400 protein-coding genes and 2 tRNA genes (2 of these 402 cut by a window edge) are annotated in these 454312 nt (G+C 72.3%); 215 read left to right on the top strand and 187 right to left on the bottom strand.

What is annotated here, in order from left to right:
• Positions 1–480 carry the 5' portion of a styrene monooxygenase/indole monooxygenase family protein gene (locus HD597_RS38590; protein ID WP_253749002.1) on the bottom strand. The gene continues 795 nt to the left of window position 1, outside the view, so 480 of the gene's 1275 nt are visible here — the first part of the coding sequence; the start codon lies at positions 478–480; its stop codon lies beyond the left edge, outside the window.
• 94 nt (positions 481–574) lie between these two features.
• Here HD597_RS38590 and hemW point away from each other — a divergent pair, with 94 nt between their 5' ends.
• On the top strand, positions 575–1795 hold the full coding sequence (gene hemW, locus HD597_RS38585; RefSeq protein WP_253749000.1) for a radical SAM family heme chaperone HemW: 1221 nt from the start codon (positions 575–577) through the stop codon (positions 1793–1795).
• Here the strand turns inward: hemW and HD597_RS38580 are convergent.
• The 3 genes from HD597_RS38580 to HD597_RS38570 are packed head-to-tail and all read right to left on the bottom strand — an operon-like array spanning position 1792 to position 3931.
• Positions 1792–2574: a DUF4870 domain-containing protein gene (locus HD597_RS38580; RefSeq protein WP_253748998.1), complete on the bottom strand. Its 783-nt coding sequence runs from the start codon at positions 2572–2574 to the stop codon at positions 1792–1794. The genes hemW and HD597_RS38580 overlap by 4 nt on opposite strands.
• A complete protein-coding gene (locus HD597_RS38575) occupies positions 2571–3380 on the bottom strand; it encodes a DUF3097 domain-containing protein (protein ID WP_253748996.1) in 810 nt (269 codons plus the stop codon). Before HD597_RS38575 ends, HD597_RS38580 begins: the two co-directional genes overlap by 4 nt.
• Before the next feature lie 17 nt (positions 3381–3397).
• Entirely contained in the window at positions 3398–3931 is a 534-nt protein-coding gene (locus tag HD597_RS38570) for a hypothetical protein (protein ID WP_253748994.1), read from the bottom strand.
• Between the two features lie 429 nt (positions 3932–4360).
• Here HD597_RS38570 and hrcA point away from each other — a divergent pair, with 429 nt between their 5' ends.
• From hrcA to HD597_RS38555, 3 genes are read left to right on the top strand one after another with little or no spacing between them, the layout of a single operon-like run.
• Positions 4361–5371: a heat-inducible transcriptional repressor HrcA gene (gene hrcA, locus HD597_RS38565; RefSeq protein ID WP_253748992.1), complete on the top strand. Its 1011-nt coding sequence runs from the start codon at positions 4361–4363 to the stop codon at positions 5369–5371.
• A gap of 11 nt (positions 5372–5382) precedes the next feature.
• Positions 5383–6522, top strand: a complete 1140-nt coding sequence (gene dnaJ, locus HD597_RS38560) for a molecular chaperone DnaJ (protein WP_253748990.1) — start codon at positions 5383–5385, stop codon at positions 6520–6522.
• Positions 6519–7244 carry a 16S rRNA (uracil(1498)-N(3))-methyltransferase gene (locus HD597_RS38555; RefSeq protein ID WP_253748988.1) on the top strand — a complete coding sequence of 242 codons (726 nt, stop codon included), beginning with the start codon at positions 6519–6521 and terminating at the stop codon, positions 7242–7244. Before dnaJ ends, HD597_RS38555 begins: the two co-directional genes overlap by 4 nt.
• A gap of 31 nt (positions 7245–7275) precedes the next feature.
• Here the strand turns inward: HD597_RS38555 and HD597_RS38550 are convergent, their stop codons facing one another.
• A complete protein-coding gene (locus HD597_RS38550; RefSeq protein WP_253748986.1) occupies positions 7276–7929 on the bottom strand; it encodes a hypothetical protein in 654 nt (217 codons plus the stop codon).
• Entirely contained in the window at positions 7926–8438 is a 513-nt protein-coding gene (locus HD597_RS38545) for a SigE family RNA polymerase sigma factor (protein ID WP_185112522.1), read from the bottom strand. The genes HD597_RS38550 and HD597_RS38545 overlap by 4 nt, the downstream gene beginning before the upstream one ends.
• Before the next feature lie 277 nt (positions 8439–8715).
• Here HD597_RS38545 and HD597_RS38540 point away from each other — a divergent pair, with 277 nt between their 5' ends.
• The 9 genes from HD597_RS38540 (at position 8716) to HD597_RS38500 (ending at position 16433) form a co-directional block, all read left to right on the top strand.
• Complete coding sequence (locus tag HD597_RS38540) at positions 8716–9060, top strand: histidine triad nucleotide-binding protein (protein WP_253748984.1); 345 nt, start codon at positions 8716–8718, stop codon at positions 9058–9060.
• A gap of 117 nt (positions 9061–9177) precedes the next feature.
• The gene (locus HD597_RS38535; protein WP_253748982.1) at positions 9178–10221 is read left to right on the top strand and encodes a PhoH family protein; all 1044 of its coding nucleotides are present in this window, start codon (positions 9178–9180) and stop codon (positions 10219–10221) included.
• Positions 10218–10694: an rRNA maturation RNase YbeY gene (gene ybeY, locus HD597_RS38530; protein ID WP_253748980.1), complete on the top strand. Its 477-nt coding sequence runs from the start codon at positions 10218–10220 to the stop codon at positions 10692–10694. The genes HD597_RS38535 and ybeY overlap by 4 nt, the downstream gene beginning before the upstream one ends.
• Positions 10691–11986 carry a hemolysin family protein gene (locus HD597_RS38525; protein WP_253748978.1) on the top strand — a complete coding sequence of 432 codons (1296 nt, stop codon included), beginning with the start codon at positions 10691–10693 and terminating at the stop codon, positions 11984–11986. Before ybeY ends, HD597_RS38525 begins: the two co-directional genes overlap by 4 nt.
• A gap of 318 nt (positions 11987–12304) precedes the next feature.
• Positions 12305–12937, top strand: coding sequence for a hypothetical protein (locus tag HD597_RS38520; RefSeq protein WP_253748976.1), 633 nt, complete (start codon positions 12305–12307; stop codon positions 12935–12937).
• Positions 12938–12946: 9 nt separating this feature from the next.
• Complete coding sequence (locus HD597_RS38515) at positions 12947–13258, top strand: cytidine deaminase-like protein (protein WP_253748974.1); 312 nt, start codon at positions 12947–12949, stop codon at positions 13256–13258.
• An 8-nt stretch (positions 13259–13266) separates the two neighbouring features.
• A complete protein-coding gene (locus tag HD597_RS38510; RefSeq protein WP_253748972.1) occupies positions 13267–13743 on the top strand; it encodes an NUDIX domain-containing protein in 477 nt (158 codons plus the stop codon).
• A gap of 17 nt (positions 13744–13760) precedes the next feature.
• A complete protein-coding gene (era, locus tag HD597_RS38505) occupies positions 13761–14669 on the top strand; it encodes a GTPase Era (RefSeq protein ID WP_253748969.1) in 909 nt (302 codons plus the stop codon).
• Between the two features lie 63 nt (positions 14670–14732).
• Positions 14733–16433: a protein kinase domain-containing protein gene (locus HD597_RS38500; RefSeq protein WP_253748967.1), complete on the top strand. Its 1701-nt coding sequence runs from the start codon at positions 14733–14735 to the stop codon at positions 16431–16433.
• 6 nt (positions 16434–16439) lie between these two features.
• Here the strand turns inward: HD597_RS38500 and HD597_RS38495 are convergent, their stop codons facing one another.
• From HD597_RS38495 to HD597_RS38465, 7 genes are all read right to left on the bottom strand, one after another.
• Positions 16440–16913 carry a hypothetical protein gene (locus HD597_RS38495; RefSeq protein WP_253748966.1) on the bottom strand — a complete coding sequence of 158 codons (474 nt, stop codon included), beginning with the start codon at positions 16911–16913 and terminating at the stop codon, positions 16440–16442.
• 90 nt (positions 16914–17003) lie between these two features.
• Positions 17004–17810 carry an urease accessory protein UreD gene (locus tag HD597_RS38490; protein ID WP_253748964.1) on the bottom strand — a complete coding sequence of 269 codons (807 nt, stop codon included), beginning with the start codon at positions 17808–17810 and terminating at the stop codon, positions 17004–17006.
• Complete coding sequence (gene ureG / locus HD597_RS38485) at positions 17810–18484, bottom strand: urease accessory protein UreG (protein WP_253748962.1); 675 nt, start codon at positions 18482–18484, stop codon at positions 17810–17812. The genes HD597_RS38490 and ureG overlap by 1 nt, the downstream gene beginning before the upstream one ends.
• A gap of 16 nt (positions 18485–18500) precedes the next feature.
• Positions 18501–19373 carry an urease accessory protein UreF gene (locus tag HD597_RS38480; RefSeq protein WP_253748960.1) on the bottom strand — a complete coding sequence of 291 codons (873 nt, stop codon included), beginning with the start codon at positions 19371–19373 and terminating at the stop codon, positions 18501–18503.
• Positions 19373–21091: an urease subunit alpha gene (locus tag HD597_RS38475; protein WP_253748958.1), complete on the bottom strand. Its 1719-nt coding sequence runs from the start codon at positions 21089–21091 to the stop codon at positions 19373–19375. Before HD597_RS38475 ends, HD597_RS38480 begins: the two co-directional genes overlap by 1 nt.
• The gene (locus HD597_RS38470; RefSeq protein ID WP_253748956.1) at positions 21084–21395 is read right to left on the bottom strand and encodes an urease subunit beta; all 312 of its coding nucleotides are present in this window, start codon (positions 21393–21395) and stop codon (positions 21084–21086) included. Before HD597_RS38470 ends, HD597_RS38475 begins: the two co-directional genes overlap by 8 nt.
• Positions 21392–21694 (bottom strand): urease subunit gamma, encoded by a 303-nt coding sequence (locus HD597_RS38465; RefSeq protein ID WP_253748954.1) that lies wholly within the window; start codon positions 21692–21694, stop codon positions 21392–21394. Before HD597_RS38465 ends, HD597_RS38470 begins: the two co-directional genes overlap by 4 nt.
• Positions 21695–21882: 188 nt before the next feature.
• Here HD597_RS38465 and urtA point away from each other — a divergent pair, with 188 nt between their 5' ends.
• From urtA to urtE, 5 genes are read left to right on the top strand one after another with little or no spacing between them, the layout of a single operon-like run.
• Entirely contained in the window at positions 21883–23091 is a 1209-nt protein-coding gene (gene urtA / locus HD597_RS38460; protein WP_253748952.1) for an urea ABC transporter substrate-binding protein, read from the top strand.
• Positions 23091–23939 (top strand): urea ABC transporter permease subunit UrtB, encoded by an 849-nt coding sequence (gene urtB / locus HD597_RS38455; RefSeq protein ID WP_253748950.1) that lies wholly within the window; start codon positions 23091–23093, stop codon positions 23937–23939. The genes urtA and urtB overlap by 1 nt, the downstream gene beginning before the upstream one ends.
• Positions 23936–24958, top strand: coding sequence for an urea ABC transporter permease subunit UrtC (gene urtC / locus HD597_RS38450; RefSeq protein WP_253748948.1), 1023 nt, complete (start codon positions 23936–23938; stop codon positions 24956–24958). The genes urtB and urtC overlap by 4 nt, the downstream gene beginning before the upstream one ends.
• Entirely contained in the window at positions 24942–25694 is a 753-nt protein-coding gene (gene urtD / locus HD597_RS38445; protein WP_253748946.1) for an urea ABC transporter ATP-binding protein UrtD, read from the top strand. The genes urtC and urtD overlap by 17 nt, the downstream gene beginning before the upstream one ends.
• Positions 25672–26361, top strand: coding sequence for an urea ABC transporter ATP-binding subunit UrtE (gene urtE / locus HD597_RS38440; RefSeq protein ID WP_253748944.1), 690 nt, complete (start codon positions 25672–25674; stop codon positions 26359–26361). Before urtD ends, urtE begins: the two co-directional genes overlap by 23 nt.
• On the opposite strand, the gene HD597_RS38435 is transcribed toward urtE, so the two are convergent.
• The gene (locus HD597_RS38435) at positions 26340–27077 is read right to left on the bottom strand and encodes a Mut7-C RNAse domain-containing protein (RefSeq protein ID WP_253748942.1); all 738 of its coding nucleotides are present in this window, start codon (positions 27075–27077) and stop codon (positions 26340–26342) included. The genes urtE and HD597_RS38435 overlap by 22 nt on opposite strands.
• Positions 27078–27103: 26 nt before the next feature.
• Here HD597_RS38435 and HD597_RS38430 point away from each other — a divergent pair, with 26 nt between their 5' ends.
• Complete coding sequence (locus HD597_RS38430; RefSeq protein WP_253748940.1) at positions 27104–28012, top strand: TAXI family TRAP transporter solute-binding subunit; 909 nt, start codon at positions 27104–27106, stop codon at positions 28010–28012.
• A 28-nt stretch (positions 28013–28040) separates the two neighbouring features.
• On the opposite strand, the gene HD597_RS38425 is transcribed toward HD597_RS38430, so the two are convergent.
• The 6 genes from HD597_RS38425 to HD597_RS38400 form a co-directional block, all read right to left on the bottom strand.
• Positions 28041–29369 (bottom strand): sensor histidine kinase, encoded by a 1329-nt coding sequence (locus tag HD597_RS38425; RefSeq protein ID WP_253748937.1) that lies wholly within the window; start codon positions 29367–29369, stop codon positions 28041–28043.
• A complete protein-coding gene (locus HD597_RS38420) occupies positions 29366–30031 on the bottom strand; it encodes a response regulator transcription factor (protein ID WP_253748935.1) in 666 nt (221 codons plus the stop codon). Before HD597_RS38420 ends, HD597_RS38425 begins: the two co-directional genes overlap by 4 nt.
• A 9-nt stretch (positions 30032–30040) precedes the next feature.
• A complete protein-coding gene (locus tag HD597_RS38415; protein WP_253748933.1) occupies positions 30041–31351 on the bottom strand; it encodes an MFS transporter in 1311 nt (436 codons plus the stop codon).
• Positions 31352–31496: 145 nt separating this feature from the next.
• Positions 31497–33803, bottom strand: a complete 2307-nt coding sequence (locus HD597_RS38410) for a glycoside hydrolase family 6 protein (RefSeq protein ID WP_253748931.1) — start codon at positions 33801–33803, stop codon at positions 31497–31499.
• A 34-nt stretch (positions 33804–33837) separates the two neighbouring features.
• Entirely contained in the window at positions 33838–34830 is a 993-nt protein-coding gene (locus HD597_RS38405; RefSeq protein ID WP_253748929.1) for a GNAT family N-acetyltransferase, read from the bottom strand.
• 44 nt (positions 34831–34874) lie between these two features.
• Entirely contained in the window at positions 34875–35120 is a 246-nt protein-coding gene (locus HD597_RS38400; RefSeq protein WP_253748927.1) for a DUF2630 family protein, read from the bottom strand.
• Positions 35121–35167: 47 nt separating this feature from the next.
• Here HD597_RS38400 and ddaH (HD597_RS38395) point away from each other — a divergent pair, with 47 nt between their 5' ends.
• A complete protein-coding gene (gene ddaH, locus HD597_RS38395) occupies positions 35168–35905 on the top strand; it encodes a dimethylargininase (protein WP_308210776.1) in 738 nt (245 codons plus the stop codon).
• Between the two features lie 181 nt (positions 35906–36086).
• On the top strand, positions 36087–37793 hold the full coding sequence (gene leuA, locus HD597_RS38390; RefSeq protein WP_253748923.1) for a 2-isopropylmalate synthase: 1707 nt from the start codon (positions 36087–36089) through the stop codon (positions 37791–37793).
• A 60-nt stretch (positions 37794–37853) separates the two neighbouring features.
• Here leuA and HD597_RS38385 read toward each other — a convergent pair whose 3' ends face one another.
• Genes HD597_RS38385 through HD597_RS38375 form a run of 3 tightly spaced genes read right to left on the bottom strand, consistent with a single transcriptional unit; the run spans position 37854 to position 40056 of the window.
• Positions 37854–38816 (bottom strand): ABC transporter permease, encoded by a 963-nt coding sequence (locus HD597_RS38385; protein WP_253748921.1) that lies wholly within the window; start codon positions 38814–38816, stop codon positions 37854–37856.
• Positions 38813–39658 carry an ABC transporter ATP-binding protein gene (locus tag HD597_RS38380; RefSeq protein WP_253748919.1) on the bottom strand — a complete coding sequence of 282 codons (846 nt, stop codon included), beginning with the start codon at positions 39656–39658 and terminating at the stop codon, positions 38813–38815. The genes HD597_RS38385 and HD597_RS38380 overlap by 4 nt, the downstream gene beginning before the upstream one ends.
• Positions 39655–40056, bottom strand: coding sequence for a GntR family transcriptional regulator (locus HD597_RS38375; protein WP_308210775.1), 402 nt, complete (start codon positions 40054–40056; stop codon positions 39655–39657). Before HD597_RS38375 ends, HD597_RS38380 begins: the two co-directional genes overlap by 4 nt.
• A 150-nt stretch (positions 40057–40206) precedes the next feature.
• Here HD597_RS38375 and HD597_RS38370 point away from each other — a divergent pair, with 150 nt between their 5' ends.
• Genes HD597_RS38370 through HD597_RS38360 form a run of 3 tightly spaced genes read left to right on the top strand, consistent with a single transcriptional unit; the run spans position 40207 to position 44829 of the window.
• Positions 40207–41601: an MFS transporter gene (locus HD597_RS38370; RefSeq protein WP_253748915.1), complete on the top strand. Its 1395-nt coding sequence runs from the start codon at positions 40207–40209 to the stop codon at positions 41599–41601.
• Positions 41580–44219 carry a PEP/pyruvate-binding domain-containing protein gene (locus tag HD597_RS38365; RefSeq protein ID WP_253748913.1) on the top strand — a complete coding sequence of 880 codons (2640 nt, stop codon included), beginning with the start codon at positions 41580–41582 and terminating at the stop codon, positions 44217–44219. Before HD597_RS38370 ends, HD597_RS38365 begins: the two co-directional genes overlap by 22 nt.
• 10 nt (positions 44220–44229) lie before the next feature.
• Positions 44230–44829 (top strand): TetR/AcrR family transcriptional regulator, encoded by a 600-nt coding sequence (locus tag HD597_RS38360; protein WP_253748911.1) that lies wholly within the window; start codon positions 44230–44232, stop codon positions 44827–44829.
• A gap of 156 nt (positions 44830–44985) precedes the next feature.
• On the opposite strand, the gene HD597_RS38355 is transcribed toward HD597_RS38360, so the two are convergent.
• Genes HD597_RS38355 through HD597_RS38345 form a run of 3 tightly spaced genes read right to left on the bottom strand, consistent with a single transcriptional unit; the run spans position 44986 to position 46910 of the window.
• On the bottom strand, positions 44986–45873 hold the full coding sequence (locus tag HD597_RS38355) for a hypothetical protein (protein ID WP_253748909.1): 888 nt from the start codon (positions 45871–45873) through the stop codon (positions 44986–44988).
• The gene (locus tag HD597_RS38350; protein ID WP_253748907.1) at positions 45870–46193 is read right to left on the bottom strand and encodes a PadR family transcriptional regulator; all 324 of its coding nucleotides are present in this window, start codon (positions 46191–46193) and stop codon (positions 45870–45872) included. Before HD597_RS38350 ends, HD597_RS38355 begins: the two co-directional genes overlap by 4 nt.
• Positions 46194–46217: 24 nt before the next feature.
• Positions 46218–46910: a TetR/AcrR family transcriptional regulator gene (locus HD597_RS38345; RefSeq protein ID WP_253748905.1), complete on the bottom strand. Its 693-nt coding sequence runs from the start codon at positions 46908–46910 to the stop codon at positions 46218–46220.
• A 116-nt stretch (positions 46911–47026) separates the two neighbouring features.
• Between HD597_RS38345 and HD597_RS38340 the strand changes: the two genes are divergently transcribed.
• The 3 genes from HD597_RS38340 to HD597_RS38330 are packed head-to-tail and all read left to right on the top strand — an operon-like array spanning position 47027 to position 49205.
• Positions 47027–47380 carry a YrdB family protein gene (locus HD597_RS38340; RefSeq protein WP_253748903.1) on the top strand — a complete coding sequence of 118 codons (354 nt, stop codon included), beginning with the start codon at positions 47027–47029 and terminating at the stop codon, positions 47378–47380.
• Positions 47381–47382: 2 nt separating this feature from the next.
• On the top strand, positions 47383–48294 hold the full coding sequence (locus HD597_RS38335) for an NAD-dependent epimerase/dehydratase family protein (protein WP_253748901.1): 912 nt from the start codon (positions 47383–47385) through the stop codon (positions 48292–48294).
• Entirely contained in the window at positions 48291–49205 is a 915-nt protein-coding gene (locus HD597_RS38330; RefSeq protein WP_253748899.1) for a Gfo/Idh/MocA family protein, read from the top strand. Before HD597_RS38335 ends, HD597_RS38330 begins: the two co-directional genes overlap by 4 nt.
• Positions 49206–49217: 12 nt before the next feature.
• On the opposite strand, the gene HD597_RS38325 is transcribed toward HD597_RS38330, so the two are convergent.
• From HD597_RS38325 to HD597_RS38310, 4 genes are read right to left on the bottom strand one after another with little or no spacing between them, the layout of a single operon-like run.
• Positions 49218–50042 (bottom strand): trypsin-like serine peptidase, encoded by an 825-nt coding sequence (locus HD597_RS38325; RefSeq protein ID WP_253748897.1) that lies wholly within the window; start codon positions 50040–50042, stop codon positions 49218–49220.
• 55 nt (positions 50043–50097) lie between these two features.
• Positions 50098–51105 carry an acetamidase/formamidase family protein gene (locus tag HD597_RS38320; protein WP_253748894.1) on the bottom strand — a complete coding sequence of 336 codons (1008 nt, stop codon included), beginning with the start codon at positions 51103–51105 and terminating at the stop codon, positions 50098–50100.
• Entirely contained in the window at positions 51102–52469 is a 1368-nt protein-coding gene (locus HD597_RS38315) for an APC family permease (protein ID WP_253748892.1), read from the bottom strand. The genes HD597_RS38320 and HD597_RS38315 overlap by 4 nt, the downstream gene beginning before the upstream one ends.
• A 51-nt stretch (positions 52470–52520) precedes the next feature.
• Positions 52521–53600, bottom strand: coding sequence for a substrate-binding domain-containing protein (locus tag HD597_RS38310; protein WP_253748889.1), 1080 nt, complete (start codon positions 53598–53600; stop codon positions 52521–52523).
• A gap of 47 nt (positions 53601–53647) precedes the next feature.
• Here HD597_RS38310 and HD597_RS38305 point away from each other — a divergent pair, with 47 nt between their 5' ends.
• Positions 53648–54094: a MarR family winged helix-turn-helix transcriptional regulator gene (locus HD597_RS38305; protein ID WP_253748887.1), complete on the top strand. Its 447-nt coding sequence runs from the start codon at positions 53648–53650 to the stop codon at positions 54092–54094.
• Positions 54095–54140: 46 nt separating this feature from the next.
• Here the strand turns inward: HD597_RS38305 and HD597_RS38300 are convergent, their stop codons facing one another.
• Positions 54141–54344 (bottom strand): hypothetical protein, encoded by a 204-nt coding sequence (locus HD597_RS38300; RefSeq protein WP_253748885.1) that lies wholly within the window; start codon positions 54342–54344, stop codon positions 54141–54143.
• Positions 54345–54417: 73 nt separating this feature from the next.
• Positions 54418–55695, bottom strand: a complete 1278-nt coding sequence (locus HD597_RS38295; protein WP_253748883.1) for a Glu/Leu/Phe/Val family dehydrogenase — start codon at positions 55693–55695, stop codon at positions 54418–54420.
• Positions 55696–55911: 216 nt separating this feature from the next.
• Here HD597_RS38295 and HD597_RS38290 point away from each other — a divergent pair, with 216 nt between their 5' ends.
• The 4 genes from HD597_RS38290 (at position 55912) to HD597_RS38275 (ending at position 60128) form a co-directional block, all read left to right on the top strand.
• The gene (locus HD597_RS38290; protein WP_253748881.1) at positions 55912–57459 is read left to right on the top strand and encodes an alkaline phosphatase D family protein; all 1548 of its coding nucleotides are present in this window, start codon (positions 55912–55914) and stop codon (positions 57457–57459) included.
• Positions 57460–57464: 5 nt separating this feature from the next.
• Positions 57465–58181, top strand: coding sequence for a class I SAM-dependent methyltransferase (locus HD597_RS38285; protein WP_253748879.1), 717 nt, complete (start codon positions 57465–57467; stop codon positions 58179–58181).
• A gap of 80 nt (positions 58182–58261) precedes the next feature.
• Entirely contained in the window at positions 58262–58837 is a 576-nt protein-coding gene (locus HD597_RS38280) for an RNA polymerase sigma factor (RefSeq protein ID WP_253748877.1), read from the top strand.
• Positions 58830–60128, top strand: coding sequence for a CU044_5270 family protein (locus HD597_RS38275; RefSeq protein ID WP_253748875.1), 1299 nt, complete (start codon positions 58830–58832; stop codon positions 60126–60128). Before HD597_RS38280 ends, HD597_RS38275 begins: the two co-directional genes overlap by 8 nt.
• 120 nt (positions 60129–60248) lie before the next feature.
• Here the strand turns inward: HD597_RS38275 and rocD are convergent, their stop codons facing one another.
• From rocD to HD597_RS38260, 3 genes are all read right to left on the bottom strand, one after another.
• Positions 60249–61463 carry an ornithine--oxo-acid transaminase gene (rocD, locus tag HD597_RS38270; RefSeq protein WP_253748873.1) on the bottom strand — a complete coding sequence of 405 codons (1215 nt, stop codon included), beginning with the start codon at positions 61461–61463 and terminating at the stop codon, positions 60249–60251.
• Between the two features lie 2 nt (positions 61464–61465).
• Positions 61466–62263, bottom strand: coding sequence for a dimethylargininase (ddaH, locus tag HD597_RS38265; RefSeq protein WP_253748872.1), 798 nt, complete (start codon positions 62261–62263; stop codon positions 61466–61468).
• A 124-nt stretch (positions 62264–62387) separates the two neighbouring features.
• Positions 62388–62873: an Lrp/AsnC family transcriptional regulator gene (locus tag HD597_RS38260; protein WP_253748870.1), complete on the bottom strand. Its 486-nt coding sequence runs from the start codon at positions 62871–62873 to the stop codon at positions 62388–62390.
• A gap of 92 nt (positions 62874–62965) precedes the next feature.
• Here HD597_RS38260 and HD597_RS66160 point away from each other — a divergent pair, with 92 nt between their 5' ends.
• Positions 62966–65317, top strand: a complete 2352-nt coding sequence (locus HD597_RS66160) for a GH1 family beta-glucosidase (RefSeq protein ID WP_308210771.1) — start codon at positions 62966–62968, stop codon at positions 65315–65317.
• Here the strand turns inward: HD597_RS66160 and HD597_RS38245 are convergent.
• The 4 genes from HD597_RS38245 to HD597_RS38230 form a co-directional block, all read right to left on the bottom strand.
• Complete coding sequence (locus tag HD597_RS38245) at positions 65314–66258, bottom strand: isopenicillin N synthase family dioxygenase (RefSeq protein ID WP_253748868.1); 945 nt, start codon at positions 66256–66258, stop codon at positions 65314–65316. The genes HD597_RS66160 and HD597_RS38245 overlap by 4 nt on opposite strands.
• Before the next feature lie 78 nt (positions 66259–66336).
• The gene (locus HD597_RS38240) at positions 66337–67728 is read right to left on the bottom strand and encodes a glycoside hydrolase family 16 protein (protein WP_253748866.1); all 1392 of its coding nucleotides are present in this window, start codon (positions 67726–67728) and stop codon (positions 66337–66339) included.
• Positions 67729–67905: 177 nt separating this feature from the next.
• Entirely contained in the window at positions 67906–68628 is a 723-nt protein-coding gene (locus HD597_RS38235) for a DUF5941 domain-containing protein (RefSeq protein WP_253748863.1), read from the bottom strand.
• A complete protein-coding gene (locus HD597_RS38230; RefSeq protein ID WP_253748861.1) occupies positions 68625–70166 on the bottom strand; it encodes a CDP-alcohol phosphatidyltransferase family protein in 1542 nt (513 codons plus the stop codon). The genes HD597_RS38235 and HD597_RS38230 overlap by 4 nt, the downstream gene beginning before the upstream one ends.
• 151 nt (positions 70167–70317) lie before the next feature.
• Here HD597_RS38230 and recO point away from each other — a divergent pair, with 151 nt between their 5' ends.
• Both recO and HD597_RS38220 read left to right on the top strand, forming a co-directional pair.
• Positions 70318–71052, top strand: a complete 735-nt coding sequence (recO, locus tag HD597_RS38225; protein ID WP_253748859.1) for a DNA repair protein RecO — start codon at positions 70318–70320, stop codon at positions 71050–71052.
• A complete protein-coding gene (locus tag HD597_RS38220; RefSeq protein ID WP_253748857.1) occupies positions 71049–71843 on the top strand; it encodes an isoprenyl transferase in 795 nt (264 codons plus the stop codon). The genes recO and HD597_RS38220 overlap by 4 nt, the downstream gene beginning before the upstream one ends.
• Here the strand turns inward: HD597_RS38220 and HD597_RS38215 are convergent.
• The 7 genes from HD597_RS38215 to HD597_RS38185 form a co-directional block, all read right to left on the bottom strand.
• Positions 71840–72622 carry a bestrophin-like domain gene (locus HD597_RS38215; RefSeq protein ID WP_253748854.1) on the bottom strand — a complete coding sequence of 261 codons (783 nt, stop codon included), beginning with the start codon at positions 72620–72622 and terminating at the stop codon, positions 71840–71842. The genes HD597_RS38220 and HD597_RS38215 overlap by 4 nt on opposite strands.
• An 8-nt stretch (positions 72623–72630) precedes the next feature.
• Entirely contained in the window at positions 72631–72822 is a 192-nt protein-coding gene (locus tag HD597_RS67015) for a hypothetical protein (RefSeq protein WP_372513453.1), read from the bottom strand.
• A gap of 309 nt (positions 72823–73131) precedes the next feature.
• The gene (locus HD597_RS38205) at positions 73132–73752 is read right to left on the bottom strand and encodes a response regulator (RefSeq protein WP_253748852.1); all 621 of its coding nucleotides are present in this window, start codon (positions 73750–73752) and stop codon (positions 73132–73134) included.
• The gene (locus tag HD597_RS38200; RefSeq protein ID WP_253748850.1) at positions 73749–75095 is read right to left on the bottom strand and encodes a sensor histidine kinase; all 1347 of its coding nucleotides are present in this window, start codon (positions 75093–75095) and stop codon (positions 73749–73751) included. Before HD597_RS38200 ends, HD597_RS38205 begins: the two co-directional genes overlap by 4 nt.
• A gap of 6 nt (positions 75096–75101) precedes the next feature.
• The gene (locus HD597_RS38195; protein ID WP_253748849.1) at positions 75102–75848 is read right to left on the bottom strand and encodes an ABC transporter permease; all 747 of its coding nucleotides are present in this window, start codon (positions 75846–75848) and stop codon (positions 75102–75104) included.
• Between the two features lie 17 nt (positions 75849–75865).
• Positions 75866–76801 (bottom strand): ABC transporter ATP-binding protein, encoded by a 936-nt coding sequence (locus HD597_RS38190; RefSeq protein WP_253748847.1) that lies wholly within the window; start codon positions 76799–76801, stop codon positions 75866–75868.
• 168 nt (positions 76802–76969) lie between these two features.
• On the bottom strand, positions 76970–77518 hold the full coding sequence (locus HD597_RS38185) for a CGNR zinc finger domain-containing protein (protein WP_253748845.1): 549 nt from the start codon (positions 77516–77518) through the stop codon (positions 76970–76972).
• 92 nt (positions 77519–77610) lie between these two features.
• Here HD597_RS38185 and HD597_RS38180 point away from each other — a divergent pair, with 92 nt between their 5' ends.
• Complete coding sequence (locus tag HD597_RS38180) at positions 77611–78498, top strand: DMT family transporter (protein ID WP_253748843.1); 888 nt, start codon at positions 77611–77613, stop codon at positions 78496–78498.
• A 48-nt stretch (positions 78499–78546) separates the two neighbouring features.
• Here the strand turns inward: HD597_RS38180 and HD597_RS38175 are convergent, their stop codons facing one another.
• The 5 genes from HD597_RS38175 to HD597_RS38155 form a co-directional block, all read right to left on the bottom strand.
• Positions 78547–78939 carry a Fur family transcriptional regulator gene (locus HD597_RS38175; RefSeq protein WP_185109010.1) on the bottom strand — a complete coding sequence of 131 codons (393 nt, stop codon included), beginning with the start codon at positions 78937–78939 and terminating at the stop codon, positions 78547–78549.
• Entirely contained in the window at positions 78936–79808 is an 873-nt protein-coding gene (locus HD597_RS38170; protein ID WP_253759631.1) for a metal ABC transporter permease, read from the bottom strand. Before HD597_RS38170 ends, HD597_RS38175 begins: the two co-directional genes overlap by 4 nt.
• On the bottom strand, positions 79808–80587 hold the full coding sequence (locus HD597_RS38165) for a metal ABC transporter ATP-binding protein (protein WP_253748841.1): 780 nt from the start codon (positions 80585–80587) through the stop codon (positions 79808–79810). Before HD597_RS38165 ends, HD597_RS38170 begins: the two co-directional genes overlap by 1 nt.
• Positions 80584–81546 (bottom strand): metal ABC transporter substrate-binding protein, encoded by a 963-nt coding sequence (locus tag HD597_RS38160; protein ID WP_253748839.1) that lies wholly within the window; start codon positions 81544–81546, stop codon positions 80584–80586. The genes HD597_RS38165 and HD597_RS38160 overlap by 4 nt, the downstream gene beginning before the upstream one ends.
• Positions 81547–81992: 446 nt before the next feature.
• A complete protein-coding gene (locus HD597_RS38155) occupies positions 81993–82970 on the bottom strand; it encodes a 2-dehydropantoate 2-reductase (protein ID WP_253748837.1) in 978 nt (325 codons plus the stop codon).
• 208 nt (positions 82971–83178) lie between these two features.
• Here HD597_RS38155 and HD597_RS38150 point away from each other — a divergent pair, with 208 nt between their 5' ends.
• The 6 genes from HD597_RS38150 to HD597_RS38125 all read left to right on the top strand — a co-directional run bounded on the left by HD597_RS38150 (position 83179) and on the right by HD597_RS38125 (position 91332).
• On the top strand, positions 83179–84852 hold the full coding sequence (locus HD597_RS38150; protein ID WP_253748835.1) for a thiamine pyrophosphate-binding protein: 1674 nt from the start codon (positions 83179–83181) through the stop codon (positions 84850–84852).
• A gap of 13 nt (positions 84853–84865) precedes the next feature.
• On the top strand, positions 84866–86089 hold the full coding sequence (frc, locus tag HD597_RS38145) for a formyl-CoA transferase (RefSeq protein WP_253748833.1): 1224 nt from the start codon (positions 84866–84868) through the stop codon (positions 86087–86089).
• A 68-nt stretch (positions 86090–86157) separates the two neighbouring features.
• A complete protein-coding gene (locus HD597_RS38140) occupies positions 86158–88281 on the top strand; it encodes an acetate--CoA ligase family protein (protein ID WP_253748831.1) in 2124 nt (707 codons plus the stop codon).
• A 79-nt stretch (positions 88282–88360) separates the two neighbouring features.
• Complete coding sequence (locus HD597_RS38135; RefSeq protein WP_253748829.1) at positions 88361–89851, top strand: Nramp family divalent metal transporter; 1491 nt, start codon at positions 88361–88363, stop codon at positions 89849–89851.
• Between the two features lie 53 nt (positions 89852–89904).
• The gene (locus tag HD597_RS38130) at positions 89905–90351 is read left to right on the top strand and encodes a hypothetical protein (protein WP_253748827.1); all 447 of its coding nucleotides are present in this window, start codon (positions 89905–89907) and stop codon (positions 90349–90351) included.
• Positions 90352–90363: 12 nt separating this feature from the next.
• Complete coding sequence (locus HD597_RS38125) at positions 90364–91332, top strand: TerC family protein (RefSeq protein WP_253748825.1); 969 nt, start codon at positions 90364–90366, stop codon at positions 91330–91332.
• A 57-nt stretch (positions 91333–91389) separates the two neighbouring features.
• Here the strand turns inward: HD597_RS38125 and HD597_RS38120 are convergent, their stop codons facing one another.
• From HD597_RS38120 to HD597_RS38110, 3 genes are all read right to left on the bottom strand, one after another.
• Positions 91390–91572, bottom strand: a complete 183-nt coding sequence (locus HD597_RS38120; RefSeq protein WP_253748823.1) for a hypothetical protein — start codon at positions 91570–91572, stop codon at positions 91390–91392.
• A gap of 80 nt (positions 91573–91652) precedes the next feature.
• A complete protein-coding gene (locus tag HD597_RS38115) occupies positions 91653–92390 on the bottom strand; it encodes a GntR family transcriptional regulator (RefSeq protein WP_253748821.1) in 738 nt (245 codons plus the stop codon).
• A 152-nt stretch (positions 92391–92542) separates the two neighbouring features.
• Positions 92543–93949 carry an MFS transporter gene (locus tag HD597_RS38110; protein ID WP_253748819.1) on the bottom strand — a complete coding sequence of 469 codons (1407 nt, stop codon included), beginning with the start codon at positions 93947–93949 and terminating at the stop codon, positions 92543–92545.
• A gap of 90 nt (positions 93950–94039) precedes the next feature.
• On the opposite strand from HD597_RS38110, the gene sucC reads away from it, so the two are divergent.
• The 6 genes from sucC to HD597_RS38080 all read left to right on the top strand — a co-directional run bounded on the left by sucC (position 94040) and on the right by HD597_RS38080 (position 100977).
• Positions 94040–95173, top strand: coding sequence for an ADP-forming succinate--CoA ligase subunit beta (gene sucC / locus HD597_RS38105; RefSeq protein ID WP_253748817.1), 1134 nt, complete (start codon positions 94040–94042; stop codon positions 95171–95173).
• Positions 95174–96046, top strand: coding sequence for a succinate--CoA ligase subunit alpha (gene sucD / locus HD597_RS38100; protein WP_253748815.1), 873 nt, complete (start codon positions 95174–95176; stop codon positions 96044–96046).
• Complete coding sequence (locus HD597_RS38095) at positions 96043–96807, top strand: hydroxypyruvate isomerase family protein (RefSeq protein ID WP_253748813.1); 765 nt, start codon at positions 96043–96045, stop codon at positions 96805–96807. Before sucD ends, HD597_RS38095 begins: the two co-directional genes overlap by 4 nt.
• Positions 96804–97664, top strand: a complete 861-nt coding sequence (locus HD597_RS38090; RefSeq protein WP_253748811.1) for a 2-hydroxy-3-oxopropionate reductase — start codon at positions 96804–96806, stop codon at positions 97662–97664. Before HD597_RS38095 ends, HD597_RS38090 begins: the two co-directional genes overlap by 4 nt.
• Positions 97661–99382: a glyoxylate carboligase gene (gene gcl, locus HD597_RS38085; RefSeq protein WP_253748809.1), complete on the top strand. Its 1722-nt coding sequence runs from the start codon at positions 97661–97663 to the stop codon at positions 99380–99382. The genes HD597_RS38090 and gcl overlap by 4 nt, the downstream gene beginning before the upstream one ends.
• A gap of 65 nt (positions 99383–99447) precedes the next feature.
• Positions 99448–100977: an aldehyde dehydrogenase family protein gene (locus HD597_RS38080; protein ID WP_253748807.1), complete on the top strand. Its 1530-nt coding sequence runs from the start codon at positions 99448–99450 to the stop codon at positions 100975–100977.
• Positions 100978–100985: 8 nt separating this feature from the next.
• On the opposite strand, the gene HD597_RS38075 is transcribed toward HD597_RS38080, so the two are convergent.
• Positions 100986–101324 carry a DUF6703 family protein gene (locus HD597_RS38075; protein WP_253748805.1) on the bottom strand — a complete coding sequence of 113 codons (339 nt, stop codon included), beginning with the start codon at positions 101322–101324 and terminating at the stop codon, positions 100986–100988.
• Between the two features lie 90 nt (positions 101325–101414).
• Here HD597_RS38075 and HD597_RS38070 point away from each other — a divergent pair, with 90 nt between their 5' ends.
• From HD597_RS38070 to HD597_RS38060, 3 genes are all read left to right on the top strand, one after another.
• Entirely contained in the window at positions 101415–101702 is a 288-nt protein-coding gene (locus tag HD597_RS38070) for an antibiotic biosynthesis monooxygenase family protein (RefSeq protein ID WP_253748803.1), read from the top strand.
• Positions 101703–101796: 94 nt separating this feature from the next.
• On the top strand, positions 101797–103182 hold the full coding sequence (locus HD597_RS38065; protein ID WP_253748801.1) for a glycine--tRNA ligase: 1386 nt from the start codon (positions 101797–101799) through the stop codon (positions 103180–103182).
• Positions 103183–103471: 289 nt separating this feature from the next.
• A complete protein-coding gene (locus tag HD597_RS38060) occupies positions 103472–106585 on the top strand; it encodes a M14 family metallopeptidase (protein ID WP_253748799.1) in 3114 nt (1037 codons plus the stop codon).
• Between the two features lie 58 nt (positions 106586–106643).
• Here HD597_RS38060 and HD597_RS38055 read toward each other — a convergent pair whose 3' ends face one another.
• A complete protein-coding gene (locus HD597_RS38055) occupies positions 106644–107567 on the bottom strand; it encodes a dienelactone hydrolase family protein (protein ID WP_253748797.1) in 924 nt (307 codons plus the stop codon).
• A gap of 112 nt (positions 107568–107679) precedes the next feature.
• Here HD597_RS38055 and HD597_RS38050 point away from each other — a divergent pair, with 112 nt between their 5' ends.
• The 7 genes from HD597_RS38050 to HD597_RS38020 are packed head-to-tail and all read left to right on the top strand — an operon-like array spanning position 107680 to position 113564.
• Complete coding sequence (locus HD597_RS38050; protein WP_253748795.1) at positions 107680–107826, top strand: hypothetical protein; 147 nt, start codon at positions 107680–107682, stop codon at positions 107824–107826.
• Complete coding sequence (locus tag HD597_RS38045; protein ID WP_253748793.1) at positions 107823–108830, top strand: AAA family ATPase; 1008 nt, start codon at positions 107823–107825, stop codon at positions 108828–108830. The genes HD597_RS38050 and HD597_RS38045 overlap by 4 nt, the downstream gene beginning before the upstream one ends.
• On the top strand, positions 108827–109834 hold the full coding sequence (locus HD597_RS38040; RefSeq protein WP_253748791.1) for a DUF58 domain-containing protein: 1008 nt from the start codon (positions 108827–108829) through the stop codon (positions 109832–109834). Before HD597_RS38045 ends, HD597_RS38040 begins: the two co-directional genes overlap by 4 nt.
• Positions 109831–110775, top strand: a complete 945-nt coding sequence (locus HD597_RS38035; protein ID WP_253748789.1) for a VWA domain-containing protein — start codon at positions 109831–109833, stop codon at positions 110773–110775. Before HD597_RS38040 ends, HD597_RS38035 begins: the two co-directional genes overlap by 4 nt.
• On the top strand, positions 110772–111719 hold the full coding sequence (locus HD597_RS38030) for a S1C family serine protease (protein ID WP_253748787.1): 948 nt from the start codon (positions 110772–110774) through the stop codon (positions 111717–111719). The genes HD597_RS38035 and HD597_RS38030 overlap by 4 nt, the downstream gene beginning before the upstream one ends.
• Before the next feature lie 10 nt (positions 111720–111729).
• Positions 111730–112398 carry a response regulator transcription factor gene (locus HD597_RS38025; RefSeq protein WP_253748785.1) on the top strand — a complete coding sequence of 223 codons (669 nt, stop codon included), beginning with the start codon at positions 111730–111732 and terminating at the stop codon, positions 112396–112398.
• Entirely contained in the window at positions 112395–113564 is a 1170-nt protein-coding gene (locus HD597_RS38020) for a sensor histidine kinase (protein ID WP_253748783.1), read from the top strand. The genes HD597_RS38025 and HD597_RS38020 overlap by 4 nt, the downstream gene beginning before the upstream one ends.
• 22 nt (positions 113565–113586) lie before the next feature.
• Here the strand turns inward: HD597_RS38020 and HD597_RS38015 are convergent, their stop codons facing one another.
• Positions 113587–114939: a cytochrome b gene (locus tag HD597_RS38015; RefSeq protein WP_253748781.1), complete on the bottom strand. Its 1353-nt coding sequence runs from the start codon at positions 114937–114939 to the stop codon at positions 113587–113589.
• 229 nt (positions 114940–115168) lie between these two features.
• On the opposite strand from HD597_RS38015, the gene ppdK reads away from it, so the two are divergent.
• Entirely contained in the window at positions 115169–117805 is a 2637-nt protein-coding gene (gene ppdK, locus HD597_RS38010) for a pyruvate, phosphate dikinase (protein WP_253748779.1), read from the top strand.
• 519 nt (positions 117806–118324) lie between these two features.
• Here the strand turns inward: ppdK and HD597_RS38005 are convergent.
• Positions 118325–119101 (bottom strand): alpha/beta fold hydrolase, encoded by a 777-nt coding sequence (locus HD597_RS38005; protein WP_253748777.1) that lies wholly within the window; start codon positions 119099–119101, stop codon positions 118325–118327.
• A gap of 57 nt (positions 119102–119158) precedes the next feature.
• On the opposite strand from HD597_RS38005, the gene HD597_RS38000 reads away from it, so the two are divergent.
• Positions 119159–119632, top strand: a complete 474-nt coding sequence (locus tag HD597_RS38000; RefSeq protein ID WP_253748775.1) for a MarR family winged helix-turn-helix transcriptional regulator — start codon at positions 119159–119161, stop codon at positions 119630–119632.
• 358 nt (positions 119633–119990) lie between these two features.
• Positions 119991–120224 carry an ATP synthase F0 subunit C gene (gene atpE, locus HD597_RS37995; protein ID WP_253748773.1) on the top strand — a complete coding sequence of 78 codons (234 nt, stop codon included), beginning with the start codon at positions 119991–119993 and terminating at the stop codon, positions 120222–120224.
• Here the strand turns inward: atpE and HD597_RS37990 are convergent.
• Positions 120217–120759 carry a GNAT family N-acetyltransferase gene (locus HD597_RS37990; protein ID WP_253748771.1) on the bottom strand — a complete coding sequence of 181 codons (543 nt, stop codon included), beginning with the start codon at positions 120757–120759 and terminating at the stop codon, positions 120217–120219. The genes atpE and HD597_RS37990 overlap by 8 nt on opposite strands.
• A gap of 336 nt (positions 120760–121095) precedes the next feature.
• Here HD597_RS37990 and HD597_RS37985 point away from each other — a divergent pair, with 336 nt between their 5' ends.
• The gene (locus HD597_RS37985) at positions 121096–121584 is read left to right on the top strand and encodes an SRPBCC family protein (RefSeq protein ID WP_253748769.1); all 489 of its coding nucleotides are present in this window, start codon (positions 121096–121098) and stop codon (positions 121582–121584) included.
• 22 nt (positions 121585–121606) lie between these two features.
• Here the strand turns inward: HD597_RS37985 and HD597_RS37980 are convergent, their stop codons facing one another.
• Together HD597_RS37980 and HD597_RS37975 are read right to left on the bottom strand one after the other, a co-directional pair.
• Positions 121607–122425 (bottom strand): NmrA family NAD(P)-binding protein, encoded by an 819-nt coding sequence (locus HD597_RS37980; RefSeq protein ID WP_253748767.1) that lies wholly within the window; start codon positions 122423–122425, stop codon positions 121607–121609.
• Positions 122426–122550: 125 nt separating this feature from the next.
• Positions 122551–124290: a DUF4832 domain-containing protein gene (locus tag HD597_RS37975; protein WP_253748765.1), complete on the bottom strand. Its 1740-nt coding sequence runs from the start codon at positions 124288–124290 to the stop codon at positions 122551–122553.
• Between the two features lie 268 nt (positions 124291–124558).
• On the opposite strand from HD597_RS37975, the gene HD597_RS37970 reads away from it, so the two are divergent.
• Positions 124559–125203, top strand: a complete 645-nt coding sequence (locus tag HD597_RS37970; protein ID WP_253748764.1) for a dihydrofolate reductase family protein — start codon at positions 124559–124561, stop codon at positions 125201–125203.
• Positions 125204–125213: 10 nt separating this feature from the next.
• Here HD597_RS37970 and HD597_RS37965 read toward each other — a convergent pair whose 3' ends face one another.
• Together HD597_RS37965 and HD597_RS37960 are read right to left on the bottom strand one after the other, a co-directional pair.
• Positions 125214–125912, bottom strand: a complete 699-nt coding sequence (locus HD597_RS37965) for a protein-L-isoaspartate O-methyltransferase family protein (RefSeq protein WP_253748762.1) — start codon at positions 125910–125912, stop codon at positions 125214–125216.
• Positions 125913–126034: 122 nt separating this feature from the next.
• Positions 126035–126523, bottom strand: a complete 489-nt coding sequence (locus tag HD597_RS37960; RefSeq protein WP_253748760.1) for a DUF6194 family protein — start codon at positions 126521–126523, stop codon at positions 126035–126037.
• Positions 126524–126648: 125 nt separating this feature from the next.
• Between HD597_RS37960 and HD597_RS37955 the strand changes: the two genes are divergently transcribed.
• Positions 126649–127380: a phosphotransferase gene (locus HD597_RS37955; protein WP_253748758.1), complete on the top strand. Its 732-nt coding sequence runs from the start codon at positions 126649–126651 to the stop codon at positions 127378–127380.
• Positions 127381–127507: 127 nt separating this feature from the next.
• On the opposite strand, the gene HD597_RS37950 is transcribed toward HD597_RS37955, so the two are convergent.
• Positions 127508–129007, bottom strand: coding sequence for a M48 family metallopeptidase (locus HD597_RS37950; RefSeq protein WP_253748756.1), 1500 nt, complete (start codon positions 129005–129007; stop codon positions 127508–127510).
• Between the two features lie 80 nt (positions 129008–129087).
• Here HD597_RS37950 and HD597_RS37945 point away from each other — a divergent pair, with 80 nt between their 5' ends.
• A complete protein-coding gene (locus tag HD597_RS37945; protein WP_253748754.1) occupies positions 129088–130308 on the top strand; it encodes a deoxyguanosinetriphosphate triphosphohydrolase in 1221 nt (406 codons plus the stop codon).
• A gap of 101 nt (positions 130309–130409) precedes the next feature.
• Positions 130410–131567 (top strand): NAD(P)/FAD-dependent oxidoreductase, encoded by a 1158-nt coding sequence (locus tag HD597_RS37940; protein WP_253748752.1) that lies wholly within the window; start codon positions 130410–130412, stop codon positions 131565–131567.
• Here the strand turns inward: HD597_RS37940 and HD597_RS37935 are convergent.
• A complete protein-coding gene (locus HD597_RS37935; protein WP_253748750.1) occupies positions 131533–132384 on the bottom strand; it encodes a M23 family metallopeptidase in 852 nt (283 codons plus the stop codon). The two genes, HD597_RS37940 and HD597_RS37935, sit on opposite strands and share 35 nt — an antisense overlap.
• Before the next feature lie 228 nt (positions 132385–132612).
• On the opposite strand from HD597_RS37935, the gene dnaG reads away from it, so the two are divergent.
• Positions 132613–134457 carry a DNA primase gene (dnaG, locus tag HD597_RS37930; protein WP_253748748.1) on the top strand — a complete coding sequence of 615 codons (1845 nt, stop codon included), beginning with the start codon at positions 132613–132615 and terminating at the stop codon, positions 134455–134457.
• Between the two features lie 551 nt (positions 134458–135008).
• A complete protein-coding gene (gene rpoD, locus HD597_RS37925; protein ID WP_372513451.1) occupies positions 135009–136112 on the top strand; it encodes an RNA polymerase sigma factor RpoD in 1104 nt (367 codons plus the stop codon).
• Between the two features lie 46 nt (positions 136113–136158).
• On the opposite strand, the gene HD597_RS37920 is transcribed toward rpoD, so the two are convergent.
• The 7 genes from HD597_RS37920 to HD597_RS37890 all read right to left on the bottom strand — a co-directional run bounded on the left by HD597_RS37920 (position 136159) and on the right by HD597_RS37890 (position 144598).
• A complete protein-coding gene (locus HD597_RS37920) occupies positions 136159–136983 on the bottom strand; it encodes a glutamate ABC transporter substrate-binding protein (protein WP_253748746.1) in 825 nt (274 codons plus the stop codon).
• Entirely contained in the window at positions 136980–138350 is a 1371-nt protein-coding gene (locus HD597_RS37915) for a GlnX family signal transduction membrane protein (protein WP_372513639.1), read from the bottom strand. The genes HD597_RS37920 and HD597_RS37915 overlap by 4 nt, the downstream gene beginning before the upstream one ends.
• Positions 138351–138352: 2 nt before the next feature.
• On the bottom strand, positions 138353–139006 hold the full coding sequence (locus HD597_RS37910) for an FHA domain-containing protein (RefSeq protein WP_253748742.1): 654 nt from the start codon (positions 139004–139006) through the stop codon (positions 138353–138355).
• Positions 139006–140292: a vWA domain-containing protein gene (locus tag HD597_RS37905; RefSeq protein WP_253748740.1), complete on the bottom strand. Its 1287-nt coding sequence runs from the start codon at positions 140290–140292 to the stop codon at positions 139006–139008. Before HD597_RS37905 ends, HD597_RS37910 begins: the two co-directional genes overlap by 1 nt.
• Positions 140285–141211 (bottom strand): PP2C family protein-serine/threonine phosphatase, encoded by a 927-nt coding sequence (locus tag HD597_RS37900; protein ID WP_253748738.1) that lies wholly within the window; start codon positions 141209–141211, stop codon positions 140285–140287. Before HD597_RS37900 ends, HD597_RS37905 begins: the two co-directional genes overlap by 8 nt.
• Positions 141212–141284: 73 nt before the next feature.
• The gene (locus HD597_RS37895; protein WP_253748736.1) at positions 141285–143435 is read right to left on the bottom strand and encodes a serine/threonine-protein kinase; all 2151 of its coding nucleotides are present in this window, start codon (positions 143433–143435) and stop codon (positions 141285–141287) included.
• Positions 143432–144598 carry a coiled-coil domain-containing protein gene (locus HD597_RS37890; protein ID WP_253748735.1) on the bottom strand — a complete coding sequence of 389 codons (1167 nt, stop codon included), beginning with the start codon at positions 144596–144598 and terminating at the stop codon, positions 143432–143434. Before HD597_RS37890 ends, HD597_RS37895 begins: the two co-directional genes overlap by 4 nt.
• Positions 144599–144775: 177 nt before the next feature.
• On the opposite strand from HD597_RS37890, the gene HD597_RS37885 reads away from it, so the two are divergent.
• The 3 genes from HD597_RS37885 to HD597_RS37875 are packed head-to-tail and all read left to right on the top strand — an operon-like array spanning position 144776 to position 146711.
• On the top strand, positions 144776–144934 hold the full coding sequence (locus tag HD597_RS37885) for a hypothetical protein (protein WP_253748733.1): 159 nt from the start codon (positions 144776–144778) through the stop codon (positions 144932–144934).
• Between the two features lie 32 nt (positions 144935–144966).
• Complete coding sequence (locus HD597_RS37880; RefSeq protein ID WP_253748730.1) at positions 144967–146241, top strand: amylo-alpha-1,6-glucosidase; 1275 nt, start codon at positions 144967–144969, stop codon at positions 146239–146241.
• On the top strand, positions 146238–146711 hold the full coding sequence (locus tag HD597_RS37875) for a hypothetical protein (protein ID WP_253748728.1): 474 nt from the start codon (positions 146238–146240) through the stop codon (positions 146709–146711). The genes HD597_RS37880 and HD597_RS37875 overlap by 4 nt, the downstream gene beginning before the upstream one ends.
• A 152-nt stretch (positions 146712–146863) precedes the next feature.
• Here the strand turns inward: HD597_RS37875 and HD597_RS37870 are convergent, their stop codons facing one another.
• Positions 146864–147181, bottom strand: coding sequence for a YtxH domain-containing protein (locus HD597_RS37870; protein ID WP_253748726.1), 318 nt, complete (start codon positions 147179–147181; stop codon positions 146864–146866).
• Positions 147182–147308: 127 nt separating this feature from the next.
• Here HD597_RS37870 and HD597_RS37865 point away from each other — a divergent pair.
• Positions 147309–147380 (top strand) — tRNA-Asn (locus HD597_RS37865).
• A gap of 130 nt (positions 147381–147510) precedes the next feature.
• Here HD597_RS37865 and HD597_RS37860 read toward each other — a convergent pair.
• Positions 147511–147675 carry a hypothetical protein gene (locus HD597_RS37860; RefSeq protein WP_253748724.1) on the bottom strand — a complete coding sequence of 55 codons (165 nt, stop codon included), beginning with the start codon at positions 147673–147675 and terminating at the stop codon, positions 147511–147513.
• Between HD597_RS37860 and HD597_RS67010 the strand changes: the two genes are divergently transcribed.
• The 4 genes from HD597_RS67010 (at position 147604) to HD597_RS37845 (ending at position 150731) form a co-directional block, all read left to right on the top strand.
• Positions 147604–148098, top strand: a complete 495-nt coding sequence (locus tag HD597_RS67010; protein WP_372513638.1) for a PAS domain-containing protein — start codon at positions 147604–147606, stop codon at positions 148096–148098. The genes HD597_RS37860 and HD597_RS67010 overlap by 72 nt on opposite strands.
• Positions 148079–148798, top strand: a complete 720-nt coding sequence (locus HD597_RS37855; RefSeq protein ID WP_276084555.1) for a sensor histidine kinase — start codon at positions 148079–148081, stop codon at positions 148796–148798. The genes HD597_RS67010 and HD597_RS37855 overlap by 20 nt, the downstream gene beginning before the upstream one ends.
• Positions 148799–148905: 107 nt before the next feature.
• Positions 148906–149349: a hypothetical protein gene (locus tag HD597_RS37850; protein ID WP_253748720.1), complete on the top strand. Its 444-nt coding sequence runs from the start codon at positions 148906–148908 to the stop codon at positions 149347–149349.
• 239 nt (positions 149350–149588) lie between these two features.
• Complete coding sequence (locus HD597_RS37845; protein ID WP_253748718.1) at positions 149589–150731, top strand: nitric oxide synthase oxygenase; 1143 nt, start codon at positions 149589–149591, stop codon at positions 150729–150731.
• Here HD597_RS37845 and HD597_RS37840 read toward each other — a convergent pair.
• Entirely contained in the window at positions 150639–151403 is a 765-nt protein-coding gene (locus HD597_RS37840) for a tyrosine-protein phosphatase (RefSeq protein ID WP_253748712.1), read from the bottom strand. The genes HD597_RS37845 and HD597_RS37840 overlap by 93 nt on opposite strands.
• A 60-nt stretch (positions 151404–151463) precedes the next feature.
• On the opposite strand from HD597_RS37840, the gene HD597_RS37835 reads away from it, so the two are divergent.
• Positions 151464–152231: an enoyl-CoA hydratase-related protein gene (locus HD597_RS37835; protein ID WP_253748710.1), complete on the top strand. Its 768-nt coding sequence runs from the start codon at positions 151464–151466 to the stop codon at positions 152229–152231.
• Positions 152232–152255: 24 nt separating this feature from the next.
• On the opposite strand, the gene galK is transcribed toward HD597_RS37835, so the two are convergent.
• Positions 152256–153371 carry a galactokinase gene (galK, locus tag HD597_RS37830; RefSeq protein WP_253748708.1) on the bottom strand — a complete coding sequence of 372 codons (1116 nt, stop codon included), beginning with the start codon at positions 153369–153371 and terminating at the stop codon, positions 152256–152258.
• Positions 153372–153414: 43 nt separating this feature from the next.
• Between galK and HD597_RS37825 the strand changes: the two genes are divergently transcribed.
• Complete coding sequence (locus HD597_RS37825) at positions 153415–154212, top strand: 1-aminocyclopropane-1-carboxylate deaminase/D-cysteine desulfhydrase (RefSeq protein WP_253748705.1); 798 nt, start codon at positions 153415–153417, stop codon at positions 154210–154212.
• Here HD597_RS37825 and HD597_RS37820 read toward each other — a convergent pair.
• Complete coding sequence (locus tag HD597_RS37820; RefSeq protein WP_253748704.1) at positions 154185–154856, bottom strand: DUF6766 family protein; 672 nt, start codon at positions 154854–154856, stop codon at positions 154185–154187. The two genes, HD597_RS37825 and HD597_RS37820, sit on opposite strands and share 28 nt — an antisense overlap.
• 79 nt (positions 154857–154935) lie before the next feature.
• The gene (locus HD597_RS37815) at positions 154936–155316 is read right to left on the bottom strand and encodes a hypothetical protein (RefSeq protein WP_253748702.1); all 381 of its coding nucleotides are present in this window, start codon (positions 155314–155316) and stop codon (positions 154936–154938) included.
• Between the two features lie 41 nt (positions 155317–155357).
• On the opposite strand from HD597_RS37815, the gene HD597_RS37810 reads away from it, so the two are divergent.
• Entirely contained in the window at positions 155358–155861 is a 504-nt protein-coding gene (locus tag HD597_RS37810; protein WP_253748700.1) for a DinB family protein, read from the top strand.
• Here the strand turns inward: HD597_RS37810 and HD597_RS37805 are convergent.
• Positions 155858–156403 carry a hypothetical protein gene (locus HD597_RS37805; protein ID WP_253748698.1) on the bottom strand — a complete coding sequence of 182 codons (546 nt, stop codon included), beginning with the start codon at positions 156401–156403 and terminating at the stop codon, positions 155858–155860. The genes HD597_RS37810 and HD597_RS37805 overlap by 4 nt on opposite strands.
• 122 nt (positions 156404–156525) lie before the next feature.
• Here HD597_RS37805 and HD597_RS37800 point away from each other — a divergent pair, with 122 nt between their 5' ends.
• The 6 genes from HD597_RS37800 to HD597_RS37775 all read left to right on the top strand — a co-directional run bounded on the left by HD597_RS37800 (position 156526) and on the right by HD597_RS37775 (position 165747).
• On the top strand, positions 156526–161541 hold the full coding sequence (locus tag HD597_RS37800; RefSeq protein ID WP_253748696.1) for a tetratricopeptide repeat protein: 5016 nt from the start codon (positions 156526–156528) through the stop codon (positions 161539–161541).
• A gap of 93 nt (positions 161542–161634) precedes the next feature.
• Complete coding sequence (locus HD597_RS37795) at positions 161635–162342, top strand: TetR/AcrR family transcriptional regulator (protein WP_253748694.1); 708 nt, start codon at positions 161635–161637, stop codon at positions 162340–162342.
• A gap of 12 nt (positions 162343–162354) precedes the next feature.
• Positions 162355–164844 carry a PEP/pyruvate-binding domain-containing protein gene (locus HD597_RS66155; RefSeq protein WP_253748692.1) on the top strand — a complete coding sequence of 830 codons (2490 nt, stop codon included), beginning with the start codon at positions 162355–162357 and terminating at the stop codon, positions 164842–164844.
• Between the two features lie 50 nt (positions 164845–164894).
• The gene (locus tag HD597_RS37785; protein ID WP_253748689.1) at positions 164895–165035 is read left to right on the top strand and encodes a hypothetical protein; all 141 of its coding nucleotides are present in this window, start codon (positions 164895–164897) and stop codon (positions 165033–165035) included.
• Complete coding sequence (locus HD597_RS37780) at positions 165013–165432, top strand: hypothetical protein (protein ID WP_253748687.1); 420 nt, start codon at positions 165013–165015, stop codon at positions 165430–165432. Before HD597_RS37785 ends, HD597_RS37780 begins: the two co-directional genes overlap by 23 nt.
• A gap of 171 nt (positions 165433–165603) precedes the next feature.
• A complete protein-coding gene (locus HD597_RS37775) occupies positions 165604–165747 on the top strand; it encodes a hypothetical protein (RefSeq protein ID WP_253748685.1) in 144 nt (47 codons plus the stop codon).
• Here the strand turns inward: HD597_RS37775 and HD597_RS37770 are convergent, their stop codons facing one another.
• Genes HD597_RS37770 through HD597_RS37760 form a run of 3 tightly spaced genes read right to left on the bottom strand, consistent with a single transcriptional unit; the run spans position 165748 to position 169641 of the window.
• Positions 165748–166995 carry an FAD-dependent oxidoreductase gene (locus HD597_RS37770; RefSeq protein WP_253748683.1) on the bottom strand — a complete coding sequence of 416 codons (1248 nt, stop codon included), beginning with the start codon at positions 166993–166995 and terminating at the stop codon, positions 165748–165750.
• Positions 166992–167597, bottom strand: coding sequence for a TetR/AcrR family transcriptional regulator (locus tag HD597_RS37765; RefSeq protein ID WP_253748681.1), 606 nt, complete (start codon positions 167595–167597; stop codon positions 166992–166994). Before HD597_RS37765 ends, HD597_RS37770 begins: the two co-directional genes overlap by 4 nt.
• A 58-nt stretch (positions 167598–167655) precedes the next feature.
• A complete protein-coding gene (locus HD597_RS37760) occupies positions 167656–169641 on the bottom strand; it encodes an APC family permease (protein ID WP_253748679.1) in 1986 nt (661 codons plus the stop codon).
• A gap of 187 nt (positions 169642–169828) precedes the next feature.
• Here HD597_RS37760 and HD597_RS37755 point away from each other — a divergent pair, with 187 nt between their 5' ends.
• Positions 169829–171826: a GTP-binding protein gene (locus HD597_RS37755; protein WP_253748677.1), complete on the top strand. Its 1998-nt coding sequence runs from the start codon at positions 169829–169831 to the stop codon at positions 171824–171826.
• Here the strand turns inward: HD597_RS37755 and HD597_RS37750 are convergent.
• Together HD597_RS37750 and HD597_RS37745 are read right to left on the bottom strand one after the other, a co-directional pair.
• On the bottom strand, positions 171823–172689 hold the full coding sequence (locus HD597_RS37750; RefSeq protein WP_253748675.1) for a peptidase associated/transthyretin-like domain-containing protein: 867 nt from the start codon (positions 172687–172689) through the stop codon (positions 171823–171825). The two genes, HD597_RS37755 and HD597_RS37750, sit on opposite strands and share 4 nt — an antisense overlap.
• Positions 172690–172798: 109 nt before the next feature.
• On the bottom strand, positions 172799–173587 hold the full coding sequence (locus HD597_RS37745; protein ID WP_253748673.1) for a dioxygenase family protein: 789 nt from the start codon (positions 173585–173587) through the stop codon (positions 172799–172801).
• 300 nt (positions 173588–173887) lie between these two features.
• Between HD597_RS37745 and HD597_RS37740 the strand changes: the two genes are divergently transcribed.
• From HD597_RS37740 to HD597_RS37730, 3 genes are all read left to right on the top strand, one after another.
• A complete protein-coding gene (locus tag HD597_RS37740) occupies positions 173888–175276 on the top strand; it encodes a glycoside hydrolase family 43 protein (RefSeq protein WP_253748671.1) in 1389 nt (462 codons plus the stop codon).
• On the top strand, positions 175273–178503 hold the full coding sequence (locus HD597_RS37735; RefSeq protein ID WP_253748669.1) for an MGH1-like glycoside hydrolase domain-containing protein: 3231 nt from the start codon (positions 175273–175275) through the stop codon (positions 178501–178503). Before HD597_RS37740 ends, HD597_RS37735 begins: the two co-directional genes overlap by 4 nt.
• Positions 178504–178646: 143 nt before the next feature.
• Positions 178647–180764, top strand: coding sequence for an ATP-binding protein (locus tag HD597_RS37730; protein WP_253748667.1), 2118 nt, complete (start codon positions 178647–178649; stop codon positions 180762–180764).
• 2 nt (positions 180765–180766) lie between these two features.
• Here HD597_RS37730 and HD597_RS37725 read toward each other — a convergent pair whose 3' ends face one another.
• From HD597_RS37725 to HD597_RS37710, 4 genes are all read right to left on the bottom strand, one after another.
• Entirely contained in the window at positions 180767–181492 is a 726-nt protein-coding gene (locus HD597_RS37725; RefSeq protein WP_253748666.1) for an SDR family oxidoreductase, read from the bottom strand.
• Positions 181493–181503: 11 nt separating this feature from the next.
• Positions 181504–181914, bottom strand: coding sequence for an SDR family NAD(P)-dependent oxidoreductase (locus HD597_RS37720; protein WP_253748665.1), 411 nt, complete (start codon positions 181912–181914; stop codon positions 181504–181506).
• 68 nt (positions 181915–181982) lie between these two features.
• Positions 181983–182801 (bottom strand): helix-turn-helix domain-containing protein, encoded by an 819-nt coding sequence (locus HD597_RS37715; RefSeq protein WP_253748664.1) that lies wholly within the window; start codon positions 182799–182801, stop codon positions 181983–181985.
• 186 nt (positions 182802–182987) lie between these two features.
• Complete coding sequence (locus HD597_RS37710; RefSeq protein ID WP_253748663.1) at positions 182988–185246, bottom strand: pectinesterase family protein; 2259 nt, start codon at positions 185244–185246, stop codon at positions 182988–182990.
• Positions 185247–185463: 217 nt separating this feature from the next.
• On the opposite strand from HD597_RS37710, the gene HD597_RS37705 reads away from it, so the two are divergent.
• Positions 185464–188370 carry an endo-1,4-beta-xylanase gene (locus HD597_RS37705; protein WP_253748661.1) on the top strand — a complete coding sequence of 969 codons (2907 nt, stop codon included), beginning with the start codon at positions 185464–185466 and terminating at the stop codon, positions 188368–188370.
• Positions 188371–188425: 55 nt separating this feature from the next.
• On the opposite strand, the gene HD597_RS37700 is transcribed toward HD597_RS37705, so the two are convergent.
• Positions 188426–189376: a DNRLRE domain-containing protein gene (locus HD597_RS37700; RefSeq protein ID WP_253748659.1), complete on the bottom strand. Its 951-nt coding sequence runs from the start codon at positions 189374–189376 to the stop codon at positions 188426–188428.
• 305 nt (positions 189377–189681) lie between these two features.
• Between HD597_RS37700 and HD597_RS37695 the strand changes: the two genes are divergently transcribed.
• Positions 189682–191193: a glycoside hydrolase family 43 protein gene (locus tag HD597_RS37695; RefSeq protein WP_253748657.1), complete on the top strand. Its 1512-nt coding sequence runs from the start codon at positions 189682–189684 to the stop codon at positions 191191–191193.
• Here the strand turns inward: HD597_RS37695 and HD597_RS37690 are convergent.
• Both HD597_RS37690 and HD597_RS37685 read right to left on the bottom strand, forming a co-directional pair.
• Positions 191145–195632 (bottom strand): caspase, EACC1-associated type, encoded by a 4488-nt coding sequence (locus tag HD597_RS37690; RefSeq protein ID WP_253748655.1) that lies wholly within the window; start codon positions 195630–195632, stop codon positions 191145–191147. The two genes, HD597_RS37695 and HD597_RS37690, sit on opposite strands and share 49 nt — an antisense overlap.
• 164 nt (positions 195633–195796) lie before the next feature.
• Positions 195797–196681: an SDR family oxidoreductase gene (locus HD597_RS37685; protein ID WP_253748652.1), complete on the bottom strand. Its 885-nt coding sequence runs from the start codon at positions 196679–196681 to the stop codon at positions 195797–195799.
• A 115-nt stretch (positions 196682–196796) separates the two neighbouring features.
• Here HD597_RS37685 and HD597_RS37680 point away from each other — a divergent pair, with 115 nt between their 5' ends.
• Positions 196797–197732 (top strand): LysR family transcriptional regulator, encoded by a 936-nt coding sequence (locus HD597_RS37680; RefSeq protein WP_253748650.1) that lies wholly within the window; start codon positions 196797–196799, stop codon positions 197730–197732.
• On the opposite strand, the gene HD597_RS37675 is transcribed toward HD597_RS37680, so the two are convergent.
• Entirely contained in the window at positions 197671–198921 is a 1251-nt protein-coding gene (locus HD597_RS37675) for a C39 family peptidase (RefSeq protein WP_253748648.1), read from the bottom strand. The two genes, HD597_RS37680 and HD597_RS37675, sit on opposite strands and share 62 nt — an antisense overlap.
• 142 nt (positions 198922–199063) lie before the next feature.
• Between HD597_RS37675 and HD597_RS37670 the strand changes: the two genes are divergently transcribed.
• Positions 199064–199732, top strand: a complete 669-nt coding sequence (locus HD597_RS37670; protein WP_253748646.1) for an adenylate kinase family protein — start codon at positions 199064–199066, stop codon at positions 199730–199732.
• Positions 199733–199859: 127 nt separating this feature from the next.
• Here the strand turns inward: HD597_RS37670 and HD597_RS37665 are convergent, their stop codons facing one another.
• Positions 199860–200513 carry an HNH endonuclease family protein gene (locus HD597_RS37665; protein ID WP_253748644.1) on the bottom strand — a complete coding sequence of 218 codons (654 nt, stop codon included), beginning with the start codon at positions 200511–200513 and terminating at the stop codon, positions 199860–199862.
• A 253-nt stretch (positions 200514–200766) separates the two neighbouring features.
• Here HD597_RS37665 and HD597_RS37660 point away from each other — a divergent pair, with 253 nt between their 5' ends.
• Together HD597_RS37660 and HD597_RS37655 are read left to right on the top strand one after the other, a co-directional pair.
• On the top strand, positions 200767–201483 hold the full coding sequence (locus HD597_RS37660; protein ID WP_253748642.1) for a hypothetical protein: 717 nt from the start codon (positions 200767–200769) through the stop codon (positions 201481–201483).
• A gap of 397 nt (positions 201484–201880) precedes the next feature.
• Complete coding sequence (locus HD597_RS37655; protein ID WP_253748640.1) at positions 201881–202399, top strand: hypothetical protein; 519 nt, start codon at positions 201881–201883, stop codon at positions 202397–202399.
• 10 nt (positions 202400–202409) lie between these two features.
• Here the strand turns inward: HD597_RS37655 and HD597_RS37650 are convergent, their stop codons facing one another.
• The 4 genes from HD597_RS37650 to HD597_RS37635 form a co-directional block, all read right to left on the bottom strand.
• Positions 202410–202577 (bottom strand): hypothetical protein, encoded by a 168-nt coding sequence (locus tag HD597_RS37650; protein ID WP_253748638.1) that lies wholly within the window; start codon positions 202575–202577, stop codon positions 202410–202412.
• 70 nt (positions 202578–202647) lie between these two features.
• Entirely contained in the window at positions 202648–204741 is a 2094-nt protein-coding gene (locus HD597_RS37645; RefSeq protein ID WP_253748636.1) for an NACHT domain-containing protein, read from the bottom strand.
• 135 nt (positions 204742–204876) lie between these two features.
• Positions 204877–206016: an acyl-CoA dehydrogenase family protein gene (locus HD597_RS37640; protein WP_253748634.1), complete on the bottom strand. Its 1140-nt coding sequence runs from the start codon at positions 206014–206016 to the stop codon at positions 204877–204879.
• Between the two features lie 10 nt (positions 206017–206026).
• Positions 206027–209371 carry an indolepyruvate ferredoxin oxidoreductase family protein gene (locus tag HD597_RS37635; RefSeq protein ID WP_253748632.1) on the bottom strand — a complete coding sequence of 1115 codons (3345 nt, stop codon included), beginning with the start codon at positions 209369–209371 and terminating at the stop codon, positions 206027–206029.
• 164 nt (positions 209372–209535) lie between these two features.
• Here HD597_RS37635 and HD597_RS37630 point away from each other — a divergent pair, with 164 nt between their 5' ends.
• The gene (locus HD597_RS37630; protein ID WP_253748630.1) at positions 209536–209985 is read left to right on the top strand and encodes an Lrp/AsnC family transcriptional regulator; all 450 of its coding nucleotides are present in this window, start codon (positions 209536–209538) and stop codon (positions 209983–209985) included.
• A gap of 8 nt (positions 209986–209993) precedes the next feature.
• Here HD597_RS37630 and HD597_RS37625 read toward each other — a convergent pair whose 3' ends face one another.
• Together HD597_RS37625 and HD597_RS37620 are read right to left on the bottom strand one after the other, a co-directional pair.
• Positions 209994–211178: a CLIPPER-2 domain-containing protein gene (locus HD597_RS37625; RefSeq protein ID WP_253748628.1), complete on the bottom strand. Its 1185-nt coding sequence runs from the start codon at positions 211176–211178 to the stop codon at positions 209994–209996.
• Positions 211179–211303: 125 nt separating this feature from the next.
• Positions 211304–211894 (bottom strand): TetR/AcrR family transcriptional regulator, encoded by a 591-nt coding sequence (locus tag HD597_RS37620; RefSeq protein ID WP_253748626.1) that lies wholly within the window; start codon positions 211892–211894, stop codon positions 211304–211306.
• 82 nt (positions 211895–211976) lie between these two features.
• On the opposite strand from HD597_RS37620, the gene HD597_RS37615 reads away from it, so the two are divergent.
• Positions 211977–213158 (top strand): MFS transporter, encoded by a 1182-nt coding sequence (locus HD597_RS37615; protein ID WP_253748624.1) that lies wholly within the window; start codon positions 211977–211979, stop codon positions 213156–213158.
• Positions 213159–213325: 167 nt separating this feature from the next.
• On the opposite strand, the gene HD597_RS37610 is transcribed toward HD597_RS37615, so the two are convergent.
• The gene (locus HD597_RS37610; protein WP_253748622.1) at positions 213326–213748 is read right to left on the bottom strand and encodes a hypothetical protein; all 423 of its coding nucleotides are present in this window, start codon (positions 213746–213748) and stop codon (positions 213326–213328) included.
• Between the two features lie 99 nt (positions 213749–213847).
• Between HD597_RS37610 and HD597_RS37605 the strand changes: the two genes are divergently transcribed.
• Positions 213848–214603 (top strand): DUF899 domain-containing protein, encoded by a 756-nt coding sequence (locus HD597_RS37605; protein WP_253748620.1) that lies wholly within the window; start codon positions 213848–213850, stop codon positions 214601–214603.
• A gap of 80 nt (positions 214604–214683) precedes the next feature.
• On the top strand, positions 214684–215502 hold the full coding sequence (locus tag HD597_RS37600) for a class I SAM-dependent methyltransferase (RefSeq protein ID WP_253748618.1): 819 nt from the start codon (positions 214684–214686) through the stop codon (positions 215500–215502).
• Here the strand turns inward: HD597_RS37600 and HD597_RS37595 are convergent.
• Positions 215499–216254, bottom strand: coding sequence for a TetR/AcrR family transcriptional regulator (locus HD597_RS37595; protein WP_253748616.1), 756 nt, complete (start codon positions 216252–216254; stop codon positions 215499–215501). The genes HD597_RS37600 and HD597_RS37595 overlap by 4 nt on opposite strands.
• A 159-nt stretch (positions 216255–216413) precedes the next feature.
• Here HD597_RS37595 and HD597_RS37590 point away from each other — a divergent pair, with 159 nt between their 5' ends.
• Positions 216414–217082, top strand: a complete 669-nt coding sequence (locus tag HD597_RS37590; protein WP_253748614.1) for a DNA alkylation repair protein — start codon at positions 216414–216416, stop codon at positions 217080–217082.
• A gap of 70 nt (positions 217083–217152) precedes the next feature.
• Here the strand turns inward: HD597_RS37590 and HD597_RS37585 are convergent, their stop codons facing one another.
• Positions 217153–217920, bottom strand: a complete 768-nt coding sequence (locus HD597_RS37585) for a helix-turn-helix domain-containing protein (protein WP_253748612.1) — start codon at positions 217918–217920, stop codon at positions 217153–217155.
• Positions 217921–218049: 129 nt separating this feature from the next.
• Here HD597_RS37585 and HD597_RS37580 point away from each other — a divergent pair, with 129 nt between their 5' ends.
• Entirely contained in the window at positions 218050–218607 is a 558-nt protein-coding gene (locus HD597_RS37580; RefSeq protein ID WP_253748610.1) for a carboxymuconolactone decarboxylase family protein, read from the top strand.
• 75 nt (positions 218608–218682) lie between these two features.
• Here HD597_RS37580 and HD597_RS37575 read toward each other — a convergent pair whose 3' ends face one another.
• The 7 genes from HD597_RS37575 to HD597_RS37545 form a co-directional block, all read right to left on the bottom strand.
• Positions 218683–219594 carry an alpha/beta hydrolase family protein gene (locus HD597_RS37575; protein WP_372513450.1) on the bottom strand — a complete coding sequence of 304 codons (912 nt, stop codon included), beginning with the start codon at positions 219592–219594 and terminating at the stop codon, positions 218683–218685.
• A gap of 76 nt (positions 219595–219670) precedes the next feature.
• Positions 219671–222538, bottom strand: a complete 2868-nt coding sequence (locus HD597_RS37570) for a helix-turn-helix transcriptional regulator (RefSeq protein ID WP_253748608.1) — start codon at positions 222536–222538, stop codon at positions 219671–219673.
• Between the two features lie 51 nt (positions 222539–222589).
• Entirely contained in the window at positions 222590–223570 is a 981-nt protein-coding gene (locus HD597_RS37565; protein WP_253748606.1) for a branched-chain amino acid ABC transporter permease, read from the bottom strand.
• Positions 223567–224427 (bottom strand): branched-chain amino acid ABC transporter permease, encoded by an 861-nt coding sequence (locus HD597_RS37560; protein ID WP_253748604.1) that lies wholly within the window; start codon positions 224425–224427, stop codon positions 223567–223569. Before HD597_RS37560 ends, HD597_RS37565 begins: the two co-directional genes overlap by 4 nt.
• Positions 224424–225083, bottom strand: coding sequence for an ABC transporter ATP-binding protein (locus HD597_RS37555; RefSeq protein ID WP_253748602.1), 660 nt, complete (start codon positions 225081–225083; stop codon positions 224424–224426). Before HD597_RS37555 ends, HD597_RS37560 begins: the two co-directional genes overlap by 4 nt.
• Entirely contained in the window at positions 225080–225835 is a 756-nt protein-coding gene (locus HD597_RS37550) for an ABC transporter ATP-binding protein (protein ID WP_253748600.1), read from the bottom strand. Before HD597_RS37550 ends, HD597_RS37555 begins: the two co-directional genes overlap by 4 nt.
• Before the next feature lie 6 nt (positions 225836–225841).
• A complete protein-coding gene (locus tag HD597_RS37545) occupies positions 225842–227032 on the bottom strand; it encodes an ABC transporter substrate-binding protein (protein ID WP_253748598.1) in 1191 nt (396 codons plus the stop codon).
• 102 nt (positions 227033–227134) lie between these two features.
• On the opposite strand from HD597_RS37545, the gene HD597_RS65045 reads away from it, so the two are divergent.
• The 3 genes from HD597_RS65045 to HD597_RS37525 all read left to right on the top strand — a co-directional run bounded on the left by HD597_RS65045 (position 227135) and on the right by HD597_RS37525 (position 230551).
• Positions 227135–227926, top strand: a complete 792-nt coding sequence (locus HD597_RS65045; RefSeq protein WP_308210764.1) for a PaaX family transcriptional regulator — start codon at positions 227135–227137, stop codon at positions 227924–227926.
• Positions 227927–228013: 87 nt separating this feature from the next.
• Positions 228014–229441 (top strand): acyl-CoA synthetase, encoded by a 1428-nt coding sequence (locus HD597_RS37530; protein ID WP_253748596.1) that lies wholly within the window; start codon positions 228014–228016, stop codon positions 229439–229441.
• A gap of 3 nt (positions 229442–229444) precedes the next feature.
• Entirely contained in the window at positions 229445–230551 is a 1107-nt protein-coding gene (locus tag HD597_RS37525) for a 5-methyltetrahydropteroyltriglutamate--homocysteine S-methyltransferase (RefSeq protein ID WP_253748594.1), read from the top strand.
• A gap of 1 nt (position 230552) precedes the next feature.
• On the opposite strand, the gene HD597_RS37520 is transcribed toward HD597_RS37525, so the two are convergent.
• Positions 230553–231320 carry an alpha/beta hydrolase family protein gene (locus tag HD597_RS37520; RefSeq protein ID WP_253748592.1) on the bottom strand — a complete coding sequence of 256 codons (768 nt, stop codon included), beginning with the start codon at positions 231318–231320 and terminating at the stop codon, positions 230553–230555.
• A gap of 68 nt (positions 231321–231388) precedes the next feature.
• Here HD597_RS37520 and HD597_RS37515 point away from each other — a divergent pair, with 68 nt between their 5' ends.
• Positions 231389–231982 carry a TetR/AcrR family transcriptional regulator gene (locus tag HD597_RS37515; RefSeq protein ID WP_253748590.1) on the top strand — a complete coding sequence of 198 codons (594 nt, stop codon included), beginning with the start codon at positions 231389–231391 and terminating at the stop codon, positions 231980–231982.
• A gap of 112 nt (positions 231983–232094) precedes the next feature.
• Here HD597_RS37515 and HD597_RS37510 read toward each other — a convergent pair whose 3' ends face one another.
• A complete protein-coding gene (locus tag HD597_RS37510) occupies positions 232095–233303 on the bottom strand; it encodes an epoxide hydrolase family protein (RefSeq protein WP_253748588.1) in 1209 nt (402 codons plus the stop codon).
• 229 nt (positions 233304–233532) lie between these two features.
• Here HD597_RS37510 and HD597_RS37505 point away from each other — a divergent pair, with 229 nt between their 5' ends.
• Positions 233533–236358 carry an AAA family ATPase gene (locus HD597_RS37505; protein ID WP_253748586.1) on the top strand — a complete coding sequence of 942 codons (2826 nt, stop codon included), beginning with the start codon at positions 233533–233535 and terminating at the stop codon, positions 236356–236358.
• A 26-nt stretch (positions 236359–236384) separates the two neighbouring features.
• Here the strand turns inward: HD597_RS37505 and HD597_RS37500 are convergent, their stop codons facing one another.
• Positions 236385–237632, bottom strand: coding sequence for a Gfo/Idh/MocA family protein (locus tag HD597_RS37500; RefSeq protein ID WP_253748583.1), 1248 nt, complete (start codon positions 237630–237632; stop codon positions 236385–236387).
• A gap of 73 nt (positions 237633–237705) precedes the next feature.
• Here HD597_RS37500 and HD597_RS37495 point away from each other — a divergent pair, with 73 nt between their 5' ends.
• The 4 genes from HD597_RS37495 (at position 237706) to HD597_RS37480 (ending at position 241967) form a co-directional block, all read left to right on the top strand.
• Entirely contained in the window at positions 237706–238824 is a 1119-nt protein-coding gene (locus HD597_RS37495) for an ROK family transcriptional regulator (protein ID WP_253748581.1), read from the top strand.
• A gap of 164 nt (positions 238825–238988) precedes the next feature.
• On the top strand, positions 238989–240242 hold the full coding sequence (locus HD597_RS37490; protein ID WP_253748579.1) for an ABC transporter substrate-binding protein: 1254 nt from the start codon (positions 238989–238991) through the stop codon (positions 240240–240242).
• Between the two features lie 14 nt (positions 240243–240256).
• Complete coding sequence (locus HD597_RS37485) at positions 240257–241159, top strand: carbohydrate ABC transporter permease (protein WP_253748577.1); 903 nt, start codon at positions 240257–240259, stop codon at positions 241157–241159.
• Positions 241152–241967 (top strand): carbohydrate ABC transporter permease, encoded by an 816-nt coding sequence (locus tag HD597_RS37480; RefSeq protein WP_253748575.1) that lies wholly within the window; start codon positions 241152–241154, stop codon positions 241965–241967. Before HD597_RS37485 ends, HD597_RS37480 begins: the two co-directional genes overlap by 8 nt.
• Before the next feature lie 38 nt (positions 241968–242005).
• On the opposite strand, the gene HD597_RS37475 is transcribed toward HD597_RS37480, so the two are convergent.
• The 6 genes from HD597_RS37475 to HD597_RS37450 all read right to left on the bottom strand — a co-directional run bounded on the left by HD597_RS37475 (position 242006) and on the right by HD597_RS37450 (position 248553).
• On the bottom strand, positions 242006–243337 hold the full coding sequence (locus tag HD597_RS37475) for a glycoside hydrolase family 30 protein (RefSeq protein ID WP_253748572.1): 1332 nt from the start codon (positions 243335–243337) through the stop codon (positions 242006–242008).
• Between the two features lie 145 nt (positions 243338–243482).
• On the bottom strand, positions 243483–244076 hold the full coding sequence (locus tag HD597_RS37470; RefSeq protein WP_253748570.1) for a hypothetical protein: 594 nt from the start codon (positions 244074–244076) through the stop codon (positions 243483–243485).
• A 46-nt stretch (positions 244077–244122) separates the two neighbouring features.
• On the bottom strand, positions 244123–245064 hold the full coding sequence (locus HD597_RS37465) for a hypothetical protein (protein WP_253748568.1): 942 nt from the start codon (positions 245062–245064) through the stop codon (positions 244123–244125).
• A gap of 186 nt (positions 245065–245250) precedes the next feature.
• Entirely contained in the window at positions 245251–246504 is a 1254-nt protein-coding gene (locus HD597_RS37460) for a lamin tail domain-containing protein (protein WP_253748566.1), read from the bottom strand.
• 97 nt (positions 246505–246601) lie between these two features.
• Complete coding sequence (locus HD597_RS37455; protein ID WP_253748564.1) at positions 246602–247150, bottom strand: GOLPH3/VPS74 family protein; 549 nt, start codon at positions 247148–247150, stop codon at positions 246602–246604.
• A complete protein-coding gene (locus tag HD597_RS37450) occupies positions 247150–248553 on the bottom strand; it encodes an APC family permease (RefSeq protein WP_253748562.1) in 1404 nt (467 codons plus the stop codon). Before HD597_RS37450 ends, HD597_RS37455 begins: the two co-directional genes overlap by 1 nt.
• 117 nt (positions 248554–248670) lie before the next feature.
• On the opposite strand from HD597_RS37450, the gene HD597_RS37445 reads away from it, so the two are divergent.
• On the top strand, positions 248671–249315 hold the full coding sequence (locus HD597_RS37445; RefSeq protein ID WP_253748560.1) for a GOLPH3/VPS74 family protein: 645 nt from the start codon (positions 248671–248673) through the stop codon (positions 249313–249315).
• Between the two features lie 3 nt (positions 249316–249318).
• Here the strand turns inward: HD597_RS37445 and HD597_RS37440 are convergent, their stop codons facing one another.
• Positions 249319–250035, bottom strand: coding sequence for a TetR/AcrR family transcriptional regulator (locus HD597_RS37440; RefSeq protein WP_253748558.1), 717 nt, complete (start codon positions 250033–250035; stop codon positions 249319–249321).
• 124 nt (positions 250036–250159) lie between these two features.
• Between HD597_RS37440 and HD597_RS37435 the strand changes: the two genes are divergently transcribed.
• A complete protein-coding gene (locus tag HD597_RS37435) occupies positions 250160–250441 on the top strand; it encodes an FmdB family zinc ribbon protein (protein WP_253748556.1) in 282 nt (93 codons plus the stop codon).
• Between the two features lie 21 nt (positions 250442–250462).
• Positions 250463–251710, top strand: a complete 1248-nt coding sequence (gene fmdA, locus HD597_RS37430; RefSeq protein ID WP_253748554.1) for a formamidase — start codon at positions 250463–250465, stop codon at positions 251708–251710.
• Position 251711: 1 nt separating this feature from the next.
• Here the strand turns inward: fmdA and HD597_RS37425 are convergent, their stop codons facing one another.
• From HD597_RS37425 to HD597_RS37415, 3 genes are all read right to left on the bottom strand, one after another.
• Positions 251712–253136: a multicopper oxidase family protein gene (locus HD597_RS37425; RefSeq protein WP_253748552.1), complete on the bottom strand. Its 1425-nt coding sequence runs from the start codon at positions 253134–253136 to the stop codon at positions 251712–251714.
• 69 nt (positions 253137–253205) lie between these two features.
• Positions 253206–254240 carry a LacI family DNA-binding transcriptional regulator gene (locus tag HD597_RS37420; RefSeq protein WP_253748550.1) on the bottom strand — a complete coding sequence of 345 codons (1035 nt, stop codon included), beginning with the start codon at positions 254238–254240 and terminating at the stop codon, positions 253206–253208.
• Positions 254237–255241 carry a substrate-binding domain-containing protein gene (locus HD597_RS37415; RefSeq protein WP_253748548.1) on the bottom strand — a complete coding sequence of 335 codons (1005 nt, stop codon included), beginning with the start codon at positions 255239–255241 and terminating at the stop codon, positions 254237–254239. Before HD597_RS37415 ends, HD597_RS37420 begins: the two co-directional genes overlap by 4 nt.
• A gap of 120 nt (positions 255242–255361) precedes the next feature.
• On the opposite strand from HD597_RS37415, the gene HD597_RS37410 reads away from it, so the two are divergent.
• From HD597_RS37410 to HD597_RS37380, 7 genes are read left to right on the top strand one after another with little or no spacing between them, the layout of a single operon-like run.
• On the top strand, positions 255362–256588 hold the full coding sequence (locus tag HD597_RS37410; protein WP_253748546.1) for an amino acid ABC transporter substrate-binding protein: 1227 nt from the start codon (positions 255362–255364) through the stop codon (positions 256586–256588).
• Positions 256589–256593: 5 nt separating this feature from the next.
• Entirely contained in the window at positions 256594–257472 is an 879-nt protein-coding gene (locus tag HD597_RS37405) for a branched-chain amino acid ABC transporter permease (protein WP_253748544.1), read from the top strand.
• A complete protein-coding gene (locus HD597_RS37400) occupies positions 257469–259232 on the top strand; it encodes a branched-chain amino acid ABC transporter ATP-binding protein/permease (RefSeq protein ID WP_253748542.1) in 1764 nt (587 codons plus the stop codon). Before HD597_RS37405 ends, HD597_RS37400 begins: the two co-directional genes overlap by 4 nt.
• Positions 259233–260009, top strand: a complete 777-nt coding sequence (locus HD597_RS37395; protein ID WP_253748540.1) for an ABC transporter ATP-binding protein — start codon at positions 259233–259235, stop codon at positions 260007–260009.
• The gene (locus tag HD597_RS37390) at positions 259946–261016 is read left to right on the top strand and encodes an alpha/beta hydrolase family protein (protein WP_253748538.1); all 1071 of its coding nucleotides are present in this window, start codon (positions 259946–259948) and stop codon (positions 261014–261016) included. Before HD597_RS37395 ends, HD597_RS37390 begins: the two co-directional genes overlap by 64 nt.
• Entirely contained in the window at positions 261013–261924 is a 912-nt protein-coding gene (locus HD597_RS37385) for an NAD(P)-dependent oxidoreductase (RefSeq protein ID WP_253748535.1), read from the top strand. The genes HD597_RS37390 and HD597_RS37385 overlap by 4 nt, the downstream gene beginning before the upstream one ends.
• Entirely contained in the window at positions 261921–263159 is a 1239-nt protein-coding gene (locus HD597_RS37380; protein ID WP_253748533.1) for a M24 family metallopeptidase, read from the top strand. The genes HD597_RS37385 and HD597_RS37380 overlap by 4 nt, the downstream gene beginning before the upstream one ends.
• A 6-nt stretch (positions 263160–263165) precedes the next feature.
• Here the strand turns inward: HD597_RS37380 and HD597_RS37365 are convergent, their stop codons facing one another.
• The 4 genes from HD597_RS37365 to HD597_RS37350 are packed head-to-tail and all read right to left on the bottom strand — an operon-like array spanning position 263166 to position 266926.
• Positions 263166–265322, bottom strand: coding sequence for a xanthine dehydrogenase family protein molybdopterin-binding subunit (locus HD597_RS37365; protein ID WP_276083119.1), 2157 nt, complete (start codon positions 265320–265322; stop codon positions 263166–263168).
• Between the two features lie 38 nt (positions 265323–265360).
• Complete coding sequence (locus HD597_RS37360) at positions 265361–265810, bottom strand: (2Fe-2S)-binding protein (RefSeq protein ID WP_253748531.1); 450 nt, start codon at positions 265808–265810, stop codon at positions 265361–265363.
• A complete protein-coding gene (locus tag HD597_RS66150) occupies positions 265807–266448 on the bottom strand; it encodes a GntR family transcriptional regulator (protein ID WP_253748529.1) in 642 nt (213 codons plus the stop codon). The genes HD597_RS37360 and HD597_RS66150 overlap by 4 nt, the downstream gene beginning before the upstream one ends.
• Complete coding sequence (locus HD597_RS37350; RefSeq protein WP_253748527.1) at positions 266435–266926, bottom strand: VOC family protein; 492 nt, start codon at positions 266924–266926, stop codon at positions 266435–266437. Before HD597_RS37350 ends, HD597_RS66150 begins: the two co-directional genes overlap by 14 nt.
• Before the next feature lie 90 nt (positions 266927–267016).
• Between HD597_RS37350 and HD597_RS37345 the strand changes: the two genes are divergently transcribed.
• From HD597_RS37345 to HD597_RS37320, 6 genes are all read left to right on the top strand, one after another.
• Positions 267017–269191 carry an alpha-ketoacid dehydrogenase subunit alpha/beta gene (locus tag HD597_RS37345; RefSeq protein ID WP_253748525.1) on the top strand — a complete coding sequence of 725 codons (2175 nt, stop codon included), beginning with the start codon at positions 267017–267019 and terminating at the stop codon, positions 269189–269191.
• A gap of 165 nt (positions 269192–269356) precedes the next feature.
• Entirely contained in the window at positions 269357–270358 is a 1002-nt protein-coding gene (locus HD597_RS37340) for a LacI family DNA-binding transcriptional regulator (RefSeq protein ID WP_253748523.1), read from the top strand.
• A gap of 15 nt (positions 270359–270373) precedes the next feature.
• Complete coding sequence (locus HD597_RS37335; protein ID WP_253748521.1) at positions 270374–271639, top strand: sugar ABC transporter substrate-binding protein; 1266 nt, start codon at positions 270374–270376, stop codon at positions 271637–271639.
• Positions 271636–272508 (top strand): carbohydrate ABC transporter permease, encoded by an 873-nt coding sequence (locus HD597_RS37330; RefSeq protein WP_253748519.1) that lies wholly within the window; start codon positions 271636–271638, stop codon positions 272506–272508. The genes HD597_RS37335 and HD597_RS37330 overlap by 4 nt, the downstream gene beginning before the upstream one ends.
• Positions 272508–273317 (top strand): carbohydrate ABC transporter permease, encoded by an 810-nt coding sequence (locus HD597_RS37325; protein WP_253748517.1) that lies wholly within the window; start codon positions 272508–272510, stop codon positions 273315–273317. Before HD597_RS37330 ends, HD597_RS37325 begins: the two co-directional genes overlap by 1 nt.
• Positions 273318–273330: 13 nt before the next feature.
• Positions 273331–274701, top strand: a complete 1371-nt coding sequence (locus tag HD597_RS37320) for a sulfatase family protein (RefSeq protein ID WP_253748515.1) — start codon at positions 273331–273333, stop codon at positions 274699–274701.
• A gap of 90 nt (positions 274702–274791) precedes the next feature.
• Here the strand turns inward: HD597_RS37320 and HD597_RS37315 are convergent, their stop codons facing one another.
• Entirely contained in the window at positions 274792–276291 is a 1500-nt protein-coding gene (locus HD597_RS37315; protein WP_253748512.1) for a M28 family metallopeptidase, read from the bottom strand.
• Between the two features lie 186 nt (positions 276292–276477).
• Between HD597_RS37315 and HD597_RS37310 the strand changes: the two genes are divergently transcribed.
• Positions 276478–277323, top strand: coding sequence for an aldo/keto reductase (locus tag HD597_RS37310; protein ID WP_253748510.1), 846 nt, complete (start codon positions 276478–276480; stop codon positions 277321–277323).
• A gap of 52 nt (positions 277324–277375) precedes the next feature.
• Here the strand turns inward: HD597_RS37310 and HD597_RS37305 are convergent, their stop codons facing one another.
• From HD597_RS37305 to HD597_RS37295, 3 genes are all read right to left on the bottom strand, one after another.
• Positions 277376–279337 carry a glycosyl hydrolase family 18 protein gene (locus tag HD597_RS37305; RefSeq protein ID WP_253748508.1) on the bottom strand — a complete coding sequence of 654 codons (1962 nt, stop codon included), beginning with the start codon at positions 279335–279337 and terminating at the stop codon, positions 277376–277378.
• A gap of 124 nt (positions 279338–279461) precedes the next feature.
• Positions 279462–280190, bottom strand: a complete 729-nt coding sequence (locus tag HD597_RS37300; protein ID WP_253748506.1) for an aspartate/glutamate racemase family protein — start codon at positions 280188–280190, stop codon at positions 279462–279464.
• Positions 280187–281647: an NCS1 family nucleobase:cation symporter-1 gene (locus HD597_RS37295; protein ID WP_253748505.1), complete on the bottom strand. Its 1461-nt coding sequence runs from the start codon at positions 281645–281647 to the stop codon at positions 280187–280189. Before HD597_RS37295 ends, HD597_RS37300 begins: the two co-directional genes overlap by 4 nt.
• Before the next feature lie 109 nt (positions 281648–281756).
• On the opposite strand from HD597_RS37295, the gene HD597_RS37290 reads away from it, so the two are divergent.
• The 5 genes from HD597_RS37290 to HD597_RS37270 all read left to right on the top strand — a co-directional run bounded on the left by HD597_RS37290 (position 281757) and on the right by HD597_RS37270 (position 285370).
• Positions 281757–282341, top strand: a complete 585-nt coding sequence (locus HD597_RS37290; RefSeq protein WP_253748503.1) for a helix-turn-helix domain-containing protein — start codon at positions 281757–281759, stop codon at positions 282339–282341.
• A gap of 61 nt (positions 282342–282402) precedes the next feature.
• On the top strand, positions 282403–282741 hold the full coding sequence (locus tag HD597_RS37285; RefSeq protein ID WP_253759616.1) for a luciferase domain-containing protein: 339 nt from the start codon (positions 282403–282405) through the stop codon (positions 282739–282741).
• A gap of 66 nt (positions 282742–282807) precedes the next feature.
• Entirely contained in the window at positions 282808–284133 is a 1326-nt protein-coding gene (locus tag HD597_RS37280; RefSeq protein WP_253748501.1) for a Tm-1-like ATP-binding domain-containing protein, read from the top strand.
• Entirely contained in the window at positions 284130–284945 is an 816-nt protein-coding gene (locus HD597_RS37275; protein WP_253748499.1) for a phosphoenolpyruvate hydrolase family protein, read from the top strand. Before HD597_RS37280 ends, HD597_RS37275 begins: the two co-directional genes overlap by 4 nt.
• A gap of 8 nt (positions 284946–284953) precedes the next feature.
• On the top strand, positions 284954–285370 hold the full coding sequence (locus tag HD597_RS37270; protein ID WP_253748497.1) for a cupin domain-containing protein: 417 nt from the start codon (positions 284954–284956) through the stop codon (positions 285368–285370).
• On the opposite strand, the gene HD597_RS37265 is transcribed toward HD597_RS37270, so the two are convergent.
• The 4 genes from HD597_RS37265 to HD597_RS37250 are packed head-to-tail and all read right to left on the bottom strand — an operon-like array spanning position 285357 to position 288796.
• Complete coding sequence (locus HD597_RS37265) at positions 285357–286313, bottom strand: catechol 2,3-dioxygenase (RefSeq protein ID WP_253748495.1); 957 nt, start codon at positions 286311–286313, stop codon at positions 285357–285359. The genes HD597_RS37270 and HD597_RS37265 overlap by 14 nt on opposite strands.
• Complete coding sequence (locus HD597_RS37260; RefSeq protein WP_253748493.1) at positions 286310–287386, bottom strand: 4-oxalomesaconate tautomerase; 1077 nt, start codon at positions 287384–287386, stop codon at positions 286310–286312. Before HD597_RS37260 ends, HD597_RS37265 begins: the two co-directional genes overlap by 4 nt.
• Positions 287376–288068, bottom strand: coding sequence for a 4-carboxy-4-hydroxy-2-oxoadipate aldolase/oxaloacetate decarboxylase (locus HD597_RS37255; RefSeq protein WP_253748491.1), 693 nt, complete (start codon positions 288066–288068; stop codon positions 287376–287378). Before HD597_RS37255 ends, HD597_RS37260 begins: the two co-directional genes overlap by 11 nt.
• Positions 288065–288796 carry a PIG-L deacetylase family protein gene (locus tag HD597_RS37250; RefSeq protein WP_253748489.1) on the bottom strand — a complete coding sequence of 244 codons (732 nt, stop codon included), beginning with the start codon at positions 288794–288796 and terminating at the stop codon, positions 288065–288067. Before HD597_RS37250 ends, HD597_RS37255 begins: the two co-directional genes overlap by 4 nt.
• A 140-nt stretch (positions 288797–288936) precedes the next feature.
• On the opposite strand from HD597_RS37250, the gene HD597_RS37245 reads away from it, so the two are divergent.
• On the top strand, positions 288937–289809 hold the full coding sequence (locus HD597_RS37245) for an NAD(P)-dependent oxidoreductase (protein ID WP_253748487.1): 873 nt from the start codon (positions 288937–288939) through the stop codon (positions 289807–289809).
• Positions 289810–289863: 54 nt separating this feature from the next.
• On the opposite strand, the gene HD597_RS37240 is transcribed toward HD597_RS37245, so the two are convergent.
• Entirely contained in the window at positions 289864–290505 is a 642-nt protein-coding gene (locus HD597_RS37240; RefSeq protein ID WP_253748485.1) for a GntR family transcriptional regulator, read from the bottom strand.
• A gap of 207 nt (positions 290506–290712) precedes the next feature.
• Between HD597_RS37240 and HD597_RS37235 the strand changes: the two genes are divergently transcribed.
• From HD597_RS37235 to HD597_RS37210, 6 genes are all read left to right on the top strand, one after another.
• Positions 290713–291204, top strand: a complete 492-nt coding sequence (locus HD597_RS37235; protein ID WP_253748483.1) for a hypothetical protein — start codon at positions 290713–290715, stop codon at positions 291202–291204.
• Positions 291205–291241: 37 nt separating this feature from the next.
• Positions 291242–292630, top strand: a complete 1389-nt coding sequence (locus tag HD597_RS37230) for a hypothetical protein (RefSeq protein ID WP_253748481.1) — start codon at positions 291242–291244, stop codon at positions 292628–292630.
• Entirely contained in the window at positions 292627–293994 is a 1368-nt protein-coding gene (locus tag HD597_RS37225; RefSeq protein WP_372513448.1) for a VWA domain-containing protein, read from the top strand. Before HD597_RS37230 ends, HD597_RS37225 begins: the two co-directional genes overlap by 4 nt.
• 11 nt (positions 293995–294005) lie before the next feature.
• Positions 294006–295121: an ATP-binding protein gene (locus tag HD597_RS37220; protein WP_253748477.1), complete on the top strand. Its 1116-nt coding sequence runs from the start codon at positions 294006–294008 to the stop codon at positions 295119–295121.
• Entirely contained in the window at positions 295118–297883 is a 2766-nt protein-coding gene (locus HD597_RS37215; protein ID WP_253748475.1) for a DUF5682 family protein, read from the top strand. The genes HD597_RS37220 and HD597_RS37215 overlap by 4 nt, the downstream gene beginning before the upstream one ends.
• Positions 297884–298107: 224 nt before the next feature.
• Entirely contained in the window at positions 298108–300063 is a 1956-nt protein-coding gene (locus tag HD597_RS37210; protein ID WP_253748472.1) for a glycoside hydrolase family 71 protein, read from the top strand.
• A 128-nt stretch (positions 300064–300191) separates the two neighbouring features.
• Here the strand turns inward: HD597_RS37210 and HD597_RS37205 are convergent, their stop codons facing one another.
• Positions 300192–301613: an alpha/beta fold hydrolase gene (locus tag HD597_RS37205; RefSeq protein WP_253748470.1), complete on the bottom strand. Its 1422-nt coding sequence runs from the start codon at positions 301611–301613 to the stop codon at positions 300192–300194.
• Positions 301614–301855: 242 nt separating this feature from the next.
• Here HD597_RS37205 and HD597_RS37200 point away from each other — a divergent pair, with 242 nt between their 5' ends.
• The gene (locus HD597_RS37200; RefSeq protein WP_253748468.1) at positions 301856–304045 is read left to right on the top strand and encodes a serine/threonine-protein kinase; all 2190 of its coding nucleotides are present in this window, start codon (positions 301856–301858) and stop codon (positions 304043–304045) included.
• 411 nt (positions 304046–304456) lie between these two features.
• Here HD597_RS37200 and HD597_RS37195 read toward each other — a convergent pair whose 3' ends face one another.
• Positions 304457–305971 (bottom strand): PepSY-associated TM helix domain-containing protein, encoded by a 1515-nt coding sequence (locus HD597_RS37195; protein WP_253748466.1) that lies wholly within the window; start codon positions 305969–305971, stop codon positions 304457–304459.
• A 560-nt stretch (positions 305972–306531) separates the two neighbouring features.
• Here HD597_RS37195 and HD597_RS37190 point away from each other — a divergent pair.
• Positions 306532–306897, top strand: a complete 366-nt coding sequence (locus HD597_RS37190) for a hypothetical protein (protein WP_253748464.1) — start codon at positions 306532–306534, stop codon at positions 306895–306897.
• Here HD597_RS37190 and HD597_RS37185 read toward each other — a convergent pair.
• Together HD597_RS37185 and HD597_RS37180 are read right to left on the bottom strand one after the other, a co-directional pair.
• Positions 306894–307772, bottom strand: a complete 879-nt coding sequence (locus HD597_RS37185; protein WP_253748462.1) for a polysaccharide deacetylase family protein — start codon at positions 307770–307772, stop codon at positions 306894–306896. The genes HD597_RS37190 and HD597_RS37185 overlap by 4 nt on opposite strands.
• A 138-nt stretch (positions 307773–307910) precedes the next feature.
• Positions 307911–308804 (bottom strand): LysR substrate-binding domain-containing protein, encoded by an 894-nt coding sequence (locus HD597_RS37180; protein WP_253748461.1) that lies wholly within the window; start codon positions 308802–308804, stop codon positions 307911–307913.
• Positions 308805–308915: 111 nt separating this feature from the next.
• Between HD597_RS37180 and HD597_RS37175 the strand changes: the two genes are divergently transcribed.
• Genes HD597_RS37175 through HD597_RS37160 form a run of 4 tightly spaced genes read left to right on the top strand, consistent with a single transcriptional unit; the run spans position 308916 to position 315866 of the window.
• On the top strand, positions 308916–309677 hold the full coding sequence (locus tag HD597_RS37175) for an enoyl-CoA hydratase/isomerase family protein (protein WP_253748459.1): 762 nt from the start codon (positions 308916–308918) through the stop codon (positions 309675–309677).
• Positions 309674–311218, top strand: a complete 1545-nt coding sequence (locus tag HD597_RS37170) for an acetate--CoA ligase (RefSeq protein ID WP_253748457.1) — start codon at positions 309674–309676, stop codon at positions 311216–311218. The genes HD597_RS37175 and HD597_RS37170 overlap by 4 nt, the downstream gene beginning before the upstream one ends.
• A 10-nt stretch (positions 311219–311228) precedes the next feature.
• Positions 311229–312557: an MFS transporter gene (locus HD597_RS37165; RefSeq protein ID WP_253748455.1), complete on the top strand. Its 1329-nt coding sequence runs from the start codon at positions 311229–311231 to the stop codon at positions 312555–312557.
• A gap of 57 nt (positions 312558–312614) precedes the next feature.
• The gene (locus HD597_RS37160; RefSeq protein WP_253748453.1) at positions 312615–315866 is read left to right on the top strand and encodes a glucodextranase DOMON-like domain-containing protein; all 3252 of its coding nucleotides are present in this window, start codon (positions 312615–312617) and stop codon (positions 315864–315866) included.
• Between the two features lie 7 nt (positions 315867–315873).
• Here the strand turns inward: HD597_RS37160 and qcrB (HD597_RS37155) are convergent, their stop codons facing one another.
• From qcrB (HD597_RS37155) to HD597_RS37145, 3 genes are all read right to left on the bottom strand, one after another.
• Positions 315874–317385, bottom strand: coding sequence for a cytochrome bc1 complex cytochrome b subunit (gene qcrB, locus HD597_RS37155; protein ID WP_253748451.1), 1512 nt, complete (start codon positions 317383–317385; stop codon positions 315874–315876).
• A gap of 68 nt (positions 317386–317453) precedes the next feature.
• On the bottom strand, positions 317454–318893 hold the full coding sequence (gene qcrB, locus HD597_RS37150) for a cytochrome bc1 complex cytochrome b subunit (RefSeq protein ID WP_253748449.1): 1440 nt from the start codon (positions 318891–318893) through the stop codon (positions 317454–317456).
• 86 nt (positions 318894–318979) lie between these two features.
• Positions 318980–319675 (bottom strand): hypothetical protein, encoded by a 696-nt coding sequence (locus HD597_RS37145; RefSeq protein ID WP_253748446.1) that lies wholly within the window; start codon positions 319673–319675, stop codon positions 318980–318982.
• A 123-nt stretch (positions 319676–319798) separates the two neighbouring features.
• On the opposite strand from HD597_RS37145, the gene HD597_RS37140 reads away from it, so the two are divergent.
• A complete protein-coding gene (locus HD597_RS37140) occupies positions 319799–320995 on the top strand; it encodes a L,D-transpeptidase (protein WP_253748444.1) in 1197 nt (398 codons plus the stop codon).
• A gap of 3 nt (positions 320996–320998) precedes the next feature.
• Here HD597_RS37140 and HD597_RS37135 read toward each other — a convergent pair whose 3' ends face one another.
• The gene (locus tag HD597_RS37135) at positions 320999–321157 is read right to left on the bottom strand and encodes a hypothetical protein (protein WP_253748442.1); all 159 of its coding nucleotides are present in this window, start codon (positions 321155–321157) and stop codon (positions 320999–321001) included.
• A 193-nt stretch (positions 321158–321350) separates the two neighbouring features.
• On the opposite strand from HD597_RS37135, the gene HD597_RS37130 reads away from it, so the two are divergent.
• Both HD597_RS37130 and HD597_RS37125 read left to right on the top strand, forming a co-directional pair.
• Positions 321351–321635 carry a hypothetical protein gene (locus HD597_RS37130; RefSeq protein ID WP_253748440.1) on the top strand — a complete coding sequence of 95 codons (285 nt, stop codon included), beginning with the start codon at positions 321351–321353 and terminating at the stop codon, positions 321633–321635.
• A complete protein-coding gene (locus HD597_RS37125; protein WP_253748438.1) occupies positions 321632–321889 on the top strand; it encodes a hypothetical protein in 258 nt (85 codons plus the stop codon). The genes HD597_RS37130 and HD597_RS37125 overlap by 4 nt, the downstream gene beginning before the upstream one ends.
• 349 nt (positions 321890–322238) lie before the next feature.
• On the opposite strand, the gene HD597_RS37120 is transcribed toward HD597_RS37125, so the two are convergent.
• Together HD597_RS37120 and HD597_RS37115 are read right to left on the bottom strand one after the other, a co-directional pair.
• Complete coding sequence (locus tag HD597_RS37120; RefSeq protein WP_253748436.1) at positions 322239–322916, bottom strand: response regulator; 678 nt, start codon at positions 322914–322916, stop codon at positions 322239–322241.
• A complete protein-coding gene (locus tag HD597_RS37115) occupies positions 322913–324124 on the bottom strand; it encodes a sensor histidine kinase (protein ID WP_253748434.1) in 1212 nt (403 codons plus the stop codon). The genes HD597_RS37120 and HD597_RS37115 overlap by 4 nt, the downstream gene beginning before the upstream one ends.
• Positions 324125–324276: 152 nt before the next feature.
• On the opposite strand from HD597_RS37115, the gene HD597_RS37110 reads away from it, so the two are divergent.
• The 4 genes from HD597_RS37110 to HD597_RS37095 all read left to right on the top strand — a co-directional run bounded on the left by HD597_RS37110 (position 324277) and on the right by HD597_RS37095 (position 328109).
• Positions 324277–324684 (top strand): hypothetical protein, encoded by a 408-nt coding sequence (locus tag HD597_RS37110; RefSeq protein ID WP_253748433.1) that lies wholly within the window; start codon positions 324277–324279, stop codon positions 324682–324684.
• Positions 324681–326228, top strand: coding sequence for a multicopper oxidase family protein (locus HD597_RS37105; RefSeq protein WP_253748431.1), 1548 nt, complete (start codon positions 324681–324683; stop codon positions 326226–326228). Before HD597_RS37110 ends, HD597_RS37105 begins: the two co-directional genes overlap by 4 nt.
• 97 nt (positions 326229–326325) lie before the next feature.
• The gene (locus HD597_RS37100) at positions 326326–327192 is read left to right on the top strand and encodes a fumarylacetoacetate hydrolase family protein (protein ID WP_253748429.1); all 867 of its coding nucleotides are present in this window, start codon (positions 326326–326328) and stop codon (positions 327190–327192) included.
• A gap of 32 nt (positions 327193–327224) precedes the next feature.
• A complete protein-coding gene (locus HD597_RS37095; protein ID WP_253748427.1) occupies positions 327225–328109 on the top strand; it encodes a LysR family transcriptional regulator in 885 nt (294 codons plus the stop codon).
• A 134-nt stretch (positions 328110–328243) separates the two neighbouring features.
• On the opposite strand, the gene HD597_RS37090 is transcribed toward HD597_RS37095, so the two are convergent.
• The 3 genes from HD597_RS37090 to HD597_RS65030 all read right to left on the bottom strand — a co-directional run bounded on the left by HD597_RS37090 (position 328244) and on the right by HD597_RS65030 (position 331900).
• Positions 328244–330238, bottom strand: coding sequence for a glycosyl hydrolase family 28-related protein (locus HD597_RS37090; RefSeq protein ID WP_253748425.1), 1995 nt, complete (start codon positions 330236–330238; stop codon positions 328244–328246).
• Between the two features lie 101 nt (positions 330239–330339).
• Complete coding sequence (locus tag HD597_RS37085; RefSeq protein WP_253748423.1) at positions 330340–331062, bottom strand: cache domain-containing protein; 723 nt, start codon at positions 331060–331062, stop codon at positions 330340–330342.
• 67 nt (positions 331063–331129) lie between these two features.
• Positions 331130–331900: a FadR/GntR family transcriptional regulator gene (locus HD597_RS65030; protein ID WP_276083117.1), complete on the bottom strand. Its 771-nt coding sequence runs from the start codon at positions 331898–331900 to the stop codon at positions 331130–331132.
• An 81-nt stretch (positions 331901–331981) separates the two neighbouring features.
• Between HD597_RS65030 and HD597_RS37070 the strand changes: the two genes are divergently transcribed.
• From HD597_RS37070 to HD597_RS37055, 4 genes are all read left to right on the top strand, one after another.
• Positions 331982–333040: an ABC transporter ATP-binding protein gene (locus tag HD597_RS37070; RefSeq protein WP_253748421.1), complete on the top strand. Its 1059-nt coding sequence runs from the start codon at positions 331982–331984 to the stop codon at positions 333038–333040.
• Between the two features lie 64 nt (positions 333041–333104).
• A complete protein-coding gene (locus HD597_RS37065) occupies positions 333105–334307 on the top strand; it encodes an ABC transporter substrate-binding protein (RefSeq protein ID WP_253748407.1) in 1203 nt (400 codons plus the stop codon).
• Positions 334304–335134, top strand: a complete 831-nt coding sequence (locus HD597_RS37060; RefSeq protein ID WP_253748405.1) for an ABC transporter permease — start codon at positions 334304–334306, stop codon at positions 335132–335134. Before HD597_RS37065 ends, HD597_RS37060 begins: the two co-directional genes overlap by 4 nt.
• Positions 335131–335937, top strand: coding sequence for an ABC transporter permease (locus HD597_RS37055; protein ID WP_253748403.1), 807 nt, complete (start codon positions 335131–335133; stop codon positions 335935–335937). The genes HD597_RS37060 and HD597_RS37055 overlap by 4 nt, the downstream gene beginning before the upstream one ends.
• 69 nt (positions 335938–336006) lie before the next feature.
• Here the strand turns inward: HD597_RS37055 and HD597_RS37050 are convergent, their stop codons facing one another.
• The 8 genes from HD597_RS37050 to HD597_RS37015 form a co-directional block, all read right to left on the bottom strand.
• Positions 336007–336336, bottom strand: a complete 330-nt coding sequence (locus HD597_RS37050) for a hypothetical protein (protein WP_253748401.1) — start codon at positions 336334–336336, stop codon at positions 336007–336009.
• On the bottom strand, positions 336303–337328 hold the full coding sequence (locus tag HD597_RS37045) for a hypothetical protein (RefSeq protein WP_253748399.1): 1026 nt from the start codon (positions 337326–337328) through the stop codon (positions 336303–336305). Before HD597_RS37045 ends, HD597_RS37050 begins: the two co-directional genes overlap by 34 nt.
• 114 nt (positions 337329–337442) lie before the next feature.
• On the bottom strand, positions 337443–339707 hold the full coding sequence (locus HD597_RS37040; RefSeq protein WP_253748397.1) for a family 43 glycosylhydrolase: 2265 nt from the start codon (positions 339705–339707) through the stop codon (positions 337443–337445).
• Positions 339704–341170: a sulfatase family protein gene (locus HD597_RS37035; RefSeq protein WP_253748395.1), complete on the bottom strand. Its 1467-nt coding sequence runs from the start codon at positions 341168–341170 to the stop codon at positions 339704–339706. Before HD597_RS37035 ends, HD597_RS37040 begins: the two co-directional genes overlap by 4 nt.
• Positions 341167–342135, bottom strand: coding sequence for an aliphatic sulfonate ABC transporter substrate-binding protein (locus HD597_RS37030; protein WP_253748393.1), 969 nt, complete (start codon positions 342133–342135; stop codon positions 341167–341169). Before HD597_RS37030 ends, HD597_RS37035 begins: the two co-directional genes overlap by 4 nt.
• 32 nt (positions 342136–342167) lie before the next feature.
• The gene (locus HD597_RS37025; protein ID WP_253748391.1) at positions 342168–342947 is read right to left on the bottom strand and encodes an ABC transporter ATP-binding protein; all 780 of its coding nucleotides are present in this window, start codon (positions 342945–342947) and stop codon (positions 342168–342170) included.
• Positions 342944–343753, bottom strand: coding sequence for an ABC transporter permease (locus HD597_RS37020; RefSeq protein ID WP_253748390.1), 810 nt, complete (start codon positions 343751–343753; stop codon positions 342944–342946). Before HD597_RS37020 ends, HD597_RS37025 begins: the two co-directional genes overlap by 4 nt.
• The gene (locus HD597_RS37015; protein ID WP_253748388.1) at positions 343750–344985 is read right to left on the bottom strand and encodes an ROK family transcriptional regulator; all 1236 of its coding nucleotides are present in this window, start codon (positions 344983–344985) and stop codon (positions 343750–343752) included. Before HD597_RS37015 ends, HD597_RS37020 begins: the two co-directional genes overlap by 4 nt.
• A gap of 340 nt (positions 344986–345325) precedes the next feature.
• On the opposite strand from HD597_RS37015, the gene HD597_RS37010 reads away from it, so the two are divergent.
• Positions 345326–346348, top strand: coding sequence for a BtrH N-terminal domain-containing protein (locus tag HD597_RS37010; RefSeq protein ID WP_253748386.1), 1023 nt, complete (start codon positions 345326–345328; stop codon positions 346346–346348).
• A 69-nt stretch (positions 346349–346417) separates the two neighbouring features.
• Positions 346418–349294, top strand: coding sequence for a beta-galactosidase (locus HD597_RS37005; protein WP_253748384.1), 2877 nt, complete (start codon positions 346418–346420; stop codon positions 349292–349294).
• Between the two features lie 10 nt (positions 349295–349304).
• On the opposite strand, the gene HD597_RS37000 is transcribed toward HD597_RS37005, so the two are convergent.
• Positions 349305–349634, bottom strand: coding sequence for a putative quinol monooxygenase (locus HD597_RS37000; RefSeq protein ID WP_253748382.1), 330 nt, complete (start codon positions 349632–349634; stop codon positions 349305–349307).
• A gap of 114 nt (positions 349635–349748) precedes the next feature.
• Between HD597_RS37000 and HD597_RS36995 the strand changes: the two genes are divergently transcribed.
• From HD597_RS36995 to HD597_RS36985, 4 genes are all read left to right on the top strand, one after another.
• The gene (locus HD597_RS36995; protein ID WP_253748380.1) at positions 349749–350498 is read left to right on the top strand and encodes an ABC transporter ATP-binding protein; all 750 of its coding nucleotides are present in this window, start codon (positions 349749–349751) and stop codon (positions 350496–350498) included.
• A 1-nt stretch (position 350499) separates the two neighbouring features.
• Complete coding sequence (locus HD597_RS65025; RefSeq protein ID WP_276083116.1) at positions 350500–350634, top strand: hypothetical protein; 135 nt, start codon at positions 350500–350502, stop codon at positions 350632–350634.
• Positions 350631–351152: an NADPH-dependent FMN reductase gene (locus HD597_RS36990; protein ID WP_253748378.1), complete on the top strand. Its 522-nt coding sequence runs from the start codon at positions 350631–350633 to the stop codon at positions 351150–351152. The genes HD597_RS65025 and HD597_RS36990 overlap by 4 nt, the downstream gene beginning before the upstream one ends.
• An 82-nt stretch (positions 351153–351234) precedes the next feature.
• Positions 351235–352428, top strand: coding sequence for an endonuclease/exonuclease/phosphatase family protein (locus tag HD597_RS36985; RefSeq protein ID WP_253748376.1), 1194 nt, complete (start codon positions 351235–351237; stop codon positions 352426–352428).
• 74 nt (positions 352429–352502) lie between these two features.
• On the opposite strand, the gene HD597_RS36980 is transcribed toward HD597_RS36985, so the two are convergent.
• On the bottom strand, positions 352503–353690 hold the full coding sequence (locus HD597_RS36980) for an MFS transporter (RefSeq protein ID WP_253748374.1): 1188 nt from the start codon (positions 353688–353690) through the stop codon (positions 352503–352505).
• Positions 353691–353783: 93 nt separating this feature from the next.
• On the opposite strand from HD597_RS36980, the gene HD597_RS36975 reads away from it, so the two are divergent.
• The 6 genes from HD597_RS36975 (at position 353784) to HD597_RS36950 (ending at position 362406) form a co-directional block, all read left to right on the top strand.
• Positions 353784–354359 carry a TetR/AcrR family transcriptional regulator gene (locus HD597_RS36975; protein ID WP_253748372.1) on the top strand — a complete coding sequence of 192 codons (576 nt, stop codon included), beginning with the start codon at positions 353784–353786 and terminating at the stop codon, positions 354357–354359.
• A 94-nt stretch (positions 354360–354453) separates the two neighbouring features.
• The gene (locus tag HD597_RS36970) at positions 354454–355782 is read left to right on the top strand and encodes a vWA domain-containing protein (RefSeq protein ID WP_253748370.1); all 1329 of its coding nucleotides are present in this window, start codon (positions 354454–354456) and stop codon (positions 355780–355782) included.
• A gap of 22 nt (positions 355783–355804) precedes the next feature.
• Entirely contained in the window at positions 355805–356755 is a 951-nt protein-coding gene (locus HD597_RS36965) for an ARPP-1 family domain-containing protein (protein WP_253748368.1), read from the top strand.
• Positions 356756–357027: 272 nt separating this feature from the next.
• Positions 357028–359922: a M36 family metallopeptidase gene (locus tag HD597_RS36960; RefSeq protein WP_253748366.1), complete on the top strand. Its 2895-nt coding sequence runs from the start codon at positions 357028–357030 to the stop codon at positions 359920–359922.
• 134 nt (positions 359923–360056) lie between these two features.
• On the top strand, positions 360057–361271 hold the full coding sequence (locus tag HD597_RS36955) for an amidohydrolase family protein (RefSeq protein WP_253748364.1): 1215 nt from the start codon (positions 360057–360059) through the stop codon (positions 361269–361271).
• A 106-nt stretch (positions 361272–361377) separates the two neighbouring features.
• Entirely contained in the window at positions 361378–362406 is a 1029-nt protein-coding gene (locus tag HD597_RS36950; RefSeq protein WP_253748362.1) for a phosphotransferase enzyme family protein, read from the top strand.
• Positions 362407–362436: 30 nt separating this feature from the next.
• Here the strand turns inward: HD597_RS36950 and HD597_RS36945 are convergent, their stop codons facing one another.
• Together HD597_RS36945 and HD597_RS36940 are read right to left on the bottom strand one after the other, a co-directional pair.
• Positions 362437–362856: a hypothetical protein gene (locus tag HD597_RS36945; RefSeq protein ID WP_253748360.1), complete on the bottom strand. Its 420-nt coding sequence runs from the start codon at positions 362854–362856 to the stop codon at positions 362437–362439.
• Between the two features lie 122 nt (positions 362857–362978).
• Positions 362979–364247: a serine hydrolase domain-containing protein gene (locus HD597_RS36940; protein WP_253748358.1), complete on the bottom strand. Its 1269-nt coding sequence runs from the start codon at positions 364245–364247 to the stop codon at positions 362979–362981.
• Positions 364248–364413: 166 nt separating this feature from the next.
• Between HD597_RS36940 and HD597_RS36935 the strand changes: the two genes are divergently transcribed.
• The 9 genes from HD597_RS36935 (at position 364414) to HD597_RS36895 (ending at position 374879) form a co-directional block, all read left to right on the top strand.
• Positions 364414–365436 (top strand): LacI family DNA-binding transcriptional regulator, encoded by a 1023-nt coding sequence (locus tag HD597_RS36935; RefSeq protein ID WP_253748356.1) that lies wholly within the window; start codon positions 364414–364416, stop codon positions 365434–365436.
• Positions 365437–365632: 196 nt separating this feature from the next.
• Entirely contained in the window at positions 365633–366727 is a 1095-nt protein-coding gene (locus HD597_RS36930; protein ID WP_253748354.1) for a Gfo/Idh/MocA family protein, read from the top strand.
• The gene (locus HD597_RS36925) at positions 366724–367626 is read left to right on the top strand and encodes a DUF6807 domain-containing protein (protein ID WP_253748352.1); all 903 of its coding nucleotides are present in this window, start codon (positions 366724–366726) and stop codon (positions 367624–367626) included. The genes HD597_RS36930 and HD597_RS36925 overlap by 4 nt, the downstream gene beginning before the upstream one ends.
• Positions 367623–368327 (top strand): cupin domain-containing protein, encoded by a 705-nt coding sequence (locus HD597_RS36920; RefSeq protein WP_253748350.1) that lies wholly within the window; start codon positions 367623–367625, stop codon positions 368325–368327. The genes HD597_RS36925 and HD597_RS36920 overlap by 4 nt, the downstream gene beginning before the upstream one ends.
• A gap of 59 nt (positions 368328–368386) precedes the next feature.
• A complete protein-coding gene (locus tag HD597_RS36915) occupies positions 368387–369409 on the top strand; it encodes a LacI family DNA-binding transcriptional regulator (RefSeq protein WP_253748348.1) in 1023 nt (340 codons plus the stop codon).
• Positions 369410–369566: 157 nt separating this feature from the next.
• A complete protein-coding gene (locus HD597_RS36910) occupies positions 369567–370307 on the top strand; it encodes a class I SAM-dependent methyltransferase (RefSeq protein WP_253748346.1) in 741 nt (246 codons plus the stop codon).
• Between the two features lie 256 nt (positions 370308–370563).
• Positions 370564–370755, top strand: coding sequence for a hypothetical protein (locus HD597_RS36905; protein ID WP_185108538.1), 192 nt, complete (start codon positions 370564–370566; stop codon positions 370753–370755).
• 243 nt (positions 370756–370998) lie between these two features.
• A complete protein-coding gene (locus HD597_RS36900; protein WP_253748344.1) occupies positions 370999–373377 on the top strand; it encodes a glycoside hydrolase family 3 N-terminal domain-containing protein in 2379 nt (792 codons plus the stop codon).
• Positions 373378–373379: 2 nt separating this feature from the next.
• Positions 373380–374879, top strand: a complete 1500-nt coding sequence (locus HD597_RS36895; protein ID WP_253748342.1) for a glycoside hydrolase family 43 protein — start codon at positions 373380–373382, stop codon at positions 374877–374879.
• Between the two features lie 48 nt (positions 374880–374927).
• Here HD597_RS36895 and HD597_RS36890 read toward each other — a convergent pair whose 3' ends face one another.
• From HD597_RS36890 to HD597_RS36880, 3 genes are all read right to left on the bottom strand, one after another.
• Entirely contained in the window at positions 374928–375914 is a 987-nt protein-coding gene (locus tag HD597_RS36890) for an endonuclease/exonuclease/phosphatase family protein (RefSeq protein WP_253748340.1), read from the bottom strand.
• A gap of 100 nt (positions 375915–376014) precedes the next feature.
• Complete coding sequence (locus tag HD597_RS36885) at positions 376015–376806, bottom strand: SAM-dependent methyltransferase (RefSeq protein ID WP_253748338.1); 792 nt, start codon at positions 376804–376806, stop codon at positions 376015–376017.
• Between the two features lie 25 nt (positions 376807–376831).
• Positions 376832–377587: a SpoIIE family protein phosphatase gene (locus HD597_RS36880; protein WP_253748335.1), complete on the bottom strand. Its 756-nt coding sequence runs from the start codon at positions 377585–377587 to the stop codon at positions 376832–376834.
• Between the two features lie 314 nt (positions 377588–377901).
• On the opposite strand from HD597_RS36880, the gene HD597_RS36875 reads away from it, so the two are divergent.
• Genes HD597_RS36875 through HD597_RS36865 form a run of 3 tightly spaced genes read left to right on the top strand, consistent with a single transcriptional unit; the run spans position 377902 to position 380854 of the window.
• Positions 377902–379068, top strand: a complete 1167-nt coding sequence (locus HD597_RS36875; protein WP_253748333.1) for a sensor histidine kinase — start codon at positions 377902–377904, stop codon at positions 379066–379068.
• Positions 379065–380183 carry a hypothetical protein gene (locus tag HD597_RS36870; RefSeq protein ID WP_253748331.1) on the top strand — a complete coding sequence of 373 codons (1119 nt, stop codon included), beginning with the start codon at positions 379065–379067 and terminating at the stop codon, positions 380181–380183. Before HD597_RS36875 ends, HD597_RS36870 begins: the two co-directional genes overlap by 4 nt.
• Complete coding sequence (locus HD597_RS36865; RefSeq protein ID WP_253748329.1) at positions 380153–380854, top strand: response regulator; 702 nt, start codon at positions 380153–380155, stop codon at positions 380852–380854. The genes HD597_RS36870 and HD597_RS36865 overlap by 31 nt, the downstream gene beginning before the upstream one ends.
• Before the next feature lie 57 nt (positions 380855–380911).
• Here the strand turns inward: HD597_RS36865 and HD597_RS36860 are convergent, their stop codons facing one another.
• Positions 380912–381487: a Uma2 family endonuclease gene (locus HD597_RS36860; protein WP_253748327.1), complete on the bottom strand. Its 576-nt coding sequence runs from the start codon at positions 381485–381487 to the stop codon at positions 380912–380914.
• 298 nt (positions 381488–381785) lie between these two features.
• Here HD597_RS36860 and HD597_RS36855 point away from each other — a divergent pair, with 298 nt between their 5' ends.
• Positions 381786–382451: a lytic polysaccharide monooxygenase auxiliary activity family 9 protein gene (locus HD597_RS36855; RefSeq protein ID WP_253748325.1), complete on the top strand. Its 666-nt coding sequence runs from the start codon at positions 381786–381788 to the stop codon at positions 382449–382451.
• A 166-nt stretch (positions 382452–382617) separates the two neighbouring features.
• On the opposite strand, the gene sigJ is transcribed toward HD597_RS36855, so the two are convergent.
• Positions 382618–383529, bottom strand: coding sequence for an RNA polymerase sigma factor SigJ (sigJ, locus tag HD597_RS36850; RefSeq protein WP_253748323.1), 912 nt, complete (start codon positions 383527–383529; stop codon positions 382618–382620).
• 160 nt (positions 383530–383689) lie between these two features.
• On the opposite strand from sigJ, the gene HD597_RS36845 reads away from it, so the two are divergent.
• A complete protein-coding gene (locus HD597_RS36845) occupies positions 383690–384067 on the top strand; it encodes a hypothetical protein (RefSeq protein WP_253748321.1) in 378 nt (125 codons plus the stop codon).
• 29 nt (positions 384068–384096) lie between these two features.
• Positions 384097–385254, top strand: coding sequence for an NAD(P)/FAD-dependent oxidoreductase (locus tag HD597_RS36840; protein ID WP_253748319.1), 1158 nt, complete (start codon positions 384097–384099; stop codon positions 385252–385254).
• 29 nt (positions 385255–385283) lie between these two features.
• Here HD597_RS36840 and HD597_RS36835 read toward each other — a convergent pair whose 3' ends face one another.
• A complete protein-coding gene (locus HD597_RS36835; protein ID WP_253748317.1) occupies positions 385284–386363 on the bottom strand; it encodes a LacI family DNA-binding transcriptional regulator in 1080 nt (359 codons plus the stop codon).
• A gap of 156 nt (positions 386364–386519) precedes the next feature.
• Between HD597_RS36835 and HD597_RS36830 the strand changes: the two genes are divergently transcribed.
• Genes HD597_RS36830 through HD597_RS36790 form a run of 9 tightly spaced genes read left to right on the top strand, consistent with a single transcriptional unit; the run spans position 386520 to position 396155 of the window.
• Complete coding sequence (locus HD597_RS36830) at positions 386520–388424, top strand: primary-amine oxidase (RefSeq protein ID WP_253748315.1); 1905 nt, start codon at positions 386520–386522, stop codon at positions 388422–388424.
• Between the two features lie 14 nt (positions 388425–388438).
• Positions 388439–390055: an ABC transporter substrate-binding protein gene (locus HD597_RS36825; RefSeq protein ID WP_253748313.1), complete on the top strand. Its 1617-nt coding sequence runs from the start codon at positions 388439–388441 to the stop codon at positions 390053–390055.
• A 2-nt stretch (positions 390056–390057) separates the two neighbouring features.
• Positions 390058–391026 (top strand): ABC transporter permease, encoded by a 969-nt coding sequence (locus tag HD597_RS36820; protein WP_253748311.1) that lies wholly within the window; start codon positions 390058–390060, stop codon positions 391024–391026.
• Entirely contained in the window at positions 391023–391841 is an 819-nt protein-coding gene (locus HD597_RS36815; protein ID WP_253748309.1) for an ABC transporter permease, read from the top strand. Before HD597_RS36820 ends, HD597_RS36815 begins: the two co-directional genes overlap by 4 nt.
• Positions 391838–392794 (top strand): ABC transporter ATP-binding protein, encoded by a 957-nt coding sequence (locus tag HD597_RS36810; RefSeq protein ID WP_253748307.1) that lies wholly within the window; start codon positions 391838–391840, stop codon positions 392792–392794. Before HD597_RS36815 ends, HD597_RS36810 begins: the two co-directional genes overlap by 4 nt.
• On the top strand, positions 392791–393528 hold the full coding sequence (locus tag HD597_RS36805) for an ABC transporter ATP-binding protein (RefSeq protein ID WP_253748305.1): 738 nt from the start codon (positions 392791–392793) through the stop codon (positions 393526–393528). Before HD597_RS36810 ends, HD597_RS36805 begins: the two co-directional genes overlap by 4 nt.
• Complete coding sequence (locus HD597_RS36800) at positions 393525–394505, top strand: P1 family peptidase (protein ID WP_253748303.1); 981 nt, start codon at positions 393525–393527, stop codon at positions 394503–394505. Before HD597_RS36805 ends, HD597_RS36800 begins: the two co-directional genes overlap by 4 nt.
• 4 nt (positions 394506–394509) lie before the next feature.
• Entirely contained in the window at positions 394510–395094 is a 585-nt protein-coding gene (locus HD597_RS36795) for an FMN-binding negative transcriptional regulator (RefSeq protein WP_253748301.1), read from the top strand.
• Positions 395091–396155: a C45 family autoproteolytic acyltransferase/hydrolase gene (locus tag HD597_RS36790; RefSeq protein WP_253748299.1), complete on the top strand. Its 1065-nt coding sequence runs from the start codon at positions 395091–395093 to the stop codon at positions 396153–396155. The genes HD597_RS36795 and HD597_RS36790 overlap by 4 nt, the downstream gene beginning before the upstream one ends.
• A 5-nt stretch (positions 396156–396160) precedes the next feature.
• On the opposite strand, the gene HD597_RS36785 is transcribed toward HD597_RS36790, so the two are convergent.
• Positions 396161–397324 carry an acyl-CoA dehydrogenase family protein gene (locus HD597_RS36785; RefSeq protein WP_253748297.1) on the bottom strand — a complete coding sequence of 388 codons (1164 nt, stop codon included), beginning with the start codon at positions 397322–397324 and terminating at the stop codon, positions 396161–396163.
• A gap of 65 nt (positions 397325–397389) precedes the next feature.
• Between HD597_RS36785 and HD597_RS36780 the strand changes: the two genes are divergently transcribed.
• The 4 genes from HD597_RS36780 to HD597_RS36765 are packed head-to-tail and all read left to right on the top strand — an operon-like array spanning position 397390 to position 401180.
• A complete protein-coding gene (locus HD597_RS36780; RefSeq protein WP_253748295.1) occupies positions 397390–398823 on the top strand; it encodes an aldehyde dehydrogenase family protein in 1434 nt (477 codons plus the stop codon).
• Positions 398820–399944 carry a CaiB/BaiF CoA transferase family protein gene (locus HD597_RS36775; protein WP_253748293.1) on the top strand — a complete coding sequence of 375 codons (1125 nt, stop codon included), beginning with the start codon at positions 398820–398822 and terminating at the stop codon, positions 399942–399944. The genes HD597_RS36780 and HD597_RS36775 overlap by 4 nt, the downstream gene beginning before the upstream one ends.
• Positions 399941–400603 (top strand): GntR family transcriptional regulator, encoded by a 663-nt coding sequence (locus HD597_RS36770; protein WP_253748292.1) that lies wholly within the window; start codon positions 399941–399943, stop codon positions 400601–400603. Before HD597_RS36775 ends, HD597_RS36770 begins: the two co-directional genes overlap by 4 nt.
• On the top strand, positions 400596–401180 hold the full coding sequence (locus HD597_RS36765) for a TetR/AcrR family transcriptional regulator (protein ID WP_253748290.1): 585 nt from the start codon (positions 400596–400598) through the stop codon (positions 401178–401180). Before HD597_RS36770 ends, HD597_RS36765 begins: the two co-directional genes overlap by 8 nt.
• A gap of 97 nt (positions 401181–401277) precedes the next feature.
• Here HD597_RS36765 and HD597_RS36760 read toward each other — a convergent pair whose 3' ends face one another.
• Complete coding sequence (locus HD597_RS36760) at positions 401278–401856, bottom strand: hypothetical protein (protein WP_253748288.1); 579 nt, start codon at positions 401854–401856, stop codon at positions 401278–401280.
• A gap of 290 nt (positions 401857–402146) precedes the next feature.
• Here HD597_RS36760 and HD597_RS36755 point away from each other — a divergent pair, with 290 nt between their 5' ends.
• Entirely contained in the window at positions 402147–402851 is a 705-nt protein-coding gene (locus HD597_RS36755) for a thioesterase II family protein (protein ID WP_253748286.1), read from the top strand.
• On the opposite strand, the gene HD597_RS36750 is transcribed toward HD597_RS36755, so the two are convergent.
• The gene (locus HD597_RS36750) at positions 402848–403720 is read right to left on the bottom strand and encodes a MurR/RpiR family transcriptional regulator (RefSeq protein WP_253748284.1); all 873 of its coding nucleotides are present in this window, start codon (positions 403718–403720) and stop codon (positions 402848–402850) included. The two genes, HD597_RS36755 and HD597_RS36750, sit on opposite strands and share 4 nt — an antisense overlap.
• A gap of 147 nt (positions 403721–403867) precedes the next feature.
• Between HD597_RS36750 and HD597_RS36745 the strand changes: the two genes are divergently transcribed.
• From HD597_RS36745 to HD597_RS36730, 4 genes are all read left to right on the top strand, one after another.
• Positions 403868–405244: an MFS transporter gene (locus tag HD597_RS36745; RefSeq protein WP_253748282.1), complete on the top strand. Its 1377-nt coding sequence runs from the start codon at positions 403868–403870 to the stop codon at positions 405242–405244.
• Positions 405241–405660 (top strand): GAF domain-containing protein, encoded by a 420-nt coding sequence (locus HD597_RS36740; protein ID WP_253748280.1) that lies wholly within the window; start codon positions 405241–405243, stop codon positions 405658–405660. The genes HD597_RS36745 and HD597_RS36740 overlap by 4 nt, the downstream gene beginning before the upstream one ends.
• Positions 405657–406862, top strand: coding sequence for a metal-dependent hydrolase family protein (locus HD597_RS36735; RefSeq protein ID WP_253748278.1), 1206 nt, complete (start codon positions 405657–405659; stop codon positions 406860–406862). Before HD597_RS36740 ends, HD597_RS36735 begins: the two co-directional genes overlap by 4 nt.
• A gap of 117 nt (positions 406863–406979) precedes the next feature.
• Positions 406980–407777: an alpha/beta hydrolase gene (locus tag HD597_RS36730; protein WP_253748276.1), complete on the top strand. Its 798-nt coding sequence runs from the start codon at positions 406980–406982 to the stop codon at positions 407775–407777.
• Between the two features lie 179 nt (positions 407778–407956).
• Here the strand turns inward: HD597_RS36730 and HD597_RS36725 are convergent, their stop codons facing one another.
• Positions 407957–408529 (bottom strand): hypothetical protein, encoded by a 573-nt coding sequence (locus HD597_RS36725; RefSeq protein ID WP_253748274.1) that lies wholly within the window; start codon positions 408527–408529, stop codon positions 407957–407959.
• A 169-nt stretch (positions 408530–408698) separates the two neighbouring features.
• Between HD597_RS36725 and HD597_RS36720 the strand changes: the two genes are divergently transcribed.
• From HD597_RS36720 to nrfD, 8 genes are all read left to right on the top strand, one after another.
• Positions 408699–408792 (top strand) — tRNA-Sec (locus HD597_RS36720).
• A gap of 55 nt (positions 408793–408847) precedes the next feature.
• Positions 408848–410719: a selenocysteine-specific translation elongation factor gene (gene selB, locus HD597_RS36715; protein ID WP_253748272.1), complete on the top strand. Its 1872-nt coding sequence runs from the start codon at positions 408848–408850 to the stop codon at positions 410717–410719.
• Positions 410716–411435 carry an LLM class flavin-dependent oxidoreductase gene (locus tag HD597_RS36710; protein WP_253748269.1) on the top strand — a complete coding sequence of 240 codons (720 nt, stop codon included), beginning with the start codon at positions 410716–410718 and terminating at the stop codon, positions 411433–411435. The genes selB and HD597_RS36710 overlap by 4 nt, the downstream gene beginning before the upstream one ends.
• Before the next feature lie 71 nt (positions 411436–411506).
• Positions 411507–412082 carry a hypothetical protein gene (locus HD597_RS67370; RefSeq protein WP_253748267.1) on the top strand — a complete coding sequence of 192 codons (576 nt, stop codon included), beginning with the start codon at positions 411507–411509 and terminating at the stop codon, positions 412080–412082.
• Positions 412083–412094: 12 nt separating this feature from the next.
• Positions 412095–414518 carry a formate dehydrogenase-N subunit alpha gene (gene fdnG, locus HD597_RS36700; RefSeq protein ID WP_308210761.1) on the top strand — a complete coding sequence of 808 codons (2424 nt, stop codon included), beginning with the start codon at positions 412095–412097 and terminating at the stop codon, positions 414516–414518.
• Positions 414518–415312, top strand: coding sequence for a formate dehydrogenase accessory protein FdhE domain-containing protein (locus tag HD597_RS36695; RefSeq protein ID WP_253748263.1), 795 nt, complete (start codon positions 414518–414520; stop codon positions 415310–415312). The genes fdnG and HD597_RS36695 overlap by 1 nt, the downstream gene beginning before the upstream one ends.
• Position 415313: 1 nt before the next feature.
• The gene (locus tag HD597_RS36690) at positions 415314–416132 is read left to right on the top strand and encodes a 4Fe-4S dicluster domain-containing protein (RefSeq protein ID WP_253748261.1); all 819 of its coding nucleotides are present in this window, start codon (positions 415314–415316) and stop codon (positions 416130–416132) included.
• Positions 416125–417027: an NrfD/PsrC family molybdoenzyme membrane anchor subunit gene (gene nrfD, locus HD597_RS36685; RefSeq protein ID WP_253748259.1), complete on the top strand. Its 903-nt coding sequence runs from the start codon at positions 416125–416127 to the stop codon at positions 417025–417027. The genes HD597_RS36690 and nrfD overlap by 8 nt, the downstream gene beginning before the upstream one ends.
• On the opposite strand, the gene HD597_RS36680 is transcribed toward nrfD, so the two are convergent.
• Together HD597_RS36680 and HD597_RS36675 are read right to left on the bottom strand one after the other, a co-directional pair.
• Entirely contained in the window at positions 417028–417678 is a 651-nt protein-coding gene (locus HD597_RS36680) for a response regulator (protein ID WP_253748257.1), read from the bottom strand.
• Positions 417675–418721, bottom strand: coding sequence for a HAMP domain-containing sensor histidine kinase (locus HD597_RS36675; RefSeq protein ID WP_253748255.1), 1047 nt, complete (start codon positions 418719–418721; stop codon positions 417675–417677). The genes HD597_RS36680 and HD597_RS36675 overlap by 4 nt, the downstream gene beginning before the upstream one ends.
• Positions 418722–418886: 165 nt before the next feature.
• On the opposite strand from HD597_RS36675, the gene HD597_RS36670 reads away from it, so the two are divergent.
• From HD597_RS36670 to HD597_RS36660, 3 genes are all read left to right on the top strand, one after another.
• Positions 418887–419345, top strand: coding sequence for a CBS domain-containing protein (locus HD597_RS36670; RefSeq protein ID WP_253748253.1), 459 nt, complete (start codon positions 418887–418889; stop codon positions 419343–419345).
• Positions 419346–419490: 145 nt separating this feature from the next.
• Positions 419491–420777, top strand: coding sequence for an ArsB/NhaD family transporter (locus HD597_RS36665; protein WP_253748251.1), 1287 nt, complete (start codon positions 419491–419493; stop codon positions 420775–420777).
• Between the two features lie 91 nt (positions 420778–420868).
• On the top strand, positions 420869–421531 hold the full coding sequence (locus HD597_RS36660; protein ID WP_253748249.1) for a hypothetical protein: 663 nt from the start codon (positions 420869–420871) through the stop codon (positions 421529–421531).
• Here HD597_RS36660 and HD597_RS36655 read toward each other — a convergent pair.
• Genes HD597_RS36655 through HD597_RS36630 form a run of 6 tightly spaced genes read right to left on the bottom strand, consistent with a single transcriptional unit; the run spans position 421528 to position 433512 of the window.
• Positions 421528–424965: a WD40 repeat domain-containing serine/threonine protein kinase gene (locus HD597_RS36655; RefSeq protein ID WP_253748247.1), complete on the bottom strand. Its 3438-nt coding sequence runs from the start codon at positions 424963–424965 to the stop codon at positions 421528–421530. The genes HD597_RS36660 and HD597_RS36655 overlap by 4 nt on opposite strands.
• A 40-nt stretch (positions 424966–425005) precedes the next feature.
• Positions 425006–426418: a glycoside hydrolase family 28 protein gene (locus tag HD597_RS36650; protein ID WP_253748245.1), complete on the bottom strand. Its 1413-nt coding sequence runs from the start codon at positions 426416–426418 to the stop codon at positions 425006–425008.
• A gap of 29 nt (positions 426419–426447) precedes the next feature.
• A complete protein-coding gene (locus tag HD597_RS66145) occupies positions 426448–427440 on the bottom strand; it encodes a glycoside hydrolase family protein (RefSeq protein ID WP_253748243.1) in 993 nt (330 codons plus the stop codon).
• On the bottom strand, positions 427437–429980 hold the full coding sequence (locus HD597_RS36640; RefSeq protein ID WP_253748241.1) for a family 78 glycoside hydrolase catalytic domain: 2544 nt from the start codon (positions 429978–429980) through the stop codon (positions 427437–427439). Before HD597_RS36640 ends, HD597_RS66145 begins: the two co-directional genes overlap by 4 nt.
• Entirely contained in the window at positions 429974–431479 is a 1506-nt protein-coding gene (locus tag HD597_RS36635) for an alpha-L-fucosidase (RefSeq protein ID WP_253748239.1), read from the bottom strand. The genes HD597_RS36640 and HD597_RS36635 overlap by 7 nt, the downstream gene beginning before the upstream one ends.
• Positions 431476–433512, bottom strand: a complete 2037-nt coding sequence (locus HD597_RS36630; protein ID WP_253748237.1) for a beta-galactosidase — start codon at positions 433510–433512, stop codon at positions 431476–431478. Before HD597_RS36630 ends, HD597_RS36635 begins: the two co-directional genes overlap by 4 nt.
• A 147-nt stretch (positions 433513–433659) precedes the next feature.
• Here HD597_RS36630 and HD597_RS36625 point away from each other — a divergent pair, with 147 nt between their 5' ends.
• On the top strand, positions 433660–436659 hold the full coding sequence (locus HD597_RS36625) for a glycoside hydrolase family 2 TIM barrel-domain containing protein (protein WP_253748235.1): 3000 nt from the start codon (positions 433660–433662) through the stop codon (positions 436657–436659).
• 4 nt (positions 436660–436663) lie between these two features.
• The gene (locus tag HD597_RS36615; RefSeq protein WP_276083114.1) at positions 436664–438331 is read left to right on the top strand and encodes an acyltransferase; all 1668 of its coding nucleotides are present in this window, start codon (positions 436664–436666) and stop codon (positions 438329–438331) included.
• A 140-nt stretch (positions 438332–438471) separates the two neighbouring features.
• Here HD597_RS36615 and HD597_RS66140 read toward each other — a convergent pair whose 3' ends face one another.
• Genes HD597_RS66140 through HD597_RS36600 form a run of 3 tightly spaced genes read right to left on the bottom strand, consistent with a single transcriptional unit; the run spans position 438472 to position 444118 of the window.
• Positions 438472–439749 (bottom strand): GDSL-type esterase/lipase family protein, encoded by a 1278-nt coding sequence (locus HD597_RS66140; protein WP_253748233.1) that lies wholly within the window; start codon positions 439747–439749, stop codon positions 438472–438474.
• On the bottom strand, positions 439746–442430 hold the full coding sequence (locus HD597_RS36605) for an alpha-L-rhamnosidase (protein WP_253748231.1): 2685 nt from the start codon (positions 442428–442430) through the stop codon (positions 439746–439748). The genes HD597_RS66140 and HD597_RS36605 overlap by 4 nt, the downstream gene beginning before the upstream one ends.
• Positions 442424–444118: a glycoside hydrolase family 127 protein gene (locus HD597_RS36600; protein ID WP_253748229.1), complete on the bottom strand. Its 1695-nt coding sequence runs from the start codon at positions 444116–444118 to the stop codon at positions 442424–442426. Before HD597_RS36600 ends, HD597_RS36605 begins: the two co-directional genes overlap by 7 nt.
• Positions 444119–444249: 131 nt before the next feature.
• On the opposite strand from HD597_RS36600, the gene HD597_RS36595 reads away from it, so the two are divergent.
• Positions 444250–446124: a glycoside hydrolase family 127 protein gene (locus HD597_RS36595; RefSeq protein WP_253748227.1), complete on the top strand. Its 1875-nt coding sequence runs from the start codon at positions 444250–444252 to the stop codon at positions 446122–446124.
• A 28-nt stretch (positions 446125–446152) separates the two neighbouring features.
• On the opposite strand, the gene HD597_RS36590 is transcribed toward HD597_RS36595, so the two are convergent.
• The 6 genes in view from HD597_RS36590 to HD597_RS36565 are tightly spaced (at most 44 nt apart) and all read right to left on the bottom strand, a layout consistent with a single transcriptional unit that may run on beyond the window.
• The gene (locus HD597_RS36590) at positions 446153–447748 is read right to left on the bottom strand and encodes an AAA family ATPase (RefSeq protein ID WP_253748226.1); all 1596 of its coding nucleotides are present in this window, start codon (positions 447746–447748) and stop codon (positions 446153–446155) included.
• 44 nt (positions 447749–447792) lie between these two features.
• Complete coding sequence (locus tag HD597_RS36585; protein ID WP_253748224.1) at positions 447793–449097, bottom strand: glycoside hydrolase family 28 protein; 1305 nt, start codon at positions 449095–449097, stop codon at positions 447793–447795.
• Positions 449085–451172, bottom strand: a complete 2088-nt coding sequence (locus tag HD597_RS36580) for a hypothetical protein (protein WP_253748223.1) — start codon at positions 451170–451172, stop codon at positions 449085–449087. The genes HD597_RS36585 and HD597_RS36580 overlap by 13 nt, the downstream gene beginning before the upstream one ends.
• Complete coding sequence (locus tag HD597_RS36575) at positions 451169–452170, bottom strand: DUF5605 domain-containing protein (RefSeq protein WP_253748221.1); 1002 nt, start codon at positions 452168–452170, stop codon at positions 451169–451171. Before HD597_RS36575 ends, HD597_RS36580 begins: the two co-directional genes overlap by 4 nt.
• Positions 452167–453549, bottom strand: a complete 1383-nt coding sequence (locus HD597_RS36570; protein WP_253748219.1) for a DUF5060 domain-containing protein — start codon at positions 453547–453549, stop codon at positions 452167–452169. Before HD597_RS36570 ends, HD597_RS36575 begins: the two co-directional genes overlap by 4 nt.
• 14 nt (positions 453550–453563) lie before the next feature.
• Positions 453564–454312 carry the 3' portion of an ABC transporter substrate-binding protein gene (locus HD597_RS36565; protein WP_253748217.1) on the bottom strand. It continues 682 nt past the right edge of the window, so only the last 749 of its 1431 coding nucleotides appear in the window; its start codon lies beyond the right edge, outside the window — the gene reads right to left on this strand; its stop codon occupies positions 453564–453566.

Below are 454312 nucleotides of genomic sequence, written 5' to 3'. Positions count from 1 at the left end.
CGCTGCCACCACCATCAGCTCGTGCCGCTCCGACCAGCGATCCACCTGCGCGGCGTCCGGAGCCGAGCCGGACACGACGAGCTCGCCGCCGCGCCGGACGTAGTCGTCCATGAACGCGGGCAGCAGCAGCCGGAGGTCCACCGCGTGGAACGGCTCGGCGATGGTGGCCGCGAACTCCAGCGGCGGCTCCCCCTTGATCGAGAGCTTGGCCGTGCTCATGAGACAGGCCGGATCCCGGTAGTGCTCGCTGCCCAGCTCCCGCTCCCGTGCCTGCGTGTGCCCCATGCGTACCACCGTGGCCGGTAACCGCCCCTTGCGCAGGGCGTCGGCGTCGCCCTCGCAGTAGAGCGTCGTCCCGACGCCGAGCTGCTGCAGCCGCAGCGCGAGGGTGAGCCCCGAGATCCCCGCCCCGACGATGCCGATCCCCATGCCGATCCCCGTGCCGATCCCCGTGCCGGTACCGGTGCCGATGCCTGCCATGACGTCCCCTTCCGTGGCTGATAGGGCTTCAGTGCAACGCGCCGGGCTTGTAGCCGGATTGGAGCACTCTTGGGAGCCGGGCAAACTGGAAGGCGTGCCATCCACTTTGCCTGACGGCGATCCCGCGCCCACCTCGGGCGAGCTGCCCGACACCGCCCTGCGCGGCCTCGGCGAGCGCCCGTTCGGCTTCTACGTGCACGTGCCGTTCTGCGTGACGCGCTGCGGCTACTGCGACTTCAACACCTACACCGCCGCCGAGCTGGGGCCCGGCGCCTCCCACCGCGACTACGCCGACACGGTGGTGGAGGAGGTGCGCCTCGCGCGCCGCGTCCTGGGCGAGGCCGACCTGCCGGTGGAGACGGTGTTCTTCGGGGGTGGCACGCCCACGCTGCTGCCGCCCGAAGACCTGGCCAGGATCCTGGCCGCGATCGGCTCCGAGTTCGGGCTGAGGCCGGGGGCCGAGGTCACCACGGAGGCCAACCCCGAGTCCGTCGACCCCTCCTACCTGGAGAAGCTGCGTCACGGCGGCTTCAACAGGGTCAGCTTCGGCATGCAGAGCGCCCGCGAGCACGTGCTGCGGGTGCTCGACCGCCGGCACACGCCCGGGCGGGCCGCGGCGGCCGTGCGCGAGGCCAGGCAGGCCGGGTTCGAGCACGTCAACCTCGACCTGATCTACAGCACGCCGGGCGAGACCGACGACGACTGGCGGGCCTCCCTGAGCGCGGCGATCGAGGCGGGGCCCGACCACGTGTCGGCGTACTCGCTGATCGTCGAGGACGGCACCAGGCTGGCCGCCCGCATCCGGCGCGGCGAGCTGCCCATGCCCGACGACGACGTGGCCGCCGACCGCTACCTGATCGCCGACGAACTGCTCGCGGAGGCCGGGTTCCGCTGGTACGAGGTGTCCAACTGGGCCGTCTCCGACGAGGCCCGCTGCCGGCACAACCTGCTCTACTGGACCGGCGGCGACTGGTGGGCGGCCGGCCCAGGCGCCCACAGCCACGTCGGCGGCACCCGCTGGTGGAACGTCAAGCACCCCGCCGCCTACGCCCAGCGGCTGGCCGCCGGCGCCTCGCCCGCCCACGCCCGCGAGGTCCTCGCCCAGGACGACCGCGACGCCGAGCGGCTGATGCTGGAGCTCCGGCTCGACTCCGGCTACCCGCTGGCCGACGTGGCGCCGGCCGCGCGCACCACCGTGGCGAGCGCGCTGGCCCGCGGGCTGCTGCAGCCCGAGGCGTTCAAGCGGGGGCGGCTGGTGCTGACCCTGCAGGGGCGGCTCCTGGCGGACGCCCTGATCCGGGACCTGCTGGTCTAGGTGATCATCCGGATGGAGAACGGGTAGCGGTAGCGCGCGCCCTTGTTGGTGGCCATCGCCGCCTGGATGTGGAAGATCAGCGACAGGATCCAGACGACCGGCAGCAGCGCGAAGCCGACCACCACGATCATCAGGATGCTCGAGATGAGGTAGCCGATGAACATCGTGATCTGGAAGTTGAGCGCCTCGGCCGCCTGGTCCCTCACGTACGGGGACTCGTCCTTCTTCATCAGGTAGATGATCAGCGGACCGATCCACGAGACCAGCAGGCCCAGCAGGTGGGACAGCATGGCCATCTGGGTGTCGTCGGTGCCGGGACGGGGGCCGAACCTGCCCGGGATGTACGGCTCGCCCCTGCCGGGCGCGTAACCGTAGCCGGGCGGCGCGGCGTGCCCCCCGGGCGGGACGTGACCTCCCGGCGCGCCGTAACCCCCAGGAGGAGGGTAGCCGCCGGGCGGAGGGTAGCCGCCGGGCTGACCGAAGCCGGGGGCGGAGCCGGGCTGCTGCCCGTAGGGGGCCTGCGGGCCGAAGTCGGGCGCCGAGCCGGGCTGCTGCCCGTAAGGGGCCGACGGCCCGTAGGGGGCCTGCTGCCCGAAGGAAGGGCCCTGCGGTCCGAAGGAAGGGCCCTGCGGCCCGTGACCCGGCTGCGAGGCGGGGCCGGACGGCCGGCCGTGACCCGGGTACTGGGGCCCGGAGCCCCGCGCCGGCGGAAGGTCCTCGGGGGTGACCCTGCGTGTGGCGTCGTCGTCGGGCGGCGGCTGGGTCGGGTCCTGGCTCATGGTGCCTCCGTAACGAAGTCGATCAGTTCCTCGACCCGGCCGAGCAGCTCCGGCTCCAGGTCCGTGTACGTCGAGACGGCGCCGAGGATCCGCCGCCACGCCTGCGCCGGCTCCATCCGCCAGCCGAGCGCGGCGATGACGCCCTCCTTCCACGGCACTCCGCGCGGCACGTCGGGCCAGGCGGGGATGCGCAGCACGGACGGCTTGACCGCCTGCCAGATGTCGATGTACGGGTGCCCCACCACGAGCACGTCCGGCGAGGTGATCTCGGCGGCGATCCTGCTCTCCTTGGACCCGGGCACCAGGTGGTCGACCAGCACGCCCAGCCGGCGCCCCGGCTCGGGGCCGAACTCCGCCACGATGGCGGGCAGGTCGTCCACGCCCTCCAGGTACTCGACCACGACCCCTTCGACCCGCAGGTCATGGCCCCAGATCTTCTCCACGAGGGCGGCGTCGTGCACGCCCTCCACGTAGATCCGGCTCTGCCTGGCGACCCTGGCGCGCAGCCCCTCCACGGCGATCGAGCCCGACGCGCTGCGCCTGGGCCCGGCGGCGGGGGCCGCGGCGGGGCGTACCAGCGTCACGGGCCTGCCCTCCAGCAGGAAGGCGGCCGGCGCGAGCGGGAACAGTCGGCGCTTGCCGAACCGGTCCTCCAGCGTGACGGCCTCCTTGTCGCAGGCCACCACGGCGCCGCAGAAGCCGCTGTCGGCGTCCTCGACGACGAGGTCCAGCTCGGCGGGCACTTTCGGGATCTTCCCCTTGCCCGGCCGCCGCCAATTTCCCGCCAGCACATCGCCCTCGTACACACGGGGACCGTAGCAAATCACCCGCCGACCGCAAGGCGCTTGCGGGCGCCGCTGCGCCGGACCAGGACGGTGATGGTGCCGCCGATCGCGACGAGCAGCCCGGCTCCCGGGATCAGGAACAGGGCGGCGAGCCCACCGGTGATGCCGCCCACGGCGGAGAAGGCGTCGCGGCCCACGCCGTACCGGACGGCGGCCTGCTCCTGGTTGGTGCAGGTGAGCTGGTAGTCGCCCTTGGCGGGCGCGTTGATCACGAGGAACTGCTCCCAGACGGTGCCCCCCGCCGTGACCTTCTGGGAGCCCGTGGTCCTGGCGAGCCTGGCCTGCCCGGGGCCGCCGGTGATGGCGCAGTCGTAGCTGACCTGAGTGTCGCTGGCGATGTACACGCCGGGCTTCTGGGCCGGGTCGATCGGCACCGTGACGCTCTCACCGGACGCGAACGTCCTGGTCGGGGCCAGATCCGACACGCTGCTCACGATGCCGCCGGTGAACAGGAGCGCCCCGGCCACGCAGCACACCAGGAAGACGCCCCAGACCGCCGCGAGCCACCACAAGCGGGGCTTTATGTCTTTGGAGTTGATTCGTGGCGGAAATTGTGCTTGTTGGCCGTATTGTCCGTACTGAGGTGGCGGGCCGAACGGCGGCGGGGCCATTCCGGGCTGCGCCTGCCCTGACGGCGGTTGCCAGTACGGAGACGGCGGCGCCTGGCCGGGATTCGGCTGGGACCCCGGCTGCGGGCCGTACTGAGGAGGCTGCGGCTGACCGTGGTAGGGACCCTGCCCAGGCGGGGGGCCGTACGACGGGGGCCGGGAATCGTCGGTCATAGGGGCAAGTGTGGGGCCAGTCGCTTCCAAGAAGCTAGAAGCAGGATGTGGGACGCGGTGTTATCGCACCTTGTGGGCGAGAGCCGTACACTTGGCACTCGGGAACACAGAGTGCTAGACCTCGCGTTCCTGATATGGACAGAGGCAGGAGGTGAGCACGTGCTCGACGATAGGAAGCTGGCGGTGCTCCGCGCCATTGTCGAAGACTACGTGTCCACCAACGAACCGGTGGGCTCCAAGGCGCTCGCCGAGCGCCACAACCTGAAGGTCTCCCCGGCGACGGTCAGGAACGACATGGCCGCGCTGGAGGAGGAGGGCTACATCACCCAGCCGCACACCAGCGCGGGCCGCGTGCCGACGGACAAGGGCTACCGCCTGTTCGTCGACCGGCTCTCGCAGGTCAAGCCGCTGTCGGGAGCCGAGCGCAGGGCGATCGAGACCTTCCTGGCCGGCGCGGTCGACCTCGACGACGTGGTGACCCGCACGGTCCGGCTGCTCGCGCAGCTGACCAGGCAGGTGGCGGTGGTGCAGTATCCGACGCTGACCCGTTCGACCGTCAGGCACGTCGAGCTGGTCCCGCTGAACGACCGGCGGGTCATGTTCGTGCTCATCACCAACACCGGCCGCGTCGAGCAGCGCGTGGTGGAGCTGCCCGAGGCGATCGAAGACGCCCGGATCGCGCACCTGCGCGCCGTGCTCAACGCCTGCCTCGACGGGTGCGGCCTGAGCACCGTGCCCGAGCTGGTCGCCGACCTGCCCGAGCGGCTGGCTCCAGAAGACCGGCCCGCCGCGGCGACGATCCTTTCGGTGCTGCTGGAGACGCTGGTCGAGCGGCACGACGAGAAGATCGTGTTCGCCGGCGCGGCCAATCTCGCCGGCGCCGACTTCACCACCGGCCTGCGCGACGTGCTGGAGGCACTGGAGGAGCAGGTCGTCCTCATCCGGCTGCTCGGCGAGACTTCCGATACCCCGTCCGCGCTCACCGTGCGCATCGGCGCGGAAAACCCGTACCTGCGGGGGACATCCGTCGTCGCGACCGGATACGGTTCTGGCGACAACCAACTGGCCCGGCTCGGTGTGCTGGGGCCCACCAGGATGGACTATCCCGTGACGATGGGCGCCGTACGCGCGGTGGCACGCTACGTCAGCCAGATCCTGGCTGCATCATAAGAGGTCGATAAGTGGCAAACAGCGACTACTACGCCACCCTCGGGGTGCGCCGTGACGCAAGTCAGGATGAGATCAAGAAGGCTTACCGCCGACTCGCCCGCGAGCTGCACCCCGACGTGAACCCCGATCCCGAGACCCAGGAGCGGTTCAAGGAGATCACGCAGGCCTACGAGGTGCTGTCCGACCCGAACAAGCGCCAGATGTACGACCTGGGCGGCGACCCCTTCGGCGGCGCGGGCGCGGCGGCGGGCGCCGGCGGCTTCGGCGCGGGCTTCCCGTTCAGCGACATCATGGACGCCTTCTTCGGCACCGCGACCGGCGCCAGGGGCCCGCGCTCGCGTGCCCGCAGGGGCCGCAACGCCACCATCCGGGTGGAGCTCGACCTGCGCGAGACCGCGTTCGGCACCACCCGCGAGCTGGTCGTCGACACGGCCGTGCTGTGCGAGGTGTGCCACGGGGCCGGCGCCGCGCCCGGCACCCACCCCGACACCTGCGACATGTGCAACGGTCGCGGCGAGATCTCCCAGGTCACCCGCTCGTTCCTGGGCCAGGTCATGACCTCGCGCCCCTGCCCGCAGTGCGGCGGCTTCGGCTCGATCATCCGCCACCCCTGCCAGGAGTGCTCCGGCGACGGCCGCGTGCGCACCCGCCGCACCATCAAGGTCCGCATCCCGGCGGGCGTCGAGGACGGCACCCACATCCAGCTCGCCGGCGAGGGCGAGGTCGGCCCCGGCGGCGGCCCGCCCGGAGACCTGTTCCTCGAGATCGTCGAGCGGCCCCACGAGATCTTCGAACGGCGCGGCGACGACCTCCACTGCACCGTCCAGATCCCGATGACGGCCGCCGCGCTCGGCACCATCCTCGCGGTCGAGACGCTTGACGGCTCCGAAGAGGTGGACGTCCGCCCCGGCACGCAGTCCGGGCAGGTCATCACCATGTACGGCCGCGGCGTCCAGCGGCTCAACGAGTCCGGCAGGGGCGACCTGCTGATCCACGTCAACGTCGAGACCCCGACCCGCCTCGACACCGCGCAGGAGGACCTGCTGCGCGAGCTGGCCAAGCAGCGGGGCGAGGAGCGCCCGCCGGGCAAGTTCGCGCCGGGCCAGCAGGGCTTCTTCTCCCGGCTGCGCGACGCCTTCAACGGCCGGTGACGGTCCCGGTCTTCCTCGCTCAGGGCCTCGACGGCCCTGAGCTGACGCTCGGCGGCCCCGAGGGGCGGCACGCGGCCTCCGTGCGCCGCCTGCGGCCCGGCGAGCGGGTCGACCTGACCGACGGGGCCGGCGCGGTCGCCGAGTGTGTCGTGCGCGAGACGCTGAAGGACGCGCTCCGCCTCGACGTGCTGCGCCGCTACGACGTCGAGGCGCCCCGGCCCAGGCTCGTCGTCGTCCAGGGGCTGCCCAAGGGCGACAGGGGCGAGCTGGCGGTCGAGATGATGACCGAGGCCGGCGTGGACGTCATCGTCCCGTGGGCCGCCTCGCGCAGCATCACGCAGTGGAAGGGCGACAAGGTCGCCAAGGCGCTGGGCCGCTGGCGCGCCACCGCCCGCGAGGCGGGCAAGCAGGCCCGCCGCTTCCACCTGCCCGAGGTGGCCGACCTGGCCTCCACCAGGCAGGTCGAGCGGCTCCTGTCGGAGGCCGCGCTGGGGCTGGTGCTGCACGAGGAGGCGGCCGAGCCGCTGTCGGGCGTGCCGTTGCCCGCGGGCGGCGACATCGTGGTGGTCGTGGGGCCGGAGGGCGGCGTCTCGGAGGAGGAGCTGGCCGGGTTCCGCGCCGCCGGGGCGACGTCGGTGCTGCTCGGGCCGACGGTCCTGCGGACGTCCACGGCCGGGGTCGCCGCGGCGGCCGTGCTGCTCAGCCGTACGGGACGCTGGTAGGAGCTCGGCTGGAGCGGTACGGGAGCCCCCGCTAGGGCGTGGTCTGGGAGTTGTCCAGCAGGGGGCTGGCCAGCTCGGTGGGCGTCTCCGTCGCCTCGTCGGGCGGCGGGCACTCCTCGGGCGGGCACGCCGAGGGCTGCCCCGTCGCCGGCTCCTCCGCGGTCGGCGTGGGCGTGGGCGAGGCCTCGGGGCAGTCGGCGGGCGGCTCGGCCTGCTCGGCGAGCGGCGAGGGGCAGTCGGTCGGCGTCGGGCTTGGAGAGGGCGACGGCCTGCTGGTCGACTCGGCCTTGCGCGTGGGCTTGGGGGAGGGCGGTGCCGACGATTCGGGCACCACGACGGCCGGCTGCGACTGCTGGGGAGCCGGGTCCTCCGGCGGCGGCTGGTGGGAGCGCGTGGTGGAGGAGTTGGACGGGACCTCGGAAGAGGTCTCGACGCCTGCGGGGGCGACGGTCTGCTGGATGATCTGGGAGCGCAGGTTGGGGACCGCCATCACGATCGCGCCGGCCACCAGGACCGCGCCGACGCCGGCCGCGCCCGCCCGCCACCAGAACAGGTTACGGACACCGCGCCGCGAGATGCGGGCGCGGATGATCTCCAGTCCTTCCGGCGAGGGCACGACCGCGTCCGCCTCCGCTCGGAGCGCACGGCGCAGGAGATCGCCGTACTCGTCGGGGGGCTGGGTCATGACATCTTCTCCAGGACCGATCGCAGGGCGGCCATGCCACGTGCGGTGTGGCTCTTGACCGCGCCCTTGCTGATCCCCATGGCGTGGGCGATCTCAGCTTCGGACAAGTCACCGTAGTAGCGTAGAACCAGTGCTTCTCTCTGTCGGGTCGGCAGGGCGCGTAACGCCTCGATCACGGCGGAGCGTTCCAGCTCGCCGATGGCGCCGTTCTCGGCGCTCGGGGCGTCGGGCAAGCCCTTGGGGGCGTACTTCTCGACGACTGCGCGGTGACGCAGCACGGACCGGGACCTGTTGACGACAGATTGACGCAGGTAGGCAAGTGCCTTGTCGGGGTCACGCAGCCTGCGCCAGGCACCATGGATGGCGACGAACGCATCCTGCACGACTTCCTCGGCTGTTGCAATGTCGCGCACCAGCAACACGGCGAGACGCACCAACGACCGAAAGTGCGCGCTGTACAGCGCGGTCACGGCCATGTCGGCATCCCACCCGACCGGCACCCCGCCCATCGACCTGTCGGCCAGAAGGGTTTCGGTGGTCACATCAGTGGGACGCGCGGCCTTCCCAGAGGGTTTACGCTCTTCCGGTTCTTGAGGTTTCCCCGGTTCGTTAGGGTGCATTACCCAGTCGTGTCCTCGCCAGGTGGCGCTCGCCCGACCCTGAATCGTCTTTTCAGCTGAAGTGTCGCACACTCACCCTAACTGTGTGGATCATCCTTCGCACGACACAGCTGATTACCGATTCGCAACGGACTTGCTAACGGCAGGGGGTCGATAGGGTGATCGGGTGAGCGATTGTCTCTTCTGCAAAATCGTCGCCAACGAGATTCCCGCCGAGATCGTTTACGAAACCGGCCGGACCCTGGCGTTCCGCGACATCAACCCGCAGGCGCCCACGCACGTGCTCGTCATCCCGAAGGAGCACCATGCCGACGCCGCGGCTCTCGCGCAGGCCGACGACGGTCTCGCCGACGAGGTGCTCAAGTCCGCCCACGAGGTGGCGGTCCTCGACGGCGTGTCCGAGGGCGGCTACCGGATCGTCTTCAACACCGGCGCCGGCGCCGGGCAGACCGTCTTCCACGTGCACGCCCACATCCTCGGCGGGCGCGACCTGACCTGGCCGCCCGGTTAGAACAGGGGGGCGAGGGACGCGGGTGATATTGACGAGAGCAATCGGCCTGCTCCCGGATACGATGGGCGGAGACGAACTCCGAAAGAGACCGGGAGGCATCAGGCCGCTGGCCTGCCCATGTCCGAACTACACGAATCCCGACGCACGGCACCTCCCTCGCGGACCCAAGCGAAGGTGCTGATACCGGACGAATACCCGATGGTCAGCCTCCTGGGCTCCCGCGACGAGCTGTTGCGTGTCATCGAGGGCGCCTTCAGGGCCGACATCCACGTGCGCGGCAACGAGATCACCGTCACCGGCAGCCCCGACGAGAGCGGCACCGTCGTGCGGCTCTTCGAAGAGCTCGTCGAGGTCCTGCGCAGCGGCGGCGAGCTCACCCCCGACGCGATCGAGCGCAGCATCGCCATGCTCCGCATGACCTCCGACCGCCCGGCCGAGGTGCTGTCGCTCGACATCCTGTCCTCACGGGGCCGGACCATCCGGCCGAAGACCGTCAACCAGAAGCGTTACGTCGACGCGATCGACAAGCACACGGTCGTGTTCGGCATCGGCCCGGCGGGCACCGGCAAGACGTACCTCGCGATGGCCAAGGCCGTGCGCGCGCTGCAGGAGAAGCGGGTCAACCGCATCATCCTGACCCGCCCGGCGGTCGAGGCGGGCGAGCGGCTCGGCTTCCTGCCCGGCACGCTGTACGAGAAGATCGACCCCTACCTGCGGCCGCTCTACGACGCGCTGCACGACATGGTCGACCCCGACTCGATCCCCAAGCTCATGGCGGCGGGCACGATCGAGGTCGCGCCCCTGGCGTACATGCGCGGGCGCACGCTGAACGACGCCTTCATCATCCTCGACGAGGCCCAGAACTCCTCGGCCGAGCAGATGAAGATGTTCCTGACCAGGCTCGGCTTCAACTCCAAGATCGTGGTGACCGGTGACGTCACGCAGGTGGACCTGCCGTCCGGCACGGTGAGCGGGCTGAGGGTGGTGCAGGAGATCCTCGACGGCATCCCCGACATCCACTTCTCCCGGCTGACCAGCTCCGACGTCGTGCGTCACAAGCTGGTCAGCGAGATCGTCGACGCCTACGGCCGCTACGACGCCACGCAGCAGGCCGGTCAGGAGCCGAAGGCCATTCAGCAGCGGGGGAAGCGGCGGCCATGAGCATCGAGATCAACAACGAGTCCGGCGTGGGGGTCGACGAGGAGAGCATCGTCGCCCTGGCCGCTCACGTGCTCGGCGAGATGGGCATCAACCCGCTCGCCGAGCTGTCCATCGTGGTGGTCGACGAGGACGCCATGGCGGAGCTGCACGAAAAGTGGATGGGTGAGCCCGGCCCGACCGACGTGCTGGCGTTCCCGATGGACGAGCTGCGGCCCGGCGGCGGCGCGCGCGGCGAGTCCGACGGGCCCGCCGACCCGGCGCTGCTCGGCGACGTCGTGCTCTGCCCGCAGGTCGCGGCCAGGCAGGCGGAGGAGGCGGGCCACAGCACGGCCGACGAGCTGGAGCTGCTGTGCACGCACGGCATCCTGCACCTGCTCGGCTACGATCATGCCGAGCCGGAGGAGCACAAGGAGATGTTCGGCTTGCAGGCCCGGCTCCTCGAGTCGTGGCAGGAGGTGCGCAACCCGCGGTGAACGCCTGGTTGCTGTCGGCCATCGTGCTCGTCGTCATCGGTGGCCTGATCGCCAGTGCGGAAACGGCACTGACGCGCATCTCCAGGGTGCGTGCCGAGGAGTACGCACGCGAGGGCCGGCGGGGCTCGGCGCGGCTGCAGGCGATCGTGATCGACCCGCCGCGCTACCTGAACCTGCTCCTGCTGCTGCGGCTGAGCTGCGAGCTGGTCGCCACGGTGATCGCGACGCTGCTGTTCATCGATCTCCTGCACGACCAGGGCTGGGCCTACGTGTGGGCGGCGGTCGTGATGATCCTGATCAGCTACGTGGTGGTCGGGGTCATGCCGCGTACGCTGGGCCGCCAGCACGCCGAGCCGGTGGCGCTGGCCAGCGCCCCCATCGTGTACGGCCTGACGCGCATCTTCGGCCCCCTGCCCAAGCTGCTCATCCTCCTCGGCAACGCGCTCACGCCGGGCAAGGGCTTCCGCGACGGCCCGTTCACCTCCGAGGCCGAACTGCGTGACCTGGTGGACCTGGCCGAGGAGCGCCGGGTGATCGAGCCGGACGAGCGCGAGATGATCCACTCGGTGTTCGAGCTGGGTGACACGCTGGTGCGCGAGGTCATGGTGCCGCGTACGGACATGGTCTACATCGAGCGCGGCAAGACGATGAGCCAGGCGCTGTCGCTCGCGCTGCGCAGCGGCTTCTCCCGCATCCCGGTCGTGGGCGAGAACGAGGACGACGTCATCGGCATCGCCTACCTCAAGGACATCGCCCGCAAGATCCACGAGTCGGGTGAGGGCGGCGGCAAGGAGATGGTCGAGTCGATCATGCGGCCGGCCGCGTACGTGCCGGAGAGCAAGCCCATCGACCAGCTCATGCGGGAGATGCAGGCCCGCCAGATCCACATGGCCATCGTCATCGACGAGTACGGCGGCACCGCCGGCCTGGTCACGATCGAGGACGTCCTGGAGGAGATCGTCGGCGAGATCACCGACGAGTACGACCAGGAGGCGCCCCGCGTGGAGCCGGTGCCCGACGGCGGGCTCCGGGTGACGGCGCGCATGCCGGTGGACGAGCTGGGCGAGCTGTTCGAGACCGAGATCGAGGTGGACGACGTCGAGACCGTGGGCGGGCTGCTGGCGCACGCGCTCGGGCGGGTGCCGATCGCCGGGTCGCAGGCGGAGGTGGCCGGGCTGTCGCTGACGGCGGAGACGCTGGCGGGGCGGCGCAACCGCATCAGCACGGTGGTGGTGCGGCGGGTCACGCCTCCCGAGGACGAGGTGGTCCCGGCCGCCGCCGAACGCGACTGATCCCCCCTCGGGGGCGAAGGCCGCAAGCGTTCTACAAGTCTTCTGCAAGCCCCGTCCGGCACTCTCTCATCACGACATCCAGTGCGGTGGGTGTCACAAAGGGGAGGCATCCGAAGGCCGGGTGGGGTTCGCGGCCGGAGGATGGCGTTCCTGGGGGGACGACAGCGTCCCGGCCTGCTAGCCGGTCGCGACGCGCGTCGGCGTAAAGGGTGTTCTCGTCCGGAAAACCGGATGGGGGCACCCTTTTTGCGTGTTGGTGGTCACTCCCGTGGATTGCCGCATTCGTCGGTTGGGGAGGCATTGCGCTAAGGGGGGATCATGAAACGAAAACCATGGATCATCGCTTCCGTGCTGGTGACGGGCCTCCTGGCGGGATGCGGCGGAGAGGGAGCCGAGAGCTTCATCGACGCGCAGGCGATGGCACAGTTGCGCGAGGTGCTCAGCAAGGAGCCGCCCTTGCCCGACGGCTTCACGGTCAGGCCGGAGCAGGCCTGGCGGATGCCGTTCGGGCAGGCGGACAGGAACTGCAGGGCCGTGCTGGAGCCGGCCGGCGGGCGGGCACCCGGGCAGGCGCTGACCGCGCAGGCCGCCGTCAGCTACCACGGCGACGGGCTCGGGGAGCAGGCCGGAGTGGGTCTGGCCCGGTACGCGAACGAGGGGGCCGAGGGGCATCTCGACGCCCTGGCGGAGGCGATGGGGGCGTGCCGCTCCGTACGCACCTCCAGCGGCACCGACCTGCGGCTGCAGGAGCTGCCCGTACGGGACGCCGGGGACGAGGCCGTGGGCGCGACACTGCGCGGGCGGCTCAACGGCTACCCCTACGCCATGGACGTCGTGCTGTCGCGCGTCGGGGACACACTGGTGTCCGTGGTGCACACGGGCATGAACGACGTGGACCCCGCCCGTACCAGGAAGGTGGTCGAGGCGGCGATCTCCATGGTCAGCGCCTAACCTGGTTGGGTGAACCCTGAAGACAGCAAGATCATCACCCTGGCCCGTGCCGCCAGGGCGCGCAACGGCTCCGCCGAGGGGGCGGCCGTGCGCGACGAGACCGGCCGCACCTACTCCGCGACGAACGTGAGCCTGTCCGCGCTGACCCTGTCGGCCGTGCAGGTGGCCGTGGCCATGGCCGTCTCCAGCGGCGCGCAGTCCCTGGAGGCCGTGGCGCTGGTGAGCGAGGGCGACCCGAGCCCCGGAGACGAGGCCGTGGCGGCCGAGCTCGGCGCCGGCAAGCTGCTCGTGGCCGGTCCCGACGGCACCCTGCGAGGCTGACCATGCCGATGTCGCCGTTTCTGGCGAAGCTGCGGGAGAAGGTCGGCGGCGACCTGATCATGCTGCCGTCCGTGTCGGGGTTCGTGTTCGACGACGAGGGCCGGCTGCTGCTGGCCCAGCACGGCGACCGGGGGCTGTGGGCGGCCCCCGGCGGCGGCGTGGACCCTGACGAGCGGCCCGAGGACGCCGTGGCCAGGGAGCTGCAGGAGGAGCTCGGCATCGACATCGAGGTGCGCGGCCTGCTCGGGGTCTACGGCGGCCCCGAGTTCCGCACCCTCTACCCCAACGGGCACGAGGTCGGCTACGTCATCGCGGCCTACATCTGCGCGCTGGCCCCGGGCTCCGCCGTGCCGCAGCCCGACGGCGTGGAGATCCACGACTTCCGCTGGGTGTCGGAGCAGGAGCTGCCCGGCCTGAGCACGACCGCCTGGACGCCCGGCGTGGCGCCCCTGGCGTTCGCGTGGTGGCGTGAACACGCTCGATGATGGGACACAATGCACATGTGACTTCGCCAGACAACCATCGCGCCGGATTCGCCTGTTTCGTGGGGAGGCCGAACGTCGGCAAGTCCACGCTGATGAACGCCCTGGTCGGCATGAAGGTGGCGATCACCTCGTCCAAGCCGCAGACGACCAGGCGCGTCATCAGGGGCATCGTGCACCGGCCCGACGCCCAGCTCATCATCGTCGACACGCCGGGCCTGCACCGCCCGCGCACGCTGCTGGGCGAGCGGCTCGACAGCCTCGTGCTGTCCACGCTGACCGAGGTCGACGCGATCGGCTTCTGCGTGCCGGCCAACGAGCCCATCGGCAAGGGCGACCGGTTCATCGCCGACAAGCTGTCGGCGGTGAAGAAGACGCCCGTCGTCGCCGTGGTGACCAAGTGCGACCTGGCGAGCAAGGAGCAGGTCGCCGAGCAGTTGCTGGCGGTGTCGCAGGTGGCGGAGTTCGCCGCGATCGTGCCGGTGTCGGCGCAGTCGGGCGACCGGCTCGACGTGCTGACCGACGTGCTGATCGAGCACCTGCCCGAGTCGCCGCCGCTCTACGAGGGCGGGCAGCTCACCGACGAGCCCGAGCAGGTGCTGGTGGGCGAGCTGATCAGGGAGGCGGCGCTGGAGGGCGTACGCGACGAGCTGCCCCACTCCATCGCCGTGGTCGTCGACGAGATGCTGCCCCGCGAGGGGCGCGACGACCTGCTCGACATCTACGCCCACATGTTCGTGGAGCGGCCGTCGCAGAAGGCGATCGTCATCGGGCACAAGGGCGAGCGGCTGCGCGAGGTGGGCACCAAGGCCCGCAAGCAGATCGAGGCGCTGATGGGCACGCGGGTCTACCTCGACCTGCGCATCAGCGTGGCCAAGGACTGGCAGCGCGACCCCAAGCAGCTGCGGCGGCTCGGATTCTACGACTGATCCTCGCCGATCTTTGAGATCATCGACACCGACCGGCGAAGACCCCCAGGCGGAAGCGGTGCCATGGCCAACCTCCTACGCGACGGCGACCCCACCCAGCTCGGCCCCTACCGGCTGCACGCCCGGCTGGGCGAGGGCGGCATGGGGCAGGTGTTCCTGGGCCGCTCCCCGGGCGGGCGCCTGGTCGCGGTGAAGGTGGTGCGGCCCCAGCTCGCCGACGACGCGCACTTCCGCCGCCGCTTCGCCGCCGAGGTGGACGCCGCGCGCAAGGTCGGCGGGTTCTACACCGCGCAGGTCGTGGACGCCGACACCGACGCCACCCCGCCGTGGCTGGCCAGCGCCTACATCCCCGGGCCCTCCCTGCACCAGGCCGTCCACGACCACGGGCCGCTCCCCCTGGCGTCGGTCGCGGTGCTGGGGGCCGGGCTGGCCGAAGGGCTCGCCGCCGTGCACGCCTGCGAGGTCGTGCACCGCGATCTCAAACCCGCCAACGTCATCCTCGCCGAGGACGGCCCCCGCCTGATCGACTTCGGCATCGCCCGCGCCCTGGACGCCACCAGCCACACCCAGACCTCCGCCGTGCTCGGCACCGCCGCGTACATGTCGCCGGAGCAGGCCGCGGGGCAGCAGGTCGGCCCGGCCTCGGACGTGTTCTCGCTCGGCTGCGTGCTGGCCTTCGCCGCCAGCGGCCGCAGCCCGTTCGGCGAGGGGCCCGTCCACGCGGTCGTCTTCCGCGTCGTGCACACCGAGCCCGACCTGAGCGGGCTGCCGGCCCCGCTGGCCGGCCTGGTGGCCGCCTGCCTGGCCAAGGACCCCGCCGCGCGGCCCGGCCTGGAGCAGGTGCTCGGCCACCTCACCGCGCTCGCCTCGCCCGGCGGCGGCCCCGGCCACGGGGCGTGGCTGCCCGAGGCGCTCACCCACGTCATCGCCCAGCGCCGCACCCTCGCGCTGACCGCCTTCGAACAGCCGGCGGCGGGCGCCGACGGCGGCGCTCCGCGCACGACTGCGCCGTCACAACTCCGGGCCGCGCAACCCCGGGCAGCGCAGCCCCTGCTGGCCGACGAACGCCGCCGCATGCGGGGCGCGGGCCCGCTGCACCCGGCCGCCGCCTACCAGATCGCCGTCTACGTGATGCTCGCCCTCTTAGGGCTGATCTCCGTGAGCGTCGTGATCCACCAGCTCGTGGCCTTCGACGACGCGGGGCGGATGCGGCTGAGCGAGATCTACTGGGACATCGACGACTCCAACGAGGAAATCAGCCTCATCATGCTGGTGGCCCAGATCGTCTCAGGTGTGGGGCTGGTGGCGTGCTGGCTGCTCTGGTTCCATCGCGTGCGGGCCGTCGCCGAACAGCTCGCGCCCGGCCGGCTGCGATACCGCCCCTCCATGGCCGTGTTCGGCTGGTTCATCCCGATCGCCAACTTCTGGCTGCCCAAGCAGATCGCCGACGACGTCTGGCACGCCTCCAGCCCACCCGGACGCGGCGGCGGGATGGCCCCGGCCGGTCTGCTGCACACGTGGTGGGCACTGTGGCTGGTCACCCTCCTGACCTGGCCCCTCTTCTGGCTCGACTGGACGGACTTCCTCAGTACGGACAGCGACGAGATCGACGGGGAGACGTACCGGGCGTACGAGTTCGCGCAGGAGACCTGGGCCATCCTGGCCGTGCACGTCCTGGCCGTGCCGGCGGTGATCGTCACGGCCTGGTACGTACGGCGGCTGAGCGTCATGCAGGCGGCCAAGCTCAGCGGCGCGAACCGCTGAGTGCCGTCACGACCTGCGCAGCAGCGCCAGGACCGACAGCACGACGACCGCCAGCGCGCAGCCCAGCGCGGCGAACCAGCCGAACCTGATCACGGGCGCGATCGAGATCATGTCGCCGAGCTCGAACGCGAACAGGTCGTGCAGGCCACCGCCGCCCGGCGGGTAGCGCAGCACCAGCGGCAGTGCCACTCCGCCGGGCACGACGGCCAGGGCGGCGAGCCTGGGACGGGACGACAGCAGCCCGGCCAGACCGCAGCCCAGCGCCACCAGGCCCGCCATCAGCGTGTAGACGCCGAACGCGTGGTCGATGCCGCGCATGTCGGTGGCCACCCCGGCGTCGATGAGGTTGCTCGTGGCCTGCCAGCCGCTCCACGGCAGGACGGCGCAGAACATGAGCAGGGCGCCGGTGGCGGCGATGGCCAGCGGGTAACCGCGGCGGACTCTCGGGCGGGCGGGCGTGGGCTTGAGGTCGTCGGCCACACGATCACTGTATGCCGGGTAGGTCCGGCTCACCACCGTACGCAACGGAGTCGTCACCAAGGTGCGGCAAGGAGTGGCGTGGCCGGGTGCTCACCCGCTCCAGCCGTCACCCGGGAGCGGCGCTACCGTGCGCTCGCCCCACTCCAGGCGGGCGCGGAGCTGGACGGCGTCGGCGGCCAGCGCGGACACCAGCGTGCCCGGGGCGGCCAGCGGGAGCACCGCGACGCCCTCGGCCACCGCCGCCTCCTTCGCCGCCGCGGTCAGGAACGTGGTGCCGACGCAGCGGGCCGAGCCGTGCACAGCGGGGGAGGCGTCGAGGGCCGGGTCGCCGACGGTGAACTCCTGCCTGAGCAGCGGCAGGCCGTCGCGGGTGGCGTCGAAGCGGGCGTGGCAGCGGCCCGGAGCCTCGCTGTGACGGCCGAGGACGATCTCCTCGCGCCAGAGCACGTTCGCGTCCGATTCCAGTGCGAGCCGTACCAGGAGGCGATGGTCGCAGCCGGTGGCCAGCACCGTGGGCTCCGGGGCGAAGCGCAGCGTGGCGCCCGCGCCGACGCGGGCGGTGACCAGCAGCTCGGACACGCCGTCACCGGGCAGGACCAGTGTGGCGGCCACCGAGCCCAGCTCCAGCCTGGTGCCCGGGGCGAGGTCCAGGTCGAGGGCCAGGCGGTCGCCGCCGAGCGGGCCCGCGGCGGTGGAGACGAGGTGGACGGTGTGCGGGCCCGTCTGGCGCAGGGTCAGCGGGGGAGCCGAGGCCAGGCGGCTGATCACGGTACGGCCGTCCGGGGCGAGGGTGGTCGCCACGGCGGCGCTCGCCCGCATGGCCCGGCGGCCGTTCGTTCCCGCCGCGTCGGCGCGGTCCGGCGGTGCCGTGCTGGGGCCGCTCGGTCGGACGGGCATCAGGAGACGGGGGCCGCGTGGGTGTGGGACCAGGCGTGCACCTGCTCGGAGACCCAGGTCGCGACCGTGGTGGCGGTGGGTTCCTGGCGGATCGAGGTGAACAGGACCGGGCGATCGCCCCGTACGGCCGCCGCGTCGCGTGCCATCACGTCGAGGTCGGCGCCCACCATCGGGGCCAGATCGGTCTTGTTGATCACCAGCAGGTCGGCCGTGGTGACGCCGGGGCCGCCCTTGCGGGGCACCTTGTCGCCGCCCGACACGTCCAGCACGAAGATCTGCCGGTCCGCCAGCCCCCGGCTGAACGTGGCCGTCAGGTTGTCGCCGCCGCTCTCCACGATCACCAGGTCCAGCGGGCCGAACCGGTGCTCCAGGGTCTCCACGGCGTCGAGGTTCGCGGCGATGTCGTCGCGGATGGCGGTGTGCGGGCAGCAGCCGGTCTCGACGGCCAGGATGCGCTCCTGGTCGAGCACGCCCGCGCGGCGCAGGAAGTCGGCGTCCTCGGTGGTGTAGATGTCGTTCGTCACCACGCCCAGGGACAACGACGGGCCCAGCGTGCGGCACAGGGCGGCCACCAGGGCCGTCTTGCCGCTGCCCACCGGGCCGCCCACGCCCAGGCGCAGCGCCCGGCCACGGCCGTCGGGGGCGTGGTGGTGGTCGTCGTGATTGGCTCCCATGTCGGGGTCCCTTCTTCTATGAGATGAACAGCCGGACCTTGGCCTGTGCGTGCTGCTCGGCCAGGAGGTCGAGGGCCGGTGACGAATGCGCGGGCAGGGTCTCCCAGCCCGAGGCCGCAGTCGCGGTGGCGGTCGCGGTCGTGGTGGAGGGGCAGGCTTGTGCGGCTGCGGCTGCGGCTGCGACGGTGAGGCCGGGGGTGAGGTCGGCGAGCAGGGCGTGCACGGCCACCGGGTCGAGGCCCAGGAGCCTGACCGCCGCGGTGGCCGGGCCGGTGACCGCGTGGTACGCCGCCGCCAGCGCTGCCTCCTCGGGGGTGGCGCCGGCCGCGCGTGCCGCCGCGCCGAGGGCCACCGGGTGGTGCGGGCTCGGCGTGATGGTGACGAGGTCGTCCAGGACGGGGGACGGCCACACGCGGCGGGCGACCCGGAGGAGCAGCCGTCCCTGCGTCCGGGAGGCGTCGCGCTGGGCGGGCGAGGCGGTTCTGGCGTCCACCTCGGCGTCCAGCACCAGCCACGGATGCGGCACCGCCGTCGCCTCGGCCGGCTGGGCGCCGTCCAGGCGCGCCGGCCCGCCCCGCACGACGTCTCGCCGACGCGGCGCGGATAGATGTGCTGGGCCGGGCGGCGGCGAAGGCGCAGGGGTGGGGTGGGGGGTGAGGTGGGGCGCTTGCGCGTGGGGCGCTCCCAGGCGGGTCGCCTCCATGCAGGCCGCTGCCGTGAGGGCTGCTGCCAGGGTGCCGGCCGTGTGGAGGCGGCCGTGGAGGAAGGAGGCCAGGGACGGCACGTCGTGCACCGCCCCCGACGCGACGGCGCGTTCGATGCCGCCCGAGTGGGCGTGGCCGCCGGCCGGGAGGCGGGAGTCGGTGAGGAGGAGCAGGGACGGGTGCATCAGAAGAGGAAGTACCGCTGGGCGAGGGGAAGGGCGGTGGCGGGGGCGGGCTCGACGAGGTCGCCGTCGACCCGGACCTCGAAGGTGTCGGGGGACACCTCGATCCGCGGCAGCGCGTCGTTGAGCGGCATCGACGACTTGCCCCGCCGCCGCACGTCGGCCACGGGCGCGAGCCGGCGGCGTACGGACAGCCGCCCGGCCAGCCCCGACTCCAGGGCGAGTGACGAGACGAAGTGCAGCGAGGTGGCCGCGGCCGTGACCGGTGAGGCGCCGAACATGGGGCGGGGCAGCACCGGCTGCGGGGTCGGGATGGAGGCGTTGGCGTCGCCCATCTGCGCCCAGGCCACCACGCCGCCCTTGAGCACCAGGTCGGGCTTGACGCCGAAGAAGGCCGGGTCCCACAGGACGAGGTCGGCGAGCTTGCCGCGTTCGACGGAGCCGACGTCGGCGTCCAGGCCGTGGGCGATAGCGGGACAGATCGTATATTTCGCGATGTAGCGGCGGGCGCGGAGGTTGTCCGCGGGGCCGGGGCCCAGCTCGCCGCGTCGGGCCTTCATGACGTGCGCCGTCTGCCACGTACGGATGATCGTCTCCCCGATCCGCCCCATGGCCTGCGAGTCCGAGCCGATCATGGAGATCGCCCCCATGTCGTGCAGCACGTCCTCGGCCGCCATGGTGGACGGCCGGATGCGCGACTCGGCGAAGGCCAGGTCCTCGGGGATCGAGGGGTTGAGGTGGTGGCAGACCATCAGCATGTCGAGGTGCTCGTCGAGCGTGTTGACGGTGTGCGGCCTGGTCGGGTTGGTGGAGGAGGGCAGCACGTTGGGGTAGGCGGCCACGCGGATGATGTCGGGCGCGTGCCCGCCGCCCGCCCCCTCCGTGTGGTACGCGTGGATCATCCGGTCGCCGATGGCCTTGAGCGTCGACTCGACGAACCCGGCCTCGTTCAGCGTGTCGGTGTGGATCGTGACCTGCACGCCGGAGGCGTCGGCCACGCTGAGGCAGGCGTCGATGGCGGCGGGGGTGGTGCCCCAGTCCTCGTGCAGCTTGAAGCCGGAGGCCCCGGCGCGAAGCTGCTCCAGGAGCCCTTCGGTGCTGACCGTGTTGCCCTTGCCGAGCAGGGCGAAGTTCAGCGGGTAGGCGTCGAGCGACTCCAGCATCCGACCGAGGTACCAGGCGCCGGTGACGGTGGTGGCCTTGGTGCCCTCGACGGGCCCGGTGCCGCCCCCGACGATCGTGGTGACACCGGACCCGATGGCCTCGTCGAGGAGTTGCGGGCAGATCAGGTGGACGTGCGAGTCGACCGCCCCGGCGGTGAGGATCTTGCCGTTGCCGGCGAGCACCTCGGTGGACGGGCCGATGACGATGTCCACGCCGTCCATCGTGTCGGGGTTGCCCGCCTTGCCGATGGTGTGGATGCGGCCGTCGCGGATGCCGACGTCGGCCTTGACCACGCCCCAGTGGTCGAGGATCACGGCGCCGGTGATGACCAGGTCGGCGGCCCCTTCCGCGCGGGTGGTCCTGGCCTGGCCCATGGACTCGCGGATGACCTTGCCGCCGCCGAAGACGGCCTCGTCGCCGGGGCCCGCCGGGCCCATGGACAGGTCCTCGGTGACCTCCACGAACAGGTCGGTGTCGGCCAGGCGGATCCGGTCGCCGGTCGTGGGCCCGTACAGCGCCGCGTAGCGGGCGCGCGAGATCCGAGCTCCGTCAGCCATCGAGCGGCCCCGCCCACTCCGGCCGCAGGCCGGGCACCACGCGCAGGCCGGCCAGCGGCACCAGCGTGACGTCGCGCTCGACCCCCGGCTCGAACCTGATCGCGGTCCCCGCGGGCACGTCCAGCCGCATCCCCCAGGCCGCCTTCCTGTCGAAGTCCAGCCCCGGGTTGGCCGCGGCGAAGTGGTAGTGCGAGCCCACCTGCACCGGCCGGTCGGCCGTGTTGACCACGCGCACGGTGACCCGCTCACGCCCGGGGTTGAGCGCGATCGTGCCCTCGGGGTGCGCGTACTCGCCGGGGATCACGGGATGGGCCTGTGGACGGTGACCAGCTTCGTGCCGTCGGGGAACGTGGCCTCGATCTGCACGCTCTGCAGCATCTCCGGCACGCCCTCCATGACGTCGGCCCGGCCGAGCACCGATCGTCCCGCCTCCATCAGGTCGGAGACGCTGCGCCCGTCCCTCGCCCCCTCCATGAGGAACGAGGCGATGATGGCGGTAGCCTCGGGGTGGTTGAGCCGCAGGCCCCTGGCCTGCCGCTCGCGCGCCACACCGGCGGCGACGTGGATGAGCAGCCGCTCCTGCTCGTGTGGGGTAAGCCGCATGGCCGGACCATAGGAACCGGCCGTTTCCACGCTGTTGCGGGCGCATGTCGTGTTGGTTTCGCGCCGCGCGGATGAATTTCCCGTGTCCCTGTGAACGTTCGGCAATCGCCAATTAACAAACGGGATCTTCAAGTGAAATGTCCCGGAGTCACCTTTCTCGCAGAACCGGTCGGCAGGAAGGAACTCCTGTGCGCATCTCCCGCCCACTCCTCTCCGCGATGCTCGTCCTGGCCCTGTCGGCCTGCGGATCCGACGCCGAACCCGCCGCCTCCTCCAACGAGATCAAGGTCGGCCTCCTGCACTCGCTCAGCGGCACGATGGCGATCAGCGAGGTCACCGTGCGCGACGCCGAACTGCTCGCCATCGACGAGATCAACAAGGCCGGGGGCGTGCTCGGCAAGAAGCTCGTGCCGGTCGTGGAGGACGGGGCCTCCGACTGGCCCACGTTCGCCGAGAAGGCCACGAAGCTGATCAGGCAGGACAAGGTCGCCACCGTCTTCGGCGGCTGGACCTCGGCCAGCAGGAAGGCGATGCTGCCGGTCTTCGAACGCTACAAGTCGCTGCTCTGGTATCCGGTGCAGTACGAGGGGCTGGAGAGCTCGCCGTACATCTTCTACACCGGCGCCACCACCAACCAGCAGATCATCCCCGGGCTCGACTACCTCAAGGAGCAGGGCAAGAAGCGGCTGTTCCTGGTGGGCAGCGACTACGTCTTCCCGCGCACCGCGAACAAGATCATCAAGGCGTACGCGGCGGCGAACGGCATGGAGATCCTCGGTGAGGAGTACACCCCGCTGGGTCACACCGAGTACTCCACGCTGGTCAACAAGGTCGTGCAGGCCAAGCCGGACGCGGTGTTCAACACCCTCAACGGGGATTCCAACGTGGCCTTCTTCAAGCAGCTCAAGAGCGCCGGAGCCTCGGCCGAGGCCATGCCCGTGCTGTCGGTGAGCGTCGCCGAGGAGGAGGTCACCGGCATCGGCGTGGACAACATCGCCGGTCACCCGGTCGCCTGGAACTACTACCAGACCACCGAGACGCCGGCCAACGAGGCGTTCGTGAAGGCGTACAAGGCCAAGTACGGCGCGAACAAGGTCACCTCCGACCCCATGGAGGCCGGCTACAACGCCGTCTACCTGTGGGCCGAGGCGGTCAAGAAGGCGGGCACGACCGAGGTCGAGGCGGTCAAGAAGGCCGCGCCGGGCATCGCGCTCGAACGCCCCGAGGGCCTGGTCACCATCGACGGCGAGAACCAGCACATGTACAAGACCGCCCGCATCGGCATCATCCAGCCGGACGGCCTGATCAAGCAGGTGTGGGACTCGGGGCAGCCGATCAAGCCGGACCCGTACCTCAAGGGGTACCCGTGGGCGGCCGGCCTGGCGACGGGACAGTGATGTCGGCCTTCGTCAACCAGCTTCCCATCGGCCTGTCGATCGGGGCGGTGCTGCTGCTGATCGCGCTCGGGCTGACGTTCACGTTCGGGCAGATGGGCGTGATCAACATGGCGCACGGCGAGTTCATCATGGCCGGCGCGTACACCGCGTTCCTGCTGCAGGACCTGGTGCTGGCCCTGCCGGTGGCGTTCCTGGTCGCCGGGGTGATGGGGCTGATCCTGGAGCGGGCCGCGATCCGGCACTTCTACGGCCGGCCGCTGGACACGCTGCTGCTCACCTGGGGCGTCAGCCTGGTGCTGCAGCAGCTCGCCCGCGACCTGTTCGGGGCGCCCAACGTGCAGGTGCCCGCGCCGTCCTGGCTGTCGGGAGGGGTGGGCATCCTGCCCTACAACCGGCTGTTCATCATGGCGCTCGCGGTGGCGGGCGTGGTGGCGGTCTGGGCGTACCTCACGCGGACCGGGCTGGGGCGCAGGACGCAGGCCGTGGTGCAGAACCGGCAGCTCGCCGCCACCAGCGGGATCGACACCGGGCGGGTGGACATGCTGACGTTCTTCATCGGCTCGGGGCTCGCGGGCGTGGCCGGGGTGGCGCTGACGCTCATCGGGCCCGTCGGGCCGGCGCTCGGGACGTACTACATCGTGGACGCCTTCCTCGTGGTCGTGGCCGGCGGGCTCGGGCAGCTGCGCGGGGCGGTGCTCGCGGCCGCCGGGCTGGGGCTGCTGAACTCCTACGCCGAGTTCTGGTCGGACGCCTCGCTGGCCAAGGTGATCGTCTTCGCCGTCGTCATCGCGTTCCTCCAGGTGCGGCCGCAGGGCATGTTCGTGCTGAGGTCGAGGGTGCTGACGTGATCAGACGGAATCTGCCCTTCGCGACCGTGGCGGTGATCGCGCTGGTCGCGGCGCCGCTGCTGCTGGAGCCGTTCCGGCTGGGACTGCTCGCCAAGTACCTCTGCTACGCGATCGTCGCGCTCGGGATCGGGCTGGCCTGGGGGAAGGGCGGCATGCTCACCCTCGGCCAGGGCGTCTTCTTCGGGCTCGGCGGCTACTCCATGGCCATGTACCTCAAGCTCAACGAGGCCGGCTCCGGCGGGCTGCCCGACTTCATGGTGTGGAGCGGGGTGGAGCACCTGCCCGCCCTGTGGGTGCCGTTCGCCAACCCCGTATTCGCGGTGGGCATGGCGGTGCTCGGGCCCGTGCTGCTCGCGGTGATCCTCGGCACGCTGGTGTTCCGGCAGCGCGTGCGCGGGGCGTACTTCGCGATCCTCACCCAGGCGCTGGCCGCCGCGATGGTCATCCTGCTGGTCGGCCAGCAGGGGCTGACAGGCGGCACCAACGGCATGACGAACTTCTTCGAGCTGTTCGGCCAGGACCTCGCCGACGACTCCACGCAGCGCGGGCTCTACCTCGTGGTGGCGTCCGTGCTCGGGATCCTCTACCTGGCCACCCGCCAGCTCGTCGGCAGCCGGTACGGCCGCCTGCTCGTCGCCGTCCGGGACGGCGAGGACCGGGTGCGCTTCCTCGGCTACGACCCGGCCCTGGTCAAGACCGTCACCTTCGCCGCCTCGGCGGGCATGGCCGGGCTGGCGGGAGCGCTGTTCGTGCCGGTCGTCGGCATCATCTCGCCCGCCCTGCTCGGCGTCGTGCCCTCGCTGGAGCTCGTCGTCGCGGTGGCCGTCGGCGGGCGGCACGCGCTGGCGGGGGCCGTGCTCGGCGCGGTCGTCATGGGGTACGCCAGGACGGCGTTCAGCGAGCAGTTCGCCGACGGCTGGCTCTACCTGCAAGGAGCCCTGTTCATCCTGGTCATGACGCTGGCCCCGAAGGGGATCGTCGGGATCGTCGGGAGGTTGCGCCGTGCTCGAACTGCGTGACGTACAGGTGGTGTTCGACGGCTTCCGCGCGCTCGGCGGCGTGGACCTGACCGTGCCCGAGGGGGAGCTGCGCTTCCTCATCGGGCCCAACGGCGCGGGCAAGACCACACTCATCGACGTGATCACCGGCCTGACCAGGCCCGCCGCGGGCAGCGTGCGCTTCGGCGGCCTCGACCTGGTCGGCAGGAAGGAGCACCAGATCGTCCGGCTGGGCGTGGGGCGCACGTTCCAGACGTCGGTGGTGTTCGAGGAGCTCACCGTGATCGAGAACCTCGACCTGGCCGCCAGCTTCCGCAAGCCGCTGTGGTCGCTGGCCAGGCGGCGCAAGGGCGTCTCGGAGGCCGTCGCGCAGGCCCTGGAGAGGACGGGGCTCGAAGAGCTCGCCGAGCGTTCAGCGGGCGTTCTCTCGCACGGCCAGCGCCAGTGGCTGGAGATCGGCATGCTGCTGGCGCAGCGGCCCCGGCTGCTGCTCCTGGACGAGCCGGTGGCGGGGATGTCCAAGGACGAACGCGAGCGCACGGGCGAGCTGCTCACCCAGATCGCCGACGACCACACGGTGATCGTGGTCGAGCACGACATGGAGTTCCTGCGGCGGCACGCCTCGGTGGTGACCGTGCTGCACGAGGGCAAGGTGCTCGTGGAGGGGTCGGTCGACCAGGTCAGCGCCGATCCGCGGGTGCAAGAGGTCTACCTGGGGAGGAGGAAGGCCGAGGATGCTGTCGGTAACCGGCCTTGAGTCAGGGTACGGGCGGGCGCGCGTGCTGTTCGGGGTCTCGCTGGAGGTCGGGCCCGGGCAGCTCGTGTGCGTCATGGGACGCAACGGGGTCGGCAAGACCACGCTGCTCAACACCGTCATGGGGGTGCTGCCGGCCACGGCCGGCACCGTGACCTTCGACGGCCGGGACGTCACCCGGCTCAAGCCGCACGAGCGGGTGCGGCTCGGCATGGGCTACGTCCCCCAGGGCCACCAGTGCTTCCCGCAGCTCTCGGTCCTGGGCAACCTGCTGGTGACCGTGGAGGCCGCCAAGCAGCCCAGGCAGGCCATCGACGAGGCGCTCGACCTGTTCCCGGCGCTCAAGCCGCTGCTCAAGCGGAGCGCCGGGCACCTGTCGGGCGGCCAGCAGCAGCAGCTCGCCATGGCGCGTGCCCTGGTGACCCGGCCCAGGATGCTCATCCTGGACGAGCCGACCGAGGGCATCCAGCCGTCGATCATCCTGGAGATCGAGGCGGCCATCGAGCGGCTGCACGCCGCGGGGCTGGCCGTGCTGCTGGTCGAGCAGTACCTGGACATCGCGCTGCGGCTGGCCGACACGTTCGTCATCCTGGACGGCGGTCACGTCGTACGGACCGGGACCGCCGAGGAACTGCACCGCGAGGACGTTCAGCGGCTGCTGGCCGTCTGACCCGTCCAGCCCCGGGCGGTCCTGACGATCTCCTCCAGATGGCCGCTGTGCGCGCCGTGCCAGTAGACCTGGCCGCAGGACGCGCAGCGGCCGTAGGCGTCGTAGCTGCGCCGCGTGCCGGCCTCCAGCACCTGCTCGACCTCGTCCTTCGTCACGGCCACCAGCACGCCGTTGCACGCCGTGCAGCGCGTCCACGGGCGCAGCGGCGGCGCGAAGCGTTCGAGCAGGTCGCGGAGCTGGTCGGCGGGGGCGGAGCCGCGGACGTACGCGCCGAGCCACAGCGCGCGGCGGCGCAGCAGGCCGCGGTCCTGCGTGAGCAGCACCCGCCGCTCCTCGTTGGCCTGCGCCACCAGCGCGGGGTCGTCCATGTCGTTGTGGTAGGCGGCGTCGATGCCGAGCAGCCGCAGCCGCCGCGCCAGCGTGCCCAGGTGCACGTCCAGCAGGAAGCGGGGCTCCTCGGGGAGCTGCTGCGGGCGGGGGACCGGGTGCACGTCCACCACGTCGCCCGCCGCGAGCTGGTGCGAGGGCGGCACGCCCCGGCCGTCGAGCAGCATGGGGCCCACCTCCGTCAGCGGGACGCCGACCGACTCGACGTGGTGGCCGAGCGTGGAGGTGTCGTCGGGGGTCACCTCCTGCCACTCGTGGCGGCGGCTCGCGGGCAGGAACATCCTCAGCTCTGGGGAGATGCGCAGGCGTGCGATGGTCACACCGTCCATTCTGTTCCACCGGCTAACGTGAATTCATGCCGATATCCCGCCGCACCCTGCTGGGGCTCGCCGTGCTCGCGGCGGCCGGATGCTCGGGCTCCGGGGACGACTCCTTCGAGCTGCGGCTGGCCACGGGGCTGGCGGGCGGGCCGTACCGGCCGCTCGGCGACCGGCTCGCGCAGGAGCTGCGCGACGGCGGGATGAGGGTGAAGGTGATGCCGACCGCCGCGAGCGTGCAGAACCTCACGATGATGGCCGACGGGCTGGCCGACGCGGGGTTCGCGCTGGCCGACAGCGCAGACGACGCGGTACGCGTACACCGCCGGCCCGTCGCCGCGCTGGCCAGGATGTACATGAACTACGCGCACCTGGTCGTGCTGAAGGACTCGGCGATCACCACCGTGCAGCAGCTCGCGGGCAAGGCCGTGTCCATCGGCGTCGAGGGGTCGGGGACCGCGGTGACCGCCGCCCGGGTGCTGGCCGCCGCCGGGCTGACCCGGGTCCCGGAGCTCGCCAGGCTCGACCTGGACGCCTCCATCGAGGCGCTGCTCGGCGGGAGGGTCGAGGCGTTCTTCTGGTCCGGCGGCGTGCCCACGCCCGCGCTGGCCACGCGCGACGACGTGCGGCTGGTGTCGCTGGAGGCGCTGGTGCCGGTGCTGCGGCGGCGGTTCGGGCCCGTGTACGAGGACGCGTCCGTGCCCGCGGGCACCTACGGCGGCACCCGGTCCGTCCGGACGGTGGGCACGCCCAGCTACCTGATGTGCCGCAGCTCGCTCTCCGCCGACCTGGCGTACACGATCACCGGGACCCTGTTCAGCTCCCGCGACCGCCTCCAGGCCCCGTCGGCTCCCGGAGGGCGGCTGGACGAGCGGTACGCGATCGGCACCGGCGTCGTGCCGCTGCACCCGGGCGCCGCCCGCTACTACCGCTCCGTCTACGGCTGAGGCGTGGCGGCCGGAGCTCCGCCGCCGGCTACGGCCGAGGCGGCAGCCGGAGCTCGACCACCAGCCCGTGCGGCGCGGCGGGCAGCAGCCGCAGCGTGGCCCCGCACGCCCTGGCCAGCTCGGCGGCGATGGCCAGGCCCAGGCCGCTGCCCGGCAGGTTGGCGTGTGCGCCGGAGCGCCAGAAGCGGCCCAGCGCCTCCGCGCGCTCCTCCTCGCCCAGCCCCGGGCCGTCGTCGGCCACGCGCAGCACTCCGTTCTCCAGGGTGACGGTGACCGTGCCGCCCGCGGGGACGAACTTCTGGGCGTTGTCGAGGGCGATGTCGGCGATCCTGGCCGCCGCCTCGGGAACGAGCGATATTTCGGAAATGTCGGTCACCAGCCGTACGCCGGCAGCCGCGTACACCTCCCGCCAGGCCGCCAGCCGCGCCGCCAGCTCGACCTCCTTGCCCTCCACGCCCGCGCCCGCCTCCACCTTCGCCAGCGCCAGCAGGTCCTCCACCAGCAGCGCCAGCCGGTCGAGCTCCGCCATCGCCTCCTCGAACTCGGCCGTCCCCTCGCCGCGCAGGTGCGGCTCCAGGTTCTCCAGCCGCAGCCCGAGCACCGTGAGCGGGGTGCGCAGCTCGTGCGAGGCGTCGGCCACGAACGCCCGCTGCCGCTCCATCGCCCCCGCGACCGCGTCGGCCATCGCGTTGAACCGCTCCTCCAGCCGCCGCAGCTCCGACGGGCCGGCCCCGGGATGCGCCCGCGCGTCCAGCCGCCCCTGCGCGATGGCCCGCGTGGTGCGGTCGAGCTCCGTGACAGGGCGCAGGATCCAGCGGGCCAGCCGCCTGGCCACCAGCGCCGAGTACGCCAGCGCGACCAGCGCGCCCAGCGCCAGCGCGCCCCACACCAGCGACACGTCCAGCCGGGCCTGGTCGGCGGGCGCCTGCAGCAGCACCACGCCGGAGATCGCCGCGTCCCGGCCCGCCGGCTCGGCCAGCAGCACCGTGGCCGGGCCGAACGGGGTGATCGTGGGCAGGTCCTCGGTCGTGCGGCCCGACAGGGCCAGACGCAGCGCGTCGCGGTCGTCGGCCTCGAACCGGCCGGCGGACAGGCGCAGGGAGCCGTCGCGGTCGCGTACGCGGACGGCGGCGCCGTACAGGTCGGCGTACCGGTTGATCTCGGCGATCAGGCCCGTGTGGTCGTCGTCGCGGGTCGCCTGGTCGGCGAGCTCGGCGAAGCGGGTGGCGTCGGCGCGGCGGTCGAGCAGCAGGCGGTTGGTGCGGTGGGAGGCGTACGCCAGCCCCAGCGGTACCGCCAGCGCCGCCACCAGGAACACGATCAGCGTCGTGAACGTGACCACGAGCCGCGAGTTCACGCCGGGCAGCCCAGCCGGTAGCCGGTGCCGCGCAGCGTCTCCACCAGCCCGGGGCGGCCGGTCTTCGAGCGCAGGTTGGCCACGTGCACGTCCAGCGAGCGCGAGGCCGACAGCAGCGGGTCGCCCCAGATCTCGTCCAGGATCTCCTCCCTGCCGCGCACCACGCCCGGCTCGCGCGCCAGCATCGCCAGCAGGTCGAACTCCCGCCGCGTCAGCGTCACCGGCTCCCCGGCCACCGTGACCTGCCGCGACTCCAGGTCGATGCGCACGTCGCCGACGTTCACCACGTCGTCGCGCTGCGGGCGCGGGCGCGTGCCGCGCCGCACCACCGCCTCCATGCGAGCCATCAGCTCCACCGTGCGGAACGGCTTGACCAGGTAGTCGTCGGCGCCCGAACGCAGGCCGCGCAGCACCTCCCGCTCCTCGGTGCGGGCGGTCACCACGATCAGCGGCACCGCCGACACCCGGCGCAGGCGGCGCAGCGCGTCCAGCCCGTCCATGTCGGGCAGCCCCAGGTCCAGCAGGACGAAGTCGACGCCCCCCGCCAGGCGGAGGGCGTCCACGGCCAGACCCGCCCGGATGACCTGATGGCCGTGCCGGGCCAGGGCCTTGGTGAGGGCGGCGGCGAGCCGATCGTCGTCCTCGACCAGCAGAACTCGCATAACGCCAGGTTAGACGCGCGTGGGGACCGATTCCTGCATGGCCTGCTCGGTACGGGACAGCGCGACGTCCCTGGTCTCCCGCATGGTGAGGTACACGATGAGGGACACCGCCGCGCAACCCGAGACGTACCAGAAGAAGCCGGACTCGATGCCGCTGTCCTTGAACCACAGCGCCACGTACTCGGCGGTGCCGCCGAACAGGGCGTTCGCGATGGCGTACGGCAGCGCCACACCGAGGGCGCGCACGTTCGTCGGGAACAGCTCCGCCTTCACCACCGCGTTGATCGAGGTGTAACCCGTCACGATCACCAGGCCGATCAGCGACAGCACCAGCCCGCCGCCAAAGCCCTGCACCCCGCCGAGCGCCGTCATCAGCGGCACCGTGCCCAGCATCGACCCGATCCCGAACGTGATCAGCAACGGCCTGCGCCCGATCCGGTCCGACAGGCCGCCCGCGAGAGGCTGCAGGCACATGAAGATGAACAGGGCGCAGAAGCTCACCAGCGTGGCCGTCTCCTTGGGCAGGCCCGCGCTGTTCGACAGGTACTTGGTGAGGTACGTCGTGTAGGTGTAGTACGCGACCGTGCCGCCCATCGTCAGCGCGATGACCAGCAGCGCCTCCTTCTTGTGGGCGAGCAGCGCCTTGATCGTGCCGCGGCTCTGCGCGCTCTCGCGCTCCTCCTCGTCGTACGCCTCCGTCTCCAGGAGGTTGCGGCGCAGGTAGAACACCACCGCTGCGGCGGCCGCGCCGACGATGAAGGGGATGCGCCAGCCGTAGGAGTGCAGGGCCTCGGTGGACATCGTGTTCTGCAGGATGATCTGCAGGCCGAGGCCGACGAGCTGGCCGGCGGTCATGGAGACGTACTGGAAGCTGGAGGCGAAGCCGCGGCGGCCGCGCGGGGTGGCCTCGGTCAGGTACGTGGCGCTGGCCGCGTACTCGCCGCCCACCGACAGGCCCTGCAGCAGCCGCGCCACCACCAGGACCAGGGCGCCGAAGTAGCCGACCGCCTCGTACGTCGGGGCGATGGCGATCAGCAGGGCGCTGGCCGACATGAGCGTGACCGTGAGCGTGAGCGCCGCCTTGCGGCCCCGCCTGTCGGCGTAGCGGCCCAGCAGCCAGCCGCCGAGCGGGCGCATGAAGAAGCCGACGGCGAAGATGGCCGCGGTGTTCAGCAGCTTCGCGGTGTCGTTGCCCTCCGGGAAGAAGGAGGCGGCGAAGTAGACGGCGAAACTGCTGTAGACGAACCAGTCGTACCACTCGACCATGTTGCCGATGGAGCCGCCGATGACGGCCTTCCACGGCACGCGTGCCTTGCTCACGAAACAACCTCCTGGGGGGAGTACCTGCTGGTCAGAGCCTCGTGGCGGAAGGTTGTCCGGGCAAGGGAGGAGGGGTGATATCTAACGTCCGCTTAACATGACCTCTTACGCGGCATTAACGTCGGCGCAACATCGGGGTGGCAGGTCAGCTCAGCGGCGGGTCGGCGTTCCTCGCCCGCTCCAGCGCCAGGTCCGCCCACCACTCGCCGCTCGGCGGGGACACCACGCCGCGCTCGGGATCCCGCTCGCCGTCCGTGCCCCGCCTGCACCGGCCGCTGGAGGTGCCCGCGCGGGCGATCCACAGGTACGCGTCCACCAGCTCCTCGCCCGTCTCGGTCGTGGGCCGGTCGCCGACGCCTCTGCCGGGCGGGTTGCACCAGGTCTGCGGGTCCTCGTAGTGCTTCTTCGGCGCCCAGGAGCCCTGGCCGTTCCTACTGGTGTCCACCACGAAGTGCGGCATGGCCGCCGGGTCCACGTCGGCGTCCTGCGGGCAGGTCGTGCCGCCCGACTTCAGCCGTACGCCGATGCAGGCGGACAGGGCCTTGCCGTACTCGACGCTCTTGTCCGTGCGCTGGTGACCGCCCGTGTTGACGAAGAACCCGTCCGCCCGGTCGATGCCGGCGCCGATCAGGCGCTCGGCCATGATCTCCGTGCCCGGCCAGAAGTCCTGGCTGCCGTCCAGGTAGACGGCCGTGCCGGGGTTCGCCTTGAGGGTCTGCACGGCCTGGCGCAGGTCCTGGTAGCGCTGCTCCGGCGTGCCCTCCTGCTCCGGGCACTGCTCGGTGCCCGGGACCCTGACGAGGCTGCCCGGCTCCAGGATGACCACCGCCTTGGCGTCGCCTATCCGGCGGGCGATGCCGGTGAGCCACTCCTGGTAGGCGGGCATGGCCGAGGCGGTCGCGGGGTGGCACTCGTTGCCCGGCATGTAGCTGATCAGGAACACGGGGACGCCGCCTGCCTGCTCGGCCCCGGTGATCGTGGCGTCCACCTTCGACCTGACCTCCGGCTGGTTGAGGCGGATGGCGTGGGGGACGCGGGCCAGCCTGCGCATGAGCTCGGCGTCCGCCGGGCGGTCGTCCTTCCACAGGGCCGCCTGGCGGGCGGCGCCCGGCTCCTCGGGGGCGTAGAAGGTGACCGGTTCTGTTGATCTGAGCGGGTTCCGGGAGGCGGGCGGCGGGGTGCCGGTGGCCGATGGGCTGGTGCCGGCCGGGGGCTTGCCGGTGACGGTGACCGGGTCCTCGCGCATGGCCAGGGCCGCCGAGACCCCGGCCACCGCCACCACCAGGGCGGCTGCGGCGGCCAGGAGCTTGCGCCGGCCCACCCGCGCCTCACGGACCGCGCCGCCCGGGCCGTGCGTGCCCGCGCTCCCCGGGCCGTGCGCGCCTGCGCCGCCTGCGCCGCCCGTGTTGCCTGCGCCGTGTGTGCCCACGCCGTGCGTGCCCGCGGCGGCTGCGCCGTGCGTGCCTGCGCCTCCGCCGCCCGTGCTGCCGTCCGCTCCGCCGGGGACTGCGGGGCCGGTGCCGGGTGTGGGCATGGCCGCCGCACGCATCGCGCCGGGCTCCGCCGTGCCGCCGCTCGCCGCACCGGCGCGGGGAAGGCCGCCGGGTGAGGGCGCATTCGTGCCGCGCGGGCCCGTGGCCGTTGTGCCGTGCGGGATGCCGGTGCTGAGGTGGTCCATGAGGGTCTGGGCCGTGGGGCGGGAGGCCGGGTTCTTGGAGAGGGAGGCCAGGACCAGGTCGCGGAGCGGGCCCGCGAGGCCGTTCAGGCTCGGAGGGTCGTGCACGATGCGCAGGAGGAGGGCCGGGACGGAGCCCGAGCCGAACGGCGGCGCGCCCGCGGCGGCGAAGGCGACCGTGCAGCCCCAGGAGAAGATGTCGGAGGCCGGGCCGACCGCATCCCCCGACACCTGCTCGGGCGACATGTACGCGGGCGTCCCCAGCACCGTGCTGCTCGCCTCGGAGTCGGCGAGCCAGGCGATGCCGAAGTCGATGACCTTGGGCCCCACCTGGGAGAGCAGCACGTTGGAGGGCTTCAGGTCGCGATGCACCACCCCGGCCCCGTGAATGGCGCGCAGGGCCATCGCCATCGAGGCCGCCAGGCCGTCGAGCGCGGAGCCGCGTAACGGCCCCGAGACGTCGACGGCCTCCTTGAGGCTGGGGCCCTCGACGTACTCCGTGACCAGGTACGCCAGCCGCCCCTCCACGTCGGCGTCGAGGACGGGCGCGGTGCAGAAGCGGGCGACGCGCTGGGCGGCGGCCACCTCCCGGGCGAAGCGCCGCCTGAAGTCGGGGTGCGCGTCCATCCTGGCGTGCAGGAGCTTGACGGCCACCCGTGTGCCCGCGGGGTCGCGGGCGAGGTAGACGACGCCCATGCCGCCCTCGCCCAGCCGGCCGAGCAGGGTGTACGGGCCCACCTGCCCCGGATCGCCGTCGCGCAGCACCTCCAAGGTCATAGAGGCTCAGGTTAGCCCGGATGATCCATTCGCTCTACAGGGTCAGGCGCCACTCGCTCCACTCGTCGAAGAGCTCGAAGCCCATGGCCTCGTTGATGGCGACCATGTGGCTGTTGCTGGTGGCGTTCCAGGTGATGATGCGTTCGAGGTGCGGCTCGTGCTCGCGCAGCCAGAGCAGGTTGGCGAGCTTGAGCAGCAGGCCGAGCCGGTGGCCGCGGTGGGGGCGCAGCACCGCGGTGTCGCTCTGGTGCCCCCAGCCGTCGGCGCGGTCGGAGTCGAGGAAGACGCGCGTGAAGCCGGCGGGGGCGCCGTCGGAGTCGCGGCGGGCGATCATGGTGTAGCAGGTCTGGCGGAGGTCCGGCATGTTCTCCTCACGGGAGCGCATGCGTTCGAGGCTGTAGTTCTGGTCCTCGACGCCGCTGTCGCGCGGGGCGTCGTTCATGCCGTTCATGAGGGTGGCGAGATCGGCAAGCAGCTCGGGGGCGGTCGGGCCGGTCCAGCGCTCCAGACTGTAGCCGTCGACCCGGGGGATCATGCGCTCCAGAGCGGGCCAGTCGGCCTTGCGCAGGTCGAGCGTGCGGCGCGCCTCCGCCAGCGCCACGCTCATGCCGTGTGCGCGGGCGAAACGGGCGCCCGTGCCGGTGGCGAGGGTTTCGGTGAGCAGGAGGGTGCGGCCGTGTGCCCGCATGCGGCCGAGGGCATGCTCGAACAGGGCGGAGCCGAGCCCGCGCCCGCGGTGCGCGGGGTGCACGACGAGGGGGAAGATCCACCCCATGTGCTGGTTGTCGAGCTGCGGGAACCCGAGCGCGTAGCCGCCGATGACCCGGTCGTCCTCGATCAGCGCCCACGGCTCCACCCGCCCTCCGAAGGAGTGCGTGCAGAATTCGTGGCGGAAGCGCGGAAGCGGGATCACCGGGCCCGCGTCCTCGTCGTAGCCGGCCACGTAGGCGGCGTGCAGGCCCGCGACCAGGGCGGTGCCGGCGGGCTCGCCCGGCCGGTCGGCGATCGGGATGGGCTGGATCCGCATGCTCACAGCCAAGCGCACCCCCACCCGCGGGGGCCAATGGTTTTCTACTGGCGGTAGTTCTCCACCTCGCCGGCCGGGCGGGCGGCGGCGCCGTCGGGGTCGTCGCCGGCGCTGCGCCTGGCCCGGCGCTGCCTGAGCAGGTCCCAGCACTGGTCGAGGGCCGTCTCCAGCTCCTTGATGCGCGCGTGCTCCCGGTCGGAGGTCACCTCGCCGGCGGACATCCTGTCGCGCAGCTCGTGCTCCTCGGTGACCAGCGCGCTGATCCTGGTGAGAATCTCGTCGTCCCGCATGTCCAAGACTCTAATCACCGCGTGATAGAACACGCCCTATGGGTGGTATGGCGCTGGTAAGGAAGCCTGGTCCGAAAATCTCCGAGGGCATCGTCACGCACATCGAGCGGGAGCCGGTGGATCACGAGCGGGCCGCCGCCCAGCACGACGCCTACGTCGAGGCGCTGTCCCGGGCGGGCTGGCGGCCGGTGTACGTGCCACGCGCCGACGACCTGCCCGACGCGCCGTTCGTGGAGGACACGATGGTGGTGTCGGGCCGGCTGGCCGTGCTGACCAGGCCGGGGGCGCCGGAGCGGCGGCCGGAGGTGGAGTCGGTCGCGCGAGCCGTGCACGAGCTGGGCATGAAGTCGGTCAGGATCGTGCCGCCCGGCACGCTCGACGGCGGCGACGTGCTGCAGGTGGGCTCCACCGTGTACGTGGGCAGGTCGGCCAGGTCCAACGACGAGGGCATCTCCCAGTTGACGGCCCTGCTGCCCGAGCGCCGGGTCATGCCCGTGGAGCTGCGCGGCGTGCTGCACCTGAAGTCGGCGGTGACCGCGCTGCCCGACGGCACGCTCATCGGGGATCCGGCCTGTGTGGACCTGCCCGGGGTGCTCGCGCCGGAGGAGGAGGCGGGCGCGCACGTGGTGGTGCTGGGCGAGGACCGCGTGCTGATGGCCGCGTCGGCCCCGCAGACCGCCGTAATGCTCGAAAAACGCGGATATTTCGTGACGAAGGTAGATATCTCGGAATACGAGAAGCTCGAAGGTTGTGTGACCTGTTTGAGTGTTCTCGTGGGCGACTGACGGTTCTCAGAATCTGAGATCCTGGGCGGTGCATCCCGAGACGTCTGGTAGCGTGCATGACATGCTGCGCGGGCTCCTTCTTAGCTGCCGCGGCGGGGGCCTGTAAGGCCGGCTCCCTCGCCGCGGAGCGAGTCATGCGCGTCGGCCGCTTTCTTCCTGAGACCGACGAGGAGCATCAGACATGACCGCTCAGCAGCCCAGCCGTATGCCCGTCCAGCGTTACCAGCCGTTCGAGCCGATCCGGCTGACCGACCGCACCTGGCCCGACAAGGTGATCACCGAGGCGCCGCGATGGTGCGCCGTGGACCTGCGCGACGGCAACCAGGCCCTGATCGACCCGATGGACTCGCACCGCAAGCTCCAGATGTTCGAGCTGCTGGTACGCATGGGCTACAAGGAGATCGAGGTAGGCTTCCCCGCCGCCTCGCAGACCGACTTCGACTTCATCCGGCAGATCATCGAAGAGGGCCGCATCCCCGACGACGTGGTCATCCAGGTGCTGACGCAGGCCCGTCCCGAGCTGATCGAGCGCACCTTCGAGTCCATCGAGGGCGCCAAGCAGGCCATCGTGCACCTGTACAACTCGACCTCCACCCTCCAGCGCCGCGTCGTCTTCGGCCAGGACAAGGACGGCATCACCGCCATCGCGGTCGAGGGCGCCAAGCTGGTCAGGAAGCTCGCCGACGCCACCGACGTGGACGTCTACTTCCAGTACTCCCCGGAGTCGTTCACCGGCACCGAGCTGGAGTACGCCGTCGAGGTGTGCGACGCGGTCAACGAGGTGTGGCAGCCCACGCCCGACCGCAAGGTGATCATCAACCTGCCCGCCACCGTCGAGATGGCCACCCCCAACATCTACGCCGACCAGATCGAGTGGATGCACCGCAACCTCAAGCGGCGCGACTCGATCGTCCTGTCGCTGCACCCGCACAACGACCGCGGCAGCGCCGTGGCCGCCGCCGAGCTGGGCTACATGGCCGGCGCCGACCGCATCGAGGGCTGCCTGTTCGGCAACGGCGAGCGCACCGGCAACGTCTGCCTGGTCACCCTGGGCATGAATTTGTTCTCCCAGGGCGTCGACCCCGAGATCGACTTCAGTGACATCGACGAGATCCGCCGGGTCACCGAATACTGCAACCAGCTGCCCGTGCACCCGCGTCACCCGTGGGGCGGCGAGCTGGTCTACACCGCCTTCTCCGGCTCCCACCAGGACGCCATCAAGAAGGGCTTCGAGCACCTGGAGCGCGACGCGGCCGTGGCCGGGGTGCCGGTGGACGAGTTCACCTGGGCGGTGCCGTACCTGCCGATCGACCCGAAGGACATCGGGCGCAGCTACGAGGCCGTCATCCGGGTCAACAGCCAGTCGGGCAAGGGCGGCGTCGCGTACATCATGAAGGCCGACCACCAGCTCGACCTGCCGCGCCGGCTGCAGATCGAGTTCTCCAAGGTCGTGCAGGCGCGCACCGACAGCGAGGGCGGCGAGATCAGCCCGGCCGCGATGTTCGAGATCTTCCGCGACGAGTACCTGCCCAACCCGGCCAACCGCTGGGGCCGCCTGAGCCTCATGGCGCACCGTCACGAGTCCACGGTCGACGACCGGGACCTCATCAGCGCCGACGTGCGCCTCGACGGGGAGATCCGCGAGATCGAAGGCAAGGGCAACGGCCCGATCTCGGCGTTCATCGACGCGATCGCGCGCGTCGGCCTGCAGGTGCGGGTGCTCGACTACGTGGAGCACGCGATGAGCGCGGGCACCGACGCCAAGGCGGCCTCCTACCTGGAGTGCGAGGTCAACGGCAAGGTGCTGTGGGGGGTCGGCATCGACGCCAACACCACCACGGCCTCGCTGAAGGCCGTCATCTCCGCGGTCAACCGCGCCTCCCGCTGACCCGTCGCCGCCGGGGCGAGGGGTACGACGCCGTACCCCTCGCGACGGCCGGGTGGACCGTCAGCCGGGGCGGCGGAGCGTGCGGTGTACGGCCAGGCCGCCGAGGGCCGCGGACGCCAGCGCCAGGATTCCCGCCTCGGTCCACTGGAAGCGCCAGAACCTGGACGGCGGGTGGAAGTACACCGCGTAACGGTAGCCCTTGCCGAACAGGCAGGCCTGCCACGCCTCGGCGTTCCTGCTGCTCTGCCCCGCGTCCACGCGGCGCGGGCAGCCGCTGCCCGACGGCTCGGCGACCTCCCTGCCCGACGGCTCGACCCAGGCGGCGCTCACCAGCCGGACGTCGGGATCGTCCGGCAACACGGTGCCGGACAGCTCGGCCCGCGCGGGCTCGGCGTAGTGGTCGCTCAACTGGAACAGCGTGAACATCGTCACCGCCACCCCGGCCACGGCCAGCGCCATCGCGGGCAGCGTACGCCGGAACAGGGTGCCGGCCGCCGTGCCCAGCGCGAAGGCGTACAGCCACCACGCGGCCGGCGCCAGCCCGACCATGTTGAACACGCCGATGTTGCCGAACGTGGAGTCCAGCCCCGTCCTGAACACCGGCCGCCACAGGCTCACCATGAGCGAGAGCAGCAGCCCGCCCGCCACCACCGCCGCGCCCAGGACCGACAGCTTGACCGCCAGCCACCGCCACACGGGCACGGCCTGGGTCCAGGCCAGCCGGTGGGTGCCGCGCTCGTACTCCCGCCCGAGCAGCGGCGCTCCCCAGAACGCCCCGATCAGCGCCGGCGCCACCAGCGGCATCCAGCCGAACACCGAGTAGACCGCGTCGTAGCGCTGCCCGAGCGCCACCGCCAGATCGCCGCACGCCACGCCGGGGCCCGGGCAGCCCGGCGGGGCGTGCTCGGCCACGTACCGGCTCGCCTCCACCGCCGAGCCCAGCAGCAGGGCTCCCAGCAGAGCCAGGAAGCCCGCCGTCACGAGGATCTGCGCCCGGTGCTGGCGCCACGTCACCCAGATCACGCGCCCACCCCCGTCAGCCCCGGCAGCGCCGACGACCCGGGGCTGCGCAGGTAACCCATGACGAGCTCCTCCAGCCCGGGGCGCCGCGCCTGCCAGCGCGGGTCGAGCGGGAGCGCGCCCCTGACCAGCATGCTGACCTGCCTGCCGGTACGGCTCGCGCCCACCACCCGGGCCCCCGCCGCCGACGCCCCGTCGGGCCCGGTGAGCACGTGGTGCCCGTCGAGCAGCTCCTCGACGTCGCCGCTGACCTGCAGGCCCCCTCCATTCAGCACGATCAGCCAGTCGCAGGTCTCCTCCAGGTCGGAGACGACGTGCGAGGACAGCAGGACGGTCAGCTCCCGATCGGCGACCTCCGCCATGATCACGCGTATCACGTCGTGGCGCGCGAGGGGGTCGAGGTTGGCCAGCGGCTCGTCCAGCACGAGCAGGTCGGGCCGGGAGGCCAGCGCCAGCGTGACCGCCACCTGCGCCTGCTGCCCGCCCGACAGCGCGCTCACCTTCCGCTCCGGCGGGATGCCCAGCCCGGCGAGCCGGACGGCTGCCGCGGCGCCGTCCCAGCGGGTGTTCATGCGGCGCCCGAAGGCGAGCATCTCGGCGACGGTGAAGCTCTCGTACAGGGGTTTGTCCTGCGCCACGAACGCCGCCGCGCCGGCCACGCGGACGGTGCCCCGCGACGGCCGCAGCAGGCCGACGGCCACGTGCATGAGCGTGGTCTTGCCCGCGCCGTTGGGGCCGACGAGCGCCGCCACGCGTCCCGCGGGCACGGACAGCGAGCAGTCGCGCAGGGCCCAGGTGCGGCGATAGCGCACTCCCAGCCCGGTCACCTCCAGCGCGGGGCTCATGCCACCCCCTTCTTGGCGGCGTCGGCCAGGACCGCGGCGAACAGCGTCCGCAGGTCCTCCTGATCGAGCCCGGCCGCGACGGCGTCGCGCATCCACGCCTCCAGGCCGCGCCGCAGCCGCGTGTGCTCGGCGAGCGTCGCGCCCGCGATGCCCTGCCGGACGAACGTCCCCATCCCCGGCCGGCCCTCGACCAGCCCCTCGCGCTCCAGCTCCCGATACGCCTTGAGCACGGTGTTCGGGTTGATGGCCAGGGTGTCCACCACCTCGCGGGCGGTCGGCAACTGGTCACCGGGCCGGAGCGTGCCGAGCCTGAGGGCCTGTTTGACCTGGTGGACGAGCTGCAGGTACGTCGAGACCCCCGAGCCGCGGTCCAGGCTGAATTCGATCAACCGAAGCACCCTTTCACTATTTAAGTAGTGAAAGGGTGTTGGATGCGAGGGGAGTTGTCAATGCGTGGCCGGGCGGCCGCCGTGTAGTGAACGTTGCGTTTCTATGTGCCGAACTCTATGCTCCTTAGAGAACGCTCCGTTCACTAAGGAGGTGGTGTCGTGGGTGTCGTGCTGGCCGGGTTGATGCTGGCGATGCTGCTCGGCGCGCTGGACCAGACGATCATGACGCCCGCGCTGCCCGCCGTCGCCGGCGCGCTGGGCGGGCTCGATCGGATGCCCGCCGTCGTCACCGCCTACCTCGTCGCCGCCACCGTCGTCATGCCCGTCTACGGCAAGCTCGGCGACCGGTACGGCCGCAAGCCCCTCATGCAGGCCGCGATCGTGATCTTCGTGACCGGAGCCGTGCTGTGCGGGCTGGCCACGTCGATGCCGCAGTTCATCGCCTTCCGCGCGATCCAGGGGCTGGGCGGCGGCGGGCTCATGATCGGGTCCCAGGCGATCATCGGCGAGATCGTGAGCCCGCGCGAGCGGGGGCGTTACCTCGGCCTGTTCGGGGCCGCGTACATCGTGGCCGCCGTGGGCGGGCCGCTGGTCGGCGGGTTCTTCGTCGACGGGCCGGGATGGCGGTGGATCTTCGCCGTCCACCCGCCGCTCGGGCTGCTGGCGCTGGTGCTGCTGAGCGTGGCGCTCAAGCTTCCCCGGCCCCGTACGCGGGCGCCGCTCGACGTGGCCGGGGCCGTCACGCTGGGCGTCGCCGTGGTCGGGGTGGTCATGGTGGGGGAGAGCGGGAACCCCGCCTATTTGGCCCTGGCCGCCGCCGGCGCGGTGGCGTGGCTGGTCAGCGCCCGGTTCGCGCGGGATCCGATCCTGCCGCCGCGGCTGTTCCGCGACCGGGCGTTCGCGGTGCCCGTGGTGATCAGCCTGCTCATCGGGTTCGCGCTGTTCGGGACGATCACGTACCTGCCGGCGTACGCGCAGATCGCCCTGGACACCAGCGCCACGCAGGCAGGGCTGCTGGTGACCGCGCTCATGGGCGGCGTGCTGCTCACCGCCGTCGTCTCCGGCCGGCTCATCACCAGGACGGGGGCGTACAAGCCGTACCCCGTCGCGGGCACGGCCCTGGCGGCGGCCGGGCTCGCGCTGATGGGCCTGGCGGGGGCCGGGCCGGTCGTGCTCGTCCTCGCCCTGCTGCTGACCGGGCTCGGGGTCGGGCTGGTCATGCAGGTCATGGTGCTGGCCGCGCAGAACGCCGTGGACCACGCCGACCTCGGCACCGCCACCTCCTCGGTGACGTTCCTGCGCCAGGTCGGCGCGTCGGCCGGGGTCGCGCTGGTGGGGGCGCTGATCACGCTGCGCACGGGCCTGGCCGGCGCCTCGCCGTCGAGCCTGCCGGAAGGGGTGCGCGGCGCGTTCGCCGAGGCCGCGCCGCCGGTGTTCGCGGCCATGGCGCCGCTGCTGGTCGTGGCGTTCCTCCTGGCGCTGGCGCTGCCCGTGCGCCCGCTCCGTACCACCGCTCATGTCGAGGAGAATCAGTGGAACTCGTCGCACCCCTGAACGCCTTCGGACGCGCCGACCTGGCCGTCGCCGGTGGGAAGGGCGCCAATTTGGGCGAGCTGGTCAGGAACGGCTTTCCGGTGCCCGGCGGCTTCGTCGTCACCACGCACGCGTACGAGCCGGCCGTCCAGGGCCGGGACCCGCGGGCCTGCCCCGAGCCGTCCGAAGACGTGCGGCAGGCGATCATCGGCGCGTACGCGCGGCTCGGCGGCGGTCCCGTGGCCGTGCGGTCGAGCGCCACGGCCGAGGACCTGCCGGGCGCCGCGTTCGCCGGCCAGCAGGACACCTACCTCAACGTCGTCGGCGAACGGGCCCTGCTCGACGCCGTACGCCGCTGCTGGGGGTCGCTCTGGACCGAGCGCGCCGTCGCCTACCGCGCCAGGCTGGGCATCGACGACGCCGGCGTGCGGATCGCGGTGGTCGTGCAGAGCATGGTGGAGGCGGAGGTGGCGGGCGTCATGTTCACCGCCGACCCGGTCACCGGCGACCGCGCGCACCTCGTCATCGACGCCAGCAGCGGGCTCGGCGAGGCCGTCGTCTCCGGGCTCGTCACGCCGGACCACTACGTGCTGGACGGGCGCGGGCGCATCGCCTTCACGCCCGGCCGCCGGGAGGTGGTCATCCGCGCCGCGGCCGGCGGCGGGGTCGTCCGCGAGCGCGGAGAGCAGGCGCGAGCCCGGCGGCAGGCGGGCGGCGAGGCTGGGGAGCGTGGCGGGCGGCTGCCGGATGACGTGGTGGCGGAGCTGGGGCGGCTGGGCCGCGAGGTGGCCGCGCATTTCGGGCGGCCGCAGGACATCGAGTGGGCGTACGCGGGCGGGCGGCTCCATCTGCTGCAGGCGCGCCCGATGACCGCGCTGCCGCCGCCCCCGGTGGGCACACTCAACCCGATCCAGCGCCGCCTGGCCACGGTCCTGCTGGAGTACCTGCCCGAGCGGCCGTACCCGATCGACATGTCCACCTGGATCCCCTACGGCCCGGTGGGGCTGATGCGCAACGTCCTGAGCAGCTTCGGGGTACGGCGCGCGTTCGAGAACTTCCTTCAGGAGGAGGACGAGGTCGTCTACCGGCTGCTGCCCTCGGCGCCGAAACCGGGCCCGAAGGCGCTCGTGGCGCCGTTCCTGGTGGCGGCCAAGGCCGCCCGGTACGACCCTGCTCGCTGGACCGGCGACCGGCGCTTCCGCGACTACCTCGCGGCGATCGAGGCGCTGCGTGCCCGCGACCTGCGGGCCATGCCGTGGGCCGAGCTGCTGCGCGTGCCCCGGCAGGCGCTCGCCCTGGTCTCGCCCGTGGCCGACCTGCGCGTCGACTACCTGCCGGGCACCGGGCTGGCGTTGCTGCGGCTGCTGGTGGCGGTCCGGCTGCTGGGGCGGCGGGAGCTGTTCGCCGAGCTGCTGCACGGGGCGCGTACCCGGACCACGGACACCAACCGGGCCCTGGAACGCCTGGCCGAGGTGGCCAGGCGCACGGGGGCACTGGAGCCGGGCCCGCCGCCCGCCGAGTTCGCGGACGCGCTGGCGGCGTTCCTGGACGAGTACGGCCATCGCGAGACCGCCAGCCCCATCCTCGTCACCCCTCCCACCTGGGAGGATGCTCCCGAGGTGGTGCTTGACTTGGTAAAGGTGCTGGCCGCGGGCTCTCCCGCGCCGGAGGGACCCGGAGCGGCGGAGGCACGGCCAGGACCGGGGGAGCGGCGAGCAGCGGAGGTACGACCGGGACCGCAGGGGTCGCCTGCGCGGGAGGAGCCGGATGGCGCGCTTGAGCGGCTGCTCGCCCACCCCCTGCTGCGCCGCTCCAAGGGCGGTCGCGCCCGGATCACGCGCTGGGTGGAGGCGGCGCGCGCCGGCGTCGCGTTCAGGGAGGACAGCCACTTCTCCTTCATGATGCCGCAGCCCGTCCTGCGCAGGTCGCTGCTGGAGCTGGGCCGCCGCCTGCGCGACGCGGGCGTGCTGACCGCCCCGGAGGACGTCTTCCACCTGCGGCTGGAGGAGCTGGAGGAGATCGGGGACGTGGCCACCCTGCGCGGCGCGGAGGCCGAGCGGCTGCGCGAGACGGTCGGCCGGCGGGCGCTCAAACGGGAGGAGCTGTCCGGCGTGCGGCTCATCGACCCGGCCGCGGTCTTCCCGCCCGCCGAGACCGGCGACGCACTGCTCACCGGCGCTCCGGCCGGCGGCGGCACCGCGACGGGGCCGGTGAAGGTGATCGCCAAGCCCGCCGAGTTCGGCCGGCTCGCCCCCGGTGACGTGCTCGTCTGCCCGTACACGAACCCGTCGTGGACGCCGCTGTTCCAGCACGCGGCGGCCGTGGTCGTGGACACCGGCGGCGCGGCCTCGCACGCCGCGATCGTGGCCAGGGAGTACGGCATCCCGGCCGTCATGGGCACCGGCACGGGCACCTCGGTGCTGGCGGACGGGCAGCTCGTCACGGTCAACGGCGACGCCGGCACCGTCCGCGACGCCGCCCCCGGCGCCGGCGCCGCCCCCGGCGCCGGCGCCGGTCGAGCCGCCCGCGCCGGCACAGTCACCGGCACAGTCACCGGCACAGTCACCGGCACAGTCACCGGCACAGTCACCGGCACAGTCACCGGCACAGTCACCGGCACAGTCACCGGCGCTTCCTAGAATGCTTGCCATGGTCACCGACCACCGCAAGCTGCCACGACGCCGGGGCGAGGCGCTCAGCGCCGCGATCTACCAGGCCACGCTCGACGAGCTGGCCGAGGTCGGCTACGCCGGGCTGACCATGGAGCGCGTCGCCGAGCGCGCCAAGGCCAGCAAGGCCTCGCTCTACCGGCGCTGGCCCACCCGCATCGAGCTGGTGATGGAGGCGGTCTACCAGTCGCTGCCCAGCCCGGAGAGCTCGCCCGACACCGGCAGCCTGCGCGGCGACCTGCTCGCCATGCTGACCCGCACGGCGCAGGCCCTGTCCGGCCCGGCCGGTGAGGCGATGCGCGGGCTGCTGGGCGAGGCGCTGCGGGGCGAGTCGCCGCTGGGCACCATGCGGCGCAACTCGCAGGGCACGGCCAGGAAGCTGATGGAGGAGGTCGTGCGCCGGGCGGTCGAGCGGGGCGAGGTGGATCCGGCGGACGTCACGCCGCGCCGCCTCGACTCCGGGCACGCGCTGCTGCGCCACCACTTCCTCTTCGAGGGCCCGCCGATCCCGGAGCGGCTGGTGGTCGAGATCGTGGACGAGGTGCTGGTGCCCCTGCTCAAACCGCACGCCACCGGCTGACCCCGCCACGCAGTCAGAGGAGCGATCGCGCGACGACGCTCGGCCGGGACGCCCGGCTGACGGCGCTCGGCCGGGCGACCGGGCTGACGGCGCGCAACCAGGACGCCCGGCTGAGGGCGCCGGGCTCTGGCGGGTGCCGGCTCTGGCGGGTGCCGCTCAGATGCGGACCGGGCCGAGCACGGTGTGCTCGGGCAGGCCCTGGTCGTGCGGGGCCCGCTTGAGCGCGGTCCGCGCGACGAGCGCCGTCAGGCCGCTGCTGATCAGCGCGCAGGCCGCCACCGCCGCCACGTGCCACGGCGAGCCGTCCCGGGCCCCCACCGCCATCAGCCCCGCCACGGCCAGCCAGCCGATCGCGTTCAGCATGGCGGCCACCGCCAGCGACTTGCCGGCGGCCCGCGCCGCCCCCGCCATCAGCGGGGACGCCGCCGCGGCCAGCGGCAGCGGCAGGACCAGCGCCATGAGGGCCGGGACGAAGAAGCCGCCGGCCATGGCATCGCCGAGCGCGGTGATGGGGTGACCCCAGCCCAGGGCGAGGCTGACGTACAGGAGCAGGACGAGCCCGATCGGGAAGGCCACGACCAGCGCCGTCAGCAGCACCCGCCGCCCCGTCGCCCGCGCCGCCACCCCGTAGGGCGCGCGCTTGCCCGCGGCGCGCGCGGCGATGCCGAGCTGCCACGGCGCCAGCAGCGCCATCGCGCCCGCCGCGACGAAGCACCAGGTGGCCGTCCTGAACAGCCAGCCGGCCTGCGCGGCGTGCTCCCAGGTGAACCGGAGCCCGGACGCCTGGCGCACGGCCGGGTCCCACAGCAGCCACAGGGCGTAGACGCCGGCGGCGAGGACGGCGGTGAGCGGCACGCGCAGCGGCCGGGCGCCGGGGATGCGGCGGCGGTGCAGCCACGCGTCGGCCGCGCCGGCGGCAAGGTCGGCCACCGTGCGCAGCCGCACCGGCCGCGAGGCGACCAGGTCGGCCACCTCCTCGCCGTAGCGCTCCCGCCACACCTTCGGGTAGAGCCTCAGCACGGCTCCCGCCACGACGCGCATCATGCCTGCCCCCAAGCCACTCGCCGAACCCCCGCCTGCTCCACCCGGCGCAGCGTGGCGAGCTGCTCGCGCAGCGCGGCACGCCCGCTCCCGGTGATCCGGTACGGCTTGCGCCGCTCCGACGACTCGACCGGTTCGATCCAGCCGCGCTCCTCCAGCCGCATCAGCGCTCCGTAGAGCGTGCCCGGCTCCAGCGACGTGCCCGAGAACTCCTCGATGTCGCCGATCATGCGATATCCGTGTTTCTGCCCCTCTGCGAGGCTGATGAGCACCAGCAGCGCCACGTCCGTGAAGCGGCCGAGCTCCTGTGACTTGCGAGCCATGTATTCAGTAAAACTTAGTAAGTCTTACTGAGCAAGTCCGATCGTGCCCGCGGCCAGCCGCATGCTGTGCGCGAAGGCGCCGCGCCGGTCCTCGATCGTGTTGTTGAACTGGCCGAACACCTCGAAGCTGACCCATCCGTACAGCGTCGTCCACCCCGTGAGCGCCCGCCAGATCACGTTGTCGGGCACCCCGGGCATGAGATCGCGGAACCCGGTCACGTCCGGCTCCAGCTCGCGCGGCGCCTCCTCCTCCGGCGCGCGCACCGCGCCCGCCTTCCAGGCGTCGGACATGAGGCGGCCCAGCACGGCCACGTCGCGGATGCGGGCCTCGACCGTGTCCTGCGGCGCCTGGTAGCCGGGGACGGGGGAGCCGTAGATCAGCGCGTACTCGTGGGGGTGCGCCACCCCCCACTCGCGTACGGCGTGACAGACCGCCAGCCATCGCCCGAGGTGGTCCTCGCGGGCGGCCTCGGCCTCGGTGCGTTCGACGGCCTCGCCGAGCGCGTTGTAGCCGTCGATGATCAGTGCGGTGAGCAGGTCGTCGCGGCTCGGGAAGTAGCGGTAGATGGCCGAGGAGACCATGCCCATCTCCCGTGCCACCGCCCGCAGCGACAGGCCGCCGGCCCCGTCGGTGGCGAGCTGGCGTCGCGCGATGTCGGTGATCTCTTTGGTGAGCTCGGCCCTGACGCGTTCTCTGGCTGTGCGGCTGGCTGTCATGGACAACAGATTACCAGAGCGGTGCAAAGAAACGAGAGCACTGCTCTTGACGACTGGTGCTCTTTTGAGAGAGCATTGCTCTCGTAAGCGGAACACCCCTCACCCGGAGGCCCCCGATGCTCGCCCTTGCCAAGAACGCCAACGCGTTGCTGATGTTCCTCCTGGAGCTCGGCGTGCTGGCCTCGGTCGCCTACTGGGGCTTCACGGTCAGCCCCAACTGGGGCGTCAAGCTGCTGGCGGGGCTCGGCGGCCCGGCGCTGTTCATCGCGGCGTGGGCCCTGTTCGGAGCGGGCGGCGGCGCGAACGCCACGTACCCGCTCACCGGCCTGGCCCGTGCCGCGCTGGAGATCCTCTGGTTCGGCGGCGGCGCCCTGGCGCTCCACGCCTCGGGGCTGATCACTTCCGCCGTCGTCTTCTCCGCACTCTTCATCCTCAATGCGGTTCTCCGCATCGTCTGGAACGAGGTCTGATCATGGGTAAGCATGTCGTCGTGGGTTCGGGTCAGGTCGGCGCGCATCTGGCCGGCAAGCTCCTCACCCAGGGACACGAGGTCGTCGTCGTGACCCGGTCGGGGGGCGGCCCGGCGGGCGCGGTCAAGGTGGCCGCCGACGTCGCGGACCAGGCCCGGCTGATCGAGGTCACCCGGGGCGCCGACGTCCTGTACAACTGCGTCAACCCCAAGTACCACCGCTGGCTCACCGACTGGCCGCCGATGGCCGCGTCGTTCCTGGCCGCCGCGCAGGCGAGCGGCGCCGTGTACGTGATGCTCGGCAACCTCTACCCGTACGGGCCCGTCACGGGCCCGATGACCGAGGACCTGCCGCTCTCCTCCCCGAATCCCAAGTTCCGGGTACGCGCCCAGATGTGGGCCGACGCGCTGGCCGCGCACGAGGCCGGCCGGATCAGGGCCACCGAGATCCGCGGCTCCGACTACTACGGGCCCGGCGCCAGCGACCAGTCCTACCTGGGCGACCGCTTCACCGTGCCGCTCAGGGCGGGCAAGCCGATCATGTCGCCCTGGCCGGTCGACATGCCGCACAGCTTCACGTACCTGCCGGACGTGGCCGACACCATGATCACAGCCGGTGCGGACGAGCGGGCCTGGGGCAGGCCGTGGCACGTGCCCACCGCCGAGCCGCTGACCTTCCGCCAGATGGCGCAGCGCATGGCGGCCGTCGTGGGCGCGCCCGCGCCCCGGGTGCGGGCGATGCCGTGGCCGCTGGTGCGGGCGGCCGGGCTGTTCTCGCCCATGCTGGGCGAGCTGCGGCACGTCCGCTACCAGTTCACCGCGCCGTACGTGCTCGACTCCTCGGCCTTCCAGCGTACGTTCGGCGCCGCGCCTACCCCGGTCGACACGGCGCTCAAGGCTACGCTCGACGGATGAAGATAGCCATGATCGGTCTGGGTGACATCGCGGAGAAGGCCTACCTTCCCGTGCTGGCCGCCCAGCCCGCTCTCGACCTGCACCTCTGCACCCGCAACGAGGCCCGGCTGCACCGGCTCGGCGACGCCTACCGCATCGCCACCCGGTCCACGACCGTGGACGAGGTGATCAAGGCGGGGGTGGACGCGGCGTTCGTGCACGCGGCCACCGAAGCCCATCCCGAGATCGTCGAGCCGCTGCTCAGCGCCGGGATCCACGTCTACGTCGACAAGCCGATCGCCTACACCCTGGCGGAGTCCGAGCAGCTCGTCCGCCTCGCGGAGGCGGAGGGCAGGTCCCTGATGGTCGGCTTCAACCGCCGCCACGCCCCCGGGTACGCCGAGCTGGCAGCCCTTCCCCGGCACCTCGTCCTCATGGAGAAGCACCGGCACAACCTGCCCGACCACCCGCGCCGGGCGATCTTCGACGACTTCATCCACGTGGCCGACACGCTCAGGTTCCTCGCGCCCGGCCCGGTCACCGGCACCACCATCAGGACGCGCGTCAGGGACGGCCTCGTCGAGCACATCGTCCTGGAGCTGTCGGGCGACGGCTTCACCGCCATCGGCATCATGAACCGGATGAGCGGCGCCGCCGAGGAGAGCTGCGCGGCCATGGGCGACGGCGTCAAGCGGCGGGTGGTCAACCTCGGCGACGTCCTCGACTACCAGGGCGGCGAGACCCTCTCCCGGCGGCCCGACTGGGTGCCGGTGGCCGCCCAGCGCGGGATCGAGCAGATCTGCCTGGAGTTCCTGTCCGCGGTGCGCGACGGGCGCCGCCTCGACGCCGCCGACGCGCTGGCCACCCACGCCCTGTGCGAGGAGATCGTCCGCCACGCGACCGAGACCGGGCAGCCGCAGGTGAGCGGCTGAGAAGGGACGGCGTCAGCCGGTCGGCCTGAGCCGCATCTCCCGGTCGGCCCTGGCGAACATCCGGTCGAAGGGCCTTCCCCCCAGCCGGGTCAGCACGGTGTAGCCCTTGTCGTCGCTCAGCGGGCTGGACGACGACACGACGCCCGCCACCGCCCCGCCGTACAGGGCGGGGCCGCCGCTGCCACCAGCCGCGGCGTGGCAGTTGCGCGTGACCATCAGCCCGGGCCCCTCGGAGATCCCCTCGACCGCGTCCCCCACGCAGCGGTACATCCTCGTGCCCGGATACCCCCGGCCGGCCGGGTAGCCGAGCAGTTCGAGCCCGCGCAGCCCGGTGCCCCTGCTGGTGCGCACCGCCGACAACCCCCGCCCGGTGACCGACTCCAGCGGCCGCCTGCCGCCGGCGACGCCGACCAGCCCCACGTCGTACGGCAGCAGCTCCGACGAGTACGGCTCGTTGCGCCACCGGGCCGGCACCCACGCCCGCACGACCGGCCAGACCCCCAGCGGCGGCCGCCCCCGGTCGAACCCCGGCAGGAAAGCCAGATGCTTGAGCAGCCGCCCGTTGTGATAGAGGCAGTGCGCGGCCGTCAGCACCAGGCTGCGGCTGCGCGAGCCGATCACCGTGCCACCGCACAGCACGTCCGTCTTGGCGACAGGATCGCGGCCGAGCAGCACCCCGGTCAGCCGCCGCGCCCCCGTGTAGGGGCGCGGGACCGGCGCGTAGCCCAGGCGGTCGCCGTCGGGGGTGAGCACACGGGGAACGGGGACGTTACGTTGGGACACCTCGGCGACGGCGGCTGGATCGAGCAGGACGAGAGACAGGGCCAACCTGAGCACCCTGCCACTGTAGGCCGAAGATGATCAGTCCTCTGACCTGCGACATGAGGGTTTACTAACTCGTGTACTGGGAACCCAGCGCCCGTAGCCGGGCGTGCGCCGACTCGTAGACGCCCGCCGCCTCGCCGAGATACGCCTTGGGCAGCTTGGCGACCATCGTGTAGTTGGTGTCGCACACGTTCCCGACGGGCGCCTGGCCGGCCTGGCTCACGAGCTGGTAGGCGTCCAGCGTGTCCAGCCCGGTCAGCTCGGAGGTCCAGGTGACCAGGTCGTGCTGGCTGATCCGGTACGCGTCCTCCAGCGGCCTGGCCGACCCCGTGGACATCAGGTGCAGGTCGTCCTCCAGGCGCGGCCACGGCGTGGCCACCCCCTTGATCAGCTCGACCGCGACCACGGTGTTCATGGCCGACTCCACCGCCGTCCCGCACACCTCGCCGTGCCCCTGCAGCCCGTGGCCGTCGCCGATCGAGAACATCCCGCCCTCGACGTTGACGCCCAGGTAGACGGTGACGCCGGCGCGCAGCTCGGGGGTGTCCATGTTGCCGCCGTGCGCGTCGGGCGTGATCGTCATGCGGGCCTCGTTCGCGGCGGGGGCCACGCCGACCGTGCCGTGCATGGGGTCGAGGGGCAGCGCGACGCTGAAGTCGCTGTTGCGGGCGTGGTAGACGGCGACGTTCTTGTCGAGGTCGATGTCGTAGCGCCAGACCCGCTCCTCCAGCGGCGGCTGCAGCATGGCCGTGGTGTGCGTGCCGGTCAGCGCGCCGAAGTGCGGGAACGTCGTGGAGACCGCCCAGTCCCTGGCCGGGGTGATGGTGATGAAGTGCAGGGCCAGCGTGTCGCCCGGCTCGGCGCCCTCGACGTGGAAGGGCCCGGTCACGGGGTTCAGGTAGGGGAACTCGCACACCCGCGACGGCAGGTCGTCCACGGTCCGGACACGCCCGCCGAAGCAGTCCTCGGTGTAGAGCTCCAGGATCGTGCCCGGGCGCACCTTGCCGACGGCCGCCCGGCCGCCGAAGGTGTAGCTCAGCTCCTCCGGCTCGGGACGGAAGGAGACGACGTTCATTTGACCTCCGTGGGAAGGACGGGCCTGCGGCCCATCAGGTACGAGCCGCCGAGGACGAGCAGGCCGAGGGCCAGCCAGATGCCGCCGACCCACTGGGCCGCGACGTTCTGGTTGATCACGACGGCCACCAGGACGGCGAAGCCGATCACGGGCGCGACCAGGTGCGCCCAGTAGTTGCGGCTGCGCTGCCTGATCAGATAGTGGACGACCACGGCGACGTGCAGCAACAGGAAGGCGCTCATGGCGCCGAAGTTGACCAGCGAGGCCAGTTCGCCGATGCCGTTCTCCCTGGTGCTCATGTAGATGCCGAGGATCAGCGAGATGGCGGCGACGGCGAAGGTGGCGTTGACCGGCACCCGGTGCTTGGGGTCCACGGCCGCCAGGAAGCGCGGCAGTTGCCGGTCCCTGGCCATCGCGAACAGCAGGCGCGAGGTGGCGGCCTGTGCGACCAGCGAGTTGGCGAAGCCCCAGGCGATGGCGGTGGCCACGGCGGTGAGCACCGACAGCCACTGTCCGCCGGCGAACGCGGCGGTGTCGTAGAACGCGCTGCCCGCCGCGTCACCCTCGGCGATCAGCTTGGCGCGGTTGGGCGTGAGCAGCGCCGCCACCCACGTCTGCACCACGAACAGCACGGCCGCCACCGCCAGCGCGGCCACCATGGAGCGGCCGAGCCGCCGGGCGTCCTCGCGGTTCTCCTCGGCCAGGGTGGAGATGCCGTCGAAGCCGAGGAAGGACAGCACGGCCACCGACGCGGCGGCGAGCACCAGGCTCCATGTGAAGGAGGAGGAGTCGAAGAGCGGGGTGAGGAAGCCCGCCTGGGCCTTGCCCTGGGCCAGCGCGACGCCGCCGACCACGAGGAAGATCGCCAGCACGGCCAGCTCGGCGACCAGCATGATGCGGGTGATCCTGGCCGTCATCTGGATGCCCAGGTAGTTGACGATCGTGTTGAGCAACACGAAGATCACCAGCCAGCCCCATACGGGGATCAGCGGCACGAACGAGTTCATGGCCGCGCTGGCCACCAGGTAGAGCAGCGACGGCACCAGCACGTAGTCCAGCAGGATCGCCCAGCCGGCGATGAAACCCACAGGGGCGGCGATGCCGCGTCCCGCATAGGTGTAGACCGACCCGGCCATCGGGAACGCCCGGGCCATCTGCGCGTACGACAGCGCGGTGAACGCCATCGCCACCAGGCCGATCACGTAGGCGAGTGCCACCATCCCGTGGGAGACGGCGAAGACGTTGCCGAAGATCCCGAACGGTGCGATCGGCACCATGAAGATCAAGCCATAGATCATCAGATCGGCGAAGCCGAGGGAGCGCTTTAGCTCCTGGCGGTAGCCGAACTGCTCGACGCTGCTCATGTACGGCTCCTAGTGCTTGGGGGGCGATTGGCACCTTAGAGCCAAAGCTTTCTACTGAAAAGGTTTCTCCAGAAAGAAGTCCAGGCCATCGGCCCTGCCGAGGTGCACGGGCTGGCGCACCTGCCGGCCGAGCAGCGTGAGCGTGCCGCGGGCGCTGGTGATCGTGGTGCCGTCGGCGACGGCGTCGAGCTCGGGCACCGCCAGCGACCCGGCCCGCGCGCACAGGGCCGCCAGCATCGCCACGGCCTCGTAGCAGCCGTGGCCGTGGGCGTTCAGCATGGGGGCGTCGTCGCCGAACCTGGCGGCGTACCGCTGGGAGAAGTCGAGGCTGGCCGGGGTGGGCAGGTCGCGGAAGTAGCCCATGGACGCGTACAGCTCGCCGGTCGCGTCGCCGCCGATGCCCAGCAGGCCGTGCTCCTCCAGCGCCCCGCACAGCCGGGCCGCCCGCAGCCCCGACGAGGCGAACGCCCGGTTGAAGGCCACCAGGTCGCTGCCGATCAGCGTCAGCAGGATGGCGTCGGGGCGGGCGTCGGCCACCCGGCCCAGCCAGCTCACGGCCTCGCCGTACCGGACGAAACGCTCGCCCACCACCGTGGCGCCGGCCGCGCGCAGCCGCCTTCGGGCGCTGGCGTGCACCAGGCGCGGCCAGATGTAGTCGTTGCCCAGCAGGTACCAGCGGCGGGCCCGGCGCGGGCCCGCCAGCCGCTCGATGCCGGGCGCGAGCTGACGGTCGGGGGTCTCGCCGAGGAAGTAGACGCCCGGCGCCCGGCCGCCGCCCTCGTACGGCGGCGCGTACACGAACGGCACCCGCCCCGCGATCGCCGCCACCACCGCCACCCGGACGTCGCTCGTGTGCGCGCCCGCCACGGCCTGCACCGTGCCCGACCCGACGAGCCCGGCCACCTCGGCCGCGACCTGCGCGGCGGGCCGCCCGCCGTCGATCAGCACCAGCTCGACCGGCCGGCCCAGCACCCCGCCCCTGGCGTTGGCCTCCTCGGCCGCCAGCACGGCGCAGTTGATCGCACACGGGCCCATCAGGCCGAGCACCCCGGACACGGGGACGATCAGGGCGATCCTGATCGAGCCGGAAGGGAGGAGCCGCGCTTCGAGAGGATCGACGGTCGCCGCCACGCCGACGAGTATCCTCCCTTCTAGCTCCCCGTCGAAAGGACCTCACCATGACGACCTCTGGGCTCGGGTCCTCACTCGCCTACCTGCTCAGCCGTGCGGAGCGCGACGTCAACCGGGGGCTGGCGGCGGTGCTCGCCGGGGAGGACGTGACGGTCGAGCAGTGGCGGATCATGCGGGCGCTGGCCGACGGGCGGGGCGAGTCGATGGGCGAGCTGGCCGAGGCCGTGCTGATGCCGCATCCGACGCTGACCAAGGCGGTGGACCGGCTGATCGACCGGGCGCTGGTGTACCGGGGGCCGGCGAAGGGGGATCGGCGCAGGGTGGCCGTCTTCGTCTCGGGGCGGGGCGCCGAGCTGCTGGCCCGGGTGGACGGGGCCGTGGCGGAGCAGCAGGCGGTGATCGCGCTGGCGTTCGGGCGGGAGCGGACCGAGCGGTTGATGCGCGACCTGGAGAGCCTGGTGGAGGCCCTCGACTACGCCGAGCTGCGCCTGTGAGCCGCGCGCCTGTAGGCCGCTCGTGCCTCGTGGGCCGCTCGCCGGCTCAGCCCCGGTCGCGCTTCTTGGCGGTGTCCGCCCAGACCAGCGCCACCACCCCGGCCAGCGCCACCCCCAGGTAGGCGGGCAGGGGCAGCTCCACGAGCCGGTGCAGGAACCCCCACTCGCGGTCGAACCACATCCGGCCGATGAACCCGCCGAGCCCCTGGATGATGGCGATCACGGCGACGACGTTGATGATCCCTCTCATGCGTCCACGATCGCGCGGCGGGGCCCGCCCCGGCATCGAACCTTGGGCGAGCCCCGTGCTACTTAAGTCGCGCTCACGGGTAGAGGCCACGCATCTGGTGCGCCTCGGCCACCCGGCCCACGCCGAGCACGTGCGCGGCCTGCCGCAGCGTCAGGCCGCGCTCCGCGGCCAGCGACGTGACCTCGGAGAAGGCGCCGAGCATGAGGTCGCGCAGCTTGAGCTCGATCTCGCCCGAGCTCCACGCGTACGCCTGCATGTTCTGCACCCACTCCAGGTACGACACGATCACCCCGCCCGCGTTGGCCAGGATGTCGGGCACCACCGTGGTCCCGTTCGCGGCGAGGATCGTGTCCGCCTCGGGCGTGGTGGGGCCGTTGGCGCCCTCGACGATCAGGCGGGCGCGGATCCTGGGCGCGTTGGCCTCGGTGATCACGCCTTCGAGCGCGGCCGGGACGAGCACGTCCACGTCCAGCTCGAACAGGTCGTCGTGGGACAGCGCGTCGGCGTGGTGGAAGCCCCGCACGCCGCCGGTCTCGGCCGCGTACGCGCGCAGCCGCGCCACGTCCAGGCCGCCGGCGGAGTACACCGCCCCCGTGACGTCGGACACCGCCACGACCTTGCACCCGGCGTCGGACAGGTACTGCGCGGCCAGCGCGCCCACCTTCCCGAAGCCCTGCACGGCGACGGTCACGCCCTCGGGCGAGCGGCCGAGCGCGGCCAGCGCCGCGATCTGCACGCCGCGCGAGGTGGCGCCGGTGCGGCCGAGCGAGCCGCCCAGCGTCGTCGGCTTGCCGGTGACGACCCCGGGCACCGAGTAGCCGGCGCTGACGCTGTAGGTGTCCATGACCCAGGCCATGGTCTGCTCGTCGGTGCCGACGTCGGGCGCCGGGATGTCCTTCTCCGGGCCGATGAGCGGCAGGATCTCGCTGACGTAGCGGCGGGTCAGCCGCTCCAGCTCCCGGGTGGTGAGCCCGGCCGGGTCCACGGCCACGCCGCCCTTGGCGCCGCCGTACGGGATGCCGACCAGCGCGCACTTCCACGTCATCCACATGGCCAGGGCGGTGACCTCGTGGATGTCGGTGCCGGGATGAAAGCGCAGGCCGCCCTTGGCGGGGCCGCGCGAGACGTTGTGCTGGACGCGGAAGCCCTGGACGACGTCCAGGCGGCCGTCCTCGCGCCGCACCGGGACCGAGACGGTCAGTGAGCGGCGGGGCGTGGCCAGCATCGTGCGGAGCCCGTCGTCGAGCCCGAGATGCGCGGCGGCCTGGTCGAGTTGGTGGAGAGCGGAGTCGAGGGCCTGGCGGCCCGGGGTGATCAGGGCCGGCGTCGTTGACGGCACCATGATGCTCATGGAAGAAGTTCCTCCCGGTATGTACGCCCTATTTGTGGAGAAAGCGCCGTTGCCTTCCCCTTTTGGGCGTTGTTGTCACGATCATCCTAGAGCGAGGGGTTTGACGTTGCCTAGATTTGGTAGAAATCCAAGCCGTTGATCGGGGTGCTGTGGACCGTGCCACTCTGGCAGGCTTGCGGAGCGAGAGTGTGACGGTCCGACGAATTGAGGAGTGGAATGCCCGCACTGGTGGTGGGGCCGATGCTGAGATATGTCGACTCGGACAGCGCCTCGATCTGGGTGGAGACCGCCGAGCCCTGCACGGTCACCGTGGAGGCGGACGGCAGGTCTTACCGGTCGCCTACCTTCACCGTGCACGGACACCACTACGCGATCGTGGATCTCGTCGAGTTGTCCCAGGATATCGCGTCGTACTCGGTCACGCTCGACGGGGAGCAGGTATGGCCCATGGCGGGTCGCCCGCCGAGCCGGATCCGGCTGCTGCCGCCCGAGGGGGTGCGCAAGCTCGCGTTCGGCTCGTGCCGCACCAGCGTGCCCCACGACGCCGCCACCGTGCGCACGCACGGCGACGACGTCCTGCGCGCCTTCGGCGAGCACCTGCCGGAGGCGGGCGAGGAGGAGTGGCCGGACCTGCTGCTGCTCCTCGGCGACCAGGTCTACGCCGACAACCCCTCGTCCGACATGCTCGCCTACATCCGCTCCCGCAGGAGCACCGAGCCGCAGGGCGAGATCGCCGACTTCGAGGAGTACGCCGAGCTCTACCGCCAGGCGTGGACCGAGACGGAGATCCGCTGGCTGCTGTCCACCGTGCCGACCGCGATGATCTTCGACGACCACGACCTGCGCGACGACTGGAACACCTCCCAGCCCTGGCGCGAGCAGATGGCCAGAACACCGTGGTGGCGGCACCGGGTGGTGTCGGGCCTCGGGGCGTACTGGGTCTACCAGCACCTGGGCAACCTCTCGCCCGCCGAGCGGGCCGAGGACGAGCTCCTGGCCAAGCTGATGGCCGGAGACGGCGGGGCGGCGCTCGACGAGTTCGCCGAGCGGGCCGACGTCGAGCCGAGCAGCAACCGCTGGAGCTACGCCCGCGACCTCGGCCCCGCCCGCCTGATCATGGTCGACACCCGCTGCGCCAGGCAGCTCACGCCCGGCGACCGGCGCATGCTCGACCCGGGGGAGTGGGCGTGGCTGGAGGAGCAGGTGCGCCGGCCCGCCGAGCGGCTGATCATCGGCTCGTCGATCCCGTTCATGCTCCCCGAGGGCGTCCACGGCGTGCAGAACTGGAACGAGGCCCTGTGCGACGGCAAGTGGGGCCCGTTCGTGCGCCGGTGGTCCGAGACGTTGCGCCAGGCCATCGACCTGGAGCACTGGGCGGCGTTCCGGCGCTCGTTCGACGACCTGGCCAAGCTGCTGATCGGGCTGGGCAAGCCGGTGCTGATCCTGTCGGGCGACGTGCACTACTCCTACCTGGCCAGGGCCGACAGGGGCCCGGTCTTCCAGATCGTCTGCTCGCCCATCCGCAACCCGCTCAGCCGGCTGCTGCGCTGGGCCAACGTCTTCACCCAGTTCTCGATCGCCACCCTGGTCGGCAGCCTGCTGGCACGGCTGGCGGGCGTCCCGCGCCCGCCGTTCCGCTGGAAGATCACCAAGGGGCCCCTGTTCCAGAACGCGCTGGCCACGCTCACCCTGCCCGACGAGGTCACCTGGTACGGCTCCACCGGCGAAGTGGTCAAACCGCTCGACACCACCCGCCTACGCTGAACCGCATGCACGACGACACCTACGCCCCGGCCGTCCCCTTCTACGACCTCTGGCACGCGGACGGCCACGTGCCCGTGGTCCGCGAGCTCCTGCCGCCGCTGCTGGCGGGCGTGCGGCGCAGCGTCGTCGAGATCGGCGCGGGCACCGGCCTGATCACCGAGCTGCTCGTCCGCGTGACCCCCGCCGAGATCCACGCCGTCGAGCCGTCGCTCGGCATGCGCTCCGTGCTCGTCTCCCGCCTGGCCACCGACCCGGAGGCGCTGCGCCGGGTGACGGTGCTGCCGTGCGGGGCGCTGGACGTCGAGCTGGACGAGCCGGCCGAGGCCGTCGTGATGATCTCGGTGCTGCAGAGCTTCGCCGCCGCCGAGCGGGCCGCGCTGTGGCGGGTGCTGGGCGGGCAGCTGGAGCCGGGCGGGCGGCTGGTGTTCAACTGGCGCGACCGCGCCCCGGCCGTGCCGGGAGAGCTCCGGGTCATGGGCTCCTACCAGGTCGGCAGGCACGCGTACGAGGTCGCCGGGCAGGTGCTGGAGGCCGAGGGGGAGCGTGTCACCTCGCGGTTCCGGTACCGGATCAGGCGGCGCGGCGAGGTGATCGGCCAGGACGAGCTGGTCACCACCGCTCACTGGCCCGCGGGCGACGTGCTGGTGGCGGAGCTGAAGGAGGCCGGGTTCGAGCCGGGACAGGCCCCGGACGGCATGCAGGTGTGGCGGATGCCGAAATAGTGGGAACCGGCCTCTGACGTGCGGCCAACAACAGGGTGACCGCACGAGAGAGGACCGGCCACGTGGTGGGAGTTCAGGATGTGCCTGACACGCTCGACGACTCGACGCTGATCGCCCGTTCGATCGGCGCGCCCGAGAGCTTCGCGGCGCTGTTCGACCGGCACGCCGACGAGATCCACAGGTACGCCGCCCGGCGGCTCGGGGCCGAGCTGGCCGACGACGTGACCGGCGAGGTGTTCCTGGTGGCCTTCCGCGGCCGGGCCCGCTACGACCGCTCGTGGCCCGACGCCCGCCCCTGGCTGTACGGGATCGCGACCAGGGTCGTCTCCCAGCACCGCAGGGCGGAGCGGCGGCGTACCGCGGCCATGGCCAGGGTGAGCGCGGAGCGCCCGGGCACGTTCGACGACCGCAGCGCCGACCGGGTCACCGCCGAGCAGCTCCAGCCCCGCCTGGCCAGGGCGCTGACCCGGCTCAGCGCGGCGGAGCGCGATCTGCTGCTGCTGGTGGCCTGGGCGGACCTGACCTACGAGGAGGCGGCGCTCGCGCTCGGCGTGCCCGTCGGCACCGTCCGGTCCCGGTTGCACAGGCTCCGCGTCAAGGTACGCAGGGCGCTCGGCGGCACCGACCCCTTCGCAGAGGAGCCCCAGCATGGATGACGAGATTCGCGCGTTCGCAGAGGGACGGCCGGAGGCGCCGCCGTACGGGGCCGAGGCCAGGGCCCGGGCACGGGAGCGGCTGCTGGCGGAGGCGCGGGGCGGCCGCCGCTTTCGCCTGCCGGGCCTGGGCCGGCAGGCGGCGGCCGCGTTCGGGGTGACGGTGGTGCTGGTGGGCGGCGTCGCCGTGGCCCTGTCGGACCAGGGGGCGGGCCCCGGCCCGGCCGCCTCGGCGACGCAGTCGGCCCAGGTGGCGCCCGGCGAGCTCGATCCGCGCCCCGGCCAGTTCATCGTGGTCGAGTCCGAGACGATGTACGGGTCCTTCACCCTGGGCGCCGACGGCAAGGAGGCGTCGCGGCACCTCTACCGCTCGCACAGGAAGATCTGGCAGTCGGTGGACGGGAGCGCGAACGGCCTGCTGATGAGGCAGGCCCGCGAGCCGCGGCCGTGGCCCGGCGAGGAGCTGCCCGAGGCCGAGCAGACGGGCTGGCAGGGCACCTCCTGGGACACGCTCGCCGCCTGCCCCGGCAGCCTGGGCGAGCACCGCACCGACTACGCCTACCTGAGCACCCTCCCCGCGGACCCCGCCGCCCTGCGCGAGCGCCTCTACCGGCTGGGCGGCAAGGGCCAGGACCCGGACCACTCGGCGCTCGACCGCGCCCGCGGCCTGCTCACCGAGACCTACCTGCCCAGAGCGCAGCGTCAGGCGCTGTTCGAGGCGGTCAAGACGATCCCCGGCGTCCGGGTCCGGCAGGGGGTCGAGGACGCGGCCGGACGCGAGGGCGTGGCGCTGGCCAGGCGAGGAGGCGCGCTGGGGACCGAGACGCAGCTCATCTTCGACCCGGAGACGTTCATGTACCTGGGTGAGCGGGAGGAGGTCGTCGAGGAGGGCAAGGGCGCGGCGGCGCCGAAGGGCGGGATCCTGGCGTTGACGGCGCAGCTCAGCGTGTCGGTGGTGGACCGGCTGCCGGCGGAGGCCGCCCGGGCGCACGGGGAGGCCACCTGCATGCCGGAATCCAGCGCGCCACCGCGGTCCCCGGCCCCCGCGACCCCGACGGCCACCGCCTCCCCTGCACCGGACGCGCCCGCGGAGATCGCCTCCCCTGCACCGGACGCGCCGACGGAGATGGCCTCACCGGCGCCCGGCGCGCCGACGGAGAGCATGTCACCGGCGCCCGGCGCCCCGGCGGAGACGGCGTCACCGGTGCCCGGGGCCCCGACGGCCAGCGCGGTGCCGGAGTCGCCCGTCGCGGACCTGCCGGCGGCCGGCCCCGTGCCGGCGGTTACGGATTGACCACGCGGACGGTCAAGTGAGCGCCGTAACGGCGCGCGACCCCGTGAACCGGAGGAGCGTCTCCCTGGACAGGGCCCAGCCACGCGCGGTGGGTGGGCCCTGCTCCGCGGAGCCGTGAGATCATGCGGATCTGAGCTCGTACAGGGCGTCGGCGAGCTGCGAGATCGCCCAGAGGAGATCCTCCTCGGAGACCACGATCGGCGGCGCCAGCCGGATCGTGGAGCCGTGCGTGTCCTTCGCCAGCACGCCGCGCTTCAGCAGCGCCTTCGACACCTCACGCCCCGTCCCGATCGACGGGTCGATGTCCACCCCGGCCCACAGGCCGCGCCCGCGCACCTCCAGCACGCCCTGGCCGATCAGCTCGCGCAGCTTGCCGTGCAGCACCTCGCCGAGCTTCGTGGCGCGGGCCTGGAACTCGCCGGTGTTGAGGATCTCGATGACCGCGTTCGCCACCGCGCAGGCCAGCGGGTTCCCGCCGAACGTGGACCCGTGCTGCCCCGGGTGGATGATCCCGAGGACGTCGCGGTCGGCGGCGATGGCCGACACCGGCACCACCCCGCCGCCCAGCGCCTTGCCCAGCACGTAGATGTCCGGCACGACCCCTTCGTAGTCGCACGCGAACGTCTGCCCCGTGCGCCCGAGCCCCGACTGCACCTCGTCGGCGATCATCAGGATGCCCTCGGCGGAGCACAGCGCCCGCAGCTCGCTCAGGTACCCGTCCGGCGGCACCAGCACCCCGGCCTCGCCCTGGATCGGCTCGACCAGCACGGCCACCGTGTTCGCGTCCACGGCCGCCCGCACCGCCTCGATCGAGGCGTACGGGACGATCCGGAAGCCCGGCGTGTACGGCCCGAAGTTGTCATGCGCCTCCGGGTCGGTGGAGAAGCTGACGATCGTCGTGGTGCGGCCGTGGAAGTTGCCCTCCATCACGATGATGTTGGCCTGCTCGGGCTCGACGCCCTTGACCTCGTAGCCCCACTTGCGCGCCACCTTGACGGCGGTCTCGACGGCCTCGGCGCCGGTGTTCATGGGCAGGATCATGTCCTTGCCCGTGAGGTCGCCGAGCCCGGTGCAGAACTGCGCGAACTGGTCGTGGTAGAAGGCGCGGCTGGTCAGCGTGAGGCGTTCGAGCTGCTCCTTCGCCGCTTCGATGATCTTCGGATGGCCGTGGCCGAAGTTGAGCGAGGAGTAGCCGGACAGGCAGTCCAGGTATCTCTTGCCGTCGACGTCGGTGACCCAGGCGCCGTGCGCCTCGTGGATCACCACCGGCAGCGGATGGTAGTTGTGCGCACTGCGGCGCTCGCTCACTTCGATCAGCTCTGCGCTGGTGGTCATGATCAGTTCTCCCCCCTGATCTCCAGTGTGCAGCACTTGGGCCCGCCGCCCGCCTTACGCAGCTCCGACAGATCGACCGGGATGACCTCGTACCCGCGACGCTTGAGCTCCAACTGCAGGTCGGACGCCTCGGCGTTGATGATCACGTTCTTGCCGTCGCTGACCGCGTTGAGCCCGAGCACCTCGGCGTCGCGCGCGTTCGCGATGACCGCGTCCGGGAACATGCGGCGCAGCACCGCGAGGCTGCCCGGCGAGAACGCCTCCGGGTAGTAGGCGACGTTGCGGCCGTCGAGCGGGAACAGCGCCGTGTCCAGGTGGTAGAAGCGCGGGTCCACCAGCGTCAGCGAGATCACCGGCCGGCCCAGGTACTCCTGCGCCTCCTGGTGGGCGACCACGTCCGTGCGGAAGCCGGTGCCGGCCAGGATGACGTCGTCGAGCGTGAGGAAGTCGCCCTCGCCCTCGTTCACGTGCGCCGGCTCCAGCGTCGGGTAGCCGCGCTCGGCGAACCAGCGCAGGTAGGCGGGGCCCTCGGGGCCGCGCTGCGGGTAGGCGAAGCGGGCGCCGTACGCGCGGCCGCCCACGACGAGGGCGCCGTTCGCGGCGAAGACCATGTCGGGCAGGCCGTCGATCGGGTCGATCAGGCTGACCTGGTGACCGAGCTCCTCGTACGCCGCCTTCAGGCCCTCCCACTGCCGGACCGCCAGGTCGCGGTCCGCGCCGGCCTCGGGATGCATCCACGGATTGATCGCGTACTCGACCGTGAAGTACTCAGGGCGGCACATGAGGAAGTGTTTGGGCATGCAGCACTCCATCGGCTGTTAAGCAGGGAAAACCCCCATCTCAGGGGCTGAGGACAGCCTAGGAATGTGTGTTTGCGCAGGCCAGGGGTTGACATTGCGTGTTCGCGCGGGTCTGTTGCGTCTTTCAGCTCGGGGTGGCGGATGTGTTGCGCGCCTCCGGCACGGCGGCGCCCGGAGGTGTGTCCACCAGCCTCGACAGCACGATGGAGCTCTTGGTCCGCACCACGAACGCCATCGCCGCGATGCGCTCGATCACCCGCTCCACGTGCCGCACGTCCGTCGCCCTGATGTGCAGCAGCGCGTCCGCCTCGCCCGTGATCGTGGCCGCCGCCACCACTTCGGGGAACCTGGTCACGGCCAGCGCGATGTCCGACGGCTTGGTCTTGCCCTGGCAGAACAGCTCGACGTAGGCCTCGGTCGTCCAGCCGAGCGCCTGCGGCGACACCCGCGCGCTGAACCCCGTGATCGCCCCCGTCTCGCGGAGCCGGTCCACCCGCCGCTTCACCGCCGACGCGCTCAGCCCCACCTGGTGCCCGATGTCGGCGTAGGTCTGGCGGGCGTCGTCGACGAGGGCGGCGATGATGTCACGATCGAGCTGGTCCAGTTCCACGGGCTCTGTATACCGCCTGGCCAGTCTGGCGCGCGACGAGCGGCGCGCGGGAGACTGGGCCGGACAGCAGTTACCGAAAGGCATTCGCCAGCATGAGCATCACGAGCTTCCCCGAGGGTTTCGTGTGGGGAGTTTCGACGTCGGCTTTCCAGATCGAGGGGGCCACGACCGCCGACGGTCGTCTCCCGTCCATCTGGGACACCTTTTCCGCCGACCGCGCGGAGGCGTGCGACCATTACCACCGGTATCCCGAAGACGTGCGGCTGATGAAAGAGCTGGGAATGGCCGCCTACCGGTTCTCGGTGAGCTGGGCGCGGATCTTTCCCGAGGGGCGGGGCAAGCCCAACGCGGCCGGCCTCGACTTCTACGACCGGCTGCTCGACGAGGTGGCCGGCGCGGGCATCACCCCCTATGCCACGCTCTATCACTGGGACCTGCCGCAGGCGCTGGAGGACGACGGCGGCTGGCCGTCCCGCGACACCGCCGCGCGTTTCGCCGAGTACGCCGCCGCCGTGCACGAGCGGCTCGGCGACCGGGTGGACACCTGGTTCACGCTGAACGAGCCGTGGGTGGCGGCGTTCCTCGGCTACGGCTCCGGCGTCCACGCGCCCGGCCGCAAGTCGGCCGCCGACGCCTTCCGCAGCGCCCACCACATGCTGCTCGGCCACGGCCTGGCCGCCCAGGCGCTGCGCGCGGGCGGGGCCGCGAAGGTCGGCATCGTGCTCAACATCTCGCCCGTCATGACGCCCGCGCAGGTGAGCGACTTCGGCAGGGAGCTGTCGGAGGAGGACACCGCGGCCGTGGCCAGGATCGACGCGCTGGCCAACCGGCAGTTCCTGGAGCCGGCGCTGCGCGGCGCGTACCCGGCCGAGCTGCTGCCCGTCATCGAGCGCCACGCCGGGCTCGATCACGTCCACGACGGCGATCTGGAGACCATCGCCCAGCCCGTCGATCTGCTCGGCGTCAACTACTACACCCCGCTGGTCGTCCAGGCGCAGCCCAGCGAGCCCGCCGACCCGGCGTATCCCGGCAGCGAGGGCATCCTCTTCTGCACCATTCCGACGGCGGTCACCGCCATGGGCTGGCCGATCGTGCCGAATTGCCTCGCCCTGCTCCTCGGGCGCATTTCCCGGGACTATCCCGGCCTCGATCTGATGGTCACCGAGAACGGCGCCGACTTCGTGGACGTGGTGACCGGCGACGGCATTCACGACGTCGACCGGATCAGTTTCATCGAGGAGCACCTGCGCGCCCTGCGCGCGGCCATCGACGACGGCGCCCCGGTGCGCGGATATCTCGTCTGGACGTTGCTCGACAATCTCGAATGGTCCGACGGCTACCAGCGCAAGTTCGGCCTCGTGCACGTGGACTTCGCCACCCAGCGGCGGCGGATGAAGGACAGCGCGCTGTGGTACCGCGACGTCATCCGGCGCAACGGGCTGGCCGAGACGCGGACCCGCAGGCCGACGCTGGAGACGGTGGCCGCCCGCGCGGGCGTCTCCAGGGCGACGGTCTCCCGGGTCGTCAACGGCGAGTCGTCCGTGAGCCCCGAGGTCAGGGCCGCGGTCATGCGGGCCGTCAAGGAGCTCGGCTACGTGCCCAACCTGGCCGCGCGCAGCCTCGTCACCCGCCGCACCAACGCGGTCGCCCTGGTCCTGTCCGTCCCCCGGCAGGGCGGCGACGCGCTCACCTCCGCCGTCGTCCAGTACGTGACGAGCCTGCTGGAGGGCGCAGGCAAGCAGATCACGCTCATGCTCGCCGACACGGCCGAGAGCCACCGGCGCATCGCCGCGCACGTCGAGGCCCGGCTGGCCGACGGGGTCGTGCTGCTGCCGCCCGACCGGGGCGACACGCTGGCCGAGCGCCTGTCCCGCACGGAGGTGCCGCTCGTGCTGCTGGGCAAGCCGCCGATCGCGTCGCTGGTGCCGTACGTGGACGTGGACAACACGGGCGGCGCCGCGGCGGCCACCGAGCACCTGCTCGCCCGCGGGCGGCGCCGCATCGGCATGGTGTGCGGCCCCATGGACCTGGTCACCGTCCAGGACCGGCTGGCCGGCCACCGGGCGGCGCTCCAGCGGGCGGGCCTGACGCCGCACCTCGCGCCCGCCGACGACCTCACCCGCGCCGCGGGCGCCGCCGCCGCTCATCGGCTCCTGACGGACACGCCGTCGCTCGACGCCGTCTTCGCCGCCACCGACCAGCTCGCCATCGGCGCCCTGGAGGCGGCCCGCGAGCTCGGCCGGCGGGTGCCCGAGGACCTGGCGATCGTCGGCTTCGACGACGTGGACGCCGCCTCGGCCACCACCCCGGCGCTCACCACCGTGCGGGTCCCCGTCGCCGAGCAGGCGCTGGCGCTGGCCCGGCTGCTGCTGTCCCGCCTGGAGGGCCGCCACACGACGTCCGTGGTGCTGCCCACCCGGCTCGTCGTGCGCGACTCGACCTAGAGCTGCTGCTGCTCGAACAGGTGCGGGAAGACCTTGGAGACCTTGGAGAGCAGGTACTCGCCGTAGGTGCCGGTGAAGTCCACCTGGCCGTCCCAGCGGCGCCCGGGGGCGTAGGGGAGGGGCGGGACCTCGCTGTCCCAGCCGGGGTCGAAGAAGAACGGGTAGCTGAGGCGCTCGTTGCCGCTGCGGTTGCGTACGCGGTGCGGGGTGGAGCGGTACCGGCCGCCGGTGAGCTTGTCGAGCATGTCGCCGATGTTGCACACGAACGTGCCCGGCACCGGGGGCGCCTCGATCCAGCCCGTGCCCGTACGGACCTGGAGGCCGCCGTTGTCGTCCTGGAGGAGCAGGGTCAGCAGCCCGTAGTCGGTGTGCTCGCCGACGCCCCAGGTGTCGGGGTCGTCGGCAGGCCCGGGCGGATAGTGAAATATCCGGAAGAGGATGGTGGGGTTGGCCGTGTAGCCCGTGCGGAAGTAGTCCTCCGCCAGCCCCAGGCTCAGCGCGATGCCGCCCATCACGGCCTGCCCGACGCCCGTCATCGCGCGCAGGTACTCCAGCACCGCCTCGCGCAGCTCGGGCACCTGGGCCGGGAACAGGTTCGGCCCGTGCAGCGGCACGGCGCCCGGCGGCTCCTCGGCCCCGAAGTAGACGCCCTCCTTCAGGTCGGGCCGCCCCGAGGTCAGCTCGCCGCCCACGGGGAAGAACCCGCGCCAGGCCCGCCCGCCCCGCGCCATCGCGATCTCGTTCTTGACGGGCTCGGGCAGCGCGAAGAAGCGCCTGCTCGCCGCGTCGAGCCGGTCGACGAGCGCCGGCGGCACGCCGTGGCCCGAGACGTAGAAGAAGCCGTGCTCCCGGCAGGCGGCGCCGATCGCGTCGGCGACGGCCCGCCTTCCCTGGCCCGCGGTGAGGAGCGGGGCGATGTCGATCACCGGCAATTCGCTCATCGCACCATTGTTCCCCCGAAACGCCCGGGCGAGGGGTTCCGCGCCCGGGCGTGCCGCTGATCAAGCTGATCAGGCTGATCAGGAGGTGGAGAAGGTGAACCAGTTGACGTTGACGAAGTCGGCCGGCTGCCCCGAGGAGAAGGTCAGGTACACCGTGTGCGTGCCCGTCACCCCGGAGACGTTCGCCGGGATCGTGCGCCAGCTCTGCCAGCCGCCCGTGCTCGCCAGGGCGAAGTCGCCGATCGGCGGGGCCGTCGGGCTGTCGAGGCGGACCTGCACCAGCCCGCTCACCCCGGCCGCCGCGCCGGAGGCCACTCTGGCCCTGAACTGCGTGGCGGGCGTGGAGCCGAAGTCGACCCCGTCGTAGCGCAGCCAGTCGCCGTTGGTGATCGCTCCGACGTTCTGGCCGCCGCCCGAGTCGGTGGTGGTCTCGACGATGGTGCCCGACTGGCCCTGGTAGCGCTCGGCCTGGATGGTGGAGCGGGCGTCGACGCCGCCCGGCGGGTCGGTGGGGGGCGGCGTGGTGCCGGTGCCACTCTGCCAGACGGCCACGTAGTCGACCATCATCGGCCGTCCGGGAACGGTGGCCGCGGTCGGCGTCTGGCCGGCCAGGGCGTTCGGGAAGGCGCCGCCCATGGCCACGTTGAGCAGCAGGAAGTAGCCTGCGTGCCCGGTCATGTTGTTCCAGGTCGTGGCGTCGAACTGCGACTGGTTGACGCCGTGGAACTGCTGCCCGTCCACGTACCAGCGCAGCTGGTTGGGGCTGACGCTGCGGTCCCACTCGAAGCGGTAGGTGTGGTAGGCCGACTGGCAGGTCGAGCCGGGGCAGGCGCGGCTGGCGCCGAGGCCGGTGGTCTCGTTGCAGGGGCCGCCCGGGTTGACGCCGCAGTGCAGCACGCCCCAGACGGAGTTGATGCCGTTGACGTTCTCCATGATGTCGAACTCGCCGATCGCCGGCCAGTTCCAGTAGTTGCCCCGGTAGGGCGCCCCGAGCGCCCAGAACGCCGGCCAGTAGCCGAGCGCGGCGTTGCCGGTCACGTTCGGCATCTGCAGGCGGCTCTCGATGCGCAGGATGCGCCCGTCGGCGGGCTTGAAGTCGGCGCGCCTGGTCTCGATGCGCGCCGAGGTCCACTCGCCGGACGAGCTGCGCAGCGGCGTGATGCGCAGGTTGCCGGAGCCGTCGAGGCTCAGGTTGGCGGTGCTGGAGGTGTAGTTCTGGACCTCGCCGGTGCCCCAGTTGGCCGGGCCGCCGGGGTACGAGTGGCCGGTGTCGATGATCCAGTTGCTCGACGAGGGCAGGGTGTTGGCGGAGCCGTTGAAGTCGTCGGACCAGACGAGGGACCAGCCCGAAGGAGTGGGCGGGACGCTGGCCGAGGCGCTGACGGCCAGGTTGACGAGCAGGCCGCTGAGCGCGACTAGTGCCGCGGCCACGGCCGCCAGGCGGCGCCGGTGCCGGATCGCTGTTGTCATGACTCTCTCCCGGGGGTGCCTGAGCGCTGGAGAGAGCGCTCTCTCACGATCTGAGCACAGCGTTTACCGCCTGTCAAGGAAGGTTACAAGCGTGCTGGAGAGCGCTCTCGAACCGGGTTCCGGCGAAAAAACACGGCGCCGCACGGATGTGCGGCGCCGTACGGGGAGAGGGAGAACTCAGCCCTTCTCCGCCTCTCCCGTCGCCTGCTCCAGGGCGTCCTCGGGGGAGGCTTCCAGGTCCTGCTCGGCGTCGGCGCCCGCCTGGGCGGAAGCCTTGTCCAGGCGCACCCAGCTCGTCACGCTCTCCACCGCGAACAGCACGAACAGGTACGCCGTCAGCACCGCCAGCACCGGCGTCAGCACGCCGAGCGCCGCGCCGACGCCGATGACCAGCAGCCGCAGCTCCCAGCCGAGCCCGGCCCGGAACACCCAGGCGGGCGGCCAGATGCTCTGCCGCGTGCGGTAGACGGTGTCGTAGGTGTGGTAGCCGACGACGTACACCAGCACGAACAGCAGCCACTTCGGCGCCTCGGCCGCCAGGCCGATCGCGATGATGGTGAAGAACTCGGCCGCGCGCAGCAGCGGCGGGGTGAGCCAGTCGAAGCGGCCCAGGTGGTCGCGCGGCGTCGTGGGCAGCACCAGCAGCAGCACGATCGCCACGGGCAGGAGGAGGATGGGGCCGCCGGAGTCGAGCAGCCCCGCGACCGTGACACCGACCACGGCGAGCAGGGCCACGAGCGTGGCGGGCACGGGGGGCAGGCCGGCGCCGATCCTGCCGGACAGGGCGTGGCCGAGCGGGCCGTCGTCGCGGTAGGCGACGAGGCGGGCGGTCTGGATGCGGCGGCGCTCCTCGTCGGGGTCCGGCGTGGGGGTGGCCATGGCCTGCGGCTGGGTGATCATACGAGCGACCTCATGAGGCGTCCGGTGAGGGTGTAGGCGGCGGCGACGGAGCCCCAGATCACGAGGGTGATGAAGGTGATCCGGGCGTCGAAGAGGGCGGCGGTGATCGCGATGGCCGCGAAACGCTCGCCGATGGGGAAGACGATCATCTTACGCGCCCAGTGGACCGCACGGTACTTTCCGGCCTTCGTCCACATCTTCAGCACGCCGCGCAGGCCCTGGCTGCGCTCCGCCTTGCGGGCGGTCAGCTTCTGGCGCAGGTCGCGGTCGTCGGGGGCGTCCAGCGGGGTGGTGGGCAGCGGGGCGGGGGGTTTGCGGCGGTTGGCGACGCCGAAGGAGAAGTCGAGCAGGTGGCGTACGGACTGCAGGCCGAGCGCGGCCAGCGCCAGGATCCAGATCTCGTCGCCGTTGCCGGAGACCACCCAGCCGACGGCCAGGCCCGCGAAGACGACGTACTCCTTGAACCGGTCGAACGTCGCGTCCAGCCATGCCCCCAGCACGCCGAACTTGCGGGCGTAACGGGCGACCTGCCCGTCCACGCAGTCGAAGACGAAGGCGAAGTAGATCAGCACGCCGCCCAGCACCATCCAGGGCCGCTCGCCGGTGGCGAAGCAGGCGGCCGCGGCCACGCCGAGCACGATCGAGATCAGCGTCACCTGGTTGGGCGTCAGCCCGCGGCGGGCGGCCCAGCGGGCGATGTAGCGCGAGTAGGTGGAGACGAAGAACGTGGTGAAGAAGCCGTCGGCGCCCTTGACGGCGTTGTTGAGCCGGGCGCGGTCCTCGTTCATCCCGGCCATCTCGGCGCCGGCCTCGTTGATCTCCTCCTGGGTGGTGACCCGGCGGTAGAACAGGTCGCGGCGGCCGCGGATGCCGACCGACACGCCGTTGCGCACCAGGCCGAACACCATGAGCTGGACGAGGTCGTCGTCGGCGCCGAACCGGTCGGCCATGGCCGCGAGCTCGCGGCAGGTCTCCGCGAGCCTCGGCGCGTTGCGCGCGCTGATGTGCAACGGGCCGAGCACCACGGCGTTGGGCCTGGTCACGGCGTGGCTCGCGGTGCCCACCGAGACCACGCGCGACTTGCCGATGCGGACGCGCACGGGCAGGCCCTCGACGCGGTTCATGCCGATCTCGGGGTCGGCCTCGTCGATGGGGATGCGGTCCTCGACGGCGTTGTCCTCGGGACCGTTCTCCTCCAGGCCGTTGTCCTCCGTCACCCCCACCCGCGGCTCTTTCGCGACGAGCGCCAGCGCACCGCGCTTGGACTTGGTGATCTGGTAGATCAGCTCGTCGTGGACGACAGAGTTCTCAGGGATGATGAACAGGCTCTCCGTTGCTTGCTCGGCGACGTCGGCCAGGGCGCGCAGGGCGGTCGCGACGTCGTCCGTCGGGATCGTGGCGAAGCGCGGATCCATGGAGGCGAGCTGGCTGCGCAGCCGTTCGGACACAGTGGGATTGCCGGAAAGCGCGGCCAGCCTCAGGCCGGTCGGAGAGATGTCGGGGCCGGGCGAGGCGCCCAGCAGGACCACGCGGGTCATGACTCCCTTTCGAGGCGGTAGCGGGGGGTTGAACAACGGGTAATGCGGGGACAGACGTCAAAGTCTAGTGAGAGTGACGCAAAGTCGCGTCACAAGAGCATGCCCGTAACGTCCCGTCCGCCGGTATACAGGTCGGCCGTAAGATGTCCGAGTGAGTCTCTACCGTGACGAAGGCGTGGTCCTGCGCACCCAGAAACTCGGTGAGGCGGACCGCATCGTCACCATCCTGGCCAAGCGTACGGGCAAGATCCGGGCGGTGGCGCGCGGCGTCCGCCGCACGAAGTCGCGCTTCGGGGCCAGGCTGGAGCCGTTCACGCACGTCGACCTGCAGTTGCACACCGGCCGCACGCTCGACGTCGTCACCCAGGCGGAGACGATCAGACCCTACGGAGAGGCGCTGGCCGCCGACTACCCCCGCTACACCGCGGGCAGCGCGATGCTGGAGACCGCCGACCGGCTCACGCACGGGGAGAAGGAGCCGGCGCTGCGGCAGTTCCTGCTGCTGGTGGGCGGGCTGCGCACGCTGGCCGACCGCGGTCACGAGGCCAGGCTGGTCCTCGACGCCTACTTCCTGCGCTCCCTGGCCGTGGCGGGCTACGCCCCCGCGCTGGAGGCGTGCGCGAAGTGCCAGGCGCCGGCGATCAGGGCGTTCGCCATCGTGGCCGGCGGCGTGGTGTGCGGGGCGTGCAAGCCGTCCGGCTCGGCCGTGCCCGCGGGCGAGACGATCGGGCTCATGACGGCGCTGCTGCGCGGCGACTGGGCCACCGCGGACGCCTCCGAGTCACGCCACCGCAGCGAGTGCAGCGGCCTGGTCGCCGCATACCTGCAATGGCACCTCGAACACGGAATACGCTCTCTCCGACACGTCGAAAGGGAGCCCGCGTGAACGTACGACCTCCGTCCCCGCACCCGTCGGGGGCGACCCCGCCGCCCATCCCGCGCGAGCTGGTGCCCCAGCATGTCGCCATCGTCATGGACGGCAACGGCCGCTGGGCCAAGGCCCGCGGCCTGCCCCGCACGGAGGGGCACAAGGCGGGCGAGTCCTCGCTGTTCGACGTCATCGAAGGGGCCATCGAGCTGGGCGTCCCCTACCTGAGCGCGTACGCGTTCTCGACGGAGAACTGGAAGCGCTCGCCCGACGAGGTGCGCTTCCTCATGGGCTTCAACCGCGACGTGATCCGGCGGCGGCGCGACGAGCTCAACGCCATGGGCGTGCGCGTGCGCTGGGCGGGCCGGCCGGGGCGGCTGTGGAAGAGCGTCATCTCCGAGCTGCAGACGGCCGAGGAGATGACCACGTCCAACCGGACGCTCACATTGCAGTTCTGCGTCAATTACGGCGGGCAGGCCGAGATCGTCGACGCCGCGCTCAAGCTGGCGCAGGATCTCGCGGCCGGGCGGGTCAAGCCCTCCAAGGTGAACGAGAAGGTCTTCGCCCGGTATCTGGACGAGCCGGAGATCCCGCCGGTCGACCTGTTCCTGCGCTCGTCGGGGGAGCAGCGTTTCTCCAACTTCCTGCTGTGGCAGTCGGCCTACGCCGAGATGGTCTTCCTCGACCGGTTGTGGCCCGACTTCGACCGGCGCGACCTGTGGGACGCGTGCGAGATCTTCGCCAAGCGCGACCGGCGCTACGGCGGAGCGATCCCCAACCAGGTCCAGCCGGGCCCGCACCGGCTCTAGCCGGCTCCCAGCGCCCGGATGCTGTCGAAGCGGCTGAGCGCCTGCTCGAAGGCGGCGGGGGAGACCGAGATGCCGCCGCTGAACGGGAAGTCGAGCTGGTAGACCAGGAACAGCACCAGCCCCACCATGCCGCCCACGGCCGCCGCCATGGTGATGTGCACCCTGCGGTTGGAGCTGCCGCACAGGACCGCGGGCAGCAGCGCCACCAGCCCGCAGCCGGCCAGCGCCACCCACAGCAGCGGCGGCACGCCGGTGTCGGCCATCTGGGCGCGGGCGCGGCGGGCGTCCAGGACGGCCTGCATGCGGCTCATGGCCTGCCCGTAGCGGGCGGACGGGCCGCTGCCCTCGGGCTGGACGGTCTGGAAGAAGGCGCGGATCCGGTCGGAGCCCCTCCAGGCGTTGGGCGACAGGCGGTGCTGACCGGCCATGAGGGGCCATTCCTCGCGGACCACCGTGGTGACGTAGCCGGTGGCGAGGGTCTGCAGGGTGGCGCGCTGGGGGGCGGGGAGCGCGCGGGAGTACCAGAAGACGTCCGTCAGGTTGCTGGCCTCGGTCGCGCTGGTCTCGGTGGCGGTGTTGACCTGGTTCCAGGCGGCGACGACGACCAGGCCGATGCTGACGGCGAAGAGGGTGCCGACGATGCCGGTGATCACACCGCTGCTGTCGCGGTAGTCCTGGCGGGTCTGTGCGGGGATGACGCGGTTGGCGACGTAGGCGGCCAGGCCGGCGAGGGCGGCGACCGTCATGGCGACGAGCAGGCCGATGGTGGCGATGAGCAAAGGTTACCTCACTTTCTGTGCATGAATGATTGCGCAGAGTGATTACCTGTCGCCAGAGGGTGATCGGAGTTCTTCTTCAGTACGAGGCGGGGCGCACCAGCCCCCTCTCGTAGGCGTGCACGGCGGCCTGGGTCCGGTCGCAGCCCCAGCTTGACCAGAATGCGGCTGACGTGGCTCTTGACGGTCTGCTCCGCCAGCACCAGCCGCTCGGCGATCTCCGCGTTCGACAGGAGGCGGCCCGGCTGGCCGCGCGCTGGCTGATGCCGGCCGAGGCGACCGGCGAGGACGGCAAGCGGGCGCGGGGCTGGGTGACGGGCCTCGACCCGTACGGGATGACGGCGGTGATCGCCGTCGAGGGCGCGCGCCGCCTCGTCTCGGACGGCGCGCCGGCGGGGGCGCTGACGCCCGCGCAGGGCCCGGCGCAGTTCGCCGGGATCGCTGCCGGAGGAGGCGGGTGCGCCTTCGTCCTCCGCCTCCAGCAGCCCCGGCCACCCACGGCAGCGGGGGCGTCACGTGAGCAGGCGGCGGCGGTAGCCCTCGGCCACCGCCGAGGCTCGATCACGAACGCCGAGTTTGTCGTAGATGTGTTGCAGATGGGTCTTGATGCTCGCTTCGCCGATGAACAACGCTGTCGCGGCCTCTCGATTCGAGCTGCCGTTCGCGACCAGTTGCAGGACCTGCTTCTCCCGATCGGTCAGTGTGCCGGCGCCGGGCCTTCGAACCTGCCCCATGAGGTGCTGCGTCACCGACGGCGCGAGCACCGACTCTCCGCGCGCGGCTGCCCGGACGGCTCGCGTCAGTTCGTCGGGCAGGGCATCCTTCAGGAGATATCCGATCGCCCCCGCTTCGATCGCCGGCAGTACGTCGCTCTCACTGTCGAAGGTGGTCAGGATCAGCACCCGGGCACTCGGGGCCCGCTCGCGCAGGGCCGCGGTCGCGGCGACGCCGTCCATCCCGGGCATCCGGAGGTCCATGAGCACGACATCCGCTGCGAGCAGCTGCGCGCGTTCGATGCCCTCGGCGCCGTCCGCGGCCTCACCGACCACGACGATGTCCTCGGCGTCGGCGAAGGTGTCGCGAAGACCGCTCCTCACGATCGGATGGTCGTCGACGATCACGAGCCGAATCATCGGCCGGTCTCCCCCTCTGCTCTCGTGCCCCCGGGGGCGATCGCGGGAACGCGCGCGCTGACGGATGTCCCTTCACCCGGTGTGCTCTGCACCTCGACGTGACCGCCGACCCCTCTGATGCGCTGGCGCATGCTCGTCAGGCCGAAGCCGGTGCCGCCCCCTTTCGCGAACCCGCGTCCATCATCCCGCACGTCCAGCAGCACCTCGGTGCCCGCGTACGACAGCGTGACACCGACGCGCGAGGCCTCAGCGTGCTTGGCCACGTTGGTCAGCGACTCCTGCGCGACCCGGAAGAGCGACACCTCGATCGCCGGGCTCAGCGGCTCCCGGGTGCCGGTGACCTCCATCTGCGCGTTGATGCCCTGGTCCCGCGACCATCGCTCGGTCAACGCGCGCAGCGCGTCGGGCAGGTGCGCTCGCCCCAGTTCCTGGGGAGCGAGCGCCTGCACGGACCGCCTGGCCTCGGTCAGACTGCTGCGCGCGAGCCGAAGTGCACGCGCGACGTGCTCTTCCGTCTCGCCCCGCATGCTCGCGGAACGCTGCGCCGCCTGGAGCTGTGTGATGATGCCGGCCAGCCCCTGGGCCAGGGTGTCGTGGATTTCGCCGGCCAGTCGCTGCCGCTCGTCCTGCGCCCCGGACTCACGGGCCTGGGCGACCAGTTGCGCGTGGAGCCCGGCGTTCTCGTGCAGTGCCGCCTCGAGCCGCTCGACGAGTTCCTCCCGCTTGCGTTCCTCTGGCTCGCTGCGCGCCGTCAGCAGGATGCCCACCCCGATGGCCGCGGTCTGCACGGCGACGATCAGGGCGAACTCGGCGAGCATGCCAGGGGTCGGGTCAGCCCACGCGAGCATCGCCGAGCCGTTGAGGGCCACGGAGGTGGCCAGGACTCCGAGCACCCCCAACGGCCACGGCCTGAGCAGGTACGCGTGGAAGAAACCCGCGACGGTGAAGACGAGGAAGATGTCGGAGTACGTCATGAGGGCGACGCACAGCGCCAGCAGCCCGACGAAGAAGACGCCCGCCGGCACGGGCCGGAGCGTCCTCCTCCTGATGGGCAGCGTGTGACCGAACAGCACCCACAGCACCGAGACCGCGACCAGCCCGAGGACGGATGCGCCCCCGGGCCAGAAGCGTTCGCCGGAGCCCGGAAGCACCCACGAGAAGTAGACCGCCGTCGAGATCGTCAGCAGCAGCCACGGTGTGATCAACTGCAGCAGGTCCCAGATCCGTAGCTGCTCCTGTTTCCAGGCCAACCGGGAGCGATTCGCGATCTCCGCCTCTTCCGCGATCGCGGCTTCGTGCGTCCCGGAGCTCGGGCGCTCACCGGCCCCGGCATCCCGCGTCATCGACATCTACTCCCAGCGGAAGAGCTTTGCGGCGATCGCGCTCGCGGTCACTGCGATACCCGCCATTATGGCAATCTGCAGCCAGAAGGGCTGCCCGCCGGCGGTGGCGGTGATCTCGCCCGCCTCGGTGGACCACGCCGCGGTGAGAGCCTGCAGCCCGGGCGGGATGAATTCGCCGGCCTCGCGCAGCACGTCGGGCATGAGGACCCGGGGCAGGAAGGCTCCGCCGAAGAACATCAGCGCGATGAACAGGAGGGTGCCGATCTGGTTCGCGGCACTGCTCGTGCGGGCCACGGCCGCGGAGATCATGCCGAGCCCGAGCAGCGCCGCATAGCCGACGATGAAGGCGACGGCGAACTCCAGGGGCCGCTCGGGCGGCGCGATGTCCAGCACCGCCCACGCGAGGAACGTCATGAGCGCCGCGGAGACGACCACGGAGGCGAACGCGACCATCATCTGCGCGAGCAGGACACTGCGCGGATGCACAGGAGTGGTCGACAGCCTGCGCAGGATGCCGCGCTCACGATACGTCGCGATCGCCGCCGGGATGTGCTGCACGGCGATCATCACCATCCCGAACACCAGCGCGGTCGGCGCCCAGATGTCGATGGACCGCAGCCCGCCGGTTTCCGGCGACGACTCGCTGAGCGCCGGGATGGAACCCAGCCCGAGCAGGAGTCCCGTCGGGAACAGCACGCCGAAGACGACGGTGGCGGAGTCTCGAAGGAAGAGTCTCGTCTCGACCTTGACCATCTTCAGGAGAGCACGCATCAGTCAGCCCTCCTCTCGGAGGGTTCCGGGGAGTGCGGGGCGCGTCCCGTGAAGGCCACGAACGCGTCGTCGAGGTTGCGCTGGTCGACGCGGAGATCCTCCGCCACGACCTGCGCCCTGGCCAGAGCCCCCGCGACGCTGCTCAGAAGCTGTCCCCTGCCGGTGACCAGCCAGCGGCCCTCGTTGATCTCGACACTGCTCACGTCGGGAAGCTCGGTCAGGACACTCTTGTCCAGCGGCTGACTCACGCGGAACCGGACCTGCTGCACCGCGCTCGACCGCGCGATCAGCCCTGCGGGCGTGTCCACCGCGGCGACCCGGCCGCCGTCGATGACGGCGATCCGGTCGCTGAGGCGCTCCGCCTCCTCCATGAAGTGCGTGACGAGGAGGATCGTGACGCCCGTGTCACGGACCTGCTCGATGAGGCTCCAGGTGTCACGCCTCGCCTGCGGGTCCAGTCCCGTCGTGAGCTCGTCGAGAATCGCGACCCTCGGATTGCCGACCAGGGCGATCGCGATCGAGAGCCGCTGCTTCTGCCCGCCTGAGAGCGCCTTGTACCGCGTGTTGCGCTTCCCCGCGAGGCCGAGGAGCTCCATGAGCTCGCGCCAGTCGGCGGGGTTCCGGTAGAAGGAGCTGTAGAGCTCGAGCGCTTCGGCGACCTTGATCGCGTCCGGGAAGCTGCTCTCCTGCAGTTGCACGCCGAGTCGCTCCCGTACCTCCGCCCGGTCCTTGATCGGGTCGAGCCCCAGCACGGAGATCGAGCCCGAGTCGGGCGTTCGCAGGCCGGCGATGCTCTCGACGGTCGTCGTCTTGCCGGCGCCGTTGGGCCCGATGATGCCGAAGATCTCCCCCTCCTCGACGGTGAAGGAGACGTCGTGGACGGCGACGTGCTCTCCGTAGCGCTTGTGCAGGTTTCGTACTTCCAACGCGGTCATGCTGCGACGTTACGGACGGACCACACCCCGCCACATCGACCGTGGCGTCTGCGCTCGGGTTGATACGCGCCTCCACCGTTCGGTGGATGCCCGGCACAACTGCGGAGCGCCCGGAGCCACCCTCGGCTCGCACGCCGGCCGGGCGAACGAGGCCCTCGGGGGTGAGGGTCAGGCGCGGCGGCGGGCGCGATAGGCGGCGACGTGCATGCGGTTGCCGCACGTGCGGCTGTCGCAGTACACCCGGGACCGGTTGCGGGACTCGTCCACGAAGACGCGGTCGCAGTCGGGGGCCGAGCAGGTGCGCAGGCGTTCGGCCTCGCCTTCCACCAGCAGGTGGGCGAGGGCGACGCCGCAGTCGGCCGCCACGTGCTCCGCCAGGGTGGCGTCGGCGGCGAAGTAGTGCACGTGCAGCGGGTGGCCGTCGTGCTCCGTCAGGCGGGGGGTGATGCGGGTCTCGGCCAGCAGCGCGTTGAGGGTGCGGACGGCCGTGGGCTGGTCGGGGGCGGTGAAGACGCGGTGGAAGGCCTCCCGGACCATGCGGACCTGGCCCAGGTCGCGGGCCGTGAGCGTGCTGACGCCGCTGACCTTGCGGGACTCCACGAACGCCTGCAGTTCGGCCAGCCCGGCCAGGCCCTCGTCGCCTCCGGTGGAGGGCGAGGTGTTGACCAGTTCGACAACGGTGGCCAGAGAATGCACCATGTCATGGCCAAACGGCATGTTGACTCCTGTCCGCGCCGGGTTCTAGCGTGGTCGCAGCGTATCTCCTGTACGGGGTTCGGGGGGTTTCTGTGAGTGCACATCGCCGTATCGTGCTGATCGCGATAGCCGGTGCGCTCATCATCTCCACCTCCGCTCCTCTCGTGCGCTTATCAGGTGTATCGCCGGCCACCTCGGCGTTGTTCCGGTGCGCGTACGCGGTGCCGCCCATGCTGCTGCTGGCCTGGCTGGAGAGGCGCAGGCTCGGGCCGCTGCCGCGCCGGGCTGTCCTGATGTCCTGGGCGGCGGGGGTGGTGTTCGCGCTCGACCTGCTGTTCTGGCATCACGCGATCGAGTACGTCGGCGCGGGGCTGGCGACCGTGCTGGGGAACCTCCAGGTGTTCATCGTGGCGTTCGCCGCCTGGGCGCTGTTCGGGGAGCGGCCGTCCTCGCCGTTGATGGTCGGGACGCCGGTCGTGTTCGCCGGGGTCGTGCTGATCTCCGGGGTGTTCGACAGCGCCGCCTACGGGAGCGATCCGTTGCTGGGGGTGGCCGCCGGGGTGGCGACCTCGCTGGCGTACGCGGCTTACCTGCTGCTGCTCAAGGGCGGGTCCGACAGGGCCGCGGGGCCGCTCGCCCATGCGACGGTGGTGGCGACCGCGGCCATCGCCCTGCTCAGCCCGCTGTTCGGAGGCGCCGGGCTCGCGCCGAGCTGGCCGGCGCACGGATGGCTGCTGCTGCTCGCGCTGGGGCCGCAGTTGCTGGGGTGGTCGCTGATCACGTACTCGCTGCCGCGCCAGCCTGCCGCGCTCACCTCGCTGCTGCTGCTCGTGCAGCCCATGTCCACGGTCGCCATTTCCACGCTGGCGCTCGGCGAGCGGCCGTCGGTGCTGCAGCTCGCCGGATGCGCTGTGGTCGTGCTGGGGGTGCTGTACGGCTCTCGCCGCTCTCCCTCTCCCCGCCCGGCGGAGGCGCGGGAGAAGGTCGGGGAAGCCCGCTGAGGGCGGCCTCAGCCCGTCGGGGCCGGAGCGGGCAGGGGAAGCCCGGCCTCAGCCCGTCCGGGCCGGGGCCGTGGAGCAGGACGAGCAGGTGCCGAAGACCTCGACCGTGTGGGTGATCTCGGTGAAGCCGTGCTCGCTGCCCACCGCCTCGGCCCACCGCTCGACGGCCGGCCCCGCCACCTCCACGGTGCGGCCGCACCGGCGGCACACCAGATGGTGGTGATGGGTGTCGGTCGCGCACGCGCGGTAGACGGACTCGCCGTCGTCGGTGCGCAGCACGTCGACCTGGCCCTTGTCGGCCAGCGCCTGCAACGCCCGGTAGACGGTGGTCAGCCCGATCTTCGCCCCGTGCAGGCGCATCTCGGCATAGACGTCCTGCGCGCTACGGAAACCCTCGCTCTGGCGGAGGGTGTCGTGCACTGCATCGCGCCTCGTCGTCATGCGACCTCCTCGACGCGCAGCTTTGGTCGCTCGCTCAATGTCGACTCCTGGGTACGGCTTCGGCGTACGAATTTACCGACACCGAGGGCCAGGACGAAGCCGGCGAGCGCAAGAAGCACGATCGCGGCCCCCGGAGGGACCTTGGCGGAGTAGGTGGAGGCGAGCAGCCCGCCCACGGAGGCGATCACGCCGAACAGCATGGCCAGCCCCATCGTGGTGCGGAAGCCGCGGGTGAGCTGCTGGCTGGTGGCCACCGGGATCACCATCAGCGCGCTGACGAGCAGCAGGCCGACCACCCGCATGGCGATGACGACGGTGAGGGCGGCGGTGACGGCGATGAGCAGGCTCAGGAAACGCACCGGCAGGCCGCTGGCCTTGGCCATCTCCTCGTCCTGGCAGAGGACGAACAGCTCCCTGCCGAAGATCACCACGACCGCGATCACGGCGGCGGCCAGCGCGGCGATGATCCAGATGTCCTCGACGGTGACGCTGGCGATGGCGCCGAACAGGTAGGAGTTCAGCTTGGCGTTGCTGCCGCCGGGCGCGATGCCCATGAGCATGACGCCGCCCGCGATCCCCCCGTAGAACAGCAGCGCGAGCGCCACGTCGCCGCTGGTGCGGCCGCGGGCCCTGACCAGCTCGATGGCCACGGCGCCGGCGATGGACACCAGCACGGCGGTGAGCACGGGCGCGGTGCCGGTCAGGAAGCCGAGCGCCACGCCGGTCAGCGCCACGTGCCCGATGCCGTCGCCCAGCAGCGACAGCCGCCGCTGCACGATGAACGTGCCGACGGCGGGCGCGCAGAGGCCCACCAGCAGCGCCGCGATGAGCGCGAGCTGGAAGAGCTCCTCCTGGAGAAGTTCGAAGATCACCTTGGTTCCCCCTGCCACCCGGTGAGCGGGCCCCCCACGGGCTCCTCGGCGTGCGGGTGCTGGTGCTCGTGCCCAGGCCTGGCGCAGTCGCCCTCCGGGCGGGGCGGCCGGCCGTCGTGGGCGATGCGGCCCTCGCGGATCACCACGCCGCGCGTGATGATCGGCTCCAGCGGGCCCAGCTCGTGCGCCACCAGCACCACGGTCCTGCCGGCCTCGACCAGGCCGGCCAGCGTGTCGGCGAGCAACTGCTGGGTCTCGGCGTCCACGCCCGCGGTGGGCTCGTCCATCACGTACGTGTCGGGCTCCCCGGCCAGGGCCCTGGCGATGAGCACCCGCTGCTGCTGCCCCCCTGACAGCGACTGCACGGGGTCACCCGCCCTGTCGGCGAGCCTGACGGCCTCCAGCGCGCTCGCCACGGCCGCCCTGTCGGCCGCGCTGGTCCTGCGGAGCCTGCTCTGCCTGGCGATCCGGCCCGAGGCGACGACCTCGCGCACGGTCGCGGGCACGCCGCCGCCGACCTGGAGCCGCTGCGGCACGTAGCCGATGCGCCACCAGTCGCGGAACCTGCCGGGCGGGGCGCCGTACACCAGGGTCTGGCCGCTGGTCAGCGGCGTGAGGCCGAGCAGCGTACGCACCAGCGTCGACTTGCCCGAGCCGTTGGCGCCCAGGAGGGCGACGACCTCCCCGGGACAGACGGTCAGGTCGATCCCCCGGAGGACGGGCTTGCCATCGAAGGAGACCCGGCCGTCGGTCATCGCGAAGGCCGTTTCGCTCATGCCGTACACCCCAGTGCTGTTTGTAGTGTTTTGAGGTTATCGCGCATGGCGGACAGGTAATCCCCCGAGGGCTTGCTCTCCAGCGGGTCCAGGACGGCCGTCTTGGCTCCGACCTGGCTCGCGAGCACCTCGGCGACCTTCGGGCTGACCAGGGACTCGGTGAAGATCGTGGTGACGCCCTCGGCCTTGGCCAGCTTGGCCACCTCCGACAGGCGGGTGGGCGACGGCTCGGTCTCGGGGTCGAGCGTGATGCCGACCTGCTTGAGCTTGTAGCGGTCGGCCAGGTAGCCGAAGGCCTCGTGCGCGGTGACCAGCGTCTTGGTCGTGCACGTGCTGAGCCCCTGGGTGAACTCCTGGTCGAGCGTGCCCAGCGTGGCGGCGGTCGTGGCGGCGCGGTCCTTGTAGCCCTGGGCGTGCGCGGGGTCGGCCGTGGCCAGGCGCTCGCCGAGCTCGGTGGCGACGGTGGCCAGGCGGGAGGGGTCGAGCCAGAGGTGCGGGTCGTAGGAGAGCTCCTCGTGCCCGTGCTCCTCCTCGGCGTGACCCTCCTCCTCCGCGTGGCCCTCCTCCGCGTGCTCGCCCGCGGGGATCGTGGTGACGGCGGTGGCGGCGTCGAAGCTCTTCTCGGCCTCCACGGCGTCGTCCACGGCCGGCTGGATGCCCTTGATGTAGACGGTCAGCGCGGCGCCCTTGAGCTCGGTGACCTGCTGGATGCTCAGCTCCAGGTCATGCGGCTCGACGCCGGGCGCGGTCAGGCCGGTCACGGTCGCGTCGGATCCCCCGACCTGCTCGGTCAGCCACTGCAGCGGGTAGAACGCCGCCACCACCTCGGGCTTCCCCGCGGAAGCGGCGGTGGTGGACTCCGCGGAGCCGGAGTCGGAGCCGCAGGCTGCAGTGGCGGTGAGCAGGGCGGCTGCGGCCAGCACGCCGACAGCCCTCGACCGGGAAAATCCTGACATCATGTGAGTCAGTATGCGTCGGAATGAAAATGGTTGTCAAAATCTGGATGTGACTAGTGGGATGCCGGGCGGCGGCTGGGGGCCAGGCGCGCCGCACGGCATCCCGTCATCACCCCGGTGATCGTGCGCCGGCAGAGCCGTTGCCGGCGCCCGAGGTGACGCCTGTGGGGCCCGGCCGTCGCTCGCCCGCCGCGCGGCGCCCGGCCGGGGAGCTCGTCCCCGGCGTCGTGGCGGCCCGCGCGTGCGCACAGTGGCTCGCACCGTACGTCGATGACCTTGCAGGTGATCTGGTCCCGGTCATGCCCTCCGGTACGGGAACGGTGCCGATGGCCGCGTGAACCTCGTCCGACGGCGCCTGGCGCGGCATGCCGGGCTCGCGCACCGGTGGATGCGTCAGGCTGTCGTCGTTCATGGCCCTCCATTCGGTATGCAATCTACGGTATTCCGGACTAGACCGCACGAACAAGATTCTCGTTCAGCAGGTCGCTCACCGCGTGGATCGCCCGCAGTGTGGGCACCTCCGCGCCGGTCAGGTCGGCCAGCTCGACCACCGCGGCCAGCAGCACGTCGAGCTCCAGCGGCTTGCCCTTCTCCAGGTCCTGGAGTGTTGAGGTCTTGTGCTCGCCCGCCTTCTCCGCGCCGCGCAGGCGGCGCTCGATGGAGATCCCCGGATCGCAGCCCACCCGCCTGGCCACGTCCACCGTCTCCCGCATCATGGCCACGACCAGCTCCCTGGCGCCGTCATGGCGGCAGATGCCCGCCATGGTGGCTCTGGCCAGCGCGCTGATCGGGTTGAAGGCGATGTTTCCCATGAGTTTGATCCAGACGTCCCGGCGCAGGTCGCGCTCCACCGGGCATTTCAGGCCGCCCTCCACAGCGGCCTGGCTGAAGGCGGCACACCGCTCCGTCAGCGTGCCGTCAGGCTCGCCGATGGAGAAGCGGGTGCCTTCGAGGTGGCGGATGACGCCCGGCTCCTCGATCTCGGTGGCGGCGTACACGACGCAGCCGATGGCACGATGCAGGGGCAGCGCGGTCGTCACCGCGCCGCCAGGGTCGACGCTCTCGATGCGGTAGCCCTCGTAGGGGCCCTTGAGCCCGTGGAAGTACCACCACGGGATGCCGTTCTGCGCGGCGATGATGCTCGTGGTCTCGTGCAGAAGCGGCTGGATCATGGGGCCCGCCGAGGCGTAGCTGTTCGCCTTGAGGCCCAGGAAGATGTGGTCCACCGGACCGACCTGGGTGGGGTCGTCGGTGGCATGGGGATGGGCGACGAAGTCGCCCCTGGGGGTGAGCACCCGCACACCGGCGCGACGAATCGCCTGGAGGTGCGCGCCTCTCGCGATGAGGTGCACCTCGGCTCCCGCCCTGTGGAGGGCGGCCCCCACGTATGCGCCGATGGCGCCGGCGCCAAGAACAGCGACCTTCATGCTGCGCTCCCGTTCTCGCGTCGGATCGTGTATCCCGTATACAGTATGGAAAAACAGGGGTCAAGGATCGTGCCGGGCGCCGGTGTGCCCGACGAACCGATCGAGTTGTCCCCTGGGGCTAGACACACCGTTCGCAAGGGAGTAACCATTGCGTTCATACGGTATGCAGTATGCGGAAGACAGCATTTCGTCGCCGGGAAAGGGTGGCATGATGTCGGAAACGATCTCTGGCGGTCATCTCGTAGCCAAGGCACTCAAAGCCGAGGGCGTGGACGTGATCTACACGCTCTGCGGTGGCCACATCATCGATATCTACGACGGCTGCGTCGATGAGGGCATCGAGGTCATCGACGTACGCCACGAGCAGGTAGCCGCGCACGCCGCGGACGGGTACGCGCGCATCACCGGCAAGCCCGGCTGCGCCGTGGTCACCGCCGGCCCGGGCACGACCGACGCGGTGACCGGCGTGGCCAACGCCTTCCGCGCGGAGAGCCCGATGTTGCTCATCGGCGGGCAGGGCGCGCTGAGCCAGCACAAGATGGGCTCGCTGCAGGACCTGCCCCACGTGGACATGATGACCCCGATCACCAAGTTCGCGGCCACGGTGCCGAGCACGGAACGGGTGGCCGACATCGTGTCGATGGCCTTCCGCGAGTGCTACCACGGCGCGCCGGGGCCGTCGTTCCTGGAGATCCCGCGTGACGTGCTCGACGCGAAGGTGCCGATCGAGAAGGCGCGCATCCCCACGGCCGGCCAGTACCGCGCCTCCACCCGCCAGGCGGGCGACCCCGAGGCCGTCGAGCGGCTGGCCGACATGCTGGCGCACGCCGAGAAGCCGTGCATCCTGCTCGGCAGCCAGGTCTGGACGTGCCGGGCGACCGACGCGGCCATCGACTTCGTGCGCTCGCTGAACGTGCCCGCGTACATGAACGGCTCCGGCCGCGGCACGCTCCCGCCCGGCGACCCGCACCACTTCCAGCTCAGCCGCAGGTACGCCTTCACCGAGGCCGACCTGATCATCATCGTCGGCACCCCGTTCGACTTCCGGATGGGCTACGGCAAGCGCCTGTCGCCGACCGCGAAGGTCGTCCAGATCGACCTCGACTACCGCACCGTCGGCAAGAACCGCGACATCGACCTCGGCATCGTCGGCGACGCCGGCCTCATCCTCTCCGCCGCCGCCCAGGCCGCCACCGGCCGCATCGAGAACGGCGCGGCCCGCCGCAAGGAGTGGCTGGAGGAGCTGCGCAACGTCGAGACCCAGGCCTACGAGAAGCGGCTGCCCCGCCAGCTCTCCGGCGCCCAGCCCATCGACCCCTACCGCCTGGTCCACGAGATCAACGAGTTCCTCACCGAGGACACCATCTACATCGGCGACGGCGGCGACATCGTCACCTTCTCCGGCCAGGTCGTGCAGCCCAAGTCCCCCGGCCACTGGATGGACCCGGGCCCGCTCGGCACGCTCGGCGTCGGCATGGCCTTCGCGATGGCCGCCAAGCAGGCGCGGCGCGACAAGGAGGTGCTCTGCCTGTTCGGCGACGGCGCCTTCAGCCTGACCGGCTGGGACTTCGAGACGATGGTCCGCTTCGACCTGCCGTTCATCGGCGTCATCGGCAACAACTCCTCGATGAACCAGATCAGGTACGGCCAGGCCGCCAAGTACGGCGAGGACCGCGCCCGCGTCGGCAACACCCTCGGCGACATCCGCTACGGCGAGTTCGCCAAGCTGCTGGGCGGCTACGGCGAGGAGGTCCGCGACCCGGCCGAGATCCGCCCCGCGCTGGAGCGGGCCCGCCAGTCGGGCAAGCCCTCACTGATCAACGTCTGGGTCGACCCAGAGGTGTACGCCCCCGGAACCATGAACCAGACCATGTACAAGTAGGGGAAACGCTGAGATGAAGGCTCTCGAAGGTGTCCGCGTCCTCGACATGACCCATGTCCAGTCCGGCCCGTCGGCCACCCAGATGCTCGCGTGGCTGGGCGCCGACGTGGTCAAGCTGGAGGCCCCCACCGGTGACATCACCCGGCAGCAACTGCGCGACCTGCCCGACGTCGACAGCCTCTACTTCACGATGCTGAACTGCAACAAGCGCAGCATCACCCTCAACATGAAGAGCGAGCGCGGCAAGGAGATCTTCACCGAGCTCGTGAAGAGCGCCGACATCCTGGTGGAGAACTTCGGTCCCGGCGCGGTGGACCGGATGGGCTTCTCCTGGGAGCGCCTCCAGGAGCTCAACCCCCGCCTCATCTACGCCTCGATCAAGGGCTTCGGCCAGGGCAGGTACGCCAAGTTCAAGGCGTACGAGGTGATCGCCCAGGCCATGGGCGGCTCGATGAGCACGACGGGCTTCGAGGAGGGCCCGCCGCTGGCCACGGGCGCGCAGATCGGCGACTCGGGCACCGGCATCCACGCGGTCGCCGGCATCCTGGCCGCCCTCTACCAGCGTGAGCAGTCGGGGCGCGGGCAGCGCGTACAGGTGGCCATGCAGCACGCCGTGCTGAACCTGTGCCGCGTCAAGCTGCGCGACCAGCAGCGCCTGGCCCACGGGCCGCTGCGCGAGTACCCGAACAAGACGTTCGGCGACGAGGTGCCGCGCTCGGGCAACGCCAGCGGCGGCGGCCAGCCGGGCTGGGCGGTGCGCTGCGCGCCCGGCGGCCCGAACGACTACATCTACGTCATCGTGCAGCCGGTCGGCTGGAAGCCGATCTCGGGCATCATCGGTCGCCCCGAGCTGGCCGAGGACCCCGAGTGGTCGACGCCGGAGGCGCGGCTGTCGAAGCTGGACAAGATGTTCCAGCTCATCGAGGAGTGGACCATCCGCCACGACAAGTGGACGGTGCTGGACCGGCTCAACGCCGAGAACATCCCGTGCGGGCCGATCCTGTCCACCAAGGAGCTGGTGGAGGACGAGAGCCTCCAGGACGAGGGCATCGTCGTCAAGGTGGAGCACCCGACGCGCGGCGAGTTCGTGACGGTGGGCAGCCCGCTGCAGCTGTCGGACTCGCCGGTGGACGTACGGACGCCGCCCCTGCTGGGCGAGCACAACCAGGAGATCTACGGCGAGCTCGGCGTGAGCGCGGACGAGCTGGCCGAACTCAAGTCGAACGGAGTCATCTGATGGAGCGGCGAGTAGGGCCCGACAGCGGCAGCTCGCGTAACCAGGGCGGGTCCGTAGGGAGCGCGACCATGAGCACAGTGGCTGCCAGGCAGGTCATCGAGAAGGCGCTCGCCGAAGGGCGTAACGCTCTGACGGCCCCGGAGGGCCGCGAGCTGTGCCAGGAGTACGGCATCGCCACCCCGGGCGAAGGGCTGGCCACCTCGGCCGACGAGGCGGCGCGGCTGGCGGGGGAGATCGGGCTCCCGGTCGTCCTCAAGATCGTCTCACCCGACATCCTGCACAAGACCGACGCCGGCGGCGTGCTGGTCGGCCTGAAGAGCGAGGAGGAGGTGCGGCAGGGCTACGAGACGATCCTGGCCAACGCCCGCGCCTACAACCCCGACGCGAAGATCGACGGCATCCAGGTGCAGCAGCTCGTCGGCGGCGGCCACGAGGTCATCGTGGGCGCGGTCACCGACCCCACCTTCGGCAAGGTGATCGCGTTCGGTCTCGGCGGCGTCCTAGTTGAAGTACTTAAGGACGTGACCTTCCGGCTTGCCCCGGTTTCGGGTGATGATGCGCTGAGGATGCTGGACGACATCAGGGCGGCCGAGGTGCTGCGTGGTGCCCGTGGAGCCGAGCCCGCGAACAGGGAGGCGCTGGCGGCGCTGATCGAGCGCGTCGGCAGGCTCGTCACGGACATCCCCGAGATCGTCGAGGTGGACCTCAACCCCGTCTTCGCCGACGCCGACGGCGCGGTCGCCGCCGACGTGCGGATCCTCATCGGCGAGCCGCAGCCCGAGGTCGAGCGGCTGCCGCGCGAGGAGATCCTGCGGCAGATGAGCCGCATCTTCAAGCCGCGCTCGGTCGCCGTGATCGGCGCCTCCGCCGAGACCGGCAAGATCGGCAACTCGGTCATGAAGAACCTCATCAACGGCGGCTACCAGGGGCAGATCTACCCGATCAACCCGAAGGCCGACGAGATCATGGGGCTCACGGCGTACAAGAGCGTCGCGGACGTGCCCGGCGACGTGGACGTGGCCGTGTTCGCGATCCCCGCCAAGTTCGTCGCGGCCTCGCTGGAGGAGGTCGGCGAGAAGGGCATCGCGGGCGCGGTGATGATCCCGTCCGGCTTCGCCGAGACCGGGAACGTCGAGGGCCAGAAGGAGATCGTCGAGATCGCCCGCAGGCACGGCGTGCGCATGCTCGGCCCCAACATCTACGGCTACTACTACACGCCCGAGAACCTCTGCGCGACCTTCTGCACCCCGTACGACGTGCGCGGCAGCGTGGCGCTGACCTCCCAGAGCGGCGGCATCGGCATGGCCATCCTGGGCTTCAGCCGGACCACCAAGATGGGCGTCTCGGCCATCGTCGGCGTCGGCAACAAGGCCGACGTGGACGAGGACGACCTGCTGACCTTCTTCGAGCAGGACGACAACACCAAGGCCGTGGCCATGCACCTGGAGGACCTCAAGGACGGGCGCGGCTTCGTCGAGGCCGCCCGCCGCGTGGTCAAGGAGAAGCCGGTCATCGTGCTCAAGGCCGGGCGCACCGCGATGGGCGCGCGGGCCGCGGGCTCGCACACCGGGGCGCTGGCCGGCGACGACAAGGTCTACGACGACATCCTGCGCCAGGCCGGCGTGGTGCGCGCCCCCGGCCTCAACGACATGCTGGAGTACGCCCGCGCGCTGCCGATCCTGCCGGCGCCCAAGGGCGAGAACGTCGTCATCATCACCGGCGCGGGCGGCTCGGGCGTGCTGCTGTCCGACGCCATCGTGGACGCGGGGCTGACCCTCATGGACATCCCCGACGACCTGGACAAGGCGTTCCGCGCCTACATCCCGCCGTTCGGCGCGGCGGGCAATCCCATCGACATCACCGGCGGCGAGCCACCCTCGACCTACGAGAACACGGTCCGCCTGGGCCTGGCCGACGAGCGCATCCACGCGCTCGTGCTGGGCTACTGGCACACGATCGTGACGCCGCCGATGGTCTTCGCCGAGCTCATCGCGCGCGTCGTCGCGGAGGAGCGGGCGAAGGGCAACGTCAAGCCGGTCGTGGCGTCACTGGCCGGCGACACCGAGGTTGAGGAGGCCAGCGAGTACCTGTTCGAGCACGGCGTGGTCGCGTACCCGTACACGACGGAAAAGCCCGTGGCGGTCCTCGGTGCGAAGTACCGCTGGGCCAGGGCGGCCGGGCTGCTGGGCTAAGAGCCGAGTTCCAGCAGCACCAGGCGAGGGGGCATTTCGGGGCGCAGAGGAAGGCAACAACCCCCCAGGAGGTCCGTAGGTGGACACATCTAACACACCACCGGCGACGGCCACGCCGCCGGTCGAGGATCAACGAGTATGGAAAGCGGGCCGGCTCGAGCCGATGCCCATCAGGAAGCTCCCCGACGCGCCTCCCTCGGTGCACATTCTGGGGCCGACGGTGTTCCTCGTCGCCCTGGGTGTGGGCATGGGCGAGTCGTACATGTGGCCCCGGCTGGTGCTGCTGTTCGGGCCGGAGATCAGGTGGCTGTTCCTGATCGGCGTCACCCTGCAGGCCGTGGTGATGCTGGAGATGGCCCGTTACGCCATGGCCACGGGGGAGAGCATCTTCTCCGGCGCGGCCAGGGTGTTCAAGCCGCTGATGTGGTTCTTCTTCATCGTGGCGATCGCCGTCTACATCTGGCCGGGACACCTGTCGGCCGGAGCGGCGGCGTTCGAGGAGATCACCGGAATACCCTGGGTGGTGACCGCGATCGCCGGGTTGATCCTCGTCGGCGTGGTCTTCACCCTGGCCAAGGTGATCTACAACCTGCTCGAGAACGTGCTCTCCCTGCTGATCGGGGCGCTCGTGCTCGGCACGGCCGTGGTCGCCGCCATGGTCGGCTCCTGGGGAGACGTCGTCACCACGATCTCCGGCATGTTCTCCTTCGGCTACCTGCCGGCGGAGGCGCTGACGGCCACGTGGTTCCCCGTCATCGTCGGCGCCTGCGCCTTCGCCGGCCCCTCGGGCATGCAGCAGATGTGGTACACGCTGCACCTGCGTGACTCCGGGGCGGGCATGGGCGTGCACCAGCCGAAGATCCGCGGGTTGCGCCACGCGGGCGAGGAGGAGGAGCGGCCGTCCCGCGGGTTCATGTTCGACACCGAGGACCCGGCCGAGATGGCCAAGTGGAAGGGCTGGCGGCGCTGGGTCACCTTCGACGCGTTGCTGCTCTTCTGGGGCATCACCATGCTGGTCACGGTCTCCTTCACGGTGATCGCGCAGGCGGCGGTGCGGCTCGACCCGGCCGTGCGCACGGCCATTCAGGGCGACGACCGGGAAGTGGCGCTGTCGGCGATGTCGAACGCCGTCTCCTCGGCGGGCAGCTCGGTTCTCGGGGTCGTGTTCCTCGGGTTCATCGCGCTGATCGGCCTGAACGCGACGCTCGGCCTGTTCGACTCGTTCTCGCGCGGCCAGGCGGACATGACCTACAACTTCATCCCCGGGACGAAGAAGCTGGGCATGTCGAAGCTGTACGCGATCTTCCTCTGGGGCGTGATCATCTTCGGGATCCTGATCCTGCTGTTCGGCCCCGCCGACGGTCCCAGCGGGATCCTGGACACGCTGGCGTTCCTGTCGACGTTCGCGATGGGCGCGTACTGCGTGACCCTGCTCCTGGTGAACAACCGCATGCTGCCCAAGCCGATCAGGCCCAAGTGGTGGTCGAACGCCATCATCGGCTTCGGCGCGGTGTTCTACCTGGGGATGCTGTTCTACAGCCTGTTCGCCTACGGCGTGGTCGTGGGCTGATGATCGGACGGCACAGCCTCGAACTCGCCCTCCCCGGGGCGTCTGTCGGAGCCGTGGCCGGAGCCATAGCCGGTGGGCTGACCCTGCTCGCGGGGCAGTCCACCGGCATGGCGGGGCTCGCGGCGCTGGCTCTGGCCACGCCGCTGGCCCTCTTCGGCGGCCTCTACAGCATGCTGCTCGGCCACGGCGTCTTCCGCCCCGGCACCTTCGGCCCCGTCGGCCTGTACTGGATGGCCGCCTTCCCGGTGTCCCGGCTGGCGCAGGAGATCCTGGCCCCGACGGGCGCGCTGCTCGAAGGAGTGGGGCCGTTCCTGGCGTACCAGGCCATGATCGCCCTCGGCTTCGCGATCGGCTTCCTGTGGGTGCACGAGCGGCTCATGCCGCACTGGCTCCTGCGCAGGGCCGGCGACAACCCGGTCGCGCAGGAACTGCTGGAGAAGTACCTGCGCTTCGCCAGGGTCGTCCGCGCGCGCAAGAGCACGAGGAAGGGAGGCAGGTAGATGGTTCCGGCCATGGAACTGCCGTTCTGGATCTGGGCCGCCACCATCGGCGGGTTCTGCCTGGTGCTCGCGCTCGACTTCTGGCTCGTGGCCCGCAACCCGCACGAGCCCAGCTTCAAGGAGTGCGTGGGCTGGGTCTCGTTCTACGTGGGCCTGGCTGTGGCCTTCGGCGTGGGCCTGCTCCTGCTGTCAGGGCCGGCGCACGGAGGGGAGTTCTTCGCCGGCTGGATCACCGAGTACTCGCTCAGCGTCGACAACCTCTTCGTCTTCCTGCTGATCATGAGCCGGTTCCAGGTGCCGCGGCAGTACCGGCAGAAGGTGCTGCTCATCGGCATCATCCTGGCGCTGGTCATGCGCGGCGGCTTCATCGCCGCCGGCGCCGAGGCCGTCACCAGGTTCGACTGGCTCTTCTACGTCTTCGGCGCCTTCCTCGTCTACACGGCGTGGAAGCTGATCGGGCACGAGGAGGAGGCGGAGTTCTCCGAGAACATCGCCCTGCGCACGGTGCGCCGGGTGCTGCCGACGACGGACACCTACCACGGCGCCCGGCTGACCGTGCACCACGGGCGCAGGATGGTCACCCCGATGCTGATCGTGATGGTCGCGATCGGGACCACCGACCTGCTGTTCGCGCTGGACTCGATCCCGGCCATCTTCGGGCTCACCAAGGAGCCGTACCTGGTGTTCACCGCCAACGCCTTCGCCCTCATGGGGCTGCGGCAGCTCTTCTTCCTCATCGGGGGCCTGCTCGACCGGCTGGTCTACCTGAGCAAGGGGCTGTCGGTGGTGCTGGCGTTCATCGGCGTGAAGCTGATCCTGGAAGCCCTGCACCACGACGGGGTGTCCTGGGCGCCGGAGATCCCGATCCTGGTCTCTCTCGGGGTCATCCTCGGAACTCTCGCAGTCACCACGGTGCTCAGCCTGATGAAGTCGTCCCGCGACGCCAAGAAGGTGGTGGAGCCGGAAACCGCCGATCGCTGAACCGGCCGCGCGCGGGGGCCGGTGGCTGCTTGTGGGTGGCCGCCCCCCTGCCGCGGCTCAGTGGCGCGGTTGCTCGCGGACGTCGTGCTCCTGCTGCGTGCTCCACTGACGCAGGTAGTGGTCCGCCTCGTCTGCCGAATAGTGCTTCCTGAGCGCTGCGCTCAGGCCGAGGCCGATGGCTCGGCCGTCCGCTGCCTGGCCCAGAGGATCACCAAGGAGAAAGCGCCAGAACGCCTTCACGGTCATACACCTCCGTTCTGTATGGCTCCCACCCTCTACCCGAGGTGTTTCGGAGCATGTGGACTTCTGTGAACGTCACGTCAACCGAGCTGACGGGGCCTGCGCCGGCGCACCGGCTTGGGCGCCGGCTCCGCGGGCTCGCTCTCCCGCTGCTCCATGTACGAGGCGCGGGTGTGCTCCGTGTGCTCCCGCATGATCTTCGCGGCCCTGCGCTCGTCGCCGGCCTCGATGGCGTCGATGAGCGCCTTGTGCTCCTCCCACGACGCCATGCCGCGCTGGCGGGCCACCGGCGTGTGGTACCACCGCACCCGCCTGGCCACCTGGGCGGCCAGCTCGGCCAGCACCCTGTTGCCCGACAGCGCCGTCACCAGCGTGTGCAGCTCGGAGTTGGTCGCCACGGCGCCGTCCACGTCGTCGGACTGCACGGCGGCGATGCCGCGGGCGCACAGGGCGCGCAGGCGTTGCACGCCGTCCTCGCCGGCGTGCAGCGCGGCGAGCCGGGCGGACTCGGTCTCCAGCAGCGTGCGCACCGCGAGGAGCTGGTCGGCCTCCTCCACGGTGGGCACGTGCACGAACGCGCCCTGGCCCGGGTGGAGATCGACCCAGCCCTCGCCGCTGAGCTGCTGGAGCGCCTCGCGTACGGGCTGCCTGGAGACGCCGAGCAGCTCGGCCAGCTCGCTCTCGACCAGATGCTGGCCGGGCTTGAGCTGGCCGGAGACGATGAGCTCCTGGATGGCCTCGATCACGCTCTCCCTGAGCGTGGCCGGGCGCGGAATCTTGGGGGCCGCCGTCTGACCGGCCTGATCCGACAGCAACATGGTGACGTCTCCAGGTATGGGTGCTTTACGGTTTTTGGTCGACTGCCTACAGCATACCGTCTGGGGGTTATCCGCGGTCGTGAGTCTCGTCACAGAGCGTCGCGTCACAGCCCGTTGTGTTACAGGGTGTCGTGCCCTGAATCGGCGTGGTGTCACAGGGGAATCGTGGCGGGCAGGCCCGGGATGCGCAGGCGCGGGGTGGCCAGGGCGGGCAGGGCCGCCAGCGCGGCCGCGGCCAGCAGGGCGCCGCCGGGGGCGGTCAGCGCGGTGAGGGCCAGGGTCACGGCCACCACGCCCGCCACGGCCTTGGCGCTGTAGACGACCGCGTGGATCTCGGTGGCGCCCTCGGTGCCGAACAGCTCGCGTACGAGGCTGGCGAGCAGGGGGTAGAACGCCCCGCCGCCCAGCCCGGCCGCCACCGCCCCGAGCCACAGCAGGGGAGTGCCCACCGTCGCCTCCGGCACCACCATGCCCGGTCCCGTGCCGCCCGCCGTGCCGCCCGCGGTGCCGCCCGCGGTGCCGGCCGCCGCGTTCTGGACGGCCACGGCCAGGAGGACCTGGCCGAGCGCGAGCGAGCCGAAGACCGCCGCCAGGACCCGGCGGCGGCCGAAGAGCTCGGCGGCGCGCATGGCCACCGACCTGCCCGCGCCGTTCAGCGCCACGAGCAGGGCCAGCGCGCCCCACGCGCCGGTGGCCGCCACCACGATCACGTCGAACACGGACACCGCTCCCGCGCACACCAGCATCAGCGCGAGAGCCGGCAGCGTGCGCGTGCGCAGCGCCTGCGCGAGCCCGAACTGCTTGACCGCCTCCGGGGAGGTGCGCAGCCGGGCCGCGTCCAGGGCGTGGGTGCGCGGGTCCACGTCGTCGGGCCACCACTGGGCCGGCGGCAGCCGGAGGTGGCGGGCGGTGGTGGCGATGACGGCCGTGGCCAGGACGGCGCAGGCCAGGAAGCCGGCCGAGGTCAGGCCGGGCGCGATCCCGGCCCAGAGCAGCAGGGGCACCGCGCCGTACCCGAAGGCGCCGGTGATGAGGCCGACGCGGGCGGCCGGGCGCTCCGGGTACCAGGACGAGACGACCTCGCCGCAGACCCCGTAGACCAGCCCCGCGCCCAGCCCGCCGAGCACGGCGTACCCGGCGAGGGTGAGCAGCCCGCCGCCGGAGAGCAGCGCCGCCAGGTCGCCTGCGCCCGGCACCGGGGAGCCGCTGCCCGGCGCGGACAGGCCGCCGCCTGTCGTCAGGACGCCGGGCGCCAGGGCCGCGGTGAGCAGGCCGAGGCCGCTGAGGGCCGCGCCGGCCGACAGGCAGGCGCGCACGCCGAGCCGCCGCCGTCGCACGAGATGGAGCGCGGGCAGGGCGCCCGCGGCCTGGCAGGCGATCCAGATCGCCAGCAGGGTCAGCCCGGAGGCCTGGCCGGCGTGCAGCGCGGCGTAGCCGTACTGGAGCGGGCTGATGGCGGCCATCGCGGCCAGGGCCAGCCGGAACATGCGGGTGCGGTCGGCGGGGACCGGCCCTGGACGGTACGACCGCCCCCGCCAGTCCTTTATTGCATTCTCCATACTGTATGGAATATCCCGCTGCATGGACCCCTGTCGAGACCCTAGACGGAGGATACTCCATACGGTATACCGTCTACAAAGGAGGCTCGAATGGACCTGTACGAGTACCAGGCGAAGGAGCTCTTCGGGCGTCACGGGATCCCCGTTCCCGCAGGCCGGACCGCGGCCACCCCGGCCGAGGCCCGCGAGATCGCGGCGGGACTGGGCACGCCCGTTGTCATCAAGGCCCAGGTGAAGACCGGTGGACGGGGCAAGGCAGGCGGGATCAGACCGGCGGCGGGGCCGGTCGCGGCCGAGGCGGAGGCCGATCGCGTCATCGGAATGGACATCAAGGGGCACATCGCGCGCCGCGTGCTGGTGGAGTCCGCGACGGTGCCGTTCGAGGAGTACTACGCGGCCTTCCTGGTGGACCGCGCCGAGGGCGGGTTCCTGGCGATGGTGTCGGGGCAGGGCGGCATGGAGATCGAGGAGCTGGCGGCCACCGACCCCGACGCCCTCGTGAAGCTGCCGATCGACCCCGAGGCGGGTGTGGACGCCGACACCGCCAGGCTGCTTGCGGCCAAGGCCGGCCTGCCCGAGCAGGCGGCCCCGGTGCTGGAGAAGCTGTGGCGGGTGCTGGTCGAGGAGGACGCGCTGCTCGTCGAGGTGAATCCGCTGATCTGCACCACCGACCAGCGGATCGTGGCGCTCGACGGCAAGGTCACCCTCGACGACAACTCGGCCTTCCGCCACTCGTGGGAGGGCTACGCCGAGAGTGCGGACAGCTTGGAGGACCGCGCCAAGGCCAAGGGGCTCAACTACGTCAAGCTGGACGGCACGGTCGGCGTGATCGGCAACGGCGCCGGGCTGGTCATGAGCACGCTCGACGTGGTGGCCGGGGCGGGGGCCGATCCCGCGAACTTCCTCGACATCGGCGGCGGCGCGTCCGCCCAGGTCATGGCGGACGGGCTGGAGATCATCCTGGCCGACCCCGACGTCCGCTCGGTGCTGGTCAACGTCTTCGGCGGCATCACGGCCTGCGACGCGGTGGCGAACGGCATCGTCACCGCGCTGGAGCTGCTCGGCGAGCGCGGCCACGGCACGCCCATCGTCGTACGGCTCGACGGCAACAACGCCGAGGTGGGCCGGCGCATCCTCAGCGACGCCCGCCACCCGGCGGTCCGCCAGGTCGCAACCATGGACGGCGCCGCCGAGATGGCGGCCAGACTCGCGGCAGGTGCGTAGATGGCCATCTTTCTGACCAAGGACAGCCGGGTACTCGTCCAGGGCATGACGGGCGCGGAGGGCACTCGCCACACCGCCCGCATGCTCGCCGCCGGCACCGACATCGTGGCCGGGGTGACGCCCGGCAAGGGCGGCCGCTCGGTGGACTTCGGGGAGCGGAACGTGCCGGTGTTCGGCTCGGTCGCCGAGGCGGCGGCGGAGACGGGGGCCGACGTGTCGGTGATCTTCGTGCCGCCGCGCTTCACCGCCTCGGCCGTGGAGGAGGCCGTGACGGCGGAGGTGCCGCTCTGCGTGGTGATCACGGAGGGCGTGCCGGTGCACGACGCCGTGCGCTTCCGGGCCCTGGCGGGCGGCAGGACCAGGATCATCGGCCCCAACTGCCCCGGCCTGATCAGCCCCGGCCAGTCCTCGGCCGGCATCATCCCCGCCGACATCACCTCCGCCGGCCGCATCGGGCTGGTCTCGAAGTCGGGGACGCTGACCTACCAGCTCATGTACGAGCTGCGCGACCTCGGCTTCTCCACCGCCGTCGGCATCGGCGGCGACCCGGTCATCGGCACCACGCACATCGACTGCCTCCAGGCGTTCCAGGACGACCCGGGCACCGACGCCATCGTGATGATCGGCGAGATCGGCGGCGACGCCGAGGAGCGCGCCGCCGCCTACATCGAGCAGCACGTCACCAAGCCGGTCGTGGCCTACGTGGCGGGCTTCACCGCTCCCGAAGGCAAGACGATGGGCCACGCGGGCGCGATCGTGTCCGGCTCGTCCGGCACCGCCCAGGCCAAGAAGGAGGCCCTGGAGGCGGTCGGCGTGCGCGTCGGCAGGACGCCCTCCGAGACCGCCCGCCTCATGCGGTCGGTGCTGTCATGAGATTCGACGTCAACCTCTCCATCCTCTTCACCGACCTGCCGCTGCTGGAGCGCCCGGCGGCGGCGGCCAAGTGCGGCTTCGACGCGGTCGAGCTGTGGTGGCCGTTCGACGGCCCGGACCCCGGCGGCGCGGCGCTGGCCGAGCTGCGGCAGGCCATCGAGGAGGCCGGGGTGCGCCTGGTCGGGCTCAACTTCGACGCCGGTGACATGGCGGCGGGCGAGCGCGGCCTGCTGGCCAGGCCGGAGTCCTCGGCCCGCTTCCAGGCCAACATCGAGGTCGCCGTCCGGCTCGCCGGCGAGCTGGGCTGCCCGGTGCTGAACGCCCTGTACGGCAACGGCCCCGGCACCGACAGGGAGCTGGCCGTGGCGAACCTGCGCAGGGCGGCGGACGCGGCCAGGGGCATCGGTGCGACCGTGGTCGTCGAGGCGCTCAACTCCCACGAGAACCCGCTCTACCCGATCACCTCGGCGGGTGCGGCGTTCGAGCTCATCGACGAGGTGGACAGGGACAACGTGGCCTTCCTGGCCGACCTCTACCACCTGCACCGGATGGGCGAGAACGTGCTCGCGCTCATCGACCGGCACGCGGGCCGGTTCGGGCACGTGCAGATCGCCGACGATCCCGGCAGGGGGCGGCCGGGAAGCGGCGCGATGCCGTACGAGGAGATCTTCGCGCACCTGGAGGCGGCGGGGTACCGCGGCCACGTCGGCCTGGAGTACCGGCACGAGGGGCCGGGCGCGTTCGACTGGAGGCAAGGATGAACATCGGGTTCGTCGGTCTGGGGATCATGGGCAGCCCGATGGCCGCCAACCTCCTCAAGGCCGGATATGTCGTGACCGGTTATGACGTGAGTGCCGAGCGCGTCGAGCAGCTCGTCGCCCTGGGCGGCAAGGGCGCCGCGGGCGTGGTGGACGCGGTCGCCGGCGCGGACGTCGTCATCTCCATGCTGCCCGACTCGCCGCAGGTCGAGGCGGTCGCGCCGCTCGTCATCGAGTACGCCAAGCCGAACCTGCTCTACGTGGACATGAGCACGATCAAGCCGGAGACCTCCCGATGGGTGGCCAGGGAGGCCGCGAAGGTCGGCGTGCGGGCCCTGGACGCGCCGGTCAGCGGCGGCGAGCGCGGCGCGGTCGACGGCACCCTGTCCATCATGGTCGGCGGCGCGCCCGACGACTTCGAGGCGGCCAGGCCCGTCCTGGAGCGCCTCGGCGTCACCATCGTGCACGTCGGCCCGGCAGGCGCGGGCCAGACCGTCAAGGCGGCCAACCAGCTCGTGGTGGGCGGCATCTACGGGCTCGTCTCGGAGGCCATCGTGCTGCTGGAGGCGTCCGGCGTGGACCCGGCCCCCGGGCTCGACGTGCTGGCCGGCGGCCTGGCGGGCTCGCGGATCCTGGAGCTCAAGCGGCACACCATGGTCAAGCGGGAGTTCGCCCCCGGCTTCCGCATCGACCTGCACCACAAGGACATGGGCATCGCCCTGGCCGCGGCCCGCGAGGCCGGAGTCAGCCTGCCGCTCACCGGGCAGGTCGCCCAGCTCGTGGCCGCGGCCAGGGCGCAGGGCCACGGCTCGCTCGACCACTCCGCCCTGCTCAAGGTGATCGAAAGGCTCAACGCATGAACCGAATGCCCTGCATGGAGGCCGTGGTCCAGGTGCTGGAGTCGGAGGGGGTGGACACCGTCTTCGGCATCCCCGGCGCGGCCATCCTGCCCCTGTACGCCGCGCTCCAGAACAGCTCGATCCGGCACATCACCGTACGGCACGAGGAGGGCGGCACCCACGCGGCCGACGGCTGGGCCAGGGTCACCGGGAACGTCGGCGTCTGCATCGGCACCAGCGGCCCCGCCGGCACGAACATGATCACCGGTCTCTACACCGCGCTGGCCGACTCGATCCCGATGATCTGCGTCACCGGGCAGGCCGTGACCTCCAAGCTGCACCAGGAGGCGTTCCAGGCGGTGGACATCGTGGAGATCGCCAAGCCGGTGACCAAGTGGGCGGTGCAGCTCAAGGAGCCCGCCCAGGCGCCGTGGCTGTTCAGGGAGGCGTTCAGGATCGCCCGGTCGGGACGTCCCGGGCCGGTGCTCATCGACCTCCCGCTCGACGTCCAGCGCGGTTCCTGCCGGTACGACCGCGCGCTGGACGCGCCGCTGCCCGTCGAGGTCCCCCGGCCGCTGCCCAAGGCCGTCCGGGCGGCCATGGACCTGCTGGAGGAGGCCAGGCGGCCGATCATCCTGGCGGGCGGCGGCGTGATCATCGGTGACGCGACCGAGGAACTGCGGGCGCTGGCCGAGCACCTTCAGGTCCCGGTGCAGGTCACGCTCATGGGCAAGGGGGCCTTCCCCGAGGACCACCCGCTGTTCGCCGGGATGGCGGGCATACAGACGCAGACGCGGTGGGGCAACGCCGCGTTCCTGGAGAGCGACCTGGTGCTGGCCGTGGGCGCCCGCTTCGGCGACCGGCACACCGGCGATCTCGACGTCTACCGCCGGGGGCGCAAGTTCGTGCACGTGGACATCGACCCCATGCAGATCGGGCGGGTCTTCGAGCCGGACCTGGGCGTCCTCGGGCACGCCCGCCCGGTGCTGGCCGACCTGCGCGACGAGGCGCGCCGCCGCGGCGAGCGCAGGGAGGCGGGCAAGTGGCCGCGCAGGGTGGCCGAGCTGCGCGGCACGATGGGCCGCAGGGACGACTTCGAGGACGTGCCGATCAAGCCGCCCAGGGTGTTCAAGGAGATCAACGAGTACTTCCCGCGGGACACCACGTTCGTCACCGCGATCGGGCTCTACCAGATCTGGTCGGGCCAGTTCCAGACCACCTACCTGCCGCGCCGCTACCTGGTCTGCGGGCAGGCCGGGCCGCTGGGCTGGGAGGTGCCCGCCGCCATGGGGGTCAAGCTCGCCCATCCCGAGCGGCAGGTCGTGGCGGTGGTCGGTGACTACTCCTTCCAGTTCCTGATGGAGGAGGTGGCGGTGGCGGCGCAGTACCGGGTGCCGTTCGTCATCGTCATGATCAACAACGAGTACCTGGGGCTGATCCGGCAGGCCGAGCTCCCGTACGGCATGAACTACGCCGTCGACCTGCACTACGGGGAGGGCGGCATCGACCATGTCAAGGCCATGGAGGCGTTCGGCTGCCCGGCACGGCGGGTGGAGCTGCCCGGCGACATCCGCGACGCGCTGGCCTGGGCCACCGCCGAGGCGGCGGACAAGAGGCTGCCGGTCCTGGTGGAGGTGATGGTGGAGCGCGAGGCGAACGCCGCCATGGGCCCGTCGCTGGAGGCCGTCAAGGAGTTCGAGCCGCTGCCCGAGCTCATCACCGCCGACTGGTCCGACTGAGATCCGACCGGGATGCGACCGCGATCTGATCGAATCCGACCGAGATGCGACTGAGGAGGACGGACATGCGGCTCAAGCCGGGCACATCCTGGCGGGACGCCTACGAACGTTGCTGTTCGGCGGCTCCCGAAGCCTTCCACGACGACCGTGTGCTGAACCACTGGGGCGGCATCTGGCACCGCGACGGGCGGCCGGTGCCGGGCTTCTCGCCGCTCGACGGCACCGCCATCGCCGGCCTGCCCAGGCTCGACCGGGCCGGCGCCGGCCGGGCGGTGGCGGGCGCGGTCGAGGAGCACCGGCGCTGGCGCCACCTGCCGCTCGCCGAGCGCAAGGCCATGGTCCTGGCGGCCGTGGACTCCATGGCCGCGCACCGCGACCTGCTCGCCCTGCTGCTGGTCTGGGAGATCGGCAAGCCGTGGAAGACGGCCTGCGCCGACGTGGACCGCTGCCTGGACGGCGTGCGCTGGTACGCCGAGGAGATCGAGCGCATGGTGGCGGGCCGCACGCCGCTGCCGGGCCCGGTCAGCAACATCGCGAGCTGGAACTATCCGATGAGCGTGCTCATGCACGCCATGCTCGTGCAGGCGCTGGCCGGCAACGCGGTGATCGCCAAGACGCCCACCGACGGCGGCCTGTGCTGCCTCACCCTGGCCTGCGCGCTCGCGGTGCGGGAGGGGTTGCCGTTCACGCTGGTCAGCGGGGGAGGGGCGGAGCTGTCGCCGGTGCTCGTCGGCTCGGGCTCGCTGGGCTGCGTGTCGTTCGTGGGCGGCAGGGACGCCGGGGCCAAGGTGGCCACCTCGCTGGCCGACCTCGGGCGGCGCCACGTGCTGGAGCAGGAGGGGCTGAACTGCTGGGGCGTCTGGGAGTACGGCGACTGGGACCTGCTCGCCCGGCAGATCCGCGGCTCCTTCGACTACGCCAAGCAGCGCTGCACCGCCTACCCGCGCTTCGTCGTGCAGCGCTCGCTCTTCCCCGAGTTCCTGAGGGCCTACCTGGAGGCGGTCGGCTCGCTGCGGTTCGGTCACCCGCTGGCCGTGGCTGACCCTGACGACGACCTGCCCTCGCTCGACTTCGGCCCGCTGATCAACGCCTCGAAGGCCAAGGAACTGGCCGACCAGGTGGACGAGGCGGTCACGAGGGGCGGCGTGCCGATCCACCGCGCGTCCCTCGACTCCGGACACTTCCTCCCCGGTCAAGATATTTCCGCTTACTTCGCGCCGACGGCGCTGCTCAACCCGCCGCCCTCCTCACCCCTCCACCACGCGGAGCCGTTCGGCCCCGTGGACACGATCGTGCTGGTGGACACGGAGGCCGAGCTGCTGGCCGCGATGAACGCCAGCAACGGCGCCCTGGTGGCCACCCTTTCCTGCGAGTCGGAGGACACCTTCGCCCGGCTCGCGCCCGAGGTGCGCGCCTTCAAGGTCGGTCACAACCGGCCGCGCTCGCGCGGGGACCGCGAGGAGCTGTTCGGCGGGCTCGGCGCGTCGTGGCGCGGCGCGTTCGTCGGCGGCGACCTGCTCGTCCGCGCCGCCACCAGCGGCCCGGACGCCGAACGCCTCCCGGGCAACTTCCCCAGCTACACGCTGCTGCCCTAGACAGGCCGCTAGATAGCCCCGAAGCGGGTCGCCACCAGGAGCACCAGGAAGGTGAGCATGGCGACCCGCAACAGCTTCCCGCCGGCGCTCAGGGACGGCCACGACAGGTAGGCCAGCCACCCCACGAAGGCGAGCACCGGCAGCACGGCCACCCCGCCCAGCGGGTTGGTCACGGCGAACCCCGCCAGCAGCAGGATCACCAGCATGGCCGGCGCCACCCACCGCGGCACCTGCGTGAACAGGAACGTCATCGGCACCGCGCTGCGCTGCTCGACCGCCTTGCGGAAACCGCTCGCGCCCGGCGTGAAGAACCGCTCGCCCTGGGGCTGCTTGTTGTCAGGGGCCACGCCCCGAAGCCTACGGGAGATCGGGCCCCGGGCGCGGGCCGCGCGCATGTTCGGGGTCACACGCGAGGCGAGCGCCTTTAGGCTGGTCGCGTGCTCGCCGTGATCCGATACACCGTTCCAGAGTCCCAGTCCCAAGACTTCGTCAAGCAGGGCCACGCCATCCTCGACACGTTCGCCGACCAGCCCGGCTACCAGCGGGGCCGGCTGGCCCGCTCGGTGGACGAGCCCAATCTGTGGGCTCTGGTGACGGAATGGGAGGGCGCCGGCTTCTACCGCAGGGCGCTGTCCGCCGCCCGAATGGTGATGTATCCCCTGATGATTCTGATGCTGAACGAGCCCAGCGCGTTCGAGGACGTCTACACCCGGGACGGGGCGTAGCATTACTCCCGCGCGAGAGCGGGTGCCCGTCCCCTAAGCTGGGATCTCACCAATTTCCCTCGCCGACCTCCAGCCGGAAAGAGAATCAACCAAAATGGCACGACGCACCGACGTCATGGACACCATCGTCAGCCTCGCCAAGCGCCGCGGGCTCGTATACCCGTCGAGCGAGATCTACGGCGGACTGCGCGCGTCGTGGGACTACGGTCCACTGGGCGTCGAGCTGAAGAACAACGTCAAGCGGCAGTGGTGGCTGTCGATGGTCCAGTCGCGCGACGACGTGGTGGGCCTCGACTCCTGCGTCATCCTGGCGCCCGAGGTCTGGCGGGCCAGCGGCCACGTCGACACCTTCACCGACCCGCTGACCGAGTGCCTGTCCTGCCACAAGCGCTTCCGCGCCGATCACCTGATCGAGGCGTACGAGGAGAAGAACGGCAAGGCGCCCGAGGCCGGCCTGCCCGACATCACCTGCCCCAACTGCGGCAACAAGGGCACCTTCACCGAGCCCAGGCAGTTCAGCGGCCTGCTCAAGACCTTTCTCGGCCCGGTCGAGGACGAGTCGGGCCTGGCCTACCTGCGGCCCGAGACCGCGCAGGGCATCTTCATCAACTATCTCAACGTGCAGCAGTCGGCGCGCAAGAAGATCCCGTTCGGCATCGGCCAGCAGGGCAAGTCGTTCCGCAACGAGATCACGCCGGGCAACTTCATCTTCCGCACCCGCGAGTTCGAGCAGATGGAGATGGAGTTCTTCGTCAAGCCCGGCACCGACGAGGAGTGGCACCAGTACTGGATCGACGAGCGTTACCGCTGGTACTCCGACCTGGGCATCAACAAGGACAACCTGCGCCTGTACGAGCACCCCAAGGACAAGCTGTCCCACTACAGCAAGCGCACCGTCGACATCGAGTACCGCTTCAACTTCACCGGCTCGGAGTGGGGCGAGCTCGAGGGCATCGCCAACCGCACCGACTTCGACCTGACGGCCCACTCCAAGGCGTCGGGCGTCGACCTGAGCTTCTTCGAGCAGGAGAGCGGGGAGCGTTACGTCCCCTACGTCATCGAGCCCGCGGCCGGTGTCGACCGGGCCACGCTGACGTTCCTGCTCGACGCGTACACCGAGGACGAGGCGCCCAACGCCAAGGGCGTCATGGAGAAGCGCACGGTCATGCGGCTCGACCACCGGCTCGCGCCGGTCAAGGCCGCGGTGCTGCCGCTCTCCCGCAACGCCGACCTGTCGCCGAAGGCGCGTGACCTGGCGGCCCAGCTCCGGCGGCGGTGGAACGTCGAGTTCGACGACGCGGGCGCGATCGGCCGCCGGTACCGCCGGCAGGACGAGATCGGCACGCCGTTCTGCATCACGGTCGACTTCGACACGCTGGAAGACCAGGCGGTGACGATCCGCGAGCGCGACACGATGGCCCAGGAGCGCATCTCGATCGAGGGCGTCGACTCCTACCTGCGCCAGCACCTCAACGACTAGGCTCCGGTGACGGGCTGCTCCTTGGGAGCAGCCCGTTTTTTCTTTACGGCAAGCCCGCGGCACCCCACCCGCCGTCCCGCGCCGGCGGCCTTCCAGGGGCACGCTTCGCCGCCTCACCGCCACCTCGCCGTGACGCGCGCATTCCTGGCCGTTCGCGTGGTCATACGAATGCGATCGCCTTTTGGTTGAACATTGACCGGATGTGGCCGCGTGGATTGACAAGCCCTCCGCATACGCGGACATTGCGGGCATCCTTAGCGGCATTCGGGGGCTTCTTCTCGGAGGCGCGATGAAGCGCATTCTGCTCATGCTCACGAGCACACTCCTGTTACTCGGCTCGTTCACGATCCCGCCCGCCTCGGCGGTGCCGAAGCCCCCGGCGGGCCCGGACGGGGTCTTCGTCTATACCGGCGAGCTCACCGCGGACCAGATGGCCACGCTCGTGGCCGCGGGCGTGGACCGCGAGGAGATGCGGATCGTCAAGCGGGCGGACGGCAAGGTCACCGTCGAGGTCATCCTCGCCTCGGCGCTGGCCGGCACGCTCGCCGAGCGGGGCGTCACCCTCAGGACCCAGGCGTCGAGCGCCAGGGCGGCGCAGCAGGCCGACGGGGTGTTCAAGAGGTACGCCGGCGCGGGCGGCATCCGCGAGGAGATCATCGCCGCCGCCGAGGCCGAGCCCGCCATCGCCAAGGTCGTCAACCTCGGCAACAGCCTCAACGGCACGCCGATCACCGCGATCAAGGTGACCAAGGACGCCCGCAAGCTGCGTGACGGCAGCCGCCGCGCCATCCTCTACTCGGCCGCCCAGCACGCCCGCGAGTGGATCACGCCCGAGATGGTGCGGCGGCTGCTGCACCACTTCCTCGACGGCTACGGGAGCAACGCCGAGCTGACCCAGCTCGTCAACACCACCGAGCTGTGGTTCCTGCCGGTCGCCAACCCCGACGGCTACGACCACACCTTCACCGCCGGCAACCGCCTGTGGCGCAAGAACCTGCGCGACAACGACGGCGACGGGCAGATCACCAGCAACGACGGCGTCGACCCGAACCGCAACTTCGCCTACAAGTGGCGCTACGACGACGAGGGCTCGTCCAGCGTGTTCTCCAGCCAGACCTACCGCGGCGCGGCGCCGCAGTCGGAGCCGGAGACCGTGGCCTACGACAACCTGACCAGGCGGGTGAAGTTCACCTACCTGATCAACTACCACTCGGCCGCCATGCTGCTCCTGTACGGGATCAGCTGGCAGCAGGCCACCCCCGCGCCCGACGACCTGATCTTCGAGGCGCTGCTGGGCGACGACGCCGACCCGGCCGTGCCGACGTACGACCCGGACATCGGGGCCGAGCTCTACACCACCAACGGCGACACCGACGGGCACACGACGAACGTGCGCGGCGCCCTGTCCATCACGCCCGAGATGTCCACGTGCGAGGCGGCGGCCGCGAAGTACCCGGACGACGAGTGGACGGTGGAGACCTGCGCCGGCGGCCTCGGCTTCACCTTCCCCGACGACGAGCGGCTGATCCAGGAGGAGTTCCTGATGAACGTCCCCCTGGCCGTCGCCACCGCCAAGTCCGTGCACACGCCGGACAGGCCGGTCTCCGTGCTCGGGCGCACGGTCCCGGACTTCAGGCCGGACTCCTTCAGCGTCTCCTACGGCGACCCGCAGCCGGTGGCGGTCACCGCGCGCCGGTCGCTGGGCGCCAAGGCGCTGCGTTACCGCATCAACGGCGGCCCCACGCAGACCAGGTCCGTGAGCGAGTGGCAGGGCGGCGAGCGGTACGGCGACGAGAACGACCTGTACTTCGCCGAGTACCGCGGCACCGTGAGCGGCGCGAGACCCGGTGACAGGGTCGAGGTCTGGTTCACCGGCTTCAAGCCGGGCGCCGGCACCGTCTCCAGCAGCCGCTTCACCTACACGCTGGCCAAGGACTCCTCGGCCAAGGTGCTGGTGGTGGCCAACGAGGACTACACGGGCCTCAACCCCGACTACCCGCCGTCGGTGACCGCGCCCAAGCACGCCGCCACCTACCAGCAGGCGCTGAAGGCGGCCGGGTACGGCTCCGAGACGTGGGACGTGGACGCCCAGGGCGTGCCGCACCACCTCGGCGTGCTGTCGCACTTCAAGGGCCTGGTGTGGGAGCTGGGCGACAACCGGCTGTCCATGGACCAGCAGGACGTGGTCACGGTCACGCCGCTCGGCGACCTGCCCGACGCCGACGTCAAGCGGTCGCAGCAGGACCTGACCATCTCCGTCCGCGACTACCTGAACGAGGGCGGCAAGCTCCTCTACACCGGCGAGACGGCCGCGTACTACGGCATCCTCGACACCATCGTCGGCGGCATCTACTACGGCCTCGACGGCAACCCGGACGGCGACTGCGTGGTCACCACCATCGAGGGCCTGTTCGACGAGTGCCTGCTGCTGGCCGACGACTTCACCCAGTACTACCTGGGCGTCGCCGGGCGCATCCCGCGCGCCGCCCCCAGCGGCTTCACCGGCGCCGGCCCGCTGGCCGGGCTCAGCGGCACGTTCGGCGGTCCCGCCACGGTGGACAACCCGCTGGACGAGGCCGGGGTCCTGCTTCCCATGGGCGCCGACTTCCCGAGGTTCACCGGCACGCCGGCGGCCGACTACCGGCTCGGCACCCCGGGGCCGTTCGATCCGGCCGAGGGCGAGTGGTACATCGCCGGGCCGCACGCCGACGACTCGTACATGCGGCTGACCAGGACGATCGACCTGGGCTCTGTGACGGCGGCGCAGCAGCCGCAGCTCGCCTTCCAGCTCTCCTTCGACACCGAGGAGAGCTACGACAACGTCATCGTCGAGGCCCACACCGTCGGCCAGGACAACTGGACGACGCTGCCGGACCTCAACGGCGGCACCGACACCGGCGTGCCGGCCGAGTGCGAGGCCGGGTTCCTCCTGGAGGAGCACCCGTGGCTGCTGCACTACCTGACGCCCGGCAACCCCTGCGCGCCGACCGGCACCACGGGCTCGTGGAACCGCTTCACCACCGGCCCTGACACCGGCGGCTGGCACCAGGTGGCCTTCGACCTGTCCGCCTACGCCGGGCAGCAGGTCGAGGTGTCGATCAGCTACGTGACCGACCCCGGCACCGGCGGGGTGGGCGCGTTCGTGGACGACACCCGCGTCGTCGTGGGCGGCACCGCAGTCGAGTCCGAGGGCTTCGAGACCGGGCTCGGGCCGTGGGCCATCCCCGGCCCGCCGCCCGGCAGCCCGACCGGCGCCGGCGACTTCGCCCGCGACCAGGCCGACACCACGGCGGCCGTGACCACCAGGGACACGGTGCTGCTCGGGTTCGGGGTGGAGCAGCTCGCCGGCGCGGCCGAGCGGGCCGCGGCGCTGAGGAAGGTGATGCGGTACCTGATCGGCTGAGCACCAGGCAGGACAGGGCGGCCACTCCGTACGGGGTGGCCGCCCCTTCCGCGGATGATCAGGCCAGGTGGCGGCCGAACCAGTCCAGGACGCGCTCGTACGCCTGCGCCGCCGCATCGGCGTTGTACCGCTGCCCGGTGTCGTTGAAGAAGGCGTGCCCCACCCCGGGGAACGTCACCAGCTCGTGCGTCAGCTTCGCCTCGGTCAGCGCGGCCTCGGCGGCGTCCCTGGTGGCGTTGACCCGGTCGTCCTGCTCGGCGTACACGCCGAGCACGGCCGCCTTGGTCCCGGCCATGTCGGCGTTCTCCGGCAGCGGCCCGTAGAAGGGCACGGCGGCCGACAGCCGCGGCTCGGCCGACGACAGCAGCAGCCAGGTCATGCCGCCGCCGAAGCAGAAGCCCATCATGCCGAGCTTCAGCCCGTCCGCCCGCCTGGCGAGCTCGCCCACCGCCGCCTTCATGTCGGCCACGAACCTGGCGTCGTCGATCTCGCCGAGCTTGGCCGTGGCCTGGGCGCTGTCGGTGAACGTCGCGGTGCCGCCCTCGCGGGAGAGCAGGTCGAGCGCCAGGGCCGAGTAGCCGCTGGCGGCCAGCCGGCCGGCGACCGAGCGGACGTGGTCGGTCAGTCCGCGGTTCTCGTGGATCACCAGCACCCCGCCCTTCGGCTCCTCGGCGGCGGCCCAGGCGGCCTGCAGCGTGGTGCCCTCGGGCCCGGCGAACGTGATCGCCTCCGTGGGCAGCGGCGAGGGCCCGGCCGGGCTGCCCGAAGGGGACGGCGTGCCGCCCTGGAGCGAGGTGGGCGCGGACGGGCTCTGCGGAGCCGCGGACTCGGGGGGTGCGCCGCAGGCCGTGAGCAGGGCCGTGGCGGCTGGCAGACCCAGGCCGAGCAGGGCGAGCCGCCGCAGCGCTTCGCGGCGGGGGATCAGGCCGTCCACGTGGTCGAGGGCGACCTCTTCTGCGAGGTAGCGCTGGATGGGCGTCATGTCGGAGGTCTAACCCTCTCCACCGAAAAACCGTGTAAAGGCGGCGGTTACGCGGGTTTTCGCGGTCGCTTGATGACATGTGGCGTAAGCCGATACGAGGGACGAGGAATCCATGCGTACATCACGTTTCGCTCTTGTGTTGCTCGCCGCCGGCGCGCTGCTCATGACCGCGAGCGCCGCGTTCGCCGAACCCGAACCGACCGCCCTGGAGCTGCGCGTGGTCGTGGACGACTGCGACAAGGGGAGCGTGCAGCCGTGACCGACCCCGCACTGCTCGAGCGGGCCCTGTTCGAGGTCAAGCGAGTGATCGTCGGGCAGGACCAGATGGTCGAGCGGCTGCTCGTGGCGGTGCTCGCCAAGGGGCACTGCCTGCTCGAAGGCGTCCCCGGGATCGCCAAGACGCTGGCCGCCGAGACCATGGCCACCGTGGTCGGAGGGACGTTCGCCCGCATCCAGTTCACCCCCGACCTGGTGCCCTCCGACATCGTGGGCACCAGGATCTACCGGCCCTCCACCGAGTCGTTCGACGTGGAGCTCGGGCCCGTCATGGTGAACCTGCTGCTCGCCGACGAGATCAACAGGGCGCCCGCGAAGGTGCAGTCGGCGCTGCTGGAGATCATGGCCGAGCGCCAGGTCAGCATCGGCGGCGTCACCTACGAGGTGCCGGCGCCGTTCCTGGTGCTGGCCACCCAGAACCCGATCGAGTCGGAAGGCGTCTACCACCTGCCGGAGGCGCAGCGCGACCGCTTCCTCATGAAGATCGACGTCGACTATCCCAGCGAATCGGAGGAGCTGGCGATCGTCTACCGCATGAGCGTGGACCCGCCGTCGCCCCATCCCGTCCTCGACCCGGCGCAGGTCGTCGCGTTGCAGCGCCGGGCCCAGGAGGTCTTCGTGCACCACGCGGTCGCCGAGTACGCCGTCCGCCTCGTCTACGCCACCCGCGACCCGGAGCGGTACGGGGTGCGGGACGTCGGGCGGCTGCTGGCCTTCGGCGCCAGCCCCAGGGCCACGCTGGGCCTGCTGGCCGCCGGCCGGGCGCTGGCGCTGCTGCGGGGGCGCGACTACGTGCTGCCGGAGGACGTACGGGACCTCGCGCACGACGTCATGGCGCACCGGCTCGTGCTCTCCTTCGACGCGCTGGCCGACGGGGTGATGCCCCGGCAGATCGTGGACCGGGTGCTGGCGGCCGTGCCGCTGCCGGTCATCGCGCCGAGCCAGGAGACCCAGCAGTACGACACCCGTCAGGACGCGGTGGCATGAAGCCGTACCTGATCGCCGAGCCCGCGCTGCGCAGGCTCGAACTGACCATCACCAGGAGGCTGGATGGACTGCTCCAGGGCGAACACCTCGGCCTGGTGCCAGGTCCGGGCAGCGAACCGGCGGAGTCGCGGCCGTACACGGCGGGCGACGACGTGCGGCGGATGGACTGGAACGTCACCGCGCGCACGAACGAGCCGCACGTCCGCGACCTGGTCGCCGACCGGGAGCTGGAGATCTGGGCGCTGCTCGACGCCACCGCCAGCATGGACTTCGGGACCGCGGCGATGGAGAAGCGGGAGCTGGCCCTGTCCGCCCTGGCCGCGGTCGGCTTCCTCACCCAGCGGACGGGCAACCGCATCGGCACCCACCTGCTGCACGGCGGCGGCGTCAGGACGCTGCCCGCCAGGACGGGCCGGCCGCACCTGATGGCGCTGCTGCAGGCGGCGTTCGCACTGCCCCGCACCCCGCCGGGGGTGGCCGAGCCGCTGCTCGGCGTGGCGGCCGAGCAGCTCGGCCGGGTGGTACGGCGCCGCGGCCTGGTCGTGGTCGTGTCGGACTTCCTCGACACGCCCGAGACCTGGGAGCTGCCGCTGCGCCGGCTCACCGCCCGGCACCAGGTGCTGGCCGTGGAGGTGCTCGACCCGCGCGAGCTGACGCTGCCTGACGTGGGCATCCTCACGCTGATCGACCCGGAGACGGGGCGGCGGCGCGAGGTGGCCACCGGCAACGCCCGGCTGCGCCGCCGCTACGCCGAGGCCGCGGCCGGGCAGCGCGACGCCATCTCGCAGGCGCTGCGCCGGGCCGGGGCCACCCACCTGCGGCTGCGTACGGACCGGGACTGGGTGCGCGACCTGGTCAAGCACGTCATGCGCCAGCGCCGCTTCGCCTCGCTCGCGGCCGGCCCGATCGGCCCCGGCGGCCCGTCCGGCCAGGCAGGGCCACCCCTGGACGGGCCGCCGTCCGTCAGGCGACGACCACCAGAGGGAGGAGGTGACGCGGCGTGACCCTTCTCGCGCCCGTCTGGCTGCTGCTGCTCATCCCGGTGGCCCTGCTCGCGCTCACCTACGTGATCATGGCGCTGCGCGGCAGGACCGCCTACGCCGTCCGCTTCACCAACCTCGACCTGCTCGACAAGGTGGCGCCGAAGCGGCCGGGATGGCGCAGGCACGTGCCCGCGGCGGCACTGCTGCTCATGTTCGCCTTGCTCGTGGTGGGCTTCGCCCGGCCGACCGCCGAGGTGCAGGTGCCACGGGAACGGGCGACGATCATGGTGGCGTTCGACGTGTCGGCGTCCATGGGCGCCACCGACGTCGCACCCAACCGGTTCGAGGCGGCCAAGCAGGCGGCCAGGCAGTTCGTCCAGGGGCTGCCCGAGCGGTTCAACCTGGGGCTGGTGTCGTTCTCCTCCGCGGCGTCCGTCGCCGTGCCGCCCACCCTGGACCGGCCGGCGGTGCTCAGCGCGCTCGACCGGCTCAGCATGGACTCGGGCACGGCCATCGGCGAGGCCGTCTTCTCCTCGCTGGAGGCCATCGCCTCGCTCGACTCGGAGGAGGAGGCGCCGCCCGCGCACATCGTGCTGCTGTCCGACGGCGCCAACACCAGCGGCCGCACCGTGAACGACGCGGCCACCGAGGCGACCTCGCGCGGCATCCCGGTCACCACCATCGCGTACGGCACGCAGGACGGCACCATCAGCCTGTCGGGCCGCGAGGTCCCGGTGCCGGTGGACGGGCCCGCGCTGCGCGGCCTGGCCGAGTCGGCGGGCGGCGGCTTCTACGAGGCGGCCAGCGGCGACGAGTTGCAGGCGGTCTACGAGGACATCGGCACGTCGGTCGGCTACCGCACCGAGCAGCAGGAGGTCTGGCAGTGGTTCGTGGGGGCGGGGCTGGTCTTCGCGCTGATCGCGGCGGCGGCGTCGATGTTGTGGTTCTCGAGGCTGCCATGAGAGGTCTGGGCAGCCCGCGCGGGCCGGAGTTCCGCACGGTGGCGATGGACGTACGCGAGCAGGCGCCGCAGCACGGCGCACCCGCCTCGCCCCCATCCGCGCCTCCGCCCGTGCCCCAGCCCGTGCCTCCGCCCGTGCCCCCGCTCATCGGGCCGCCGATCGGGCCGCCGCCGCGGCCTCCCGTACCGCCGGCTTCCGTGACGTCGCCGCCCAGGGGTGGTCGCATCCTGGTGGCCGCCGCGCTCGTCGCGGCGCTCACCGGGGCGGCGGCGGGCGCGGCGGGGGCCAGGCTCTTCGAAGGGTCCGAGCCTGCCCCCGCCGCCGCCCTGCCGAGGGTGGCCCCCGCGCCGCCGGCGAGCCTGACCGGGCTGAGCGCGACGGCGGCCCGCGTGCTGCCCAGCGTGGTCTCGGTGGAGACGCGCAGCTCGGGCGGCTCCGGCTTCGTGATCGACGACCGCGGCCACATCCTCACCAACGCCCACGTCGTCAGCGGCAACAGCACGGTGACGGTGGTGCTGCACGACGGCAGCCGGCTGACCGCCCGCGTGGCCGGCGCGGACGACGACGAGGACCTGGCCGTGCTGGAGGTGGACTATCCGGAGGAGCTCACCCCGGCCACGCTCGGCCGCTCGGCGGACCTGGCCGTCGGCGACCAGGTGCTGGCCATCGGCTCCCCGCTGGGCCTGTCCGGCACGGTCACCTCGGGCATCGTCAGCGCCCGGGACAGGGAGGTACGGCTGGGCGGCTCCCGCCGCACGGCCGTGCAGACCGACGCCTCCATCAACCCCGGCAACTCGGGCGGCCCGCTGGTGAACGCCCGGGGCGAGGTGGTGGGGGTGAACACCGCGATCGCGGCCTCCCGGGGAGGCGGGAACATCGGCATCGGTTTCGCCATCCCCATCGACAGGGCGGCGCCCATCGCGGAACGCATCATCCGAAACTAGGGTCCAGGGCATGCGACTGCTTGTGGTTGAGGACGAGGAGGACCTGGTCGACGCGCTGCGCGTCGGCCTGGTCCGGGCGGGCTACGCGGTGGACGTCGCCTACGACGCGCCCGCCGCGCACGAGAAGTTGCAGGTCAACATGTACGACCTGGTCCTGCTCGACCTGAACCTGCCGGGCGGCGACGGCTTCCAGCTCTGCCGGACCGTGCGTGCGGCGGGCCAGGGGGCGCGGATCATCATGGTGACCGCCCGCGACCGGCTCGACGACCGCGTCCGGGGCCTCGACGAGGGCGCCGACGACTACCTGGTCAAGCCGTTCGCCTTCCCCGAGCTGCTGGCCCGGGTACGGGCGCTGCTGCGCAGGGACTCCGGCGGCGGCACCTCCGTGCTGGAGGTGGGCGGGCTGCGGATCGACACGGCCCGGCTGGAGGTGTCGCTGGACGGCAGGTCCCTGGCGCTCACCCCCAAGGAGTACGGCGTGCTGCACTACCTGATGACCCGCCCCGGTCACGTCGTGTCCACCGAGGAGCTGCTGGAGCACGTCTGGGACGAGCACGCCGACCCGTTCACCAGCACCGTCCGCGTCACGGTCGGCAACCTGCGCCGCAAGCTGCAGGAGGACGGCCTGATCGAAACCGTGATCAGCCGGGGTTACCGGCTCAGGGAGCCGTCATCGTGATCCACACCATCCGCTTCCGGATCACGGTCCTGTACTCGGGGCTGCTGTTCGTGCTGGCCACGGTGGTGCTGGGGGGCATCTACTACGCCGTGTCCAAGACCACCGAGCAGCGCCCGATCACGACCGAGTACGCCAAGACCTACAGCGGCAACACCTACCTCGGCAAGCGCGAGGTGGTCTTCGTGGAGGAGGTCGAGAACGCGGTCAACGTGCGCACGATGACCACGTTGCGCGACTTCTCGCTGCTCACGCTGGCCGGTCTGTACGTGTCCAGCCTCGGCATCGGCTGGGTGCTCTCGGGCCGGGTGCTGCGGCCGGTGCGGTCGATCACCCGTACGACGGAGGAGATCCAGGCCACCGACCTGAAGCGGCGCATCAAGCTGCACGGCCCGCGCGACGAGCTGAAGGACCTCGCCGACACCATCGACACCATGCTCGACCGGCTGGAGGAGGCGTTCAGCGCGCAGCGGCAGCTCATCGACGACGCCTCGCACGAGCTGCGCAGCCCGCTGACCATCATCAGGGCCAACGTGGACGCCGTGCTGGCCGCCCCCGACGCCAGCGAGGAGGAGCGGGTCAGGGCCGTGGCCATCGTGGACCGGGCGACCACGCGCATGACCAGGCTGGTGGAGGACCTGCTGGCCACGGCCAGGCGGCAGGGCACCGCGTTCGCCGACGCCGATCTGGACCTGGCCAGGGTGGTGGGGGAGGCGTGCGAGGAGTACGCCACCCCGGCCGCCGAGCGCGACATCACGATCACCCGCGAGCTCGGCACGGGGCTGGAGACGACGGGTGACTCCGACGCGCTGCGCCGGGCCGTGTCCAACCTGCTGTCCAACGCCGTGCGCCTGTCGCCGCCCGGGGGCCGGATCAGGGCAGGGGCGGGCAGGAGGGACGGCTGGTTGTGGGTGGCGGTCCGCGACGACGGGCCGGGCCTGCGGGAGTCGGACCAGGCGCGGGTGTTCGACCGCTTCTGGCGCGGCGAGGCCAGCCGCAGGGATCGCCACACGGGCCTGGGGCTGGCGATCGTCCGGCAGATCGTGGAGTCGCACGGGGGGCGCGTGGCGGTGTTCTCGCGGCTGGGGGAGGGGGCGACGTTCGTGTTGTGGCTGCAGCCCCGCGACGGCGTGCCGGGCACCCCACCCGACGACAACCCCCTGCGCTGACCGCGGCCGCCCCGCGTGGCTCCTACGCCGAGCGCCTGCGGCAGATCGACCGGGTGACGACGAAGGCCACGACGGGCAGCACGAACACGGCCGCCCGCAGCCCGCCGACGATGAGCGCGTACGTGTCGGGCGGCACGGTGAGCAGCGCCGGTGGCGCGGCCGGTGGCGGCGGCAGCCCGGGCGCGGAGTGCATCGCGGGCGGCGCCGCCGACACCCACGTGCCCGCCCAGAGCGTGGCGAAGAAGGTGATCACCGCGACGCCCAGCGCCGTGCGCACCGGCGCCTGCGACGGCCGGTCCAGCAGGTGGTGGACACCGCCGTCGCCGGTGTAACGGCGCTCGACGAACGGGTAGACGAGCAGCACGCCGAAGAAGGCCAGCAGGATCAGCGGCGGGATCCAGAGCCCGATTTGCAGCACGAAGCCGCCGACCGGGATCTCCCAGGCGGGCACCAGCCGCTGCGCGCCGTCGAGCACCCCCGCGTACCAGAACGGCTGCGCCGAGGGCGGATGCGCGCCCGGCCGGTACGCGCCGTGCTCCCACACCGGGTTGACCCGTACGAACGTGGCCAGCAACGAGATGGCGGCGATCGTGAACAGCGCCGTGGCGCCGTTCTTGACCGCGAAGTACGGGAAGAACGGCCCGCCGGTGACCTGGTGCTCGCCGGCCGCCGTGGCGCGGCGCTCGGTGTGCTTCTGCCGCCAGGTGAGGATGAGCGCGTGCAGCGGCACCACGGCCAGCAGGATGCCGGGGACCAGCAGCACGTGCAGCGCGAACAGGCGCGGGATCACCTGTCCGGGGAACTCCCCGTCGAACACGAACGCCGACAGGTACGTCCCCACCAGCGGCACCGACAGCAGCACCCCCTGAGCCTGCCGCAGCCCCGTCAGCGCGAGCTGGTCGGCGGGCAGCGTGACCCCCAGGAACGACTCGAACAGCGCCAGCCCGAACAGCAGCACGCCGAGCATCCACGTCAGCTCCCGAGGCCGCCTGAACGCGCCGGTGAAGAACACCCGGCACATGTGGGCCACGATCGCCAGCACGAACACCGTCGCCGACCAGTGGTGCAACTGCCGCATGAGCAGCCCGCCACGCACCTCCAGGCTGATCTCCACGACCGACTCGTAGGCCACGTCCGGGTTGGGCTTGTAGAACAGCGTCAGGAACGTCCCGGTGAGCACGAGCAGCACGAACGCGTACAGCGCCAGCTCGCCCAGCAGGAACGACCAGTGGCTGGGGAACAGCTTGCGGAGCTGGGGCCGCAGCCAGCGCCCGAACGGCAGCCGATCGTCGAGGTAGATCGCGGAATCGACCGCGGCCTTGGCGGAGCCGACGATGATTCTGGGCCGCCTCTTGGGCTTGGTAGGAGTGGCCATGGGGGCCTCCTGGTGGGGGTGTGATCCGATTCTGCACCTACCGCCCGCCTTTCTCAAGAATTGGTGTAAACCAATTGGTCTAATCCAATTTTCGGCACATGGGTCGTATAATTGGATTAGACCTGTTATGTGGCTTTGACCAGCACAAACGCTGACTTATACGAGGAGTGCAGTTTCATCATCAATTTCACCGGTAGAGTCCGGGACAGAGGCGTTCGAAGGAGCTGTGGTGGCCAAGTACGTTTACGACTTCACCGAGGGCAACAGGAATCTCAAGGATCTTCTCGGCGGTAAGGGTGCGAACCTTGCCGAAATGACCAATCTCGGGCTGCCTGTTCCGCATGGATTCACGATCACCACCGAGGCATGCCGCCACTACCTGGCGGAAGGCTCCGTACCGAGCGGGCTGGACCAGGAGGTCGCCGAGCAGCTTGAGGCCCTGGAAGCCAAGATGGGCAGGAAGCTCGGGCAGGCCGACGACCCGCTGCTCGTGAGCGTGCGCTCCGGGGCGAAGTTCTCCATGCCGGGCATGATGGAGACCGTTCTCAACATCGGGCTGAACGACGAGTCGGTGCACGGCCTGGCCAAGCAGTCGGGCGGCAACGACCGGTTCGCGTGGGACTCCTACCGCAGGCTCATCCAGATGTTCGGCAAGACCGTGCTCGACATCGACGGCGACCTGTTCGAGCACGCGCTCGACGAGCTCAAGGGCCGCCGCCAGGACACCGACCTCGACTCGGGCGAGCTGCAGCAGCTCGTGGAGACGTACAAGGGCATCGTGCGCGACCAGACCGGCAAGGACTTCCCCGCAGACCCGCGCGAGCAGATGCGGCTGGCCGTCATGGCCGTCTTCGACTCGTGGAACGCGCCGCGCGCCATCCTCTACCGCCGCCAGGAGCGCATCCCCGCCGACCTCGGCACCGCCGTGAACATCATGGCCATGGTCTTCGGCAACTACGGCAACGACTCCGGCACCGGCGTCGCCTTCACCCGCGACCCCGGCTCGGGCCAGCAGGGCATCTACGGCGACTACCTCCAGAACGCCCAGGGCGAGGACGTGGTGGCCGGCATCCGCAACACCATCCCCCTGGAAGACCTCGAACACCTCGACAAGCACTCGTACGACGAGCTCGTCGGCATCATGGAGACCCTGGAGAACCACTACCGGGACCTGTGCGACATCGAGTTCACGATCGAGCGCGGCAAGCTGTGGATGTTGCAGACCCGCGTGGGCAAGCGCACGGCCGGGGCGGCCTTCTGCATCGCCACCCAGCTCGCCGACCAGGGCCTCATCACCATGGACGAGGCCGTCACCCGGGTCACCGGCGACCAGCTCGCCCAGCTCATGTTCCCCCGCTTCGACGGCGGCGCGCGGAAGAAGAAGATCGCCAAGGGCATGAACGCCTCGCCGGGCGCCGCCGTCGGCAAGGCCGTCTTCTCCTCCGAGCGCGCCGTCGAGCTGGCGCAGCAGGGCCAGGACGTCATCCTCGTCCGCCGCGAGACCAACCCCGACGACCTGGCCGGCATGATCGCCGCCAGAGGCATCCTGACCAGCCGCGGCGGCAAGACCTCACACGCCGCCGTGGTGGCCCGCGGCATGGGCAAGACGTGCGTGTGCGGGGCCGAGGAGCTGGAGGTGCTCACGGCCGAGCAGCGCTTCGTCGCGCCCGGGGACGTGGTGGTCTCCGAAGGGGACGTCATCTCCATCGACGGCACGACCGGCGAGGTCTTCCTCGGCGAGGTGCCGGTCGTGGACTCGGCCGTGGTCGAGTACTTCGAGGGCGCCACGGAGCCGCGGGACGACCTGGTCAAGGCGGTGGACCGGATCATGCGCCACGCGGACGAGGCCCGGAGGCTGGGCGTCCGCGCCAACGCCGACACCCCCGAGGACGCGGCCCGCGCCCGCCGCTTCGGCGCGCAGGGCATCGGGCTGTGCCGTACGGAGCACATGTTCCTGGGCGAGCGCCGCCAGCTCGTGGAGGACCTCGTCCTGGCCTCGACCGACGCGGAACGCCAGACGGCCCTGGACGCGCTGGAGCCCCTCCAGAAGTCCGACTTCATCGGCATCTTCCAGGCCATGGACGGGGCCCCCGTCACGATCCGCCTCATCGACCCGCCCCTGCACGAGTTCCTGCCGGACATCGTCGACCTGTCCGTCAAGATCGCCGCGGGCAAGGCCACGGACAAGGACCGCAAGCTCCTGACGGCGGTCAAGCGCCTGCATGAGCAGAACCCGATGCTCGGCCTGCGTGGCGTCCGCCTCGGCCTGGTCATCCCCGGCCTGTTCGCCATGCAGGTCCGCGCCATCGCCCAGGCGGCCGCCGAGGTCCCCGGAGCGCGGCCGGAGATCATGATCCCGCTGGTGGCGGCCGTGCAGGAGCTGGAGTCGGTACGCGAGGAAGCCGCCAGGATCCTCGCGGAGGCCGGGGTGCAGGCGCTGATCGGCACCATGATCGAGGTCCCCAGGGCGGCACTCACCGCGGGCCAGATCGCCGAGGCCGCCGAGTTCTTCTCCTTCGGCACCAACGACCTCACCCAGATGGCCTGGGGCTTCTCCCGCGACGACGTGGAAGCCGCCTTCTTCTCCCACTACCTCGACGCCGGCATCTTCGGCGTCTCCCCGTTCGAGACCATCGACAGGGAGGGCGTCGGCCGCCTGATGGAGATCGCGGTCCGCGAGGGCCGCGAGGCCAGGCCGGACCTGCACCTGGGCATCTGCGGCGAGCACGGCGGCGACCCGGACTCGGTCCGCTTCTGCCACGAGATCGGCCTCGACTACGTCTCCTGCTCCCCCTTCCGCATCCCGGTGGCCAGGCTCGAAGCCGGCCGAGCCGCCCTCACCCAATCCGACTCCGACACCCGCTGACCCGGCCGTCCTGTACGGGGTGGGCCGCCGCAGCCCGCCCCGATGGACCCCGCCTTCGGCTCGGGCTGTGTCCATCGGGGCTCGCGGCTTCGCCACGACCTCCGCGCGGGGGGGCTTCCAGCCCCCTCGCGCACCCCCGGACGTGACCCTGGAAGGGCCCAGCAACCCTCGCCCGTGAGACCTGAGACCTGAGACCTGAGACCTGAGACCTGAGACCTGAGCCCTGAGACTCACCCTCGCCGTCGATGACGAGAGGGAGCCAGGGGTTCACCGAGAAGAAATGCCTGGCACTCCTCCGCCACGTCCTCGTCCACAGAAACGGGAACGTTGCCGTAGCGCCGATCGCTCCGATCCCGCTTCGGCCCGGAGACCCAGAACGTCTCTCCCGTTTCCACATCGACGTGATTGGCATCGAACGACCGCTGGTGCGCCGGAGTCCGCCCCTTGAAGTAGATCGTCCGGCCGGACTTGGAGAAGCTCACCCGGCTGATCCAGGCGGGACCTCTGTCGGTAGCCGGCTCAGAGACCTTCGAGAAACTCCTGAAGGACCTGGTTGTAGACATCAGGCCGCTCCATGTTCGGATAGTGCGCGGCCTCCTCGATCGAGACCGACCGCCCGTCGGCCACGCCGCGCACGAGCCGCTCCGCCATCCCGATGTGATCGTCGGAGTCCTCGTTCCCATGAACGGCCAGCACCGGAACACCGATCGACGCGATCCGCTCCCACGCGTCGGTCACCATCACGAGGTGGTTCGGCTCACCGGCGGAGTGTTTGGACATGGTGCTCCTGGCCATCCTCATGAGCCGGCTCACCACGATCGGATCCAGATCGCCGAGCGCGCGGCGCGGCCCTGTCCCGAGCATCGTGAACGCCTCCACCGACGCGTCCAGATCACCGGTGGCCATCGCCGCGTGCCAGGCGGCCATGGTCTTCGTGGTCCACGGATCCTCGAAGTACGGCAGGCTCGTCCCCGCCCCGGTCACGACCACGGCACTGACGAGCTCCGGATGCTCCAGCGCGGTGTCGACCGCGATCCCCGCCCCCATGGAGACCCCGACCAGAACGGCGGGCCCCGTGCCGAGGTGCCGCAGCAGGGCGGCGAGGTCGTCGGTGAGCCGGTAGGGCGCGGTGCCGTTGGCGGAGCGGCCGTGGCCTCGGGCGTCGGGGGCGATCACGCGATAGCGGGAGGCGAGGACCGGGATCTGGTCCTCCCACATGCCGTGATCCAGGAAGCCGCCGTGCAGCAGGACAAGGGGACGGCCGGTGCCGCGATCGATCCAGAACAGATCCTTCATGACAACCAAGGTGTCATATTGGCCATAGGATGACAACCTGGGTGTCATCATGGACGGATGAGAGAGACGGATCCGAGCCCGGCGGGCGGCGCGGTGACCGACCGGCTGGCCGAGGTGTTCGACCTGGTGGGGCCGCTGTACCGGCGTGCCCAGCGCAAGGTGGAGCAGGACGCGCCCATCGAGGGGCTGTCGGTGGGGGTGCGGGCCGTGCTCAACATGGTGCGCGAGAACGGCCCCATGACCGTCCCCCAGATGGGCCGGGCGCAGGCGTTGAGCCGGCAGTTCGTCCAGCGCATGACCAACGACGCGGCAGGGCTGGGGCTGGTGGAGTTCGTGCCCAATCCGGCGCACAAGCGGTCCTCGCTCGTCCGGCTGACGGGTGAGGGGGAGCGGGCCATCGGGGCGGTGATCGATCGCGAGCGGCGGGTGCTCCGCCGGATCGGCGGCGACCTGACCGAGGGCGAGATCGACGCCTGCCTGCGCGTTCTGTCGCGCTTGCTCCACCTTCTCGACGACATCGACATGGATTGAGAGCTTCACCGGCCCGCCCGGCGCCTCTGCGGGCGAGGAATTCATGGGAGGCGTGCCGCGACAAGGGCCCGGCCGGGCCGGTCGTGAATGCCGGAGAGGCGGCCGGACGATTCGTGGTCCTGGTCGTCATGGAGCTAATAGGGAGGCCCGCGCATCACCTTCGTTCCGGTTCCCGCCGACGTGCGGTCGCGTCGCATCCGGTCATTGATCAAATGCAGATCAATTTGTCCATCAACTTTATCGACAAGCATGTTCGATTGTTTTCGTGCGACTGGGCATTTCGCGGCGGAGTGCCGATATGGCGGAATGGTGGTGACGGCGACACTTCGCTTCACCAGACACTCAGAAGGGAACCTTTGTGGACGTTCTCGCTGCGGTATCCGGCAATGTCACCGCCATCGGCTACGGCCTCGCCGCAATCGGCCCGGGCATCGGCGTCGGCATCATCTTCGGCCAGGGGGTTCAGGCCATCGCGCGTCAGCCGGAAGCGTACGGGCTGATTCGCCAGAACATGCTTCTCGGTTTCGTCCTCACCGAGGCGCTGGCCCTCATCGGCCTGGTCGCGCCCTTCCTTTTCCGGATCATCACCTAGCGCCGGGCTCGTCATTCCAGTCGGGCGGTGTCACCGTTCCCGACTCCCAGTCGCGCCGCAGTATCGCGTACCCCGCCGAGTCGTACACGGTCCCGTCCGGGGCCGGCCACGCCTCGCGGTAATGCGACTCCTTGACATATCCGCACTTACGAAAGACGGCCCGCATCGGGTGGTTGTCCTGCCGCGTATTGCCCTCGATGCGCCTGATTCCGGGGAATTCCGTGAAGAGATGGGAGGTGAGCCACCTGAGCGCCGCCGTTCCCAGGCCGCGGCCGCGCCAGGCCTCGCGGATCCGGAGGTCGAACATGGGGGTGAAGTCGGTGAGCTCCTGCAGGCGTACCAGCCCGGCCCGTTCCCCGTCCGCCAGCAGCCAGAACGTGCGGTTCTCCGCGTCGTCGTAGAGGCCGGCGGCGGCCCGCTGCCTGATCGCGGGGGCCTCCTGGACGATCGCGTGGAAGGGCCAGCTCTCGCCGGTCAGGAAGTCGACCAGAGCCTCTGTCTGGTGGGGGGAGAAACGCGAGAATTCGATGTCCACGTGGCAGATCGTCCCGAGGGCCCGAATGCCCCGTCAAACGGTTTGGCGCCGCAGGGCGTCGTGGACGGGCCGGGTGGTCGTCCACGGCCGGAGATGCGCGTCTTGACATGCAGCCGCCCGGCTGCCTAAGTTACAGGCAGCCGGACGGCTGCATATTGCTGGGTGGCGGGAAGCCGGGCCTGACGGGGCCGGGAGAAGCACACCGCCCCCATGCGTGTGAGAGCGCCTTCCGGCCGGGCCGGGGTCCAAGCCCTGGCCGACCAGAAACACGACCGGAAAGATGGCCGGTAACACGGCCGGAAACGCGACCTGGAACACGCCCTGGAGGAGACCTCGATGGACGCGCCGACCTTCGTCTACACCACCTACATCCGCACCACCCCGCAGCAGCTCTGGCAGGCGCTGACCGAGCCCGCCTTCACCCGCCGCTACTGGGCCACGGAGTTCGCCACGGACTGGTCCGCCGGCTCGCCGATGACCTGGGACAACCACGGCGTGCAGATCAGCGACCCGGAGCAGGTCGTGCTGGAGGCCGACCCCTACAGCCGGCTCTCCTACACCTGGCACGCCATGACCCCGGAGCTCGCCAAGCGCTTCGGCTGGGACGAGGAGCTGCTCACCCGGCTGTCCGGCGAGGCCCGCTCGAAGGTCACCTTCACGATCGAGGAGGCCGACGCCGCGCAGGTCGTGAAGCTCACCGTCGTGCACGACGGCTTCGAGTCCGGGTCGAGCCTGGCCGAGATGGTCAGCCACGGCTGGCCGAGCGTGGTGTCCAGCCTGAAGTCGCTGCTGGAGACCGGCGAACCGCTCCCGGCCGACGCGTGACCTTCAAGATCGGGTCGCGAGGTCATCCCCGGCCGAGGAAACGTGCCGCGTGCTCGTCCGCCCACTGGGCGAACGTGCGCGCGGCACGGCCGGTCACCCGTTCGACGGTGTCGTCCACGGTCGTGGCGGAGTCGTCGGGCGCGGCGTACCAGCCGATGACGTACTCGGCGTCCGCCCGGGACACTCCCGTGGCCATCAGCCTGCCGACGGCCTGCTCGTGCGTGATCGGCTCGAAGGCGAGGTCGCGGTGGATCGCCCGGGACAGGATCGCGATCCGCTCACGCGGGGTCAGCGACTCGGGCCCGGTGAGGTTGTAGGCGCGCCCGGCATGGCCGTCGTCGAGCAGCGCGACGGCCGCCACGGCCGCGATGTCGGCCTCGTGCACGAGCGCGCTGGGATGGTCGTACGGCTCCCGGACCACGCCCTCGGCTCGGATGGACTCGGCCCAGGTCAAGGTGTTCGACATGAACTCCTGGGCCTCCAGGCGGGTCCACTCCGCCCCCGAGTCCGCCACCGCCTGCTCGACCGGGCCCACCTGGCCGCCCCACAACACGGTGATGCGCCGCACCCCCGCGGCGACCGCCCGCCGGACCAGCTCGGGCCCCGCCTCGGTGAGCCCGGCCGTCACCGTGACGTGCAACCGGCTCACACCGTCGAGGGCGCCGTCGAGTTCGTCCGGCGCCGTGTGGGTGCCGCCCACCACCTCCACCCCGGCCGGAAAACGTCCCGCCCACGCCGCCGGGTCCCGCGTCAGCGCCCGTACGTGCTCGCCGCGGCGGGCCAGCTCCGCCACCACGTGCCGGCCGGTGTTCCCGGTGGCGCCTGTCACCAGTGTCGTCACGGTCAAGCTCCTCAAGGTCGTTCTGCAGGAAGTGACTCGTCGACGACCCTAGGAGCTCAACCAAGCTTGAGGTCAACCGGCCCGCCTCCCCGCGAGCCGGGGCGGCGGGCCGATGGGAGCCGGGGTCAGCTCACGGTGACGGTGTGCAGAAGGCGGTTGAGGCCGGTCGCCGGCTCCCAGGTGCCCTCGTTGGCGAGGCGGATCGAGTACTCGGGCCGCGCCCTGAGCAGCGGGTCGGGCAGGTCGAGGAGCAGCGCGTAGGAGCCTGCGGGGATGGACGCGGGCAGGGTGACGGTCTGGGTGATCGTGCTGGTGGCTCCGGCCGCCCACTTGCGGGGGTCGGCGCCGAGCGGGAAGCGGTGCAGCGCCCCGGTCGAGGTGTTGCGGAGGACCAGCTCCAGGCCGCGCGGGTTGAACGGGGCGGCGTACCCGTCGTTCCTCAGCGTGATGGCGACCGGCAGGCCGCCGCCGCGCGAGGCGGTGCTCGGGTACGTGCCGCTCTGCAGGGCGAAGCGGTAGCCGAGGCTGCGGGTGATCTCGGCCAGGCAGCCGCCGGTGCTCCAGCTTCCCAGCACGCCGGTGTGGTAGTCGGTGTTCAGGTACGACCAGTGGAAGCGCGACAGCTCGTCCTTGGCGGTCGGGCAGTCGGAGCGCGGCGGGTTGGGGTTGCAGGTCTCCCCGCCCATGGCCACGTACGTCGTCTCCGCCTCCAGGTAGGGGTATTCGACGGCCGCGTTCTCGTAGGTGCCGTAGTCGTCCGGGCTGGCCAGGAAGCAGTCGTTGTGGTGCCCGAGCCGCGCCACGGCCGAGCCGCCGTACGCCTGGCCGGAGGTGACCGGCGTGGTGGTGTACATCGTGCGCTTGAACTTGGGCGTGCGAAGCTGCACCATCCGCGTCGAGGGCAGCACGCTGAGCAGCTTGTCCACGACGGCCTTGCGGTTGGCCCAGTCGGCGGGCGTGACCGTGCCGGCGTTGCCGAAGTTCTGGGTGTAGTACCACTCGCCCCACGCCCCGATGAACCCGGCCTGCATGAGGTAGATGACGTCCTTGTTCGCGTTCAGGTACGGCCTGAGCTGGTCGAGGTGAGCCAGCACGCGGTCCTTGGCGGCGTCGGCGCCGTCCGTGGAGGTGGTGTAGGCGAAGCGCAGGACCGTCTTCAGCCCCGCCGCGCGCACGGTGTCGAGCTGCTGCTGCAACTGGTCGAGCGCGGCCTGGCTGATCGCGCCGGTCGTGAACTCGGCCAGGTAGAACACGCACATCACCAGCGAGATGTGCTGCCCGGTGCGGTAGCTCTGCAGGGTGGCGAGGGAGAAGTCGTTCTTGTCGCAGTCGCCGGTGTGGTGGTAGAGGCCGCGCTCGGGGTTGGCGAAGTCGGCGGTCGTGGGCGTGTACGTGACCGAGCCGCCCCCTCCGCCGCCACCGGAGTAAACGTGCGTGTACTTGGCGGAGGTCTCCAGCGGGGACTCGACCTGGAAGACGAGGTCGGCGTCGTTCGGCGTGGCGCTCTCGCCGAGGTCCGCCCGCGACACCGTCCACCTGGCCGTCCCGCCCGAGGCCGTGTACGTCACCGGGCCCACGAGCGTCCAGCTCCAGCCGCCGCCGTTGTGCCGGTACAGAGAGGCGTTCTCGAGCAAGAAGTCGGCGCCCAGGCCACCCTGGGCGAAGCCGGTCGCGGTGCTGCGGTCGGTGTCGACGTAGGTGCGGGCGTAGGCGGGGCTGCCGGTGAACGTGAACTGGTACGTCACGGTGGTGGCCGTGTTCGTGGCCGACTGGCCGGTGATGGCGGCCAGGGCCGCCGAGGGCGCGACGAGGACGGACGCGCAGAGGAAGGCGAGGAGGGTGAGGCTGCGTACGAGCTTGCGCATGGGGCTCCTAGGCAAGGCCGGCGGGGGATGTCGGACTTGCGACTAATCATGGAGTCCATGCAAATTAAGTCAAGAGGTTGCAGGCAAATCCAGCAGCAGAAGGGCGGCTCTGCCGAGCGATAATGAGGGACTCCTCAGTAATCGTGACCAGGGCGAAAAGGTCGCGCGGGAAGAAGTCCGGCATCGCACGGCAAGAACGGGCCCTCCGCTCCGACCACCTCCCGGACGGGGCGCCCGGCCTGGGCGTCCCCCGGATCGAGGAGGAGATGTGTCGCAGTTGTTGAGGGTGCACTGCTTCAACGTGTCGCAGGACGGGTTCGGCGCCGGTGAGGGGCAGAGCCTGGAACGGCCCTTCGGTCACGCGGACCCCGCCCCGCTCTGGTCCTGGGCGGGCGCCACCGCGAGCTGGGTGAACCGCACCGACCCGGGCGGCACGCGCGGCCTGGACGACTACCTGACGCGCGAGCACACCCACGGCATCGGAGCCGAGATCATGGGGCGCAACAAGTTCGGCCCTCAGCGCGGCCCGTGGGAGAACCACGAGTGGCAGGGGTGGTGGGGCGACACCCCGCCGTTCCGCACGCCGGTCTTCGTGCTCACCCACCACGTACGCCCGTCCTTCACCCTGGCCGACACCACCTTCCACTTCCTCGACGCGACCCCGGCCGAGGCGCTGGCGCGGGCGAAGGAGGCCGCCGGGGGGCTGGACGTGCGGCTCGGCGGCGGAGTCGCCACGATCCGCCAGTTCGTCGAGGCCGACCTGGTCGACACGATGCACATCGCCGTCGCGCCCGTCGAGCTCGGCCGGGGCGAGCGGCTGTGGGAGAGCCACACCGACCTGCTCGACCGCTTCCACCTGGACACCGTGCCGAGCCCCAGCGGGATCACCCACCTGCTGTTCTGGAGGCGATGACCGGCACGCGTCAGGGCCTGTGCGGCTCGTCCTCGGCCGCCATCAGCCGCACGACGTGACCGTTCCCGCCGACGATCACCGCTCCGGGCGCCGCCTGCGCCGTCCACGGCCCCGGAGCGGTGGACGGCACGAGCATCCGGTCGTACGGCCCCCGCTCCGGGCAGCCGCGCGCGCAGTCGCCCATGACGAGGTGCGGGCGGACCCCGGCGGCGATCAGGTTGCGGCGGGCCGCCTCCGCCACCCCGGAGTCCTCCTCGACGGACGTCACGCGCCCCGACTCGCCCGTCAGCCGGCACAGCAGCGCCGTGACCCACCCGCTGCCCGTCCCCACCTCCAGCACCCGCTGGCCGGCGCGGAGGTCGAGCAGCTCCAGCGCGTCGACGACGGCGCTGGGCGAGGGGTTGACGCAGGTGTAGGAGGCGCCGCCCGCGGCCAGCGGCGTGGCGATCGGCCGGTCGGAGTAGACGGCGTCCCACCACGCGGTCGGGTCGATGTCGCGATCGATCGGCGCGGCCCCGCCGTCGTCGTCGAGCACCAGGCCGAGAGAGGGGACGAACCAGTGGCGCGGCACCTTCCGCAGCGCCTGCGCGATCACGCCGGTGGCGGGCGAGCGCCGCTCGGCGATGCCGGCGATCATGGCCTCGACTCGCCAGGCGAGGTGGGGAAGCATTGTCGAGCCTCGCTGGGGTCCGCCGTCGTTCCTGCTCACAGCGCCTCCTTCGGCTGGCGAATGCTAAGGGTGACCGTACGGTCACCGGCCGCGGTGTGGCAAGGCCGTCCAGGAAACTCGCGGACCGATCCCCTCGGCCGTCCGCGGAGGGCGCTCCGCGATCACACGGGGCGCCTGCCCGACGGCGGGCGGTGGCGCTTGGCGGCGCGGGCGTGCGCGTCACGCAGGATCGCCTGGGCGCGCCCGGCGTCCCCGGGGTTCAGGATGGAGACCCACGACTGGGTGGCGTACAGCGGATGCGGGATCACCTGGTCGAGGGCCGCGTAGTCGACGCCGTCATGGTGCGCGGCGTGCGCGGCGGGCGGATATCCGACGAGCCGCTCGAACTCGACCCGGCCGACCGCCACGTTCAGCCGGAAGACCCCCGGCCGGTCGAGGCCGGAGGCGGTGTCGAAGCCCGCGTAGTCCTTGGTCACGATCGTCGCGTACGGCAGGCGGCCGTCGGCCGGGACGGCGTCCAAACCGTCCGGCTCGTAGAAGAAGAACGAGTCTCCCCATGCCACCTCCGGCGACCCGTCGCCGGGCCCTGCGGTGAACACGACGGTCCCTGGCAGACCGCTCACGAACGTGATGATGTCGTCCTCTGTCACGTCGAGGCTCCTTTCGCTCCCCTCAATCGTCTCACCGCACTACCCAGTGAGACTTCGAACGCGGTCTCTCGGGAAATCAGCCGGAAAAGTCTCAAAGCACGTTCGGGCCGGGCAAGCTGGAGGGCATGTCTGAGACACCTCTGCCCGGCGGCTTCGTCAACGCCGTCGTCCGCGTCGGAGACACCGTCCGCCGCGTCCCCGGCGAGCGGGCCGCGTACGTGCACGAGCTGCTGCGCCTGTTCGAGCGGCACGGCTGGGCGGGCGCGCCGCGCTTCGTCGGCCTCGACGAGCGGGGCCGCGAGATCCTCGGCTTCGTCGACGGCCACGTGGCGTGGGAGGAGGACCAGCCGGACGGCGTCACGTCGGACGAGAGCCTGGCGCGGGTGGCGGGGCTCGTCCGCGAGTTCCACGACCTCACGGCGGGCACGCCGCCGGCCGGGGACGGCGAGGTCGTCTGCCACAACGACCTGTCACCCAAGAACACCGTCTACCGGGACGGCGGCGCGGGGCTGCGGCCCGTGGCCTTCATCGACTGGGACCTCGCCGGGCCCGGCAGGCGGATCCACGACGTGGCGCATGTCTGCTGGCAGTACGCCGGCCTGGCGCCGGGCGCGCGGCCGCAGGAGGCGGCGCGGCGGGTGCGGGTGATCTGCGACGGCTACGGGCTGGCGGATCGCGGCGAGGTGGTGGACGCCGTGCTGTGGTGGCAGAACCGCTGCCGGCGCGGCATCGAGGCGGACGCCCGGGCCGGGCTGCCGCACGCGGTCAGGCTGCGCGCGGACGGCGTCGTGGAGCAGGTCGGGGCCGCCCACGACTGGGTCGCGGAGCACCGCGGCGTGCTGGAACGGGCCCTGTGAGCCGACGACAGGGCTGACCGTGCGCGACCGGCCTGACCCGGTGTCACCGGCCTGCCCCAGTGTCACCGGCCTGCCCCAGTGTCACCGGCCTGCCCCAGTGTGACGGGGCTGACCCGGTGCGGCCGGGCTAGCCGAGCGCGGCCGGGCTGGGCTCCTCCAGCGGCACGTAGTCGTGGCGCATGCCGTGATCGCCCAGCCACTGCCGCAGCCCCGCCACGGCCGCGGGGTTGGCCGCCACCTGGGCCGCGTACTCCGACAGGGCCACCTCCTCGCCGTCGTCGAACAGCAGCCGGGCCGGCCCGGACCACGACAGGGTCCACCTGGCCTCGCCGAGCTGGATCAGCACCGCCTCCAGCGCCTGCCCCAGCACCCCGGCCAGCAGCGTGGGGGACGGGTTCCAGCCCTGCTCCAGCAGCTTGGCCTCCAGCTTGGCCTGCCGCCCCCGCGCGATGGCCTCGAACGCCGCGTCCAGGTACGGCCGCGACGCCCCCATCACCTGCTGCCCGGCGATGGCCAGGTCGCGTACGGCGTCGGCGTTGCGGCCCGCGTACATGCCCTGCGAGACCAGCTCCTCCCACGACACCGCCCGCAGCGTCGACAGGGCCTCCTGGCTCCACATGGACTGCTCCACCGCCTGCACCGCCACGTTGGCGTCCGCCAGCAGCGTCAGGGCCGAGCGCGGATCCGGCACGTGCTGCGGCTCGGGCAGGCGATCGACGGCGGCCAGGCGCTCGGCCAGGCTCGGGTGCGAGTCGTACGGGGAGACCTCCTCGGGCTGCTCGCCCAGCTTGGCGATCTCGGCCTGCCGGTCGGGGTCGCTCATGAGGGAGTGGAAGCCGCCGAACACGGACGCGGGCCGGGCGCCTCCCGCGCCGGTGAGCGACAGGTAGTTGCTGACGTACAGGTCCCAGCCGGTCGCGGTGGCGTGGATCTTGCGCAGCGCGCCGGCCATCGCCTGCCGGCCGCCGATGGCGACGGCCAGCTGGTCGGCCTCCAGCTCCTGACGGCGCGAGACGGCCTGCGAGACGCGCAGGTAGAGCTTGGCGTACCAGGTGAACAGGCGCTGGACGAACGGGTGGTTGTGCAGGCCCTGCACGGTGGCGATGAGCGAGACCCGGCCCCGGTAGACGGGTGCGCCCAGGCGGGTGTGCGCGCCGCTGTAGTGGCCGAGCTCGTGCCCGAGCACCGCGCGCATCTCGTCCACGGTGAGCGTCTGCAGCAGCGGCAGCCCGATGAACATGCGCCGCCGCGTGGCCCGCAGGCCGAGGAGGCGGGTGTCCTCGGACACGGCCGCGTTCACCTCCGCGACCAGGCGGATCTCGTCCGGCGGCGCGGTGCGTACGCGCTGTGAGAGCTCCTCGACCGTCTGCCACAGCACCGGCTCGTGTTCGCGCCCGACCGGCACCCCCGGCTGCTCGCCGCCGCGGCGGCGGCTGACCATGATCAGCGCGCGGAGCAGCGCGCCCGCCGCCAGGGTGAGCACGACCGCGAACTTGATCGTGTTGGCGTGGAAGTCGACGACGAGCATGACGTCGATGAGGACGGCGGCCGCCAGGATGAGGCCGACCAGCACGTAGAAGCCGGCGAGCAGGGTAAAGGCCAGCACTGCTCGGAACGCTGTCGTCATGGAGGAGGGCTCCCGGGGAAGGGTTTCTCGCGAGGCTTGACACTAGCGGAGACGGGAAACTGGATAAAATCACTTCACTGATGCCGTACTACGACGAGCATGACCAGGAGCGTTGGGTTCCGGAACTTCCCGGCAATCCGGAACGCGCCGCGTTCGAGCGTGACCGGGCCCGGGTGCTGCACAGCGCCGCACTGCGCAGGCTGGCGGCCAAGACGCAGGTGGTGGGCCCGGGAGAGACGCTCGGCGGGGGCCAGCACATCCCGCGCACCCGCCTGACCCACTCCCTCGAATGCGCCCAGGTCGGCAGGGAGATGGGCGCCACCCTCGGCGTGGACCCCGACCTGGTGGAGACCGCCTGCCTGGCCCACGACCTGGGGCATCCGCCGTTCGGGCACAACGGCGAGGTGGCGCTCAACGCGCTGTCGGCCTCGTGCGGCGGCTTCGAGGGCAACGCGCAGAGCCTGCGCCTGCTCACCCGGCTGGAGGCCAAGGTCCTCACCGAGGACGGCCGCAGCGCCGGGCTCAACCTGACGCGGGCCGCGCTCGACGCCTCCATCAAGTACCCGTGGACGTGCGACAAGGGCGCCAAGTTCGGCGTGTACGACGACGACCTGCCGGTGTTCGAGTGGATCAGGCAGGGCGCGCCGGAGGGCCGCGTGAGCTTCGAGGCGCAGATCATGGACTGGGCCGACGACGTCGCCTACTCCGTGCACGACCTGGAGGACGCCCTGCACTCCGGCCACGTCACCCCCGAGGCGCTCCAGTCGCCGGCCGAGCGCGCCCAGGTGTGCCGGATCACCCGCACCTGGTACGCCCCCGGCGCCGACCTCGGCGAGCTGGAGGAGGTCTTCGCCAAGCTGATCGCCGACCCGCTCTGGCCGCGCCGCTTCGAGGCCACCATGGCCGACCTGGCCGGGTTGAAGGCGCTCACCAGCGGCCTCATCGGCCGGTTCTGCCGCTCCGCCCAGGCCGCCACCAAGGAGGTGCACGGCTCGCGCCACCGCGCCGACCTGGTCGTGCCGCACGCCACCAGGCTGGAGTGCGCGCTGCTCAAGGGCGTCACCGCGCACTACGTGATGACCACCGCCGACCACCACGCCAACCAGGCCAGGCAGCGCGACCTCATCACCGAGCTGGCCTCCCTGATCACGCTCGGCGCGCCCGGCACGCTGGAGCCCGCCTTCCGCCCCGCGTTCCTGGAGGCCGCGAACGACGCCGCCCGCGTCCGCGTGGTGATCGACCAGATCGCCTCGCTCACCGACACGTCGGCGGTCGCCTGGCACCGCAGGCTCTCCCGCTGACCGAGAACCCGGCCATGGGGTTGATCAAGAGTTCGTCAACGAGCCAGGTCGCCTGGCACAACCGGCTTTCCCGATGACCTCGGTGGGCGCATACTGCGCCCATGGCCACATATGTGATCGTCGGAGCCGGGCTCGCCGGCGCGAAGGCAGCACAGACGCTGCGCGAGGAGGGTTTCGACGGCGAGATCGTGCTGATCGGCGCGGAGATTGAACGGCCCTACGAGAGACCGCCCCTGTCCAAGGGATACCTCCAGGGCAACAGCGAACGGCAGGAGATCTTCGTCCACGAACCCGGCTGGTACGCCGACAACGACGTGGATCTGCGGCTCGGCATCAGGGTCACCCGCATCGAGACGGCCCATCACCTGATCAGGCTCGGCGACGGGTCGCGGCAGCCGTACGACAAGTTGCTCATCGCGACCGGCGCCGTGCCCAGACGCCTGCCGGGACCCGCCCACTACCTGCGCACGGTGGAGGACAGCGAGGCGCTCAGGCGCCGCTTCGCCGAAGGGGCGGACGTGCTGATCGTCGGCGCCTCCTGGATCGGCCTGGAGACGGCGGCGGCGGCGCGCACGGCCGGCTGCCAGGTCACCGTCGTCGAGCCCGAGCCCACCGCGCTCAACCGGGCGCTCGGCCAGGAGCTCGGCGAGCTGTTCGCCCGCCTGCACGCGAGCAAGGGCGTGGACCTGCGCTTCGGCACGGCCGCCGCGGAGATCACCGAGACCGGCGTGCGCCTGAGCTCAGGCGAGCGGCTGGCCGCCGACCTCGTCGTGGTCGGCATCGGCGCCGCACCCGAGGTGGGGCTCGCCCGGGACGCGGGCCTCGACGTCGGCCAGGGCATCCTCACCGACGCCTCCCTGCGCACCTCGCACCCCGACGTGTACGCGGCGGGCGACGTGGCGGAGTTCTTCCACCCCCTGTACGGCCGCCGCATCCGCGTCGAGCACTGGGCCAACGCCCTGCACGGAGGCCCGGTCGCCGCCAGGTCGATGCTCGGCCAGGAGGTCGTCCACGACATGCTGCCGTACTTCTACACCGACCAGTACGAGCTCGGCATGGAGTTCTCCGGCGACATCGAGGGCCACGACGAGATCGTCTACCGGGGCGACCCGGAGAGCATGGAGTTCATCACCTACTGGCTGCGCGAGCGCCGCGTGATCGCCGGCATGAACGTCAACGTCTGGGACGTCGTGGACGACATCCAGGAGCTCATCAAGTCCGGCGTCACCGTCCATCCAAAGGAGCTGTCGTCGGGTTGAGCGTGATGACCTCGTCGTCATCGTCGCTGTTGCCGTTGGTGCTCTTCTGGGGCCGCGGGGTCTTGCTCGCCTGCGGCTCCTGTGGCTGCTGCCGGGCCCCCGAGCACTGCACGGCGCACTGTGGCGTCTCGCCCAGCTTCCCGCGCAGCTTCAGCGTCTCCTCACGGGGCGACAGCGTACGGTTGCCCTCCTGCCAGGCGTCGAGGTAGTCCCACGGCTCGACCATGCCCCTGCGGACCCACCAGAAGGCCGGGCCGGTCTTCCACGAGATCGCGAAGTAGAGGTTCGGCCCGGCGTCGCGGGCGTTGCCCGTGCGGCCCACCCGGCCGAGGAGCTGGCCGCCCTTGACCCGCGCGCCCGGCTTGATCCCGTCGGCCACGGAGTCGAGGTGCCCGCCGAGGTAGCGCACGCCGTCGTCACCGATGATCGTGACGAACCTGCCCTCGCGGGTGGACCCCGCGTCGGTGCCCGGCGACCACCGGTCCTGCACGTTCACCTCGTCCACCACCCCGCCGACGGGCGCCACGAACGCGCAGCCCTGCGGGGCCCAGATCGTCGTCTTGGGCAGCACGAGCAGCTTGCGCTGGTACTCCGTCTTACAACCCTTCACGGGGAAGGTGTAGGTGTACTTCGACAGCTTCGGCGGCGGCACCTTGACCGGCTCGGCGCCCTCGGGCGGCTGCTCGGCCGCCAGATGGTCCGGGGTGGGGATCGTGGCCGTCACCGCCGGGGTGCCCGTCACAGGGGCGGTGGAGGGCGACGTGGCGCCGACGCCCGCCAGCCCGGGCGCCTGGGTGCAGGCACCGGTCAACAGCACAGCGCCCGTGACGGCCGCCCATCGTCCGACAAGCCCCGATCGCATGATCTCCACCCGTGTCACCGTTTCCACCGACAACCTTTACCTTTGTAGCCGACCCGGAGACCCCGCAGTACCTGTTTCCCCCTTTAGCAGCCGGGAGGTAACCCTGGCCTTCCTCCCCGCCATACCGGTCCGGGACACTCTCGCGGCGCAGAACCGTCGGTGGGGCGGAATAGACTTCCCGGCGTGGCTGGCCGGATCCGTGACGTCGACATCGCGCTCGTACGCGAGCGTTCCCCCATCGCCGATGTGATCGGCGAGCACATCCAGTTGCGTAACGCGGGAGGCGGCAACCTCAAGGGTCTCTGCCCCTTCCACGACGAGAAGAGCCCCTCGTTCAACGTCACGCCCGAGCGCGGGATGTACTTCTGCTTCGGCTGCTCCGAGGGCGGCGACGTGATCACGTTCGTCGAGAAGATCGAGCACCTGTCGTTCAGCGAGGCCGTCGAGCGGCTGGCGCAGCGGGCCGGCATCCAGCTCCAGTACGAGCAGGGCGGCTACGTCCCCCGCCGCGACCACGGCGAGCGGGCCAGGCTGATCGAGGCGCACCGGGCGGCGGCCGAGTTCTACGCGGGCAAGCTCATGGTGCCCGACGCGGCGACCGCCCGGCGGTTCCTGTCGGAGCGCGGGTTCGAGCGGGCCGACGCCGAGACGTTCGGGGTCGGCTACGCGCCGGCCGAGTGGGAGGCGCTGAGCCGCCACCTCATGGCGCGCGGCTTCACCGCCGAGGAGCTGGTGAAGGGCGGGCTGGCCAAGGAGGGCCGGCGGGGGCCGATCGACCGGTTCCGCGGGCGGCTGATCTGGCCGATCCGGGACGCGACGGGTGATGTGATCGGATTTGGCGCCCGGAAGCTGCTTGATTCCGATGAAGGTCCGAAATATCTGAATACACCTGACACGCCGCTTTACAAGAAGAGCCAGGTGCTCTACGGGATCGACCTCGCCAAACGCGAGATCTCCAAGCGCGCGCAGGCCGTGATCGTCGAGGGATACACCGATGTGATGGCCTGCCATCTGGCCGGCGTGCCGACCGCGGTGGCCACCTGCGGCACCTCGTTCGGCGAGGAGCACATCAAGATCCTGCGCCGGTTCCTGCTCGACCAGGCCGAATTCCGCGGTGAGGTGATCTTCACCTTCGACGGCGACGCGGCCGGGCAGAAGGCGGCGCTGCGGGCGTTCGCCGACGAGCAGAAGTTCGTCACGCAGACCTACGTCGCGGTGCAGGGCGACGGGCTCGACCCGTGCGACCTGCGGATCAAGCAGGGCGACGCCGCCGTGCGCGACCTGATCGCCAGCCGCGAGCCGCTGTTCCAGTTCGCGATCAGGAGCACGATCTCCCGCTACGACCTGCGCAGCAACGAAGGCAAGATCGCCGCGCTCGACGCCGCGGCGCCGATCGTGGCCGGCATCAAGGACGCCGGCCTGCGCAAACGCTACGCCATCGACCTCGACCGGTGGCTGGGCTTCATGGACGAGCGGTTCGTCATGCAGCGCATCGCCGAGGTGGGCGGCGCGCAGCAGGGCCGGCAGCAGCGCGCGCCCAAGGCGGCTCCGGTCGACCCGAGCCTGCGCGTGGAGCGCGAGCTGCTCAAGCTGGCCGTGCAGCGTCCCGCCCTGCTGGGGCCGCGCTTCGACGCGCTCGACCCGCAGGCGTTCACCGCGCCCGACCACGTGCTGCTGCACAAGGTCATCGTCGCCGCGGGGGGCCTGGCCCAGGCGGGGGCCGGCGGGCGGGAGTGGGTGGACCGCCTGGTGCAGCACGCCCACGAGGAGGGCGCCCGGGCGCTGGTGACCCGCTTCGCGGTGGAGGCGATCCAGGTCGACGCGCACGCCGAGGAGCGATACGCCGGCGACATCCTGACCGCCGCCGAGGCCATGCCGCTCGACCGGGCGATCGCGCAGGTCAAGTCGCGGATCCAGCGGCTCAACCCGGTGGAGCAGCAGCAGGAGTACAACAAGCTGTTCGGGGAGCTGGTGGCGCTGGAGCAGCAGCGCCGGGTGCTGCGCACCCGCGTCGCGGGCGGCAGTTGAACGCCGGCGATTTCGGTAATTGACGAAGAACGGAATGTCGGCCATAAGCCCTGCATAAAGCCGGGATCGACCGGCCGTCACGCAGCGTGATCAGCTCGGGGGCGGGCGGGGAGGCGGCGGACGGGCGCCAGGGGCAAGATCGCAAAGGCCGGAGGGTTGTGCGGACCCCCGTGCCCGCGGGCCCCGACGAGCCGATGATCACTCTCGGTCGGTAACGGTTCGGCAGCGATCGCAAGCGGCAAACCAGGGTGGTTGACCAGGAAATTTGGTGCGGTCCACGATGCGACAAAGTGGGCGGACAAGGACTTCCAGGCAGCGAAAGAGGTGCGCCCGGCCCTTCGGCGTCGCCGGGCGCGTGAATCCTGATCGCGTAATTGGCTTTACTATCCTGATCAAACTTGGGCTAAACATTTTCGCGATCTCAATTCGGCAAACACGATCGTCTTACCTTCGGTGACAAAAATGGGTCTGCCATTTGATGGAACCAATACTGCAGACTGTCTCCCGTGGGTGCATCGGTGCTGCCAAGTGGACCGCCATCCGTAGATCAGGTGGCGGACCTCGTCGCGAAGGGAAGGGAGCGCGGGAGCGTAACCGTCGATGACGTCGCAGCCGCGCTTGACCGATCCGAGTTGCCGTCCGACGCGCTGGAACGCGTCGTACGGATGCTCGCCGAGAACGGCGTGGAGGTCCTCGAGCCCCAGGGCGACGAGGAATCCACCCGCGCCGATGAGGAAGACGTAGGCAAGCGGGCGCCGACCAGCGATCTCGTCCGTATCTATCTGCGGGAGATCGGCCGCGTGCCCTTGCTGACCGCTGAGGAGGAGGTGGAGCTCGCCAAGTCGATCGAAGCCGGCCTGTTCGCCGAGGACAAGCTGGGAAACGGAGTCTCGCGTCTGGCCTTCCCGGAGTTCAGGGAGCTCGTCTGGCAGGGCACCCGGGCCAAACAGCGGCTCATCGAAGCCAACCTCAGGCTCGTGGTGTCGATCGCCAAGCGGTACGTGGGCCGCGGCATGCTGTTCCTGGACCTGATCCAGGAGGGCAACCTCGGGCTCATCCGGGCAGTCGAGAAGTTCGACTACACGAAGGGCTACAAGTTCTCCACCTACGCGACCTGGTGGATCAGGCAGGCGATCACCCGGGCCATCGCCGACCAGGCGCGGACGATCCGCATCCCGGTTCACATGGTGGAGACCATCAACAAGCTCGTCAGGGTCCAGCGCCAGCTCCACCAGGACCTCGGCCGCGAGCCGATCCCCGAGGAGATCGCCAAGGAGATGGACCTCCCGGTCGATCGCGTGGTGGAGATCCAGCGCATCGCCCAGGAGCCCGTGTCGCTGCAGTCGCCGATCGGTGAGGAGGACTCCGACCTCGGAGACTTCATCGAGGACGCCGACGCTGTCGTGCCCATGGAGGCCGCCGCCTTCATCATGCTGCAGGACCAGCTCGACGACATCCTCGCCACGCTGTCCGACCGCGAGCAGCGCATCATCCAGCTCCGCTTCGGCCTGGCCGACGGGCATCCGCGCACGCTGGAGGAGGTGGGCAGGGAGTTCGGCGTCACGCGTGAGCGCATTCGCCAGATCGAGTCGAAGACGCTGGCCAAGCTCCGCCACCCGACGCGCGCGCAGATGTTGCGGGACTACCTGGACTGACCGCGCATGAGGGGACGGCCCCGCCGGGGCCGTCCCCTTCGCGCGTTCAGGAGCAGCCCTCGAACTGCGGCACCGCGACGACGGCCCGCCGCAGCCACGACTCCCCGAACCACTTGCGCAGCAGCTTCTGCGCGGTCCCGTCCTGGTACATCTGCGTGATGGCCCGGTTCACCGCCTCGCAGCCGGGCACGTCGCCCCTGGCCAGGCCGACCCCCGTACGCTGCTCGTTGAACAGCGCGTTGGCCAGCCGCAGCCCCGACCCGTCACGCGCGGCCAGCCCCGCCAGGATGACGTCGTTCGTGGTGACCGCGTCCACCTGCCCGCTCTTCAGCGCCGCCAGGCACCGGCTGTAGTCGGGGAACGGCACCACCTGCGCCTTCACCCCGCGCTCCTCCACCACCCGCTGGGCCGCGTTCGAGCCCTGCACCTCGCAGATCCGGCGGCCCTCCAGGTCGCGCACGTTCGCGATCTTCTCCTCGGGCCGGATCAGGATGTCCTGGTAGGAGATGTGGTACGGCCCCGCGAACAGCACCCTGCGCTTGCGGTCCTGGTCGATCGTGAACGTGGCCACCACCAGGTCGGCCCGCCCGTCGGTGAGCACCTTCTCCCGGTCGGCGGCCAGCACGCCGAGGAAGGTGACGTCCTTGCCCAGCTTGCCCGCCAGGTAACGCGCCACGTCGACGTCGAAGCCCTCGAACGTGCCGTCACCCTTGCGGAAGCCGACCGACGGCAGGTCGGAGCGCACCCCGATGACCAGCTCGTCCTGGTCCAGGATCGACTCCTGAGCGCCGATCCCGCAGCCCGAGACCGCCACCGCGGCCAGGGCCAGCACGATCGCCGGCAGCCGCTTCGCCCTCAGCACCCGCTTCACCGGTACTCCCTCAGTCGTGGCCACACGCCGGCGACCATCAGCACGCCGATCGCGCCGATGGCGAACGGCAGCAGCCGCCACAGGTTGTCCAGCGCGCCCTCGCCGCTCCTGATCGAGCGCTCGAACACCTTCTGGTGCGTGCCCGCCAGCTGCGTCAGCGCCCGGTCGTAGGCGTCGAACGCCGTCATGACCGGCCCCAGCCGCTCGGCGACAGCGTCGTTGGTCCTGCCGCCCGCGACGAGGTCGCGGAAGGCCCTGTCGGACGCCTGGAACGTCCGGTACGCGCCGGCCACCTCCTCGCCCTGCCTGCCGACGAGCTCGGGCCCCAGCAGGCCGAGGTAGCCGGTCGAGTGGCCGGCCACCGCGCGCTGGTAGGCGCTCAGGTTGCCCGCCTCGGTGTACATGACCGCCAGCGACCGGTCCAGGTAGGTGTGCTCGTAGGTGTCGGCGCGCTCCTTGTCCAGCAGGTAGCGGCTCTGGTCGCCCTGCATGCTGTTGCTGATCGCCCGCGCCTTGGCCAGCGTCAGCACCGAGTCGAACCCGGCCGACTTGGCCGTGCGCAGGTCCTCCTCGTCCTGGGCCAGCGCGTTCGTGCCGAAGAGCAGCGCCGCCGCGGTCGTCACCGTCGCGACCAGCAGCGCGGGCCCGAAGACCCGGCGGAAGCGCCGTGCCAGGAACACCTGCAGCCACAGCAGGCAGCCCAGCGCCACCAGCCCGGCCAGCACGACCGCCACGCGCACCAGCGGCGCCACGACGGTCTGCGAGTCGTAGGTGGCGCGCACGATCGTGCCGCTCTCCAGCGTCAGGTTGTAGGCCTGCGGCAGCAGCACCATGCGCATCAGGTCGGTGGCCTCGCGGTAGGTCCGCACCACCTCCTCGGGCGGCGGGCCCGGCGCGTGCCTGGACTGCTCGTTCAGCAGCAGCGCCCGCCCGGCCAGCCGCTCGTAGCGGCCGAGCCCGTCGAGCACCGACTGCACGGTGTTGCGCTCGGCCGCGTTGTCGCCCGACAGCTCGAACGCCTGCAGCAGCGTCCGGTTGGCCTCGGCCCGCTGCCTGTCGTACCTGGCCAGCGCGTCCTGGCGCTGCTCGGCGTACGCGTCGCCCATCACCAGCACGTTGGCGACCTGCGCGTCCATGTCGCTCAGCGCCAGGTACAGCCCGGCGGTGGCGACCACCTGCGGGCCCGCGTCGCGGCCGATGACCCGCAGCCCCTCGCGGGCGCTGGAGGTGCCGACCGCGAGCGCGGCGAACAGCAGCGCCAGCGAGGCGACCGTGACGCCCGAGATGATCCGGATCCTGCCGGGCACGCCGCGCCGGGCCGGGACCTGGGAGACCGGCACGAGAGGGGCCGGCGCGGGCCGCACCATGGTCACGGCGTGCCCTCCCTGATCGTGATGACCGTCCACGCGCCCAGGTGGATGCGGTCGCCCGCGCCGACCCTGACGGGCACGTTCACCTTCAGCGCCTTGCCGTTGACCTGGGTGCCGTTCGACGAGCCCGGGTCCACCAGCATCCAGGTGCCGTCCGGCTGGGCCAGCAGCACGGCGTGCAGGTGCGAGACGCCCGGGTCCTCGGGCGGGCCGGTCAGGTCGATCTCCGGCTGCAGGTTCCTGGCGCGGCTGCGCCGGCCGATGCGCACCTGCTCGCCGTGCAGCGCGAACGACCTCTCCGGGCAGTACGGCGGGAACGCCATCGCGGCGGCGTCGGGGCCGCCCTCGGCGATCACCTTCTCGTAGTAGGTGCGGTCGGCGGCGGTCACGGCCTCCCACCGCGCCCCGCCCTGGGCCCCCGCCAGGGCCCCCGGCACGGAGACGTGGACGGGAGCGCCGCTGCCGCTGTAGTCGTGGCCGCACACCTCGCAGAACTGCCCGGCGCGCGGCGTCTGGCAGACCGGGCACGCCTCGGCCGGCTGGGACGGCCCGGGCGACTGCGAGGGGGGAGCCGGTTGCGGGGCCAGCTGGGTGCCGCAGATGTCGCAATAATCGTCGGCGCCCGACTGGTGCCCCTGCGGGCAGGTCGCCATCAGCTTCCTTCCTTGCGCAGCCGGCTCGTCCGCTGGGAGCCGGCGTCCAGCTCGATCTCGTCGGCCTTGTCCACGTTCCTGCGCAGCCGCGCCGTGCCCGTGGCCGGATCCACCTCCACCACCTTCTCCAGCAGCCTGGCCGTGTCCTCCCGGCCCGACTCCTCGGCGAGCTGCCGGGCCTTGGCCAGGCGGGCGGTGGCGGCCTCGACGTCGCCCATGGCGCGCAGGCCGAGCCCGTCCTGGATCAGCTCGTGCAGCTCGGCCTGCCCCGTGTAGTGGGCGACCTTCCTGTTGATGCGGGTGGACTGGGCCAGGTCGTCGGTCCACTGGGCCAGCACGTTGCCGCTGGCCATGACGTCCTGCGTGTCGGGGCGGACCAGCTTGACCCAGCCGGCCCTGATCTCCTGCCCGATCTGGCCGGGCGGCACCTCGACGCAGATGTGGTACTCGCGCTCCTCCGTGCCCCACGAACCGGTCGGGTAGTCGCCGGTCAGCGGGTTGACGTCGGTGCGCTTGCCGGTCAGGTCGAGCAGCGTGGGGGAGACCTGCTTGACGAACTTCAGCCGCGCCGTCTGCGGCACCCACACCCGCAGCGACAGCTCGGCCACGGTCTTGCTCATCGAGGTCTGCGTGAGCCGGCGGAAGAACTCCGGCAGATCGCCCTGGTTGCGTACGAACTCGAACGTGCCGAGCATCGCCTCGGCCACCTTGCGCAGCTCGGCGGGCACCCAGTCGTCGCCGACGCCCAGGCTGTCGCAGACGAACTTGCCGCTCCAGCCGGCCAGCACGGAGGCGAACACCTCCGGGCGCTCGTTGTTCTGCCCGTCGGTCATGAGGATGGCGTGCCTGATCGCCGAGGGATGCTGGGTCAGCAGGTGGCCGGCCAGCTTGAGCCACTCGCCGATCGCGGTGCCGCCGTGGGCGCTCAGCCGGTTGATCGCCCGCTCGGCCTCGGCCCTGGTCGCGGGGGTGGCCCTGACCAGGTTCGCGTTGCCGCCCGGATACACGACCGTGGCCCGCTCCGTCCCCGCCACCACCGCGAAGTGCACGCCGTCGCGCAGCGTCCGCACGGCCGTGGCCGCGGCCTGCCGGGCCTCGCGGATCTTGCTGCCGCTCATCGAGCCCGACGTGTCAATGATGATCACCTCGGCCGCCTCGGCGGGCACGGCCTCGGCGGTCGCCTCCCCGGTCGAGCCGATGGTGAGGATGGCGTGCACCTCACGGCCGTCAAGGGGGAGGTACTTGTTCTGGTCGATGTTCAGCGTGAAAGCGGGCTGGTCACCCATGCGCTTCTCCTAGAGGGATCAAGGCGATCGTCACGTTGTCCTGGCCGCCGGAGGCCAGCGCGTGGCGCAGCATCTCGCGGGCCATCTCCAGCGGGGTCCCCGTCGTGGGGAAGTCATAGCCGTCCAGGTAGCGCCACAGGCCGTCGCTGCAGATCAGGAGCAGCCCCGGCGTTCCCGGGGGAAGCGTGCGGACGTGCGGGCCCGCGTCCTCGGCGTCGGCGCCGAGCCACGCGGTGATCTCGCCGGTCTCCACGGCGTCGTCCTCGGTCAGCGGCGTGCCGGCGGGCAGCAGGTACGCCCGCGAGTCGCCGGCCCAGCCGAGCGTGACCCCGCCGTCCGGCCGCACCACGGCGGCGAGGTAGGTGCAGGCGGGGGCGTCGTCCAGCGAGGTCGCCAGCTTGGTCACGGCGCGGCCGGCCAGCTCGAACGCCTCCTCGTGCGACAGGCCCCTGGCCAGGGCCGACGAGGCCGTCTCGACCGCCGCCGCCGAGGCCTCGTCGGCCCTGGGCGAGCTGCCGACGCCGTCGCAGACCACGGTCACGATCGTGCCGCCCGCCTCCAGCAGGGCCACCGCGTCCTCGTTACGGCTGCGCCGCAGCCCCCTGTCGGTCAGCGCCACCGCCCCGACGCCGGGGCCGCTCGCACCGCCCGGACCACCCGGACCGTCGGGACCGCCGGGACCGCCTGCGCCGCTGCCCGCACTGCCGGTGGGGCCGCCGCCGAGCACGATCTCGGCGTGGTCCCTGCCGGTCGGCTGGCGGGCGCCGCACCGCTCGCAGTACCCCTCCGTGTCCACGGCCGCCGCCCCGCAGGACGCGCAGGCCGGCGCGCCCAGGGCGTGGCCGCACGCCTCGCAGTAGGTGTCGCCCGCCAGCACGGGCGCCTCGCACACCGGGCACGCGCCCGCACTCCCGGTCACGCCCCGCCCTCCGTCACAGCCTCACGCCCGGCCATGCTTCCGCCCACGCTCTCGCCCACGCTCTCGTCCCCGGTCACAGCCACGTCCTCGGTCGCACGGCGTTCGCCCGGTCGATCAGCGCGTGGCGTTCGACGCGCGAGTCCGCCGCGAGCGCCAGCCTGCGGAACAGCGACTCCAGCCGCCTGCGCAGCCCCGTCTCGGTGAACGGCGCGTCGGCCAGCCGCACGTCCTTGGGCGGCGGGTTGTTCTCCAGCCAGGTCAGTGCCGCGCCCAGCACCTCGGCGACGAGCAGGTCGCGGCGGCGCGGGTCGAGGTCGGCCTGGTTCGACACCCGCTCGACCGCGCCCACCAGCTCGGCCGGCTTCACCGCGTTCAGATCGGGCCGCCGCACCACCGAGGCCGCCAGCGCGACCTGCGCCGCCACCCGGTGGACCGACGTGGCGGGCACCTCGTCCAGCACGCCCATCCGGCCCGACCTGGCCAGCCCGAACGCCGCGCTGACGTAGGACCGGTCGGTGCGCCAGACCAGCTCGTACCAGGAGGCAGCCGGCTTGCCCGCGCTCTCCAGCGCGAACGCCAGCGCCAGCTTGGGCGCCGTCTCGCCGGGCAGCGCCGACAGGCACGCGTCGAACTGCTGGACCGCCTGGTCCGCCTGCCCGGTGGCCAGCGCCAGCACCCCGCGGTACCAGGTGACCCGCCAGTCGCCCGGCAGCTCGCGGTCCAGCTCGTTCAGCGCGACGGGCGTCTCGGCCGCGCCCGACTCGGCCAGCAGCCTGACCCGCATGAGCTTGGTCTCGGGCGTCTGCGGCATCGCGGCGAGCTGGTCGATCAGCTCCTGGCCGTCGCGCCCGATGAGGCCCGCCAGCGAGCCCGCCGCCGGGTCGGCCGGGTCCACCAGCGGCACCGGGAGCGCCCGCGCCACCGCCGCCGGGTCGAGCGGCCCGAACACCTCCTCGTCCGACTGCGCCAGCGCCGTCCCGACCGCCCGGCGCTCCGGCCCGAACAGCGTGGAGAGCGCCGGGTACGGCACCCCGTCCTCCAGCGCGCTGACCTCCCGCAGCACGCCGACGAGCTGCTCCTCCATCTCCTCGGCGCTCTGGAACCGGGCGGCCGGGTTCGCCGCGGCCGCCTTGTGCAGCAGCCGGGTGAACGACGGGTGCCCGCAGTCGACCGGCAGCGGGCTGGCCACGCCGCCCTTGGCCGGGCTCCATCCCGGGATCGCCAGCACCGCCAGCGTCCTGGCCACGGTGTAGAGGTCGGTGTTCACCGAGGACGGCATCATGTCCAGCTCGGGGGCGTGGTAGCCGACGGTGCCCCACGACGAGCCCACCGGCGAGCCGAACGGCTGCACCGCGCCCATGTCGATGAGCTTGAGCCGCTTGCCGACCCGGATCACGTTCGCGGGCTTGAGGTCGCAGTAGACCTTCTGGTTCTCGTGCATGTACGCGAACGCGTGCAGGATCTCCCTGCCGTACATGAGGGCCTCGCGCAGGGACAGCGTGCCCTGGCGGCGCAGCTCGTGCAGCGACTGGCCGCCGACGTACTCCATGACGATGTAGCCGTGACCGGCCGAGCGCTGGAAGTTGTGGATCTTGACGATGTTCGGGTGGTCGAGCGTGGTGAGGAACTTGCGCTCGGCCTCCGCCGCCGCGATCGCCTCGGGGTCCATGGTGTTGAGCAGGCCCTTGAGCACCACCCAGCGGCCGTCGAGGTTCTCGTCGGAGGCCAGGTAGATCCAGCCGAGCCCGCCGTGCGCCAGGCAGCCCAGCACCCGGTACTGGCCGGCGACCAGATCGCCCTTGTCCAGCTTCGGGGTGAAGGAGAACTGCGTGCGGCAGTGCGGGCAGAACCCGTCCGTCAGCCCCGGCCGCCCGTCGCGGGAGCGGCCCACCGGCTCGGCGCACGCCGGGTTGGCGCAGTACCGCTTGTCCTCGGGCACCTCGGGGTCGGCCATGACGGCGGTGGCCGGATCGCGGTAGGGGATCGAGGGCAGGTCGGCGACGGTGGCCAGCACGCCGGCCCGCGACCTGCCGCTGCTGACCGGGCCGCTCACCGGCCTGCTGCCCACGGGCTGGGTCGCCACGGGGCCGGAGAACGCGCCAGAGGACGGCGCGGAAGGCGCTGCCGTGGCGGGGACGGGCGGTGGGGCCGCCGCGTTGCCGCAGAGGTCGCAGTAGCCCTCTTCGATCGTCCCCGTGCAGCCGGGCTGCGCGCAGCGGGTCATCGCTTACCTCCGGAGATCGCGCGCTGGTAGTTCTCGACGGCCGCGGCCGCCCTCGTCAGGTCGCAGGGCGCGCTCCACAACAACGCGCGCGCCCGCTCGTACAGCTCGATGGCCGCCGGGTCCTCGGCCAGCCCCTTGCGCACCGCCATCACCTGGCAGGCGCCGAGCCGGCCGCGCAGCTCGTCGCGCCGGCCGACCAGCCCGTACAGCGCCTTCGCCGTGGCCAGTGCCTGCTCGGCGGCCTTGCCGGCGTTCTCCTCCAGGGCCGCCAGCCGCTTGGCGCGCTGCACCCAGGCGTCGGTGGCGACGTCGAGCGCGTCGAGCGCGCCCGCCAGCCCCTCCACCCTGCTGCGCGGCTGCGCCTGCGGCGGCAGGGCGATCTTCACGACGACCGCGCCGTGCGCGAGCCTGGCCTCGCTCTCGGCCGCCCGCACCCGGTCGAGCTCGGCCACCAGGTTCTCGCGGCGCCTGGCGTACTCGCCCTTGACCACGAGCGCCAGCTCGACATCCGCGCGGGCGGCGGCCAGCAGGCGGGCCAGCCGGTCGAGGTCCTGCTCGACGGGCGGGCCCAGCGGGTCCTCGACCACCGAGGCGCGCAGCCGCCGCAGCTCCGCCTCCTGGGCGGCCAGGTCGGCGGCCTCGCCCAGCTCGCGTTCCAGCTCCCTGATCCTGCGCAGGTCGGCCTCGGCGTCGTCGAGGCGGGGCAGCACGGAGCCCCATACGGCGTCGATGTCGTTGAGCGCCCCCGTGACCTCGCGGAAGGCGGTGTCCATCCGGGTCACGGCCTCGTCCAGCGTCAGCCGCTCATCGGCCTGCGGGAGCAGCGAGCGCTGCTCGACCGGCTTGGCCGCGGCGCGCACCACCACGGACGCGCCCCCGAGTAACTCGGTGAGCCGGGCGAGCTGGTCGGCGCCCAGGCGGGCGCGGGCGGCCCTGACCTGCTCGGCCTCGCGCAGCACCGCACGGTAGGCGTCGTTCAGCGACCACAGCGCGGTCAGCGCCTCGTGCGCCACGGCCCAGCGGCGCTCGGTCGCCCCCCGTAAGGACGCGCCCCTGATCAGCTGGTAGGTGGTATGGGATTCGAGGTCGAGCAGGTCGCCGGAGATGCGGTCGCGTTCGTCCGCGCGGGCGCGGAGCGCATGCTCTGCGCCTTCCCTGCTCATTGGTGGTCCCAGGCTCATCACGCTCCCCGTGAAGAGGCCCCCCGATGCCCCCGTTATACCCGCCCAACGGCGGGTCCTCGGGCTTTAGTTCCTTTGGCTCGGGGGGACCCCTGACTTGTCCCTGATTGAACCCCGGGTCGCCTGCAAACCGCTTAACGATCTCTTAGCGTTGCATGCATGGGACGGATACTTCTGATCGTCGCGGCCGTCATCGCCGCGCTCATGCTGCTCGGCCCCCTGGTGGGCTTCGCCCTCACGCTGCTCAAGTGGGGTCTCGTCATCGGCGCCGCGGTGCTCGGCGTCATGTTCCTGTCGAAGTTGCTCAAGAGGACATAGCTTCCTGACAGATCCCCAGTCATAGTTGGGTGATGGAGGCGCGGCCCGCGGTAGACGATGCCGCGCTCGGGCGTGAGGCGCTGGCCGTGCTCGAGGCGAACTGGACGGGCACCGGCACCGTGCCCGCACCAGGGCTCTATCCCCATCAGTGGAGCTGGGACTCCGCGTTCGTCGTCATCGGCCTGGCCAGGCATCGGCCGGACCGGGCCCGCGACGAGCTGCTCAGCCTGCTGCGGGGGCAGTGGGCGACCGGCATGGTGCCGCACATCGTCTTCCACACGCGGGAGGCGTACTTCCCCGGGCCGTCCGTCTGGCGCTCGCAGGAGCACGGCGCGGCCCCGCGCGTGCTCACCTCGGGCCTCACCTCGCCGCCGCTGCACGGGCTGGCGCTGTGGTGGCTCTACCGGCACACCGGCGACGCCGCGTTCGTCAGGAAGGCGTACCCGGCACTCGCCGCCCAGCACGAGTACCTCGCGACCGCGCGCGACCTCGGCGGCGCGGGGCTGGCGGCGATCGTGCACCCCTGGGAGTCGGGCATGGACGACAGCCCGGCCTGGGACGCAGCCCTCGACGCGCTGCCCGTGATCAGGTACGGCTACCGCAACGTCGAGATGGACGAGCGCCACCCCGACAGCGACCACGACCGCTACGTCTGGCTGGCGATGCGTTACCGCGACGCCGGGTACGACCCCGGCTACCTGCGCGACGAGCATCCGTTCGCGATCGAGGACCCGATGTTCAACGGGATCTGGCTGGCCTCGTGCCACGCCATGGCCGAGCTGGCGCCGCTGGCGGGCGCCGATCCCGCGCCCCACGCCGAGCACGCGGAACGCCTCAGGCAGGCCATGCTCGACCGGCTGTGGGACGGCTGCTTCTACGCCAGGGACCTGCGGGCCGGGCGGCTCATCCGGGTGTGCACGGTCGGCGCGTTCGGGCCGCTGCTGGACCCGGGGCTGCCGGCCGACCGCCTGCGGGCCGCGGTGGAGGTGCTGGAGTCGGCCAGGTTCATGGGGGCCACCGGCTATCCCGTGCCGAGCACCGAGATCCGCGCCTCCCAGTTCGACCGCACACGCTACTGGCGCGGCCCGTCCTGGGTGAACACCAACTGGCTGCTGCGCCGCGCCGCCGCCGTGCACTCGCTCGACCACCTCGGCCAGCAGCTCACCAACGGCACCCTGCGGCTCGTCCGCCAGGCCGGTTTCCGCGAGTGCTTCGACCCGTTCGACGGGAGCGGGCGGGGCTGCCGGGACTTCTCCTGGAGCGCGGCGCTCACCCTGGATCTGCTCGCCGATAACGTAGGGGAATGAGCATCTTCCGCCGCCTGCCCGCCGATGTGCGCAAATCTCTCGACACCGAGCAGGGGGAGCGGGTGCTGACCTTCACCGAGGGCGCCGACGGTCATGTGGTGGCCACGAACCTCGCGCTCTACCTGTCCGACGGCACCAGGGTGCCGTACGAGGAGATCGACAGGGCGTCGTGGGACGAGGAGGGGGTGAGGGTGCTCACCACGGACGGCGTCCGGCACTTCGAGCGGATCTCCGAGCCGCGCATGCTGCCCGAGACCTTGCGGGAGCGCGTCAACTCCACGATCGTGGTGAACAAGCACGTCAGCCTGCCCGGCAGGGGCGGGGTCCGGCTGGTGGCGCGGCGCCGGCCCGGCGGCGAGGTGCTCGGCTGGACGTTCGTCTTCGACGAGGGGCTCGACCCCGCGGACCCGGGGCTGCGCGCGCAGGCCGAGCAGGCCCTGGAGGGCGTGCGGCGGAGCATGGGCGTCTGAGCCGGCCCGGCCGAAGGGGACGGGCGTCCGAGACGGCGTCCGAGGGCCGGAACGGCGGCCTCAAGAGGCCGTGGGCGGCATGGGCCGGGGTCTCAGGCGCGCGGGGGTGTGAGGCCCCTTCCTGCCCATGCCGCTCCGGCGATCGTGTCCGATCAGTAGGGGATGCCGCTCTCCCGGGCCTTCTGGTCCGCGACGTCCTCATCGGGCCAGCCGGTGCCGGTCTCGGGCTGGTGCCCGTCGGAGTGGAGGAACGGGATCCGCTGCTGCAGCGTGCCCCCCACCTTCGATCTCGCCATCCCCGCGAACCTCGAAGCCTGCGCCCCGACCACCCCGGCCACTTCCTGCACCCGGGGACTGTCGGCGACGCGCTGCGCCGTCCGCTTGATCTGCTCGTACCGTTCGCGTCCCGCCCGGCTGCCGAGCACGTAGCCGACGGCCAGACCAACAGCGAATGTCATCCGATAACGCATTTTGCACCTCCGCTGTCTCCGGGCCTACCCCGCTCGCGATGCGACACGCACTCCCGGAGTGCGCTAATCTATTCCTGCGCACAGCGAAGGGGCCGAAGGGCCCCGGCGAAGTGCGCAAACAGATCGATCCCGCGTAGCTCAACGGCAGAGCAGCCGGCTGTTAACCGGCAGGTTATAGGTTCGAGTCCTATCGCGGGAGCTGCACCGCTCAAGCCCCCTCTCCCCTCACGGAGAGGGGGCTTGAGTCGTTTCCGGAGCCCTGCGCGGTTCGGTCTCCCAGTTCATCGGCCACCGGGTGTTGTCCCAGGTCAGCCGGCCAAGTCCTGGCATCATGACGGCTTGGGGATGCCGTGATGGCTGAGGTGGATTTCCGGGCCGCGTTCGATGCCGCTCCGGTCGCGCTGGCGGTGCTGTCGCCCGATCTGGCGTTCGTCGCGGTGAACCGCGCCCATGAGCGGTTGTTCGGCCGCACGAGCGAGGAGTGCGTCGGCCACGTCTGCTTCGAGGTGTTCCCGAGCGAGTCGTGGCCGGAGGGCAGGCAGGCGCTGCGGGCGTCGCTGGAGCGGGTCCTGGCCAGCGGCGACTGTGCGTCCGATCTCCTGCTGCTGCAGCGATACGACGTCGAGGTGCCCGGCCGTGCCGGCGAGTTCGCGGAGCGGTACTGGAGCGCGGCCCAGTTGCCCGCTGCCGGATCGCGACGGCACGGTCTGCGGCCTGATCGTGCGGCTGCAGGAGGTCACCTCGTTCGTGGAGTCGATGCGACAGGAAGGCCGGTCGGAGTTCTCCGCGGTCGAGCTGAGCGAGATCGCCGTGGTCGAGGCCCAGCTGTTCGCGCAGACCGGGGAGCTGCAGGAGGTCAACCGGCGGCTGCGCAGCGCCGAGGCCAGGCAGCGGCAGATGGCCGAGGAGCTGCGTGAGCTGGTGCGCCGGCAGCGCCGGGCGATCGCCGACACCTCCCACGATCTGCGGGGCCCGGTCACCGGCCTGCAGGCCCGGCTGGAGGACGCGCTGGCCGACCCGCCCACCGACCCCCGTGAGATCGTCGAGGCCGCCCTGCGGGACGCGGAACGGCTCGGCGACATCGTCAACGACCTGCTGGAGCTGGCCCGCCTGGAGTCCGGCGGCCCCGTACCCACGGAGCCGGTCGATCTCGCCCGGCTCCTGCGGCGCGAAGTGGCCCACCGCAAACCCGCCGTCGCCACCACCTCGCATCTGACCCCGGGGATCGTGGTGGACGCCGTTCCGATCCGGCTGGCCCGCATCGTGGACAACCTGCTGGCCAACGCCGAGCGCCACGCCCGCTCCCACATCGACGTGCGCCTCACCGCCGGCGACACCGCCGGCGACACCGCCGGCGACACCGCCGGCGACGGTCACGCCGTCCTGGAGGTGAGCGACGACGGCCCAGGCGTGCCCGACGCCGACAAGGAGAAGATCTTCGACCGGTTCTTCCGCCGCGCCGACGCGCGCGCCAGCGACGAAGGCGGCAGTGGCCTGGGCCTGTCCATCTGCCGCCAGATCGCCGAGGTCCACGGCGGCACCCTGCACGCCGCCGACCGCGCCGACGGCTCCCCCGGGGCCCGCATGATCCTGCGCCTGCCCCGGCGCCGGCCCTGACGGTCTGATCACGCGCACCTGAAGGCGGCTTCGGCGCTCTTCAGGCTGACTTCAGGCGCGGCGGGCGACCCTCGGGGCTGTCGAATCGTCTCGGGGAGGGAGTTCCCATGTTGAAGCGACGCCTCGCGATCGTCGCCACGTCCGCCGCGCTCGGGCTCGGCGTCATGGCGGGATCGGCGCTGGCCGACGACGGCCCGGTCAGGGTGCACGGCAAGGCCGGCGAGGTGGTGGCTGGCGCGCACGAGGGTCGGGGGTTCCACGACGGCGGGCACGGTGGCGGGCACGGTGGCAGGCTGACGTGCTGGATGAGTGACGGCGACGTCGTGAGGCTCTCCAGGGCCAAGGTGGCCGAGCTCGTCGAGGAGAGGTACATCGAGCCCGAGCTCGCCGAGGCCGTCGTCGAGGACGGCGTGACGGTCGTGCCTGAGGACCGGCTGTCGATCAGCGTCCCGGCCGGGAAGCTGCCCCGGGAAGTGGTGAAGAGGAAGCACGCGGGCAAGCGCTGGCACCACAGCCGCGTCATCCATCTCACCTGCGTCTGGAGCAAGTAGGCGCGGTCCGCGCCCCCGGAGCGCGTCCGGGGGCGCGTTTCACACCGTGTAGTGCGATGGTGACACGTTTTCGGGTTCGGCGGACAAAGCGGGGCGCGGTACGGAAAATGGGAGGGCCGGTCCCTCGGGCCGGAGCCGCGGGAAGTCGTCGGTGGCGGGGAGAGGGCGCCATCACCAGGACGTGCCGCCGACCCGGAATCGGCGGGGCGCTCCGATGACGGAGAAGTGCTGGTTGCCGCGTGCGTACCTGGATCAGGAACCTTCGCCCCTTCGACGTGCTCGCCGCCCAGGCGGTGATCGAGCGCACCACCGACATGCGGGAGGCCGAGCGCTTCATCAGGCTCCACCACGCAGAGAACCCCTCGGCGGGAGGGCTGCACGCGCGCCTGCGCGACATCGCCAGGGACGTGGCCCGCTACGGGACCTATACGCACACGTACGAGGAGCTGGAGTTCGGCGCCCGGGTGGCCTGGCGCAACAGCAACCGGTGCATCGGCCGGCTGTACTGGCGCTCGCTGAAGGTGCGCGACCGCAGGCAGGTGAACACGGCCGAGGGGGTCGCCCTGGAATGCGTGGCCCACCTGCGCGAGGCCACCGGGAACGGGAAGATCAGGCCCACCGTCACCGTGCTGGCCCCCGACACGCCCGCCCAGCGCGCGCCCCGGCTGCTGAACGACCAGCTCATCCGCTACGCCGGGTACCGCACCCCCGACGGCGTCGTGGGGGACCCGCGCAACGTCGCGCTCACGGAGACGGCCGGGGCGCTGGGCTGGCGGGGGCGGGGCGGCCGGTTCGACGTGCTGCCGCTGGTCATCCAGCCGGCGTTCGGCGACCCGCTGCTGTGCAACGTGCCGGGGGACGCCGTGCTGGAGGTGCCGCTGGCGCATCCCGACTACGCGTGGTTCGAGGAGCTGGGGCTGCGCTGGCACGCCGTGCCGGCCATCTCGGACATGTGCCTGGAGATCGGCGGCATCTGCTACCCCTGCGCGCCCTTCAACGGCTGGTACATGGGCACCGAGATCGGCGCCCGCAACCTCGCGGACGCCGACAGGTACGACCAGCTCCCGGTGGTGGCGCAGCGGCTCGGCCTGGACACCTCCACCGAGCGCTCCCTGTGGCGCGACCACGCGCTGGTGGAGCTGAACGTGGCGGTGCTGCACTCGTTCGAGCGGGCGGGGGTCACGATGACCGACCACCACACGGAGTCGCGCCGGTTCCTGACCCACCTGTCGAAGGAGGAGAAGGCCGGGCGGGTCTGCCCGGCGGACTGGTCGTGGATCGTGCCGCCGCTATCCGGCAGCGCCACGCCCGTCTTCCACCGCTACTACGACACCAGCGTCCTGACCCCCGCCTTCGTCCATCACCGTCAGGCGCTCGCGTAGCGCGGCCAGCTCGGCCGCGGTCAGGCCGCCCGCCTTCAGGCGTTCCTCGACGTCCAGGCCCGCCAGCAGCTCCGTGACCACCGCGGCGGTCGTGGTGCCGGCCGCGGCCAGGCGGGCCTGGACGCGCAGGGCGTCGTCGGGCTGCCCCAGGAGGGCGTACAGGGCGCTCAGGCGGGTCGCGGACCGCTCGTAGTCGGCCAGGATGTCCCCGGGCGCGACCCCGGCCAGCGCGAGCAGCAGGAGGGCGATCAGGCCCGTGCGGTCGCGGCCGGCCACGCAGTGCACGAGCACCCCGCCGGGAGGGGCCTGCGCGATGGCGCGCAGCACCCGCGCGCTGCGGTCGGGCAGGCTGTCGAGGTGGTGGCGCAGGTAGAAGGGCGTGCCGTTGCAGCGGCCGTGGCCGGGGTCGTCGCGGCTGTCCAGCGGCAGGCTGACGACGGTCATCCCGGGCGGGCGGTGGCCGGGGGCGGCGTGGTGCTCGCCGGGGATGCGCAGGTCCACGATGGTCCGTATGCCGTGGGCCGCTGCCGCAGCCCATCCGCTGCCGGTGAGCCGGTCCGGCGTGTCGGAGCGCACCACCGCTCCCCAGCGGGTGCGCCTGCCGCCGGCCGCTCGCAGGCCGCCCAGGTCGCGCACGTTGTGACAGCCGTCCCAGGCCAGATCGCGTTCCATGCCCCTCATCCTTGCCTTCCCTGCCTAGAACATGGTTCTGTTAGGGGCATGGTGGACCTCGTGCTCTCGACTCTCGACGACCAGGGCGTGCTCACCCTGACCTTCAACCGGCCCGACACGCTCAACGCGTGGACCGACGCCATGGGACGGCGCTACTTCGACCTGCTGGCCGAGGCCGAGCGGAATCCCGACGTGCGTGCCGTGGTGGTCACGGGCGCGGGCAAGGGGTTCTGCTCCGGCGCCGACTTCAAGACGCTGAACGCCATCCAGACCGGCTCGTACGACGAGGTGCCCGACCCGCGGCCCAACACCTTCCCCACGACCATCGGCAAGCCGATCGTCGCCGCGGTCAACGGGGCCTGCGCGGGCCTCGGCATGGTGCACGCGCTCGTCTGCGACCTCGTCTTCACGGCCGAGGAGGCCAAGTGGACGACGGCCTTCTCGCGCCGCGGGCTGATCGCCGAGTACGGGCTCTCCTGGGTGCTCCCGCGCGTCATGGGGCAGCAGCGGGCCATGGACGTCCTGCTGTCGGGGCGGGTGTTCACCGGGCGGGAGGCGTACGAGCTGGGGCTGGCCAACCGCGCCGTGCCGGGGGAGAGGCTGCTGCGCGAGGCGCAGGAGTACGCCGGGGAGCTGGCGGCCTACAGCTCGCCCGCGTCCATGGCGATCATCAAGCGGCAGGTGTGGCACGACTGGGACGCCACCCTGGAGGAGTCCGCCAAGGCCGCCACGCAGGAGATGATCGCCTCGTTCGGGCGGCCCGACTTCGCGGAGGGCGTCGCCAGCTTCCTTGAGCGGCGCCCGCCGGACTTCCCGCCCCTCCCGTGAGGGTCAGGAGACCTCCCGTGAGGGTCACGAGACCCGGTGGGCCCCCTTGGCCGCCGTGGCCGGCAGGAAGCGGGGGGCCTTGAAGCCGCGTTCGGCGTAGGCGTTCGACACCGACTCCTTGACGCTGTCGAGGCGCTCCAGCGGCACCAGCGCGATCGCCGAGCCGCCGAAGCCACCGCCCGTCATGCGCGCGCCGCGGGCCCCGCCCTTGAGCGAGGCCTCCACGGCCACGTCGAGCTCGGGTGACGAGACCTCGTACAGGTCGCGCAGCGACAGGTGGGAGGCGTTCAGCAGGGCGCCGATCTCCGTGACGGCGCCCGCGCGGAGCAGCCCGACGAGGGCCTCGACGCGGTGGTTCTCGGCGACGACGTGCTCCACGCGCTTGCGCTCGTCGCCCTGGAGCCGCGCGAGCGCGCCCCCCAGGTCGGTGACGTCGCGCAGGGCGGCGACGCCGAGCTTGCGGGCCGCCGACTCGCACTCGGCGCGGCGCTTGGCGTACTCGCCGCCGGCGTGCTCGTGGTGCACCTGCGTGTCGATGATGAGCATGCTCAGGCCGTGGGAGGCCAGGTCGAGCGGGATGTTGCGGGAGCCGAGCGAGCGGCAGTCGAGGAAGAGCGCGTGACCCTCCTCGCAGAGCGCCGAGGCGGCCTGGTCCATGATGCCGCAGGGCATGCCGACGAAGTCGTTCTCGGCCTTCTGGCTGAGCAGGGCCAGCTCCATCGGCGTCATGCCGAGGGCGTGCACGTCGTTGAGCGCCGAGGCGACGGACACCTCGAGTGCGGCGCTGGAGCTCAGGCCCGCGCCCGAGGGGACGTCGCCGTCGATCGCGATGTCCGCGCCCCGCACCCGGTCGCCGAGCATGGCCAGGACGCCGACGACGTAGCGCGTCCAGCCCCGGGACTCCTCGCGGCTCGCCATGGTGACCGGCTGGCCCGAGTCGGACTGGAGGGACAGGACGCGGATCGTGTCGTCGTCGCGCGGCGTGAGGGCGGCGGTCACGCCCCACGGCACCGCGAACGGCAGGACGAAGCCGTCGTTGTAGTCGGTGTGCTCGCCGATCAGGTTGACCCTGCCGGGAGCATGCCAGACGGTCTGAGGGGACGCGCCGAAGGCGGCACGAAAAGCTTCAACAACGCGCATAACCGAACACTCCTCAACAAAGGCCCGACCGTAGACTAGCGCCATGGAAGAGCTCCTGGATCCAGGGCTCGGTCAGGTCCGGGTGTTCCTGTTGCACGACGACAACAAGCCGCGCAAGCTCAAGCACAACCTGGGCCATCCGCGGCTGCTGACCTTCGGCGGCGCCCACTCCAATCTCATCAGGGCCGTGGCCGAGGCCGGGGCGCGACACGGCATCGAGACGATCGGGGTCATCCGCGGCGAGGAGCACCTGCCGCTCAACCCCACGCTGGCCCGCGCGGCGGCCTGCGGCATGACCCTCACCTACCTCGACCGGGCCTCCTACCGGCTCAAGCACACCGAGGAGGTGCGGGCGCGGCTGCGGGCCCGGTGGGGCGACGTGGTGATCCTGCCCGAGGGCGGGAGCAACGCGGCGGCCGTGCGGGGCTGCGCCGAGCTGCCGGGGGAGATCGAGGAGGACTACGACGTCATCTGCTGCCCCGTGGGGACCGGCGGGACGCTGGCGGGGATCTCGGCGGGGCTGCCCGAGGGCCGGCGGGCGCTCGGGTTCGCGGTGCTGAAGGGGGCCGGGTTCCTGGAGGGGGAGGTGGCCAGGCTGCAGCGGGAGGCGTACGGGCGCACGTGGCCGAACTGGACGATCAACCTGGACTACCACTTCGGCGGCTACGCGCGCTCGACCCCCGCCCTGGAGCGGTTCGCCGCCGAGCACGGGGTGGAGCGGATCTACGTGGCGAAGATGCTCTACGGCGTCCTCGACCTCGCCCGCCGGGGCGCCTTCGCGCCCGGCACCCGCGTCGTGGCCGTCGTCACCGGTCAGCCCTCGACCCCCGTGGACGTGTGAGCCGCCCCCACCGGCTTCGACTCGGGTGAGCCGCGCTGGCGCAGGTAGATCGACAGCACCACCATCGACAGCACGGCCAGCAGCTCCGACTGCCAGTTCTGCAGGCTGCGGTCCCAGAACTCCGGCGAGGTGACGTACGCGTCCCACGAGACCGGATCCCGCAGGTCGCCGAGCCGCTCCCCGTTGTACGCCGCCTGCCCCGCCACCGACTGCGCCAGCCACGACAGCAGGAAGACGGCCCCCATCACCAGCCCGAGCGAGTTGCTGAACAGCCACAGCCTGATCCCCTTGACCCTGGCCCAGCCGGGGGAGTCGGCGTCGGCGTACCGCCCGATCTGCTGGTCCTCGTCGGACTCGGCCCCGGCCTTGCCCGGCTCCTTGGACTCGGGCGAGCCCTTCTGGACGAGCCAGACGGTGAGCATGATGAACAGGAAGAACTGCAGGTACTCCGACTGCCAGTTCTCCGCCACGTTCACCGCGAACGCCGAGGAGGCCACGTACTGCACCAGCGAGACCGGCTCGGCCCCGTTGGCCGCCTGCTGGTCGTTGTACTGCAACATCCCGGCCACGGCCTGCCCGCCCACCGCCAGCAGGAACATGATCAGGAACGCCAGCGACAGCGAGTTCTCCTTGAGCCATCTCACAGTTTCGACCACCCCAGGGCGAAGAACCAGGCCAGGCCGACCACGATCACCAGAGCGGTCAGCGTGAACATCACCCGCATCAGTCGTCCACCTCGCAGTCATACGGCAGGTCGCCCATCGGCACGCAGCCGGCGGCCCTGATCCGCCAGCCGTCGCTGAAGCGGTGCAGGAAGAGCGTGTCGCCGGCCAGCCGCACCTGGGCGTCCTCGCCCCACACGGCCACCGACGTGACCCGCCCGCCGGGCCCGAGCCGCAGCTCGCGCAGCGCGTCAGCGCAGCTCTGGCCTTCGTCGGGGAGCTTGTCGGCGGTCTTGCGGGCCAGCATCGCGCACGCCGCCTCCTCCTGGTGCGCGGAGAGCGCGGCGTGGAAGCGCTTGGCCGCGCGCGCGGGGGAGGCCGTGTCCGCGGCGCAACCCACAGTAGTCAGAGCCATCACCAGCACGACGAGCGCCATCCTCATGTGCCCCTGCTACCCACAGGAGAATCAGGCATGCTGGTCCGATGCAGAGGACCGACACGCCCGACTCCTGGGACGAACGCAGCACCCTGACCACCATTCTCGACTACGCGCGCGCGACCGTCGCGGCCAAGTGCGAAGGCATGAGCGACGAGGACGCCAGGCGGGCGCCGCTGGCCACCTCCCCGCTCATGACCGTCTCCGGCCTGGTGAACCACCTGCGGTGGAACGAGCACTACTGGTTCGAGGTGATGTTCCTCGGCGGCGAGGACCGCGGGCCGTGGACCGACGAGGACCCCGACGCCGAGTTCACCGCGTCACTGAAGCTCCCGCTGGCCCAGGTGCTGGAGGACTACCAGGCCCAGTGCCGCAGGGTGGACGAGCTCGTCGAGGGCATCGGCCTGGACGAGCGCTCCAAGGGCGCCGACAGCAAGGGCAACCACCTCACGCTCAGGTGGGTCATCGGCCACATGACCGAGGAGACCGCCCGCCACAACGGCCACCTCGACATCCTGCGCGAGCTGGTCGACGGGGTGACGGGCTTCTAGCCGAGCTGGTCGAGCACCGGCGCGACCAGCGCGTTGAGCTCGCGGGTCAGCACGGTCACCGCCCGGTGCGCGCTCTGCTCGACCTCCATGTGCGGGCCCTCGGGCTCCGGCGGCAGGTCGTCGAGCGGGAGCGGCGCCTCGACCAGCAGCGAGGCCCGCAGGAACGGCAGCCGGGCCAGGTCCTGCTGGGTCGGCTCGACGTACTGGCCGAAGGTCTCCTGCCAGCCCAGCCAGCCTCGGTCGCGCCACCAGGCCCGCGAGCGCCGCAGCTCCTCCGGCAGCGGGGAGACCAGCCTGACCCGCGCGTAGAGGGTGCCGTCCCAGGTGTTGCGGTGGCAGCTCGCCTCCAGGACGCGCCGGTCCCACCGTACGAAGCCGGGGGTCAGTGACGGCGGCGTGGCCAGCTCCCACGCCGTGCAGGCGAACCGCACGGGCGCGATGTCGCCCCACTCGAACTCGTCGAGGTTCTTGCGCACGTGTACGGCATAGCGCCCGTCACGGTCCCTGTCGAACTCCTGATCGATCCAGAACGCCTTGCCCATGCCCCATACGCTACGGCGCTCCCCGGCCCTTCCGCGTACGGACCCAAGATCTCGGAATGCGCTGTGACGCCGGTGACACATCTGTAGTTTTTTCACATTGTTGAGTGACATTGGGGTGAGCGATGGCGTCCGAACAGCTCGACGCGGCCATGGATCATTGGAAAGCGGGAGACCTGGACCGGGCCGCCGCGCTGTTCAGGCAGATCGCGGCCACCGGGGACCCGGAGGCGTCCCACCTGCTGGCCGGGCTGCTGCAGGAGCAGGGGGACCTGGAGGGCGCGGAGGCGGCGCACCGGTCGGTGATCCAGTCGGGAGACCCGGTGTTCGGGCAGCGCTCGGCCATCGCCATGGGGATGATGCTGGTCACCGCCGAGGAGTGGGCCGCGGCGCACCGGGTGCTGATGATCGCCTCCGACGGCGCCGACTTCGAGGTGGCCGCGCTCGCGGACACGGCGCTGGTGCTGGTGCTGACCCAGCTCGGTGACGCGCAGGGCGCGCAGGAGTCGCTGGAGCGGGCCCGCAGGTGCCACAGCCCCGCCGTGGCCGAGCTGGCCGCGCGGCTGGAGCTGCCCGAGTTCGACCAGGACCCGGCCTCGGCCCGCGACCTCTACGCCGAGGCCGAGGACGAGGACGACTACCGGGAGCTGCTCACCTGCGGAGATCCGGAGATCGTGGCGTTGTCGGCGTTCCGGCTCTACCAGCTCTACGCCGAGCAGGGCGACTTCGACTCGGCCCGCGAAGCCTGCGAGCACGCCATCGCCGTCGGCTCCCCCGACCATCGCGCCATGGCACACAAGCTGCTCGGCGCGGTGCTGGTGGACCTGGGCGAGTACGCCGACTCCGCCGCCGCCTACCGGGTGGCCGCCGAGGACCCCAGACCGGAGCTCCGGCTGCCCTCCCTCATCGAGCTGGCCAAGGTGACCGCGCAGCTCGGCGACGACGAGGAGACGAAGGCGATCTTCCACCGGGTGATCGCCAGCGGCCAGCGCGAGTACGCCGTGCAGGCACAGGCGTGCCTGGCCCAGATGCACACCGAGGCGGGTGAGCCGGCCGAGGCGCTGGCCGCGCTGCGCGCCGTGCTGGAGTCGGGCGACCTGGAGTGGCCCGCCGCCTGCGTCACCCTGCTCGGCCTGCTGCTCGACCAGCACCCCTGGGCGCGCGAGGAGATCCTGGAGCTGCTGGCGCTGGCCGCCGCGCACGACGACCAGGACACCGCGTTCAAGGCCGCGCTGCTGCTCGACCACGCCGCCAGGCAGCAGCCGCTGGCCGACCCCGTCGAGGAGCAGGCCCTCCAGGACACCGACGACGGCATGGAGGCGCTCCAGGCCGGCGAGCTGGCCGAGGCCAGGCGGCTGCTGCGCCGGGCCGTCGACTCCGGCGCGGACTTCCAGGCGCTGCGGGCCATGGTGGTGCTGGCCAAGCTGGAGCTGGGCGAGGGCGACCGGGAGCAGGCGGACGAGCTGCTGGCGTACGTGGCCGAGGGCGACGACGTGCTCCAGGGCTTCAACGCGGCGTTCCTGCTGCACCTGCTGCGCGCGTCCGCTGACGAGCCGCACCCGGTGCTCGCCGCGATGCTGGAGCACCAGCGGCTGGGCAGGGAGGAGGGGCTGGCCCGCTACCAGGAGGCGGCGCGGCACCCCGACCCCGCCGTGGCGGCCATCGGCACCGCCGTGTTCGCGCAGGTGCTGGCCTCCATCGGGTACGACCTGTCCGAGGTCGCCGAGATGTTCCTGTCGGCGGCGGGGAGCGGTGACCCGCTGGCGCTGTCGTACACGGCGGTGATCTGCAAGGACGTGCTCGGCGACAAGGCGCACGTGGCGGAGCTGCTGCGCGCGGCGCTGGCGGGCGGGCATCCGGCGCTGGCCCCGTGGGTGGGGTGGGCGCTGGGCGGGCTGGTCGCCGAGGAGGATCCGGAGCAGGCGCGGGCCGCCTACGAGGCGGCGCTGACGGCGGGGCACCGGGGGGTGCGGTTCGAGGCCGCGTCCGGGCTGACCGGCGTGTACGAGCAGCAGGGCGACCTGCTCGCCGCCTGCCGGCTGCACGAGCGGCTGATCGCCGAGGGGGAACCGGAGCGGGCCGCGCTGCCGCTGGCGTTCAACCGGATCAGGCTGGACGACGTCGCGGGGGCGCGGGCCGCGTTCGAGCTGGGCGCGGGCGAGCTGTGCCGGTTCGGGCGGCTGGTGCTCGACGAGGACTTCGAGGCGGCGGCGCGGGCGATGCCCGAGGGCGAGGAGCGGGCGATGGCCGGGCTGCTCGCCATGGAGTGCGCGAACGCCTGGCAGCGCACCGGCCGGACCGGAGCCGCCGACGGGGCGCTGTCGCTGGTGGCCGCCGCCGGTCACGCCGGCCAGCGCCAGCAGGCCGGCTGCCTGCTCGGCGCGCTGCGCGGCGACGCGGGGGACCGGCGCGGGGCGGTCGAGGCGTTCATGGGGGCGCTGGGCGACGACGAGCACCTCAACGGCGTGGCGCTGCGCTCGGCCGGCGAGGTCCTGCGCGAGCTCGGCGAGCACGCCGAGGCGGTGGAGGTGCTGGCCCGGGTGCCCGACCCCGACCGCGAGCTGACCATGCTGATCGCGGAGTCGCTGGTGGAGTGCGGGCGCGTGGCGGAGGCCCGTGAGTGGCTGATCGAGGTGTTCGGCGCGGCGGACGCGCACGACCGCCCGGCAGGCGCCGCCGTGACGCGGGACGCCGGCGGCGCCGCCGTGACGCCGGGAGCGAGCGTGCACGAGCGTGCGGGCGGCGCTGACCTGGCGCCGAGTGCGGAGGTGACGGTGCCTCTGGCGCGGTGGTTGCGGCGGCGGGGGGACGCCGAGGGGGCGCTGGCGGTCATGCGGGCCGCGCCGCCCGAGGTGTCCGGGCTGTCGGAGTGCCTGCTCGGCAGCCTGCTGGCCGAGACCGGTGACCTGGCGGGAGCGAGGGCGGCGTACGAGCGGGCCGCAGCGCTCGACCCGGAGACGGAGCCGGAGGTCATGGTGGAGGCGGGCCGCTGCCTGCTGGCCGCCGGCGACCCCGAGTCGGGGACGTTCGCGCTGGAGCGGGCCGCGGCGCAGGAGGACGACGAGCACGCCGCCGCCGTGGCCCGCCACCTGCTCGGCCGCGCCACCCCCGACGAGCTGCCCTGGGTGCTGCTGGCCGAGGGCGACGGGCAGGGCGCGCTGGCCGCGCTGACGGAAGGCGCCGGGTCGGAGCCGCTGGCCGCGCTGCTGCTCGCCCTGCACGACGACGACGTGCCCGGGGTGCGCCGCCTGCTGGCCGGGCTCGCCCCCGCCGACCGCGCGGAGGCACTGGACGAGATCATGGCCAGGGCTCCGCACGCGAACGCGTTCTACCGCCTGGTCATCGAGGAGGCCGAGCCCGAGCTCGCCGCCAAGGCCGCGATCGACCTCGGCGCCCGGATCGCGGAGGAGGGCGACAACTGCCGCTCCGAGCTCTGCTTCCTGCCCGCCACCGGCCACCCTGCCACGGCCGCCGCGGCCTGGCGCAACCTCGCGGTCGTCCGCCACCGCCGCGGCGACCTCGGCGGGGCGGTGGAGGCCGCCAGGGCCGGACTGCCCGCCACCGCCGTCCTCGCCGCCGACCTGCTCGCCGAGCGCGGCGAAGCCGCGCAGGCCCGGCTGCTGCTGACGGACGCGGCCGCGGCCGGCGACCTCGAATGCCTGCGCAGGCTCCTCCTCCACCTGCTCGACGAGCAGGACCACGACGCCACGATCGAGCAGGCGGAGCGCGCCGTGGGCACCGGCGACCCGGAGACCGTGGCCGTGGGCTACTGGGCCTGGGGCGGCGCGCTCGGCGCGCGGGGGGAGACGGGAGAGGCCGCCCGCATGTACGCCAAGGGCATCGACGCCGGCCATCCCGAGCTGTCGGAGTCCCTGCGGCTCGACCTGGCCACGGCCCTGCGCGAGCTGGGCGACGCGGCCGGGGCCGAGCGGGAGCTGGCCCTGGCCGCCGGCTCCGGTCACCCGTACGCCGCGGCCAAGGCGAGCGTGCAGCGCGGCGTCTGGCTGTACGAGGAGGGCCGGCCGGTCGAGGCGGCCCGCTCGTTCGCCGCCGCGCTCGGCACCGGCATGGCGGGCACCGCGCTCGACGCGCTGAACGGCATCTCCCAGGAGCTCTGCGACCGGGGCGAGCACGGGCCGGCGCTGGAGGTGCTGTCGCTGATGGGCGAGCACGCCGCCGCCCAGGCCCGCGACCTCGGCGGGCGGTGCGCGGACCCGGTGGCCGTGGTGCGGTACTACGAGGTGGCGGGCTCCGACCCGTACACCGAGATCGAGGCGGCCGGGCGGCTGGCGGAGCTGGGGGAGACGGCGGCGGCGCGTGCCACGTACGAGCGGCTCAACGAGCACGAGGACCCCGACGTGCGTTTCGTGGCCGGCGGCAGGCTGCTGGAGCTGCTCGACTCGGCGGGCGACGCCGAGGCGTTCTACGACCTGGCCGAGCGGCGCGCCGGCGACGCCGACAGCCCGGCGCCCGGCGTGTTCGGCGGCCTGCTGGGCATGTTGCAGGAGCGCCAGGGCGACACCGAGGCGTCGCTGCGCACGCTGCGCGAGGCGGCCACGAACGGCGAGCCGACCACGCTCAGCGTGTACGCGCAGACCCTGGTGGGCGCCGGGCACGTGGACGAGGGCAGGCAGGTGTACCTGCGGGTGCTGGAGGCCGGCGACGACGACCTCGCCGCCCGGGCCATGATCGCGCTCGGGCAGACGTACCACGAGGAGGACGAGGAGCGGGCGCAGGCCTGGTACCGCAGGGCGGTCGAGCAGGGCGAGGGGCACATCAGCGCGCTGGGCGCGATGTATCTGGGCGCGCTGGCCAAGCGGAACAGGAACTACGCCGAGGCGCTCATGTGGTACCAGCGCGTCATCGACGCGGGCGATCCCGAGTCGGGCATGGCGGCGGCGCACCTGGGCGAGCTCTGCTACTGGCTGGGCGACCGCGACGGGGCTCTGCGGTACTACGAGCTGACGCTGAGCCTGAGCGAGCGGCCGGAGCTGGTGGCCGAGGCCGCCTGCCGGCTCGGCGAGATCCGGTACGAGCGCGGCGACCTGGAGCTGGCCCGCCGGCTGCTGGTGACGGCCGTGGAGGCCGGCGACCCGGCGTTCGCCGCCGAGGCCGAGACGCTGCTGGCCAAGCTCGCCTGAAGGCCGGTTCACCCTGTCATGACAGCGGGGTGAACTTGCGTTGAATAAAATGACCAAATAGTCTCATCTAGTCAAACAAATGGGGTGAGACGCATGGCCAGGGTCGGACGGCCGCCGCGGGACCCGGCCCGCCAGCTCGATCGGGCGCACCGGATCCTCGACGCCGTCGCCGAGCTGGTGCTGCGCTGGGGCTACGACAAGACCACGATCGACGACATCGCCCAGCGCGCCGGCGTCGCCAAGGGCACCATCTACCTGCACTGGAAGACCCGCGACGACATCTTCGCCGCGTTGCTGCGCCGCGAGCGGGTCCGCATGATGACCGAGGTCCGCGACCGCGCGCCGGCCACGCTGAGCGAGCTGTTCGGCGAGATCTCGCGGGCGCTGCTGCGCAGCCCGCTCCTCCAGGCGGTGCTGACCGGCGACCCCCAGGTGCTCGGCAAGCTGACCCGCCAGAAGCGCACCAGCACGAGCTGGCTGCAGACCGGGGCGGCCTTCGAGCCGTACGCGGCCGAGCTGGTCGAGCGCGGCGCGATCCGCGAGGACCCGGGCGACCACATGGTGCGGGTCGGCTCCATCGTCTACGGCTTCGTGCTCATGCGCACGTCGCTGCCCGAGCACGCCGTGCCGTCCGACGACCGGGTGGCGGAGCTGGTGGCCGACACCATCGAGCGCAGCCTGAGCACGGGCCGCCCCATGTCCGCCGCCGACGCCGAGGCGGTCGCGCGGGCCACCCTCGAATTTCTCGACGCCGCTGTGGAGGTGGCCCGGCGCAAGCTGGACGCCTCCCTGAGGCTCTAAGGAGCGTGTGCAGTGAGGGCCGTACTTCCTCTCGACGACCCCGCGGCCGACCTCGCGACCGCGGGCGGCAAGGGCGCCTCCCTGGCCAGGATGGCAGGGGCGGGGCTGCCCGTGCCCGGCGGCTTCCACGTCACGACCGGGGCCTACCGTGCGTTCGTGGCCGGGTTCCACGAGGAGATCCTGCGCGCCGCCGCCGAGGACCCGTCCCGGATCCCGCCGCTGTTCGCCGCGCGCGACGTGCCCGGCGAGCTCGCGGGGGAGATCCTGCGGGCGTACGCGGCGCTCGGCGACGACGTGCCCGTGGCGGTGCGCTCGTCCGCCACCGCCGAGGACCTGCCCGGGATGTCGTTCGCCGGGCAGCAGGACACCTACCTCAACATCAGGGGCGACACCCTGCTCGACGCGGTCAAGCGCTGCTGGGCCTCGCTGTGGAACCCGCGCGCGATCGCCTACCGTGACCAGAACGGCGTGCCGCACGACGACGTGGCGCTGGCCGTGGTGGTCCAGGAGCTGGTGGACGCCGACGCCGCGGGCGTCATGTTCACCGCCGACCCGGTCACCGGCGCGCGCGACGAGACCGTGATCAACGCCTCGTGGGGCCTCGGCGAGGCGGTCGTCGGCGGCCAGGTCACCCCCGACACGATCACCGTGTCGGACGGCAAGGTGATCGCGGCGAGCACCGGCGACAAGACCGTCATGACCGTGCGCACCGACGGCGGCACCGAGGAGCGGCCGGTCCCCGAGGAGCTGCGCGGCGCGCCCGTGCTGGACGACGCCCAGGCCGTGGAGCTGGCCGGGCTCGGCGCCCGCGTCCAGACCCTGTACGGCACGCCCATGGACGTGGAGTGGACCAGGCGCGCGGGCACGTTCGCCATCGTGCAGGCCCGCCCGATCACCGCCCTGAAGCCGCGGCTGGAGGAGTGGAACGACAGCCTCAGGGGCGACTACCTGTGGACCGGCGGCAACCTGGGCGAGGCCATCCCCGACGTGATGACCCCGATCACGTGGTCGTTCGTGCGCCGGTTCATCGAGGAGGCCATGTCCGCCTCCACGCTGCCCGGCTTCGACCTGGTGGGCAACATCGGCGGGCGCTTCTACATGAACCTCAGCATCGTGCACTCCATCGCCGCCGCCCTGGGCATGAAGAGCAGGCTCGGCGTGACCGAGCAGGTCTTCGGCAAGCTGCCGCCCGGCCTGGAGGTGCCGCTGGTGCCGGTCTCGCGGTGGCGGCTCATCAGGGCGGTCGTGCCCATGTCGATCCGCATCCGGCGCCGCGTCGCCCGCCATCTCGCGCACATGCCCGAGTTCCTGGCCGGCTCGGCGACAAGGTGCGAGGAGCTGCGCGAGCGCGCCGCCGCGACCGGTTCGGGCGCTGAGCTGGCCGCGCTGTGGGAACGGGAGATCGGGCCGCACCTGGTCACCTCCTCCCAGATGCTGGAGGCCGCGGGCCGCCAGGGCGGCGCCACGCTCGTCTACACCCGCGACCGGCTGCGCACGATGATGGGCGAGGTGGACGCCGAGGCGATGCTGACCGGCGTCAACGCCGACGGCGAGCTGGCCAGCATGGGGCCGGTGATGGGCCTGTCCAGGCTGGCTCGCGGGGAGATCACCAGGGAGGAGTTCGCCCGCGCGTACGGGCATCGCGGCCCGCACGAGTTCGAGGTCTCGATCCCCCGGCCGGGAGAGGACCCGGCGTGGATCGACGCCCAGCTCGCCGGCCTGCGTGACCTGCGGGACGGCACCGAGGCGCTGCTGGAGCGGCAGGGCGAGGCCAGGGAGCAGGCGTGGGCGCGCTTCGCGCGGCGCTACCCCGGCAAGCAGGCCCGGATGCGGGAGAGGGTGCGGCGGTGGAACGCGGTCGTCCGCGACCGGGAGAACGCCCGGTCGGAGAACATCCGGGCGTTCTGGGTGCTGCGCGCCTTCGTCGTACGGGCGGGGGAGCTGACCGGGGCCGGCGACGAGGTGTTCTTCCTGTACCTGCCCGAGTTGCTAGCGCTGCTGCGCGGTGACCGGTCCGTGCTGGAGAAGGCGCCGGTGCGGCGGGCCACGTACGAGCGGTACGCCTCGCTGCCGCCCTACCCGGCGCTGATCGTGGGCCGCTTCGACCCGGTGCGCTGGGCGGCCGACCCTGCCAGGCGGGCCGACATCTACGACGCGCGGGGCGCGTCCGCGCCGGTCAGCGACACCGTCACCGGCTTCCCCGGCGCGCCCGGAGTGGTGGAGGGCACCGCCCGGGTCCTGGCGAGGCCGGAGGAGGGCGAGCGGCTCAAGCCGGGCGAGATCCTCGTCACGACGCTGACGAACGTGGGCTGGACGCCGATGTTCCCGCGCGCCGCGGCCGTGGTCACCGACATGGGGGCGCCCCTCTCGCACGCCTCGATCGTGGCCCGCGAGCTGGGCATCCCGGCCGTGGTCGGCACCGGCAACGCCACCATGCGGGTGCGCGACGGCGATCGGATCAGGGTGGACGGCGAGCGGGGCACGGTCGAGTTGCTGGGATGAAAAGTCTGCGTCAAGTCGGCCCGCTCGCCGGTCGGCGTGTGATCACTTCGTTGACCATGATCGAACAGTGGATCCTGGAAGACGAACGGGAGCTGGAGGCGCGCTGCGCCCGGTTCAGGGCCGCCAAGCAGACGCTTGACCGCGGTGAGGGTGGGGACGAGATCGAGGATGAGGAGGACTCCGCGGCGTGAGCTCGCCGGGCTGCCGCCGTCGCTGGTGGCGGAGGTCGAGCGCCGGCTGGGCGCCGTGCGGGGGTTCGAGCCGCGCCAGGGCGGCTTCTCGTACGGCGTCCGCGGCATCGCCACCGTCGACGGGCACCTGAACGGCGGCTGCTCGCGCGGCGGGCGGGTGTTTCTCAAGGCGGTGCCGTCCGGCGCGGACCACGCGGGGGACTACCGGTCCGAGGCGGTGGTCAGCGCGGCCCTGCCCGCCGCGGTGCCGGCGCCGCGCTTGCTGTTCTCCTGCGAACGGGACGGCTGGGGCTGCTCTGCTCGGAGGAGGCGCCGGGCCGGGTGCCGCACGAGCCGTGGCACCCGGGGGAGCTGGCGGCGGCGCTGGACATGCTGGCGGCCTGCGCGGGCCCGCTGACCCCGGCGCCGCTGGCCGGGCCGCCGACCGTGGCCGCGCGCATGGCGGGCCGCTGCGAGCTCTGGCACGCCCTGGCCACCGGACCGGCCACGGCCCGCACCCACCGGCCGGCACGGCAGGGCAGCTCAGAGCCGGGCCGGGCCGCTGGGCGAGGCCGCACCGGCCGAGCGGGTGGACGCCCTGCTCGTGGCGCTGGCCGGCTACTGGACGCGCACCGCCGCCGTGCCCGGCCCGCCGCACGCCCCGCACCTGCGGGAGCGGCGCGAGCGGTCGCGGCGGGCCACGCTCGGCCGGCTGCGCAGCCGCTGGGGATGATCAGTCGCGGCGCACGCTCTCCAGCACGTCCGAGCGGGACGTGATGAGGTTGTGGCCGCCGGGGCTGAAGGAGTTGACGAACAGGCGGCTGCCGCCGGGCAGGGCGGCCAGCCGGAAGATCAGGTCGCGGGCGAGGATGCGCCACCGGTTCGAGGGCGCGAGCCAGTGGATGGACCGCCGCCCGAAGTCCTGCACCTCGGCAACGGCCGGGGCCATCCGCGCCTGGTAACGGGCGAGGGCGCCGGCCAGGCCCCCGGGCGGCTCATCGGCGCCGGCCAGGCTCCCGGGCGTCTCGTCGGCGTCGGCCAGGCTCTCCGGCGCGTCGCGCGCCGTGGTCAGCTCGTCGGCCAGCACCCAGGCCGCCGCCATCGCCATGCTCGCCCCGTGACCGGCGAACAACGACACGGCCTGGCAGGCGTCGCCCAGGAGCACCGTCCGGCCGTTGTGCCAGCGCTCCATCTCCACCTGCGTCACCAGGTCGTAGTAGAGCCCGGCGGGCCCGGGGACGCGCTCCAGCACCGAGGGCAGGATCCAGCCGAGCCCGCCGAAGTGGCGGCGCAGGGCGGCGGCCGGGTCGGCGGGCAGGGCGGGGTCCGGCTCGCGGCGCAGGAACAGCAGGGCGAGCCGGTCGTCGCGCAGCGCGTACGCGCCGGCCATCAGGCCCGGCTCGGTGAGCATCTGGTAACGCGTCCCGACCCGGCGGCTCAGCTCCGCGTCCCGCACGAGGAAGGCCGCCACCTGGTGCCCGAGATAGCGCGGCGCGACCTCGCCGAAGGCCAGCGCCCGCACCCGGGAGCGGGCCCCGTCGGCGCCCACGAGCAGGTCCGCCTCGCGTGTGGTGCCGTCGGTCAGCCGCACGGTCACTCCGTCCGCGTGCCGCTCGGCGCTCTCGACGGTGGCGCCGTACGTGACGGGCGCGCGTACGCCGTCGGCGATGGCCCGCGCCAGGTCGCCCCGCAGCAGGCTGAACACGTTCTCCAGCCCCGAGCTCAGCTTGAGGTGGCTGGTCCGCCGCCCGTCGCGGCCGACGTAGCTGAGCTCTTCGACGGGGTAACGGTCGCGCAGGAGCCGTGGCCGCAGCCCCATGCGGTCGGCGACCTGCAGACCGGGACCGTAGAAGTCGATCATGTAACCGCCGTCGCGGAACGCCGGCGCCCGCTCGACCAGCTCCACCTCCCATCCGGCGCGTTCGAGATGCCAGGCCAGCGTCAGGCCGGCGATGCCGGCGCCGCAGACGACGATCCTCACGGTGCTCCCTTCCCGAGCATGGCCCGCAGCAGCCCGCCCAGCGCGGCCGGGTCGAGGCCGGGGTCGAGGGCGCGGTGCAGCATGATCCCGTCGACCGACGCCGCCAGCATCGCCGCCGCCGCGACCGGATCTCCCCGGTAACCCCGCTCGACCAGCCAGGACGCCACCGCGGCGCGGAACCGGCCGACCTGCTGCCCGAGCCCGTCGCGCAGCTCGGGCAGCCGGGTGGCGGCCAGGAACATCTCGACCACCAGCAGCGAGGCCGGATCGGTGCCGCTGTAGCGCGACAGCTCGCCGAGCAGCCAGTCGACCGCCTCGCCGACGTCCTGCCGCGCGGTCAGCTCCGTGGCGAGCACGTCGAGCAGGCCGGCGGTGAAGCCGAGGCCGGCGGCGGTGAGCAGGTCCGTGACCGAGGCGAAGTGGTAGTGCACCACGCCGGGGGCGACCCCGGCCCGTTCGGCGACCATCCGGGTGGTGACGCCGCCCCAGCCGACCTCGGGGACGAGGGCGACGGCGGCGTCGAGCAACCGCTGGCGGGTGGCCTTGCCGCGTTCGGCGGAGACGTGGGCCATGTTCTCCTCTTGGGCATTCGACTTGGGCAACTGTCCAAATGCTAGCTCATGCCGGAGCGCGGCACGTGCGGGGCGGGGAACGCGGTGGTCAGCCGCCGACGTGGATGCCCGGGCGGCGGCCCGGCTCGGGCTCGGCGGCGCGGACGATCTCGCGTACGACCGGAGCCGTGTCACCGCGCCCCAGGATGAGGTAGCGGAACATGTGCATCAGCGGCGCCCCCTCCGCCCACTCGAAGTAGCAGTGCGGCCGCACTCCGGTGGCGTCGCGCAGGGCGAGCAGGATCGCGGCGATGGCGTTCGGCGCCGCGGGGCTCTCCGCGCGCAGCACCCGGTGCCCGTTCACGTCCACCCCGTGCACCCGCAGCACGTTGCTGAACTCCGAGGGGTCGATGACGTCGATCTCCAGGAACAGCACGTCGGCCCGGCCCGGCACCGGGTTCATGCCGCGCTGCTCGGCCTCCTTGAGCTCGTACTCGGCCTTGTCGCCGCGCTGGCGGCGGTTGGCGATCAGGTTGAGCTGCCTGTCGTGGGCGAGCGAGTCGGTCACGAACCGCCGCGCGGCCTCGTCGAACTCGATCCGCTCGGCCCGCAGCTCCGTCGTCCGCGACACCCGCGAGATCAGCGAGATGACGATGATCCCGAGGATGAAGAAGGCCGAGATGGTGATGCCGTCGGGCTTCTCCCTGATGTTCTCCACCAGCGCGTACAGCAGGACGAGGCTCAGCACGGTGAACCCGGCCACGGCCCGGCGCTGTCGCCTGCGGACGGCGGAGATGGTCACCGCGACCGCCCCGGAGACCATCATGGCCAGGATGCCGGTCGCGTACGCGCCGGCCTGGGCGTCCACGTCGGCGTCGAAGGCGATGGTGAGCACGACGCAGACGAGCGTGTAGACCAGCACCACGGGACGCACGGCCCGGCCCCACTCGGGCGCCATGCCGTAGCCGGGCAGGTACCGCGGCACGATGTTGATCAGCCCGGCCATCGCGGAGGCGCCGGCGAACCACAGGATGAGGATGGTGCTGATGTCGTACACGGTGCCGAACATCTCGCCGAGCCGCTCGTGCGCCAGGTACGCCAGCGCCCTGCCGTTCGCCGCCCCGCCGGGCCTGAACTCCTCGGCCGGGATGAGCACGGTGGTCACGAAGCTGGTCGCGATCAGGTAGACGCTCATGATGAGGGCGGCCACGGTCAGCAGCTTGCGCGTGTTGCCGATGCGCGAGCCCAGCCGTTCCGCCGCGGTGGCGCCCCTGGCCTCGACCAGCGGCATCATGCTGACCCCCGTCTCGAACCCGGACAGGCCCAGCACCAGCAGCGGGAAGGCGAGGATCGCGGGCCCGATGACGCCCCCGATCCCGCCGCGCCCCTCGAACAGCGCGTCCGTCCAGGTGGCGAGCGCGTCGGGCGAGGAGAACACCTCGGAGAGCCCCACGGCGACGACCACGGCGTTGAGCCCGAGGAAGATCGCCACCAGCGGGATGGCGACCCCGACCGCCTCGGTGAAGCCGAGCAGGAACACCCCGCCGAGCACCAGCAGCAGCACCACGGTGAGCGCGACCTCGTGGCCGTGCAGGAAGCTCGGGAAGAACGGGTTCTCCACGACGTGCACCGACGCGTCGGCCGCCGACAGCGTGATCGTGATGATCCACGACGTGGCCACGAACCCCAGCAGCACCAGCACGAACAGCTTGCCCCGCCAGAACGGCAGCAGCCGCTCCAGCATGGCCACCGACCCCTGCCCGTGCGGGCTCTCCTTGGCCACCCGCCGGTACATCGGCAGCATGCCCAGCAGCGTCAGCGCCACGATCAGCAGCGTGGCCAGCGGCGAGAGCGCCCCGGCCGCCGTCGCGGCGATGGCGGGCAGGTAGGCCAGCGTCGAGAAGTAGTCGACGCCGGTCAGGCACATGACCTTCCACCACGCCTGCGGCGTGGCGTGCCCCTCGGCCGTCTCGGGGCCGACGGGCTGCACCTGGTGCTTCAGCAGCCACCGCAGCACGCCGCCGGCCGGCGGCGCGGCCCGGCCGGGGGTCTCCACCACTTCGGGGACGGCCAGTCCGCCGCCGCTACCGTTCACCGGATCTCCCTCTCGTCGTGAACGGTGTATCACCTTAGTGAGCGGTAAATGGGTTGCTACGCCGGGAGTGGCTCTGGTGTCCTGTCCCCAGTTCGGACGAGCCGAAGGAGCAGGAAGATGCGGGCAACTGTCGTGTCCCACGAGACAGAAGGAGTCAGCCAATCAGAGGACATGACGTTCGGTGCGAATGCTCAATTTGGGGATTTTGGCGCATGTAGACGCCGGTAAGACCAGCCTGACCGAGCGGCTGCTGCACGCCGCCGGAGTGATCGACGAGGTCGGCAGCGTCGATGAGGGCAACACCCAGACCGACTCGCTGGCCCTGGAGCGCCAGCGCGGCATCACCATCAAGTCCGCGGTCGTGTCCTTCGCCATCGGCGGCACCACGGTCAACCTGATCGACACGCCCGGCCACCCCGACTTCATCGCCGAGGTCGAGCGGGTGCTCAGCGTGCTCGACGGCGCCGTCCTGGTGGTCTCCGCGGTGGAGGGCGTGCAGGCGCAGACCCGCGTGCTCATGCGTACGCTGCGCCGCCTCGGCCTGCCCACGCTCATCTTCGTCAACAAGATCGACCGCCGTGGCGCGCGGTACGACGGCGTGCTGCGCGAGATCACGGCCAGGCTGTCTCCCGGGGCGATCGCCATGGGCGCGACCACCGGCCTGGGCACGCCGGCCGCCGCCTTCACCCCGTTCGACGGTCAGGCCGACTTCGCCACGAGCCTGGTGGACGTGCTCGCCGCCCAGGAGGACGAGGTGCTGGCCGCGTACGTGCACGACGAGGACTCCCTGACCTGGTCCCGGCTGCGCGCCGAGCTCGTCGCCCAGACCGGGCGGGCGCTGGCGCATCCGGTGTTCTTCGGCTCGGCCATCACGGGGGCCGGCGTGCGGGAGCTGATGGCGGGCATCGAGGAGCTGCTGCCCGCCGCCCAGGGCGATCCGGAGGGGCCGGTGTCGGGGACCGTCTTCAAGGTCGAGCGGGGGCCTGCGGGGGAGAAGGTCGCCTACGCGCGGATGTTCGGCGGCACGCTGCGCACCCGCGACCGGCTGAGCTTCGGCCCCGGCCGGGCGGGCAAGGTCACGGCGATCAGCGTCTTCGACGGCGGCACGTCGGCGCGGCGGCAGGAGGTGCCGGCGGGCCGCATCGCCCGCCTCTGGGGCCTGGCCGACGTCCGCATCGGCGACACCGTCGGCCACCCCCACGCGGGGCCGCGTCCCGGGCGCGCCGCACCAGGCCCGAGCGGGCCGGAGCCGCACTTCGCGCCGCCCACCCTGGAGACGGTCGTGGTGCCGCGCCGCCCCGCCGACAGGGGAGCGCTGCACCTGGCGCTCACCCAGCTCGCCGAGCAGGACCCGCTGATCGACCTGCGCCAGGACGACCTGCGCCAGGAGGTGTCGGTCTCCCTCTACGGCGAGGTCCAGAAGGAGGTCATCCAGGCCACCCTCGCCACCGACTTCGGCCTCGACGTCACCTTCCGCGAGACCACCACGATCTGCGTCGAACGCCCCCGCGGCACCGGCGCCGCCGTGGAGCTGATCGCCGTGGCGCCCAACCCGTTCCTCGCCACCGTCGGCCTGCGCGTCGAGCCCGGGCCGGTCGGCGGCGGGGTGCGGTTCCGGCTGGAGGTGGAGCTGGGCTCGCTGCCGTACGCGTTCATGCGCACGATCGAGGAGACCGTGCACGAGACCCTCAAGCAGGGCCTGCACGGCTGGGAGGTCGTGGACTGCGTGGTCACGCTGACCCACTCCGGCTACTACGCCAGGCAGAGCCACGCGCACGGCAGCTTCGACAAGAGCATGTCGAGCACCGCCGGCGACTTCCGCAACCTGGTCCCGCTGGTGCTGATGACCGCGCTGCGGCGGGCGGGCACCACGGTGTACGAGCCGCTGCACCGCTTCCGCCTGGAGCTGCCGCCCGACACGCTGGGCCCGCTGCTGCCCGTGCTGGCCGGGCTGGGCGCGATCCCGCGCACCCGGCTGTCGTCCGTGGTGGAGGGGGAGATCCCCGCTGCCCGGGTGCACGGGCTGGAGCAGCGGCTGCCGGGGCTGACCAGGGGCGAGGGCGTGCTGGAGTGCGACTTCGACCGGTACGAGCCCGTACGCGGCCCGGTCCCCGAGCGCCCGCGCACCGACCACAACCCGCTCGACAGGAAGGAGTACCTGCTGCACGTGGTCCGGCGGGTCTAACCGCCGTCCCTGTCGGAGTCGGCGGCGAAGACGATGGCGCCCACGTAGCCGTCGCCGTCCTGGGCGACCTTCATCAGCATGCCGTCCCCGTAGATGGTGTCGCCGTCGTTGAACGTGTCGCGGCCGGTGCGCCCGGAGTAGGGCGCCTTGGCCATGACCACGCTGTTCAGGCTCTCGTCGAACATGATCTGCGTGGTCAGCACGCGCTCGTTGCTGACGTGCACCATGGCGTGGATGTGGATGGTGCGGCCCCGGTACCAGCCCGGCCAGATGGTGGTGAACTCGACGATGCCCTCGGCGTTGGTGACCTGCGCGCCGCGCAGGTAACGCTGGTCGTCCGTGGGCTGCAGGTCCATCGAGCCGCCGCCCTCGCCGCCTCCGCCCGGCCCTCCGCCGGGCGGGGCGCCCGTGGGCCGGCCGCTGGGAGGCGGGTTGCCGCCGCCGCCCGTGGACAGCGACTCGGCGCCCGAGTAGAGCCCGGCCGCGTCGCAGTGCCAGATCTCGACGACGGCGTTCTTCAGCGGCTCGCACGTCTCGCTGTCCTGCACCTTGATCGCGACTCGCAGCCGCACGCCCTGCCGGTCCTCGCGGATGTCGCCGCGCACCTTGTCGGCGTCGAAGTAGTACGGGCCCTGCGTGGTCGTGGCGGTCAGCTCGCAGGTGCCCGCACCCTCGAAGAGCGCGGCCAGGTCACCGCTCGTGGCCGTGGTGGCCTGCGGCGTCACGGTCGCGCCCGTGGACGTGGTGACGGCCGACGTGCCCGAGCCGGAGCAGGCCGCCACCAGGGTGCCGAGCCCGATCGAGCTGATGCCCGCGAACAGGCGCCGGCGGCTGACCCGCTGGCCTTCGTGGTCGTGTCCCACTGAGAATCCTCCGGTGTGTCCCGATTTGCTTGGGACCACACCGTAGGCCGGGGCCTCTTACCCGTGCCTGTGCCGAGCATGAAGTTCTCGTGAGGAACAGAAGATCCATCTAGTGCGGCTTGCCGGGGTCGGCGGACAGGACGATGACCGCGAGGAAGCCGTCGCCGTCCTCGGTGACGTGCGTCAGCATGCCGTCCTCGTGGACGGGGTCGTTGCCGTTGAACGTGTCGCGCTGCTGCTGGTGCCCCTGGTAGGGCGGCAGTGCCAGCACCTTCCTGTTGTACGCCTCGTCGAACATGAGCTCGGTGCACAGCGCCCGGTCCCCGTCCACGACCACCATCACGTGGATGTGCACGGTGCGGCCCGGGTACCAGCCCGGCCAGATGGTGGTGAACCTGACGACGCCGTCGGGCCCGGCGACCTGGGCGCCTCGCAGGTAGCGGCTGCCGTCCGACGGCCGCATGTCGGTGAACTTCTCGCCGGCGTTGATCGTGATCTTGCCGCCTCCGCTGCCGCTCAGCGCGTCGCGCGACTCCGCCTCGGCGCCCGAGTAGAGCCCGGCCGCGTCGCAGTGCCAGATCTCGACCACCGATCCCGGCAGTGGCCGGCACGTCTCGCCGTCCTGCACCTTGATCGCCAGGCGCAGCCGCACGCCGGGCCGGTCCTCGCGGATGTCGCTGCGCAGCGCGCGCGTCTCGAAGTAGTAGGGGCCCTGCTGCGTGCCGCGCGTCAGCGTGCAGGTCCGGGCCTCGGCGAACAGCGCGTCGGCCTTGGCGTACGTGTCGGGCTCGGACGTGGCGTGCGCGCCGGCGGTGAACAGGCCGCCGAGCCCGAGCGAGCCGAACCCGGTGATCATCCGCCGGCGGCTGAACCGCCGGCCCTCGTGATCGTGTCCCACGGAAGATCCTCAAAGGTCAGGAGCTACTTCTCGGAACATCTCACGATCGGAAGGATTTTCCGCGCAGGCAGGAGGTCGTGTCGGAGTCACCGAAAGCCTTTTCGGTTGATATCGAACTGTAACCAAGCGTCCGCTAGCTGATCAGCAGTCGGTGGTTTCCATCCTCGCACGTCAGGGTTCGTGCAGCGGGTTGCAACAGGTGATTGACAGCCCTCAGGTGGCCGGTCTACTTTCCCGAAAACCTTTTAGGTTGTCCCGAGTCATCAATGTTAACGCTCACATTCCGTAAGGGGCGAACACATGAGACGACGATGGGCGGCAGCCATCGCCGCGGCACTCCTGCTCCTCCTCACCGACGCCCGGCCCGCGCTGGCGGGCGCGCCGATCACCACCGCGATCTACACGGCCGACCCGGCCGCGCTGGTCGTGGGCGACACCCTGTACCTCTACACCGGCCACGACGAGGCCCCGACCGGCGGCACGAACTTCGTCATGCGCGACTGGCACGTCTTCAGCTCCACCGACGCCACCACCTTCACCGACCAGGGCGCGAAGCTGGCGATCTCGAACTTCTCCTGGGCGGGCGCCGACGCCTGGGCCAGCGAGGTCGAGCGCGGCGCCGACGGCCGCTACTACTGGTACACCTCCATCAACGGCAACGGCCCCGGCTGGATGAACATCGGCGTGGCCGTCGGCAACAGCCCCACGGGCCCGTTCACCGACGCCATCGGCGGCCCGCTGATCAGCGACAGCACCCCGAACTCCTCCCCGCTCAACATCGACCCCACCGTCTTCACCGACGACGACGGCCAGGTCTACATGTACTGGGGCTCCTACTACGGCCTGCGCGCCGTCCGGCTCAACGCCTCCATGACCTCGACCGTCGGCTCGGTGATCACCCCGAGCGGCGTGTCGAACTTCTGGGAGGCGCCCTGGATGTTCAAGCGCAACGGCGTCTACTACCTGGCCTACGCCGCCAACGACTCGGGTTGCTCCCAGCCCGGCTACGCGTGCGTGCGCTACGCCACCGCGAGCAACCCACTGGGCCCGTGGACGCACCGCGGCGTCGTGCTCGACCAGGTCAGCTCGACCACGAACCACCCGGCGATCATCGAGTTCAAGGGCCAGTGGTACATGGTCTACCACAACGCCGCCGCCCCCGGCGGAGGCGACTTCCGCCGCTCGGTGACCATCGACCAGCTCTCCTTCAACGCCGACGGCACCATGCAGAAGGTCGTCCAGACCGGCGGCCCCACCACCCCCGGCAACCTGGCCGCCAGCGCCACCCCGTCCACCTCGTACGTCTCACCGTGGGAGACCCTCGGCGCGATCAAGGACGGCTACACCCCCGCCAACTCGCAGGACCACAGCCACGGCGCCTACGGCAACTGGAACCACCAGGGCACCGAGTGGATCGAGTACCAGTGGCCCACCGCCCGGACGATCTCCCGGTCCGAGGTCTACTGGTTCGACGACAACCTGGGGATCGACCTGCCGGCCTCCTGCCAGGTGCAGTACTGGAACGGCAGCGCCTACGTCAACGTGCCCGGCTCGTCGGGCTGCGGCGTGGCGGCCAACGCCTTCAACACCACGACGTTCACCCCCGTCAGCACGACCCGCCTGCGCCTGAACATCACCTCCAGATCCGGCTACTCGACCGGCGTGCTCGAATGGAGAGCCTTCTCATGAGGCGTGCCCTCTTAGCCCTGCTCCTCGTCGCGGGCCTGGTCACGGCCCCCGCCGCGTACGCCGACCAGACCATCGGCTACCCCGCCTTCAACGGCCCGGCCGTCCCGGCGGCGCCGGGCACGTACACGACCGGCGACTACATGCGGGCCATCTACGACGCCGAGAGCTCCGGCACCGACTTCTGGGTGGACCGCCTGCTGGCCCGCCCCGGCAACGACCCGGCGGGCACCTGGCTCATGACGCGCGGCCGGGCGCTGTTCATGAAGACGCACACGCCCGGCACGCTCGGCTTCGCCGGGCAGGCCGCGTACTGGGAGAGCATCAGCAACAACAACGCCTTCACCGTCGCGCTGACCCCCGGCACGTTCACCGAGCAGGTCGCCTCCCGCTGGCAGGCGCCCAGCCACTGGAAGAGCCGTCACACCAGCGGCTCCATCACGGTCAACCAGACGAAGTTCATCACCGACCACAACGTGGCCGTGGCCAACCTGGCCATCACCAACGGCGGCTCCGCCTCCACCACGCTGCAACTGCGGGCCACCTCGCCGTACGCGACCAGCGGCAGCGGCAGCGAGCTGACCGGCCAGGTGAACGCCTACAACAACCTCACCACCCTCTACCCCCGGCTCACCTGCGACGGCTGCGCGGTCTCCAGCGGCGGCCTCAACCGCTCGCTGACGATCGCCGCGGGCGCCACGGTGACGGTCAAGGTGGTCATGGGCTTCGTCGCCAACGAGCTCCCGGCCTCCCGCACCGAGTACGACGCCTACGCCGGCTACTCGGCCGCCACCGCGTTCGCCACCCACGTGCGCGCCTACAACCGCTGGTGGGCCGACAACGTGCCCTACATCGACGTGCCCGAGCCGGCCATCAAGAAGAACATCTACTACCGCTGGTGGCTGATGCGCTTCAACCACCTCGACGCCGACATCCCCGGGCAGACCTTCCAGTTCCCCACCTCCAGCGAGGGCGTGCTGGGCTACAACAACGCGATCGCGCTGACTCAGCCCATGCACATCGACGACCTGAAGTACCTGCGCAACCCGATCTACTCCTACGGCGACTGGCTGAGCGTCGGCCAGACCAGCAAGAACGGCCGCTTCCTCGACAACCCGGGCGACCCGGAGAACTGGTCGAACAGCTACACGCAGTACATCGGCGAGGCGGCCTGGAAGAGCTACCAGATCCACGGCGGCCAGCCGGCCATCGCCGCCAACCTGGCCCGCTACGCCGAGCAGGACGTCAAGGGGCAGCTCGCCTACTACGACACGGACAACAACAAGCTCATCGAGTACGACTGGGGCGCCCTGACCGGCAACGACGCCGACGCCGTGTCGTTCCACTGGAAGCCGGGCCGCATGGACCGGGCCGAGGCCGCCTACCAGTACAGCGGCGCGCTGGCCGCCGCGCAGGCGTACGAGGCCGTCGGCAACACCGCCAAGGCCACCGAGCTGCGCACCCTGGCCACCCAGATCCAGAACGCCATCGTCAGCGTGTTGTGGAACCCCAGCAGGCAGCTCTTCGAGCACCGGCTGAAGTCCACCAACGAATGGGTGCCGTGGAAGGAGATCAACAACTACTACCCGTTCGCCGTCGGCGCGATCCCCAACACCGCCACCTACAAGCAGGCGCTGCGCCTGTTCGACGACCCGGCGCAGTACCCGATCTTCCCCTTCTACACCGCCAACCAGGCCGACAAGGCGGCCTCCGGCACCGGCAGCAACAACTTCTCCACGATCAACTCCACCGTGCAGTTCCGTCTGCTCTCCTCGGTGCTGCGCAACTACCCCAACGAGTGGATCGACCCGACCTGGTACAAGAAGCTGCTCTACTGGAACGCCTGGGCGCAGTACGTGGGCGGCAACACCCAGTGGCCCGACGCCAACGAGTTCTGGGCCGACTGGAACGGCTCCTCGATCACCTACCGCTCCTGGATCCACCACAACATCCTGGGCAGCAGCAACTGGACCGTCGTCGAGGACGTCGCCGGGCTGCGGCCGCGCAACGACGCCAAGGTGGAGCTCTCGCCGATCAACATCGGCTGGTCCCACTTCACCGTCAACAACCTGCGCTACCGCAACGCCGACCTGACCATCGTCTGGGACGACCCGGCCGACGGCGTCGTGCGCTACCCCGGCGTGCCCGAGGGCTACTCGATCTACGTCAACGGCAGCCGCGCCGCCACCGTGTCGACGCTGGTGCCGTTCACGTGGGACCCGGCCACCGGCGCGGTGACCACCACCGGGACCGTCACCCACAACGTCGCCGTCGCGGGTCTGCAGGCCCCGGCCCAGGTCAGCCACACCAGCGCCCGCATGGTCGACATGCTGGCCAAGGCCGGCGTCGACCTCACCGCCAACCTGGCGAACCTGGCCGCCGGCGCCACCGCCACGGCCTCCACCACCGCCTCGGGCAGCTCCACCGCGGGCGCCGTGGACGGCTACTCCATCAACGAGCCCTTCTGGGGCGGCACCACCGCCGGCCAGGACTGGTACGAGCTCAACTTCGGCACCGCCCGCACCCTCAACGAGGTGCGGCTGCACTTCAAGGACAGCCGCCCGGCCAGCACCACCTACCGGGCCCCGGCCTCCTACGACGTGCAGTACCACAACGGCAGCGCCTGGGTCAGCGTGCCCTCCCAGGCCAAGACCCCGGCCGCGCCACGCGCCAACTACAACGTGGTGCAGTTCCCCGCCGTCACCGCGCAGCGGGTGCGGGTGCTGGCCACGGCCGCCTCCGGCGCCAGGACCGGACTCACCGAGATCAAGGTGCACAACCGGGGCGGCGTGCAGCCGCCGTCGAACCTGGCGGCGTCGGCCACGGCGAGCGCGTCCTACACCTCCTCCTGGGAGAGCGTGGCCGCGGTCAACGACGGCATCGACCCGCCCTCCTCCAACGACACCGTCAACCCGCGCTGGGGCTGCTGGCCGGAGACCGGCCAGCAGTGGGTGGACCTGACCTGGTCCTCGGCCCGCACGCTCAACCGGGCCGAGGTGTACTTCTTCGACGACGACCAGGGCATCGACATGCCCGCCTCGTGGAAGCTGCAGTACTGGAACGGCAGCGCGTACGTGGACGTGCCCGGCGCGTCGGCGTACTCGCTGACCAAGAACGGCTACAACTCCGTCACCTTCACCGCCACGAGCACCACCCGCCTGCGGGTGCTGCTCACCGGGAACGGCACCAGCTCCGTCGGCCTGCTGGAGGTCAAGGCCTACGGAAGCTGAGCGACTGAGGGATCCGCGCCCGAGCTTGACGTCACCCACGGCTCGGGCGCACCATCACGTCCAGCAGCGGTAGTTACTTTCTCACTTTTAGTGACGGAGCACGGCAGAGTCAGGCAAGCTGCTGTCACAACTTCAGCCGATGGGTGGCGATCGCGATGGCAGGCAAGTGGCAGGCAGGCAACCTCCCGGCGGAGCTGACCAGCCTCATCGGGCGCCGTGGTGAGCTCGACCAGGTGCGCCGCGCGTGCCGGCGGTCCCGGCTGGTGACCCTCACCGGCGTGGGCGGCGTCGGCAAGTCCCGCCTGGCCCTGCGCGCCGCCGCCGACCTGCGGCCCGAGTTCGGCGGTGGCGCCTGGCTCGTGGAGCTGTCGCCGCTGGTCGACGGCTCGCTGCTGCCGCACGCCATCGCCGAGGCGCTCCGGCTCACCGACCAGACCACCCGGCCGATGGTGGAGGTGCTGGCCGAGCACCTGTACGGCCGGGAGGTCCTGCTCGTCCTCGACACCTGCGAGCACCTCGTCGGGCCCTGCTCGGCGACGGTCACCACGCTGCTCGACGCCGTGCCGGGGCTGCGCGTGCTGGCCACCAGCCGCCGCCCGCTGGAGGCGCCGGGCGAGCTGGTGTTCGTGGTCGAGCCGCTGCCGGTGCCGCCCGCCGGGTCCACGGGGCCCGCCATCGGTGACGCGGTGTCGCTGCTGGCCGAGCGCGCCGCCGAGACCGTGCCCGGCTTCGACCTCGCCGACCAGGACCAGGAGGCCGTCGGCCGCCTGTGCCGGCGGCTGGAGGGCCTCCCGCTGGCCATCGAGCTGGCCGCGGCGCGGCTGCGCGAGCTGCCCGTCGCGCGCCTGGCCGACCGGCTCGACGACCGGTTCTCGGCGCTGGAGGACGACCCGGCCGCCACGGCCGGCCCGCCCTGGCACCAGGCGCTGCGCACCGCCATCGGGTGGAGCCACGAGCTGTGCGAGCCCGCCGAGCGGCTGCTGTGGGCGCGGTTGTCGGTGTTCGCCGGCGACTTCGACGCCGAGGCCGTGCGCGCGGTCTGCGCCGACGAGCGGCTGCCGGAGGCCGACATCGGGCTGCTGCTCGACGCGCTGGCCGACGAGTCGATCCTGACCTGGCTGCCGACGGGCGCGGGCGAGCGCTACCGGATGCTCGACACGCTGCGCGAGTACGGCGCGGGCTGGCTGCGCCACCTCGGCGAGGAGGAGCGTTTCAAGCAGCGCCACCGCGAGCACTACCTGTCGCTGGCCACGCGGGGCGCCGCCGGCTGGCTCGGCCCCGGCCAGATCTCCTGGTACGACCGCATGATCGGCGAGCACGACAACCTGCGTGCCGCCCTGGAGGTGGCGCTCGGCGCCAAGGACGGCCTGCCCGCGCTGGAGCTGGCCGGCACGCTGGCGTTCTTCTGGTACGGCTGCGGCTACGCCAAGGAGGGCCGCCACTACCTGCGGCAGGCCCTCGACCTGGACACCCGGCCGGGCCCGGCGCTCGTGCAGGCCCTGTGGTCCGACGGCCACCTGGCGGCCACGCAGGGCGACGCGGACGCCGCCGAGGCCAGGGCTGCCGAGATCGAGCTCGCCGCGGGCGCCGGCGACGCGTACGCGGTGAGCTGCGTCAGGGCGCTCAGGGCGATGGCCGGGGTGATCCGCGGCAACCTGATCCAGGCCATGGCCGAGTCGGAGCCCGCCTACGCGAGCCGGTGGGCCGACGAGCCGCTCACCATCGCCAGGCTGGTCGGGCTCTACTGCCGGGCGCACGCCCTCACCGTGGACGGCCGGATCACCGAGGCCGTCGCGGTGCTGGAGGACGCGCGCACGCTGTGCGACCGGTGCGGCGAGCAGTCGATGCGCTCCCACGGCGACTTCCTGCGCGGCCAGGCCGAGCTGGGCGCCGGGCACCTCGACCTGGCCGTCACCTACGGGCAGGCCGCCCTGCGGACCAAGCGGCGGCTGCACGACAGCTTCGGCATCGGCCTGACGGTGGACCTGCTCGCCCTGGCGGCGGGCGCGGCCGGCCGGGCGCAGCGCGCGGCGCGGCTGCTCGGGCTGGCGCAGCGGATCTGGAGCACCCACGGCCAGGCGCAGGCCAGCGTGCCCGCCCTGGTGGCGGCCAGGAAGGCGTGCGAGGCGGGAGCCCGCGACCTGCTCGGCGACAACGCCTTCGTGGTGGCCTACCGCACCGGGTTCGACAGCGACATCGACGCGGGCATCGCCTACGCGCTGGAGCCGGAGGGCGAGGGCCTGCCCAACGGGCTCGGCTGACCTCAGCGCTGCCTGGCCGGGCGGACGACCAGCTCGTTGACGTCCACGCCGGCCGGCTGGGCCATCGCGTACGAGATGGCCTCGGCGATGCTGTCCGGCGGGATGGACTCGGCCCGGTAGGTGCGCATGGCCTCCCGCGCGACGGGGTCGCTGATGCTCTCGGCCAGCTCCGACTCCACCACGCCCGGCGAGACGGTGGTGACGCGGATGCCCGGGTCGAGCTCCTGGCGCAGCCCCTCGGTGATCGCCCAGGCGGCGTACTTCGTGCCGCAGTAGACCGCCGCCGTCGGCGACACCTGGTGGGCGCCGATGGAGGCCACGGTGATGAAATGCCCCTCGCCCCGCCGCTGGAAGTGCGGCAGCGCGGCGGCGATCCCGTACAGCAGGCCGCGGACGTTGACGTCGATCATCCGGTCCCACTCCTCGACCAGCAGCGCGTCCAGCCGGGACAGCGGCATCACGCCCGCGTTGCCGATCAGGACGTCGATCCGGCCGTGCCGCTCGGCGGCGGCGTCGGCGAACGCGGCCACGTCCGCGCGGTCGGTCACGTCGAGCCGCCGCACGTCGGCCTTGCCGCCGGCGGCCTCGATGGCCGCGGCGGTCTCGGCGAGCCGGTCCTCGCGGCGGGCGCCGAGCACCACGTGGTGGCCCTCGCGGGCCAGGCGCAGTGCGGTGGCCCGGCCGATGCCGCTGCTCGCGCCGGTGATCAGGACGACCTTGCTCTCCATGGTGTTCGCTCCTAGGCGGGGTAGTCGTCGATGACCGTCCGCGACCGGCGCATGGACGGGCCGGACCAGTTCGTACGGAACGCCGCCGGCTCCACGATCGTCACCCCGATGCCGAGCGGCCCGACCTCGGCCGCCAGCGACTCCGACAGCCCCTCCACGGCGAACTTGGTGGCGTGGTGGTAGCCGGTGGCGCCGAACGCGGCCAGGCCGCCGAGCGAGGAGACGCTGACGACGTGACCGGAGCGGCGGGCGTTGTTGACCAGGACGTCGATGCGGCCGAAGGCGGCCTCCGCCTGCTCGGCCGCCCGCTCGGCCTGCTTGCGGGCGGTGACCACGGCGCGCAGGCCGCGCTCCAGGACGGCGGTGGCCAGGGCCCGGCCGAGGCCGGTCGAGCAGCCGGTGATGAACCAGACGGGAGTCATGTCCCTCCAGGGCATGGTGAGATGGCGCGCCGGCGGACGTGCGCCGCGCGCTCAGAGAGGTGTGCGGGTCAGGCCGTGAGGCTGCCCAGCAGGGACAGCGCCTCTTCCGACGGGCTGCCGGGGTCGGCCTGGTAGACGACGAGCTGCTGGCCGGGTGCGCTGTTCACGGTCAGCGACTCGTAGTGCAGGGTCAGCGGGCCCACCAGCGGGTGGCGGAAGCGCTTGGTCTCGTGGGTCTTCTGGCGGATGTCGTGGCGGGCCCACAGCCTGCGGAAGGTCTCGCTCTTCAGCGACAGCTCGCCGACGACCTCGACGAGCCGCGGGTCGTCGTAGTCGGTGCCGGCGGCGGAGCGCAGCCCGCCGACGGTGCTGACCGCCACCCGGTCCCAGTCGGGGTAGAACTCGCGGGCGTCCGGGTCGAGGAACACCAGCCGGACCAGGTCGTCACTGTAGGCGTGGCCGTCGAACAGCGCCCTGCCGAGCGGGTTGGCGGCCAGCACGGTCAGGCACCGGCCCAGGACGACGGCGGGGGTGTGGGGCCAGGCCGCCATCATGCGGACCAGGCCGGGGCCGACCTGCTCGCGCCGGGGGCGCGGGCGCCGCCTGGCGGGGGCCGGGCGGGAGAGCCGGTGCAGGTGCGTGGCCGCGTCCTCCTCCAGCTCCAGCGCCCTGGCCAGCGCGTCGACCACCTGGGCCGACGGGTGGCGCTCGCGGCCCTGCTCCAGGCGGACGTAGTAGTCCGTGCTGACCCCGGCGAGCTGCGCGACCTCCTCGCGGCGCAGCCCCAGCACCCGCCGCCGGGCGCCGGCGGGCATGCCGAGGTCCTCCGGCTGGAGGAGCTCGCGGCGGGCTCGCAGGAACTGGCCGAGCAGGTTGTCCGTGTCCATGCCTTCGAGGCTAGGCGAGGATGAGGACAGGAAAGAGTCCTCAAGCAGGGTGGGATACACCCACCTTCGGACGGTCGCGGAAGGTGTCCTCCACCTCATCGACCACGACGGTTCCGTCATCCGGCGGACCGAGGGCGGGCGGCCCAGGTGGGAGCCGGTGAGGGGCCGCCCGCCGCCGGGGTCCGATCAGCGCAGGCGACCAGCGCCCGCGCCCGCCGGCACCAGGTGTCTCAGCGCCTTGGCGGGGTGCACGCGGGGGGCCGGCGTCGGGGTCCAGCCCGCGTCCGTGCCCAGCGCCGTGCCGTTGGCCTCGTTGTACGCGGCCACCACGTCGGTCGCCACGCCGTCCACGAGGTTGTCCTTCGCCGTGATCGCCGTGCCGTTGAACACCGTCAGCACCTTCGCCGCCGCGATCCCGTCGAAGGCGTTGCTCTCGGCGTACACCTTGGAGCCGAAGCCCACGCCGATGCTGTAACCGTGCTCCGGGCCGCCCCTGTAGTAGTTGTTGTACACGTGCACCTGCCCGAACCGGACCCGGGGCGTGCGCTGGCCGAGCGCTTCGAAGTAGTTGTGGTGCAGGGTGACCTTGAGCTTGTCCTCCTCGCCGTACCGGGTGGGGCTGTCGGTGTTGCCGATCAGCGTCACCTTGTCGTGGCCGCTGAGGTGGTTCCAGGACAGCGTCACGTAGTTGGAGCCGCGTACGACGTCGAGCAGCCCGTCGTGCACCTGGTAGGGCCGGCCGAAGTACAGCGGCTGGCCCGAGTCGGGGTTGTCGCCGTCGTTGAGCGTGTTGTGGTCCAGCCACACGTGGGTGGAGCCGGAGACCTCCACGTTGTCGAAGGAGGCGTTCCAGTTGCCCTCGGCGCCGTCGGTCGGGTCCCACTGCGGGAAGCAGTCTGAGGTGTCGGTGATGGTCAGGTTGCGCACGATGACGTTGTCGGCGTTGCTGATCCGCAGGCCGAAGCTCTTCAGCGCGGCGTCCCTGCCCAGGCCCATCAGCGTGACGTTGGACCCGATGGTGACCGTGACGTGCTCGGCCATCCTGGCGTACGACGCCTTGCGGGCCTCCTCCAGCGGCCCCGAGGGGACACTGGTCCTGCCCCAGACTGCGGGGTCGTAGGCGGCCAGGTAGGCGGGCAGGCTGTAGCCGTTCACGGCGTAGTCGTCGCAGGTCAGCGGGTTGCCCGCGGCGTCGGTGTCGGCGTCGACGGCGCCCTTGACGTAGACGATCCTCGGGGTGTTGTCGGCCGGGCTCCCCAGCGCGGCCAGGAGCTCCGCCCTGGTCGAGACGACGTGCACGTCCTCGGGGCGGGCGGCCGAGCCGCCCGTCGTGCCAGTCGTGGCCGCGGCCCAGCCGTCGTCGCGCGGCAGCACCTGGCGGCCGGGCTCGGGCCTGGGCGCGGGGCCCGGCCGGCGCAGCGGGTTCCAGCCGTCGGCGCCGGCCAGGTACCTCTCCGGCGTGTACGCCCTGGCCTGCGCCGCGGTGAGCTGCGGGCGGTCGTCGTTGACGGTCGAGCCGGGGCCGTGGTTGCGGTACTCGGACAGGCGGGCCTCGCGCCAGTTCAGGCCAGACATGTCGGTCCAGGGCGCGTCCTTGAACTGCTGGCCCAGCCACGACTCCCGCACCAGCACCTGGCCGCGCGCCGTGAGCGAGCCGCCGGCCGGCCACGGGCGGCCCAGGTGGAACGTGCGGGCGGGCGCGTCGCTGACCAGGTGGCTGCGGTGGATCAGGAACCCGTACGGGTTGCCGATCTCGGTGCTGGCGGCGGTGACGTAGCCGTTGTTGTCCGTGCTGCCCCGGCTCAGCGCCTTGATCACGCAGCGGTCGAACACCGCCGTGGCCCGGCCGAAGATGAAGTCGACGTCGCCCTCTACGTAGCAGTTGTGGAAGTACTGCCGGGCGAAGGTGGCGGCCGAGCCGGTGTTGGCGTACAGGGTGTCCTGGTTGCCGAGGAACCTGACGTTGTCGTACACCTGGCGGTCGCCCGTCGTCCTGACGGCGACGGCCTGGCTGTTGCCGTTCGCGGCCTCGTCGTAGGAGTTCTCGAAGGTGAGGTTGCGGGCGGTGAAGTCGGGGGCGCTGATCACGTACGAGGCGCTGCCCGAGGTGCCGTACGGGCCGGAGCCGTCCGGCTTCTGCGTGGCCGCCGAGGCGTCGAAGGTGAGCACCACCTCGCGCGGGTCGCGGGTGTCGCCGGCGAGCGTGATGTGCGGTTTGTCGGCGGGGACGACCACCTGCTGCTTGTAGGTGCCCTTGCGGACCAGGATGGTGACCGGCCGGGTGTTGCCCGAGGGCACGGCGTTCACGGCGTCCTGGACGGTCGGGTGGTCGCCCGAGCCGTCGGCGGCCACGACGATGGTGGCGCGGGTCGCGGCCGTGGCCGCGGGGGTCATGGACGCGATCACTGTCAGGGCGATCACTGGGGGGAGTAACAGAAGTCGCATGTGCGCAGCCTTGACGGAGTGCGGCAATCGGTTGCATGAAACGTTCGCTCAATCCCCTCACCACGTCAATGATCTGCAGTGAAACTGCACTCGCCCTGCAACAAGCGATTGCAGTGAAGGGAGGGACTGTTGACCCGTCATCGCGTCGGCTCTACAGTCCGCCTGATACTTATCGGGGATTCGCTGAAACTTTCATCCCGGATGCCGTAGGAGCACTGTGCGCACCCTTCGAGCCCTGGTGGTCGTCGCCCTGTTATGCCTGGTGCCGGTGCTTCCGGCGCACGCGGCCGACCTCACGTACGACTTCGAGGGCGGCACCGCCCAGGGCTGGGGGCCGCGTGGCGACGGCGTCTCCGTCACGGTGACGCCGGAGGCGGCGCGAGGGGGATCGGGCGGCCTCGCGGTGAGCGGCAGGACCGCCACCTGGCACGGCGCGTCCATCGCCGGCCCCTTCGTCAGGGGCGTCGGCTACACCGTCACCGCGTACGCCAGGCTGGCCGCGGGGCAACCCGCGAGCACGATCGCGATGACCGTGCAGCGCACGCCGACCGGCGGCGAGACCACCTACGAGCGGGTTGCGGCCGCCACCGTCACCGATGGCGCGTGGGTGCGGCTGTCGGGCGGCTACCAGTTCACCGCCGAGTCCACCGACGTGCAGCTCTACGTCGAGAGCTCCGACGCCACCTCCCGGTACTACCTGGACGACATCGTCCTGAGCCCGCTCGGCGACCCCACCCGCGAGCCGATCACCAGCGACTTCGAGGACGGCACCGCACAGGACTGGTCGCCGCGCGCCTCCGCGGCCCTCGCGGTCGAGCCGACCGCCCACGGGGGCGCCGGGGGCCTGGCCGTCACCGGCCGCTCCGCCTCCTGGGACGGCCCCGCCCTGAACGTGCTCGGCCGCATGGGCAAGGGCGACAAGTACGCCCTGTCGGCCTGGGTCCGGCTCGGCCCCGACACCCCGTCCGGCAGGCTCGGCCTCTCGATCGAGCGCCGCACCGGCGGCACCCCCAGCTACGAGCGCGTCGTCGCGCCCAAGGACGTGCCCGTAGGGGAGTGGGTCCAGCTCGCGGGCACGTACACGCTGGCCCACGACGTGGACTTCCTCAGCCTCTACGTCGAGTCCGACACCGGCACCTTCCCCTTCCACCTCGACGACTTCACGATGACCCACGTCGAGCCCAAGCCCATCCAGACCGGCCTCCCCTCCCTCAAGGACGAGGTGCCGTTCACCATGGGCTCGGCCTTCACCCGGCCCGAGACGCTCGGCGTGCACGGCGAGCTGCTCGCCAAGCACTTCAACGGCGTCACCCCCGGCAACGAGCTCAAGTGGGACGCCACCGAGCCCCGCGAAGGGGAGTTCACCTTCACCGACGGCGACCACCTGGTGGACTTCGCCACCGAGCACGGCATGACCGTGCGCGGCCACACCCTCGCCTGGCACAGCCAGACCCCCGCCTGGGTGTTCGAGAACGCCACCAAGGAGGTGCTGCTGCAGCGCCTGGAGCGGCACGTGCGCACGCTCGTCACCCGCTACAAGGGCCGGATCGCGGTCTGGGACGTGGTCAACGAGGTCGTGGACGAGAACCAGCCGGACGGGCTGCGCCGCTCCCCGTGGTACCAGATCGCCGGGCTCGACTTCATCCGCACCGCCTTCCGCGTCGCGCGCGAGGCCGACCCGGACGCCAAGCTGTTCATCAACGACTACAACACCGAGTTCCCGCGCAAGCGCGAGGCCCTGTACAAGCTGGTCCAGCAGCTCAAGGCCGAGGGCGTGCCGATCGACGGCGTCGGTCACCAGCTCCACCTCAACATCGAGCACCCGCCGGCCTCCGAGGTCGAGGCCACCATCGAGCGCTTCGCCACGCTCGGCCTGGACCAGCAGGTCACCGAGCTGGACGTGAGCGTCTACACCGACTTCGTCTCCACCTACGACACGATCCCGCCCGAGCTGCTCGTCCAGCAGGGGCACCGGTACAAGGAGCTGTTCGACGTCTTCCGCCGGCAGGCCGGGCGGCTGAGCTCGGTCACCGTGTGGGGCGAGTCGGACGACGTGAGCTGGCTGCGCTCCTGGCCGATCCCGCGGCTCAACGCGCCGCTGCTCTTCGACGACGACCTTCAGGCCAAGCCCGCGTACTGGGGCGTCGTGGACCCGTCGAAGCTGGACCCGCTGGTGCGCAGGCTGGAGGCGCCCGCCGCGGTCGTCAAGGTGGACGGCAAGCGCGACCTGGAGTGGGACCTGCTGCCGGACGCGCCGCTCGCCCGCGTCGGCGACGTCTCGGCCGGCTTCCAGGCCCGCTCCTCCGCCGCCGGCCTGTACGTCCTGGCCGAGGTGACGGACCCGACCGTCTCCGCGGACGACCGGGTCACCTTCACCGTGGACGGCCGCTCGCGCACCCTCGGCCGGACCTCGCCCGGCGCGCGCCGCACCGCCACCGGCTACCGCGTGGAGGCGCTGCTCGGCAGCGGCACCGACGTCGAGGTGGCGGTGCGCGACCGCGGCACGCGGACCACCTGGACGGGCGAGCTCACGCCCGTCCCCGCCGTCAAGCGCGCCACCGCCCCGCGCCGCCCGGCCCCCGTCCTCGACGGCGCCGTGGACCGGCTGTGGCAGGGCGTGCCCGAGATCCGCACCGGGACCTGGATCCAGGGCGCCTCGGGCGCCACCGCCAAGGTCCGCTCCCTCTGGTCGGGCTCGACCCTGTACGTCCTGGCCCAGGTCACCGACCCCGCGCTGAGCGAGGAGTCCGCGAACCCGTGGGAGCAGGACTCCGTGGAGATCTTCGTGGATCCGGGGAACGGCAAGACCAAGGGCTACGAGGACGACGACGGCCAGTACCGGGTGAGCTTCTCCGGCCGGATCACCGTGGGCGGCACGTTCGACGCGGCGGGCGTCAAGGACAACGTGCGCGCGGCGGCCGTGACGGTGCCCGGCGGTTACGTGGTGGAGGCGGCCATCGCGCTGCCCACGATCACCCTGGAGGAGGGGACGCTGCTGGGCTTCGACGTCCAGGTCAACGACGCGACGGGCGGCGCCAGGACGAGCGCGGCGACCTGGAGCGACGCGACCGGCCGCAGCTACCTCGACACCAGCCACTGGGGCGTGCTCCGCCTGGCCGGATGAGGCCCGCACCGGCCTGCCACGTCCGTCCCGAGGCCGTGGCAGGCCGCGCACGCGCTCACGAGGCTTCGAAGACCCAGCCGTACGGGGCCGTCATGGTGTTGCCCGCCAGGTCCGTGGCCTCGACCTCGGCGCCGTACTCGCCCCACAGCTCGTACTCAGGCGTGAAGGTGAGCTGCCTGCCGTCGGCGCTCAAGGCGGCGGAGCCGGGCTCGGGCTCGCCGATCAGCAGGTTGTCCAGCCGGAATCGGACGTCGTCGACCGGCTCGCTGAACGTCACCCTGATCTGGACGTCCGCCGGAACCCCGGTGGCGCCGGCCGCCGGATCGGTGCTCAGCACGGCCGGCGGCGTGGTGTCAGGCCCCGGGCCGCCGCCGCCCTCGTACGTCACCTCCAGCACCGGCGGCTGCGGCGCCTCCGCCGACTGCCAGCCGCGGTCGTACAGCGGGGCGTTGGGCGACTCGTCGGCCCCGCGGAGCACGAGCCCGTTGCCCGCCTGCCCGGACGCCCACGCCTGCGCGATCGCCGTCACGTTCCACGCCCACGTGCCGCTGGAGGGCGGGTCCTCCTCCTCGCAACCGGCGGGGTCGCGTGCCGTGACCTGCCCGGTGGCCGTGGAGGCCGGCTTGTTGCCCCAGGTCAGCGTGGCGGCGGTCCACGGTGAGGTGATCTGCTGGGCCACGATGCCGGAGGCGTCGTCGCCGCAGCCGATGGCGGCGGTGGCGCTCAGCTTCAGCGTCGCGGCGGTGATCTGCCTGCCCGCCAGGGACGAGGTGTCGAAGTCCAGGTACGTGCGCTCGTTGGCGGTGTTGTAGCGGCCCGCCCACAGGGTCGTGCCGTAGGGGCCCGTGCCGCCCTGGTCGTCGATCCAGGTGTCGGTGCGCACCGGCAGGGAGACCGTGGTGGAGGAGGCCCCGGCCTGGGCGGGGGTCGCGATGAGGGGAAGCGCCAGCGCGGCGATCAGCGCGGTGTGACGCAGGGCGCGTAATCGGGACGCGAAGACTCGCATGTTCATCCTGCCTTTCCGTCTGGCGGGGCAAAACGGAAACGATGATCACACGGGAGATGACGGGAAGTAAAGATCGTTTTCGGTAATGGCGATGATCTGATGCGCGCGCACCATGCGGACGGCCCCGCTGGCGTAGGTGGAGATGCAGGAATCTCGGACATGGCGTCAACGCGCCCTTCCTGCAGGGGTGATGTGTCGCCGTACAGGAGACGCGCGGGGGCCGGAGTGTGACCCGGGCACCCGGGATGTGGTGCCGGTCACGGCTCTGGCAGGGTTCAGGCATGAAGATCTGGGATGGAGAACCGATGATCCACAACCCCGTCCTGCCAGGCTTTCACCCGGACCCGTCCATCCTGCGCGTCGGAGCCGACTACTACCTCGCCACCTCGACGTTCGAGTGGTGTCCCGGCGTGCTCGTGCACCACTCGCGCGACCTGGTCAACTGGCGGCCCCTGGGCGGCGTCCTGACCGGGCGCAGGCTGCTCGACCTGTCCGGCGTGCCCGACTCGGGCGGCGTGTGGGCGCCCGACCTGACGTACGCCAACGGCCTGTTCCACCTGGTCTACAGCGTGATGGACAGCTACGCGCACGGCTACAAGGACGTCGCCAACTACCTCGTCACCGCGCCGGCCATCGACGGCCCCTGGTCGGACCCGGTGCGGCTGCCGGGGCGCGGGTTCGACGCGGCGCTCTTCCACGACGACGACGGCACGGCGTACCTGCTCAACATGGTCTTCGACTCCCGCCCGGGGCGCGGGTTCTCCGGCATCGAGCTGCAACCCCTGAGCGGCGGCACGCCGAAGCTCATCCTGGAGAACCGGAGCGTCACCGAGGGGCCGCACATCTACCGGGTGGACGGCTGGTACTACCTGATGGTCGCCGAGGGCGGCACCGGTTACGAGCACTGCGTGAGCGTGCTGCGCTCGCGCTCGCTGGAGGGCCCGTACGAGGCCGACCCGGCGGGGCCGATGCTCACCTCGCGCCACGACCCCGGCCTGGAGCTGCAGAAGGCCGGGCACGGGTGCCTGGTGCGGACGCAGGGCGGCGAGTGGTACCTGGCGCACCTCGCCGCCCGGCCGTACTCGCCGCGCGGCCGGTGCGTGCTGGGCAGGGAGAGCGCGATCCAGCGCGTCGAGTGGGAGGACGGCTGGCCGCGGGTGGCCGGGGGAGTGCCGGCCGTCGAGGTGCCCGCCCCCGCCCTCGAACCGCACCCGTGGCCCGCCACCGACGGGGGATGGAGCACGCTGCGCCGGCCGGCCTCGCCCGACTGGGTGCGGTTCGAGGGCGGCCGGGTGACGGTGAGCGGCGGGCAGTCACCTTACGGGCGGCGTGCCCCCAGCCTGGTCGCGCGCCGGGTGACGGCCACCAGGTGCACGTTCGGGACGGGCGTGACGTTCGAGCCGGGCAGCGTGCACCAGTCGGCCGGGATCACCGCCTACTACAACTCCCGCAACTGGTACCACCTCGCGCTGACCACCGACGGCGTCGTCCTGACCGGCAGCGACCGGGGCGCCCGCACCGTGCACTTCACCGCCGCAGGCACCGCGAGCCGCCTGGAGCTGGAGCTCGACGGGCCGATCCTGCGCTTCTCGTACGACGGCCACGCCATCCCCGTCGAGCTGGACGCCACGATCCTGTCGGACGAGCACGCCGACGAGATCATCGACGGGCAGATCCGCTCGTTCGGCTTCACCGGCGCGTTCGTCGGCCTGTGGGTGCAGGACCTGGCGGGCGAGGGCTGCGAGGCCGTGTTCGAGGACCCGGCCTGTCAGTTGGCGGACGGTGTCGCCGTGGCGGTGACACAGGGCGGCGAGTAGGGGCGGCCCGGCAGGTACCGGGCCCACTCCGTCCTGCTGATCGAGGTTCCCGACGCCTCGCAGACGTTCGCGGACGCCTGCTCCACGTTCAGGCCCCAGAGCTGGGCGGCGCTCCCGGACGCGGCGGCCAGCACGGTGCCGTCGGGGCCCAGCTCCACGTCGGCCGCCGCCCCCCGGCCCGCGAACACGGCCCAGAGCGTGGGGCTGGAGAGCGTGACGACGTTCCACACCTGGACGGTCATGTCCTGGGAGGCCGTGACGAGCGTGCGGTCGTCGGCGCTGAAGGCGACGGCCGACACGGCGCCCGAGTGGCCGGGCAGGTCCGCGAGCTTCTTGGCGGAGGCGGGCGCGGCGACGTCCCACAGGCGGGCCGTGCCGTCGCTCGACGCGGTGGCCAGCGTCTTGCCGTCGCGGCTGAAGCGCAGGTCGAGCACGCTGCCGGCGCCGGCGGCGAACGACGCCAGGGCACGCGGGCCGGCCGGCTTGGAGACGTCCCACAACCGTACGGACCCGGTGCCGGAGCCGGTCGCCAGCGCCCGGCCGTCGGGCCGGAACACCGCCGTGCTCACCCGCCTGTCGGCGGCGCCGATCGTGGCGAGCTGCTCGGGGGTGGACGGGGTGGCGACGTTCCACAGCAGCGTCCTGCCGTCGCGCCCGGTCGTCACCACCATCTTGCCGTCAGGGCTGTACGCGGCCGAGCGCACGCCGTCCGTGTGACCCGTCAGCGTGCCGAGCAGCTTCGGGGTCGCCGTCTCCGAGACGTCCCAGATCCTGGCCGTCCTGTCGTCGGAGGCCGTGACCAGGCGCGTGCCGTCGGGGTTGAACGCGACCGACCGCACCTGCTCGGTGTGCCCGCTCAGCGTGGACTCGGGCGTGGCCACCGCCGGGTCCGAGATGTTCCAGAGCCTGACGGTCTCGTCGTCGGAGGCGGTGGCCAGCGTGCCGCCGCCCTTGGCGACGGCGACCCCGTTGACCTGGCCGGTGTGCAGGCCGAGCCGGGCAAAGGGGGAGGTGCGGGAGGTGTTGGAGACGTTCCACAGCCGGGCCACGCCGTCGACGGCGGAGGTGAGCAGGTTCTGGCCGTTCGGGCTGAAGGCCACGCCCGTCACGGCGTCGGGGAACCCGGCCAGGGTGGCGGTGCCCTCGGGCTCGCGCGGGTTCTCCACGCTCCACAGCCGGACCGTGGCGTCGGCGGAGGCGCTGGCCAGGACGGCGCCGTCCGGGCTGAACGCGACGTCGTCCACCGCGCCGGAGTGCCCGCTCGCCGTGCCGACCAGCTCGGTCGCGGTGACGTCCCAGACCTGCACCTTGCCGGTGGCGGAGGAGGAGGCCAGGTAGCGGCCGTTCGGCGCGAACGTCACGCTCCTGACCGAGCCCTCCGCCGAGGTGAGCGTGGCCAGGACGGCCGGCTTCGCGGGGGTGCGCACGTCGAGCAGGCTGATCGTGCCGCCGGTGGAGGCGAGCGCCACGAGGCGGCCGTCCGGGCTGAAGGCGGCCCTGGTGGGGTCGGAGTTCTGTGTCACCACGGAGATCTGGGCGGGCTTGGCCGGGCTCTGGACGTTCCACAGCCGCATGGTGCCGTCGGTGGAGGAGGTGGCGAGCAGGTTGCCCTCCGGGCTGAACGACACCGCGCCGACCTGCTCCTTGTGGCCCTTGAGCGTGGCCAGGGCGCGCGGCTCGGCCGTGTCGGAGACCTCCCACAGCCGGGCGGTGCCGTCGGCCGACCCGGTCGCCAGCACCTTGCCGCTCTTGCTGAACGCGACCGCGAGCACGCCACCCGTGTGGCCCTTGACGACGCCCAGGCTCTTGGGGCGCAGGGCGTCGGCGACGTTCCACAGCCGGGCGGTGGTGTCGCCCGAGGCGGTGACGGCCACGCGGCCGTCGGGGCGGTAGGCCACCCGCTCGACGGGGGCGGTGTGGCCGGTCATCCGGGCGCCGACCGGGCGGGAGAGCGAGCCGAGCAGGGCGCCCCGCGCCTCCGGGGTGGCCGAGAGGCGGTAGGCGGCCAGCGCGAGCTGCGAGCCGAGCGAGCTGTCCCTGGTCGCGGCGGCGGCCGCGGCGACCTGGCGGGACAGGGCCTGGTCGCGCTGGGCGGTCGCCTCGCCCGCCAGGCGGGTGGCGCCGCTGGTCTGGACGAGCGACACGACGGCGCCGGCGACGGCCACGAGGAGGAGCACGCTGAGGGCGGCGATGGCGCCGCGGGTGATCTGGGCGCGCCGGCGCTGCCTGCGGCGGGACGCGTCGAGGAACCCCCGCTCGACGGGGGTGATCGCGCCGCCCGCGTCGCTGGGCGCGCCGGCCCTGGGAGCCTGCGCGGCGGGGGCGCCCGCGGCGGGCAGCCCGGCCACCGCGGCCTGGGCGGTGGCGAGACGGTCGTCGGTGTACAGGTACGAGGCGTCCTGGCCGTCCCGCTGCCACATCTCGGCGTCCTCGGCCAGCCGCCGGCGTACGAGCAGCCCGGCCCGCGCGGTCTCGGCCCAGTTGCCCAGCCGGGGCCAGGCGCGCACGAGCGCCTCGTGCGCCAGCTCCGCCTGCTCGCCGCCGTCGGTGACCGTCACCGTGACCAGCCGCGCCCGTACGAACTCGGCCAGCACCTGCCCCTCGACGGAGGCGGCGCCGGAGCTCAGCTCGGTGACGGGGACGCGCCGCCGCAGGGCTCCTGCCTGCGGGTCCACGTGCACCAGCGGCACCAGCAGCCCGCGCGCGACCGGCTCGGACTCCGCGCCGAGCCGCCGCAGCGTCTCCTCGCCGCTCAGGGCCACCGCCCGCGCGACGCCGCCCGCCGAGCGGTAACCCGCCATGGTGAGCACCCCGCCCGTCCGCCGCTGCCAGGTGGCCAGCAGCGCGTGCGACAGCAGGGGCAGCAGGTCGTCGGCGCCGGACAGGGCCTGGAGGTCCTCCAGGATCAGCTCGGTGAGCCCGGCTTCCAGCGTGAGCCCGGAGCCGGTGGCCGGCTCCTCGATCACGCGGCGCAGCTCGTCCGGGGTCATGGGGGCGACGATCTCGGGCCGCCGCATCGCCTCCAGCAGGCCGGGGTAGGCCGCGCAGCGGGCGAAGAAGTCGCCGCGCACGGCGACCACCACGGCGGCCGAGCGGGACAGCTCGGCCAGCGCCTCCACGAAGCGCCGCCTGGCCACCTCGTCGCCGCACAGGGTGAACAGCTCCTCGAACTGGTCCACCAGCACGAGCGTGCGGGCGGGCAGCCCGCGCCGTGCCGCTCCGGGGTCCGACTCGATGACCGCGCGCAGCCGTTCGGGGTCGCCGCCGGCCAGCGCCGCCAGCTCGCGCGCCAGCGCGGCCACCGGCAGCGCGCCGGGCGTCAGCACGACGCTCCTGCCGACGTCCTCCTGAAGGGCGGGGACCAGGCCGGCGTGCAGCAGCGACGTCTTGCCGCAGCCCGAAGGCCCGGTGACGACGAGCGGGCCGCCCGCCTCGAACGCCTGCGACCCGATGACCACCGGCGGCCCCGCCGACCTGAGCGCCTGCCGGGCCCGCGCGGCCAGCGACCTGGTCGCCTCCTCGCGGCCGGAGAACAGCCTGGCCTGGTCCCGCCCGTACGCGGCCAGCCCCCGGTAGGGGCTGTTCAGGTCGCCCGGCGCGCTCATCGGCGGGCCGGAGCGCCGCTCGCCCTGGTGGGCCGGGTTGACCGCGAGCGGCGGCAGGTCCTTCGTGGCGCCCGCCTGCCTCCGGGGCCGCGGGAACCCGGCCGCGGGCATCGTCCGCGCCAGGTGGTGGTGCACGTGGTCCAGCGTGAACGCCGCCGGCCCCGCCGGGTCGCCCTCGTTCAGCAGCCTGAGCAGCGCTCCGCTGAGCGCCGTGTGCCGGACGCCGGGCAGCGCCCAGGAGTTCTCGTCCTTGCTGGCCGAGGTCAGCACGTACGCGCCGCGCCAGGAGGAGTCGAACGTCTGCTCCATGGCCTTGGCGGGCACCGGCCGGTTGCCGCCGGTGAAGCAGCAGTCGAGCACCACCACGACGTGCTCGGCACGCGACGAGCCGAGGATCTGGCGCACCATCGAGTACGGCAGCGCCTGGTAACCGGGCACCCCCTGCCCCAGGTCCACCGTCGCCCGCGTCGCCAGGTGCAGCTCGTTGTCCGGGCCGAACAGGGCGTGCCCGACGAAGTGGAACATCAGCACGCTCGTGGCCTCGCGGGCCGCCCGCTCCAGCACCTCGCCCAGGTTGGCCGGGGTCGCCGGGTCGAGCAGCACGGTGAGGTGTTGCGGGGCCAGGCCCGCCCGCTCGACCAGGCACTGCCCGAGCTCGTTGACGGTGGCCGGCACGGCCGGCACCTGGGGCAGCCGCGACGAGGGCCGGTGCGCGCCGGTGCCCGCCACCACCACCCTGGCGCCCTCGGACGCCAGCAGCAGGGGTGGATCGTTCCGGCGGACAGGCCGTACGACCCGGGTCCTCTCGAGCGTCGTCGAATCGTCCTCGGTCATCCGGCGCTCCACGGGCGTGGGGGTTTTGGCGAATCAGCGTTGTTCAGGTTACGCAGGTCCGCGTGGCACCGTCGAGGCCGGTTACGGCGCATTCTGCTAGATCGCAGGACACTATCTCGGTAGAGATCGCCACATAAAGGGGCAGATCATGACAGTGGCGTTCGTCACTGGCGGAAGTAGTGACCGGCGTCGAGATCCGCGATGAGGCCGGGCCGTTCCGGACGCCAGTCGAGCAGCTTGCGGGTGAGCGCGCCCGAGGCGGGCACGTCCAGCGTGAAGAACCCGGCCAGCCAGCCGAAGTGCTCGCCCGCCTCCGCCGTCGGGATCGGGGACACCGGCAGCCCGAGGTGCCGGCCCATGACCTCGGCCAGATCGCGTACCGCGACGCCCTCCTCAGCGACGGCGTGCAGCCGCGCGCCCGCGGGCGCCTGCTCCAGGGCCAGGCGGTAGAGCCGGGCGACGTCCAGCACGTGCGCGCTCGCCCAGCGGCTGGAGCCGTCGCCCGGGTACGCGGCCACGCCCTTCTCCCTGGCGATGCCGACGGCCGTGGCGACGAACCCGTGGTCGTCCTCGCCGTGCACCAGCGGCAGCCGCAGGATCGAGACCCGCACCCCGCGCGGCACGAACGACAGCGCCAGCCCCTCGGCGGCGCCCCGCGGGGAGTGGGTGCCCGGCTCGTCCTCCTCCGTCCCGACGCGGCCGGGCGGCAGCAGGCCGGTCCCGGACGTGACGACGAACGGCCGGCCGGATCCCGCGAGCGCCTCGCCGAGAGCCTCGATGGCCCGCCGGTCCGTCTCGTTGGCGGCCTCGAAGTTCTCGAAGTCGTGCACGAACGCCAGGTGGACGACGCCGTCGGCGCCGGCCGCGCCGCTGCGCAGGCCGGCGAGGTCGTCGAGGGCGCCGCGGTGCGGCACGGCCCCGGCGGCCTCCAGCGAGGCCGCCGCCTCGTCGCTGCGGGCCAGGCCCACGACCTGATGCCCGGACCCGATCAGCTCGCGGACGACGGCGGAACCCACGAAACCGGTGGCGCCGGTGACGAAAACACGCATGGCTGGAACTCCTTCAGCAGTGAGCCTCCATCGTCGGAGCGCGCGGCCTCCCGCGTCCAAAGCCTGTTCCGCATCCGGCAATACGCTTCAGGCATCACCGCAGTACGCTGGGCCCATGTCGGACTCCCTGGACCTCGATCTGCGGCTGGTGCGCTACTTCACGGCCGTCGCCGAGCACCGGCACTTCGGCCGCGCCGCCGAGGCCCTGCACATCACGCAGCCGTCCCTGAGCCGGCAGATCCGCAGCCTGGAGCGGCAGCTGGGCGCCCGCCTGCTCGACCGCACCCCGCGCGGCACCCGGCTCACCGAGGCGGGCGAGGTCTTCCTGCCCCGCGCGACCGCGCTCCTGCGCTCGGCCGCCCAGGCGGCGGCGCAGACCCGCGCCGCCGCCCGGCCCAGCCGGCTCACGGTCGGCTACACCTTCGGCCTCATCGTCACGCCCGCGGTCCGCGAGCTGCGCCGCCTGCACCCGGACGCCGACGTCCGCGCCCTGCACCTGCCCTGGAAGGAGCCGCGCGCGGCCCTGCTCGACCACCGCGTCGACGCCGTGGTGACCCGCCTGCCCCTGGCCACCGGCGGGCTCGACGTGACCGTCCTGTACGACGAGCCCCGCATGCTGCTGGTCGCGCTCGACCACCGCCTGGCCGGCAGGCAGGCGGTCACGCTCGACGACATCGCCGGCGAGCCCCTGCCCCGGCTGGCCGAGCCCGACCCGGACTGGGAGGCGTTCTGGCGCGTCGACCCCCGGCCCGACGGCAGCCCCGCCCCCGACGGGCCGGTCATCGAGTCCGTCGAGGACAAGTTCGAGCTGATCGCCGCCGGCGAGGCCGTGGCCATCGTGGCCGTCCCGCCGCACATGGCCCGCTTCCGCCCCGACATCACCGCGATCCCGCTGCGGGGCGTGGAGCCGAGCCACGTGGTGCTGGCGACCCGCGCGGGCGACCGCAACCGCCTCGTGGCGGCCTTCGGCAAGGCCGCCAGGGCGCTGCTCACCAGTTCGCCGGAAGCCCCGGGGTCGTCGGGGGCAGCGGATGGCCGGGCGGGTGGATGACGTACGCCACGCCGCCGCTGCTGGCGCTGCGCAGCCACACCTTCTCGAAGTCGGCGCGCGGGTAGACGCGCCGCACGGCCGCGTTGCTGGACGAGGCCGGGTCGTTGGCGATCACGTCGCCGGTCGCGGTGAAGCCGACGACGGCCATCAGGTGGCCGTCGGTGCCGTACCCGGCGCCGGGCAGCTCGCCCTTCTTGAACGACTGCGAGGTGATGACCGGCACGCCCGCCTTGATCAGCAGCTCCAGCTCGGTCAGCGAGCGCAGCCGGGTGACGAACCCGTCCACGCCGAACCGCCCCGCGTAGGCCGTGTTGAACGGCCAGTTGCCCGTGCCGTCATAGGCGTGGTCGAAGGTGTGGCGGGCGGCGTAGTCGACCTCCGGGTCCGGGTCGGCGGGATCGACCCAGGAGGTGTCCTGCTCGCTGGGCCACCTGTCCCAGTAGCCCAGCACCATGGTGGTCGAGGTGGGGCTGCACCACGCCTCGCCGCCGCCGTTCCACTCCGGGTAGTGGCCCAGGTGTACGTTCTGGGAGCGGCGCGGCACGGCCAGCTCCGTGCCCCACGCGCCGCCGGAGGGGCTGACCGGCACGGTCTTGCGCTCGGGCACGCTGGAGCTCATCACGCCGGACGTGCGCACGCGTGGCGTCACCGCGGAGCCCGGCCTGCGGTAGAGGGTCAGGCGGAGCTGGTAGCCGCTGAGCGGCTTGCCCGCCGCCGCGACCAGCGTGTCCACGGCCACGGTCCCGTCCGCGTCGCCCTGGCCCGGCACGGAGGTGCGCAGGACGTCGCCCTCGGCGTAGGACCAGCGGCCCAGCGAGTACCACTTGGTCAGGCCCTCCGCGTTCCTGCCGCGGGCCTCGACCTGGATCCAGCTCCCCTGCGGCACGTCCGCCGTCCAGGACGCGATCAGCTCGGTCGCGCCGAACCCGATGTCCTGCTCGGGGCCGGTCCAGCGGGCGTACTCCCAGGTCCTGGTGCCCAGCGCGTCGGTGTAACTCGTCGTCCCCGCGGCCTGGCCGAACGCCAGCCCGTCGCCGGCCGTGGTGCCCTCGGGGGTGCCGGAGGAGAAGTCGGCCCGCTGGTAGACGACGTCGGGGACGACCGGGGCCGCCGGTTTCGTCCCCACGGTGGTGTCGGTCATGGACGTGAGCAGGAGCAGGGCCGACAGGACCATGGACAGCGCAGGCATGAACCCACCTTCCAGGAAGGCGCTCGATGCGGCCGACCCTAAGCCGGGCGGCCCCGGCAAAGCATCGGGAGATCTACGTACTCGGCCGTCTTCCCTGGTTGCATGGAGGGGGACGATGCTTAAGCCGTGAAATGAGATGGTTATGCGGAAATATGTGATCATGGGGGTACAAGGCAGCGGCAAGGGCACCCAGAGCGCCCTGCTCGCCGGCGACCTCGACCTGGTGCACATCAGCGTCGGCGACATCTTCCGCTGGCACGTGAAACACCACACCAAGCTCGGCGCCCAGGTCCGCCGCGTGGTGGCGGCGGGCGAGCTGGTCGGCGACGACCTGGTGGAATCCGTTGTCAGGGACCGCCTCCAGCTCCACGACTGGAACTACGGCTTCGTCATCGACGGCTTCCCCCGCAACCGCCGCCAGGCCGAGTTCTTCCTGGAGAGCTACGACCTCGACGGCGTGATCCACCTCGACCTGCCGGACGACGAGGTCCGCCGCCGCGTCCTGGCCCGCCGGCTGTGCTCGCGATGCGGCATGGACTACAACCTCATCGCCCACCGGCCGGAGCTGGAGGGACGCTGCGACGTGTGCGGCGGCGACCTGGTCACCAGGGCGGACGACACCCCGGACGCCCTGGCCCGGCGGCTGGCCGACTACCACAGCAAGATCGACCCGGTGATCGAGCTGTTCGGGCGGAAGGAGTACGTGATGACGGTGGACGCGCGGGCCGACAAGGCCACCGTCCAGCGCGCCATCCGCACCCGCTTCAACCTCCCACCGTACCTCCCGTCGGACGCCCGCCTGTCCGGCTAGACACCGTCGAACCGGGCGGGTCGAGCCGACCCCGGCTGACCGTCCGGGCGCCTGCCTGTTCGGCTGGACACCGTCATGCCGGGCGGGTCGAGCCGACCCCGGCTGACCGTCCGGGCGCCCGCCGCTCTCAGCAGGTGCGCAGCATGTTGAGCAGGGCCGTGCGCTCGCTGCGGGTCACGAAGAGCCGGTAGTGGTGCTTGACCGTGATCCACGAGGTCGCGTACCGGCACCAGTGGGCGCGGCGCTGCGGGCGCCAGCTCTGCGGCCCCTGTCCGCCCTTGGCGATGTTGGCGGAGTGGCTGACCGTGATCAGCTCGGGGCGCCTGAGGTCGTGGGCGAAGGCGCGCCGCTTGGCCGCGCTCCACCGCTTGGCCCCCGAACGCCAGGCGTACGACAGCGGCACCACGTGATCGACGTCCACCTGCCTCTCGCTCTTCAGCACCTTGCCGTCGTAAGGGCTGTACCAGGTGCCCTTGACCGGATGGCAGGCGGCGTTCCTGCGCACCTTGCGGCCGTCGCGGGCCAGGACCTTCTCGCGCGTGCTGCACCTGACCGTGCGCTGCCCCTTGGCGGCCTGGAAGCGCTTGCGGCTGTAGCCGTGGATGGATAACGGCCTGGCGACCTTGAGCTGGGCCAGCATGCGCCGGGCGAGCGCCGCGGACTCGGCCTGTGATCGCTTGCGCGGCTCGGCCGCGGCCTGCGGGGTGGTGAGGGTGGCGGTGATCGGGAGGAACACGAGGGCGAGCACGGCGACGCACGCCGCCCGCCGCAGGGAGATCATCGTGGGACCCATACCTCCGGCGTCCCCCGGACTGGGCAGGGATATTCGGACGATTTGACCGGCAATTGCCGCATAATCATATGCTTTTCTCATATCAGCACCAGCGAATAACGATTTCTCGTGCCGTCCTGTCTGTGTAATCCTTGGGTTGGCTGAGCTCGGGGGAAGGGGCAGGGAAATGGCGGGCGGCAGCGCGATACAAGAGCAGAGAACACCGGGGAGCGGCGGCCAGAAAAAGCGTAGCAGCGGCGCCGTGCGGGCGACGATCGGCACCGTACTCGCGGCCGTGCTGGGCCTGGTGAGCAGTTTCGGTCTCGCCGGCCTCGGCCTCGACGTGTACGGCCCCGTCCTGACCTGGGTGATCATCGGCTGGACCCTGATCGGGATCGTGCTCGTCGGCCTCTGGCCGCTCCTGCAGGGCATCGAGCGCACCAGAGCCCGCATCGGCCTGGCCTGCGGCGCCTTGACGGCCATGGCCGCCCTGTCGGTCTGGGCCGTCGTCCTCGGCAGGCCGGGCGACGGCATCGACCCCATCGCCCACGGATGCCGATATCTGAACGGCACCCACCAGATATCCGCCAGCTCCGATATCGCAAGGAGCTGGGGGATCATCGGAAATTTCACCCTCGTGCACAATCCACACCCCAAATGCGGGGTGGTCTGGGCGCAGTTCCTGACGCCGAAGGACGAGCACATGCAGCGGCCGCCGTTCCGCGACATGAGAATCGCCTCGATCTCCCTCGACATCGTGCGCAAGTCCCCGGCGGGCCGCCAGACGCGCACGTGGAACTACGACGCCGCTCCCGCCAGTGAAGTGCACAATCGCGACATCTGGACACCCGGGCTGCGCCTTGAGGACGGCGTCTACGAGGCCAACCTCAGCATCCTGTTCGCCGGCGGCGAGCCCGCGAACGTCCATCTCACCTGGCACACCGACAAGCCGTCGATCATCGGGCCCCGTGACGGCTGACCGCCACGCGAAACGCTCGGTCAGGCTCACCGCTGTCTCGATGGCCGGTGCCCGTATTCCGGTCATATTCCCGGTATATACCGAGGTCGTCTAGAGTCCCGTCGGCGCAAAAATCCAGAACGCCTCGAAGAAGACGCGTTGTCATGACCGGCAAGAGAAAAGGGATCGAAGGGGTTGTGCCCGTTCTCGGCGTTTCGGCTGGCGTCGTCATGACGACGGCACCGGCATGCGGACGTGTGAGGCCCAGGTGCCCGGCGTCCGCGCAGCCTCGACCGGCCGGCCCCACCTTCACCCGGCTCGACGCCCACTCTTCGGCCTGACCGCGCCTCTCAACAGCATTTCTGACCGGTCAGACGGTCGTCTGTCCGGGACAGCCTTGCCTGGCGAAGGAGAATCTGTGCGACCCCTCACGCGCCTCCGGGCTCCGATGATCGGAGTGGCTCTCACCGCCGCCCTCGGAACCGGGCTGCTCACGGCGCCCGCTGCCCATGCCGCGCCCGACCAGAAGATCAGCTACGTCAAGCGGGTCAGGCCGGTCCAGTCCGTGATCACGTATGTCACGATCAAGGACCACCGCGGCCGGAAGTACCCGATCAAGGTGACCACCACCTGGGCCTACAAATCCCCCAGGTCCGCGCAGTTGCGGTCCATCGTGATCCGCGAGAACGGCTTCCCCAGAGGTGGCTGCATCTTTCCCGACCTCTACTTCGCGAACGCGAACAACTGGGAGGCCCAGCGAGGCAGATACGGCAAGATCTGCGACGGCGGCCTCAAGGCGTATTCGGTCATGAGGACGGTCAGAGCACGCAGCGGCAGCAACCTCGGACAGCTCTGGATCCGGACTCCCAACCCGGCTCACCCAGGCTGCTGCGGAGCCCGGCAGTACACCATCCAGTACAACATCGCGAAGCCCTGAGCCTCTCTCCTCAGCCCTGAGTGCGGTGATAGCCGCGACCGAGGGGCAGCAGCACGAGCAGAGCACCGGAGAGCGGCAGCTCACATGGGGCTGCGTCCGTCGGCCGGGAGAACGTCATCTCCACGGTGAGCGTGAGCTCGCCCTCCGACAGCGTCGCCCGATTGATGGGCCGCCGCAACCAGCCAGGGTGATGGCTCCTGCCGAGTCCGAGACGTGCACCGCTCTCGAGCTCACTGCCTCACGTTTGATCACATCTTTCCACGACCGACTTCCAGATCGGTGGCCGCCGTCGGCTCGGCGAGAAAGTCGAGCAGCTCGCGGTGGACGAAGATGTATCCAGGTCCGACCTTGCGGAGAATGAGGCATTCCGTCATGAAGTCGAGAAACGGCAGGCAAGGCCACGGGAAGCGGTGGGACCGCTTGAGCTCGTAACGAAGCACCAGTTGTTCGAGCAGCGGGCCTCCACCTATCGAAACGAACGTCAACAAGAAGAACGCCAGACCGATGAGCAGCCCGTAGGTGGCCGGAGAAAGAGAATTCGCGGGCGCGGCCCCGGCGACATAGGTCGCCATGAATCCGGTGATCAGGCTCCAGGCCAGCCCGACACGCAGTGCGAGTCGCACACGAGGGCGCAACGCCGGACTCGGCACCTCACGGCTCGCCGTGATCATGCGGCTTGACGTGGCCAGCTCATTGACGAATCCATCGATCACTCCGGACACCAGGAGGTACGAGATGAGCAGCACGATCGCGTACACCGGTCCTGTCAGAGCCGACTCCTGCAGGCTGAGCGCCACGCCGACCGCCAGCGCGATCACCGACGCGGCAAGTTTGTCGCCGAGTCCATGAACCATGAAGCCACCGACAGACATGTACAGGGATTTCATGACGGAGTTGGAGGTGATGTCTCCCCGCCTCGGTACATTTCTGGGCGGCCATATCTCTCTCGTGCTCTCCCGGCTGCGCCACGAGATGCCGGCATTGTTCTCGTAGTCCTGGCTGAGCAATTGCGTAACGAGCGCGATCCCGAGAACGGCCGCGGCGATGAACGCCGTCGTGACAGTGGCAACAAGCGAGGAGACGCTGAAGAGGAGCGTGCATGACGGTACGACCGCCAACAGCAGAATGCCTCTCGATCTGCTCAGATGCAGGCCCTGAGGCAGCCAGTCGGCCCCCAGCAGATCGAGGGAGAACACGGTCTGCCGATCGCTTCGCAGGCGGTCAGCGAGCAGGTGGAGATAGTGTCTCGCCTCTTCCGGCGGATAATGCCGGTTCTTGCGCCACCGAAGCATCGTTCTGACGTACTGGGCGTACAGGCGGCGGCGCAGGCCGTCCTGCCGTGCGGGAGGAGGTGACTCCGGGCCGTCTCGGTAGGCGAGGGCCATGATGCTGAGGAGAAGCGGCGAGGAGGCGAGCTGCCACAGATCGGGGTCAGCGGTCAGTGCTGCCCGCAGCCCGTCCAGCCCAGGCCCGGCATCGTGAAGGAAGCGCTGGGTCTGCTCGGCCGACATGGGCTGGATCGTCACGATGCCATGCGCGCTGACCTGTTCGCGGAGGACTGCGTATTCGGCTTGGCGGCAACAAATGGCCGTGCTGGTGGGATTGGCTCGCAGATATTTGTTCAGCTGGGACACGCATTCCGGCCGGTGCTCTGCCGCGACCTCATCAAGCCCGTCGAAGAGAGCCAGGACATGGTGCGTGCGCAGCCAGCCGGCCGCGAGGTCCCGTGGCATGCCGTAACTTTCGACGAGCTCATCCACCATCCATTCGGCGATCGTCTTTCGGTGACGAGCCCACGATGCGAGCGGCAGCACGACGGGAACCGGCCTGGTCTCGTCCTCGGCTGTCTCCAGGAGACTTTTCGCGAGTTCGAGCAGCATGGTCGTCTTGCCCGCGCCCGGCTCGCCCAGGATGACGATCCGCTGATCCATCCTCGCGAACACATCTGCCATGTCCGTACCAGGCGGCAGCGACTCCTGGCTGCCGTTGGTCCAGGTGACGGCTATATCCCATGGCCGGTCGGTCGTCTCGCGGACCACCAGGTCCAGTTGGATCCGCGCCTCGTTGTAGAGCGACTTCTCCAGCACGCCAGTGACCCAGAACCGCCGTACGCGGCGGATCAACTCGGTACGCGCTTGCGCCGAAGGAAAGTCCGCGGGCCGCTCGTCCTTCTGGACGACCTCCAGCACTGCCGTGGCGATCACAATCACGAGCATGAGCGGCCAAGCCACCCACAATCTGCTCTCCCATGCTGCCGGCAGAATCCCGGTGGCGACATTGGTCGCCACACCTAACATCGCGATGAAGAGGACCGAGAGCACGATCTGAGCGCGGCGCAGCATGCACTCTTTCTACATCCAGCGGTTAGCTCAATGATCTCCCAGCGGTACGCAGGATGACGCTCCTCCTTCGACGCGGCCGGCCGATCCAGGAAACCGCATCCCAGCACAAGGAAGCGGGTTTCCGCATGCCAGTGGCTACTTGGCCAGATGCCTGCTGATCACCAGCCGCTGGATCTGGTTCGTGCCCTCGAAGATTTGCATGATCTTGGCCTCGCGCATGTACCGCTCCACCCGAAACTCCCGCGTATACCCATACCCCCCCAAAACCTGCACCGCATCCGTGGTCACCTTCATGGCCGCATCCGTAGCCACCAGCTTCGCCACACTCGCCTGCCTGCTGTACGCCACCCCCGCATCCCTCCGCCGAGCGGCATCCAGGTAGGTGGCCCGGGCACTGTCCACCGCGGCCGCCATGTCGGCGAGCAGGAACCCGAGCCCTTGGTGATCGATGATCGACTTCCCGAAGGTCTGCCGCTCCTTCGCGTAGGCGACGGCCTCGTCCAGGGCCGCCTGGGCGAGGCCGGTGGCGCAGGCGGCGATGCCGAGGCGGCCGGAGTCGAGGGCGCTGAAGGCGATCTGCAGGCCCTGCCCCTCCTCGCCGATGAGCCGGTCGGCCTCCAGGAGGGCGCCGTCCCAGTGCGCGCTGGTCGTCGGCACGGCGTGCAGCCCCATCTTCTCCTCGGGCCGTCCGAAGGTGAGGCCGGGGGCCGCTCCCGGGGCCAGGAAGCAGGACACCCCGCGGGAGCCGGGGCCGGTGCGGGCGAACAGGGCGTAGAAGTCGGCGATGCCGCCGTGCGTGATCCACGCCTTGTTGCCGGTGATCCGGTAGCCGTTCTCCACCCGCTCGGCCTTGCAGGCGAGCGCGCCGGCGTCGGAGCCGGCCTGCGGCTCCGAGAGGCTGTAGCCGCCGACCAGGTGCCCGGCCAGCATGTCGGGCAGCCACCTGTCGCGCTGCTCCTGCGTGCCGTACGCGAAGACGGGGAAGCAGGCGAGCGTGTGCACGCTGGTGGCCACCGCGACGGCCGCCCAGCGCATCGCCAGCTCCTCCAGCACCTGGAGGTACACCTCGTACGGCTGCCCGCCGCCGCCGTACTCCTCCGGGTAGGCCAGGCCGAGCAGCCCGGCCGACCCCAGCGTGGCGAACAGGCCTTCGGGGTAGGTCTCGGCGCGCTCGTGCTCGTCCACCCGGCGCGCCAGCTCCTTGTCGGCGATCTCCCTGGTCAGCTCGATGAGATCCTTGGCGTCCTGGTCGGGCAGCAGGCGGTCGACTGTCACGATCACTCCCTCAGAGGTTTTCCAGAGCCTTCCTGGCGCGTTCGCGGAACTCGGTGACCCGGGCGAGCTTGATGTCCTCGTACCCGCGGATGAGGTCCGGCAGGCCCGCGAGCTCCTCGACGACGGCGGCGGTGCCGGGGGTGAGCCGGTCGAGCGCCGTACGGACGAGGCCGCGGTACTCGGGGATCAGCTCGCGCTCGACCCGCCGCACCCCGGCGCGCCCGAACACGTCGAACGCGGTCCCGCGCAGCACCCGCGCCGCCCGCAGCCCGCGGAACAGCACGCCTGCCGAGCGGCGCACCTCGATCTTGCGCTTCATGCCCATCGCGCGCAGCGCCGGCGGGTGCAGCAGCACCGACACGACCGCGTCCGCGCCGAACTCGCGCTCGCGCCGCGCCTGCTCGGCGGGGTCGAGGTGGAGGCGGGCGACCTCGTACTCGTCCTTGTAGGCCATCAGCTTGTGCAGCCCGCGGGCGTAGGCGAGGGCGATCGCCGTGCCCGCCTCCTCGCCCGCCCGCCCGACGGCCAGCTCCCGCACGTGGCGGACGTCGTCGGCGTAGGTGCGGGCGTAGGTCGCGTTCTGGTAGCCGGTCAGGTCGGCGACCCGCGTGGCGATCACGTCGTCCAGCCCCTGGGGCTCGTCCTCGGCCTCTCCGAGGAGGGCCCGGCGCACGGCCTCGGGGTGGGAGACGATGGCCCGGCCCCAGCGGAAGGCGGCCAGGTTCTGCTCGACGGCGGCCCGGTTGAGGGCGATGGCCTGCTCGATCGCGGCGGCGCCGACGGGCAGGCAGCCGTGCTGGTATGCGGCGCCGAGCAGCAGCAGGTTCGCCGGCATGTGGTCGCCGAACAGCGCCTCGGACAGCGCGTGCGCGTCCACGCAGATCTGCTCGCGGGTGGCCGTCTCCACCCGCGACACCGCGGCGGCGTGACCCGGCACGGGCGTCCGGCCGGTGACCATGGCGGCGGTGGGCACCACGGAGGTGTTCAGGACGGCGACCGTGCGCTCGGGCGAGGCCACGTCCAGGGTGGTGTCGGCCGCCGCGCCCAGCACGTCGAAGCCGATGAGCACGTCGGCGCTGCCCCGCGAGGCGCGTACGGACCCGCTCGGCGCCCGCTTGCCGATCCGCACGTCGCTGACCACCGGCCCGCCCTTCTGCGCCAGGCCGGTCTGCTCCAGGCCCGCCGCGTGCAGGCCGTCGAGGTGGGCCGCCATCTGCAGGATCTGCGAGACGGTGACCACGCCGGTGCCGCCGATGCCGGGCATCCTGATCAGCACCTCGTCGCGGTGCCCGGTGACCGGCTCGGGCGGCTGGACGGGCAGCGGCGGCACCTGCCCGGGCCTCTTGGCGCCCGGCTCGACCAGCAGGAACGACGGGCAGTCGCCCTTCAGGCAGCTCTCGTCCGAGTTGCAGGAGGCCTGGTGGATGCGGGTCTTGCGGCCGTACTCGGTCTCGACCGGCTGCACGGACAGGCACGTGGAGACGTCGCCGCAGTCGCCGCAGCCCTCGCAGACCCGCTCGTTGATCACGATCTTGCGCGTGGGCGTGGGCAGCTTGCCGCGCTTGCGCAGCCTGCGCTCCTCGGCGGCGCAGCGGTCGTCGTGGATGAGCACGGTCACGCCGCCGAGCGCCGCCAGCTCCCGCTCGACCTCGGCCAGGTCGTCGCGGTGGCGCACGGAGGCGATCGGCGCCAGCCGTATCCCGCGGTACGCGCCGGGCTCGGGCGTGGTGATCACGATCCGGCGCACGCCCTCGACGGCCAGCTCGTGGGTGAGCGCGGGCACGTCGAGGCGGCCCTGCGCGCGCTGGCCGCCGGTCATGGCGACGGCGTCGTTGTAGAGCAGCTTGTACGTCATCGACACCCCGGCCGCGACGGCGGCCCTGATCGCCAGGGAGCCGGAGTGGTGGAAGGTGCCGTCGCCCAGGTTCTGCACGAAGTGCCGGTCCTCGGTGAACGGGGACAGCCCGATCCACTGGGCGCCCTCGCCGCCCATCTGCGTGATGCCGACCTGGGTGCCGCGTCCGTGCCCGTCCAGCGCGATCATCGCGTGGCAGCCGATGCCCACGCCGACCAGCGTGTCGTCGGCGGTGCGGGTGGAGGTGTTGTGCGGGCAGCCCGAGCAGAAGTACGGGGTGCGCGCCGCCACCACCGGCAGCAGGCCGCGCCGCCGGGCCGCCTTCCCGGGCGGCTGGAGGCCGAGGCAGGTGGCGATGGCCTTGGCCACGTCCTCGGCGCTCAGCGTGCTGCGGGCCGTGAGCAGCTCGCGGCCCACGACGGCCGGGGTGTGCTCGCCGCCGTACAGGGCCTGCTTGAGGTGCCCTTCCAGGAACGGCACCTTGTCCTCGACGACCAGCACCTTGTCCAGGCCGGCGGTCATCGTGGCCAGTTCCTCGGGCGAGACGGGGAACGGCATGCCGAGCCTGATCAGCCGCAGCCCGGCGTCCTCGGCGTCCAGGCCCAGGTCCTCCAGGGCCCGCTCGACCACCGCGTACGTGGCGCCGGACGCGAGGACGCCCAGGGTGGTGTTGCGCGCGCCCGCCATGACGCGGTTCAGGCCGTGCGCGCGGGCGTACTCGCGGGCCAGGTCCAGCCGGCGGGTGAGCATGTCGTGCTCGGCGTCCAGGGCGGCGGGTCCGAGCAGGATCGGCGTGGCCCCGCGGGAGCCGGCGGCGGGGATGGGGACGTCGGCGCGCAGCGGGCCGAGGTCCACGGTGGCGGAGGCGTCCGCGATGTCCGCGACGATCTTCAGCCCGACCCAGAGGCCGCTCGCCCGCGACATGGCCAGCGCGTGCAGCCCGAACTCGATGATCTCCGCCACCGAGCCGGGCGCGAGCAGCGGCATGGACAGGCTCTGGCACATCGGCTCGCACGAGCTGGGCAGCGTGGAGGACTTGCAGCCGGGGTCGTCGCCGATCCAGGCCACCGCGCCGCCCAGCGGGGCCGTCCCCGCCACGTTGGCGTGCCTGATGGCGTCGGCGGCGCGGTCGAGGCCGGGGTTCTTGCCGTACCAGTAGCCGATCACGCCGTCGTGCCGCCTGCCGGGCACCTGCTCCAGGAGCTGCGTGCCGGCCACCGCCGTGGCGGCCAGCTCCTCGTTCAGGCCGGCCTGGAACACCACGCCGGCCTCGTCCAGGAACCGCTTGGCCCGGCCCATCTCCAGGTCCACGCCCCCCAGCGGCGAGCCCTGGTAGCCGGTGACGTAGGCCCGCGTGTCCAGGCCGCGCGCCTGGTCCAGGCGGCGCTGCTCCAGCGTCAGGCGGACCAGCGCCTGGACGCCGGAGATGAGCACCCGGCCGTCGAGCGCGGTGTACTTGTCGTCGAGCGACACGGGGGCGGGAGTCTCGCTCACGCTCACGCGGACCTCCTGGGTGTCGTACGTGCTCGCTTGGTGATTCCCAGCACAGCAACGCGGGCATGACATGCGCAAGTATTAGATGAGAAAGTGGGCGCAAGACGCAAACAATATGAGTTCAAGGGCTTCGCGGATGAGGTTATTTGCGCCCGGAGGAGGTGTTCTCGATGCCTGACCTGGACGAGATCGACCATCGAGTGCTGCGGCTCCTGCGGGAGGACGGGCGCCGGACGTTCTCCGAGATGGCCGAGGGCATCGGGCTGTCGGTGGCGGCGGTCAAGCGGCGGGTGGACCGGCTCAAGGACCTCGGCGTGATCACCGGCTTCACCGTGCAGATCGACTACGCCAAGCTGGGGTGGGGCATCGAGGCCTTCACCGAGCTGCGCTACCCCGGCACCACGCCGGTCGCCGAGATCATCCGCACCGCCACGGACGTGCCCGAGGTGCAGGAGGTGTTCACGATCGCGGGGGATCCGGACGCGCTGATCCACGTACGCGTGCGCGACCTCGGGCACCTCCAGCAGGTCATCGACCGGCTGCGCAGGGCCGGGGACGTCACGGGGACGAAGACGCTGCTCGTGCTGGGCTCGTGGACCCGGGACGCGCCGGTGCCGTGACAGGCCCGTCAGCCGTCCTTCCCGGGCTCGTCGCGGCGGGAGAAGGCACGTACGAGCAGGCCGATCGCCAGCAGCACCGCGACGCCGAGGCCGAGCATCCAGACGGAGGCGCCGGTCAGGGGCAGCTCGGGGATCGTGTGGTGGACGGGGGGCGGCACGTCGTTCCTGTCGGCGGCGGAGGCGGCGGAGGAGGCGGCGGCCTTGCCGGTGGCCGGGGCGGGCTCCGGGCCCGCGTCGCCGGCGACCTCGGACTCCTCGGCGCGCCCGGCCTTCCTGGGCGTCCTGGACGGTGCCGGAGCGGGCTTGACCAGGGTGCCGGCGCAGGAGCGGTTGTCGGTCGTGCGCTGCTCGCGGTCGCCGGTGGTGACGGTGGCGCAGTTCTCGACCATGCCGCTGTCGCGGGGGGTGACCGTGAACGTGAGCGTCCTGCTCTCGTTCGGCGGGAGCGGGCCGAGGGCGCAGGAGAGGGTGGGGCCGCCTCCGGGGCACTCGGCGGGGCGGTCGGCGATCGTCGCCCGGGTGGCGTCCTGGACGGTGACGTCCGTGGCCTGTGACGGGCCGTGGTTGGTGACGGTCAGGGTGTAGGTGATCGTTGCGTCCGTGGACGGCGGAGCCGTCTTGGACAGCTCGACGTCCGCCCTGGTCACGGCCTCCGTGGTGAGCTGTGCCGAGTCGCCGGGGACTCCAGGGGCGGTGACGCGGGCGCGGTTGGTGAGGGTCGTGCCGTCGCCGAGGGCGGGGTCGGTGGTGAGGGGCAGCTCGTACGTGGCGCTGCGGCCGGCGGGGATCGTCAGGCCGCCGCAGGCGATGGTGCGGCCGGTGAGCGAGCAGGCGCCGGGAAGCTCGCCGGGGGTGACGTCGTGGTCGAGGACGGCGGCGACGACGACGTCGTTCGCGTCCTGGTCGCCGGTGTTCGCGACGGTCAGGGTGTAGACGGACTCCGTGCCGGCGATCACCGGGTCCGGGGTCATGCCGGCGGTGACGCGCAGGTCGGCGCCGAGGGGGCTCGGGGACGAGGCAGGGTCCTCCGGCGGGGGCGCGGGGTCGGGGCCCCGCGGCGGGCCGGTGGGGCCGGGCGCCGGCTGCGAGTCCGGCGGTACGGGGGCACGACCGATCGCGGTGGCCGGTGCGGCGCAGCCGCCGGCCAGCGCCGTGAGCGCGATGAGAGCCGCGATCCGGGGCCTGCCGCCCATGTCCTACCCCCGCGTGGTGCCGTCGTGCCTGCTCGACCCGTGGGCCAGCCTCCTACCGGCCGCGGGGGCGGCGTGCGGGGTCCGACCGCAACCATGCGCCGCCATGGCGCAGTCTTTGCCCCGGGTCACCCCGGAGCCCGGGCGGCGTCGACCCATTCGTCCACCAGAGCGCAGAGCTGGTCCAGCGCGGCCTCCACCCGTTCGCGGTCACCGGTGGTGAGGAAGTCGATCTGCAGCCCCGTGTAGGCCGAGTTGGCCAGCGTGGAGATGCGCAGGGCGTCCGCTTCCGGCACGCCCCGCTCGCGCAGCAGCCCCGCCACGAACTCCGACCGGTCCGCCAGCAGCCTGGGCACGTGACCCGCCAGCTTGCCCGCCGCGGCCAGGCCCTCGATCTCGTGGATCAGGCGGGCGACCGGCAGGTTCTCCTCCCGCGCCTGCCAGTCCCAGGTGCGCCGGACGATCGTGCCCACGCTGTCGGCGCCCGACCAGCCCGGCAGCGAGCGCAGCCAGGCCCGGTGCCGCTCGTCCAGGCGCTCCATGGTCGCCGACAGCAGGGCCTCCTTGTCGGCGAAGTGGTGGGTCAGCACGCGCGTGGACTTGCCCAGGTGCGTGGCCAGCGGGCGCATCGACAGCGTGGACAGGCCGTGCTCGGCCAGGTAGTCGACGATCTGGTCGAGCAACTCCGCGCGGCGGTGCGGGTCGGCGGTCCTGGCCATGGCGCAATCCCTTTGACGTCATTCGGGTGACGACTGTTACCCTAACGGGGAAACACTTGTTACCTTTATCGAGGGGATCCCCATGCCTGTCGCCGTACGGCAGCGCGCCCGGCTGCCCGCGTGGCTGCTCGCCCTGGTGTTCACCACGTTCGCCTTCGCCACGGACGACTACGTGATCGCCGGCGTGCTGCCCGCCATCTCGGCGGACCTCGGGGTCAGCCAGGCGGCGGGCGGGCAGCTCGTCACCGCCTTCTCGCTCGCGTTCGCGCTGGCGGCGCCCGTCGCCTCCGTGGTGACCGCCGCCTGGCCCCGGCGCGGGCTGATCACGGGCGCGCTGGCGCTGTTCGTGCTGGCCAACTGGGCCGCCGCGATCACCAACTCGTACGCGCTGCTCATGGGGCTGCGGGTGCTGGCCGCGGTCGCGGCGGCGGCCGTCGTGCCCGCGGCGTACGCCATCGCCACCACCCTGGCCCCCGAAGGCCGGCAGGGCCGCTACCTGGCGCTGGTGATGGGCGGCCTGACCGGGTCGCTCGCGCTCGGCGTGCCCATCGGCACCTGGGTGGGCGGCGCGTTCGGCTGGCAGGCCACCTTCGGCCTCGGCGGGGCGCTGGGGCTCCTCGCGCTGGTGGCCATCAGGGCGACCCTGCCCGAGACGCCGCCCGTCCCCGCCATGCCGATCCGGGACCGGCTGGCGCCGCTGGCCCGGCCCCAGGTGCTGCTCGGGCTGCTCGGGATCGTGGCCATCGTGCTGGGCAGCATGATGGTGCTGACCTACCTCGCGCCGTTCCTGCACGACCTGGCGGGGGCCGGGCCGGCCGAGCTCGGATGGGTGTTCGTGCTGGCCGGGCTCGCCGGGTTCGCGGGCGGGCAGCTCGGCGGGCGGGCCGCCGACCGGTGGGGCCCCGACCGGGCGCTGATCACGGGGGTCGTGGGGTTCGCGGCGGTGATGGCCGCCTTCGGCGCCGGCTGGTTCCTGCGGCCCGTGCCGCTGGTGGCGCTGCTGCCCCTGCTGGTCGTCTGGGCGGGCGTGTCCTGGTGGATCCCGCCGCCCGCGCAGACCCGCCTGCTCGCCCTGGCCGGCTCGGCGGGGCCGCAGGCGCTCGCGCTCAACAGCAGCGCCGCGTACGTCGGGGTGTCGGGCGGCGGCGCGGCCGGCGGGCTCGTGCTCGGCGCGTACGGCAGCGGCTGGCTGCCCGCCGTGGCGGCCGGCGTCGAACTGGTCGCCCTCGGGCTCTTCTGGCTGGCCGGGCGTTCTAGAGGGTGAGCACGGGCCGGATGGAGTAGTCCTCGCAGAGGTCCTCGCCGTCCGGGCAGTACACGAACTCGGCCATGCCCGGGTTGCGGTTGGCGGTCGCGAGGGGGAGCCAGGCCAGCAGGGCGCCGTAGCCGCCGCAGACGGACTCGCCGCCGTCACCGCCGTGGGGTCCGTGCTCAGCTCGGCACGGTAGGTGTCGTACGCGATGCGCAGCCCGAAGGCGTTGCGCTCTCGTGCGGCACGGTCACCGTCCTGCGCGGGCTGAGCAGGTGTGACAGGTGCGCCCGGAGATCGTCCCCGTGGCCGAACCCCTCGGCCAGGCTCGCGGCGTAGTCGGCTTCCTGCTCCGGAGCCGGTCGCCAGGTCGCCGGATCGAATCCGAGGGTCACCGTGCCGCCGGGGACCAGCGCGAGCTCCTGCCCGTCCCGCTCGATCACGACCTGGTGGAACCGGCCCCCCAGATGCTCGGCCGTCCCGACCTCGGCCACCCGGCCCGCCGCCAGGGCCGCCGCCAGGGCCGCCGCCTCCTCCGCGATCCGGCGCGCGGCGGCCGGGTCGAGGGCCCGCCACCGGTCGAAGGTGAGATCAGCGAGAGACATGGGCGAAGTGTCCCACGGGGGCCTGCCGGTCCGGCGATGAGTTCCGGCCCGGGCGCGGGTCTGTCATGACGAACGTCATCAGACACCACGGAGGACACCATGACGCTGCCCGGCCGCCCGCCGATCGTCGACCTGGCCACCTGGCAGAAGGCCCGGGACGAGCTCCTGGCCCGCGAGAAGGCCCACACCCGCGAGGGCGACGCCATCGCCGCCGCCCGCCGCCGGCTGCCGATGGTCGAGTTCGACGGGACGGTCGAGGTCGTCGGGCCCGCGGGCCCGGTGCCGTTCCTGGAGCTGTTCGAGGGGCGCGACGAGCTCGTGGTCTACAAGCACATGTGGTACGACGGCGCGCCGCACCAGGGGCAGTGCGAGGGCTGCACCACCACGGCCTGGCATCTGAAGGACGCCGTCTACCTCAACGCCCGCGGCGTCTCGTTCGCCATCGTGACCACGGGCGCGTGGGAGGAGGTGGCCTCCTACGTCGAGTTCATGGGCTACACCCAGCCCTGGTACTCCGTACGCGGCGTGGACGGGCCCGCCGGCGGGGCCATGGGCTACCTCACCAGCTACCTGCGCGACGGCGAGCGCGTGTTCCTCACCTATTCGACGACCGGGCGCGGCAACGAGCCCGCCAACGGATCCATGAACCTGCTCGACATGACGCCCTACGGCCGGGGCGAGGCGTGGGAGGACAAGCCCGAGGGCTGGCCCGAGGGGCGCGGTGCGTGCTGGTACTGGCGCTCGGACGCGGACGGGAACTCCTCCTGGGGCCCCACCAGCCGGCCCGTGCCGCAGTGGACCCGCCCCGGCGCCACCCCCGTGGAGACCCTCGGGCGGCGCGGGCACCACCACTGACCGGGCCCACGGTCCTCCGCCGGTTCCGCGCTCGACGAACAGCGCTCCGGCGGCGGCCGCCGCGTGTCTAGGGTCGGGGCATGGCTGGTGTTGCGCGCTACGACGAGATCGCCGACTTCTACGCGGCCGGCTGGACCGACGACATCGACGACCCGGCCTCGCGCCGCCTGCTCGACCTGCTGGAGCCGATCGGGGGCCGGCGCGTGCTGGAGATCGCCTGCGGTCACGGCCGGATCAGCCGCGCGCTGGCCCGCAGGGGCGCCGAGGTGGTGGGCGCCGACATCTCGGCCGCCCTGATCGGGAAGGCGGAGGCGGCCGAGCGCGAGTCCCCGCTCGGCATCCGGTACGTCCACACCGACGTCACGGCCGGTCCGGCGGAGGCAGGCGGGCCGCACGGCGAGCTGCGCGGTCTCGGGCCGTTCGACGTCGTGGTCTGCAGCTTCGGCCTGTCCGACATCGACGACCTGGACGGCGCCGTGGCCACCGCCGCCGCGGCCCTGCGCCCGGGCGGCGTCTTCGCCTGCTCGATCCTGCACCCCTGCTTCCCCGGCGGGCCGGGCGTGTCGGGCTCGTGGCCGGGCGGCGCGCGTTACCACGCCGAGGGCTGGTGGCGGGCGGACGGCGAGCTGTCGTCGCTGCGCCGCCAGGTGGGCGCCCACCACCGTACGCTCTCGACGTACCTCAACACCCTGCGCCGGCACGACCTGTGGGTGGAGGAGCTGGCGGAGCCCGAGCCCGCCCCCGAGTGGGCGTCGGAGCGGCCGGAGGCGGCCAGGTTCCCCGTGTTCCTCGTGCTGCGCTGCGTCAAGGGCGGCGTTGATCCCCGGCGCCCGCCATCGGCCGGCGACCAGGGCCCCCCGCCGGATGGCGACCAGGGCCCGCCATCGGCTGACGGCTAGAGCGCGGCCGCGGCCCCGTCGCCGGCGACGGCCACCGCGTGACGCGTCACCGCCAGCCCCTCCAGCAGGCACGTCAGCGCGAACTCGAACCGCCGCTCGCTGTCCCGCTCCACATCGATCTTCCTGCCGGCGGCCATCCGCCGGGCCAGCAGCGGGTGCCGCCCGGCGACGTCGCGCAGGTAGGCGGTGGTGGCGTGCTCGCTCCACTCGACCCCGCTCTCGCGCATCCGGGTCAGCGTGTCACGCCAGGCCACCTCGGCGATCACCGCGCCCACGACCTGATCGTTGACCGCCGCCATCGCGGCGTCGAGGTCGGCGTCGGCGAACCCGGCCCGCGACAGCAGCCGCAGGCCGGTCTCGGCCAGGGTGAAGGCGTTCGGGCCCAGGTTCGGCCTGACGGTCAGCTCGCGCAACGCCCACCGGTGGCGCAGCAGCATCGTGCGGGTGTCGCGGGCCAGCCCGGCCAGCCCGTGCCGCCAGTCGGGCTCGTCCGGGTCGGCCCTGACCTCGCCGAGCACCCGGTCCAGCGCCAGCTCCAGCACGTCGTCCTTGGTGCGTACATACCAGTACAGCGAGCCGGCCGTCACGCCGAGGTCGGTGGCGATCCGGCGCATGGACAGGCCGCGGTGCCCCTCGGCGTCCAGCACCGGCACGGCCGCGCCGACGATCTGGTCGCGGCTGAGCTGGCGGTCGCGCGGCGGCCGCTCGTGGCGCAGCCACACCGAACCGTCGGAGGAGTCTGAGACAGGCACCCACACACCGTACTCCTCCTTGACGATCAACGTTCATCAGGCTTATACGGCGTTCAAGGATGTTGAACGCTGTTCAGAAGCCTGCCGGACCGGTGCGTACGACAGAAGGCCGGTCCGCGTCGTAGGCTGCATGTCGCGCGCGACGAACAGGAGGCTGAGATGGCCGGGACGACGGTGGCCGAGGTGATGGCCGAGCTGGCGGCCCTCGAAGACCCGAAGATCCGCGAGGTGAACGAGAAGCACGGCGACGATCACGGCGTGAACCTCGGCAAGCTGCGCGCGGTCGCCAAGCGGCTGAAGACGCAGCAGGAGCTCGCGCGGCAGCTCTGGGCCACGGGCGACACCGCGGCGAGGCTGCTGGCGCTGCTGATCTGCCGCCCGAAGGCGTTCGAGCGCGACGAGCTGGACACCATGATGCGCGAGGCACGCGTGCCCAAGGTGCACGACTGGCTGGTGAACTACGTGGTCAAGAAGGGCCCGCACGCGGAGGAGCTGCGCCTGGCCTGGTTCGCGGACCCGGATCCGGTGGTCGCGAGCGCGGGCTGGGCGCTGACGACCGAGCGCGTGACGAAGAAGCCGGAGGGTCTCGACCTTCCCGGGCTGCTCGACCTGATCGAAGTGGGGATGAAGCACGCCCCGCAACGGCTGCAGTGGGCGATGAACCACTGCCTGGCGCAGATCGGGATCGACCACGCCGAGCACCGCGCCCGGGCCATCGGCATCGGCGAGCGCCTGGAGGTGCTCAAGGACTATCCGACCTCCCCGGGTTGCACGTCGCCGTTCGCGCCCATCTGGATCGACGAGATGGTGCGCCGGCAGCACGCCTAGGGTGCCGGCCCGTACTCGACCTGGTCGAGGCGGGTGATGTCGTGAACGTCGCGGGGCCACGGCATGCGGTTCATGCCCAGCGGTGCCGCTCGGTCTCCTGGTCGGCGGGGTAGAAGCTCTCGATGCGCAGCTCCTGGGCCGTGACGTCCTGCGGGGTGCCGACAGTGGTGATCATGGAGAAGTAGCTGACGGTCAGGCCGTCCTTGGCGAAGGTGACCGGGACGACGGGCAGGAGCGGGGCCGTGCGGTCGGGCCCGCGCGGGCCTTCGGGGAGCACCTCCTCCAGGAGGGCCCGCGTGGTGGCGTCCGGGATGCCGCCGACGGCCTCGCGGTGCACGCGCTGGATGAGGGCGGGGGCGACCTCGTCCCAGTTGGCGACATGAGGGCGCAGCTCGCGGGGGTCGAACATGAGCCTGATCACGTTGGCGGAGGCGGTCGCGGGCGGGGTGCCGCGCAGGTGGGCGAACATGACCTCGGCTGAGCGGTTGGCCTGGGTGATGTTCCAGTGGCGGTCCATGACCACGGCCGGGTGGGGCTCGTGGTGGGCCAGCACGCGCTCCAGTGCCGCCCGGATCGTGGCCATCGCGGGCTCGGCGATGGCCGACTCCCGGTAGGCGGGGGCGTACCCGGCGGCCAGGAGCAGGTCGTTGCGCTCGCGCAGCGGGATCTGCAGCGCGCCGGCCAGGGTCATGATCCACTCGCGGCTGGGGCTGGAGCGGCCGCTCTCGACGAAGCTGAGGTGGCGCGGCGAGACCTGGGCGTGGTGGGCCAGGGCGAGCTGGCTCATCCGCCGTACCCGCCGCCAGTGGCGCAGCAGATCACCGAGTGGTGTGCTCACCCTCACAGTGAACGGCCTCCGCCGCCCGCGCGCACTTCCCTCGCAGGGAATTGGAACGCCGCGCGCGGCGGCCGACAGTGAGGATCGGCCAGGGGGCGGGCTCCTGGCCATCCCGATGGAGGTCTTGAGATGACCGTCTTCACCGTTCACTCCGTCGAGTCGGCGCCGGAGGCGTCCAGGGAGCCGCTGGACGAGCTGCGGCGGCGGGTGGGATTCGTGCCCAACCTGGCCGGGCACATCGCCGGGTCCCCGGTCGCGATCGACGGGTTCAACCAGTTGCAGCGGGCGCTTCGCGAGTCCACGCTCACCGCCGCCGAGCGGGAGGTGGTCGGGATCGCGGTCAGTGTCGCGAACCGGTGCGCGTGGTCGGTGGCCGCGCACTCCGCCTTCGCCGAGCGGGCGGGCCTGGCGCCGGAGGTGATCGAGGCCCTGCGGGCGCGCAAGGACGATCTCGCCGACGAGCGGGCCACCGCGCTCGCCGCCTTCACCAGGGCGATCCTGCGCTCGGGCGGGCTGGTGGGGCGGGACGAGCTCGGGGCGGTGCTGGCCGCCGGGTACTCCGGGCCCCAGGTGCTGGAGGTGATCACTCAGGCCGCGTTCACGACCATGGCGAACTGGGTCGCGAACGTGGCCGGCACGCCCCTCGACGCCGCCCTGGCGGGCAAGGCCTGGGACGACCACGCCTGAGGCCGGCCGGGGGCGGCCGGGCATGGGAAGGCCGATGGCAGCCGCCCGGTCGCGGCTGCCATCGGAGGGGTCAGATCAGGAGCTGGGGCAGGTGTGGCGGTACTCCTCGATCGCCAGCCCGCTCGGCGGCGGGCACAGGAACCGCTCGTAGCGGGTGTCGTCGTCGACGAACCGCTTCAGCCAGGACACCATCGACTTGGCCATCGTGGTGTTGGTGGTCTGCGGGAAGAAGTGGCTGGCGTTGTTCAGCTCCAGGTACGCCTTCTCCGACGAGGACGGGATGCTGTTGTAGAACGGCTCCGAGTGCGTGGTGACCGAGGCGATGGAGTCGCTCTCACCACCGATGATCATCGTCGGGACGCGCACCCCCGACCACGACTTCGTCAGGTTCCAGGGCGCGAGCGGCACGGCCGCCTGCAGCGACGGCCGGTCGTTGGCCGCCTCCAGGGTGCCGCCGCCGCCCATCGAGTGACCGGCGACCGCGAGCCGCGACGGGTCGATGCGGCTGCGTACCGTGGCCGAGCTGTCCTCGACCAGGTAGTCGAGCGCCGCCAGGAGCTGGCGGCCCCGGCTGGCGGGCTGGTCGTAGACCGAGTTGGTCTCGATGCCGATCACGACGAAGCCGTGCGAGGCGATGCGCGGGCCGAGCCACGACAGGCTGGACCACCTGGCCGTGTACCCGGGCGAGATGGCGATCGCGCCGAACGTGCCCTGGCTGGTGTCGGTCGGGTAATAGATGGTGCCGCCGCCGAAGCCGGTCACGCCCAGCGAGGAGACGCTGGTCTGCGCGGTCGAGAACGGGCCGCGGCTGGCTTCGAGGATGGCGTCCGTGGGGTCGGGGCCGCGGTCGTACGGGCCCTGCGCCTGGGCGGGGGAGGCGGCCATCAGGGCGCCGCCGACCAGTGAGACGGTGAGGGCGAGCTTGGTCAACGTTCGCGCGCCGAACCGGGGGGTGGATAGCTGCACGTCGTCATACTCCCTGCTCATCGAGGGTGACTGCTGTCTGTCGCCATTGTTCGGATGCGCAGTCAGCCGTGCATCGGTGAAATCACCTGTCCTGGGATCAGGACATGAGCCTTACCAGTTCGACGCGGGAGCGGATGCCGAGGCGGCTGAAGATGTTCCTGAGGTGGTGCTCGACGGTGCGGCGGCTCAGGAAGAGCTGCTCGGCCACCTCCTTGTTCGTGGCGCCCTCGGCGACCATGCGGGCGATCTGCAGCTGCTGCGCCGTGAGCTGGCCCGTGGTCACGTCGAGCACCGGGCGCACGGGGTCGCCGGAGGCCCGCAGCTCGGTCCTGGCCTGCTCGGTCCACAGGCGGGCGTCGTAGCGCTCGAACGTCTCCAGCGCCGCGTGCAGGTGCGTCCTGGCCGCTCCGGGGCGCCGGTCGCGCCGCAGCGCGCTGCCGTACAGGAGCCTGGTACGGGCCGCCTCGAACTCGTACACCCCCTGCCCGTGCAGGTCGAGCGCCTCCCTGAACAGCTCCTCCGACTCGCCGGGCCCGGCCAGCAGCGCGCGGCAGCGGGACACCAGCGCGCGCAGGTCCGGGCTGCGCGTGCTGCCCACCCAGCGCTCCAGCACCCGCAGCGCGGCCCCGGCCGCCTCCTGGTCGCCGGTACGCGCGCACGCCTCGATGAAGTGCGGCGTGGCCATGACCCGGATGACGACGTGGTTGCTGTTGCGGCGCTCGGCCCGCAGCCGGTTGGCCGCGTCGGCGGGACGGCCCGCGGCCAGGTCCAGGTAGGCCAGCGCCCAGTTGCCGATCGCGCCCGCGATGCCCAGGTCGTGGGCGTCGGCCAGGCCGATGGCGGCGTCGGCGCGCACCCGGCACGTCTCCTGGTCGCCCTCGACGGCCGCCGTGATCGCCAGCCAGGCCAGGTGCTGGGCCGCCGTGTTGAGCTGGCCGGTCTCCTGCGCCAGGCGCAGGCCCTGGGCGGCGGTGGTGGCGACGGCGGCGTACCGGCCCATCCAGATCTCCGGGTAGATCGTGTACTCCAGGAGCTGCGGCATGGCCGAGACCGCGCCGCGCACGCGGGCCGCCTCGACGGCGCGGGCCGACAGCCGGTGGGCGGTGGCGTCCTCGCCGAGCAGCATGCTGGCCACGCACGCCCAGACGAGCACGGAGGGATCGCGCACGGACCCGGCCAGCTCCACCACCCGGCGCAGCGGCGCCGCCGCCTCCTGGTGGGAGCCGCTGAACGTGGAGGCCATGCCGGCGAGGTACTCGAACATGAGCTGCGTCGGCACCGCCTCGTCGGGGCGGCGCAGCGCGGCGGCCTGGCGGGCGATCGCGATGAACGCCCGGTTGTCGCCCGCGCGGTAGCTGGCGTCGGCGGCCCGCACCAGCGCGCGCACGCCCAGCATGCGGTGGCTCTCCAGGAGCCAGGTGGCCGCCGACAGCAGCTCCTCGCGGGCGTTGCCGGTCTCGCCGCCGAGCAGCTCCAGGCTGCCGTGCAGGAGCTGGACGTGGGCGCGCAGCTCGTCCGGGGCCGTGGGGTTGCGCAGCCTGGCCAGCAGGGAGCGGGCCACCTGGGGGCGTCCCGCCACCCACGCGTACCGGGCGGCGGCGGCCAGGCGCTCGGCCTTGGCCGGGTCGTGGGGGTCGGTGAGCTCGGCGGCGCGTTCCAGGGCCAGGTACGGCTCGGGGTGGGTGTGCGCGGGGTGGGCGTCCAATGCGGCGGCGGCCAGGTCGTCGGCCAGCGAGGCCGGGAGGCCGTCGAGGGCGCAGGCCCGGTGCCAGGCGCGGCGCAGGCCCTGCGACTCGTCCGCCCGCTCGTCCGCCCGCTCGTCCGTCCGCTCGCCCGCTCGTCCATCCGTCCGCTCGCCCGCTCGTTCGTCCGCGCTGAGGAGGGTGGCCAGCAGGCGGTGGGCGCTGCGCCGCCGTAACAGGGAAGCGCCGTAGTAGACGACGCCGCGCATGGCGGGGTCGCGGAAGTCGTACCGGTCGCCGGTGGAGTGCAGGACGCCCGCGCGTTCGGCCGGCTCCAGGGCCGTGAGCGCGCAGGACGGGCGGGCCGCGCGGATCAGCGTGGGCAGGTCGAGCCCGGGGTCGGCGGCGATCAGCAGGAGCAGCCGCTGGGCCTGAGCGGGAAGGGCGGCGAGCCGGCTCGTGTGCTCGCGCCACAACCGGCCGCCCCTGGGCAGCGTCACGGGCGGCGCGGCCAGGCCGGCGAGCTGGTCGGGGGTGAGCGAGCCGATCAGCTCGGCCAGCGCGAGGGGGTTGCCGTGAGCGATCTGGTCCAGCGCCGCCAGCAGGTCCTCGGCCACCTTCCCGGCCGCCAGGTCACCGGCCAGCTCCCGCACGGCCGCCGCGTCCAGCCTGCCCAGCGTCTGTACGGGCACGCCGTCCAGGCCGTCCAGCGCCTGTGCGGGAACGCCTTCCGGCTCGTGGGGCGTCCGCCGGGCGCCCTCCGGGGCGCGCTCGCCTTCCCTGGCCGTGAACAGCAGCGCCACGGGTTCCCCCGACACGCGCCTGGCCACGAACGACAGCGCCTGCCTGCTGCCGGCGTCCAGCAGGTCCACGTCGTCCACGCAGGCCAGCACCGGCCGCTCGGCGGCCACCGCCGACAGCAGCCCGAGCACGGCCGCGGGCAACGCCAGCCCGCCGGCCCCCGTACCGGACTCCAGCGCCGCCATCAGGGCGCGCGCCTGCGCGCCGGGCAGGGAGGCGGCGCCCGCGGCGACCGGCCGCAGCAGGCCGTGCAGCCCGGCGTACGGCAGCCGCGACTCGGACTCGACCCCCGAGACCCGCAGCACCCGGAAGCGGGGGCCGGCGTGCGCGACGGCCAGGTCGAGCAGCGCCGTCTTCCCCATGCCCGGCGCGCCCGCGAGGAGCAGCGCCCCACCGGAGCCGTCACGGGCGTGGTCGAGCAGCCGCAGCAGGGCGCGTTCCGCCTCGCCCCGGCCGCGTAACAGAGGCTTGTCAGAAGACACGTCGCCAGTGTTACGCGCAGATGTCAGGACTTAAAGGGGAGACTGGTGATTTCACCGATACGGGCTCCGTGCCCGCTTCCTCGACAGGCGGCCGGAGACGGCCGGGACCAGCCCGTGCGGCATGAACAGCACCACCACGATCAGCACGAGAGCGTAGACCGCGTACGACAGCACGCTCGGCGCGTACGTCGGCATCCCCGGCAACGACGCCAGCAGGTCCAGCCCCTGCACCAGCAGCGTGATCGCGGTGGCCCCCACGACCGCGCCCCAGATCGTCCCCAGCCCCCCGACCACCGCCATCACGATGTACTGGATCGAGATGAGCACGGGGAACGACCCCGGCGCCACGTACCCGGTGTAGAAGCAGTAGATCCCCCCGGCCAGCCCCGCGAACGTGGCCGACAGCGCGAAGACCACCAGCTTGTACCGCCCCACCGGGATACCCGAGGACGCCGCCGCCGTCTCGCTGGTGGCCAGGGCCCGCAGCGCGCGTCCGGGCCGGGAGGTGATGACGTTGTGGGTGACCAGCATGACCAGGGCCAGCCCCGCCCACGTCAGGTACGCGTACACCGAGGCGTTCGTGGCCTCGAACGAGCCCACGGCGAACTGCGGGATGCCCTGCAGCCCGATGTCCCCGCCGGTGAACTCGAGCTGCCCCGCCAGCGACAGCAGGATGAGCTGCATGGCGAGCGTGGCGAAGGCCAGGTGGTGGCCGCGCAGCCGCAGCAGCGGGACGCCGATGACGAGGGCCGAGAGCGCGGCCGCCACGGGCGCGGCGACCAGGCCGGCCAGCGGGGGAGCGCCGCTCAGCGCCAGCAGGGCGGCGGTGTAGGCGCCGATGGCGTAGAAGGCGCCCTGGCCCAGCGACACCTGCCCGGCGTACCCCATGAGCAGCGACACCCCGACCGTGACCATGGCTGCCAGGCCGAGCAGGATGTAGACGGCCAGTGCGCTGTCGTCGAGCACGGCGGGCAGGGCGAGCGTCACGACGGCGACCAGCAGCCCGGCCGCGAGCCCGAGCCGCCTGGTCATGCGGTCTCCTGCGAGATGGCCGAGCGGCGACCGGCCTGCACGATCATGACGACGAGCATGAGACCCAGCGCGACCTCCAGTTGGTGCGAGCCGTAGCCGTACCCGGCGGCCATGGTCTCGGCCACGCCCAGCAGCAGCGCGCCGATGAGCGTGACCACGGGACGGGTGAGCGCGCCGAAGACGGCCGCGGCGAAGCCGTTCACGATGAGCGTGACGTCCGTGTCGAACGAGATCGGCCGCAGCGGCGTGACCAGCACCCCGGCGATGCCGCCGAGCAGCCCGCCCAGCGCGAACGCCAGCAGCCCCATCCGCCGGGTGTCGATGCCGACGACGCGGGCGGCGTACGGGTTGGAGGCGCACGCGGTCAGCGCCTTGCCCAGGTAGGTGCGGCCGAAGAAGAGCGCGAGCAGGACGAACGTCGCCGCCGCCACGCCGATGACCAGCAGGTGCTGGGTCTGGATGCGGGCTCCGGCCAGCGTCACCGAGCCCGCCAGGCCGGGCGCCGAGCGCGGCTGGTCGCCCCACAGCACGATCTCGACCGCGTACGCGAGCACGCCCACGCCGAGCGTGACGATCAGCGCCGACAGCGGCGTGGTGCCCGGCCTGCCGACGGCGGCCAGCCCGGTCAGCAGGCCCGCCAGCGCCGCGGCCAGGACGGCGGCCACCTCGCTGACCCCGTGCGGGAAGCCCAGCCCGAGCAGGGAGGACGTGCACAGCCCCGCGACCACGGCGAACGTGCCCTGCGCGAAGTTGACCACGCCGGTGACCCGGTGGATGACGACCAGGCCGCTGGCGATGAGCGCGATGGCCGAGCCGACCGCGAGCCCGTTGAGGAGGTAGGTGAGGAAGGCGCTCATGTGATCGCCCCGCCCAGGTAGGCGCTGGCCACCCGCGGGTCGCCGGCCAGCTCGGCGCTCTCGCCCTCGGTCACCACCCGCCCCGACTCCAGCACGTACGCCCGCCGGCACAGCTCGAAGGCCAGCCGGGCGTTCTGCTCGATGAGCAGCACGGTCAGCCCCCGGGTCCGGTTCAGCTCGGCCAGGTGCCCGGCCAGGTCGGCGGTGACGTTGGGGGCCAGGCCGAGCGACAGCTCGTCCACGACCAGCGCGTCGGGGCGCGACATCATGGCCCGGCCGAAGGCCACCATCTGCTGCTCGCCGCCGGACAGCACCGCGGCCCGGCGCGAGGAGAGCTCGGCCAGGCGGGGCAGGAGCTCGTACACGGGGGAGGGGTCGCGCTGCCCGGAGCGCCAGCCGCCCAGCGCCAGGTTGTCGGCGACGGATAAATCCGGAAAAAGCTGGCGGCCTTCGGGGATCAGCGCGAGCCGCCCGCCGACCCGGACCGTGCCCGAGGCGGGCTTGAGCAGCCCTGCCAGGGTGTTGGCCAGCGTCGACTTGCCGGCGCCGTTCGGGCCGAGCAGGGCCACCATCTCGCCCTCGGCGACCGTGAGCGTGACGTGGTCCAGCGCGGTCGCCGTGCCGTACGAGACCACCAGGTCCTGGACGTCGATCATGAGGCCTGTCCGAGGTAGGCGGCCAGCACCAGCGGGTCGGCGCGCACCTCGGCCGGCGGGCCGTCGGCGATGACCTGGCCCAGGTCGAGCACCACGACGCGGTCGGCCAGCCGGGTCACGAACGCCACGTCGTGCTCGATGAGCAGGATCGTCAGCCCGCCGGCGCGCAGCTCCTCCACCAGCGCCGCCAGCCGCTCGCGCTCCTCGCCGCGCAGCCCGGAGGCGGGCTCGTCGAGCAGCAGCAGCCGGGGCCGCGCGCACAGGGCGCGGGCCAGTTGCAGCGCCCGCTGCTGGCCGATCGGCAGCCGGTCGGCGGGCCGGTCCGCCCACTCCGCCAGGCCCACGCGCTCCAGGGCGGCGGCGGCCTCGGCGGCGATCTCCCGCTCGTCGGCCCGGTGCCGGGGCAGCCGCAGCGCCGCCGAGACGAACCCGGCCCGCGTGTGCCCGTGCGCGCCCACCATGACGTTCTCCTCGACCGTCATGCCGCGGAAGACGCGGGCCGCCTGGAAGACGATCGACATGCCCAGCCGGGCGCGGCGGTGCGGGGGGAGCCGGTCCACGCGCTGCCCGAGGAAGGAGATGCGGCCCTGGTCGGCCGCCAGGTGCCCGGTGATCAGGTTGAACAGGGTGGACTTGCCGGCTCCGTTCGGGCCGATGACGCCGCAGACTTCGCCGTCCGCGACGCTCAGCGAGACGTCGCGGACGGCGTAGACGCCTCCGAAGGAGCGGGAGAGCCCGGTGACGGTCAGCACGCGCCCCTACCCCTGCGCGTTGACGGTCTTGGTGAGCTGCTCCTTGGCCCATTCGGTGGGGACGAACCGGCCGTTCTTCACCGTGTTGACCGAGATGAACTCGGGGGACAGCCCGGAGTGGTCGGTGGCGGAGTAGCGGAAGCGGCCGTTCGGGGTGATCAGGTCCATGGACTCCAGGGCCTGCTGGACCTTGGTCTTGTCGGTGCTGTTCGCCTTCCTGACGGCCTCGAACAGCAGCAGCGAGGCGCTGTAACCGTCCTGCGCGAACTGCGGCGGCGGGTAGCCGTGCTTCTGCTCGTACGGGCCCGCCATCTGGTCGATGACCTGCTTCTGCTTGCCCTCGGGCAGGTGGTCGCCGACCACGCCGATTGCGCTCTGCACGGTCATGCCCTCGGCCTGGGCGCCCATCGGCTCCAGCCACAGCTTGCTGGCCTGCGAGGCCGTCAGGAACAGCGGCGTCTTCAGCCCCGAGGCCACGTACTGCTTGGCGGCCGTCACGCCGGGCGCGCCCGAGCCCCAGAACACCAGCGCCTCGGCCCTGGAGTCGCGCACGTGCGTGAACATGGCGCTGAAGTCGGAGGTGGTGGTCTCGTACGGCTCGTCCACGGCGATGGTGACGCCGTACTTCGGGGCCAGCTCGACCATGGACTCGTGGCCGGAGACCGAGTACGCGCTCTTGGAGTCCCACGCCACGGCGATCGTCCTGATGCCCTCGGCCTGGATGTACTGCAGGTAGCGCTCGGCGTACATGCTGGACAGGGCGGGGGTGACGAAGATGTACGACTTGATCGGCTCCACCTGCTCCTGGGCCGGGGCCAGCGACAGGTACGGCATCTTGTCGCGCTGCGCGAGCGGCTCGACCGCGAGCGCCGAGTTGGAGAACACCGGCCCGATCAGTGCGTCGATCTCCCCCTTGATCTGGTTGTAGGCCACGATGCCCTGGTCGGGGGCGGTCTTGTCGTCCCGGGTGACCAGCTCCACCTTGCGGCCCAGCAGGCCGCCCTGCGCGTTGACCTGCTCGACGGCCAGCTCCACGGCCTTCTTGTCCTCGCTGCCGAGCGGCGTGTAGTTGCCGGTCAGGGAGACGATGAGGCCCACCTTGATGGGATCCGCCTGGCCGCTCGACCCGCCCCCGCCGCCGCCACATGCCGTCGTGGCCAACAACAGGCAGACCAGGGACGGAAGAAACCTGCGCATCAGGACCTCCTGGGCCGGGTGGCCCCAAAAGTAGGCAGGTACATTACGGCTGTCAATAGAGTGCCTAATATCCGGAGACAAGCTGTTATGCGGCCTCAATCGGTGATTCTCACCTTCCTCGGCGACCACGTATACGGCCGCGGGATCTGCGTCTCCTCGCGGAGCTTCATCGAGGCCTTCGGCAAGGTGGGGATCTCGGAGGAGGCCACCCGCTCGACGCTGACCCGGATGGTGCGCCGCGGGCTGCTGCGCCGCCGGCGCTCGGGCCGGCGCATGTACTTCGGCCTCACCCCGGCCAGCGCCGAGGTGCTCAAGGACGGCGAGCGGCGCATCTGGCACAGCGGCGTGGTCAACGACGCCGACGAGGACAGGTGGACGCTGATCGGCTTCTCGCTGCCGGAGTCGTGGCAGCGCCAGCGGCACGAACTGCGGTCGAGGCTGGTCTGGGCCGGGTTCGGGCCGCTGCAGAACGGGTTGTGGATCGCTCCAGGGGACGTGGACGCCACGGGCGTGATCGAGGACCTGGGCGCGAACGTCAAGGTGTTCGCCGCCGAGCCGCGCCGTCCCACCGACATGCAGGCCCTGGTGGGGGAGGCCTACGACCTGGCCTGCCTGGGCGAGCGGTATCGGGCGTTCCTGCGCCGCTGGGACCGGGCCGACCCGGCCCCGGAGGCCACCGACGACCTGGCGCGGTCGCTGATGCTGCTCACCGGCTGGTTGCAGATCATCAGGACCGATCCGCGGCTGCCGCTGCGGTACCTGCCGGACGACTGGCCGGCGGAGAAGGCGCAGCGGGTCTGCCACACGCTGCACGAGCGGTTCGCGCCGGAGGCGGGGCGGATCGTGGCGGGGCTGCTCGACACCGTTCCCGAGGAAAGTTCGGCAGAACGGTGACAGCCATCGCATAGTGGCCTAATTTGGGTCCGGGAGTCGCCGATGCGTAATCAGGGGATTGGCTCGTGGCCGGCACGCAGGGCACGCATGACGCCTGACAGGGTCGCGCTGTCGTACAAGGACCGTCACTACACCTACCGTGAGCTGCGGGATCGCGTGAACAGGCTGGCCCGCGCGCTCGACGTGCGGCGCGGCGACCGGGTCGCCTTCCTCGGGGCCAACCAGCCCGCCCTGGTGGAGACGCTCTTCGCGGCGGGGCTGCTCGGAGCGGTGTTCGTGCCGCTCAACGCGCGGCTGGCCGGGCCGGAGCTGCGCTTCATCCTGGAGGACGCCGAGCCGGCGCTGCTCGTGCTGGGCGAGGAGCGGGACGGCGAGGGGCTGCCGGGCCGCCACCTGCGGGCCGCCGACTACGAGGCCCTGCTCGCGTCGGGCTCGCCCGAGCCGGTGGACGAGCCGGTGAGCCAGGACGACGTGTGCCTGATCATGTACACCTCCGGCACCACGGGCAGGCCCAAGGGCGCCATGCTCACCCACGCCAACCTCACCTGGAACACGGTCAACCTGCTCGTGGACGTGCCGCTGGGGCACGACGAGGTGGCGCTGATCGGCGCGCCCCTGTTCCACATCGCGGCGATGGGGCAGGCGCTGATCCCGACCGTGCTCAAGGGCGGGCGGGCCGTGCTGGAGCCGTCGTTCGACGTGGGGCGCGCGTTCGACCTGATCGAGAGCGAGCGGGTGACGCTGATCGCCGGGGTGCCGACGATGTTCCAGTTCCTCGCGCAGTCGCCGCGCTGGGCGGGGGCCGACCTGTCGAGCCTGCGGCACCTGCTGTGCGGGGGAGCGCCGGTGCCCGAGCCGCTGATCCAGGCCTACCAGGAGCGCGGGCTGACGTTCATGCAGGGGTACGGCATGACGGAGACCGCGCCGGGAGCGCTGTTCCTCGGGGCCGACCGCGCCGCCGCCAAGGCGGGAACGGCCGGGGTGCCGTGCTTCTTCTCCGACGTGCGGCTGGTCGCGCCCGACGGCTCGCCCGCCGCCCCGGGCCGGCCCGGCGAGCTGTACGTGCAGGGCCCCAACGTGATGCCCGGCTACTGGCGGCGCCCGGAGGAGAGCGCCGAGGTCCTGTCGGCGGACGGGTGGTTCCGCTCCGGGGACGTGGGCGTCGCCGACGAGGACGGGTACGTGCGCATCTCCGACCGGGTCAAGGACATGATCATCTCCGGTGGCGAGAACATCTATCCCGCCGAGGTGGAGAGCGCCCTGTACGAGCACGGCGCGGTCGCCGAGTGCGCGGTGATCGGCGTGCCGGACGAGAAGTGGGGCGAGGTGGGCAAGGCCCTGGTCGTGCTCAAACCCGGCTCGGCGGAGTCCGCGGAGGAGTTGCTGAAGCACCTGGACGGCCGCCTGGCCCGCTTCAAAGTCCCGAAATATCTGGAATTCGTGGCCGAACTGCCTAAGAACGCGGCGGGCAAGCTCCTCAAGGCCCCGCTGAGAAAGCTCCATGGAAAGGGATGACCCATGATGCGTACCTCCCCGCCCTTCCGCGCCGACCACGTCGGCAGCCTGCTCCGACCGGCCGAGCTGTTGCGCGCCCGGCAGACCCTCACCGGTGACGCGCTGCGCGAGGCCGAGGACGCGGCGATCAGGGACGTGGTACGCAAACAGCGGGACGCGGGCCTGCAGAGCGCCACGGACGGCGAGTTCCGCCGGGCCTCCTGGCACATGGACTTCATCTACCGGCTGGAAGGCATCGGCCAGGCCGCCGACGAGCACATCACGGTGCGCTTCCACAACCAGCAGGGGGACCTGGAGTACACCCCGGCGGCGCTGCGCGTGCACGACCGGATCCGGCTGAGCGAGCCGATCTTCGCCGACGACTTCGCGTTCCTGCGCGAGTGCGTCTCCGGAGGGGTCACGCCCAAGCTGACCATCCCCTCGCCCAGCATGGTCCACTACCGGGGCGGGCCCGCCGCGATCGACCCCCAGGTGTACCCGGACGTGGAGGAGTTCTGGCGGGACCTGAGCGCGGCCTACGCCGAGCAGGTGCGCAGGATCGGCGCGCTCGGGTGCACCTACCTCCAGTTCGACGACACCAGCCTGGCCTACCTGAACGACCCGTCGCAGCGGGCCGAGCTGACCGAGCGCGGCGACGACGCCGACCACCTGCACCTGCGCTACATCAAGCAGATCAACGCCGCGCTCGCGGCCAGGCCCGCCGGCATGACGATCACCACGCACATGTGCCGCGGCAACTTCCGCTCCTCCTGGGTAGCCTCGGGCGGCTACGACTTCGTCGCCGAGGCGCTGTTCAACGAGCTGAACGTGGACGGGTTCTTCCTGGAGTTCGACGACGAGCGGTCGGGCGGCTTCGAGCCGCTGCGGTTCGTGCCGCCCGGGAAGATGGTGGTGCTCGGGCTGGTGACGACCAAGCGCGGGGAGCTGGAGTCGAAGGACGCGCTCAAGCGGCGCATCGACGAGGCGGCCAAGTACGTCGACCTCGACCAGCTCTGCCTGTCGCCGCAGTGCGGCTTCTCCTCCACGGTGGAGGGCAACGAGCTCACCGAGGAGCAGCAGTTCGCCAAGATCCGGCTGATCGCGGAGACGGCGCGGGAGGTCTGGGGCTGACTCACAGGTGGCCGTCGAGGAACCCCCGGACGGTCTCGGCGAGCCGCTGCCGGTGGTCGGACAGGGCGTGGTCGGTGTGCCACTCGTGATGCTCGGCCCCCGCGAACGCCGCCACCAGCGGCCGATGGTGCACGGCGGCCGGGGTCACCGGGTCGTCGGAGGTGCCGATCAGCAACACCGGCCGCCCGGCGAGCCGGGGAGCCAGGCCGGCCAGGCTCCACCGCTCGCCCGCCCGTTCCATCTCGGCCACCAGCGCCTCGCCGCTCGTCCCGCGCAGGGGCAGCAGGTCCTCCCCGAACGCCTCGACGTAACGGGCACGGGACTCAGACCCGAGCGAGCGGGCCACCGTACCGAAGTCGAAGCCCGACACCGACACGACGGCGGAGACGGACGGGTCGGCGGCGGCGGTCATCAGCGCGGCGAACCCGCCGGCGCTGTGCCCGAACAGCGCCAGCCGTCCCGGATCGAGCCGGTGCGCCGAGACGAACGGCTCGGCGCGCACGGCGCGGGCCACGGCGGCGGCGTCCTCCAGCACGTTCGCCCAGGACCAGGTGCCGCCCATGCCCCAGGAGCCGCGGTAGTGGAAGGCGACGGCGGCGTAGCCGGCCGACCGCAGCGCCTGGGCCAGGTCCAGGCTGCGCTCGTTGCCGGGGAAGCCCTGCAGGAGCAGCACGACCGGGTGCGGCCCCGGCCCGGCCGGCAGGTGCAGCAGGCCCGCGAGGGTGACGCCGCCGCTCTCGAACGTCACGGCGGGAGTGGCTGCTCGCATGATGTTCCTCCATAGATCGAACCGATCGGTACGATAGCAGGGATCGAACCGATGAGTACCATCTAGGGGTGCCTGTACCGAAGGGAAGCACCCTGGACCCGGAGCGGACCCGGGCCGCGATCATCGACACGGCCATGCCGATCCTGTACGAGCGCGGGCTCGACGGCGTCGGCGTGGCCGAGCTGTGCGCCGCCGTCGGTGTGTCGAAGGAGACGCTCTACCGGCACTTCGGCTCCAAGGAGGGGCTGATCGAGGCGGTGCTGGAGGCCCGCAGCGACCGGGTGACCAGGTGGCTGCGCACGGCCGCGGAGTCGGCGGGGGAGGAGCCCGCCGACCAGCTCGGCGCCGTGTTCGACGCGCTGGTGGAGTGGCACGCCGAGCCGGAGTTCCGCGGCTGCGCGCTGCTCAACGCCGCCGCCCAGCACCACCGGGCGCCCGAGCTGGACATGGCGGGGCGGCACCTCGAACGCCGGCTGGGGCTGCTCGCCGGGATCGCCACCAGGGCGGGGGCGGCCGATCCGGAGGCGCTGGCCCGCCAGTGGCTCGTCCTGGTGACGGGCTGCACCGTCGTCGCCGACCAGCACCCGGGCACGCCGCACGCGGCCCGCCTCGCCCGCGAGGCCGCACTCACGCTGCTCGCGGCGGCGCGGGCTCGCGCCTAGAACGGCGCGACCCTGGCGCGGCGCCGGCTCCTGCCCGGGCGGCGTGACCCTGCCGCGGCGCGGGGTCGTGCCCGGGCGGCGGGACCTCCGCTCCCGCCGCCTCGCGGCTCGGTCACCGCAGCGAGCGGAGGCCGTCGCGGACCTCTCGCACGAACAGCCGCGGCTGCTCCCAGGCGGCGAAGTGCCCGCCCTCGTCGAGGCGGTTGTAGTGCACGAGCTCGGGATAGGCCCGCTCCGCCCAGCTCTTCGGAGCCTGGAAGAGCTCGTCGGGGAAGACGCTCACGGCGACAGGGATCGACACGCCCTTGACGGCGAAGAACGGGAACCTGTTCTCCGCGTAGAGCCGTGCCGCGGAGATCCCGCTCCGGGTCAGCCAGAAGTGCGTGATGTTGTCCAGGACGTCGTCGCGGGTGAGACCTGCGCTCTCGCCGGCGAACACCCGGGAGATCAGCGCCAGGCTGGCCGCGTCATGGTCGAGCATGAACGCCGCCAGGGCGACGGGCGAGTCCACCAGCCCGGTCAGCGTCTGCGGGCGCGAGCCCATCATGAGGGCGTAGGCGACGTGCTTCCAGACGAAGTCGAGCTGCTCGCAGGCGCGCCTCTCCTCGTCCGTCAGATCGGCCGGCAGCGAGGCGAGGGCGTTGTTCGCGCCGGTGATGTCGGACTGGAACAGCCTGTCGATCCCGGGCGGAACGACGCCGGCCATGTTGGTGTGGATGCCCAGCAGCCCCGCAGGAGCCTGCGCGGCCATCAGGTCCACCACGATCGCGCCCCAGTCGCCGCCCTGGGCCGCGAACCGGGTGTAGCCGAGGCGCCTCATGAGCTCCGCCCAGGCGCGCCCGATGCGGTCCGGGCCCCAGCCGGTCGTCGCCGGCTTGCCTGAGAAGCCGTAGCCGGGCATCGACGGGATGACCACGTGGAAGGCGTCCGCCGCGGTGCCTCCGTGAGCCGTCGGATCGGTGAGCGGCTCGATGATCTTCAGTTGCTCGATGACCGAGCCCGGCCATCCGTGGCAGACGATGAGCGGCAGGGCGTCCTCGTGCTTGGAGCGGACGTGGATGAAGTGGATGTCCAGCCCGTCGATCTCGGTGACGAAGTTCGGCAGCGCGCCGAGCCTCGCCTCGCACCTGCGCCAGTCGTACTCGTCGGCCCAGTAACGCGCGAGCTCCTGGATGGTCGCGAGCTGCACGCCCTGTGACTGGTCGGTGACGGTCTCCCTCTCCGGCCAGCGGGTCGCCGCGATGCGCGCGCGCAGGTCCTGGAGCTCGCGTTCGGGGACGACGGGAATCGTGAACGGGCGGATCGCGGGGGTTTCGGACATGGCTGTCTCCTCGGTCGGCAGGCGGCCCTGTGCCGCCTGGCCTGACCACGATCGCCCAGGTGGGAGGGGTATCGCCCCCGGGGGAACCCCGGGGATCGGCCCGTGGTCGCACCCTGGGGCACAGGGCACAAAACTGTCGAAATGTCGCAAATGGGACTAAACTCGGTGGGAGCATGACCGGTAGTGGCCGCGCGGAGCACCTCCGCGGCGCGCCAGGAAGGTCGAGCCCATGGGCGTGTTCGCCACCATCGACACCCGGGCGGCACTGCGAGGCCGCGACCGCGAGCTGACCGCACTCGGGCGGGCTCTGGCCATGGCGCGGTCGGGAAGCAGCGCGGTCCTGGTGTTGCGGGGCGAGGCGGGCATCGGCAAGACCGCGCTGCTGGAGCACACGACGCGCCGGGCGACCGGGTTCCGGATCGTCGGCATCGCCGGTGTCCAGTCGGAGATGGAGCTCGCGTTCGCGGGCCTGCACCAGCTCTGCGGGCCCCTGCTGGACGGGCTCGACGCCCTGCCGGGGCCGCAGCGCGACGCCCTGTCCGTCGCGTTCGGGATCCAGGAGGGCGAGGCGCCGAACCGGTTCCTGGTGGGCCTGGCCGCGCTCGGCCTGCTGGCCGGCGCGGCCAGGGACCGGCCGCTGCTCGTCCTCGTCGACGACGCGCAGTGGCTCGACGACGGATCCACGCAGGCGCTGGCGTTCGTCGCCAGGCGCCTGATGGCCGAGCAGGTGGCGCTGATCTTCACGGTGCGGGAGCCCGAGGACGCCCGGGGCCTGGCCGGGCTGCCGGAGCTGACCGTCGAGGGCCTCGACGAGCCCGACGCCAGGGCCGTGCTGGCCTCGGCCGTCCACGTGCCGCTCGATCCGCCGGTACGCGACCGGATCGTCGCCGAGGCGCACGGCAACCCGATGGCCCTGCTGCACCTGCCCCGCGCCCTCGCCCCCGCCGAGCTGGCGGGCGGCTTCTGGCTCCCCGGCAGGCAGCCTCTGGCGAGCCGCCTCGAGAACGCCTTCCACCAGCGGTTCCGCACGCTTCCCGAGGACAGCCGCCGGCTCCTGCTGATCGCCGCGGCCGACCCCACCGGCGACGCCGGCTTGTTGTGGCACGCGGCGGGCCTCCAGGGGATCCCGGCGCAGGCCGCCGTGCCGGCCGAGGCCGCGGGGCTCGTCGAGCTCGGCAGCGGTGTACGTTTCCACCACCCGCTGGTGCGCTCCGCCGTCTATCAGCGGGCGTCCGCTCCGGACCGGCGGGCCGCGCACCGGGCACTGGCACAGGCCACCGATCCCGACCGCGATCCCGACCGCCGGGCGTGGCACCGCGCCCACGCCGCGGCCCGTCCCGACGAGAGCGTCGCCGTGGACCTGGAGCTCTCGGCCGGCCGGGCACACGCCAGGGGAGGAGCCGCGGCGGCGGCGGCGTTCCTGCGCCGCGCGGCGGAGCTGACACCCGACCCCGCCCGCCGGGTCGCCCGCGCGCTGGACGCCGCCCAGGCCGCGATCGACGCCGGCGGGCCCGCACAGGCGCGGACCCTGCTCGACGCCGCCGAGGCCGGCCCGCTCGACGACCTGCACAGAGCCAGGCTCGAACGGCTGCGCGCCCGGCTGGTGTACGCCCGGGTGCGCGGGAACGACGCGCCCCGCCTCCTGCTCGACGCCGCGCACCGGCTGGCGCCGCTGGACGCAGCCCTCGCCCGTGACACCCTGCTGGAGGCCGTCGGCGCGGCCGTCTTCGCCGGCCGGCTCAGCACCGGCCCCGGGCAGCGCGAGGTGGCCGAGGCGGCCCGTGCCGGACCACCACCGCCCGGGCCGCCGCGCATGGTGGACGTCCTGCTCGACAGCGTGGCCGGTCTGATCATCGACGGCCACGCCGCCGGCGCCCCCGCGCTCCGGCACGCGCTGGACGTCGTACGCGAGCAGCGCACGTCCGGCGCGACGGACGCCGAGAGGCGCTGGTTGTGGCTGGCGTTCCGGGTGACGCCCGAACCCCTGGCGCCCGAGCTGTGGGACGACGACGCCTGGCACGAGCTGGCCGAGGGCGCCGTCACGTGCGCCCGGGAGGCGGGGGCCCTGTCCGTCCTGCCGATGGCGCTGACCTACCAGGCGGGCTTCCTGCTGCACGCCGGCGAGTTCGACGCCGCGGCGGCGCTGATCGGCGAGGCCACGGCGATCTCGGAGGCGACGGGCGGCGCGCCCATGATGTACACGTCCCTGGTGCTGGCGGCCTGGCGTGAGGAGGAGTCCGAGGCGCTCGACCACATCGCGACGACCGCCATGGAGGTGGGGACGCGCGGGGAGGGCCGCGCGCTCGGCCTGGCCGAGTACGCGACCGCGGTCCTGTACAACGGCCTCGGCCGCTACGACGCCGCGCTGGAGGCCGCCAGGCGGGCCTGCCAGTACGAGGACCTGGGGTTCTTCGGCTGGGCGCTGGCCGAGCTCGTCGAGGCCGCCGTCCGGTGCGGCCGGCCGGAGCTCGCCGCGCCCGCGCTGGAGTCGCTCACCGAGCGTACGCGCGCCAGCGGCACCGAGTGGGCGCTGGGCATGGCGGCCCGCTCGCGGGCGCTGCTGAGCGACGATCGGGACGCCGACGCGCTCTATCGGGAGGCCATCGAGCACCTGGGCCGCTGCCGGGTCACGGTCCACCTGGCCCGCGCCCGGCTGCTGTACGGCGAATGGCTGCGGCGGCGCAACCGCCGGCAGGAGAGCCGCGCCCAGCTGCGCCCGGCGCACGAGACGTTCAGCGGGGCCGGAGCCTGCGGCTTCGCCGAGCGTGCGCGCCGGGAGCTGCTGGCGACCGGGGAGACCGTTCGCAAGCGCACCGTCTCCGCCGCGGCCGAGCTCACCAGCCAGGAGGCGCAGATCGCGGGGCTGGCCAGGATCGGGCACACCAACGACGAGATCGCCGCCCGGCTGTTCATCAGCCCGCGCACGGTGGAGTGGCACCTGGGCAACGTCTTCGCCAAGCTGGGGGTCAGCTCCCGCCGGCATCTGCGTACGGCGCTGGCCGCGCCGAGGACGCCGGCGACGCACCGCGGCCATCCGCTGCCCCGTCGTCCGTAGCGGCCTGAGCGACGATGCCGGTGCGGTCAGAGGGTGACGACCGAGGCGGTGTGGCGGGCGCGTTCGGCGGCCCAGACCACCCGATGCGTCATCAGGCTCTCCGCCGCGTCCGACCGCAGCAGCGAGGCGTCACCCGAGGCGACGGCGGCGAGGAAGGCCTCCGTCAGCCCTTCGTCCCCGCCCCCGTGCCCGTCCGCGGCCGAAGGCCCCGCCAGGTCCTGCGTGTGCACGACCTCCTCGCCGCCCGTGCGGAAGTCCACCACGCGCAGGCTCAGCCCGTCGCCGTCGATGTGCCCGTGGGTGCCGAACAGGCGGGTGCGGCGGTGCTCCATCGGGGTGAACGCGCTCATCGTGAACGAGCACGTCGCCCCGTCGTCGAACTCCATCACCACCTCCTGGTGATCGACCACGTCGTTGTCGCACGCGTACACGCACCTGCCGTACGGCCCGGTGCGCAGCGCGTCGAGCACCGCCTCCTCCGTGCGCCCCGGCGTGACCGCCGACAGCGGCCAGAACTCGCTGCCGGGATCCCCGAGACATCCCAGGTACAGGCGCGGCGCCGAGTACGGGCAGGACGGCTCCAGCGGGCAGTCGAGGCACCGGTCGGCCGCCTCGGCCGGCCGCTCGGAGGCGCGGAAGTGCGACAGCGAGCCGAACGACGACACCCGGACGGGCGGCCGGCCGAACAGGTGCACCAGCCAGTCGATGTCGTGGCACGCCTTGGCCAGCAACATCGGCGCCGAGGTGTCCTGGCGGCGCCAGTGCCCGCGCACGAACGAGTGCGCCTGGTGCCACCACCCCACCGGCTCCAGGTGCTGCACGCTGACGAGCCGCCCGATCCGTCCCGAGTCCAGCAGCTCCTTCACCACCCGCGTGTACGGCGTGTACCGCAGCACGTGGCAGACCGCGAGCATGATGCCGTTGCGCTCGGCGGCGTCGGCGATCATGACGGACTCCTCCTCGTCCGTCGCCATCGGCTTCTCCAGGAGAATGTGGTAACCGAGGTCCGCCAGCGTCACCGCGGGGTCGGTGTGCAGCCGGTCGTGGGTGGCGATGATCGCCGCGTCCGCGAGCCGCCCGGCCGCCGCCAGCTCCTTCCAGTCGTCGTAGGCCAGCTCCGGCCGGATCCCGAACTCCGCCGCGAACGCCGCCCGCCGCCCCGGGTCGGGCTCGGCCACCGCCACCACCCGCCCCGCGCCCGCGGCGTGCGCGTGGCGTGCGTAGGTCAGCCCTCGCAGGCCCCCGCCGACGACGGCTAGAGTCACCTCAGTCATGGAACCTTCCCCGAAGAAATATCATGGAGAGCATCATTATTCGGTCTGAGGAAGCGGACAGCAAGGGGGGCCGATGGCCGCGGAGATGAGCGGCGGAGACCTGTCGCGGCTGCGGCAGCTCAACGCGCTGTCCGTGATCAAGGTGCTCCAGGGCCAGCCGTCGCTCACGCTCACCGAGGTCGCCAAGCGCACCGGCCTGTCCAGGGCCTCCACCGAGGACGTGGTGCGCGAGCTGCTGCAGAAGGGCTGGGTGGCGGAGGCGGGCGCCACCGCGGGCGGCGTGGGCCGCCCGGCCAGGCGCTACCGGTTCAGGGCCGACGCGGGCCGGGTGCTCGGCGTCGACATCGGCGGCCACAAGATCCGGGCGGTGATCGCCGACCTCGACGGGAACGTGCAGCACGCCGCCCGCGTGACCGTCACGCCCGCGATGGGCAGGCTCGAACGGCTGGAGGCGGTGGACCGGGCGGTCGCGGAGTCCCTGGAGGGCGCCGGGCTGACCGGCGGCGACGTGTGGGCCTCGGGCGTCGGCACGACCGGGCTGGTCGACGGCGCCGGCAGGGTGATGCTGTCGGAGGCGCTGCCCGAGTGGACCGGCGTGGACCTGGCCGCGCACGTGCGCCGCCTGGCTCCCGCCCCGGTGCTGGTCGAGAACGACAGCAAGCTCGCCGCGCTGGCCGAGTGCTGGCGCGGCGTGGCCCGCTACGCCAAGGACATGGTCTTCCTGCTGGCCGGGCTGCGCACCGGTGCGGGCCTGGTCATCGACGGCAAGCTGCACAAGGGTTTCGGCAACGCCTCCGGCGAGATCGGCGCGCTGCCCGTGCTCGGCTGGATCCGCGCCCAGGAGCACCTCAGCGGCGAGGCCGGCGACGTGTTCGCCGCCGCGCGGGAGGGCGACAAGGCCGCGCTGGCCGCCGTGCGCCGCTACGTGAAGGATCTCGCGCTCGGCGCGTCCGCGCTGGTCCTGACGCTGGACCCGCAGATGGTGGTGGTCGGCGGCGGCTTCTCGCGCTCGGCCGACGTGCTCATCGAGCCGCTCAGGCGGGAGCTGGACCGCTGGTGCATCCGCACCCCGGAGGTGCGCATGTCGGCGCTGGGCGACGAGGCCGTGGTGCTCGGCGCCGTACGCCTGGCGCTCGACGACGTCGAGGAGCGCCTGCTCGACGGCCGCTCCCCGCTCGTCAGCGGCCTGTAGGCCGGTCGCGCCGCTCGCCGCTCGTGAGCGGCCTGCAGGCCGGCCGGTCGCGCCGCTTCCCGCCCGGCGGCCGAGCCTCGTGAGCCATCTGTAACACGGCCACTCTTGCCAACAATTTCCCTGGACTCCATCATTACTCCCACGTTCTAGGAGAGGACCGGGAGATGTGGAAGTCGGCACGGAGCGGTGCGGCGCTCCTCTGCGTGGCACTGCTCGCCTCCGCGTGCGGCGGCGGTGAGCAGGCCGGCACGGACACGCAGCCGGAGAAGAGGGTGAAGCTGTCCTATGGCGTCTGGGACGCCACCCAGCAGGCGGTCATGCAGGAACTGGCCGCGGAGTTCACCAAGACCTACCCGAGCATCACCGTGGACGTCCAGCTCACCCCCTGGGTCGACTACTGGACGAAGATGAAGGCCGCCGTCAGCGGCGGCGCGGCGCCCGACGTCTTCTGGATGAACGGCCCCAACTTCCAGCTCTACGCCTCCAACGGCGTGATCAAGCCGATCGAGGAGCAGGTCGACACCTCGGTCTACCCCAAGGCCCTGGTGGACCTCTACACCTACGAGGGCAAGCTGTACGGGCTGCCGAAGGACATGGACACGGTGGGCGTCTGGTACAACAAGACGCTCTTCGACGCCGCCAAGGTGAAGTACCCGGCCGACGACTGGACCTGGGCCGACTTCAACAAGGCCGCCGCCGAGCTCACCGACCCCGAGAAGGGCGTCTACGCGGTCGGCGCGCAGCTCACGAGCTTCCAGGAATACCAGTACAACACGATCTACCAGGCCGGCGGCCACGTGATCTCCCCGGACGGCAAGCAGTCCGGCTACGCCGACCCCAAGACGGTCGCGGGCCTGAAGTTCTGGACCGACCTCATCGCCGCCAAGCAGTCGCCCGACCTCAAGACCATGACCGACACCACCCCGCTCCAGCTCTTCGAGGCCGGCAAGCTGGCGATGTACTGGGGCGGGTCCTGGAACGTGGCCGAGTTCGGCAAGAACGACTACACCAAGGACAAGGTGGACGTGGCCCCGCTGCCCAGGGGCGAGAAGCAGGCCACGATCATCCACGGCGTCGCCAACGTGGTCTCGGCCAAGACCGAGCACCCGGCGCAGGCGTCGGCGTTCGTCAAGTTCCTCGGCTCCAAGCAGGCCGCCGACATCCTCGGCAAGAAGGGCCCGATCCCGGCCTACAACGGCACCCAGCAGGACTGGGTCAAGGCCCACCCCGAGTGGAAGCTGCAGACGTTCCTGGACGCGGTCGCCTACGCGGTGCCGTACCCCGTCTCCAAGAACACCGCCGCCTGGCAGGAGGCCGAGCTCACCCATCTGACCAAGGCCTGGACCGGTGAGGTGCCGGTCGACAGGGCCGCCGCGGACCTCGCGGCGGCGATGAACGACCTGCTGGCCAAGGAATGACACGCAGGAAACACGTGGCGAGCCGCCGACCGTGGACCGAGGCCCTGTGGGGGTACGCGTTCATCGCCCCCACCGGGCTCGGCCTGGCGATCTTCTACCTGTGGCCCGTCCTGCAGACCGCCTACTTCTCCTTCACCGAGTGGGGCGCGTTCGGCGGGCACACCTGGACGGGCCTGGAGAACTACACCCGCCTGTTCGGCGACCCCGAGGTGGGCCGGGCGGTGCTCAACACGCTCACCTACACCGTGCTGGGCCTGCTCGGCATCCCGCTGGCCATCGTGTTCGCCGCGCTGCTCAACCGGCCGGGGCTGGGCGGCGTGACCCTGTACCGCACGGCGTTCTTCCTGCCCGTGGTGACCATGCCGGTCGCGGTCGCGATGCTCTGGCGCTGGCTCTACAACGGTGACTACGGCCTGATCAACCAGGTGCTCGCGCTCGCCGGCATCGACGGCCCCAACTGGATCGCCGACCCGGCCACCGCCCTGTACGCGCTGATCGTGGTGGGCGTCTGGAGCAGCGTCGGCTACAACCTGATCATCTTCCTGGCGGGCATGCAGGCCATCCCCAAGGAGCTGTACGAGGCGGCGTCCATGGACGGGGCCGGCCGCGTCCGCCAGTTCTTCAGGATCACCCTGCCGATGTTGTCGCCGACGGCGTTCTTCATCTCGATCGTCTCGGTGATCGGCTCGCTGCAACTGTTCGACCTGGTCTTCGTGATGACCGGGTCCGGGCAGGCGGCGCGGGCCAACCCGGCGTACTCGCGGCTGCAGACCGTCGTGCAGCTCTTCTACGAGCGTGCCTTCGTCACCAACGACCGCGGCTACGCCGCCGCCATCGTGATGGCGCTGCTCGTGCTCATCGCGGTGCTGACGATCCTGCAGTTCAGGCTCCAGCGGAGGTGGGTGCACTATGTCTGAGCGTCGCCCGCTGGGCGTGCACGCGGTGCTGATCATCTCGTCGCTGCTGATGGTGGCGCCGTTCGCCTGGCAGATCATCACCTCGCTCAAGACGCTGAGCACCGCCACCGCCGTGCCGCCGACGTTCCTGCCCGAGGGGCGCTGGGACAACTACGCCAAGGTCTTCGACCTGCTGCCGTTCGGCGAGCAGTTCCTCAACACGGTGGTGATGGCCGCGGGGCGGGTGGCCGGGCAGGTGCTGTTCTGCTCGATGGCCGCCTACGCCTTCGCCCGGCTCCGCTTCCCGGGCAGGAACCTGCTGTTCGGCCTGTTCCTGTCGGTGCTCATGGTCCCGCCGCAGCTCTTCGTGATCCCGCAGTACCAGATCATGTCCGCGCTGGGCTGGCTGAACAGCCTCCAGGCGATCATCGTGCCCGGGTTGTTCAGCGCGTTCGGGGTGTTCCTGCTGCGGCAGTTCTTCCTGGGCCTGCCGCGCGAGATCGAGGAGGCGGCGCGGCTCGACGGCGCGGGGCCGTGGCGGATCTACTGGTCGATCATGCTGCCGCTGGCCCGGCCGGGGCTGGTCGCGCTGGCCGTCCTGACGCTGTTGTGGGCGTGGAACGACCTCTTCTGGCCGCTGGTGGTCAACACCGACCCGGAGAAGATGACGCTGTCGGCCGGGCTGGCCTCGCTCCAGGGGCAGTACCAGACCGACTATCCCGTCCTGATGGCCGGCTCCCTGATCGCCTCGCTGCCGGTGATCGCGGTGTTCGTCTTCCTGCAGCGGCAGTTCATCCAGGGCATCGCCCACACCGGGACGAAGGGCTGAGCCCGGCGGGAGCTGCGCCTCTCGCCGGGCCCGGCGTCCTACTTGATCACGATGGTGGTGAGCGCCCGCGGCTGGAGCGTCACCGTGCGGCCCGTCACGGCGGACGGGGTGAGGTCGTTGGTGTTGTCGGTGACGTACGTGGTCGCGCGGCCGTGCACGCCCCTCCACGTGACGGGCGCGGTTCCGGTGTTGAGCGCCACGATCACGCGCGAGCCGTCGGCGTTGCGGAACGCTGAAACTTTCAGCGCCGGATCGGCCGCGCTCGCCTCCACCCGGACCGCGCCGGGCCGGATGAACCTGCTGTAGGCCGCCAGCGCCCACAGCCGCTTCGACACGTGGTACTCCCTGGCCACCTCGTCGAGCTGCAGCAGCGCCCTGGTCGCGCCGCGCGAGCCGCCCAGCCAGTAGACGTAGGCGCTGACCTCGCCCAGCGTGAGCGCGTCGTGCACGGCCTGCGCGATCGTGAAGCCGTCGTAGCCGCTGCCGTCGTCCCAGGCCTCGTTCCAGGTGTTGCCGTTGGGGTTCCACTCCGACATCCAGGTCTTCCTGTCCGTCGGGAGCGGGGCGTCCACGGGGCTGGCGTAGGTGTGGCCGGTGTGCGTCTTGACCCAGCGGCGGGCCTCGGGATCGGCCTCGATCGCCGCCGTGTACGCCTTGGCCTCGTTCCAGCCGAACGAGTCGCAGCACACCAGCCTGGTGTTCCTGGCGATCGGCCCGAGCACCTTGACGAACTCGGCGGCCTGCTCGGGGGTGAAGCGCATCGAGGCGTACGTGGCCGTCCAGTCGGGCTCGTTCGTGAACCCGAGGTCGGTGATCCTGATGCCTTCCCTGGCGTAGAACTTGGTGTAGGCGACCAGGTAGTTCGCGTACGCGCGCCGCCACTCGGGCAGGAGTGTGCCGCCGTTCTTGTCGTCGCCGTTGTCCTTCATGTAGCCGGGGGCGCTCCAGGCGTCGGCGAAGAATCGTTCGACGCCGTACCGCTGGGCCTCTTTGGCCACCCAGACCTGGCTGTTGTCGTCGCCGTCCCAGACGTACTTCGGCGGGGCGTCAGGGCCGCCGGGGTCGTCCGGCTGGATCGACACCATGTGGTCGTACGGGCTGCCGGTGGGCGAGGAGCCGATGCCGAGCCGCAGGATGCTCAGCCCGGCGCCCTTGCTCCGGTCGAACCACAAATCGAGGACCTCCCGCTGCTTGTCCGCAGGCAGGGCCTCCAGCAGCTCGTTGCGCCGGAACGCCTGGGAGATGCCGAAACCGTCGATCTCCTGGTGCCGGACGCGCTCGTTCACGGTGATGGCAGGGGGGTCGGCGGGATGTGCCGGGTGCACCGCGGGTAAACCCAGCAGGCTGATCGCGACGAGTCCTCGCAACATGGCGCGCCTCCGAAAGTTTCGGATACGTGACGATATATTTCGTCGATCGCCGGAACCGTAAGCGCGCGGAGGCGTCCGCGTCAACCTCGCCCGTCAAAGCACGACCGCCCCCGCGGTCGCGGAGGCGGTCATGGACGGCGAGCCACTACTGGACGGACTCGGCGCGCTCCTTGATGGTCAGCATCTGCCGGCGCACCGTGAGGAAGTCGCCGACGTCCTGCCTCGCGAGGTACGTCGTGCCGCGAACGCCCGGCTGCGCGCGGATGCGCACCCGGAAGATCATCCGCGTTCTGCCGTCCTCCAGGTCGCGCAGCGAGACCGAGCACGTGGTGGTGGCGTCGGCGCCGCGCACCATCGTCACCAGGGTCTGCGGCGGCTCGATCTGCTCCACCACGAAGCCGGGCCCGCCCTGCAGCACGTCGCCGACCTTCAGCCCCTGCCGCTCCTGCCCGGGCGGCTCCTCGTGCCCGCTCGTCGCCGGGCGCGGCGGGGAGTCGGGCTGGTAGCCGCCGCCGAGCTGGACCAGCCAGGCCCAGACGGTGGCCGGGGGCGCCTCGACGGTGATCGCCCGGGTGGCCTGGTACTGCGGCTGCGTGACGAGGTCGTCGCCGGGCATGTCCGCGTGGACCTCACGGTCGTCGGCACCCCACCGCAGGTGCCACGGGCGGACGGCGAGCAGGTAACCCGCGGCCGCGCCGACCGCCAGCCTCATCAGAGAGCGCGGCATGAGCATGAACATGCGTACTCCTTCGTCTCAGGTTTCCGTCGTGCGAAAGGGGCGGAGGTCAAATCTGGCCGGGCCTCCAGACCGTGAGGCCGTACGTCTGTGCGATCGGGCGCCACGCCGTCGCGAAACGCGTTTTCGCCTTCTGCGCGTCCTGCGATCTGTCCAGGCCCCGCTGATAGTCGCGGTCGCTCTCCACCGGCGCCTCGCAGTCTCCCTCCAGGTGCCGGCCGGCCCAGGACAGGAACGCGGCGTCGGCGTCGTGCGAGGCGTCGAGCGCGTCGACCAGCGCGTCCTTGAGCCGGGCTCCGCCCTTCAGCGCGCTCACGCCGAGCGTCTGGGCGGTGGCGAGCTGGTCGCGCCGGCTGGTCGTGATGTCGCGGATGGCCTGCACGCCACCGGGGGCGCAGCGGATGGCGGCGGCGATGGCGTCGGGCAGGCCGGAGCGGGCGTCGCTGCTGCCGGCCAGCAGCTCCTCGATCGCCTCGGCCTGCTGCCGGGCCGCCCGCCCCGGGGAACCGCCGGTCTCCGGGCCGGTCTCCGGGCTGCCTTCCGCGCTGCTCTCCGGGCTGCTCTCCGCGCCGGTTTCTGAGCTGCTCTCCGGGCTGCTCTCCGCGCCGGTTTCTGAGCTGCTCTCCGGGCTGCTCTCCGGGCTGCTCTCGGGGCTGCTCTCCGGGCCGGTCTCCGAACTGCTCGCCGGGCTGCTGGGGGCGACGCCCTGGCCCGCGCCGGTGTTCTGGATCGGCCGCGAGGGGTTGGCGGTCACGATCCACCAGGTCAGGACGAACGCGAGGATGGCCACCACCAGGCTGATCAGCACCGGAGCGCGCCGCCAGGCCGGTGGCCCCCGCCGCAACCGCGCCGGCTCAGGACCGGTGGCGTAGGAGACGGCGGGCTGCTCCTGGGGGCTCAGGTGGGCGCGGCAGCGCGGGCACTGCGCGAGAGTGCCGACGTGCGATCCGCAGCGCCGGCAGAAGCGGCTCGAACCCGGTTCGTATGCCAAAGCACCTCCCGGAATATCCCAAGAAAATAGGGCAAAATGCTGTTTGCCCGACTTGTGGATTGTTCTTCGCCTTCCCGGTCAGGACGAGACTATTTCAAACAATGCGCGCCCGAAGCGCTCGTCGCACAAATGCTCTGGCTTCGGCATGAAAGGGGCGGGCCGTCCTGCGGCCCGCCCCGACTGGGCTCAGCGGCCGAAGCAGATCGTGCGGCCCGCCTTCACCTGGTCCACCTTGTACGTCACCTGGTCGATCGTCGCCCCCTCACCGTCCACGAGGATGATCGTGTCCCCCTGGTTGCCGAGCTGCACCGCCGGGTCCAGCGTCACGCGCAGCGCGGCGCCGCCCTCGATGGCCCCGGTCAGAGCCCTGCGGCCACCGCCGGCGTCCGTCAGGGCCCAGCCGCTCAGGTCGCACGTGCCGGACGTGAGGTTCATGAGCGTGACGGTCTCGTTGCCGCGGTCGGCGCCCGCCGGGTCCGGCAGCGCGGCCACGATGATCACGTCCCCGGCGGCGACGAGCGGCGGCCTCACCGGGGCGCCCGGCGGCGCGGGGTCCGGGCTGATGATGAAGTCCTCGGGCCACATCGTGAGCTGGATCTGCTGCCCGGACCCCCTGACCACGTCGTGCAGGTTGCCGCGTTCGAGGCGGGGGATCAGGAACAGCTCGTCGTCCCGGTTGACCGGGTCCGCGCGCAGCCAGGCGTCGAAGCCGTCGAAGCCGGTGAACCCCGCCGCGAGGTAGGGCACGATACGCCGGAACAGCTTCGGCCAGACCACCAGCCGCTCCAGCCCGGCCAGGTCGCGTACGGTGGCCGCGCCGTTGGGGTCGGCGGCCGAGCGGGGCCAGATGCCGATGGCCTTGCGCCGGGCCGCCTGTGAGACCTCCGCCAGGTGCGTGCGCAGCTCGGCGGGCAGCGTGGCGTAGAAGGCCGGGTAGACCAGCCCGGCCGCCAGCAGTTGCGCGTTGACGGAACGGTCCACCAGCGGGCCGTCCACGAACACGGTGGTCCCGTCCGCCCCCTGGTGGTCACCGGCGAAGCCGAACGCGATCAGCCGGCCGTTGCCGTCGATGCCGTTGGTGAGCACGTGGCCGCGGATGGAGTCCTGGTCGGCGGAGCGCACCTTGTTCGGCAGGTCCTCCCAGAAGCGCACGTTCGTGAAGCCGAGCAGGCGCAGCAGCTCGTCACGGGCCGCGTTCGCCCCGTCGAGCTCCTGGTGGGTCTCCTCGAAGTGCGTCTCCAGCGCGTCGATGGCCTCCAACCGGACGGAGATGCCGCGGGCGTTGATGTTCGGCGGCCGGCCGGAGCGCCGCGGCAGCGCCTCGACCAGGGCCGGCGAGTCGGGCAGGAACTTGACGGTGTCGCCGTCCGGCTCGGGGCCCTGGCGGGGCAGATCCGGGTACCGGATCACGAAGGTGCCGCGTAACAGCGTGTAGCTCATGGAATCCCCCCATGCGAGCTGGTGATGGTCCCCCGACTGTCAGCCAGCGGAGCGTAACTCGCATAAGGGGCATCGTCCATGTAGTGCGGCAAAGCGGTCAGCGGTACACGGCGAGGGCCGCCTCGGCGACCAGTGTGTCCACGATCTCCACCAGTTCGGCGACGGGCGGTCCCGCCGCCGCGGCGATCTCGCGCAGCCGGGCGACGAGCTGGTTGCCCGGCTGGTCGAGGTAGAGCTCCGACTCCAGCCGCAGCACCGCCACCAGCCCGCACAGCCCGGCGCAGCGCGCGTCGGGCGGTTTCCAGCCCTCGACCGCCGAGCGCACCCCCGAGGAGGCCCGCACGACCGAGGCGATGTCGGCGAGCTGGTAACGCGTGTACGGCAGCACGCCCATGCGCCGCCTGCTCACCCGGACGAGCACCCCCGAGTCGAGCAGGCCCTCGCGGGTGCGGTCGTAGACGCCGTCCGCCGCCGCCCGTTTGAGCTCCGACCTGGGGTCGGCGGGCGCGTGCCGGCCCGTGAGCAGCAGGTCGAGCAGGGCGGCGCCGGCCAGCCCGAGCGCCAGCGACGACTGGTGGATGAGCAGCCTGCCGGCCTGGTCGTGGGCGATCAGGTACAGGTCGTGGTGGAGCGGCAACCGGTCCATCAGTCGGGGACACTCCGCTTCAGCCGGTCGGGCCCTTCGGACATGCCCATCAGCGCCGGGGGGCGGCCGAGCGCGTACAGGGTGATCAGCACCAGGACGCCGAGGCCGAGCCAGACCAGGCCGAGCACCTGCGCCAGCACGTTCGCGTTGATCACGACGAAGACCAGGATGCCGGCCCCGATCAGCGGCGCGACCAGGTGCGACCACACCTTGTCCGACCCGTTGCGCAGCGAGTAGTGCACGATCACCGACACGTGCAGGACGACGAACGCCACCATGGCGCCGATGTTGATCAGGCTGGACAGCAGGGTGACGCCGTCCTCGCGGGTGGACATCCAGATGCCGACGCCGAGCGACAGCAGGCAGACCAGCATGATGGCGTTGGCGGGCACGGAGTGCCTGACCGACACCTTGGCCAGGAACGACGGGAGCTGCCTGTCGCGCGCCATCGCGTACAGCAGGCGCGAGACCGCCACCTGCGCGACCATCGTGTTGACCAGCCCCCACGACAGCGCGGTGGCGAACGTGGTGACGTGCCGCAGCCACTCGCCGCCGGCCACGGCGGCCGCGTCGTAGAAGGCCGTGTCGCTGGGCCGGCTCAGCAGCCCCGCCGGGTCGGGCACGAGCAGGGCGGCGACCCAGACCTGCACGATGAACAGCACGCCCGCCAGCAGCAGCGCCACCCGCATGGCCCTGCCCACCTGGGCCGAGCCGCCGGTGGACTCCTCCACCAGCATGCTGATCCCGTCGAAGCCGAGGAAGGACAGGACGGCCACCGACACCGCCGCGAACAGCACCGGCCAGGAGAAGGAGCCCGCGTCGAACAGCGGGGAGAGGCTGAAGCCGCTGCCCCTGCCCTGGAGCAGCGCCCAGAGGCCGATCAGGAGGAACAGCGCCAGCACCGCCAGCTCGAACACGATCATGATCCGGGTGAGCTTGACCGTCATCCGGATGCCGCGCAGGTTGATCACCGTGTTGACGGCCACGAAGATGACCAGCCAGACCCAGACGGGCACGTCGGGCACGCTGTTGTGCATCGCCATGGACGCCACGAGGTAGAGCAGGCACGGGACGAGGATGTAGTCCAGCAGGATCATCCATCCGGTCATGAACCCGACCGGCGGGGCGATGCCGCGCCCGGCGTAGTTGTAGACCGAGCCCGACAGGGGGAACGCCTTCACCATCTGCGTGTAGGACGCGGCGGTGAACAGCAGCGCGATCATTCCGACGAGGTAGGCCAGCACCGGCATGCCGCCGGATGCCGCATAGACGGTGCCGAAGATCGCGAAGGGCGCGATGGGCACCATGAACGCCAGGCCGTAGAACACGAGATCGGTCAGCCCGACCCCGCGACGTAACTCCTGCCGGTAACCGAACTGCTCAATGTTCTGTTGTGTGCGCACGACAGGCCTCTCCAGTCGTCATGCAAGGGGCGGGGGGTTCGATCCCGAGATCCTTTCGCAGCCCGGGGCCGCCTCGCAAGAGCGCCGCGGGCGTGCCGATGCGCCAGTCTGGAGGGCATGGACCTGCTCATCGCCGAAGAACTTCTGCTGCTCGGCTACACGCCGAAGGGCAAGCCGCTGGTCAACCTGGAGCTGCTTGACTACACGCTCAGCGCGGGCGTGCTCGCCGAGCTGATGATCATGGCCAGGATCGAGTTGCGGGACGGGCGGATCGTCGTGACGGATCCCGCTCCCGCCGGTGACGCCGAGCTCGACCCCGCTCTCGACCGGCTCTCGATGCGCGAGCAGCCGCCCGCGTTCGAGGAGTGGTGGCCCGCCATGTACACGCCCGAGAGGCGGGCGCGCCTGCTGGAGCGGCTCGCCCGCCGCGGCGCGGTCACCGCCGAGGTCCGGACGTACCTGAAGGTGTTCAAGGAGGAGGTGTTCCCCGAGGCCGACCCGGCGGCCCGCGAGTCGGTACGCCGGCGCGTGCTCGCCGCGCTGGAGCCGGGGGCGGCCGAGCCCGACCGACGCACGGTGGCGCTCGTCTCGCTGGCGCACGCCGCGCGGCTCGTCGCCAAGGCGCTGCCGAAGGCGGACCGCCGGCGGGCGGCCGAGCTGGCCGCCCGCGACCGGCTGGGCGGCCTGGTCGCGGCGGCGTTCAAGCAGGCCGCCGGCGAGAGCGTCGGCAAGCTGGCCACGGGCGGCGGCCTGGCCGGCTGACGCTCAGCCGAGCCGGGTCTGGAGGCCGTCGAGGACGCGCTGGAGCCCGTACTCGAAGGTGTCCTCGTTGCTGCCGGAGGTGTCGGCGCCCTGCTGCGCGGCGTAGCGGGCACGCAGGCGCGGGTAGTCCTGGACCGCCCGCTCGGCCGCGGGCCACAGCCTCTCGGTCCACTCCTGCTCGCTCTGCCCGCTGCGCGCGACCATGGACAGCCAGGCGGCCTCGCTGGTCGAGACCCCCACCACGTACGCCGTGACCGTGGTCACCGCCTGGTCGGCCTCGGCCGGCGGGAACCCGGCGTCCTCCATGACGCCGAGCATGAACTCGCTCTGCCGCAGCACGTTGGGCCCGAGATAGGCCAGCCCCGCCTCGCCGAGCTTGGCGGCCAGCCACGGGTGGCGCAGGATCGTCGCGCGCAGGCCGCGGCCCACCTCGGTCATCGTCGCCCGCCACTCGCCGGTGTCGGGCAGCGGCAGCTCGCCGTAGACCGCGTCGAGCGCCAGCTCCAGCAGCTCGTCCTTGTTGGCCACGTGGCGGTAGAGCGAGGTGGCCCCGGCGCCGAGCCGGCTGCCCAGGCGGCGCATGCTGAGGTTGTCGGCGCCCTCCTCGTCGAGCAGGCGCACCGCTTCTGCCACGATGCTCTCGCGGGTGAGCAGCGGCTGCTGGCGCTCCTTGCGCGGGCGGGCCCACACCGAGGGGATCTGCTTGTCGTCTTCGGCCATGAGGGCTCCTTTCTTCGCCCAGCTTAGCGCACAGCGTGCGCTGTATGCGTACATCGGACGCGGTCTTGACCGGAACCTCCTGCGCACTAGATTCCTTGTACGACCCCGCGGAGGTGACGGCCTCGTGGCGACGTACGCCTACCACTGCGCGGACTGCGGCCCGTTCGAGGTGCGCAGGCCGATCGGCACGGCCGGGCCCGCCGAGCCGTGCGCCGCCTGCGGAGCGCCGGCCCCCCGCCGGTACACGCCACCGCTCCTGGCCCGCACCCCCGCCGCCGAGGGCCGCGCCCGGCAGGCGCAGGAGGCCGCCGCCCACGAACCACAGGTGGTGCGGCACGTTCCCGCTGCCCGCAGCCGGCCCGCGCCACCGCCGGACCCCCGCTGGGCGGGCCTGCCCCGCCCTTGACGCCCCAAGGAGGGCCGTCCCATGCCGGAAGTCGTCTTCAGCGTCGACCAGACCCTGTCCATGGCCGCCCAGTTGGTCCCCGGGCACAACCGCTGGCATCCCGACATCCCGGCCGCCGCGAGCGTGCGGCCCGGGTCGGAGTTCCGCGTCGAGTGCAGGGAGTGGACCGACGGGCAGATCGGCGACAACGACTCCGCGAACGACGTGCGCGACGTGGACCTGTCGGTCTGCCACATGCTCAGCGGCCCCATCGCGGTGGAGGGCGCGGAGCCGGGCGACCTGCTCGTCCTCGACATCCTCGACCTCGGCCCCGTGCCGCAGTCCGCCGGCGCCGCGCCCGGCGAGGGATGGGGATACACGGGGATCTTCGCCAGGGAGAACGGCGGCGGGTTCCTGACCGACCACTTCCCGCAGGCGTACAAGGCGGTCTGGGACTTCCACGGCCAGCAGGCCACCTCCCGCCACATCCCGGGCGTGCGCTTCACCGGCATCACCCACCCCGGCCTGTTCGGCACCGCGCCCTCCGCCGGCCTGCTCGCCCGCTGGAACGCCAGGGAGCAGGCGCTCATCGACACCGACCCCGGCCGGGTGCCGCCGCTCGCGCTGCCGCCGCTGCAGCAGGGCGTGCTGGCCGGCACGCTGAAGGGCCCAGAGCTGGAGCGGGTCGGCCGGGAGGGCGCGCGCACGGTCCCCGCCAGGGAGAACGGCGGCAACCACGACATCAAGAACTTCACCCGCGGCGCCCGCGTCTTCTACCCCGTGCACGTGCCCGGCGCCCTGCTGTCAGGCGGCGACCTGCACTTCAGCCAGGGCGACGGCGAGATCAGCTTCTGCGGCGCGATCGAGATGGGCGGGTTCGTGGACTTCCACGTGGACCTCATCAAGGGCGGCATGGAGAAGTACGGCGTCACCACCAACCCGATCTTCATGCCGGGCAACGTCGAGCCGCGCTACACCGAGTTCCTGTCGTTCATCGGCATCTCGGTGGACCACGGCACCGACACGAACCTCTACAACGACGCCACCGTCGCCTACCGCAACGCGTGCCTGAACGCGATCGAGTACCTCAAGAAGTTCGGCTACAGCGGCGAGCAGGCGTACCTGCTGATCAGCGCCGCCCCGGTCGAGGGGCGGCTGAGCGGCGTGGTGGACATCCCGAACGCCTGCTGCACGCTCTATCTGCCCACCGCCATCTTCGACTTCGACATCCGGCCCACCGCGGAGGGGCCGCGCCGCGCCGACCGGGGGTCGTGCGCGGTGAGCACCTGACTCAGTGCTTCATCTTCCGCGTCTCGGGGCCGTAGCCGAGCGTGCCCATCATGCCCTGCTCCTGGTGGTAGAGGTTGTGGCAGTGGAACATCCACTCGCCGGGGTTGTCGGCGTGCACGTCGATGTTCAGGCGCTCGCGCGGCAGGATGTTCACGGTGTCCTTGCGCGGCCCCTGCGGGCCCGACGACGTCCGCACCTGGAAGGTGTGGCCGTGCAGGTGCATCGGGTGCCACATGGGCGACTGGTTGTCGAGCACGATCCTGATCGTCTCGCCGCGCTCCACGCGCAGCCGCATCGGGTCGGCGGCCAGGCGGTCGTTGAGCGTCCACTCGTTGCCTGACGGGCGCATGCCGAGCGTCACGGTGACGCTCCTCGACGGGCGCGGGAGCAGGTCCGCCTGCCGGGACCTGAGGTCGGCGTACCTCAGCATGCGCTGGGTCAGCTCGCGCAGCCGCACGTCGCTGCGGGGGGCCGGCGCGCGGTGCGAGGTGCTCACGATCGCGAACGCCCGCGCCCGCTTCCCCTCCGCCTCCGCCACCAGCGGGAAGGCCCCGTCGCCGAGCCGGACGAGGAAGTCGTAGCGCTCGCCCATGCCGATGAGGAACGTGTCCACGGTGACCGGCGCGCACGGGAACCCGTCGGTGTGCGTCACGGCCATGCGGTGGCCGCCCAGCGCCACCCGGAACGCGGTGTCGGCCGCCGCGTTGATCACCCGGAACCTGACGAGCCGCCCCGGCTTGCTGACGAACACCTCCGGCGTCTCCGCCGCCCGGCCGTTGATCAGATGGTACGGATGGCGCAGCTCGCCCACGACGCCGCCGAGCAGGGTGCTGCGCAGGGTGTCGTCGTGGGCGGTGCTGGCGTTCAGCCGCCGCAGCGCCTCGTCCGGGGTGCCGCCCACGCCGTCCACCCAGTCGTCCAGCACGACCGTGAACTCCTCGTCGTAGCCGAGCGGCTCGTGCGGGTCGGCCACGATCAGCGTGCCGTACAGGCCGCGGTCGTTCTGCATGCCGACGTGCGAGTGGTAGAAGTACGTGCCCGGATCGGGGACGGTGAACACGTAGTCGAACGTCCCGCCCGGCGGCACCGCCTTCTGCGTGTAGCCGGGGGCGCCGTCCATGCGGGCGTCGAGCCTGATGCCGTGCCAGTGCACGGTGGTGTCCGCGGGCAGGCCGTTGACCAGCTTGGCGCGGACCAGGCCGCCGGCCGTGGCCTCGATGCGCGGGCCGGGGAGCCGCCCGTCGTAGGTCCAGGTGGTGACGGTGCGCGGGCCGATCGAGACCTGCGCGGGCTTGGCCCGCAGGACCGTGCCCCGATGCGGCTTCCCGGTCGCGGCGCCCGCCGCCACCGGGACCGCGCTCCCCAGCGCGGCGAACATGCCGGTCACGAACGACCGGCGGGACAAACCCCGATACGAACCATTCACTGCGGATCCCCCCATTCACCTGGCAAGGTAACGGAGAGTGATCAAAAAGGTGCCGCGCCACGCGGAAGATCAACCAGCTCCTGGCGGGGCCGTGGAGCCGCGCACGACCAGGGACACCGGGAGCAGCAGCGTGCGCGCCGGGCGGCCCGGGTCGCCGAGGCAGTCCAGCAGCATCCGGGCCGCCTCCGCGCCCAGCTCGTGATGCGGCACCGCGACCGTGGTCAGCGGCGGGCGCAGCTTGTCCAGGAACGGCATGTCGTTGAAGCCGATCACGCTCACGTCGCCCGGGCAGGACAGGCCGCGCTCGGCGAAGACGTCGTAGCAGCCGAGCGCGATGAGGTCGTTGCCCGCCACGACGGCCGTGAACGCCGCGTCCCGCGTCAGCAGCGCGCGCAGCGCGGCGGCCCCGTCGCTCTCGCTCCAGTGGGCGCACTCCACCACCAGGTCGCCGGGCAGGCCGAGGTCGCGCACGGCGTGCCGGAACGCCTGCGCGCGTACCCTGCCGGTCGAGGTGCTGAGGGGGCCGGACAGGTGGGCGATCCTGGTGTGGCCGAGGCCCGCGAGATGGCGTACGGCGGCGGCCACGCCGGTGGCGTCGTCGCCGGTCACGGCGGGGAGGCTCAGGTGCTCGACCTGGCGGTTGATCAGCACCATGCGGACGCCCTGCTCGTGGAGCCGCCGCAGCAAGGGGTGCTCCAGGCGGGCGGTGGCGATGATCAGGCCCTCGACCTGGCGGGCGCGGAGCGACTCGATCTTCGCGTGCTCGCGTTCGGCGTCGTTGTCGGTGTTGACGATCCAGACGTGGTAGCCGCCGGACTCCAGCACGCTCTCCACGCCGCGCACGATCGGGGGGAACAGCGGGTTCGTGAGGTCGGGGATCACCAGGCCGACCGTGCCCGTGCGGGAGGTCTTGAGGCTGCGGGCCACCGAGTTGGGCTGGTAGCCGAGCGCCTGCGCGGCCCGCATGACACGGCGGGCGGTCTCGGCGCTGATCTGCTGGCGGGTCTTCGGGTTGAGCGCGCGCGAGGCCGTGGCGGCGTGGACGCCGGCGGCCTCGGCGACGTCGCGCAGGGTGGGGGCGGGCGGCGGGTCCGGGTGGGTCATCGGCCACCCCGGTCGAGCGGGCCGCCGTCCGGCGGGCCACCGGCGAGCAGGCTTCTGATGATCAGGTCGTGGTCGTGGTCGTGGTCCTGGTCGTGGTCGGGGTCGGGGGCGGTGCCGTGGCGGCGGCGGAGGCCGAGCACCGTGGACAGCGACGCCGCATCGGCGCGGCCGTCCGCCACCAGCCCCTCGTCGGGGTCCTTCAGCCGCCCCAGGTAGCGCAGCGCGGTGCCGGGCGGCAGGCGCAGGGCCGCCGCGGCCTCCTCGGCGACGACGTCGTCGGCGTCACCGGCCAGGATCACCCGCGCGGTCTCACGCAGCCCCGCCGCGAGCGCCCACACGCCGCCCGGGGCGCCGCCGTGGGTGACGCCGTGGGTGATGCCGTGCGTGCCGTCCGGGGCGCCGCCGTGGGTGACGCCGCGCGGGCCGTCCAGGGAGGTGCCCAGCGCGCACAGCACGGTCCCCAGGTACGGTCGCGGCACCCCCGCCAGCCGCACCGCCCCCGCGTCCTCGGCGCGCAGGTCGGAGCCGGCGTTCAGCATGGTGGCCGCGCAGCCGCCGCCCAGCAGCGCCTCAAGCCGGCGCGGCGTGGCCCCGAGCGCGACCGTACGGTAGTCGCCGCGCGACAGCCCCACCGCCTCCATCGCCGCGTAGAGCGCGAACGCGAACCCCGAGTCCGGCACGTCCACCCCCGCCACCCGCCCCTTCAGCTCCGCCGCCGACGCCAGGCCCGGACGGGCGTAGAGCGCCAGCCCGAGCCCGCGGTCCACGGCCGAGACGATGCGCACGTCGAGCGGGTCGCCCCGCACGTACCGGTGGGCGATGGCGTTGTCCGGGCTCGTCAGCGCGGCGTCGAGTTCCCCGGCGAGGAGGGCGGCGAACTGGGCGGGCGAGGACGCCACGGGCTCCTCGCGCACCCCGGCATCGACCAGGCCGAGCCGCCGCCCGGCGCGCAGCAGCACGGACGGGCTGAAGACGCCCACCGTCAGCGGCTCACGTCTCATGGCCCCTCCCGCGTGCACTCGTTTGCACCTGGACACCCGAGCCTTGACAGTAACCGCTTCCGCACGGATGCTCCAGGGCAGCGCAATCGTTTGCGGGGGAAGCCCATCGAAGGAGGGCTCATGACCGCCCAACCTGCCCGCCTGGCCCTGACGATCGCGATGGTGGCCGCCCTGGCTCTGGCGGCGGCCTGCGGGCAGCGCCCGTCCGAGACGCGGGCGGGCGAGACGGCCGCGCCGCTCGTCATCGGCGTCTCGCTCCCGCTGACCGGCGACTTCGCGCAGCCGGGCAGCGAGGCCAAGCGCGGTTACGAGATCTGGCGCGACATGGTCAACGCCAAGGGCGGCGTCCTGGGCAGGCAGGTCGAGCTGAAGATCGTCGACGACGCCAGCAACCAGGACACGGTGGTCGCCGACTACACCAAGCTGATCACGCAGGACCGGGTGGACCTGCTGCTGGGCACGTTCTCCTCGCTGCTGAACTACCCGGCCTCCGCGGTGGCGGAGAAGAACCGCATGGTGTTCGTGGAGCCGGCGGGCGGCGCCCCCGACATGTTCACGCGGGGTTTCCGGTACCTGTTCTTCGCCCAGCCGGCCACCGCGCCCCGCCAGGCCGACGTGTTCGTGAACTGGATCAAGTCGCTGCCGGAGGACGAGCGCCCCAGGACGGCGGCCTACCCCAGCCAGGACGACCCGTTCGCGCTGCCGGTCATCAAGTCGATGCAGGAGCAGCTGGAGGCGCTCGGCGTGCGGACCGTCCACAGCGAGGTCTACCCCGCCGACACCACCAACTTCCAGAGCGTCGCCAGCACGCTGGCCAGCAGGAAGCCCGACCTGGTGGCGCAGGGCGCGGTGTTCGAGGACGGCGTGGGCCTGGTGCGCTCGCTCAAGCAGCTCGGCTTCTCGCCGAAGCTGCTGTTCCAGACGTCCGCGCCGAGCAACTCCAGCCAGTACAGCGACGGCGTCGGCGTGACCAGCACCGAGGGCGTCTTCTACACGGTGAGCTGGAACGAGAAGGCGTCCACGCCGCTGAACGCCGAGTTCGTCGCCGCGTACAGGAAGGCGCACGACGCGGCCCCCGCCGAGGACGCCGCCGACGCGTTCGCCGCCGCGCAGGTGCTGCAGGCCGCGGTGGAGGCGGTCGGCGCGGTCGACCAGGACAAGATCAGGGACTGGCTGCACGCGAACACCGTGCAGACCCTGCTCGGCCCGCTGAGCTGGAAGGACAACGGCGAGCCCGAGGGCAGCTTCCTGCTGGCCCAGTGGCAGGGCGGCAAGGTCGAGGTGGTCGGGCCGCCCGAGCTGGCGACCACCAGGACCGTGGTGAACCCCAAGCCCGGCTGGAAGTGACCCCGATGGCGCACTTCGTGCAGGCGGTCGCGCTGGGGCTGCTGATCGGCGGCGTCTACGCGCTCATGGCGTCCGGGCTGACGCTGATCTTCGGGGTGATGCGGATCATCAACGTGGCGCAGGGCGCGTTCCTGGTGCTGGTGGCGATGGTGACCTGGTGGTTGTGGAACCGGAGCGGGATCGACCCGATCGTGGCGTCCCTGGTGACCACGCCCATGATGTTCGGGTTCGGGTGGCTGGCGTACCGGCTGCTGGTCTCGCGGATCCGCGGGGCGTCGCCGTCCATGTCGGTGCTGCTGACGTTCGGGCTCGCGCTGGTCATCGAGGGGGTGCTGAACCTCACGGCGGGCAACAAGTTCAAGTCGGCCGGGCCGTCGTACTTCGAGGAGTCGTTCACGGCCGGGGCCATCGCGCTGCCGAAGGCGCAGGTGTTCGGGTTCCTGGCGGCGGCGGGGGTGCTGGTGGTGCTGCACGTCGTGCTCAACAGGACCTGGACGGGACGGGCGATCAGGGCGGCCACGCAGAACCCGTCGGGCGCCGCGCTGGTGGGGGTGGGCGCGGCGGGCACGGCGGCGCTGGCGTTCGCGATCGGCAGCGCCACGGCCGGGGTCGGCGGCTCCATCCTGTCGGTGCTCTACCCGTTCTTCCCCGCCTCCCACTACGAGTGGATCTCCCGGCTGCTCGGCATCGTGGTGCTCGGCGGGCTCGGCAGCCTGCCCGGCGCGGTGGCGGGGGCGATGATCCTCGGGCTGGCCGAGACGCTGACCGCGACGTACGGCTCGCTCGGCTGGTCCACGCTCGTCTTCTACCTGGTGATCATGGCGGTGCTGCTGGTCAGGCCGCAGGGGCTGTTCGGGGCGCGGCTGCGGGAGGACGCCGCATGAAGGCCCACGCCGTGGCGGGCGCCTGCCTGGCCGTGCTGCTCCTCTATCCCGTGGTCAACCCGTGGCAGCCGTACCCGCAGGCGGTGCTGCTGCTCGGGTTCCTGCTGGCGATCCAGGCGACGAGCTGGAACATCATCTCCGGGTACGCCGGTTACGTCTCGCTCGGGCACAGCATGTTCCTCGGGCTGGGGTCGTACACCGTGGGCATCCTCGCCCTGCGCTGGGGCGTGAACCCGCTGTGGGTGGCGCCGCTCGGCGGCGTCGTCGCGACCGTGGCCGCGGTGGCCATCGGCTCGGTCGTGCTGCGCACCCGCGGTCACGCGTTCGTGATCATCACGATCGCGATGCTGCTCGCGGCGCAGATCGTCGCGGTCAACTCCAGGGACCTGACGCGCGGCTCCGACGGGATCACCCTGGAGCTGCCGTTCTGGCACCGCGACTTCCAGAACATCCCCTTCTACTACGCCTTCCTCCTGCTGCTCGTGCTCACGGTGCTGTTCAGCGCGTGGTTGCGGCGCACCAAGCTCGGCACGGGGCTGCTCGCCATCAGGCAGGACGAGGGCAAGGCCGCCTCCATCGGCGTCGACACCACCCGCTTCAAGATCGTCGCGTACGCGGCCAGCGCCTGCTTCATCGGCGTGGCCGGCGGCGTCCACGCCTACTACCTCACCTTCATCAACCCCGTCGGCTCCTTCGCCATCCTGGGCAGCGTCACGATCGTGCTGGCCGCGCTGGCCGGCGGTCGCGGCACCCTGTACGGGCCGGTGGTGGGCGCGTTCCTGGTGAACCTGGTCAGCGAGGCGGCCACCGTCCACGCGGGCGGCGCGCAGTCGCGGGTGCTGCTGTTCGGCGGCGCGCTGGTGCTGGTCGTGCTGTTCCTGCCCAGGGGGCTGCTGCCGACCGTGGGGGAGTGGTGGCGGCGCAGGCGCCCGGCGCCGGTCGAGTACATCGAGCAGCCGGCCGTGTCGTCCGTGCGCGAGCGCCTGCCCGAGCGGCCCGCGGGCGGCGAGGTGCTGCTGTCGCTGCGCGGCGTCTCCAAGCGGTTCGGCGGCCTGGTCGCGGTGGACGACGTCTCCCTCGATGTGCGGCAGGGCACGATCACGGCGCTGATCGGGCCCAACGGATCGGGCAAGACCACACTGTTCAACCTGATCACCGGCGGGCTGCCGGCCGACTCCGGCGAGATCAGGCTCGACGGGCGGCGCATCGACGGGCTGCGGCCCTGGCGGCGCTGCCATCTCGGGCTGGGCCGGTCGTACCAGGTGACCAGGCTGTTCCCGGACCTGACCGTGCAGGAGAACGTGGTCGCCCCGCTGGCCGACTCGCGCTGGAGGACCATGCTGTCCGGCGCCGTGCGCGGCCACGAGGCCGAGCGCGCCCGCGACCTGCTCGGCCTGGTCGGGCTCGGCCGCTTCGCCGCCCAGCCCGCGGGCGCGCTGTCGTACGGGCAGCAGAAGCTGGTCGAGCTGGCCCAGGTCCTCATGCTCGAACCCCGGCTGATCCTGCTCGACGAGCCCGCCGGCGGCGTGAACCCCAGCCTGCTCGGCCGCATCACCGAGGTGATCCGCGAGCTGAACGCGGCCGGCGTCACGTTCCTGGTCGTCGAGCACAACATCCCGCTCGTGCTCGACCTGTGCGATCCGGTCGCGGTGCTCGCGGGCGGCAGGGTGATCGCCGAGGGGCCGCCGGAGCGCGTCAGGGAGGACCCCGCGGTGCTGGAGGCGTACCTGGGGGCCGACTGGACTCCGGCGGTGAGATAGATGTTGCAGCTCAAGGCGGTGGTCGCGGGTTACGGCGGCGGCAGCGTGCTGCGCGGCGTGGACCTCGAGTGCGCCGAGCGCACGATCACCTGCGTGGTCGGCCCGAACGGCGCGGGCAAGTCCACCGTGCTGCGGGTCATCAGCGGCCTGCTCGCCCCCACCGAGGGCGAGGTCCGGATGGACGGTGAGCCCATCGGCGGGCGCGCCCCCGGCGAGATCCTGCGCCGCGGCATCGCCCAGGTGCCGCAGTCGCACGCCCTGTTCCCCGCCATGTCCGTGCAGGAGAACGTGCTGATGGGCGGCTACCTCATCCGCAAGGACAGGAAGCTGCTGCGCGAGCGCCTCGACCAGGTCAAGCAGCGGCTGCCGATCGTCGCCGAGCGGGCCCGCGAGCACGCCGGCAACCTCAGCGGCGGCCAGCGGCGCCTGGTCGAGATCGCCCGCTGCCTCATGCTCGACCCGCGCCTCATCCTGCTCGACGAGCCGTCGCTGGGCCTGGACCCGCGCGGGCTGGCCGGCGTGGCCGAGGTCATCCAGCAGCTCAGCCAGGGCGGCGCCACCGTGCTGCTCGTCGAGCAGAACGTCCGGCTCGGCCTGGGCCTGGCCACGCACGGCGTGGTCATGGAGGGCGGCCGGGTCCGCCTGACCGGCACGGCCGCCGCCGTCCGGGACGACCCCGAGATCGCGTCGCTCTACCTGGGAGGTGGTACACGGTGGACGAGCGAGTCGCCTCCGCCATCGCGCACTGGGGACCCCGGTTCACCGCCAACGGCGTGACCGCGTGCGACCTCCGGCGCATCACCCGCGACCTGGACACCTGGGACGGCTGGTGCTCCGCCTGGTGGGCCGTCGCCGCCGAGCACGAACGGCTCGGCAGGCAGGCGCTGGCCACCGGGCGGCTGCTGTCGGCCGGGCAGCACCTGGCCCAGGCCGCGCTCTACTTCCACTTCGCCAAGTTCGTCTTCACCGCCGACCTCGACCAGATGCGCCGCGCCCACCGGCGGGCCGTGGCCTGCCTCGACGACGCCCTGCCCCACCTGTCGCCGCCCGGCCGGCGGATCGAGATCGGCTTCGCGGGCGGCACGCTCGTCGGCGTGCTCCGGCTGCCCCCGGGCCCGGGGCCGCATCCCGCCGTCCTCATGCTGTCCGGGCTCGACTCGGCCAAGGAGGAGCACCGGGTGGTCGAGCAGCTCTTTCTCGAACGCGGGCTGGCCACGTTCGCCGTGGACGGGCCGGGACAGGGCGAGGCCGAGTACGACCTGCCGATCAGGGCCGACTGGTCGGAGCCCGGCGGGGCGCTGCTCGACGCGCTGGCCGCCGAGCCGGGGATCGACGCCTCCCGGCTGGGCGTCTGGGGGGTCAGCCTGGGCGGCTACTACGCGCCCAGGGTGGCGGCGGCCGAGGGCGAGCGGGTCAAGGCGTGCGTGGCGCTGGCCGGGCCGTACGACTTCGGCGACTGCTGGAGCTGCCTGCCCGAGCTGACCAGGGAGACCTTCCGCGTACGGGCGGGCGCCCCCACCCAGGAGGAGGCCCGGCGCATCGCCTACACCCTCACCCTGGAGGGCACCGCGTCGGCGATCAACGCGCCGCTGCTGGTCGTGTTCGGCCGCGAGGACCGGCTCATCCCCTGGCGGCAGGCCGAGCGGCTGGCCGCCGCCACGGGCGGCGACAGCGAGCTGCTCATGCTCGAAGAGGGCAACCACGGCTGCGCCAACCTCACCCCCTGGCACCGCCCCTACACCGCCGACTGGCTGGCCCAGCGGCTGAAAGGCACGACACGATGACTCAGACAGCAGGCTGGATCGGCACCGGCCGCATGGGCTACGCCATGGCCGAGCGGCTGGCCCTGGCCGGGGTGGACCTGGCCGTGTGGAACCGCACGCGGGCCAGGGCGGAGCCGCTGCGCGAGCACGGCGCCCAGGTGGTGGGCACGGTCGCCGCCCTGCGCGACCGCGACGTCGTCTTCAGCACGGTCGCCGCCTCCGGCGACCTGACCGAGGTGCTCGACGGGCTGCTCGCGGGCGGCCCGGGCCCCGGCGTGGTCGTCGACTGCTCCACCGTCTCCGCCGAGGCGTCGGCCGCCGCCCGGGCGGCCTGCGCGCGGCACGGCACCGGGTTCCTGGCCGCGCCGGTCAGCGGCAACGCCAAGGTCGTCAGGGCCGGGCTGCTCAGCTTCGTCTGCTCGGGGCCGCGCGAGACGTACGACCGGGTGTCCGGGCTGCTCGCCCGGCTGGGCAGGTCGGCCACGTACGCGGGGGAGGGCGAGACCGCCCGCCTGGTGAAGATCGCGCACAACCTGCTGCTCGGCGTCGTCGCCCAGACGCTCGCCGAGGTCACCGTGCTGGCCGAGAAGGGCGGCGTGACCCGCCACGCCTTCCTGGAGTTCCTGAACGACAGCGTCGTCGGCTCGCCGTTCACCCGCTACAAGTCGCCCGCGTTCGTGCATCTCGACTACACGCCCACCTTCACCTCCGTCCTCCTGCGCAAGGACTTCGACCTGGGCCTGGCCGCCGCCGGCGAGCTCGGCGTGCCCATGCCGGTCACCGCGCTCACCGCGCAGCTCGTGCAGGCCGCCGTCGGCACCGGCAGGACCGGCGAGGACTTCGCCATCCTGCTCGACCTGCAGGCGGCCGCCTCCGGGCTGGAGCTCAAGCCCGAGGACGTGGCCGTGGACGACGGGCTCGGCTCATGAGCGCGCCGCTGCCCGCCCCCGGCCACATGGGCGTCGACTACGAGCAGCGCGTCGACTTCGACCGCCTGCGGGCCCACCGTCTCGGCCGCGCCCGCGCAGCGCTGGCCGGCAGCGAGTGCGGCGCGTTCCTGCTGTTCGACTTCTACAACATCAGGTACGTCACCCAGACCTGGATCGGCGGCGCCCTCGGCGACAAGATGACCAGGTACGCCCTGCTCGCCCGGGGCGGCCCGCCCCGGCTGTGGGACTTCGGCTCGGCCGCCCGCCACCACCGCCTGCACAGCCCGTGGCTGGACCCGGCCGACTGCCACGCGGGCATGCTGGGCCTGCGCGGCGCCATCGCCCCCACGGCCGGCCTGATGGCGGACGCCGTCCGCACGATCAAGGGCCTGCTGGCCGAGGCCGGGCTGGCGGGCGAGCCCGTCGGCGTGGACATCGTGGAGCCGCCGTTCCTGTTCGAGATGCAGCGCCAGGGCCTGCGCGTGGTGGACTGCCAGCAGCTCATGCTGGACGCCCGCGTCATCAAGTCGCCCGACGAGATCATGCTGCTCACGCAGGCCGCCGCCATGGTGGACGGCGTCTACCAGGACGTCGTCGAGGCGCTCAAGCCCGGCGTCCGCGAGAACGAGATCGTCGCCCTGGTCAACAAGCGCCTCTACGAGATGGGCTCGGACCAGGTGGAGGCCGTCAACGCGGTGAGCGGCGAGCGCTGCAACCCGCATCCGCACAACTTCTCCGACCGCCTCATCAGGCCCGGTGACCAGGCGTTCTTCGACATCATCCACTCCTACAACGGCTACCGGACGTGCTACTACCGCACGTTCGGCGTGGGCAGCGCGACGGCCTCGCAGCGGGAGGCGTACGTCAGGGCCCGCGAGTGGATGGACGCCTCCATCGCCATGATCAAGCCGGGGGTGGGCACCGACCAGGTGGCCGCGGTGTGGCCGCGGGCGGCCGAGTTCGGGTTCGAGGACGAGATGGCGGCCTTCGGGCTGCAGTTCGGGCACGGGCTGGGGCTCGGGCTGCATGAGCGGCCGATCATCTCGCGGCTCAACAGCATGCGCGAGCCGATCGAGCTGCGGGCCGGGATGGTGTTCGCGCTGGAGACGTACTGCCCGGCGAGCGACGGGTTCTCGGCCGCCCGGATCGAGGAGGAGGTCGTGGTGACACCTGAGGGGTACCGGGTGCTGACGTTGTTCCCCGCGAAGGAGCTGATCGTGGCCGGTGCCTATTAGACGGGCCTACGCAATGGCCCTCAGCACCGCCTCGCGGTCCAGCGGGAGGTCGCGGATCCGGACGCCGAGCGTCGCGGCGAGCGCGTTGGCGACGGCCGCCGCCACCGGGCCCTGCGCCGCCTCGCCCGCGCCCGCCGACGGCGTGCCCGGATGCTCGACCAGCTCCACCACCACCTCGGGCGTCTCCGAGAAGCGCAGGATCGGGTAGCTCTCCCAGTCGCCGCTGGTGATCGCCCGCCGGTCGAACCGTACCCGCTCCTTCAGCGTCCAGCTCGCCGCCTGGGTGGCGCCGCCCTCGATCTGGTTGCGCACGCCGTCGGGGTTGACCACCTGGCCGACGTCCACGGCGATGGTCAGGCGGCGCACCCGCACGTCCTGCTCGGCCTCCACCTGCGCCACCGCCGCGCAGTACGCGCCGACGCCCTTGTACCTGGCGAACCCCAGCCCCAGCTCCGGCCCGCCCCACCCCGCCATGTCGGCCGCCCGCTCCAGCACCGTCCGGGCGCGGGGGTCGCTCAGGTGGGCCAGCCGGTACGCCAGCGGATCCATCCCCGCGGCCAGCGCCAGCTCGTCCATGAACGACTCGATGGCGAAGACGTTCATGAACGCGCCCAGCGAGCGCAGCGCCGACGACCGGATGGGCGTCTCCAGCACGCGGTGCCCGGTGATCTCCATCCGCGGGAAGTCGTAGATCGGCACCGCGTTGCGCGCCATGCCCGAGCCTCCCTGCGGCGACGGGTCCACCGCCGCCGGGTACGCCCACGGCCGCTCCAGGTGGGCGCCGGCGAGCAGGCCGGGAACCCCTCCGGCGTAGCCGGGGCGGCTGAGGTGGCCCTGGCTCCACACGTCGTACCGCCAGGAGCGCACCAGGCCCGCCTCGTCCACCACCGCCGCCACGTCCACCGACATGGCCGAGCCGAACGGGGCCCAGGTGAGCTCGTCGCGCCTGCTCCAGCGCACCTGCACCGGCCTGCCGCCCGCCTCGCGGGCCAGCAGCGCGGCGTCGAGCGCCACGTCGTCGGCGGCGTTGTGGCCGTAGCAGCCCGCGCCCTCCACGTGGTGCACCTCGACCTCGGCTCCCAGGATCCGCTCCAGGGCCCTGCGCAGGGGGTGCACGCCCTGCGTGTGGCTCCAGACCTCCAGGTCGCCGTCGCCGTTCCAGCGGGCGACGGCGCAGCTGGGGGCGATCGAGGCGTGGGCGAGGAACGGCCTGCTGTAGGTGGCCGTGTGCGGCTCGCCCGCGGGCGGGGCGTCGGCCGGCGCGCTGACGGTGATCGTCTCGTGCGGGCCCCGGCGCAGGAACGTGTGCAGGTCGTGTTCGTCGGGGAGGGTGTCGTGCTCCTCCCACTCGCAGACCTTGCTCAGGCGGGCCAGGGCCCGGTCGGCCGCCGCCTCCGTCTCGGCCAGCACCCCGACGAACGAGCCGTCCCGTACGACGTGGAGGTCCGGGAGCGGGGTGAGGCCGGTCAGGCGGGCGGCGGGAGAGGGCGGGCGCAGGACCCGGCCGTAGAGCTGGCCGGGCAGGCGCAGGTCGTGGACGAACCGGGGCCGTCCGGCGATCTTGTCGGGCAGGTCCAGGCGCGGCACGCTGACGCCCACGAACACCGGCTCCTCGGCCGGCGACGACCCGGCCTCCAGAGCGGCCTGGAGGGTGGCGGCTTGGAGGGTGTCCGTGGGAGGTCCCGCCGTCAGCGCGTCGGCCACGGGCGCGAGCTCGGCGTAGGTCGCCGTGCGATCCCCGCTGCGGAACTCGCCGCGCCGTACCGTGACCTCGGCGGGGGAGACTCCCCAGCGGCGGGCGGCCTCGGCCGCGCAGGCGGCCCGCACGCGGGCGCACGCCTCGCGCAGCGGCGGCCCCGCGTGCGAGATCGACCTGCTGCCCGCCGTGATCCCCTCGTCGGGGCCCGCGGTGGTGCTGGCGGCCAGCATCCGCACCTGCCCCAGGTCGGCGCCCAGCGCGTCGGCCGCGATCTGGGCCAGTGCCGTGAGCACCCCCTGCCCGAGCTCGACCTTCCCCAGCCGCACGAAGATCACGCCGTCGTCCCGCACCGAGACCGCGCCGTCGTCCGAGACGAGCACCATCCCCTGGCCCGCACCGGGCGGCGAGCCCATGATCCGGTCCCCCTCAGCCCTCCGGCCCTCGGCGGCCTGTGAGCCCACCATCCGGCCGCCTTCAGCGTCCTGGCCTGTCGGCGGCGCCATCACTCGGCCGCCTTCAGCACCGCGCGCACCACTCGCCGCTGCACCCCGCACCGGCACAGGTTGCGGTCCAGAGCCGCCACCACCGCCTCCTCGTCCGGCCGGGGATCGCGGGCCAGCAGCGCCGCGGCGCTGACCATGATCCCCGACAGGCAGTACGCGCACTGCCCCGCCTGCTCCTCCAGCACCGCCCGCTGCACCGCGTGGAGCTCGTCCCCCGGCGCGAGCCCCTCGACCGTCACCACCGACCGCCCCTCGGCCGCCGACAGCGGCGTGTCGCAGGCGGCCGTCACCACCCCGTCGAGCAGCACGAAGCAGGCCCCGCACAGGCCGACCCCGCACCCGAACCGCGTGCCCACCAGCCCGAGCTCCCCGCGCAGCACGTCCAGCAGCGGCGTGCCGGGATCGGCGGCCACCTCGGCGGGAGCCCCGTTGACGGTCAGCCGGATCACGCGAACACCTCGGGATGCCGGCACAGCTCGACCCGTGTCCGCCTGATGTGCCCGCTCAGGCACCGCTCGGCGTCCACGGCGTCGCGCCGCTCGATCGCGTCGAGCAGCAGCCGGTGCTCGGCGTTGACCACCCACCGCCGCGCCGGCCCCGTCAGCCGCATGAACGCCCGCCGGTGGTGCTGCGTGGCGTTCCACAGCCGCACGACCATGCCGGAGAGCTGCTCGATCGCGCACCCCGAATAGGTCAGCAGGTGGAACTCGCGATCCAGCACGAGGAACTCGCCGAGATCGCTGTTCGCCTCGATCCTGTCCTGGATCTCCCCCAGCCGCCGGTGATCGTCGCCGGTCAGCCGCGGGATGCTCTCGGCCAGGGCGAGAGGTTCGAGCCGCTCGCGCATCTGATAGATCACCTCCACTTCGTGCATGCCGAGCCTGGGCACCCGGGCGCCCCTGCGCGGATGGTGCTCGGTGAGCCCCTCCGCCTCCAGCATGCGCAGCGCCTCGCGCACCGGCAGCCGGCTGGCGCCGAGCCGCTCGGCCAGCTCCTCCTGCCGGATCCGCTCGCCGGGCGCGATCGCGCCGCTCAGGATGGCCTCGCGCAGATGCTCGGCCACCCGCTGGCTCTCAGGCGCCCGCACGATCGAACGCTCCCGGGTACGAGACCAGCTCGAACTGCATTCCCCAAGGCGCCAGGAAGTACACCCATCGCTTCCCCGGGACCGGCCCCATGCTGGCCGACGGCTCCCCGAGCACCCGTATCCCCCGTTCGCGCAGGTAGGCCACGGCCGCGTCGAGGTCCTGCACGCACAGTGCCACGTGATGCCCGCCGACGTCGCTGTTGCTGGGCACGTGCGAGCGTTGCCCGGGCGCCGAGTACTGGAACACCTCGAACAGCGTCCGCTCGCCGAACCTGAAGAAGTGCAGCCGCTCCATCACCGCCCGCGGGTGCACGTTGAGCCGCTCCCGCATCCACGCCGAGTCGTCGTGGCGGAAGGGGCCGAGCGAGTACAGGTACTCGCAGCCGAGCACGTCCACCAGGAACGCCCTGGCCTGCTCCAGGTCCGGCACCGTGAAGCCGATGTGGTCCAGCCGGCTCAACCCCGGAAGTCCGCTCATCGATCCTCCTTTGGATCCAAAACAGCCTACGCCGCCCGCGTGAGGCCGCCCAGGGCTGTTCTTCGGATCCAAAGCGTGTAACGCTGAGGAATGCCCCGGCATCACAGGCTCGAACCGCCCGCCCCCTGGGTCGAGGTCGCCGCCACCGACGGCGACTGGGACGCCGCCGACCCGCGGCTGCTGACCACGATGCTCGGCCACCTGCTGCTGATCAGGACGTTCGAGGAGTACGTGCTCGACCTGGCCAGGTCGGGCCTGGTGCACGGCCCGGCCCACTCCAGCATCGGCCAGGAGGGCGGCGCGGTCGGCTCGATCCTGCCGCTGGCCCCCGGCGACACGGTCAACGGCTCCCACCGGGGGCACCACCAGTTCCTGGCCAAGGCGCTGGCGCACGTGGAGCCGAAGGGCATCGACCCGGCCGCCGGCTTCTCGCCGGAGGTCCGGGAGGTGCTGCTGCGCACGCTGGCCGAGATCTGCGGCCTGGACCGCGGCTTCAGCCACGGCCGCGGCGGCTCCATGCACCTGCGCTGGAAGGAGGCCGGCGCCATCGGCACGAACGCGATCGTCGGCGGCGGCGTGCCGTTCGCGGCGGGGTCGGCGTGGGCGCACCGGCGCGCGGGAACCGGAGCGGTCGCGGTGACCTACTTCGGTGACGGGGCCGCCAACATCGGCTCCACCCTGGAGACGCTCAACCTGGCCGCCGCGTGGAAGCTGCCGCTCTGCTTCTTCGTCGAGAACAACCGCTACGCCGTCTCCACCGGCGTGGCCGAGGCGACCGCCGAGCCGAGGCTGTCGGCGCGCGGCCCCGGCTTCGGCGTGCCGAGCTGGAAGGTGGACGGCATGGACCCGCTGGCCGTCTGGCTGGTCATGCGCGAGGCGATCGCGCACATGCGGGCCGGCGAGGGCCCCACCCTGGTCGAGGCCGACGTCTACCGCTACTTCCACCAGAACGGCCCCTTCCCCGGCAGCGCGTTCGGCTACCGGAGCAAGCAGGAGGAGCGGGAGTGGCGGGCCCGGGACCCGATCGGGCGCCTGGCGGGCCACCTCGCCCGCCGCGGCCTGCTCGACCGCGCCGGGGTCGCGGCGGCCACCGCACGCGCGAAGGAGCTGATGGCGGAGGTCGGCGCGGAGCTGCTCGAACCCCTTCCCGGCGGCACTTCCGGCCGGCGCCGGATCAAGCCGGCGCAGTGGCCCGACCCGGGCTTCGCGCACGTGGGCGTGCGCGGCGACCTCTCGGAGTTCGAGGGCGCGCGCCTGGCCGACCGCGACACGTTCACCGGGGAGCTGGCCGAGCGCAGGTTCATCGACGCCGTGTCCGGGGTGATGGCCCGGCGGATGCGGGCCGACCCGTCGATCGTCGTGCTCGGCGAGGACGTGCACCGGCTCAACGGCGGCACCAACGGCGCCACCAGAGGCCTCATGGAGGCCTTCCCCGGCCGCGTGCTCGGCACCCCCATCAGCGAGAACGCCTTCACCGGCCTGGCCGGCGGCATCGCCTCCGACGGGCGCTGCACGCCCGTGGTCGAGCTCATGTACGCCGACTTCATGTGGGTCGCCGCCGACCAGCTCTTCAACCAGATCGCCAAGGCCAGGCACATGTACGGCGGCGGCGACGCCATGCCGCTGGTCCTGCGCAGCAAGGTCGCCATGGGCACCGGCTACGGCTCCCAGCACTCCATGGACCCGGCGGGCCTGTTCGCCACCGCGCCGGGCTGGCGCATCGCCGCGCCGGCGACGCCGTTCGACTACGTGGGCCTGATGAACAGCGCGCTGCTCTGCCGCGACCCGGTGGTGGTGCTGGAGCACGTCGACCTGTACGGCTCCACGGGGGAGTGCCCGGTCGACGACCTGGACTACTGCATCCCGGTCGGGCGGGCCCGGGTGCGGCGGGCGGGCTCGCGGGTGACCGTGCTGACGTACCTGGCGATGACCATGTACGCGCTGCGGGCGGCCGAGGCGTCCGGGGTGGACGCCGAGGTGATCGACCTGCGCTGGCTGGACCGGGCGAGCCTGGACTGGGAGACGGTCGGGGCGAGCGTCAGGAAGACGAACAACGTGCTCATCGCCGAGCAGGGGCCGGTGGGCCCGTCGTACGGGGGATGGCTGGCGGACGAGATCCACCGGCGGTTCTTCGACTGGCTGGAGCAGCCGGTGCAGCGGGTGACGGGCGGGGAGGCGTCGCCGAGCATCAGCAAGGTGCTGGAGCGGGCGGCCATCGCCCGGGAGGAGGAAGTGGCGGCCAAGCTCGCGGAGATGGCGGGCTGAGAGCTCACCCCTTGATCGGGCGGCCTGTGCGAAATATGGTGTTAATCGTTTAACACCAACCAGCCACTTCCAGGTGAAGACTTCTCCTCCGCGTGCCCATCCGCCGAGATCCAGCGGATCAGATTCCCCATATCCCAGTAGGGAATGCTAGGTTATTCGACTAACATGAGACCAACAGCGCGACAAGTGGCCGAGCTGGCGAACGTGTCAGTGGCGACCGTCTCCTACGTGCTCAGCGGCAAGGACCGTCCCGTCGCCGCCGAGACCAGGCAACGGGTGCTCGACGCCGCCAGGCAGCTCGGCTACACCCCCAACCAGGCCGCCAGGAGCCTGCGCAAGCGCCGCACCCAGCGGGTGTGCCTGGTGCTGAGCTCGCTCGGCGGCGTGCCCGCCGACGTGCGGCTGGCGACGGACCTGCACGAGATGGCCGACGCGCGCGGCTACTCGGTGGTCACGCTCTCCGTCTACGACGAGGCGCGTGCCCAGGCGGCCGTCGAGGTGCTGCGCGGCGGCATCGCCGACGGCGCGCTGATCCACGTCGCCGGCGACCACCTCGCCCACGACCTGCTCGCCGGGCTGGCCGCCACCGGGCTGCCGATGGTGGTGCTGGGCAACGAGAGCGGGCTGCAGGGCTGCGACCTCGTCCGCACGCCCGAGGCGGAGGCCTGCGCCGAGGCCGTCGAGCACCTGCTGGAGACCGGCCGGCGGCGCATCGCCTACATGGCGCACCGCTTCGAGGTCTACCGCGACAAGCCCGTCGGGCGGCTGCTCGGCTACACCACCGCGCTGGAACGGCACGGCGTCAAGGAGCGCATCGTCACCGGCGGCGCCGACGACCGCGTGGCCGCGTACCAGACGGCGACCGAGCTGCTCGGCTCGCCCGACCGGCCCGACGCGATCTTCGCCGCCTCCGACCGGGCGGCGATCAGCGCGATCTGGGCCGCCAGGGACCTCGGGCTCAGCGTGCCGGACGACGTCGCCATCGTCGGCGTCGGCAACATCGACGAGGGTCTCATCAGCAATCCGCAGCTCAGCACCGTCGGTCCGCTCCGCCACGACTACACCGACGTCGTACGCCTGCTCTTCGACCGCCTCCAGGCCGATGAGCCGCCACCCGCCCGCGAGATCGTCCGTTCGTGGACCTTCGTGCGGCGGGGCTCGTCCTAGAAGGGAATCACCCAGATGTCCTCCCACCCCTCACGCCGTGACCTGCTCCGCCTCGTCGGGGCCGCCGCCGCCGTCCCGGTCCTGTCGTCCTGCGCGGGCGCGCCGGCCACGCAGAGCGCCGCGCCGGGCACCTTCACCGTCTACTGGAACGCGGGCCACGACTACCAGGCCTATCGCAAGGTGATCGCCGAGTTCGAGCAGGCCAACAAGGTCAAGGTCAACATGCAGAAGTACCAGTGGCCCGACCTGCGGACCAGGCTGCTGGCCGACTTCGCCTCCGGCACCGTGCCCGACCTGGTGGAGGAGCCCGGCGGGTGGGTGCAGGAGTTCGCGGTGTCCGGCAACGCGCGCTCGCTTCAGGACTTCGTCGACCGCGACGGCCAGGCGATGGGCTTCCCCGCCGACTGGCAGCCGGTGACCGTCGAGCGCAACTCCTACCAGGGCAAGGTGTACGGCGTGCAGCTCCACCTGACCTGCAACACCCTGATCTACAACCAGGGCATGCTGCGCGAGGCCGGCCTGGAGGCGCCGACCACCTGGGAGGAGTTCCTCGACGCGGCCAGGAAGCTGACCAAGGACGGCGTGTACGGCGTCGCGCTCAACCAGGACTACACCTACATGTGGCCGTGGATGGTGCAGGCCGGCGTCACCCCGTACGACCTGGAGACCAAGGCGATCATGGAGCCGCGCGCGGACGCGGTCGCCGCCCTGCAGTTCCAGGCCGACCTCGTGCACAAGCACAAGGTGGCGCCGGTGCCGGTGGCCGGCACCGACTACTCCGGCCCGCAGAAGCTGTTCTCCGCCAAGCGTGCCGCGATGATCCTCACGGGGCCGTGGGACCTCGACCCGATCAGGAAGACCAGCCCCGACATCGAGCTCGGCGTGGCGCCGCCGCTGAAGAACAAGACGGCGGCCACGCAGGCGGCCGGCGTCAGCATGTTCGTGCCCGCCAAGGCCACCAGGCCCGAGCTGTCGTGGGACTTCATCAAGCGCGTCACGGCGCTGCAGGTCGAGCAGGCCGCCACCAAGGAGACCGGCATGCTCATGCCGCGCAAGTCCTGGGTGGATCTGCCCGAGGTGCAGTCCGATCCCGTCACCAAGGTCTTCGCCGACGCGCTGCCGACCGCCAGGGACTCCTCCCAGGAGGTGCGCCTGACCGGGCAGCTCGGCAAGTGGGAGGAGCAGCTCAAGGTCATGTACCAGCAGGTGCTCATCCAGAACAAGCCGGCCGCCGAGGCGCTCGACACCTTCGCCGAGGCCGCGGAGGGCTTCCTCAAGTGAGGGCCCGCACGCTTCAAGGCCGCTACGCCAGGACGGCCTACCTGTTCCTGCTCCCGGCGATCCTGTTCTTCGCGGCCTTCTTCTACCTGCCGATCGGCAACGTGGTGGCCACCAGCTTCCGCACCGGGCCGATGGCCGACCAGTGGACGGGCCTGGGCAAATACTCCCAGGCCCTGGCCGACCCGGCGGTGCAGCACTCGTTCCTGGTCACGGCGGGCTTCTCGGTCATGGTGGTGGCCGGCTCGATCGTCCTCGGGCTGGCGCTGGCGCTGGCCATCGACCAGCCGCTCAGGGGCCGGGTGGTCTTCCGGGTGGTGCTGCTCGTGCCGTACCTGACCTCCGTCGCGATCGTCGGGCTGCTGTGGCGCAACATCCTCGACCCCGAGCTCGGCGTGCTGAACCGGGTGCTGATGGCGGCCGGCCTGCCCACGCAGCAGTGGCTGAACACCGCGCCGCTGCTCACGATCGCCGCCGTCACGCTCTGGCAGAGCGTCGGCTACACGATGGTGCTGTTCCTGGCCGGGCTGCAGGGCATCCCCGAGACGTACCACGAGGCCGCGAAGATCGACGGGGCGGACGCCTGGCGCCGCTTCTGGCGGATCACGCTGCCGCTGCTCGCGCCGACCACGCTCTTCGTGTCGGTGATGGCGGTCATCTCGGGGCTCCAGGCGTTCGGGCAGGCGTACATCATCACCGGCGGCGGCCCCGGCGACGCCACCGACCTGTCGGTCTTCCACATCTTCAACGTCGCCTTCCGCACCAGGGACTTCGGCTACTCCTCGGCGCAGTCGGTGCTGCTGCTGATCGTGATCGTGGTGTTCACCGTGATCCAGCTCAGGGCCGGCCGGCGCGGGGAGGTGACGTACTGATGCTGCGCAAGGCGCTGCTCTACACGCTGCTCGGCCTGGCCTCGCTGATCACGGTCGTGCCGCTGCTCTACATGCTCTCGCTCTCCCTGCAGACGGAGGCCGAGACGCTGGCGGCCGAGGCCGTGCTCGTGCCGGAGTCGCCGCAGTGGGGCAACTACGCCGAGCTGTTCGTCCGGGCGCCGTTCGGGAACTTCATCGTCAACAGCCTGGTGGTGGCCGGGGCCATCACGCTGGCGCACCTGGTGTTCGACCCGCTCGTCGGGTACGTGTTCGCCAAGTTCCGCTTCCCGCTGCGCAACACGCTGTTCGTGGCGCTGCTGGCCACGCTGATGGTGCCGTTCTTCGTGCGGATGATCCCGCTGTACGTGCTCATGGCCAACATGGGGTGGCTGAACACGTACCAGGGGCTCATCACGCCGTTCCTGATGGACGCGTTCGGCATCTTCCTCATGCGGCAGTTCATCCAGCCCATCCCCGACGACCTGATCAGCGCGGCGCGCATCGACGGGGCCTCCGAGCTGCGCGTCTACTGGAGCGTCATCCTGCCGCAGACGCGGCCGGCGCTGGCCGTGCTCGGGCTGTTCACGTTCGTCTTCCAGTGGAACGAGTTCCTCTGGCCGCTGGTCGCCACGTCCACGCCCGAGATGCGCACCATTCCGGTCGGGCTCACCCTGTTCAACCAGGAGTACTTCACGCTGTGGCACCTCACGGCCGCCGGCTCGGTGATCCTCTTCGTGCCCACCGCCGTCCTGTTCGTCCTCACCCAGAGATACTTCGTCCGGGGCATCGCCCTGACCGGTCTGAAATAAGGAGTCTTCCGTTTTGCGCCCGAACGTGATCGTCGTCTTCACCGACCAGCAGCGGTGGGACACCGTCGGCCCCTTCACCCCGAACCTCGACAGAATGGCCAGGCACGGCACGCAGGCGACGGTCGCGCTCACCCCGCAGCCGGTGTGCGCCCCCGCCCGTGCGGCGCTCCAGACGGGCCGCTACCCGACCACGACCGGCGTCTACCGCAACGGCCGCGTGCTGCCCCCCGAGGAGCGCACGCTGGCCCACCACTTCGGCGCGGCCGGCTACGCCACCGGCTACATCGGCAAGTGGCACCTGGCCGGCACCGAGCCGGTGCCCGAGGACCGGCGTGGCGGCTACCGGTCGTGGCTGGCGGCCAACGCGCTGGAGCACACCTCCGACGCGTACCGGACCATCGTCTACGACGAGGCGAACGAGCCGGTCCTGCTGCCCGGCTACCGCTCCGACGCGCTCGTGGACGCGGCCGTCCGCTTCGTGGCCGACCACGCCGACGAGCCGTTCTACCTGTTCCTGTCGCTCCTGGAGCCGCACCACCAGAACGAGGTGGACAACTACCCGGCCCCCGACGGCTACGAGGAGCGCTACCAGGGCCGCTGGATGCCGCCGGACCTGGCCGCGCTCGGCGGCACGGCCCACCAGCACATGGGCGGCTACCTGGGGCAGGTCAAGCGCCTGGACGAAGGGCTTGGGCGGCTGCTGGACGCGCTGCGCAGCCTGGACCTGCTGGACGACACGATCGTGGCGTACACCTCCGACCACGGCAACCACTTCAAGACGCGCAACGGCGAGTACAAGCGCTCCTGCCACGACGCGTCCCTGCGCGTGCCGCTCGCGCTGCGCGGCCCCGGCTTCGACGGCGGCGGCGCCATCTCCCGCCCGGTCAGCACCCTCGACCTGCCGCCCACGCTGCTGGAGGCGGCCGGGCTGCCGGTGCCCTCCGACATGCAGGGTCGCTCGTTCCTGCCGCTGGTGCGCGATCCACGGCGCGCGTCCTGGCCCGAGGAGGTGTTCTTCCAGGTGAGCGAGTCGGAGGTGGGGCGCGGGATCCGTACGGCGCGGTGGAAGTACTACGCCGTCGCCGAGGACGCCCACCCCTGGGACGACCCGGGCGCTCCCGCCTACCGCGAGCAGGCCCTGTACGACCTGGAGAACGACCCGCACGAGCTGGTCAACCTGGCGGGCTACGCCTCGCACGCGGGCGTGGCCGCGGAGCTGCGGGAGAGGCTGGTGCGGCGGATCGCCGAGGCCGAGGGCGGCGAGCCGGTCGTCGAGCCGGCGGTGGCGCGGGCGGGCCGCGAGCAGGCGATGCCCGACCCGGAGGTCCGCCTGCGCGGCCCCAAGCCCGTCCGGTACGGCCACCAGCCGCGCCCCGCCTCCTGACCTGACCGGCCGGCCCCCGCGTGACCTGACCGGCGCCGGCCCCTGCGTGACGTGGCGCCCGCACCCGGTGCGGGCGCCACGTCAGCGGGGTCAGCTCGCGGAGTCCGCGGGCTCGTGCGTGTGCGCGTGCGCCTCCTCGGCGCTCCGGGCGGCCGGGGCCGGCGCGGTGGCGCCGATCGTGCCCGTGTCGAACGCGTACGTGCCCGCCAGCGTCGCGATCGCGTCCGAGTTCACGTCCAGGGCACGGTCGCTGATGTTGCGGATCGTGTCGCAGACGCTGTGGTAGCAGGGGTCGAGCGGGATCCCGGCCGTGCCGCCGAAGATCGCCGCCTCCGCCTCGGTCTTGAGCACCTCGGCCCCGGTGAACAGCCCGCCGGACGGGATCCCGACCGCGATGAACGGCCCGTAGTCCGAGCGCCCGGTGAAGGCGGTCGCCGTGAACGGCAGGCCGCGCCCGGCGAAGAACTTCTCGAAGTCCTCCTCGATCACGTCGGACCCGGCGGGCCCGGCGGTGCCGAAGGCGTCGCCGTCACCGTCGTAGATGCCGAAGGTGTAGTTCGGCGAGGCGATCATGTCGAAGTTGAGGTACAGGCCGATCTTCGCCCGCTCCTCGGGGGTCAGCGCGTTCACGTAGTGCTGCGACCCGAGCAGCCCGAACTCCTCGGCCCCCCAGAACGCGAAGCGCAGCTGGTTCTTCGGCTTGGTCCTGGCCATCTGCAGCGCCACTTCGAGGATGCCCGCACTGCCCGACCCGTTGTCGTTGATGCCCGGCCCCTCCTGGACGCTGTCCAGGTGGGCGCCCAGCATGACGACGTTGTCCGGGTCGCCCTTCCTGCTCTGGGCGATCACGTTGTAGGTGGTCCTGGTCTCCACGATCGGGTCCCAGTTCATCTGGACGGTGGTGCCCGCCGTGGCGGCCAGCTCGTTGCCGACCTCGAAGCTGGTGAAGAACGAGGGGATCGTCACGCCGGGCCCGCCGAGCGTCGGGTTCAGGTCGATCTCGGTACGGCCCGGCTGCCCCTCGTTGAACACGATGGCGGCCGAGGCTCCGGCGGCGATGGCGTTGTCCACCTTGATGCGGAAGTTGCAGGTGCCGCGCTGCATCAGCGCGATGTTGCCGGCCGTGAACCCGGCGAAGTCGCTCGCCTCGCACCCCGACGACGAGGAGTTGGCGGCGGGCCCGGGCGGCAGCACGAGGTCCACGGCCTGCAGCGTGCCGCTGACGGAGCCGGCGGGGGAGTCCTGCATGGCGACGTAGTCGCTGAAGAACCCGTAGGTGTACGTCTTCTGCTCCCCGCTGGTCCGCTTGAGGACCGGCGGGGTGATGTAGCCGTCGAAGGTGAACGCGAACGGCTGGATCGTCACGTCGTACCCGGCGCGGCGCAGCTTGTGCGCCACGTAGTCACGGGAGGCGTCGAAGCCGGGGGTGCCGGAGACGCGGGTGCCGCCGTGGGCGTTCGCGATGGCCTGCAACGCCCACAGGTGTTTCTTGACGTTCTTGCCGGAGACGGCCTTGACCAGCTTCTGGACGTGGCCCCTGCCTCCGTGGGCCTCGGCCGGCGCGGTGAAGGCGACCGGAGAGAGGATCACGGCCGCGGCGGTGATGGCGCTGACCAACCCTTTTCGTGAACGGGAACTCATGGTGCTCCTCGGAAGAACCAGGCCAAAAAGCGCAGATGTCCCGAAACGTATTCATGGGGCACGTGGTAGGGAAGAGTGACCACGTATCCGTTGCATCACGGACTTGGAACGTCGCAAGTCGAGGTGAGGAACCACATGTCCATTTCGCTCCCGTCCACCGGCACGCTGGCCATCGGCGGCAAGACCGTGCACCGCCTCGGCTACGGAGCCATGAGCCTGACGGGGCCGGGCGTCTGGGGGCCGCCCGCCGACCGCGACGCGGCCGTGCGGGTGCTGCGCCGGGTCGTCGAACTGGGCGTGAACTTCATCGACACGGCCGACTCGTACGGCCCGTACGTCAACGAGGAGCTCATCCGCGAGGCCCTGCACCCGTACCCGGAGGGGCTGCTGATCGCCACCAAGGCCGGTTTCGTGCGCACCGGCCCCGGCCAGTGGCACCCGGTGGGACGGCCCGAGTACCTGCGGCAGGAGGTCGAGATGAGCCTGCGCAGGCTCGGCGTGGAGCGCCTCGACCTGCTGCAGCTCCACCGCATCGACCCGCAGGTGCCGCTGGAGGACCAGGTCGGCGAGCTCGGCGCGCTGCGCGACGAGGGCAAGATCGCCGAGGTCGGGCTGTCGGAGGTGAGCGTGGAGGAGCTGGAGCGGGCGCGCCGCGTCACCGGGATCGTCTCCGTGCAGAACCGCTACAACCTCACCAACCGCTTCTCCGAGCCGGTCCTCGACCACTGCACGGAGCAGGGCGTCGTCTTCATCCCCTACAGCCCCGTCGCCAAGGGCGCCCTGACCGGGCCGGGCAGCCCGGTGGAGCACGTGGCCAAGGCGCTCGGGGTCACGCCGTCGCAGGTCAGCCTGGCCTGGCTGCTGGCCCGCTCGCCGATGGTGCTGCCCATCCCCGGCACGTCGTCGATCGCGCACCTGGAGGAGAACCTGGGCGCCTCGACCGTGGAGCTGACGGCCGAGCAGCTCACCGAGCTGGGCTGAACGGAGAGGGCCGGCCCTCAGGCGCGGAGGGCCGGCCCCGGTCTTCAGCGGGTCAGCCCAGGCCGTTGCGCATGGCCGTGATCAGCTCGCCGTTCGTGGTGTCGCCGCTGAGCTCCCAGAAGAACGCGCCGCCGAGGCCCTGGTTCTTCGAGTAGCTCATCTTGCCGCCGATCGTGGCCGGCGTGTCGTAGCTCCACCACTGGTTGCCGCAGTGCGCGTACGCCGTGCCCGCGACCGTGCCCGTGGCCGGGCAGCGCGTCTTGAGCACCTTGTAGTCCTCGATGCCCTGCTCGAACGTGCCCGGCGCGGGACCCGTGGCCGTGCCGCCCGGCGCGGCCTGCGTGACGCCGGTCCAGCCGCGGCCGTAGAAGCCGATGCCGAGCAGCAGCTTGCTCGCCGGCACGCCCTTGCTCTTGAGCTTCTGGATCGCGCTGTCGGAGTGGAAGCCGGCGATCGGGATGCCGGTGTAGGACGTGAGAGGCGAGTGCGGGGCCGTCGGGCCCTGCGCCGCCCAGGCGCCGAAGAAGTCGTAGGTCATGACGTTGTACCAGTCCAGGTACTGCGCCGCGCCGCCGTAGTCGGCCGCGTCGATCTTGCCGCCGTCGGTGCCGTCGGCGGTGATCGCGGCGGTGACCAGGTTGCCGGAGCCGAAGCGGGCGCGCAGCGCCGACATCAAGTTCCTGAACGCGGCGGGGCCGCTGGTGTCGCAGGTCAGTCCGCAGGCGTTCGGGTACTCCCAGTCGATGTCGATGCCGTCGAACACGTCCGCCCAGCGCGGGTCCTCGACCAGCCGGTAGCAGGACTCGGCGAACGCGGCCGGGTTCTGCGCGGCCTGGCCGAAGCCGCCGGACCAGGTCCAGCCGCCGAAGGAGAAGAGCACCTTCAGGTTCGGGTACTTCTTCTTGAGCTTGCGGAGCTGGTTGAAGTTGCCGCGCAGCGCGCCGGCGTCCCAGGTGTCGGCGACGCCGTCCACGCTCTCGCCCGCCTGGTAGAAGCGGTCGTAGTCGGCGTAGCTGTCGCCGATCGTGCACTGGCCGTTCTGCACGTTGCCGAAGGCGTAGTTGATGTGGGTGAGCTTGGCCGCCGAGCCGCTGGTGTCGATGTTCTTGACGTGGTAGGCGCGCTGGTAGACGCCCCACTGCACGAAGTAGCCGAGCACCTTGTTCCCGCCGCCGCCGTTGCCGCCCGTGGTCGTGGCGGTGGCGGCGTTGCTGTTGGCGGAGCGGTTGCCGGCGGCGTCGCGGGCGCGCACGGTGTAGCTGTAGGCGGTGTTCGCGGCCAGGCCGGTGTCGGTGTGGGTGGTGCCGGTCACGGTGGTGACCAGGGTGCCGCCGCGGTAGATCTCGTAGCCGGTGACGGCCACGTTGTCGGAGGAGGCGTCCCAGGCGAGGGAGACGCTGCTGTTCGAGACGCCGGTCGAGCGGAGGTTGCCCGGCACGGTCGGCGCGGTGGTGTCCGTGCCGCCGCCGCCCGTGGTGGTGGCGGTGGCGGTGTTGCTGTTGGCGGAGCGGTTGCCGGCGGCGTCGCGGGCGCGCACGGTGTAGCTGTAGGCGGTGTTCGCGGCCAGGCCGGTGTCGGTGTGCGAGGTGCCGGTCACGGTGGTGACCAGGGTGCCGCCGCGGTAGATCTCGTAGCCGGTGACGGCCACGTTGTCGGTGGCGGCGTTCCAGGCCAGGGTGACGCTGGTGTTGGTCACGCCCGTGGAGCGCAGGTTGCCGGGCACGCTGGGCGCGGTGGTGTCGGTGCCGCCGCCGGTGGCGACCTTCCACAGGGCCGGCACGTTCGGGGGCTCCCAGCCGGGCTGGGAGGTGTGGGCCTGGAGGCATTCGTACTCGACGCCGTTGTAGGTGACGCGCGCTCCCGCCGCGTACGCCGTCCAGGCCGCCCAGTCGGCCTGGACGGCCCGTACGGCCGAGGAGGCGGAGGCCGTCGGCGGGGCGACGACCGCCGCGGTGAGCGGCAGCGCCAACGCCGCCAGCCCGGCGAGGACCTTGCTCAGGATGGTGTGTCTCATGATGCTCCGACATCCGTTGGGGGGTGTGTGGGGGGTGGGATGCCTAGGAAACTATTAGTAAAGTTTCCTTTTAGTTATGGGCCGACGGTATCCCCAACCTGCGGAACGAGTCAATACATGTCGCTCAGATCGTGAAATCGCGCAGTAAACCGGAGTAACGCTTGGGCAGGGGCCTGGCGTACTCGCCGCGGGTGCTCGTCCGCAGGCCGAGTGCGACCAGCGACTCGGCGAAGCGGGTGGCCGCGCCCACCCCGTCGATCACCGGCGCGCCCGTGGCCCGCGACGCCTCGGCGCAGAAGTCCGCCATGCCCGCGCAGCCCAGCACGACCGCGTCGCTCCCGTCGCCGTCGAGCGCCGCCGCGCACAGCTCGATCACCGCCTGCCTGGCGGGCGGCTCCTCCAGGGACAGGACCGGGATGTCGCAGGCGTGCACCCCCTTGCAGGCGGCGGCGAAGCCGTACCGGTGGGCCAGCTCCCACGCCCTGCCGGTCGTCCTGGACAGCGTGGTGACCACGCTGAAGCTCCGGCCGACCAGCGTGGCGGCGTGCATGGCGGCCTCCGCGACGCCGATCACGGGGCCGGTGGCCAGCTCGCGGGCGGCGTCCAGTCCGGGGTCGCCGAAGCAGGCGATGACGTACGCGTCCACCCCCTCCCGCTCGCCGGCCGCGATCTCGGCCAGCACGCCCGGCACGGCCAGCGCCTCGTCGTAGTGGCTCTCGATCGACTCCGGCCCCATGGCCGGGCTCACGGCCGTCACGGTGGTCGCCGGGGACGCCACCGCCCTGGCGCAACGACCGATGGCGGCGGTCATGGCCAGGGCGGTGTTCGGATTGATGACGCGGACGTGGGTCATGCGGGGACGATCCGGGGAGTGCGGCGCTCCAGCGCGACCATCGCCACGAACCCCAGCCCGCAGCCCAGGAACCAGCTGTAGTCGGCGATCCACGTCAGATCGGCGGCCGTGACCAGCTTCGGCACCAGGACCGAGGCGATGGCGGGCACGCCGCTGAGCACCGTGGCCCAGACGGCGTTGCGGTTGTAACCCCGGTCGAACCAGTACCGCCCGCCCGGATCCATGGTGAACAGCTCGTCCACCGACACCCGCTGCCGCGCGCAGACGTAGTAACCGGCGATCAGGATGCCGAACAGCGGCCCGATCAGCGCCCCCAGCAGGCCGAGCGTGTAGTGGATGGCGTCCGGGTCGCCGTACCAGTTCCAGGGCGTCAGCAGCACCGAGCCGACGGCGGCGATCATGCCGCCGGTGCGCCAGCTGATGCGCTGCGGGCTGACGTTGGAGAAGTCGAAGGCCGGTGAGATGAAGTTCGCCACGATGTTGATGCCGACCGTGGCGATCACGAAGGTCAGGCCGCCCAGCAGGATCGCGAACGGCGTGTCGATGCGCTGCACCGTCTGGATCGGGTCGGTGATCAGCTCCCCGAAGACCGGCACCGTGGCCGACGCGGTGATCACCGTCAGCAGCGAGAAGAACAGGAAGTTGATCGGCAGGCCGAGGAAGTTGCCGCGCTTGACGGCCTCGAACGAGCGGCCGTAGCGGGAGAAGTCGCCGAAGTTCAGCATCGGGCCGGAGAAGTACGACACGACCAGCGCGATCGCGCTCAGCATCACGGGGATCGACTCGGCGAACCCGAGGCTCCGGCCCTGCGACAGGTCCAGGCTGATGTTCTCCCAGCCCGCCTGGCTCACCAGGTAGACCGCCAGCACGACCATGACCACGTACACGGCGGGCCCGGCCCAGTCCACGAAACGGCGGATCGCGTCCATGCCCCGCCAGAACACCGCCGCCTGCGCCACCCACAGGATGGCGTAACAGAGGTAGCCGAGCACGGACAGCCCGAGGAAGCGCGGCTCGTTCAGCGCGGCCGTGGCCGGCCAGAACTTGAGGAAGATGATGATCAGCGACTGCGAGGCCAGGTACGTCTGCACGCCGTACCAGGCGATCGCGATCGCGCCGCGCACGATGGCCGGGATGTTCGCGCCGAGCACCCCGAAGACGGCCCGGTTGATCACCGGGTACGGCACCCCGGTGACCTGGCTGGGCCTGGCCACCAGGTTGCAGAAGACGTTGACGATGACGATGCCGGCCAGCAGCGCGAACAGCACCTGCCAGCTCGCCAGGCCCAGCGCGAACAGGCTGCCCGCGGTCACGTAGCCGCCGACGCTGTGCACGTCGGACATCCAGAAGGCGAAGATGTTGTACGACGACCACGTCTGCTTGCGGAGCGGGGCGAGATCCTCGTTGGTGAGCCGGGGGTCGTAGGGCGGGGCCTGGGCGACGGTGGGCTGGGTCATCTGCGGCATCCTTGGGGGGTAGGGGCGCCGGACGGTGTTAAGTCATCACTTAACACTTCATGGAGCGATCCCCCGATTGCGCCCGTGTTAAAGCCCTGTGACGGAGGTTATGGACGACCCCGAGGCGGTCAGCAGCGAGCGGCTCGGCCGGCGGCTCAGGGAGCTGCGCGAGCGGTCCGGCAAGTCACTGCGGGCGGTGGCCCGCGAGCTGGGCATCTCGGCCAGCGCCGTGTCGCAGATCGAGCGGGGCACCATGCGGCCCTCGGTGAGCCGGCTGATCGCGTACGTGTCGGCCGTCGGCGTGCCGCTGGCGGCCGTGTTCGACGCGGCGGAGCACAGGCAGGCGCCGCCCGGCTTCACCGTCAGGCGGGCGGGCGAGGTGCCGCCGATCCGGCTCGGCGGGGGAGTGACGTTCCGGCGGCTGTCGCCGGGGCCCACGCCCGACGTCGAGTTCTTCGAGTCCACCTACCCGCCGCACGCGGTCTCCACCGCCCACGGGCAGTTCCTGCGGCACGAAGGGTACGAGGTCGGCACGGTGACGGCGGGGGAGCTGACGATCGAGTTCGAGTCGGAGGCCGTCACGCTGGCGGCGGGCGACTCGATCACGTTCCCGTGCAGCCGGCCGCACATCATCGGCAACCGCTCGGACACCGTCACCGCGGTCGCCGTCTGGCTGATCGTGCACGCCGGATAACGGTTGCGGAACGGGCACTGACGTTCGCGGGCGCATCCCTCAGCATGGGGGTGTGGCAGGGATGACCGCCTGGCGGCGGGAAGCTGTACGCCGGGGGCCGTACGTCGCCCGGGCCGTGGCGGAGCTGAGGTCGTGGCCCGCGCTGGCGGTGAGCGACGGCCGGCGCGGCACGACGTTCACCGTGTGCGGCACCGAGATCGTCAGGCTCCGCGGCGCCGACGAGGTGCAGGTGCGCCTGACCGCCCCGGCCATCGACCGGCTGCGGCCCTACCTGAGCACGTGCGAGCAGGTGCAGGCGTGCGAGGACCAGGCCTGGGTGGCCGTGTACGTGGACGCCGAGCCGGACCTGGAGCTGCTGCTCGCCCTGACCAGCGTGGCGATCAAGGCGCACGTGCCCTGAGAGGCGTGACGGCCCGCCGGGTGGGGGAGGTTGCTGGGTGGCAGCGAACCCCGGAGGAGGTCGGTCATGGCCGTGTTACTGCTCGGGACCCTCGACACCAAGGGCGTGGAGTACGCCTTCGTCCGTGACCTCGTCAGGGCGGCGGGGCAGGAGGTCGTGCTGCTCGACGCGGGCGTCATGGGCGATCCCGACCTTCGAGCGGGCGTCGCGGAGGTCGCGGAGGTCGCGGGCGCGGGGGCCGGGGTCGCGGGCGTGGCGCCCGACATCGGGGCGGCGGCCGTGGCCGAGGCGGGCGGGGTGAGCCTCGACCGGCTCAGGAGCGACGGCGACCGCGGCGCGGCCCTGCGCGTCATGGCGGCGGGAGCCGCGAGGATCAGCCGGGAGCTGTGGGAGCGCGGCCGGCTGAGCGGCGTGCTGGCGCTCGGCGGCAGCGGCGGCTCCTCGATCGCGGCGGCCGCGATGGCGGCGCTGCCCGTGGGGGTGCCCAAGCTGCTGGTCTCCACCATGGCGAGCGGCGACGTCTCCCCCTACGTGGGGCAGAGCGACGTGACGCTCATGTACAGCGTCGTCGACGTCGCGGGGATCAACGCGATCTCCCGCCCGATCCTGGGCAACGCGGCGGCGGCGATCGCGGCGATGGCCGCCGCCTACGACGACCGCCGCCGCGAGTCCCCCCGCGAGTCCCCCCGCGAGTCCCGCCGCGAGTCCCCCCGCGGGGACAGGCCCTTGGTCGCCGCCACCATGTTCGGCGTGACCACCCCCGCCGTGAACGCAGCCAGGGCCCGGCTGGAGGAGCTGGGCTACGAGGTGGTCGTCTTCCACGCCACCGGCTCTGGCGGGCGCGCCATGGAGGCCCTGGTCAGGGACGGCTACTTCGCCGGGGTGCTCGACCTCACCACCACCGAGCTGGCCGACGAGCTCGTGGGCGGCGTGCTGTCGGCGGGCCCCGGCCGCCTGACCGCAGCCGGGGCGGCCGGCGTGCCGCAGGTCGTCAGCCTGGGCGCGGTGGACATGGTGAACTTCGGCCCCATCGAGAGCGTGCCCGAGCGGTTCGGGCAGCGGCGCCTGCTGGTGCACAACCCGACCGTGACGCTCATGCGGACGACACCGCAGGAGTGCGCCGCGATCGGCCGGGAGATCGGCGCGAAGCTGGTCGCGGCCACCGGGCCCGTGGCGCTGTTCGTGCCGCGCGGCGGCGTCTCGGCCGTGGACGTCGAAGGCGGGCCGTTCCACGACCCAGAGGCCGACGCCGCCTGCTTCGCGGCCGTGCTGGGGGCGGTGGCGGGCGGCGACGTCCAGGTGGTGGAGAGCGAGGACGACATCAACCGGCCCCGGTTCGCGGTCGCCGCCGCCGACCGGTTGCACGAGCTGATCCAGAAAGGGGCGGCATGAACCGCGACGAGGCACTCGGCAGGCTCAGGGCCGAGCGGAAGGCCGGCCGGCTCGTCATCGGGGCGGGCGCGGGCACCGGGCTGTCGGCCAAGGCGGCCGAGATCGGCGGCGTGGACCTGATCATCATCTACAACTCGGGCCGGTTCAGGATGGCCGGGCGCGGCTCGCTGGCGGGGCTGCTGCCGTACGGGGACGCCAACGCGATCGTGGTCGAGATGGCCGGTGAGGTGCTGCCGGTCGTCAAGGACACCCCCGTCCTGGCCGGCGTCTGCGGCACCGACCCGTTCCGGCTCATGCCGCAGTTCCTCGACCAGCTCAGGGCCATGGGCTTCACCGGCGTCCAGAACTTCCCCACCGTCGGCCTCATCGACGGCGTCTTCCGGGCGAACCTGGAGGAGACCGGCATGGGGTTCGACCTGGAGATCGAGATGATCCGGCTGGCCGCCGAGCGCGGCCTGCTCACCGCCCCGTACGTCTTCACCCCCGAGCAGGCCACGGCCATGGCGCGAGCGGGCGCCGACGTCATCGTGCCGCACATGGGCCTGACGACCAAGGGCAGCATCGGCGCCAGGACCGCCCTCACGCTGGACGAGTCGGCCGCGCGCGTCCAGGAGATGCGCGACGCCGCCGTGGCCGTGAATCCGGACGTCATCGTCCTGTGCCACGGCGGCCCGATCGCCGAGCCCGACGACGTCGCCTACATCCAGGCGCGCACCACCGGCGTCGCGGGCTTCTTCGGCGCCTCCTCCATGGAGCGCCTGCCCGCCGAGCGGGCCATCGCCGACCAGTTGCGCGCCTTCAAGAGCCTCTAGGAGAACTCATGCACCGCAGAGCGGACGACGTGCCGACCATGGTGTTCGGCTGGGGCTCGATCAAGTGGCACGTGACGCCCGGCACGGTGCCCGGCGCCTCGTCCACGTTCGGCGAGGTCGTGATCAACCCGGGCCAGGGGCACGACCGCCACCAGCACCCCTTCTCCGACGAGGTGCTCTACATCGTCGAAGGACAGGGGCGGCAGACGGTCGGCGACGGGCCCGAGTTCGAGGTCACGGCCGGCGACGCCGTCTACATCCCGATGGGGACCCTGCACTCGACGTTCAACACCGGGTGGCGCCCCATGCGGATCATCGCCACGTACACGCCGGGCGGCGCCGAGGAGGCGCTGCGCGACCTGCCGGACTTCCTGGAGCTGGCGCCCGGCGAGCATCCCGCCTGGGAGGCCGTCAAGCCGGGGTGACCGGGGGCGTCCCGTGGGTGTGGAAGGAGGCGATCGTCTGCAGGCCCCACGCCTGGCCCTTGGCGCGCTCGGCCTCCGTCCACGTGATGGTCCGCCAGTCGGGGGCCAGGATGAGCCTGGTCAGCGGGTTGCACAGCTCGACGCGGTTGCCGCCGGGCTCGTAGACGTACAGGAAGAACGTCTGCTGGATCGCGTGCTTGTGCGGGCCCGTCTCGATGAAGACGTCGTTCTCCAGGCAGATGTCGGCCGCGCGCAGGATGTCCTCGCGGGAGTTGGTGGCGAAGGCGAGGTGGTGCAGCCGGCCGGAGGAGCCCGACCGGTCGTCGGTGTAGACGAGGTCGTACGACTTGTTGCCGAAGTGCAGCCACTGGGCGGCGATCCGGCCGGAGTCCAGCATGATCTGCTCGGTGACGCGCGCGCCGAGCACGTCGCGGACGAACGCGCCGTTCGCCGCGGCCTCGGCGGCCAGGAAGTTGACGTGGTCGAGTCGGCGCACGCCGACGCCGTGGCCGGGGAAGGCCTGCGGCTGGTTCTTCAACGCCGGGCGCAACTCCTCTGGGGCCTCGTACCACTCCGACTCCCAGTACAGCCGCAGCTCGTGGCCGTCGGGGTCGTGGAAGGCGTACGTCGGGCCGCGGCCCGGCTCGCCGTCGCGCCAGCCGAGGCCCAGCCCCGCGTCCTTGATCGCCAGCACCCTGCGGTCGAGTGCCTCCTGGCTGCTCGCCCGCAGGCCGGTCGCGCGGATGCCCGAGGTGTGGTGCGCGGTGAGCGTCAGGCTGTGGTGCTCGTAGTCGTCGTACGTGCGCAGATGTACCGAGTCGCCGTCCTGGCCCGCGGCCGTCATGCCGAGGATCTCGGTGAAGAACCACAGGCTCCGCTCAGGCCGGGGGGTGAGCAGTTCGACGTGGCCGAGGTGGGCGACGTCGTGCAGCAGGGCGTTCACGGAGTTCCTCCCCGGGGGTAGACCGTTCCGTCGAAGAGCTTGCGCGCGGTGCGCACGCTGGCCGCCCGCAGCGCGGACGGCGGGTCGGTGGACAGGTCGAGCTCCACCTCGACCTCCAGGTGGCCGGTGGGGTGCTCGACGTCGAACCGGCTGCCCTCGGGCAGGCGGGCGTGCCGCCTGGCCACGCCGCCCGGCAGCAGCGCGGCCGTGACGACGCTGACGGCGCCCAGCACCCCGATGGCCGCGTGCGGGCGGACCGGGATGAAGGTGCGGGTGCACAGCGCTCCGCCGTCCCTGGGCGGGGCGACGAGCGTGGTCTTCGGCACCGGCTCGGCACGCACGTCGCCGAGCCCCATCAGCTTGCCGGCCTGGAGCCGCAGCGACTGGACGCGGTCGAGCAGGGCGCGGTCCTCCGCCAGCTCCTGGTGGGACTCGTAACCGGTGACGCCCAGGTCGGAGGCCGCCGCGACGACGACCGGCATGCCGTTGTCGACGCAGGTCACCTCGATGCCGTCGATCACGTCCATCACGCGCCCTGTCGGCAGCAGCCCGCCGGTCGCCGAGCCCGCCGTGTCCTCGAAGCCGAGCACGACGGCGGCGGCCGTGCCCGGCACGCCGGAGATGGCGGTGCCGCCCCGGTAGTCGACCCGGCCGCCGGGGGCCGGGAAGCTCGCGGTGGCGCAGCCGCCGGTGTTGACCAGGCGGATGCGCACGTCGGCGCGGTCTCCGCGGGGCTCGACGAGGCCGCGCTCCACGGCGAACGGCCCCACGCCGGCCAGGAGGTTGCCGCAGTTCTGGCGGCCGGAGACGACCGGCTCGTCCACGGCGACCTGGAGGAAGAGGTAGTCCACGTCGGCCGACGGGTCCGCGCTCGCCGAGACGACGGCGACCTTGCTGGTCAGCAGGTGCGCGCCGCCGATGCCGTCGATCTGGCGCGGGTCGGGGCTGCCGAGGACGCGCAGCAGCAGGTCGTCGCGCTCCGCCGGGTCGTCCGGGAGGTCGCCGGCCAGGAAGTACGCGCCCTTGGAGGTGCCGCCGCGCATCAGCATGCAGCGCACCCCGTCATCGGTCACCGTCGTACTCCTCGTAGGTGATGCCCAGCCCGGGCAGGCGCTCGCGCAGGCCGTACCGGTCGAGGCCGAGCTCGCCCTTCAGGAACGCCTCGCGCGTGGCGGCCTCCTTCTCCGCGCGGGCGGCGGACGCGGCGACGGCCCGGTCGAGCTCCTCGCGCGGGCAGACGAGCACGCCGTCGTCGTCTGCGAGGATCGTGTCGCCCGGCCTGACGAGCTGCCCGCCGATCGTGATCGGCACGTTCACCGCGCCGGGGGTCGCCTTCACGGTGCCCTGCGCGCTGACGGCCGCGCTCCAGGCGGGGAAGCCCATGGCGCGCAGCTCGGCCACGTCGCGCACGCCCGCGTCGATCACCACCCCGCGCACCCCGCGATGGCGCAGCGCGGTCGCGAACAGCTCGCCGAACATGCCGTCCGTGGACGGCGACGTCGTGGCGACGACCAGGATGTCGCCCTCGCGGCACTGCTCGACCGCGACGTGGATCATCAGGTTGTCGCCGGGCCAGGACAGCACGGTGACCGCGTTCCCGCCCGTCCTGGCGCCCGGCCAGGCGGGGCGCAGGCCGGGGCCCAGGTAGCCGGTGCGGCCGAGGGCCTCGTGCACGGTCGCGACGCCGTACCCGGCCAGGGCGTCGATGCGGCCGAGGTCGGCGCGCGGGATGCCGGTGACGACCACGTTCCTCACGACAGCACGTCCGTGACCTGCGGGTACAGCCGCATGTACGCCTCGCCCACGGTGTCGTGCGCCAGGCCGAGGTTCGGGCCCGCGTTGCGCCTGAGCTGCACGCCGCGGCGCTTGGCCAGGTCGGTGTAGTAGTCCCACATGTGCTGCTGGGCGGGCAGGCACTCCATCGCCTTGCGCTTCCTGTCGAACACGGGGGTGATGTCGAGCAGCACCTCCGGCCTGAAGTCGCACTGCTCGGGCTGGTGCGGCTCGAAGAAGAACACCGGGGGCGCGCCGAGCGGCTCGCCGGGCGCCTCGTAGCCGATCGCCTGCGCCAGCACCCGCGCCTGCAGGGCCATCCGGGCCGCCGCCGGGTGGTCCCCGTTGTACGGGTCGGCCAGGGTGTGCGTCAGCACCACGTCGGGCACCACGTCGCGGTAGACCCGGACCAGCCGGTCCACCAGCTCCCGGCTCTCCACCAGGGGGTAGTCGCCCGCGTCGAGGAACTCGATCTCGGCGCCCAGCTCGGCGGCGGCGTTCTCCGCCTCCTCGCGCCTGATCGCCTTGATCTCCTCCAGTGTCCTGCCCGCGCGCCACGCCTTCGCGGACTCGCCGCGCTCACCGTAGCTGAGGCACACCACCTTGGCGCGCTCGCCGCGGCTCGTGGCCAGGGCTATCGCGCCGCCCGCGCGCCAGACGAAGTCACCGGCGTGGGCACTGATCACCAACAGGGTACGAGAAGAGGTCACGCCGCTGACGCTAGGAGCGCGACGACCAGATTGTCAACACTTTCATCGCCAATGTCGCTTCTGGTGGGCGTTTGTCGGCTCTTCTGCTGGCTATTGCACAATATTGTCAACGATGTGGGCATGGGTGAGAGGATGACGTCATGGACGCACCCCGGGTGGCGCTGCTCGGTTACGGCGAGGTCGGTCATATTCTCGCCGCTGGACTGGCCGGAAGGGTACCGCTGCGCGTGTACGACCCCGCGTACCCGCCGGGCGGCTCCCACGACGGGGAGACGCGCCTGCCTGACGCGTGCGAGCTGGTGGCGCGCAACGCCGACGCCGTACGCGGGGCCGACCTCGTCCTCGCCGTCACCACGGGCGCCGACAGCCTCGCCGCCTGTGCCGAATCCCGGCCCCACCTCCAACCGGGAGCGCTCTACGCCGACCTGTCCACCGGCGCGCCCGGCGACAAGCGGCGGATCGCCGAGTTGCTGGAGCCGGCCGGGGCGGCGGTCGTGGACGGCGCGATCATGGCTCCGGTCCCGCTGCGCGGCCTGGCGACCCCCGTCCTGGCCAGCGGGCCAGGGGCGGACCGGTTCGCCGCCGTCGCGGGCGGCCTCGGCATGTCCGTGACGCCGATCGGCGGCCCGCCCGGCGACGCGGCCGCCAGGAAGCTGCTGCGCAGCGTGCTGGTCAAGGGCCTGAGCGCGCTGGTCATCGAGTCGCGGCGCGCGGCGGAGGAGGCCGGGCTGGGGGAGTGGTTCTGGGGGCATCTGCTGGAGACGGTCACGGCGGCCGACGAGGAGTTCGTGGTGCGGCTGATCGAGGGCGCGGGGCAGCACGGCGTACGGCGGGTGCACGAGATGGAGGCCGCCACGCGCATGCTGGAGTCGCTCGGCGTGCCGGACACCATGACGCGGGCCACGACCGCCACCCTCGACCAGGCCACCCGCACCGGCGTCCCGCCCGTCCCGGCCCCGGGCGGCGCCTCAGGACCGGGTGACGGCCGCCCGGGCCGTGCGGCGACCGGGTGAGGGCCGTCCGGGCCGTGTCGCGATCGGCTGGCCGCCGTCCCGGGGCGGGAGAGGTCAGTCGGGGGTGGCCTCCAGGGCCTTGGCCACGCTGCGCAGGTGCTGCTGCATGGCCGTCTGGGCCGCCTCCGGGTCGCCGGCCACGATGGCCGCCACGATCAGCTCGTGCTGCGGCAGCGACACCGCGGCCCGCCCCGGCTGCCGGGCCAGCCGGAACTTGTGCCGCACCACCTGCGCCCCCAGCCGCTCGATGATGGCCGCGGACGTGCGGTGCTCGGCGATCCGGCGGATCGTGGCGTGCAGCGCGGCGTTGAGCTCGGAATACCGGTCCAGGTCGTTGCGCTCCACCGCCGCCCGCATGCCGATGACGATCTCGCGGAGCCGCGCGGCCTGCTCGGGCGTGACCCGCTCGGCGGCCTTGGCGGCCGACAGGCCCTCCAGCACCATCCGCACCTCGGTGATCTCGATGGCCTCCGCCTTCGAGATCGCCCGGACGCGGGCGCCCTTGTTGCGTAGGATCTCGACCAGCCCTTCCCCGGCGAGCTCCTTGAACGTCTCGCGCACGGCGGCGCGCGGCGCGCCGAACTGCTCGCAGACGTCCGCCTCGACCAGCCGCTGGTTGGGCACGAAGTCCCCGCCGAGTATGGCCGCCCTGACCCGGTCGGTCAGCGTCTGCGCGCTCGGGGGCCCTGAGCTCACGAGATCCTCCTCGGTGTCCTTGGTGGACAATATTATGGACAATCCCCACCGGATGGCGCGCGTCCTGACCCGCCGGGCGCTTTGATCATTTGCCCCGAGTCTGTCGGTGGCCTCCGGTAAGTTCCCGAAGCAATTGATCAGCCGGCCGCACGGGCGCGGGCACTTCCGCCTGCGCCGACGAGCCGGCGGGCGGGAGGTTCTGAGGTCGTGGACGCGGACAAAACCGCGTGGGAGCAGCGCAGCGTGGTCCGGGTGGTGCCACCCGTCGAGCCGCGCAAACTCGCCAAGGTGCCCTTCGTCGAGCTGGCCGACGGCCGGCTCCAGGGGGTCGTGTCGAGCGGATCCGACATCGAGCGGGTCTACGTCTCGTCGATCACCGCGGGCACCCACGCGCTGAGCTGCAGCACCAACAACAACCGGCCGTGCGGCGCGCTGCACGGCTACGCGTGCAAACACATCCGCATGCTGGCCGACGAGGCCGTCGTCCAGTACGGGCTGGACCGGGTGGCCCGCTACCTGCGGGTCGAGGTGCCCGAGGGCGGCCACCTGATGCACGTCATCACGGGGCACGTCGAGCGCACCCCGGCGGCCGTCGTGTTCAGCCGGTTCCTGCGCCACCTGGCCTACCTGGAGGTGCCCGACAGCGCCGAGCCGCTGGCCGAGCTGCACTGGTTCCCGGCGACCGGGGCGGTGCGCTGATGCCGATCACGTGCGTGTCAGACAAGGCGGTGTGCTGATGCTAGACGTACAGCTGAGCGAGCTGCTCGGCGACGATCCCGCGGGCGTCGGCGAGGCGCTCGGCCTGGTGGCGGGCTTCGACGACGCGCTCGCCCTAGGGCTGGCCAGGCTCGGCGAGGAGCCGGCCGCGGCGCTGGCCGCCATGGCGGGCGCGCTGGCGGGCACCCCCATCGGCGACCGGGTCGGCGAGGCCGTGGAGAAGGTGGCCGCCGGGTCCGTCGCCGACGAGCACCTGGCGGCGCTGGCCGGCGGCCGGGCCGCGCTGTTCGGCGCGGTGCACGACGCGCTGCTCGCCCGCCTCGACGCGGCCCTGGGCCGCACGCGTGCCGTCTGGGAGCCCGCCGAGGGCAAGGCGGAGGTGGCCGGCAACCTGCTGGCCGGCTGCCGGGTGTGGCTGCGCGAGCTGGCCATCGTCGGCTGGCGCGGCGTCGACCACGACCTGGTCTCCGCGGCCGACCAGACCATCGAGGCGCTGCTGGCCGTGCCCGAGCTGCGCGGGCTGGCGGTGCTGCTCGACGGGCTGGCGACGGAGCTGCGGGCCTCCAGCCCGGTGGCCACCATGGACCGGCTGCCCGCCCGCAGGTGGGCCGACCTGTGGACGCGCGCCATGCTGCTGTCGCAGCACGGGCCGTGGCACGGCGGCGGCGCCGAGCCGGTGTCGGGCCGGCTGCTGATCCTGGGCGCCGACGTGCACGAGCACGCCACCGTCGTACGCGTCCAGATCCACGCCGTCCTGGAGCCCGCCGGTGGCGCGCCCGCCAGGCTGGTCCGCACGAGCATGGCGGCCGCCAAGGTCGACACCATCGTCGGGCCGACCGTGTGGAAGCTGCTGGGCGACCAGCCCGTGCTGCTGTCCGCGCTGGCACAGCACCGCAGCGTGGAGATCACCGACATGCCGCTGCTGCCCGGCGGCGACCTGGTGTGGGAGAACGACCGGGCCCGCGCGGGGGAGGAGGCCGACCCGTTCGCCACGGCCAGGCTCCGGCTCGCCGCCGCGACGCCGCCGGCGGTCACGCCGCTGGACCGGCACCCCGTACGCATCGCCGAGCCCGTCCTCGTCGAGGGTTACAAGAGCGACGGCCGGACGATCGACCTGGGCGGTGCCACGCTCGACCTCGACCTCGACCGGCTGCCGTCCGCGGGGCCGCTCACCCCGGCGCTGGTCAAGGCGTCCACGGCGTGCATCGGGCTGGTGCGCTGGGACGGCGGGCGGTGGTCGCTGCAGCCGCTGGCCGTGCAGGCGTCGGTGAAGAAGCAGCCGGTCGCCGCGCACAACGGCGACTGGGCGCTCGGCCCCACCGACCCCAAGGCGGCCAAGGCCGAGGCCAGGAACGGCGACGTGGTCGCCGTGCTGCGCGAGCGGGCAGGACGGCTGCTGCGGAAATGACCGACATGACCACAGAGCCGACCGCGCAGAGCGCCGGAACCGCCGCGCGGAGCGCCGGGACGGCCGGGCAGAGCGCCGACGAGACGCGGCGGCAGGTGCTCTACTGGCGCCTGATGTCCCGGCTGTTCGGCACCGACGAGCAGCCCGCGCTGGAGAACGCCAGCCTCGGCATCGTCGGCGACCTCGACCTGCCGCTCACCCTGCTCGACCCCGCCGTGTCGGTCGACAACCTGGTGCAGCGCTTCCCCGACCTGGCCGCCGAGTTCGACGGCCTGATGGCCGACAAGGAGCACGAGGCGGGCGACGAGGTGCGCCGCGCGGCCCTGGTCTCCAAGCTGCTGCTCAACGTGTTCGCGACGGGCTCGGGCAACGTCTCCGCCGCCCAGCTCGAGAGCTGGAAGCAGGACGCCGCCTGGTTCGAGCGCGGCATGGGCTGCGAGCCGGGCGGGCTGCGCCACAGCCAGGGCAACGAGGAGCTGGCCAAGGTCCTGGCCGGCCTCGAAGGCGACCTGATCAAGCGCATGCACCTGCGCGAGGTGCTCGCCGATCCGGCCCTGGCCGCGCAGCTCACACCCAGCATGTCGCTCATCGAGCAGCTCCTGCGTGACAAGTCCAACCTGTCGGGCGTCGCGCTGGCCAACGCCAAGTCGCTGATCCGCAGGTACGTCGACGAGGTCGCCGAGGTGCTGCGCACGCAGGTGGAGAAGACCAGCTCCGGCGTCATCGACCGCTCGGTGCCGCCCAAGCGGGTCTTCCGCAACCTCGACATCGAGCGCACCATCTGGAAGAACCTCACCAACTGGAACGCCGAGGACCAGCGGCTGTACGTGGACCGGCTCTACTACAAGCAGACCGCCCACCGCACGACGCCGGCCAGGCTGATCGTGGTCGTCGACCAGTCGGGCTCGATGACGGACTCGATGGTCAACTGCACCATCCTGGCCTCGATCTTCGCGGGCCTGCCCAAGGTCGACGTGCACCTGATCGCGTACGACACCCGCGCCATCGACCTGACGCCCTGGGTGCACGACCCGTTCGAGGTGCTGATGCGCACGAACCTCGGCGGCGGCAACAACGGTCCGGTGGCGATGGCCATGGCCCGCCCCAAGATCAGCGACCCGCGCAACACCGTGATGGTGTGGATCTCCGACTTCTACGAGTTCGGCGCATCCCAGCCGCTCTACGAGGGCATCGAGGCCGTCTACCGCTCGGGCGTGAAGTTCATCCCCGTCGGCTCGGTCAACAGCTCGGGCGTGCAGAGCGTCGATCCGTGGTTCCGCAAGAAATTCAAGGACCTGGGCACCCCGGTGATCTCGGGCCACATCCACAAGCTCGTCTTCGAGCTCAAGAACTTCCTCACCTAGGAGACTCGCGAATGAGTGACGATATGCTGCGCGCCCCCGCAGAGATGAAGTACGCGGAGGAGCTCGACTACCTGGAGTCGATCGACGACGCCCCCAAGCCGTTCTCCTGGCGGCTCAGCCCGCGCATGATCCGGGTGTTCATCCTCGGCTCCGAGCGCTCCGACGGCATCGAGCGCGAGATCCCGCAGAAGTGGTTCGGCGACCGCAGTTTCGTCGAGCGCAGCATCGTGACCCTGGCCTCCGACCGGGGCCTGCTGCTGATCGGCGACCCGGGCACCGGCAAGAGCTGGCTGGCCGAGCTGCTGGCCGCCGCGATCTGCCGCAACTCCACGCTCGTGGTGCAGGGCACGGCGGGCACCACGGAGGACCACATCAAGTACTCGTGGAACGTCTCCATGGTCATCGCCAAGGGGCAGTCCCGCGAGTCGATGATCCCCTCGCCGATCATGACGGCGATGGAGCGCGGCGTGATCGGCCGCTTCGAGGAGCTGACCCGCTCCACCAGCGACGTTCAGGACGCGCTCATCTCGATCCTGTCGGAGAAGTACGTCTCCATCCCCGAGCTCGACGACGACAACATCGTCTTCGCCCAGCCCGGCTTCTCCATCATCGCCACCGCCAACAGCCGCGACCGGGGCGTCAACGACCTGTCCTCGGCGCTCAAACGGCGCTTCAACTTCGTCCGCATCCCCGTCGTGACGAACAAGAAGAGCGAGGCGGAGATCGTCCGCTTCCGCACCGAGGAGCTGCTGCGCAGGCACCGGATCGAGCTGGACCTGCCGCCCACGCTGCTCGACATCCTGCTGCAGAGCTTCGCCGACCTGCGCTCGGCGGCGGCCTCGGCCACCAGCGACGACGAGAAGCTGGAGTCGGCGCTGTCCACGGCCGAGCAGATCGGCGTGCTGGAGGACGCCATCCTGCACAGCCACTTCTTCGGCGACCGCGTGCTGCGCGCCCAGACGCTGGCCTCCTCGCTGGTCGGCTCGCTGGCCCGGCGCAGCCCCGAGGACCTGGCCATCCTCAACAAGTACTGGCACGGCGTCGTCGAGCCCCGCAGCAAGAAGGACGGCGGGGAGTGGCCGGAGTTCCTCGAGGGCGGCCGCGAGGCCATCTCGACCCTGTCATGAACGGTCCCTTTGGCGCGCTGCGCGAGCAGCTCCTCGACGCCGCCGAGCAGTTCGCCGGCAGCCCCGTCGCGGTGTCCGGCATCCTGTCGGGCCTCGTGGACGACGTGGACCGGGCGCTGCGCGAGGAGCTGGAGATCTTCCCGGTCTGCCACCACTCGCCGGCCTCCGCGCTGGCGATGGTGCGCAGGCTGCGCGAGAAGCAGCCGAAGGTCATCTACCTGGAGCTGTGCGAGGACCTCGAGCCGCTGCTGACCGAGCTGCGCAACTGCCGGCTGCCGGTGGCGCTGCAGGCGTTCGCCACCGACCTCGACGGCTTCCCGAAGGAGTCGGCGCCGCTCAGCGTGGTGGCGCCGATCACCGAGGCGTCGGCCGAGTACCAGGCCATCTCGTACGCGCTGGAGACCCCCGGCGTCGAGCTGGTGCTGGTGGACCGCTCGACCGACCACGTCTTCCAGTGGGAGCCCAAGGAGGAGCCGGCCGGCCCTCCGGCGGCGAAGGAGGAGGGCGCCGGGCTGCACGGCGACGCGGTCGGCGTCGAGATCGGCGACCTGCGCCCCCGCTTCGCCGAGCTGGAGGAGCACCTGCTGCACCACGGCAAGGTGCGCCACTGGTCGGAGTGGTGGGACCAGTACGTCGAGCAGCCCCTGTCCGGCGCGGACTACGACACCTACCGCCAGGTCATGGTGCTGATCGGCAGCCTGTTCCGCCGCCTGCGCCCCGACGACGACCGCCGGGTGGCCATCGACGAGGATCGCGAGCGCTACATGTGGACCAGGATGCGCGAGCACCTGGCCGCGTCCGGCGCCGACCCCGCCGACTGCCTGTACGTGTGCGGCGCCTTCCACGCCGCCAGCCACGTCGAGCAGTTCGGCCTGAGGTCCACGGCCCCCTTCGAGATCAGCCCGCGCACGGCCACGAAATGGCTGTACGGCCTCATCCCGTCCAGCCACTCGGCCATCGAGGCGCAGTTCGGGCTGGCCTCGGGGTCGGTGTCGATCGCGGCGGCGACCTGGGCCAAGGCGCTGACGCGAAGCAGGCTGACCCCGTTCCAGCTCGACGGGCAGAAGGGCGCCCGCAAGCGGGCGGCCAAGCTGCCCGCGCCCGCCGCGCCGAAGGACGAGGTGGCCGACAAGCTGACCGGGTTCCTGTCCAGGCCGCCGGCGCTCGACCCGCTCGACGACGCCGAGCTGGTCGGCTGGTCGGTGGACATCGTCCGGCTGGCCCGCCGCAACGGCTACCTGGCCAGCACGGCCGACGCGATCGCGGTCTACGAGACCTCGATCCTGCTGGCCGGCATGCGCAACCGCGCCAGGCCCACGCCGTACGACTTCCAGGACGCCGCCGTCACGTGCATCGAGAAGGACGCGGTGCCGGGCCGGCGCGACATCCGGCGGCTGTGCGAGATCCTGCTCGGCGGCGACCGGGTCGGCGAGGTCGGCTACGACGCGCTGCCGCCGCTGGCCAGGAACGTCTACGACCGGCTCGCGCCGCTCGGCCTGGACCTGGAGAAGCGGACCATCCAGCGGGCGCTGCTCGACCTGAACGCCGAGCCGGATCTGGTGCCCTGCTCCGACCTGCTGTGGATGTTGCGGTACCTGCTGCCGTCCGACGCGGTGCGGCCCATCATGGGCGAGCGCAGGCTGGGCGAGCGCTCCATCCAGGAGAGCTGGGACCTGGCGTTCGGCAAGTACCAGCGCTCGATCATCGAGCTCGGCTACGAGGGCGTCACCATCGAGCAGGTGCTGGAGCAGCGGCTGCGGCGCTCGGTGCACGACCCCAAGGCCACGGCGGCGGTCGCGCTGGCGGCGGTCGAGGACTCCATCCTGTTCCTCGGCAGCCGGCGCTTCGCCGACGAGCTGGGGGCGCGGGCGGTGGAGCTGCTCGCCGCCGAGCGCACCGTGGACGACGCGCCCGAGGTGCTGCGCCGCATCCGGCGGCTGCTCGCCTACTACCGGGCCAACGAGCCCGAGCTGCCCGCCTGGTGCGAGTCGTTCGTGACGGCCGGGTACGCGCACTACTGCACGCTGCTGCCGACGGCCTTCGTGGACGACGACACGGGCGTGCGGCAGGTGGCGGCCATGCTGGGCTTCCTGTTCACGATGGAGAGCCTGGCTCTGGCGCTCGGCTGCGACCGGGCCCAGCTGGAGCTGGCGGTGCGGCAGTCGCATCCGGAGGCGCCCGGCAAGGTGGCTCTGCTGTGGGCGGCCCACCACCAGCTCGGGCTCCTGCCGATCGCCGAGCTGCGGGCCCGCTGCGACGAGCTGCTGGCCAACCCGCTGGTCATCCCGTCGTTCCCGCACTACATCATGGGGTTCGTGCAGGCCATGGAGCCCGCTCCGGGGCTGTCGGGGTTCGTGGTGGAGGTGATCTCGAAGGCGTTCGGGCGGCTGCCCGACAACGTGCTGCTGCCGTGGCTGCCCAAGCTGATCACCACGCTGCGGGACGGGGCGGCGGAGCTGATGCCGGTGCTGATCCGGGAGGCGGGGCGCACGTTCCCCGGCTCGCTGACGGCGGTGGACTCGTGGGTTCCGCCGTGGACGGCCCGCCCCAAGCCCGCCGCCGCTTCGGCGCCGGTGGCGTCGGGGCCGGTGGCGTCGCTGCTCACCGCCCATCCGGACGCGTGCGACGCGGTGGCGGGGCTGCTCGGGTGCGAGGGGGAGTGGCGTGTGGCCGGCGCCGTGGAGATCGGGCATCAGGAGGTGAGCGCGCTGCTGGCCGAGCACCCCGAGCCGGTGCTGGCGGTGGCGGGCCTGCTGCTCTGACGTTCCGGTGCGATGGGCCACCGGCCGGGTCACGCGTACGTGGCCCGGCCGGGTGGCCGGGGTCGCGGCCCCGCAGAGTCATCGCGCGCACACGAACCGATTTTGATGACGTTCCAAATTCACGGTTTGGGACAAATGCCTGAACAACTGGTTGATCTTGGCTCATCCTTGCCCTGCGAAGCGGCTCCGCCATCCCGGAGCCGCACGGGATTCAAGGGAGTTTCATGGTCAACCGATATCGGGCGCTGCTGACGGCGGTGACGGCCCTCACCACGCTGGGGACCGTCGCCGTCGCCCCCTCGCAGGCGTCCGCCGTCGCGCCGGTCACCGCGACGTTCGCCGCCGCCGACGACGTGTTCGTCAGCCAGGCCGAGCCGGCCAAGAGCTTCGCCACCGCGACGTGGCTGAGCGTCTGCGGCTCCGCCTGCGGCAGCACGGCCGCCGGCCAGCGGGCGGCGCTGGTCCGCTTCAAGGTCACCGGCATCCCCGAGGACGCCGAGGACGTCCAGGTCACGCTCGACGTGATCTCGGCCAGGACGACCGACACCACCGTCTCCGTCCGCCCCGTCACGGGCGACTGGACAGAGGCCGCCACCACCTGGAACACCCGGCCGGGGCTCACCGAGGCGGCCCTCGACTCGCACACCGGGTTCACCACGGGCGCGACGGCCAAGCTGGACGTCTCGGCGGCGATCGAGGGCGACGGCACGTACGCCTTCGCCCTCACGGGGACGTCCGACACCACGACCGTCCTGATGTCGTCGCGCGAGACCGGGAACCGGGGGCCCAAGCTCACGGTCACCTACACCGAGGGCACGGGCGAGGAGCAGACCGACGGGCCGCTGCCCTTCACCCTGCCGGGAACGGCGGCGCTGCGGGCCTCGGGCAAGAAGGTGTTCGCGCACTACTTCACGCCCTATCCGATCTCGCTCGACAATGCCGCTCCAGAAAACGATTACTACGCCAGGAACTACCTCAAGCCCGAGGGCGAGAGCGGCAAGCACGCCGCGTACGGCGGCCTGCTGCGCGACCGGCCGCCGGGGCGCTCGCCGATCACCGGCGACTACGCGCTGGCCGACCTCAAGACCGAGGTGAAGCAGGCCATCGCCGCCGGGCTGGACGGCTTCACCGTCGACATCCTCTCCGTGACCAGCGCCCACTGGACGCGCGTGCAGAACCTGATCAAGGCCGCCGAGGCGGTCGACCCCGGCTTCAAGATCGTGCTCATGCCGGACACGAACGGCCTGGCCTCGGTCGACAGCGCCGCCCTGGCCGCGGCGATGGCCAAGCTCGCCGCGTCGAAGTCGGTCCACCGGCTCGCCGACGGCCGCCTCGTCGTGGCGCCCTTCAAGGCCGAGGGCCGCACCGCCGCCTGGTGGTCGTCGTGGATGAAGACCATGGAGACCGCGCACGGCATCAAGGTCGCCCTGGTGCCCTGCTTCCTCGACTTCAACAAGCACCGGGAGGCGTTCGCCTCGATCAGCTACGGCTTCTCCAACTGGGGCGGCCGCAACCCGGCGGCCAACGCCAACCTGGCCACCAACATCACCACCGCGCACGGCATGGGCAAGATCTGGATGCAGCCGGTGTCGATCCAGGACGAGCGGCCCAACCAGGGCATCTTCGACGAGGCAGGCAACACCGAGAACCTGCGGGCCACCTGGAAGGGCGCCATCGACGGCAAGGCCGACTGGGTCCAGCTCACCACCTGGAACGACTACTCGGAGAACACGCAGTTCGCGCCGTCGCGGAATGCCGGGTGGACGTACCTGGACATCAACGCCTACTACCTGACCTGCTACAAGCTCGGCTGCCCGAAGATCACCAACGACTCGGCCTACCTGACGCACCGGATCCAGCCGGTGGCGGCGGCGCCGTCGTACGCGCAGACCAAGCTGATGAAGCTGCGCGGCGGCAGCACGGCGGCCCGCGACACGGTGGAGGTGCTCAGCATGCTCACCGCGGCGGCCAAGGTGTCGGTCACGATCGGGGGCGCGACCCAGACCTACGACGCGCCCGCAGGGGTGTCGGCCAGGACGTTCCCGCTGAAGGCGGGCGCCGTTTCCGCGAGCGTGTCCAGGAGCTCGGCCGCGGTCGCGAAGGTCGTCTCGCCGTACACGGTCACCGCGACCCCGTACGTGCAGGACCTGCACTACCGGGCGGTGTCGAGCGAACGCTGACAAAGCGGGCCGGTCCTCGGGCCACCCCCGCGGACCGGCCTCTTGAGGACCGGCCCCCTGAGGACCGGGCCCCTGAGGACCGGGCCCCTGAGGACCGGGCCCAGGGGGCCGGTTCTTGTGGCGAGGGCTCAGGATGCCGTCGTGGGGCGGCAGGTGGTGCCGGGGGCGGGCAGGCGCAGGTCCGTCAGGTACGCGTCGGCGTGCCCGATCGTGCAGGCGTCGCCCGTCAGGTACAGCCCGTGGCCGTGCCCGTCGAACCTGACCGTCGCCGAGCCCGGCACCCGCCGTACGAGGTCGGCCGTGTCGGCGTGGTCGGTCCACGTCCCCGCGCCCAGGAACGGCGGCAGGCCGGCGGGCAGCGGCCGGGGCGGGTTCGCCGCCGGGGCGGGCCAGCCGGAGCAGCCGAGCCGGTGCCACAGGCCCATCCCGTGGAGGTTCGGCGAGAGCCGCTCGCCCAGCGCCCGGACGGCCCGGTAGTCGCGGTAGTCGCGGTAGCGCAGCCCGTCGGCGCACTGGGTGGCGTTCATGCCGATGAACGACGGTGGCTTCGGCGTGCCGATGCCCGCCTGCACGTACGTAGCGAACCCGGTCGCGTCCCCGCCCTCGGCCTGCCTGACGGCCTGGGCGAGCTCCTTCCAGCGCGCGTTCCCCGGCCCGGGCGAGACGAGGTGCGGCATCGCGGCGACCTGAAGGTCGAACCCGCTGTACGTGGCCGGGTCGCCCTTGACGGGCAGGGGCTTGACGTCGGCGGCGGCGACCAGCCTGCGCCAGCGGGCGCCCAGGTCGTCCCCGCACACGTCGCCGGCCGAGTCGCACCACTTCAGGAACCGGCCGAACTGCGCCTCGTACGTCCGATAGCGCGTCCGCGCCTCCGTCATGGCGTCGCGCAACTGGTTGACGGCCCCGTCGAGGTACATGGCGCGGACGCGGTGCGGGAACAGGCGGGCGTAGGCGACGCCGGGGACGCCGCCGTAGGAGGTGGCGATGAAGCTCAGCCGCTCCTCGCCGAGCGCGGCCCTGATCGCGTCGATGTCGCGGGCCACGGACGCCGAGTCGAGGTGGTCGAAGAACTCGGGGTCCAGCTTCCTGCACTCCTGCGCCGCCCGGCGGATCCCGGCCGCCTGCGTGGCGTACTCGCCCCGGGTGTCCGGGCGGGTGAGCAGCGGGCCGGTCGCGAAGCACTTCCGCGGCAGCCGGCCGTACGTGGTGGCGTTGCGCGGCTCGAGGCTGACCACGTCGAAGTGCTCGCGCAGCTTGCCGAAGCTGCTCCGGTACGAGGTGAGGTCGTCGATGCCCGAGCCGCCGGGGCCGCCGGGGATGCTGAACACCGTGCCCCTGCGCTCGCCGCCGGTGGCGGGCAGCCGGGCCATCCTGATCGTGATCTTGCGGCCGTCCGGCTCGGCCCAGTTCACGGGCACCTCGACGGACGAGCACCGCAGGTCCTGCGGCCGGTCGTCGCCCTGGCACGCGCCCCAGCCGGGGGCGTCCGCGGAGGCGGTGGGCGCCACGGTCAGTGCGCCGAGCACGGCGCCGATCGCGATGAGTTTCATGCCTGCCACGATCGTCGTCCGGCGGGCGGATCTCGATCGTGGCACGTCCCGTCTTCGGGGTGGTGCCAGGGCTAGTACGGCGCGGAAAATGAAGTCGCGGACAATTCCGAATGACTTCTGAATGACCATTCTCCGGAAATCCAGCTATGTCAGTCTTTATTGCCTTTTTGGGTAATCCGATGGGGTGCCCGTAATCGTAGTATCCGTGCTGAGGCTGCTGCTGACGGTGGAGGGGTGGGCACTTGTCACGTCCGCGACCGGGAGAGGACCTCGGGCGGATCGCCGGATACCGGCTCGCCGAGTTCCTCGGGGAGGGCGGGCAGGGGGCGGTCTACCTGGGGCTGAGCCCGTCCGGCGACCAGGTCGCGATCAAAGTGCTGCACGCCAGGATGGCGGAGGACCCCGAGGCTCGCCGCAGGTTCCTGCGCGAGGTGGAGCTGGCGCGCCGTGTCGCGCCCTTCTGCACGGCCAGCGTGCTCGACATGGGGATGCACGACGATCGGCCGTACATCGTGAGCGAATACGTACGCGGTGATTCGCTGGAAAGAGCCGTCCGCCGGGACGGTCCCCGCACCGGCGGCGGGCTGGAACGGCTCGCGGTCGCGACCGCCACCGCGCTGGCCGCGATCCACCGCGCCGGGGTCGTGCACCGCGACCTCAAACCCGGCAACGTCATCCTGGGGCCCGAGGGGCCGGTCGTGATCGACTTCGGCATCTCCCGCGCCCTCGACCACGCCGCCACCCAGACCGGCGCCGTGGGCACGCCCGGGTACATGGCGCCCGAACAGGTCAGCATGGACCCGGTCGGGCCGGCGGCGGACGTGTTCAGCTGGGCCGCCACCATGGTGTTCGCGGCCACGGGGCGGCGGGCGTTCGCGGGGGACTCGGTGGCTTCGGTGCTGCGGGCGCTGCTGCACGAGGAGCCCGATGTGGCGGGGGTGCCTGAGTCGTTGCGGGCGCTGGTGGTGACCTGCCTGGACAAGGACCCGGCGCGCCGCCTCACCGCCGAGGCCCTGGTCGGGGTGCTGACCGGCGGGGCCGACCCGGCGGCCACCTGGGACGCGGCCGCTCCTGGCGGGTCGGCCGGTTCGCCGGGTGGGCCTGCTCTTCCGCGTGGCGGGACCGATCCGGTGGATGCGGCCACGGCCCGTTGGGATCCGCCCGACGACGAGGCCGGCCGGACGGCGGACGCCCTGACGCCGCCCACGCCCACGCCGCCCACTCAGGCATCGTTCGGTCAGGCATCATCGGCGCAGACACGGCCCGCGCTTTCACCGTCCACTTCCTCTCCGTCCACTCCCTTGCCGTTCGCTCCCTCACTGCTCACGGAGGCTTCGCCGGCGCGCAGGGTGCCGCGCCGTGCGCTGGTGGCAGGTGGGGTGGCGCTCGTGGTCGTGGCGGCCGTGCTGGTGGCGGCGATGTGGCCGAAGCAACCCGGCGCGGGCACCGTCAGCCCCCTGGCCGCCACCGTCGGCACCACCGCGCCGAGCGGCGGACAGGCGGGCCGGCCGCTGACGGGCCACACCAACGACATCAGGGCAGTGGCGCTCGGCACGCTCGGCGGCGTCCCCGTCGCGCTGACCGGCTCGGACGACGAGACCGCCCGCCTGTGGGACCTGCGCACCTCCCGGCAGAGCGGCGCCACCCTCACCGGCCACACGGAATGGGTCAGGTCGGTGGCCCTCGACCAGCTCGACAGCACCGCGATCGCCATCACCGCCGGCGACGACGACACCGCCCGCGTCCGGAACCTGCGTACCGGCGAGTCCCGCGTCCTGTCCGGCCACACCGGCGACGTCAAGGGCGTGGCCACCGTCCGGGTGGGGGACCGGCACGTCGCCGTCACCGCCTCCGCCGACGGCACCGCCCGGGTGTGGGACCTGCGTACGGGCGAGCAGTCCGGCAGACCGCTCACCGGTCACGACGGCGCGGTGTGGGGCGTGGCGGCGGGGCAGGTCGGCGGCAAGGCCATCGCGGTCACCACCGGCGACGACGGGACGGTGCGCGTCTGGGACCTGGCGTCGGGCAAGCAGGTCGGCGCGCCGATGACCGGGCACACCGGCTGGGTGCGGTCGGCGGCTCTCGGCACCCTGGACGGCGTGCCGGTGGCGATCACCGGCGGTGAGGACACGACGGCCAGAATCTGGGACCTGACCACCAGGAAACCCCTCGGCGGGCCGCTCACCGGACATACGGGCCCGGTCTGGTCCGTGGCGATCAGCAACCTGGACGGGACCCCTGTCGCGGTGACCGGCAGCAAGGACAGAACGGCCCGCGTCTGGGACCTGAACGCCGGGCAGGAACTCGGCGCGCCGCTCACCGGACACGACGACGCGGTCTGGTCGGTGGCGATCGGCCTCCTCGACGGCAGCCCGATCGCGGTCACCGCCGGCCGCGACCAGACGGCCCGCGTCTGGCCGCTCAACCGCTGACCCGACGGCCTGCATCTGACCACTAGACCGCTGCCCCAGCGCCCCACTTGACCCATGCGCCCAGAGGGCAGCGTGCCACGGGCCAGCGTGCCAAGGGCCAGCGAGGGGAGCGCGGCCAGGGTGCCAGAGCGGGTTGGCGCGGCCAGACCAGCCAGGGTGCCAGCCTGCGGGGCGCCAGGCCAGCCGGGGCCGCCCGGCCAGCCGGCGCCAGCGCCGTTGGAGCGGTCAGGCGACCAGCGGCCAGGGCGGCCAGGGCGGCCAGGGCTGCCGGGCGAGGGGCCAGGGTTGTCGGGCGTGGGGCCGGGGGTGGCCGGGCGACCGGGCGGGCGACCGGGCGGGCAGGGCGGGCGAGGGTAGGGCGGTCGGTGGTGAGAGCGGGCAGGGGTGGCTGGGGCGGTCTGGGAGGCGGTGTCAGCCGAACACGCGCGCCAGCAGGGGAATGCGCCGCACCACGAGCCGGTCCACCAGCAGGACCGCCACCATGGTCACCCCCGCCAGCGGGAACAGCACCCCGAGCACCGCCATGACCGCGATCACCCCGTACGTGGTGCGCCGGTCCGTGGTGCGGGCCGGGGCGCCGGCGCGGCCCCGGGGGCGGCGCTTCCACCACATCCACGCCCCGGTGACCACCAGCGTGATGATGGTCAGGCAGGCCCCCAGCATCACGATCAGGTTCGCGGTGCCGTACCGGCGGCCCTCGTGGAGGGCGACGCCCTGCTCGACGGCCTTGGCGAGCACGCCGTACTCGGCCCAGCCGTAGGAGACCAGCACCCGGCCGCTGTACTGGTCGACGTGGAGCGTCTGCGCGGCCGACGGGTCGCGGCGCGGGTCGGTCACGATCGTGTAGACGCCTTGGGGGCCGTCCGGCAGCAGGACCTTGAGGTCGCATTCGGCCGGCGGGCAGGAACGGATCGCGGGCATGGCGGCGGCCAGGGCGTTCTCGATGGGCAGGGCGCCGGGCTGGAGGACGCCGTGCGCGGCGTGGTGTCCGGCGTGCCCGTCCGGGGAGCGCGGGACGTCCTGGGACGGCGAAACGTCCTGGGAGGACGGGACGTCCTGGGAGGGCGGGGCGTCCTGGGAGGGCGGGACGGGGAGGCGTTCGGCTGCCCAGGGGACCTTGGCGTCCGGGTTGGTGGACAGGTCGCCGGACAGGGGCGGGCCGGAGGTGTGCGGGTAGTCGTCGGCGCTGGGGTAGGTCGAGCCCGTACCGGCCTGGAGGCGTTGCAGGCCGTCACCCCACACGCCCGACCACGGCAGGCCGGACAGGACGAGGAAGACGACCACCGAACCCCCGCCGAGCCCCGTCAGGATGTGCAGCCGCCGCAGCCGGCCGCGTCCTGGCCGGGCGGGCTTCCTGCGGGTACGCCGGCCGCGCCACCACAGGTACGTGCCGGTGGCGACGAGGATCAGGGCCCAGCAGGCGGCGGTCTCCACGACGCGGTCGCCGACCGTGCCGGACATGAGCTCGCCGTGGATCGTACGGACCACGCGCATGAACGTGGCCCCGTCGTCGATCTGCCCGACCACCGTGGCCGTGCCCGGATCCACGTACACGGAGACGCCCTGCGCCCAGGGGCCGGTGTCGGCGCCCTGGAGGATGACGCGGGTGGTGCGGTCGGGGGACGTGGGCGGGACGACGGACATGACCGGAGTGCCCGGCCGCGCCTGCTGGGCGGCGGCGATCTGCTCCGACAGGGGGCGGGCCGTGGCGGCGGGCTGGGCCAGCGTGCGGACGTCCTGGTAGCGCCACTCCTCGAAGGGCTCCTTGAAGAGGTAGATGGAGCCGGTGACGGCCAGGACGAGCAGGATCGGGGCGACGAAGAGGCCGGCGTAGAAGTGCCAGCGCCAGACGGCGCGGTAGCGCTGGGAGGAGGTTTTCGCGGGCGCGGGGAGGGCTGTTTCCGGGCGTGTTTCGACAGAGGTCATGGGGGTTCCGTTCCGGAGGTGCGCGCATGCGGCAGGACAGGCGGGTGCCGCGTGAACAGGGCCGTGTCGCGTGAACAGGCACTTGCCGACGTGAGCAGGCGCGTGCCACGTGGACCGGCGCGTGTCGCGTGAGCAGGCGCGTGCTACGTGAGCAGGCGCGTACACCGCGAACGACCGAGACGTCGATCCCTGGCACCTGGCGGGGCGGCCCCCGCCGGCACAGAGCCCAGGCCAGCACCTGGGCGTGGCGGAGGCCACCGGCACCCGCGCTCACCGGCGCCGGGAGCCGGCGGGGGAGTGCGGAGGGCGGCGCGTCGCGGGCGGTCAGCAGGGCCCACAGGTCGTGGAGCGAGCAGGCCAGCAGCCGCAGCAGCGTGGCCAGCGCCTTCTCGCCCCGATCGAGCCACCACGCCGAGACGGCGGCCACCAGGACGTGCGCCGCCGGCATCACGATGCCGCCGTAGAGCCCGCCGCCATGATGGCCCGGCGCGCTCAGGGGGTGGTGATGCAGGGAGACGCCCAGGCCCGCGGTGAGCAGATCGGCGGTGAAGAGCTGGTGCATGCCGTACTGGGCGGCGAACGAGGCGGCGAGCAGCGTCCCGGCGGACCGGCGGCGCCGGGCCAGCACGAACGCGCCCGCGCCCGTCGCGGCCGTGGCCGTGACCACCGTGCCCAGGCCGGCGATCGGCCCCCCGGCCAGCACGTGCATGCCGAGGGCCGCGAGCACGCACACGACCGCGAACACCGCCGCCCGCAGCCCGCGCAGGCCGGGCCGCCCGGCCTGCGCGGTGTCCCTGCTGCCGGTGCCGCGTCCTCTCTGCTCGGGGCTCATGCGCGATCACCGCTCACATGGACGGATACGCCCGTCCGGCGAGCGCGGTTCAACGGACGCGAGAGAAGTTCGCGCCCGCTCGCGGGAGCGCTAGCCCCGGCCGTAGACCACCCGCGGCGGATCGCCCCCGAAGAGCTGGCTGACGGTGACGAACCGGTAGCCGCGCTTGGACAGGCTCTTCAGCACCTTCGGGATGGCCCGCACGGTCGAGGGGTGGATGTCGTGGAAGAGGATGACGCTGCCCGGACGGACGGCCTTGATCGCCTTGCGGGCCACCTTGGCGCTGTTGCGGTACCGCCAGTCCAGGGTGTCCACGCTCCACATGACCACCGGCCGCCCGGCCTGCGAGCGCACGGTCGCGTTGAACGCCCCGTACGGCGGCCGGACGAGCTTCGGCGTGATCCCGATGGCCGCCCTGATCGCCCGATCGGTACGGGCGAACTGCGAGCGCACCGCCGCGGCCGACAGTTTCGTCAGGTCCGGGTGCGACCAGGTGTGGCTGCCGATCTCGTGCCCCGCCGCGTGCGTCCTGCGCACGATCCCCGGGTACGCGGCGACGTTCTGCCCGACGACGAAGAACGTGGCCCGCGCCCGGTAGGCCGCCAGGCTCCGCAGCAGCGCGTCCGTGTACTTGCCGGGGCCGTCGTCGAAGGTCAGCGCCACGCACTTGACCCGCCGGCAGTTCACCGGCCTGGCCCCGGCCGCGAAGGCGGCGCCCCCGGCCGCGAAAGCGGACCCGGACGCCGCAGCGGCCCGTGGAGCAGCGGCCGCGGCGAGGGCGCTCGCGGATAAGGCCGCCTCAGTGGTGGCGGCGGTCGTCGCGGAAGCGGCCCGCGCCGCTTCCGCGCTGGTGACGAGCGTGCCCGCACCCCCCAGGCCCGCCGCCAGTGCCACCGCGGCGATCGCCCTCGCCGTCCCCCGTCTCGCGCCGGCCGCCCCAGGCCCGCGCGACATCGCGTCGATGTCCATGAATCCCCCTGTACGAGCACCGCCCCCGGTGCGTGTCCCCTGAAGGACGACCCCGGCGACGCCAGGATCGTTCCAAAGGTTGGACTCGCGTCCTTGGCTCCTGGTTCGCACAGGAACGCGAACCGGATGACAGGGATCTCAGGCGTGCCCGACGGAGCGCAGCCCCGCCAGCGCGGCCTCGGCGAACGCGCCGACGACCTCCCCGCCCTGCACGGGCGGCCACACGGCGGAGGTGGACCAGGTCAGCCGGGGCTCGTCGATCGGCCGCCACACCAGCCCGGCCGGCAGCTCGTCGTACGGCTCCTCGTTGAGGTGCGCCCCCAGCCCCGACATGACCAGGCCGTGCACGAAGTGCGGGTTGCGGGCGTGCCGGATCGCGCCGGGCAGGAAGCCGTTGTCGCGGCACGCCTCCAGCACGTGGTCGTAGAGCTGCGGCGCCATCTCCCTGGGGAAGATCACCAGGGGTGAGCCGTCGAGCGTGCGCAGGCGTACCACGTCCTGGAGGGCCGCCCGGTGGCCGGCGGGGAGCACCACGCCCAGCCGCCGGTGCACGACCTCGCTGGACTCCAGCCCCACCGTGTCGCAGGGGTGCCGTACCAGGCCCGCGTCGAGCTCCCCGGCGCGCAGCTTGGCGAGCTGGCTGGCCGTGGTGAGCTCGTGCAGCTCCAGCAGCACGTCGGGGACGTGCTCGGTGAAGCGCGCCACCAGCGTCCGCAGCGCCATGGGCGTCGTGTCGGGCGGCACGCCCGCGCGCAGCACCCCGGACGCGCCGGGGCGGATGCGGCGCATGGCCTCGCGGGCGGCGTCGGCGCGGTCGAGCACGCCGCGGGCGTGCTCCAGCAGCAGCGCGCCCGCCTCGGTCAGCGAGACGCGGTGCGGGTTGCGGTCGAACAGCCGCACGCCCAGCTCCCGCTCCAGATCGCGGATGCGCTGGGACAGTGGCGGCTGGGCCATGTGCAGCCGCTCCGCCGCCCGGCCGAAGTGCAGCTCCTCCGCCACGGCGACGAAGTACCGCAGGTGACGCAGCTCCATCGGCCCCACCATATCGCTCTGATATCGCCAAGGGACTTCATTGATGTTGGCCACGGCCCCGTCACACCTGGTTGTATCCCGGCAAGCCCGTTGACCTGCGAAGGGACGCTTGTGACTGTGCTGCTGGACCGTGACGGACCCGTCGCGGTGATCACCCTGAACCGGCCGGAGAAGCTGAACGCCTGGACCGCCGAGATGCGCGAGCGGCTGATCGCGCTGCTGTGCGAGGCGGGCGCCGACCCGGAGGTGGGCGCGGTCGTCCTCACGGGCGCCGGGCGGGCCTTCTGCGCGGGGCAGGACCTGGGCGAGACGGCCACGATCGACCCGGACGACCACGCCGCCTCCGATGCCTGGATCGACGGCTTCGACCGCCTCTACCGGGCGGTCCTCGACCTGGACAAGCCGGTCGTGGCGGCGGTGAACGGGGTGGCGGCCGGATCGGGCTTCCAGTACGCGCTGCTGGCCGACCTGCGCATCGGCCACCCCGGCGTCCGGATGGGGCAGCCCGAGGTGCTGTCCGGCATCCCGAGCATCACCGGCATCTGGGCCATGTGGAACATCCTCGGCCGGGCCAGGACCACCGAGTTCGCGCTGACCGGGCGGCTGGTGTACGGGGCGGAGGCCGAGCGGCTGGGCCTGCTGACCAGGCTCGTCGGCGACGGCGACGTGCTGGCGGAGGCCGTCAGGCAGGCCAAGGAGCTGTCCGCGCTGCCGCCCGGCGCCGTGGCGCTGACCAAGGGGCGGCTGCGGGAGCTGGAGAGCCAGGCGCTGGCCGAGGCCGTGGACGCCGCCAAGAAGGTGCACGCCGCCGCGTACGCCTCGGGCGAGCCGCAGCGCGAGATGAACCGCTTCCTGCGGGGGCGTGCCCGATGACCGGCTGGAGCGTTCCCTCCGCCGGCTACGAGTGGCGCGTCCCCGAGCGCTACAACATGGCCGTGGACGTGGCCGACCGCCATCCGCGCGAGAGCCTGGCCCTGATCTTCGAGGACCACACCGGCTCCCACGAGGAGATCCGCTGGGGCGAGATCCAGGACCGCTCCCGGCAGATCGCCGCCTGCCTGAAGGGCGCCGGGGTGGGCCCCGGCGACCGCGTCGCCGTCATGCTGCCGCAGCGCACCGACACGCCCGCCACCTACCTCGGCGTGCTGCGCACCGGCGCCGTGCTGGTGACCATGTCGCTGCTGTGGGCCGACGACCAGATCGCCTACCGGCTGGCGGACTCGGGCGCGTCCGTGCTGGTCACGGAGGCCGGCGCGGTCCGCAGGGCCGGCGGCTACGAGGGCATCGTGGTGGACGTGGACGACCCGGTGATCGGGCGGCTGGAGCCGGAGTTCGAGGACGCCGACACGGCCGCCGACGACCCGGCGCTGATCTTCTACACCTCCGGCACGACCGGCCCCGCCAAGGGCATCGTGCACGCGCACCGCACGCTGCTCGGCCACAACGAGTTCGAGGTCTGCCACGACCTGCGCCCCGGCGACGTCTTCTACGGCGCGGGGGAGTGGGCCTGGTCGATGGCCAAGCTCATGGGGCCGCTGCGGGCCGGCGCCGTGCACTACGTGTACCGGCCGGCCGCCGGGTTCGACCCGGAGGGGCTGCTCGCGGGCATGGCGCGCAACGGGGTGACGACCGGGCTGGTCAACCCCACGTTCCTGCGCAAGATGCGCGAGCGGGTGCCGGACGCGGGCGCCCGCCACCCGCAGCGCCTGCGCACGGTCTGCTGCGCCAACGAGCCGCTCACCGCCGACCTCATCCGGTGGTTCCGCGACCAGTTCGGCGTCACGCTGCTCGACTACTACGGCTCGACCGAGTCGTACCCGCTGATCGGGAACCTGCCCGGCACGGCGGTCAAGGAGGGCTCGATGGGCCGCCCGCTGCCCGGCTGGGACGTGGCGCTGCTCGACGAGCACGAGCGGCCGGTGCCCCAGGGCGAGGTCGGCGAGATCTGCCTGCGGGCGCGGAGCAACCCGCAGTTCCCGCTCGGCTACTGGAACCGCCCCGAGGCCTCCCAGGAGAGCTTCGGCGGGCAGTGGTTCCACACCAAGGACCACGCGCGCGTGGACGAGGACGGCTACTACTGGTTCCTCGGCCGCGTGGACGATGTGATCAAGACCTCCGGCTACCGCGTCGGCCCCGACGAGATCGAGGAGGCGCTGCGCGCCCACCCCGCCGTCGCCGACGTGGGCGTGGCCGGGGTGCCGGACCCCGTGCGCGGCCAGGCCGTCAAGGCGTGGGTCCTGCTCTCGCCGGGCCACCGGCCGGGCGAGGAGCTGGCACGGGAGATCCGCGAGTTCGCGAAGACCACGCATTCGCGCTTCGCCTACCCGCGCGAGATCGAGTTCGTCGACGAGCTGCCCCGCTCGGCGACCGGGAAGATCCAGCGCGCGCAGCTCCGCCTCCGTCACACCCAGTAAGGAGCCAGGCATGACCCCCCAGGAATCCGCGCCCACTTCAGCGGCCGTCAGGCGCAAGGTCTCGTTGGCCTCCGCGATCGGCAACTTCGTCGAATGGTTCGACTCCGCGGCGTACGCCGTGATGTCCGCGACCATCGCCGCGCTGTTCTTCCCCGACTACGACAAGTCGGCCGCCCTGCTCGCCACCTGGGCGATCTTCGCGGGCGGTTTCATCGCCAGGCCGCTCGGCGCGGCCTTCTTCGGCCGGTACGGCGACCGCCTCGGCCGCAACCGCATGCTGGCCCTGACCGTGCTCACCATGAGCGGCGCCACGTTCCTCATCGGGATCCTGCCGACCTACGCCTCCTGGGGCATGGCCGCGCCGATCCTGCTGTTCCTGCTGCGCTGTGCCCAGGGCTTCTCCACCGGAGGCGAGTACACGGGAGCGTCGGCGTTCATCGTCGAGTACGCGCCCGAGGGCCGCAGGGCCCGCTTCGCCGCCGCCGTGCCCGTGACCGTGGGCCTGGCCAGCGTGGCGGGCTCCGGCGTCGGTTTCCTGCTCACCTCGACGCTGACGGCCGAGGCGCTGCAGAGCTGGGGGTGGCGCGTGCCGTTCCTGCTGGCGGCGCCGCTCGGGCTCATCGGGCTGTACCTGCGCTCCAAGGTCGAGGACACGCCCGTGTTCCGGTCGCTGGAGCAGCACGACGCGGTGGAGCCGGCGCCGCTGCGCGAGGCCGTGCGGCGCTGCGGCCGGCAGATCGCCACGCTGTTCGGCTACAGCATCACCAACGCCGTCGGGTACTACCTGATGAGCAGCTACATGATCGCGTACATGTCGGAGGAGCTGGGCTACACCAAGAGCGAGTCGCAGCTCACGAACGTCGTGTCGATGCTGGCGTACAGCGTGGCCTGCGTCTTCGCCGCCATGGCCAGCGACCGGTTCGGGCGGCGGCCCATGCTGATCGCGGCCTGCGCCGGGTTCGTGCTGCTGCCGCTGCCCGCGTTCTGGCTGATGGGGTCGGGGCTGGCGGGGGCCATGCTGGGCACGTCGCTGCTGGCCATGCTGGTCTCGGTGATCGGCACCTCGAACGTGCCCGCGCTGGTCGAGATGTTCCCCGCCAAGGTGCGGGCCAGCGGCTCGGCCATCGGCTACACCGCCGCGTACGTGCTGTTCGGCGGCACCGCGCCGTTCGTCGCGACGGGGCTGGTGTCGGCGTCGGGCAGCGCCATCGCGCCCGCCTTCTACATGGTCGTGATCGCGGCGGTGTCGCTGGTCGTGGTGCTGACCTCGTTCAAGGAGACGCGGGGGCTGCGCCTGGACCGCGGCGTGGACGCCGTGGTTCCCGCCGGCCGGGGTTGACAGCCGCGCGGGGCTGGTCTTCTCTCATCCCATCGGGGGTAGGGAGGGGAGCCCCGCATGGTCGCGATCCGTCGATCCATTCTTGTCCTGATCGTCACCATCGCCCTCCTGCCCTTCGACCCGGTGCTCGCCCGGACCCCCGCGCCGGGCGGGCCCGGCACGGCCTCGCACTTCGGCCTGGCGCGCAAGGACTGCGTGGGCACCTCGGCGGGCCGCGCCTCCAAGGTCTGGTTCACGGTGGCGGGCGGCGTCCTGTCCGACGTGTACGAGCCCACGATCGACAACACCAACGTCGAGACCCTGCAGTTCGTCGTCACCGACGGCAGGACGTTCACCGAGCTGCAGGCTCGCGACACCACCTACCAGGTGAGCACCGACTCCTCCGGCATGACCTGCACGATCACCTCGGCGAGCAAGCAGGGCCGCTACCGGCTGACCACCACGTACGTCACCGACCCCGACAGGAACGCCGTGGTGGTCCGCACCCGCCTCCAGCCCGCCGGCCTGCGGCTGTACGCCAGGCTCGACGCGAGCGTGAACGGCAACGGCGGAGGCGGCGAGCCGAACGGCGGTGCCGACAGCGGCGTGGTGGACGCCGGTACCGGCGCCCCCGTCGTGTGGGACGGCAACACCGTGACCTCGGCCCCGGCCCGCGACTACGCCGTCCCGACCCACCTGGCACTGCGGGCCGGGCGGCGGCTGCCGCAGGCGAGCGTCGGGTACGCCGGCACACCCAGTGACGGGGCCGCCCAGCTCGACGCGGCCCGCGAGCTGACCCCGTACACCGAGGCCCTGGCGGGCAACGTGGTCGCCACCGCCCGGCTGCCGCTCGACGGCCGGGGCGAGGTCACGTTCGCGCTCGGCTTCGGCCGCGACAGGGCCGCCGCGCTGCGGACCGCCGCCGAGGCCGCCGCCCGCCCGTTCGACGGCACCCGCGCCCGCTACGAGGCCGGCTGGGCCGCCTACGACGCCGGCCTGCGCAGGCCACCCGGCGCGCTGGCCGGCCTCTACCGGCTCTCGGTCAACGTGCTCAAGGCCAGCGAGGACAAGACGTTCCCCGGCGCGGTCGTGGCGTCCCTGGCCGCCCCGTGGGGGCAGGCGGTCGGCGCCGGCGAGCTGGCCGGCGGCAAGGCGCTCTACTTCGGCTCCTACCGCGAGGTGTTCTCCCGCGACCTGTACGAGGCGTTCACCGGCTTCCTCGCCGCCGGCGACGTGGCCACCGCCCGCGCCACGGCCCGTTTCCTGCTGGAACGCCAGCAACTGCCAGACGGCCGCCTGCCGCGCAACTCCCTGCTGAACGGCAGGCTCGCCCCCGACTCGGGCGGCGACCAGCTCGACGAGACCGCCTACCCGATCCTGATGGCCTACCAGTCGGGGCTCACCGGCGTGTGGGACGACGTGCGGGCGGCCGCCGACTTCCTCGTCTCGCACGGCCCCGCGTTCGGCGTGGAGCGGTGGGAGGAGCAGTCCGGCTACTCGCCGTCCACGATCGCGGCCGAGATCGCGGCGCTGGTCGCGGCGGGCGAGCTCGCCGCACGCCACGGCGACCAGGCGCGGGCCAGGCTCTACCGGGCCACGGCCGACCACTTCGCCCGCTCGGTCAAGTCGTGGACGGTCACCACGACCGGCCCGTACGCGCCCCGCTACTTCCTGCGCCTGTCCCGCACCGGCGACCCCGACGCCGCCGTCTCCTACAACCTGGGCAACGGCGGGCCCACCGAGGACCAGCGCCGGGTGGTGGACGCCGGCTTCCTGGAGCTGACCAGGCTCGGCATCCTGCCGCCCGACGACCCCGACGTGCTGGCCAGCCTCCCCGTCGTGGACGGCGTGATCAGGCGCGACACGGCGAGCGGCCCCGGCTGGTACCGCTACGGCTCCGGCACCCCGGGCACCGAGGACGGCTACGGCGACTGCCACGAGCCCGACCCCACCTCCTGCGCGCCGTCGGGCAAGCCGTGGCCCACCGGCAACAACGGCTCGGGGCACGTGTGGCCGGTCCTGGCGGGCGAGCGGGCCGAGCAGGCGCTGCAGACGCGCGACCAGGGCACGGCCGCCGCGCTGCTGTCCGCCATGCGCGCGATGGCGTCGGGCACCGGGCTGATCCCCGAGCAGGCGTGGGAGAACCCCGGCCTGCCCGCCTCCGCGTACGGCGCCGACCCGGCCACCGCCTCGATCGGCTTCCGCGACGGCGGCCCCGCGGGCTCGGCGTCGCCGCTGACGTGGGCGCAGGCCCAGGTCGTCCGGCTCATCCTGTCGCTCGGCTCCACCAGGCCCGTCGAGCAGCCCGACGTCGTGCGCCGCCGCTACGCCGACCCGCCCCGGGCCGCCCCGCTCACCGTCACCGCCCCCGCCGACGGCGCCGCCGTGCCCGGCACGTCCGTGACCGTCACGGGTGGCACCGTCCCCGGCGCGCGGGTGGAGGTCGCCGCCACGCCCGTCGACACGGGCGCGGCCACGCGGGTCGTCTCGGCGCGGGCCGGCGCGGACGGCGCCTTCGCCGCCACGGCCCCCGTGGCGTTCGGGGAGGTCGTGCTGACCGTGACGGCCACCACCTCGGACGGGCGCACCGGGCACGCGCGGCGGGCGGTCGTCGGCGACATCGTGGACGCCACGACCGTGCTCGACGCCGAGGACCCGGAGGGCGACGACGACGGGCCGGGCACGTACGCGTACCCGACCGCGGCCGACTTCCACGACGGGGCCTTCGACCTGCGCGGGTTCCAGGTCATCACCGACGCGAGCACCGTCTACCTGCGGGCCGAACTGCGCGACCTCAGCCCGACCTTCGGCAACCAGATGGGCGCCCAGCTCCTCGACGTGTACGTGCGCGACCCGGCGGCGTCCACGACCTCGACCGAGGCGGCGTTCCCGCAGCGCAACCACCGGATCGCCGAGCAGGACGCGTGGAGCCAGCGGGTGGAGGCGCAGGGCTTCGCGGCCCCGGTCTGGGTGACGGCGGACGGCGCCGCGCGGGCGGGGGCCGTGGTCCGCGCGTCCGGCACCACGCGGACGATCACGATCGCCCTGCCCAGGGACACCTTCGGCACGCCCGGCCCGGGATGGCGCTTCGCCGTGGTGCTCACCGGGCAGGACGGGTTCAGCGCCGACCAGGCCAGGACGTTCGCCGCGACGCCGCAGCCGTACCAGTTCGGGGTGTGCGCCGAGGGCGGCACGGCCCCGCTGTGCGCCGTGGACCCGGGCACCGTGCCGAAGGCCCTCGACGTGCTCCTGCCGCCGGGCCGGCCGCAGGCGGACGTGCTGAACCCGCTGCTCGGCCCGGTCGCCGTCCCGGCGGTGCGGGTGCCGTGAGGTCCGGCTACCGGTGCCAGGAGCGCTGGAGCGCGTCCTGGAGGCGGCGCCTGGGCGGGGGAGGCACGTCGCCGTAGTCCGACGGAGGCAGCTCGGGCCGCGCGGCCGGCACCAGCACCGCCGTCTCCTCCTCGTCGGCCGGCCGCTCCACCTCGGTGTAGCCGCCCTCGGTCCCGCGCACGATCACTCCGGTCTCCACGCCGTGCTCGACCGTCCGCCGGTCGCGGGCCTGCAGCCCCAGGCAGATCCGCCGCGTCACGACGAACCCCAGCACCGGCCCCACCACGACCAGGACCCGGAAGATCCACGTCGTCGCGTACAGCGAGATGTGGAAGGTCGTGGCGATCACGTCGTTGCCGCCGGCCGCCCACAGCACCCCGTAGTACACGACCCCGGCCACCCCGAGCCCGGCCCGCACCGGCACGTCGCGCGGCCGGTCGAGCAGGTGGTGCACGGCCCGGTCGCGCGTCACCCATCGCTCCAGGAACGGGTACGCCGCCAGCCCGGTGAACAGCAGCCCCGGCGCCACCAGCGCCGGGATCACCACGCTCATGCTCACCGTCTGGCCGAGCACCGTGAACTCCCACGGCGGCATGATCCGCAGCATGCCCTCCATGAAGCCCATGTACCAGTCGGGCTGGGAGCCCGCGCTGACGTGACCCGGCACGTACGGCCCGTACAGCCAGATCGGGTTGATCTGGAACACGGTGGCCAGCAGCGCTATCACCCCGGTCACCCACAGGAAGAAGACCGTGGTCTTGGCCAGGAACGTCGGGAAGAACGGAGCCCCGCGCACCACCCGCTCGTTCAGCCCGCCGGCCCGGAACTGCGTGTGGGTCTGCCGCCAGGTCAGCACCACGGCGTGCAGCGGGATGAGCAGGAGCAGGATGCCGGGGATGAGCAGCACGTGGATGCTGTAGAGCCGGGGGATGACGTCCTGCCCGGGGAACTCGCCGCCGAACAGGAACATCGCCACGTACGTGCCCACCAGCGGGATCGAGATCGTGATGCCGTGCAGGATCCGCAGCCCCGCCCCGGACAGCAGGTCGTCCGGCAGCGAGTAGCCGAACAGCCCGTTGAACATCACCAGCACGAACAGCAGCACGCCGATCAGCCAGTTCAGGTCGCGCGGCTTGCGGAAGGCGCCGGTGAAGAAGTTGCGCAGGGCGTGCACCACGATGGCGGCCAGGAAGATCAGCGTCGCCCAGTGGTGCATCTGCCGCATGAGCAGGCCGCCGCGCACCTCGAAGGTGATCTCCAGCGACGAGGCGTACGCCTCGCTCATCATGACGCCGCGCAGCGGCACGTACGCCCCGTCGTAGACGACCTCCCGCATGCTCGGCTTGAAGAAGAGCGTGAGGAAGACGCCTGTCAGAAGGATCACCACGAAGGCGTACAGGGCGATCTCCCCCAGCAGGAACGTCCAGTGGTCGGGAAAGATCTTCCGCATCGCCTTCTTCACCCACCCGGCGCCGCCGACCCGGTCGTCCAGCGCTCTGGCCAGTGAGCTGCCCTGCATAGCCACCCCGCATACGGCTCGGTTGTCTCGTCAGAACCAAGACGTCGCAGGGCGGCAAAATGTGACATTCACCTCCCGGCGGATTCCGGCAGCGGGTCGGCGAGGACCGCCCTCTCCTCCTCCGTCAGCGGTCGCTCGACCTCCGTGTACTCGCCGCCGGGCCCGCGCACGATCAGGCCGGTCTCCACGCCGTGCTCGATCAGGCGCCGGTCGCGGGCCTGCAACGCCAGGCAGAGCCGCCGGGTGCCCTCGAACGCCAGCACCGGCCCGAGCAGCAGCGCCATCCGGAAGACCCACGTCGTCGCGTACAACGAGACGTGGAAGTTGGCGGCGATGACGTCGTTGCCGCCGGCCGTCCAGAGCACCCCGTAGTAGACGATCCCCGCGACCCCGATGCCCGTCCGCCTCGGCATGTCGCGCGGGCGGTCGAGCAGGTTGTGCACGGCCCGGTCGCGGGTGATCCACCGCTCCGCGAACGGGTACAGCGCCAGCCCGGCGAACAGCAGGCCCGGCGCCACCAGCGCGGGGATGAGCACGCTCATCGTCACGGTGTGGCCGAACGCGGTGAACTCCCATGGCGGCATCAGCCGCAGCGCGCCTTCCAGGAACCCCATGTACCAGTCGGGCTGGGAGCCGGCGCTGACCGTGCTGGGCACGTACGGCCCGTACAGCCAGATCGGGTTGATCTGGAAGAAGGTGGCCAGCAGCGCCACCACCCCCGCCACCCACAGCAGGTAGGCCGCCGTCTTCGCGATGAACGCGGGGAAGAACGGCGCCCCGCTCACCTGGTGGTTGCGCACTCCCTTCTCCCGGAACTGCGTGTGCGTCTGCCGCCAGGTCAGCACCACCGCGTGCAGCGGGATGAGCAGGAGCAGCAGGCCCGGGATCAGCAGCACGTGCAGGCTGTAGAGCCGGGGGATGATGTCCTGTCCGGGGAACTCCCCGCCGAACAGGAACATCGCCAGGTACGTCCCCACCAGCGGCACCGAGACCAGCACCCCGTGCAGGATCCGCAGCCCGGCCCCGGACAGCAGGTCGTCGGGCAGCGAGTAGCCGAACAGGCCGTTCAGCATGACCAGGCCGAACAGGGCCACGCCGATCAGCCAGTTCAGCTCGCGCGGCTTGCGGAAGGAGCCGGTGAAGAAGTTGCGCAGCAGGTGCACCACGATCCCGCCGAGGAAGATCAGCGTGGACCAGTGGTGCATCTGCCGCATCAGCAGGCCGCCGCGCACGTCGAAGCTGATCTCCAGGGACGACGCGTACGCCTCGCTCATGGTGACGCCGCGCAGCGGCACGTAGGCGCCGTCGTAGACGACCTCCTTCATGCCGGGCTTGAAGAAGAACGTCAGGAAGACGCCGGTGACCAGCACGACCACGAACGCGTACAGGGCGATCTCGCCCAGCAGGAACGACCAGTGGTTGTTGAAGGCCTTGCGCATCGCCCGGTCCAGGAACCGGGCGCCGCCGACCCGCTCGTCCAGCGCCCTGATCAGTGAGCTCGCCTTCATCGTCACCCCGCACCTGGCTCGGTTGCCTCGTCGTAGGAGGGACCGGGCAGGGGCGGTGAGTCGTGACACTCACCGGCGGGCGGCCGTCAGGCGAAGCGCTCCACGGTGACGGGGATGGGGCCCTGCTCGCGTACGGCCTGCCGGTGGTGGTGCAGCAGCGCCCCGAGCGCCGTGATCGGGCCGGAGCCCAGCCGCGCGGTCACGTCCACGCACCAGGCGATGCCCGCGCCGATCCGGCGCAGCTCCCAGGTGAAGCCGTGACCGCCGGCCCTGGCGGAGGCCGTGCCGACCACGCGCGAGTCGCCGGTGGGCTCCAGGCGCAGCGCCGTGCTCGCGTTCGCCAGCCCGGTCTCGCCCAGCTCCCCGGCGAACAGGATGCGGTAGCGGCGCGCCTTGGCGGAGCCGTTGCCCAGGTTGAGCGGGGACGTGGTGGGCAGGGAGCGGCGCTCCTGGAAGAGCGTGCGCAGCCCCGCCTCCTCCGGCAGCCCGCCGCCGCCGAGCAGCTTGAAGGCGCGTACGGCCTCCTGCCTGCTCACCGGCATGACCCGCGAGCGCAGCGCGGTGTCGGCGCGGATGGCCCTGCTCAGCTCGGCCGAGGCGGACCAGGCCCCTATCTCCGCCACCCACTCGGCGCCGTCTATGCCGGCCGCCGTGTAGTCGTCGCACAGGACGAACTCCTCCACCAGGAGCCCTGCGGGCGATCGATCGCCCGCCGTCGCGGAGATCAGGTAGTAGTCCACCGGCCCATGATTGTGGTCGGCGGAACGCCAGATCAAGATCATCGCAACGCGCCGCGCCGTCGTGTTCGCATGGGTTCGGTCAATACGGGAAGGAGTCCGCCGGATCCCCGACAACCGGACTACTGTGAATGATTGCCTATATGTCAGGCGCGGGAGGCATCAGTGATGCGGAACGGCCGGACCAACCAGACACTCCTCGCCATCTGTGCGGCGGCGCTGGCCGTGACCGCCGGATGCACCGCCCAGGGCGGTGGCGGCGGCGGCGCGGCGCCGGGTGAGCCGTCGCAGGAGCAGGGCCCCGTGGCCAAGCTGTCGATCACGCCCGCCGACGGCACGAAGAAGGTCGCCCCCGACACCGGCGTCAGCGTCCAGGTCACCGGCGGCCAGGTCACGAAGGTGGCCGTCGCCGACGCCAAGGGCCGCGCCGTCAAGGGCGCCGTGGGCGCCGACGGGCAGTGGCGGCCCCAGTGGCCGTTGAGGCCGTCCACCGCGTACACGGTCAGCGCCGAGGCCAAGGGCACGGACGGCAAGCAGGTGACGGGCACCTCCACGTTCACCACGCTCAAGCCCGGGCGTGTGCTGGAGAGCGGCATGTCGCCGCTGGACGGCGAGAAGGTCGGCGTCGGCATGCCCGTCCAGCTCCTGCTCTCCCAGCCGATCACCTCACGGCAGGCCAGGGCCGCGATCGAGCGGTCGCTGGTGGTGCGCATGTCGCAGCCGGTCGAGGGCGCGTGGAGCTGGGTGAGCGACCGCGAGGTCCAGTTCAGGCCGCGCGAGTACTGGCCCGTGGGGGAGCGGGTCACTGTCGTGGCGCACCTGGCGGGCCTGCGCGCGGGATCGGGGCTGTGGGGCACGAAGGACCGCAGCCTGTCCTTCACCGTCGGTCCCGAGCACATCACCAAGGTCAGCGCCGAGAACCACCAGGCGGTCGTACGCGAGAACGGCGAGGTCGTCAAGACCATCCCGGTCAGCCTGGGCAAGCCCGGCGACGACAGCTACTCGGGCATCATGATCGCCCAGGAGAAGGCCCCCGACATCGTCATGGACTCCGCCACCATCGGCGAGCCCGGCGAGTACCGCATCCGGACCAAGTGGAACGTGCGCATGACCTACAGCGGCACCTTCTTCCACGCCGCCCCCTGGTCGACCGGCGCGCAGGGCAGCTCCAACGTCAGCCACGGCTGCGTCAACGCCAGCCCGGCCGACGCGAAGTGGTTCTACGAGTTCACCCAGCGCGGGGACATCATCGAGGTCACCGGCACGTCGAGGAAGCTGCGGTTCGGCAACGGGCCGACGCCGTGGGCCAAGTCGTGGGAGGACTGGCTGGCCGGGAGCGCGCTCGGCAAGCCCGTGAACGGGTGACGGTCACGGGCAGGCCGGGCGGCGCCGCACGTCGCCGGGCGCGTACCCGGCCCACTCCTCGGGGAGGAGGTCGCCCTCGCTCGCCCAGGCCGCGTCCCGGCGGACGAGCTCGCAGGCCGCGCCGACGAGGTCGGAGGGCGGCTGCACCCTCCACAACCGCACGCCCGGAGCCGCACCCCTGCCTCGGTGCCGACTGCCAGGGCCTGCCCGTCGGCGCTGAGCCCCAGCGCCAGCGGTGTGAGCGGCAGCTCGGCCCGCAGCGCTGAGCCGGACGCCGTCCTCACCGGGGACGGCGGCGACGAGCGTGCCGTCCCCGTCGAACCTCATCGCCGGCACCCGCCCGCCGGGACGGTGGGTGGGGTTCGTCGGGCATCGCCAGGCCGCCGAGATGGCCGGCGGGGTCGATGGGCATGAGGGTCAGCGGGAGCTGGATCATTTTGTCCGGATATTCATCGCTGATTTCCAGCACTTCGGCGGCGTCGAATCCGAATTCCCGATATTTCATGGCTATGCCCTGATCGACCACGTTCTTGGCGACCGCCAGAATGACGAGGACGTGGCGCAGATCGAGGAACGGCTTGACCGACTCCAGGAGATCGAACGGTCTCGTGCGGCCGGCAGCGGTCGAGGTCGTCGATGAAGATCACCGGGCGGGCGCCGTCGGCGGCGGCGCGGCCGGCCTCGCCCTGCAGCGTGCGCCGCAGGCCGCGCAGCTCGCTGTGCACCCTGCCGCGCTGCTCGGCGTACTGCTGGGAGAGCTCCTGGAGCCCGTCGAGCGTGACCGCGCCGCCGGAGACCCGCTTGAGCAGGGTGGCGGAGCGGCAGGAGCAGGCGGAGGTGAACGGGGTCTCGGTGGCCTCGTCGGTGATGACGTGGACGAGCGGATCGGCGTAGCGGCCGAAGCCCGGCTCGTCTCCGCCGAGCCCGTGCCGGCGCATCGGACAGGACGGGGAATCCTTTGTCCACGAATGCTCCTTTTGCGGCCCGGGCGATTTACCATGGGGGAAACAGGAGTGCCGTCCCGTTCAATTGAGCATATAAACCGGGTCCGTTGGAGGGGCGAATTCGGGGAAAGCTTTGTGCTCGCCGGATGGGTGCATGGGCGGCGCTGCCGGACACAGGGGAAGGTGACGTGATAACGGGTGCCTGCTGAAGGAGCCTGGCGGGGGCTGCACCGGCTCCCGGCCATCGCCCTGTGGCTGCTGGTGTGGGTGCTGAACGCCTACGAGTTCCTGCTGGCCATCTAGGACGCGGTGCCGGGTACCACGAGGCCCGACTCGTACGCGAAGACCACGAGCTGGGCCCGGTCGCGCACGCCCAGCTTGATCATCGACCTGCTCACGTGGGTCTTGGCCGTGGCCGCGCTGATCACCAGGTGCTCGGCGATCTCCTCGTTCGACAGGCCCCTGGCGACCAGGGCGACGATCTCGCGCTCGCGGCCCGTCAGCCGCTCCTGCCCGGGGACGGGCGCCGGGCGCGGCGGGGTGCTGACGTACTCCTCGATCAGGCGGCGCGTCACCGAGGGCGACAGCAGCGCGTCGCCGCGCGCCGCCACCCTGACCGACTGCAGCAGGTCGCCCGGCTCGATGTCCTTGAGCAGGAAGCCGCTGGCGCCGGCCCGCAGCGCGGCGAAGACGTACTCGTCGAGGGCGTAGTTGGTGAGGATCACCACGCGCACGCCGTTCAGCTCGGGGTCGGCGCCGATCCTGCGGGTGGCCTGGATGCCGTCGAGCAGCGGCATGCGCACGTCGAGCAGCGCCACGTCGGGCAGCAGCCGCCTGGCCAGCTCCACGGCCCGCGCGCCGTCGCCCGCCTCGCCCACGACGGTGATGTCGTCGGTGAGCTCCAGCAGGGCCTTGAAACCCGCGCGGATCAGCGGCTGGTCGTCGGCCAGCAGCACCCTGACGGGCTGTGACGTCATGCGGCCGCTCCGGCCGGGAGCTCGGCGCGCACCGTGAAGCCGCCGCGCTCGCCGGGGCCCGCCGTGAGGGAACCGCCGACGGCGACCGCGCGCTCGCGCATCCCGATCAACCCCATCCCCGGCCCGGGCGTGCCCGGCTCGCCGTCGTTCTCCACCCGCAGCACGACCTTCGAGCGATCGTATTCGACGGCCACCGTGACCGCCGCCGCGCCCGCGTGCCGCAGCACGTTGGTGAGCGCCTCCTGGGCGATCCGGTACGCGGCCCGGTCCGTCTCGGGCGGCAGCGCGTACGGCTCGCCCGAGACCGTGTGCGCCACCCGCAGGCCCGCCCCCTCCGCCCTGGACACCAGGCGCGGCAGCCCGGACAGCCCCGCCTCGGCCCCCTCCGTCTCGCCCTGCCGCAGCACGCCCAGCGTGGCGCGCAGCTCGTCCATCGCCTCGTGCCCCGACTCCTTGATCGCGGCCAGCGCCTCCCTGACCCGCTCGGGCTTCCTGTCCAGCAGCTCCACGGCCAGCGCCGCCTGCACGTTGACCACGGAGATGCTGTGGGTGAGCGAGTCGTGCAGCTCCTGGGCGATCCACAACCGCTCCTCGCCGGCCCGCCGCAGGGCGGCCTCCTCCCGGGTGCGCTCGGCCTCCAGCGCCCGCTGCTCGACCGCCTCGGCGTGCCGCGTCATGGCCTCGGCCCGCTGCGCCTCGGCCCGCGCCCGCTGCGCCTCCGCCTCAGCCCGCTGCTCCACCTCGCGCAGGTACGCGCGCCGGCTCCTGGTCACCTCGCCGACGACCACCATGGCCACCAGCCAGCCGCTCAGCAACGTCATCCAGTTGCCCGCCGCCGGGTCGTCGGACGACAGTGCCATCAGCCCGTACACCGGCACGGCCAGCCCGATCGCCAGCCAGATCGCGTCCGCGCGCCGGCCCAGCACCGCCAGGGTGTAGATCGCGGCCAGCGCCGGCGCGGCGGCGAACACGCCCGGGTAGTGGGCGGCGTAGTACACGACGCCGCAGGCCGCCGCGACGATCCCGGCGGCCAGCGGGGCGGTGCGCCGGTAGGCCAGCGACAGGGCCGCGATCGTGATCAGCGCCAGCCCGGCGGGGTCGAGCGGCCGCTCGTACGGGCCCGTCCACGACAGGTTCGCGTACGTGGCCGGCACGATCGTCACCAGGCTGCCCAGCGCGATGAGCGCGTCCGTTCTGCGGCTGTCCATGCCCATAAGTTAGCGATCGTCCTTGGGGGAGTCGTCATCCCCGGGGCGTACGTTCCCGGTGCCGGGCACGCCGCGTACGCCCCCGGGAGTACGGCGCGGTGCCGTCCGGCGTGGGATGTGGCCGGCCGGCCCGCCGAAGGAGCATTCCTGGCATGACCTCCTCGAACTCCACACCGGCGCCGCGCGGCTGGATCGTCTGGTCGCTGCGGGTGACGGCGACGGCGCACCTGGCGGGCGTGCTCGCGCAGGCGGCCCTGGCCGGGCTGTTCGTCACCGGCGACGTCGACCTGCTGACCTGGCACCGTAACAACGGCGGCGTCACCCACAGCATGCTCTACCTGCAGCTCCTGGCGGCCGTCCTGCTGTGGCGGCCCGGCAGGGGGGCGTGGTGGCCGGCGGCGGCCGGCGCGGCGCTGGTGGCGCTGGAGACGGTGCAGGTGGTGCTGGGCCAGCACCGGATCATCGCGGGGCACTTCCCGCTCGGGATGGCGATCTTCGGCCTGTCGGCCGTCTTCACGGCCTGGACGTGGCTGGGTCTGCGCCGGGCGGGTGCGGCATGAGGGTCTCCAGGAGGGCGTTCCTCGGCGTGCTGGGCGGGGCCGGCCTGGCCGTGGCCGGGTGCGGCGGCGGGCGCGAGAGCGCGGGCGAGTTCCTGGCCGGCAGGGTGCGGCTGCCCGAGCCGTTCACCGTGCCGTTGCCGATCCCCGAGGTGGCCCGGCCGGTGAGCCCCGGCCGGTACGAGGTGACGCAGCGGGTGGCGGCCGTCGAGATCCTGCCCGGGCTGCGCACCGAGGTGTGGGGGTACGGCGGCACCTTCCCCGGGCCCACGTTCGAGCTGCGGCGCGGCGCGCCCGCCGTGATCGGCGTGCGCAACGAGCTGCCCGTGCCCACCTCCACCCACCTGCACGGCGGCGTCACCCCGCCCGAGTCGGACGGCTACCCGACCGACCTCGTCGTGCCCGCCGGCTACTCCTCCCCGCACGCCCACCCCGGCGAGGTGCGCCACCAGGTCGTCAGGGACTACCGCTACCCGGTGGAGCAGCGGGCCGCCACGCTCTGGTACCACGACCACCGGATGGACTTCACCGCGCCGCAGGTGTGGCGCGGGCTGGCCGGGATGGCGCTGGTCCGGGACGAGGAGGAGGACGCGCTGCCGCTGCCCAGGGGCGAGCGGGAGCTGCCGCTGATGATCTGCGACAGGGCGTTCGAGGAGGACGGCTCCATCCGTTACCCGCACGCCGCACACCACGCGCCCGGGCACAGCGGCGGCGGGCACGGCGGCGGTGGGCACGGCGGCGGTGGGCACGGGCCGGCCGACGACACCCACGCCCTCGACGCCGACTACATGGAAGGCGTGGAGGGCGACGTGATCCTGGTCAACGGCGCGCCCTGGCCGGTGGCCGAGGTGACGGCCACGCGGCACCGGCTGCGCCTGGTGAACGCCTCCAACGCCCGCAGGTACCGGCTCCGGCTCTCTCCCGGCGGCCGGTTCACCCAGATCGGCAGCGACTCCGGCCTGCTGGCCGCGCCGATCGTGCACGACGCGATCACCATGGCTCCCGGCGAGCGGTACGACGTCGTCGTGGATTTCTCCGCCTACCCGCCCGGCAGCGAGATCACCCTGCTCAACACCCTGGCCGACGGCCCGGCGGGGAAGGTCATGCGCTTCGTCGTCACCCGCAGAGCGCCCGACGACACCGCCGTGCCTGCCACCCTGTCCCGCCCGCCCCGGCGGCCACGCCCCGTCGCCACCCGCACGTTCGACTTCCGCAGGACGAACGATGCCTGGACCATCAACGGCCACCGCTACAGGCCCGGCGCGCCGCTGGCCCGCCCGCGCCTCGGCACCGCCGAGATCTGGCGGCTGACCAGCGACTTCCACCACCCCGTGCACGTGCACCTGGCCCACTTCCAGGTGCTGGCCAGGAACGGCAGGCCGCCCGCCGCCACGGACGCCGGCTGGAAGGACACCGTGGACGTGCGCCCGTACGAGGTCGTGGACGTGCTGGCCCGCTTCGACGGCCACCGGGGCCGCTACATGCTCCACTGCCACAACCTCGAACACGAGGACATGGCGATGATGGCCGATTTCGAGGTCGTCTGAGCCCTCCCGCTCGCCCCGGCGAACTACTAAATTGATCCCATAGGGGACATTCATCGGATGACAAGTGCCCCCTCGTCTGATGGAGCTAGGAGCAGGCATGCAGATCGTACGGTTCACCAGCCCTCTGACCAGTGCCGACGCGGTCGGTGTCGACGACGGTGAGCAGGTGGTGGAGCTGGCGGGGATCACCAGCGTGGGGGAGCTGCTCCGCCTGTCCTCCGATGAGCTGCGGGAACGCTGCGCGTCCGCGGACGGGACCCGGCACCCGTCCGGCTCCGTGACGCTGCTGCCTCCGGTGGACGGGCGCATGGAGGTGTGGGCGGCCGGCGTGACGTACCGGCGCTCGCGGGAGGCGCGGGTGCTGGAGAGCGAGCGGGCCGCCGACGTGTACGAGCTGGTGTACGACGCCGAGCGGCCCGAGCTGTTCTTCAAGTCGGTGGCGTGGAAGGTGGCCGGGCACGGCGGGCGCATCGCCGTCCGCGAGGACTCCGAGATCGACGTGCCCGAGCCGGAGCTCGGCCTGGTGCTGAACGCGTCCGGGGAGATCGTCGGCTACACGGTCGTGGACGACGTCAGCTCGCGCACGATCGAGGGCGTCAACCCGCTCTACCTGCCGCAGGCCAAGATCTACCTGGGCGGTTGCGCGGTCGGGCCGGCCATCAGGCCCGCGTGGGAGGTCGCCGACCCGTACGCGCTGGACATCTCGCTCGCCATCGCCAGGGCGGGGCGGACCGTGTGGGAGGGCAAGGCCAGCACCTCGCAGCTCAACCGGCGGCTGGACGACCTGGCCGGCTACCTCTACCGCGCCGACGTCTTCCCCGACGGCGCCGTGCTGGCCACCGGCACGTGCCTGGTGCCTGACCTGCCGTTCACGCTGAACGACGGCGACACGGTCACCATCGGCATCGGCGAGATCGGCACGCTGTCGACCACGGTGGTCAGGGGCGTGCCCACCGCGACCTGAGATGAATCCGCCGCCGTTGATATAACCGGCGTATGAATCTCCAGCAGCTCCGCTACGCCGTGGCGCTGGCCGAGGAGCTCAACTTCGGCCGGGCCGCGCTGCGTGAGGGTGTCCGCCAGCCGCCGTTCAGCCAGCAGATCGGCAAGCTGGAGGAGGAGCTCGGCGTGCGCCTGTTCGAGCGCACGACCAGGCAGGTGCGCCTCACCGCGGCGGGCGAGGCGTTCGTCGCGCAGGCGCGCAACAGCCTGGCGCACGCCGAGCTGGCGGCCGAGGCGGCCAGGCGGGCGGGCAGGGGCGAGGCGGGGCGGCTGGCGATCGGCTTCGTCGGGTCGGCCACGAACCTCACGCTGCCGCGCGTGCTGCGCCGCTTCCGCGCCCGCTACCCGGGCGTCCAGGTCGAGCTGCGCGAGCTGACCACCGCGCAGCAGGCGGAGGAGCTGCGGCAGGGCCTGCTCGACGTGGGGCTCCTGCACGCGCCGCTGGCCGGGCCCGCCGCCGAGGTGCTGTCCACCCGTACGGTGGCGCGGGAGCTGCTGCTGGCCGCCCTGCCCAGCGGGCACCCCCTCGCCACCCGCGCGCCGCTCCCGGCGTCGGCGCTGGCGGGGGAGCCGTTCGTGATGTTCCCCCGGCGGTACGGGAGCGCGTTGTACGACCAGATCACGGCCGTGGCCAGGGCGGCCGGGTTCGAGCCCGCGATCGTGCAGGAGGCCGTGCAGATGCAGACGATCGTGGGGCTGGTGGCGGCGGGGATCGGGGTGTCGATCGTGCCGGAGTCGGTGGCCCGGTTGCGGCGTGGTGACGTGGTGTTCCGGCCGCTGTCACCGGCGACCAGGGTCGTCACGCTGGACGTCACCTGGCGCACCGGCGACCCCAACCCGGTCGTCCGCAACTTCCGCGACCTCTTCCCCACCCCCTGACAACCCCGCCCCGCGCCTCGCGCCCTGCGTCGCGTGCCCCGCGTCCGGCGTCTCGGGCATCGTGCCGCCTCCTGCTCCCTCGCACCATGCCCCGCCGCGCAGCGGATGCGGCTGCGGCGGGGCGCTGGTCGCGGTCACCAGGGGGACGGGGCCGGGGGCGGGACGACCGGTGGGCGGTCGTCGCAGGTGATGGTGTTGGGCAGGAGCCACGGAGCCAGCCAGCCGCCGTCGTTCCCGCCGCCGTCCGCGAGCGAGAACTCCGAGCCCGTCGCGGGAAAGCCGAACGAGCCGCAGTTGTTGACGCCGACCGCCCCCACGTTCCGGGCGTCGACGTTCTCGAACGTGGCCGAGCCCTTCACCCGCGCGCTGACCACCGACGTGCCGGTGCCGTCCACCCGGATGTCCTTGAAGCGCACGCCGTCGATCGCGTACAGGTCCTTCACCGACCACTCGCTGACCAGCATGATCGCGTTGTAGGTGTTGTCGAGGAAGTCGTTGCCGGTCACCCGGATGTCGGCGGAGATGTCCCGCTCCAGCGCGTAGAACCAGATGGCGCCCAGCCCGATGTTCCAGTTCAGCTCGTACGTCCCCGACCGCACGGTGGTGTTGCCGGTGATGTCCAGCCGCCCCGCGAACGGTTCGGCGCCGAAGCGGGAGCCGACCTGGAGCGCGCTGCCCTCCCTGATCGGGTCGGCGACGAGGTTGCCGGAGATCGTGTTGTCGGTGCCGCCGTAGACGGCGATGCCGTTGGCCAGCACGGGCGTCTGCACGGTGTTGTGGTCGATCGTGTTGCCCGTGTTGGCGCTCTTCTCCGACCACATGGCCAGGGCGTCGTCGCCGGTGTTGCGGATGAAGTTGTTCGCCACGAGGGAGCCGGAGACGCCGGTGTGGAAGTTGATGGCGTCGGCGATCTGGTCGACGATGATGTTGTTCGTGATCCGCAGGTTCGTCATCGGGCCGTCGAACCACATGCCGACCTTGGTGTGCCGGATGTGCAGGCCGTCGACGGTCGAGTCGCTCATCGCGCCGCCGACGCCGTTGACCTGGTCGGTGTCGACGCGTTCGCGTACGTCGCCCTCGATCGCGAAGTCCGACAGGTGCACGTCGCGGCTGCCGCCCTCCGAGGCGGGCCTGCCGTAGAAGCCGACGCCCGTGTGCACGGAGCCGTCCGGGGCGGGGCTCGGCAGGGCGACCTCGCGGCCCTTGACGATCGTGTACCAGTTGCCCGCGCCGGTGATCGTCACGTCGTCCACGATGATGTGCCGGTTCACCTGGTACGTCCCCGGCGGCAGGTACACCTTCAGCCGCTTGCGCTTGGCGTGGGCGATGGCCTTGTCGATGGCCCCGGCGGAGTCGCGCCGCCCGGTCGGGTCCGCGCCGAACGCCAGCACGTTGGCCGCCCGCGGCTCGACCTTCGGCGGGCCGACGAGCTCGGAGTCGAGCAGGTCGATGACCGTCCACCCGGCCCTGCTGCCCGCCGGGACCGTCAGCCGCACGCGGTCGCCCGCCCGGTACGTGCGGCCCAGGAGCAGGCGCTGCTCGTCGTAGAAGTGGTTCGGCCGGAACGGCTTGGCGATCACCGGCGGGGGAGTGGTCGCGCTGGGCACGCACGCGCACTCGGTGATCCACCAGTCGGGGTGCAGCAGACCGGCGCCGGGGTCGTTGGAGAACGGGTACTGGTTGTACAGCCAGGTGTACTGCGACGTCAGCGTCATGGTGGTGCGGCGCCCGCCGTTGACGGTGACGTCGAGCGGCGCGGTGATGCCGCCTCCGCCGGGCGCGTCGGGGATGCTGTAGCGCACGGTGATCGCGTTCGCCCTGGCGGGCAGGGTGAACTCGACGTGCTGCCCCGGCGTCAGCCGCACCGCTCTGCGCCCCGACGCCTCGGCGGGCAGCGTGTACGCGGTGCGGTCAGGCCCGATGATCGTGCCGGACGTCACGGCGTTCTCCGCCTCCTGCTCGGCGAAGGCCACGGTGGCTCCCCGGCCCGCGACCAGGGCCGGATCGAGGGCCGCCCGGGTCACGACGGGCGCGGCGGAGCCGGCCGAGGCCGGCGGGGCGGGCGTTGCCAGGAGGCCGCAGGCCACGGCGGCGGCGAGGAGCGCCGCGGTGAGGGCGGAGCGGGGCATGCGTGCTCGATTCTCTCGGGGGGTGAGGCGAATCTAGGCTCAACGCACGCCGCTCCACAAGGCCCTGTGAACTAGTTTCGGTGTTACCTCAAATTCTTGCGTTATAAGCGCAAGAGGCTTGCGTCCTTTGCGGCGACGAGTGACAGCGGCAGCCCGCCGCACGGATGCACGCCGAAGCCCGCCTCGCCGCGGAACGCCGACCCGCCGATCCACTTGGCGGTGTTGGACGCCACGATCCGCCCCGCCGCGCTGATCACGAACGCGGGCACCGGCACCTCCCGCAGCGCCGGCACGACCGCCTCCTCGAACCGCCGCACGAACACGTCGGCCGCCGCCACCCCGACGAACGCGCCCCCCGCCGTCACCGGCACCGACAGCGTGAGGCTGTACTCGTCGGTGCACAGGTAGTCCACGTACGGGCCGCAGATCGTCCGCTCGGCCCCCTCGCTCGGCCCCGTGTACCACTCCCAGTGCGTGTAGTCGTAGAACGCGCTGCTGGCCGGGTCGAGGTTGCGCAGGAGCTGCACCGGCGGGCCCGAGGAGTCGTCCTGCCACCACTCCAGGTACCACGGCGCGTCCGCCAGCAGCCCCGGAGCGGCGATGAACCCGATGCCCGCGACGAGCCCGCCGAGGTGGCGGAAGAGCGCGGGCCGCAGCTCGGCCAGGTCCGCCTTGGCCAGGGGGCTTCGCGTCCGGGCGAGCGCGGCCGTGCGGTCGCGGACCTCGTCCAGGGCGGCGAACACGCCCCGCGCCGTCCCGGCGACGCGGGAGACGGCCCGTTCGACGCGGGCGGCCGTGGTGGTGGGAGTCGAGGGCTGGGGCATCGCGCGCTACCTCCGTGCCTGTGGTCGCGCCCGCCACGGGCGACGGCCGGCGAGCCGCGGCGCGCGGTCAGGCGTCCGCCAGCCGCAACCGCAGCTCGATCAGCCGTTCGATCGCGTCGAGCACATGCTGTTCGGCCAGGTCGCGGGCCTGGCCGGGGTCTCCGCGGCGGATGGCCTCGGCGATGGCGCGATGCTGGGCCGTGGCCTCATCGTGCCCGCCGGGCTCGTCGTACGGAAGCCAGAGCAACGGCCCGATGTCGGCCTGTAACCGGATCTCCTCCTGAGTGAGTCGTGCCGACTGCGACGCCGCCGCCACCTCGATGTGGAACCGCCCGTCGAGGCGGCGCAAGACGGCCCTGGCGTCGGCGCCGAGCCCGGGCCCGGCCCTGCTTTCACGTGAGCCGGCGCGGGCCATGGCGTCCAGCGTGCGCCGCAGCGGCGCCACGTCTCCGGGCAGCGCCCGCAGGGCCGCCAGCCGGGCCGCCGCGCCGGCGATGGCCGCGTAGTGGTCGCCCAGGTCGCGCAGCTCGTCCACGGTGAACGCGCGCAGCCGTGCCCCCAGCTCGGGCGGCTCGCTCGGCGTGCGGACGAAGCTGCCGCCGCCCCGTCCGCGCCGCGTCTCGACCAGCCCCTGCTGCCGCAGCGCCATGAGCGCCTCCCGCAGCGTGACCGTGGAGACCCCGAGCAGCGCGGCCAGCTCGGCCTCGCTGGGCAGCTGCTCCCCGTCGGCCAGCAGCCCGAGCGCGATGGCGTCGGAGAGCCGGCGCACGACCGCGTCCACCCGGCCGGCGCCCCCCACGGGTGCGAACACGGCCAGGTGGGATCCACTCGTCGCCATGCCCCACCTTCCCCAGCGTCAACGACATTGATACAGGAGACGCCCTTGTCGTAAAACCTTTGAAACCATATGTTTTAGGTTATGCCAGGCAGCGAGACAGCCGTCGGCTTACGCGGGCTGCGCAAGGAGTTCGGGCCGGTCACGGCCGTTGACGGGATCGATCTGGAGATCCGCGACGGCGAGTTCTTCGCCATGCTGGGCCCGTCGGGATCGGGCAAGACCACGGTGCTGCGCATGATCGCCGGCTTCGAGCCGCCCACCGCCGGCACGGTCGAGCTGGGCGGCAGGGACGTCACCCGGTTGGCCCCCTTCGAGCGCGACGTCAACACCGTCTTCCAGGACTACGCGCTGTTCCCGCACATGGACGTGCTGGCCAACGTCGAGTACGGCCTGCGGGTGAAGAAGATCCCCAAGGCGGAGCGGCGCGAGCGGGCCGTGGCCGCGCTGCGCTCGGTGCGGCTGGAGGGCTTCGAGTCCCGCCGCCCCGCCCAGCTCTCCGGCGGCCAGCGGCAGCGGGTCGCGCTGGCCAGGGCCCTGGTCAACCGTCCCCGCGTGCTGCTGCTCGACGAGCCGCTCGGCGCGCTCGACCTCAAGCTGCGCGAGGAGATGCAGGTCGAGCTGAAGGAGCTGCAGCGCGAGGTCGGCATCACGTTCCTGTTCGTCACGCACGACCAGGAGGAGGCACTGACGATGAGCGACCGGGTGGCGGTCTTCGACCGGGGACGGATCGAGCAGGTCGGCACCCCCGCCGAGGTGTACGAGCGGCCCGCCACCGAGTTCGTGGCCGGCTTCGTGGGCACGTCCAACCTCATCTCCGGCGCCGCCGCCGAGAAGATCCTCGGCCGCGCCGGCACCTACAGCGTGCGCCCCGAGAAGCTGCGCGTCGTGCTCGGCGAGCCAGGCGGAGGGGAGCTCGCCGTGGCCGGCACGACCGGCCCCGGCGAGCACTCCGCCACGGGGACGGTCGCCGAGGTCGTGTACGCGGGCGCCGCCACCCGGTTCGTCGTGGACCTCGACGCCGGCGGGCGGCTGATCGCCCTCCAGCAGAACCTCCAGGTCTCCTCCATGGAGGTGACGGGCCTGAGAGGCGCCCGCGTCCGGCTCGTGTGGCAGCGGCGGCACGAGTTCGCGATCACCTAGCGACCACGAGCGATCACCGAGCGACCACGAGCGATCACCAAGCGATCACCTGGGAGAGAAGGCAATGCGACGGATCGGAACAGCCCTCGCAGCGGCGGCCCTCGCGCTCGCCACCGCCTGCGGTGGCGCCACCCCCACCCCGACGGGCGCGCCCGCCCCCGGCCAGAGCGGCTTCGTCCCGCCCAAGCTGGACGCCCCGCAGGCGCTCGGCTCCGGCGAGGGCCAGGTCAACCTCGTCGCCTGGGCCGGGTACGTCGAGGACGGCACCAACGACCCCAAGGTCGACTGGGTCACCCCGTTCGAGCAGGAGACCGGCTGCCAGGTGAACACCAAGGTCGCCGGCACCTCCGACGAGATGGTCACGCTCATGCGGACCGGCCAGTACGACGCGGTCTCCGCCTCGGGCGACGCCTCGCTGCGCCTGATCGCGGCCGGCACCGTGGCGCCGGTCAACACCAGCCTGATCCCCAACTACACCGACGTGTTCGACGGCCTGAAGAGCAAGCCGTGGAACTCCGTGAACGGCGTCCCGTACGGGGTCCCGCACGGCCGCGGCGCGAACCTGCTCATGTGGCGCACCGACACGGTCAAGCCCGCCCCCGACTCCTGGAGCGTGGTCTTCGACCCGAACTCGCCGTACAAGGGCAAGGTCACGGCCTACGACTCGCCCATCTACATCGCCGACGCCGCCGTCTACCTGATGGCCACCAGGCCGGACCTCGGCGTCAAGAACCCGTACGCGCTGGACGACAAGCAGTTCCAGGCCGCGGTGGACCTGCTCAAGCAGCAGAAGCAGATCATCGGCGAGTACTGGTCCGACTACACCAAGGAGATCCAGGCGTTCAAGAGCGGCGACTCCGTCGTGGGCACCACCTGGCAGGTCATCGTGAACGTGGCCAAGAGCGAGAAGGCCCCCGTGGAGGCCGTGCTGCCCAAGGAGGGCGCGACCGGCTGGTCCGACACGTGGATGGTGGCCGCCGAGGCCGCGCACCCCAACTGCGCGTACCGGTGGCTCGACTGGATCATCTCGCCCACCGCGAACGCGCAGGTCGCCGAGTACTTCGGCGAGGCCCCGTCGAATGCGAAGTCGTGCGAGGAGACCGCTGATCCCCAGCACTGCGAGACCTTCCACGCCACCGACGAGACGTACTTCTCCAAGGTCCACTACTGGACCACCCCGATCGCCCAGTGCCTCGACGGCCGCACGGACGTCACGTGCAAGGACTACGCCGAGTGGACGCGGGCCTGGACGGAGATCAAGGGTTGACCCGCGTCGCCGCGTTCCTGCACCGCAAGGCGAAGGTACGGCTGGCCCTGCTGCTGTCGGCGCCGCTGGCGTGGCTGGGGCTGGCGTACCTGGGGGCGCTGGCGGCGCTGTTCGTCACCGCGTTCTACTCCGTGGACACCTTCACCGGCGAGCTGATCAGAACCTTCACCTGGGCCAACTTCCAGGACCTGGTCACGGGGGAGGTGTATCGGACGATCGTGCTGCGCTCGGTCGGGGTGGCGCTCGCGGTGACGGCCATCGACCTGGTGGTGGCCTTCCCCATGGCGTTCGCGATGGCCAAGCTGGCCTCGCCGCGCACGCGGCGGTGGCTGGTGATCGCGGTGCTGACGCCGTTGTGGGCGAGCTACCTGGTCAAGGCGTACGCGTGGCGCGTCATGTTGTCGTCCGGCGGGCTGCTGGGGTGGGGTTTCGGGCTGACCGCCACGGTGCTGACGCTGGCCTACCTGTGGCTGCCGTACATGATCCTGCCCATCTACGCGGGGCTGGAGCGGCTGCCGAACTCGATGCTGGAGGCGGCGGGAGACCTCGGCGCCAGGGCCTGGCGGGTGTTCCGCACGATCGTGTGGCCGCTGACCTTCCCGGCCGTGATCGCCGGGTCGATCTTCACGTTCTCGCTGTCGCTCGGCGACTACATCGCCGTCAAGATCGTCGGCGGGCGCGGGCAGCTCATCGGGAACGTCGTCTACGACAACATCGGCGCGGCCAACAACCTGCCCTTCGCCGCCGCCGTGGCCACCGTGCCCGTCGTCGTCATGCTCGGTTACCTCGCGGCCGTGCGCCGCACCGGCGCCCTGGAGAACCTGTGAGACTGTCCCGGCTGACCCGGCTGCTGCTCAGGCTCGCGCTCGCGGCCGGACTGGCCGTGATCTACGTGCCGCTGGCCGTCGTGCTGCTCAACTCCGTCAACGCCGACCGCACCTTCGGCTGGCCGCCGTCCGGGCTGACGCTGCGGTGGTGGGGCGCGGCCTGGGCCTCCTCCGGCGTGCGGGACGCGTTGTGGACCTCGGTGCAGGCCGGGCTCGGGGCGACGGCGATCGCGCTGGTGCTCGGCACGATGGCGGCCTTCGCCGTGCAGCGGTACCGCTTCTTCGGGCGGCAGACCGTGTCGCTGGTGATCATCCTGCCCATCGCGCTGCCGGGCATCGTCACCGGGATCGCGCTGAACAACGCCTTCCGCACGGTGCTGGAGCCGTTCGGGGTGGGGCTCGGGCTGTTCACGGTGGTGGTCGGGCACGCCACGTTCTGCGTGGTGACCGTCCACAACAACGTGCTGGCGCGGCTGCGGCGGACGGGGACGAGCCTGGAGGAGGCGTCGGCCGATCTCGGGGCGGGGCCGGTCACGACGTTCCGGCTGGTGACGTTCCCCATGATGCGGTCGGCGTTGCTGGCGGGCGGGCTGCTGGCGTTCGCGCTGTCGTTCGACGAGATCATCGTGACCACGTTCACGGCGGGGGCGGGGGTGCGGACGCTGCCCATCTGGATCTTCGAGAACCTCTTCCGGCCGAACCAGGCGCCGGTGGTGAACGTGGTGGCCGCCGCGCTCATCGTGGCCTCGGTGGTGCCGATCTACCTCGCCCAGCGGCTCTCGTCCGACGTGGGCGCGCACTGACCCGCCAGGGGCCGGGGCGGCCCCGGCGGGCAGCGGCAAGCAGGCCGGGACCTGCCGGGACGCTTCGCGTCAGGCCGGGTCGGCGACCTGGGAGGCCTGCTCGCGCAGCCGTCCGGCGCGGCGGCGCAGGCTCTCGGCGGTGGCCAGGCAGTCGTCCTCCAGGTCGTCCAGCTCCCTGTGCATCCTGAGGACCTGGGTGACGAACCGCTGCGCGGCCGGGCCGCGCCAGAACGGCTCGCAGTCGCCCGGCCGGGCCGGGATGCCCTCCAGCGCCTCCGGCAGTGCCCTGGCGTAGCGCAGGAAGGTGACGGCGAGCGCCTCCTTGTCGGCGGCCTCGCGGAGCAACTGGTCCTTGGTCGGCATCGTCAGCCGCCGCCGATGCTCCGGACGTTCGCCCACGCCCGCTCCCGCAGCCCGTCGGCGCCGGCGCCCGGCTTGAGCGCCTCGTCCAGCGCGGGGCGCAGGGCGGGGTCGCCGGTGGCCAGCAGGATCCGGGTCTCGCGCGGATGCTCGGCCAGGAACTGCTGGAACGCCAGCGGGTTGGCGGCGTAGGCCACGACGAGGCCGTGCAGGTGCCGGCCCGGCTCAGCCCCGGCGACCAGGTCCTCTCCCTGCGCGGGCCGGTCCGCCACCTCCTGGCCCGGCTCGGGCCCGGCGAGCAGGGTGAGCGCGACCTGGTGGAGGAACGTGCCGGACTGCCCGGCGAGCGACACCAGCGCGCTGAGCACCTGCGGTGGAGCGCTCTCCGCCAGCGCCTGCCACTCGTCCCCGAGCCGCCCCGTGCGCTCCGCGCTGGCGAACGCCCTGGCCAGCAACGCGGCCTGGCCACGCGCCCCTTCCGAGAGCGCGTCACCGCGCGTCCCGCCCGCGCTCTGCGGTGTGGCGGGCGTCGCGTGGTGCTCGTCCGAGGTGGTCAGGACGTGCAGGGTGCGGACGAAGGCGTCCGGCCCGAGCGCCGCCAGCAGCGCCGCCGCGTACGCGGGGTCGCCGGCCTTCCCGGCCGTGGCGGCGACGGCCTGCCCCACCTGGGCCGCGGCCGGAGCGTGGGCGTCGAGGGCGGCGCGGATGGCGGAGGCCGCCTGCCCGGCCTCGTGCCGGGCCTCGGACTCGGCGCCGAACGGGAAGGTCGCCGTGAGCATGCCGCGCTCGCGCACCGGCACGAGCTGCTCGACGGTGTCGATGCGCCACTTCAGATCGTGCTGGGACTCGTGGAGGAACGCCCAGGCGCGGTGCAGCGCCGTGCTGCCCTGGCGGCCGGCCCAGTCCTGGCCCGCCTCGGCGATCGCCGCGTCGAGCCCGGGCCGGGTCCTGCCCAGGAACGCCTTCACCGCCTCCATCCGGCGGATCAGGTCATGCGCACCGCGGGGGTCGATCCCCACCAACTCCCCCATGAACCCTCCCAGAGGTCGCCAGGCGGGAGTCAAGCACACTCGGCGTACCGGAGGGGACACGTTTCGCAGAACGGGAATCGCCCCCGATGGCGTAGAAGCCATCGGGGGCAGGCATCAGTCGCGATAAGTCCGTACGTAGTCGAACTCGGCGACCGCGCCCGACCGGTTCATCGAGATGAGACCGATCTTGAGCTTGTTCTTCGCGGGCAGCGTCCAGACCCCGTTGCGCACCCAGCGCTCGCCGTCCCGGCTGGTGGCCGCGCGCACCTCGTTCTCGTGGCCGGCCGCGTCGTAGTGGTACGACAGCCGCAACCACATGGTCTCCGCCGCGGGCCCGCCGAACATGGGACCGTTGGCCACCGCGATCGGCGGCGTGGTCGTCGGCCGCTCGCCCTCCTTGCCGAACTCGCTCATCTGCAGCACGACCCCGTTGCCCCGCTGCAGCGGCAGCGCGGAATGGGCCATCTTGAAGTAGCGGTCGTCGTTCTCGTACAGCAGCAGCCCGGCCTGCTGGGCGGCGGCCGTCGGCGCGAACCTGAGCTTCGTCTCCACCGTGTAGTCGCCCTCGGGCGCCTCCCGCCACAGCACCGCCGCCGTGTTGCCGGCCAGGTGCAGCTCGGCGTTCTGGGTCGGCCACGACAGCTTCCCGCCCGAGACGGCCGCCCCGGCTGCGGGCCCGCGCACCCACTGCCACCCGGCGCCCACGGCCGTGCCCTCGAACTCGTCGCTGAACTCCGGCAGCAGCTCGCCCGGCTCCGGCTCGGGAAGCCGCTGGGTGACCGGCGTGTGCAGCTCGGCGGCGCCCACGTTGTCGGCGTCCGCCCGGCCGCGGGCCACGACGCCGACCGAGCCGTGCCTGGCGGCGGCGCGCGGCAGCGTGCGCCGCTGCTCCGCCACCGGGTCGCCGAGCTTGTCGGCGGACACCTGCACGCTCAGTTCGGTGCCGCGCAGCTCGGCCACCACGGTGTGCCAGGCGCCGAAGCCGAACCCGGCGGGCAGCGCGGTGACCGACTCGCCGCGGCTCCGGCCGCCGATCACCACGTCGGTGACCAGCGCGTTCCTGGCCCTGTCCAGCCGGGCCACCACATGGTTGCCGCGGTTGACGTAGGCGAGGGCCAGCCCGGCCGTGCCGGAGGCGACCCGCAGGTCGGCCTGGGCCCGCACGTTCGCCGAGGAGGTCCTGCGCGCTGACACGAGGTGGCCGCTGCCCGCCGCGTAGCCGTGGGCGTCCTGGTCGGTCCTCGCCGTCCAGGAGCCGCTCCCGGTGCGCCAGCCGGCCAGGGAGCCCTCGCCGAACGTGCCGCCCACCTCGTACGACGTCACCGGCGCCGGCTGTGCGCCCTCGGACGGCCCGGCCCCGGCGCGGACCACGGGCCAGCCGTCGATCCAGTCCAGCCGGTCGATCAGCAGCGGCCGCTTGCTCAGCGCCGTCAGCCGCCCGCCGCCCACCGGCGGGAAGTCCGGGTCGGCGGTCGAGATGGCGTGGTAGACGAGCCAGTCCTGGCCCGCCAGGTCGGTCTGGAAGCCGCTGTGACCGGGCCCGGCCCACTGGTTGCCGTTGGAGCCGACGACGATGGCGCCCTTGCTGGTCGGCTCCATCAGGTCCACGCCCTCGTCGTCCGTGAACGGGCCGAGCGGGCTGGTGGAGCGGCCCGCCTTGACCTGGTAGCCGCTGAAGGCGCCGTCGCAGCAGCCGGCGTCGGAGTAGAACAGGTAGTAGAAACCGTCGCGTCGGACGACGTACCCGCCCTCCATCCGGCGGCCCCTGGCGATCTGGGTCGCGGTGCCCTCGACGAGCGTGGCGTCGGCGTTCATCCGGGCCACGCAGAGGACGTCGTAGCTGCCCCAGTACATGTAGTGGGCGCCGTCGACGTCGGTGAACTGGGCCTGGTCGATGTGCCCGGTCGGGCAGCTCGCCTGGGTGGCGGCCGGCAGCACGTCACCGTGGTCGGTCCACGGGCCCGTCGGCGTCGGCGCGGTGGCCAGGCCGAGATCGCCGCGGGCCAGCGAGTAGTAGAGGTGGTACCGGCCGCCGACGTACCTGATGTCCGGCGCCCAGAGGCGGGAGTCCCCGTGCCAGGCGGGCCTGGTCTGCGGGGTGAACACCTCGCCGGCGTACTCCCAGGTCACCATGTCCGCCGAGCGCATGATCGGCAGGATGCGCTCGCCGTCCTCGCCCTTGCTGTCGAAGACCGGGTTCTGGGTGCCGTACGCGTACCAGAGGCCGTCCTTGGCGTGGATCATCGTGGGGTCGGGGAAGGTGTCCACGACCCCGGCCGAGACCGGGTTGGAGTAGGCGGGGGCCGCCTGCGCGGCGGCGGGAAGGGGGGTGATCAGTCCCGCCGCCAGAGCGGCGAGGCCGAGGAGTTCGCGTATCAACCAGTGGTCTCTTTCTCGAAAGAGCTCAGCGTGGGGTCGTAGTCCAGCTCGCCGATGTCGTACATCGGCGTCATCCAGTGGTAGAAGTTGTCGCCGCGATCGCGCAGCAGGTCGTACAGCCTGCGCATCAGGCGGCGGCGGACGGGCGCCAGCTCCGGGTGGGTGTACCGGTTGCTCAGCTCATGCGGGTCGGCGTGCAGGTCGTACAGCTCGTTGACCGACTCCGGGTTGACGACCAGCTTGTAGCGGTCGTCGCGGATCATGCGCTGAGGGTAGGGGAAGTGGTGGCCGTGGAACTCCGCGAGCAGCTCGCCCGGCCAATCGAGGTGCTCGCCGCGCACCAGCGGCACCAGGCTGCGGCTGTCCACCGCCGGCTCCGGGTCGCAGCCCGCCAGCTCCAGGATCGTCGCCGTGCAGTCGGTGAGCGTCACGAACTCGTTCCTGACCTGCGGCGGCGCGCCGGGGATCCGGACGAGGCCGCAGATGCGGTAGATGTCCTCGTACATCGCCGGGCCCTTGTCGTGCAGCCGGTGGGCGCCGGTGAACTCGCCGTGGTCGGAGGTGAAGAACACCGACGTCTGATCCGACAGGCCCAGCTCGTCCATGCGGTCGAGGATGCGGCCGATCTGCTGGTCGATCAGCGTGACGTAACCCCAGTAGACCGCGATCAGCTTGCGCGTGACCTCGATCGGGATCGTGTCGAACGTCCAGTGCTCGCTGTAGTTGCGCTGCACAGGCGGCTTGCCCTCGAACGTCTCCGCGATCGACGGCGGCAGCTCGACCAGGCTCGGGTCGTACATGTCGAAGTACTCGTCCGGCAGCAGGTACGGCAGGTGCGGCCCGAAGAAGTGCGTGGCCAGGAAGAACGGCTTGCCCTCCGCCGCGTACCGCTCCAGGTGCTCGATCGCCCGGTCCGCCAGGTAGTGCTCGAACGTGGCCTCCACCGGCTGGTGCAGCCGCGCCGCGAGGAGGTTGCCCTGGTTGCCGTTCGGCGTGGTGCCCCTGATCAGGTCGGAGATCCGGTACGGCGGCAGCCCCCGCTCCTCCAGGTACGCCAGGTAGTCGGGGTGGTCGACCGGGTTGTGCCAGCCGGGCAGGTCGGGCCCGTCGAAGCCGTAGGAGGCGGCGTTGCGGCTGGTGCCGCCATGCCACTTGCCGACCAGCCCGAGGTTGTAGCCGCGCTCCTTCAGCGCCTCGGGGAAGGTGAACGCGTCCTCGCGCAGGTCCTCCAGGTAGCCGACGTTGCGCTCGTAGTTCGCCAGCAGCCGGTGCCTGAACGGGGCCTGCCCGGTGAGGAGGCTGGCCCGCGCGGGCGTGCAGATGGCCGTGGGCGTGTAGAACCGATCGAACCGCGTGCCGGTGGCGGCCAGCCTGTCCAGGTTGGGCGTGGCCACGTGCGGGTTGCCGTAGCAGCCCAGGGTGTCGACGCGGTGCTGGTCGGTCATCAGGAACAGCAGGTTCACTTGGTGAAGGCCTTCGTGTAGAGGTCGCCGGTGTAGTACGCCGCCGGGTCGGCCTTGGACTTGAGCTGGCCCGTGCTGACGAAGAAGTCGCCCAGGCTGTTGAGCCACTTGGCCACGGTGCCGTCCTTGGTCTTGTTGACCAGGTCCTCGGTGGTCATCACCTTGACGTTCGCCGCGTCGGCCTTGACCTTGGCCGCGTCCAGCTTGAGCAGCGACGCCGCCTCCGTGATCGACTCCTCGTAGTGCGCGGCCCGCCAGTCGTTGGCCTCCTGCAGCACCTTGATCACCTTGTTGGTGAGCTCCTCGTTCACCTGCGTGCCGCCCACGAAGGCGGTGGGGAACGAGCTGTCCGGCCACTCCTTGGTGCTGGCCAGCTCGACCATGTCCGGCACCTTCTGCTTGATGTTGTCGATCAGCGGGTACCAGATGCCGGCCCCGTCGATCTGCCCGGCGACGAAGGCCGAGACGACCGTGGCCGGGTCCATGGGCACCTTCTGGATGTCCTTGACCGTCATGCCGGCCTTCTGCAGGGCCAGGTTGAGCACCATGTCGCCGGACGTGCCCTCCGGCACTCCGACCTTCTTGCCCTTGAGGTCCGCGATGGACGTGACGCCCGGGCGGCCGATGACGCGGTCGGCGTAGGCGAGCGTGTTGATCGCGACGACCTTGGCCTTGCCGGTGGCGGGCAGCCACATGGCGCCCGGGCCGATGTAGCCGAAGTCGAGGTCGCCGGCGCCGAGCGCCTGGATCTGGAGCGGGCCGTTCGTGAAGACCTTGATCTCGGGGGTGAGACCCTGCTTCTCCCACAGGCCCTGCTTCTCGGCGATGGCGAGCAGGCTCGCGCCGTTGTAGTCGCTGATGTAGCCGAACCGGACCGTGGAGCCGTCGTCGGAGCAGGCGGTCACGGAGAGTGCGAGCAGGCTCACCGCCGTGGCGGCCGTCAGGGCGCGGCGAAGAGAACGCATGGCGGATCAGTCCTTTCCGGGGGGGTTGGTTGCTAGGCCGCGGTTACGGCCGGAGCCTGGTGGTAGACGGCGTGCCAGACCTCGTTGCGGATGCGCCCGAACTCGGGCGACAGCCGCATCTCCTCGGTCCTCGGGTACGGCAGGTCGACGTCGATGATCTTGTGGAGGCGGCCGGGCCTGGCGGCCATCACGATCACGCGCCGGGCGAGGTAGACGGCCTCGTCCACGTCGTGCGTGATGAACATGACCGTGCGCTGCTCCTGGCTCCAGGTGTGCAGGAGCTGGTCCTGGAGCTGCACCCGGGTCAGCGCGTCGAGCGCGCCGAACGGCTCGTCCATGAGCAGGACCTGAGGATCGACCGCGTAGGCACGGGCGATGGCGCAGCGCTGCTTCATGCCGCCGGACAACATCTTGGGCAGCGCGTCGGCGAAGTCGGCCAGCCCGACCAGCTCGATCGCCCGCTGGGCCCGCTGCCTGCGCTCCTCGGCGGGCAGCTCCATGAGCCTGAGCCCGAACTCGACGTTCCTGCGCACGGTCAGCCAGGGGAACAACGCGTACTGCTGGAAGATCACGCCGCGGTCGGGTCCGGGGCCGCCGACGGGCGCGCCGTCCACGAGCACCTCGCCCGAGGTGGGCTCGACCAGGCCGGCGGCCATGCTCATCAGCGTGCTCTTGCCGCAGCCCGAGGGGCCCACGACGGTGACGAACTCGCGGTCGGCGATGTCCAGCGACACATGGTCCAGGGCGGTGAAGGTGTCGTCCTTCAGCGGGTAGGTCTTGACGATGTCCCTGAAGGAGATCTTGGCGTTCATCGGCGCTCCTGCCAGTTGGTGAGGCGGCGCTCGGCGAGCAGCAGCAGGCGGTCCATCAGCAGGCCGAGCACGCCGATGGCGATCAGGCCCACGAAGATCGTGGACAGGTCGTAGTAGAGCTGGGCCTGCTGCATCCGGAAGCCCAGGCCCTCCTGCGCGGCGATCAGCTCGGCGGCGACCAGCGTGCCCCACGCCGAGCCGAGCCCGACCCGCATGCCGACCAGGATGAACGGCGTGGAGGCCGGCACCACGACCTTGAGGAAGATGGTGCGGTCGGAGGCGCCGAGCACGCGGGCGGCGTTGATCAGGGTCCTGTCCACGTCCACCACGCCCTGGAACGTCGAGACGACGCTGGACAGGAACGACGCCAGGAAGATCACGAAGACCTTCGGCACCTCGCCGATGCCCATGAGCACGATGGCCAGCGGGATGATCGCCAGCGGGGGGATGGTGCGGAAGAACTGCACGTACGGCTCCAGCAGGCCGCGCGCGGTGGCGTACCAGCCCATCAGGAAGCCGACCGGGATGGCCAGCAGCGTGCCGAGCAGGAAGCCGATGAGCACCCTGCGCAGGCTGGCCAGCGCGTCGGTGAACAGGGTGCCGTCGGCGATCAGCTCGCCCGCCTTGGCGGCCACCTCGAGCGGCCCGGGCAGGCCCTGCACGCCGAGGGTGGCCAGCAGCGTCCACACGACCAGGCCGATGACGACGGCGACCAGGTTGAGAACGATGGCGCGCCGCGAGCGCCTGGGCGCGCGCCGGGCGGTCTGCGCCGCCGGCGACTTGCCCAGCGCGGTGAGCTGGGTCATCGGGACTCCTTGTCGGGGATCGGGTCCTCCGCGAGATCCGGGCCGGCCGGATAGCGGGAAAGCAGGGGGGATTCGTGCAGCACCAGGGCGATGCCGCCGAGGGCGCCGGCGACCTCGCCGAGCGTGGCGCGGCGCAGGCTCACCCGGTGCCGGGAGACCGGCATGACGTGGTCGTGCAGCGCCCGCTCGATGGGCTCGACCAGCGCGCCGCCCGTCTCGGCCAGCTCGCCGCCGATCACGATCACGCTCGGGCCGATGGCGTTGCACAGGGCCGCCAGCACCTCGCCGATCCTGGCGCCGACGCCGTCCAGCAGGGTGAGGGCGGCCCGGTCGCCCGCCCGGACGGCCTTGACCAGCTCGGGCACGTCCGCGGCCCGGCCGCCGGCGGCGCGGAAGGCGTCCAGCACGGCTCTTATCGAGGCGACGGTCTCCAGGCAGCCGGTGCCGCCGCAGTCGCAGGGGGCGCCGCCGGGCTCGACCGTGATGTGGCCGAACTCGCCGGACAGCCCGTACGCGCCGCGGTGCAGCGACCCGCCGACCACCAGCCCGCCACCGACACCGTGGGACAGGCGCAGGTACAGCACGTCCTGCCCGCCGGCGGCGGCGCCCCAGATGGCCTCGCCCAGCGCGGCCAGCCGGGTGTTGTTGTCCAGCAGCACCGGGACGCCGAACCGCTCGCGCAGCAGCACCTGCGCGGGGTGCGGCGCGGACTCGTCCTCCTCCGCGGCCTGCGAGCCCACGACACCGACCACGCCGACGCCGATCGCGTCGAGCGCGCCCAGCCGCAGCGCGCCGCCGCCCGTGCCGGTGCCGCCGCCGGTGCCGGTGAGCGAGCCGACGAGCCGCGCGGCCAGCTCGACCCGCTGCTCCCACGGCAGGTCGGCGTCGTGCGGCTCGCTGGCCGAGCCGACGACCTCGTGCGCCAGGTTGACGGCCGCGACGTGCAGCGCGCGTCGGGCGAAGTCGATGCCGATGGCCTGGCCGGCGTCGGGGTTGAGGGTCAGCGTCTCGGCCGGCCTGCCGCGGCCGCGCGGGGCGTCCTGGGAGGTGGCGGTGACCACGGCGCCGGAGGTGACGAGCTCGGCGAGGATGTCGTAGAGGGTCGTCCGGGACAACCCGCAACGCTTGCCCAGCTCGCCCCGGCTGAGCGGGCCGTGCTTGCGCAGCAGGCCAAGCACGAGCTCTTCGTGCCCGCGCCGGAGTTGTGACAGGGGGCCACGGGGTTGTGACATGACGCAGAGTCTGCCGACGCCCGGTGTTTTTCGTCAATAACCCGGAAAAAAACTTAGCCACCCCGATATCGGTGCTGTGAGCTGCGAGAATAGGCGTACTGGGGGATTCGCGCCACTCGTAACGTTCGCGTAACGGGGTGCTGGTAGTAGGCTTCGGTGACCGGCGCCGTCCCGCGCCCGACCTCCTGACCGCACACCCACGCCGTGCGGCGACGCGGAGGCAGAGGGGATCGATGTCCTCGGGGCGACGACTCGATCGTGCCGGTTCTTCCTTTCCACGGCGAGCCGTGCGTGCGGGAGCGTGGGGCCGGCGCACGGGGCCGCGTCAGGGAGCACCGCCATGACCGATCACAAGCACCTCAAGCGCCGCGTACGCGAGCGCATGGCCAGGACCGGCGAGTCCTACACCACCGCGCTGCGCCACGTGGCCGGCCGCGCCCCCCGCCACCACCACGAGTCGGCGTTGCTGCGCGACGTGCTGGGCGGCGGCCTGTCCGAGGCCATGCTGCTCGGGCTGGGCGGCGGCATCGGGTTCATGTACTTCGTGTTCGAGTACGCCGGCCACCCGCCCATGCTGACCGTCGTCGCCCAGGCCCATCCCGAGCCGATGATCCCGCTCGCGCTCTCCCGGGCCGGCGTCCCGCACGAGATCCGGCGGACGGGCTCGCCCAGGGTCGCCGAGCGCAACCTGCGGGCCGCGCTCGACGCGGGGCGCACCCCGATCTGCCGGGTCGGCCGCCACCTGCTGCCCTGGCGGGAGACGCTGCCGTTCCCCGACCCCGTGGACGTGGCCGTGACGGGCCTGTCCGGCGACACCGTACGCGTGCGCGACGACGGCCCCGGCGAGCTGCCGCTGGCCGCCTTCATGACGGCCTGGTCGGCGATCCCCAAGGCCAGGCACCTGCTCATCGAGGTCACCGGCCCCGCCGGAGGCGAGCCCGACGTGCGCGGGGCGATCAAGGACACCGCCGCCAAGCTGACCGGGCCGGTGCTGGGCAACAACTTCGACGTCAACTTCGGGCTGTCCGGCATGCGCAAGCTGGCCGCCCAGCTCGCCGACACCACCGGCAGGCAGGGCTGGACCCGCCGGTTCGCCGACCTCGGGCCGGCGCTCGACCGCCTGGCCGAGTGCCTGGAGGTCGACTACACCGCGCCCGGGGCCACCCGGCCGCTCTACGCCGGCTTCCTGGCCGAGGCCGGGCACGCCGAGGCGGCGGCGCGCTACCGCGAGTGCGGCCGGCAGTGGTCGCGGGTGGCCGCCGCCGCGTCCGCGCGGGAGCCGCTGGCGGAGGTGGCCGCGCTCGTCGCGGAGGCCGTGCGGCTGGAGGAACGGGCGACGGGGGCGCTCGCCGGGATTGTTTGACTTTTGTTTGGATGATCGCCAAATTAAAGGGGCGCGTGCCGTTCCGAGCCCACCCCCTGGAAGGCGACCATGAGGCGCTTGCTCTCGGTGCTCCTGGCCCTGCTCCTGACCTGCGCGACCATCGTCGCTCCCGCGCGGGCGGGCACCGCGCGCGAGGTCACCTACGACCAGTACTCGCTGATGGTCGACGGGCGCCGGATCGTGCTCCAGTCGGCCGAGTTCCACTACTTCCGGCTGCCCAGCCAGGAGTTGTGGCGGGACGTGCTGGAGAAGTTCAGGGCGGCCGGATTCAACGCCGTCTCGCTGTACTTCTCCTGGGCGTACCACTCGCCGGCGCCCGGCGTGTACGACTTCACCGGCGTGCGCGACGTGGACCGGCTGCTGCGCACCGCCCGCGAGGCCGGCCTGTACGTGATCGCGCGGCCGGGGCCGTACATCAACGCCGAGAGCACCGGCGGCGGCTTCCCGGCCTGGCTGAAGACGGTGCCGGGCCGGGGCCGCAGCTTCGAGCCCGGCTACCGGGAGGCCTACCGCGAGTGGCTGCACCGGATCAACCCGATCATCGCCCGCCACCAGGTCACGGACGGCGGGCCGGTGATCCTCTACAACGCCGAGAACGAGTACCAGGTCAACACCGACGCCGCCTACATGCAGGACATCCAGGACCAGGCCAGGGCCGGCGGCATCACCGTGCCGATCACCACCAACGACTGCTGCGACGCCGGAAGCTGGAGCTCGACCTGGGCGACCGGGCCCGGCGCCGTGCAGATCCCCGGCGTGGACGACTACCCGCAGTCCTTCGAGTGCGCGAACCCCGGGCTGTGGGGGCCCTGGGGCGAGGGCCTGACCGAGAAGCTGCGCGACGACATCCCCGTCTTCGCCGCCGAGTACCAGGCCGGAGCCATCGACGTGGGCGACGCCGGGTACGACAGGTGCCGCGAGCTCACCGGGCCGGCCTTCATGAAGTTCTTCTACAAGAACAACCTCATCCAGACCGGCGCCACGATGTTCTCGTACTACATGGGCTACGGCGGCACGAACTGGGGCTGGCTCGCCCAGCCCAACGACGTCTACACCTCCTACGACTACGGCGCCCCCATCACCGAGGCCCGGCGGCTGACGCCCAAGTACGACGAGTTCAAGCGCCAGGGGTACTTCCTGGAGGCGGTCGCCCCCCTGGCCAAGACCGACGCCCGCACCTCGCCTGCCATCCCGGACAACGCCGCCCTGACCACCGCCGCCCGCGCGAACCCCGACACCGGCACCCAGTTCGTCCTCGTCGGGCACGCCGACAGGGCCGCCACCGGCGCCGACTCCGCCACCCTCGACTGGGCCGCCCCCGACGGGCGGTACCAGGTGCCGGTCCAGGTCAAGGGGCGCGACGCGCACGTGCTCGTCGCCGGGTACGACCTGGGCGGGCAGCGGCTGGCCGTCTCCACCTCCGAGATCATGACCCACGCGGCCATCGGCGGGCGCGACGTGGCGGTCCTGTACGGCACCGCCGGCTCGCCGGGCGCCACCGTGCTGCGGTACTCGTCGCAGCCGTCCGTCAAGGTGCTCGAAGGGGCGGTGCGGGCCGCGTACAGCGGGGGTGACCTGCGGCTCGACTACGCGCACGACGGGCTGGCGCGGGTGCTGGTCACGGGCGGCGGGAGGCGGCCGCTGCTGCTGCTCATCGGCGCCGACGAGGAGACGGCGCGCTTCTGGCGGGCCTCGACGGCGGCCGGGCCGGTGCTGGTGCGCGGCACGGAGCTGCTCCGCTCGGCCACGCTGCGGGGGGACGTGGTGCGGCTGGCGGCGGACACGGTGGCGGGGGAGGTGGAGGTGTTCGCACCGCCGCCGGCCAGGCGCGTCGAGATCGGCCTCGGCGCGGCGGCGAGCCAGGGCGGCGGCCAGGACGCCGGTCACGATGACGTGCGGGTCACGCGTACGGCGAGCGGCTCACTCCTGGGCGTCACCCGGGCCCCGGCCGCGGCGAAGCTGCCCGAGCTCGCAGGCTGGCGCACCCGCCCCGAGGCCCCCGAGGCCGCGCCCGGCTTCGACGACTCCCGCTGGACGGCCGCCGACCACACCACCACGAACAGCCCGCACCCGCCGAAGACCCTGCCCGTCCTGTACGCCGACGACTACGGCTTCCACTACGGCAACGTCTGGTACCGCGGCCACTTCACCGCCACCGGCGCCGAGACCAGGATCGACCTGAACGCGATCACCGGCCGCCGCGGCAACTACCTCGTCTGGCTGAACGGCCGCTACCTGGGCTCGGCGGCCGGCGGCGTGCAGGCGGACTCGGGCGACCAGTGGACCCCGCCGAACCCCGACCCGGGCCCCGGCCGCTTCGACATCCCCGCGGGCCTGCTCAGGCCGGGCGCCGGCAACGTGATCGCCGTGCTCGTCGCCAACATGGGCCACAACGACGACTGGATCGCCGACGACCTGCGCTTCAAGCAGCCGCGCGGCCTGGTCGCCGCGTCCGTCGGCGGCACTCCCGTCGCCTGGAGGATCCAGGGCACTGCCGGGGCCGACAGGCTGCGCGGCCCGCTCAGCACCGGCGGCCTGTACGGGGAGCGCACCGGCTGGCATCTTCCGAAGTATCAAGACAAATCGTGGAAGGAGGCCGCCCCGGCGACCCCGCTGACCCCGGGCGTCACCTGGTTCCGCACCTCGTTCCGGCTGGACCTGCCCCAGGGCCAGGACGTCCCGGTCGGGCTGCGCTTCGGCGGCGACCCGTCGCCCGCGTTCCGGGTGCTGGTCTTCCTCAACGGCTGGAACGTCGGCCAGTACGGCGGCGACATCGGCCCCCAGCGCGAGTTCGCGCTGCCGGCCGGCCTGCTGGACGAGCACGGGAACAACACGCTGGCCCTGGCCGTGACCGCCGAGCAGCCGGTGGCCGGGCCGGGCCCGCTCAGCCTGTTCGCCTACGGCAACGTGCGCGGCGGGCCCTGAGCCGGGCGGGTCAGCCCTTCGGCACGGCCATCTCGCCGAGCTCGGACCAGTCGTCCTGGTCGATGGTCGTGTTGACGATGCGGGGCGTCTCGGCGAGGTAGGGCGGCAGCTCCTGCTGGGCCTGCTTGAAGTGGGCCGACTGCACGTGGGCCCCGCCCGCCTCGCCGTCCCTGAACGCCTCGACCAGGACGTACTCGTTCGGGTCGTCGAGGCTGCGGGACCAGTCGAACCACAGGCAGCCCGGCTCGGCGCGGGTGGCCGCGGTGAAGGCGGCGGTGATCTCCGGGAAGCGGTCGGCGTGCTCGGGCAGGACGCGGAACTTCGCGGTGATGAAGATCATCTGAAACGCTCCTTGGCTGGTCGGCGGCGCTACGGGTCGAGACTATCGGCCAATTCTCTAGTTATCATGTAGGAAATGTTGACTTATGGCCCCGGGGCTCGTACCTTCGTACGCATGAGCCAGGGCCCGCATCTCAGCATCAGGGACGTGACCAAGACGTTCCACGGCGACGAGCCGTTCACCGCGCTGTCCGGCCTGAGCCTCGACGTGCGCCCGGGCGAGCTGCTCACGCTCGTCGGCCCCAGCGGCTGCGGCAAGTCCACGCTCTTCGCCCTCATCGCCGGCCTCACCGAGCCGACCCGCGGCGAGATCCGCATCGGCGGCGCCCCTGTCGCCGGCCCCGCGCTGGACCGGGGCGTGGTCGTCCAGCAGTACACCCTGTTCCCGTGGCGCACCGCGCTCGGCAACGTGGCGTTCGGGCTGGAGGGCAGGCCCGGGGCCAGGCGGGAGCGGGCGCGTGAGCTGCTGTCGATCGTGGGGATGTCGGGGTACGAGGAGTGCTACCCGCACGAGCTGTCCGGCGGCAGGCGGGAGCTCGTGGCGCTGGCCCGCAGCCTCGCCTTCGAGCCGGGGGTGCTGCTGCTGGACGAGCCGTTCGCGGGGCTGGATCGGGGGACTCGCGAATGGGTGGGGGATGAGCTCGTACGGGTCTGGGAACGCACCGGCAGAACCGTTCTCCTCGTCACGCACGACGTCGAGGAGGCCGTCCGGGTGGGGCGGCGGGTCGCCGTGATGACCTCGGGGCCGGGGCGGATCAGGGAAGTCGTGGACGTGTGCTCCCGCACGGGGAGCGCGCGCAGGCACGTGGGACGGCTGCTGCGCGAGGAGATCGCGCCGGCGCGGGGACGGAAGGTGGCGGCCTGAGATGGCTGGGCTGCGCGAGTACGAAGGTGACATCCACTGGTACGACCTGCCCGACGACGAGGCGGAGGAGGACTGGGTGCCGGACGAGCGGACGGAGGAGCGCTGGGTGCGTGGCGAGCTGGGAGTGGCCCGATGAGTGTCGTCGCGCTGGTGGGCAACCCGCGCGAGGGCTCCAGAACGCTGACCGTGGCCGTCGAGGCGGCCCGCGCGATCGGGCGGAGGCTGAACGGAACGGAGTCGCACGAGGTGGTGGACCTGGCGGCGCTCGGTCCGCACCTCCTGGCGCCCGGCGCGTCCGCCGGCGTGGAGGTGGCGCTGGAGCTGGTGACGGAGGCGAGCGTGCTGGTGGTGGCCAGCCCCACCTACAAGGGCACCTACACGGGCCTGCTCAAGGCCTTCCTCGACCGGCTGCCGCCGCAGGCGCTGGCCGGCAGGGCGGCGCTGCCGCTGCTGGTGATGGGGGACGCCAAGCACGCGCTGGCGGTCGAGGTGCACCTGCGCCCGCTGCTGGTCGAGCTGGGTGCCACCGTGCCCACGCCGGGCCTGGCGGTGCTGGAGTCCGACCTGCCGCGCCTGGAGGAGGTCGTCGCGGCCTGGGCCGCCAGGGTGGCGCCGCAGGCGACGGCCGCGCTCGACGACGCGGTGCCGGGCTGAGGGAAAACTTCACCCGGATGTAGTGGTGCGTCACCCTTCGGGATGCCATGATCCGGCCCAGGTCCATCCGAGGGGAGACGCGATGTTCTTCCGCTTTGCCCTGTCCGCCGTGGTGGCGGCGGCGATCCTCGCCCCGCTGCCCGCCGACGCCACGAGCCGGGTCAGGTTCGCCACCTTCAACGCCTCGCTCAACCGGGCCGCCGAGGGGCAGCTCGTGAGCGACCTGTCCACCCCTGGCAACACCCAGGCCCAGGTCATCGCCGAGATCGTCCAGCGCAACCGCCCGGACGTGCTGCTCATCAACGAGTTCGACCACGACGCCGCGGGCCGGGCGGCCCGCCTCTTCCAGGACAACTACCTGTCGGTCGGGCAGGGCGGCGCGCGGCCGATCACCTACCGGTACCGCTACACCGCCCCCAGCAACACCGGCGTCGCCTCGGGCTTCGACCTCAACAACGACGGCGCCGTGGTGAGCACGCCCGGCGCCGCCGGCTACGGCGACGACGCGCTCGGGTTCGGCGCCTTCCCCGGCCAGTACGGCATGGTCGTCTACTCGAAGTACCCGATCGACATGCGCGGGGTGCGCACGTTCCAGAACTTCCTGTGGAAGGACATGCCGGGCAACGCGATGCCCGCCGGCTGGTACTCGGCCGAGGAGCAGCGGGTGCTGCGCCTGTCCTCCAAGAGCCACTGGGACGTGCCCGTACGCGTCGGGCACCGTACCGTGCACTTCCTGGTCAGCCATCCGACGCCGCCCACGTTCGACGGCGCCGAGGACCGCAACGGCCGCCGCAACCACGACGAGATCAGGCTCTGGGCCGACTACACCCGGCCGGGCGGGGGCGGCTACCTCTACGACGACCGGGGCAGGCGCGGCGGGCTCGACGCCGGGGCGGCCTTCGTGATCGCCGGCGACCAGAACGCCGACCCGAACGACGGCGACAGCTACCAGGGCGCCATCCACCAGCTCCTCGACCACCCGCGGATCGACGGCGGGAACGCCCCGTCGAGCGCGGGCGCGGCCGAGGCGGCGGCGCTGCAGGGCGGCGCGAACGCCACGCACACCGGCGACCCGAAGCACGACACGGCCGACTTCGCCGACACCGCGCCCGGCAACCTGCGCGCCGACTACGTGCTGCCGGCCAGGCGGCTGAGGACCGTGGGCGGTGGCGTGTTCTGGCCTCCGGCGGCCGACCCGCTGTCACGGCTGACCGGCGTCTTCCCGTTCCCGAGCTCCGACCACCGCCTGGTCTGGCTGGACGTCAGGACCCCCTGACCGGCGAGCCGGCCGGGCATCGCGGGCATTCACCGGCCCGGCAGGGCATCGCGGGCAGGCGTTTCACGGGTCGCTCACCGTAGGCCGGGGGTGCGGCGGGCGCTCCACACCGCCACCCCGGCCAGTGCGAGCAGGCCGCCCGCGGCCCACAGGTCGCCCCGGAGCGCGACGGCGTTCACGATCACGCCCCCGGCCAGCGAGCCGAGCCCGATCGCGAGGTTGAACACCGCCACCCACAGCGCGGAGGCCGCCTCGACCGCCTGCGGCGCCGCCTTGATCATCCACGTCTGCAGGCTCACCGAGACCCCGCCGAACGCCAGCCCCCACACGCCCAGCAGCACGATCCCCCCGGCGGCCCCGGTGCCCGCCAGGGGAAAGAGCAGCACGGTCAGCGCCAGGGCGGTGACGATGACGAGCACCGTCCGGTGCGGTCGGCGCGCCACCGCGACGCCGGCCGCGAAGTTGCCCGCGATCCCCGCGAGCCCGAAGCCGAACAGGAGCGGCCCGACGAGCTGCGCGCCGATGCCCGACAGGTCCTGCAGCACCGGGCTGACGTAGGTGTAGGCGGCGAAGTGGCCGAGCACGATGAGGAACGTCGCCACCACCCCGGCCCGCACTCCCGGATTGCGGAGCTGCTCGGCGAGGTGCCGGAGCGCGACCGGCCGCTCGGCCGTCAGCGGAGGCAGCACGGCGAGCAGGGCGGCCAGCGCCACGAGCCCCAGCCCGCCGAGCGCGCCGAACGCCACCCGCCACCCGGCAAGCTCGCCGATCACGGCGCCGATCGGCACGCCGAAGACGTTCGCGGCCCCGACGCCGCCGAAGATGACCGCCGTGGCCCGCGGCACGTGCGCCGCGGGCACCAGCCGGACGGCCAGCCCGCCGGCGACGGCCCAGAAGCCGCCGATCGCCACGCCGACCACCGCGCGGGCGGCGAGCAGCAGCGGGTAGCTCGGCGCGAGGGCGGAGGCCAGCCCCGCGAGCGCGGTCACCGCGACCAGCCCGATCAGCAGCAGCCGCCGGTCCATCCGCCCGACCAGCACGGGGACCACCGGCGCCGCGACGGCCGCGACGAGGCTGGGCAGCGTCACCATCAGCCCGGCGGTGCCCTCCGACACCGACAGCGCGGAGCCGACGGACGTCAGCAGCCCGATCGGCAGTTGCTCGGCGGTCACCACCAGGAACGTCGCCACGGTCACCGTGATCACCGCCGGCCAGTGGCTCCTCGCCGGCGCGCGCTGTTCCGCCGCGGAAGTCGTCGTCATGAGATCTCCTCAGAATTGTGGAGCGATCGCTCCCGTATGGCGGCCCACCCTAGTATGGGAGCGATCGCTCCACAACTGGGGTAGGGTGCAGGCATGGCGCGACCGAGAGAGTTCGACGAGCAGGACGTGGTGGCCAGGGCGACCGAGCTGTTCTGGCGGCGCGGTTACACCGCGACCGGCGTCCGCGAGCTGGGCGCCGAGCTGGAGCTCAAGCAGAGCAGCCTCTATCGCGCCTTCCATGACAAGCGCGGGCTGTTCCTGCGTGCTCTCGACCGCTACCGGGCCACCGAGTCGTCCCAGGCCGAAGAGCTGCTGGAGCGGCCGGGCCCCGTCCGCGAGGTGCTGCGCGACTGGCTGACCTGCATGGCCGGCGAGGAGACCGGCCGCGGCTGCCTGGTGGTCAACACCGCCACCGAGCTCGGCGCCGCCGACCCGGAGGTGCGGCGGCGGACCGAGGCCGCCTTCGAGGTCACCAGGAAAGCCCTCGAATCGTTGCTGCGCCGCGGCCGCGACACCGGCGAGCTCCCGCCGGATCTCGACCTCGACGCCGCCGTGGACCTGCTCTTCACCACCGTGCTCGGCCTGCGCGTGCGCGAACGCGCCGGTCATCACCCGGAGCGGCTGGCCGCCACCATCGACTACGCCGTGCGGATGCTCGGCGCCCCGTGAAATGCATTTGACAGGGAATCGGGAAAGGGAAATGCGCTGAGCCGGTCAAAAAATCGGTGTCATTTCCGGAGAGGCATTCTTAAACTCGAATTCCGTGGACACCCCAGCTCTTCTCACGCATTTCCGGACTCATGACGTCCCGCTGGAGCTCTCCAGGGGCGGCGAGCCGGTCTGGGACGACGCGGAGCTCCACCGGAGTGCCCGGCTGAGCGACCCCGAGGGATACGCGCTGCTCGCGCTGGTGCCCGGTGCGCTCCCATGGCAGCGCGCCCGGGTGCTGCTGGAGACGCTCGCCGCGTCCCAGGACGGCCTCGGCGAGGCCACCCGCGCCACCCTGGCCAAGGTGACCAGGGCGCTGATGTTCGGCCTGCCGCCCGCGTACGCCATCACGGCGCTGCTCGCGCTGCGGCGCCTGCGCGCCAACCACAAGCACACGACCAGGGCGATCGTCGCCTTCGTGCTGGAGCACCCGGACGCCGCAGCGCTCATCGAGGCACGCCGCCCGGCGCTGGCCGACTGCTTGGAGCACGCGCTCGGCAAGGCGACCGCGCGCGCCTGCGCCCGGCTGGTCTCCGAGGGAGTCGCGGACAAGCCCGCGCCGCCGGCCGCCGGGAGCGACGCCGGTTCGGCGTACCTGCGCAGGAGTCTGCTGCGGTTCACCCAGGACCCGGCGGTGGCGATCACGCGGCTGCGCGCGCTGTACGGCCCCGGCACGTACGGTGCGCTCGCCCCGCAGGAGCCGCCTGCGCCGCTCGACCCGGTCACCGAGCAGCCGCCGATCGTCACCCCCACCAACCGGGGCGACATCGCCGCGACGCTGGTGCACCTGTACCGGGGCGGACCGGCCGCCGAGCTGCGCCCCGCCCTGGCGCGGTACGTGGCGCGGGCGACGCGCGGCCTGCCGCGCCTGGCCGCGAACGTGGCACTGGTGCTGGACGCCTCCGGCTCCATGCGCGGGTACGGCGACCGCGAGTGGGCGGTCATGTCGCAGGCCATGGCGCTGCGGCTGGTGCTGTCCGAGGTCTGCGAGCGGCTCACGGTCATCGAGACCGGCGGCACGGCGCAGGCCCCCGCCGGCTCGGCCGACCTGGCGGGCGCCCTGCTCGACGCACTCGGCACCGGTCCCGACCTGGTGATGGTCGTCACCGACGGCTACGAGAACCACCTGCCGGGCGACCTGGCGAGGGTGGCGGCCACGCTGCCGCGCGCCGGCGTCACGACGCCCGTGGTGCTGTGCCTGGCGGCCTTCACCAGGGGCGACGACCTGACCCTGCGCGACCCCGCGCCGGGCCTGCCGCACCGGCCGTTCTGGCACCAGGACGACCTCGCCGCGCTGCTGCCCTGGGCGTTCGCCCACTGCGGCGCCGGCGCCGAGTGGATCCGAACGACGATGCTGACCCGGCTGGAGGCACGACGATGCTGACCCGGCTGGAAGGAGGACGGTGATGACCAGCCTGACCACGATCCTGCCCGCGCCGCTCGACCTGGGCGGCCATCGCGCGGGCACCCCGCAGCGCGCGGGAGCGCTGACGATGGTGCCCGTCTACGGCCCCGTCCGCCCCGGCATCGTGCCGCCCCGCTCCGGGCTGAAGCTCAAGCGGGTCGTCGGCTACGGGCAGGTGGAGCTGGCCAACGGCGCCCGCGAGGGCGTGGCGATCGTGCCCCTGCACATCGGCTACATCCAGGACGCCGCCCAGAACCACGCCCTGTGCTCCTCGGCGCTGCTGGGCGCCGGGCAGACCAGGCGCTTCGACGACGCCTGCTGCGTGCAGGCGGGTCAGGGCGGCTACCTGGAGGGGCGCGACCAGTGGTTCTTCGTGCTGCCGCTGGAGCTGCGGGCCAAGGCCATGCGGCTGCGCGGCCGCCACGACTACGCCAAGCTCTGGCCGGACATCAGCGAGCTCAACCGCGCGTACGGGCTGCCCTCGCGGGGGCACCTGGAGCAGATCCTGTCGCGCAAGCGGGCGGTGCTGACGCAGTTCCAGAGCCGGCTGGAGCTCATGCCGGGGCAGCTCGGGGCGCTGTTCTTCGTCGGTGAGCGGTTCGCGGGGCTGGAGCTGGCGCCCGACCCGGCGTACTTCGCCGAGGTGTGGACGGCGCTGGTCTGCTTCGCGTACGGCGTGGCCGCCTGGCACGCCGAGCCGGAGCGGGCGGCGGCGGAGCCGTACGAGGCGGGGAGCCTGGCCGGGCTGCGCGCCGAGCTGGCGCGCGACCGGGCGGCGCGGCTGGCAGAGGTGGCTTCCTGGCTGCCCGCGCCGGGCGGCGACGTGCGGCTGGTGGAGGAGGAGCGCTACCTCGACCTGCGGCTGTCCACGCTGACCGGCGACGGGCTGGCGGGGCAGGTGGTCACCGAGCACGGGCGGCCGATCTACGCCTCCGTCTTCGCCGGCCGATAGAAAACCCGTTGCCGCCCCCGCGGGGCGGCGGTTGAATGATCAGTGCGGGAACTGCGCCGGGCGCGGCGGACGACACCCTCATTCCAGATAAGGGATGGTCGCTGATAACGACTCTTCTGGTTCGTCGAGGCGCCGGCCACCTGTCCCGCACTTATCAGCCGCTTATACGCTGATATTTCCGTTTTTACAAGATCTTGTCAGGTCTAGAGTGCGGTGTTACCTCTTGCGAGATGCGCGAAACCTGCGCATCCCTGGCACGCAGGAGGGAAAACGTGTCGACCAAGTCCTGGTTACGCAGCACGCTCATTGTCACGGCGCTCACCGCGTCGATCCTCCCCCTCGCCGGGGCCGCCCGCGGCGAACCCGGCGGGCAGGCCCCCGAGATCCACGACTTCCAGGCGGAGCACTCCGAACGACCGGATGTGGACAACCGCCAGGGCCGGGTGCAGCCCCCGGCCAACCTGCGCTCGGCCGGCCAGACCGGCAGGATCCGCTGGAACGCTCTCGGCACCCCGGCCTCCATCGTCAGCGCCGAGCCGCTGGCCGAGGGCCTCGGCGGTGACCCCCTCCAGGCCGCGCGGGCCTACCTCAAGGCCAACGAGGCCGTCTTCGGGCTGACGGCCGAGGCCGTGGACGCGCTGGAGACGGTCGCGGTCAACCCGATCGGCGCGGGCGCCGCCGTGCTGCTGCGGCAGCGCTTCGGCGACCTGCCGGCCGGCGTGGACGGCCTCGTCGCGATCGGCGTGTCCGGCGGTCAGGTCAGGCACGTCACCTCGTCCCTGTCGCGCCGCACCGAGGCGCCGCCCGCCGCGCGGATCAGCGCCCAGCAGGCCATGGAGATCGCGGCCAGGGACGGCGGCATCGACCTGGCCTCGGCGCTCACCAAGCAGGCCACGCCGGTGGCGGTGCCCGCGCCCGACGGGGTGCACAGCGCGTACCAGGTGGTTCTGATCGGCGGGGCTCAGGGCGCCGAGGCGGGATTCACCACGCACGTGGACGCGGTCAGCGGCGCCGTCATCACCCGCGAGAACCTCGTCGACCACCACCAGGACCCGGACAACCCCCGCTGGGACGTCTTCCCGGCGAACCCGCCCGGCGACTACTCCTCGAAGGACACCCGCCAGACCTGGTGCCACGCGCCCGGCCCCGGCTGCGACGAGGCGACCGGCGGCGATCCGGCGACCGGCAAGCCGTGGGACGTCGACCACACGACGAACGAGCCCACGTTCACCAGCCTCGGCAACGCGGCCAGGACCTTCGAGAACCGGGCCAGCGGCGACCCGTTCACCGTCGGCACCCGCTCCAACGTGCTCACGCCGAGCAGGAACTACGTCTATCCCTGGAAGAACACCTGGTACGAGGCCAAGTGCGACCCGGCCGTGTTCGACCAGCCGGGCGAGGGCGACCTCGAAGCCGCCATCGCCAACCTGAACGCCATGCACAACCGCATGCACGACTGGTCCTACCGGCTCGGCTTCACCGAGACCGCCTGGAACATGCAGGCCGACAACGGCGGGCGCGGCGGCCTCGGCAACGACCCCGAGCAGGGCAACGCCCAGGCCGGGGCGCGGGTCCTGACCGTGCGGGACAACGCCAACCAGATCACCGGTCCCGACGGGACGGCGCCGATCACCAACATGTACCTGTGGCAGCCGATCGCCGGGTCGTTCTACGCGCCCTGCGTGGACGGCGACTACGACATGTCGGTCATCGGCCACGAGTACACGCACGCCATCTCCGGCCGCATGATCGGCGGGCCCAACGCCGGCTGGAGCGGCGCCCAGGCCGGCGCCATGAACGAGAGCACCTCCGACCTGTTCTCCATGGAGCAGCTCTTCGAGTACGGCCACCGCCCCGCGGGCGACACCCCGTACGTGACGGGCGGCTACGTCACCGGTGACAAGTCGCGCGGCATCAGGAACTACGACATGTCGAAGTCGCCGCTCAACTACAGCAACCTCGGCTACGACATCGTCGGCACGCAGGTGCACGCGGACGGCGAGATCTGGTCGGCCACGCAGTTCGACGTGCGGGCGGCCTTCGTCAAGCGGTACGGCCAGGGCTCGGCCAGGCTGCAGCGCTCGTGCGCGGAGGGCAGGACCCCCGTGGACAAGTGCCCGGGCAACCGGCGCTGGGCGCAGCTCTCGTTCGACGCCCTGCTGCTGATGGCCACCGGCGCCGTCGACTACGTCGATCACCGTGACGCGCTGCTGGCGGCCGACACGATCCGCTTCGGCGGGGCGAACCAGGACATCATGTGGCGCGCCTTCGCCGAGCACGGCCTGGGCGCGAACGCGGCCAGCAACGGCCCGAACGACGCCGACGCGACGCCGAGCTTCGTCAACCCGGCGGGCAAGAACGGCTCCCTGCAGCTCAGGCCGCTGGGCGAGGCGAAGGGCGCGGCGCTGCGGCTGTACGTGGGCGACTACGAGGGCCGCGTCGTCCCGGTCGCGGACACCGACCCGGCGACCGAGCTCGGCGACACGGTCGAGATGACGCCCGGCCTGTACGACTTCGTCGTCGCGGGCGCGGGCTTCGGCCACAAGCGGCTGAAGTACGCGGTCCTGCCCGGCGTCACCCTGCCGCTCCCGCTGGCCCTGTCCCGCAACCACGCCTCGGCGGCGAGCGGGGCGAGCGCGACGGGCGACGGCGTCAACCAGGCCCTGCTGATCGACGAGACCGAGGCCACGAACTGGGCCTCCCGCACCGGCGCCCCCGCCGGCAAGTCGGTCGTCGTGGACCTGGCGGGCGACGAGCCGGTCAGGATCCGCAGGGTGCAGGTCAGCGCCATGCTGCGGCCCGGCACCGACCCGGCGGACCCGGGCACGCAGAACCGCTTCTCCAGCCTGCGTTCCTTCGAGGTGCTGGCCTGCAGCGCGAACTGCGCCGACCCGGCGAGCTTCACGAAGATCTACACCAGCAAGGCCGACGCGTTCGACACCACGCTGCCCCGTCCGCGTGGCGCGGACATGCTCATCAAGTCGTTCGACGTGCGGAGCACGAGCGCGACGCACCTGATGTTGCGGGCGCTCACCACGCAGTGCACGGGCAACCCGCTGTACGCCGGCGAGCAGGACAACGATCCGAACTCGGCGACGGACTGCGCCACGGCCAGCGCGGCCAGGGAGCACGTCAGGGCGGCGGAGTTCCAGGCGTTCTCCCGCTGATGCGATGACGCTCCCCTGAGGGCCGCCGTCCCCGTGACGGCGGCCCTCTTCTCGCGCGCCAGATAGTTAGATGTCGTACTATTCTGGGTGGAATCAAGTTGGTTCGACGTCTAACTATCTCGATGGGAAGAACCATGCGCACTCTGATCAGGAACGTCCGCGTCTTCGACGGCGAGCGGACCGTGCCCGGCGCCGACGTGCTGATCGACGGCGACCGCATCGCGGAGCCGGGCGACGGCCCGGGGCACGTGGACGTGGAGGTGGACGGCGCCGGCAGGACCCTGCTGCCCGGCCTCATCGACGCCCACACGCACGCCTACGACGGCGACCTCGCCGAGGCGCTGAAGTTCGGCGTCACCACCGAGCTGGAGATGAACAACCTGCCGCCCATCCTGGCCGCCCAGCGCAGGCTGGCCGCCGGGCGCGACGACATGGCCGACCTGCGCAGCTCCAGCATGATCGCCACCGCGCCGGGCGGGCACCCGAGCCAGCTCATGACGCCGGACCTGCTGCGGGCCCTCGGCAGCGACTCCGGCACGGGCCTCGACACGGTCGCCGACGCCGGCCAGGCCAGGGCGTTCGTGGAGGCCAGGCTGGCGGAGGGGGCGGATTACCTGAAGATCGCCGTGGACGACGGGGCGGTGTCCGGCATGGACCTCCCCGTCCTGAGCCCCGAGCTCGCCGCCGTCCTGGTGGAGGCCGGGCACGCCGCCGGCCTCAAGGTCATCGCCCACACGGTGACCGCCAGGGAGGCGCTGATCGCCCTGGACGCCGGCGTGGACGGGCTGGCGCACCTCTACACGGACGTCCCCGAGGAGGAGGCCGAGCAGACGGCGGCCAGGATCGCCTCGTACGACGCGTTCGTGATCAGCACGATCGTCTACATCGAGGCGGTCACCGGCGGCACCGGCGGCGGCGAGCTGCTGCGGGACCCGCGGATGGCCGGGCGGATGTCGGAGCGGTCGAAGGCCACGTTCGACCTGGAGATCACCGACGTGCCCATGCACTCGGCCGGCGTGGTCAACGCCTCCCGCTCGGCGCTGGCGCTGCTGCGGGCGGGCGTGCCGGTGCTGGCGGGCACGGACGCGACGCCGTTCGGGCCGGTGCACGGGGCGGGCTTCCACCGCGAGCTGCTGCTGCTGACCGAGGCCGGTCTCACGGCCGAGCAGGCGCTGGCCGCCGCGACCGGTGTCACCGCACGCTGCTTCGGGCTCGCCGACCGCGGCCGGATCGCCCCCGGGCTGCGGGCCGACCTGCTGCTCGTGGACGGGGACCCGACCACCGACATCACCGCCACCCGCGCCGTCGCCGGCGTGTGGCGGCGCGGCGTGCGCCAGGCCGAGCACTGAGCACCGGCCTCTTGCGCGGCAGCAGGGCGGGCGCTGCGTGCCGGCCTCTTGCCCGGCAGCAGGGCGGGCGCTGCGTGCCGGACCTCTCCGCGCGGCGGTGGGGTGAGTGCCGAGGATCGGCTTCCCCTGCCGCCGTCCCGGGTGGACGCTGTGCGTCATGGTGGAGGAGCTGATGGCGTACGCCCGCGAGGCGTTCGGATGGGGTGACGGCGTCGCGGTGGGCGAGCCGCGCCGGGGCGCGCTCGGGCAGATCCGGCGGGTGGAGACCGGGGGAGCCGTCTACGCGCTGAAGGAGATCTTCGGCGAGCCGCCACCGGAGGCGCTGGTCGCGGCGGAGCTCGCGTTCGCGCGCCGGGCGGCCGAGGCGGGAGTGCGCTCGCCCGCCGGCCATCCCGACCTGCGCGGCCGCTACCTGGCGCGGACGCCGGCAGGGACGTGGCTGCGCCTGTACGACTGGCTCGACCTGACCCCGGTCGACCTGGCGGCGCCCGCCACCCCGGACCGGCTCGGCACGCTGCTCGCCCGCCTGCACCGCTGCGCGCCACCCGCGACCGCGGAGCCCGGCGGCGAGCCGCCCGCCCCCTGGTACCACCGCCCGCCCGCCCTCCACGAGTGGGAGCAGGCGACGGCCTCAGGGGCGGCCTGGGCGGGGCCGCTGCGCGAACGGCTGGCGGCGGCGCCCGAGCTGTGCGCGACGACCACCCCACCGGCTCCCGGCGAGCTGATCCTCTGCCACCGCGACCTGCACCCCGGCAACGTGCTGGCCGATCGGGACGGCACGCTGGTGGTCGTCGACTGGGACGGGCTCGGCCCGGCCGCGCCGGGGCGGGAGCTGGCCAGGGCTCTGTTCGACTGGTTCAGCGACCCGGCCCCCGACCTGGCCGCCATGTGCCGCATGTACGCGGCGTACCGGCGCGAGGGCGGTCCCGGCCGCATCGGGGCGGTGGCCGACTTCTCGATGCTCGTCGCGTCCCGCCTGAACTTCCTGCTGCTCCAGACCCGGATCGCGACCGACCCCCGGGCCGAGCCCCGGCACCGCGCATGGGCGGAGCTGGAGATCGACGAGGCCCTGCGCATCATGCCGGCGCCCCGGCAGCTCGCCGGGGCGCTGGCCGCGCTCGATGGGCGGGGCTGAGGCCCCCACCGCCTCAGCCCCGCGCGACGACTAGTAGATGCGGTACTTCTTGCCGCAGTTGTCGAACTTGCCGGCCCAGCAGGTGAACGTGTAGACCTTCTTGATCCCCTTGCCGCTCCAGGCGCCGACGACCTTGCCGTCCCAGGCCTTGTTGAACTTGTGCCAGGAGCCGTTCTGGTAGTACTCGAACCACACCCAGGCCTTCTTGCCGCCGGTCTTGTCCACGCCGTACCACTTCGTGAACACCTTGCCGCCCGAGTTCCAGGTCTTGCCGTAGGTGTAGGCCTTGTGGTCGCTGGAGAAGAACTTGCCCCACTTGACGAGCGTGACGGTGCTCGCCGAAGCGGTGGTGGCGGCCGGCGTGGCCGCCTGCGCGGCGGCGGGGCTCAGGGCCAGGCCGGTGACGGCCATCGAACCGGCCAGAGCGGCGATCGTGAGGGTCTTACGCATGATCGGGTTTCCTCCCCCTTGTCAGTGCTGCCGGGGTTTGTTCCGGCAGCAGGGACATTACGGAGACCACAAGCGATCCTCTGTGGAGGAATCCACACATCAGTGGTGATCAGCGACACACCTCAGCGCTTGACCGACACCCGATCCACCGCGAACGGGACGTACGACGGCTGCGCGGCCCTGGTCTGCGCGCCGGCGCTCTGACCGCACGTGGCCAGCAGGAAGTAGTCGATGCTGGCGTAGTCGATCGGGTGCAGCACGACGTTGCCGTTCTCGTCCACGGTCTGGTACTTCGTGCGGTTGACCCCCATGGAGAGCTGGCGGACGCCGTCCTCGCTGGTCATCGACTCCGTGCCCATCCCGAAGACACCGCCGCTGTGCCCCCAGAACCGGCCGCAGGGCAGGTCGGAGTAGTAGAGGCCGAGGCCGTAGTTCAGCACGCCGCCCGCCAGCACGGGCACCGTCTTCTTCATCTCGGCCAGCTCCGCCGCGCCGATCAGCTCGCCCCGCAGCAGCGCCCGGTAGAACCGGTTGAGGTCGTCCATCGTGGAGACCATCGCGCCCGCCGTGGAGATCCAGGTGGGGCTGTAGACGCTGTAGTCGCGGGGCGGGTCGAACCAGCCGAACATCGACTCGTACGCCCTGGAGTTCGGGCCCGGGATGTGCGGCGTGCGCGGGAACGACGTGTGCCGCAGGCCGGCCTTCCTGATGACGTTGCGGGTGATGTACTCCTCGGCTCCCACGCCCGTCACCTTCTCCAGGAGCAGGCCGGCGACCAGGTAGTTGGTGTTGGAGTAGATGCCGGGGGTGGCGCCCGGCTCGCCGGTCGGGGTGGCGTCGACACCGAGCCGCACCAGCTCCGCGCGGGTGAAGACGCGGAACCTGTTGTCGTCCAGGCTCTGCGCCGAGCCCTGCATCAGCGAGGGGAACGCGTAGGGCACGTGGTCGGCGATGTGGCTCGTGTGGTTGAGCAACATCCGTACGGTGATCCGCTCGCCGCGCTCGCCGGGCACCACGTCCGGCAGGTAGCGGCCGATCGGGGCGTCGAGCTCGACGGCGCCGCGGGCGACCTGCTGGAGCACGGCCACCGAGGTGAACGTCTTGGTGATGCTGCCCACCCGGTGCACCATGCCGGGCTGCACGGGACGGCCCGTGGCGACGTCGGCCACGCCGGAGGCGGCCTGCCACGTCTGTGAGCCGTCGCGTACCTGGGAGTAGATGCCGAACATGCCCGCCTCGTGCACGGCGTTCAGCCCCTGCCGCAGGGCCTGCCGGTCGAGCCCGGTGTCCGCGGCGGCGGGCGCGGGGGCCGCGGCGATCAGCACGCCGAGCGTCATCACGGCGGCCGCGAGGCGGCGGGAGGTGCTCTTTCCAGACACTCGCATCTTCATGCCGCAAGCATCCCGGAAACGGCGCACTCATGGTCAGTTGTGCGTGTCATTCGCTGTCCATGACAGGTGTCATCCGGGCTGCGGGCCGGTCAGGGGCCGGGAATGACAGTACGCTGCATTGCCGGGCTCATCGGCGGCCGGCTCGCTCTCGGGAAGGACACTGCGGATGCCCCACGCGGCGCGGCCCACGGTCACGCTGCACGACGTGGCCGCGGCGGCCGGCGTCTCGGTCGCCACCGCCTCCCGGGTCCTGGGCGGCAGCTCCAGGAAGGTGGCCCCCGAGTACGAGGCCCGCGTGCTGGCCGCGGCGGCGGCCCTGCGGTACACGATGGACGCCTCGGCCAGGGCGATGCGCCGGGCCGGCGACTCGATCGCGCTCGTGGCCGACGACCTCACCACGCCGTCGATGGGCATGGTGGTGGCCGCGATGGAGCACGAGGCCCGCGACGCGGGGGCGTTCGTCACGGTGTCGTCCACCATGGCCGCCACCGAGCGGCAGGCGGAGACCGTCCGCGTGCTGCGGTCATTGCGCCCGCGCGCGCTCGTGCTCACGTCGAGCCGCTACCTCGACGACGAGCGGCTGGCGAAGGAACTGGCCGCCTACGAGCGCGAGGGCGGCCGGGTCGTGATCGTCGGTCATACGGACATGACCTACGATTCCATCAACCTCGACAATCACGCCGCCGGGCGGTCGATGGGCGCGTTCGTCGCCGAGACCGGGCACCGCCGGGCGGTGATTCTGACCGGCGGCCCGGAAATGCGCAACATGGCCGAGCGCACGGCCGGATTCGCCGAAGGACTGCGGGCCGGAGGCGTCGCCGAGCGCGATATCCGGGTCATTCCCTGCCCCGTCGGCCGGCAGGGCGGATTCGACGCGGCGCGGCGGCTGGCCGCCGAGGGAATCGCTGGTGGGCAGGCGGTTCTGGCGACCAATGACACGCTCGCGATCGGCGCGCTGTCGGGTTTCCGGGAAGCCGGGCTCAGGGTGCCCGACGACGTTTCCGTGACGGGAATCGATGACATTCCGCTGGCCTCCGACGTGACGCCGCGACTGACGACCGTGGCGCTGCCGCTCGCGCAATGGGGAGTGCGGGCGATTCGTTTCGCGCTGGAAAAGTCGGACGCTCCCCGGCGCCTGATTCTGGAAGGCCGGCTGATCGTCCGCGACAGCACGCGCCGGCGTCCGTAACCGTCCCGCTTCCGCGACCGCGCCGGCGCCCGTAATCCTCTCGGCAACCTCCTCGGCGTCCGCGAGAGCGCCCTTGACGCTCGTACGAAGGGCGATGCAGACTGCGGAATACGTTTTCCCGCGCAGGCCGGGACCGACGGCGCCCGATCCCTCCTCCTCGAACCCCCTCGAAACCCCCTCGAAGCGAAGGACCACCTTGTCTCAACGCACATACCGGGCCGCGATCATCGGCACCGGCGGCATCGCCCACGCGCACGCCCAGGCCGTGCAGGCCTCCGGCGGCCGGGCCGAGCTCGTCGCCGTGGCCGACGTGGACGCCGGGCGGGCCCGCGAGTTCGCCGCCAAGTACGGCGTGCCGCACGCGTACGGGAGCGCCGAGGAGCTGCTGGCCGCGCAGGACCTGGACTTCGCGCACCTGTGCACCCCGCCCGCGCTGCACACCCCGCTCGCCCTGGCCTGCCTGGACGCCGGGGTGACGGCGCTGGTGGAGAAGCCGCCGACGCTGTCGCTGGCCGAGCTCGACACCCTGATCGAGGCGGAGGCGCGCTCCACCGCGCACGTCGCCACGGTGTTGCAGCACCGCTTCGGCGCGGGCGCCGTACGGCTGCGGCGGCTGGCCGGCGAGGGCAGGCTGGGGCGCGCGCTGCTGGCCACCTGCGTCACGCAGTGGTACCGGGACGAGGCGTACTACGCGGTCCCGTGGCGCGGCACCTGGGAGTCGGAGGGCGGCGGGCCCACGATGGGGCACGGCATCCACCAGTTCGACCTGCTGCTGTCGGTGCTCGGGCCGTGGAGCGAGGTCACGGCCGTGGCCGTGCGGCAGGCGCGCGACGTGGACACCGAGGACGTGTCGATGGCGCTGGTGACGTTCGAGAGCGGCGCCGCCGCCACCGTCGTCAACTCCGTGCTGTCCCCGCGGCAGACCTCCGAGCTGCGCTTCGACTACGAGCACGCCACGGTCGAGGTCGAGCACCTGTACGGCTACACCGACGACGACTGGACGATCACCCCCGCTCCCGGCCAGGACGCCCTGACCGAGCTGTGGGGCCAGGACCGCAGCAGCGCCTCCAGCGGCCACAGCGGCTGGCTGGCGGCCGTGCTCGACGCGCTCGACCAGGGCCAGGCGCCGCCGGTCGGCACCGCCGACGCCCGGCGGACGATGGAGTTCATCGCCGCCCTGTACGCCTCCGCCTTCACCGGCGAGCGCGTACGGGCCGGGCAGATCACCGCAGACAACCCGTTCGCCCTGCGCATGGACGGCACGGGCGCCCCTTGGAGGAAGAACCAGTGACCCTGCAGGTCAATCACGCGCTCGGCCGGTCGGTCGCGGTCAGCGCGGCGGACGTCGAGCTGTTCACCTACGTCTACCGCCCCGACACGCCGGTGCTGGAGTCGCCGAAGCCGTACCTGCACCCGATCCGCACCCGCGGCGGCCGGCTGGTGTCGCTGTTCCGGCCGCACGACCACGTCTGGCACAAGGGCATCGCCTGGTCGCTGCCGTGCGTGGGCGAGCACAACTTCTGGGGCGGGCCCACGTACGTGGCGGGCGAGTACGTCCAGCTCGACAACAACGGCAGCGCCACCCACCGCGAGATGACCACCCTCACGGCCGGCCCCGACCGGGCCGAGATCGGGCACGCGCTCGGCTGGACCGCCCAGGACGGCGCGCCCGTCATCGAGGAGCGGCGCGCGCTGACCACGACGCTGGTCGACGACGCCACCTGGGTCCTGGTCTTCGAGACGGCCATGACGAACGTCTCCGGCGCCACCGTCGACTTCGGCTCCCCGACGACCAAGGGCCGCGAGAACGCCGGCTACGGCGGCCTGTTCTGGCGCGGCCCCCGCTCGTTCACCGACGGCGTCATCCAGTCGCCGGACGGGGCGGGCGGCGACGAGCTGCGCGGCCGGCGCGCCGAGTGGTTCGGCTTCCGCGGCAGGCACGACGAGACCGGCGACAGCTCGACGATCGTCATGGTCGACCACACCGCCAACCCGCAGCACCCGCCGCAGTGGTTCGCCCGCACCCAGCAGTTCGCCTGCCTGAACCCGGCGCCGTTCTTCAGCGAGGAGGTGCCGCTGCCCGACGGCGAGACCATGCGCTTCCGGTACGCGGTCGTGATCGCCGACGGCGACCGGGGCGAGGACGGCTCGGCACTGCTGGCCCAGCACGGCAGGGACGCACTGGGATGACCTTCCCCGGGGGCACCTCGATCAGCCGGCTGACCGTCTACACCGGGGCCTGCGCCGACGGCCTGGAGGGCGGCACGCCGCACCTGCACACGGCCTCCACCGAGGCGTACGTGGTGATCGGCGGGCGCGGCACGCTGCAGACGCTCGACGTGAACGGGCTCAAGGAGACGGAGCTCGGCCCCGGCTCGACCGTGTGGTTCACGCCCGGCACCATTCACCGCGCGGTCAACCGTGCCGATCAGGGGGGCGGGCTGGAGGTCGTGGTCGTGATGTCGAACGCCGGGCTGCCGGAGGCGGGGGACGCGGTGATGACGTTCCCGCCGGAGGTCGTCGCCGACGCCGAGCGCTATCGCGAGGCCGCGACGCTCCCGGCGGTGGACGTCGAGGCGGCGGTCGCGCGGCGGCGGGACCTGGCCGTGGACGGCTTCCACCGGCTGGCCGAGGGTGGCCCCGAGGCGCTGCGGCGCTTCTACGACAGCGCCGTCGCCCTGGTCAGGCCCAAGGTGGCGGGGTGGCGGGGCATCTGGGAGTCGACGGTCGCCGAGCAGGCCCGCCGCACCGCCGGGATCCTCGACGCCCTGGCGCGCGGCGACGGCGCGCACCTCCAGGAGTCCGCCCTGATGGAGAGCCCGCCGCAGGAGCGCTGGGGCATGTGCGGCCATCTGCGCGCCCACGACGTCGCCGACCCAGTGGTGCGCTGATCCTCGCCGGTGGGCGAGGCAGGCGCGACGCGCAGCGGATCGCCGCGCGTGGTGACAAAATGACCGCCATGGACGAGGGGCCCGCGCCCACCCTGCACGACGTCGCCCGGGAGGCGGGGGTGTCCGTCGCCACCGCCTCCCGCGCGCTCAACGGCAGCTCGCGCACCGTCAGGGCGGAGAACGCCGACCGGGTGCGCGCGGCGGCGGCCCGCCTCGGCTACGAGCCGCACCTGTCGGCCCAGGCCATCGCCAAGGGCTCGACCAGGACCGTCGCGCTGGTGGTGCGCGACGTGGCCGACCCGTACTTCTCCTCCATCGCCGCCGGCGTCGGGCAGGCGGCGGAGGAGGCCGGGCTCATCGTCACCATGGCGGTGGCCGGCGGCTCGCCGGAGCGGGAGCTGGAGCTCGTCAGGACCCTGCGGGGGAGGCGGCCGCGGGTGATCATCGTCACCGGCAGCCGCATCGACGGGGCCGGCACCAGGGACGAGCTCGTCGACGAGCTCACGGCGTACCGGACGGCAGGGGGCCGGGCCGTCCTGATCAGCCAGCGCGACCTGCCGTTCGGCACCGTCACCATCGACGACCACGGCGGCTCCGCCGGCCTGGCCCGCGCCCTTCTCGGCGCGGGCTACCGGCGCTTCGCCGTCTTCCACGCCCCGCCCGCGCTGCGCACCTCCCGCGATCGCCACGAAGGGTTCCTGGCCGGACTGGACGGGGCCGGGAGCGTGGTCGCCGTCGAGACCGGCTTCACCCGCGAGGGCGGCCACGAGGCGGCGCGGCGGCTGGTGGAGCGGGGGTTCGAGGACGTGGAGGCGGTGTTCGCGGTCAACGACGTGATGGCGATCGGCGCGATGACCGCCTTCCGCGACGCCGGTGTGCTGCCGGGCAGGGACATCGGGGTGGCGGGCTTCGACGACATCGCCTCGACGGTGGACGTCGTGCCCGCGCTGACGTCGGTGGCGGTGCCGCTGCGCGAGGCGGGGCTGAGCGCGATGCGGCTGGCGCTGTCGGACGACGCCCCGGAGGAGATCCGCCTCCCGGCCACCGTCGTCCTGCGCGAGAGCACCCCGCCGCGGGCGTGAGCGCACGCGTTCGCCGCGGCATCGGGCCACTTCTCGGGCGCGTCGGGCGGCATCGGGCCACTTCTCGGGCGCGTCGGGCGGCATCGGGCCGCCTCTCGGGCGCGCGTCGGCCGGCATCGCGGATGAATCGCGGTGCGAGCCGTCGCGGAGATGCGGCATGATCGCGAGCATGGACTTCGAGGAGCTGATCCGCCAGGCGCAGGCGACCCCCTTCGAAGGCTGGGACTTCACCCTCCTCCGCGACCGCGTCACCTACGAAGGCGAGCTGCCCTGGGACTACGAGCGACTGGCCCGCGAGCACCTGAGGCACGCCGCCTCCCTCCTCGACCTGGGCACGGGCGGCGGCGAGCTGCTGGTCTCCCTGGCCCCGCTGCCCCCGCGCGCGGCGGCCACCGAGGGGTACGCCCCCAACCTGCCGATCGCCAGGGCCCGCCTGGAGCCGCTGGGCGTCGAGGTCGCCGAGGACACCCGCCGGTTCCCCGACGCCTCCTTCGACCTCGTGCTCAACCGCCACGAGTCCTGCGACCCGGCCGAGCTCCGCCGCCTGCTCGCCCCCGGCGGCAGGTACCTCACCCAGCAGGTGTCCGGGCGCGACCTGGAGGAGCTCAACGTCGCGCTCGGCGGCCCCCCGCATCCGCACCACGCCTGGGACCTCGCCTCGGCGACGGCCGCCCTGGACGACCTGGAGATCACCTGGGGTGAGGAGGCGTCCTTCACCACCACGTTCCACGACATCGGCGCGCTCGTGCTGTTCCTGCGCGTCGTCTCGTGGCAGGTGCCCGGCTTCGACGTGGCCGCGTACGAGGACCGGCTGCGCGCCGTCCACGACGACATGGCCCGGGGCCGCCCCCTGAAGGCCACCGCCCGCCGCTTCGCCCTCCTGGCCGTCGCCCGCTGACCCGGGAGGCCGCGGACGTCCGTGACGGGTGTGCCACTCGCCCCCTTATGACCGGTGTGCACGCCCCGGCGGGCGGCGTTTCTACCACTGAGGTCTAAAGATCGTCATCTCCGGATGGGATTTCCTCACCCGGTTCGGCCGTCATACCCCTGGCCGATCGCTCACCGGGATGCGAGGCTGCCCGCAACCGCCCCGGTCCTCCTGCGAACGGGTGACCGGGGCGGAGCCCGCAAGTACACCGAGAGGAGTGCTGCAGATGTCACACGACGCCAGCCGCGTCGCGGCGAAGCGGATCAACGACCACGTGGAGGTCATCCACGCGGACAACCCGGACACGGTGCTGGAAGTTCCTCGCCGTGACTGGGAGGCGTTCACCGCGGCCGTCAAGTCCGGCGCGTTCGACCTCGAAACGCTCAACCGCCAGGCCGAGGAGAGCAACGTGGCCTGACCTTCCGCAGCACGACGGCGCCCGCTCCCCGTAAGGGGGCGGGCGCTTCCGTTTCCTGAAAGTTTCACCGAAGGCGACTGAGTGAGTTGCCTGATCAACGGGCACGCCGAAGGTCGTTTTCCGTCTTCCAGAAAGGCGATCCCGAAATTTTCGGTACGTCTTCGAAATATTCTTGACGAGCCTGCGGGTGACACCTAAAGTCCCGGCTTAATGATCGGGATGAATCTCTCGAAGGTCGCAACCATGACATCTGTCAACGTGCCGGGCCTCGCGCCCTGGCGGGACGCCGCCCGTACGACCGGGGAGCGGGTGGAGAGCCTGCTGGCCGAGCTCACCCTGGAGGAGAAGGCGGCCCAGCTCGGCGCCGTCTGGGTGCAGAGCGGCGAGCCCGGCAACGTCGCGCCCCTTCAGGACCGCTTCGCGGTGGACGGCGGCATGCAGGAGCGGCTGCGCTACGGGCTCGGCCACCTCACCCGCGTCTACGGCACCGCGCCGCTGAGCCCCGCCGAGGGCGCGGCCCGCCTGCGCTCCCTGCAGGAGCAGGTGATGGCCGCCAACCGGCACGGCATCCCGGCGATCGCCCACGAGGAGTGCCTGACCGGGTTCGCCACGTACGGGGCCACCGCGTACCCGACGCCGCTGGCCTGGGCGGCCACCTTCGACCCCGGCCTGATCGAGCGCCTGGCCGCGGCGATCGGCGCCGACCTGCGCGCGGCCGGGGTGCACCAGGGGCTCTCACCCGTCCTGGACGTGGTGCGCGACTACCGGTGGGGGCGGGTCGAGGAGACGCTGGGGGAGGACCCGTACCTGGTGGGGCAGCTCGGCGCGGCGTACGTGCGCGGCCTGGAGGGCGCCGGGGTCATCGCCACGCTCAAGCACTTCGCCGGATACGCCGCCTCCCGCGCGGGCCGCAACCAGGCGCCGGTCAGCATCGGGCCGCGGGAGCTGGCCGACGTGATCCTGCCGCCGTTCGAGACGGCGCTGCGCGAGGGCGGGGCGCGCTCGGTGATGAACTCCTACGCCGACCTCGACGGCCTGCCGGTCGGCGCGAACCCGCACCTGCTGCGCCGCCTGCTGCGCGAGGAGTGGGGCTTCGAGGGGACGGTGGTCGCCGACTACTGGGCGATCCCGTTCCTGGCGTCCATGCACGGGGTGGCCGAGGACCTGCCGGCGGCGGGTGCGCTGGCCATGCTCGCGGGCATCGACGTGGAGCTGCCCGAGACCCACGCCTACGGCGAGCACCTGGTGGACCACGTCCGCGCGGGGCGGCTGGCCGAGGCGCTGGTGGACGACTCGGTGCGGCGGGTGCTGCGGCAGAAGATCGAGCTCGGCCTCCTCGACGGCGACCCGGCCGCACTCCCGCGGACCGACGGCAACGGTGCCCGCCAGGCCCCCTCTCCGGTCCCCGGCACCGCCGACGAGCTGGACCTGGACAGCCCGCGCAACCGCCGCCTCGCCGCCACCGTCGCGGAACGTTCCATCGTCCTGCTCGGCAACCCCGCCCGCGTCCTGCCCCTCGACCCGGCCACCACCTCCCGCGTCGCGGTCATCGGGCCGTGCGCCGACGACCCGCGCACGCTGCTGGGCTGCTACGCCTTCCCCAACCACGTGCTCGACCGCTACCCCGAGCACGGCATGGGCCTGCCGATCCCCTCCGTCAGGGAACGGCTGGCGGCCGAGTTCCCGCACGCCGAGCTGCGCCACGCGATCGGGGCCGACGTGACGGGAGACGACCGGTCGGGCATCGGGCCGGCGGCGGAGCTGGCCGCCGGGTGCGACCTGGCGCTGCTGTTCGTCGGCGACAGGGCCGGGCTGTTCGGCGGCGGCACCTCCGGCGAGGGCTGCGACGCGGCGGACCTGCGGCTGCCCGGCCTCCAGCCGGACCTGGTCGAGGCGGTGCTGGCCACCGGCACGCCGACGGTGCTGGTGGTGGTGTCGGGGCGGCCGTACGCGCTGGGGGCGTACAAGGACCGGGTCGCGGCGGCGATCCAGGCGTTCTTCCCCGGCGTGGAGGGCGGCGCGGCGCTGGCCGGCGTGCTCAGCGGCCGGGTGAACCCGTCGGGCCGGCTGCCCGTCCAGATCCCCGCCTCGCCCGCCATCAACCCCTCCACCTACCTGCAGCCGCCCCTGGGCAGGAAGGCCGAGGGCATCACGGCGCTCGACCCGACCCCGGCGTACGCGTTCGGGCACGGGCTGTCGTACGCGCCCATCGAGTACGTCGCCATGACCACCGACCTCGCCGAATACCCCGTGGACGGCGAGATCGAGGTGTCGGTGACCGTGCGCAACGCCGGCGACAGGCCCGCCGAGGAGGTCGTGCAGCTCTACGCCACCGACCCGGTCGCGCAGGTCGCCAGGCCCGCCCTCCAGCTCATCGGCTTCGCGCGGGTGGCGCTGGCGCCGGGGGAGAGCCGCGCGGTGGCGTTCGGCGTGCCCGCGGACGCGTTCTCCTACACCGGCGCCGAGCTGCGCCGCATCGTCGAGCCGGGGCTCGTCACGCTCTCCGCCGGCCCGTCCGCGGACGAGCCGCCGCTGCGCCAGGTCATCCGGCTCACCGGCGACACCCGCGAGCTGCGCGGCCCGCGGCGCCTCACCACCCGAACCCGCCTCCTGGAGGGCTGAACGTGCGGACCTACGACAACCCGGTGCTCGGCGGCTTCCACCCGGACCCGAGCGTGTGCCGGGTCGGCGAGGACTACTACCTCGCCTGCTCCAGCTTCGAGTACTTCCCCGGCATCCCGATCTTCCACAGCCGCGACCTGGTGCACTGGCGGCAGATCGGCAACGTGCTGGACCGGCCGGAGCAGCTCAGGCTCCCGCCCGCGACCGCGGCGTCGGGCGGCGTCTTCGCGCCCACGCTGCGCCACCACGACGGCCGGTTCCACCTGGTCGGCACGAACGTGAGCGACCGCGGCAACTTCATCGTCAGCGCCGATCGCCCCGAGGGCCCGTGGTCCGACCCGGTCTGGATCGACCTGCCGGGCGTCGATCCCGACCTGGCGTGGGACGAGGACGGCTCGTGCTGGTGCGCCACCTCCGGGGTGAACCTGGCCCGCATCGACCCGGAGACGGGCAAGGTGGTGGAGGGGCCGTTCCCGACCTGGTCGGGCACCGGGCTGCAGTGGCCCGAGGCGCCGCACCTCTACCACGTCGGCGAGTGGTGGTACCTGATGATCGCCGAGGGCGGCACCGACCGGGGGCACGCCGTCTCGATCGCGCGCGCCCGCTCGCCGCGCGGCCCGTTCGAGCCCGCGCCGGCGAACCCGATCCTGTCCCACCGCAGCACCGACCTGCCGATCCAGAGCACCGGCCACGCCGACCTGGTGGAGGCCGCCGACGGGACGTGGTGGATGGTGCTGCTCGGCACCCGGCCGCGCGGTCACACCCCGGGCTTCCACGTGCTGGGGCGGGAGACGTTCCTGGTGCCGGTCGAGTGGCGGGACGGCTGGCCCGTCGCGGGCCCGGTGCTCGAACGGCATCCGGCGCCCGCCGCCTGGCACCCGTTCCCGCCGGCGCCGTCGCGGGACGACTTCGACGCCGGCGCGCTGGCCCCGCACTGGATCTCGCCCCGCACCCGCCCCGAGGGCTCCTGGTCGCTGACGGAACGCCCCGGCTCGCTCACCCTGCACGCCACCGGCCCGACGCTCGACCGGCCCGGGTGCACGTTCGTCGGCCGCCGTCAGCAACATCCTGACTGCCGCGTCAGCGCCCGCCTCGACCCGGGGTCCGGCACGGGCGGGCTGTCGGTCCGCATGGACGAGGCCCACCACTACGACCTGGAGGTGGGCGACGGAACGGCCCGGGTGATCGCCCGCATCGGGCCGGTGCGGCAGTGCGTGGCCGAGCGGCCGGTGCCTGCCGGGCCCGTCACGCTCACCCTGGCCTTCCGTACGACGGACCTGCTCCCGCCCTCCGTGACCGCCCCGGCGGCCGAGCCGCTCGGCGTCGGCGCGGGCGGTCCCGACACGATCGCCTTCTCCGTGGACGGGCAGGTGCTCGCCGAGCTCGACGGCCGGTACGTCGCCACACAGGTCGCCGGCGGCTTCACCGGGCGGGTCGCCGGCATGTACGTCACGGCCGGCAGCGTCGCCTTCGACTGGTTCGACCACGAGCCCGCCGCCTAGCGGGGCACCGCGCGGGCACGGCCGGGCGGCGGGTCCGCCCGGCGCGGGTCAGGGCAGGCGCAGCTCGGCGAAGACGGCGCGGTGGTCGGTGCTGGGCACGTTCAGGATCTCCACCCGGTTCACCGCCGCCCGCCGGTCCGCCACCACGTGGTCGATGGCGATGATCGGCGGGATGGCCCGGGAGCTCGGCCACGTCGGCGTCAGCCCCTTGCCCACCTGCTCGGCCGCGTCCACGTACCCGCGGGCCAGCAGGTCGCGGAAGGGCCGGTGGTCGAGGGTGGCGTTGAAGTCGCCGGCCAGCACCCGCACCACCGACGGCGAGGCCGGGGGAAGGGCGCGCAGTGCGGCGCTCCACTCCGCCTCCTTGGGCCCCAGAGGCGGTCTCGGGTGCACGGCGACGAACTCCACCTTGCCGCCCCCGGGCAGCGTCACGGCGGCGGCCGGCATGTTGTGCCCGATCGCCTCGAACAGGCCGGTCAGCTCCGTCGCCGGGTGCCTGGAGTAGATGCCGCTGCCGATCGCGTCGGCCGCCGGCTGCAGCACCCGGTGCGGCATGAGCTGCTTCAACCCGGCCGCGTCCAGCAGCTCGGCCCCGTCGTAGGTCAGCTCCAGGGCGCTGAGCACGTCGACGTCGTGGCGGCGCACGAGGTCCACCACGGCCTGCGCGTCACCCTTGGTGAAGAGGTTGATCGTCAGCACCCGCAGCACCGGCCCGCCGGCCGCGGGCTGCTCCGCGGCGAACGTCCGCGGCGCCACGACCGCGACCATCGCCACGCACGCGAGCGCGGCGACGAGCGCCGCCCAGCGGTTGCGTCGCAGCAGCGCCACGAGCGCGGTCAGCGCCGCCAGCGCCGCGCCGTACGGCGTCACGGTCACGAGCTGCGCGAGGAGCGTGCCCTGCTCCCAGCCGCCGGCCCTGACGACGGCCCACAGGGCCAGCAGAACGGCGACCGTCCAGGAGAACCACCGCCTGCGCCGCCTCGGCCGCGGCCGGTCGCCGGCCGAGGCCTGCTCGATGCCGACCGCCGTGCTCACGCCGCGGTCCTGTCGTCCCCGATCCGATACACAGCTTGCACCTTAAACGGCTCGGGGAAGGAGAGCGCGACGCTACCTGTGAAGGCGCTCAGGTTCGCGGCTAGCGCTTGCGGCCCACGCCGGCGTACATCCAGGCCGCCTCGTCGGGGAAGAGCGGCTCGTCGCGCCACTTGGAGACCGCCACCAGGCCGGGCTCGACCAGGTCGAACCCCTCGAAGTAGCGGGCGATCTGCTCGCCGGTCCGCGGCGTGCGGTGCATCGCCTGCGACCCGGTGGCCTTCAGGTAGTCGTCGGCCACCTGCCGCGGGATGAGGTCGAGCGTCAGGTGGCTGAGCACCAGGTAGCTGCCCGGCGGCAGGGCCTGCGCGTACGTCTTGACCAGCCGCCCGGGGTCGTCGGCGTCGGGGATGTGCATCAGGATCGCGACCATGACCAGCGCGATCGGCTGGGTGAAGTCGAGGGTGGCCAGCGCGTCGGGGTGCTCCAGGATCGAGCGCGGCTCGCGGACGTCGGCCTCGATGTAGGCCGTCCGGCCCTCGGGCGTGCTGGTCAGCAGGGCCCTGGCGTGTGCCATCACGATCGGGTCGTTGTCGACGTAGACCACCCGCGACTCCGGCGCGCGCTCCTGCGCGACCTCGTGGGTGTTGCCCTGGCTGGGGATGCCGGTGCCCAGGTCGAGGAACTGCCGCACGCCGAGGTCGGCCAGGTGGCGCACCGCCCGGCCGAGGAAGGCCCGGTTGTTCCTGGCGCTCTCGCGGATCCCCGGCACCGCGGCCATGGTCTGCTCGGCCACCCGGCGATCGGCCTCGAAGTTGTCCTTGCCGCCGAGCCAGTAGTCGTAGACCCGGGCGGAGTGAGGAATGTTCGGGTTGATGCCGTGTGGTGCGGTCACACGGCGATCTTAAGTCAGGCGACTGTCACGCCGTCACGAATTCGGCGATGATCACCGTCGCGTCGCCCTTCGGCTCCACGGCGGCCATCTCGTCGTACATCCGGTCCAGGCAGGCCGCCGGCGAGGCGCCTCCGGTGAACAGCTCCCTCATCCGCGCCGTGCCCAGCGCCTTGACCGCCCCCTCGGTGACGATCGCCACGCGGTCTCCGGGGCGCAGCGCCACGGAGCCGGTCTCCGGGTTCAGCGCCGGCGGCAGGCCGACCCCGCGCAGCGGCGGGCCCTCGCCGAACACGTGCGGCGTCGTCAGCCGGTGCGGCTCCCCGCCCTTCGGGCAGTGCCAGATCTCGCCGTCGCCCACGTGCGCGAAGCGCAGCCGCGGGTTCTCCGCCCGCTCCAGCACGACCAGGTCCAGGGTGCTGACCAGCTCGGGCATGGCGGGGTCGCGCAGGGCCGCGTTCCGCACGGCGCGGTGCGCCGCCTGCGCGCAATCGTCCAGCCCTTCGTCGCCGTGCTGCGGGCGTGCCGCGACGACCGCGCCGAGTGCCAGCGCGGCGGCCGCGTGGGCGGCGTCCCCGCCGCCCACGCCCCGGGCCGCCGCGATCAACCGCTCCTGGACGACGTACGCGTCCGACGGCCGCCCCTGCCCGCCCTCGTACGTGCCCCCCACCGCCACCAGCCGCGGCCGTGCCACCGGCATCCCGGCCGGCCAGTTCCCCTGCCGGCCCCTGACCGTCATCACGGACAGGCAGCCCAGCAGGAACGTGATCACGAACACTGTCATGAGGTCCCCTCCCACCGCGATCCCCGCGGCACATCGCGTCCTAGTACACGCTCTCGTGAAGGGACGCGGCTGACGGCCGTTCGGCCGTCGTAGCACCCTGACGGCCGATCAGCCGTCATGCCGCGGGGCGGGGCGCGGGTCAGGGTTCGGAGGGGGCGGGACCACCGCAGCAGAGCCGAGGAAGACGACAATGAGGCCCACGACGCCACGCGTCATCGTAAAAAGCACGACATGCGCGGAAGAAACCCTTTCGCATGCTCTTCTAGCCATTATCGTGAGATCCATTCTGTGCCCAGATCGCGTGCGGACGGCTCATGGCTCTCACCGGCTCCACGAGACACGACACGAGGTACGACTCGGCCACCAGGCAGCTGACCAAGGCCGTCGCGCGGACGGGGGCGGGCGCGCGCAGCGCCGTGGGCTCGGTGGCGGTCGTCGCGGCCCTGTTCGGGGCGGTCGCGCCGGTCTCCGCGGCGTGGCTGGCGCCCATGCTGCTGGTCCACCTCGTCTCGACGCTCCTGTACATGCGCGTGTTCTGGCGCAAGGAACTGCTGCCCCACTGGCTGGTGGCCGGTGATGTGGCCATCACTGTCGCGCTCTGCCTGGCGCAGGTCCGTCTCGTGCCGATGGAGGCGCTCGTCACGGGGTCGAGCTGGGTGCACGGGCTGGTCACGATGACCGTCGTCATGGCCGGGGTGACCTGGCGGCCCAGCGTGGCGATCCCCGTCGGCCTCGCCGTGGCCGCGGCGTTCGCGGCCGGCGTCCGGCTGGCCTCGCCCACCCACGACGTGTACGGCTCCCTCGGGATCCACCTCGTCCAGCTCACCGCGATCGTGCTGCTCATGACGCTGCTGCGCCGCTCGGCCGCCTCGGCCGACGCCTTCCTGCGCGAGAGCGCGCGCGCCGAGATCTCCCTCATGGTGGAACGGCTGCGCCGCGAGGACGAGCTGCGCCAGGTCGGCAGCATCCACGAGACCTCGCTGCACACGCTCACCATGGTCGGCGCCGGCACCTACGACGAGCCGTCGCCCACCCTGCGCGACCAGGTCGCCACCGACCTGGCGGCGCTGGAGAAGCTGCGCGACCAGCCGCACGCCGGCTCCGTCCCCATCGCCCTGGACGCGCTGCTCGACGAGGTGGCAGGGCGGGCCGCCGGCCTGGACGTGCGCCGCAGCCTGGTCCCCGAGACCGTCCCGGGAGACGTCGCCGAGCGGTTCGCCCGGGCCGTCACCGAGGCCCTGGCGAACGTCGCCCTGCACGCCGGCGTCCACGTGGCCGAGCTCTCGTCGAGCAGGCGCGACGGCGAGATCGTGGTGGAGGTCGCCGACGCCGGCCGCGGCTTCGACCAGCACCGCTTACCGCCCGACCGGTTCGGCGTGCGCGGCTCGATCCTCGACACGATGCGCTCCCTGCCGAACGGCGGCGCCGAGATCTCCTCCGGCGACCGGGGCACCCGCGTGAGCCTGTGGTGGCGGCCATGACCGAGGAGATCGAGCAGGTCGCCCGCCGCTACGCCCGCTACACCGCGCTCGGCGCGGTCGTCATCGCCGGCGTCTGGCACCTCGGTTACGACCTCACCGTCACCCTCACCGGCTGGAGCTCCTTCCGCTGGCCGTGGGTCGCCCTCGCCGCCTGGGTGCTCTACTCCGCGATCTTCGTGGTCGGCGCGCTCACCCTGTCGAACACCTCCCGCGGCCCGGACCGCATCCTGGGGCTCGCCCTGGCCGCCCTCGCCGTGGACGTCGCGGTGATCGTGGCCTCCGGCCCCGGCGAGCTGCTCGGGATCAGCGACTGGGGCTGGGGCTCCATCGGCTGGATCGGCGTCATGCTGACCTGGGGACGGCCGCGCTGGCGTACCGAGATCATCGCTTTTCTCGCCGCGAACGCCGGGATCATGCTGGCCGCCATGGCCGTCCTGGGCTCGCTCGACCGCGTCTCCATCGCCAAGTACCTGGTCGTCATCGCCGGCGGCGTCACCATGCAGCTCGGCTACATGGCGGGCTGCCACCTGCTGCGCACCCGCGCCGAGGAGACCGTGCTGCTGGCCCGCAAGCTCGCCGCCGACGACGCCTGGCGCGAGTCCGCCCAGCGCATCCACGCCGACCGGCTGCGCCGCTACGAGGCCATCCGCGACGTCGCCGAGTCGCTGCTCACCCAGCTCGCCAACGGCGCCGACCCCGGCGATCCGCGCGTGCGCGAGGACTGCACGGCCGGCGCGATGCGCCTGCGGCGGCTCATCACCGAGCGCGAGGACGTGCCGGACGAGCTCGTCTCGGTGCTGCGCGAGCGCATCGACGCCGCCGAGCGGCGGCAGGTCCTCGTGACGGCCCCGCCGTTCGGCGAACGGCTGCCCGCGCTGCCGGACGGCGTGCGCGAGGACCTGCTCAGGGCGCCCGTCAGGGCACTGGACGGCGCCAGGAGCCGAGCCAGGGTCACCGTGTCCGCCATGTCGACCATGGTGAGCGTGGCGGTCGTGGCCGACAACGACGACCTGCCCATCAGCCCCACCCCCGTACGGGAGGCCAGCGGGGTCGTCGTCAGCTACCAGCGGCTGGGAGGTGAGGTATGGGTCAACAGCATCTGGCAGGGCCGGTGACGGTCGCCCTGGTGGAGGACCACCAGGTGGTGGTGGACGGCGTACGGTCGTGGTTCGGGCCGCCGAGCCCCGTCGAGCTCGTCGTGCAGGGCCCCACCATCGAGTCGGTCCGCGGCACGGCCGCCGACGTGCTGCTGCTCGACCTCAACCTCAACGGCACCATGGTGGTGGACCGGGTCGCCGAGCTGTGCGCGGGCGGGCAGCGCGTGATCGTCTTCTCCGAGCACGAGGAGCCCGAGATCGTCCGCAAGGTGCTGGACGCCGGCGCCTCGGCCTTCATCGGCAAGGGCCGCGCGACCCGCGAGTCCTGCCTGGAGACGATCCTGGAGGTGGCCGCCGACCGGCCCACCGTCACGCCCCCGATGGCCCAGGCCATCGCCACCGACGAGGGCCCCCACCGGCCCCAGCTGTCCGACAAGGAGCGGGCGGCGCTGCTGTACTGGTTCCAGTCCATGTCCAAGGCGTCGGTGGCGGCGCGCATGGGGATCAAGGAACGGACTGTGCGGCAGTACATCGACCGGGCGCGGGTCAAATACGCGGCGGCCGGAAGGCCCGCGCCCACCAAGGAGAAGCTGCTCATCTGCGCCATCCAGGACGGCCTGGTCCGCCCTGACGAGGTGACCGTCTACACTTCACTGGCCGCACAGGCGCCCGCCGACCAGCGGGAATGATGCTCCTGGACCTCGGTGCTCCCGGCAGGAGGGGGCCGGCAGAGCCGGGGTCCAGGTCTATTCGACGAGCTGGGTGAGGTCGAAGCTCATGGGAAACGGCTCTGACAACTCGGTCATGGTGCCGGCCTTGTACATGGTCGGCGGCTTGTATCGGTCGCCGTTGAGTTCGTAGACGTAGAGGGTCGGCCCTTCGTCTGGCTCCACTCGCGAGTAAAAGGGGACACCGGCCTGCGCGTACGCCTTGACCTTGATGTCCTCGTCCCGCATCTTCGTACTCGGGCTGCCCACCTCTACCGCGAGAAGCATGTCCTTCGGAGAGTGCATGAGCCCGTCGCTGTCCGGCAGATCCATGGGCAGGACGACCAGGTCCGGAATGTAGTAGTCCTTCTCGCTCACCCGCATGTTGATGGTCGCCACCGGCTCGAGGTCGGGCGGTAGCGCGTCATCCAGAAGACGCTGCAGCCGGTAGACGACGCGCTGGTGCACGCGAGAGGGGGCTGGGCTCACCAGTAGGCTCCCGTTGAAGAGCTCGTAGCGATTCCCGTCGTCAGGAATCGCGAGCAGGTCGTCGATCGTGAAGGGCCGCCCACTCGGAAGAAAAGTGCGCGTCCTGCTCGGTTCGATCGTTGCCATTGCGGTCACCCACTCAGTATCGGGAGTCGCGCCCTCGCCCACATGCTACTTCCCCGCATCCCGTCACTCTAAGTTTCGATACCGTTACACAACGGACTGGCACTGCTGGCGGGTTGAAACTTTCAACTCTGTGACCCATCCACGGAAAGCCCTTTCCGCTGTTCAGCGGGGACCTCCACCCCACCCGGCCCGCCGCTGACAACCATCCTCACTTGGCCCCGCCCCGCCGGTCAGATACCGTCCCCCACCGGGAGCGCTCCTCACCACCGGAACCCCGACCGGAACACGGAGACCGCACATGCCCCAAGTAGCACCACCCCGCCGGGCGAAGCGCGCCCTGATCCTGCTGATGTCCCTGGCGATGATCTTCACCGTCCCGCTGACCGGCACCGCCTCGGCGCACGGCTCGGTCGTCGACCCGGCCTCCCGCAACTACGGCTGCTGGCTGCGCTGGGGCAGCGACTTCCAGAACCCCACCATGCAGCAGTCGGACCCCATGTGCTGGCAGGCGTGGCAGGACAACACCAACGCCATGTGGAACTGGAACGGCCTCTACCGTGACGGCGTCGGCGGCAACCACCAGGGCGTCATCCCCAACGGCCAGCTCTGCAGCGCCGGCCAGACGCAGGACGGCCGCTACCGCTCCATGGACACCCCCGGCGCCTGGAAGACGACGAACCTCGGCGGCACGTTCGACATCCGCCTCACCGACCAGGCCTACCACGGGGCCGACTACATCCTGGTGTACATCACCCGGCAGGGTTACGACGCCACGACCACGCGGCTCGGCTGGAACCACCTGGAGCTGGTCCGCACCACGCCCAGGTACGCGCCCGCCAACACGTACCCGATCACGGGCCTGAACAAGGGCTCGCGCACCGGCCGCCACATCGTCTTCACGGTGTGGAAGGCCTCGCACATGGACCAGACGTACTACTTCTGCAGCGACGTGAACTTCAGCTAGCTAGCCGCCCCGCCCGCGAGCGGCCCCGCCCGGCGACGCGCCACGGCGGGGCCGCTCCGGCGGCTCCCCGGGTGATGTCCAGGGTCTCGGGGGCGTCGACGAAGGCGCCGTCCCGGTCGCGGCGGCGCTTGCGCCGTTCGTGTCATCGCCCGTCCTTCCGGCCGATTCACGATGCCGTCCACTGCCGGAGCTTGTCGGGGTTGCGTACGGCCCAGATGTGCTTGATCCGGTCGCCCGCGATGTCGAACGCGCACACCGTCACGGTGACGCCGTCGCGCTGGACGATCAGGCCGGGGGAGCCGTTGACCGTGCGCTCCAGGATCGTCACGTCGCGCAGCAGCGTGGTGAACTTGGTCAGCCCGCGCCCGATGAGCTCGGCGCCCTCGACCGGGTGGAGCAGGGTGCTGACGTTGCCACCGCCGTCGGCGATCACCGTGGCGTCGGGGTCGAGGAGCGCGACGAGGGCGTCGATGTCCTTGTCCTCCCACGCCTGCTTGAACTCCCTGACGATCCGGGCCTGCCGGGTCGCGCGGGCCGTGCGGGCCGTGGGGGCCTGCGCGTCGCGGATGCGGCGGCGGGCCGAGGTGGCGAGCTGGCGGCAGGCCGCCGGGCTGCGGCCGACGATCTCGGCCACCTCGGCGAACGGGTAGCGGAACACGTCGTGCAGGATGAACGCCACGCGTTCCGCCGGGGTCATCGACTCGAGCACGACGAGGAAGGCCATGTTGACCGACTCGTCGAGCGTCACCCGGTCGGCCGGGTCGCCCGGCCTGGAGTCCATCCACTCCGTACGGTCCGGCAGCGGCTCCGGGATCCATTCGCCCACGTAGGTCTCGCGCCGCACCCGGGCCGAGGTGAGCACGTTGAGGCAGAGGCGGCCGGCCACCTTCGTCAGCCAGGCGCCGGGCGACACGATGGCCTCCTGCTCCTCGCGGGACATGGCGTACCAGCGGGCGTAGGTCTCCTGGACGACGTCCTCGGCGTCGGCCAGCGAGCCGAGCAGCCGGTAGGCGAGGTTGATCAGGTGCCGCCGCTCGCTCATGATCACGCTCAGTCCGGCGTCGGGTTGAGTGGCCATCGTGTCGCTGACTCCCTTGGTCGTGTCCGGCTCCACCCATTCGACAAGACGGCCCCGCCGAGTGTGAGGCCGGGGCGGCCACCTCACATTCCCGGCCGCAGCGCTGTCGGACGTACCGAGCCACCAGGCACAAGGCACGAGCCGGAGAAGAGAAGACGTGATGTCCACACCTACGACGATCAAGCGGGGCAACCTCGCGTTCCTGCGGGTCGCGATCGCCCTGCAGACCCTGGCCGTCTTCGCCGCCCCGGTCACCGCCGGGTTGCTGCTGACCACGCCCAGCGGGCACGTGCTGCACAGCGCCGCGGCGTACACCGTGTTCGCCGTGGCCCTGGTGCACGTGGCGGCGGCGATCCTGGCGTGGCGGCCGGGCGGCGGCTCGCCCAGGCCGATCCTGAACGCGGCCGGGTTCCTCGCGGTCACGCTGGCGCAGGTCGCGCTGGGCATCGCGCACGTGACGACCCTGCACATCCCGCTGGGCGTGCTGATGTTCGGCCTGAGCCTCCTCCAGCTCAGCCGAGTACTCAAGACCTCGTGATCACCGATATCGAGAAGGGAACCCTCACCATGTCCACCTCTCACAAGATCGTCGTCATCGGCGGAGGTTACGCGGGCACCCTCGCGGCCAACCACCTGCGGATGAGCTCCGACGTGCACATCACGCTGGTCAACTCCCGCCCAGAGTTCGTCGATCGCATCAGGCTGCACCAGTACGTGGCCGGCACCGGCGAGGCCGCCGTCGACTACGGCACGCTGCTCGGCGAGGGCGTGGACCTGGTCGTGGACAGCGCCGCGCGCATCGACGCCGTCGCCCGCGAGGTGCGGCTGGAGTCCGGCCGCGCGCTGGACTACGACTACGTCATCTACGCGGTCGGCAGCGTGGGCGCGAGGCCGTCGGCGGTGCCGGGCGCGGTCGAGTTCGCGTTCGACATCTCCGAGTACGAGCCCGCGCGGCGGCTGCGCGCCAGGCTGGCGGACGTGCCCCTCGACGCCCAGGTCACCGTGGTCGGCGGCGGGCTGACCGGCATCGAGACGGCGGCCGAGCTGGCCGAGCGGGGCCGCAGGGTCACGCTGGTGTGCGGGCGGAGCCTGGCGCCGTACTTCAGCTCAGGCAGCCGCCGGTACACCGCCGGCTGGCTGTCCCGGCACGGTGTCACCGTGATCGAGGGCGCGCAGGTGAGCGAGGTCACGCCGGACGCGGTCGTCTTCGCGGACGGCGCCGAACGGCCGAGCGCGCTGACCGTCTGGGCGGCCGGCTTCGGCGTGCCGCAACTGGCCGTCGCGAGCGGGCTGCGCACCGACGAGCTCGGCCGGCTGCTCACCGACGAGACGCTGACCAGCATCGACGACGACCGGATCGTCGCGGCGGGGGACGCCGCCGCGCCGTCGGGCCGGCCGCTGAGGATGAGCTGCTACGCCGCCGGACCCCTCGGAGCCCAGGCGGCCGACACCGTGCTGAGCCGCATCGCGGGCACCGAGCCGGAGCCGATCAACGTGCGCTTCACCGGGGCGTGCGTCAGCATCGGCCGGCACGCGGGCATCCGGCAGTTCGCCCGCAAGGACGACACCGCCGTGAACGTCTACATCAGCGGGCGCGCGGGCGCGGCGATCAAGGAGGCGACCTGCAAGCTCGCGGTGGGCAGGATCCGCCGCGAGGCCCGCAAGCCGGGCTCCTACGTCTACGTGAAGGGCGGCCCCCGCTCGGTGGAGCCGGCCTTCGTCTGACCCGCCGGGCGGCACCGGAGCCCCGCTCTCTACGGGCGCGGTGCGGTCGAGGCGCGGATCTCCAGCTCGATCGGATGCACCCGCTCCGTGCCCGGCTGCGCCGCGCCCGACAGCAGCTCGAACAGCAACTCCGCGCAACTCGCCCCCGCCTCGCGCGGGCGCAGGTCGATCGCCGTGATGGGCGGGTCGGCCATCCGGGTGGCGGCGCTGTCCACGCACGAGGCGAGCAGCACGTTCGCCCCGGCCTCCCGCAACAGCGGCGCCACCTCGGTAGCGGCCCCCGCGGGAGCGCACACCAGCGCGTCCATCGGCCCTCCGCCACCGGCCCCGGCCGAGTCGCCGCCCGCGCCGCCGCTCGTCGCGGACGTGCCATCGGCCGTCCCGATCGCGCCGCCCGCCCCGGCCGAGCCGCCCGCCCCGAGCAGGGCGCGGGCGGCGGCGCGCACCTCGTCACCGGTCGCGTCGAACGACACCCTGCGCACCAGCGGCACGACCCCGCGCGCGGCGCACCACTCCTGGTAGCCCCGGTGCACGCTGGCCGCCCAGTCGCTCTCGTCGCCCGCCACGACGAGCCCCGGCCGCGCCGACCCCGCCGAGCGCAGATGGTCGAGCAGCCGCGCGAGCATGAGCGCGTGCTCCGACCACACCACCCCGTCCGCCTGCCGCGCCCCGGGGAACCGCTCGCACGAGACGGCCGGCAGCCCGGTCGCCATCAGGCTCTCCACCACGGGGTCCCCGCCGAGCGGGTCGCCGAGCACCAGCCCGTCCACGCGCGGCGGCCGGGAGCGGCGCTGCCCTGAGGTGATCAGCGTGACGTCGTAGTCGTGCCGTGCCGCCTGCTCCACCACGCCGAACACGAACGACATGTAGTAGGAGGACCGGGTCAGCACCTCGGGCACGTGCAGCCCGATCGTGCCGGTGCTGGCCCTGCGCAGGTGGCGGGCCGAGCCGTTGGGCACGTAACCGAGCCGCTCGGCCACCGCCACCACCGTCTCGCGGGTGCGCTCCGACACCCGCCCCGAGCCGCGCAACGCATCGGAGGCCGTCGTCTTGGACACCCCCGCCTCGCGGGCGACGGTGAGGATCGTGACCGGCTCGTCTGCTTGCACGCCCTGATCGTAGCGGCCCATTCGCACCCCTCTTCGAGCGCTCGCCCCGTAAACGATGTGTTTCGCCTGGGCTCCAGGTCTTGTGCCCTCCGGCCATCGCAATTAAGTTAGCGCGAAACTTGCCGGAACGTTCCGGCATCAGAAAGGGGCCGAACGTTGCACCTGTCGACCGGGAAGCACCCCCACCCTCTCGACCCGCTCGCCGCACAGGAGATCGACGAGGTCAGACGGGTTCTCATGACGGAGGGCCGGCTGACCGAGACGGTCCGGGTGGCCTATCTCGGGCTGGAGGAGCCGCCGAAGGGCGAGGTGCTGGCGTACGAGAGCGGCGCCGCCCGCCCGGCCCGCAGGGCCCGCGCGCTCCTGCTGGATCTGGCCACCGAGGCCGCCCACGACGTGATCGTCTCCATCGGCGACGGCAAGGTCGAGACCGCCACCCCGATCGACCCCCTGACCGACGGCCAGGTGCCGATGCTGGACGAGGAGCACGCCCTGGTCCGCAGGGTGCTCCGCGAGGACCCGGACTGGGCGCGGGCGCTGGCGGAGCGCGGCATCGAGGACCCCGCGGGCGTCTATCTCGCCGCGCTCAGCGCCGGCCACTTCGGGCTGCGCGAGGAGGAGGGCAGGCGGGTCGCCAGGGTGCTGGCGCACCTGATGCCCACCCCCGAGAGCCTCCCGTGGGCCCACCCCGTGGACGGCCTGGTCGCCTACGTCGACCTGGTCAAGGGCGAGGTGCTGGAGATCGTGGACACCGGCCCCCAGCCCATCCCGCGGGAGAGCGGCGACTACACCCAGGTCGAGCACCGCACCACGCAGAAGCCCATCCACATCACCCAGCCGGACGGCCCGAGCTTCACCGTGGACGGCCCGCTCGTCACCTGGGAGAAGTGGAGCCTGCGGCTCGGCTACGACATGCGCGAGGGCCTCACCCTGCACCGGATCGGCTTCGAGGACGACGGCCGCACCAGGCCGATCGTCTACCGGGCGTCGGTGGCCGAGATGGTCGTCCCGTACGGCGACCCGAGCCCGATCCGCTTCTGGCAGAACTACTTCGACACCGGCGAGTACCAGCTCGGCAAGCTCGCCAACTCCCTCGAACTCGGCTGCGACTGCCTCGGCGAGATCACCTACTTCGACGTCGTCGTCACCGACGGCGCCGGACTGCCCAAGGTGATCAAGAACGCGATCTGCATGCACGAGGAGGACTACGGCGTGCTGTGGAAGCACACCGACCCGGCCAACGGCTCCAGGGAGACCCGCAGGCAGCGGCGCCTGGTGATCTCCTTCTTCGTGACCGTCGGCAACTACGACTACGGCTTCTACTGGTACCTCTACCTCGACGGCACCATCGAGCTGGAGGTCAAGGCCACCGGCATCGTCTTCACCGGCGCCTACGACGACCGGGCCGCCCCGTACGCGTCGGAGGTCGCGCCGGGGCTGGCGGCGCCGTACCACCAGCACCTGTTCAGCGCCCGGCTCGACATGACGGTGGACGGCGTGGCCAACGCCGTGGACGAGGTCGAGGCCCGGCCCCTCGCCGGCGAGCACGGCAACGCGTTCGGCCGCACCGTCACCCGGCTGCGCACCGAACAGCGGGCCAGGCGCGACGCCGACCTGAAGGCGGAGCGCACCTGGCACGTCGTCAACCCCGAGGTGCGCAACCGCCTCGGCCGCCCTGTCGGCTACGCGCTGCACGCCGAGGGCAAGCCGACCCTGATGGCCGCCGAGGGCTCCAGCATCCACCGCAGGGCCGAGTTCGCCACCAGCCACCTGTGGGTCACGCGCTACCACCCGGCGGAGCGCTATCCCGCCGGAGACCTGGTCAACCAGCATCCCGGCGGCGCGGGCCTGCCCGAGTACACCAGGGCCGACCGCGACCTCGACGGGCAGGACATCGTGCTGTGGCACACGTTCGGCCTGACGCACTTCCCCCGCACCGAGGACTGGCCGATCATGCCGGTCGACACCTGCGGGTTCGTACTCAAGCCGGTCGGCTTCTTCGACCGGAACCCCACGCTCGACGTCCCGCCGAGCGCCTCCCAACGCTCATCCTGCCACTAGAGGAGAAGAGGCCCATGCGTCCCATACGCCTGGCCTGCGGTGTCGCGGCAGCCCTGCTGGCATCGGCCTGCGCCGCCACCGGAACGACCACCACCCCGACGGCCGCCCCCCAGGAGACCGCCGCCCCCGGCTATCTCGCCGTCGCCGACCAGGCCCTCGCCGCGGGCGGCGCGCTCAACCTTCAGGTGCACATCGACAGCGGCGCCGCCACCGGCTACGACCCGCAGCTCGCCGACGTGGCTACCACCTGGCAGCTCCTCTCGCTGTCGTACGAGACGCTGGTCACGGTGGGCCCAGACTTCAGCATCCAGCCGCTGCTCGCCGAGAAGTGGGACACCCCCGACGACCAGACCTACGTCTTCCACCTGCGCCAGGGCGTCACGTTCTCCAACGGCAGGCGGCTGACGGCCGACGACGTCGTGGGCAGCCTGAAGCGGCTGCTGGCCTCGAAGGGGGTGTGGGCCGGCCAGCTCGGCCCGGTCGAGGAGATCACCAAGGACGGCGACGACCAGGTCAAGGTCACGCTGAAGGAGCCGTACACGCCGTTCCTCGCCTCCCTGGCCAACGTGCCGGCGGCGATCCTGCCGATGAAGGAGATCGACGACAGGTCGGTCGATCCGGCCACCACGTTGCTCGGCACCGGCCCGTACGTGGTCGAGAACCACCGCCAGGACGTCTCGTGGACGTTCAAGCGCAACGACACGTACTGGAACCAGGGCAAGCCCGCCGCCGACACCCTCAACATCACGATCGCCCCCGAGGAGGCCGCCCGCATCGCGGCCCTGCAGAACGGCGGCGCCGCCCTGGCCACCCTGGGCAACGTGGACTCCGGGACGATGCTGGCCGGCGCGAAGGACGTCAAGGTCGTCACCCAGGCCACCACGGACTTCTACTACCTGATGCTCAACAGCCTGAAGCCGGGCTCGAAGCTCGCCGACCCCAAGGTCCGGCAGGCGATCAACATCGCGCTCGACCCCAGGCAGATCGCCGACGTGGCACTCGGCGGCAAGGGCAGGCCGACCGCGATCACCCCGGCCGGCCTGCCGGGCTCCTGCGACCCGGCCGCGCTCCCGTCGGCGTCCAAGAGCCTGGACGAGGCCAAGCGGCTCCTGGCGGAGGCCGGGGCGCAGAACCTGTCGTTCACGCTCACCGTCTTCAACACCGAGCCCGCCCCCGCCGTCGCCCAGGTGATCCAGCAGAACCTCCAGCAGGCCGGCATCACCGTCAAGATCGAGCAGATGGACGAGGCGAGCTGGTCCGGCAAGGTGTACGGCAAGGCGCCCGCCGAGTTCGACGCCGCCCTGTCCTGGTTCGCCGGCTACGCCGACCCCGGCATGGTCACCAAGTGGTGGAACCCGGAGACGGCCGGCTTCAACGCCGGCTTCATGAAGCCGGACCCCGAGCTCAGCAAGCTGATCGACACGGCCAACAAGGAGACGGGGAACAGGGAGAAGGCGCTGGCCGACGTCTGCGCCAAGGCCGACGCGGACGCGCAGATGATCCCGCTGGTCACCCGTCCGGCCACGGTCGCCTACAGAGGTGACCAGCTCAGCCCGAGCCTGTACGTCACCGAGGGCTACGGCAACGTGCTGCGCCTGGTCGCCGACGCCCGCGTGAAGAAGACCCGGTAGCCATGCGGCTGCTGATGTGGTGGTCCGGCCGGGCGCTCAGCTCGGCCGCCACGCTCCTGGGCGTCTCCGTGCTGATCTTCGCCGCCGTACGCCTGATGCCCGGCGGCTTCGCGGAGACCGTGCTCGGGCCGTTCGCCACCGCCGGGCAGAAGGCGGAGCTGGCCGCCCGCTACGGGCTCGACCAGCCGGTCTTCATGCAGTACGGGCACTGGCTGGGCGCCGTCGCCGGCGGCGACTTCGGCGTCTCCATGATCAGCCGCCAGCCGGTCGGCGCGGAGCTGCTGGCCCGGCTGCCGGTGACGGCCGAGCTGACCGTGCTGGCGGTGCTCGCGAGCGTGCTGCTGGGGGTCCCGCTGGGCGTGCTGACCGCCGTCCGCGCCCGCCCCACGGGCGGCGGGGCCGTCGGCCGGCTGGTCAGCGGGCTGGGCGTCAGCGTGCCGGAGTTCGTGCTGGGCAGCCTGGTCGTGTTCGTCTTCTCCCGGTACGCCCTCGGCCTGGAGGTCGGCTCCTGGACGCCGCTCACCCAGGACCCCGCCGCGAACCTGGCCACGATGATCCTGCCCGCCGCCGTCCTGTCGGTCTTCTCCGTCTCGGTGACCGCCAGGACCACCCGTGACGCCGTCATGGGCGTGCTGGTCGAGCCGTACGTCACGGCCGCCGTCGGGCGCGGCGAGTCGCCGTGGTTCATCGTCAGGCACCACATCCTGCGCAACGCCGCCACCCCCGTGGTCACGCTGATCGGCACGACCACCGCGTACCTGCTGGGCGGCGCGCTGATCGTGGAGCACGTGTTCAACCTGCCGGGCGTCGGCTCCTACATCGTGCAGGCCGTCGGCCGCCGCGACTACGCGGCTGTGCAGGCCGGGGTGCTGCTGGCGGCAGGGGTGTTCATCGTCATGAACGTGCTGATCGACCTGCTCGTCGGGGCCGTCGACCCCCGGCTGGGCGTCATGGCGGGGAGGCGCTCGTGAGGAGACTGGACCGGCTGTCCATCGGCGGGCTCGCCTGCCTGGCCGTCCTGGTGCTGTTCGCGCTGGGGTCGCTCGTCGGCGCCGGGGGAGACCCGGACGCCATCGTCGGCCCGCGCCTGCAGCCGCCGGGGCCCGGCTGGTGGCTGGGCACCGACAACCTGGGGCGCTCGGTGCTGCCCCGCGTCATGGAGGGCGTCGGCACCACGCTGCTGCTCTCGTCGATCGCCGTGCTGGTCACGGCGGTGTCGAGCGCGGCGTTCGGCATCCTCGCCGGATACCGTGGCGGTTACCTGAACGAGCTGGTGATGCGCCTGGTGGAAGTGCTCTACTCCTTCCCGGCCATCGTGCTGGCCATCCTGGTCGCGGCCGTGCTCGGCCCCGGGCAGACGGCGGCGCTGGCCAGCATCGTGCTGGTGACGATCCCGCTGATGACCCGCCTGGTGCGGGCCGCCGCCGTGGCCGTCTCGCAGCGCGACTACGTCACCTCCGCCGTGATCAGCGGAGCCCGGCTGCCGCGCGTGCTCGTCCGCCACGTGCTGCCGAACGTGGCCGGCACGATCGCCGTACAGGGCACGTACGCGCTGTCGGTCGGCATCGCGGTCGAGGGCGGGCTGAGCTTCCTCGGCTTCGGGGTGCAGCCGCCGCAGGCCTCGCTCGGAGTGCTCATCCAGCAGGGAGGGACGTACATGATCGCCGCGCCCTGGCTGATCCTCGGTCCCGGCGTGGTGCTGGTGGCCGCCATCCTGGCGATCAACGTGGTCGGCGACGGGCTGCGCGACCGGCTCGAACCCCGAGAGACGAGGTCACTGACATGAGCCTGCTCTCCGTACGGAACCTGGTGATCGACTACGCCCGCACCCGCGCGCTCGACGGCGCCGGCCTGGAGGTGGCGCAGGGCGAGACGGTCGGGCTGGTGGGCGAGAGCGGATCCGGCAAGTCCACGCTCGGCTCCGCCGTCGGCCGCCTGCTGCCGCGGGCCGCGCGGCGCACCGAGGGCGAGGTGCTGGTGGCGGGGGAGCCCGTGTTCGATCTGCCGCACGGCAGGCTGCGGCACCTGCGCCGGCGGCATCTCGGGTTCGTCTTCCAGGACCCGATCGGCTCGCTCGACCCGACCATGCGCGTCGGCCGGCAGCTCCGCCTGGTGCTCGGGCGGGGCGGTGACGTGCGCTTCCACCTGGGGCGGGTCAGGCTCGACGACCCGCGGGTGCTGCGCGCCTACCCGCACCAGCTCTCCGGCGGCATGGCGCAGCGGGTGGCGATCGCGATGGCCATGGCCACCTCGCCCGACCTGCTCGTCGCCGACGAGCCGACCGCCGCCCTGGACAGCCAGGTACGCGAGGAGGTGTCGAACATGATCTTCTCGCTGGCCGCCGAGGCCGGCACGAGCATCCTGTGGCTCAGCCACGACCTGCCCGCCGTGGCCCGCCGCTGCGACCGGGTGGCGGTCATGTACGGTGGCCGCGTCGTCGAGAGCGGCCCCGCCCGCGAGGTGCTGGGCGACCCCGCCCACCCCTACACGGCGGCGCTGGCCGGGTCGGCGCCGGCCGCCGCGGCCCACGGCGTCCGGCTGGAGCCGGTGCCGGGCCGCCCGCCCGTGCTCACCGGCCCGTCCCCGGGCTGCGCCTTCGCGCCGCGCTGCGCGTTCGCCGAGGACCGGTGCGGGCACGAGCGCCCGGTGCCGGTGCGCGTCCGCGAGCGGGACGTCCTGTGCCACCGAGCGGCCGAGCTGCAGGACCGGCTCCTCCAGGACCAGGAGGTGAAGGCGTGATCCTCGAACTCGACGACGTCACCGTCACCTTCGCCGCCGGCCCGCCGTTGCGCCGCATCCACCTCGACGCCATGCGGAAGGTCTCGCTCCAGGTCGCCGAGGGCGAGACGCTCGGCCTGGTCGGCGAGTCCGGCTCGGGCAAGACGACGACCAGCCGGGTCGCGCTCGGCCTGCAACGCCCCACGTCCGGCACGGTCAGGTTCGACGGCCGCCCGTTCCCCAGGCGGCGGCGCGAGCTGGCCGGCCGCATGCAGGCGGTGCTCCAGCACCCGCACTGGTCGCTGAACCCGCGCATGCGCGTCGGCCAGAGCGTCGCCGAGCCGCTCGGCATCCTGGGCCGCCCGGCGGGCGACGCCGTCACGGAGATGCTGGAGCACGTCGGCCTGGGCGCCGACTTCGCCGACCGGTACCCGCACGAGCTGTCCGGCGGCCAGCGCCAGCGCGTCTCCATCGCCCGCGCCCTGGTCACCAGGCCGGGCTTCATCGTCTTCGACGAGGCCGTCAGCGCGCTGGACGTCTCCGTGCAGGTGCAGATCCTCAACCTGATCAAGGACCTGCAGGCGGAGTACGGCTTCAGCGCCCTGTTCATCTCCCACGACCTGGGTGCGGTCCGCTACGTCGCCGACCGGATCGCCGTCATGCGCAAGGGCGAGGTCGTCGAGACGGCCGACACCCTCACCTTCTACACCGCACCCGCACACGAGTACTCGAAGCAGCTTCTGGAGGCCCTGTGACCCACGAGCCCAGGCTCGCGACGCCGTCGGCGTTCGCGCCCGGCGTCCCGCGCAACGCGGACCTGCCGCTGACCCCGCAGCCCAGCCCGGGGCGCGGCGCGGTCACGTTCGACCTGCCCGGCGTGCACGTCGGCACCGCCGAGTACGGCGAGGGCCCCACCGGCTGCACCGTGATCCACCTCCCCAGGGGCGCCCGCACGGCGGTGGACGCGCGCGGCGGCGCGGTCGGCATGAGCGGCGGCTACGACTACAACCACGCCATCTGCCTGGCGGGCGGCTCGGTGTACGGGCTGGCCGCGGCGGCGGGCGTGAGCGACGAGCTGCTGTCGCGCAGGAGCAACCTCACCAAGTGGGACGAGCTGCAACTGGTGTCAGGAGCGGTGATCTACGACTTCTCCTGCCGCGACAACGCCGTCTACCCGGACGCCGAGCTGGGCAGGGCCGCGGTCCGGTGGGCGCGGGAGGGCGAGTTCCCCGTGGGCCGGTGCGGCGCGGGGCGGACGGCGAGCGCGGGCAAGGTGGACTTCGGCCGGGCCGAGTTCGCCGGCCAGGGGGCCGCGTTCGGCACGTTCGGCGAGATCAAGGTGCTGGTCGCGACCGTGGTCAACTCCGTGGGCGCGGTGGTCGACCGGCAGGGCCGGGTGGTGCGCGGCAACTACCACCGCGAGCTGGGCGAGCGCCGCCACCCGAGCGCCGACTACGCCGAGCTGATCGAGGCCCCGGCCGTCATGGGCAACACGACGCTGACCGTCATGATCACCAACGTGCGGCTGACGGACGTCGAGCTGCTGCAGGTGGGCCGCCAGGTGCACAGCTCGATGCACCGCGGCATCCAGCCGTTCCACACGCTGACCGACGGCGACACGATGTTCGCCATGACGACGGACGAGGTCGAGCTGTCCGGCGTCAAGCCCACGGGGCTGGGCACGCTGGCCTCCGAGGTCGCGTGGGACGCCGTCCTGAGCGCGGCGGAGTAGCGGCATGTGGACGTCCCCGCGTTACGCGGCCACGGACCCCGCCCACGAGGAGGCGCTGATCAGGGAGAACCCGTTCGCCCTGGTCGTCAGCACGGTGGACGGGGTGCCCGTGGCCACGCACACGCCCGTCCTGCTGGGCGAGCCCGGCACGCTGGTCGGGCACCTGGCCAGGGCCAACCCGCAGTGGCGCTCGTTCGAGTCGTCGCCCGAGGTGCTGGTGGTGTTCTCCGGGCCGCACGGTTACGTCTCGCCCACCGTCTACGGCACGGATCCGGCCGTGCCGACCTGGGACTACGCGGCCGTGCACGTGACCGGCCGGGTGGAGCTGATCGACGACGCGCTGGAGGTGGTGGAGCGCACGGTGGCGGCGGCGGAGTCGCCGCGCTCGCCGTCCTGGGAGCCGACGCCCGCCTCCAGGGAGAGGTTCCGCGCGCTGCTGCCCGGGGTAGTGGCCTTTCGCGTACGTGTTCGTACGCGGCAGAGCGTGTTCAAGCTGAGCCAGGACATCGACGCCGAGCGGTACGCTCGCGTGCGCGCCGCCGCCGGCGCTGAGAACCCGAGGCTCGCCGAGTTGATGGACAGGTCATGACATTCCCCACGTTCACCTCCAGCCAGACCGACCCCCGCGCCCGCGGCAAGGAGTTCGGCACGCACCTGCGCAAGCAGGTAGCGGCCAACCTCGCCGGCTACACCGACCTCTTCAGAGTCGCCGGGGCCGGTGACGCGCAGGTGCGCGCGTGGGGAGAGCGGGCGCTGGAGGCCTCCGCCGCCTGGGCGCCGTCGCTGGCCGAGGAGATCGCCGGCATCGCGGCGGGCGCGGGGGTGGAGCCGTGGCAGGTAGCCGTGATCAACGCCCGCACCGAGATCCTGGCCGCCATCGACATGGTCGGGCACGGCGAGTGCTCGACCTCCGTGGTGCTGCCGGAGGACGGCCCGCCACGCACGGTGCAGACGTGGGACTGGCACGACCACCTGCGCGACGCACCGGTGCTCTGGGAGTACGAGCAGACCTCCGGCCGGGTCGTGCGCACGTTCACCGAGGCGGGGACGCTGGCCAAGATCGGCGTCACCACGGCGGGCCTCGGCGTGCACTTCAACATCCTGCGCCACGACTCCGACCACGCCGGCCTGGGCGTGCCCGTGCACCTGATCGCCCGCCGCATCCTCGATGAGGCGTCCACCGTGGAGGAGGCGGTGGACCTCGCCCGATCGGCCCGGGTTTCGGCCTCCACGGTCATCACGGTGGTGACCGAGTCGGGAGCCGCCTCGATCGAGATCTCCCCTGCGGGGGTGGCCGCCGTCCCGCCGGGCCCCGACGGCGTCCTGCTGCACTGCAACCACTTCCTCGACGCGGGCCTGGCGGCGGGGGAGCGGCACGCCACCGAGCGGCCCGGCACCTACGACCGCATGCGGCACCTGGAGGACAACGTCGAGGGGCTGAGCGGCGCCGAGCTGAACGGCCGCGCGCTGACCATGCTCAGTCACGCCCCCGAGGGCGCGCCCGTCTGCGCCCACCCCGACCTCTCCCAGCCCATCAACCAGCGCTGGGAGACGGTGGCGACGATCGGGCTCGACCTGCCCGCCGGGCGGCTGCGGGCGCACCGGGGCGGGCCCTGCCAGGTCACCGAGGCGACCTGGCAGACCTTCTGAGTGCCCTATGTGAAGGCGGCGATCCCGGTCAGCGCCTTGCCGATGACCAGTGAGTGGATCTCGGAGGTCCCCTCGTAGGTCAGCACCGACTCCAGGTTCACGGAGTGCCTGATCACCGGGTACTCGAGGGTGATGCCGCTCGCGCCGAGCAGCGTTCGGCACTTCCTGGCGATCTCCAGCGCCTCGCGCACGTTGTTCAGCTTGCCCGCGCTCACCTGCTCCGGGGTGAGCGTGCCGGCCTCCTTCAGCCGGCCCAGGTGCACGGCCAGCAGCAGGCCCTTGCCCAGCTCCAGAGCCATGTCCGCGAGCTTCTCCTGGGTGAGCTGGTACGACGACAGCGGCTTGGCGAACACCTCGCGGTCGGCGGCGTACGCGATGGCCGTCTCCAGGCAGTCGAGCGCGGCCCCCATCGCCCCGAACACGATCCCGAACCTGGCCTCGTTCAGGCAGCCGAGCGGCCCGGACAGGCCCCTGGCGCCGGGCAGCACGGCCTCGGCCGGCAGGCGCACGCCGTCGAGCACCAGCTCGCTGGTCACGCTCGCGCGCAGGGAGATCTTGTGCTTGACGTCGTTGACGGTGAGGCCCTTGGCGCCGGCCGGGACCAGGAAGCCCCTGATGCCCTCGTCGGTGCGAGCCCAGACCACCGCGACGTCCGACACGGAGCCGTTGGTGATCCACAGCTTGGTGCCGTTCAGCACCCAGTCGCCGCCTTCGCGCTTGGCCGTGGTGCGCATGCCGCCGGGGTCGGAGCCGAAGTCGGGCTCGGTCAGGCCGAAGCAGCCGATGCGCTCGCCGGCCGCCATCGCGGGCAGCCACTCCTGCTTCTGCTCCTCGCTGCCGTACTTCCAGATCGCGTACATGGCCAGGGAGCCCTGCACCGAGACGAGGCTGCGCAGGCCGGAGTCGGCGGCCTCCAGCTCCAGGCAGGCCAGCCCGTACGAGACGGCGCCCATGCCGGCGCAGCCGTAGCCGTCGAGGTGCATGCCGAGCACGCCGACCGAGCCCAGCGTGCGGGCCAGCTCGCGGGCGGGCAGCTCGCCGGCCTCGAACCAGCCGGCTACGTGCGGCCGGATCTCCCGGTCGCACACGCGCCTGACCGTGCTCCTGATCTCGCGTTCCTCCTCGGTCAGCAGCGTGTCCAGGGCGAACAGGGCGGTGGGTGCGATCATCGGCCTCTCCGTATTTTGGATCCAATATTGAAAATCCAATATGGCACAGTTAGGGTGCGTTGACCATGGACGTTCTGAATCTCATCGGTGGCCGATGGGCCGAGGGCGAGGGCGAGGAGTTCGCCGACACCAACCCGGCGCGGCCCGCCGAGGTCGTGGCGCGCGGGCGGTTCGCCTCCGCGCGCGAGGTGGAGCAGGCGATCGCCGCGGCCCGCGAGGCCGCGCCCGGCTGGGCCGCGACCCCGCACCACGCCCGCGCCGCCGTGCTCACCGGCGCCGCCGACCTCGTGGACGCGAGCGCCGATGAGTGGGGCGCCGAGCTGGCCCGCGAGGAGGGCAAGACGCTGGCCGAGGCGGTCGCCGAGGTCAGCGGGGCGGCCCGGATCCTGCGCTACTACGCGAGCGAGGCCGACCGGGACAGCGGCGAGGTCTTCGCCTCCCCGCGCCCCGGCGAGAGCGTGCTGGTCGTCCGCAAGCCGATCGGCGTCGCCGGGCTGATCACGCCGTTCAACTTCCCGGTCGCCATCCCCGCCTGGAAGATCGGCCCGGCGCTGACCTACGGCAACACCGTGGTGTGGAAGCCGTCCTCGCTGGTGCCGCTGCTGGCCTACCGCCTGGCGCGGGCGCTGGTCCAGGCCGGGCTGCCGGACGGGGTGCTCAACCTCGTGTACGGCGAGGGCGAGGCGGGCTCGGCCATCGTCGATCACCCCGGCGTGGACGCCGTGTCGTTCACCGGGTCCACGGCCGTCGGGCGGGCCGTCATCGCCCGCTGCGGCGAGCTGGGCAAGCCGGTGCAGACCGAGATGGGCGGCAAGAACGCCTCCGTCGTGCTCGCCGACGCCGACCTCGACCACGCCGCCGAGCAGGTCTGCCTGGGGGCGTTCCGGTCGACCGGGCAGAAGTGCACCGCGACCTCGCGGCTCATCGTGGCCTCGCAGGTGGCGGACGACCTGCTGGAGCGGGTGGCCGAGCGGGCCGCGCGGCTCGTCGTGGGCGATCCGCTGGCGCCGGAGGTGGAGATGGGCCCGCTGGTGAGCTCGGCCGCCCGCGATCGCGTGTCGGCCGGGGTCCGGCAGGCCCTCGGCGAGGGGGCCAAGCCGCTGGCCGGCGCCTCGCCGCTGGACCGCGAGGGCTGGTTCGTGCCGCCGACCGTGCTGGACCTGCCGGGGACCGGGGTGGACTTCTGGCGAACCGAGCTGTTCGGGCCCGTGGTCGGCGCCGTGCGGGCGTCGAGCGCGGAGGAGGCGCTCGGGCTGGCCAACCTCAGCGAGCACGGCCTGTCGGCGGCGGTCTTCACCCGGGACCTCGGGGTGGCGCTGTCGGCGGTCGAGAAGCTGGAGGTCGGGGTGCTGCACGTCAACTCCGAGTCGGCGGGGACGTTCCCGTACGTGCCGTTCGGCGGGGCCAAGCAGAGCGGGTTCGGGCCCAAGGAGCAGGGACGGGCGGCCAGGGAGTTCTACACCCGCACGGTCACCGTCTACCTGGGGGCGCCGGCGTGAGCGGAGCGCTCTCCGGGCTGCTGGTGGCCGACTTCAGCCGGGTGCTGGCCGGGCCCTACTGCACGATGTTGCTCGCCGACCTCGGGGCCGAGGTGGTCAAGGTCGAGCGGCCCGGCGCCGGGGACGACACCCGCGCGTGGGGGCCGCCGTACGCCTCTTCCGGGGAGGCCACCTACTTCCTCGGCGTGAACCGCAACAAGCGCTCGATCGCCCTCGACCTGCGGGCCGACGCCGAGGTGGCGCGGGCGCTCGCGGCGCGCGCCGACGTGCTCGTGGAGAACTTCAAGCCGGGGACGATGGACCGGCTCGGCCTGGGCCACGAGGCGTTGCGGGAGCTCAACCCGGGGCTGGTCTACTGCTCGATCACCGGGTTCGGATCGGGCGCCGGGGCCGGGCTGCCCGGCTACGACCTGATCGCGCAGGCGGTCGGCGGGCTCATGAGCGTCACCGGCGAGCCGGACGGACCCGGCACGAAGGCGGGCGTGGCGCTGGTGGACGTGATCACCGGCCTGCACGCCGCCCTGGGCGTCATGGCCGCACTCCGCCACCGTGACGAGACAGGTGAGGGGCAGCGCGTGGAGGTCTCGCTGCTGTCGTCCCTGCTCTCCGCGCTCAGCAACCACTCCTCCGCCTACGCCGCCGCGGGCGTCGTGCCCCGGGCCATGGGCAACCGGCACCCGAGCATCGTCCCGTACGAGGTGTTCCAGGCCGCCGACCGCCCGATCGTGATCGCGGCCGGGAACGACCGCCAGTTCCAGGCCCTGTGCGCGGCCCTGGACCGGCCGGACCTCGCCCGCGACCCCCGCTACGCCACCAACGCCGAACGGGTGGCCGCCCGCGAGAGCCTGGTCCCCGCCCTGGACGCGGCCCTCGCCGAGGGCACCGCGGACGAGTGGTTCGAGCGGCTCACCGCCGCCGGGGTGCCGTGCGGGCCGATCAACGACCTGGCCGCCGCCTTCGCCCTCGCCCAGGACCTCGGCCTGGAGCCGGCCGTCGAGCTCGACGGCGTCGGCCAGGTCGCCAACCCCATCCGCCTCAGCGCCACCCCGCCCTCCTACCACCGCCCGCCGCCCGCGCTCGGGCAGGACGACACATGGCTCCGTGAGATATTGGACCGGTGAGTCCGGACGAGGCACGACGCAGGCCGCCCACGGCCCAGCAGTTCGTGCTGGGTGAGCTGCGCCGTGCCATCACCACCGGCCGGCTGCGCCCCGGCGCCCCCATCAGGCAGGACGCGCTGGCCGAGGAGCTGCAGGTCAGCCGGGTCCCGCTGCGGGAGGCGCTGAAGACGCTCGAAGGCGAGGGGCTGGTCACGTACAAGCCGCACAAGGGCTACTGCGTCGCCATGCTCTCCCTCGACGACCTCCGCGAGGTCTACCGCATCCGCGAGCTGCTGGAGGAGGAGGCCGTGCGCGCGGCGGTGGCCAGGCTCACCGACGACGACCTCCGCCGGATCGAGGCGGCGCAGGAGGAGGTCGAGCGGGCCGCCGCGGCGGGCGACGTGGCCGCCATGGCGACGGCCAACCGCACCTTCCACATGACGCTGTTCGACTGCGCCGGCATGCCGCGCCTGGCCCGGCTGATCCGGACCTTGTGGGACACGACCGACGCCTACCGGTCCATGTACTACGGCGACGCGGGCAACAGGGAGCGGGTCGTCAAGGAGCACCGCGCCGCCCTCGGCGCGCTGCGCCGCCGCTCCGCCGACGAGGCCGTGAGCACGCTGAACGTCCACCGCGACCACGCCGTCGCCGAGCTGGAGCCGCTCCTGGATGCCTAAGATCGTCGATCACCAGGCGCGGCGGCTGCTGATCGCCGACGCCGTGCACCGGATCATCGACGCCAAGGGCATGGACAGCGTCAGCCTGCGCGAGGTCGCGGCCGAGGCCGGGATGTCCATGGGGGCGGTGCAGTACTACTTCGCCACCAAGGACGAGATGCTCCTGGTGGCGCTGGAACATCTGAACGCGCGCGTCAGGCTCCGGGTGGCCGCCGCCGACCAGAGCGACCCGCTGCGCCTGCTGCGGGCGGGGATCCTGGAGGTCCTGCCGCTGGACGAGACCCGCCGCTTCGAGGCTCGCATCGGGCTGGCGTACCTGGCCAGGTCGGTGGTCTCCGAGGAGCTGGCCGAGGTGATGCGGGCGGGGCTGCCGCTGGTCCTGGAGTTCTACGCCGGCCAGATCCGGGCCGCGCAGGCCGGCGGGCAACTGGCCGCCGGCCTCGACGCGGGCCAGGAGGCGAGCGCGCTGCTCGCCCTCGCGCAGGGGCTGGGGCAGCCCGCGCTGATCGGCCTCTACTCGCCCCAGGCCGTGGTGGCGCTCGTGGACCGGCACCTCGCCCGCCTCGCGCCCCGGTGACCAGCGCGGGGCCGAGAGGCGCTTCCCCGGTGACCGGTGGGGGTCGAGAGGCGCCATCCCGGTGACCGGCGGGGGTCGGGAGCCGCTTCCCCGGTGACTAGCGCAGGGTCAGGGCCGAGAGGTGCTCGCCCCGGTGACCCAGCAGGTCGACCTCGGCCCCCGTGCGGCCGGCCTGCCACGCCAGCGCCTGCAGGCCGTGCTCCGGGACCATGATGTCCTGCTCCCCGAGCCGCACCACCCCCACCTCGGCCGACAACCGCACAAGGCCGTAGCCGACCCACCGGTACGGCCGGCGCAGCAACGGCACCGGGCTGGTGTTGAACCGGGCGCTCTGCCCGGTGTGGGCGTGCCCGTCGAGCGCGGTGCATCCCGGGCGGGGCCGCAGGACGTTCTCGTCGGCCGGATCGGCCGCCACGGTGCCGCCCGCACGCAGGTTCCACCGGCCGCCCCGCTTCGGCGACAGCAGCCACACGTCCAGCCAGAACAGCCCCACCCCGTCGAGCCGGGCGAAGGCGGTCGCCGCCAGGCGGTCGCCGACGTACAGGGAGAGCGGGGTGAAGCGGTGCCGGCCGCCGAGCGTCTCCGGCAGCTCCTTCGGCAGGCCGTGCGCGATGAGCCGCAGGCTCTCGGTGAGGGGTGTGTATCCCAGGTACTCGGCACGATCCACAGGTCTCATCGGACCTCCTGGCTCGCGGTCAGTCGGCGCAGGCCTCGCTGCACCCGCCGGACCGGGTGGTGTCGGTCGGGATGAAGGACGCTCCCCGGGCGCCCTCCAGGGCCGTCCCGCCGTCACGACAGCGGTGATGACGACCCGTAAGGCGATCACGAACGGATCCTACGTGTGCGGGGGTCTCGCCGCGATGCCGTGGAGGACAGGCTTCAGCTCACGGTTGCCCGCCCGCGTGATGCGCGTGATGACCGGATTGGTTCACTATGGCGGAAGTCGCCGGCCGTTCAGGAGATCGTATGACCTGGTTCCACACGCTCGACCCCCGCCCGCACGCCGCCACGCGGCTGTTCTGCTTCCCGCACGCCGGCGGCGCCGCCGCGGCCTACCGGGACTGGCACCGGGCGGTCCCCCCGAGCGTTGAGGTGCGGGCCGTGCAGTACCCGGGCCGCGCCGACCGCGTGCGCGAGGCGCCCGTCGAGGACGCGCACACCATGGCCGACCTGGTCGCCGAGGCCATGCGGCCGCTGCTCGACCGCCCTGCCGTGCTGTTCGGGCACAGCATGGGATCGCTGATCGCGTACGAGACGGCGCTGCGCGTCCGGCCCGCCCACCTGATCGTCTCCGGCCGCCGGGCCGCGAACCTCCCCCGCCCCGGAACCGTGCACCTGGGCACCGAGGAGGATCTGACCGCCGAGCTGCGGCGGCTCGGGGGCACCCAGCCCGAGCTGCTGGACGACGCCGACATCCGGGCGTACGTCCTGCCGATCGTGCGCGCCGACTACCGCCTGGCCGAGACCTACCGCAGCCGCCCCGCCGAGCCGCTGGACTGCCCCATCACGGCCATCATCGGCGACAGCGACCCCGAGGTGGACAGTTCGAACGCCCGCGGCTGGGGCGGGCTGACCCGCGCCGGCTTCAAGCTGCACGTGCTGCCCGGCGGCCACTTCTACCTGGCCGAGCGCCGCAGCGAGGTGATCGGCCTGATCCTCGGCGCGCTCTAGGAGACGGGGCGGCGGTGCAGCAGGCCGAACTTGGCCCACATCGCCTCGGCCGCCTCGATCGAGGCGCCCGTGCGTGCCGGGTCCAGGGCGGCGAGCTGGGTGACCAGTGCCTGGGCCACGGCGATGCCGGCCGTCAGCGAGGGGAAGAACGCCTCGCCCTCCGCTGGCACCATCACGACCTCCTCCGCCGCGGCGGCCAGCGCCGGGCTGGCGGCGTCCGTGACGGCGAACACGCGGACCCCGCGCGAGCGCGCCTCGTTGGCGGCCAGGACGGTGCTCTCGTACAGCCGCCAGAAGCTGATCGCGATCAGCACGTCCCGCTCGCGGATCGCGGCCATCACGTTCGCCAGCTCGGCGTCCCCGCCCGTGATGGCCTGCACCGGGTAGCCGGCCAGCCGGGCGTTGTGGGCGAGCGCGATGCCGACGGCCGCGTAACTGCCGTCGGCGACGATCACCGTGCGACCGGCCTCCGCGATGGCCCGGGCGATCGTGAGCAGCACGCCCTCGTCCAGGCGCCGGTTGAGCAGGGCCAGGCTGTCGAGGTCGCGGCGCAGCGAGCGTGAGGAGGGCGAGCCGGTGCCCCGGTGCTCGGCCGCGACCTGGCCGGCGCTGAGCGAGGACAGGTAGCGGGCGCGCAACTCCTGTTGCAGGGCGGGCCAGCCGGCGAAGCCGAGCGACTGTGCCGTACGGGTGACGGTGGCGACGTTGACGCCCGCGAGCTGGGCCAGCTCCCCGGCGGACCCGAACGCGGCCCGGCGGGGCTGCGAGAGCAGGAGCTCCAGCACCGCGGCCGCCTTGCCACGCAGCCCGCGCTCCGGCAGCCGCTCGCGCAACCACTCCTGGAAGCTGTCGGTGGCGAGCTCCGTCACGTCATCCCTTCCCGAGGCCGGTGGCCGCCATCGTACGCGTTCGCGACGAACCAAACTTGCAAAGACCATTGCAATTTTACCAATTTGCACTATATGTTGCTGCGCAATTGACTTGCAGGGCCATGACCTGGGGAAAGGTGTGCTTCGATGACCTTGTTGGCCCGTCTGGACCGGCTCCCGCTGAGCCGTCCGCACTACGTCCTGCTCCTGATCGGCGGCCTCGGCTACACCTTCGACGGCATGGACTCGGCCGTCGTCGCCTTCCTGCTGCCGAGCGCGCAGGAGGCCTGGGGCCTGTCCAACGGCCAGCTGGGCTTCATCGGGTCCGCGACGCCGTTCGGGTTCCTGTTCGGCGCGACCGTGGCGGGCCTGCTAGGCGACCGCATCGGCCGCAAGAAGGTGATGATGTACGCCCTCGCCTTCTACGCCGTCTTCTCCGTGGTGGCCGCGTTCGCGCCGAACTACGAGGTGTTCCTCGGCGCCCGCGTGCTCGCCGGAGCCGGCGCGGGGGCGGAGAGCGCGATCATCGCGCCGTTCCTGTCGGAGTTCGTGCCCGCCAAGCGGCGTGGCTGGTTCATCGGGGCGCTGGCCGGGTTCTTCTCGTTCGGCTTCGTGATGGCGGCGCTGATCGGGCGGTTCGTCGTGCCGACGTTCGACGACGGCTGGCGGATCGCTCAGGTGATCACCGCGCTGCCGATCGTGATGCTGCTGTGGTGGCGCCGCTCGCTGCCGGAGTCGCCGCGCTTCCTGCTCCAGCAGGGCCGGGCGGCCGAGGCCGAGGCGGTGGTCGCCGACCTGGAGCGGCGCGTCGAGCGGGCCACGGGGCAGCCGCTGCCGCCGGTGCCCGAGACCGCCGTCGCCCCCGCCTCCGGCGGCGCGCCGAAGGTGAACCTGTTCAGCGCGCTGCGCTTCCTGTGGAGCCCGGCCATGGCCAGGCGCACGGCGGTGATCTGGCTGGTGTGGTTCGTGATCACGTTCTCGTACTACGGGTTCTTCTCCTGGATCCCCACGCTGCTCGTGCAGCGCGGCATCACGGTCACCAAGAGCTTCGAGTTCTCGATCATCATCTACCTGGCGCAGATCCCCGGATACTTCTCCGCGGCCTGGCTGTCGGAGCGGATGGACCGCAAGAACACGATCGCGCTCTACCTCGCGGGCTCGGCGGTCAGCGCGTTCTGGCTGTCGCAGATGGACTCGCCCGTCACCATCACGCTGGCGGGCGCGGTGCTGTCGTTCTTCCTGAACGGCACCTACGCCGGCGTCTACTCCTACACCCCCGAGGTGTTCCCCACCTGGATCCGCGCCACCGGCACCGGGCTGTCGAGCGCGTTCGGCCGGGTCGGCAGCATCCTCGCCCCGACGATCATCGGACTGTCCGCCGCGAGCCTGGGCTTCGCCGGCGTGTTCGGGCTGACGACCGCGGTGCTGGTGGCCGGGGTGGTGTGCGTGGTCGTGTTCGGTCTGGCCACGGCAGGGCGATCACTGGAAGAGCTGACGGAGACGACTGAGGAGGCAACCAGATGAACGAGCTGGAGGAGAGGGTGCGCCGGGAGGTGGGCGTGCGGTTGTTCACCGTGCTGGCCTGGGTGCCGGAACGGCGGGCGCTGCGCCGCGTGCACAGCAGCCACCCCGAGCAGTACCCGGTGGGCGGCGAGAAGACCGTCGAGGTGGCCCAGGACTGGCTGGCCGTCTGCATCGAGGAGCGGCGGCCGTTCTTCGGCGACAGGGCCGCGGTGCGGCGGATCTTCGCCGACCACGAGCTGATCGAGAGCCTGGGCTGCTCCTCCATCATCAACGTGCCCGTCATCGGGGACGACGGCGAGGTGCTCGGCGTGCTCAACATCCTCGACGCCGAAGGCGCCTACGACGACGCGTCCGTGGCCGCCGCGCAGGACATCGCGAAGGACGCCGCCCCCTGCTTCCGGAAGGCTGCCGCATGAGCCTGCTGCTCAAGAACGCGCTGCTGCTCGACGTGGAGACCGGCGAGTACGCCGAGGCCGACCTGCGGTGCGCCGACGGCCGCGTCGCCGAGACGGGCCGTGGCCTGCGGGCCCCTGACGACACGCGGGTGATCGACCTGGAGGGCGCCCGCGTCGTGCCCGGCCTGATCGACGCGCACGTCCACGTCACCGCCTCCACGGCCGACCTCGGCTCGCTCGGCTCCATGTCGCCCTCCTACGTGGCCGCCCACAGCGCCCGCATCATGGGCGACATGCTGAGCCGCGGCTTCACCACGGTCCGCGACGCCTCCGGCGCCGACTTCGGGCTGGCCGACGCGCAGGCCGAGGGCCTCGTACGCGGCCCGCGCCTGCTGTTCTGCGGCAAGGGCCTGAGCCAGACCGGCGGCCACGCCGACTTCCGCGGCCGGGGCCAGCACGTCAAGGACGACCACCCGTGCTGCGCGGGCGTCGGCCGGGTGGCCGACGGCGTGGACGCGGTCCGCACCGCCGCCCGCGACGAGCTGCGCAAGGGCGCTCACCACATCAAGGTCATGGGCTCCGGCGGCGTGGCCTCGCCGACCGACCGCATCGACTCGACCCAGTACTCCATGGAGGAGTTGCGCGCCGTCGTCGAGGAGGCCGGGGCCGCCAACCGGTACGTCGCCGCCCACGCCTACACCGCCCGCGCCGTCAACCGGGCCCTGGAAGCGGGGGTGCGCTCCATCGAGCACGGCAACCTGATCGACGACACGAGCGTGGAGCTGTTCCTGCGGCACGAGGCGTACCTGGTGCCGACGCTCGTGACCTATTGGGCGCTCAAGGAGGAGGGCCGCGAGTTCGGCCTGCCCGAGCGGAGCTGGCGCAAGGTGGACGAGGTGCTCGGCGCGGGGCTCGTCGCGCTGGAGCGGGCCGCCAGGGGCGGGGTGCGGATCGCGTACGGGACCGACCTGCTCGGCGGCATGCACCGGCACCAGAACCACGAGTTCCGGCTCAGGGCCGAGGTGCAGCGGCCGATCGACGTGCTGCGGGCCGCCACCGTGGGGGCGGCGGAGCTGGTCGGGATGGCGGGCGAGATCGGCACGCTGGCCGTGGGGGCGCACGCCGACCTGCTCGTGCTCGACGGGGATCCGCTGGAGGACATCGGCGTGCTGGCCGACCCCGGGCACGTGCGGCACGTCGTCCAGGCGGGCGCGCTCGTCTGACCCTTGGGCGGTCGTGACGGCGCGCACGCCGGGTACGTACCGTGGACGGTCGTGACGGCGCTCGCGTCGGGTGCGTACCCGTGACGGCGCTCGCGTCGGGTGCGTACCGTGGTCGTCGTGACGACGCTCGCGCGCACCGCCCTGGTCGTCGCCGCGGTGCTCATCCTGCTGCTCGGGCTGCTGTGGGTGTTCCAGCGGCGGCTCATCTACCTGCCCGACAGCGCCCCCGTGCCCCCGGCCGCCTCGGTGCTTCCGGGGGCGCGGGACATCACGCTCACGACCCGCGACGGGCTGCGGCTCGCCGCCTGGTACGTGCCCGGCCACCACGACGTGACCGTGCTCGTCACCGGCGGCAACGCGGGCAACCGCCTGCACCGCGCGCCGCTGGCCAGGGCGCTGGCCGCGTACGGGCTGCCGGTGCTGCTCATGGACTACCGCGGCTACGGCGGCAACCCCGGCAGCCCCACCGAGGAGGGCCTGCACCTCGACGCCCTGGCCGCCCGCGACGCCGTCCGGAGCTCGCGGGTGATCTACTTCGGCGAGAGCCTCGGCGCGGCGGTGGCGACCAGGCTCGCCCTCGAACACCCGCCCGACGGGCTGGTGCTGCGCTCGCCGTTCACCGACCTGGCCGCCGCCGGCCAGGTCAACTACCCGTTCCTGCCGGTACGCGCGCTGCTGCGCGACCGCTTCCCCGTCGCCGACGGCATCGGCGCGGTCCGCGCCCCGGTCGTGGTCGTGTACGGCACCGGCGACACGATCGTCCCCCCTCACCTGAGCCGCGCGGTCGCCGGCGCGGCACGGGCCACGACCGTGGAGGTGGCCGGGGCGGGGCACAACGACCTCGTCCTGCTGAACGGCCGGGAGCTCGTCGGCGCGGTGGTCGAGCTGGCCGAACGCGTCAGCAAGGCGGAATGACGCGTCAGCAGGGCGGAATGACGCCGCCGGCGACCGGGTGCGCCCGGTGCTGGACACGTTCGGTCAGCCGCCGGGCAGGTCAGGCCACGGTCAGCCGCCTGGCCGGGCCAGGGTCGGCCGCCGGGCAGGTCAGGCCAGGGTCGGCCGCCGGGCGGGTCGGGTCCCGCGGGCGAGCCGCTCTACAACCAGCTCGCCCGCACGCTCGTGGCCGACCCGGCGCCGGCCGGGGCGTTCGGGTCGGCGGCGCGTACGGTGTCGAGCAGGCGGGCGACCGCTTCCACGATCTCCGGAGCCCGGTCGCGCAGGCCGGTCACGTCGGCCGCGCTGACCTCGTCGCGCCCCACCCCGGACTCGTCCAGAACCCCCTCCAGATCGGCCAGCCGCTCACCCAGCCACTTCAACGGCTCCTCCGACAGCCGCTCGTCGAACACCCGCCGCCCCGGCTCCCACCCCTTGACCCCGGGGTGGTGGTGGGTGCGGTCGAAGCTGCCCGGCGTGCCGGTGACGGACTCCAGCAGATCGACCCGCCAGATCGGCCGGTCGACGGTGATGGGGCGGGAGGAGTAGATCGAGCCCTTGAGCTCACCGCTCTCCAGCCGGCGCAGCTCCAGCCGGACGCCGCGCTCGGCGCCCTCCTGACCTTCGAGCGGGTCGGGGTCGACGAAGTAGATGTCGCTCACGGCCACGCCGATCCGATCGAAGCCGAAGAGGTAGAGCACGGTGACCACGTCCTTCGCGCAGGTGTCGGGCACGCCTCACTCCCAACGTAACACCGAGGTCCACCGGACGATCAAGGCCGCGTCGCGAGCGGCCTGTGTCTGCCCGCAGGAGGCGTCGCGGGCCGAGCGTCGTCATCGACACGTAAGCCCACGATCCGGGATGCCCGGCGGCCGGGGCCGTCATATCGTGAGTTTCGAGCCTGGAGGCGCTTGTGTTCTGGTGGGCACCCCGGTCTTCAAAATCGGTGGGCGGCGCGCGGCGTCGCCGGCGGGTTCGATCCCCGTGCGCCTCCGCACCTCCAGGAGGCCTGCCATGAGCAGGCGGACCGCGGACGAGGAGCTGGTGCGGGCATGTACGTGATCGCCACGGCCGGGCACGTGGACCACGGCAAGTCCACCCTGGTACGCGCCCTGACCGGGATCGAGCCCGACCGGTGGGCCGAGGAGCGCCGCCGCGGCATGACCATCGACCTCGGGTTCGCCTGGACCACGCTGCCCTCGGGGCGGCGGCTGGCGTTCGTGGACGTGCCGGGGCACGAGCGGTTCGTCACCAACATGCTGGCCGGGCTGGGGCCGGTGCCGGCGGTGATGTTCGTGCTGGCGGCGGATCAGGGCTGGCAGGCGCAGTCGCAGGAGCACTGGGAGGCGATCGAGGCGCTCGGGGTCGAGCGCGGGTTGCTGGTGGTGACGCGGTGCGACCTGATGGATCCCGCGCTGGCGGTGGAGGAGGCCGGGGAACGGGTGCCGTGGCCGGTCGTCCAGGTGAGCGGGAGCACGGGGGAGGGGCTCGACGAGCTGCGGCTCGCGCTCGACCGGCTGGTGGCGGGGCTGCCCGCGGCCGACGTCCGGGCTCCGGTGCGGTTGTGGATCGACCGGGCGTTCACCATCAGGGGCGCCGGGACCGTCGTCACGGGCACGCTGTCGGCGGGGCGGCTGCGGGTGGGGGACGTGCTGGTGCTGGACGGGGAGCCGGTACGGGTGAAGGGGCTCCAGGTGACCGAGGAGGCCGTGGAGGCGGTCCGGGCGGCGGCTCGGGTGGCGGTCAACCTGCGCGGGGTGGAGCTGGAGCGGGTGTCGCGGGGGAAGGCGCTGCTCACGCCCGGGGCCTGGGTGGAGACGTCCGTGGTCGACGTCCGGCTGGAGACGGGGGCCGGCGTGGGGGAACCGCCGCGCGAGGCGGTGCTGCACCTCGGGTCGGCCTCGGTCCCCGTCCGGGTACGCCCCTTGGGGCCGTCCGGCGGTGATACGGCGGGGGCTGCTGCCCTGGCGTCCTCGGCGGAGGCGGCCGGAACGGGTGCGGTCCGGCTGGCGCTGGCTCGGGCGCTGCCGTTGCGGGTCGGTGATCGGGCGTTGTTGCGCTGTTCCGGGCGGCCCATCGCCGGGGTGCTGGTGCTGGACGTGCTGCCACCGCCACTGCGCGGCCGCGGCGCGGGCGCCAGGCGGGCCGCGGAGCTGGCGCCGTTCACAGCGCCGTTCACAGCGCCGTTCACAGCGCCGTTCACCACGCCGGATGGTGCGACGGCTCGCATGCCGGATGCGGCGACCGTGCTGGGCTGGCGGGGGGTGGTGCGGCGGTCGGAGCTGGTCGCGATGGGCCTCGATCCGCGTGCGCTGGACGTGCCCGGCGCGGGGGACTGGCTGGTGGAGGCCGGGCGGTGGAAGGAACTGGGCGAGCGGCTCGGGGCGATCGTGGCGGAGCAGCCCGGCATCCCTGTGGACGCCGCCCGCACCGCGCTCGGGCTGCCCGCGCGTGAGCTGGTCGAGGCGTTGGTCAGGGCATGTCCGCCGCTGCGGGTCTCCGGCGGGCGGATCGACGGGGACGGGGTGCCGGAAGCGGTGGCCGAGGCGGTGGGGCGGTTGCGGGAGGAGCTGGTACGGGCCCCGTACCTGGCACCGGAGGCGGCGCGGCTGCCCGAGCTGGGCCTCACCCGTCAGGCGGTGGCGCTGGCCGCGCGGGCGGGATTGCTGCTGCGGCTGGCCGACGGGGTCGTGCTGCTGCCGGGGGCCGAGGTGGAGGCGGCCCGCATCCTGGGCCGGTTGCCGCAGCCGTTCACGGCGGGGGACGCGCGGGCCGCGCTCGGCACCAACCGGCGGGTCGTGATCCCGCTGCTGGAGCACCTCGACCGGCTGCACCTGACTCGCCGCCTCGACGACAGGCTGAGGGTGGTCACCGGCCGGAGCCACGAGCCCGGAGGGACGGGCGGGGAGGAGAGACGACCATGACCGACGCGACCGAGGGTGGCACAGGCGGTCAGGACGTGACCGGGCGGCCGGGGGAGGGCGCAGGCCGGGAGGGCACGCCTGAGCGGTCGGGGGGCGGGCACGGGCCCGCACGGGCGGGGGAGCGGGTCAGGGTGGGGGTCGTGCTGCCCAGGCCGCAGGGCGATCCGGGCGCGTGGCTGACCGACGCGGTGGCGTTCGAGGCGGCAGGGGCCGACGCGCTGTGGGTGGAGCACGGTGCCGCGCCCGAGCTCGACCCCCTCACGCTGGCCGCCGCCCTGGCCGCGGTCACGTACCGGACGCTGCTGGTCGTGGCCGTCGTGCCGGACCCGGGCCGGTCGCATGCGCTCGCCACGGTGGAGCGGCTGAGTCGCGGCCGGCTCGTCCTCATCGGGGCTGCCGACGAGAGGGACGCCGACGAGGGCGTGGTGGGGCGGACCGTCATGCGACTGGAGGACGGCGGCTACCAGGAGCGTTCGGCGGAGGGGAGCGGCGACGAAGGCGCGCCCGAGGATGCGAGCGGTGAAGGCGGGTGGGTGGGGCGGTGGGCGCCGGTGGGGGTGCCGGCCGGGAGGGCGGCGTGGCGGGAGGTGCTGCTGGCGGCGGCCGCACGCGGCGACCGCGGCGTGCTCGTCCCCGCCGACCCCCGGCTGCTCGACCTGCTGCGCAACCCCGAAGATCCGGAAGGCCGTCACGACCTGCAACTCGCTCAGGGGTAGACGCGCCAAGGATCCGCTCATACGGTGAAAAAACGGTACCCAGCGGCCCGCAGCTGAGGGGAGGCCGCACCATGGAGGTCAGCCGACGGCGGTTCCTGAGCATCGGCCCGGTGGGCGTGCTCGGCGGATCGGCCCTGGGGTTCGACCTGACCGAGTCGATCGACGTCAAGCAGCGCCTGCGCATCGAAGGGGCCACGCTGGCCCACTCGCTCTGCCCGTACTGCGCGGTCGGCTGCTCGATCATCGCCTACACCAGGAAGGCCCCGAACGGCAGGACGGAGCTGCTGCAGATCGAGGGCGACCCGGACAGTCCCGTCAACGAGGGCACCCTGTGCCCCAAGGGCGCGACGTCGCTGCAACTGGCCGTCTCGCGCAGGCGGGTGCCGCAGCCGCTCTACCGCGCCCCGGGCGCGGCCGAGTGGACGAAGGTCTCCTGGGAGTTCACGCTCGATCGCCTGGCCAGGAACATCAAGACCTCGCGCGACGCCACGTTCGTCACGCAGGACGCCGACGGGAACGTCGTCAACCGCTGCGAGGGCATCGCCTTCGCCGGCGGGGCGGCGTTCAGCTCCGAAGAGGGATATCTCGCGACGAAGCTGATGAGGGGGTTGGGCCTGGTTCACCTCGAACAACAGGCCCGTGTTTGACACGGTCCCACGGTGGTCAGTTTGGCTGCCACGTTCGGCCGAGGGGCCATGACCAACCACTGGCGTGACATCAGGCACGCCGATCTCATCCTGGTCAACGGCGCCAACCCGGCCGAGGCCCACCCGGTGGGCTTCAGATGGCTGATGCGCGCCAAGCTCGACAGGGGCGCGAAGATCATCCACGCGGATCCGCGGTTCACCAGGACGTCGGCGGTGGCCGACACGTACGTGCGCATCCGCACCGGGACGGACGTCGCCTACTTCGGCGGGCTCATCAACCACGTGCTGAGCAACAGGCTCTACCACGACGAGTACGTCCGCTGGGCCACCAACGCCGGCTTCGTGGTCAAGGAGGGGTACGCCTTCCAGGACGGCATGTTCAACGGCTTCGACCGCGAGCAGGGCGTCTACAACACCAAGCTGTGGGCGTACGAGACGGACCAGGACGGCCACGCCAGGATCGACCTCGACCACCCGCGCTCGGTGCTCAACCTGCTGGCCGCCCACTATCGCCGCTACGACCCCGACACGGTCTCCCGGATCACCGGCATCCCGCGCGAGCAGTTCGTCCAGGTGGCCGAGCTGGTCGGCGAGATGGGACGGCCGGACAAGGTCATGACCATCGTGTACGCCGTCGGCCTGACCCACCACACCACCGGCGTGCAGCTCATCCGCTCGGGCGCCATCCTGCAACTGCTGCTCGGCAACATGGGCCGCCCCGGCGGCGGCATGAACGCCGAACGCGGCCACGCCAACATCCAGGGCAACACCGACCACGCCATCTCCTGGGACATCCTGCCCGGTTACCTGCGCATCCCCGCCCCGGGCCAGAAGGACATCAAGGCGTACCTGGACGAGAGCGCCAGCGTCAAGCACCACCCGCGCGCGGTGAACTTCTTCGGCGAGAACTACCGCCGCTACCTGGTCAGCCTGCTCAAGGCCTGGTACGGCGACGCCGCCACCGAGGACGACGAGTTCGCCTTCGACTACCTGCCCAAGCCGGCCGCCAACTCCTCCTGGATCTCCATCTTCGACCAGGCGCTGCGGGGCAGGATGCAGGGAGTCATGCTGTCCGGGATGACGGCGACCAGCATCGGCCCCGACTCCAACCAGGTCCTCCAGGCGCTGGCGAACCTCAAGTGGCTGTGCGTCATGGACCCGTTCAACACCACCAGCTCGGAGTTCTGGCGGGCGCCCGGCACGGACCCGGAGCAGGTCCAGACCGAGGTGTTCATGCTCCCGGCCACCCACTGGATCGAGAAGGACGGCTCGTTCACCAACAGCGGCCGGTGGGCGCAGTGGAAGGAGCAGGTGCTGCCGCCGGAGGGCGAGGCCAGGCACGACCACTGGATCCTCGCCGAGCTGTTCCTCCGGGTCCGCGAGCTGTACCAGACGCAGGGCGGCAGGTTCCCCGATCCGGTCCTGAAGCTGACGATGCCGTACCGGAACCCGCGCAAGCCCGAGCTGGACGAGATCGCGCAGGAGATCAACGGCCGGGACCTGCGGACCGGCAAGCGGCTGTCGACCTTCGTCGACCTCAACGACGACGGCACCACCGCCGCGGGCGACTGGATCTACACCGGCCACTACCCCGAGGAGGGCAACCTGACCAGGCGGCGCGACGGCGTCCAGGACCCGGGCAGGAACGACCCCAGCGGCATGGGCCTCTACCCGGGCTGGGCCTGGAGCTGGCCCGCGAACCGCCGCATCCTCTACAACCGCGCCTCCGCCGACGAGAACGGCCGCCCCTGGGACCCCGAACGCCCCGGCATCGCCTGGGTCGGCGGCAAGTGGGTGGGCGACGTGCCCGACTACCCGCCGACGACCGGTCCGGGGCCGGACGCGCCGCTGCCGTTCATCATGACGGGTGAGGGCGTGGCCCGCCTGTTCAGCAACGCCGTCGCCGACGGGCCGTTCCCCGAGCACTACGAGCCGATCGAGTCGCCGATCGCCAACCCGCTGCACCCGCAGCAGTCGGCCACGCCGGTGGCGTACCTGTACGACGAGCGAGCCGGGCGCGCGTCCCGGTTCGGCACCGTCGCCGACTACCCGTACGTGGCCACCTCGTACCGGCTCACCGAGCACGAGCACTACGTCACGCAGAACGTCGAGCACCTGGTCCAGCTCCAGCCGGAGGCGTTCGTCGAGGTGCCGGCGGGGCTGGCGCGGGAGAAGGGCATCGAGACCGGGGACATGGTGCGGGTGTCGTCGCGGCGCGGGCGGCTCGAGGTGCGGGCCGTGGTGACCAAGCGGCTCGGGCCGCTGCAGGTGGACGGGCGGCAGGTGTACCAGATCGGGATCCCGATCCACTGGGGGTTCGTCGGGATCAACACCGGGCAGCACTGGCTGGCCAACGCCCTGACGCCGTTCGTGGGTGACGCGAGCGCGCGGACGCCCGAGTACAAGGCGTTCCTGGTCGACATCGAGAAGATCTGATGTACGGGCAGGAGCGGGCACGGGCCCTGGAGCTGCGGGAGCGGTATCCGCATGCCGGTGAGGTGCTGGGGTTGTACCTGGCGCTGGTGGGCGTCTGGGAGTCGGCCTGCGGCTGTGCGCGGCTGAAGCAGGCCGCAGCCGAGGTGCTGCCGCGGGTGGTGGCGGCCACGGTGGCCCACGGGCCTCCCGCGCTGGCGAAGGCCGTCGGCGGGGCCGTCGGCGGGGCCGGGAGCGGGGCCGGGGGCGGCGACGGTGCGGCGCTGCTGGCCGCCTGGGTCGCGGACGAGGAGCTCACGCCGGTCGAACGTTACCTGGCCCGTGCCACGATGCGCGTCGTCCCGTTCGAGGGGCGTCCGGAGGGCGCGCCGGGACGTTGTCCCGCCTGCGGTGGGCCGCCGCAGCTCAGCTACCGGGTCGCGAGCGAGGATCCGCTCGTCAGCGGGCGGCGCGTGCTGGCCTGCGCCAAGTGCCCGCACGAGTGGAGCTTCTCCGCCACCACCTGCCCGAACTGCGGTGAGAGCGGCCGACGCACGGTCCACGCCGAAGGCGCCGGGGGCGCGCCCGGCGATCGTGCGGCGCCGTCCGTGGGGCGTCGCGAGGCGGAAGCGGAGGCGCTGTTCCCGCAGTTGCGGGCCGAGACCTGCGAGAGCTGCCACCGGTACCTCATCGACGTCGACCTGGGCCGCGAACCCCGGGCGGTGCCCCGGGTGGACGAGCTGGCCGCGGTGCCCATCGACCTGCACATGGCCGAGCAGGGCCACACCAAGATCACGCCCAACCTGATGGGGTTCTGAGATGCCGCACATCACACCGGGACAGGCGTACGGGTTCTTCACCGACACCAGCGTGTGCATCGGCTGCAAGGCCTGCGAGGTGGCCTGCAAGCAGTGGAACCGGCTGGAGGGACACGCGCCGTCGTTCCTGGACGGCTTCGACAACACCGGCAGGCTGGACGCCGAGACCTGGCGGCACGTGCAGTTCCACGACAACGTCCCCGACGAGGCCGTCACCCCCGGCAACGGCACGGTGTGGCTGATGATGTCGGACGTCTGCAAGCACTGCAAGCAGGCGAGCTGCATGGAGGTCTGCCCGACGAACGCGATCATCAGGACCGAGTTCGACAGCGTCTTCATCCAGCCCGACGTCTGCAACGGCTGCCGCAACTGCATCGCGGCCTGCCCGTACGACGTGATCGGCGCGAGCGAGACGACCGGCATCGCGCAGAAGTGCACGCTCTGCTACGACCGCCTCCAGAACGACATGACCCCGGCCTGCGCCAAGGCCTGCCCCACCGAGTCGATCAGGTTCGGGCCGGTCTCCGAGCTGCGGCGGACGGCGGCCGAGCGGCTGGAGACGCTGCGCGGGCAGGGCGTCACGCAGGCCAGGCTCTACGGGCACGACGAGAAGGTGTACGGCGGGCTGAACGCGTTCTTCCTGCTCATGGACGAGCCGGGGCGGTACGGGCTGCCCGACGAGCGCGACGCCGTGCTGCCGAGCCGCAACAACGCCGGCGGCTATCTGACCGCCGCCGTCACGGCCGTGCTGGGCGTGCTCGGCGGCCTGATCGCGCTGCGCCGCCGCAAGGAGAAGGTCGAGGAGTCGGCCGATGGATGAGGTGCAGCACTTCGCCGGGCCGCCGGACTGGCTGTGGTACATCCTGTTCTACTTCGTCCTGGCGGGCCTGTCCGGCGGCTCGTACGTGCTGGCCACCCTGCTCAGGCTGCGCGACGCGCCCGGCGACGAGCCGATGGCCAGGATCGGCTACTACATCGCCTTCCCGCCGATGCTCGTCGCGCCGCTGCTGCTGGCGCTGGATCTCGGGCAGCCGCTGCGGTTCTGGCACATGCTGGTCAACACCACGCCCGGCCACCCGGGGCTGAACTTCAAGTACTGGTCGCCGATGTCGATCGGGTCGTGGGCGCTGGTCGTGTTCGGAGCGGTGACCACGGTGTCGTTCGCCGCGGCGCTCGTGCGGGACGGCAAGCTCCGGCTGCCGCTCGTCACGCGGCTGGACGGCCGGGTGTTCAACGTGGCCGGATCGCTGGTCGGGCTGTTCATCGCCGGGTACACGGGCGTGCTGCTGTCGGTGTCGAACCAGCCGGTGTGGAGCGACACGTTCGCGCTGGGCGGGCTCTTCCTGGCCTCCGGGCTGGCGGGGTCGGCGGCCCTGATGCTGCTCCTGGCCCGCTACCGGCCGGAGGCGCGGCCGAGCGTGCCCATGCTGTCGGTATCGGAGCGGCTGTACTCGCTGCTGGAGCTGGCGCTGATCGTGGTGTTCGCGGTGACGCTGATCGCCGCGGGCACGCAGGAGATCGTGTTCGGCCCGCCCTGGCTGCTGCTGTGGGCGGTGGTCCTGGCCGGGCTGCTCCCCGGCCTGTACGGGCTGGCCACCGAGCGCCTGTCGGCCGGCCCGGCGGTGGCGATGCGGTACTCGGTGGTGCTGCCGCTGCTGGTGCTGGCCGGGGTGCTGGCCCTGCGGGCGGCGATCATCTTCAGCGTCCAGGTGTGATCAGGGCTCGACCAGGCCGGCGCGGATGGCGTACCGGGTCAGCTCCAGGCGGTCGCGCATGCCGAGCTTCTGCAGGATGTTCGCCCGGTGCCGATCGACCGTCTTGACGCTGATGACCAGCGTCTCGGCGATCTCCTTCGCCGAGTTGCCCTCCGCGATCAGCTTGACGATCTCCTCCTCCCGCGGCGTCAGGATGCTCTCGGGCATGCGCTCGCCCTCCCGGTCCCGCTGCAGGTAGTCGCGGATGAGCGCGGTGACCGCGCCCGGGTAGAGGAACGGCTCGCCGCGCATGGTGGCCCGGCACGCCTCCAGCAGGTCCTGGTCGGCGACCGACTTGAGCACGTAGCCGGACGCGCCGACCTTGAGCGACTCGAAGAAGTACTGCTCGTTGTCGTACATCGACAGGATCAGGATGCGGATGCCGGGTGCCCGCCTGGAGATCTCCCTGGCCGCCTGGAGGCCGGTCATGCGGGGCATCGCGATGTCGAGGATGGCCAGGTCGACGTTCTCCTCCGAGGCCGCGGCCACGGCCTGCGCGCCGTCGGCGGCCTCGGCGACCACCTCCAGGTCGGGCTCGGCGTCGAGGATCAGCCGCAGGCCCCGGCGGACCAGCGCGTGGTCGTCGGCCAGCAGGATCCGGGTCTTGTTCACGGGGCCGTCCTTCGGTCCGGAGGAATGACGAGGCTGACGCGGGTGCCCTGGCCCGGCGGGGAGTCGACGGTCAGGCGGGCGCCGATGAGCAGGGCGCGCTCGCGCATGCCGCGGATGCCGGCGCCCTCCTGGACGACGCCGCCCCGGCCGTCGTCGGTGATGCGCAGCACCAGACGGCCGTCCTCGACCGCGAGTGACAGCTCGGCGCGGGTGGCCCGGGCGTGCCTGGCGATGTTGGTCAGGCTCTCCTGCGCGATCCGGTACAGGACGAGCTCGACGTCCGGGCCCAGGGCCGGGTGGTCGGGCTGCAGGTGGCGGGTCACCGGGACGCCGCTCATCCTGGAGACGTCCGTGGTCAGGGCGCTGAGGGCGCTGTGCAGGCCGAGGTCCTCCAGCACGCCGGGGCGCAGGCGGCGGGCGACCTGGCGCACCTCGTCGAGGCTGGCCCGCACGGTCTCCTGCACGCCGTGCAGGTCCTCCTTCAGGTCGGCCGGCGCGCGGTCCACCACCCGCTTCAGGCCCAGCAGCACCACGGTCAGGCTCTGGCCGATCTCGTCGTGCAGCTCGCGGGCGATGCGCTGCCGCTCGCCCTCCTGCGCGGCCAGCGCGTGGGCGCTGCTGGCGCTGCGCTCGGCCTCCAGCCGGTCCAGCATGGCGTTGAACGTGGCGATCAGGTGGGTGAGGTCGCTGTTGCCGCTGTCGGACAGGCGGTCGCCGGTGCGCAGCAGGTCCACCCGCTGCATCAGCGTCGTCAGCGCGTCCAGCGGGGCCAGGCTGCGGCGCAGCAGCAGCGCGTTGGCGCCCAGCATCACCGCCAGCCCGACCAGCAGGACCGGCACCTCGGCCCACACGACCGGGGCGGAGACGGTGGCGGGGGAGAGCGCGAGCACGAGCGTGCCGGTCGCGAACACCAGGCCGTTGATGACGAACAGCCGCCGGAACAGGCCTTGAGCCGCCGGCCGGGACGCGCCGCGCGGCGCGCCCGCGCGACGCGTCCCGGCCGGCGGCGCGTCCCCCGTGCCGCCCTTCGCGCGATCGTTCATCGCCTCTAGCCTCGTCGTCCGGGTGTGCGATTGTCCATGCGGTCTGACCCCCATCAAGAAGTACGTCCCTACATGTTCTATCCATGCCCAGATGGGTGCCGGACCCGATGGCCCCCGGCCCGCCTCCACCTCCAGGATGGACGGGAGCCGGAGGGAGACAGCGACGTGGAAGCCAGCAACATCGCCGTGAACCTGCCGACCGTGACGACGCACGACCCCGTCACCAAGGCCGTGCGGATCATGGCGCTGGGCCGGATGCCCGGCCTGATCGTCGTGGACGGCAAGGGCCGGCCGTCGGCCGTGCTGCCGGGGACGCAGGTGCTGCGGCTGGCGGTGCCGGGGGCGTACCAGGAGGACCCGGCGCTCTGCCGGACGATCGACGAGGCGCACGCCGACCTGTTCTGGGGCGAGCTGGGCGACCTGACGGTGGGCGACTGCCTGCCGGGCAGGCCCGCCACGCCGGCGACCGTGCCGCTCGACGCGACCCTGCTCGAAGTGGCCGCCCTGATGGCCAGGCTGCGCAGCCCGATCGTCGCGGTCGTCGGCCGTGACGGCGTGCTCGCCGGGGCGATCACCCTGGAGCGGCTGCTGACCTGCCTGGCGCTCTCCGGCCAGGACGACTGACCCCTTTCCCGATCAACCGGGCGGGCTCCCCATGCCTGCCCGGGCCGAAGCATGCCCGACTGACGGAGGTCACCATGATCCGCTGTTGTCCCGCCCTGCACTCATCCCGCGCGGTGGACCGGTCCGGGCCGCCGGGGCAGGCGGGATGAGCGCCTTCGCCGCACTGGCGATCTTCCTGGTGGCCTTCTACTTCATCGCGACGGAGAAGGCCAACAAGGTCAAGGTGGTGCTGATCGCCGCCGGGCTGATGGCCGTGCTCGGCCTCATCCCCGGCGCCGAGGTGTTCTTCTCGGAGCACGAGGGCATCGACTGGAACGTCATCTTCCTGCTGCTCGGCATGATGATCATCGTCGGCGTCATCAAGCAGACGGGCGTCTTCGACTATCTCGCCATCTGGGCCGCCAAGAAGTCCAAGGGCCGCCCGTACCGGCTGATGGTGATGCTGATGGCCATCACCGCCATCGCCTCGCCGTTCCTCGACAACGTCACCACGATCATGCTGGTCGCGCCGGTCACCATCGTGGTGTGCAACCGGCTGCGGATCGCCGCGCAGCCGTACCTGATCGCGGAGGTCCTCGCCTCGAACATCGGCGGCGCGGCCACCCTCATCGGCGACCCGCCCAACATCATCATCGGCAGCCGCGCGGGCCTGACCTTCAACGACTTCCTGATGCACATGGCGCCGATCGTGGTGGTCATCTTCGCCGTCTTCGTGCTGGCGGCGCGGTGGTTGTTCGCGAGCTCGTTCCAGTACAACGCCGACCGCGTGGCCGAGGTGATGGCGCTGCAGGAGCGGCGGGCGATCACCGACCCGCGGCTGCTCGTGCGCTGCCTGGTGGTGCTGGCCGCGGTCGTGGCCGGGTTCGGGCTGCACGCGGTGGTGCACATCGAGCCGTCGATCGTGGCGCTGGTGGGCGCGGGCGTGATGCTGCTGGTCTCCCGCGCGAACGTCTCCGAGGTGCTGCACGAGGTCGAGTGGCCGACGCTCGTCTTCTTCATGGGGCTGTTCGTCATGGTCGCGGGCCTGGTGCACACCGGCGTGATCGCGGCGATCGGCACGTGGGCGCTGGACACGCTGGGCAACGACTACTTCCTGGCCGCGACGGCGCTGCTGTTCGGCTCGGGCGTGCTGGGCGCCTTCTTCGACAACATCCCGTACGTCGCCACGACCGCCCCCATCGTCGAGGGCGTGGTCGCCGCGGCCCCCGACCCGCAGATCGGCCAGGCGCTGTGGTGGGCCTTCGCCCTGGGCGCCGACTTCGGCGGGAACGGCACCGCGGTCGCGGCCAGCGCCAACGTGGTGGCCCTCGGCATCGCCGCCCGCAACGGGCACAAGATCAGCTTCTGGCAGTTCACCCGGTACGGGATCGTCGTCACCGCCTTCAGCACGGTGCTGGCCTGGCTGTACGTCTGGATGCGGTATTTCCTCTGAGACCCGTGATCGTCCCTGATCCCCGATCCAGGGGGAAATCAGGGACGATCACGGATGAGCCGGCCGGCCGCCGGAAGGCATCGTGGCAGGCATGAACCCCGCGAACCGCCTGGCCCAGATCTCCTTCACCGCCGGACCGGCCGCCCTGCTGGCCGGCTGGTTCCTGATGCGTCCCATCCACGGCGGCCTCGAACCGGGGCCCTGGTGGACGGCCGCGCACCTGGTCTGGCTGGTGGCTTTCGCGATGTTCGGCCTGATGACGCTGGCCATGCGCGGCCTGGCGGGGCCGGTGACAGGCGGCCGGCGGGTCGCGGTGGAGGCGGTGACGGGCCTGGCGCTGTTCGGCGTGGGGGCCAACCTCTTCCAGCTCGTCATCGACCTGTACACCGGGTTCGCCGCGGCGGACGGCGAGGCTCTGCGCGGCCTGCTGGACGACGTCAAGGGATACCCCGGGGTCGAGCCCGTCGTGTACGGCGCGGGGGCGCAGCTCTTCTACGCCGCGGTGCTCGCGCAGGCGATCGTCCTGGCCGTGCTGGGCCGCGTCACGCCCGTCAGCGCCGCCGTCACCGCAGGGGGAGTGGTGCTCCTGGCGGTGGCCACGTTCGCGGAGGGCAGGGGCTCGGCCCTGGTCGCGCTGGGCATGGCCGTGATCTGGCTGGGCACGCTGCTGCTGGGCCGGGGCAGGCCCGGCGGTCTCGACGAGCGGCGGCGCGGCGTGCGGGGCGGGCAGGAGGCCCACCTCGACCACGCCTAACAGCTCTGCTCGAAGGGCCGATCGGGCAGGTAACGGCGCCACTCCTCCTGCGTGAGGCCGCGGCCCGCCCGCGCGCACGCCGCCGCGGCCAGCCGCTCGACGGCCGTCGGCAGCCTGGTCGGCAGCCCGCCCCTGCCGATGGCCAGCAGCTCGGCGGAGTCGGCGGTGAAGGCGAGCGACCTGGCGCTGTCGAAGAGCCCGACCACCGGCCCGATGCGCCGCCCCTGCCGCACGTCCCAGAGGCTGAGCGTGTTGTCCTGCGAGGCGTACGCGAACAGCCGCCCGTCGGGGGAGAACGCCCCGTCCCACGCCGCGCCCTCCACCCGCAGCCAGCCGCCGATCTGCGCGCCGGTGGCGGTGTCCCAGACACCGGCCCTGCCGGAGAAGTTCACCGCGACCCGCCTCAGGTCGGCGCTGAACCAGACGTTCTGCGGCTGCGCGGGCAGGGCCATCGGCGCTCCGATCGGCTCGCCGGTCTCCAGGTCCACCACGCGCAGCCGGTCCGCGTCCAGCCCGGCGAGCCGCCCCTCGGCGTCGGCGGCCCAGCCGAGCAGGCGCGGCCTGGGCACCTGCTTGAGCCGCCGGCCGCCGGGCAGCGCCCAGAACGTGAACGTCTTCGCGCCGGCCGTCCAGAGGCCCTTGGGCGTCGGCAGGGCCTCGCCGGGCTCGCCGCCGGCGAAGCCGGGCCGGAGCTCGGCCAGCTCACGCCAGGTGGCGGTGTCGCGGACCGAGACGCTCTCGGCCTTCCTGACGGCCAGCATGCGGCCGTCGTGGCTGAAGGTGAACTCCGCGTCGTACGCCTCGAAGTCGCCGGCCTCCCTGCTCCGGCCGTTCAGCACGACCTCGGTGGAGCCCACCACATGCGTGATCACGGAGCGGCCGCCGTTCCCCAGCCGGACCGCGTCCAGCTCCTGCCCGGCGGGCGGGGCCTGCTTCAGCGTGACGACGGCGTCCTCGCTCAGGTAGCGCAGGCCGTCAGGGCCGAACGCGGCGGCGCTCGGCCGGTCGTCCGGATCGCGGCTGAGCAGCAGCGGCTCGTGGGCGCCCGGCCGCCAGACGGTGATCCGCTCCCCGACGCCCGCGATCAGGCCGCCGTCCGGGCTGAAGACGGGCACCGCGCCGATCTCCCAGCCGGCGATCCGGTCGATCTCCTCGCGGGTCCGCGTGTCGTACACGGTCAGCCCGCCGTCGTCGCTGACGGCCAGGCGCCTGCCGTCCCGGCTGAAGGCGGGGACGCTCCGGCAGTCGGAGCAGACGCCGCGGAAGCCCGCCCGTTCCTCGCCCGACGGCAGCGTCCAGGCCGTGCGCCCGGCCACGGCGTAACCGCCGCCCGGATGCACGGCGACCCCGAACATCGTGGGCAGCGTGGCCGACCGCCCGCTGCGCCAGTCGTAGACGTACACGCCCTGCCCGATCGTCACCAGCAGCCGCCCCCCGCTGAAGCGGACCGTCAGATCCACCTCCTCGGGGGCGTCCAGCCGCTTGCCGACGGCACGCCCCGTGGCCACGTCCCAGACGCCGACGCCCTGGTCGTCGGCGACGGCCACCAGCCGCCCGTCCTCGCTGGCCGCGACCTGGCGGAGCTGCCTGACGGGTAGGCCGGTGAAGCCGCCGGTGCGCCGCCCCGTGGCCACGTCCCACACCCTGACCCCGCCCTGGCCGGCGCTGATCAGCGAGCGGCCGTCGGAGGTCAGCGTGCGCACCACGTCGGGGCCGGTGGCCGGGTCGTGGAAGACCGCGGTCGCCGGGTCCGCCGCCGAGGCGACCAGGCTGGACCTGGCCTCGTCGGTGGGCCACAGCCGGCCTGCCGCGGCGCTGAGCAGCATGCCGAGCACGGGGTCCTGGCCACGCACGGCGTCGGCCGCCGTCGCCAGCCGGGCCGACTCGGCGGCGTCGCGCTGCTGCGACAGGGTGGCGCTCTGCTCGGCCAGAGTGTCGTTCTGCCGGACGGCGAGCCCGCCCGCCGCCAGGGCCAGCACCAGCAGCACGGCCAGCCCCACGGCGGCCAGCCGGGTACGGCGGGAGCGGCGCCGGGTCAGCGCGGCTCCGGCCGCCAGGAAGTCCCGCTCGGCCGGGGTCAGCGTGATGTTGCGCCGACCGGCGGCGGCCCAGCTCAGCGCGTCGTCCAGGGTGCTGCCGGAGAACAGGTCGGTGTCCCTGCGGCCGTGCTGCGTCCAGCGGCCGGCGGCCGTGCTGATCCGGCGGTGCACGGCCAGCCCGTCGCGGTCGGCCTCGATCCAGGTGCGCAGCCGGGGCCAGGCCAGGGGCAGGGCGGGGCGCAGCAGCCGTACCGGATCGCCGTCGGACACCAGGTACGCGAACGCGGCCAGGACCCGCTCCACCCCGTCGGGCAGCTCGGCCCTGCGCGGCCGGCGCAACGCCAGCTCGCCCTCGTCGCTCACCGTGACCAGCCGCAGGAACAGCTCCGGCACCAGCTCCTTGTCCTCGGGCGCGAGCAGCGCGTACGCGTCCTCGGCCAGCACCCCGAGCGCGGGATCATCGGCCGGCGCGCCGACCCGCCGGCCCCCGTCGGCCCCCAGCGCGAGCAGCCGCGGCGTGTCCGGACAGGCCCCACCGCCGTTCAGCCGCGGTGTGTCCAGGGTGCCGGTGCCGCCCGCCGGGCGCGGCTGGTCCAGGCTGCCGTCGCCGCTGATCAGGCCGAGCAGCAGCTCACGCGCCGACGGCCGCTGCCCGGGCTCCTTGGCCAGCGCCGCCCGCACCGGGCCGCGCAACGACTCCGGCAGCACCGACAGATCGGGCTCGTGCGACAACACCCGGTGCATGACCGCCCCGAGCGCCTCCCCGGCGAACGGGTCCCGCCCCGTGGCGGCGAACCAGACGACCGCACCCCAGGCGAACACGTCGGCGGCCGGCCCCGCCCGCTCCCCGGAGAACACCTCCGGAGCCATGTATCCCGGCGTGCCGGTCACCACGCCGGTCGAGGTCAGCGACATCTCCAGCGTCCGCGCGATCCCGAAGTCGATCACCCGGGGACCGTCCGGGCCGAGCAGCACGTTGTCCGGCTTGAGGTCGCGGTGCACGACGCCCGCGTCGTGGATGGCGGTCAGTGCCGTCGCGATCGCGGTGGCCAGCCGGTGCAGCTCGTCCCCGCAGAAGACCCGCCCCGCGGCCCGCAGGCTGGAGCCCTCGACGTACTCGCTGACGATGTACGGCCGGGGCCCCTCCAGATCGGCGTCCAGCACCCTGGCCGTGCAGAACGAGGCCACCCGCTGCGCCGCGACCGCCTCCTTCACCATCCGGTCCCGCAGCCCGGGGTGCCCGGCCGGGTCGCCGCTCAGCACCTTGATCGCCACCCGTGTCCCGGCCGGGTCGTAGGCCTCGTACACGACCCCCTGGCCGCCCGCTCCGAGCCGGCCGGCCAGCCAGTAGCCGCCGAGCCGCTGCGGATCCCCGTCGATGAGCGCGTTCCCCATGACAGGTTGGATGACCGCGGCGGCCAACTGGTTGGGGGATCTACACGCGCCGCCCGTTCACCCACACGTTGCGCAGCTCGAAGCCGCTCACCTCGGACACCACGTCGGCCTCGGCCATCTCCTCGAACACGCTGTTGCGCACCCTGACGCCCCTGATCGGGTTGCCCGGGTTGCCGATCAGGTAGAACGCCCTGGGCGCCTTGCCCGCCCGCAGGCCCTGGATGTCGATCGTGCCGACGTCGGGGAAGTGCGGGCCTGTGTGCTTGTTCTCGTAGTTGAGCGCCACCTCCACCACCGAGTCGGCGGCCTGCCCCACGGTGATGTCCTTGAAGTACAGGTCCCTGACGTAGCCGCCGCGCTCCGGGTTCGTCTTGATCCGGATCGCCCGCTCCAGCCGGGCGCTGCTCATCGTGCAGTTCCACGCGAACACCCAGCTCACCCCGCCGGTCGTCTCGCTGCCGACCGTCACGCCGCCGTTGCCGTCGCGCATCACGCACGAGTCGACCAGCACGTTCATGGACGGCTCGTTCACCCGGCGGCCGTCGGCGTTCTTGCCCGCCTTGATCGCCACGCAGTCGTCGCCGGTGTTGAACTCGCACCGCTCGATCAGCACGTCCACGCACGACTCCGGGTCGCAGCCGTCGTTGTTGGGGCCGCGCGGGCTGTCCACGGTGACCTCGCGGATCGTGACGTTCGTGCACAGGACCGGGTGGATGTTCCACATCGGGGAGTCCCTGACCGTCACGCCCTCGATGAGCACGTTGCGGCAGCGGTAGAGCTGGATGAGGTTGGGCCGCAGGTAGTGGCCCTCCCCGAAGACCCGCTCCGCCACCGGCACGCCGGCCTCGGCCTGCTGCGCCAGCAGCCTCTTGTCGGGGCCCTCCGACGGCGCGGGGTCGCTCGACCAGTCCCACCAGTGGGCGGCGTCGGCCTGGCCGTCGATCACGCCCGCGCCGGTGATCGCCACGTTGGTGCGGCCGTGGGCGTAGATGAACGGGGAGTAGTTCATCAGCTCGATGCCCTCGTACCGGGTGAACACCACCGGCAGGTAGTCGGCCGGGTCGCGGCTGAACCGGATCGTCGCGCCCGCCTCCAGGTGCAGCTCGACGTTGTCGGCCAGGTGGATCGCGCCGGTCAGCCAGGTGCCGGCGGGCACCAGCACGCGCCCGCCGCCGGCCGCCGCGCACGCCGCGACGGCCCGCCCGAACGCCTCGGTGCACTTCGCCGCCCCGTCGCCGACGGCCCCGTGCTCGGTGATCGGGAAGGTGCGGTCGGGGAAGCGGGGCGGCCTGATGCGCCGCCGGATGGCGGGCACGCGCGCCCACGCCGCCGCGGCCTGCGCCGATGCCCCGGTGGCCTGCGCGTGCGCCGCCGCCGGCGCGCTCGCCAGGGCGGCGCCCGCCGCCGCCAGGGCCAGGAAGCTCCTGCGCGTGTGCGGGGGTGATGGCTGCATGGATGTCCTCCGTTGCGTGGGTTGGGGGGTCACGACCGGGCGACGGAGATTCCGCGCCGCTCGGCCATGGGGTGCTGGCCGACCCGGTACGGCTCGGCCCGCCGCACCGCCGTGTAGAAGTGGTGCAGCCGGCCGTCACGGGAGACGACGGCCGGCTTGTGCGCGTACGTGTCGTCGGCGGAGCCGGGCGGCCCCACGTCGACGAGGATCTCCTCGCTCTTCTCCCAGGTCCGCAGGTCGCGTGAGACCGCGTACCCCTCGCGGGCGTGCCCGTCGAAGGAGAGCCCGAAGTAGAACATCACCCACCAGTCGCCGTCACGCAGCACGCACGGGTCGGAGGCGAAGCGCTCGTCGAACGCGCCCGGCCCGCCGTTCGGCACGACCGGGGTGGCGCGCGGGCGCTCCCACCGTTCGAGGTCGGGGGAGACGGCGTAGCCGACCTGCTCGCGCCAGCCGTCGTAGGTGCGGTTCTTGGCGTTGTAGAAGCAGTAGTAGAGGCCGTCGTGGCGCAGCAGCCACGACTTGTACAGGCCGCCGCGCTCCCACTCGCCGCCGTCCTGCGGGCGCAGCGCCGAGCCGGTGTCCGTCCAGCTCCGCAGGTCGTCGCTGACGCAGAACCCGATGATCGCCGCGCCCGCCTCCATGCCGGGCTCCGGGTAGGCGTGGTACGTGCCCACCGCCCGGCCGTCCAGCCAGGTCACCTGGCCGTCGGAGTGGAGCCGGTTGTCGCGCACGATCGAGGTGAGCGCGGCGTTGTAGCGGCGGTACGGGTGACCGGGGTCGCGCGGGAAGATCAGCTCGCCGGGGCTCCAGGTCTCCAGGTCGGCCGATCGGCTGAGCGCGGTCTGGTAGCCGGTGCCGTCGAAGCCGACGTAGGTCATCAGGTACTCGCCGGCGTCGGAGCACACGAACGGGCAGTCCACGAAGAGGCCGTCGAAGCGGCCTGGCTCGTCGGACGGGCCGATCAGCAGGCGGTCCGCCTTGTGCGGGGTCCTGATCCGCGCCGGGTCGTAGCCGCTCACCTCGTAGCTCCGAACGTCCAGTGCCCGGCACCCACCCGCCAGGAACGCTCCCCGACCGCGACCGCCCCTCCGGGCGCCGTGTGGCGGGGCAGGCCCAGGTCCGGCAGCCGCACCTCGGCCGACGAGCCCGGCGGCACCTCCACCTCCAGCGCGAACCCGCCGTCCGACCGCTGCCACGACACGCCGACCGGTCCGTAGGGCGTCCGCGTGGCCGCCCGCACCGACTCCAGGTCGCCCGGCGCGGCGGGCGCGATGAGCAGCCCGCGGAAGCCGTTCGAGCCCGGGGCCTGGCCGATGCCGCCGAGACCCCGGTAGAACCAGGCGTCGATGGCGCCCAGCATGTAGTGGTTCTGCGACAGGCCGCGCGTCGGCCCGTCCCACGCCTCGGTGAGCGCGGTGGCGCCGTGCCGCACCTGGTAGCCGTAGCTCGGATGGCTGGTCGAGGTGGCGAACCCCCACAGCGCCTCGTGCCGGCCCGCCCGGGTCAGCACCTGGTAGAGGGCGGGCAGCGCGATCTCCCCGACCGTGATGGCGCCATCGCGCACGTCCCGGCTCAGCCGGTCCAGCGCGGCGGGCGCCAGCTCGTCCGGGACGACGCCCATGTCCAGCGCGAACACCTGCGACGCCTGGCCGCCGAAGCCGCCGTCCTCCCGGCGGAACGCGCCGGTGAACGCGGCCGAGATCGCGTCGGTCAGCGCCCGGTGGCGCTTGGCGTCGTCGTCGCGGCCGAGCACGCCCGCGACCCTGGCCATCGTGGCCGCCGCCCGCCAGTAACCCCACGTGGACACCAGCGGCACCGGCGTCGAGTCGTCCAGGCCGAACCAGTCGCCGAGACCGTGCCCGAGGATGCCGTCCTCGGCCTTGCCCGTCAGGTAGTCCAGGTAGCGGACCATCGCGTCGTAGTGCCGCTCCATGGCCGTGGTGTCGCCGTACCAGCGGTAGATCTGCCACGGCATGCGGATCAGCGCGCCGCCCCAGTTCGGGTCGTCCCTGAACGCGCCGTCGAAGACCACGTACTCGGGCGCGGTGTCGGGGACCAGCCCGTCCTCGGTCTGCGCCTCCGCGATGCCGACCAGCAGCTCGCGGCAGTAGGCGGCCACGTCGTAGTTGTAGGCGACGACGTCGAACAGCAGCTGGGCCTGCTCCAGCCAGCCCAGCTTCTCCCGGTGCGGGCAGTCGGTCAGGACGCTGTACATGTTGCCGCGCACCGCGCGGTCGATGATCCGGTGGATGTCGTTCAGCAGCGGGTCGGAGGTCTCGAACCGGCCGATGTGCTCGTTGCCGGCGCGCAGCACCAGCGCCGCCAGGGCCTCCGCGCCGACGTGCCCGGGCAGGCCCTGCACCTCGACGTAGCGGAAGCCGTCGTAGCGGAAGGCGGGGTGCCAGGTCTGCGGGCCGTCCTTGGTGACGTACGTGTTGAAGATCGGCGCGCCGGTCGTGGGCTTCGACTGCACCACGCGGCCGAACGCGTCGAGCTGGTCGCCCGGCAGCAGCCGCAGGTAGTGGCCCGCGGGGAGGTCGAGCCGCAGCTCGGCCCAGCCCGCCGTGACCGCGCCGACGTCGAAGACCGCCGTGCCGTCGGTGGCGACCAGCTTGCGCACCGCCGGCAGCTCCTCGGTGACCCTGATCGGCGGGCAGGCCCTCGACCGCAACCTCGCGGCCCCCTCCGGCCGGACGGTCACCGGGCGCCAGCCGGAGCGGTCCGTGCCCGGGACGTCCCAGCCGGGGACCTCCAGGCGGGCGTCGTGGTCCTCGCCGCCGTACCAGTGCGAGCGCGTCGTCGGGCCCTGCGTGGCCAGCCAGTCCGCGCCCGTGCCGAACCGGCCGGTCGTCCCGTCGGCGTAGGCCACCTCCAGTTGCGCGATCGCCCGGGGGGCCGCCTTGGAGCCGAAGAACTTCATGTAGCGGTCCTGGTGCGGGAACACGTGCGCGATACCGGGGCCGAGCGCGACGCCGATCGCGTTGCGGCCCTCGCGCAGCAGCGTCGTCACGTCGTGCGTGGCGTACACCACCCGCTGGGCGAAGTCCGAGTACGGCGGCTCCAGCACGGCGTCCGTCACCGGGGAGCCGTTCACCGACGCCACGTAGACGCCCAGGCCGGAGACGTGCAGCCGGGCGCTCAGCGCGGGGGCGGGCAGGGTGAACTCGCCGGCCAGCAGCGGCAGCGGGCGGCCCTCGCCGACCCGGGGGTCGTCGTCCTCGTCGTACCAGTCCGGGTGGGTGATCCAGCCGGCGCTCCAGTCGGCGGCGTCGAGCAGCCCCAGCTCGAAGCGCGCCTCCTCGCTCCAGCCCGACCAGTTCCCGTCCGCGTCGCGGACCCGCACGCGCCAGCGGGCGGCGGTCCGGCTGGTCAGGGGCTCGCCGCCGTAGAGCACGCGCTGGTCGGCCGACTCGACCTCGCCGCTGTCCCACAGCCCGGCCACGCGAACGTGGTAGGCGGTCTGCGCGGTGGCGCCCGCGAGCTGCCAGCTCAGGACGGGACGGGTGGCCTCCAGGCCGAGGGGGTCGGTCAGGTCGCAGGTACGCAGGTTCTTCACCATGAGGCTCCTGTGATCTTGAGCATGTGGGCCGCCCTGGTCGGCGGCCGGGGCGGCAGGTCGGCGTGGAGCGCCCGGCCGGACTGCCGCCAGGGGACGGGGCCGTGCCCCAGCAGCTCGACGGCGGCGGGCGGGCGTGTGAGCAGCCCGGCGGTGGCGCCCAGGCTGGTGATCGTGGCCGTCCGGTCCTCCGGCCAGGCCAGGAGGGTGGCGTAGAGGGTGTCGCCGCGCCGGGTGAAGCGCACGTCGGTGGGCCGGTAGGCGCGGTCGGCCTCGTTGTAGCCCTCGTACCCCTTGACGCCGCCGAGCCCGGTCGTGCCCTCCGCCGCGCGCAGCCACGGGGTGGTGCCGTACACGCCCTCGCCGCAGGTGCGCAGCCAGGCGCCCACCTCGGCCAGCAGCTCGCGGGCGCGGGCGTCCACCGTGCCGTCGGCGTGCTGCGGGATGTTGAGCAGCAGGCAGCCGTTCTTGCTGACCACGTCGATGAGCGTGTGGATGATCTGCTGCGCGGTCTTGCGGGGGTGGAACATCGGGTCGTCGTCGGAGCAGTCGAACCACTCGCCGTCGCTGGTGTCGAACTGCCAGGGATGGGGCTGGGCCTCGTCGAGCTGGCGGCGCTCGCAGTCCAGGAGCACGGCCGTGCGGTCCAGGTCCGGCACGTCCTTGATGGTGACCAGGCCGCCGGTGTCGCACGTGTTGTAGTAGTGGGCGAGCAGGTCGAGGCCCGCCGTGCTGACCGGCTGCGACTCCACGACGCTGCCCTCGTCGAAGGGCAGGCGGCCGTCGTCGAGGTAGACCAGGTCGGGCCGGTAACGGTCGAGCGCCTCGCGGACGCGGGCGTAGAACCGCTCCGCCTCGCGGACCGGCGGCCTGGCGCCGGGCTCGTGGCGTTCCGGGTAGAGCTCGGCCGGGTCGAGGCCCTCCCACCAGGTGCCGGCGCCGTCGCCCTTGGTCAGGGCGCCGTCGTACGGCTCGCCGGTCTCCGGGTCGCGGCCGTGGGCCACGTCCAGCCAGCGCCAGGTCCAGTTCTGGTGGAAGCTGAGCCCGAACGGCAGCCCGGCCGCGCGGGCCGCCCGCTCCCACGCCGCCACGATGTCGCGCCCGGGGCCGACCCTGGCGGCGTTCCAGCCGTGCTGCCCGGAGTTCCACAGGTCGAAGTTGTCGCAGTGGGTGGCCAGGGCGACGAAGTAGCGGGCGCCGCTGGACACGTACAGGTCGACGAGCTCGTCCGGGTCGAAGCGCTCGGCCCGCCAGTGCCGGAACAGGTCCTTGGCGCCGCCCTGGAAGTGGGCGCGGTGGTGGGCGTGCTGGCGGCCGGCGCGCTTGCGTTCCCAGGGCTCCGACCAGGGTTGCATGCCGTAGAGGTGGCGGGCGTACCAGTCGCCCGAGCGGGCCACGGACTGCGGGCCCCAGTGCGACCAGATGCCGAACTTGGCCTCGCCGAACCACTGCGGGATGCGGTGGGTGCGCAGGGATTCCCAGGTGGGTTGGAACGGGGTCATTTCACCACTCGTACGTCGAAGGGAGCCAGGCGCAGCGGGCCCGGCCGTAACGGTTCGCGGCGGCCGGTGACCTCGCGCGCCTGGGCGGTCAGGGTCACCTCGCTCTCGCGGCCGGACCAGTTGTGGGCGAACCAGAGGCGCTCGCCGCGCGCGTTGACCGCCGAGTGCAGGGTGACCTGCGGCGACTGCGCCGTCACCAGGGCCGTGGGCCGCTGACGGCGGAACAGCTCGGCCGTCAGCTCACGGCCCGGCAGGGTGCCCACGTACGTCACCGTGCCGGTGCCCACGCGGTGGCGGGTGATCGCGGGCCAGCGGCCGAAGTGGTGGTGGTCGTAGCGGGCCAGCGGCTCGGCTCCTTCCGGCTCCAGGGCGTCGGCCCAGTGCCGGGCGACGTCCCGCGTGCCGAGCCCGTGCAGGGGGACCGGCTCCAGCAGCGTCGAGTACTCCAGGTAGCGCACCCCGGCCAGGGCGCGCAGCGGGCCGGGCGCGATCTCGGCCCGCGCCCTGGCCTCCTCGTCGGCGTAGCCCGTGCGGAAGGTCAGGACGAGGTGCCCGCCGCCCCGCGCGTACGCCTCCAGCTCCCGCGCCGTCCCGTCGGACAGGCAGTAGAGCGCGGGCGCGACGACCGTGGGCAAACGTTTGACCTGTGCGGGTGTCACGAACGCCGCCTGCCGCCCCGCGTCGGCCGCGCCCTGGTAGAAGGTGGCCAGGATGCGCTCGTAGGAGTCGTGGTCGGGGTTGCGGCCGTCGAGGGTGAGCGGCGGCTGGAAGGTCAGGGCCCACTTGCTGTCGTGGGAGTACAGGAAGCCGACGTCGGCGTCCGGGGTCAGGCCCGTGACGTCCCCGGCCGCCCGCGCCAGCTCCGCGCCCAGCGCGGCGATCTCGTGGTAGACGCGGCCCGGCTCCATGGCGTGGCCGAGGATCCCGCCCCAGTACGTCTCCGCGCCGTAGGGCAGCGTGTGCCAGTGCCAGTACGAGATCAGCTCCGCGCCGCGCGCCACCAGCGCCCACGCGGCCTGGCGGAGCTGGCCGTCGTAGGGCGGCAGGTTGAGCTGGGACCCGGCGATGGAGCCGGCGTTGGTCTCCGTCACCCAGAAGCGCCGCCGCTTGGCGGCGTACATGCGGTCGGCCGCCTGGAACAGCCCGGCGGCCCCGGTGGCGAACCAGGTGATCTCAGGGGGCGAGTCGCGGGTCAGGGCGTCCTGGGTCAGGTAGTACGCGTTCCCGCTGGTGACGGTCAGGTGCTCGGACAGCTCCACGTCGTGCAGGGCCGGGCGCTGGTAGGCCAGGCACGTGGTCAGCTCGCGGTCCTCCGGGACCAGCTCGCGCACGATGGCCGCCTGCCAGGCGATGAACTCGGTGGTCAGCTCGGCCTGGAAGCGCCGCCAGGCCAGGTCGTAGGACGGGGTGGTGTTGCCGGCGGGCGGCCACAGCTCGTCCCAGGAGCCGAGGCGGTGCGACCAGTACGCCAGGCCCCACTCCTCGTTCAGGCGCTCGACGTCGCCGTACCGCTTGGCCAGCCAGGACCTGAACCGCTCGAACACCGGCTCGTTGTGGATGAGGTGCAGACCGGGCTCGTTGTCGAGCTGGACGCCGAGCACGGCCGGGTGACCGCCGTGGCGGCCGACGACCTGGCGGATGACGCGTTCGGCGTAGCGGCGGAAGAGCGGGGAGGTGAAGTCCACCTCCTGGCGCGCGCCCCAGGGGACCCGGCGGCCGTCGGCCCGCACGACGGCCAGCTCGGGGTGCTTGCGCTGCAACCAGGGCGGGACGGCGTACGTGGGGGTGCCGAGCAGGGCCTTCATGCCGCGTTCCGAGGCGCCGTCCAGGACGGGGGTCAGCCAGTCGAGGGCGAACTCGCCGTCGCGGGGCTCCCAGGTCGACCAGACGGACTCGCCGACCCGGATGGTGTCGATCCCGGCCCGGACCATGAGGTCGAGGTCGCGATCGAGGTCGGGGGCCTGCTGGTATTCCCAGTAGTAGGCGGTGCCGAAGCGGATGCCGGTGCTGCTCGTCGGGGGTGATGGCGTCATGGGATCCCCAGCGAATCTTAAAACGATTTACCGGAGGATATATTTATTCACGGTCGGATGTCAATGCCTGTGAGATCTGGTGGAGAAGCGATCACCCTTATAGGGTTAAAACGTTTTGTCGCACCTCGGCGGAGGGACGCTCGTACAATGCTCGAGTTCCATGAGGACCCCGGGCCGGGCTCAGGGCGGCGGGCGCCCCGCGCGGACTTCGTCTCCGACGCGCCCCGGCTCTCGCTCAACGGCCAGTGGCGCTTCCGGCTCTCCGGCACCGCCGGCGGCACCGGCCCCTCGATCGCGGACCCCGGCCTCGACGACACGGGCTGGGATTCGATCAGGGTGCCGTCGCACTGGGTGCTGGAAGGGCACGACCAGCCCCTCTACACCAACACCGCCTACCCGTTCCCCATCGACCCGCCGTACCTGCCGGACCAGAACCCGACCGGCGACCACCGGCTGCGCTTCGACCTGCCACCCGGCTGGCCGGGCGGGCGCGCGGTGCTGCGCTTCCAGGGCGTCGACTCCTGCGGCACCGCCTGGCTGAACGGCGAGCTGCTCGGGCACTCCAAGGGCAGCAGGCTGCCGTTCGAGTTCGACGTCACGGGCAAGGTCCGGCCGCGCGGCAACCTCCTCGCCGTACGCGTGCAGCGCTGGTCGTCGGGCAGCTACCTCGAAGACCAGGACATGTGGTGGCTGCCCGGCATCTTCCGCGACGTGGAGCTGCTGTCCAGGCCCGAGGGCGGCATCGACGACTTCACCGTACGCGCCTCCTACTCCTCCGGCACCGGAACCCTCCTGGTCACCGCCGACGCCCCCGGCCTGGTGGAGGTGCCGGAGCTCGGCATCGCCGCCGCCACCGGCGAGGAGATCACGATCGACCGGGTGGAGCCGTGGAGCGCCGAGCACCCCCGCCTCTACCGCGGCACCCTGTCCGCCGCCGGGGAGACGATCGAGCTGGCGATCGGCTTCAGAACCGTCGAGATCTCCGGCGGACGGCTGCTCGTCAACGGGGCGCCGGTGCTGTTCCGCGGCGTCAACCGGCACGAGCACGACCCCGACAGGGGCCGCTCCCTCGACCGCGAGACCATGATCCGCGACATCGAGCTGATGAAGCGGCACAACGTCAACGCCGTCCGCACCGCCCACTACCCGCCCCACCCGGAGTTCCTGCGGCTGTGCGACGAGTACGGGCTGTGGGTCGTGGACGAGTGCGACATCGAGACCCACGGCTTCATCTACGCCGGCTGGGAGGGCAACCCGCCCGCCGAGCCCATGTGGCGCGAGGCCCTGCTCGACCGCGCCCGCCGCATGGTCGAGCGCGACAAGAACCATCCCAGCGTCGTCATCTGGTCCCTCGGCAACGAGAGCGGCAGCGGCCCCGCCTTCGCCGACATCGAGACCTGGATCCGCGAGCGCGACCCCACCCGGCTCCTGCACTACGAGCGCGATCCCAGCTACCGGCACTCCGACTTCTACAGCCTCATGTATCCGTCGCTGGACGACCTCGAACGCGTCGGGCGGCGCAAGGAGGAGACGCCCGAGGGCGTCGTGCCCGGCTCGGCGGACGACGTGCGGCGGCGCGGGCTGCCGTTCCTGCTGTGCGAGTACGCGCACGCCATGGGCAACGGGCCCGGCTCGCTCGTGGACTACCAGACGATCCTGGAGTCGTACGAGCGGTTCTGCGGGGCGTTCGTGTGGGAGTGGATCGATCACGGGCTGGCGGGGGTGGACGCGCTCGGCCGCCGGTACTACCGGCACGGCGGGGACATCGACCACCAGCCCAACGGCGAGCGGTACTGCCTGGACGGGCTGCTGTTCCCCGACCGCACGCCGTCGCCCGGGCTGGCCGAGCTGCGCAAGGCCATCGAGCCGGTGTCGATCTCGGTGGAGGGCGGCGAGGTCGTGGTCGTCAACAAGCACGACGCGGTGTCGCTGGCGCACCTGAGCTTCCGCTGGCGGGTGAAGGCGGACGGCATCCTCAAGGCCGAGGGGCGGCTGGCGGTGCCGGACTGCCCGGCGCGGTCGGAGGTGCGCGTGCCGCTGCCCGAGGAGGCCGCCGCCACGGCACGGCCGGAGGTGCGCGTGCCCCCGCCTGACGAGGCCGCCGCCATGGCGCGCGAGCCGGGGCGGGCGGAAGCGTCCGGTGAGAGGTGGCTGACCATCGAGGCCGTGCTCGCCGAGGACACCCGCTGGGCTCCGGCCGGCCACGTGATCGCCTGGGGGCAGGCGAGGCTCGGCCCGGGCACGCCCCACCGCCGCGCCCCGCGCCACCCGCGCCCCGCCACCGCGACGGGCGGCCGGGCGGGGGAGGTGCGGCTCGGCGAGGCGGCGTTCGACGGCAGGACGGGACGCCTGACCCGCCTCGGCGAGCTCGAACTGGACGGCCCCGTGCTCGACGTCTGGCGCGCCCCCACCGAGAACGACCGCGGCCAGGGCCCCAGGAACGCCCTGGCCGCCGACTGGGAGGCGGTCGGCCTGGACCGCTTCCTGCACCGCGCCGGCGGCGTCGAGCGCCCCGACGGCCACACCCTCGTCGTACGCGGCCGCAGCGGCCCCGCCACCCGCACCCTCGGCTTCCGCACCACCTACACCTACCGCTGGCGGGACGGCACGCTCCACCTCCTCGTCGAGGCCGACCCCGTGGGCGACTGGGACGACACCGCCTACGGCCACCTCACCGTCAACCCGCCCCGCATGGGCACGAGATGGTCGCTCCCCGGCGGCTACACCGACGTCCTCTGGCTCGGCCGGGGCCCGGGGGAGTCGTACGCCGACAGCCGCGCCGCCGCCCGGGTCGGCAGGTACGCCCGGTCCATCGACGCCCTCCAGACCCCCTACCTCGTCCCCCAGGAGAACGGCAACCACGTCGAGACCCGCTGGCTGGAGCTGTCCGGCCCCGGGCTGCCCATCCTGCGCGTGGACGGCGAGCCGCACCTGGACTTCACCGCCCGCCGCTGGACGAGCGAGGCCCTGCAGGCCGCCCGCCACCCGCACGACCTGACCGACTCCGGGCGCGTGTGGCTGAACCTCGACCACGGCCAGCAGGGCATCGGCAGCGCCTCCTGCGGCCCGGCGCTGCCCGGGCGGTACCGCCTGGAGGTCCGCCGCTACTCCTGGTCCATGACGCTGACCGTGGCGAGAGGAAGCTGATCGCATGACAGAGCCGTACACGTTCGACTACTGCCCGTGGCTGTTCTGGGACCACGCCACCGACGAGGACCGCCGCGCCCAGGAGCTCCACCAGGCCGGCCTGCGGGAGCGGACCGGGCTCGACGCGGCGGGCAAGGTGTTCCTCTCGCCGCTGGCCGCCGTGCACACCGACCGGCTGCGCATGGGGGACTTCTGCTACATCGCCGCCCATGCCTACGTCACCGATGACGTCTCGATGGGGGAGGACTGCACCGTCAACCCGTACGCGGTGGTGCGGGGGCGGGTGGAGCTGGGGAACGCGGTGCGGATCGGGGCGCACACGTCCCTGCTGGGCTTCAACCACGGCACCGCGCCCGACCGGCCTGTCTTCCGCCAGCCGATCACCTCGGAGGGCATCCGGATCGGGAACGACGTGTGGATCGGCTCGAACGTCGTCGTGCTCGACGGCGTGACGATCGGCGACCACGCGATCATCGGGGCGGGCTCGGTCGTCACCAAGGACGTGCCCGCCTGGGCCATGGTGGCGGGCAACCCGGCCCGCCCCCTCCGCGACCGCCGCACCCCCCGCCCCGCCACGGCCCTCTCCCCAGCCGGCGGGGGCGGGGATCTGGAAGGGCGGCTGGCGGCGTTCGCGGGGCGGGCGCGGGAGCAGGCCGAGGCGGTGCTGGCGCGCTGCTGGACCGGCGACCGGTACGTGGACCGGCCCGGCGCCCAGCCCACCGTGCGCGCCTGGTGCGACGCGGTGGAGATCGCCGACCTGCTGCTCGGCGGCCCGCCACCGACCCCGGCCCGCGACGAGATCGTCGCCTTCCTCCGCGACCGCCAGGACCCGGGCACCGGCCTGGTCCCCGAGCTCGGCGCCCCCGGCTCACCCGAGGCGGGCGACGCGGGACGGCCGGAGCTGGAGGGCGTGACCGCCTACCACGTGCTCTGCGTCGGCTACGCGCTCGACCTGCTCGGCACCGCCTTCCAGCACCCCGTCCACGCCGTCCACGACCTCCGCTCCCAGGACCTGACCGCGCTGCTCGACGGCCTCGACTGGACGCGGGAGGCGTGGACGTCCGGCTCGGTGGTGGACGCGATCGGGACCGGCCTCTACCGCAACCTCGCCGACTTCGGCCTGCGCGGCGACGTCGAGACCCTGTACGGCTGGCTGCTGACCCGCGTGCGCCGGACCCACGGCATGTGGGGCGAGCCGGACGCGGGCTCCGGATGGCTGATGGTGGTCAACGGCTTCTACCGGCTCACGCGGGGGACGTTCGCGCAGTTCGGGATGCCGCTGCCGTACCCGGAGCGGGCCGTGGACACCGTGCTCGCCCAGGCCCGCGACCCCCGCTACTTCGGCCCCGGAGCCGGGAACGCCTGCAACGTGCTCGACGTCATCCATCCCCTGTGGCTGCTCGGCCGGCAGACCCCGCACCGCCGGGCGGAGGGCGAGGCGTGGGCCAGGGAGCACCTCGGCCGCGCGCTGGGCGGCTGGCACGACGGCGCCGGGCTCAGCTTCGCGCTGACCGGGGGGAGCGGCGCGGCACGCACGCCGGGGCTGCAGGGCACGGAGATGTGGCTGGCCATCATCTGGCTGCTGGCCGACTACCTCGGGCTCTCCGACGCCCTCGGCTACCGGCCCCGGGGGATCCACCGCCCGGAGCCGGCGATCCAGTATCCGGCGTAGAGCCGCCGGCCCCACGGCAGGCGTTCCCGGCGCGCGCCGGGCCGCTCCCCCGCGGGCGGCTCCGGAGGGCGCGGGGGCCGCCGTGACGCGGGTGATGCCGTCTCTGGCTGGCGCGGGCAGGCCGCCGTGCTGCGGGGACGTCACCCCGGCGGGTGTGCCGGGCCGCTCGGCCGCAGGAGTGGCGTCGTCCAGCCGGCCGGCGGCATGTCGATCGCGGCCGCCATCGCCCGGTGGCCGGCCGCGCTCGGGTGCAGGTGGTCGCCGCTGTCGTAACGGGGCAGCAGGCGGGCGGGGGCGGCGGGGTCGCGGAGGGCGGCGTCGAAGTCGGCCACCGCGTCGAACGCGCCGCCTTCCCGGACGAACGCGTTGACCGCCTGCCGGGCCCGCTCGCCGGCCTCGGTGTGGTAGTCGGCGCCCGCGAACGGCGTGACCGTCCCGCCGATCACGCGGACCCCGGCCGCGTGCGCCGCGGCCACCATGCGGCGGTACGCGGCGACGAGGTCGTCCGCCCGCGCGCCCGCGCCGAGGTCGTTGACGCCCGCCTGCACGATCACGGTGCCGATGCCCGGCTTGGTCAGCACCTCGGCGGTCAGCCGCGCCTCGGCGGGCCGTCCCGTCCCGGCCGCGAGCACCTTCCCGCCCGACACGCCCTCGTTGAGCACCGCCACTCCCGAGAGGTGGGCGAGCAGGTCGGCCCAGCCGTGTCCGGTCTCCGAGCCGACGCCGACGGCGAGCGAGTCGCCGAGCGCCGCCACGACCGTCACGGGCCCGGGCGCGACCACGGTCAGCGCGTCGAGCCAGTGCCACACCGCGACGGGCTCGACGTACGCGCCGCCGCCCTCGTCGGCGGCGTGATCGCCGGGCAGGGACCGGTAGGCGGGCGAGACGGCAGGCTCCCGCACCCCGGCGGACGGCAGTGGGCCGGACGCGCCCCACGGACCGGGCGCGTCCGGGGCGGCGGGTGGTGGGCAGGCCGGGGCGGTGGCGCGGTTGCGGCCCGTCAGCGTGCCGCACTCTCCCCGTACGTACACGCTGATCGCCAGCCGCCCCCGCCCCGCCACGAGCCCCGGCACCGGATCGCTGAGCACCGTCTCCCCGGCCTCCACCGTCACCCCGGCGCGCCCGCCGAACGTCACCCCCCGGTTCGACCCCGGCTCCAGCGCGGCCCCCGCCCGCGGCACCCCCACGCACACCCGCCCGAACGTCACCGCCCGCCCCCCGAACGCGTTGGTCAGCCGCACCCGCAGCCCTGCCCCGCCCACGGAGGCGCGCACCACGTTCCGCACCGTCACGTCCCGCAGCCGGACCCCGATCGCCTCCGCCGCGGCAGCCCAGGTGGTGACGGCCCGGCCGCCGCCCGCCACCGTGCCGCCGCCCGCCACCAGGCCTCCGAACGTTTCCGGGCCTCCAGCCGTCACCAGGCCGAGGTGAACGAGTACTGTCCGGACCCGACCTGGCACACCAGCGCCGACCCGGTCCGTCCCACCACCCCGGCCACAGGCTCGCCCGACTCGCGCACCGACGACGGATCCGTCGTCGGCACGTGCACGGTGGCCACAGCTCCCGGCGGGATCCGCACCGACAGCCGCAACTCGCCCCCGGAGATCTCCCACCGGCTGGACAGCCGCCCGAGCGGCGTCTCGTACGCCGCCGAGGCCCACCGCAGAGCACCCCCGACCAGCGGCCGGATCCGCGGACGCCGGAAGCCCACCGACCCCTCCTCCTGCCCGAGCCCGGCTACCCCGCCGTACAGCCACGCCCCGACGGAGCCGAGCGCGTAGTGGTTGAAGGAGTTCATGGCGACGGGGCCGAAGCCGCTCTCCTCCGTCCACCCGTCCCACCGCTCCCAGATCGTGGTGGCCCCGCGCTTGATCGAGTACCCCCACGACGGGTAGCGGTCGTCGTGCAGCAGCGCGTACGCCAGGTCGGCGTGCCCGTGCGCCGACAGGACGGGCCCGAGCAGCGCCACCCCGGCGAACCCGGTGGTCAGCCGCCGCCCCCGGCGTTCCAGGTCGGCCACGAGGTGGGCGACGGCGGCGGGCACGAGGCCGGCGGGGACCAGGCGGTGCGCGAGCGCCAGCAGGTAGCCGGTCTGCGTGTCGCCGGTGATCCGCCCGTCCGGGGAGACGAACTCGCGCGCGAACGCCTCCCCGATCCGCTCCCGCAGCCCCGCGTACCGGTCGCGGGCCGCGGTGTCGCCCAGCACGGCGGCGGCCCTGGCCGTAAGGTCGGCGCTGAGCGCGAAGTAGGCGGTGGCGAGCACGTCCCGGTCGGTGCGCACGTCCGCCTGCAGCCAGTCGCCGTAGTGGCTGCCGACCTTGTCGCGCCAGACGAGGCCGGGGTTGTGGCGTTCGACGTGGTCGACCCAGCGGCGCATGCTGGGCAGGCTGTCGCGCAGCACCCGCTCGTCGCCGTACACCTCGTACAGGTGCCACGGCACGATCGTGGCGGCGTCGCCCCAGGCGGGGCTGCCGTGCCGCTCGGTGATGACGTGCGGCACGACGTCGGGCACCGCGCCCTCGGCCGTCTGCGCGCAGCGCAGGTCGGCCAGCCAGCCGGTGAAGAACGCCGCCACGTCCGCGTTGTAGCAGGCCGTCGGCAGGAACACCTGCGCGTCCGCCGTCCAGCCGAGCCGCTCGTCGCGCTGCGGGCAGTCGGTCGGGACGGAGACGAAGTTGTCGCGCTGGCTCCACCGGACGTTGCTCATGAGCTGCCGCACCATGGCGTCCGAGCAGGAGAACTCGCCCGCCACCGGCGTGTCCGAGTGCATCGCCCGGCCCACGACCTCGACGCCGGCGTGCCCGGTGACCTCGACGTAGCGGAAGCCGTGCACGGTGAAGCGCGGCTCGTACGTCTCCTCCGCCCGCCCTGCCGTCACGTAGTGGTCGGTGGCCTCGGCGGAGCGCAGGTTGGCGGTGTAGAGACCGCCGTCGTCGGTGAGCGCCTCGCCGTGCCGGAGCGTGACGCGGGTGCCGGGCGCGGCGCCGCGCACGGTCAGCCGGACGCGGCCGGCGATGTTCTGGCCGAGGTCCACGATCGTCCTGCCGTCGTGGGCGCGGATCTCCACGGGTGCGAGGTCCTGCGTCACCCGTACGGGCTCGGCCAGGGACGGCACGAGCACCGAGAGGTCGGTGTCCGCGACGCGGGCCGGGGCCCAGGAGGAGTCGTCGAAGCCCGGCAGGTCCCAGCCGCCGAGGTCGAGGCGGGCGTCGTACCACTCGCCCATGAGCAGGTCGGCGTAGCGCAGCGGGCCGGTCGTCTCCCGCCAGCGCTCGTCCGTGCCGATCACGGTGCGGGAGCCGTCCGCGTGCTCGGCCACGATCTGCGCGAGGAGTTGCGGGTGCCGGCCGTAGCGCTGGGCCTGCTGCCGGCCGTCCCAGCCGAGGCTGCCCGACCACCAGCCGTCCGCCAGGATCGCGCCCACGCACAGCGGCCCGTCCCCGGCCAGGTCCGTGACGTCGTACACCTGGTACGGGACGCGCTGCCGGTAGTCGGTCCAGCCGGGGGTCAGCTCGCCGTCGCCGGCGCGGTGGCCGTTGACGTGCAGCTCGTACAGGCCGCGGGCGGTGACGGCGATCCGCACGGCGGTGGCGGGGCGCAGGTCGACGACGCGCCGGAAGTAGCGGGGCGCGGGCAGGTGGGCGGTGCGCGGGGTGCGGGGCTCGCGGTCGTCCGTGGGCGGCTCGAACGGCGGCTGCGTCTCGGGGTCGTGCTCGATCCAGGCGGCCCGCCACTCGTCGGCGTGCAGCACCCCGGTGTCGAACCACGATCGCGCCGACCCGCCGCCGCGCACCTCGACCCGCCAGGTGTAGCGGGCGAACGACACCAGCGGCGCCCCGCCGTAGTCGGCGCTCACGTCCTGGCCGTCGATCCAGCCGCTGTCCCAGGCCAGGGCGTCGCCGGGGCCGTGCACGGTGACGCGGTGAGCGGTGGGGGCGTCGCCGCGCCGGTCGGAGGCCAGCCGCCAGGCCAGCCTGGGCGTGCGGGTGCCGACGCCGAGCGGGGTGCGCAGGTGCTCGCAGCGCAGGTCGTACGGGCGCAGCTCCGGGGCGTCCGGGGGCTCGGGCAGCGACCAGTCGTCCGGCATGATGTTCACCACGTCCACTCCTTCGCGGGCCGGGCCAGCTCGTAGTTCCTCCGGGGGGCGGTGGGGTGCACCTTGCGGCCGCTGTACATCGGGCGGGCGGTCCCTTCCGGGCTGATGCCGATCACGTCGTCGCCTCGCCAGCGCACCTGGTACTCGCGGCCGGCGGCGATCTCGGTGCTGGTCGTCTCCGGGACGGGGAAGGTGACGGTGACGCGCTCGCCCGCGCGCGGGGCGGGGATCGACAGGTAGCCGTCGGGGGCCCACGCCCCGGCCTGGGTGCCGTCGAAGCCCCCGGTGCCGCGGATCACGCGGACCTTGGCGTACCCCGCCCAGTCCGGCACCCGCATCCGCAGCTCCGGCAGGTCCTCGTGCACGTCGAGGTCCACCCGGCCCTCGTGGGGGAGGTGGCTGAGCACGGTGACCTGCCTGGTGGCCCGGGTGAGGAGGAGGTTGATCCGGTTGCCGGTGACGATCGAGTTCCAGCCCCAGAACAGGCCGCGCACGCCGGAGCCGACGCAGCACGCCTGCACGTCGGCGGTGTGGCCGCGGCCCAGCTCCACGTCGCAGACGAAGTCGTTGGGCGCGCCGTAGCCGGCGAAGGCGCCGCGCACGCGCTCGCCCACCCGTACGTGCGTCGTCCAGCCCGGCTCGTCGCCGGAGGTGTCGGGCGCGGACTCGACCCAGCTCAGGTCGAGGAGCTGCGACTCCACGAGGTGGTTGCGCAGGAACCGCTCCACCACGCCCCAGTACGCGCTGTGCCCGGCGGCGGCCAGCGTGGTGCCGGTGCCGATGAGGTCGACCAGGGAGCAGCTCTCGTGCTCGTACCGCTGGTCGGCCAGGTCGCCCGGCGTCCAGCCGAACGCGGTGGCCTGGCCGAGCGCCCAGTCGTAGGCGCGGCGCACGAACGCGGTCAGCTCGTGGTCGCCGGTGTGGCGGGCGTAGCGGGCCAGCCCTTCGAGGGTGCCCAGCCGGGTGTGGAAGTGGCCGCTGCGGTAGGCGCGGGCGGCGTTGAAGCTGCCGTCCTCGTTGTACACGCCGCTCTTGTGCACGATCAGCCGCGCGAACCACCCGCACAGCTCCAGCGCGTCCTCGTTGCCGGTCGCCTGGTGGTAGCGGAGCAGCGGCATGATCAACCGGCCGCTGAACGAGGCGGGGTCGGGGGCCAGGTGCAGCGCGACGGCGTTGGGGGAGGGCCAGCCCTCGGGGGTGTACTCGGAGGCGGGGTAGAACCAGACGTCCCGCTCCTTGATCGCGATGCGCTTGAGCGCGGCCACGTGCCGGTCCACCAGCCTCCTGGCCTCGGGGTCGCCGTCGGAGACGAACCACGTGGTCAGCGACAGCAGCACGGCCCGCTGGTCGATGAGGTTGGCGTTGGCCGGCCAGCCGCGCTCGGGCCTGGCCTGCCGGTAGCTCAGCCCGTCCGCGCCGAAGAAGCCGATGAGCCTGGTACGGAAGCCGTCCTCGACCTCCCGCCAGGCGTCCTTGCCCGTCATCTGCCTGGCCAGCAGGCAGGCGTCGAGCAGCCGGCCGTGGCTGGAGCCCCAGTCCCAGTCGCCGTGGTGGAGCGTGGCCGGGCGGGCCAGCAGGTCGGCGCTGAAGTACGGGATGCCGCCCAGGTCCGCGTCGGGCAGCCCGGCCACCGCGTTCATCGCCAGCTCGGCCCGTTCCTCCAGCAACACTGTGTCGGGAATCTCCGACATGTCCACACCTCATAAATATTCAAGGGCGCATAAACCTCGCATTCAGCCTCCTTCGCCATGGACGTCTCCGTCAAGGTGTGTATAAATATTCATATCTTGTTGGATATGTGAGACTGAGGCACGATGGCCGCATGAGCGATGATTCGGTGGTGCGGCCGCGTCCGGAAGCGGCAGTGACCCTGCGACCCGCCTCCGGAGCGCGGATCGCGGGCGGGTTCTGGGGCGACCGTCAGCGGGTCAACCGCGAGGTGACGATCCCGCTGGGCGGCGAGCGCATCCGCGAGTCCGGCGCGATCGCCAACCTGGAGGCGGCCGCCCGCGGTGCCGGAGGGGAGCACCGCGGCAAGGTCTTCGCCGACTCCGACGTCTACAAGTGGCTGGAGGCGGTGGCCTGGGAACGCGGCAGGGCCGACGACGACGAGCTCGCGCGGTCGTACCACGAGGCGGCCGGGCTGGTCGCGGCCGCCCAGCGCCCCGACGGCTACCTGCACACCCACACCCAGCTCACCGGCCGCGAACCCTACTCCGACCTGGCCTCCAGCCACGAGCTCTACTGCGCGGGCCACCTCATGCAGGCCGCCGTCGCCGGCAGCCGCGCCCTCGGCGACGACACGCTGCTGCGGGTGGCCGGGAAGCTCGCCGACCATCTCGTCAAGGACCTGCCCGCCGGCGCGCTCGATGGGCACCCGCAGATCGAGACCGCCCTGGCCGAGCTCTACCGCGAGACCGGGGTACGCCCCTACCTCGACCTGGCCGCCCGCATGGTCACCGACCGGGGCCGGCGGCGCCTGCCGCTCAAGGGCCACCACGGGCCGGGCATCCGCCAGGACCGGGTGCCGCTGCGGGAGGCCGCCACGGTCGAGGGGCACGCGGTCCGCGCCGTGTACCTGGCCGCCGGAGCCGCGGACGTCGCCGCCGAGACCGCCGACGGCGACCTGCTCGCCGCGCTCGCCCGCCAGTGGCGCGACATGGTGGCGACCAGGACGTACCTGACCGGAGGGCTGGGCTCCGTCTGGTACGGCGAGCAGTTCGGCGGCCCGCACGAGCTGGCCCCCGAGACCGCCTACTGCGAGACCTGCGCCGCGGTCGGCAGCGTGCAGTGGTCCTGGCGCATGCTCCTGGCCACCGGCGAGCCCGCCTTCGCCGACCTGATGGAGCGCACCCTGTTCAACGCCGTCCTGCCCGGCATCTCCCTCGGCGGCGACCGCTTCTTCTACGTCAACGCGCTGCGGGTGCGCGCCGGCGCCGACCCCGACGACCGCCGCGCCGCCGCCAGGGGCCGCCAGGACTGGTACGGCACCGCCTGCTGCCCGCCCAACGTCATGCGCCTGCTCTCCTCCCTCGGTCACTACCTCGCCACCGGCGACGCCGAAGGCGTCCAGGTCCACCTGTACGCGTCCGGCACGATCCGGGTGGGGGACGTGCTCCTGGAGGTGGAGACCGGCTACCCGTGGGACGGGCGGGTCGAGGTCGTGGTCCGGCAGACGCCCGATCACCCATGGACGCTCGCGCTGCGCATCCCGTCGTGGGCCGAGGGGGCAGGCGTGGAAGGGCAGCCCGCCGACCCCGGATACCACCGCCTGCGCCGCACCTGGCGGCCCGGCGACCGCGTCACGCTGGACCTGGCCGTCCGCCCGCGCCTCACCGCCGCCGTGCCCCGCCTGGACGTGGCCCGCGGGCAGGTCGCGGTCGAGCGCGGGCCGCTCGTCTACTGCCTGGAGCAGGCCGACCACCCCGGCGTCATCGTGGACGACCTGTGCCTGGCCACGAACCCCGATCCGCGCGACGGAACCCCGCTGTCGGGCTTGCCCGCCGAGGTGGTGCCGGTCCTCGCACGGGGCAGGGCGCACGTGCACCGCGCGGACGACGCGGGCTTCCCGTACCGCACCGCGGGCGCGCCACGGGAGCCGGAGCACGAGGGCCCGGTCGGCCTCACCTTCGTGCCGTACTACACCTGGGCCAACCGCGGCACCGGCCCGATGACGATCTGGGCGCCGATGCACTGACCTGGCCCGCGAGCCCCTGGACGGCCCGTCACGCGCGCAGGACGGTGACCTGGCGGCCGGACGGCGTGGCCGCCTGCTCGAAGGCGCCCCGTTCCTGCCACGGCGGGGCCTCGGGGCGGCGGTCGAAGATCACCAGCACGCCGGTGGAGAGGGTGAGGCGGTCGAGGTAGCGGTCGAGCTGGGCCAGGCCGTCGGGCAGGGGGTCGTTCTCGCCTGCCCGCCAGACCTTCAGCTCCATGGCCTCGCGTTGCATCAGCCGCCGGCCGTCGGGGCCGGGGTAGGGCCAGCGGACCAGGACGTCCAGGCGTTTGGTGCCGGCGGCGTACTCGCGGTCGAGGTAGCCGCCGCCGTTGACCAGGCGGTGCAGGAAGGCCATCAGGATGATCTGGCAGGCCGCCTCGTGGTAGCCCTCCTGCTGGATGAGCACCTCGCCGTGCTCGCGCCAGAACACCACGAACTCCCGCAGCAGGCGCGGCAGGTCGAAGCGGCCGTCAGGGAGCACGAAGCTGTGCGGGTCGGCGTGGATGTTCTGTTCCGTCAGGTCGCCCAGCACGCGCAGGATGACCTCCCGGTAGATCGGATTGGCCACCTGCGGCGGAGGCTTCTGGGTGATCAGGCCGAGATCGCGGACGTAGGACAGGTCGTCGGAGTTGCCGCGGTCGGTGTAGGAGCCACCGGCCACGATCGGTTCCATGACCCGCTTGACCCGGGGCTCGTGCAGCCGGGCCGCCAGGGAGTCCAGGTGGGTGGCGCGTGCCCGGATCAGCCGCTCCTTGGCGTCCTCCACCGGCTCAGCGGTGATGGTGCCGGTCACTCCCATCTTGAAGGTGATCTCATGGGCGAGGGCGTTGACCAGCCATGGCTGGCCCTGGGTCAGCTCGAAGACCCGGTCCACCGCGTCCTTGGTGAACTTCTGGCCGGTCGCCTCGGTGTGCTGGTCGTAGAGCTCGGCGATCTCGTCGGCGGTGAAGTCGCCCAGGCGCAGCGACTCGGCGACGATGTTGAACGGGCCGGCCGGGTTCGAGCCGCCGGCTTGGCCGCCCGAGGCGACCTTGTAGTCACGCACGTCGCGCAACCCGCACAACACCACCGAGGCGGGGAACGGATAGCCCTTCGATCGCTTGTTGTGGCCGTCGCGGAGCTGGCTGAGGATGCTCACCAGGCTGTTGCCCTGCACAGCGTCGATCTCGTCCATGAACAGCACCACCCGGCGCGGGCAGCGCCGGCACCATTGCCGCAGTGCCGCCATGAACCGGCTGCCCGGCGTGACCTCGGGCAACGAACCCGGAGGTAGCAGCTTCTTCGGCCAGCCCGACAGTTCCGCGGCCTCGCGGAGGGAGTCCAGCAGCAGCGACTCCGCGGCGCCGTAGTCGTCGCCGGCTGATTTGGCACGCTCGCAGGAGAACATCAGGGCGGCGATGTCGCCCTCCGCGGTCAGCTCGGAGGCCAGGGTGTCCAGGATGGTCGTCTTGCCGGTCTGCCGGGGCGCGTGCAGCACGAAGTAACGATCCATCTCGATGAGCACCCGCGCCTCGGGGAGCCGCTGCGTGGGGGGCAGCATGTAGTGGCGCTGCGGGTCGCAGGGGCCGGTGGTGTTGAAGTACTTCGCTCGGGGTGGCCGCATGGTCACATTCTGCCACCGGCCTCCGCCGGGCGCCGGAAATATCGCTAGCCGACCGTGACCCTCCTGATCGACAGGCCCTCGACGTCGGCGGCCACGTCCGCGCGCGACACCCGGGCGAACGAGCTGTCCCTGATCGTGACGTCCCGCAGCGGCTGCTCCGGATACCCCCGCAGCAGGTACGCGCTGCGCGTGCGATCGCTGCGCACCCCCGCCACGTGGATGTTGCGGATCGGCGGCGGATCGTCCCCGTTGTGCCCGTCACCGTGGTAGAGGTCGATCGACACGGCCTCCTTGGTCAGCTCGCTGATCTCCACGTCGCGCACGAAGACGTTCTCCACGTAGCCGCCGCGCACCGAGTTCGTCTTGATGTAGAGCCCGAAGTACAGCCCCTCGCCGCCCCAGCGGCAGCGCTGCACGAACACGTTGCGGACGCCGCCGGTGGTGTCCGTGCCGATCGCGACGGACCCGTACCGGTAGCGCATCTCGCAGTCCTCGATCAGCACGTCCTCGCACGGCACCCCCACCCGCCGCCCGTCGGGGCCGCGACCGGCCTTGACGGCGATGCAGTCGTCGCCGACGTCGAACACGCAGCCGGAGATCACCACGGACTTGCACGACTCGGGGTCGCAGCCGTCGTTGTTGGGGCCGCGCGAGTAGATGGAGACGTTCCTGACCAGGACGTTCTCGCAGCGGACCGGGTGGATCTCCCACATCGGGGAGCGCACGATGCGCACGCCCTCCACCAGCACGTTCCTGCACAGGTACGGCTGGATCAGGTTCGGCCGCAGGTAGTGGCCGGCGCCGAAGACGCGCTGCTCGACGGGCACCCCCTCGGCGGCCATGCGCTGCAGCTCGGCCCAGTCCTCGTCCTCCCACGGCATGCCCTCGCGGTAGCCGAACTCCGGCGTGCCCACCCACGGCCACCAGTGCTCGGGGCCCGCCGAGCCGTCGAGGGTGCCCTCGCCGGTGATGGCGATGTTCTCCTGGCCGTAGGCGTAGACGAAAGGGGAGTAGTTGTAGCACTCGATGGCGGAGAAGCGGGTGTGGACGGCCGGCAGGTAGTCGGCGGGGTCGGTGCTGAACAGGATGGTCGCGCCCGCCTCCACGCGCAGGTCCACGTTGCTGAGCAGGTGGATCGCCCCGGTGGGGTACGTTCCCGGCGGCACCCGGACGTGGCCGCCGCCCGCCTCGTGGCAGGCGGCGATCGCGGCGCGGAACGCCTCGGTCCACTTCTCCCCGCCGCCGTAGGAGGTCACGTCGAACCAGCGGTCGGGGAACTCCGGCGGGCGCACCCGCTCCCGGAGCTCGTCGGCGTACCGCCAGGCCTCTTCCTCGGTCACGAAGTCCATGCCACCTTCCTCATGCGCAGCGCGTGATACAGGGGCAGCGCGATCACCCAGGACGGGTTCCACGTGTTCGACTCGCCCGTGCGCTGCCAGTTCGTCTGGAAGAACCCCTCGCCCTGCTCGCCGAGGGTCCGGAAGCCCCAGTCGCCGGGCTCGCGGCAGATGCCCTGGCCCATGGCGTGCAGGATCCGGTCCGCCTGCCCGGCGTAGTCGTCCCTGCCGGTCGCCCGGCCGAACTCCATCAGCTCGGAGGTCGGGAAGAACACGTCGAGGTGGTGGTTCTGCACGCTCACCGACGGCCAGCCGCACGCCTTGAAGCCGCGCCGCTCGAACGTGCTGCCCCGGTCGAACTCCGGCGACCACACGTAGACGAACGTCAGCAGCCAGTCGGCCGCCGCCTCCGCCCACTCCGCGTACGTCTCCCGCCCGGTCAGCCGGAACAGCTCGTGGGCGGCCAGGAAGAAGTACATCCCGGCCTCCTTGTCCTCCCCGGAGGCGTCCAGCGTGGCGTGCGCGAACGGCCGCTCGAACGTGGCCGCGTGCAGCCGGTGGTAGTGGCCGAGCACCTCCTCGGCGCGCAGCAGCCACATCCGCTCCCCGCTCAGCCGGTACGCGCCCAGCATCGCCTGCACGCACGAGATGCCCGCCGCGCTCACCATCGGCGAGACCGGGGTGCCCATCGGGGTCCAGCCGAGCGGGACGACGCCTTCGGCCAGCCTGGTGTGCCAGAAGATCGCGGCGGCGTCCGCCACCGCCTCCTCCCACTCCGGCGGCGCCTCCAGGCCCGCGTCCCTGAACAGCAGGGCCAGCGCCGCCAGGTCGGTGATCGTCTCGCCCTGGGCGCGGCTGGAGACGAAGTCCGCGCCGTCCTTGCGGAACATGTCCCAGCGGTCCTCGTCGACCAGGTAGCGGGCGGCGCGCAGGCCGCGCACCGGGGTCGCGCTGCCTTCGACGTAGAAGTCCGCGGCGCGGCGGGCCCGCTCGATCCGCTCCTGCTCGCCCCGCTCGATGCCGAGCAGGGCGTCGCACAGGGCCAGCTTCATGCACTGGCCGGTCCAGCCGTACAGGTACGAACGCGGGCGGCCGTGGCGGACGCCCTCGTAGGCGAGGTAGCCGTCGCCGTTCCAGCGCGCGTCCATGGCGTTGGTCTTGAGCCGGACGATGTCGTCCGCCGAGAGCGGTCCGGCGGGCTCGTCGCGGTAGAGCCCGGAGTGCCGCACGAGCGTCCTGAAGCCGAGCCCGCGCGGCTCCACCGGGCCCCAGTCCAGCGTGTGGCGGGTGGTGATCGTGGCGCCCGGGGCCAGGTCCCGGTAGCCGATCGGGCGGTCCGCCACCTCCGCCTTGCTGACGTAGCAGACGTCCGGCTCACCGTCGAACATGATCACGCCCGTCAGGGCGGCCACGGTCAGGCCCGGGGACCTGACGACGCCGAGCGAGCCGTAGGTCACCCTGCCGTCGCGGTCGCGGGTGGCCTGCGGGTGGGCGAACAGGCTGACGTAGCGGCCGTCCCAGGCGGCGTTGACGGCGGGGACGGGGAGGCGGTGCTCCTCGGCCACGTACGGGATGCGGGGGACCTTCCTCGCCGGGTCGGAGGAGGGGTTGTCGTTGTAGAGCACGCCCGGCATGGTGACGCAGGCGTCCTGCGTGGGGAGGGGGAGCAGGAGGCCGGCGGCCACGTCGGTGATGTCGGCGCCCGCGTCGTTGCGCCAGGTGGTGGTGAGGGTGAGCAGGCCGTCCGGGGTGAACGCCAGCTCCAGGACCGCGCTCAGCCCTCCGGCCCGTGCCGTCACCACCACCGCCCCTCCTGCCCCGCCTGCGTCCGGCTGACGGAGGCGGACGGTGCCGGGCTCGGCGGGCTCGACACGCCACGGGCGGCCCGCCGAGGCGGTGAGCAGGCCGCGCAGCGGCGCCCGCAGGTGCGGGCCGGCCGCGTCGCGACGGCCGAGCCGCACCTCGGGCCCGCCGGGGCCCGCCACCACCTCGACGACCTTCCCGCCGGGCTCGGCGATGGAGGCGAGCACACCACCGTCACCGGCCTGAGCGTCGGCCTGGGCGCCGGCCTCGCGTACCGGTGTCATGGCACCCGCCGCAACCGGATGGCCTGGCCGACCGTCCCGGGCAGCGGGACCGTCACCGTCGGCCCCTCCTGGACCCCGTGCGGCGTCACCGTCATCTCCCACGTGTCGATCACCTCGACCTCGTACCGCCCCTCCGGCACGTCGTACTCCCGCTGCGGAAACCGGTGCTCCCCGCAGAACTCCAGGTAGAACTCCCCGGCCAGCTCCAGCATCGGCGCGTCCCTGTCCCGGTACCGCGCCTCCTCGGGGATCGCGACGAGCACCTGCCGCAGCAGCCGCAGCCGCCGCACCGCCTCGCCGACGAGCGTGCCGCCGCTCTGCGACCAGGTCAGCCCGTCCTCGTCCAGGTACGACTCCCCGTGCGTGACGCATCGCCGCCGCACGGCCCCGTCCCAGGCCTGGGCCACGACCTCCTGCGGCGTCAGGCTCAGCCACGGATCGGACCCGTCGCCCTCGTAGCCGCACATGTCCATGACGACCGGCTGGTGGTGGTCGCGCGTCTGGACCCACGCGTCGCGCGGGCTGCGCGCGGTCACGCTGCCGTGCGTGAACCCGCGCCGCCACAGCAGCGGCGAATCGGCCGGGACGGTGACGGACAGCGGATGGTGGCCGGGATCCTCCTCGGCCACCAGGTTCGCCAGCCGCACCCAGTCGTGCTCGGAGATGCCGGGCAGGCGCGCGGGTTCGGCCGACAGCGACCACCACACGTTCGGGTGCGGCGCCAGGCGGGGGACGACCTCCCGCAGGTAGCGCGCCGCGGCCGCCACGTCGGCGATGCCGTCGTCGGGATGCAGCAGCACCAGCTCGGCGGTCACCCCGATCCCGGCCAGCTCCGACACCCGCTCCTCCAGCGAGTCGAGCGTGCACCGGCCGGCCAGCGCCGCCATCCGCACCCGGTCGAAGGGGGAGGCCTGGAGCGTGGCGAGGGTCCGCGCGCGCCGGTTGACGTCCTGGAGGTGCCAGGCCAGCGCGGTCGTCGCCATCCCATCGATGATCATGGTGCAACCCTCGTCATCCGCAGCGCCAGGTACGGCCGGCGCGGCAGCGCCACCCGCGCCTGCTTCCGGTGCGCGCCGTCCACCGGGGTGATCGTCATGTTCCACGTGTCGATCAGCTCGACCTCGTAGGCGGCGCCGTCGTCGGGCAGGTCCACGGTGACGGAGGCCGCCTGCCGCCGCCCCAGGTATCTCAGCAGCACGCCCTCGCGGCGCGTCTCCATGATCTTCCGCAGGAAGGCGATCCTGGCGGGGCTCTGCCCGTGCAGGCCGCCGCCGTTGCCGATCCAGGCCCGCTCCTGGAAGCCGGCCAGCGACTCGCCGTGCCCGACGTAGCCGCCGCGGGCCATGCCCTCCCAGAACCGGTCCACCAGCTCCTCGCCGGTGACGTTGCCCCAGCGCTTGCCGATGTTCCCCTCGTAGCAGATCTCGTCGAGCACCACCGGCTTGGGGCAGGCGCGCAGCCACTCGTCGGTGGGGGTGACGTCCCAGTGCTGGATGCTCTGGTGCGTCACCCAGGGCTTGGTGAAGTCGTACAGGGTCGCCACCTCGTACATGCGGGTCCCGTTGTGGATCGAGCGCAGGTGCTCGTACGGGTCCAGCCGGGCGATCGTGCGCAGGATGTCGTCCCAGTCCTCGACGGTCTTGGACTTGTTGAAGTCGTACTCGTTGGCGGCCGACCACCACACGTTGCGGTAGGCGGCCAGGCGGGCGATGGCGTACCGCAGGAAGGCGTGGTCGCTCTCCCGGCCCATGTCCTCGATGCCGCGCCGGCCGAAGTCGTAGGGGTGGAACAGGATGATGTCGGCCTCGATGCCGAGGTCGAGCAGGTCCCGGACGCGGGCCTCCAGGTGGCGGAAGAAGACCGGGTTGAACCGGGTGAAGTCCAGCCCGTCCGGGTCCTGGCCGGCGAACGGCACCTCGGGCGGCGTCATGGCGCCGGTCGGCAGCACGCACATGCGCAGCTTGTTGAAGGGGGAGGCGGCGAGCGTGCGCAGCGTCCGCCGCTCGCGCTCCTCGTCCAGGTCGTGCGTCCAGTGGTACGCGGTGGTGCCGAACGGCAGGTACGGCGTGCCGTCCGCGTACTCGAAGTCGATGCCCACGGCCCGCACGGGGCCGTGGTTGCCCACGGAGGCGGGCGACACCTCGAAGGCGCCCGCACGGCCGTCCAGCTCGGTCACGTTACTGACGGTGGTGTAGCTCCACGGACCCACCGCGTCCGGCATGAACCGGACGCGGTAGACGCCGTCGCCGTCGTAGAAGCCCTCGGCCTCGACGATGCGATTGCGGAACTGGAACCGGGCCGACAGACGAACGTCAGCGAAGGGGTTGCCGTCGGACGGCCCGGTCAGCTCGATCTCGTGGACGCCCCAGCGTTCCACGGTGGGGGACAGTGTTACCAATCCTTCCCTGCGGCGGCCTGCGCCTTGATGTAGTTGGGGATGTCCTGCTGCTGCGACAGGGCCAGTGCCTGCTCGGGCGTGCCGCCGTCACGCAGGATGTGCTGGCGGTAGACCGACCACAGCGGCAGGTCCCAGTACTCGGTGTTCTGGTAGTTCGAGATCGCGGCGTTCTCGCCCCAGTAGAGGGCCGAGGCGTCGATCCTGGCCAGCTCGGGGATGGCCTTGCCGAAGCTCTGCACGACCTTGTCGGTCTGCAGGACCGCCTTGACGCCGTGGCTGGACAGCTCCGTCTGACCCTCTTCGGAGACCATCCACTTCACCATCTGCAGCGCCTGATCCTTGTGCGCTGCAGACGGCGGGACGAACGCGGCCCGCGTGTTCGGCTGGTAGATCGTCTTGTCGCCCCGCTTGAGCACCGGGATCGCGCTGACGCCGATGTCGACGCTCTTGGCCTGCTCGGCGAAGGCCGCCTCGTCGCCGTCCTCGATGAACAGCTCGCTGCCGGCGTACATGTTCAGCCGCGACAGCGTGTCGACCGCCATGGCCAGGTGGCCCGGCTGGCTCATGTCGCCCTTGAAGAAGTCGGTGACGGTGGTGAAGTCGTTGCGCGGGATCTCCAGGAAGCGGTACAGGTTGTCGACGTAGGTCTTCCAGGCGTCACTGCTGATGTCGACCTTGACGTCCTCGGGCGCGGGCTGCTCGCTGGTCGTCGGCAGGAACGGGTAGAGACCGGCCTGGTTGA

The organism is Nonomuraea thailandensis (assembly GCF_024172165.1).
GTDB classification, from domain to species: domain Bacteria; phylum Actinomycetota; class Actinomycetes; order Streptosporangiales; family Streptosporangiaceae; genus Nonomuraea; species Nonomuraea thailandensis.
The sequence above is the reverse complement of the archived record's forward strand: the minus strand, read 5'-3'. Positions and strand labels throughout refer to the sequence as shown.

Excerpts from the sequence above, each read along its gene's own strand:
- HD597_RS38580 (WP_253748998.1), bottom strand. The coding sequence starts at position 2,574 with ATGAGCCAGGACCCGACCCAGCCGCCGCCCGACGACGACGCCACACGC.
- HD597_RS38550 (WP_253748986.1), bottom strand. The coding sequence starts at position 7,929 with ATGACCCAGCCCCCCGACGAGTACGGCGATCTCCTGCGCCGTGCGCTC.
- HD597_RS38545 (WP_185112522.1), bottom strand. The coding sequence starts at position 8,438 with ATGGGCGGGGTGCCGGTCGGGTGGGATGCCGACATGGCCGTGACCGCG.
- HD597_RS38535 (WP_253748982.1), top strand. The coding sequence starts at position 9,178 with ATGTCCGAACTACACGAATCCCGACGCACGGCACCTCCCTCGCGGACC.
- ybeY (WP_253748980.1), top strand. The coding sequence starts at position 10,218 with ATGAGCATCGAGATCAACAACGAGTCCGGCGTGGGGGTCGACGAGGAG.
- HD597_RS38520 (WP_253748976.1), top strand. The coding sequence starts at position 12,305 with ATGAAACGAAAACCATGGATCATCGCTTCCGTGCTGGTGACGGGCCTC.
- HD597_RS38510 (WP_253748972.1), top strand. The coding sequence starts at position 13,267 with ATGTCGCCGTTTCTGGCGAAGCTGCGGGAGAAGGTCGGCGGCGACCTG.
- HD597_RS38500 (WP_253748967.1), top strand. The coding sequence starts at position 14,733 with ATGGCCAACCTCCTACGCGACGGCGACCCCACCCAGCTCGGCCCCTAC.
- HD597_RS38490 (WP_253748964.1), bottom strand. The coding sequence starts at position 17,810 with ATGCCCGTCCGACCGAGCGGCCCCAGCACGGCACCGCCGGACCGCGCC.
- ureG (WP_253748962.1), bottom strand. The coding sequence starts at position 18,484 with ATGGGAGCCAATCACGACGACCACCACCACGCCCCCGACGGCCGTGGC.
- HD597_RS38480 (WP_253748960.1), bottom strand. The coding sequence starts at position 19,373 with ATGCACCCGTCCCTGCTCCTCCTCACCGACTCCCGCCTCCCGGCCGGC.
- HD597_RS38475 (WP_253748958.1), bottom strand. The coding sequence starts at position 21,091 with ATGGCTGACGGAGCTCGGATCTCGCGCGCCCGCTACGCGGCGCTGTAC.
- HD597_RS38465 (WP_253748954.1), bottom strand. The coding sequence starts at position 21,694 with ATGCGGCTTACCCCACACGAGCAGGAGCGGCTGCTCATCCACGTCGCC.
- urtB (WP_253748950.1), top strand. The coding sequence starts at position 23,091 with ATGTCGGCCTTCGTCAACCAGCTTCCCATCGGCCTGTCGATCGGGGCG.
- urtE (WP_253748944.1), top strand. The coding sequence starts at position 25,672 with ATGCTGTCGGTAACCGGCCTTGAGTCAGGGTACGGGCGGGCGCGCGTG.
- HD597_RS38435 (WP_253748942.1), bottom strand. The coding sequence starts at position 27,077 with ATGGACGGTGTGACCATCGCACGCCTGCGCATCTCCCCAGAGCTGAGG.
- HD597_RS38430 (WP_253748940.1), top strand. The coding sequence starts at position 27,104 with ATGCCGATATCCCGCCGCACCCTGCTGGGGCTCGCCGTGCTCGCGGCG.
- HD597_RS38420 (WP_253748935.1), bottom strand. The coding sequence starts at position 30,031 with ATGCGAGTTCTGCTGGTCGAGGACGACGATCGGCTCGCCGCCGCCCTC.
- HD597_RS38410 (WP_253748931.1), bottom strand. The coding sequence starts at position 33,803 with ATGACCTTGGAGGTGCTGCGCGACGGCGATCCGGGGCAGGTGGGCCCG.
- HD597_RS38405 (WP_253748929.1), bottom strand. The coding sequence starts at position 34,830 with ATGCGGATCCAGCCCATCCCGATCGCCGACCGGCCGGGCGAGCCCGCC.
- HD597_RS38400 (WP_253748927.1), bottom strand. The coding sequence starts at position 35,120 with ATGCGGGACGACGAGATTCTCACCAGGATCAGCGCGCTGGTCACCGAG.
- ddaH (WP_308210776.1), top strand. The coding sequence starts at position 35,168 with ATGGCGCTGGTAAGGAAGCCTGGTCCGAAAATCTCCGAGGGCATCGTC.
- leuA (WP_253748923.1), top strand. The coding sequence starts at position 36,087 with ATGACCGCTCAGCAGCCCAGCCGTATGCCCGTCCAGCGTTACCAGCCG.
- HD597_RS38380 (WP_253748919.1), bottom strand. The coding sequence starts at position 39,658 with ATGAGCCCCGCGCTGGAGGTGACCGGGCTGGGAGTGCGCTATCGCCGC.
- HD597_RS38360 (WP_253748911.1), top strand. The coding sequence starts at position 44,230 with ATGGTCACCGACCACCGCAAGCTGCCACGACGCCGGGGCGAGGCGCTC.
- HD597_RS38355 (WP_253748909.1), bottom strand. The coding sequence starts at position 45,873 with ATGATGCGCGTCGTGGCGGGAGCCGTGCTGAGGCTCTACCCGAAGGTG.
- HD597_RS38350 (WP_253748907.1), bottom strand. The coding sequence starts at position 46,193 with ATGGCTCGCAAGTCACAGGAGCTCGGCCGCTTCACGGACGTGGCGCTG.
- HD597_RS38345 (WP_253748905.1), bottom strand. The coding sequence starts at position 46,910 with ATGACAGCCAGCCGCACAGCCAGAGAACGCGTCAGGGCCGAGCTCACC.
- HD597_RS38340 (WP_253748903.1), top strand. The coding sequence starts at position 47,027 with ATGCTCGCCCTTGCCAAGAACGCCAACGCGTTGCTGATGTTCCTCCTG.
- HD597_RS38335 (WP_253748901.1), top strand. The coding sequence starts at position 47,383 with ATGGGTAAGCATGTCGTCGTGGGTTCGGGTCAGGTCGGCGCGCATCTG.
- HD597_RS38330 (WP_253748899.1), top strand. The coding sequence starts at position 48,291 with ATGAAGATAGCCATGATCGGTCTGGGTGACATCGCGGAGAAGGCCTAC.
- HD597_RS38320 (WP_253748894.1), bottom strand. The coding sequence starts at position 51,105 with ATGAACGTCGTCTCCTTCCGTCCCGAGCCGGAGGAGCTGAGCTACACC.
- HD597_RS38315 (WP_253748892.1), bottom strand. The coding sequence starts at position 52,469 with ATGAGCAGCGTCGAGCAGTTCGGCTACCGCCAGGAGCTAAAGCGCTCC.
- HD597_RS38305 (WP_253748887.1), top strand. The coding sequence starts at position 53,648 with ATGACGACCTCTGGGCTCGGGTCCTCACTCGCCTACCTGCTCAGCCGT.
- HD597_RS38300 (WP_253748885.1), bottom strand. The coding sequence starts at position 54,344 with ATGAGAGGGATCATCAACGTCGTCGCCGTGATCGCCATCATCCAGGGG.
- HD597_RS38295 (WP_253748883.1), bottom strand. The coding sequence starts at position 55,695 with ATGAGCATCATGGTGCCGTCAACGACGCCGGCCCTGATCACCCCGGGC.
- HD597_RS38290 (WP_253748881.1), top strand. The coding sequence starts at position 55,912 with ATGCCCGCACTGGTGGTGGGGCCGATGCTGAGATATGTCGACTCGGAC.
- HD597_RS38285 (WP_253748879.1), top strand. The coding sequence starts at position 57,465 with ATGCACGACGACACCTACGCCCCGGCCGTCCCCTTCTACGACCTCTGG.
- HD597_RS38275 (WP_253748875.1), top strand. The coding sequence starts at position 58,830 with ATGGATGACGAGATTCGCGCGTTCGCAGAGGGACGGCCGGAGGCGCCG.
- rocD (WP_253748873.1), bottom strand. The coding sequence starts at position 61,463 with ATGACCACCAGCGCAGAGCTGATCGAAGTGAGCGAGCGCCGCAGTGCG.
- ddaH (WP_253748872.1), bottom strand. The coding sequence starts at position 62,263 with ATGCCCAAACACTTCCTCATGTGCCGCCCTGAGTACTTCACGGTCGAG.
- HD597_RS66160 (WP_308210771.1), top strand. The coding sequence starts at position 62,966 with ATGAGCATCACGAGCTTCCCCGAGGGTTTCGTGTGGGGAGTTTCGACG.
- HD597_RS38245 (WP_253748868.1), bottom strand. The coding sequence starts at position 66,258 with ATGAGCGAATTGCCGGTGATCGACATCGCCCCGCTCCTCACCGCGGGC.
- HD597_RS38240 (WP_253748866.1), bottom strand. The coding sequence starts at position 67,728 with ATGACAACAGCGATCCGGCACCGGCGCCGCCTGGCGGCCGTGGCCGCG.
- HD597_RS38235 (WP_253748863.1), bottom strand. The coding sequence starts at position 68,628 with ATGATCACCCAGCCGCAGGCCATGGCCACCCCCACGCCGGACCCCGAC.
- HD597_RS38230 (WP_253748861.1), bottom strand. The coding sequence starts at position 70,166 with ATGACCCGCGTGGTCCTGCTGGGCGCCTCGCCCGGCCCCGACATCTCT.
- HD597_RS38205 (WP_253748852.1), bottom strand. The coding sequence starts at position 73,752 with ATGATTCGGCTCGTGATCGTCGACGACCATCCGATCGTGAGGAGCGGT.
- HD597_RS38200 (WP_253748850.1), bottom strand. The coding sequence starts at position 75,095 with ATGACGCGGGATGCCGGGGCCGGTGAGCGCCCGAGCTCCGGGACGCAC.
- HD597_RS38195 (WP_253748849.1), bottom strand. The coding sequence starts at position 75,848 with ATGGTCAAGGTCGAGACGAGACTCTTCCTTCGAGACTCCGCCACCGTC.
- HD597_RS38190 (WP_253748847.1), bottom strand. The coding sequence starts at position 76,801 with ATGACCGCGTTGGAAGTACGAAACCTGCACAAGCGCTACGGAGAGCAC.
- HD597_RS38185 (WP_253748845.1), bottom strand. The coding sequence starts at position 77,518 with ATGCCGTTTGGCCATGACATGGTGCATTCTCTGGCCACCGTTGTCGAA.
- HD597_RS38175 (WP_185109010.1), bottom strand. The coding sequence starts at position 78,939 with ATGACGACGAGGCGCGATGCAGTGCACGACACCCTCCGCCAGAGCGAG.
- HD597_RS38165 (WP_253748841.1), bottom strand. The coding sequence starts at position 80,587 with ATGAGCGAAACGGCCTTCGCGATGACCGACGGCCGGGTCTCCTTCGAT.
- HD597_RS38160 (WP_253748839.1), bottom strand. The coding sequence starts at position 81,546 with ATGATGTCAGGATTTTCCCGGTCGAGGGCTGTCGGCGTGCTGGCCGCA.
- HD597_RS38155 (WP_253748837.1), bottom strand. The coding sequence starts at position 82,970 with ATGAAGGTCGCTGTTCTTGGCGCCGGCGCCATCGGCGCATACGTGGGG.
- HD597_RS38150 (WP_253748835.1), top strand. The coding sequence starts at position 83,179 with ATGATGTCGGAAACGATCTCTGGCGGTCATCTCGTAGCCAAGGCACTC.
- frc (WP_253748833.1), top strand. The coding sequence starts at position 84,866 with ATGAAGGCTCTCGAAGGTGTCCGCGTCCTCGACATGACCCATGTCCAG.
- HD597_RS38140 (WP_253748831.1), top strand. The coding sequence starts at position 86,158 with ATGAGCACAGTGGCTGCCAGGCAGGTCATCGAGAAGGCGCTCGCCGAA.
- HD597_RS38125 (WP_253748825.1), top strand. The coding sequence starts at position 90,364 with ATGGAACTGCCGTTCTGGATCTGGGCCGCCACCATCGGCGGGTTCTGC.
- HD597_RS38115 (WP_253748821.1), bottom strand. The coding sequence starts at position 92,390 with ATGTTGCTGTCGGATCAGGCCGGTCAGACGGCGGCCCCCAAGATTCCG.
- HD597_RS38110 (WP_253748819.1), bottom strand. The coding sequence starts at position 93,949 with ATGGAGAATGCAATAAAGGACTGGCGGGGGCGGTCGTACCGTCCAGGG.
- sucC (WP_253748817.1), top strand. The coding sequence starts at position 94,040 with ATGGACCTGTACGAGTACCAGGCGAAGGAGCTCTTCGGGCGTCACGGG.
- sucD (WP_253748815.1), top strand. The coding sequence starts at position 95,174 with ATGGCCATCTTTCTGACCAAGGACAGCCGGGTACTCGTCCAGGGCATG.
- HD597_RS38095 (WP_253748813.1), top strand. The coding sequence starts at position 96,043 with ATGAGATTCGACGTCAACCTCTCCATCCTCTTCACCGACCTGCCGCTG.
- HD597_RS38090 (WP_253748811.1), top strand. The coding sequence starts at position 96,804 with ATGAACATCGGGTTCGTCGGTCTGGGGATCATGGGCAGCCCGATGGCC.
- gcl (WP_253748809.1), top strand. The coding sequence starts at position 97,661 with ATGAACCGAATGCCCTGCATGGAGGCCGTGGTCCAGGTGCTGGAGTCG.
- HD597_RS38080 (WP_253748807.1), top strand. The coding sequence starts at position 99,448 with ATGCGGCTCAAGCCGGGCACATCCTGGCGGGACGCCTACGAACGTTGC.
- HD597_RS38065 (WP_253748801.1), top strand. The coding sequence starts at position 101,797 with ATGGCACGACGCACCGACGTCATGGACACCATCGTCAGCCTCGCCAAG.
- HD597_RS38060 (WP_253748799.1), top strand. The coding sequence starts at position 103,472 with ATGAAGCGCATTCTGCTCATGCTCACGAGCACACTCCTGTTACTCGGC.
- HD597_RS38055 (WP_253748797.1), bottom strand. The coding sequence starts at position 107,567 with ATGACGCCCATCCAGCGCTACCTCGCAGAAGAGGTCGCCCTCGACCAC.
- HD597_RS38050 (WP_253748795.1), top strand. The coding sequence starts at position 107,680 with ATGCGTACATCACGTTTCGCTCTTGTGTTGCTCGCCGCCGGCGCGCTG.
- HD597_RS38040 (WP_253748791.1), top strand. The coding sequence starts at position 108,827 with ATGAAGCCGTACCTGATCGCCGAGCCCGCGCTGCGCAGGCTCGAACTG.
- HD597_RS38030 (WP_253748787.1), top strand. The coding sequence starts at position 110,772 with ATGAGAGGTCTGGGCAGCCCGCGCGGGCCGGAGTTCCGCACGGTGGCG.
- HD597_RS38025 (WP_253748785.1), top strand. The coding sequence starts at position 111,730 with ATGCGACTGCTTGTGGTTGAGGACGAGGAGGACCTGGTCGACGCGCTG.
- HD597_RS38015 (WP_253748781.1), bottom strand. The coding sequence starts at position 114,939 with ATGGCCACTCCTACCAAGCCCAAGAGGCGGCCCAGAATCATCGTCGGC.
- HD597_RS38005 (WP_253748777.1), bottom strand. The coding sequence starts at position 119,101 with ATGAAGGATCTGTTCTGGATCGATCGCGGCACCGGCCGTCCCCTTGTC.
- HD597_RS38000 (WP_253748775.1), top strand. The coding sequence starts at position 119,159 with ATGAGAGAGACGGATCCGAGCCCGGCGGGCGGCGCGGTGACCGACCGG.
- HD597_RS37985 (WP_253748769.1), top strand. The coding sequence starts at position 121,096 with ATGGACGCGCCGACCTTCGTCTACACCACCTACATCCGCACCACCCCG.
- HD597_RS37975 (WP_253748765.1), bottom strand. The coding sequence starts at position 124,290 with ATGCGCAAGCTCGTACGCAGCCTCACCCTCCTCGCCTTCCTCTGCGCG.
- HD597_RS37955 (WP_253748758.1), top strand. The coding sequence starts at position 126,649 with ATGTCTGAGACACCTCTGCCCGGCGGCTTCGTCAACGCCGTCGTCCGC.
- HD597_RS37950 (WP_253748756.1), bottom strand. The coding sequence starts at position 129,007 with ATGACGACAGCGTTCCGAGCAGTGCTGGCCTTTACCCTGCTCGCCGGC.
- HD597_RS37945 (WP_253748754.1), top strand. The coding sequence starts at position 129,088 with ATGCCGTACTACGACGAGCATGACCAGGAGCGTTGGGTTCCGGAACTT.
- HD597_RS37940 (WP_253748752.1), top strand. The coding sequence starts at position 130,410 with ATGGCCACATATGTGATCGTCGGAGCCGGGCTCGCCGGCGCGAAGGCA.
- HD597_RS37915 (WP_372513639.1), bottom strand. The coding sequence starts at position 138,350 with ATGGTGCGGCCCGCGCCGGCCCCTCTCGTGCCGGTCTCCCAGGTCCCG.
- HD597_RS37910 (WP_253748742.1), bottom strand. The coding sequence starts at position 139,006 with ATGGCGACCTGCCCGCAGGGGCACCAGTCGGGCGCCGACGATTATTGC.
- HD597_RS37905 (WP_253748740.1), bottom strand. The coding sequence starts at position 140,292 with ATGGGTGACCAGCCCGCTTTCACGCTGAACATCGACCAGAACAAGTAC.
- HD597_RS37895 (WP_253748736.1), bottom strand. The coding sequence starts at position 143,435 with ATGACCCGCTGCGCGCAGCCCGGCTGCACGGGGACGATCGAAGAGGGC.
- HD597_RS37890 (WP_253748735.1), bottom strand. The coding sequence starts at position 144,598 with ATGAGCAGGGAAGGCGCAGAGCATGCGCTCCGCGCCCGCGCGGACGAA.
- HD597_RS37885 (WP_253748733.1), top strand. The coding sequence starts at position 144,776 with ATGGGACGGATACTTCTGATCGTCGCGGCCGTCATCGCCGCGCTCATG.
- HD597_RS37880 (WP_253748730.1), top strand. The coding sequence starts at position 144,967 with ATGGAGGCGCGGCCCGCGGTAGACGATGCCGCGCTCGGGCGTGAGGCG.
- HD597_RS37875 (WP_253748728.1), top strand. The coding sequence starts at position 146,238 with ATGAGCATCTTCCGCCGCCTGCCCGCCGATGTGCGCAAATCTCTCGAC.
- HD597_RS37870 (WP_253748726.1), bottom strand. The coding sequence starts at position 147,181 with ATGCGTTATCGGATGACATTCGCTGTTGGTCTGGCCGTCGGCTACGTG.
- HD597_RS37855 (WP_276084555.1), top strand. The coding sequence starts at position 148,079 with ATGGCCGAGGAGCTGCGTGAGCTGGTGCGCCGGCAGCGCCGGGCGATC.
- HD597_RS37850 (WP_253748720.1), top strand. The coding sequence starts at position 148,906 with ATGTTGAAGCGACGCCTCGCGATCGTCGCCACGTCCGCCGCGCTCGGG.
- HD597_RS37840 (WP_253748712.1), bottom strand. The coding sequence starts at position 151,403 with ATGGAACGCGATCTGGCCTGGGACGGCTGTCACAACGTGCGCGACCTG.
- galK (WP_253748708.1), bottom strand. The coding sequence starts at position 153,371 with ATGCGCGTTGTTGAAGCTTTTCGTGCCGCCTTCGGCGCGTCCCCTCAG.
- HD597_RS37825 (WP_253748705.1), top strand. The coding sequence starts at position 153,415 with ATGGAAGAGCTCCTGGATCCAGGGCTCGGTCAGGTCCGGGTGTTCCTG.
- HD597_RS37815 (WP_253748702.1), bottom strand. The coding sequence starts at position 155,316 with ATGAGGATGGCGCTCGTCGTGCTGGTGATGGCTCTGACTACTGTGGGT.
- HD597_RS37810 (WP_253748700.1), top strand. The coding sequence starts at position 155,358 with ATGCAGAGGACCGACACGCCCGACTCCTGGGACGAACGCAGCACCCTG.
- HD597_RS37805 (WP_253748698.1), bottom strand. The coding sequence starts at position 156,403 with ATGGGCAAGGCGTTCTGGATCGATCAGGAGTTCGACAGGGACCGTGAC.
- HD597_RS37800 (WP_253748696.1), top strand. The coding sequence starts at position 156,526 with ATGGCGTCCGAACAGCTCGACGCGGCCATGGATCATTGGAAAGCGGGA.
- HD597_RS37795 (WP_253748694.1), top strand. The coding sequence starts at position 161,635 with ATGGCCAGGGTCGGACGGCCGCCGCGGGACCCGGCCCGCCAGCTCGAT.
- HD597_RS37780 (WP_253748687.1), top strand. The coding sequence starts at position 165,013 with ATGAGGAGGACTCCGCGGCGTGAGCTCGCCGGGCTGCCGCCGTCGCTG.
- HD597_RS37755 (WP_253748677.1), top strand. The coding sequence starts at position 169,829 with ATGCTCAATTTGGGGATTTTGGCGCATGTAGACGCCGGTAAGACCAGC.
- HD597_RS37740 (WP_253748671.1), top strand. The coding sequence starts at position 173,888 with ATGAGACGACGATGGGCGGCAGCCATCGCCGCGGCACTCCTGCTCCTC.
- HD597_RS37735 (WP_253748669.1), top strand. The coding sequence starts at position 175,273 with ATGAGGCGTGCCCTCTTAGCCCTGCTCCTCGTCGCGGGCCTGGTCACG.
- HD597_RS37725 (WP_253748666.1), bottom strand. The coding sequence starts at position 181,492 with ATGGAGAGCAAGGTCGTCCTGATCACCGGCGCGAGCAGCGGCATCGGC.
- HD597_RS37720 (WP_253748665.1), bottom strand. The coding sequence starts at position 181,914 with ATGACTCCCGTCTGGTTCATCACCGGCTGCTCGACCGGCCTCGGCCGG.
- HD597_RS37715 (WP_253748664.1), bottom strand. The coding sequence starts at position 182,801 with ATGGACACGGACAACCTGCTCGGCCAGTTCCTGCGAGCCCGCCGCGAG.
- HD597_RS37710 (WP_253748663.1), bottom strand. The coding sequence starts at position 185,246 with ATGCGACTTCTGTTACTCCCCCCAGTGATCGCCCTGACAGTGATCGCG.
- HD597_RS37700 (WP_253748659.1), bottom strand. The coding sequence starts at position 189,376 with ATGCGAGTCTTCGCGTCCCGATTACGCGCCCTGCGTCACACCGCGCTG.
- HD597_RS37695 (WP_253748657.1), top strand. The coding sequence starts at position 189,682 with ATGATCCACAACCCCGTCCTGCCAGGCTTTCACCCGGACCCGTCCATC.
- HD597_RS37690 (WP_253748655.1), bottom strand. The coding sequence starts at position 195,632 with ATGACCGAGGACGATTCGACGACGCTCGAGAGGACCCGGGTCGTACGG.
- HD597_RS37685 (WP_253748652.1), bottom strand. The coding sequence starts at position 196,681 with ATGCGTGTTTTCGTCACCGGCGCCACCGGTTTCGTGGGTTCCGCCGTC.
- HD597_RS37680 (WP_253748650.1), top strand. The coding sequence starts at position 196,797 with ATGTCGGACTCCCTGGACCTCGATCTGCGGCTGGTGCGCTACTTCACG.
- HD597_RS37675 (WP_253748648.1), bottom strand. The coding sequence starts at position 198,921 with ATGCCTGCGCTGTCCATGGTCCTGTCGGCCCTGCTCCTGCTCACGTCC.
- HD597_RS37670 (WP_253748646.1), top strand. The coding sequence starts at position 199,064 with ATGCGGAAATATGTGATCATGGGGGTACAAGGCAGCGGCAAGGGCACC.
- HD597_RS37665 (WP_253748644.1), bottom strand. The coding sequence starts at position 200,513 with ATGATCTCCCTGCGGCGGGCGGCGTGCGTCGCCGTGCTCGCCCTCGTG.
- HD597_RS37645 (WP_253748636.1), bottom strand. The coding sequence starts at position 204,741 with ATGCTGCGCCGCGCTCAGATCGTGCTCTCGGTCCTCTTCATCGCGATG.
- HD597_RS37630 (WP_253748630.1), top strand. The coding sequence starts at position 209,536 with ATGCCTGACCTGGACGAGATCGACCATCGAGTGCTGCGGCTCCTGCGG.
- HD597_RS37625 (WP_253748628.1), bottom strand. The coding sequence starts at position 211,178 with ATGGGCGGCAGGCCCCGGATCGCGGCTCTCATCGCGCTCACGGCGCTG.
- HD597_RS37620 (WP_253748626.1), bottom strand. The coding sequence starts at position 211,894 with ATGGCCAGGACCGCCGACCCGCACCGCCGCGCGGAGTTGCTCGACCAG.
- HD597_RS37615 (WP_253748624.1), top strand. The coding sequence starts at position 211,977 with ATGCCTGTCGCCGTACGGCAGCGCGCCCGGCTGCCCGCGTGGCTGCTC.
- HD597_RS37610 (WP_253748622.1), bottom strand. The coding sequence starts at position 213,748 with ATGTCTCTCGCTGATCTCACCTTCGACCGGTGGCGGGCCCTCGACCCG.
- HD597_RS37605 (WP_253748620.1), top strand. The coding sequence starts at position 213,848 with ATGACGCTGCCCGGCCGCCCGCCGATCGTCGACCTGGCCACCTGGCAG.
- HD597_RS37600 (WP_253748618.1), top strand. The coding sequence starts at position 214,684 with ATGGCTGGTGTTGCGCGCTACGACGAGATCGCCGACTTCTACGCGGCC.
- HD597_RS37590 (WP_253748614.1), top strand. The coding sequence starts at position 216,414 with ATGGCCGGGACGACGGTGGCCGAGGTGATGGCCGAGCTGGCGGCCCTC.
- HD597_RS37580 (WP_253748610.1), top strand. The coding sequence starts at position 218,050 with ATGACCGTCTTCACCGTTCACTCCGTCGAGTCGGCGCCGGAGGCGTCC.
- HD597_RS37575 (WP_372513450.1), bottom strand. The coding sequence starts at position 219,594 with ATGAGCAGGGAGTATGACGACGTGCAGCTATCCACCCCCCGGTTCGGC.
- HD597_RS37565 (WP_253748606.1), bottom strand. The coding sequence starts at position 223,570 with ATGACCAGGCGGCTCGGGCTCGCGGCCGGGCTGCTGGTCGCCGTCGTG.
- HD597_RS37560 (WP_253748604.1), bottom strand. The coding sequence starts at position 224,427 with ATGAGCGCCTTCCTCACCTACCTCCTCAACGGGCTCGCGGTCGGCTCG.
- HD597_RS37555 (WP_253748602.1), bottom strand. The coding sequence starts at position 225,083 with ATGATCGACGTCCAGGACCTGGTGGTCTCGTACGGCACGGCGACCGCG.
- HD597_RS37545 (WP_253748598.1), bottom strand. The coding sequence starts at position 227,032 with ATGCGCAGGTTTCTTCCGTCCCTGGTCTGCCTGTTGTTGGCCACGACG.
- HD597_RS37530 (WP_253748596.1), top strand. The coding sequence starts at position 228,014 with ATGACGCCTGACAGGGTCGCGCTGTCGTACAAGGACCGTCACTACACC.
- HD597_RS37525 (WP_253748594.1), top strand. The coding sequence starts at position 229,445 with ATGATGCGTACCTCCCCGCCCTTCCGCGCCGACCACGTCGGCAGCCTG.
- HD597_RS37520 (WP_253748592.1), bottom strand. The coding sequence starts at position 231,320 with ATGCGAGCAGCCACTCCCGCCGTGACGTTCGAGAGCGGCGGCGTCACC.
- HD597_RS37510 (WP_253748588.1), bottom strand. The coding sequence starts at position 233,303 with ATGTCCGAAACCCCCGCGATCCGCCCGTTCACGATTCCCGTCGTCCCC.
- HD597_RS37505 (WP_253748586.1), top strand. The coding sequence starts at position 233,533 with ATGGGCGTGTTCGCCACCATCGACACCCGGGCGGCACTGCGAGGCCGC.
- HD597_RS37500 (WP_253748583.1), bottom strand. The coding sequence starts at position 237,632 with ATGACTGAGGTGACTCTAGCCGTCGTCGGCGGGGGCCTGCGAGGGCTG.
- HD597_RS37495 (WP_253748581.1), top strand. The coding sequence starts at position 237,706 with ATGGCCGCGGAGATGAGCGGCGGAGACCTGTCGCGGCTGCGGCAGCTC.
- HD597_RS37490 (WP_253748579.1), top strand. The coding sequence starts at position 238,989 with ATGTGGAAGTCGGCACGGAGCGGTGCGGCGCTCCTCTGCGTGGCACTG.
- HD597_RS37480 (WP_253748575.1), top strand. The coding sequence starts at position 241,152 with ATGTCTGAGCGTCGCCCGCTGGGCGTGCACGCGGTGCTGATCATCTCG.
- HD597_RS37475 (WP_253748572.1), bottom strand. The coding sequence starts at position 243,337 with ATGTTGCGAGGACTCGTCGCGATCAGCCTGCTGGGTTTACCCGCGGTG.
- HD597_RS37470 (WP_253748570.1), bottom strand. The coding sequence starts at position 244,076 with ATGTTCATGCTCATGCCGCGCTCTCTGATGAGGCTGGCGGTCGGCGCG.
- HD597_RS37460 (WP_253748566.1), bottom strand. The coding sequence starts at position 246,504 with ATGAGCTACACGCTGTTACGCGGCACCTTCGTGATCCGGTACCCGGAT.
- HD597_RS37455 (WP_253748564.1), bottom strand. The coding sequence starts at position 247,150 with ATGGACCGGTTGCCGCTCCACCACGACCTGTACCTGATCGCCCACGAC.
- HD597_RS37445 (WP_253748560.1), top strand. The coding sequence starts at position 248,671 with ATGGACCTGCTCATCGCCGAAGAACTTCTGCTGCTCGGCTACACGCCG.
- HD597_RS37440 (WP_253748558.1), bottom strand. The coding sequence starts at position 250,035 with ATGGCCGAAGACGACAAGCAGATCCCCTCGGTGTGGGCCCGCCCGCGC.
- fmdA (WP_253748554.1), top strand. The coding sequence starts at position 250,463 with ATGCCGGAAGTCGTCTTCAGCGTCGACCAGACCCTGTCCATGGCCGCC.
- HD597_RS37420 (WP_253748550.1), bottom strand. The coding sequence starts at position 254,240 with ATGACCCACCCGGACCCGCCGCCCGCCCCCACCCTGCGCGACGTCGCC.
- HD597_RS37415 (WP_253748548.1), bottom strand. The coding sequence starts at position 255,241 with ATGAGACGTGAGCCGCTGACGGTGGGCGTCTTCAGCCCGTCCGTGCTG.
- HD597_RS37410 (WP_253748546.1), top strand. The coding sequence starts at position 255,362 with ATGACCGCCCAACCTGCCCGCCTGGCCCTGACGATCGCGATGGTGGCC.
- HD597_RS37405 (WP_253748544.1), top strand. The coding sequence starts at position 256,594 with ATGGCGCACTTCGTGCAGGCGGTCGCGCTGGGGCTGCTGATCGGCGGC.
- HD597_RS37400 (WP_253748542.1), top strand. The coding sequence starts at position 257,469 with ATGAAGGCCCACGCCGTGGCGGGCGCCTGCCTGGCCGTGCTGCTCCTC.
- HD597_RS37395 (WP_253748540.1), top strand. The coding sequence starts at position 259,233 with ATGTTGCAGCTCAAGGCGGTGGTCGCGGGTTACGGCGGCGGCAGCGTG.
- HD597_RS37385 (WP_253748535.1), top strand. The coding sequence starts at position 261,013 with ATGACTCAGACAGCAGGCTGGATCGGCACCGGCCGCATGGGCTACGCC.
- HD597_RS37380 (WP_253748533.1), top strand. The coding sequence starts at position 261,921 with ATGAGCGCGCCGCTGCCCGCCCCCGGCCACATGGGCGTCGACTACGAG.
- HD597_RS37365 (WP_276083119.1), bottom strand. The coding sequence starts at position 265,322 with ATGGTGGGCTCACAGGCCGCCGAGGGCCGGAGGGCTGAGGGGGACCGG.
- HD597_RS37350 (WP_253748527.1), bottom strand. The coding sequence starts at position 266,926 with ATGAGCGGACTTCCGGGGTTGAGCCGGCTGGACCACATCGGCTTCACG.
- HD597_RS37345 (WP_253748525.1), top strand. The coding sequence starts at position 267,017 with ATGCCCCGGCATCACAGGCTCGAACCGCCCGCCCCCTGGGTCGAGGTC.
- HD597_RS37340 (WP_253748523.1), top strand. The coding sequence starts at position 269,357 with ATGAGACCAACAGCGCGACAAGTGGCCGAGCTGGCGAACGTGTCAGTG.
- HD597_RS37335 (WP_253748521.1), top strand. The coding sequence starts at position 270,374 with ATGTCCTCCCACCCCTCACGCCGTGACCTGCTCCGCCTCGTCGGGGCC.
- HD597_RS37325 (WP_253748517.1), top strand. The coding sequence starts at position 272,508 with ATGCTGCGCAAGGCGCTGCTCTACACGCTGCTCGGCCTGGCCTCGCTG.
- HD597_RS37310 (WP_253748510.1), top strand. The coding sequence starts at position 276,478 with ATGTCCATTTCGCTCCCGTCCACCGGCACGCTGGCCATCGGCGGCAAG.
- HD597_RS37305 (WP_253748508.1), bottom strand. The coding sequence starts at position 279,337 with ATGAGACACACCATCCTGAGCAAGGTCCTCGCCGGGCTGGCGGCGTTG.
- HD597_RS37300 (WP_253748506.1), bottom strand. The coding sequence starts at position 280,190 with ATGACCCACGTCCGCGTCATCAATCCGAACACCGCCCTGGCCATGACC.
- HD597_RS37295 (WP_253748505.1), bottom strand. The coding sequence starts at position 281,647 with ATGACCCAGCCCACCGTCGCCCAGGCCCCGCCCTACGACCCCCGGCTC.
- HD597_RS37290 (WP_253748503.1), top strand. The coding sequence starts at position 281,757 with ATGGACGACCCCGAGGCGGTCAGCAGCGAGCGGCTCGGCCGGCGGCTC.
- HD597_RS37285 (WP_253759616.1), top strand. The coding sequence starts at position 282,403 with ATGACCGCCTGGCGGCGGGAAGCTGTACGCCGGGGGCCGTACGTCGCC.
- HD597_RS37280 (WP_253748501.1), top strand. The coding sequence starts at position 282,808 with ATGGCCGTGTTACTGCTCGGGACCCTCGACACCAAGGGCGTGGAGTAC.
- HD597_RS37275 (WP_253748499.1), top strand. The coding sequence starts at position 284,130 with ATGAACCGCGACGAGGCACTCGGCAGGCTCAGGGCCGAGCGGAAGGCC.
- HD597_RS37270 (WP_253748497.1), top strand. The coding sequence starts at position 284,954 with ATGCACCGCAGAGCGGACGACGTGCCGACCATGGTGTTCGGCTGGGGC.
- HD597_RS37245 (WP_253748487.1), top strand. The coding sequence starts at position 288,937 with ATGGACGCACCCCGGGTGGCGCTGCTCGGTTACGGCGAGGTCGGTCAT.
- HD597_RS37230 (WP_253748481.1), top strand. The coding sequence starts at position 291,242 with ATGCTAGACGTACAGCTGAGCGAGCTGCTCGGCGACGATCCCGCGGGC.
- HD597_RS37225 (WP_372513448.1), top strand. The coding sequence starts at position 292,627 with ATGACCGACATGACCACAGAGCCGACCGCGCAGAGCGCCGGAACCGCC.
- HD597_RS37220 (WP_253748477.1), top strand. The coding sequence starts at position 294,006 with ATGAGTGACGATATGCTGCGCGCCCCCGCAGAGATGAAGTACGCGGAG.
- HD597_RS37215 (WP_253748475.1), top strand. The coding sequence starts at position 295,118 with ATGAACGGTCCCTTTGGCGCGCTGCGCGAGCAGCTCCTCGACGCCGCC.
- HD597_RS37210 (WP_253748472.1), top strand. The coding sequence starts at position 298,108 with ATGGTCAACCGATATCGGGCGCTGCTGACGGCGGTGACGGCCCTCACC.
- HD597_RS37205 (WP_253748470.1), bottom strand. The coding sequence starts at position 301,613 with ATGAAACTCATCGCGATCGGCGCCGTGCTCGGCGCACTGACCGTGGCG.
- HD597_RS37195 (WP_253748466.1), bottom strand. The coding sequence starts at position 305,971 with ATGACCTCTGTCGAAACACGCCCGGAAACAGCCCTCCCCGCGCCCGCG.
- HD597_RS37190 (WP_253748464.1), top strand. The coding sequence starts at position 306,532 with ATGCCGTACTGGGCGGCGAACGAGGCGGCGAGCAGCGTCCCGGCGGAC.
- HD597_RS37185 (WP_253748462.1), bottom strand. The coding sequence starts at position 307,772 with ATGGACATCGACGCGATGTCGCGCGGGCCTGGGGCGGCCGGCGCGAGA.
- HD597_RS37180 (WP_253748461.1), bottom strand. The coding sequence starts at position 308,804 with ATGGAGCTGCGTCACCTGCGGTACTTCGTCGCCGTGGCGGAGGAGCTG.
- HD597_RS37170 (WP_253748457.1), top strand. The coding sequence starts at position 309,674 with ATGACCGGCTGGAGCGTTCCCTCCGCCGGCTACGAGTGGCGCGTCCCC.
- HD597_RS37165 (WP_253748455.1), top strand. The coding sequence starts at position 311,229 with ATGACCCCCCAGGAATCCGCGCCCACTTCAGCGGCCGTCAGGCGCAAG.
- HD597_RS37160 (WP_253748453.1), top strand. The coding sequence starts at position 312,615 with ATGGTCGCGATCCGTCGATCCATTCTTGTCCTGATCGTCACCATCGCC.
- qcrB (WP_253748451.1), bottom strand. The coding sequence starts at position 317,385 with ATGCAGGGCAGCTCACTGGCCAGAGCGCTGGACGACCGGGTCGGCGGC.
- qcrB (WP_253748449.1), bottom strand. The coding sequence starts at position 318,893 with ATGAAGGCGAGCTCACTGATCAGGGCGCTGGACGAGCGGGTCGGCGGC.
- HD597_RS37145 (WP_253748446.1), bottom strand. The coding sequence starts at position 319,675 with ATGATCTTGATCTGGCGTTCCGCCGACCACAATCATGGGCCGGTGGAC.
- HD597_RS37140 (WP_253748444.1), top strand. The coding sequence starts at position 319,799 with ATGCGGAACGGCCGGACCAACCAGACACTCCTCGCCATCTGTGCGGCG.
- HD597_RS37125 (WP_253748438.1), top strand. The coding sequence starts at position 321,632 with ATGAAGATCACCGGGCGGGCGCCGTCGGCGGCGGCGCGGCCGGCCTCG.
- HD597_RS37120 (WP_253748436.1), bottom strand. The coding sequence starts at position 322,916 with ATGACGTCACAGCCCGTCAGGGTGCTGCTGGCCGACGACCAGCCGCTG.
- HD597_RS37115 (WP_253748434.1), bottom strand. The coding sequence starts at position 324,124 with ATGGACAGCCGCAGAACGGACGCGCTCATCGCGCTGGGCAGCCTGGTG.
- HD597_RS37110 (WP_253748433.1), top strand. The coding sequence starts at position 324,277 with ATGACCTCCTCGAACTCCACACCGGCGCCGCGCGGCTGGATCGTCTGG.
- HD597_RS37105 (WP_253748431.1), top strand. The coding sequence starts at position 324,681 with ATGAGGGTCTCCAGGAGGGCGTTCCTCGGCGTGCTGGGCGGGGCCGGC.
- HD597_RS37100 (WP_253748429.1), top strand. The coding sequence starts at position 326,326 with ATGCAGATCGTACGGTTCACCAGCCCTCTGACCAGTGCCGACGCGGTC.
- HD597_RS37095 (WP_253748427.1), top strand. The coding sequence starts at position 327,225 with ATGAATCTCCAGCAGCTCCGCTACGCCGTGGCGCTGGCCGAGGAGCTC.
- HD597_RS37090 (WP_253748425.1), bottom strand. The coding sequence starts at position 330,238 with ATGCCCCGCTCCGCCCTCACCGCGGCGCTCCTCGCCGCCGCCGTGGCC.
- HD597_RS37085 (WP_253748423.1), bottom strand. The coding sequence starts at position 331,062 with ATGCCCCAGCCCTCGACTCCCACCACCACGGCCGCCCGCGTCGAACGG.
- HD597_RS65030 (WP_276083117.1), bottom strand. The coding sequence starts at position 331,900 with ATGGCGACGAGTGGATCCCACCTGGCCGTGTTCGCACCCGTGGGGGGC.
- HD597_RS37070 (WP_253748421.1), top strand. The coding sequence starts at position 331,982 with ATGCCAGGCAGCGAGACAGCCGTCGGCTTACGCGGGCTGCGCAAGGAG.
- HD597_RS37065 (WP_253748407.1), top strand. The coding sequence starts at position 333,105 with ATGCGACGGATCGGAACAGCCCTCGCAGCGGCGGCCCTCGCGCTCGCC.
- HD597_RS37045 (WP_253748399.1), bottom strand. The coding sequence starts at position 337,328 with ATGGGGGAGTTGGTGGGGATCGACCCCCGCGGTGCGCATGACCTGATC.
- HD597_RS37030 (WP_253748393.1), bottom strand. The coding sequence starts at position 342,135 with ATGCGTTCTCTTCGCCGCGCCCTGACGGCCGCCACGGCGGTGAGCCTG.
- HD597_RS37025 (WP_253748391.1), bottom strand. The coding sequence starts at position 342,947 with ATGAACGCCAAGATCTCCTTCAGGGACATCGTCAAGACCTACCCGCTG.
- HD597_RS37020 (WP_253748390.1), bottom strand. The coding sequence starts at position 343,753 with ATGACCCAGCTCACCGCGCTGGGCAAGTCGCCGGCGGCGCAGACCGCC.
- HD597_RS37015 (WP_253748388.1), bottom strand. The coding sequence starts at position 344,985 with ATGTCACAACCCCGTGGCCCCCTGTCACAACTCCGGCGCGGGCACGAA.
- HD597_RS37010 (WP_253748386.1), top strand. The coding sequence starts at position 345,326 with ATGACCGATCACAAGCACCTCAAGCGCCGCGTACGCGAGCGCATGGCC.
- HD597_RS37005 (WP_253748384.1), top strand. The coding sequence starts at position 346,418 with ATGAGGCGCTTGCTCTCGGTGCTCCTGGCCCTGCTCCTGACCTGCGCG.
- HD597_RS37000 (WP_253748382.1), bottom strand. The coding sequence starts at position 349,634 with ATGATCTTCATCACCGCGAAGTTCCGCGTCCTGCCCGAGCACGCCGAC.
- HD597_RS36995 (WP_253748380.1), top strand. The coding sequence starts at position 349,749 with ATGAGCCAGGGCCCGCATCTCAGCATCAGGGACGTGACCAAGACGTTC.
- HD597_RS65025 (WP_276083116.1), top strand. The coding sequence starts at position 350,500 with ATGGCTGGGCTGCGCGAGTACGAAGGTGACATCCACTGGTACGACCTG.
- HD597_RS36990 (WP_253748378.1), top strand. The coding sequence starts at position 350,631 with ATGAGTGTCGTCGCGCTGGTGGGCAACCCGCGCGAGGGCTCCAGAACG.
- HD597_RS36985 (WP_253748376.1), top strand. The coding sequence starts at position 351,235 with ATGTTCTTCCGCTTTGCCCTGTCCGCCGTGGTGGCGGCGGCGATCCTC.
- HD597_RS36980 (WP_253748374.1), bottom strand. The coding sequence starts at position 353,690 with ATGACGACGACTTCCGCGGCGGAACAGCGCGCGCCGGCGAGGAGCCAC.
- HD597_RS36975 (WP_253748372.1), top strand. The coding sequence starts at position 353,784 with ATGGCGCGACCGAGAGAGTTCGACGAGCAGGACGTGGTGGCCAGGGCG.
- HD597_RS36965 (WP_253748368.1), top strand. The coding sequence starts at position 355,805 with ATGACCAGCCTGACCACGATCCTGCCCGCGCCGCTCGACCTGGGCGGC.
- HD597_RS36955 (WP_253748364.1), top strand. The coding sequence starts at position 360,057 with ATGCGCACTCTGATCAGGAACGTCCGCGTCTTCGACGGCGAGCGGACC.
- HD597_RS36945 (WP_253748360.1), bottom strand. The coding sequence starts at position 362,856 with ATGCGTAAGACCCTCACGATCGCCGCTCTGGCCGGTTCGATGGCCGTC.
- HD597_RS36940 (WP_253748358.1), bottom strand. The coding sequence starts at position 364,247 with ATGAAGATGCGAGTGTCTGGAAAGAGCACCTCCCGCCGCCTCGCGGCC.
- HD597_RS36935 (WP_253748356.1), top strand. The coding sequence starts at position 364,414 with ATGCCCCACGCGGCGCGGCCCACGGTCACGCTGCACGACGTGGCCGCG.
- HD597_RS36920 (WP_253748350.1), top strand. The coding sequence starts at position 367,623 with ATGACCTTCCCCGGGGGCACCTCGATCAGCCGGCTGACCGTCTACACC.
- HD597_RS36915 (WP_253748348.1), top strand. The coding sequence starts at position 368,387 with ATGACCGCCATGGACGAGGGGCCCGCGCCCACCCTGCACGACGTCGCC.
- HD597_RS36910 (WP_253748346.1), top strand. The coding sequence starts at position 369,567 with ATGATCGCGAGCATGGACTTCGAGGAGCTGATCCGCCAGGCGCAGGCG.
- HD597_RS36905 (WP_185108538.1), top strand. The coding sequence starts at position 370,564 with ATGTCACACGACGCCAGCCGCGTCGCGGCGAAGCGGATCAACGACCAC.
- HD597_RS36900 (WP_253748344.1), top strand. The coding sequence starts at position 370,999 with ATGACATCTGTCAACGTGCCGGGCCTCGCGCCCTGGCGGGACGCCGCC.
- HD597_RS36880 (WP_253748335.1), bottom strand. The coding sequence starts at position 377,587 with ATGACAGTGTTCGTGATCACGTTCCTGCTGGGCTGCCTGTCCGTGATG.
- HD597_RS36875 (WP_253748333.1), top strand. The coding sequence starts at position 377,902 with ATGGCTCTCACCGGCTCCACGAGACACGACACGAGGTACGACTCGGCC.
- HD597_RS36870 (WP_253748331.1), top strand. The coding sequence starts at position 379,065 with ATGACCGAGGAGATCGAGCAGGTCGCCCGCCGCTACGCCCGCTACACC.
- HD597_RS36865 (WP_253748329.1), top strand. The coding sequence starts at position 380,153 with ATGGGTCAACAGCATCTGGCAGGGCCGGTGACGGTCGCCCTGGTGGAG.
- HD597_RS36860 (WP_253748327.1), bottom strand. The coding sequence starts at position 381,487 with ATGGCAACGATCGAACCGAGCAGGACGCGCACTTTTCTTCCGAGTGGG.
- HD597_RS36855 (WP_253748325.1), top strand. The coding sequence starts at position 381,786 with ATGCCCCAAGTAGCACCACCCCGCCGGGCGAAGCGCGCCCTGATCCTG.
- sigJ (WP_253748323.1), bottom strand. The coding sequence starts at position 383,529 with ATGGCCACTCAACCCGACGCCGGACTGAGCGTGATCATGAGCGAGCGG.
- HD597_RS36845 (WP_253748321.1), top strand. The coding sequence starts at position 383,690 with ATGTCCACACCTACGACGATCAAGCGGGGCAACCTCGCGTTCCTGCGG.
- HD597_RS36840 (WP_253748319.1), top strand. The coding sequence starts at position 384,097 with ATGTCCACCTCTCACAAGATCGTCGTCATCGGCGGAGGTTACGCGGGC.
- HD597_RS36825 (WP_253748313.1), top strand. The coding sequence starts at position 388,439 with ATGCGTCCCATACGCCTGGCCTGCGGTGTCGCGGCAGCCCTGCTGGCA.
- HD597_RS36820 (WP_253748311.1), top strand. The coding sequence starts at position 390,058 with ATGCGGCTGCTGATGTGGTGGTCCGGCCGGGCGCTCAGCTCGGCCGCC.
- HD597_RS36810 (WP_253748307.1), top strand. The coding sequence starts at position 391,838 with ATGAGCCTGCTCTCCGTACGGAACCTGGTGATCGACTACGCCCGCACC.
- HD597_RS36795 (WP_253748301.1), top strand. The coding sequence starts at position 394,510 with ATGTGGACGTCCCCGCGTTACGCGGCCACGGACCCCGCCCACGAGGAG.
- HD597_RS36790 (WP_253748299.1), top strand. The coding sequence starts at position 395,091 with ATGACATTCCCCACGTTCACCTCCAGCCAGACCGACCCCCGCGCCCGC.
- HD597_RS36785 (WP_253748297.1), bottom strand. The coding sequence starts at position 397,324 with ATGATCGCACCCACCGCCCTGTTCGCCCTGGACACGCTGCTGACCGAG.
- HD597_RS36780 (WP_253748295.1), top strand. The coding sequence starts at position 397,390 with ATGGACGTTCTGAATCTCATCGGTGGCCGATGGGCCGAGGGCGAGGGC.
- HD597_RS36765 (WP_253748290.1), top strand. The coding sequence starts at position 400,596 with ATGCCTAAGATCGTCGATCACCAGGCGCGGCGGCTGCTGATCGCCGAC.
- HD597_RS36760 (WP_253748288.1), bottom strand. The coding sequence starts at position 401,856 with ATGAGACCTGTGGATCGTGCCGAGTACCTGGGATACACACCCCTCACC.
- HD597_RS36755 (WP_253748286.1), top strand. The coding sequence starts at position 402,147 with ATGACCTGGTTCCACACGCTCGACCCCCGCCCGCACGCCGCCACGCGG.
- HD597_RS36745 (WP_253748282.1), top strand. The coding sequence starts at position 403,868 with ATGACCTTGTTGGCCCGTCTGGACCGGCTCCCGCTGAGCCGTCCGCAC.
- HD597_RS36740 (WP_253748280.1), top strand. The coding sequence starts at position 405,241 with ATGAACGAGCTGGAGGAGAGGGTGCGCCGGGAGGTGGGCGTGCGGTTG.
- HD597_RS36735 (WP_253748278.1), top strand. The coding sequence starts at position 405,657 with ATGAGCCTGCTGCTCAAGAACGCGCTGCTGCTCGACGTGGAGACCGGC.
- selB (WP_253748272.1), top strand. The coding sequence starts at position 408,848 with ATGTACGTGATCGCCACGGCCGGGCACGTGGACCACGGCAAGTCCACC.
- HD597_RS36710 (WP_253748269.1), top strand. The coding sequence starts at position 410,716 with ATGACCGACGCGACCGAGGGTGGCACAGGCGGTCAGGACGTGACCGGG.
- HD597_RS67370 (WP_253748267.1), top strand. The coding sequence starts at position 411,507 with ATGGAGGTCAGCCGACGGCGGTTCCTGAGCATCGGCCCGGTGGGCGTG.
- HD597_RS36695 (WP_253748263.1), top strand. The coding sequence starts at position 414,518 with ATGTACGGGCAGGAGCGGGCACGGGCCCTGGAGCTGCGGGAGCGGTAT.
- HD597_RS36690 (WP_253748261.1), top strand. The coding sequence starts at position 415,314 with ATGCCGCACATCACACCGGGACAGGCGTACGGGTTCTTCACCGACACC.
- nrfD (WP_253748259.1), top strand. The coding sequence starts at position 416,125 with ATGGATGAGGTGCAGCACTTCGCCGGGCCGCCGGACTGGCTGTGGTAC.
- HD597_RS36675 (WP_253748255.1), bottom strand. The coding sequence starts at position 418,721 with ATGAACGATCGCGCGAAGGGCGGCACGGGGGACGCGCCGCCGGCCGGG.
- HD597_RS36665 (WP_253748251.1), top strand. The coding sequence starts at position 419,491 with ATGAGCGCCTTCGCCGCACTGGCGATCTTCCTGGTGGCCTTCTACTTC.
- HD597_RS36660 (WP_253748249.1), top strand. The coding sequence starts at position 420,869 with ATGAACCCCGCGAACCGCCTGGCCCAGATCTCCTTCACCGCCGGACCG.
- HD597_RS36655 (WP_253748247.1), bottom strand. The coding sequence starts at position 424,965 with ATGGGGAACGCGCTCATCGACGGGGATCCGCAGCGGCTCGGCGGCTAC.
- HD597_RS36650 (WP_253748245.1), bottom strand. The coding sequence starts at position 426,418 with ATGCAGCCATCACCCCCGCACACGCGCAGGAGCTTCCTGGCCCTGGCG.
- HD597_RS36640 (WP_253748241.1), bottom strand. The coding sequence starts at position 429,980 with ATGGTGAAGAACCTGCGTACCTGCGACCTGACCGACCCCCTCGGCCTG.
- HD597_RS36635 (WP_253748239.1), bottom strand. The coding sequence starts at position 431,479 with ATGACCCCGTTCCAACCCACCTGGGAATCCCTGCGCACCCACCGCATC.
- HD597_RS36630 (WP_253748237.1), bottom strand. The coding sequence starts at position 433,512 with ATGACGCCATCACCCCCGACGAGCAGCACCGGCATCCGCTTCGGCACC.
- HD597_RS36625 (WP_253748235.1), top strand. The coding sequence starts at position 433,660 with ATGCTCGAGTTCCATGAGGACCCCGGGCCGGGCTCAGGGCGGCGGGCG.
- HD597_RS36615 (WP_276083114.1), top strand. The coding sequence starts at position 436,664 with ATGACAGAGCCGTACACGTTCGACTACTGCCCGTGGCTGTTCTGGGAC.
- HD597_RS36600 (WP_253748229.1), bottom strand. The coding sequence starts at position 444,118 with ATGTCGGAGATTCCCGACACAGTGTTGCTGGAGGAACGGGCCGAGCTG.
- HD597_RS36595 (WP_253748227.1), top strand. The coding sequence starts at position 444,250 with ATGAGCGATGATTCGGTGGTGCGGCCGCGTCCGGAAGCGGCAGTGACC.
- HD597_RS36590 (WP_253748226.1), bottom strand. The coding sequence starts at position 447,748 with ATGCGGCCACCCCGAGCGAAGTACTTCAACACCACCGGCCCCTGCGAC.
- HD597_RS36585 (WP_253748224.1), bottom strand. The coding sequence starts at position 449,097 with ATGGACTTCGTGACCGAGGAAGAGGCCTGGCGGTACGCCGACGAGCTC.
- HD597_RS36580 (WP_253748223.1), bottom strand. The coding sequence starts at position 451,172 with ATGACACCGGTACGCGAGGCCGGCGCCCAGGCCGACGCTCAGGCCGGT.
- HD597_RS36575 (WP_253748221.1), bottom strand. The coding sequence starts at position 452,170 with ATGATCATCGATGGGATGGCGACGACCGCGCTGGCCTGGCACCTCCAG.